This is a genomic window from Oceanimonas aquatica (genome assembly GCF_030732065.1).
Taxonomy (GTDB): Bacteria; Pseudomonadota; Gammaproteobacteria; order Enterobacterales; family Aeromonadaceae; genus Oceanimonas.
In genome coordinates, this window is the sequence record NZ_JAVBHX010000001.1 from 112,642 (window position 1) to 569,837 (window position 457,196).

A 457,196-nucleotide genomic window follows, 5' to 3' on the forward strand; every position below is an offset into this window, starting at 1 on the left:
TGGGCTCCACCACCTACCAGGAATACAGCCAGATCTTTGAAAAGGATCGGGCCCTGGCGCGGCGTTTTCAGAAGATCGACATTCTGGAGCCGTCCGTTGACGACACCGCCAAGATTCTGCAGGGGCTGAAAAGCCGCTACGAATCTCACCACGATGTGCGTTACACCAGCAAGGCGCTGCGGGCGGCCGCTGAGCTGTCGGCCAAGTACATCAACGACCGGCATTTGCCCGACAAGGCCATTGACGTGATCGACGAGGCCGGTGCCCAGATCCGCATGCTGCCGCCGTCCAAGCGCAAAAAGACCATCGGCGTGGGTGATATCGAGGCCATCGTCGCCAAGATTGCGCGCATTCCGGAAAAGTCCGTGTCCAGCTCCGACAAGGAGGCCCTGAAGAACCTGGAGCCCAACCTGAAAATGGTGGTGTTTGGTCAGGACAAGGCCATTTCCGTGCTCACCGACTCCATTCGTCTGAGCCGGGCCGGGCTGGGCCACGAAACGCGCCCCATCGGCTCTTTCCTGTTTGCCGGCCCCACCGGGGTGGGTAAGACCGAGGTCACTCAGCAGCTGGCGCGCATTCTCGGCATTGAGCTGATCCGCTTTGATATGTCGGAATACATGGAAGCCCATACGGTGTCACGTCTGATCGGTGCGCCTCCGGGCTATGTGGGTTTTGATCAGGGCGGCCTGCTCACCGATGCGGTGATCAAGCATCCCCATGCGGTGTTGCTGCTCGACGAAATCGAAAAGGCGCACCCGGATGTGTTCAACATTCTGCTGCAGGTGATGGATAACGGTACCCTCACCGACAACAATGGCCGCAAGGCGGACTTCCGTAACGTGATCCTGGTGATGACCACCAACGCCGGGGTACAGGAAACCGTGCGCAAGTCCATCGGCTTCCAGCAGCAGGACCACAGTCATGACGCCATGACCGAAATCAACCGCACCTTTGCCCCCGAGTTCCGCAACCGGCTGGATCACATCATCTGGTTCAACCATCTCAACATGGACATCATTCACCGGGTGGTGGACAAGTTCATTGTGGAGCTGCAGGCGCAGCTGGATGCCAAGGGCGTGTCGCTGGAAGTCAGCGAGCCGGCCCGTCACTGGCTGGCGGAAAAAGGCTACGACAAGTCCATGGGGGCCCGTCCCATGAGCCGGGTGATCCAGGAGCAACTGAAAAAGCCGCTGGCCAACGAATTGCTGTTTGGTGAGCTGGTGGGCGGCGGCACGGTACGCGTCACCCTGGCAGGCGACGAGCTGCACTTTGAGTTTCAGTCGGAAGCGTCCATGGCCTGAGATTGGCTCGGTCAGCACGCATCATGCCCGGTGCCGGTAACGGCACCGGGCATTTTTTTCTTCCAGCGAAAACGGAGTCGTGCCTGGCGATAAGGGCGAAGGGCTCGCCCCGGGCTATGCAGCCTGTTGCCTCAACCGAAACGGAGGAGCGAATTAGCGAGAGCGGAAGACGATGCGACCCTTGGACAGGTCGTAGGGAGTCAGCTGGACAGTGACCTTGTCACCGGTCAGGATACGGATGTAGTTTTTGCGCATCTTGCCGGAGATGTGAGCGGTGACCACATGGCCGTTTTCCAGCTCAACGCGAAACATGGTGTTTGGCAGGGTTTCCAGGATGGTCCCCTGCATTTCAATACTGTCTTCTTTAGCCATTGAGTCCTCTTGTTAGCGCAGGCAATAAAAACGGCTGGGATCATGCCGGATTTCGCTTTCAGTGTAAAGTTTAGGCTCCGTCTTTCATCGTTTGCCAGTGGCCGTCAATCAGCCGCTGATGGGGCCGGAAGTGCTGCTTGTAATTCATTTTGCGGCAACCGTCGACCTGATAACCCAGATACAGCCAGTGTTTGTTAAGCTGCCGGGCCAGTTGAATCTGGCTGAGAATGGCAAACGTCCCCAGAGATCTGTGCTCTTCGTCGGGGTCGTAAAAGGTGTACATGGCGCTGAGCGCCTCGCTCAGCAGATCGGTCACTGCCACCCCAATCAGCCGGCCACCCTGGTGAAACTCCATAAACAGCGGTGGCAGCCATTGGCATAACAGAAAGCCTTCATACTGCTGGCGGCTGGCCGGATACATGGTGCCGTCCCGGTGGCGCCGGTTGATATAGTGCTGGTAAAGGGCGAAGTACTCGGGTTTGTCCTGCTCGCTCAGCACAAGACGGACATCGCGGTTCTTGCGCCGAATGCGCTTCTGGCTGCGCCCCGGAGTAAAGTCGTCGACCGCAATGCGCAATGACTCGCAGGCCTGGCAGGCCTGGCAGCGGGGCCGGTAAATATCGGAGCCACTGCGGCGGAAGCCCGCCGACAGCAGCTGCTCGTAGCCCTCGGGGCACAGCAGTTCGCGATCGAGTAATACCAGCAGTTGTTCCAGCCGCCCCGGCAGGTAACTGCAGGGGTGCTTGGGCGTCAGCCCCACTTTCAGGTTTACTTCCCTCATAAACTCAGCTCACTGGGTTGCCAGCAGGTGGCGGAAACGGGCGCATGTTGCAGCTCTTTGAGTTTATGCAGAAAGCGGGCACGCGGCCAGCTCACCACCCCCAGGCTTTGCAGGTGCGGGTTGGGCAGCTGGCAGTCCACCAGGGCGCCACCGTGGCGGGCAAAATGCCGGCACAACCCCAGCATGGCCAGCTTGGAGCCGTTGCTCACCAGGTGAAACATGGACTCGCCGCAAAACAGCCGGCCCAGACCAATGCCGTAAAGCCCGGCCACCAGTTGCTGTTCGTCCCATACCTCCACCGAATGGGCGTGACCCTGATGGTGCAGCCGGCAGTAGTTATGCTCGATATCGGGGGTGATCCAGGTGCCGGGGCCGTCTTCACGCAGCTCCCGGCAGTGGCGAATCACCGCCTCAAAGGCATGGTTGACGGTCAGCCGGTAGCGGTTTTTGCGCGCCAGTTTGGCCAGGCTGCGGCTGACGTGCAGGGCGTCGGGCTGCAGCACGGCACGGGGATCCGGCGACCACCACAGCGGCGGCTGGGACTCGTCATACCAGGGAAAAATGCCCATGCGGTAGGCCAGCAGCAGCCGCTCGGGGCGCAGATCGCCACCCACCGCCAGCAGGCCCTCGGGATCAGCCAGGGCCGTGTCGGGATCGGGAAACCACAGCCGTTCATCCAGTTGCGTCAGGTACATGGTTTACTCCGGACTCAGCGGGATGACTTCTGCCAGTCTTCGCCGGTTTTCTGCTCGATGTATTCACGAATGAACTGGCGCACTTTCTGGGACGGGGTCACGTCTTCTTCGGCGCAGAGTTGTTCAAACAGCGCCTTCTTGCGTGGGTCGATAAGCAGGGTCAGGCGGGCGGTTCTTTGCTCCATACTACCTCCGGGGTACATCACATGTTAATCATATTATCATTGAATGCGCTGCTGATGAGAATACAATCAAGGATTGTTCATGCCTTAACCCACTGCGGAGCCAGCCATGTCCCATCGTGCCCACCTGTTTTCCCTTCGTCCCGGTCATGCCCTGGGAGAAGCCTGTCGCCGTGAGCCTTATGGCCGGGCCCAGCTGCTCAAGGATGTGCTGGCCGGGATCACGGTCGGCATTATCGCCATTCCGTTGGCCATGGCACTGGCCATCGCCAGTGGCGTGGCACCCCAGTACGGCCTCTATACCGCCATTATCGGCGGCTTTGTCATCGCTCTGACCGGCGGCTCCCGGCTCAGTATTTCCGGGCCCACGGCGGCCTTTGTGGTGATCCTTTATCCCATTGCGCAGAGCTATGGCCTGGGCGGCCTGTTGCTGGCCACCCTGATGGCCGGGGCCATGCTGGTGCTGATGGCGCTGCTGCGCTTGGGTCGGCTGGTGGAATACATTCCCGAGCCGGTCACCCTGGGGTTTACCGCAGGTATCGCCGTGGTCATTGCCGGCCTGCAACTAAAGGACTTTTTTGGCCTCACGCCCGGTGAGCTGCCCGAGGCCTTTGTGCCCCGTCTGGTGGCCCTGGCCGGGCACCTGCCGGCACTGCACTGGCCCAGTCTGCTGGTGGCCGGGCTGACCCTGGCCATCATGCTGCTCTGGCCCCGGCTGAAAACCGGTGTGCCGCCCCATCTGCTGGCGGTGCTGCTGGCCAGCCTGATGGCGGTCTGGCTGAATCAGCAGGGCCTGGGAATTGAAACCATTAGCAGCCGTTTCAGTTACCTGTTGCCCGACGGCACGCAAGGGGCGGGCATACCACCGGTGTTGCCCGACTTTGTCTGGCCCTGGTTGCAGCCCGGCCCGCAGGGAGAAGCCATTGGGCTGAGCTGGCAGCTGATGCGGGATCTGCTGCCGGGGGCCTTTGCCATCGCCATGCTGGGAGCGATTGAGTCACTGCTGTGCGCCGTGGTGCTGGACGGCATGACCGGCAAGCGCCACAGTGCCAACAGCGAGCTGCTGGGGCAGGGCATCGGCAACCTGATCGCCCCGTTTTTTGGCGGCATTCCTGCCACCGCAGCCATTGCCCGCTCCGCCGCCAATTTCAGGGCGGGGGCGGTGTCGCCGGTGGCGGCCATGGTGCACGCCCTGGTGGTGCTGGCGGGGCTGGTGTTGCTGGCGCGCTTGCTGGCATACCTGCCCATGCCGGCCATGGCGGCGCTGCTGCTGGTGGTGGCCTGGAACATGAGCGAGGCTCCCAAGGCGGTGCATTTGTTCAGAACCGCGCCCAAAGGGGATTTGCTGGTGTTCCTGACCTGCTTTTCGCTCACCATCGTCTTTGACATGGTGATCGCCATTACCACCGGCATGCTGCTGGCTACCGTGTTGTTTGTAAAAAACATCGCCGACATGACCCGGGTGATCGACATCTCCCGTCATGAACGCATGGTGCCGCACGGAGTGCCGGCGGGCTGGGTGGTGTACAAAATCAACGGGCCGCTGTTTTTTGCCGCCGCCGACAAGGTGTTCAGCGAGCTGGCGCTGCTGGTGCGTGAGCACAGGGGCGTGGTGTTGTATATGGACGCGGTACCGGTGCTGGATGCCGGCGGTCTGTCGGCACTGAACCGGTTTGTCGGCGAGTGTGGCCGCAACGGCATTGAAGTGGTGGTGGCGGATCTGCAGACCCAGCCACTGAAAACCCTGGCCCGTGCCGGCATGACCCCGGTGAATGGCGAGTTGTCATTTTGTCCCACCCTGCAACGCGCGCTGGACTACGTGGCGCAACACCAGCCGCCGGCGCCCCAAACCGCCTGAGCCAAAAAAAACGGCGCTGTTAGACAGCGCCGTTTTACGTTTTGCCAGCCGAAGCCTTACAGCTGAGCCTGGGCGTCCAGGTAGCGCTCGGCGTCCAGGGCGGCCATGCAGCCGGTGCCGGCGGAGGTGATGGCCTGGCGGTAAACGTGATCCATGACGTCGCCGGCGGCGAACACGCCCTCGATGCTGGTCTGGGTGGCGTTACCGTGCAGGCCGGACTGTACCTTGAGGTAGCCGTTTTCCATGTCCAGCTGCTCGGCAAAGATGCCGGTGTTGGGCTGGTGGCCAATGGCGATAAAGACGCCGGCCACGTCCAGTTGCTCGGTGGCATCGGACTGTGTGTCCTTCAGCCGCACACCGGTTACCCCCATGTCGTCACCCAGCACTTCGTCCAGGGTGCGGTCGGTGTGCAGAATGATGTTGCCGTTTTCAACCTTGTCCATCAGCCGGTCGATCAAAATCTTCTCGGAGCGGAACTGATCGCGACGGTGGATCAGGTGCACCTCGGCGGCGATGTTGGAGAGATACAGGGCTTCTTCCACGGCGGTGTTGCCACCGCCGACCACGGCCACTTTCTGGTTGCGGTAGAAAAAGCCGTCGCAGGTGGCGCAGGCAGACACACCACGGCCCTGAAAGGCTTCTTCAGACGGCAGGCCCAGGTACTTGGCGGAGGCGCCGGTGGCGATGATCAGCGCATCACAGGTGTATTCGCCGGTGTCGCCCTTGAGACGGAAGGGGCGCTGGCTCAGCTCCACGGTGTGAATGTGGTCGAACACAATCTCGGTTTCAAAGCGCTCGGCATGCTCTTTCATGCGCTCCATCAGCGCCGGGCCGGTCAGGCCTTCCGCGTCGCCGGGCCAGTTTTCCACTTCGGTGGTGGTGGTCAGCTGACCGCCCTGCTGAATGCCGGTGACCAGCACCGGGCTGAGGTTGGCCCGGGCGGCATACACGGCGGCGGTATAGCCCGCGGGGCCTGATCCCAGGATAAGCAGTTTGGCGTGTTTGGCTTGACTCATGTATTTCTCCAACCTTGGCAAATGGGCGACGATGTTGGCCCAGATTGTAGGGGATAGCGAAAATGGAATAAAGAACCTCGGCGGGGTTTGCCGGCCTGGCAAGGAGTAAACGGTGAAAAAAAGATTTATAACGAATAGTTATGCAATATAACTCCATTATATTTAAAGGCGATTTTCAGGGCGCCACGACCAAGACAAAATGCTGCGTCATCTTTCTTCATCAGGGGTTTTGCCAAAGGTCGGGGTGGCCGTGACCGTATTGAGCAGCAGTATTCATTACTTTGCTTCAGGTGGAAATTTTAACGGGTGTTTCAGGGGAAATACCTGCCCGGCATTTTTTTAACTGAAATTTGGCGCCTTTTTTCCGTTTCAGACAAACAGTTGTGCTACCGGTTTGCCATTTATCATGTTAAGCTCCTGTTTGTTACTTTATTGTATATGTAATCAATAATTTCAGATTTTTATTTTATTGTCGCGGCCCGTCGTGGCTAAGCCCGGCGGTGGCGACAGTGAACATGTATGAGCAGGTTGAAGGCATGCCGGCGTGCATGGCCCGATGCCGACCAAGTCCCGTATCAATAAGTGGAATGTACCTAAAATGAGCCAAAGGATGGATGAAGTGTTGGATGCTAACAACCGGCCCCTCAAGGAGCTCGATCGCATCGACCGCAACATACTCAACGAGCTGCAGCAGGATGGCCGTATTTCCAATGTGGAGCTGTCCAAGCGGGTAGGCCTGAGCCCCACACCCTGCCTGGAGCGGGTGCGCCGGCTGGAGCGCCAGGGATATATCGAAGGCTATACCGCCATTCTCAACCCCCAGTTTCTTGATGCCTCGCTGCTGGTGTTTGTGGAAATTACCCTGAACCGGGGCACTCCGGACGTGTTTGACGAGTTCAACGACGCCGTGCAGAAACTGGAAGAAATTCAGGAGTGCCACCTGGTATCCGGCGACTTCGACTATCTGCTGAAAACCCGGGTGGCCGACATGTCCGCCTATCGCAAGCTGCTGGGCGAAACCCTGCTGCGCCTGCCCGGTGTCAACGACACCCGCACCTATGTGGTGATGGAAGAGGTCAAGCAGAGCAACCGTCTGGTGATCAATACCCGTTAAGCTGTGCTATTGTGTCCCGCTCTGGTATTTTTATGCCGGCGGGACTTGAGACCCACTTTCAGCGAGCGGCCCCGGCCGCTCGTTTGTCGTTGTAACGGGTAACGGTGTGGCGGCGACCTCTTCCGTCGCGAAGCCCTGATAACCTGAGCACAATCATAATAACGAGGAGCGGACGTTTGGCGGAGAAAAAGCTGTTTACTCCCATGTCTGGTTTGCAGCGTCTCTTTGAGGCCGGGCTGATAGCCATCATTTTACTGGCCGTGTTCATGATGCTGTCGCTGGTGTCCTATCACCCGTCGGATCCGGGCTGGTCGCAAACCGCCTGGGGCGGCGACATCAGCAATGCCGCCGGCCCGGCGGGAGCCTGGCTGGCCGACATACTGTTGTTTGTGTTCGGCTTTTCCGCCTACCTGCTGCCGCCCTTTATGGTGTTTGTGGGCTGGGTGACGCTGTGGCGGCCCAAGGGGCTGATCGAGATCTGCTACCTGACCCTGAGCCTGCGCATCATCGGCTTTCTGATGGTGCTGCTGAGCCTGCTGGCCCTGGCCAGCATGAACATCGGCGATATCTACTATTTCTCTTCCGGCGGCCTGATTGGCGACATGCTGGCTGGCGCGCTGAACCCGGTGTTTGGCAGCCTGGGTACCACCCTGATGCTGCTGTGCTGTTTTGCCACCGGGGTGACCTTTTTTACCGGCTGGTCCTGGCTGCTGATCGTGGAGCGCCTCGGCGCCCTGGTAATGGAAGCGCCGGGCTGGCTGTCGACACTGCCGGGCCGCATTGCCGACTGGCAGACCCGGCGTGGTCGCGGTGATGAACCAGAGCCGGTGGCGCAGGCCTGCGAGCCTGCTCCGGTGGCCGAGGCGCCGTCCCGGGAAGCCGGCTTTGCCGGCTGGCGCCGTTTTCGGGATCGTCTCGGCCGTGATCAGGATGCCGATGCCGAGCCCGAGCAGGATGACGACGATCCCTTGCTGGCGCCGGCCCCTCAGAGTCCCGAGCCCAGGCCCGCGCCCCAGAAAAAATTGCCCCCCCGCCGGCAGGAAACGGTGCTGAGCGCGCCGGCGGTGGATGACGACGAGCCGCCGGTGGCCACCCTGGCCGAAACCAACGGCTGGAACCTGGACGATGATGACGACGACGATGAGGCCCTGGACCTGCCCTGGCTGAGCGAAGATGAAGCCGGCAGCACCCAGGCGGCGCCATCCGAGCGGCCCGCCGCCCCGCCGGCACCGGCCCGCAAGGTGCCTGCCAGCCAGCTGAGCCCGGTACCGGAAGTGACCCTGCTGGATCCGCCCAAACCGCGCCAGCATGCGGTCAGCGAAGAGGAGCTGGAGCGTATTGCCCGGCTGGTGGAAGCCAAGCTGGCCGACTACAACGTGCAGGCCAATGTGGTGGGCGTGTATCCTGGGCCGGTGATCACCCGCTTTGAGCTGGATCTGGCCCCCGGGGTCAAGGTCAGCAAAATCACCAACCTGGCCCGGGATCTGGCCCGGTCTCTGTCCGCCATCAGCGTGCGGGTGGTGGAAGTCATTCCCGGCAAGCCCTACGTGGGCCTGGAACTGCCCAATACCCGGCGCGAAACCGTGTACCTGCGCGAGGTGATCGACACCGAGCTGTTCCACCACAGCCAGCATCCGCTGACCATGGTGCTGGGCCAGGACATTGCCGGCGACCCCGTGGTGGTCAACCTCGCCAAGATGCCCCACGTGCTGGTGGCCGGTACCACCGGCTCGGGCAAGTCGGTGGGGGTCAACGTGATGATTTTGTCGATGCTGTTCAAGGCCACCCCGGAAGAGGTGCGCTTTATCATGATCGACCCCAAAATGCTGGAATTGTCGGTGTATGAAGGCATTCCCCATCTGCTCACCGAAGTGGTGACCGACATGAAGGAAGCGGCCAACGCCCTGCGCTGGTGCGTGGGCGAAATGGAACGGCGCTACAAGCTGATGTCGGCTATGGGGGTGCGTAACCTCAAGGGCTTCAATACCAAGGTGCAGGAGGCCATTGACGCCGGTGAGCCGCTGCGCGATCCCCTGTGGCAGCCGACCCAGTCCATGGATACCTATCCGCCGGCGCTGGAAAAACTGCCCCATATCGTGGTGGTGATCGACGAGTTTGCCGACATGATGATGATCGTCGGCAAGAAGGTGGAAGAGCTGATCGCCCGTATCGCCCAAAAGGCGCGGGCCGCCGGTATTCATCTTGTTCTGGCGACCCAGCGCCCCTCGGTGGACGTGATCACCGGCCTTATCAAGGCCAACATTCCCACCCGCATGTCGTTCCAGGTGTCGAGCAAAATCGACTCCCGCACCATTCTCGATCAGCAGGGCGCAGAATCGCTGCTGGGCATGGGTGACATGCTCTATCTGCCCGCCGGCGACAGCAACCCCACCCGGGTACACGGTGCCTTTGTTGACGACCACGAGGTGCACAAGGTGGTGGCGGCCTGGAAGGAGCGGGGAGAGCCCGATTACATCGAGGACATTCTCAGTGGCGAGGTGGGGGCCGACGGTCTGCTGCCCGGCGAAGCACCGGAAGGCGCCGATGGTGAGCTCGATGAGCTGTTCGACCATGCGGTGGCTTTTGTCGCAGAGTCGCGCCGGGGCTCTACCTCCAGCGTGCAGCGCAAGTTCAAGATAGGCTACAACAGGGCTGCCCGTATCATCGATCAGATGGAAGCCCAGGGCATTGTCAGCCCGGCGGGCAGCAATGGTCAACGGGAAGTGCTGGCACCGCCGCCGGCGAGGGGATAATCAATGAAGAAACTGATGACGCTGGGTGTGATCTTGTGGGCCACCAGCACGCAGGTACTGGCCGATGCGGCCGGCGAGCTGCAGCAAAAGCTGTCGGCGCTGGGGCGCTTTTCCGCGGACTTCAGCCAGCAGGTCTATGACGAAAGCGGCGATCCCATGCAACGCGCCGAAGGCAGCATGCAACTGGCCCGGCCCGATCGGTTCCGCTGGCACACCACCAGCCCCGACGAGAGCCTGATCGTGTCCGACGGCACCGATGTGTGGATGTACGATCCCTTTGTGGAGCAGGTGAGTATAGTGCCATTGGCGCAGGCGGTGCAGAACACGCCGTTTTTGTTGATCTCCGGTGGCGACCGCGCCCGCTGGCAGGGCTATAACGTCAGCAAGCAGGGCAGCAGCTATGTGGTGGCCAGCAAGGATCCGGCGGAGCTTATTCAGCGTTTTACCCTGAGCTTTGACAGTCAGGACCGGCTGGCGCGCTTTACCGTGGTGGAATCGGGTGGCCAGCGCAGCGAATTTACCCTGAGCGGCTTTAATGCCAGCCCCGACCTGGCCGCCAGCGCCTTTCGCTTTACCCCGCCGGCCGGGGTAATGGTGGACGATCAGCGTTAAGGGCATCAACATGAGTACCCTGAGCCTGGACTTCGAGCAGGACGACTTTCGCCCACTGGCGGCGCGCATGCGCCCGGAGCGCATCGACCAGTACCTGGGGCAGCAGCATATTCTGGGGCCGGGCAAGCCGCTGCGCCGGGCGCTGGAAGCCGGCCACTGTCATTCCATGATTTTGTGGGGGCCGCCGGGCACCGGCAAGACCACCCTGGCCGAGCTGGTGGCGCACTACTGCGATGCCCAGGTGGAGCGAGTCTCGGCGGTCACCTCCGGGGTGAAGGACATTCGCGCCGCCATTGACCGGGCCCGGGAGCACAAGCTGGCGGGCCGGCGCACCATTTTGTTCGTGGACGAGGTGCACCGTTTCAACAAGTCCCAGCAGGATGCCTTTCTGCCTCATATCGAGGACGGCACCGTCACCTTTATCGGGGCCACCACCGAAAACCCCTCTTTTGAACTGAACAACGCGCTCTTGTCCCGGGCCCGGGTTTATCTGCTCAAGCGTCTGGAAATCGCCGATGTGGAAGCCATGATCCATCAGGCCCTGCACGACAAGCGGGGTCTGGCGGGGCAGGGCATTGAGCTTGTCGAGGGCGTACAGCGGGCCCTGGCCGACCTGGTGGACGGTGATGGCCGCAAGGCACTCAACTACCTCGAGCTGCTGACGGACATGGCCGAAGAGCAGAATGGTGTGCGCCGTATCGACAAGGCCCTGCTGGCGGAGGTGACCGGTGAACGACTGGCCCGCTTCGATAATCAGGGTGATCTCTATTACGACTTAATCTCCGCCATTCACAAGTCCATTCGCGGCTCCAACCCCGATGCCGGCCTGTACTGGTATGCGCGAATGATCACCGCCGGCTGCGATCCCCTCTATATCGCCCGTCGGCTGCTGGCCATCGCCTCGGAAGACATTGGCCTGGCCGACCCAAAAGCCATGGACGTGGCCCTGGCCGCCTGGGACTGCTTTACCCGGGTGGGACCGGCGGAAGGGGAGCGGGCCATCGCCCAGGCCATTGTTTACCTGGCCTGCGCGCCCAAAAGCAACGCCCTTTATACCGCCTGGAAGGCGGCGCTGAAGGACGCCCGCGAGTTGCCCGACTTCGAGGTGCCGGTGCATCTGCGCAACGCGCCCACCAAGCTGATGCAGGAGCTGGGCCATGGCGCCGAGTACCGCTACGCCCACAACGAGCCGGGGGCCTATGCCGCCGGCGAAACCTACCTGCCCGAGCCCATGGCCGGGCGGCGTTATTATGCCCCCAACGAGCGGGGCTTTGAGCAGAAGATTCAGGCCAAGCTCGACTATCTGAGCAAGCTCGACGAGCAGGCTGGCAACAAGCGGTAGCTAGACCGGCCCGCTCGCCTTGGCCCGCCGGCGAGGATGCTGATAAACTGTGGTCCGAACCGACTTTCATCTACTGCGTGCAAGCGCATCATTCGAATTTAAGGTAACTCATGCTGGATTCCAAATACCTGCGCAGCGACATTGACGACACGGCCGCGCGGCTGGCAAGCCGCGGCTTCACCCTGGATACCGCCCTGTTCAACGGCCTGGAAGAGCGCCGCAAAACCCTGCAGGCCCGCACTCAGGAACTGCAGGCCGAGCGCAATGCCCGTTCCAAGGCCATTGGCCAGGCTGCCCGCAACGGTGAAGACATTGCCCCGTTGAAGGCGGCGGTGACCGCCATCAACGACGAGCTGGATGGCTGCAAGGTGGAGCTGGACCAGCTGCTGAACGAGATTCAGGCCTTTTGCGCCGCCATTCCCAACCTGCCCCACGAGTCGGTGCCGGTGGGCAAGGACGAAGACGACAACGTCACCGTACGCACCTGGGGCGAGCCCACGGCGCTCGGTTTTGAGCCCAAGGATCACGTGGCCCTCGGCGAGGCCCTGGCCGGCCTCGACTTTGAAGGCGCGGTCAAGCTCTCCGGCTCCCGCTTTGTGATCATGCAAGGCCAGATTGCCCGCATGCACCGGGCCCTGGCCCAGTTCATGCTGGATCTGCATACCACCGAGCATGGCTACACCGAGTGTTATGTGCCGTATCTGGTCAACAGCGACAGCCTGTACGGCACCGGCCAGCTGCCCAAGTTCTCCGCCGATCTGTTCCACACCGCCATCGAAGGCGAGGGTGACGAGGAAGGCAAGGTACGCCGTTTCTCGCTGATCCCCACCTCCGAAGTGCCGCTGACCAACATCGGCCGGGACGAGATTTTTGAGCCGGCGCAGCTGCCGATGAAGCTCACCGCCCACACCCCCTGTTTCCGTTCCGAAGCCGGCTCCTACGGCCGTGACACCCGGGGCCTTATTCGCATGCACCAGTTCGACAAGGTGGAAATGGTGCAACTGGTGCACCCCGACACCTCCTGGGATGCGCTGGAAGAAATGGTCGGTCACGCCGAGAAGGTGCTGCAGCGTCTGGAGTTGCCCTACCGGGTGATGGCCCTGTGCACCGGCGACATGGGCTTTGGTGCCGCCAAAACCTACGATCTGGAAGTGTGGCTGCCGGCCCAGGACACCTACCGGGAAATTTCGTCTGTTTCCAACTGCGGTGACTTCCAGGCCCGCCGCATGCAGGCCCGGGTCCGCGGTGCCGACGGCAAGCCCCAGCTGCTGCACACCCTGAACGGCTCCGGCCTGGCGGTGGGCCGCACCCTGGTGGCGGTGCTGGAAAACTACCAGCAGGAAGACGGCCGCATTCGTGTGCCCGAGGTACTCAAGCCCTACATGGGCGGCCTCGAGTTTATCGGCTGAGACAGGCAGCACTGGTAATGAGGCCGGGGTCATGACCCCGGCCTTTTTTTGTTCCGAAAAGGCGCCGAATCACGGCCGACTAATTTCATATTGAATGAAGTTTATCCGCTTTTTCGTCGCCTTTTACCAAGCGAATTTGATAGAATGCGCGGCAATCAGGAGGGCTTCGGCACTAACATGATGGTTTGGATAGACTACGTAATACTCGGCATTATCGGCCTGTCGGCCCTCATCAGCCTGGTCCGGGGCTTCGTCAAGGAAGCCATGTCACTCGCCACCTGGGTGGCCGCCTTTTTCATCGCCAGCCGTTTTTACGCCGATCTGGCGGTGTTTCTCGATATTTCCGATCCGCTGTTTCGCAATGGTGCTGCCATTGCCATTCTGTTTGTGCTTACCCTGATCCTGGGCGCTCTGGTCAACTACATTACCGGCGAGCTGGTTACCCGAACCGGCCTGTCGGGCACCGACCGGGTGCTGGGCGTCTGTTTTGGCGCCGTGCGTGGCGTCTTTATCGTTGCCGCGCTGCTGCTGTTTGTCGATACTCTGACGGCCTTTCCCCATAGTCCGTGGTGGAAGGAGTCGGTACTCATTCCCGAGTTCGGTATCGTGATCCAGTGGTTTTTTAATATGCTGCAGAATTCATCCAGCTTCTTACCCCCCAAGCTATAGTAATTCGAGGAAATTTGGACATGTGTGGGATTGTCGGTATTCAAGGTACGACCCCGGTAAACCAGGCGCTTTACGATGCCCTGACGGTACTTCAGCACCGAGGACAGGATGCCGCCGGCATCGTTACCATCTCCGGTGACACCTTTCGCCAGCGCAAGGCCAACGGCCTGGTGCGGGATGTGTTTGAAGAGCGCCACATGGAGCGCCTCATCGGTAACGTCGGCATCGGCCACGTCCGTTATCCCACCGCCGGCAGCAGCAGTGTGGCCCAGGCCCAGCCCTTCTATGTGAACTCGCCCTTTGGTATTGCCCTGGCGCACAACGGCAACCTGACCAACGCCGCCGAGCTGAAGGAAGAGCAGTTCCGCGTGGCCCGCCGCCATATCAATACCACCTCCGACTCGGAAGTGCTGATCAACGTGCTGGCCCACGAGCTGGACCAGCAGACCCAGAAGCTGCACCTGGAGCCGGAGCATGTGTTTGCCGCCGTGACTAGGGTGCATGAAAAGGTACGCGGTGCCTACGCCGCCGTGGCGGTGATCATTGGTCACGGCATGGTGGCGTTTCGCGATCCCAACGGCATTCGTCCGCTGGTACTGGGCAAGCGCGAGGCCGAAGACGGCAACACCGAATACATGGTGGCGTCCGAGAGTGTGGCCCTGGACGCGGTGGGCTTTGAGCTGATCCGCGATGTGGCGCCGGGCGAGGCGGTGTACATTACCGAGCAGGGCGAGCTGTTTACCCAGCAGTGTGCCGCCGAGCCTCAGCACAACTCCTGTATTTTCGAGTATGTGTATTTTGCCCGTCCCGACTCCTTTATCGACAAGGTCTCCGTGTACGCTGCCCGGGTGCGCATGGGTCAGAAGCTGGGCGCCAAAATTGCCCGCGAGTGGGAAGATCTCAACATCGACGTGGTGATCCCCATTCCCGAGACCTCCTGCGACATCGCCCTTGAGATTGCTCACAACCTGCAACTGCCTTATCGTCAGGGCTTTGTGAAGAACCGCTATATCGGCCGTACCTTCATCATGCCCGGCCAGCAGCAGCGCCGGCAGTCGGTGCGTCGCAAGCTCAATGCCATTCCTTCTGAATTTGCCGGCAAGAACGTGCTGCTGGTGGATGACTCCATCGTGCGCGGCACCACCTCCGAGCAGATCATTGAAATGGCCCGGGATGCGGGCGCCAAGAAGGTGTATTTCGCCTCGGCCGCACCGGAAATTCGTTTCCCGAACGTGTACGGCATCGACATGCCCTCGCCCAACGAGCTGATCGCCTACGGCCGGGAGTCCGATGAAATCTGCAAGCTGATCGGCGCCGATGGCCTGATTTTCCAGGAACTGGAAGATCTGGAAGACGCGGTGCGCCATTTCAACCCCGAGTTGCGTCGCTTTGAGACCTCGGTGTTTACCGGCGAGTACGTGACCCAGGACGTAAACCAGGAATACCTGGACGCCCTCGACTCACTGCGTAACGACACCGCCCGGCAGAAAGACAACATCGATAACAGCCACCTGGAAATGTACAACGAAGGTCAGTCGTAACGAGCCGAGGCAAAAAGCAGGCTGGCATTCGCCATGTTCATTCCAGCCTGCTGCCGCCAAGTCAGCAAAAAGCCGAGGATATCCCCGGCTTTTTGCGTTTTATGTTTTACGTTTCACGTTAATAGGTATACACGGGCCCGATGCCCCAGCTCCACACAATCACCGAGCCGACCATGATGCACACCAGCAGAATAAGACCGCAGGTTACCACGGAGCTGGCGTAGATGAAGCCGCGCTCTTCGGGAATGTGCATAATGATGGGAACCCCGGAGTAAAGCAGGTAAACCGAATAGGCCAGCCCCGCCAGCCCTACCAGCATCAGGAACACTGGATCCGGATAGAGCACCGCCAGCCCGGTCATGAACAGGGGCGTGGCAGTATAGGCGGCCAGCTCCATGCTCTGGGTAAAGTTCGGACTGGCGCCAAAGGTCTTGGCCATCCAGTAGGTAAGATAGGCAAGAGCAAAGACGCCACCGATAAGGGTGAAGTACATGCCTACCGACATCACCAGTGCGCTGCCCGTGGTCATCATGATGGTGTTCTGGGTACCGAAATCCCAGCCGATCATGGTGGCTGAAATAAAGGTGCAGACGGACGGGATCAAGGCGATAAACGCCAGATGCGTCAGACTGTAGCTGAGGCTTTCGTGGTGGTCGTCAATGGTATGCCACTCATCCTTGGGGTGGGCATACAGACCCCAGATGTGGTTCAAAAGCATGGCTCATTCCCCCAAATATTTCTGAAGCCGGCTGGCTGAAAACGGGTGTGAGTTGAAACGGAAAAATTCGTTTCGCCTCTGCTTAGTTATTGGTCACGCCATGACCTGCGTCAAGTTTTTATACGTATAAACCACAATTATTTAGTTTTCGCTAATGTTTTTGCCCGGGACCGGGGGCTTTGCGCCGGCGTTTACCAGCCGGGCGTGCAGAGTTGGCATAAAGCGGGGAAATGTCGCTGCCCGGCGGGATGAGATGCAGCCTGAAAAAAACAGGCCAGAACAATGATTTTCAACGCAAAACGCCCCTGTTTGCATAGGGGATTTTAGCCTTCTCTGATAGACTGCCCGCACTATAAATCGTCAATAAATAAAACAATGATTTCAGGCTGGTGCGGGTTTTAAGTTCATACTATCTTGCTCGCTCGGCTGTCATTTATCGATATTCATGCTTACAACCGTAATTCAACAAGCCATTATTTTGCTGGCCATGGGCTGGGTGCTGTCGCTCAATGTGCGTAAAGGCTGGCGTTATCCCCGGCTGTTGGTGGTCACCTCCGGCTTCTGGTTTGGCCTGGCGACCATTGTCTGCATGCTGCTGCCCCTGACGGTGGCGCCCGGTGTATTGCTGGATGCCCGTAATGGCGTCATGTTTGTGGCCGGGCTGTTTGCCGGTCCGGTTTCCGGCGCCCTGGCGGCGCTGTTGGCCGGCGGCTTTCGTTTCTGGCTGGGCGGTGACGGCGCCCTGACCGGCACCATCAACATCTGGCTGTCGCTGCTGCTGGGCCTGGGATTTCGCCATTGCGTGAGGCAGGGCTGGCTGCAAGTCCGGATCAGTCACCTGCTGCCGGTGGTGCTGTTGTTGCATGTTTCCACCCTGGGCATAATTGCCTTTCTGATGAGCCCGGAAAACCGGCTGCTGCTGCCGTTGCACCTGTGGCCTTTCCTGGCGGTGATGGTGCCGCTGACCCTGATGCTGGCGCTGATCCTGCATGATGCCGAGCAACGGCAACGGGAACAGGAGGCATTGAAGGAGAGCGAGTCGCGACTGCGGGCCATTACCGGTGCGCTGCCGGATCTGATGTTCGTGATGGACGAGGACGGCCGTTACCTGGAAGTGATGGCGTCACACCCTTCCTTGCTGTATCCGGTGAACGATACCGTGATTGGCAAACGGGTGGATGAGCTGTTTGAGCCCGAACAGGCCGGCATTTTTCTGAACTTCATTCATGAAACCCTTGAGCGCACCGACACCCACCGGCTGGTATATGAACTGAATACCTTTGAAGGACAGCGCATTTTTGAAAGCCAGGCTCAGGCCATGGATGCACCCCTGGGCCAGAAACGCGCCGTGGTGATCCTGACCCGGGACATTACTCGGCGGGTACGCAACGAAACCGAGCTGCGTATCGCGGCAGTGGCCTTTGAAAGCTTTGAAGGCATGCTGGTCACCGATGCCCATAACCGCATTTTGCGGGTCAACCGGGCCTTTACCGAGATAACCGGCTACACCGCCGAGGAAGTGATCGGGTACACGCCGGCCCTGTTCAGCTCGGGACAGCACGGCCCGGAGTTTTACCGGGAAATGTGGCTGTGCATCAATGCCCAGGGTCACTGGCAGGGCGAGATCTGCAACAAGCGCAAGTCCGGTCAGGTCTACCCCCAGTGGCTGTCGATCAGTGCGGTACGCGACGAGCAGGGCCAGGTCAGCCACTACGTGGCCTCCATTACCGACATTACCCAGCGCAAGAAGGATGCGGAGCGCATCAATCACCTGGCGTTTTACGATGCCGTGACCGGCCTGCCCAACCGCCGTTTGCTGAACGAGCGCATTCAGCAGCATCAGCTCGACCGCCTCGGCACCGGGCTGATTTTCATCGATCTCGACAATTTCAAGGACATTAACGATCTCTGGGGATTGGGCGTGGGCGATCAGTTGCTGCAGCAGGCCGCTCAGCGGCTGAACAAGTCGTTGCGGGAGCAGGACATAGTGGCGCGCCTGGGCGGCGACGAGTTTGTGGTGCTGCTCACCGGGCTGCCGCGGGATCGTAACCGGGCGGCTGCCCTGCTGGAGCAAACCGGCCATCGCCTGCTGTCGCTGCTGGAGCAGCCCTATGTGCACGAAAACCATATTCTGCGCTGCAGTGCCAGCATGGGCGTGGTGTTGCTGGAAAACAACGAGCTGTCACCCGACGAACTGGTGCAGCAGGCGGAGCTGGCCATGTATGACGCCAAAAACGGCGGCAAGGGCAAGCTGCGCTTCTTTGACCCGCGCATGCAGGAAGTGGTGGCTCAGCGTCTGCGGCTGGAAGAGGACATTCTGCGTGGCCTGGAAGCCGAGGAGTTCAAGGCGCACTTTCAGCCCCAGTTCGATTATCAGGGCAACATGGTCGGTGCCGAAGCCCTGGTGCGCTGGTATCATCCCGAGCGGGGCGTGCTGGCCCCTGGTGCCTTTATCGGCGTGGCCGATGAGGCTGGCCTTATGAACCGCATAGACCGCATGGTGCTGGCGCAGTCGTGCCGGCAAATGGCGGCCTGGTCTCGGTTGCCGGCCTTCAGTGATTTCAGCCTGTCGGTCAATATCAGTGCCGCCCGTCTGTATCAGCCGGAGTTTATTGAAGACGTGCTGGTCATCTTTGAGCAGACCGGGGTTGATCCTGCGGCCATCAAGCTGGAAATTACCGAGTCCATGCTGCTGGATGACATGCCCACCGCCATTGCCCGCATGCAAACGCTAAAAGCACACGGTGTCCGTTTTGCCATTGATGACTTCGGCACAGGCTATTCGTCACTGCTGTATCTGCAGCAGTTGCCGCTCGACCAGCTCAAGATTGATCAGTCCTTTGTGCGGGCGCTGCCCGGTGATGAAAACAGCCTGAGCATTATCCAGGCCATTGTCGCCATGGCCCAAAGCCTGAAACTGGAGGTGATTGCGGAAGGGGTGGAAACCGAGGCTCAGCGTCAGTTGCTGCATCAGCATGGCTGCCAGCACTACCAGGGCTACCTGCTGTCCCGCCCGGAGCCCGCCGACGTGGTGCAGGCCATGCTGGATCAGCGACGCTGCTCTTAATCGGATTCGCTGAGGATCACCCGGTTGCGACCTTCGTCTTTGGCGCGGTAAAGAGCGCGGTCGGCCTGTTTTAACACCTGGCTGATGGCCGTGCCGGTGTCGGGCCAGTGGGCAATGCCCAGTGACAGGGTAATATGGCCCACTCCGGGGATGGCCGTGGCTTCCATGCGTTTGCGCAGGCGCTCGGCCACTTCCCGGGCATGCTCGGTAGCGGTGCCGGGAAGAAATACCATGAATTCCTCGCCGCCGCTGCGGCACAAGGCATCGTCCCGGCGAGCCTGCTCCTGCATCACCCTGGCCAGGGTTCGAATGACCTCGTCGCCAGTATCGTGGCCAAAGCTGTCGTTGACGCGCTTGAAATGGTCAATATCCAGCGCGATCACCGAAAAGGGGACCCGCTCCAGCTCATAGGTATCCAGCACATGCTGCATGCCCCGGCGGTTGAACAGGCCGGTGAGGGCATCGGTGTGGCTGTCGGTATGCAGCTTGTTGATGCGCTCGTTGAGCAGCCCGATACCGCGCACGATGGCGCGCTTGAGCTGGGCCGCTTCAAAATACCAGGAGCGGACTCCGGAGATCTCGGCCTGGGCGCTTTGCCGGTTCATCAGCCGGGCCGAGGTGGCCAGCTGCCACAGGGGCCGGGAAATAAACAGCGCCGACAGCCAGATTCCCGCCAGAGTCAGCAGCCCCACGGGCACACTTTTCATTATCACCCGCAGCAGGTGTTCGTTGATGCCCGCCAGGGTGGCAGCCTTGGGCCGTTGTGCCACTATGCCCCAGCCGGTACTGGCCACCGGCGCAAACCCGGCAAGCATGTCGGTGCCACTGGAGTTCACCACGTTATGGGCATATTCCCGGCCCTGCAGCACCTCATCGATGACCCGGTTACCGCTGATACGTTCGCCGATGCGGGCTTCATTCGGGTGATAGATAAGAGTCTTGTTCCGGTCTACCACATACAGGTAGGAGCCGTCCTGATAGTAATGCCTGCCCAGCAGTTCCCCCAGAATATTGCTGTGTTGCAGGTAAATGGTGCCGGCAATGTACCCGAGATAATTCCCGTCGGCGGCAAACACCGGGTGCGACAGGCTGACGATATAGTTGCCCGACGGTGACACAAAGGGATCCGTGATCAGTGGCTTCTGGGCTTCCAGCGATTGCCGGGCACTGGCGGTGCTGAGCCTGAGGCCCTTGGCCTGAAGGGTATCGGGGGAGGTGGCCACAATCACCCCGGCGGCGTTGACGACCACCACGGAGTTGAAGGTATTGCTCTGCTCATGCAGGCGTCGGGCTTCCGCCATCAGCGCTTGTTCGTCGTCCATATGAGTGACCAGCTCACGGGCACTGTAGGCCAGCTGCTGACGGGTGGACTGAATAAAGCTGTCGGTCACTTCCGCCAGTTTGGCTGCGTATACCCGGTTGGCTTCCAGGGTGTTGCTGATAAGCAGGGTGCGCTGCACCTCGTAGGTGGCATAGAAGCTGTTGCACAGGGTGATAACCACACTGAAGATGGCCATGGCCAGCATCAGATTGCGAAGGTTAAGCCGGGGCAGGGGGATGGAGGGCATGAGTCATAAACCTGCGGTGCGGGCAGTCGAACCCGAGAAAACCGAATAGTGGAATTTTAATGAAATTTGACCGCCAAGACCATTGGCAGTGCATCGTTAAGTTTTTGATTTTTCAAATAAAAAAGGCCCCTTGCGGGGCCTTCAAATCGATTGGTGGAGCTGGCGGGAGTTGAACCCGCGTCCGAAAAACCTACGTCGTCGGTACTACATGCTTAGTCAGTCATTAAATTCGCCAGCTGCTGCGGACTGACACGCCACAGACAGACTATCCTGAATTGGTTTTAACGCTTCAACCGTCAGGCACGGCATCCACGCGATCCTGTGAAGGATGACCTTCCGATTCCCTAAGTCACAGGCAAGCTAGGGCAGAAGGGCTCTCTGCAGGTTATTAAGCTGCGAGTGCGTAGTTTTCGTCGTTTGCGACTATTTTTTTGCGATTGTTTTACGAGGCCTATCGCACCTCGGCATGCACCTAGGAGTTCGAGAATCTCGTCGAATCCTGAATCAGCCCCTAGTAACAGTTAGATCTTATTTCAAATCATGCTGAAACACAAGCACTGACTTAGCGGCCCTTGTGCTTCATCATGCGGGCTTTTTCCCGCTTCCAGTCGCGCTCTTTCACGTCCTGACGCTTGTCATGGGCCTTCTTGCCTTTCACCAGGCCGATTTCGGCCTTGACCCATGACTTGGACCAGTACAGGGACAGCGGCACCAGGGTATAGCCTTCCCGTTCGATCAGGCCGGTGAGTCTGTCCAGCTGGCGCTTGTGCAGCAGCAGTTTGCGGGTACGCAAGGGGTCACAGACCACATGGGTAGACGCCATGTTGAGCGGGTTAATGGTGGCGGCAAACAGAAAGGCCTCACCGTTTCGCATGAACACGTAAGCCTCGCCAATGTTGGCCTTGCCGGCCCGCAGCGCTTTGACTTCCCATCCTTGCAGCTCGACACCGGCTTCGAACTTTTCCTCAATGGAATATTCGTGCCGCGCCTTGCGGTTAACGGCGATGGTGTTGGAGCCGGGTTTCTTTTTGGTTTTGTTTTTTGCCATAGTGCGCGCAGTATACGGCGTCCTTTGGTACTTGGGAATTGGTGAACAGACAACCGGCGGCTTTTTGAGCAATTGTGAAGGGTGAGCCTGGGTCTCATAAGTGTTAAAATCGGCCGGTCAGAATGCCAGGAGAGGTTATGCCGAGTATTACCCGAAGCGCGCTGGTGATGTTCAGTGCCAAGCAGATGTATGAGCTGGTCAATAAGGTGGACGATTATCCCCAGTTTTTGCCGGGGTGTGTGGCCAGCCGTGTGGTCGAACAGAGTGAGCACAGCATTACCGCGGCGCTGGATGTAGCCAAGGCCGGTATTCGCAAGACCTTTACCACCCGCAACCGTCTGGAGCGGGATCACAAGATCAACATGGAGTTGGTGGATGGCCCGTTCAAGTCACTGAACGGGGGCTGGACCTTCATTCCCCTTGATGAAGACGCCTGCAAGGTTGAACTCAAGCTGCATTTCGAGTTCAAGTCGCGGCTGGTGGAGCTGGCCTTTGGCGGTATTTTCAAGGAACTCACCAACGCCATGGTACATGCCTTTAGCGAACGGGCCCGGGAGGTTTACGGCAGTGAATCTTATTCAGGTTGAAGTGGTGTATGCCTTGCCGGAAAAACAAACGGTGCTGAGTCTGCGGGCGGCCCCCGATGCCTGCGTGCGCGAGATCATTGAGCAGTCCGGTATATTGCGGCAGTTTCCCGACATTGATCTCGAGCAGAATGCGGTGGGCATTTTCAGCCGTCAGGTCAAGCTGGATCAGCAGGTTCACGAGGGCGATCGCATTGAAATTTACCGCCCGCTGCTGGCGGATCCCAAGGAAATTCGCCGGCGCCGGGCCGAGCAGGCGAAGGAGGAGGGGCGTGCCGACAAGGTCACCGGTGGCCGACCCGATCCCAAACGCACCCGCAAATAAAAACGGAGCCTGAAGGCTCCGTTTTTATTTGGTTGAGGATATGCTTACAGACCGTCGTAAAAGACCTCGGGCACCTCAAAGTCACCACCGAGGGAGGTCAGGCTGTCGTTGGTAAAGTCCAGCACCAGGCGTTTTTGTTCAAGCTCGCCCCGGCCGGGCTTGAAGTAATAGAGGTATACCCAGCGGTCGTGATTGAAACCGTCCAGGCTCATGGGGTTACCGAGCAGGTAGCGCACCTGCTCCCGGGTCATGCCCTGGCGCAGCTGGGCCACCTGCTTTTCTTCCAGGTAGTTGCCCTGAGGAATATCCACCTTGTATACCAGGTTGCAGCCGGCCAGGGGCAGAGCCAGGCAAAGGGAGAGCATCAAGCTTTTGAGTTGCATATGGGATTATGTCCTTTGAGTCCTGCCGGCATCATAGCGGCTGCCGGTTTCGATGTAAAAGACTGACCGGCCAGAAGGCCATCGGTTCCGGTGAACAGGCATGGTGATTTGAACACGGCTGGCTTAGTATGCGGAATAATATACTCGCTTGAGGAGCAGGTTTATGACCAAACACGTTTTTCATCTGGGCGTGACCGATGAGGATCTGCAGGGCGCCCGGGTTGCGATTCTGCCAGGCGACCCGGAGCGGGTGGAGCGGATTGCGCGCAGTCTTGGCAATCCCCGACATCTGGCCAGCAAACGGGAATTCACCTCCTGGCTGGGCGAGCTGGACAGCAAGCCGGTGGTGGTGTGTTCTACCGGCATTGGCGGTCCGTCCACCTCCATTGCGGTGGAAGAGCTGGCCCAGCTGGGCATTGATACCTTTTTACGGATAGGGACCACGGGCGCCATTCAGCCACAGGTGGCGGTGGGCGACATTATCGTGACCACGGCGGCGGTGCGCCTCGACGGGGCCAGTTCCCACTTCGCCCCCCTGGAGTTTCCGGCGGTGGCCGACTTTGACTGCACCTGCGCCCTGGTGGATGCGGCCCGGGAGCAGGGGGTGGCACCCCATGTGGGTATTACCGCCTCGTCCGATACCTTTTACCCGGGCCAGGAGCGTTACGACACCCATTCGGCCCGCATGTTGCGCCGCTTTCAGGGCAGCATGAAGGAGTGGCAGTCGATGGGGGTGCTCAACTACGAGATGGAAGCGGCCACCCTGTTTACCATGTGTGCCAGTCAGGGCCTGAAGGCCGGCTGTGTGGCGGGGGCCATCGTCAACCGCACCCAGCAGGAGATCCCTGATGACAGCACCATCAAGGATACCGAGCAAAAAGCCATCGACATCGTGGTGGGCGCCGCCCGCCGGCTGGTGTAAAACAGACAAGCGTTGTCTGTGGGTTTTGAGCAAGTCGGGAAAAGGGGCAACTTCATGACACGCTTCAGGCTCATCCATGAGACGCTCGGCAAATGCCACCCATGGCATTTGATCGGTCATGAAGCCGCTCCCTTTCCCCTCCCGGTTAAACAACGGCGTGGTTTGCCGTAGCGGCCCGGTTGATCGCCGGGCTTTTACTTCTCACTTTCTGTTACACCTCAGCACACCAGCAGTTCCCGGGCGTTGGCCAGTGTATTATCGGTAATGCGGTTGCCCCCCAGCAGCCGGGCCAGCTCCTGCAGCCGGTGCTGCTGGTCCAGTTCCTGCATGCGGGTTTCGGTGTTTTGAGTGTCGCTGCTTTTGCTGACAAAAAAGTGCTGGTGGCCGTTGCCTGCCACCTGGGGCAGGTGGGTGATCACCAGTACCTGGGTGGACTCGCCCAGTTTGCGCAGCAGCTTGCCTACCACGGCGGCAGTGGGGCCGCTCACGCCCACATCCACTTCGTCAAAGATAAGAGTGGGGGTTTCCACCTTTTGCTCCGTGATCACCTGAATCGCCAGACTGATGCGCGACAGTTCGCCGCCCGAGGCCACCCTGGCCAGCGGGCTCAGAGGCTGGCCCGGGTTGGTGCTCACCAAAAACTCCACCCGGTCGATGCCCAGCGGCGAGAACCCGGCGCCTGAGTCGGCGCTCACCTGTATTTCAAAGCGGCCCTTTTCCATGCTGAGCTGGTGCAGGCTTTGGGTGATCTGCTTGTTCAGGGCGGCGGCGTAACGCTGGCGGCTCTGGCTCAGGCGTTCGGCGGCCTGAATAAAGTCAGCCCTGGCCTGCTCCACTTCCTCGTCCAGTCCTTCCAACCGGCTGCTGTTGTGATCCATGTCGGCCAGCCGCGCCTTGAGCGCTTCATGAAAGCCAAACAGCTCGGCGGCGGGGACATGGTGCTTGCGGGACAGATCCATCACGCGGCTCATGCGGTTTTCCACCTCGTGCAGACGCTCCGGATCCAGTTCCAGCCGGTCCAGGTAGCGGCCCAGCTCGCTGTGGCCTTCTTCCAGCTGGATCAGGCTGCTTTCCACCATTTCCAGCGCCGGGCTCAGTTGTGAATCCATGGCCACCAGTTCACTCAGGGTTTTCAGCCCCTGACGCAACAGCTGCAGGGCGTTGGTTTCATCGTTGTCGCCCAGCACGTTCAGGGCCAGCTGACAGTCGTTGACCAGCTCGGCACCGTTGGAAAGCCGCTTGTGTTCGGCTTCCAGTTCGGGAAATTCGTCTTCACCCAGGGCCAGCTCGTCGAGCTCGGCCACCTGATATTCCAGCAACTGGCGTTCGGCCTGCCATTTTTCCTGCTCGGCCTGCAATTGTTTGCGTTCGTTACTGAGCTGACGCCAGTGCTGATAATGACGGCCGGTTTGGGCCAGCAATTGATGATGACCGGCGTAGGCGTCGAGCAGGGTGCGCTGGTGATCGGGCTTTTGCAGCTCCTGGTGGGCATGCTGACCGTGAATATTGACCAGCAGCGCGCCCAGCGCCTTGAGCTGTGACAGCGGCACAGGGGTACCGTTGATATAGCCGCGGGAGCGGCCTTCCCGGCTCAGGGTGCGGCGCAGTATGCATTCATCCTGCTCGTCCAGCTCCTGCTCGCACAGCCAGGCCTTGACTCCGGGAAGCTTGTCGATACGAAAGCGGGCGCTGATGTCGGCCTTGTCGGCCCCGGGGCGCACCGAGTCGGCGTCGGCCCGCTCGCCCAGCGCCAGAGCGAGGGCGTCGATGGCAATGGATTTGCCGGCGCCGGTTTCACCGGTAATGCTGGTCATGCCGGTGCGCAGAGCCAGCTCAAGAAAGGAAACGATGGCGAAATTGCTGATGGTGAGCTGAAGCAACATGATGATTCCCTGCAACAAAAAAGATGCTGTATGGGAATACAGTATACTGTTGTTTTATACAGTTCAAGGTGGGCGTGAGACGCAAGAGGTAAAACGTCTAACGTCTTTCCTCTTCCGCCCCTGCGCCTGACCCCCTCAGGGGTTAAAACAGCTTGCTGCCCCAGCCCAGTTTGCTGCGCAGCACTTCAAAGTAACTGTGACCGCGGGGGTGCAGCAGTTTCAGCCGGTGCGGGCTCTTGTTGATGTGAATCTCATCGCCGGGTTGCACCGCCAGTGAGACATGGCCGTCGCAGCTCACCAGCATGTGCTCACTCTTGTTGGCGGGGGAGAGTACCATTTTTACCTGGGCATCGGCATCGATCACGATGGGCCGGCAGCTCAGCGTATGAGGAAACATGGGCACCAGGGTAATGGCATTGAGGTTGGGGGTAAGAATGGGGCCGCCGGCGGACAGCGAATAGGCGGTGGAGCCGGTGGGCGTGGCCACTATCATGCCGTCGGCACGCTGGCTGTACATGAAATGGCCGTTGATATATACCTCAAACTCGATCATGTGGGCGATTTTGCCCGGGTGAAGTACCGCTTCATTCATGGCGGTATTGCTGGCCTTGAGCTGGCCATGACGGTGCACCTGGGCTTCCAGCAAAAAGCGGTGCTCGGTCTGATAATCGCCGGTCAGCAGGCGCTCCAGCGGTTGTTCAAAACTGTCGGGGGAGAGGTCGGTCAGAAAGCCGAGGTTGCCCCGGTTGACGCCTACCACAGCCACGTCAAAGCGCGACAGCACCCGGGCCGAGCCAAGCATGTTGCCGTCACCGCCCACCACAATGGCCAGGTCGGCGCGTTCGCCCAGTTCTACCATCTCCAGCAGCTCTGCGTCAGCCAGCCCCAGCTGTTCGCCTACCCGGCGCTCAATGACCACGTTCAGACCCAGCCCGGACAAATAACGATACAGCGCCACCAGGGTCTGGTTGGCGCCCTGATGATCCGGTTTGCCGATAAGGGCGATGGTATTGAAATCGGTTTCCATAAATAGCTGTCCGGCTGGCCTGCGTTACTCGGCGTTGATGAATTATCGCCATTCTAATCAGAGTGTTGCCCAAGCGCTACCAAAGGGAATGCAAGTCTGTGAGTTCGGGCTCTTGAAAAGGCCAACGCCGCCCCCATATAGGCTCGAGGTTGAATTGATATACACGGGAGACAACATGAGCAGCAAGCAGAATCAGGTTGATACGGAGCAGTCCGAGGCGCTTGAGCAGGAGCAACAGGCCGCCGAGGCGAGCCAGGCCGAGCAGCAGGAAACCGTGCAGCCCGATGCGGCTTATGTCGCCGAGCTGGAACAAAAACTGGCCGCCGCCGAAAGCAGCGCCAAGACGGAAAAAGACAGCGCCCTGCGCGCCGTGGCAGAGATGGAAAACATTCGCCGCCGTGCCGCTCAGGACGTGGAAAAGGCGCAGAAGTTTGCCCTGGAAAAATTTGTGGGTGAGCTGCTGCCGGTGATCGACAGCCTGGAGCGGGCCATCGAGCACACCAGCGACGAAAGCGATGCCTTCAAGGCGGTGCATGAAGGGGTAGAGCTGACCCTGAAATCCCTGCTGAGTGCGGTGGAGAAATTCGGCGTAGAGCAAATCGATCCCAAGGGCCAGCCCTTTGACCCCAACAAGCACCAGGCCATGAGCATGGTGGAAAGCGACGAAGTGGCGCCCAATGCCGTGCTGGCGGTGATGATGAAGGGCTATGAGCTCAATGGCCGGGTGCTGCGCCCCGCCATGGTGATGGTCGCCAAGGGCCCGGCCATCGATACGCAGGCCTGAGCCGGCAAAATTCAGCAAAAAAATGTGACCGGCGTCTTGAAAGCCTCAACCGGCAGCCACATATAGACGTTAACGCGAAATACCAAAACGTTTGTTACCGAATTAGCAATATCAAGAGAGGATTCTATGGGTAAAATCATCGGCATCGATCTGGGTACCACCAACTCCTGCGTTGCGATCCTGGACGGGGATACTCCACGGGTCATTGAAAACGCCGAGGGTGCCCGCACAACTCCCTCCATCATCGCCTACACCGACGATGGCGAAACCCTGGTAGGTCAGCCGGCCAAGCGCCAGGCCGTGACCAACCCCAAGAACACTCTGTTCGCCATCAAGCGTCTGATCGGCCGTCGTTTTGAAGACGAGGAAGTGCAGCGCGACATCAAGATCATGCCCTTCAGCATCATCAACGCCGACAACGGTGATGCCTGGGTGGAAGCCAAAGACAAGAAAATGGCGCCGCCGCAGATCTCTGCCGAAGTGCTGAAGAAGATGAAGAAGACCGCCGAAGACTACCTTGGCGAAGCCGTGACCGAAGCGGTCATCACCGTACCGGCCTACTTTAACGATGCTCAGCGTCAGGCCACCAAGGATGCCGGTCGCATCGCCGGTCTGGACGTCAAGCGCATTATCAACGAGCCCACCGCTGCGGCCTTTGCCTACGGCGTGAACAAGGCTCAGGGCGACCGCAAGGTAGCGGTATACGATCTGGGTGGTGGTACCTTTGATATCTCCATCATCGAAATCGATGACATGGACGGTGAAAAGACCTTTGAAGTACTGGCCACCAATGGCGACACCCACCTGGGTGGTGAAGACTTCGACAACCGTCTGATCACCTATCTGGTGGAAGAGTTCAAGCGCGAGCAGAACTTTGACCTGCGCAACGACATGCTGGCCCTGCAGCGTCTGAAGGAAGCCGCTGAAAAAGCCAAGTGCGAGCTGTCCTCCGCTCAGCAGACCGAAGTGAACCTGCCGTACATCACCGCCGATGCCAGCGGTCCCAAGCACCTGAACATCAAGGTGACCCGGGCCAAGCTCGAGTCTCTGGTGGAAGACATGGTCAAGAAGTCTCTGGATCCGGTACGTACCGCGCTGCAGGACGCCGGTCTGTCCGTGTCCGACATCGACGACGTCATCCTGGTGGGCGGTCAGACCCGCATGCCGCTGGTACAAAAGGCCGTCAGCGACTTCTTCGGCAAGGAGCCGCGCAAGGACGTGAACCCCGATGAAGCCGTGGCCGTGGGTGCCGCCATTCAGGGTGCCGTACTGTCCGGCGACAAGAAGGACGTGCTGCTGCTCGACGTGACCCCGCTGTCTCTGGGTATCGAGACCATGGGTGGCGTGATGACTGCGCTGATCGAAAAGAACACCACCATTCCGACCAAGAAGTCCCAGGTGTTCTCCACCGCCGAAGACAACCAGTCTGCCGTGACCATTCACGTCATTCAGGGTGAGCGCAAGCGGGCTGCCGACAACAAGTCGCTGGGCCAGTTCAACCTGGAAGGCATTCGTCCTGCGCCGCGCGGCCTGCCGCAGGTTGAAGTGACCTTCGACATCGACGCCGACGGCATTTTGCACGTGTCCGCCAAGGACAAGGACACCGGCAAGGAGCAGAAGATCACTATTCAGGCCTCTTCCGGTCTGAGCGAGGAAGAGATCGACGCCATGGTGCGTGCCGCCGAAGCCAATGCGGCCGAAGACAAGAAGTTCGAGGAGCTGGTGACTGCCCGCAACCAGGCTGACGGTCTGGCTCACGCCACCCGCAAGCAGCTGGAAGAAGCCGGTGAGGCCCTGTCTGCCGATGACAAGAGCGCCATCGAGTCTGCCCTGAGCGAGCTGGAAACCGCCGTTCGCGGTGAAGACAAGGCCGAGATCGAAGCCAAGCAGCAGGCGCTGCTGGAAGCGTCCCAGAAACTGATGGAAGCCGCCCAGGCCCAGGCTCAGTCCCAGGCTCAGGATGCGGGTGCCCAGGACGCCGGCAGCAAGAAGGCCGACGACGACGTGGTGGATGCCGAGTTCGAAGAAGTCAAAGACGACAAGAAGTAAGGCCACCCCGGCGCACAGACGCTGACAGTGCGGGCGTTGGGTGACCAACGCCCGCCTTTGTGTTAATCAGCAGGTAAGCACGCAAGCTATGTCGAAACGAGATTATTATGAAGTGCTTGGCGTCTCCAAGGGAGCCGACGAGCGCGAAATCAAGAAAGCCTACAAGCGAATGGCGATGAAGTACCATCCCGATCGCAACAAGGACGACGCCGACGCGGCCGACAAGTTCAAGGAAGCCACCGAGGCCTACGAGGTACTCACCGACGCCCAGAAGCGGGCCGCCTACGATCAGTTTGGCCACGATGCGGTCAACGGTCAGCAGGGTGGTCACGGCGGCTTTGGCGGCGGTGCCGACTTCAGTGATATTTTCGGTGACGTATTCGGCGACATCTTCGGCGGCGGCCGGGGCCGGCAGCAGCGTTCCGCCCGCGGATCGGATCTGCGCTACAACATGGAGCTGACCCTGGAGGAAGCGGTCAGGGGCGTGACCAAAGAGATCAAGGTACCCACCCTGACCGGTTGCGACGTCTGTGACGGCAGCGGCGCCAAGCCGGGGACTCAGGCCAAGACCTGTCCCACCTGTCACGGCCACGGCCAGGTGCAGATGCGCCAGGGCTTTTTCACCGTGCAGCAGCCCTGTCCGCACTGTCGCGGCAAGGGCAAGATCGTCAGTGACCCCTGCACCCAGTGTCACGGCGAAGGCCGTTATCAGAAAACCAAGACCCTGTCGGTGAAAATTCCGGCGGGTGTCGACACCGGCGATCGCATTCGTTTGTCCGGTGAAGGGGAAGCGGGTGAATCCGGTGCCCCGGCGGGGGATCTGTACGTACAAATGCACGTGCGCGAGCATGACATTTTTGTGCGTGACGGCAACAACCTGTATTGCGAAGTGCCCATCAGCTTTACCTCCGCTGCCCTCGGTGGTGAGGTGGAAGTGCCGACCCTGGACGGCCGGGTCAAGCTGAAAATTCCGGCTGAGACTCAGACCGGCCGCATGTTCCGTCTCAAGGGCAAGGGCGTGCGCTCGGCCCGCAACGGCCAGCTGGGCGATCTGGTGTGCAAGGTCTTTATCGAGACGCCGGTAAACCTCACCGAGGAACAAAAAGAGCTGCTGCGCCAGCTCGAGGTGTCCTGTGGCGGTTCGGCAGCCAAGAAGCACAGACCCAAGTCGGAAGGCTTTTTTGAAGGCGTGAAACGTTTTTTTGACGATTTGACCCGCTGAGCCCGCTGTATTAGGCTGAGTTTCACATCAAACCGGCCTTCGGCCGAGTCAAACGTAAACGATCAGAGCCCTGTTCCGGCAGGGCTCTTGTTATTTTGTTGTTCGAAAGGAACCGGGTTTCTATGAAACAAACACCGATGACCATTCGTGGCGCGCAAAAGCTGCGTGAAGAGCTGGACCACCTCAAGTCCGTTCGTCGCCCCCAGATTATTGAAGCCATTGCCGACGCCCGTGAGCACGGCGATCTGAAAGAAAACGCCGAATACCATGCCGCTCGCGAGCAGCAGGGCTTTTGTGAAGGCCGCATTCAGGAAATCGAATCCAAGCTGTCCAATGCCCAGATCATCGATATTACCCGCATGCCCAATAACGGCAAGGTCATTTTCGGTGCCACCGTGACCCTGTTTCGGGTGGATGACGAGCAGGAAATTACCTATCGCATCGTGGGTGACGACGAGTCCGACATCAAGGCCAACCTGATTTCGGTGAACTCGCCCATCGCCCGGGGCCTGATCGGCAAGGAAGAAGACGACGTGGCCGTGGTCAAGACGCCTGCCGGTGAGGTGGAGTACGAGATCATGAAGGTTGAGTACCTGTAAGCTCCTGCGAGCGGCCGTTCAGAGCCGCTCCTGCTCCATTCTTTCCAGAAAGCCGCGAAACACGAATTCCGACAGGGCCAGCCGATCCGCTACTCCCAGCTCAAACTGTACCGTGGTCACCCACAGGCCTTCTCCACGCCGCTCCTTTACCGGTTTCAAATTCAGTGGCAGCTGATGTTCGCTATCCAGTTTCAGCAACACCGTTTTGGTTGTTGCCTCTTCAAACAGTGAATGCTGCGACACCAGCCGCATGCCGCTGATCGAGAGGTCGCGAATGGTGATATCGAGGGAACCTCCGTCCGGCGTCAGCAGTTGCAGCCCGTCGGGGTTCGGCAGTCGCCAGGCACGGCGTCCGGCACTGCCCGCCAGGGAGGTGATCTGGGGGGCGGTGAGCGCCGCGTCTTCTCCGGCAGGCAGGCCCGGGCTCAGGCTGACCGGAAAGGTTAGCTGGGTACCCTGGATATCCAGTTTCAGCTCCAGGCTACTGGCACCGGTCAGCAAGGCAAACAGCGCCTCGTCCATGGTAATGGACAGACTTCTTTGAGCGCCGGCATGCTCGTCGCGAAACAGGTCACCGAGCATCGCCAGCTCTTCATCGTCGAGATATCGTTGAGACATGGGCACGGGCGTTGAAAGCGGCCCTTTAAGATTAGGTGCTGTGCGGCATGCGTGAGCAAAAAGTCATGAAGGGAACATCAGAAGAGGTTGGCCCGCGAAGCCCGGGGCGGACTTCGCGGCGACAGGGTAAACGAATCAGCCCCGAGGCAGAGCGATTTTTTTCTGCTCGCTCTGGCGATAAATGGTCAGGATATGACCGATGGTCTGTACCTTGATGGCGCCGGTTTCGCGCACAATGGCGTCCATGATCAGTTTTTTAACGTCCCTGTCTTCGGCGGCGACCTTCACCTTGATCAGTTCGTGATGGTTCAGGGCCAGGTCGATCTCGGCCAGTACGCCTTCGGTCAGGCCATGCTGGCCAAGCAATACCACCGGTTTCAGGCTGTGGGCCAGTCCTTTCAGGTATTGTCTTTGCTTATTGTTCAGGGTCATTGCAAAATGCTTCGGTTAATCAGGTTGAAAGGGGACTATTGTACCCCCATCTAGGCACTAATGGTAATAGCAGAGCGACAAATTAATGGGCAAAAAGAAACGTTCGGCCAGCTCCACCCGCTGGCTGAAAGAGCACTTTGACGACAAATATGTACAACAGGCACAAAAAAAGGGCCTGCGCTCGCGTGCCGTGTTCAAGCTGGAAGAGCTGCAGGGACGTGACAGGCTGCTGCGTGCCGGCATGACGGTGGTGGATCTCGGGGCCGCGCCCGGTGGCTGGAGTCAGTATGCCACCGAGCAGGTGGGGCAGGGCGGCAAGGTGATCGCCTGTGACATTCTGCCCATGGATCCCATTGCCGGGGTCGACTTTCTGCAGGGTGACTTTCGCGAAGAGGCGGTGCTCAATGCCCTGCTCGAACGGGTAGGGGACGACAAGGTCGACGTGCTGCTGTCGGACATGGCGCCAAACATGAGCGGCACCCCGGAAGTGGATCAGCCGAGGGCCATGTATCTGGTGGAGCTTGCGCTGGATATGTGCAAGCAGGTACTGGCGCCCAAAGGCAGTTTTGTGGTCAAAGTATTTCAGGGGGCCGGTTTTGATGAATTTCTCGGTGATGTTCGCCGGTCTTTTGCTACGGTCAAGGTAAGAAAACCAGACTCTTCGCGGCCCAGATCCCGCGAAGTCTACATTGTGGCTACAGGTTTTAAACTGTAGTACCCTGTTTCAGTCATAAACTGTCAGCCGGTGAGGTTAGTAATTTGAGTGACATGGCGAAAAACTTGATCCTGTGGTTGGTCATAGCCGTGGTGTTGATGTCGGTATTCCAGAGCTTCAGCCCCGGTGAACCGTCCGGCCGCCAGACGGATTATTCCACCTTTGTGCAGGAAGTGGCCCAGGGCCAGATCCGTGAAGTGCGTATGGACGGCCAGACCATCAACGGCGTCAAGCGCAGCGGTGACCGCTTTACCACCATCATGCCTTCCGAAGATCCTCAGCTGCTTAACGATCTGCTCAATAATAATGTGCGGGTAGTGGGTGAAAAGCCGGAAGAGCCGAGCCTGCTGACGTCCATCTTTATTTCCTGGTTCCCCATGCTGCTGTTGATCGGCGTCTGGGTGTTCTTTATGCGCCAGATGCAGGGCGGTGGCGGCAAGGGCGCCATGACCTTCGGCAAAAGCAAGGCGCGGCTGCTGGGTGAAGACCAGGTGAAAACCACCTTTGCCGACGTGGCCGGCTGTGACGAAGCCAAGGAAGACGTCAAGGAGCTGGTGGATTACCTGCGTGATCCCAGCCGCTTCCAGAAGCTGGGTGGCCGTATTCCTACCGGTATTCTGCTGGTGGGCCCGCCCGGTACCGGTAAAACCCTGCTGGCCAAGGCCATTGCGGGTGAAGCCAAGGTGCCCTTCTTTACCATTTCCGGCTCCGACTTTGTGGAAATGTTCGTGGGTGTGGGTGCCTCTCGGGTGCGCGACATGTTTGAACAGGCCAAGAAGTCTGCCCCCTGCATCATCTTTATCGATGAGATCGATGCCGTGGGTCGTCAGCGTGGTGCCGGCCTGGGTGGCGGTCACGATGAACGTGAACAGACCCTGAACCAGATGCTGGTGGAAATGGACGGCTTTGAAGGCAATGAAGGTGTAATCGTCATTGCCGCCACCAACCGTCCAGACGTACTCGACCCCGCGCTGCTGCGTCCGGGCCGTTTCGACCGCCAGGTGGTGGTGGGCCTGCCCGATGTGCGCGGCCGTGAGCAAATTCTCAAGGTGCACATGCGTCGTGTGCCCCTGGGTGACGACGTTGAGCCCTCGCTGATTGCCCGTGGTACGCCCGGCTTCAGTGGTGCCGATCTGGCCAACCTGGTGAATGAGGCCGCGTTGTTTGCCGCCCGTGCCGGCCGTCGTCTGGTGTCCATGGAAGAATTTGAAAAGGCCAAGGATAAAATCATGATGGGCGCCGAGCGCCGTTCCATGGTGATGTCCGAGTCCGAGAAGGAAATGACCGCCTATCATGAAGCCGGTCATGCCATTGTGGGTCGTGTGGTGCCCGAGCACGATCCCGTGTACAAGGTGTCCATCATTCCCCGTGGCCGAGCCCTGGGTGTGACCATGTACCTGCCCGAACAGGACCGCTTCAGCTACAGCAAGCAGCACCTGGAGTCCATGATCTCCAGCCTCTACGGTGGCCGCCTGGCGGAAGAGATCATCTATGGCTTTGACAAGGTCACCACGGGGGCGTCCAACGACATCGAGCGGGCCACCGAAATTGCCCACAAGATGGTCACCCAGTGGGGCCTGTCCGAAAAAATGGGCCCGCTGCTGTACGCGGAAGAAGAAGGCGAAGTGTTCCTGGGTCGCAGTGCCGCCAAGAGCAAACACATGTCTGATGAAACCGCCAAGCTGATTGATGCGGAAGTGAAAGAAGTGATCGAGCGCAACTTCACTCGGGCCAAGCAGATCCTGAATGACAACATCGACATTCTGCATGCCATGAAGGACGCGCTGATGAAGTACGAAACCATTGACGCCCGCCAGATCGACGATCTGATGGCGCGTCGTGACGTACGCCCGCCCGCCGACTGGAAGGACGAGCATGGCAACAAGCCCCAGGGGCCGACCGCCGGCACCGGTGACAAGCAGGAAGAGAGCGAAGACAAAAAGTCCTCGTCTCCCGATCTGAACAAGCCCGGTGACGCCACCAGCAACTGATTTTTTGTGATAAATTAAGCCCCGGTATCATTACCGGGGCTTTTCATTTTTTGGGATCAGGTTATTTCATGTTGTTATCTTCCGTATCCAGAACGCTGGATCTCTCCACGCCACAAGTGATGGGTGTACTCAATACCACGCCCGACTCCTTTTCCGATGGGGGCCGCTATCACGGTCAGGACGCGGCCCTGCGTCACGCCCTGCAAATGGTGGCCGATGGCGCCACCATTATCGATGTGGGGGGCGAATCGACCCGGCCGGGGGCCGAAAACGTGGCCGAGCAGGAAGAGCTGGATCGGGTCGTGCCGGTGATAGAGCGGCTGCGTGCCGAGCTGGATTGCTGGATATCCGTGGACACCAGCAAGGCCGCGGTGATGGGCGAGGCCGTGAAGGCCGGCGCCGATCTGATCAACGATATTCGCGCCTTGCGTGAGCCGGGTGCCCTTGAGATAGCTGCCGCCAGCGGCGCCGCCGTGTGTCTGATGCACATGCAGGGCCAGCCCCGCACCATGCAGCAGGCGCCGGATTACGATGATGTGACCGCCGAGGTGGCCCGCTTTCTTGAGCAGCGGCTGAGCGCCTGCGAGGCCGCCGGTATTCCCCGGCAACGTATTTGCCTGGATCCGGGCTATGGCTTTGGTAAGTCGCTGGAGCACAACTTTGAGCTGCTGGGGCGGGTCGGGGAGCTGCACCGGCTTGAGCTGCCGCTGCTGGTGGGCATGTCCCGCAAGTCCATGCTGGGCCAGTTGCTGAATCGCGAGGTGGACGAACGCCTGGCCGGCACCCTGGCCGCGCACCTGTTTGCCGTGGCCCAGGGAGCACAGATCGTGCGGGTGCATGACGTTAAGGAAATGGTTGATGCCCTTCGCGTATGGCGAAAGGCGGCACACTATCAGGAACAAAGCGCATGAGCAGAAAATATTTTGGTACCGACGGCGTCCGTGGCCGGGTCGGTGATTACCCCATCACACCCGAGTTCGTGATGAAACTGGGCTGGGCCGCGGGCAAGGTATTGTCACAAACCGGCACCAGAAAGGTGCTGATCGGCAAGGACACCCGTATTTCCGGCTACATGCTGGAAGCGGCGCTGGAGGCGGGCCTGTCTGCCGCCGGCCTGCAGGCGGCACTGCTCGGCCCCATGCCCACGCCGGCCATCGCCTACCTGACCCGCACCTTCCGGGCCGAGGCGGGTATCGTGATCAGCGCCTCCCATAACCCCTATTACGATAACGGCATCAAGTTCTTTTCTCACGATGGCACCAAGCTGCCCGACGAGGTGGAGCTGGCCATCGAGGCACTGCTCGATCAGCCCATGGATTGCGTGTCATCGGATCAGCTGGGCAAGGCCAGCCGCATCAATGACGCCGCCGGCCGTTATATCGAGTTCTGCAAGAGCACCTTTCCGTCGGATCTGCACCTCGACGGCCTCAGCATCGTGCTCGATTGTGCCCATGGCGCCACCTATCACATCGCCCCGGCGGTGTTTGAAGAGCTGGGTGCCCGGGTGATCCGTACCGGGGTACAGCCCAACGGTCTCAACATCAACGACGGTGTCGGCTCCACAGCCCCGGCGGCCCTGCAGGCGGCGGTGCTGGAGCACGGTGCCGATCTGGGGATTGCCTTTGACGGCGACGGCGATCGACTGGCCATGGTGGATCACACCGGCGCCCTGGTGGACGGCGATGAAATACTTTACATCATTGCCCGCCATGGCCAGCGGCAGGGCACCCTCAACGGCGGTGTAGTCGGTACCCTGATGAGCAACATGGCGCTGGAGCTGGCGCTGGAGCAACTCGACATTCCGTTCAGGCGCGCCAAGGTAGGGGATCGGTACGTGATGGAGCAGCTGAAAGCGCATGGCTGGAAGCTGGGCGGTGAAAACTCCGGCCATATTATCAGTCTGGATCACAACTCTACCGGAGACGGCATTGTGGCGGCATTGCAGGTGCTGCGTGCCCTGGTCACCGAGGGCGGCAGCCTGGCAGAGCTGCGCAGCGGCCTGACCCTGTTCCCCCAGGTGCTGGTGAACGTGCGCTTTGCCGCCGGTACCGATCCCCTGATTGATGAGGAAGTGCAGCGCCGGGTGGCCGCCGCCGAGGTTGAGCTGGCCGGCAATGGCCGGGTGCTGCTGCGCAAGTCGGGCACCGAGCCACTCATTCGCGTGATGGTGGAAGGGGCCGACAAGGTGCAGGTACGCCGTCTGGCGGAGAATATCGCCGAAGCGGTTGCCTGATTCTGGCTTGTAGGCCCGGCTTTAGCCGGGATATGTGTCCGCCGAGACCTTGCCCCACTAAAGTGCGGCCTACAAAAACGGTTGTTGAATCATCGCTTTGCCGGCTTTTTATGCATTTGGATGATTTTTTTAAAATTGCGCTTGTATCCCGGTGGGGCTGTCGCTAGTATTAGCCCCGCTCCCAAGGGCAGCCTGCCAAGGGACGCGAGCGCCAACCAAAGGTAGCGAAAATGTACGAAATTCTTTTGGTGGTGTACCTGCTGATAGCTATGGCCCTGATTGGCCTGGTGCTGATACAGCAAGGAAAAGGCGCTGACATGGGCGCTTCCTTCGGAGCGGGTGCATCCAATACGGTATTCGGATCCAGCGGGTCAGGCAACTTCCTGACTAAGGCGACCACAATGTTGGCGGCTGGATTCTTTGTAGTAAGCCTGGTGCTGGGTAATCTTTCTACCAACAGCACCAAGCAGAGCAGCGAGTGGGAAGACCTTTCGGCTCCCGAAGTGGTTGAAGCTCCTGTTCAGGGTGACGTGCCGGTGACCAACGGCAGCGACGTACCCAATTAAGGTTTTGCCGAGGTGGTGGAATTGGTAGACACGCTATCTTGAGGGGGTAGTGCCCGTATGGGCGTGCGGGTTCAAGTCCCGCTCTCGGCACCAATTTATAGACAGGTTGAGAATCTCACTCGATTTGACTATAATCTCGCACGATTTCGGACGCGGGGTGGAGCAGCCTGGTAGCTCGTCGGGCTCATAACCCGAAGGTCGTCGGTTCAAATCCGGCCCCCGCAACCAATTTCACGTTCATCGTCTGCTCACGATGAATGGTCGCTGCGAGGCGACAATCAGGGTCCAGGTGAATAGCCCCGATTTGAACATCGGGGCTTTTTGTTATCTGGACTTTGGCATTGGCCTGGCCGATGCGACTATCACTGGGCTGCGAGCCCTTTTTTTGTTTTTGAAGGGGGGTAGCTTTGGCTACATTGGAACAACGATTGACCGAGATGCTCAGCGAGCCGGTAGAAGCGCTGGGCTTTGAACTGCTGGGGCTCGAGTATGTTCGCGCCGGCCGGCACTCCACTCTGCGGCTGTACATCGACAGCGAAAAAGGCATCGATGTAAATGACTGCGCCGAAGTCAGCCGGCAGGTCAGTGCTGTGCTGGATGTGGAAGATCCCATTTCCACCGAGTATGATCTGGAAGTCTCATCCCCGGGGCTCGCACGACCTCTGTTCAAACCGGCCCACTACCAGGCCATTATCGGCCAGGAAGTCGAGCTGGCGCTGCGCATGGCTGTGAACAATCGCCGCAAACTCAAGGGCACACTGGTGTCTGCCGACGACACCATGGTCCGGCTGGAGGTGAATGGCCAGGAATTTCCTGTGGCCTACGCCAACATTCAAAAAGCAAATCTGGTTCCGAACTTTGACTGACGAGGCCATCGGACATGAATAAAGAAATATTGCTGGTTGTAGACGCCGTTTCCAACGAAAAGGCGGTGCCTCGCGAAAAAATCTTCGAGGCGCTGGAAACCGCGCTGGCCACGGCCACCAAGAAAAAATACGAAGGCGACATCGAAGTACGGGTAGCCATCGACCGCAAGAGCGGCGATTTTGACACCTTCCGTCGCTGGCAGGTGGTGGAAGATCAGGAATCACTGACCAACCCCTACCGGGAAATTACCCTGGAAGCGGCCCAGATCGACGACCCGGAAATCGAGGTTGGCGAGTACGTAGAAGATCAGATTGAGTCTGTTGTCTTTGACCGCATCACCACCCAGACCGCCAAGCAGGTTATCGTGCAGAAAGTGCGCGAAGCCGAGCGTATGCAGGTGGTGGAGCAGTTCCAGGATCAGGAAGGCGAAATCATTACCGGTGTGGTGAAAAAAGCCACCCGTGACAATGTGATTCTGGATCTCGGCAACAACGCCGAGGCGGTGATCTTCCGTGAAGATCTGCTGCCCCGTGAATCCTTCCGCTCCGGTGACCGGGTGCGCGGCCTGCTGTATGCGGTTCGTCCCGAAGCCCGTGGTGCTCAGCTGTTTGTCAGCCGCTCCAACCCGGAGTTTCTGAAAGAGCTGTTCCGCATCGAAGTGCCGGAAATCGGTGAAGAAATTATCGAAATCATGGCCGCCGCCCGGGATCCGGGCAGTCGTGCCAAGATTGCGGTCAAGACCAACGATCGCCGTATCGATCCCATCGGTGCCTGTGTGGGCATGCGGGGTGCCCGGGTGCAAGCCGTATCCGGCGAGCTCGGTGGCGAGCGGGTTGATATCGTGCTGTGGGACGACAACCCCGCTCAGTTCGTGATCAACGCCATGGCCCCGGCCGACGTGGCCTCCATTATCGTGGACGAAGACGCCCACTCCATGGACATCGCCGTGGAGGCTGGCAATCTGGCCCAGGCCATTGGCCGTAACGGTCAGAACGTGCGCCTGGCGTCCCAGCTTACCGGCTGGGAGCTGAACGTGATGACCGACGAGGACCTGCAGCACAAGCACCAGGCTGAAAACGACAAGATCATGAACCTGTTCGTGGACCACCTGGACATCGACGATGACTTCGCCGCCCTGCTGGTGGGTGAAGGTTTCTCCACCCTGGAAGAAATCGCCTATGTGCCGGTTAACGAACTGCTGAGCGTGGAAGGCCTGGACGAAGACACCGTCGAGGAACTGCGCAACCGGGCCAAGGACGCCCTCACCACCCGGGCGCTGGCACAGGAAGAGTCCTTTGAAGGGGTTGAGCCGGCAGAAGACCTGCTGGGTCTGTCCGGCATGACTCGCGAGCTGGCTTATCAGCTGGCTGCACGCGGTGTTTCGAATCTGGAAGAGCTGGCAGAGCAGGGTATTGACGACCTTGAAGGCATTGACAGTCTGGATGAGGCCCAGGCGGGCGAACTCATCATGGCTGCCCGTAACATCTGCTGGTTCGGAGAGCAGAACCAAGATTAAGATCATCGGAGGTAAATGAATGGCAGAAGTATCTTTGACGCAACTTGCCAGTGACATCGACACGCCGGTTGATCGTCTGATCCAGCAGTTTCGTGAAGCGGGCATGGAGAAATCCGGCAATGACACCGTTTCCGAAACTGAAAAGGCCACCCTGCTTGCTCATCTCAAAAAGCAGCACGGTGCCAATGACGATAAAGAACCCAAACGGATGACCCTGCAGCGCAAGACCATCAGTACCCTGAGTGTTCAGGGTGCCGGCGGCAAGAACAAGGCCGTGCAGGTTGAGGTGCGCAAAAAGCGCACCTACGTAAGACGTGACGCGCTGGAAGAACAGCAGCGCGAAGCAGAAGAAAAGGCGCGCCAGGAAGCCGAAGAGCAGGCGCGTCAGGAGGCCGAAGCACTGGCCCAACGAGAAGCAGCAGAACAAGCCAAGCGTGAGGCGGAAGAAAAGGCCAAGCGTGAAGCGGAAGACAAAGCCAAGCGTGAAGCGGAAGAACAAGCCCGTCAGGCTCAGCTGCAGGCTCAGAAGCACACCGAGCAGGGGGCAGCCAAGCCCCAAAGCAAAGAGCAGAAAAAGGCGGATGACATGGCCAAGCGCGAAGCAGAAAACCTGAAGAAACAGCGCGAAGAGGAAGCTCTGCGCAAAGCCGAGCTGGAAGCCCAGCAAAAGGCGGACGAAGTACGCCGGCTGGCGGAAGAAAACGAAAAGCGCTGGGCCGAAGAAGCGGCCAAAAAACCGGAAGACGCGGATTATCACGTCACCACCAACCAGCACGCCCGTGCTGCGGAAGACGAAGCCGACAAGAGCGAAGAGCAAAAAGCTCGTCGCACCGGCGGCAAGAAGCGCAAGGGTGGCAAGACCAAGGAAGATCGCGAGAACCGCGAAAGCCGTAACGAGCGTCAGCGCAAGGGCAAGCGCGCCAAGGTGATGACGCCCAAGTCCATGAAGCATGGCTTCCAGAAGCCGGCCCAGCCGGTGAGCCGTGAAGTGGAAATCGGCGAAACCATTACCGTGGCCGAGCTGGCCAACCGCATGGCGGTCAAGGGCACCGAAGTCATCAAGGCGATGATGAAAATGGGTGCCATGGTCACCATCAACCAGGTGATCGACCAGGAAACCGCTCAGCTGGTGGCCGAGGAAATGGGTCACAAGGTGGTGCTGCGTCGTGAAAACGAGCTGGAAGAGCGGGTGCTGTCCGATCGTGACACCGATGCGGAGCTCAAGACCCGCGCTCCCGTGGTGACTATCATGGGCCACGTTGACCACGGTAAAACCTCTACCCTGGACTACATTCGTCGTACCAAGGTGGCGTCCGGCGAAGCCGGTGGTATTACCCAGCACATCGGTGCCTACCATGTAGAAACCGACAACGGCATGATCACCTTCCTGGATACGCCGGGACACGCGGCCTTTACCTCCATGCGTGCCCGTGGTGCCAAGGCCACCGATATCGTGATTCTGGTGGTGGCGGCCGATGACGGCGTTATGCCTCAGACCATTGAAGCCATTCAGCACGCCAAGGCAGCGGGTGTTCCCCTGATCGTGGCCGTGAACAAGATGGATAAGCCGGAAGCGGATCCGGACCGGGTCAAGAGCGAACTGGCCCAGCACGGCGTCATGTCGGAAGACTGGGGCGGTGAGAACATCTTTGTGCACATCTCCGCCAAGGCCGGTACCGGTATCGACGAACTGCTGGAAGCGATTCTGCTGCAGGCCGAAGTACTGGAACTGACCGCCGTGTACGACGCCATGGCGTCCGGCGTGGTGATCGAATCCCGCCTCGACAAGGGCCGTGGTCCGGTTGCTACCGTGCTGGTACAGGACGGCACCCTGCATCAGGGCGACATCGTGCTGTGCGGCCTGGAATACGGCCGGGTACGTGCCATGAAGGACGAGCTGGGTCGCGAAGTGAAATCCGCCGGTCCGTCCATTCCGGTGGAAATTCTGGGTCTGTCCGGTGTACCGACCGCCGGTGACGAAGCCACCGTAGTACGGGACGAGAAAAAGGCCCGTGAAGTGGCGCTGTACCGTCAGGGCAAGTTCCGCGAAGTCAAGCTGGCCCGCCAGCAGAAGGCCAAGCTGGAAAACATGTTTGCCAACATGAGCGAAGGCGAAGTGGCCGAGGTCAACCTGGTGCTGAAGGCGGACGTACAGGGCTCCATCGAAGCGATCTCCGACTCGCTGATGAAGCTGTCCACCGACGAAGTGAAGGTGAAGATCGTGGGCTCCGGCGTGGGTGGCATCACCGAGACCGACGCCAGCCTGGCAGCGGCGTCAAACGCCATCATTCTGGGCTTCAACGTGCGTGCCGACGCCTCTGCTCGCAAGATGATCGAAGCGGAAGACATCGATCTGCGCTATTACAGCGTGATCTACGAGCTGCTGGACGAAGTAAAGCAGGCCATGACCGGCATGCTGGCTCCCGAGTTCAAGCAGGAGATCATCGGTCTGGCAGAAGTACGGGATGTGTTCCGTTCGCCCAAGCTGGGTGCCATCGCCGGCTGTATGGTCACCGAAGGCAACGTCAAGCGCAGCAACCCGATTCGCGTACTGCGCGACAACGTGGTGATTTACGAAGGCGAGCTGGAGTCTCTGCGTCGCTTTAAGGATGACGTTCAGGAAGTGCGTAACGGCATGGAATGCGGCATCGGCGTGAAGAACTACAACGACGTGCGCGTAGGCGACCAGATTGAGGTATATCAGATTGTGGAAGTCAAGCGCACCCTGTAAGGCCGCCGTGAACCACGTCTGAACACAGTAATCAACGGGGGCCTGAAGGCCCCCTTTGTCTTGGAAGAAAGTAATGGCCAGAGAATTCAGCCGTACCCGCCGGGTAGGTCAGGAACTGCAAAAAGAAGTGGCGGTGATCCTGCAGCGGGAAATCAAAGACGAACGACTGGGCATGGTCACCGTGTCCGGTGTGGAAGTGTCCCGGGATCTTAACTATGCCAAGGTGTTCGTGACCTTTCTCGACAACGACGCCGATCGGGTAGAGCAGGGCATGGAGGCGCTGAAGGACGCCAGCGGTTATATTCGCAGTCTGGTGGCCAAGGCCATGCGCCTGCGGGTAACTCCGGAACTGCGCTTTGTCTACGACCAGAGCCTGGTGGAAGGCATGCGCATTTCCACCCTGGTTTCGAGCACGGTGGAAGAAGACAAGCGCCGCAGCGCCGGCCGCGATGACGAAGACGACAAGGAGCAGCACTGAGATGGGCCGTCAGCGACGCTTTCGTGGCCGTGAGGTAGACGGCATTCTGTTGCTCGACAAGCCGGCGGGCATTACCTCCAACGATGCCCTGCAGCAGGTCAAGCGCATCTATGCCGCCGCCAAGGCCGGCCACACCGGTGCCCTGGATCCGCTGGCCACCGGCATGCTGCCGATCTGCCTGGGTGAAGCCACCAAGTTTTCCCAGTTTCTGCTCGATGCCGACAAGCGCTACCGGGTGATCGCCAAGCTGGGCGAGCGCACCGACACCAGCGACGCCGACGGCGAAGTGGTTGAGACTCGCCCGGTGAACGTCTCTACCGGCGAGCTGATTGAAGCGCTGGATCATTTCCGCGGTGACATTGAGCAGGTGCCGTCCATGTATTCGGCGCTCAAGTATCAGGGAAAGCCCCTGTATCAGTACGCCCGTGAAGGCATTGAAGTACCGCGCGAGGCACGACCGATCACCGTGTTCGAGCTCAAGCTCATTCGCTTTGAAGGCGATGAGGTGGAGCTGGAAGTGCACGTGAGCAAGGGTACCTACATTCGTACCATCGTCGACGATCTGGGCGAGCGCCTGGGCTGCGGCGCTCATGTCACCATGCTGCGCCGGCTGGCGGTGGCCGGTTACCCGGCGGATCGCATGCTGACCCTGGAGCAGCTGCAGTGCATTCTCGACAACTGCAAGGCCAATGAGACTTCGCCACGGCTGGAGCTGGATCCGCTGCTGCTGCCCATGGACACCGCCGTGCAGAGCCTGCCCGAGGTGAATCTCTCCGAGCTGGTGGCCGGTTATCTGCTGCACGGCCAGGCGGTACAGGTATCGGGCGCGCCCCTCGAGGGCTTTGTACGCATCACGGTCGGTGACGACCGCCGTTTTGTCGGCGTCGGTGAAATCGACGACGACGGCAAGGTCGCGCCGCGCCGGCTGGTGCGTTAATTCGCGCGCATTTCAGGTTGCCAAGCGCGGCGTTGCTGGTAGAATGCCGTGCTTCCTTCCGGCTGAATTAGTGATCGGCTGGAATTCATTCATGATTATTTGGAGTAGACACCATGTCACTAAATGCTGAAACCAAAGCCCAGATCGTTGCCGATTTCGCCCGTGGCGAAGGCGACACCGGCTCTCCCGAAGTGCAGGTAGCTCTGCTGAGCGCCCAGATCAACCACCTGCAGGGCCACTTCAAGCAGCACATCCACGATCACCACAGCCGCCGCGGTCTGCTGCGCATGGTATCCCAGCGTCGTAGCCTGCTGGACTACCTGAAGCGTAAAGACGTAGAGCGCTACCGTGCCCTGATCGAAAAGCTGGGCCTGCGTCGTTAATCGACTCCAAAGCCTTGTTAAAAAGGGAGCCTCGGCTCCCTTTTTTATTGCCTGTTTTTTAGCTGTGAGGGGAGAGGAGTGGGGGTAAAGATCCACCTCACTCCTCACGCTTTTATTTCAGCCATTCTGTCCTTTAAACAGGAATCAAGTATACTGTGCCGGCGTATTAAAGAATCAAACAATTAAAGGAATCTACCGCGTGAATCCTATCGTAAAGACCTTCCAGTACGGTCAGCATACCGTCACCCTTGAAACCGGCGTGATCGCCCGTCAGGCCACCGCCGCCGTCATGGCCAGCATCGACGACACTTCCGTGCTGGTGAGTGTGGTTGGCAAGCGCGAAGCCGATGAAAGCCGCGACTTCTTTCCGCTGACCGTGAACTACCAGGAGCGTACCTACGCCGCCGGTCGTATTCCCGGCAGCTTCTTCAAGCGTGAAGGCCGTCCTACCGAAGGCGAAACACTGACTGCGCGTCTGATTGACCGCCCCATTCGTCCGCTGTTTCCCGATGGATTCAAAAACGAAGTTCAGGTGATTGCCACCGTCATGTCCGCCAATCCGGAAATTGCTCCGGACATCATCTCCATGCTGGGTACCTCGGCGGCCCTGGCCATCTCCGGTATGCCCTTTGCCGGCCCCATCGGTGCGGCCCGTGTGGGTTACATGAACGGTGAATACGTACTGAACCCCAGCATCAGCGAGCTGAAAGACAGCGAGCTGGACCTGGTGGTAGCCGGTACCGCCGGTGCCGTGCTGATGGTGGAATCCGAAGCCTCCGTGCTGCCCGAAGACGTCATGCTGGGCGCCGTTATGTACGGTCACGAGCAGCTGCAGACCGCCATTACTGCCATCAACGAGCTGGCCGCCGAAGTGGGTACTCAACCCTGGGACTGGCAGCCCAAGGCCGAAAACGAAGCCCTCAAGGCTCAGGTTGCCGAGCTGGCCTCTGCCGAACTGGGTGAGGCCTACCGCATTACCGACAAGACCGCCCGCCGCGACGCCATCTCCGACATCAAGACCCGGGTTCAGGCTGCCGTGCTGGAGCAGTCACCGGAAGCGGAAATCAAGGAAATTCAGGACCTGCTGGGCAAGCTGGAAAAAACCATCGTCCGTGGCCGTGTGGTGCGTGGCGAGCCGCGCATCGACGGTCGTGAGCCCGACATGATCCGTGCGCTGAACGTGGCCACCGGCCTGCTGCCCCGTGCCCACGGCTCTTCGCTGTTTACCCGTGGTGAAACCCAGGCCCTGGTTGCCGCCACCCTGGGCACCGAGCGTGACGCCCAGCTCATCGATGAGCTGACCGGCGAGCGCGCCAACCGCTTTATGCTGCACTACAACTTCCCTCCCTACTGCGTGGGTGAAACCGGCATGGTTGGCAGTCCCAAGCGCCGGGAAATCGGTCACGGCCGCCTGGCCAAGCGCGGTGTGGCCGCGGTAATGCCGAGCCAGGAAGAATTCCCCTATACCGTGCGGGTGGTATCCGAGATCACCGAGTCCAACGGCTCCTCCTCCATGGCTTCCGTGTGCGGTACTTCACTGGCACTGATGGACGCAGGTGTGCCCATCAAGGCCTCCGTGGCCGGTATCGCCATGGGCCTGGTGAAGGAGGACGAAGGATTTGTGGTGCTGTCCGACATTCTGGGTGACGAAGATCACCTGGGCGACATGGACTTTAAGGTGGCCGGTACCAATGAGGGTGTGACCGCCCTGCAGATGGACATCAAGATTGAAGGCATCACCAAGGAAATCATGGAAGTGGCCCTGAAGCAGGCCCGTAACGCCCGTCTGCACATTCTGAAGGTGATGGACGAGGCCCTGCAGGCGCCCCGTGCCGACATCTCCGACTTTGCGCCGCGTATTCACACCATCAAGATCAACCCCGAGAAGATTCGTGACGTGATCGGCAAGGGTGGCGCCACCATTCGCGCCCTGACCGAAGAAACCGGCACCACCATTGAGCTGGATGATAACGGCATCGTGAAAATTGCCGCGGTCGACGGTGAAGCCGCCAAGCTGGCCATTCGCCGCATCGAGCAGCTGACCGCAGAAGTGGAAAGCGGCACCATCTACGAAGGTCAGGTGGTTCGTCTGGCCGACTTTGGCGCCTTCGTCAACATTCTGCCCGGCAAGGACGGTCTGGTGCACATTTCCCAGATCACCGAAGAGCGGGTGAAAAATGTGTCCGATCACCTCAAGGTGGGCGACAAGGTTAAGGTCAAGGTACTGGAAGTGGACCGTCAGGGCCGGATTCGCCTGTCCATCAAGGAAGCCAACAAGCCGGAAGAGGCCGAAGCCGCTTCTGCCCCCGAGGCCACCGAAGAAGCCAAGACCGACAGCGCCGAATAAGCCCGTCGTGTAACATGCAAAGCCGGAGAATCTTCTCCGGCTTTTTCATTTCCCACCCCCTCACTCCGCACCCTTTACGTCTTCCGTCTCACGTCTCTACACCACCTTCCGCCAACAACACTTGCCAAGCCAGGGCCGGCTTTGCACAATGACAGCACTTTCAGTATTAAGGAATGAAACACATGGAGCTGGCGGATTACCGACGGGAATACCTGCGGGGCGGCCTGCGGCGCAACGACTTGCCCAATGAGCCTCTCGCCTTGTTCGAAACCTGGATGCAGCAGGCCATTGCCGCCGGGCTGCCCGATCCGACCGCCATGGTGGTGGGCACGGTGGATGAGCGCGGTCAGCCTTACCAGCGTATCGTGCTGCTCAAGCAACTGGATGAACAGGGCTTTGTGTTTTACACCAACATGGGCAGCCGCAAGGCCGCACAGCTCAATCATAACCCCTGTGTCAGCCTGCTGTTTCCCTGGCACCCGCTGGAGCGCCAGGTGCATGTTACCGGTCAGGTCGAAAAACTCTCCGCCACCGAGGTGATGAAGTACTTTGCCAGCCGCCCCAAAGACAGCCAGATCGGCGCCTGGGTCTCGAAGCAGTCATCCCGCATTTCGGCCCGGGGCATGCTGGAAGCCAAGTTTCTGGAAATGAAACAGAAGTTTGCCAGTGGCGAGGTGCCGCTACCCAGCTTCTGGGGGGGCTTTCGTGTGAAGTTCGACTCGGTGGAGTTCTGGCAGGGTGGTGCCAACCGGCTGCACGACCGCTTTCTCTACCAGCGCGACAACGACGGCTGGAGCATTTCCCGTCTGGCACCCTGAGCCGTCAACGCGAGCCGGGAGGCAAGCATGCTGATTTGCAGAACCGAACGTCCCGGCGACGGTGACGATATCGATGAGGTGGTGTTTGCCGCCTTTAACCGTCCCGACGAGGCCGATCTGGTGCTGGCCCTGCGCGAGCAGGGCGCCATCAGCGTCAGCCAGGTGGCCGAGTATGAAGGCGCCGTGATTGGCCACCTGGCCATGAGCCCGGTGCTGATCAACGGGGAAGACATCGGCTGGCTGGGGCTGGCCCCGGTGAGCGTGTGGCCCGACTGCCAGGATCAGGGCGTGGGCTCGGAGATGATCCGCGAAGCCATACAGGCCGCCAGCGACTTCGACTGGGCGGGCATAGTAGTGCTGGGCAACCCGGCTTATTACCAGCGTTTTGGCTTTCGTCCGGCGCATGAGCTGGGACTGACCTGTCCTTATCCCGATGCGGGTGATGCCTTTATGGCACTGGCGTTGAAACAGCCGGTGCCCAGCGGTCTTGTTACCTACCATTCGGCATTTGACGCCCTCTAAGCCGGCTTTAGCCTGTCTTTATGCCCGCCACGCGGGCAGCTCATACCTGGCATTATGCCCGCACAGCGGGCAGCTTATTCCTGTCATTATGCCCGTTGCACGGGCAGCTTACGCCTATCATTATGCCCGCTACGCGGGCATAATAAGCCGCTATTCTTGAAGCATTATGCCCCTGTTGCGAGTTTCCCCATGCACAGCCCTCTTAAACTGGATATCGATCACTTTCTGGCCCACGACTGGCAGCGCCGGCCGCGTTTGCTCAAGGCGGCCCTGCCGGACTTTGAAGACCCCCTTAGCCCCGACGAGCTGGCCGGCCTGGCACTGGAGCCCCATATCGAGTCCCGCCGGGTGTGGCGCGAGCAGGAACGCTGGCAGGCCGAAACCGGACCGTTCGAATCTTATGAGCACCTGGGCGAAACCGACTGGACCCTGCTGGTGCAGGCGGTCAACCAGTGGCACCCGGCGGTGCAGGATCTGGCCGAGCTGTTCCGGTTTATTCCCGGCTGGCGCTTTGACGATGTCATGGTGAGCTTTTCCACCCCGGGAGGCGGCGTGGGCCCCCATATTGATCAGTATGGCGTCTTTATCATTCAGGGCGCCGGCAGCCGCCGCTGGCGGGTAGGTGAGCGCCAGAGCCTGCGCGAATTTGCCGCCCACGGCGCCCTGCGCCACTGCGATGACTTTGAGGCGGTGATCGACGAGGTACTGCAACCCGGCGACATGCTCTACATTCCTCCCGGCTGTCCTCACGAGGGCTATGCCGAGACCCCGGCGCTGAACTATTCCATCGGTTTTCGCGCTCCCGATGCCAAAGACCTGTTCTCCAGCTTTGCCGATCATCTGCTGGCCCATGTCGACATCACCCGCCGTTTTGATGATGCCGGCATGACTGCCGCTCAGGCACACGGTCGCCTCGACGTTGAGGTCATGACTCAGGTGAAAACCCTGATGACCGAGCTGCTGAGCGACGACACCCGCCTGAACGACTGGTTTGGCGAAATGATCTCGGAAGCCAAGCATGACCTCGATCTTGAAGCCGCCGAGCCGGCCTACAGCCTGGAAGAGCTGGTGCTGCGGCTGGATCACGGCGACCACCTCTATCGTCTGGGCGGCGCGCGCTGTTTTTACCACGAAGGCAGCGAAGACGTCTTTTATCTCGACGGCGACCGCTACCAGCTGGCCACCCCTGATGCCGACAGCATCGCTTTGCTGTGCGATCAAAACCGCATCTGCGGCCCCGAGGTGGCCTGCCTGAAGGAGCCTCGCAACCTGCTCGACTGCCTGCTGCCGCTGGTGAATCAGGGCTACTGGTATTTTGAGGAAGACGAGTAAGTAATGGAGCTGTATTTCGTACTGGAATCCCCGGCGCGACCGGAAAACGTCGGCGCGGCCGCCCGTGCCATGAAAACCATGGGCTTTGCACGCATGCGGGTCATCAACAGCCGGGTGCATGAGCAGGAGCAGGCACAGTGGGTGGCCCACGGCGCTCAGGAAGTGCTGGAGCAGGCTGAATACTTTCCTACCCTGGCCGAGGGCCTGGCCGACATGGATCTGGTGATTGCCACCACCGCTCGCCGGCGTGGCCGCTATCAGCACTACCTGACACCCCGGGAATCCGTGGCCCAGATCAATAACAAGGCGGTGCAACGGGTGGCGGTGCTGTTTGGCTGCGAAGAATCGGGCCTTAGCAACGAGCATCTGGCCCAGGCCGATATCATCAGTTATCTGCCCCTCAAGGTCAGCTATCCGTCGCTCAATCTGGGTCAGGCCATCATGCTTTATGCCTGGGAACTCAGCCAGGGGCTGACGCCGGAAGATGAACAAAAAAACGACGTTCGGCAGGAAAATGCCCAACTTCGCGTGTTACAGCAAAAAACAGAACAATTGCTGGGCTCAATTGGAGTTTCCCAGCAGGAAAAACTGGCAGAGTGGGTGAGTGACCGGTTGCCTGTGCTGGAGCAGCGGGATCTGAACCTGCTGCACCTGCTTTGCAAGGACCTTGAGCGGGCCCTCAAAACCCGGGAGTGAAGTTGACAAGCTACCGGCCCCGGGTTATTGCTATGCCAATCGTTGTAACAGGTTGTACGTCATGCTGCTGTTTACCCGCACCACCACCATTATTATTACCGGCACCACCATGGGTGGCACCGGGGCGGGCTGATGCGCTGACGACAAACAGAATTTGAATCGAAAAGCCCGTGTCCCAACCAGATACGGGCTTTTTTTGTTTTACACAGGGAGTAATGAATGCGAGTCCTGAAATTTGGCGGTACGTCGCTGGCCAATACCGAACGGTTCGACACCGTGGCCGACATCGTGGTCAACAACCAGCGCCAGTCCCAGGTGGCTCTGGTGCTGTCGGCGCCGGCGCGCGTGACCAATCACCTGGTGGCCGTGGTCGAGCAGACCATTCGTGGCCTGGAGGCGGCGCCGGTGCTGAAGGAGATCGAGCAGATCTTTCACGGCATCATCGACGGACTCAAAAGCAAGTATACCGGCCTCGACGATGCCGGACTCAAGGTGACGGTGGAGCGGGAGCTGAACCAGCTGACCCGGCTGCTGCAGGGCGTCAGCCTGCTGCAACAGTGCCCCGACAACATTCAGGCCCGCATTCTCAGCCGGGGCGAAGCCCTGTCCATCGCCACCATGGCCGAGCTGCTGCGCGCCCGGGGTGAGCCGGTGGAAGTGATCGTGCCTCAGGAAATGCTGCTGGGCGAGGGCAGCGTGCTGGAAGCCCAGGTGAATATCGAGGTCTCCCGCCAGCGCTTTGCCGACAAGGGCCTGCGCGACGACTGCGTGTACCTGATGCCCGGTTTTACCGCCGGCAACGAGCAGGGCGAAACCGTGATCCTCGGCCGCAACGGCTCCGACTATTCCGCCGCCGTGCTGGCCGCCTGTGTAGGCGCCGAGTGCTGCGAAATCTGGACCGACGTGGACGGCGTGTACAACTGTGACCCGCGCCTGGTGCCCGATGCCAAGCTGCTGCGTCAGTTGTCCTACAAGGAAGCCATGGAGCTGTCCTATTTCGGCGCCAAGGTACTGCATCCGAAAACCATCGCGCCCATCGCCCAGTTCCATATTCCCTGTCTGATCAAGAACACCGGCAACCCCCAGGGGGAAGGCTCGCTGATCGGCCCCGAGTGCAGCGACGACGAGCTGCAGGTGAAGGGCATTTCCGATCTGGCCGGCATGACCATGATCAACATCTCCGGCCCCGGCATGAAGGGCATGGTGGGCATGGCCGGCCGGCTGTTCTCCTGCATCTCCCGTGCCGGTGCCAGCATAGTGCTGATCACCCAAAGCTCGTCGGAATACAGCGTCAGCTTCTGTATTCATACCTTTGACAAGCAAAAGGTGCAGCGCGCCATCGCCACCGAGTTTGCGCTGGAATTCAAGAACAAGCTGCTGGAGCCGCTGGATCTCATCGACGATCTGGCCATTATCTCCTTGGTGGGCGATCGCATGCGCACCGTGCGGGGGGTATCGGCCCGCTTCTTCAACTCCCTGGCCGAAGCCTCCATCAATATCGTGGCCATTGCTCAGGGCTCCAGTGAGCGCTCCATTTCTGCGGTGATCGGCAAGGAAAAGGTGACCGAGGCGATCAAGGCCTGCCATCAGAACTTCTTCTCCAGCCGCCAGTTTATCGATGTATTCCTGGTGGGCTGTGGCGGCGTGGGCGGTGCCCTGCTTGAGCAAATCCGTCGTCAGCAGCCGGTGCTGGAAGCCCAGGACATCGGCATTCGGGTGGTGGGCATCGCCAACTCCCGCAAGATGCTGCTGGACAAGAACGGCATCGGCCTCAATGACTGGCGCGATCGCCTGGAGCAGGCGCAGGAAAGCTTCAGTCTGGAGCGGGTCACCCGCCTGGTGGAAGACAGCCATCTGATCAACCCGGTGCTGGTGGACTGTACCACCAGCGAAGTCATCGCCGATCAGTATGCCGATTTCCTGTCTGCTGGTTTCCATGTGGTCACCCCCAACAAGAAAGCCAACACCTCCAGCCTCGACTACTATCGTGAGCTGCGCCGCTCGGCTCAGGCCACCCGTCGCAAGTTCCTGTACGAAACCAACGTGGGTGCCGGCCTGCCGGTCATCGAGAACCTGCAGAATCTCATTCGTGCCGGCGACCAGCTCAAGGCCTTTGGCGGCATTCTGTCCGGCTCCCTGTCCTACATCTTTGGCAAGCTGGACGAAGGCATGAGCTTTGCCGAAGCCACCCGCATCGCCCGGGAAAACGGCTTTACCGAACCGGATCCGCGGGATGATCTCAACGGCATGGACGTGGCCCGCAAGCTGCTGATCCTGGCCCGGGAAGCGGGCATGGAACTCGGCCTCGACGATATCGAGGTGGAGCAGGCGTTGCCGCCGGGCTTTGATGCCAGCGGTGACATCGAGTCCTTTATGGCCCGGCTGCCGGAGGCCGATGCCTGGTTTGCCGAGAAGGCTGCCGAGGCGGGCGAGGGCCGAGTGCTGCGTTATGTGGGTGCCATCGAAAATGGCAAATGCAAGGTTGCCATCAAGGCCGTGGACGGCGATGATCCCCTGTTCAAGGTCAAGGACGGCGAAAACGCCCTGGCGTTTTATACCCAGTATTACCAGCCCATTCCGCTGGTGCTGCGCGGCTACGGCGCCGGTGCCGATGTGACCGCTGCCGGTGTCTTTGCCGACCTGTTGCGCACCCATAACTGGAAGCAGGAGATTTAAATGAGTGTTGTAGCCTATGCGCCGGCCTCTACCGCCAACGTAAGTGTGGGGTTTGATGTACTGGGGGCCGCGCTGGCCCCCCTCGACGGCTCCCTGCTGGGAGACCGCGTGCTGGTGGAAGACGCCAGCGGCGAATTTCAGCTCACCAACGCCGGCCCCTATGCCCACAAGCTGCCGGAGGACTACACCCAGAACATCGTTTACGATTGCTGGCTGTCCTATGAAAAGGCGCTGGAGAAAAAAGGCCTGGCGCGCAAGACGCTGACCATGACGCTGGAAAAGAACCTGCCGGTGGGCTCGGGACTGGGCTCCAGCGCCACCAGCATCGTCGCCGCCTTTGTGGCTCTGAACGCCTTTTATGACAACGCCATGAGTGAGCACGAACTGATGCTGCTGATGGGCGAGCTGGAAGGGCAAATCTCCGGCTCCGTGCATTACGACAACGTGGCCCCCTGCCATCTGGGCGGCATGCAACTGGTGCTGGATGAAGCCGGTGTGGTCAGCCAGACCCTGCCGTCCTTCGACGAGTGGTACTGGGTGGTGTGCTACCCGGGCATTGCCGTATCCACCTCTGCCGCCCGGGAAATTCTGCCGGCCCAGTACCGCCGCCAGGATTGCCTGGAGTATGGCCGTCGCCTGGCGGGCTTTGTGCATGCCAGCCACACCGGTCAGGAAAAACTGGCCGCCGCCATGCTCAAGGACGTGATCGCCGAGCCTTACCGTTCCCAGCTGATCCCCGGCTTTAATGAGGTGCGTGAGCATGCCGCCGCCATGGGGGCACTGGGCACCGGCATTTCCGGCAGCGGCCCCACCGTGTTTACGGTGATGAAGGATCTGCATCAGGCGGAAAAACTGCAGGCCTGGCTGGCCGACCACTTTATTCAGAATCAGGATGGCTTTTGCCATATTTGCAAACTCGACGCCGAGGGCGCGCGAGTCACAGGAACCAAGCTATGAAGTTGTACAACATCAAGGATAACGCAGAGACCATCAATTTTGCCGGCGCCGTGAAGCAGGGCCTGGGCCGTGGCCAGGGGCTGTTCTTTCCGGAAAACCTGAGCCCGCTGGCCAACGTGGATGCGCTGCTGGAGCTGCCGCTGGTACCGCGCTCCGTGGCCATTCTGCAGCACCTGATCGGTGACGAGATCCCGAAAGACACCCTCACCGCCATGGTGGAGCACGCCTTTACCTTTCCGGCGCCGCTGGTGAAGGTGGACGAGCACACCTATGCCCTGGAGCTGTTCCACGGCCCGACCCTGGCATTCAAGGACTTTGGCGGCCGCTTTATGGCCCAGTGCCTGGCCACCCTGAGCAGCGACGGCAAGATCACCATTCTGACCGCCACCTCCGGCGACACCGGTGCCGCCGTGGCCCACGCCTTTTACGGCCTGCCCAATATCGAAGTGGTGATCCTGTATCCGGAAGGCAAAATCAGCCCGCTGCAGGAAAAGCTGTTCACCACTCTTGGGGGCAATATTCGCACCTTTGCGGTACAGGGCGACTTCGACGCCTGTCAGGCGCTGGTGAAGCAGGCCTTTGACGACGAAGAGCTGAAGGCCGCCGTGGGTCTGAACTCCGCCAACTCCATCAACATCAGCCGGCTGCTGGCCCAGGTGTGCTACTACTTTGAAGCCGTGGCCGAGCTGCCCGCCGAGCAACGCAACAAGGCGGTGATCTGCGTGCCGTCCGGCAACTTCGGCAACCTCACCGCCGGCCTGATTGCCAAGGCCATCGGCCTGCCGGTGAAGCGTTTTGTGGCCGCTACCAATGCCAACGACACAGTGCCGCGTTACCTGGAAAGCGGCAATTGGGCGCCCAACGACACCGTTGCCACCCTGTCCAACGCCATGGATGTGAGCCGTCCCAACAACTGGCCGAGGGTGGAAGAGCTGTGCCGGGTCAAGGGCTGGGATCTGGCCGACATCGCCTCCGGTGCCCTTAACGACGAAGAAACCAAGGACGCCCTCAAGCGCCTGTTTGCCAAGGGCTACCTGTGCGAGCCCCACGGTGCCATCGCCTGGGATCTGCTTAACAAGGAGCGTGGCAAGGACGAAGTGGGCATCTTCCTGTGCACCGCGCACCCGGCCAAGTTCAAGGAAAGCGTGGATGCCATTCTCGAGCAGGACATCGACCTGCCGGGACCGCTGGCCAAGCACGGCGCCATGGAATCGCTGTCCGAGACCATTCCTGCCGATTTCGCCGCACTGAAGGCGAAAATGATGGGCTGAGGCTAACACCTTTAGTCTGTAAAAATGCCGGGCTTGCCCGGCATTTTTTTGCCATTCCCCAATCCCCATTCCCTATTCCCCTTGTTCTTTGTAAGCGATCTCTCAAGCCGCGCCGGGAAAAGGCGCTTTTAATATGTGGTTTTAGCCTGCTGTTTTCATAGATTCATGAATAACAATGATTTTTTGTTTCTGGTTAAAGTGTAAACAGGAAGCAGGGCTTCCACCCTGCATTGTTCCCCACAAGGGAAAGGGTATAGTTAGTACCAACAGCAAGGCAGGCTGAGTTGCCAGGATGGCAAGCCAGCAGGAAGGCTGACAGGATTCCCGGCAGTGACGCCGGAACAGGGACAGGGAAGACAGTGCGGGCAGGTAGGCCGGCAGCCAGGAACGGCAAGGGACCCGGTCGGGAAGGCCAAGCGGACAGGTTCAGGAAAACCAAGGGATACCTTCAGGACGAAGCGGTTGGCCGCAGGAACGCAGCCATTCACGGAAGATACACGGATGACCTCGACGGAACGGGAAGGGGAAGACTCGGAGGAGTCAGGTCAGGGAATGCAGGGAGCAATCAAGGTTCATGAAGGAGCCGACGACACCAAAAGGGGCAGCCAGTGGCTGCCCCTTTTCTATTGCGCTTTTAACACACCGTCATACCGGTACTGAATCGAGTTCAGCATGACGAGACCCGGTATCTTGCTGCAGAAGGGCACTGGCCCTGCCGGCCGTATCATTGGCATTATATAGCCGGTTGCTGAATGTCCAGCTCGTCCACAAAGCGCTCCACGCTCAGCTCCGCCTGCTTGATCTCGTCAAACAGGGCGATATGGCAGATGGCGTCACCTTCATTGACCAATGGCATGGTCAGGCTGCCGATCACGATACCGCTGCGCGGGGCGATAATGTCGCGGACTTCCGTCCCCAGCGGTGCGCTGATGGTGCCCAGGCAATCGCCCTTGCGAATGCGATCCCCCAGGCGCACCCGCAGGTGCAGCAGGCCGTCGTGCTCGGCCCGAATCCAGGTGCTGGCACGGGCGATAATGGGCTCGGCCACCGATTTGGCGGTGGTGCTCTTCAGCATGCCCAGGCTGCGCATGACCCTGAGCACACCACGCACCCCGGCCTTGATGGGCAGGGCGTCGAAACGCAATGCTTCGCCGGCTTCATACAGGATCACCGGCACCCCCTTGGCTTCCGCCACCGCCCTGAGCGAGCCGTCGCGAATGCTGGCATCGAGAATAATGGGCGCGCCAAAGTTTTCCGCCATTTGCCGGGTCACCGGGCAATCGAGCTGGGCCCGGATCTGGGGCAGGTTGGCCCTGTGAATGGCGCCGGTGTGCAGATCGATAATGTGGCTGCACTTGCTGACGATCTCATTCACAAAAAAATGCGCTACCCGGGCACCGAGCGAGCCTTTTTCCGAGCCGGGAAAGCAACGGTTAAGATCGCGCCGGTCCGGCAGGTAGCGGGACTTGTGAATAAAGCCGAACACGTTCACCACGGGCACCGCGATCAGGGTGCCCCTGAGCCGGGCCGGATTGACCCTGGCCAGCACCTGGTTGACCACCTCAATGCCGTTGAGCTCATCGCCGTGAATGGCGGCGCACAGCAGCAGCACAGGCCCCGGCTGCTTGCCGTGCACCACTTCCACCGGCACCGTCAGCGGCGACTGGGTGTAAAGCTGCGCCAGCGCCAGCTGCATGGTCTGACGGCGGCCGGCGGGCACATGCTGGCCGGCCAGTTCAAAGGTGGCGGTCATTAACCTCGCTCCCGGCTGCGGGTTTTGCGGTGGGCATGCTTTTCAATGTGCTGAATGATGAGATCCGCCACGTCCTTGCCGGTGGCCTTTTCAATGCCTTCCAGCCCGGGCGACGAGTTCACTTCCATCACCAGTGGGCCGCGTTTGGAGCGCAGCAGGTCCACCCCGGCCACCTGCAGCCCCATGGCCTTGGCCGAGGCCACGGCGGTCTTGCGCTCTTCGGGGGTAATGCGTACCAGCCCGGCGGCACCGCCCCGGTGCAGGTTGGAGCGAAACTCGCCTTCCTGGGCCTGGCGCTTCATGGCGGCGATCACTTTGTCGCCCAGCACAAAACAGCGAATGTCGGCGCCGCCGGCCTCCTCGATAAACTCCTGCACCATGATGTTGGCCTTGAGTCCCATAAAGGCTTCAAGCACGCTTTCCGCCGCCTTGCGGGTTTCCGCCAGTACCACGCCAATCCCTTGAGTGCCTTCCAGCAGCTTGATCACCAGGGGCGCGCCACCCACCATGTGAATGAGATCGGGCACGTCATCGGGCTTGTTGGCAAAGCCGGTGATCGGCATGCCCACGCCGTGGCCCGAAAGCACCTGCAGCGAGCGCAGTTTGTCTCTTGAACGACTGATGGCGGCGGAATGGTTGAGGGTGTAGCAGCCCATCATTTCAAACTGGCGCAGTACGGCGGTGCCGTAAAAGGTCACCGAGGCGCCGATGCGGGGAATGACGGCGTCAAAGTGTTCCAGCTCCTGGCCTTTGTAGTGAATGGACGGCTTGTTGTCGTTGATGTTCATGTAGCAGCGCAGCACATCGAAAATATGCAGCTCGTGACCCCGGGCCTCGGCGGCCTCTTTCAGACGGCGGGTGGAATACAAGGACGGATTACGGGAAAGAATGGCAATTTTCATGAGTCGGGTGGCTCTCTTCTGTATGGAGGCACAAGGGCTGAATCGGGCCCACTATCTACGCGAAACGGGCGACGGACGCCAACGAGAAAAAACGGCCCTGAGCCTGAAAAAATTTGCGTGTGCCGCGCCTCTGTGTGACCCCGTGGGCAATTCTTCGGCGCCGGTTGGCCGCGACCTCGACCCTGAACCATACTTTAGTCTCAATTCCTTGATATCCCAAACAATCGGCTTCCGGTAACGAACCGGACAAGAACCAGGAGGAGCCATGTCTTCCGACGTGAACAAGGGTGTCACCGGCCATCTCAGAGTGGGCGATCAGTCTTATCTGTATTATTCCCTGCACCAGGCCATGGATAACAAGCAACTTGAGCGGTTACCCAAATCCCTGAAAGTGCTGACCGAAAACCTGCTGCGCCACGACGCTGCCCCTGACGACATGAACGCCATGGTCAACTGGCTGAAACAGGGTCACAGCGATCGGGAAATTGCCTTTCGTCCGGTACGGGTGCTGATGCAGGACTTTACCGGCGTACCGGCGGTGGTGGATCTGGCGGCCATGCGCGAGGCGGTCAAACGCCTCGGCGGCGAGGTGAACAAGGTCAACCCGCAGTCGGCGGTGGACTTGGTGATCGACCACTCGGTGATGGTGGACGAGTTCGCCACTCCCGAGGCCTTTGCCGCCAACGTGGACATGGAAATGGCCCGCAACGGTGAGCGTTACGCCTTTTTGCGCTGGGGGCAGCAGACCTTTGATAATTTTCGGGTGGTGCCGCCCGGCACCGGCATCTGCCATCAGGTGAATCTGGAATATCTGGGCCAGACGGTGTGGCAGCAAGAGACGGATAGCGGCATTCTGGCCTGCCCGGATACCCTGGTGGGCACCGACTCCCACACCACCATGATCAATGCCCTCGGGGTGCTGGGTTGGGGCGTGGGCGGCATTGAAGCGGAAGCTGCCATGCTTGGTCAGCCGGTGTCCATGCGCATTCCCGAAGTGGTGGGTTTCAAGCTCACCGGCGCCCTGCGCGAAGGCATGACCGCCACCGATCTGGTGCTCACCGTCACCGAAATGCTGCGCAACCACGGCGTGGTGGGCAAGTTTGTGGAGTTCTACGGTGATGGCCTGGCCAGCCTGCCCCTGGCGGACAGAGCCACCATTGCCAACATGGCCCCGGAATACGGCGCCACCTGCGGTTTCTTTCCGGTGGATGAAGAAACCCTGCGTTATCTGCGCCTGACCGGTCGAGCCGAGCCGCACATTGAACTGGTGGAGGCCTACACCAAGGCTCAGGGATTGTGGCGCAACCCGGGTGACGAGCCGGTGTTTACCGATACCCTGGAGCTCGACATGGCCGAGGTGACGGCCTGCCTTGCCGGCCCCAAGCGTCCGCAGGACCGGGTCGAGCTCGGCCGGGTGCCGCAAGCCTTTGAGCTGGCACGGGATCAGGCGGTGAGCAGTCAGGCCGAAAGCCGGCTGGAAGGCGAGGGCGGCCAGACCGCCGTGGGCTGCGAGCAGGCCCAGCAGGGCACGCCGTTCAGGCTGAATGGCGCCACCCATCATCTGCGTGACGGCGCCGTGGTCATTGCCGCCATTACCTCCTGTACCAATACCTCCAACCCCAGCGTGCTGATGGCTGCCGGCCTGATGGCCAGGGCCGCGGTGGAAAAAGGCCTGGCCCGTGCGCCCTGGGTAAAAAGCTCGCTGGCACCGGGCTCCCGGGTGGTGACCGACTACCTCAAGGCCGCCGGTCTGATGCCGGCGCTGGAACAACTCGGTTTTTATCTGGTGGGTTATGGCTGCACCACCTGCATCGGTAACTCGGGGCCGCTGCCCGAGCCCATTGAAGCGGCCATTCGCAAGGACGATGTCACAGTGGCTTCGGTGCTGTCGGGCAACCGCAACTTTGAGGGCCGGATCCACCCCCTGGTGAAAACCAACTGGCTGGCGTCGCCGCCCCTGGTGGTGGCCTATGCACTGGCCGGCAACATGCACGTGGATCTCGGCAAGGATCCGCTGGGCACCGATCAAAACGGCAAGCCGGTGTACCTGAAGGATATCTGGCCGTCACAACAAGCCGTGGCCGAGGCGGTGGCCAAAGTGAAAACCGAGATGTTCAGCAGAGAGTATGCCGAGGTGTTCGACGGCGACGAGCGCTGGCAGGCCATTGAGGTGACCGGCAGCGCCACCTTTGACTGGCAGGAGGACTCCTCCTACATTCGCCATCCGCCGTTTTTCAGCGACATGGAGGCCGAGCCCGAGACGGTGACCGACATTGAATCGGCGCGGCTGCTGGCGCTGCTGGGCGACTCGGTGACCACGGACCATATCTCGCCGGCGGGCAGCATCAAGGCCGACAGTCCGGCAGGCGAGTATTTGCAGTCGCTGGGTATAAAAAGGGCCGACTTCAACTCCTACGGCTCCCGCCGGGGCAACCATGAGGTAATGATGCGCGGCACCTTCGCCAATATTCGCATTCGCAACCGAATGCTGGACGGGGTGGAAGGGGGAGAAACCCGCCATTATCCCAGCGGTGAGCAGCTGTCCATTTATGATGCCGCCATGCGCTATCAGGATGAAGGTGTGCCCCTGGTGGTGGTGGCCGGCAAGGAATACGGCACCGGCTCCAGCCGGGACTGGGCCGCCAAGGGTACCCGGCTGCTGGGAGTGCGGGCGGTGATTGCCCGCTCCTATGAGCGCATTCACCGCTCCAACCTGATTGGCATGGGGGTACTGCCACTGGAGTTCACCGGAGAAGACAGCGCCGACAGTCTGGGGCTGACCGGTGAGGAGCAGTTGTCCATTCGTGGCCTGAGCGAGCTTGAACCCGGCTGCAGCCTGACCGTGGTCATTGCCGGTGCCGATGGCAAGGAGCGGGAAATTCAGGCCCTGTGCCGCATCGACACCCAGGACGAGCTCACCTACTACCGCCACGGCGGCATACTGCACTATGTGATCCGCAATATGCTGTGACGTTGAAAACTCGACGTCGACAAAGCAGATGCAATGCGAAGCATCAGTGCGGTTGCACTTCACGACACGCTTCGAGCCCCTCCATGGGGCGCTCGAAAATGCCATCCATGGCATTTTATGGTCGGCTACGGCAATCCCCACTGCTGCTTCGGGCAGCCCCGGCGTAGTCTGCATGCTGTCAGTCAGCAGCGAGCGTTCTAAGGAGGGCAAAGGGTGTCTGCTTCGCCGAGCCCTTCGCGTCAGGGATGACGCGACGGAGCGTACAGGGAGGTATTCACAGCGTGCCGGCGAAGCAGTGCGTTTTGACCGACGTTAGTGCACTGTTCTGCAGGCCACCATATCTGTGGCTCAAACACGGACTTTAGGCTCAGCTTTCCAGCGTGGCCAGGATCACCTGCTCCGGGGCGAAACAGGCATATGCCCGCCCATTGAGGGCGGGGATCGGCTCGCTGACCGGGCGCAGGGCGCAGATATCGCCGCCCTGATCCAGAGCGATAATGATTTCATTGAACTGCTCACCGGTGAGCACCTCGCTGATGGAGCCCGGCAGGCTGTTGGCTGTGCGGCCCTGTTCTGAATGTGTTTCAATCGTGACCCAGGGAGCTTTTATCAGTGCCAGCACCTCCTTGCCCGGCGCCAGCCCCAGCCGCCGGCAACTGCGTTCGGTAATGTCCGCCACAATGGGCGCACCTCCATCCATCACCAGACTGACCTGATGACTGAGATCGTCGGCGTTCAGCGCCTGTACATGAGCAAAAAACTGATTGCGGGCGCTGGTTTGCAGGCCAAAGCGCGACACCACCGCCAGCAGGCTGTCGAGGGACGCGCTCTCATCCTGCAAAGCGTCTACCGCCATGCGTTCAATGCGCCCCAGCAGGTCATAGATTTTCAGCAGCCGTTCACCATAGCCGGTAAGATGAGCACCGCCGCCGCCCTTGCCGCCGGTTTCGCTGGTCACCACAGGCCGACCGGCCAGCTCGTTTATGTCCCTGACTGCATCCCAGGCCGACTTGTAGCTGATGCCCGCCGCCCGGGCGCCCCGGCTGATGGAGCCCTGCTCGCGAATGCACGTCAGCAGGCGCACCCGTTTGGGAGAGATAAACAGGCGGCCCTGTTGTTGCAGACTCAGCAATATGTCCAGTTCCACGTCTTCCTTCCACTGTTGGCGGGGCAGGGCGTCATCATACTCCAATAGCGTTGTGTTTTTGATTATATAGCGATACATTGAGTCGCTATATACTTCACTATATAACCATAAGGATCTGCTTCTTATGTTCACGCTTCGCCATGCCAGCCTGCTGTTAGGCGCCCTGGGCGCCGTTACCTCCGTTCAGGCCGACGAGATCAAGGTGGCGGTGGCCGCCAACTTTCTGGATGCCGTCACCCGGCTTGGTGAGCAGTTTGAGCAACAAACCGGTCATACCGTACTGATTTCGTCCGGCTCCACCGGCAAGCTGTATGCCCAGATAAAAAACGGCGCGCCCTTTGATGTGTTTTTTGCCGCCGACGACCAGCGCCCCGAGTTGCTGGAGCAGGAAGGCGCCATTGTGCCCGGCAGCCGCTTTACTTATGCCACCGGCACCCTGGTGCTGTGGAGCCCGGACGAGAAGCTTATCGACCGCGAACAATCGGTGCTGACAAACGGCGACTTCCGTTTTCTGGCTATCGCCAACCCGGTGACCGCCCCTTACGGCCGCGCCGCTCAGGAAGTGCTCAGCGGCATGGGATTGTGGAAGGGCTTTAACAACAAAATGGTGCGGGGCGAAAACATCGGCCAGACCTACCAGTATGTGTACAGCCGCAATGCCGAACTGGGCTTTGTGGCCAAGTCCCAGGTATTCAGCCAGGGCAATTACACCAACGGCTCCTGGTGGGAAGTGCCCGCCGACCGCTATTCGCCCATCGTACAGCAGGCGGTGCAGCTGACCGACTCCGAGGCGGCCACGGCTCTGCTGGACTATGTGCGCTCCCCCGAGGGCCTCAAGGTGATCCACACCTACGGCTACGGCACCGGACAGGGCCACTAAATGCTGGCGCCTCAGGACATGGCGGCCCTTGGCCTGACCCTGCGCCTAGCGGGGGTCACCGTGTTGGTGCTGCTGGTGCTGGGCACCCCCCTGGCCTGGTGGCTGAGCCAGACCCAACGGCGCATCAAAACCGCCATTGAGGCAGTGGTGGCGCTGCCATTGGTGCTGCCGCCCACGGTGCTGGGGTTTTACCTGCTGCTGGCGCTGGGGCCACACGGGGTGATCGGCGGCCTGTCCCGGGCGCTGGGGGGGAACAGCCTGGCGTTTACCTTTACCGGCCTGGTGATCGGCTCGGCGTTTTATTCCCTGCCCTTTGTGGTGCAGCCGTTGCAGGGCGCCTTTGAGGCCATGGGCCGGCGCCCGCTGGAAGTGGCGGCCACCCTGGGAGCCTCGCCCCTGAACCGTTTTTTTACCGTGGCGGTGCCCCTGGCCCGGCGCGGTTTTCTTACCGCCATTGTGCTGGGGTTTGCCCATACCCTGGGGGAGTTCGGTGTGGTGCTGATGCTCGGGGGCAACATTCCTGGCGCGACCCAGGTGATTTCCATCGCCATTTACGATCACGTGGAAATGCTGCAATACGGCCAGGCTCATTCGCTGTCGGCGCTGCTGCTGGTGTTGTCGTTCAGCATTCTGATGGCGGTGTATGCCCTTAATCGTCGCTTCTCGGTGGTGCACCCATGATCAGGGCACGGTTTCAGCTGGCGCGACCGGGGTTTCGTCTTGATGCGGCCTTTGAGCAGGCACCGAACGGCGTGACCGCCCTGTTTGGCCCATCCGGTTGCGGCAAGACGACCCTGCTGCGCTGTCTGGCCGGGCTGGAGCGGGCAGACGGTGAACTGTTGCTGAATGGCGAAAACCTGCACGGTCTGCCGGTGCACAAGCGTCGTTTTGGCTATGTGTTTCAGGAGGCCAGCCTGTTCGCCCACTTGTCGGTGCGTGACAACCTGCTTTATGGCTGGCGCCGTTTGCCCAAGGGGGTGAGCAGGCCCGACGTCAACGAAGTCGTGGGCTGGCTGGGGCTGACGCACCTGCTTGAGCAAGGCGCGGCCTCGCTCTCCGGTGGTCAGCGCCAGCGGGTCGCCATTGGCCGGGCACTGCTCACGGCGCCTCGCCTGTTGCTGCTGGATGAGCCCCTGTCGGCCCTTGATACCCAGGCCAGACGGGAGATACTGCCCTGGATTGAAGGCCTGTCGGCACAGGCCGGGGTACCGGTATTTTACGTGACTCACGCCCCGGACGAAGTAGAGCGGCTGGCGGACAGGGTGATCTTTATGGAGCGTGGCCGTACCACGCGCACTGAGCCCCTGCAGCAGGCCATGGCCCGGCCCGACTCACCGCTGTTTGTGGAGCAGGGCGCCGCCAGCATGCTGGAAGGGAAGCTGGATGCCGAACTGGCAGACGGCCGTACGCCTTTTGTGTTCAACGGTCAGACGCTGTGGCTGATACATGCCCGCCGTCCCGGCGGCGAGCGGGCCCGGGTGCGGATAGAGGCCTCGGACGTCAGTCTGGCGCTGGCGCCGGTGAACGGCGTGTCGATTCTGAACCAGCTGCCGTTACGGCTGATGGCACTGCATGAACAGGGAGAGGGCAGAGTACTGGTAGATGGCGAGCTGAATGGCGGCCAGCGGCTGCTGGCCGAGGTGTCCGCCTGGTCGGCGAGTCAGCTTGGGCTGCATCAGGGCATGCACTGCTATGCCCTGATCAAGGCAGTGGCGCTGGTGAACTGAGGTTTAACCGCCCTTGCGCACCACGCCGTCGGGGGTTCCGATGAGCAGCACGTCGGCGCCGCGCTCGGCAAACAGGCCGTTGGTCACCACGCCGACAATGGCGTTAATGCGGGTTTCAACGGCCTTGGGCTCGGTAATGCTGAGGCCGTGCACGTCGAGAATATGGTTGCCGTTATCGGTGGTCACGCCTTCCCGGTAAACCGGCTGGCCACCCAGTTTGGCGAGTTCCCGGGCCACGTATTCCCGGGCCATGGGGATCACTTCCACCGGCAGCGGGAACTTGCCCAGCACGTCCACGGTTTTGGTGCCGTCCACGATGCACACGAACTGGTCGGCCACCGCGGCCACGATCTTTTCCCGGGTCAGGGCCGCGCCGCCGCCCTTGATCATGGCCATGGAGCCGTCGATTTCATCGGCGCCATCCACATAGACGTTGAGCTCGCTGATATCGTTGAGATCAAACACCGGAATGCCCAGCTCCTTCAGGCGCACGGTAGAGGCTTCGGAGCTGGACACGGCGCCCTTGATCTGATCCTTGATGGAGCCGAGGGCGTCAATAAAGTGATTGACGGTGGAGCCGGTGCCCACACCAACAATGCTGCCCGGGGTCACGAACTCCAGCGCCGCCCAGCCGGCGGCCTTTTTCATTTCGTCTTGTGTCATGGCTGTGCTGTTCTCCTGCAAAAGTGCCGCGCATTATAGCAAAGCCGGCCCCGGTTGCATGGCCTGTGTTTATTGCCCATGACCCTGAATTCCGGTCATTCCGGCCTTGAGCCGGAATCTTGCTGAAAAACGCGATTGTCTGCGGGAAGGTGCCGGGTCCGTCATGCTGAACTCGATTCAGTACCGGCATGTCTGGCTATTGCGCCTTGTTCAGGGGTTACCAGCGCCAGTGCTGGCCCGGGGTGAGCAGCTCCGGCAGGGGCACATCCCAGTGATCGGTAGGGAGCTCGGGCAGTTGCTGGCAGTCGTGGGCCAGCCCCACCGGGCGTGGGCCCAGGCCGCGATGCCAGCCGGCCAGGGTGCGATCGTAAAAGCCGCCGCCCATGCCAATGCGGTTGCCGGTGGCGTCAAACGCGACCAGGGGGGTGTAAATCACCTCCAGCTCGTTTTTGGGCAGCAGCAGGCGAATGTCGAGGCGGGGCTCGGGAATGCCAAAGCGGTTGGCTATCAAGTGAGCATCGGGTTCGTAGCGTAAAAACATCAGGTGCCCGGGGCTGAAATGGTGCAGCACCGGCAGGTAGACCTGGGCGCCCCGAGACCAGTACCAGTCGATCAGCGGATGGGGATCGAGCTCGCCGTCATTGGCAAGATACAAGGCCACCTTTTGGGCCTGGGCCAGATGCGGGGTGCCGGCAACTCTGTCGGTAATGGCGTGGGCGGCGGCCTGTTGCTCGGCGTGAGTCAGCCGGCGGCGGGCTTCTCTGATCTGCTGGCGAATTTGATGTCGTGCGGTCATGGCTCATTCCGTTGAAAGCGAAAGTGAGCCGAGCTTATGCCCAATGCCCGGTTGAAGGCAAAGGGTCAGCGGTGCCAGGGGCTGTTTTTGAGACGCAGGTACAGCTCTTCCACCTGAGTGCGGGCCCAGGGCGTGCGGCGCAGAAATTTCAGGCTCGATTTGATGCTGGGATCGTTTTTAAAGCAGTTGATATTGACCCGGCGAGCCAGCTCGTCCCAGCCGTATTTTTCCACCAGCTCGGTGAGCAGGCTTTCAAGGGTAATGCCGTGCAGGGGATTGTTGGGTTGTTCTGTCATCGAGTGTGCCTTGTCAACGGAGCAGGTAGCCATTGTAGCAGTATTTGCAGACGCGGGTTCCCATGATCCACCTCAACCCCCTTGTCACACAATCGTGCTAGTTTGAGTCCGATCGTTGATGATCCATAACCATAAGCGCCCGACACAGGGCACGGGAGAACATAATGACCAACAGACGAACCCCCATCGTCACGGCCTGCTTTGTGGCCGGCATGGCGGTGGCCTGGCTCAGCCAGGGCGAGGGGGTAGTGACATCGGACCCCGAACGTAATATCTGGATCCCACCGGCACTGACCATGCCGCTGCAGGTACAGGCGGCCTATAACGATGAGCACATCTTCTTTCGTTATCGCTGGCCGGCCGACCGGCCTCATGTGTATCACGACATGCTGCGCTATCAGGACGGTAAATGGGTGCGTTACGGTGCATCCCGGCCGGGGCCCGATCCCGAAGGCACCTACGAAGACAGGGTCACCATGCTGGTGGATGATGGCCGTGTGCCCGAGTTTGGCCGTTATGGCGGTTACATTACCGTAGGGGCGAATATGCGCTTCTTCACCGATCAGGCGCCCAAGGCCGAAGTGGCGGCGCATCCCTATATCGGTGGCAAGATGGGCAGCAAGGAGGTGCCCAAACACCTGCCGGCCACCCGTGTAGACCAGACCGACTGGCAAAGCGTCAAGTCCGAGGCCGAGCTGAACGCCCTGCGTGCCAACGGCTATTTTCTTGACCTCTGGCACTGGCGCGCCGGCCGCTCCAACGGCGTGAACATGTCGGACGATCAGCTGGTGGCCGGACACCGCATCAGCGATGGTGGCAAGGGGCCGTTCAGCACCAACTGGGATGCCGAGCGCAATCAGCCGCTGTACATGTTTGATCGTGACAAGGCCGGCATCGACGCCCTCAGCTGGCGTCAGGTGCAGGAAGAGCAGGTCGATTTCGATGGCATTTATTACCTGTCGGAAGATTTGGCCAAACCCTTTGACGCCAGCCACCCCTGGCAGCCCGACGATGTCATTCCCCGCCGCCTGCTGCGCAGTGGCGAAGGCTCGCGGGCCGACATCAGCGTGAACGGCCGGGGTCGCTGGCAGGACGGCTGGTGGGATGTGACCCTGCAGCGGGCGCTGGATACTGGTCACCCGCTTGAAGACAAGGCCTTTCATCCTCAGGGCCGTTACGATCTGGCCTTTGCGGTACACCGGGATGCCACCGGTAGCCGTTGGCACTACGTCTCCCATCCCTACACCCTGGGGCTGGGACGGGATGCCGATCTGAACGCGCAGTATTTTGAAGGCCCACAGCCAAGATGGTCGAAAGATGGCTGGAGCGAGATCACCCTGTTTTACCCGGGGCAGGTAAGCTGGCCCATGCTGACCAGCCAGGCCCATGCCGGGGCGCCGGCTATTGCCGCCGGCGAGCCGGTGCAGCCACGACACAGCGAGCAGCAACTGGCGCAATACGGCGTGGAAATGGAATTCAACGACGAGATCATTGTCCAGTGGCGGCTGACACTGATTGCCGGGCTGGTGCTGATGCTCGGTCTCTGGCTGGGACTGCGCCGTAACTTTACTCCTCATAACAAACAAGGAGACGCACAATGACGGGCATGCATCATATGCTGGTTCACTTTCCGCTGGCGTTCTGGGCGCTGGCGTTACTGATGATGGTGGCCGGTCGCCTTGGCCGCGGCAGTCTGGCCAAGGCCAGTGCCGGCGGCCTGCTGGCGGTGCTGGTGTTGTCCTTGCTGGGGGCGGTGGCGGCCCTGATCAGCGGCTGGCTGGTGTGGCCGGTGGCGGCCAACCTGAACAGCCCCATGGTGCGCAACCATCTGCTGATGTCCATATGGGCTACCGGGCTGTGGACCGTCATCACTCTGCTGGTATGGCAGGCCGGACGGCAGGCGGTGCAGGGCGCCCGGGGCACAGTGCTGATTGTGCTGGGACTGGTGGGCGCGGCACTGTTTGCCATCAGCGGTACCCTTGGCGGCTACCTGGCCGGGGCTCCTACTCAGCTGTCAGCCCTGCTGGCACAACTGGGCTGGTCGGTGTACGGCACCTTCTATGTGCCGGTCTGGGCCTTGCTGGTCATGGTGGTGCTGGCACTGGGCTGTGCCGTGCTTGGCAGGCTGGGCTCACCCGAACACCGAAGCTCATAACGCAAAAAGACCGGCAAAGCCGGTCTTTTTTTATGGGGTCCCAGGGTGCCGTTGCGAGTGTTAGTCCTTGAACCCGTCGGTTCAAGGCGGAAGCCCGGTACCCGCCGCAGGCGTCTCGGTCGAGGCCGAGCATGCTCAATAGCGAACAACGCGGGATTCCTGTGCTGTTGATATCGGCTCAGGGACGCCACTCACTGACGAACACCCCAGGGAAAACAAATTGTGCGGACTTAGCCTACCTTGCTGGCCAGCGCCTCTTCAATGGTATGCTGAAGCATCTTGATGCGTTTGTCCATGGCGTCAGCATATTGATGATTCTTGTCTTTTTCAAGCTCAAGCTCATGGCAGACATTCAGTGCCAGCATAATGGCAATTTGCTCATTGGAGGCGGAGCGGCCGCTCTCCTTGAACTTGCGAATACGCTCGTTGAGCATATCGGCTGCCCGGTGCAAAGACTCTTCCTGCCCGGCAGGACAGGCCACCTTGTAGGGGCGCCCGAGAATAACGATGTCGATTGCCGCTGTGGTCATGTGGTCCTCAGGTGGCTTGCAATGAGCAATGAAAGTCCCGCGAATATATAGTGGGCCATCAGAACTTTCAAGGGGTTGCTGGTCTGCATCAAGGGACGGTGCTAGGATCTGCGGTAATTTTGATGCCACCTGTCGAGTAAATGATGAACGAGAAAGCCCGTCTCAACTTTGATGCCTTTACCACCCTGCTGGAGCAGCACAACATGGTGGTGACCGCTGCCGAGGTACACGGCGTGATCTGCGGCCTTATCTGTGGCGGCATGGCCCGGGATGACGCCCGCTGGCAACAGCATTTCAATGAGCTGCTCAACGACGGTTTCGGCCTGCCCGCCGAGCTGAAAAAGGCGGTCAACCTGCTGTTCAACCGGGTGTATGACGACCTGGTGGATCAAACCCGCTTTGAGCTGCTGCTGCCCGAGGACGAAGAGCCCCTCGACGACCGCCTGGACGCCATGATGGAATGGGCCGGCGCCTTTCTGGCCGGCTTTGGTGTGGTACAGCAGGAGCTGAACAAGGCGTCTCCCGAATTGCAGGAAATGATCCAGGACATCAGCAGCATCACTCAGGTGTCGGGTGAGTTCGAGCAGGAAGACGAAGAGAGCGAAGCGGCCTTTGTGGTGCTTTACGAGCACCTTAAGCTGGGCGCCACCCTGGCCTTTGAAGAATTTGGCAAGGGCCGTCCCGTGCCCGAGCAACCCACCCTGCACTGATTCGTTCGGCAACAATGGCACATCCATGACCCATTACGACGTGGTAATCAACGGCGCCGGCATGGCCGGGGCCATGCTGGCCCTGGGCCTGTCGGGGCTGCGCCGGCCCGATGGCAGCCGGCTCAATATTGCGGTGATCGAGGCCATGTCTCCAGAGCATGACCGGCATCCGGGCTTTGACGCCCGCAGCATCGCCCTGGCCTGGCACAGCCAGACTCTGTTGCAGCAACTCGGCATCTGGCCGGCACTGGCCCCCCTGGCCAACCCCATTACTCATATTCAGGTCTCGGACCAGGGGCATTTTGGGCGGGTGGAAATGAGCGCGACCGAATATGGCGTGCCCGCCCTGGGCCAGGTCATTGAGCTGCACCCGGTGGGGCGCGAGCTGCACCGGCGGCTGGCAGAGTGCGAAAGCATTACTCTCTATTGTCCCGACCGCATTGCCGGTTTTGAGCAGCAGTTGCAAAGCGTGACGATAGCGCTGGAGTCCGGCGTGAGTTTTTCTGCCAGCCTGCTGGTGGCCGCCGACGGTAATCGCTCCCTCATTGGTGAGTGGCTCGGCGTGCCCCGCCGTCAGCTCGACTATGGCCAGAGCGCCATTATTGCCAACATCGCCACCGCCGAGCCCCACGCCGGCCGGGCCTTTGAACGCTTTACTCCCCAGGGGCCACTGGCGCTGCTGCCCATGAACGAAGGGCGCAGCTCCCTGGTGTGGTGTGTGGCGCCCGAACGGGCCGAGCAACTGATGGCGATGAACGACGAGGCGTTCCTTGCCGCCCTGCAGCGGGAATTCGGTTACCGGCTGGGCAAACTGGTACGCACCGGCAAGCGTCACTGTTATCCGCTGATACTGGATGAAGCCCCCCGGCCCTGGCACCACCGCGTGGTGTTGCTGGGCAACGCCGCACATTTGCTGCACCCCATTGCCGGCCAGGGCTTTAACCTGGGGCTGCGCGACGTCGCCACCCTGGTCGAACAATTGGGGCGGGGGCTGGATCAGGGCCAGGACATCGGCAGCCACGCCGTGCTCAGTGCCTACGGCAAGGAGCGCCTGCCCGATCAGGCCGGCATGGTGAACCTCACCACGGCGCTGGCGCTGCTGTTTTCCAACGACAACCCGGTGCTCGCCGCCGGACGTAACCTGGGGCTGTCGGTCATGGCCGGCTGCGCCCCGTTAAAGAGTCAACTGGCCTGGCGGGCCATGGGCAAGAGGTAAGCGATGCAAGCGGCAGACATCATTATTATTGGCGGTGGCATGGTGGGGCTCAGCCTGGCGCTGGCACTTGCTCCCAGCGGCATGAAGGTGGCCGTGGTGGAAGGGCAGGCGCCGGACCCGCACTTTGGTGCGGTGGCCGACAACCGGGTCAGTGCCATCAACCTGGCCTCGCAAACCCTGCTGGAGCGTCTGGGCGCCTGGCCCGGCCACAGTGACCGCCTTGGCCCCTATACCGAGATGGAAGTGTGGGAGGCGAGAAGCGCAGGCCGCATCGGTTTTTCCGCCGAGCTGATGCATCAGCCCCATCTGGGCCATATTGTGGAAAACCGGCTGCTGCAATATCACCTGCTGGAGCGGGCCCGGCTCAGCCCGCACATCAGCCTGCATCTGCCGGCCCGGGCCGCGACCGTGTCGGCCAGCGACGCCGGCGCTTTTGTGCTGCTGGACGACGGCACGCCCATTACCGGCCGGTTGCTGGTGGGGGCCGATGGCGCCCGCTCCTGGCTGCGTGGCCAGATGCAGCCGGGTATGACCGAGTGGGATTACGACCACCACGCCCTGGTGGCCACCATTGAAACCGATGAACCCCACGGCCGCTGTGCCCGGCAGATCTTCAATGGCAACGACATCATTGCCTTTCTGCCCCTGGCCGACCCCCATCAGTGCTCGCTGGTGTGGTCCTGTGCGCCGGAGCGGGCCGAGACGCTGCTGGCGCTGTCCGAGAGCGAGTTCAACAAGCAACTGGCCACCGCCTTTGATCTGCGCATGGGGCTGTGCCGGGTGCTGGGGCCGCGCATGGCCATTCCGCTCAAGGCCCGCTACAGCCAGCAGTTCTGCGGCCCGCGCTGGGCGCTGATCGGCGATGCCGCCCACACCATACATCCATTGGCGGGGCAGGGGGTGAACCTGGGCCTGCAGGATGCGGCGGCGCTGGCCGACACCCTGCTGGCGCGCCACGCCGCGGGCAAGGACATCGGCGAGCTGGCCGGCCTGCGCGGCTTTGAACGCTGGCGCAAGGCCGAAGCCGCCACCATGCTGGCCGGCATGGAAGGGCTCAAGCGCCTGTTTGGCACCGAGCTGGGGCCACTCAAGGGGCTGCGTACTCTGGGCCTGGGCCTGACCGACCGGCTGATTCCACTCAAGCGGCGGCTGGCGGCCCATGCACTGGGCGTGGGCGGGCTGCAGCCGTCGCTCTCTGTGGTGGACAAAAATACTTGAGAAAAACTAATCTGACGCGGCTTAGGAATTAGTTTTTCTAGGCCTTAATTAAGTGAAAGCACAAGCGCAAAATTTGCGCTTGTGCTTGTTAAGGGGCTTTTTTATATATCAAGTTTTAAATTTTTGTTAAAATTTGGTTCATTAACCCATAAATGTTGCATTCTTCACGTTAAAACGGCTGTGCTGGTGTCGCCTACATTTTGTTCTTTAATGCTAATTGATTAGTTTTTTTTGACTTCCTTGCCGTGTTATCCCGAGTTCGCTTGAGTATAATCGTTATCGCTATACCGGATTATCGCTCGCTGGCCGGGCTCGGAATATAAGGAAGCGTCATGACTCAGCAAACAGTTTTGCATCCGCAGCACCTGGAAGCCGGTGCCAAGATGGTGGATTTTCACGGTTGGGATATGCCCATCAACTACGGCTCCCAGCTTGAAGAGCACCACGCCGTCCGCCAGGACGCCGGCATGTTCGATGTCTCTCACATGACCATCGTGGATGTGAAGGGCGCAGGCGCCAAAGCCTTTCTGCAGCGTATGCTGGCCAACGACATCGGCCGGGTCACCCAGCCGGGCAAGGCCATCTACAGCGGCATGCTCAACGAGCAGGGCGGGGTCATTGACGATCTCATCACCTATTACTTTGCCGAAGACGACTACCGCATGATCGTCAACTCCGCCACCCGCGACAAGGATCTGGCCTGGATGGCAAAGCAGTCAGACGGCTTTGACGTCACCCTCACCGAGCGGCCTGAGCTGGCCATGATCGCGGTGCAGGGCCCCAACGCCAAATCCAAAGCCGCCACCGTATTCAGTGCCGAGCAGAACGCCGCCGTGGAAGGCATGAAGCCCTTCTTTGGCGTGCAGTCCGGAGACCTCTTTATTGCCACCACCGGCTACACCGGTGAAGACGGCTACGAAATTGTGGTGCCCGCCGAGCAGGCCGGCGCCTTGTGGAATGCCCTGAAGGATGCCGGTGTGCGCCCCTGTGGCCTGGGTGCCCGCGACACCCTGCGCCTGGAAGCCGGCATGAACCTCTACAGTCAGGACATGGACGAAACCGTGTCTCCCCTGGCCGCCAACATGGCCTGGACCATTGCCTGGGAGCCGGCCGACCGTGATTTTATCGGCCGTGCCGCCCTTGAAGCCCAGCGCGAAGCCGGCAACCAGCCCAAGCAGGTGGGCCTGGTGATGAAGGCAAAGGGCGTGCTGCGTGCCGGCACCCCGGTGCGCTTTACCGATGCAGACGGTAACGAGCAGCAGGGTGTGATCACATCCGGCACCTTCTCGCCTACACTGGGTTTCAGCGTTGCGCTGGCGCGGGTTCCGCGCTCCATTGGCGACAACGCGGAAGTGGAACTGCGCAAAAAATGGATGCCGGTGTCCGTGGTAAAACCGACTTTTGTACGTTTCGGCAAAGCGGTCGCCGAGTTTTAAGAACCAAGAGGAACAACTGATGAGCAATATCCCCAGTGAACTGAAGTATGCCCGCTCGCACGAATGGGTACGGGTTGAAGAAAACGGTGAAGCGGTGATCGGCATTACCGAACATGCGCAGGATCTGTTGGGTGATATGGTATTTGTTGAGCTGCCCGAAGTGGGACGCACTGTGGACGCCAGCGAAGACTGCGCCGTGGCCGAGTCTGTCAAGGCGGCTTCCGATATCTACGCTCCGGTGAGCGGTGAAATCATTGCCGTGAACGAGGCGCTGGAAGACAGCCCGGAGCTGGTAAACTCCGACCCCTTTGGTGACGGCTGGCTGTTCCGCATCAAACTGGCAGACGAGTCCGAGCTGGACGAACTGCTGGACGCCGAAGGCTACGAAAACAGCATCGACGAAGACTAAGTTCGCCAAAGCCCCCGCATGGGGGCTTTGTTGATGTTGCCTTTCAAAGCGAGCAGCCATAGCTGCTGACGTGCCATTTCAATGTCAGACTTTTGCCGGCAAGTACCCCCCGAACCGCCGGTCGTCTGTCTACCCTCGGGCACCGAGCCCGAAGAAGGAAGTAAGGAAAAATGACCCAGTCTTTGTTTGAACTTGAGCAGAATAACGCCTTCATCGGCCGTCATATTGGTCCTTCCGAGCAGGAAGTAGCCGAGATGCTGGCGGTGGTGGGCGCCGACAGCCTGGACGATTTGATTAAGCAGACAGTGCCGGCGAGCATTCTCAACGATCAGCCCCTTGGCATTGGCGCGCCGCGCACCGAGCAGGAAGCCCTCAGCTACCTGAAGTCGCTGGCCGACCAGAACAAGGTGTTCAAGAGCTATATCGGCATGGGCTATCACGATACCCATGTGCCTCTGGTTATTCAGCGCAACGTGCTGGAAAACCCGGGCTGGTATACCGCTTATACCCCGTATCAGCCGGAGATCGCTCAGGGCCGCCTTGAAGCCCTGCTCAACTTCCAGCAAATGACCCAGGATCTGACCGGCCTGCCGCTGGCCAGCGCCTCGCTGCTGGACGAAGCCACCGCCGCCGCCGAGGCCATGGCCCTGGCCCGCCGGGTCAGCAAGAACAAGAAAGCCAACATCTTCTTTATTGCCGACGACGTGCACCCCCAGACCATTGACGTGGTACGCGAGCGCGCCGAGCACTATGGCTTTGAGATTGTCGTTGCCGCCGCCGAAGCGGTGGTGGAGCACGACGTCTTTGGCGCCCTGTTTCAGTACCCGTCCACCACCGGCCAGATCCGTGACCTTCAGGCGCTGATCGCCCGGGTACAAAGTGGCAAGGGCATTGCCTGTGTGGCCGCCGACATTCTCTCGCTGGTGCTGCTCAAGGCACCGGGCGAGCTGGGTGCCGACGTGGTACTGGGCAACGCCCAGCGCTTTGGTGTGCCCATGGGCTATGGTGGCCCTCACGCTGCCTTCTTTGCCACCCGCGACGCCCACAAGCGCTCACTGCCGGGCCGCATCATCGGTGTATCAAAAGACACCCGTGGCAAGCCGGCTCTGCGCATGGCGATGCAAACCCGCGAGCAGCACATTCGCCGCGAAAAGGCCAACTCCAACATCTGTACCGCTCAGGTGCTGCTGGCCAACATGTCCAGCTTCTACGCCGTCTATCACGGTCCGGAAGGCCTGAAGCGCATAGCCGACCGGGTACACCGCCTGACCGACATTCTGGCCCTGGGTCTCAAGAGCAAGGGCGTGCAGCTCAAGCACGACACCTGGTTTGATACCCTCACCATTGAGACCGCCGACAAGGACGCCATCATTGCCCGCGCCGAGAGCAAGGGCGTGAACCTGCGCTCCGATCTGGCCGGTGCTCTTGGGGTGTCGCTGTCCGAAACCACCACCCGGGGTGACGTGGCCGAACTGTTCGACATTTTCCTGGGCGACGACCATGGCCTGACCGTGGACGCACTGGATGCCAAGGCCGCCGCCGGCACCGGCTCCATTCCCGCCGCATTGCTGCGCGACAGCGCCATTCTCAGCCATGAGGTGTTCAACAGCTATCACTCGGAAACCGAGATGCTGCGCTACATCCACAAGCTGGAAATGAAGGATCTGGCCCTGAACTACGGCATGATCTCGCTTGGCTCCTGCACCATGAAGCTGAACGCCACCGCCGAAATGGTGCCGGTAAGCTGGCCCGAGTTTGCGCAAATTCACCCCTTTGCTCCGCTGAGCCAGACTCAAGGCTACCAGCAGATGATTGGCGAGCTTGAAGACTGGCTGGTGAAGGTGACCGGTTACGACGCCGTGTGCATGCAGCCCAACTCCGGTGCTCAGGGTGAATACGCCGGCCTGCTGGCCATCAAGAAATACCACGAGTCCCGGGGTGAGGGTCACCGCAACATCTGTCTGATCCCGAGCTCCGCCCACGGCACCAACCCGGCTTCGGCCCAGATGGCCAACATGAAGGTCGTGGTGGTGGCCTGCGACAAGCAGGGTAACATCGACATGGCCGACCTCAAGGCCAAGGCCGAGGAAGCAGGCGAGAACCTGTCGTGCATCATGGCGACCTATCCGTCCACCCACGGCGTGTATGAAGAGAACATTCGCGAAGTGTGCGAGATCGTGCACAGCTTTGGCGGCCAGGTTTACATGGACGGTGCCAACATGAACGCTCAGGTGGGCATTACCTCACCGGGCTTTATCGGCTCCGACGTGTCGCACCTCAACCTGCACAAGACCTTTGCCATTCCTCACGGTGGTGGTGGCCCGGGCATGGGCCCCATTGGCATCAAAGCGCACCTGGCGCCCTTCGTGGCCGGCCACGCCGTGGTGAAAACCGACAAGGAAAGCCGCAATAACGGCGCCGTGGCAGCCGCTCCGTTCGGCTCTGCCAGTATTCTGCCGATCAGCTGGATGTACATCGCCATGCTGGGTGATGAAGGTCTGAAGCGCTCCACGCAGCTGGCCATTCTCAATGCCAACTACCTGATGCGCAGCCTGGCCGAGGATTACCCCATCCTCTACACCGGTCGTAACGACCGCGTGGCCCACGAGTGCATTGTGGACATTCGTCCGGTCAAGGAAACCAGCGGTATCAGCGAAATGGACGTGGCCAAGCGTCTGAACGACTTTGGCTTCCACGCCCCGACCATGAGCTTCCCGGTAGCGGGTACCCTGATGATTGAGCCGACCGAATCCGAGTCCAAGGCCGAGATCGACCGCTTCATTTCTGCCATGAAGCAGATCCGTGCCGAAATGCGCAAGGTGGAAAGCGGCGAGTGGACCCTGGAAGACAACCCCCTGGTACACGCCCCGCACACCCAGGACGACATCATGGATGCCGAGTGGAACCGCGCTTACAGCCGCGAGCTGGCGGTGTTCCCGTCGGAAGACGTGCGCCGCAGCAAGTTCTGGCCCACCGTTAACCGCATCGACGATGTCTATGGCGACCGCAACCTGTTCTGCAGCTGCCTGCCCACCGAAGCCTACGGTGAGTGATCTGTAGCTGTGATCACGACCATTTAAGTTGGAAACCGTGACAATCAAGTTGGAAACCGACAATTAAGTTGGAAACTAAAAGGCCTTGCATCGAGCAAGGCCTTTTTTATATATCAGAGTTGTATTTTAAATACTCATATAGCACCATTTATATTGGTCGATATCTCGATTTTGCATTATGACATCCAAGTAACCTGACGGTAAGTGCTCGTTATCTGCTCGACACAAGAAGGTATTAGCCAAGCGATAAGAGTCTCCACCTCGATATGAGCTCACGTTAACCGAAGACAAAAGCCGAACTACAACGGCTGGTTTTTTAGTTGATACTGACAAAGACTCATAAAAAAGGATAAAAATATGAATAGGCAGGAAGCTGAAGGTCTCTTGAAAAAAGCATTGCAGAACCCGTCCGCCGAGTTTCGTGATGGCCAGTGGGAAGCGATCGATGCACTTGTCAATCAGCGAAGAAAATTGCTGGTCGTCCAGCGAACCGGCTGGGGAAAGAGTTCGGTATACTTTATAGCCACCCGGCTGATGCGTGATCAGGGTTATGGTCTCACGATCATTGTCTCTCCGTTACTGGCTTTAATGCGCAACCAGATTGAGGCTGCGAAAAGGTTGGGTATCCGCGCTATTACCATCAACTCTACCAACAATGATCAAAGTGCATCACTGATCCAACAAGTACACACCAACCAGGTTGATTGTTTGCTGATATCACCGGAAAAGCTTGCTAATGAAGGTTTTGTTGAGCAAGCACTACAACCCATTCTGCATCATGTCGGCCTACTGGTAGTCGATGAAGCTCACTGTATTTCAGACTGGGGCCACGACTTTCGGCCGGACTATCGTCGTTTGCTTAATATCTTGCGGCAGATGCCGCCCAATATGCCGGTGCTGGGAACAACTGCCACCGCTAATAACAGGGTAATAGATGATGTTGTCTCCCAGTTGGGAAATATTGAAGTGCTACGTGGTCCTTTGGTTAGAAAGAGTCTGTCACTCCAGAACATATCCCTTCCGGATCAGCAAAGTCGTCTAGCCTGGTTGTCGGACACCATACCGACTCTGCAAGGTGCCGGTATTATCTATGTACTGACCAAGCGAGACGCTGAACAGGTCAGGAACTGGCTGGTCAATCAAGGCATTGATACGCAGGCCTATTACAGCGGTATTGAACACCCCGAGTTTAAAAATACAGACCAATATCGCGAACACCTTGAGGAGTTGCTGCTTAACAACCGCCTTAAAGTCCTTGTGGCAACCTCGGCGCTGGGAATGGGCTATGACAAACCAGATTTGACTTTTGTCATCCACTACCAGGCACCGAGCTCTATTGTTGCGTACTACCAGCAGGTAGGTCGTGCGGGTCGTGGTATCAGTGAGTCTTTCGGCATTCTGCTTTCGGGAAAAGAAGACGAGCGAATTCATGAGTTCTTCCGCCGTTCTGCTTTCCCCAGCGAAGAGCAGATTAACCAATTACTCTCAGTGCTAGATCACTCTGATGGCCTATCAGTATCCAGGCTGGAAGAAAGGTTGAATATGCGCAAGGGGCAAATCGAGAAAATACTCAAGTTCCTCAGTGTTGAAAATCCGGCACCTATCTACAAGGATGGCAGCACATGGGTGAGAACACCGGTTGCTTACCATCTTGATCATGAGAAAATTGCCCGGCTGACAGGATTGCGGGAGTTGGAGTGGCAGGAAATACAGGATTATGCGGCTACGCGAGACTGCTTGATGGAATACCTTCGTCATTCACTGGATGATCCGGGGGCTCAACCCTGCGGTAAGTGCGCTAACTGTTTGGGAGAGAATATTTTCGACACACAGGTTGCTCGCAGTACCGCCATCGCAGCCGCACAGTTTATTCGCCACTCGGAAATGGTGTTCAAACCTAAGATCCAAGTGGCTGCCAATGCATTTCCACAGTATAGGTTGCGAGGTAATCTTCCACCTACACTCCGAGCGTCAGAAGGCAGAATTCTCAGTCGCTGGGCCGATGCCGGCTGGGGTGCCTTGGTCGAACAGGATAAGCATGCTAACTACTTCCGTGATGAGCTGGTCGATGCTGTGGTGGAGATGATCACACAGCGTTGGCAACCTATGCCACAACCACAGTGGGTGACCTGTGTACCTTCATTGAAGCACCCGGAGTTGGTACCGAGTTTTGCAGCACGACTGGCTGCAAAGCTGGGGCTACCGTTCTTCCCTGTGATCTACAAGGTTCGGCAGAACGAGCCGCAAAAACTACAAAACAACCGTTACCATCAGTGCAGCAACCTTGATGGGGTATTTTCTATCAATAATGGCATACCTAATGCCCCCGTCCTTCTGGTCGATGATATTATCGACTCCGGCTGGACTGTGACGATTCTGGCAGCACTACTCAAGAGACAAGGCTGTGGCAATGTGTATCCCATGGCTTTGGCCTCATCTGCTACAGGGGACTGATTAATGCTCTCGAAAACCCAGGCGATTCTTTTATTGACCGCCTATTTTTCCAAAGCGGCAGGCTTGGAAGCCAAGCCGCTCTCTAACAAGGAGTGGGGGAAATTTGCGTTCTGGCTAAAGAGTCAAGGGCTGTCTCCCGAGGATCTTCTTGAAGGGGATATCAGTCAGCTGCTTGCAAGCTGGTCAGACAGCGTGATCACAATCGACCGTATCCGCACATTGCTTAATCGAGGCGCTGCGCTGGCAATAGCCATGGAAAAGTGGACACGAGCAGGCCTCTGGGTACTGACGCGCTCCGATGTGGATTATCCAAAGCGCCTCAAGGCTCTGCTTGGCAACAATGCACCTCCGGTATTTTTCGGTTGTGGTAATCGTAATCTACTGGAGAGGGGCGGGATTGCGGTGGTCGGATCACGTAACACTTCTGATGCCGATCTGAAGTACAGCTATCAGCTGGGCGTAAAAGCTGCTAGTGAAGGTCGCTCGATTGTATCGGGGGGAGCCAAAGGGATAGATGAAAACGCCATGCTGGGCGCACTTGAAACCAAAGGTACTGCTATAGGTATTTTGGCCAATGACCTGTTGCGAGCATCAACCTCCGCCAAATATCGTAAATACTTGATGAACAAAAATTTGGCTCTGCTCTCGCCCTTTTATCCCGAGGCAGGCTTCCATGCCGGTAACGCCATGCAACGTAACAGATATATCTACTGCCTGTCGGATGCAGCAATTGCCGTACATTCGGGTACTAAAGGTGGCACCTGGACGGGGGTAAGAGAGAACATCCGGCATGCTTGGGTACCCATGTGGATCAAACCCACCGATAACCAAGAGGCTGGCAATGCAGCACTGGTGCAGCAAGGTGCTCACTGGTTGCCGGAAGAGATAATTGCCATCGACTTCAATCGACTGATTCATTCGCCTGCCGAGACTGTCGATACAAGTATGGATCTGCTCAGTCAGCTGCAATCTGCACCTGAAGCTGCACCTGAAATAGATATCGGTATTCAGGCTGCTAAAGAGATCAGTCTTGACGTTATCAATCAAGAGTCCGCACAGGCCCAGCTAGAAGATCCTTCTGAGTCATCAAATACAGAGACGCCGTTGCCTTCCAAATGTGACCAGCCAAGCATCGCAGCGGATCTATCTATGTTTTCTCTATATGACCACTTTTTGCTATTACTGGCTAATGAAGCGTGCTCACCCAAAACGGTGGATGAGCTGCTGGATATCACTCAATTGCACAAGAGCCAGTTGAACGTATGGCTCAAGAAAGCTATTGAGGATGAAAATGTTGCCAAGCTAAGTCGTCCAGTGCGCTACCAATGGGCCAACCAGAGCGATATGTTTAAGGGTAAGTAATGAGTGAGTTGTACGATGCTGTGCTGGTAGGGGATCTGAATCAGGTCAAAGCTATTCTCAATGGGGTTGAAAGCAGCCAGATCGATTCTGGTGAGATGAGTGGAAAGGTCTTCAAGCTCGCTTTGGACTCCGGCTTCAAGAACATCGCCGAAATGTTGGTTTCCGATGAGCGATTCGACGCCAATGCTGATGACAGTGGCTCATTGCGACACGCTATCAGGATGGGCTATCTGGATATAGCATTATTGCTGCTGGAAAAAGGTGCTAACCCGAACTTTCGCTGTGAAGAGTCTAGTAGTGCCCTGCTGCTGGCACTTGAGTATGAGTACTATGATCTGGCAGAGAAAATGGTTGCTAGGGGAGCAGAGGTCAACATTCGTAACGCCAAGGGCTGGTCGCCACTAATCTGGGCTGCGATAAAGGGATATCGCAAGATTGTCGAGTTCCTGATCGAGCATGGCGCGGATATTCATATTTGCAATAATGATGGCTGGAATGCGCTGACTGGCGCCTACTTTAAGCAGCGCACAGATATCGTCGAGCTGCTGCTGGATAAAGGTGCCTATTTTGGCAGGAAGTATAGTGAAGCTGCATTGCTATCTGCGTATGAACAGGGTTACTACGATGTCGTAAGACAATTGATTGAAGACGATTGTAACGTCAACATCCAGGATGCTAAAGGCAACCCCTTGCTCATCCTGGCCATCCGGCGCGGGGATAAGGATATTGCTGAGTTGCTACTGCGGCATGGTGCCGATGCCAATGGTCGATCTGAGCATCAGAATCCGGCTTTACATGTAGCTTTGGGTGCCAACCATTATGATATTTCAACGTTACTGATCAACCAGGGTGCGTGTGTAAATATTACCAACAATAGTAATTGGACAGCGCTGCATCAGGTTGCATTCAAAGGCAATGAAAATCTTTGTCAATTGCTGATTGAAAAAGGTGCCAATATTAACCAGACAACCGATGATGGCTGGACTCCTTTGATGCTATCAGCTCAGGAGGGACATATGGAAACGGTTGAACTATTGATTAAATTAGGGGCAGATGTAAACCTCAAGAACAAACATGGCCAACGCGCAAGACGAATCGCGTATGATAACGAGAATCATGATATCAAAGACCTCCTGATAGAGTATGGATGCATCAAGTCATGATTACGGAATCAGAAGTATTTGAAGCGGTCAGGCGTGGCTATAACGAGTTTGAGGCCGTATCAAATACCGAAATTATCGACTACTTCTCATCTATAGATGATGAATCCATTGCTGGACATATTAGTCATATCAAGGGCATTCTGTTCGAACAGGAATATGTGGAGCTTCTCGAAGCTCAGGGCATAGAAGCGGGAATATTTGAGGCCACAAATCATCCGGTTACTGATATCGCTATTCTGGAGGATAGTGAGATAGTCAACGAATTGCAACTGAAAGCAACTGACAGCATCAGTTATATCAATGCGACAGTCGAGGAATATCCAGACGTGGATTTGGTTGTCACATCCGAGGTTGCTGCTGATCTCGACAGCAGTATGGTTACAGACTCCGGAATTGAAGATGCTGCACTTGAACAGGCGGTTAGTGATACCTTGCTGGATGAAATGGTTAACCCTATGAGTCCAATGTCGGTAGTGGGCTGGCTATTTGGATTACCTTTCTAGATAAGGGCTATTAAAGCTGAAATTTTATGTGGTAACTAAAGTTGGGTTGTGAAATTTATATTTTTTTTACTGATACAGGTAGTATTCTATGTTTGGTTTCTTAAAAAAAGAGAAAAACCCTATTAAGCTAGCAATAAAAAGAGATGGGATGGCTGCAACGGCAAAGAGGTTTGCAGTTGAGATAATTAGTAAGATTGATAATAAAAAAACAGCATATCAATTTGTTTTAGAAGAGCTGGATGCCGCGTCTAAAGGTAATGATGCGGCCATGCGTTTTTGTATGCAAAGTGGAATATCAATAAGTGAATATTCTGGTGCAATGGCTCGTAGTTTTGAGGCGGTCGATGGGCCGGCTGGCCCTCAGCAAGCATTATTAAATGTTTGTCTCCATCTTCGTGATGATATTGGTTTGATGGTGGAACTCAGGACTACCATTGTTGATATAATTATGAGGCATTTCAAATTTGGTAAGTACTATGTAGATGGCTCCGTATCGAAAGTTAAATTAAACTTAGTTCAGTTGGTTGAAAAAACAGATGAATCTGAATATGGTGAGTTTGTAAGAATTAATAATGATCTAGGAAGGCTTGTAGAAAAAAATGAAAACTTGCCAAACGATGTTGTTATGGCTTACGGTTACGCCCGTCGGTTTGCTGTTGCAGGGATGTTTTGTCAAGGTATAGTTGATTCAGACTTGGTGGTTCATGTAACTAACATATTTAGATCTCTTCAGATGTCCACAGATCAAACAAAAGAGTTTCAAAACAATGCAGCCAAAGATGCACTGGAGCTTATTAATGATTACTTTTATGATATAACTCTATCTTTAGAGGAGGTAGGCGCTATTTGTCATAGTGTAGAAAGTGGCATAGTTGAACCTCGCAATCATGATTTTGTACCAATGCCTTCAGATATTATAAGAGCTATAAGGAAACAATTGAACTATGAAATGGAGAACTGAGTGATTTAATCAATTTTTCGGCTATTAGTGGCGTTGTTTCCTAAATCAGTGAACTACTGACATAGTTCCTGTTTTTTTTATACCATGTTTAGCTCTAATTTTGAGCAGGTGGAGCATGGTAAAACCGACTGGAACCGCGAAGGAATATCGTCGTGTACTGGCAGTGCAATGGGCCGAAGAGGGCATGAAGCAAACGGTTATCGCCGAACGGTTAGGTGTGACCCAAGGCTGTGTAAGTCAGTGGGTTAAACGGGCCAATGAGGGGGGAAAAGAGGCACTGAAAACCAAGCCGTTTCCTGGTCATCCGCCCAAGCTGCCGGATGCGCTGGTGCCACACGTTTTGAACGCGCTTGAAGAGCTGGGGCCAGAAGGATTTGGTTACGAAGATCAGCGCTGGACAACCCAACGTATCGCCGACGCCATCGCCACGTTGACCAATGATCTGGCAACAGTTTTCCGGACACATTATCTGTAAAGCTCAAGGATGTCACCCGCCGTGACAACCGCTCTGACGTACTGGATATGATCGTACGCTCAAGCAAGCTCCGGTATCGGCTTGTCCGCCGCTGGTTTGCTCCGGAGAAGCGCTTTATCCTCTGGATGACCAACCTGCCCCGTGACGAGTTCAGCAGCACCGATATCATGCTGCTGTATCGCAGCCGCTGGCAGGTAGAACTGCTGTTTAAAGAGCTGAAGTCTCACACCAACCTGCGCAAGTTCAATACCGAGCAGAAAGCCATCGTCGAAGGGCTGATCTGGACCAGCCTGCTGACACTGATCTTGAAGCGGCTCATTGTGACTTCAACAAAAAGACGGTTATCCTTTGCGGTGACCCCACAGTCACTGGCCTTACCCGGAAGCAAGTCCTTGATCCGTTCCCACTGGTCATCTCTCAGTACTGTACGCACACTCATTTACCCTCCGAAGGCCCTGATACAGTGGCTATCGGTAGGAGTTTACACCAATTGAGAACGCTGCCTAGGTTATGGATAGAACGAATAATTCATAGATTAGGGATGAAAGGTCTCAAAAATAATATACCGTTTTGCAATTAAAATAATTTTCTTATTTCTCTTGGTTCTATGTGGCGTGGCTGTAAGTACCTGATTTAATTACATGTGAATTTTTTTATAAAAATTAATATGACAGTAAAATATTTTTTTAATAATAATTAAATCAATGCCTTACGATGACTGTGACTTGGACGAACTTCTGGTTTTTGGATAGGCTAATCCAAGAAAGTATGGAGTTCGTCATGAAAATAAAACCAGTAAAACAACCCATCATCACCGATGCTGAAATTGCGAAAACGCAACGGTATAACCGAGTTGTGAAATCGGGAGGGTATCGCCCTTGGGTAACTGTCCGGCAGTCGCATACCTATGGTCAGGGGCAGGTTGTATACAGTCATAAGACGAAGCGAGAGCACCATCTTCTCAGCAGGGGGGAGCGGCTGCCGTTCTTCTATTTAGAGCACGACTCGGCTGTTGTCGATATCCTGGAGCAGTATCCGTTACCACTTCATCAGACCCTAGAGATTGCGGCCTCCCTGAATATTGTTCATCCGGGCAATTACAAGGAGCGGGTCCATCATGATGGTCGTATTCCGGCCAAGACAATGACCCAGGATTTTGTCGTTATTCGGCGTTCGGCCTCAGGCAGGCATACGCTGACACCATACAGCTTTAAATATTCCGACGCGCTCGATCCCAAGCTCACCAGCCCGCGAAGTGTCAATCGCACCTTGGCCAAGGAGCGAATCGCCATGGAGTTCTGGCGTTCCCAAAGCGCTGATCATGTTCTGGTGACAGAAAAAAGCTTCAATGCTTCAGTGGTATACAACCTGGAATTCTTGCGTGAATGCTTTGATGAACCTGAGCATATTCAGGTCTCGGAGGATGTTTATGCCATTGTGACCGGGCGCTTCAGGCACCACATGATGGTCGTGCCTTCAAGCACACTGCTGACGCTGCTCAAAAGGGTGGCGCAGGAGTTGAATATTACCGCCTTGCAGGTCAAGAGCCTGTTTCAGCATGCCGTTTATACCGGTCTTCTGGCTGTTGATCTGACGCAGCGCATTGAGCTCTACCGGCCTTTGCCAGTCAAGGTGGTGGGTCATGCTGGTTAACCAGAAGATCGTCTCCTATACCAAGGACAAGTCCGAATGGCTGATCATCGATATCTGCCCCGATTCAGGGCGGTTGGCTGTGAGTGAGCTGCTGGTCACATCCCCCAAGCGACCTTTTACCGTATCGATTGACGAGATGGAAGCCGATATTCGTCATGGGCGTAGATATATTGCAGAGCATGATTTTCCAGCGATTCTCTACAAAAATGATGAAGATCTGGATTCGAGCTGGATTAAAAAGCGCGATCAGGGCCTCGCCGTCATCAGGCCCTTGCTGACTGATCCAGATCTCCTGCATCGCTACCTGTTCGGGGATGCCAGTGGGATCTTGCAACGACTCATAAGGCATTCAGGCCGGAGCAAAAAATATGTCAGCAGCCAGTTGAATCGCTATTTTCAGTATGGTGGTTTCGATAATTCGCTGTTACCCCATTATTTCGCGTGCGGTCAACATCATCAGCTTCCTGATGCACCGGTGGAGCGTGAAAAGGGTGTGGTTTGCCTGGCATCGAAGTCAGGTCGTGAAACGCGTTTTGGCGCGCCTTATAGGGGAGTGACCAAGCAAGACATTGCAAACATTGAGCGGTTCGCCAGGACCATTCGCTCTGGCACTGAAGTCAAACTTTCCAAGTTGTATCTGGATTTTTGTCTGAAATATGCCTCGGTTGAAATTCGGCCGCTCGGAGCCAAGGATGAGGATATTGCCGAGCCGACACGCCTGTTATTGCCCAGACGTTTGCTGATTTCTCCCCGATCATTCAAGCATCAGCTGACCAAATATGTCGACAGGCTGACCTTCCTCAAAAAGCGGGTCGGCAGTATCAATTATGCGCGGGATCATGCGGGCAAGCCGGGTCTCGCTCGTGCCGGTCTGCGGGGGCCGACCTCACGCTACGAGATTGATAGTACCGTTGCGGATGTTTATATCCGCTATCCCTATAGCAATGATGAGCTGCTGAGCACCGGGCGGCCCGTGATTTACTTCGTCATCGATACAGTCAGCGCCATGATTGTCGGCCTCCATGTCGGCTTCGACAGCCCGTGCTGGCATGGAGCCAGCCAGGCGTTGTTCAACGCGATGACCAGTAAGGTCGAGTTCTGTCGTGAGTATGGTGTTGAGATTGAAGAGGCCGACTGGCCCTGCCAGGAGGTCTGTCGCGAGTTAACTTTCGATCGAGGAACCGAAAACACCGATAGCAATATTCATGGCTTACTACGCGGCCAGATAGGTATCAGTGTCGGTAACTTCAATGCCTATCATCGTGGTGACATGAAGGGCACGGTCGAACAGGCATTCGACGTTGTTCAAACCATCGCCATTCCGTTTGAAGCAGGCAAGGTGGTGAAATACCCGCACAAGGAAGATCAGCATGTCTCGCGGCGCCCGCTGTTGACTTACGAGCAGTTCATGCAACGGCTGATAAAAATCATCATCTTTACCAATAATAATCGCGAACGGGTGCTATCACACAACTTCGAAATGTCACGGGATGGGGTGGATTTTACCCCGCGTGATGTCTGGAACTGGGGGCTGGAGCAGGCGGTGATGAGGCCCAGAGTGTCGACAGACCGCCTGCGCTTTGCGTTGTTGCGGGAAGGGGAGGCAACAGTGCGGGCACAGGGGGTGTATTTCAAGGGCCTATATTACAGCAGTAACGAGCTGGTGCGCATGCTGTGGCTGGATCGTGCCAAAAATATCGGGCGTTTCAAGATACGGGTTCGTTATACCGATACCAGCACCAATCATATCTGGTGCAAAGATGAGAAAAGCGGGGCGATCCTTCAGCTTGATCTGACCGACCGCAGCGAAGCTTACCAAAACCAGATCTGGGCCAATGTCATGCACCGTCTGGAGATCGTCAAAGAGCAACTTGCCGTGCTCGATGAACAGCGGTTTAACGCTCGCGCCTTGCTGGAGATGGACTTGCGTGAATGTGACGACGCCATTCGCCAAGCAAGCCGTGGCGTGAAAAAGTCCACTTCGAAAGGCATCCAACCGGGCATGAAAGCCAACAAACGGCTCGAGGCCCAGCAGCAGCGCCATCAGGAAGCGCAGGCGATCATCGCCGACCTTTCCCCTATAGCTGTGCCACAGCGCCACAGCGAATCGGTATCAAAGGCAACCAAACAGAACCTGGCAGATCCAACAGCGTTACCTTTTGATGATGAGGCATAACATGAGTAAGCCCGATTACTACCGGCACCCCAATGCACATTATCGGGGTAATCCCTTTATTGAAGGGCTCGGCCAGCCACTGACTCTTGAGCAGTTCTATGCCAACTGTGAGATTCCTTTTGACGGCGACCTGGATCTGAGCGGGGTGGATGAGTCCCTTCATGGCTATTACACCCGTACCGCCATCGACCAACTGGCCGATGTCTATACGGTCCAGGATGAGGCTTATCGCTTGTATGACGTGATGCGGCGAATGATTGAAGCCGGATATGCCAAGCGAAACCCCTTGCGTGAGGATATGCGCCGGATATTGGTGGCTATCGATCGAGATAAAGCCGATCCCTGGAAGGCCATGCATACCTCGTCTCTGGATCTGCTGAGTGTTCAGCAAAGTTTTTTGCTGCTCGGGCTGAGCGGGCGCGGCAAGTCCACCATGGTGCGGCAAATCTGCAAGCAGCTGAAACAGGTGGTTGAACATACCCGATATACCGATCACAGTGGTGAAGAGTCCATCATTAACAAGACTCAGGTGACTTACCTGTATGTTGAAGTTCACGATCGCCGGGGCCAGAAAGCGGTGTTGCTCAACCTGCTGGAAGCCATTGATACCGCGACAGGTGAAGAATACCGTCATGCCCACCGTAACAAATCGGTCAATGAGTTGATCACCACAGTGCGCAAGGCCTTTATTGGCCATAGTGTCGGAATGGTGATCATTGATGAAGCGCAGAATCTGGCTACACAGGCCAGGAGCGAGGTGCTGAACAGCAACGAAAAAACCTCCATGAAGTTTATCGAGGAGCTGTTCAATCGGGTTGGTGTGCCCCTGATGTTCGTCGGTACTTTGGCGACGTTGTCGTTATTTAAACGTGAGACCACTATCGGTCGGCGAGCAACCAAAAACGGCTCCTTGCTGCTGGCAAGCTGCGAAATCGATAGCCCATTCTGGAAGCGATTTACCCGGTTGTTATGTCAAACCCAGCTGCTCAAGAATCAGACCACACCAACCGATATGTTGCGTCGTCATCTTCATCACCTGAGCGTCGGCATACCGGCCATTGCAACCAGCCTGGTGCGGGCCACACTGTCGTATCTGACCTTCCTGTCGCCTCAGGATCAGGATTTGTCGATAGCCGCCTTGGACGATACCTTTAATCGGGAGTTTAAGGTGCTCAAGCCAGCCCTGACGGCGCTGAGAAAGGGGGATTATCACAAGTTTGAGGATTTTGAGCCGATGCTGTTATTGGAGTCGGCAGAGCAAAGTGCGGATGACCGAGACGCTATTGAACAGAGGGTCAGCCAACTGGCAGAGGCCAGCCTGCTGCAAGGGAAGGTCAAGCTCAGAGACAAACCGCAGAAACCCGAGGTAAAGAAACGGGCAGCCCTGGACCAATTGTCTCCGGAGCATTTGCTGGGACAACTTGGTTACCCGCTGGATAAGGGACGGTGACATGCGTCATTTGCTGGAATTGTTACCCGGTGAGCACCTTGGCTCAGCAGTAGGTCGTATTCATACTTTTGGTGTGAACGGAACTTTTAACAAAACGACTTCGGCGCTTGGTCTAGGTACGCACAACATTCGTCCGCATCGTTTGTGTCATGCGGATGACATCATCCTAGATACATTGTTTCGCACCCGAGGGGCTAGTCAGCCCTTGAAAGATAATGCATTCGGTCATTATATCGGCACCTTTTTAACTCAAAATGAACGATCACAACTAGAGGCGGCACTCTCTAGAAGTGAGGTGATTCAACTTCGGATTGCCGGTCAGAGCTGTATTCAGCAACAGTACTGGCGCTGGTGTGCTGACTGCGTTGAAGAAGACCAAGCGATGTATGGCGTGCCTTTCTATCACCGGGATCATCAGATTCCTGGGGTTTTTCATTGTTCAAAGCACAAACTGGGATTATCCGGTCACTGCCCTGAGTGTGATTTCAACGCGTCGAGTGTTTCTGCTCTAACGATGCCTCCTCATGACAACACCTGCCCACATTGTCACTCTTGGATGGCCGGTTACGAGGGACACTTTACTGAAGCGATGGAGGAGGTCGAGCGGGTATCCCTGCGTATGGCAAATACCTCCCATTGCGCCAGTTTTTCTGACCTGACCGATGCGGTCAGAATGGCCATGTGCCTTTCCCTTGAAGATATGGGGACGCTTAAGGGGACGAAATTGGTAAGTAAATGGTTTAATGAGTTGGAGCATCGGGCAGATCCCATGGCAGTCGCAGCGTACTTCACCAACATGAAGATGGATGAAGAAGACATGCGCTTTCCGCCACAATTAAGGAATACCCGTCTGTACCATGACCGGGCCAAACGAGACCCGCTGCACCCCCTGGCACACCTGTTGACGTTACAACAGGCAGGGTATGATCTGGCGGTTGTGATGGGATTTGAGGGATAACCCGGTGCCGGGCTCGGTGATCCCGGATTATATAGCCGGCGAGTCGGTATACAGCTGGGTAGCGCAGTATTTTGTGCAGTCGGCATACTGTGATAGAAACCGCTTTTGTACCCAGCTGTTTCGAAAGCCTTATATTCGGCTCCACCCGACATTACCGGCTCATATTGAAGCAGTTGCACGGGCAGCGGGCCAGGAGCCGCAATACTTGCTCCACATGGGAACGGCTTTTCCACTGTATGCCTTTGCACTGAGGAATAAGAATAAGGTGCAGTCGCTGGCAGCTGCCATGCTGGGAAAGGGGTGGGGCATGATGGCTCTGTCTGGGCAAGCGGCCAGCAAACTGACGTTGGGGGGCTGTCTGCTGAAATTCTGTCCGGCATGCCTGTTGGAGGACGAGGAGAAGTTTGGTGTAGGCTACTGGCATACGGCACATCAGTTTTGTGGTGTCACCGCCTGTGCCGAGCATCGCCTGAAGTTGCAATCGATTGCTGCTAGTACAGGTGGTATCGACAGGCAGTATCTTCTGCCGGACTCCAGTATGCTCTGCGAGCAGCCAGTCCCATCTGAACAAGAAATCTATTTGTCATCCTTCATTATCGCGCTGTACCGATACCTGTGCAGCCAATCGCCGATAATTGTCCCTTCGGAGTACTACCGGCTACTGCTGGCACAGCAGGGCTATCTGACCCGGCATGGCAATATCCGGAGCCGGAAGCTTTGGCATGACTTGGATGAGTTCTGGGTAGATTTATTCAGCGGCCCTACACCGCCGCTACCCATAGAGCTCGCCAGCTATCGATATGTGCCAGGTCTGGTGCACTATAACAACCGGAGCAGCCATTATTTGAAGCATGTCATGCTGATGGCGTTTTTGAGCCGCAGCCCCCAGGCGTTCTTTTCTGCTGACAATCAGTCACCACCTCATGTGTCTCGGTCTTTTCTGGAGACAGGGTGGCCGACCGAGCAAACAGTACTGGGGTTGCTGCGAGAGCATACCTCCATGCGGAAGATATCCATCATGACGGGACTCAGCGTCGGTTGTATCAAGCAGCTTGCAAACCGACATCACCTGCCTGTCGGGCACCGATCCAAGTTCATCACCCCAGAGATGGAGCGGTCAATCTGGCGTCAGGCCTTAATGGGGTTCAAGCGAGAACACATTGCCCGCCATCATTCCGTATCCGTTGGTACGGTCGAAGCGAACATCCAAAGTCATCAGGGGCTTTCAGCATGGAGGAGGCACCTTGTGATGGTCAGGAGAAAGCGTGAACATCGAGCCACCCTGATGACATATCTTGCTCATCATGCGAGGGGCAGTCGTAACAACATCAAGCAGGAGTGCGGTGCTGCTTTCTATTGGCTGTACAGGCATGACCGCGAATGGCTGTATCTACAGCTGCCAGATTCCCAGAAGACCTGCTACCACCCCAGTGTTGACTGGGCACAGCGTGATCAGGCGCTTGCTGTCCAACTTGGACAGATGGAAGTGCAGGCGAAATCGCTATCCGAGTTAGACCGCAGCCTTGGCGGGCGTGGCTGGTTAATAAAATACAAAGATAAGCTGCCCATCAGCCATGCGCTCGCAGAACGACTGTTAGCCGAATATGCAAAAAAAGAAAACCTTAACATCCCTTCCTGAAGTGCCGCCCGAGCTGGGCACAGAAAATCACATATCCCTTTGAACACCCATATCGTGCATTGTGAATTCGGCTGAGGAACCTCGCAGGTCGTCTACAACGATAAGAGGGTCGCTCGGTCGCGACCAGTTGATTTGGAGCAGGTTGATCCTGGTTTCCAACTTTAATGTCCTGTTTGCTCATTGAGCGGGCAGTGGCCAGCTGTTGGTTTCCAACTTGGATGAAATATTTGAGTTTGGTAAATTATTGAATTTTATGGCTCTCCAGTTTCCAACTTAAATGGTCGTGATCAAGCTGACGCCAGTCAGGTGAGATAGTCAAAGCCCCGCTGAAAAGCGGGGCTTTTTGCTTTGTGTGTTTGTTCTCGCTCCCACGCAGAGCACCGGCCACCCAACCCCATGCAATTTTGCAGGAATCAACGATACTTAGGTCGCTTGATGCATCCCGAAATGTTCCAACAATCGAAAGAGGTGAAACATGCCATTGCCAGACTGGATCGTGGTTGCCGATGCTGCCAAGGCCGTTGTGTATAAGCAGGACTGGGTTGAAAACGTGGGTGAGGAGATCATGGACCTGGCCCATCCACAAGCGCGCCTCAAAACGAGTGATCTTATCTCCGATGCTCAGACCATACCTGAGAAGAGCGATCCCTGTCATACCGAGAACCAGCGTTTTGCCCGCGACATTATCGACAGGGTGCGACATGCGCTGGATCATAATGAGATTGGCGGCTTTTATCTGGCGGCACCGCCCCAGTTTCTGGGCCTGCTGCGCGAGGCCATGGACGATCGGCTGCGCAAGGCGCTGCAAAAGGATCTCGACAAAAACCTGAGCGGCGTTTCCCACAGCGAGGTGCTCGCTGCCTTTAAAAACAACGGCAAAAAAGTCTGATATCCCCCCGGTCGGCGCTCTCTCGGCTGCCGGCCAAACCATCACATATCGGCCTGGCTGAGATGATAAAAAGCCCCGCTTAACAGATGGGCTTTTGAGTTATGAACTGGCCGGTGGTGTTTTCATGAGGTCAAGGTTACACCGCCTTTTTGTAGTAGATGTCCTTGTCCAGTTCGCCTTCGCTGTTTGCAATCAGCACAGAGACGGCCGCATCACCGGTCACATTAATGGTGGTTCGGGCCATGTCCAGGATCCGGTCGATACCGGCTACCAGAGCGATGCCTTCAAGGGGCAGGCCAACGGAACTCAGCACCAGAGACAGCACGATCAGGCCACCACCGGGCACAGATGCAGTGCCAATAGAAGCCAGAATGGCCGTCAACAGGATCATGCCGTATTCCGCCATGCCCAGGTCAATGCCATAAGCCTGAGCAATGAACACGGCGGTTAACGCCTGGTACAGCGCGGTTCCATCAAGGTTGATGGTAGTGCCCACGGGCAGCACGAAGCTGGACACATCCTTGGAAACGCCCAGATTGTCGCGGGCACAGGCCATGGTAACGGGCAGGGTGCCGGCAGCGGTGGTGGTACTGAAGGCAACCAGCTGGGCTTCAAAAATACCCTTGAAAAAACGAATGGGGTTAAGACGGGTCAGTAATACCAGGCCACCCCCCAGAGTGAAAATGGCGTGAATAATACAACCGATATAAACGCCGGCAATCACCTTGACCAGAGGTAGCAGCACATCCAGACCGTACTGACCGGTGGTGGTGGCAATCAGGGCAAAGACACCAAAGGGAGCGAAGGCAATCACCAGATCGGTCAGCTTGTACATGACGTCGGCAAAGGCATCAAATACCTTTCTGACGGGATCGGACTTCTCGCCGACCAGATTAATGGCAATACCAAGGAAGATGGCGAACAGAATGATCTGCAGCACATTACCATCGGCAAATGACGCAAAGGGATTGGTAGGAATAATGCCCAGCAGGGTATCAACTATGCTGGGCGCTTCCTTGATATCCATGTTGGCGGCACTGCCCAGATCCATGCCCTGACCTGGTTTTAGCCAGATGGCCACCATCAGACCGATAGGAATGGCAATGGCGGTGGTGACGATATAGGCAAAAAAGGTTTTGATGCCTATTCGTCCCATGCGGGTGACATCCTTGATAGCAGTGACGCCGCAGACCAGAGAAATGAAAATCAGGGGAACCACCAGCATCTTGATGGCGGAAATAAAGGCTTTGCCAATGGGGAGCAGAACGGTGGCGCTTTCACCAAAGGTGAAGCCGGTAACGGCACCCAGTACCAGGCCGATTAATACTTTTTGCCATACTTGCAGCCGTTTCCACAGGGAAGCGGGCTTTGAAGGGGCATGAGCGACAGATGTGTTCATGGAAAGTCCTTTATATGTTCAGTCCGTAACAAAAAGGCCGGCTCCGCATGCCATAGGGGGCGATGGCAGTAAGGCCTTTATCCTGACAAGGTTACTTGGGTGCAGGCCTGGCATCGTGAAAACCCGGTACTGCATGTAAGCTCCATGCCGCAGGACATCAGGGTTTTCCGTATGAGAGATACGTAACCATAAACATGAAATCGGCGAAACACTCCGGTTTCATTTGTTATACAAACAAGCAACATGAGCATGCTAAACAATGAAGGTTGAGGGAGGTAATGCTATGTCAGCATGGCAGGTGTTACTTTTCAGCATGGGGGATGTTCTGTATTCAGGGCTGCATGACCCTGTTTAGGGCCCGGCGCTTCAGTGAGAGCCGAGCCCATATACAGAGCCAATTGAGCTCGACAATGGCTCAGCCCTGGTGTATTCGCTTTATTGCTTATCCAGGCTCAGCACAAAGTTCACCGGCACGGCGCGGGTGATGGAAGGCAGACCGGCCAGCTCCTGCAGCTTGTTAATGCCGGCGGTGAGGGCAAAGTCTTCCTGATGCACGATCACCGGGTCCCAGCTTGAGACCACCAGGTTGCCATCGGCCTTGTGGCTGACCAGCACGGTGACCGGCATGGTTTTTTCCTGGCCGTGCAGGCTGAGGGTGGCGTCTGTGGTCATCACCTTGTCTTCGCCGCCGGTAAGCGCATTAAGCTCGCCGGACAGATCGGCGCTCAGGGTCAGGGTGGGAAACTGGCCGGTTTCAAACAGGAACTCGCCAAAGCGCTCGTTACGGATGGGAATGCCGGTTTCCACGCTGGCCAGATCCACGGTCAGTTCAAACTGGCCGGCATCACTCAGCCCGCCCGACAGCCGCTGAAAATAATTGGGCTCGCCCACGGTTTCTTTTTTCACGGTGACAAAACTGACACGGCTTAAGTCGTCGTTCAGTTGCCAGTCGGCCAGGACCGAGGTACTGGTAAGGCACAGGGAAGCTAGCAGGACTTTTTTCAGCATGGTGTTCTCCTTTGAACGGTGAGGCTGAAACGAGTATAGGGCAGGGAGGCACAAGAGAAAGCCATGGTGGCCAGCCGGAGTGGTGGCTGCGACGGTCTCGATCGCATCCTTCACATAAATGCGTGTTTCGGCTGGCGAAGGACCACGGCAGGCCATATGGTGTATGGGGAGTGTGTGGTTTTCATTCGGTTTTGGCTGAAATAAAACAAGGAGGCACCATGGCCGGTAAATACGAAGCGGAACGCGCCGCGCTGATGAGCGACGTAAAACAGTTGCTGAAGGACGCTGAGGCGCTGTACGAGGCGGCGGCAGACGACGGCACCAAGGAGGGCAAGGCACTCAAGGAAAAACTCAAGGCCCAGCTTGACCGGGCCCAGCAGCAATATACCGACATGGAAGACTCGGTTATAGAGCGCACGCGTCAGGCGGCCCATCAGACCAACGATCTGGTGCACAACAAGCCGTATCATGCCATGGGCATAGCGGCGCTGGTGGGGCTGCTGCTGGGTGCCCTGCTGTGCCGGGGCCGCTAACGGCATGACCGGCAAAACGCCACTGAGAGATGTGCTCGACACCGTGATTGAGCTGCTGTTTGTGCGCTTTCGCATGGCGCGCATTGAGTTTATTGCCCAGAAGGAGCGCATGGTACGCCTGGGCGTGCTGGCGCTGAGTGCCGTGGCGCTGTTTTTTATGGCCTTTATCAGCCTGCTGTTTGGCCTGAGCGAGGTGTTGTCGCCGCTGGCCCGGGTGTGGGTGTTTTTCGGGCTGGCGCTGGCCTTGCTGCTGGGCATGCTGGCGGCTTGCGTGGCCATGATGCGCAATCTGGCCGGTCAGCGCCGCTTTCTGGAGCAAACGCTCAAGGACGTGCAGGAAGACGTGGCCTATCTGCGCGGCCGGCGCGACATGTCCGACTGGTCGATGAAGGACTGAGGAGCCCCAATGCACAAAGACCTGCGGGAAGAGCAGCAAATGCTGCAACTGAAAGCGGAAGCCCTGCGCCTGAAGCTGCTGACCCAGCAGGCCCGGCGCCATCAGCAAACGGAGGTGGACTGGCTGGCGCTGGCCGAACAGCTGCCCAAGGTGGGACTGGCCTGGCGGCTGGCACAAGTGCCCCGGCGAGTGAGTAACAGGTTGTTGCTGGGGGCGGGACTACTGGCGCTGATCTGGTGGCGATTGTAGGCGCCGAGTGTTCGGAGCCGCCGATTGTCATGCCCGTGAACACGGGCATTCAAGTGCAGACCACGCCGGAGTCCGGGCTCCCTCAGCTGCGATAGTCACCAATATCCGGGCGGCGGCTGGGGCCGCGCAGGGCAATGTCTACAGGATGAAAGGCCTTGATGGCCTCAAAGCAGAAGTCACCCACCGCCCGGTGCAGCGACTGGGGATCGTGGTTGCTGATGATGATAATGCTCTTCGACAGGTTGCGCCGGCGGCGCAGCAGGTGGCCCAGAAAGCTGGACTGGCTTTCCGCCAGCCGGCTGCGGTTGGCGGCCACTTCGTCGAGCACCAGTAAATCCACTTCTTCCAGGGCACGACGATACTTGTTGCGGCTTTCCTGATCTTCAATCACGCCAAAGAACAGCCGGTCCACCACCGAGGCCCACTGCTGAAAAATGACCGACTTCTGATGCTGCTGGATCAACTCATGAGCAATGGCCCCGGCCAGGGTCGACTTGCCGGTGCCGAAATCGCCAAAGATCAGAATGCCGGTGCCGCCCTTTTTTTCCCAGTGATCAAAGGCATTAATAAAGTGATGGGCGGTTTCAATGTGGTGCGCCAGCGCCGGATCGTTCATGTCCATGTTAGCGAAGGTCCAGTCGGTGTTTAAATCCGCCTGGGCCAGCAGACGCTCGGTGCGTTGCACCTTGGCTTGTGTCTGCAACCGTTTTACATCGGCATTGGCCTGCTGCTCATACTGCTGGCGCAGGGTGTCGTAATCGTATTGGGGCAGGTTGCCGCCGGCGCGCAGCTGTTGCAGACGCTTGAGCACGTTCTGTACCTCCCCCCTGGCGGCGGCAGGGCTGGTGTCCTTTTGCGGGCGTTGTTGCTGCCGGCGACGCCGGGCGATCTCGGCCATGTCGGCGGCCATTTCTTCAGGTGTCTTCTTCATCATGGCTCTCCTGGTGCTCGTCGCTCAGGCGCCGGGCCTCTTCCATCATCTCCCGCGCCCGCTTGCTGGGGCCGGTCTCGGTTGTTGCCGGCGCCGGCTGCTGCTGATAACCGGTGGCGGGTGCCGGGCCGGGATCACGACGCAGGGCGCGGCGGTTTTTCAGCTGACGCACAAAGCGCAGCATCCACTGGTGCTGGTTTTCAAATACTTCCGGCCGGCCCAGCCAGTAGGCGATAAACTCACCCAGCTCCTCGTCATCATAACGGCTGTCGAGCAGGCCGCACAGCCGCGCCAGACCGTCGAGCTGGTCATCGGGCCGCCATTCGGAATACATGGCAAACTGGCGGGCGGGCAGGGGAGTGAGCCCCTGCAGGTTTTTCAGGGCCAGCCGAAAACGGGCGCCATGGTAGTTCTGGGGGTGGGTGCGCTCCTCCAGGGCCAGCAGGCCGGCCTGCTGTAACTCGTCCACCAGGGCAGTCAGCGCCGCCGGGGTGACCCGGTAGCGGTAGTCGCCTTCTCCCTGCACCGCCAGCGCCCGGCCCAGACTCGGGTAGTCGAGGGGCTGCGTCAGCTCGCCCCGCGCCTGATGCCTGAGGTAAAGCAGGTAAAGGCTGCGGGCGGGATGGGAAAGCCGGGGAGAGGTCAGAGCCTGGTATTCAGCGGGAGTCATGGCGCTCGGGTACTCGAATGATGCAGACATTATCCAATAAAGCGCCGCCGGAATACAGCCGTGGGTGAAATCGGCTAGGCTGAATTTAGGTATCATTTTCATTCACGGATTACGTCATGTTCATGCGAAACCCATGCATATTGCTGCTGGACGACGATACTGTGTTTCGGCGTCAGATGCTGGCTTACCTGGAGGTATGGGGCGCTCGGGTACTGGAAGCCTGCACGCTGACCCAGGGCCTGCAACTGGCCAGACACTGGCGGCCCGACCTGGTGCTGGGCAATCTTCGCTTGCCCGTTCACGGTCGTGGTTCCTTGCTTGATGAATTTAGCCGGCATCATGTATTGGCGCCGTTTATTGCGATATCCGGTGAAGGGAACATGGCCGAGGTGGCGGCAGCATTGCGTGCCGGGGCCGTTGATTATCTGGTCAAGCCGGTGCGCCACTGGAGCGCGGTAAAGCGGCGGCTGGCCGCCTGCCTGTTGCCACCCCGTGTGCAGGAGCAACGGGAGCTGGCGGAGTTTGCATCGCACCTGGCGTTTTACCGCCGGCAGGACATGGCCGCCACCCGGCTGCTGCGGGATCTGGGCGCATCAGGAGAGCTGCGACTGGGCAGCTGGCATTTGAGCTGCCATTACAGTACGCCCTGGGTACTGACTCAGTCGGTACGGCTGGAGCAGGATCTGCTGCTGCTGGCGGCGGAGTTTGACCCGTTGCACCAGGACACCCCCATGCTGATGCTGCTGGTGGCGTTTTTGCTGCACGAGCCGCTGCGCCAGTACCGAAGCGGCACCAACCGGCTGCTGCACAGTCCGGCCCGCACCCTGGAATACCTTAACCAGCGGCTGTTTGAAACGGCGCTGAATGCCAGCGTTAATCTGATGCTGCTCAGGCTTCGGGCCGACAGCAATACCCTGGAGGTGGCCAACGGCGGCATGGCGGGCTGCGACTGGCTGGCCGGCTGCAATGCCGGGCCGCTGGGGCGGGGCGAATTCACCGCCAGCCCATGCCATCAGCCCTGCCGTTTTCCACTGCAGCTCAACCTGAGCGGCAGCCATGGCGGCCGCATTCAGCTCACCGCCAGCCGGGCGACTTACTGAGCCTGCAGTTGCCGAAGGTAGCGGCGGAAGTCTTCGCCCAGTTCCTTGTGGCGCAGGCCGTATTCTACGTTCGCCATCATGTAGCCCAGCTTGCTGCCGCAATCGTGGCTTTTGCCGGTAATGTGGTGAGCGTCGACCCGCTCCTGCTCCATCAGCATGGCGATGGTGTCGGTAAGCTGGACCTCATCTCCCTTGCCCAGCGGGGTTTTCTGCAGCAGCGGCCAGATGGTGGCCGGCAGCACGTAACGGCCCACCACAGAAAGGTTGGAAGGCGCCTCTTCCCGGGCCGGCTTTTCCACCATGGCCGCAATGGCCGCCGACTCGCCCTGGGCCAGGCTGGCCTCACCCAGATCCACAATACCGAACTGATCGACCAGCTCCTCGGCTACCGGCTCTACCAGGATCTGACTGTGCCCGGTGTCATCAAAGGCAGCGATCATGGCGGCCAGGTTGTCCTGGCTCAGGTTGCAGGCGGCGTCATCAATCAGCACATCGGGCAGTAAAATGGCAAAGGGCGCGTCACCCACCAGCGGCTTGGCGCACAAAATGGCATGCCCCAGACCCCGGGCCTCGCCCTGGCGCACATGCATAATGGTGACATCGGACGGACAGATGTTTTGCACCTCGTCCAGCAGCTGACGCTTGACCCGTTTTTCCAGGGTGGCTTCCAGCTCAAAACTGGTGTCGAAGTGGTTTTCAATGGAGTTCTTACTGGCGTGGGTCACCAGCACAATTTCCTTGATGCCGGCCTTGACCGCCTCGCTGACCACATACTGGATCAGCGGCTTGTCGACCACCGGCAGCATTTCCTTGGGAATGGCCTTGGTGGCGGGCAGCATGCGGGTGCCCAGACCGGCCACGGGGATCACGGCCTTGCGAATGGATTGTTGGTGTGACATGAAAGAATCGCCGTTGGAAACAAAGGCGGTATCATAACCAAAGCTGCCCCTTTCGGCCATGGCACGAAAGGGGCAGTGACGACCGTATTACTGCATTAGTCGCTCAGCAGGTGCCGGTTCTTGTCGACCGTGGCCTCGCCGATACCCCTGACCTGAACCAGATCGTCCACCGAGGTGAAGGGACCGTTGTCGTCCCGGTACTCCACAATGGCCTGAGCCTTGGCCGGTCCGACACCGGACAACTGGGCCAGCTGATCCTGTGTGGCGGTATTGATGTTGATGCTGGTAACCACCACGCTTTCAGCATTGGCCTCGTTGGCGAGTACCGGCGCACCGGTGGCCAGCAGCATCGACAACAGAGCAGGGGCAAGCAGTTTTTTCATTCCGTGTCTCCTCTTTAATCTCCGTTTAAGTCCCATTTAAGGACGATTAAAGACTCGTTCAGAAACCCGGATAGCGCAAGCTCTTTGCTTGGAAAAGCAACAGTTATTTTACTCTTTCCCCAAATGAGGCAGCACGGTGAGGAGTACATTTAAAAAGTTAAGGATTGGATTAACTGAACTTTATAAAGTTTATATTTAATAAAATCGCAATGGCGATCACCATGGTGAATATTCGGTCACACCCGTGAGGCGGCGAGGAGTCGTGATGAACACCATGATAAGTCCGGACAATAAACAGCAAATGGGTCAACAGCTTGATCTTGAAGCCTTCTGGATGCCCTTTACCGGTAACCGGGCCTTCAAGGCCGCCCCCCGGCTGGTGGCCGAAGCAGACGGCGCCTGGTTTACCGATATCAACGGCCGCAAGCTGTTCGACAGCCTCTCGGGGCTCTGGTGTACCGGTCTGGGTCACAAGCACCCCAAAATCATTGAGGCCATTCATCGCCAGCTGAATACCCTGGATTATGCCCCCGGCTTTCAGACCGGCCACCCGCTGGCCTTTGAGCTGGCGGAACGGCTGGCGAGTCTGGCTCCCGCCGACTTAAACCGGGTGTTTTTTACCAATTCCGGCTCCGAGTGCGCCGATACCGCCCTGAAAATGGCCCGGGCCTACTGGCGCGCCGAAGGCAAGCCGGAAAAGACCCGGCTGATTGGCCGGGCCCGGGGCTATCACGGCGTCAACATGGGTGGCACCAGCCTGGGGGGCATTGGCCCCAACCGCAAGCACTATGGCCAGCTGGTGGAGGCGGATCATCTGCCCCACACCCTGCTGGCAGAGAATGCCTTCAGCCGGGGCCAGCCGGAACACGGCGCAGAGCTGGCCGATCACCTTTTGCAACTGATTGAGCTGCACGATGCGTCCAATATCGCGGCGGTGATCGTGGAGCCCATGTCCGGCTCGGCCGGGGTGATAGTGCCACCGGTGGGCTATTTGCAGCGGCTGCGGGAGATCTGCACTCAACACGACATTTTGCTGATTTTTGACGAGGTGATCACCGGCTTTGGCCGCATGGGCGAGCTGTTTGGCGCCGAGGCCTTTGGCGTGGTGCCAGACATACTGAATGTGGCCAAGCAGCTGACCAACGGCGTGGTGCCCATGGGGGCGGTGATTGCCAGTGACCCCATTTACCAGGCCTTTATGGAAAAACCCGGGCCCGATTACATGGTGGAATTTCCTCACGGCTATACCTATTCAGGTCATCCGGTGGCCTGCGCCGCCGCCATGGCCTCGCTCGATGTGATTATCGAGGACGACATGCCGGGGCGCGTGCGAGCGCTGATGCCGGTGTTTGAAGAGCAAATTCACCGGCTGCAAGGGTTGCCCCATGTGGTGGACATTCGCAACTGCGGCCTGGCGGGCGCCGTGCAGCTGGCGCCGTACCCCGGCGAGCCGGCGCGCCGGCCCATGGAGCTGGCCATTGAGCTGTGGCAGGCGGGTTATTACGTGCGCTTTGGCGGCGATACCCTGCAGTTTGGTCCGCCCTTTATCTCGACACCCGACGAGCTGGAGCAGCTGTTTCATGCCGTGCACCGCGTCTTGAAGGCGCAGGGTTAAACCGTCTACGTCATCTATTCGAATCGAAATTAAAACAAGGACCAGTCATGAACACCATTTCTCATCTGATCAATGGCGAACAGCATCACGGCAGCAACACCCTGGAGGTGTTCAACCCCGCCTCCGGCGATGTCTGTGCGCAGGTTGCCGTGGGCGATACCGCCACCGTGGCGCAGGCGGTGGCCGCCGCCGAGGCCGCTTTTCCGGCCTGGCGTGATACCCCCCCGGCCAGGCGGGCCCGGGTGATGTTTCGGTATCTTCAGCTGCTGGAAGAACGGGCCGACGACATTTGCCGGCTGATTGCCGAGGAGCACGGCAAAACCCTGGAAGATGCCCGGGGCGAGTTACAGCGGGGCATGGAAAACGTGGAATACGCCTGCGGTGTGCCCGGCCTGCTGAAAGGGGAGTGCACCCGCAATGTGGGCCCCGACATCGACGCCTGGTCGGATTTTCAGCCCCTCGGTGTGGTGGCCGGCATCACACCATTCAACTTTCCCGCCATGGTGCCGCTGTGGATGTTTCCCATGGCCATTGCCTGCGGCAACTGCTTTGTGCTCAAGCCCTCGGAGAAGGATCCCGGCTCGTCGCTGCTGATTGCCCGGTTGCTGGAAGAGGCCGGCCTGCCCAGGGGCGTGCTTAACGTGGTGCAGGGCGGTCGCGAGGCGGTGAATGCGCTGCTGGAGCACAAGGGGGTGAAGGCAGTGAGCTTTGTGGGCTCCACCCCGGTGGCCGAGCACATTTATGCCACCGGCACCGCCCACGGCAAGCGGGTGCAGGCCCTGGGGGGAGCAAAAAACCATGCCGTGCTGCTGCCCGATGCGGATCTCGACAATGCCGTCAGCGCCCTGATGGGAGCGGCCTATGGCTCCTGCGGGGAGCGCTGTATGGCCATTTCGGTGGCGGTATGCGTGGGCGACGCCGTGGCCGACGCTCTGGTAGACAAGCTGAGCGAAAAGATTCGCGCGCTCAACATCGGCCCCGGCACTGAAAAAGGCCACGACATGGGTCCGGTAATCAGTCGCGAGCACCTGGAAAAAATCACCGGCTACATCACTGACGGCATTGAAGCCGGCGCAGAACTGGCGGTAGACGGCCGGGGCGTGACGGTACCGGGCCATGAAAACGGCTACTTTATTGGCGGCTGCCTGTTTGACCGGGTGACTCCCGAGATGCGCATCTACCGGGAAGAAATTTTTGGCCCCGTGTTGTGTGTGGTGCGGGTTAAAAGCCTGGAAGATGCCATTGAATTGGTGAACGCTCACGAATACGGCAACGGCACCTGTTTGTTTACACGGGATGGCGAGGCGGCGCGGCTCTTTGGCGATCGGATTGAAGTGGGCATGGTGGGCATCAACGTGCCGCTGCCGGTACCGGTGGCCTATCACAGTTTTGGTGGCTGGAAACGCTCGCTGTTTGGCGATCTGGCCGCCTACGGCCCTGACGCGGTGCGCTTTTACACCCGGCGCAAGACCATTACCCAGAAATGGCCCGAGCGCACCAGCCACCAGGCCTCGGACTTTGCCTTTCCGAGTTTGTAGCCTTCCGTCATGCCGGTACTGAATCAAGTTCAGCATGACGGACCCGGCATCTTTCTTGCGGGAGTGCGTGTTGTCTGCCCTGGATTCCGGCTCAAGGCCGGAATGGCGCTGCCGGCCTTTCCATACCCGCCGCAAACTGTCACAATATGCGCCTCTTGAGGGAGTAATCGTTCGGCGCCAGCCGAAACTGCTGTCAACAATCTCTGAGCCGAAGGCTTATGGCAGTAGTGTCCCGTGGATTGATGAGACTCGAGACGCAACCACCAACCGGGCGGGAGGAGGGGCGTCTTCGAATGTTTTGGTCCCGCCCCAAGAGCGCTTATGAACCTGTCTAGCCTGTTACTTTCTTTTTCTGCCCCTGTTCAAGGGGGAACTGCTTCATGCTGATGTCCGTTGCCGCCATTGTACTGGGTCTTGCGGTGCTGGTGTGGAGTGCCGATCGTTTCGTGGACGGCGCCTCGGCCACCGCCCGCTATGCAGGCATGCCGCCGTTGCTGATTGGCATGGTGATCGTGGGGTTTGGCACCTCGGCCCCGGAAATTGTGGTGTCCATTATCTCGGCGCTGGAAGGCAACCCCGGGCTGGCGCTGGGTAACGCCTATGGCTCCAACATCGCCAACATCGGCCTTATTCTGGGGGTAACGGCGCTGATAAGCCCCATTGCCGTGCAGTCCCGAGTGTTGCGCAAGGAACTGCCCATTCTGCTGTTGCTTACCCTGCTGTCGCTCAGCCTGGTATGGAACGGCTGGCTGGGGCGCACCGATGCCGTGGTGCTGCTGGTGGTGTTTGTGCTGCTCATGGCCTGGAGCATTCGCCGCGGCCTGCAGGATGGTCACGATCCCATGGCCGGTGAGCAGGAACAGGAACTGAATGAAAACCAGATGAGCCTGAAACAGGCGCTGTTCTGGCTGCTGGCCGGCCTGGTGCTGCTCATTGTCAGCTCGCGCATTCTGGTGTGGGGCGCGGTCAATGTGGCCCAGGCCTTTGGCGTGAGCGATCTGATCATCGGTCTGACCATAGTGGCCATCGGCACCTCGTTGCCGGAACTGGCATCATCCATTGCCGCCATTCGCAAAAACGAGCACGATCTGGCGATTGGCAACGTGATTGGCTCCAACCTGTTCAACACTCTGGCGGTGGTGGGCCTGGCCGGTGTTATTCACCCGCTGGAAGTGGTGCCGGAGGTGATCAACCGTGATTTTGTGGTGATGATTGCCCTGACCCTGTCGCTGTTCGTACTGGGTTTTGGTTTTCGCGGCCGGCCCGGGCGCATCAACCGCTTTGAAGGTGCCTTTTTGCTGGCGGTGTACCTGGCCTACACCGGCTGGCTGGCGGGTAATGTGATTACCGCCGCGTAAGATTCTTCATACCGTTGGAGAGCAGGCGGCTCGCCTGCATTAGCGCCCGTAAGGGCGCTCAGTCGTTTAACGGTTTGTTGTCATCTCCGCGAAGGCGGAGATCCAGAACATATGGCACTGGGCTCCCGCCTTTGCAGAAGTGCTACAGAGAGATGATCCGCAGTCTGAATCGCCCGCAAGGGCGCTTTCTCGTTTTAAACAGCCCAAAATGGGCGTTTCTCCCCGCATTCCCCGTCGGCTTCAATTGCGCTCGAGTCTATACTCACCCGAACACCCCCAATCTCGCGCGGGAGAAACCATGACCGGACTCACCTTCACCGGGCGGGCTACCGCCGGTTTACTTTGCACCCTGCTGGCGTTGCCGGCGTTTTCTCAACCGGCTGCGGCCCCCCTTTCCGCCAAAGACAGCGACCCCAATACGCTGGGCTGGATGCAGGGCTTTCCGCCACCAGCGGAAAAACGCTTGCGCGCCGCCGACGGCTCCTTTTTTGAATTTCCCGCCCTGCGCTACAGCGTGGCCCATATGCGCGAGTTCATGCCCACGGTGGCGGTCTCTCGCGGACTGGGCGCACCGGTGCCGCTGGGCTATCGTCTCGACCCGCTGATCGACAAGCTGCGCTTTATTCCCTGGGGCAGCAGCGAGCCCATGACTTTTGCCGACGCCTTTGACCGCAACTACACCGACGGCCTGATTGTGCTGCACCGGGGCGAGGTGGTGTACGAGCGCTACGCCGGCGCCCTGAAAGAAGACGGCCAGCACGCCGCCATGTCGGTGACCAAATCGGTGACCGGCCTGCTCGCCGCTGTGCTGGTGGCGGAAGGCAAACTGGACGACACCCAAAGGGTGACTGAGTATGTGCCCGAGCTGAAAGACTCCGCCTTTGGTGATGCCACCGTGCGCCAGCTGATGGACATGACCACGGGCCTGCAATACAGCGAGAACTACGCCGATCCCAACGCTGAGGTATGGCAATACTCCGCCGCCGGCAGCCCCTGGCCCAAGCCGGAAGGTTACACCGGTCCGGTGGGCTATTTCGAATACCTGACCGGGGTGCAAAAGCAGGGCGAGCACGGTGCAGCCTTTGGCTACAAAACCGTAAACAGTGACGCCCTGGGCTGGGTGATTGCCCGGGTCAGCGGCCAGTCGGTGGCCGAATTGTTGTCGAATCGCATCTGGCGCCGGCTGGGCATGGAGCAGGGCGCCTACTATCAGGTAGACGAGCTGGGCACGCCCTTTGCCGGCGGTGGCCTGAGTGCCGGTCTGCGCGACATGGCCCGTTTTGGTGAGCTGGTGCGTAACAAGGGTCGCTGGCAGGGCGAGCAGCTTATTCCCGCCGCAGCCATTGACGACATTCAGCGTGGTGGCAGCAAAGACGCCTTTGCCAGGGCCGGCTACGACAAGCTCAAGGGCTGGTCTTACCGCAACATGTGGTGGATGACCCATAACGCCAATGGTGCCTTTGCCGCCCGGGGCGTACACGGCCAGACCATTTACATTGATCCCGCCGCCGAGATGGTGCTGGTGCGCTTTGCCTCTCATCCGGTGGCCGCCAACGGTGCCAACGATCCCTACTCGTTGCCGGCGTATCAGGCGGTGGCGGACCATCTAATTTCCCTCAAAACACCGTAACAGGAGCCCTTATGAAACCTGCTGAATTGTTTGACCTCACCGGCAAGGTGGCCATTATCACTGGCGGCGCCAACGGCATTGGCAAGGGCTGCAGCAAGATGCTGGCCGCCCATGGCGCCAGTGTGGTGGTGGCGGATCTGAAGCTTGAGGCCGCCGAGGCCACCGCCGAGGAAATTCGCAAAGAAGGCGGCAAGGCGCTGGCCGTGGCCTGCAATGTCACCAAGGACGACGATCTGACCGGGCTGGTGAACCAGACCCTGGCGGAATTCGGCCACATCAACATTCTGGTGAACAACGTGGGCGGCGGCGGCGCCGGCCGTGAAAGCCCGGCCACTCTCACCGTTGAAGAATTTGCCCGCACCTTTGAGCTGAACGTGTTCAGCAACTGGCGGCTGGCCCAGCTGTGCGCGCCGCACATGGAGAAGGCCGGTTATGGCTCCATCATCAATATGTCGTCGATGAGCTCCATCAACAAAAGCCCGGCCATCAGTGCCTATGCCTCGTCCAAGGCCGCCATCAACCACATGACCGCCAACCTGGCCTTTGACTACGGCCCCGCAGGCATTCGCGTGAACGCCGTGGGCCCCGGTGCCATTCGCACCGATGCCCTGGCTTCTGTGCTCACGCCCGAAATCGAGGCGCGCATGCTGGCGCATACCCCGCTTAAACGCCTCGGCGAGGCGGAAGACATTGCCGGTGCCGTGCTCTATTTTGCTGCCCCCGTGTCCCGCTGGGTAAGCGGCCAGACCCTGTTTGTGAATGGCGGTGGCGTACAGACCCTGGACTGAGTCACATTGTTACTTTCTTGTTGTTCCTTTCGACCAAGGTGTGATGGCCCAGGCCGGCGACCTCTGTTAAGGTCGCCGGCTTTGTTATGTGGCAAAAGCATATGTTGCCTATTTGACCATTAGTGTTGTTGTATTTTGGATTGAAAAGGAATTAACAGACGATCATGTGGAATATCATTAAAATCGCCAGTGCATTCATTGGCATTATTGTAGGGGCGGGCTTTGCCTCCGGTCAGGAAGTGTTGCAGTACTTCACCAGCTTCGGTTACCTGGGCACGGCCGCCGCCGTGGTGGCCACCGCCCTGTTTGCCTATCTGGGCATGATGCTCACCTGGCTGGGCAGCCGCACGCGCACCCGCTCTCATAAAACCGTGGTCTATCAGATAAGTGGCCGTTACCTCGGCGTGATCGTGGATGGCGTGATCATCTTTACCCTGTTCGGTGTGGGCGTGGTGATGATCGCCGGCGCCGGCTCTACCCTGCATCAGCAGTTTGGCCTGGCCCCCTTTGTGGGCAGCGTGCTGATGACCCTGATGATGGGGGCCACCCTGATGCTGAACGTGCAGCGAGTAGTGGGGCTGATTGGCAGCATAACGCCGTTTCTGGTGCTGGCGCTGATCCTCATCTGCATTTACAGCCTGCTGACCATGGAGCGCAGCTTTGAAGAGCTGGCGCCCATTGCCGAAAGCGTGGAGTCCACCCTGCCGCACTGGCTGGTGTCGGCGGTGAACTATGTGTCGTTTAATATTGCCGTGGGCGCGGCCATGTCACTGGTGATGGGCGGTGCCGAGCCCAATGCCCGCATTGCCCGCTGGGGCGGCCTGCTGGGCGGCGCCGGGGTAGGGGTAATGATCATGATCAGCCACCTGGCCATGTTCTCCCAAATTGACCAGGTGGCCGGCTATGCCCTGCCGCTGCTGAAGATCATCGACGGCATTTCGCCCTGGCTGGCCAAGGCCATGGCCTTTGTGCTGTTTGGCATGATCTTCAGCACAGGTGCCAGCATGTTCTATGCCTTTGTCGCCCGTTTTGTGGAAATGCGCACTCCGGCAGCCAACCGCTTCAGCATTGCTACCCTGGTGGTGGGCTTTGTGGCCAGCTTTGCCGGCTTTACTCAGCTGGTGGCCTTCTTCTACCCGCTGATCGGCTATCTGGGCCTGTTCCTGGTTGGCGCACTCATGTATGCGCCGCTGCGGCTGAAGCGTGCCGACTTTGCCGGCAAGCTGCAGCCTCTGGCCGGCAACGATTAAATTGAGCTCAGGCGGCCCGGAACTCCCTGGCCGCCTGCATTAGCGCTGACGAAGTACTTCCATTCACTCGCCCCGTACGTTCTCTCACTTTTAAACCTTCTCTTTCTTCAGTACCTTATGGCTCAGTTCCGTTAAAACCCGGTTTGGCCAAAAGGAGACCATCATGACCATATCCGAGCAGGATCTGCGCCATTTGCGCCGTTGTGTAGAGCTGGCCGAAGAAGCCCTGAGCGAAGGCGACATGGCCTTTGGCTCTGTACTGGTATCGGCCGACGGTGCCGTGCTGGCGGAAGAGCGAAACCGCATTCACACCAGTGAGGCCACCTGGCACCCGGAAATTGTGCTGGCGCGCTGGGCTGCGGAGCACCTGAACGAAACCGAACGCTCCCGCGCTACTCTGTATACCTCGGGCGAACACTGCCCCATGTGCTCCGCGGCCCACGCCTGGGCCGGCCTGGGTCGCATAGTGTTTGCCAGCTCCGCCGGCCAGTTTGCCGTCTGGTGCGAGCAATGGGGCCTGCCCGCCTCACCGGTAAAGGCGCTGACCATCAACGAAGTGGCGCCCGACATTCCCGTGGCCGGCCCGGTGCCGGAGCTGTCTGAGGAAATCCGAGAGTTGCACCGGCAGTATTTTGGGATTGAGAGCAAGGACTAACCGCCAGCTACCTGGCCCTTTCACGTCGCCCCCGCGAAGGCGGGGGCCCATTCTTTTACCCCTTCAATACACTGAACTCCCGGAATAAACGCACCGGCAGCGGGTGCGTCAGTGACGTATTCATATTTTCTTGTAGTAAAGTGGTTACCCACTATAATCGAGCGAACCAATCGAGTCCTTTTTGATAAGGGTTAATAATTTGGAGGCGGGATGTCTAGAGGGTGGTCAAGAGCTGAAGTAGAAGCAACGGTTGCAGACTACCTGGATATGCTCTTTGTAGAGCTAACAGGCAAGAAATATAATAAAACTGAGCACAGAAGGAACTTACAGCTCAAGCTCGACGCCCGTAGTGAGCGAGCTATTGAGTCAAAACATCAAAATATCAGTGCCGTTTTAATTGGTATGGGAATTCCATACATCAATGGTTATAAGCCCCTTTATAACTTTCAGCGTTCCCTGCTGCCGGAGGTTGTTTCCCATCTTGTTGCTCAAAGGTTTGAGTTGCATCGGTTGCTGGAGGTGGATGTAAAAAAATCACCTGCTGGCTTGCCTAAGCTTGACTTTGAAGCCGTGTTGGAAGAGCCGCCGAAGAAAGACAAGATAAGCGAAGTAAAAGCTAACTATCATGCCAATAACATAAATTATTTGGAGCGGGAAGCACGCAATCAGGTCATCGGTGATCTTGGTGAGGCGTTTGTTCTTGCCTATGAAAAAGAAAGGCTTGAGAGATTGAGTAAAGGTTTTTTGGCTGACAGGATTGAGCATGTTGCTCGAACCGAAGGGCCTTCTGCTGGATATGACATTCGTTCTTACAATCAGGACGGTTCTGATAAGTTTATCGAAGTAAAAGCAACGAAATACGGAAAAAGCATTCCTTTTTTTGTGACTCCGAATGAGTTGAGATTTTCACAAAAAAATGCAAATAGGTACTTTTTATATCGAGTTTTTGAGCTGAACACTAAACCAAAAATGTTCCATTTGACTGGTGATTTAGCAAGTGTCTGTAACCTCAAACCAACAGAGTTTATGGCCGTGGTTGGCTGAGCTTTCTCATTACCGCTTTGCGGCAAATTGCGGGCGAGCCGCCCCTATCAGGGACAAGACCCGCGCACCAATAAAAAACGGCACTCGGGATTAACCCAAGCGCCGCTTTTTTCACGTTTTACGTCGAACGTCTTACTTCCGCGTTGCGCCCTTCATCTCTTTCACAAAGGCGGTCAGCGCATCCAGCATGGCCTGGGGCTGGTCCAGGTGCTGTTCAATGATTTTCACCACGGCAGAGCCGGAGATGGCGCCGGCGGCACCGGATTTGATGGCGTCGCGCACCTGCTCGGGGCTGGAGATACCAAAGCCCAGCAGCGACGGCGGAGCATCATATTTAGCCAGGGTGGCGAGCAGGGTGTCTACCGGGGTACCGGCCCTGGTTTCGGTGCCGGTCACGCCGGCGCGGCTCAGCAGATAGGTGTAGCCGGAGCCGGTTTCTGCCACGGCCTTGAGGGTGGCCTCACTGCCGTTGGGCGGGGCGATGTAAATGCTCTCAATACCGGCCTTGTCGGCGGCGGCCTTGAAGGGCCCGGCCATTTCCAGCGGCACGTCGGCCACCAGCACCGAATCCACTCCCGCGGCGGCGGCGCGGCTGTAGAAGCTGTCCATGCCCGGGGCATACACCAGGTTGGCATACACCAGCAGGCCAATGGGCAGCTCGGGGTATTTTTCCCGCACTTGCGTCAGCATGTCGAAGCAGATTTGCGAGTTGGTGCCGGCTTCCCGGGCGCGCAGGGTGGCGGCCTGAATGGTGGGGCCATCGGCCACCGGATCGGAGAACGGAATGCCCAGCTCCAGGGCATCGGCGCCACCGGCGACCAGGGCGTCGATCACCTTCAGCGAATGCTCGGGGGTGGGGTCACCCAGAGTCACGAAGGGCACAAAGGCGCCTTCATCAGCGGCGTTCAGGCGCTCAAACAGCTGGTGGTAGCGGCTCATTTCATTTCTCCTTTGTGCTCCAGGATCTCGGCAACGGTAAAGATGTCCTTGTCGCCACGACCGGACAGGTTAACCACCAATACTTGTTCTTTCTCCGGCTCGGCTTCGGCCATTTTTAATGCATACGCCAGGGCGTGGGACGACTCCAGCGCCGGAATAATGCCCTCGGAACGGGCCAGGGCCTGAAAGGCGTCGAGGGCCTCGTCGTCGGTTACAGATACATACTGGGCCCGGCCGGTGGTGGCCAGAAACGCGTGCTGGGGGCCCACCGAGGGAAAGTCGAGACCGGCGGACACAGAATAAGACTCTTCCACCTGGCCATCGGTGTCGTGCATCATCAAGGAGAGCATGCCAAAGAACACACCCTTGGTGCCTTCCCCAAGCGTGGCGCCGTGCTCGCCGGTTTCAATGCCCTTGCCCGCCGGCTCCACGCCAATCAGCTTGACGCTGTCTTCTTCAATAAAGTCGGCAAACATGCCAATGGCGTTGGAGCCACCGCCCACACAGGCGATGACTGCGTCGGGCAGGCGCGCTTCGTGCTCCACAATCTGTACCTTGGCTTCTTCGCCAATCATGCGCTGAAATTCCCGCACTATGGTGGGGAAAGGGTGCGGACCGGCGGCGGTGCCCAGCATGTAGTGGGTGGTGTCGTAGTTGGCTGTCCAGTCGCGCAGCGCCTCGTTACAGGCGTCCTTGAGGGTGGCGGAGCCGGAATGCACCGGTACTACTTTGGCGCCCATGAGCTCCATGCGAAATACGTTGGGCTTTTGCCGCTCGCAGTCCTTGGCACCCATGTAAACGATGCATTCCATGCCCATCAGGGCACAGGCCAGGGCGGTGGCTACGCCGTGCTGACCGGCACCGGTTTCGGCAATAATGCGTTTCTTGCCCATGCGCTTGGCCAGCAACGCCTGGCCCAGCACCTGGTTGGTTTTGTGGGCGCCGCCATGGAGCAGATCTTCCCGCTTCAGGTAGATGCGGGTCTTGGTGTTGCTGGCCAGGTTGCGTACCCGGGTGAGCGGGGTGGGGCGGCCGGCGTATTCCGCCAGCAGCTCGCGAAACTCGCGGTCAAATTCCGGATCCTGCTGGGCGTCCACAAAGGCCTGCTCCAGTTGCAGCAGGGCCGGCATCAGGATCTGCGGCACATACATGCCGCCAAAATCACCAAAAAAGGGGTTCAGTAAGCTCATTTCTGTGTCCTGCGTCCGTAATGTCTGAGGGTGGCAAAGGCCGCCTTGAGTTTGCCGGCATCTTTTTGGCCGGGGGCGCTTTCCACGCCGGAGTTAAAGTCCAGGCCGCGGCAGCCCTGGGCGGCGGCGGTGGCGGCGTTGTCGGGGGTGAGGCCCCCGGCCAGCATGGCACTGGCCTTGTCGATGTCGTTCAGAAGCGCCCAGTCAAAGGCGAGGCCGGTGCCGCCGCTTTGGTTGCCGGCTTTGGTGTCGAACAGCAGCCGGTCGGCGTGCTCGGGCAGTGCCGGCAGCGCATTGCTGACTGCCACCGCTTTCCACACCGCCACGCCGGGCAGCCGTGCCTTGAGGACATCGATGGTGGTGTCGTTCTCGTCGCCGTGCAACTGCACGGCGGCCAGGTTCAGCTCTTGGGCGGTCGCCACCACCTCATCCACGGGGGGGTTCTGGAACACGCCCACGTAGTGGAGCGGAGCACCGGCCATGATATTGCGCGCCTGGCTTACATTCACGCAACGGGGGCTTTTGGCCACAAAGATGAGACCACCATACACGGCGCCGGCCTCATGGGCGGCGGCGGCGTCTTCCGGGCTAGTGAGGCCGCAGACCTTGTTGTCGCCGAGGATCAGCCGGCGTACCGCCAGATCGAGATCGTCTTCGGCCATCAGAGAGCTGCCCACCAGAAAGCCGTCGGCATGGGCCGACAGGGCTTTGGTCTGGCCATGATGATAAATACCGGATTCGGAGATCACGATACGGTCGTCGGGGATCAGCGCCGCCAGCCGCCTGGTACGGTCGAGATCTATGCTCAGATCCCGCAGATCGCGGTTGTTGATGCCGATGACTTTGGCGCCCAACTTGAGGGCGCGGGCCACTTCGTTCTCGTCGATCACCTCGGTGAGCACACCCATATTGAGCGACTCGGCTACTTTGGCAAGCGATGCATACTCTTCGTCATTCAGCACCGACAGCATCAGCAGAATGGCATCGGCGTTGTGGTGACGGGCCAGCTTGATCTGATAGGGGTCGATAATGAAGTCCTTGCAGATCACCGGCTGAGTCACCTGGTTGCGCACTTGCGTGACAAACTCAAAGCGGCCCTGAAAGTATTTCTCATCGGTCAGCACCGAGATAGCCGTGGCATAGCGGCCATAGACGCCGGCAATGGCGTCCAGATCGAACACTTCCCGAATCAGGCCCTTGGACGGCGAGGCTTTTTTGCACTCCAGAACAAAGGCCGGCTTGCCGGCGGCCAGGGCCTCGGCAAAGGGGCGATCACTGGGTACCAGAGTGGCTTCAAAGCTCGCCAGCGGCTGACTTTGTTTGCGCTCTTCTACCCAGATTTTTTTGTCGGCAACGATTTTGCCGAGCACTGTATTCAGCATTGACTCAACTCCGCCAGTTGTTTGGCTACATCCATGGCACGGCCGGATCTTAACACGGACAGCGCCCGCTCCACGCCCTGCTTGAGATTTTCCACCTGACCGCTCATCACCAGCAGCGGCGCCACGTTCATGGCAATCACACTTTGCTGGGCCAGGGTGCCTTCACCCGCCAGCAGGGCCTCGGTGATTTGACGGTTCTCCGCCGGCTCGCCGCCCTCGATGGCACTGAGGTCGTGGCGCTCCAGCCCCAGCTCTTCGGGGGTGATGTCATATTCGGTCACGCTGTCGCCGTTGATCTCGGCAATGTGGGTGGTGCCGTGAATGGCAATTTCGTCCAGGCCGCTGCCGTGCACCACCATGCCGCGTTCCAGCCCCATGGCCACCAGAGTATCGGCAATGGGGCGCACCAGCGCCGGGCTGTATACGCCCAGCACCATAAAGCTGGGGCGGGCCGGGTTGATCAGCGGACCCAGCACGTTAAAGATGGTGCGGGTTTTCAGGGCCTGGCGCACCGGCATGGCATGGCGAATGCCGCCGTGGTAGTGGGGCGCAAACAAAAAGCACACATTGGTGTCGTCCAGGCAGCGGCGGGCCTGTTCCGGGCTTAAGTCCAGGCGAATGCCGAACTGTTCCAGCAGATCGGATGAGCCGGACTTGGAGGACACGCCCCGGTTGCCGTGCTTGGCCACCTTGATGCCGCAGGCAGCGGCCACCAGCGCCGAGGTGGTGGACACGTTAATGGTGTTCATGCCGTCGCCGCCGGTGCCGACGATGTCGCAAAAGGCATAGTCGGGGCGGGGAAAGGGCTTGGCGGCGGCCAGCAGGGCGCCGGCGGCCCCGGCGATCTCGTCGGAGGTTTCGCCTTTTATCTTCAGCGCGGTGAGCAGGGAAGACAGCACGATGGGATCCATGTCGCCGTTCATCACCTGCTCAAACAGGGCGTGAGCCTGTTCCCGGCTGATGTTTTCGCCCCGGTAAAGTTGTTCCATGGCCTGGCTCATGCGGCGTTCTCCTTGGCGGTAATAAATTCCAGACTCTGGGCCAGCAGGCGGGCCCCGTCGGTGGTCATGATGGATTCGGGATGAAACTGAAAGCCCAGTACCCGGCGGCTTGTGTCCTGCACTGCCATGGTCATGCCATTGAAGTCGGCAATCACTTCGAGGCCGGCGGGGATGGCTGAGCCCACCAGCGAGTGGTAGCGCGCTACCGGCAGCGGGTTGGCAAGATTGGCAAATACGCCTTCGCCGCTGTGGCTGATGAGCGAGCTTTTGCCATGCTTGATTTCACCGGCGCTTTCCACCCGGCCGCCGTAGTGCTCCACCAGCGCCTGATGACCGAGGCAGATGCCCAGCATCGGGAACCTACCCAGACACTGTTCAATCAGCGCCGGCATGTTGCCGGCGTCACTGGGCTGGCCCGGACCGGGGGAGAGCACCAGCACCGGGTTGTCGGCCTGCTCCATGGCGGCCAGCAGCTGGGCTACCGGCACGGTATTGCGGTAAATGTTGACCGTGGCACCCAGGGCGCGGAACTGATCCACCAGGTTGTAGGTAAAGGAGTCGTAGTTGTCGAGCAGGAAAATGGTCTGGCTCATGCGCTCACCTCCGCCAGTGTGGTGCCATGGGAAAGGGCGATGGCATTGAGCACCGCCGCCGCCTTGTTGCGGGTTTCGTCGGCTTCCGATTGCGGATCCGAGTCGTACACCACGCCGGCGCCGGCCTGCACGTGGGCAAGGCCCTGACTGACAAAGGCGGAGCGGATCACGATGCAGGTGTCCATGTCGCCCAGGCCGTTAACATAGCCCACGGCGCCGCCGTAGCTGCCCCGACGCTGGCCTTCCACCTCGCGGATCAGCTCGCTGGCGCGGATTTTGGGGGCGCCGGTCAGGGTGCCCATGTTCATGCAGGCCTGGTAGCCGTGCAGGGCGTCGAGGTCGGCGCGCAGGGTGCCAACAACGCGGGACACCAGGTGCATGACGTGGCTGTAGCGATCCACGCTCAGCAGATCTTTTACATAGCGGCTGCCGGGCTCGCTGATGCGGGCAATGTCGTTGCGGGCCAGGTCCACCAGCATCAGATGCTCGGCGGTTTCCTTTTGATCCTGGCGCAAATCCAGCTCGATGCGGCCGTCCAGGTCCAGGTTGATGCTGCCGTCCGGGTTAAAGCCCCGGCGGCGGGTGCCGGCGATGGGGTACATTTCCACCTGGCGGTCGTGATGGTCAAACTTCACCGAGCTTTCCGGGCTGGCGCCGAACAGAATGAAGTCTTCATCGTTCACATAAAACATGTAGGGGCTGGGGTTGGTCTGCTTGAGCTTGCCGTAGGCCGCGAGAGGGCTGGGGCAGGGCAGGGTAAAGCAGCGCGAGGGCACCACCTGAAAGATGTCACCGGCCACAATGTTGCCCTTGAGCCGTTCCACGTCGGCGCGGAACTCGGCGTCGCTCTTGTTGGTGGTGACCTTGCCATTTAATACAGCGTTGGCTTGCGGGCTGTCGTGGTGTTCGCCACAGGCGGTGGTAAGCGTATTCAGGCGGGCCTGCAGCCGCTCCTGCTCGCCTGAGTCAAAGGCGCAGGCAGCCAGGTGGCATTGTTCCTTCACGTGATCCAGGGTGATCAGGGTTTCTGCCAGGTAAAAACAGAAGTCGGGGCAGTGGTTGATGCCCTCGGTCACCTCGGGCAGGCGCTCCACGGCGGCAATCAGGTCATAGGCAAAGGTGCCGCCCATAAACAGATGCTGCTGGCCCTGGTCAGCGGTAAAGCGGGTGAGAATAAGCCGAATGGTTTCCAGTACGGACGGCGCCTTCAGCCGGCTGTCTTCGTCCAGGTTGGCGTCGGCCTCGGCCAGGATCACGGTGAGTTCGGTGTCGGTGCGCTCGCCGCCCAGCTCGTGCTGTATCAGTTCAAGGGCGGGCAGGCCGTTGGCATTGAGGGCGGTAAGGGTAACGGTGCGGCCGCGGCATACCAGGCGCACACAGGCGTCGAGCATCAGCAGACTTTGAGTGCCCGCCTTGGTGTCAATTTCGGCGGATTCCAGCAGCAGACTGTTGTCGCCGGGCTGGCTGAGGGCGGCGTATAACGCCAGGGGATCATCGGTATAGGGTGCATCTTGCAATAAAACGTGGAGCTGACCTTGCGCCATTTGGAGTATTCCTTATGTGTTAATGCTGATCATCAGGGATCTGTCTGATGACCTGGCTGGCAATGTCGTCGTCGGTAACGGACGCGAATGCCGGTTGCTGAACATGCCGGTTTTCGGGTTGCCATCGCCAAAAATTGAGAAAGGTCGGTTTCATCACGTTACCTTTTGCTGGATAATAAAAAAGCCCGCAGAGTTGCGGGCTTTCATGTTTCGCTGAGACTGTTGAACGAATACAGCAAATCACACCCGCTTCAGGGAGTGTGCCACCACCAAATGGTCAGAGTGGAAGTTTGCTGCAACATGGCGCTCAATCTCGCTAATCGAAAAACTGGATACAGTTAAACGATATTTGCGGGGGCAAGTCAAGCCCGATCACAGGATTTTTTTATGCGCATCGACCTGCACAGCCATTCCACCGCCTCCGACGGCAGCCTGAGCCCCAGTGAGCTGCTGGCCCGGGCCGCTGAAAAAGAGGTGGATGTGCTGGCACTGACCGACCACGATTCGGTGGCGGGACTGGCCGAGGCCGAGATCGCCGCCGACGAGCACGGCATTCGTCTGGTGGCCGGGGTTGAGATTTCGGCGCTGTGGGAGCACAAGGAAATCCACGTGGTGGGGCTGAACCTGGACCCGGGCCACGAGGGCCTGGTGCAACTGCTCGGCGAGCAGGCCGCCCGGCGCGATGCCCGCGCCCGGTTAATGGGAGAGCGGCTGGAAAAGGCCCGTTTTCCCGGCGCCTATGAGGGGGCCAAGGGCATCGCCGGCGAGGCGGCCATTACCCGTACCCACATGGCGCGCTGGCTGCTGGAGCAGGGCGCGGCCGACTCCATGGGAAAGGTGTTTAAAAAGTTTCTGAGCCGGGGCAATACCGGCTATGCGCCGCCGGACTGGTGCTCTCTGGCCGAGGCCATCGGTGCCATTCAGGCGGCGGGCGGAGTGGCGGTGCTGGCGCACCCCACCCGTTACGATTTGTCGAACAAGTGGGTACGCAAAATGCTCACCGCCTTTGCCGAGGCCGGCGGCGATGCCATGGAGGTTTCCATGGCTCAGCAAAGCCCGCAGGAACGTGCCACGCTGGGTAAGTGGAGCCGGGAGTACGGGCTCGATGCCTCGGTGGGCTCCGATTTTCATTTTCCCAGCCAGTGGCGGGAACTGGGCCGCCAGTTGTGGCTGCCCAAAGAGGCGACGCCCGTATGGGAGCGCTTTCTGTAAATCATTCCGGGAGGAATCATGAGTCAGTTTTTTGAAATTCATCCAGACAACCCCCAGCCACGGCTGATCAATCAGGCGGTGGCCATCGTCCGTCAGGGCGGCGTGCTGGTGTATCCCACCGACTCGGGATACGCCATCGGCTGCCTGGTGGGCGACAAGAACGCCATGGAGCGTATCTGCCGCATTCGCCAGATAGACAAGGAGCACAATTTCACCCTGGTGTGCCGGGATCTCTCTGAGCTCTCCGCCTATGCCCGGGTCGACAACGGCGCCTTCCGGCTGATGAAAAACAACACGCCGGGAGCCTATACCTTTATTCTGCGCGCCACCAAGGAAGTGCCCAAGCGGCTGCAGAACCCCAAGCGCAAGACCATTGGCCTGCGGGTGCCGGATCACGCCATTAGCCTGGCCCTGCTGGAAGCCCTGGGCGAGCCGCTGATGTCCTGCAGTCTGATTTTGCCCGGTGAAACCGAGGCGGAATACGATCCCTTTGATATTCGCAACCGCTTGGAAAAAGTCGTGGATCTCATCATCGACGGTGGCGTGATCGATTCAAAGCCCACCACGGTAGTGGATTTGTACGATGATACCCCGGTGATCGTGCGCGAAGGCGCGGGCGAACTGGCTCCTTTTGAATAAGTGAACGACATGACTGAAAAACTGCAAAAAGTGCTGGCCCGGGCCGGCAAGGGTTCGCGCCGGGAAATCGAGGGTCTGATCAGCCAGGGCCGCGTCAGCGTCAACGGCAAGGTGGCGGTGCTGGGCGACCGGGTCGCCGGTAACGAGCAAATTCGTGTGGACGGCCACCTGGTGGAAACCCAGGCCGAAAGCGACATCGTGTGCCGGGTTCTGGCCTACCACAAGCCGGAAGGCGAGGTGAGTACGCGCAAGGATCCGGAAGGCCGGCCTACCGTGTTTGACCGTCTGCCCCGGCTGCAGGGCGCCCGTTGGGTGGCCGTGGGCCGGCTGGACGTGAATACCTCGGGCCTGTTGCTGTTTACCACCGACGGTGAGCTGGCCAACCGGCTGATGCATCCGCGCCACGAAATCGACCGGGAATACGCGGTACGGGTGTTTGGCGAGGTGGACGAGGCCATGCTGCAGCGACTGCGCAAGGGCGTGATGCTGGAAGACGGCGAGGCCCGCTTTGAGACCCTGAAATACACCGGCGGCGAGGGCATGAACCTCTGGTTCCATGTTACTCTGAAGGAAGGCCGCAACCGGGAAGTGCGCCGGCTGTGGGAATCCCAGGGCGTGCAGGTCAGCCGGCTGATGCGGGTACGCTACGGCAAGATTGAAATGCCTAAAAACCTGCCCCGGGGCGGCTGGGCCGAGCTGCCGCTGGATCAGGTGAATTATCTGCGCAAGGAAGTGGGCCTGCCCCCGGAGCAGGAAAGCAAGGTGGATGTGAATGCCCCCGACCGCTACAAGCAGGTAGCCCGCATTCGCAAGGCAGTGCGCAAGCACAATACCCGGGTCAAGGGCGCCGGCACCGGTGCCGCCCCGAAAAAACCGGCCCCCACCGGCTCCCGCGGCCCCAAGCCGGCCCAGCGGCAGAAGCAGAAGCGCAAAACGCGGATGTAAGCTACAAACCCCGCCCTGACCCTCCCCTTGCCAAGGGGAGGGAATCTGGTGTTCCTCCCCCTTGTTTAAGGGTGAAGGCTGGGAGGGGGTTATTGCACAAAAAACGGCGCCGGGTTTAAACCCGGCGCCGTTTTTTTATCGCCTCATCAACCTTCACAACTCGCTGGCAAACTCCTTGCGGGAGAAGGCTACGCGCTCTTCCGGGGTCAGGGTGATCTTCTTGCCAAGTTTTTCAATCTTGCGCAGGCGGGGCAGCAGGCCGGCGGCGTTGGCGGTTTGTATCGCCAGCCCCGGGCGAGCGTTCAGCTCCAGCAGCATGGGACCCTTTTGCTTGTCGAGCACCATGTCGGTGCCGATGTAGCCCAGGCCTGACATCTCGTAGCAGGATGACGACAGGCTCAGCAGCTGCTCCCAGTAGGGGACTTTCAGTTCAAACAGATCCCGTCCGGTATCCGGGTGGTAACGCACCGGCTCGTTGAACTGCACCGCCCGAATGGCCCGGCCGGTGTTGATGTCGAGGCCCACGCCCACGGCGCCCTGGTGCAGGTTGGCCTTGCCGTCTGACGCCTGGGTTGAGAGCCGCATCATGGCCATGATGGGAAAGCCCCTGAACACGATCACCCGGGTGTCGGGCACGCCCTCGTAGGAAAAACCGTCAAACACATCGTCGAAGTTAATAAGGGCTTCAATCAGCGCCACATCCGGCTTGCCGCCCAGGGAATAGAGGCCGGCCAGAATGTTGGACACGTGTCGTTCCAGATCCTCGATGGTCTCGGTCTTGCCGCTGGGCTTGGTGAACCGTGTGCGGTCGTGATCCACGATCACCGTAATGCCCTTGCCTCCCGAGCCCTTGGCGGGCTTGATACAGAACCCCGGCCAGTCCTTGACCATGTCCCACAGGTGAGTCACTTGGTGCTGGTACTGAATTTCCCCCACCAGATCCGGCACTGTCACGCCGGCGGCGAGGGCAATTTGCTTGGTCTTGAGCTTGTCGTCCACCAGCGGATACAGCCGCCGCGGATTGTAGCGGCTGATATAGGAAATGTTGCGCTGATTCATGCCCATGATCCCCAGGCGGTGCAGGGTAAAGGGCGAGGTATATTTGGACAGCAGTTGCTTAATCATGTTTCAGCTCGTCTGCCAGGGGCTTGAAGCGCTTGAGCTCGGTCAGGCGATAGCCGGTATAGTTGCCCAGCACCAGCACGGCCGCCATCACCACCAGCTGCAGGCCGAGGAAGTTGAAGGTGAGGTGACGGATCAGCTCGTTGTTCATGGCCAGAAACGCCATCACCGCCACCACCAGGGAGCCGCCGCCCTGCTTGATCACTTCCTTGGGGCCTTCCTCTTCCCACAGCACCGACATCCGCTCTATGGTCCAGGCCAGAATGATCATGGGGAAGAAGGTGATCTTCATGCCCTCGGTCAGGCCCAGCTGATAGGCGACAATGCTGAAAAAGCCGATCATGCCGATGACCATGATGATCACCGCCGATATTCGCGCCACCAATAACAGATTGAGGTGGGAGAGGTAGGAGCGCAGCACCAGGCCGGTGCCCACAATAATCAGAAAACCCACCAGGCCGGTGAGCAGACTGGTCTGAATAAAGGCCATGGCGATCAGCACCGGCATAAAGGTGCCCGAGGTTTTCACCCCCACGATAATGCGCAGGAACACCACCGCCAGTACCCCGATGGGGATCAGCAGTATGCCCTTGAACAGCGCCTGCTCTTCCAGCGGCAGGTTGTACAGCGACACATTGATCCAGTCGGGCTGATCAAACTTCTTGGCCAGGGCCACGTTCACCGGCTGCTCCTGCTCCAGCATGGAGAAGCTCACCCTGGAGTTGCTGCCGCCCACCAGATCCAGCACCGGGGCCGAGTGGTATTCCCACAGCAGCAGGTTTTCCTGCAGACCCTGATCGCCGGTGGCCGGGTTGAAGATTTCGTAGCGTTCGCCGTCATACACCTGCACCACGTCTACCAGCGGCTGGCGCCGACGGCCGTCTTCCAGCTGCAGCCCTTTCAGCAGCCGGGCCGGCACCCCGGCACGGTGCAGCATCTCAAGCAGCAGCGGACCGGAAGACTTGTGCTGGGCCAGCAGTTCGGCGTTCTGGCCACCGCTGTTCAGCTCCTTGAGCAGCTCGCGGGTAAAGGTGATGTTGTCTGAAGAGCGTTCCTCGGCCAGGGTCAGTACCTGATCCATGGCGGTGGCATAAGGTTCGGCCACTTCCACCGTGGTCACCTGAGGCGGTGCGTTGCCGATGGGCCCCTTGGCAAAGGGGTCGAGCATCATGTCGACCTTGTAATACAGCTCCTGATGGCCGCTGGCAGAGCGGATGGACCACTCGGCCCGGGTGCCGCCTTCGGTCTGCACAAACGACAGGCCGTAGCCGGGAGAGGCGGCGGACTCGTTCATCAGGGTAAAGCCGGGCTGGCTGCCGGGCACCGCCAGCGATGCCTTCACCGGACGGCCATTGGCCTCGAACTCAACCTTGGCTTCCACCGACCAGATCTGGCGCTTTTCACCGGGCAGCCAGGGGACTTCATACACAAAATGGCGGTGCAGCATGAGCGCCAGTCCCACCAGGAACAGGGCTGCCACAATCAGATAAAAGGGTTTGCGTGAGTACATGGACTTTACTCGCTGGAAGGTTTGGGACGCCGGGGTTTGCCCTGCACATTACGGCGGGCAATATCCACGACGGCGATGTCTTTGAGAAACTCACGCCCCAGCAGCACCGGGTAGGTCATCTGGGAACGGTCGGTGAGGGTGAACTCGGTTTTTTCCGACAGCCGGCCCAGGCGCAGGGTCAGCTCCACCACCGGGCGGCGCTCGGTTTCTTCGGCCGAGGCCTGGCGAATACGCACATAGCGCACCAGGGGCGCTTCCACCGGCAGCTTTTCGTCCACACCTTCGTGGGCCATGTTAAAGCTCACCCAGGGCTTGCCGTCGCGTTCGAACTCGGTGATGTCCTGAGCGCTGAGCGACGAGGTGGTGGCGCCGGTGTCGATACGGGCGGGAAACAGGTCGTCCACCGCATCCAGCCACACGCTTTCGGCTTCCCCCACGATCAGTTTGCCGTCTCGGGTTTCGTTATCGGGGGTGTTGTCGGGGGCGCGCTCATCGACCGGGGCGGGAGTGGGCGCCGGCTGGGTGGCGATCACCTGCTTTTTCAGGTTGCGGATTTCCTGCTGCAGGGCAGTCATAAAGGCGTGATGATTGGTGCTGAGCCGCGTGTTTTGTTGCTCCATGGCGGTGATCATCCGGGCTTCCTGGCCAGCCAGCGCGACATTCAGCTCGGGTTCGGTTACGGGCTGAGGCTCGGGCTCGGAGTTGGAAAAGTGGCCGGCGCAGGCGCTCAGCAACAGGGGCATCAGCAGTGACAGGGCCGCTTTGTTCATCCTTTACTCTCTTGTGGTCTGTGTTGCGGGTCTACCGGCTTGTTGGCGATGATGATGGCGCGCTTGGGGGCCGGGTATCCCTCAATGGTTTTGCCGGGGTCGTTCGGATCGAGAAAGTCCGCCAGCGATTCGTTGCGCATCCAGTCGGTGCGTCTTTGTTCGTTCAGGGTGGTGACGCTTTCGTCCACCACCCGAATATTTTCAAAACCGCATTTGTTGAGCCAGCCTACCAGGGCCGCGCTGCTGGGAATAAACCAGACGTTGCGCATTTTGCCGTAGCGCTCACCGGGCACTAGTACCTGGTGCTCGTCACCGTCGATCACCAGGGTTTCCAGCACCAGCTCGCCGCCGTCGTGCAACTGGGCCTTGAGCTGCAGCAAATGATCGATGGGGGAACGCCTGTGATACAGCACGCCCATGGAAAAGACAGTATCAAAGGCGCGCAGCTCGGGCAGTTCTTCTATGCCTAAGGGTAATACCTGGATCCCTTTATAACCATTGGCGAAGTGTTTGATGGCCTCGAACTGGCACAGAAACAGCTGGGACGGATCTATGCCTACCGCCATTTCGGCCCCTTCGCCTATCATGCGCCACAGGTGATAGCCACTGCCGCAGCCTACATCCAGCACGTAGCGGTATTTCAGCGGGCTGATATGGGGCTTGAGTCGCTCCCATTTCCAGTCGGAGCGCCACTCGGTGTCGATATGAATGCCGTGCACCTCGAACGGCCCCTTGCGCCAGGGATGGAACTGGCCCAGCAGGCTGTTGATTTTCTTTTGTTCCCCTTCCGACACTTCGCCGGGCTGGCCAATGGCGACGCTGTCTTTCAGCTCGATGCGGTTGGTGTGAATGGCGGGCAGCTTGTGCAGGGCCCGGCTCCAGCGCGCCAGATCGCCGTGCTGGTGCTGTTTTTGCCAGTCGTGCAGCTGGGCAGGCAGGCAGTGCAGCCAGTGGCTGAGCCGGCTTTTGGCGATTTGCTGATAAAAGTCGCTGAAGTCGATCATTTGATGGCCACCATGGAGCCGAAGTTGAAGCACTGGAACCACATGTCGACATGGGCAAAGCCAATGCCCTTGAGCCGGGCCTTGTGCTGCTCGGAGGAGTCGGGGCGCAGTACATTTTCCAGCGCCGTGCGTTTCTGGCTGATTTCCAGCTCGCTGTAGCCATTGGCGCGCTTGAAGTCGTGGTGCAGATCGATCAGCAGCTCGTTGACAGTGTCGTCTTCACTGACAAACTTCTCGCTTAAAATCAGCACGCCGCCGGGATTAAGGCCGTCATGTATTTTTTTGAGCAGGGCCTCGCGCCGGTCGGGCGCAATAAACTGCAGGGTAAAGTTGAGCACCACCACGGAGGCGTTTTCAATGGTGAGGTCGCAGATGTCCGCTTCCTGCAGCTCCACCTCCACGTCGGAGCGAAAGGCGGCCAGGTGGGTGCGGGCCCGTTCCACCATGGCGGCGGAGTTGTCCACTGCCACAATGCGGCAGCCGGGCTGACTCAGGTTGCGGCGCATCTCCTGAGTGGCGGCGCCCAGCGAGCAGCCCAGGTCATAGAGTTGGGTATTGGGCCGGGCAAAGCGGGCCGTCATCATGCCGATGGCGGAAATGATGTTGGAGTAACCGGGCACGGATCGTTTGATCATGTCCGGAAACACCTCGGCCACTTGGTGGTCGAAACAGAAGTCGCCCAGCCGGGCAATGGGGGCGGCGAAGATATGATCTTTTTCTTGCATGGCGTTGTGAATATCGAACTCTGGCTTACGGCCGTATTGCCGCGCGGAATGAGGCTATTGTAAAAGAAGCGCAATGGGTTGTCTTGATGGGCGCCATTCGGTGCGACAAATTCTTTTTATGCTGTCTCTGGATGGTCCGTGACATTGAGGAGAATGGTCCGAGCTGCGCCGCTGCACTGACGTGCCCAACCCCCCCCCTGCCCACAAACGTTCAGCCCAATGCGCGCACCCGCCCAATCCGCAGAAATACACGGTCTTCCGTATTCCATACAAACCATGACGTTTTTGACTATGCCTCTGTCGTTTTCAGCCACAGCGCCCGGTAGCGTGCGGGCTAGACTGCCCCTGAATTCGGTGAATTAAAGGTCACCGTTAACCGAATGCGAGGAAGGGCAGGCTATGCAAAACGCAGCAGAAGTACACAATCAGGCCATTGTCATTGACGGCCTCATCATTGCCAACTGGGGGCGGGAACTGTTTGAAGACATGCGTCGTGGCGGTCTGACCGCGGCCAACTGCACCGTGTCGGTGTGGGAAGGTTTTCAGGCCACGGTCAACAACATCGCGGCCTTTAACCGTTATTACCAGGAACATGCCGACCTGATCCGTCCGGTACGCACCACCGCCGACATTCTGGCCGCCAAGGAAGAAGGCCGCACCGGCATTATTCTCGGATTCCAGAACGCCCATGCCTTTGAAGACAAGATTGGCTACGTGGAAGTCTTCAAGCAGCTGGGCGTGGGCATCGTGCAAATGGCCTACAACACTCAGAACCTGGTGGGCACCGGCTGTTACGAGCGCGACGGCGGCCTGTCCGGTTTTGGCCACGAGGTGGTGGCCGAAATGAACCGGGTCGGCATTATGTGCGACCTGTCCCACGTCGGCGCCAAGACCTCGGAAGAGGTGATCCTGGCCTCGCAAAAACCGGTGTGCTACTCCCACTGCCTGCCCGCCGGCCTCAAGGACCACCCGCGCAACAAGTCTGATGCAGAGCTGCGTTTTATCGCCGAGCACGGCGGTTTTGTGGGCGTCACCATGTTTGCGCCCTTCCTCAAGAAAGGCATCGAGTCCACCGTCGACGACTACGTCGAGGCCATTGGCTACGTGCTGGATCTGGTGGGTGAAGACGCCATCGGCATTGGTACCGATTTTACTCAGGGCCACGATCAGAACTTCTTCGAATGGCTGACCCACGACAAGGGCTACGCCCGCCGCCTGACCCGCTTTGGCGAAATCATCAACCCCGAAGGCATTCGCACCATCGGCGATTTCCCCAACCTCACCGAGGCCCTGCTGCGCAACGGCTATTCCCCGCGCCTGATCGAGAAAATCATGGGCGGCAACTGGGTTCGCGTGCTCAAGGACGTCTGGGGCGAATAAGGAATCAAGGGAGAAATAACCATGTCAGTACATGCACCGGAAATGCCGATTGAAGTGGACGCCGACACCGGCGTCTGGACCACAGACGCCCTGCCCATGCTCTATGTGCCGCGTCACTTCTTTGTGAACAACCACATGGCCATTGAGGAAGAGCTGGGCCCCGAGCGCTATGCCGAGATCCTGTACAAGGCCGGCTACAAGTCGGCCTGGCACTGGTGTGAAAAAGAGGCCGAGTGCCACGGCATCAGCGGCGATGCGGTATTTGAGCACTACATGAAGCGCCTGTCCCAGCGAGGCTGGGGTCTGTTCACCATTGAACAGCTCGACATTCCTGCCGGCACCGCCCGGGTACGCCTGGATCACTCCGCCTTTGTGTACCAGTACGGCAAGGTCGATCGCATGGTCGATTACATGTTTACCGGCTGGTTCGCGGGCGCCATGGACCAGATTGCCCAGAGCCAGGGTTACCCGGTGCGTACGCAGGCCCGCCAGGTGCAAGGCGCATCCCAGAGCGGCTGCGATTACGGCCTGTTTGAGGTGAGCCCGCTGTAAGACGTCTTCTGTCATGCCTCAACACGTCATACCCGCGAAGTGAGTATCCAGGGCATGGAGCACCGGTTCGGCAACAACGCCGGTTTGCAGAAATGCATGGACTCCCGCCTACGCGGGAGTGACGGAAGTAACGGCAACAAACAGGCGCTCACACGAGCAGGTGTTAATTTTCAGCGGGCCGGACCAGGGGCCCGCAGCATGTACAAGAGGATTCCAGGATGGGACAGTTCGACGCCTTGTTTCAACCCATGAACATCAACAAGCTCACCATTCGCAACCGGGTTGTGAGCACGGCCCATGCCGAGGTGCACGCCACCGACGGCGGCATGACCACGGATCGTTACGTCAAGTATTACGAGGAAAAGGCCAAGGGCGGCCTGGGCCTGGCCATTTGTGGCGGCTCCAGCGTGGTGTCGATCGACAGTCCCCAGCAGTGGTGGAGCTCGGTCAACCTGAGCACCGACCGCATTATTCCCTATTTCAAGAACCTGTCTGACGCCATGCACAAGCACGGCGCCAAGATCATGATTCAGATTACTCACATGGGCCGGCGCTCCCGCTGGGACGGCTACAACTGGACCACCCTGCTGTCGCCGTCCGGTATTCGCGAGCCGGTGCACCGCGCCACCTGCAAAACCATTGAGCCGGAAGACATTGAGCGCATTATCGGCGACTTCGCCCAGGCTGCGCGCCGGGCCAAGGAAGGCGGTCTGGACGGCGTGGAAGTGTCCGCCGTGCACCAGCACCTGATCGATCAGTTCTGGAGCCCGCGGGTTAACAAGCGCACCGACGAATGGGGCGGCAGCTTTGAAAACCGCATGCGCTTTGGTCTGGAAGTGCTCAAGGCCATTCGCGCCGAAGTGGGCCCCGACTTTGCCGTGGGCATGCGTATTTGTGGCGACGAGTTCCACCCGGACGGCCTCAGCCACGACGACATGAAGCAAATCGCCAAATACTACAACGACACCGGCATGGTGGACTTCTTTGGCGTCATTGGCTCCGGTTGTGACACTCACAACACCCTGGCCAACGTGATCCCGAACATGAGCTATCCGCCGGAGCCTTTCCTGCACCTGGCGGCGGGCATCAAGGAAGTGGTCACCGTGCCGGTGATCCACGCCCAGAACATCAAGGATCCGAACCAGGCCCAGCGCATTCTCGAAGGCGGCTATGTCGACTTCGTGGGCATGACCCGGGCGCACATTGCCGACCCGCACCTGATTGCCAAAATCAAGCTGGGTCAGGTTGACCAAATCAAGCAGTGCGTGGGCGCCAACTACTGTATCGACCGTCAGTATCAGGGCCTCGACGTACTCTGCATTCAGAACGCGGCTACCTCTCGCGAGCACCTGGGCATGCCCCATCTCATCGAGAAGACCGACGGCCCCATTCGCAAGGTGGTGGTAGTGGGCGGCGGCCCCGGCGGCATGGAAGCAGCCCGCGTGGCGGCCGAGCGTGGCCACAAGGTGGTGCTGTTTGAAAAGGCCCCCGAGCTGGGCGGACAGATCACCCTGGCGGCCAAGGCGCCCCAGCGCGACCAGATTGCCGGCATTACCCGCTGGTATGCCCTGGAGCTGGCTCGCCTCAAGGTGGATCTGCGCCTGAACACCGCAGCCGACTTGCCAGCCATCATGGGCGAGCAGCCCGACGTGGTGATCCTGGCGGTGGGCGGCACGCCCTTCCTGGAGCAGGTGCCCGAGTGGGGCGCCGACGAAGGTCTGGTGGTGAGCAGTTGGGACATCCTTTCCGGCCGAGTGGAGCCGGGCAAAAACGTGCTGGTGTACGACACCATTTGTGAATTCTCCGGCATGTCGGCGGCCGACTACCTGGCCTCCAAAGGCAGCCTGGTAGAGATCGTCACCGACGACATCAAGCCCGGCGCGGCCATTGGCGGCACCACTTTCCCCACCTATTACCGTTCGCTCTATGAGCGTGAGGTGATCATGACCTCCGATCTGGCGCTGCACAAGGTGTACCGCGAGGGCGACAAGCTGGTGGCGGTGCTGGAGAACGAATACACCGGCCAGAAAGAGGAGCGGGTGGTGGACCAGGTGGTGGTGGAGAACGGCATTCGTCCCGACGAGCGGCTCTACTACGAGCTGAAGGGCGACGCCGTCAACAAGGGCCAGATTGAGCTGGAAGCCCTGTACGACGGCAAACCCCAGCCGGCGCTGGCCCAGCACGGCCAGGGTTACCTGCTGTACCGCCTGGGCGACTGTGTGTCTCAGCGCAACACCCACGCCGCCATCTACGACGCCCTGCGTCTGTGTAAAGACTTCTGAGTCAGGGGCCGGGGGCAACCCCGGCCCTGTGAGGTGCCCGCTATGTTCGAGCCTGTGATCCCTTATTTGTTAACCCTGGCCTTTACCCTGGCCGCCATCGGTGCCGCGCGCCGGGTGCGGCTGTGGCGCCGGGGCCAGGCCAACCCCGTGGCCTTCTGGCAGGGGCTGGCCGCCATGCCGCGTCGTTATCTGGTGGATTTGCACCATGTGGTGGCGCGCGACAAGTACATGTCCAACACCCACGTGGCCACCGGCGGCGGCTTTGTGCTGGCGCTGGTGCTGGTGGTGCTGGTGCACGGCCTGGGCCTGCACAGCGCCTGGCTGGTATGGCCGCTGCTGGGTGCCAGCCTGCTGATGACCATTGGCGCGTTGTTTGTGTTGAAGCGCCGCCGCAAGCCCGCCAGTGAACTGCCCAACTCCCGGCTGTCGCGCGGCCCCTGGCAGCGGTTGCCGAAAAGCCTGCTGGCGTTCTCGCTGGGCTTTTTTATCGCCACCCTGCCGGCCGCCGGCATTTTGCCCGACGGCACCGGCAGCACCCTGCTGGGCCTGCTGCTGCTGGCAGTGTGTGCCTGGGGCCTGGGCGAGCTGGTGTTTGGCATGGCCTGGGGCGGCCCCATGAAGCACGCCTTTGCCGGTGCCCTGCACCTGGCCTTTCACCGTCGTCCGGCCCGCTTTGGCGGTGGCCGTGACACCGGCCTGAAAGCCCTCGACATGAGCGCCGACAAGCTGGGCGTGGAAAAGGTCACCGACTTTAAATGGAACCAGTTGCTGGGCTTTGACGCCTGTGTGCAGTGCGGTCGCTGCGAAAGCAAGTGCCCGGCCTTTGCCGCTGGGCAGCCGCTCAACCCCAAAAAGCTCATTCAGGACATGGTGATCAGCCTGGCCGCCCAGGAAGAAGTGAGCTACCGCGGCAGCCCCCACCCGGGCCAGGAAAACGCCGCCCGCACCGGTTGCCCCGACAAGCCGCTGGTGGAAAGCATGCTCGACAGCCAGACCCTGTGGTCGTGCACCACCTGCCGCGCCTGCGTGGAAGAGTGCCCCATGATGATTGAGCACGTGGACGCCGTGGTGGACATGCGCCGCTACCTCACCCTGGAGCGGGGTCAGACCCCGGGCAAGGGTCAGGAAGTGCTGGAAAATCTGATTGCCACCGACAACCCGGGTGGCCTGGCCCCAGCCAGCCGCAGCCACTGGGCGGCGGACCTCAACATTCCGCTGCTGAAGGACATTGGTGAAGCCGACGTGCTGCTGTGGGTGGGTGACGGCGCCTTTGACATGCGCAACCAGCGCACCCTGCGGGCCCTGGTGCAATTGCTGCGCGCCGGAGGTGTGGACTTTGCCTACCTCGGCAACGAGGAGCTGGACTCGGGCGATCTGGCCCGCCGGCTGGGCGACGAAGCCACCTTTCAGCGGCTGGCCAAGGTCAACATTCAGACCTTAAGCAAATACCGCTTTAACCGCATTGTGACCGCCGATCCGCACTCGTTGCAGAGCCTGGGCACCGAATATGCCGAGCTGGGTGGTGACTACACCGTGCTGCACCACAGCGAGCTGCTGGCGGAGCTGCACCAGCAGGGCAAACTGGCGTTCAGCAATGGCCAGACCGGCAGGCTGACCTACCACGATCCCTGCTATCTCGGCCGCTACAACGGCGTGTATGACGCACCCCGCTACCTGCTCGACCAGCTGGGCTTTGCCCGCACCGAGATGGAGCGCAGCGGTTTCCGTTCCCGTTGCTGCGGCGGCGGTGGCGGCGCGCCGGTGACCGACATTCCCGGCGAGCGCCGCATTGCCGACATGCGCATGGACGATGCCCGGGCGGTGGACGCCGAGCTGATGGCGGTGGCCTGCCCGCAATGCACCCTGATGATGGAAGGGGTGGTGGAGCCGCGCCCGGAGGTGAAAGACATAGCCGAGCTGCTGCTGGAGGCGTTGGTTCAGCCCGCCGAGCAGCCGCGCGAGAAGGAGGAAGCCCATGTCTGACGTCATTCGCAAGGATCCGCGCTCGGCCTGGATTGCCCGCAATCGGCTGCATCCGCGCCATGGTGAGCTGAGCGGCCAGCCGAGCCGCGGCCCCACCGGGCTGTTGCGCAAGAACCCGCGGCCCCAGTGGCAATATGGCCCCAGCGGCCTGCGCCGGCTGGACAGGGCCAACCTGCAGGGCGGCGGCGTTACCCAACTGGTGCGCAAGGCCAGCGAGCAGCCGCAACTGCCGCTGCACCGAGTGGACAATCCGCAGCATTACATTGCCGTTTGGCTGCCGCTGTCCGGCGGTCGCCTGACCGCCCACGGCAAGGACGTGCTGGGCCTGGCCCAGCAACTGGCGGCGGCGCAACATCAGGCCACGGCGGTGCTGGGGCTGGTGTGCGGCGAGCTGAAGGAAGGCATTGAGGAAGCGGGCGTGGATCGGCTGCTGCAACTGCACGGGGTGGACGGCTATCAGCCGGAAGCCTGGACCGAGCTGTGCCTGCAGGCCGACGGCGACTATCAGCCGCTGCACTGGTTGTTCCCCGATGCCGGCGAGTCGGCCGAGCTGGGCCGGCGGCTGGCGGTGGCCTTGGGCGAACGCCCGGCCACCGGGGTGTGGAAGTGGCAAGGCGAGCAGGTAATTGCCCGCAGTGGCGCCGGCCATCAGGACATTACCCGTCCGTTGTGCCGAGTGCTGCTGCCGCTGGAAGAGTGCGCCATGCCCTGCACCGAACACCGTTACGAAACGCTGCCGGTGGAATTTGAGGCCGACCGCCTGCCGGCGGCCCGGGTTAAGGATTTGGGCCGGGTGGCGGTGGATCCTGCCGACATACCGCTGGCCGAGGCCGAGTTTATTCTCTCCGCCGGCAACGGCGTGCACGACTGGGATCAGTTCCACCAGGCCGCCACCCTGCTCGGCGCCGCCGAGGGGGCCAGCCGGGTGGCGGTGGACGACGGCTTTATGCCGCGCAGCCGCCAGGTGGGCGCCACCGGCACCTGGGTGAGTGCCCGGGTGTACATTGCCGTGGGCATTTCCGGCGCCGTGCAGCATTTGCAGGGCATTGGCAAAGTGGAGAAGGTGGTGGCCATTAACCAGGACGCTGACTGCGACATGGTCAAGCGGGCCGGGCTGAGCGCTATTGGAGACAGCAGTGAAATTCTGGCGGCGCTGATGGCCCTGGCCTCAGCCCAGCCGGCGGGGGAGGTGAGTGATGCAGCCTGAATACTTTAACATTGCGGTGCTGGTGAGTGAGGGCCGCCACCCGGTGTCGGGCCGCGCCCGCCGCGCCCTGCAGGACGCCTGCGCCCTGGAGCTGGCCTTTGCCCTGGGCGGTGAGCTGGAAGTGATCCACGCCGGCGATCCGAGCCGCCCGGCACTGCACGACTACCTGGGCATGGGCCTGGAGCGGCTCACCGTGCTGCGCCAGTCGCCGGACGACGACGCCCTGGCGGTGCTGGCGCCTTACCTGGACGAGCAGCAGCCCGACTTGCTGCTTACCGGCATTCACGCCGAGCAGGGCGAGGGCTCGGGCATGCTGCCCTACCTGCTGGCCGAGCACCTGGGCTGGCCGCTGGTGACCGGTATTGCCGCCATAGAGTCGATTGAAGATGATCAGGTGACCCTGTTGCAGGCCCTGCCGAGAGGCCAGCGCCGGCGCATTACCACTAAGCTGCCACTGGTGGCGAGTGTGGACGAAGCCGCCGCCAGCCCCCGCCAGCTCGCCTTTGCCCGCGCCCGGCGCGGTGAAATTGAAGAGCAGCAACCGGGCGCCGCGCGCCGCGATGCTGAAAGCCGCGGCTGGAAATGGCAAGACGCCAAACCCAGGCCCAAGCGCCTGAAAGTGGCCCGCGCCAAAACCGCCGCCGACCGCTTCAAGCAGGCCACCGCCAAGGCTCAAGGGGGCAAGGGGCAGATCATTCGCAACGACCCCCAGGCCGCAGCCCAGGCCATTTACGACCTGCTGGTGGAAGAAGGGGTACTGCGCAAATAAACACTTGTCTTGGGGAAGACATCGTAACCACGCCGGCCAAAAGCCGGCGTTTTTAAATCTGTTTTCGTCATTCACCGTGCAGACGGGGACGGGAATCCGGAACACGGCGCAAGATACTGACAGCAACGCAGTGCTGGCAGATGCGCATGGACCCCGGCCCTCGCGCGGGTGACGGGTTTGGAGCGCAGGCGAGAAAAATGCCGTCATGCCCATAAAGCCGGCGTTTTTTAAGCGTGGCGTGTGATCCTGCTTCGTGAATCGTGCTTAACTGGAGACAGCCGTTACACACCACAGGGAGCGACCATGAAAATCCACCATAAAGCCGGCACACCGAGTTCAAAGCGCGTGAATATTTTCCTGCGGGAGCTGGGCATTGAGATAGAGAGTGTTGAGGTTGATCTTCGCGCCGGCGAAAACCGTTCGGCCGCGTTCAGGGAGAAGGCGCCGAACGGTTTGATCCCGGTGCTGGAGCTGGACGATGGCACCTGCATCTGCGAAAGCCTGGCCATTTGCCGCTATCTGGATGCCACCACCCCCAACAACAAGGCGCTGTTCGGGCGCACACCGCTGGAGCAGGCACAGGTAGAAATGTGGCAACGAATTGTGGAGCTGCAGGGCCTGGTGCCGGCCTTTCAGGCCTTTCGTAACCTGTCCGGCTTTTACAGCGATCGCGAAAACTGCATCAAGGAGTGGGGAGAGGAGTCGCGCCAGCGACTGAAACAGTTTCTGCCGGTGCTGGACACGCAACTGGGCAAACACACCTGGCTGGCCGGTGAGCACTTCTCCGTTGCCGACATTACCGCTTGGGTGCTTTGTGGTTTTATGCAAAATCTGGAGCTGACCGTGGATGACAGCCTGCCGCACCTGAAACGCTGGCACCAGCAAATGGCCCAGCGCCCTTCGGTGCAGTAGCGACCTGGTCAGCCCAGGTGAGGGCGGGGCGCTGCCATACATCACGGCATCGGGTGGTTGCTCAAGCCGCAACGAGTCAGCATGCTAACCATCACAGGTAAAACACAACTCATACCCGACCGAAGGAAACACGGCATGACCCCACCCACACTGGGCATTTTAGGTGTTGGCCACCTGGCCACTTATACGGTAACCGGTCTGCGTAACGGCGGAGATCAACGGCGCATTATTCTGAGCCCGCGCAATGCTCAGGCGGCCAGCCGGCTGGCCGAGCAGTGCGGGTGCGAGATTGCCGATTCCAACCAGCAAGTGGTGGAAGGCAGTGACATGATTCTGCTGGCGGTACGACCACAGAGCCTGAGCGAGCTGGTGCAAGGGCTGACCTTCAAACCCGGCCAGGTTGTGATCTCGGCGATGGCGGGCGTGTCGCTGCAGCAGTTGCGGCACTACCCGGCGTTGCAGGGCGCTACCCTGGTGCGCGCCCTGCCGCCGGCCAGTGTGGAAGTGGGCGCCGGACCGGTGCCACTGTTTCCGGCCAATGCGGCCGCCGAAACCCTGTTTGGCACCATGGGCAAGGTTATTGTGCTGGAGTCGGAAGCTCTGTTTGATGTTGCGCTGGCCCACGGCTGCCTGCATGGTTGGAGCTATTTTCTGGTGCAGCAGCTTATTGACTGGAGCATGGACCAGGGAATGAGCAAAGAGGCCGCCAGACAAATGGTGGTGCACTCCATCGGCAGTGCCATGGCGCTTGCCGAATCCCGCCCCGAGCTCGACTACGGCGATATTGGCAACGCCATTGCCACCCCCGGCACCTTTACCCTGAAAGGCATAGAGCAGATCAGAGCGACCAACGGCCTGCAGGCCTGGTGCGACGCCATGGATACGGTCAGCAAACCAGAATAACTCCGGAAGAAACATACTTCTGACATTCCCGAATTTCACTCTGTCATTCCCACTTCATCCGTTATTCCCACGAAGGTGGGAATCCAGAACAGGCGCCTCCGGTTCTGCCTAAGGCGCCCCTCATTCAGCCCCCCACAAAACTACAAATCCACCCCAAACAAGGTCAAACTACCTGCATCACACCCATAAAACCAAAACCCCATGCCCCAAACTAACCACCAAAAGCAAACCCGAGCCAAACTCGACCGCCTCGCCTGGCTGCTGGACAGCGCCATTCGCCTGCCTGGCGGCTTTCGCATTGGCCTGGACGGCATCATGGGTTTGGTGCCCGGGGTAGGGGATCTGGCCGGCGCCGCACTCTCAAGCTACATACTGCTTCAGGCCGCCCGCATGAAACTGCCCGCCGGCGTACTGGCGCGCATGGGCTTTAACGTGCTGCTGGAAGTGCTGATCGGCAGCATTCCAATACTGGGTGATCTGTTCGACTTTGGCTTCAAGGCCAACCGTAGGAATGTGAGGTTGATGGGGGAGTATTTTGAGCGGAGGTAATAGGGGAACAACGCTTCCATCAAGTTCCGGTGAAAGGTTTGTTAGTTGCGGTCATAATAAAATAAATCTTATTACCCAACTAACATCGCGATATACTCATTTTCGTGAAACTGCAATGGAATATAATATCTTCCTTCAAGTAACCATGTATCGATATCGTCACTCACTTGTTCAGCATGTTCTATTACTTGATAAAAAGATAGATTTCTATACCAATATGAATTTGCGGAAGATGGTGAAATGTGCCACTTGCTTTCAAGTGATTGCATATTTCTCACTAACTCTTGTTTTATTGATAACCTCTCTTCATGTGAAACGCATTCTTTGTAATAACCTACGATAGCAAAATCTAGTTCAGAAAAAACAGTCTGAAAAATATAATTTTCCTTATTGTTTCCACCAAAGTCCCACTCAAACCAATGTTTATATGCGATGTTCCATAGTTCGTATCTTCTGGCAGTGTCGGAATGTTTAACAAACTCCTTCAAGCATTCACTTAAAATTTTGCGGCTTTCATTGTCAGCGTGCTTACTAATAGATATTGACTTTATATAAGCTTCGAGGTTTTCACTATTTGTTGTAGTTGCTAGCATTTTCCCGAGTGCGGTTTGTATATTAGGGAAGCGTAAAGGATATTTATTGAAGACAACCATCCACTTAATGAACTTATCATTATCAAACCCAACCTTCCTGAATATGGTAGACAGCAGATCATTGTTGATATCACTAAGGTGGTTGCGAGCTTTGTGATGACTAAGTGTTGAATATACACTAGTAAACTGCAAAATATCATTTTGGGTTTCAGAGCCTATAAAGAAAGCTGTTTCTGTTCTGAGGTGGTTCATTATATGCATGAGTATCGGTATGTCATTGCAGTTTTCAAATGTAGATATTAATGTGCACCTGTCATAATAATCTAGAATGTGAAGTAGCTGTATGCTTTCACAACTTAGTAAAGGGCTGTTATTGAACAATTTCCATAGTTCTGCAATCCCTACCCAATCTTTACTTGATATGGCCAATAAAAAACTTTCAAGGCTCTCCTTTTCATATATGGGAACTTCCAAGTCATTACAAACCTTAAATTCACTTTTCAGTCGTGATAATTGATTGCTAGAGTATTCTATTACTTCATGGCTTAGAGGGATTTCATGTCTTGATAAAGCTCTCCAAAAACAGCCGTTCACATCAAGAAAACCTGCAATATTCAAATTTACTATTAGCTCATTTATGCTTTTAACTCCGATATTTGACCAGTTTTTCAATCGGTTAATACAGAAAGCAATTAGACTGACAGCATCTTCCAAATTTTCATGGCTAATTTTAAGTTCGTTTGGCTTGCAATATTTCATGTGACTTATATATTCATATTTATTGTCTAGTTCCATATGGAAGTTTCTAAGGAACTCTTCACTGACAGTTTCATCAGGAGTATATTCATAAGTGGTGAAATTAGATTCATTTTGATCTTTACTAATTGCTTTCTCAACAAGTTGACCAAGGGTGACTTCGTAGCTATTCATTGATGCTTCCATATTAAGTTATTTTGCTCTTTTAGTTGATCCCACAGCTCTATAAATGAATCAGCGATAAGTTGACCATCGTCAATTTGTTGTAATATATGATGCTGCTTACCAAGACTGTTGACGGATGTTCCTAATGACCATGCAAGTACTCCTTGAACTGTATAAGGGAAAATAAGAAAACGGTCGTGAAAGTTCCACCCTGAGTTACCAATGCGAGCCCTAAATTCAAGGTTGATTCCATATAGATTTGAATCCAAACTCTCTAATATACTCTTTTGCTTAGACAATTGTTCACTTTTACCTACTGCCCCATCACCTGAATCACACTTATCGTTAAATGTACTCAAGTTTGTTAGTGCCCTCAATTCAGAACCATAATGAGGACAATGAAATAGGGTTTTTAAAACATCATTTGCGTCTAAGTATGGATCCCAAAGCCAAACCCCCCTTTCCCCATATTGGCTAATTAATGACCTAATATCAGATATCGCCTTTTGGTGTTCTTTCTCTACTTCTCCTACTTTAGGTTTGTATTGGATAAACTTTTTTTGTTTAGCAAGTTTAATTTTTTCGTCTCGATATAGCCTTTTCTTAGTCCAGTCATCATGACTCGGTTTCTTCTCACCGACACTGTTAGTTTGGTTGTGGTTAACTGTAATTCTTACATCTTTTTCTACACCCTTAATATTAATCTTAAAGACACGAGGCTAATTTTCAATAATTCTCATGTTATATGATACTGTTGATATAAAGGAGCTTGGTCGAGTGGCAGCCAAAATTAAGTTATTTTCATCATCCCATAGAACTCCTTTGTGTGGACCTTGATCACTGCTCATGGGGATGATCAATTCAGTTCCATTGACTTCGTATGACCCATATCCATTAATTACTTTATCGTATTCCATATCACAGTTAACCCTTAGTTTTCTATGCTTTGCTAAAGGGTTAAAAACAATGCGAAGTTTTAAATTATTCTCGATCTTAGAATGCTGGAAGCGGGCTTGAAGTATGGTGACGGGAATTTGCACTAGGAAATTACCAAGTCGGTCAGTAACACTAGCTAATGAAATGGGGGTGTACTGCTGAATTTGCTCAGACAAGTCTTGAAGTAATGCGGGAGACTCTAACAAAGGTATAATTTTATTCTTAGTAGAGTTTTGAAACTCCACAATGTGTGATCCATTCCAAAAATTATTTTTTAGTACTTTACTTAGTGGTACCTCATCGAATGAGTCCGGTGGCGCAAACTTTGGTGGTTGTAATATAAGAGTGTCTGTTATAGATTGTGATTTTCCTGATGCTGACCAAATGCTATCGTCCTTTAACTTATTTAGATCGCGCAATATATCATTGATACTTTTCGTGTATCGCAAAACGCCAAAACTCCAGCCTTTTAGCTTCTTTAAAAATATTCGATTTTCATTAAGAATCTTTGGTTTTTCTAAATCTTCATCAATCCTGTTTTCAGCAACAATGATCGTAAATATGTTTTGAACAGATTTATCTGGCAAACAGCCAAACACTTCAGTTACTTCAACTCTGTCATATATTCCTAAAACACCATTATCTAACAACCTTTCTAATTCTTTCATTAGTGTCACATAATTCCATTCTTGGTTTAAGTAGGGCGAGATTTTCACAAGAGACTAATTTTTATACCGCGCGTGTACATATTTGTTCAGCTGAAACTGTATGATTACTTTCCTTAATTTTATGATTTACGGTATTGAAAATAAACTTTAATGCTTTTTGAAGTGTGGAAAACGAGCATGCTCATTTTTGCTTAGGTTTTGTTCACTATCTGATTAAGGAAAAAGACTAACTTTATGATCTTCCGTTCAATTTTTTAGTTAATCTGTACTTTTTGAGCATGCCTGCATAGCGCTATATGCATGGTTATCTTATGTATAAAAAAATAGGCTACCGCCCCTCACTGTGCTGAGGCGTAAGCGCATGCCTGAAGTACTCTTTTGAGGCCGTATTTTTGTCGTATGAGGCTGAAAAGGCAATGGGGGAAGGGCATTTTGCGAGGCGGGTGTTTGAGTTTGGTGGGTTTGTGGGTGGTTTTTGGTGATGTGCGGCGGTTAGGACTGGGTGTTTGGGGTGAGTTTGGTGGTGGCTGTTCTGGGTTCCCGTCCCCGCCTTCGCGAGGATGACGTTCCTTCGCGGGAACGACGGGGGAGGTGCGGGAATGACGGGGATGGAGTAACAGTGTACGGGATCGAGTTAGGCGCCGCCTGCTCTGGGTTCCCGTCCCCGTCTACACGGGGATGACGTTCCTTCGCGGGAATGACCACCAATAAAAAAGCCGGCCATGGTGGCCGGCTTTGATGTTGCTTAGCGGGAATACCGCTCGGCGCGTTTGCCGCGCAGTTTCTTTTTCTTGGGGCCGGCTTTTTCGGTGCCGGTTTTTTTCAGGCGCACCGGGCTCGGGCTGCGCTTCTTGTCACCGTCAATGCGGTTTTTTTTGCCCTTGGCGCGGCCGTCACCGCTGCCTTCCAGCTCAATGATGGTGGCGGTGGCCTTGTTGGAGCGGCCGGAGAGTACCTTGCGCGAGATCTTTTTCAGCAGCTCATCCCGGTTGGAGACTTCATAGCCCGGCTTGTTAATGCGCTTGATGGGGGCGCCAATCAGCTTCTCAATGCGTGCCAGGGTTTGCTCTTCTTCCCGGCTTACCAGGGAGATGGCCTTGCCCGGGGCGCCGGCGCGGCCGGTGCGGCCAATGCGGTGCACATAGTCTTCCGGCAGGTAGGGCAGGTTGAAGTTCACCACCTGCTCCAGGCCCTGAATGTCCAGGCCGCGTGCGGCCACTTCGGTGGCAATCAGCACCTGCAGCTTGGCGGATTTAAAGTCGGCAATGGCCCGGCGGCGGCTGCCCTGGCTCTTGTCGCCGTGGCACACGGCGGCTTCAATTTTGTTTTTCTTCAGACCGGCCTGCAGGCGGTCGGCCTGCTCCTTGGTGCTGGTGAACACCAATACCTGAAACCAGTTTTGCTCGGCCAGCAGCTGCTCAAACAGCTCAATCTTGCGGCTTTCTTCCACCGGATACACCGCATGGCGCACGGTGTCGGCGGTGCTGTTTACCCGGGTTACGCGAAGTTGCTGATGGTTATGCAGCACCTTGTGGGCCAGCTCGTTCACTGCCGGCGAGGTGGTGGCGGAAAACAGCAGGGTCTGGCGCTTGGGCGCGGTCAGCTGCATCAGCTTGAGCACGTCGTTGATAAAGCCCATGTCGAGCATGCGGTCGGCTTCATCCAGTACCACAAATTCCACGTCGGTCAGGGCCACGTTGCCCAGCGTAATGTGTTCCATCAGCCGGCCGGGGGTGGAGATCACCAGGTCGGTGCCGGCGCGCAGCTTGTTGGCCTGGCCGCCCATTTTCACGCCGCCATACAGCGCGGTCACGCTCAGGGCCAGGTACTTGGCATAGGCGGTAATGTTGTCTGCCAGCTGCTCGGCCAGCTCCCGGGTGGGAGTGAGGATCAGCGCGCGCGGGCGGCGCTCCACCGTGGCCCTGGGGTTGTCGAGCATGCGCTGCAGCACGGGAATGGCAAAGGCGGCGGTTTTGCCGGTGCCGGTCTGCGCGGTGACCTGCAGATCGCGGCCGCGGCGGGCGGGCACAATGGCCTGGGTTTGTACCGGGGTCATTTCACTGTAGCCACAGTCTACGAGCGCCTGTTGCAGCTCGGGGGCCAGATCCAGAGATGAAAATTGCATAAGAGTTCCTCTGTAGAGTCGCTACAGTCAAAAAATCGAGGGTGGAATATACGTTATTTTGCCGTCGGGGGAGAGGGTTAATTGTGGTTTTTGCTTATTTTTTGCGCTTTTTAACTGTTCGTGAATGGCGAACCGCGTTTGGAGTGAAACAGGAACGGTAACCAGTTCAATGATGGGTGCTTTTTGCATGAAAGGCGCCCAGGTTTGTCGGGCCTTCTCGCCTGCACTCCGGCCACCGGCTTCACCCTTGTTTTTCAGGCATTGACGCCAGTTTTTGATGCTTATCAATGGCGCGTACCATTGACAGCGGATAAGCTTACCCGGTTTCGGCACATTTGAATCCACAGATGCCGTAGCTGAAAAACGACCGAACAGGGATGAGGGTTAGGGTGTCGGGCATGATAGCAAGCACGGAAGCGGGTTACCTGGTCAGTTCGTATCTGGCCTGGAGTGCAGTGGTCGCGCTGTTGGTGCTGGCCGGGGGCTGGGCGTGGTCTCATTGGCGTCATCGGCGGGCGGCAATCCGCCATCATGGCGTGGAGCAGAGTGTACGGGAGCGGGCAGACTCTTTTCGTTATCTGGTAGAAACCGCCCACGAGGGCATAGTGGTGGTGCAGAACAAGCGGCTGGTGTACCTGAACCCGCGCATGTGTGAAATGACCGGTTACAGCGAGGCCGAGTTGAAAGCGCTGCCCACCTTTATGCCGCTGATCGACCCTTCTGCCCGTGAAGTGATGCTGGCCAACCACCTGCGCCGGCTGTCGGGTGAGCCGTCCCCCCAGCGCTACGAAAGCCTGTTTCTGAAAAAAGACGGCACCAGCTATCCCATTGAGTTGAGCGGGGTCTCCATTGTCTGGAAGGGGGAGCCGGCCACGCTGAACATGGTGACCGACATTTCGGCCCGCAAGGAGGCCGAGCAGAAAATGCAGTATTTGGCCCATCACGACAGCCTCACCGGCCTGCCCAACCGTTATATGCTGCACGAACGCCTGCAGCAGGCCATTGCCCTGGCGCAACGCACCGGGGTGCCGCTCGCCGTGCTGTTTATCGATCTCAATGGTTTCAAGCAGGTCAACGATACCCATGGGCACGATGCAGGAGACAGCCTGCTGCAGCAGGTGGCCGGGCGCATCAGGCCCCTGTTGCGGGATTCAGACACCCTGGCGCGCATGGGCGGAGACGAGTTTGTGATTTTGCTGACCCAGATAAAGCAGCCCGAGGATGTGGCGCTAACCACTGCGCGCATTGAGGCGGCCATGGCGCCTGCGTTTGAAATCAACGACCAGGCGCTGCGCTGCGGTTTCAGCATGGGGGCGGCGCTCTATCCAAAAGACGGCACCACGGCGCAGGCCCTGCTGAACCGGGCCGATCACCAGATGTACGCCCACAAGCACCGTTATTATCAGCGCGAGGCGCTACTCCAAAGCTGAAACCCAAAGCACCTTTGCGGGCGGGGTGGCTGCCGCGTTATTCGCAATTCCAATAGACTCCATTCAAATATTTAATTTTTCAATAAGCTGGCGGGCTTCTACCATGCCGGAATGGGGTTTTATCCCTTTCACCTGGTTGACGCGGTTACCTTACTCGCCGCTTAGGAGATATCCATGTCGCTTGCGCGTTTTTCCATTCATGGTTTTTGGTTGGGAGCCTTGCTGATGTCACTGATGACCCATGCCGCCGGCGGCGAGCCGGAGCAACAACTGAGGGCGGCCGCCATCAATGGCAATGCCGCTGCCATTAGCACCCTGCTGGACGCCGGCGCCAAGCTGGAAAGCCGGGACGACAACGGCCGCACCGCGCTGATGCTGGCCACCCGCCGTAACCAGGTTGAGGCAGCCCGGCTGTTGATTGCTGCTGGCGCCGATGTAAACGCCAAGGATGATATCAACGACAGCCCCTACCTTTATGCCGGCGCCAGTGGCTATAACGAGATTCTTGAACTCACCCTGGCCCATGGCGCCGATCTCGCCAGCACCAACCGTTATGGCGGTACCGCGCTGATCCCCGCCGCCGAGCGCGGCCATATCGACACGGTAAAAATGCTGATCGCCGCCGGGGTGGACGTAAACCACATCAACCGGCTGCACTGGACCGCCCTGATGGAAGCCATTGTGCTGGGGCAGGGCGGGCCGGCCCATACCAGGATTGTGGCGCTGCTGCTGGAGGCCGGTGCCGATCCGAATATTGCCGACGCCGACGGCATTACTCCGCTGCAACATGCCCGCCAACGCGGCTACACCGGAATGGTGCAGTTGCTGGAGCAGGCTGGCGGCCGCTGATGCGCTTTTTTATTGCTTAACCGGAACATATTGATGACCTCACAATCCCGCTCTTTTGTTGTTGGGCAGGGCGCCATGCTGCTGCTGGTGGTGCTCGTTGGCCTGAATCTGCGCCCCTTTATTACCGGCCCCGGCCCGGTGATGGAGATGATCCGCACCGGCACCGGCCTCAGCTATGTGGGCATATCGCTGATCACCCTGCTGCCCTTTTTGCTGATGGGCGTGGGGGCGTTTGTATCGCCTCACTTGCAGGCCAAATGGGGCACACGCCGGGGCCTGCTAACGGCGCTGGCGTTGCTGATGCTGGGCTCGGCCTTGCGGGGCATTGCCGATAACGGCGTTACCCTGCTGTTTACCGCTTTGCTCTGCGGCATGGGCGTGGCCTTTGTGCAGTCGGTGTTTCCCGGCATCATCAAGCAGCAGTTTGCCGGGCGCATGGCCATGGTCACCGGCCTGTATTCGGCAATGATCATGGGCGGTGGTGCCATTGGTGCCCAGCTTACGCCCTGGCTGGCGGGGGCCGAGCATAACTGGCAGCAGGCGCTGGCCTGGCTGGCGGTGCCGGTGGCGCTGGCCTGGCTGTGCGCCCGCCGAGTGCTGGCGGAGCAGGGCGGCAACCGTCCCGAGCCGGGGCTGGCAGGGCGGCTGCTGGCCCGGCCCCGAACCTGGCAACTGATGCTGTGTTTTGGTTTTGTGAACGCCGGTTACTCCACCATGGTCACCTGGCTGGCCCCTTACTATCAGCAACTGGGCTGGAGTGCCGCCAGCAGCGCCGGCCTGGTGTCGGTCATGGCGGTGGCCCAGGCGGTGTCGGCGGTGGGCATTACCCTGCTGGCCCGGGGCCAGGACCGTCGCCCCTGGCTGTGGCTGACCCTGCTGTTGCAGTTGGTGGGCTTTGCCGGTTTGTTGCTGCAACCAGAGCTGGCCCCCTGGCTGTGGGTAGCGGTGTGCGGCATGGGCCTGGGCGGCAATTTCTCCATGTCGCTGGTCACGGCACTGGATCACCTTCCGGTGCCCCAGCAGGCGGGGGTGCTCACCGCGCTGATGCAGGGCGGCGGCTTTTTGCTGGCGGCCTTGGGGCCCTTGGCGGTGTCGCTGCTGCTGGAAAGCACCGGCACCTTTGCCGCCGGCTGGACCCTGCACCTGGGGCTGGTAAGCGTGGTGCTGCTGACCACTTTGCGCTTTAACCCGCGCCGCTACGCCCAGGCCATGGCCAGCGCCTGAGGCCGGCTACAGGCACGTCGCCCGGCCGTTATCGTGGAGCCGGGTGGCGCCTTTCTTCCATGCGCAGAGCTCATGCGAGCCTGAGTTTTCGTCGCTTTTTCTCCTGTAATACATGTGACATTTTATTAACATTCCTGCTCCTGCGGGAAGGAATGGCTGCGCACAAGGGCGCACATGGACAAGTGTCACTATTACCAGGGGTAAATCATGAACAGTGCTGGCATGTTTTCGTCGGTATCTTCCAACAGAAAGATTGATCCTTCCCGTCGCCGGGGCCAGTTCAAGCCCGATGGCTCTCTCAACGACAACGACCGGGTCGAGATAGGCCCCACCGAGCTGGCTTTTGCCGAGTGGGAAGCGCTGGGCATTACACCGCCCACCCTGAAGCGCATGCGCGAATACCGGCTGCAGCGGATTGTGGCCGAGCTGCAAAAGCGCGATCTGGCCGGGGTGCTGCTGTTTGACCCGCTGAATATTCGCTACGCCACCGACACCACCAACATGCAGTTGTGGATCACCCACAACCATGCCCGCGCCTGTTTTGTGTCGGCGGCCGGTTATGTGATTTTGTGGGACTTTCACAACTGCGAGCATCTGTCGGCCCACTTGCCGCTGGTAAAAGAAGTGCGCGGCGGGACTGCCTTTTTCTATTTTGAAACCGGCAACAAAACCGAGCAGCACGCGGCCCAGTTTGCCGCCGAGGTGCAGTCGGTGCTGCGGGAGCACGGCGGCAGCAACAATCGCCTGGCGGTCGACAAGATTGAAATGGCCGGCTTTACCCAGTTACAGCGCCTCGGCATTGAACTGTTCGACGGCCAGGAGGTAATGGAGCTGGCCCGCGCCGTTAAGAACGAAGACGAAATCAACGCCATGCGTTGCTCCATTGCCTCCACCGAAATTGCCATGAAGCTGATGCAGCAGGCCTCGGTGCCCGGCGTCACCGAAAACGACATCTGGTCCATTTTGCATGCGGAAAACATTCGCCGCGGCGGCGAGTGGATTGAATGCCGCATTCTGTCTTCCGGCCCCCGTACCAACCCCTGGTTTCAGGAGTGCGGCCCCCGGGTGGTGCAGCAGGGTGAACTACTGGCCTTCGACAGCGACCTGATAGGCCCCTACGGCATGTGCGCCGATATTTCCCGTACCTGGCTGATTGGCGACGGCGTGCCCACGGCGGAGCAGAAACACCTGTACCGGGTTGCCCATGAGCATATTCAGTACAACATGAGCATATTAAAGCCGGGCATGAGCTTTCGGGAAGTGACCGAAGCCGGCCTGCTGTTGCCCGAGGCCTACCGGCCCCAGCGCTACGGCGTGATGATGCACGGGGTGGGGCTATGCGATGAATATCCCTGTATTCGTTACCCCGAAGATCTGGAATGCCATGGCTACGATGGGGTGCTGGAGCCGGGCATGACCCTGTGCGTGGAGGCCTATGTGGGCGCCGTGGGTGGCAAGGAAGGCGTGAAGCTGGAAGATCAGGTGCTGATCACCGAAACCGGTGTTGAAAACCTGACCTCCTATCCCTTTGAGGCGGCATTGCTGGCCGACTAATGGCCGTTTGTACATCCTTTCACCGCTTTACATTCATTTCGCTCCCGCGTTCTGCGGGAGCCTGTTAGTTATATTTTCGACGAAGATGCCTGCGATCACGTTACTGCTTTCCGGCCATTTGATAAATCTGGCCGTCCAGCAAAATAATGGTAGAGTGCGCGCAAAAAGGACAGGAGCAGTCCGTCCGACATACGTCAGGAGTGACCATGAAAATCAAGCCACTGCCGCCCATGAACAGCCTTATTGTGTTCGAGGCGGCGGCCCGCCATCTCAGCTTTACGCTGGCCGCCAATGAACTGAGCGTGACTCAGGGCGCCATCAGCCGGCAGATCCGCCAGCTGGAGGAATATCTGGGCAAGGATCTGTTTGTGCGGGCCAACCGCAACATATCCCTCACTCCTACCGGCATGCAGTATTACCAGACCATTTACCGCGCCCTGCTGGATGTGGCCAGCGCCACCGGTGAAATCAAGAAGTGGCAGGGCGAGCAGCAAATTACCGTGGCCACCACCAATGCCATGGCGGCGCTGTGGCTGCTGCCCAAGGTGGCGGTGTTTCAGCAGCAGCATGAAGAGGTGGATCTGCGCATACTGGCGTCGGATCAGGTCACCGACTTTCGCCGGCTCGACTGCGATCTGGCGCTGTTCTACTGCCGGCTGCCGCCGGCGGACATGAAGGTAACCCGGCTGTTTCCCGAAGAGGTGTTTCCGGTGTGCAGCCCCGCTTACCTGGAGCGCGCCAAGGAATGGGGCTCACCGGAAGAGCTGTTCGGCAGAACCCTGCTCTATCTGGATGAATCCCAGCGCGACTGGGTGAGCTGGCAGGAGTGGTTTGAGCAGGTTGGCTGGTCCAATATCACCCCCCGCAACCGGGTTAACATCAACAATTACCCCATGCTGATACAGGCTGCCATTAACGGTCAGGGCATTGCCCTTGCCTGGGGCTCGCTGGTGGATGAATACCTGGAAAGCGGCGCCCTGGTGCGGCCGGTGGATACGGTGCTGCGCACCCCGGCCAGCTTCTGCATGCTGGAGCCCCTGAACCGGGGCGTGGTGCCCAACAGCGTGAAAACGTTCCGCAGCTGGCTGCTGGAACAATTACCGGGCCAGGTGGGCGAAAAAGGCCTGCACGAAAATAGTTGAGTAACCAAGAGCAGTCATTCCCGCCTGCGCTGTGAATGACGTTCCTTCGCGGGAGTGACGGGCCCTAACGAAAAAAACCGGCATGTCACCATGCCGGTTTTTATTAGCTCACCTCTACCGATTATTTTCCGGCGACGGGGTTGTTCCAGTTCACTGTGGGGGCCGCCTCAACGGTGTCGTCCAGCAGTGGCTGAATGGAGCCATCCAGCTTGGTCGGGGCCGGGCGCACGTTATCCGGTACCATGGCCCAGGGCTTGGGCTCGCGCCGAATACTGTGCACCAGGGTCAGGCTCATTACCGCAATAAAGATGGAGATGGGGAAACCGGCAATGATGGAGGCGGTCTGCATGGCCTTCAGCCCGCCGGCATAGAGCAGCACCCCGGCAATGGCCGCAATCATGATGCCCCACAATATCCGTATGGGCGTGGGCGGCTCAGGGTTACCCAGTGAATCCAGGGTACAGAGGATCAGGGTGCCGGAGTCGGCCGAGGTAATAAAGTAGGTGCCCAGCAGCAAGCAGGCCAGTACGCTCAGCAGCTTGCCCATGGCGCCCGCATCCAGCTCGTCGAACAGGGTAAACAGTGCCAGGGTGGTGTCCTTTTTGGTGGCTTCCAGAATGGGGCCGCCGGTAAAGGGCGCCTGCGCCGGCTCACCGGCCTCGGCCAGTGCCACTGCTTGCTGCTCGTAGGCTACCCGAGCGTCCTGCTCTACCTTCAGCGCCGAACCACCAAACGCAGCCATCCACAAAAAGGTCATCAGGGTGGGCACGATCAGGGCGCCGCCAATCAGTTCGCGAATGGTGCGCCCCTTGGAAATGCGCGCCACGAACATGCCCACAAAGGGAGCCCAGGTCATCCACCAGGGCCAATAGTAGGCGGTCCACCAGTTCTGCCAGCCGGAGTCACTCTGGGCATCACTCCAGAAACTCATGCCCACCACCTGGCTGCTGTAGTCGCCAATGCCTTCCAGGAAGGAGTGCAGAATATAGCGGGTGGGGCCAATGTAGAGCACCACCAGTACCATGAGTACCGACAGCACCATGTTCCATTCCGACAGCCGGCGTATGCCCCGGCCCACGCCCGACAGCACAGAGGCCACGGCGCAGGTACAGAGCACCACAATGATCAGCAACTGCACACCAAAGCTGATGCTGGTGCCAAAGACCTGGTTCAGGCCGGAGTTAATCTGAATTACCCCCATCCCCAGGGTCTGGGATATGCCAAAGGCGGTAATGGCCACGGTGAGAATGTCCACTGCATGGCCGATGGGGCCATAGATACGCTCACCGATCAGCGGATACAGAATGGAGCGCAGGGTCAGCGGTAGTCCCTTGCGGTAGGAAAAATAGGTCAGGGCCAGGGCCACGATAAGAAAGATGGACCAGGGGTGCAGACCCCAGTGGAAAAAGGTCAGCCACATCGACACCCGGCCGGATTCGTTGCTGAGCCCTTCTGCAAACGGGTTGCTGGCATAGTGCCACATGGGCTCGGCCACCGACCAGAATACCAGGCCAATACCCATGCTGCCCGAGAACAGCATGGCAATCCACGACAGATAGCTGAACTCGGGTTTTTCATCATCCTTGCCCAGGCGAATGTGACCAAAGCGGCTGATCATCAGATACAGCAGAAGGCCGGTGACCAGGCTGACCACCAGCAGGTAAAACCATTTCATGTTGTGCAGCAAGGCACCGGACACGGTTTCAAAATACTGACCGGCCTGGTTGGCCATGATGGCGCAAAACAATACAAAACAGATAACCAGCACCTTGGAGGCAATGGTCACCGTTGGATTTAGTCCTTTCAGGATCCCGGATGTAGCACGCATAACTCCTCCCTCTTCCCTCTGCGTATTACGTTTTTACGTGAAAATGGTTAACGGTCTGTTAACGGCGTGAGATTAGGGATAGCGAAAGACGCACTCAAGTTATTTTTTCTCATCCATGAGTGATAACAGCTCATGCGGTGGCTGTTTAACCGTCTAAAGCAGCACGGGTTGGTTACATTTGAACCACATTACAAATGGATGACAAAAGCTCATCCATACCCGGCCAAAAAGTCGTTTGTTTGTTGCCACCTTGTTAACCAGAATCCACCCCATCGGCACCCGAGTGTGCCAACGACAAGGAACCACGCAGCCAACACTGCGTCACTGTGGAGAAAGCAAGATGAGCAACGTCAGCGAAACCATCATTCCGGTACAGCAGGTAGATAGCGTACTGAATCCGATTGTGGAAGCCAGCGGCATGCCGAACGTCGCCTACACCAGCGAAGAATATTTCGCGTTTGAGCGCGACAAGGTAATTGGCAAAACCTGGGCCTGTGTCGGCTTTGCGTCCGATCTGATCAAGAACGGTTACGTCATGCCGGTCAGCTTTATGAAAATGCCGCTGCTGATGATGCGCAACAAGGATGGCGAGGTGCAGGTGTTCCACAACGTCTGCAGCCACCGAGGCATGCAGCTGGTGCACGAAGCCGGTGAAGTGCAGGGCATGATCCGCTGCCCCTATCACTCCTGGACCTATGATCTGAACGGCAACCTCAAGGGCACCCCGCACATCGGTGGCATTGCCAAGCACAAGGACGAGCGCTTCAAGTGTGAAAAGCACGGCCTCAAGCCGCTGCGCTCCGCAGTATGGATGGACATGGTGTTCGTTAACCTGTCCGGCGACGCCCCTTCCTTTGAAGAGCACATTGCACCGCTTGAAGCCCGCTGGAACGAATTCCTGGGGAACGATGGCCTGAGCCTGCTGCGCCGGGTCAACATGGGCGGCCACCTGGAAATTGAGGTGGAGAGCAACTGGAAGCTGACCGTGGAAAACTACTGCGAAGCCTACCATCTGCCCTGGGTGCACCCGGCCCTGAACACCTATTCCAAGCTGGAAGATCACTACAACATCATGTTTGAAGACCGCTTTGCGGGGCAGGGCAGCTACAAATATGACCTGTCCGGCACCGCCGGCACGCATCTGCCCATGTTCCCGAGCTGGCCCCAGGACAAGCTGCGCCACGCCGAATATGTGGCGCTGTTCCCCAACGTGCTGCTGGGCATTCAGGCGGACCATGCCTTTGCCATGATGATTGACCCCATTCGTGCAGAACAAACCGTTGAGCGGCTGCGCCTGTACTACGTGGGCGACGAAGCCACCCGCGACGAATACGCCGCCTGCCGTACCGCCACCCTGGAGTCCTGGCGCGTGGTGTTCGGCGAAGACATCGGTGCCGTGGAAGGCATGCAGCGAGGCCGTCATTCCCCCGGTTTCGGTGGTGGCGTCTTCTCACCCGAGATGGACCTGCCCACTCACTTCTTCCAGAAGTGGCTGGCAACCCAGACCAAGGCCGCCCTGGAGGACTGAACGTGCAACATTATCTGAACTACATCGATGGCCAGTGGCTGAATGCCGACCGCCAGATCACCGTGATGAACCCGGGCACCGGTGAGCCCTATGCGACCATTGCCCAGGCCGGCATTGAAGATGCCGACCAGGCCATGGCCGCCGCCCGCCGCTGTGTGAACAGCGGCGCCCTGAGCGACGTGCGCCCGGCCCAGCGTACCACCTGGATGCTGAAGGCGGCCGAGGCCATTCGCGCCATCGCCGACGAAGGCGGCCTGGTGGCCTGCCGTGAAAACGGCAAAAGCCTGAACGACGCCCGCGACGAGTTTATTGAAGCGGCCCGTTACTTCGAATATTACGCCGGCATGGCCGACAAGATTGAGGGCATCTCGGTGCCCCTGGGCAAGGACTACGTGGACTTTACCCAGTACGTGCCCTTTGGTGTCTCGGTACAGATTGTGCCCTGGAACTTTCCGGTGTCCATCTGCGCCCGCTCCCTGGCCCCGGCGCTGGCCGCCGGTAACGCCGTGGTGATCAAGTCGCCGGAAATCTCGCCGCTGGCCATGACCCTGCTGGTCAAGGCCGTGGAAGAAGCCGGTTTCCCCAAGGGCGCGGTCAACCTGCTGTGTGGCAAGGGCTCGGAAGTGGGCAGCCATCTGGTGCAGCATGCCGACACCAACCAGATTGTGTTTACCGGATCTGTGCCCACCGGCCAGCGCATCCTGAAGGATGCCGCCGAGCGCGCCACGCCGTCGGTGATGGAGCTGGGTGGCAAGTCGGCGGCCATCGCCCTGGCGGACGTGGATCTCGACACCCTGCTGGCCAGTGTGAAAGTCGGCATCTTCTTTAATGCCGGCCAGGTGTGCTCGGCCATGTCCCGCCTGCTGGTGCAGCGCAGCCGCTACGACGAGGTCAAGGCTGCCGTGGTGGCGCTGGCCGAGAGCCTGACCATTGGCCAGGGCGAGGGCAACCCGGATCTGACGCCTGTGGTGTCCGAAGGGCAGCAGCAGCAGGTGCTGGCGATGATCGAGCAGGCCCGTGCCGAGGGCGCCACCGTGCTTACCGGCGGCGTGGCACCGGACTTGTCCGGTTACTTCGTGGCCCCCACCGTGATTGAAGCGACTGCCGATATGAGCATTGCGCAGCAGGAAGTGTTTGGTCCTGTGCTGGTGATCATGCCCTTTGACGACGAAGACGACGCCGTGGCGCTGGCCAACGGTACCGACTTTGGCCTGGTGGCCGGCGTGTTCGGCGAAGGCCTGAACCAGACCCTGCGGGTGGCCAACCGGCTGCGGGGCGGCCAGGTGTTCATCAACGAATGGTTTGCCGGCGGCATTGAAACGCCCTTTGGCGGTGTGGGGCTGTCGGGTTTTGGCCGCGAGAAAGGACAGGAAGCCATTTACAGCTATGTCCAGACCCGCAATATCGGCATTCGCCTGCGTCAGGGCTGACGGCCATCAGTAAAAGGGCCGGTGACATACCGGCCCGAAGCAAAGCAGTAACAGGGTAGTGGGGGAGAGAACGATGAAAAAGTGGTTATGCATCATCTGCGGACTGATTTATGACGAAGCCAAGGGTTGGCCGGCCGACGGTATCGCGCCGGGCACCCGCTGGGAAGACGTGCCGGACGACTGGCTGTGTCCCGATTGCCTGGTGGGCAAGGCGGACTTCGAAATGATCGAGATCACCGACGACGAGCCGGCAGAAGTGGTGGCCATGGCCGAGACGCTGGCGCCGGCGGCCGAGCTCACTCTGGAGCCGGTGGTGATCATCGGCACCGGCCACGGTGGCTATCAGCTGGCGGCGGCGCTGCGGGCCCGCGCTCCCGAACTGCCCATTACCCTGTTTACCGCCGATGACGGCGCCCTTTACAGCAAGCCGGCGCTGTCCAATGCCCTGGCTCTGGGCAAGGACGGCGACGGCCTGGTGAGCGAAACCGCCCTGGCCTGGGAGCAGCGCCTGGGCGTGCGGGTTTATCCCCATACCCGGGTGGAGAAAATCGACCGGGAAAACAAGCGGCTGCACACCAGCATTGGTGAATATCCCTATGGCCGCCTGGTGCTGGCCACGGGTGCTTCACCCATTCAGATTCCGGTGGCCGGCATTCCGGTGGCCGGCGAGCAAAGCGCCATGGTAAGCGTGAATGACCTGCTGGATTACCGCCGTTTCCGTGACCAGCTGGCCGGTAAAAAGCACGTCACCATTCTGGGTGACGGCCTTATCGGCTGTGAGTTTGCCAACGACCTGGCGGCCCAGGGCATTGGCGTGACCGTGGTGGGGCTGGGCCAGTGGCCCATGGAACGACTGATCCCGCAACCCTTGGGTGAAGCGCTGCAACGGGCCCTGAGCGGCCTGGGAGTGGAGTGGGCGCTGCAGGACAGCATCTCCCACATTGAGGCCGACGGCGACAGCTATCGCCTGCAGCTGCAAAGCGGCGCTGAACTGGCCACGGATCTGGTGCTGAGCGCTGTGGGCCTGCGGCCCAACATTGGCCTTGCCCAGGCGGCAGGACTGGCCACCGGCCGCGGCATCAGCGTGGATTTGACCCACGCCACCAGTGACCCCGCCATTTTTGCCCTGGGCGATTGTGCCGAGGTAGCGGGCCAGTGGGCACCCTATATCGCGCCCATCAATCAGGCCATTCCCGCCCTGGTGGAGACCCTGCTGGGCCGCACTACCGAGGCCAGCCTCAAGGCCTCGCCGGTGCTGGTGAAAACCCCGGTGCTGCCGCTGTCGGTACAACCGGCGGTGGGCCCCGGCGAGTGGCGGGTAGAGGCTCATGGTGAAGAGTTGGCCGCCGGCTTTTACGGCGCCGACGGCAGCCTGAGCGGCTTTGCGCTGCTGGGCCGCGAGCTGCAGAGCCAGCGCAGCCAGTGGCTGGAACACCTTAACCCTGCCCGCAACGTGGCCTGAGGAACACATCATGATCGCCTTACCCAACGACGACAACAGCTGCGGCTGGTATCAGGCGCTGCCCCCGGCGGCGCCCGCCACCCGGCTCAAAGGTACCCAGAAAGCCGATTATGCGGTGCTGGGCGCGGGCTTTGCCGGCCTGGCCGCCGCCCGCCGGCTTGCCGAGCTCGAGCCCGAGGCCCGCATTGTGCTGGTGGATGCCCAGCGGGTGGCGGAAGGCGCTTCCGGGCGCAACTCCGGCTTTGTGATTGACCTGCCGCACAAGTTTGCCCTGGAGCACCCGGATCCGGTGCACAAGCAGAAACTGCTGGGCCTCAACCGGGCCGCCATTGCCCAGTTGCAGGGGCTGGTCGAGCGCCACAACATCGATTGCCAGTGGTCCGCTGTGGGCAAATATCAGGGCGCGGTGGGGGAGCGGGGTATCGCCTTTCTCGAGCACTTCGAGCACCTGATGAAGGGGCTGGGCGAGCCCTATCAGTGGGTGGACAAAACCGAACTGAGTCGGGTGCTGGGCACTGGCTTCTACAGTCAGGCCATTTTCACCCCCGGTTGCTACCTGATGCAGCCGGCGGCCCTGGTGCGCGGCATGGCCGAGCATCTGCCTGATAACGTGGAGCTGCTGGAGCAGTCACCCATTCGTTCACTGCGCCGCGAAGGCGGCCAGTGGCGGCTGCAGGGAGACGAGGGTGAGATTCAAGTCCCGACCCTGTTGCTGGGGGCCAGCATTTTTACCCGCGAGTTCGGTTATCTCAAAAACCGGCTGCTGCCGGTAATGACCTTCGCCAGCTGGACCCGGCCGCTGACCGACGACGAGCTGTCCCGCTACGGCGGCGAGCTGAACTGGGGTCTGACCCCGGCGGATCACGCCGGCACCACCCTGCGCATGACCGCCGACCGGCGCATTATTATTCGCAACAGCTACAAACACGTGCCCAAATACGGTGCCAGTGTCAGCGAGGCGATGCGCCGGAAAATTCAGGCCGATCACCGCAAGGCGTTTCTGGACCGTTATCCGGCGTTGGCCGAGGTGCCCTTTACCCATACCTGGGGCGGCGTTTACGCCATCTCCCGCAACTTCACCAACTTCTTTGGTGAGCTTGAAAGCGGCGTGTATGCCAGCGCCTGTGACAACGGCGTGGGCGCGGCCTGGGGCACCATCTCCGGCACCCTGATGGCGGACATGGCGGTGGGCGCCGACTCCCAGTTGCTGCGGGACATTTGCCGAGTGACCGGCATGCCCAGCCTGAACCCGCCCGAGCCCTTCCTGGGGCTGGGGGTGAAAAGCCGTATTCGCCTCGCCAAGTGGCAGAGCAGGAGTGAACTGTGACCAAAGAAGTAAAACTGATCGACAGCAAAGAGCTGGATTTTACCGTGCGGGGCGACACGCCCGGCATGGCCTATGTGGCCCGGGCCCTGAGCCCGGAAGTGTCGCCGAACATCGGCGTGGGTTTTGCCCGCTGGGAAGGGGCCGAAGTGGCCTGGACCCTGCTTTACGACGAAGTGGTGTTCGTGATTGAAGGCTGCTTTGAGCTCACCGCCAACGGTAAAAAGCACGAAGTGCGCCCCGGCCAGATGCTGTGGATCCCCGAAGGCACCGAGCTGGTTTACGGTGGCCATGCCCTCTTTGGCTATGTGGTTCATCCGGGCAACTGGAAGGAGCTGCACGGCCTGGCCTGAACGCAACCGTTATACGACTCCAAGCACTATCTTGCCGGCCCGTTGGCCGGCTTTTTTGTGTGTTGTGATTCAGCTGCCGGCCGGCACGGCCTGCCGCCAGCGACGGGGCATGGGCAGGCGCGGCAGCAGCAGGGCGGTGAGTACCACCAGGCCGCCCAGTATGGCTTCCTGGCCCGGCGGCTCGTTCAGTATCAGCCATACCCACAAGGGCCCAAGGAGCATTTCCAGCAACAGCAGCAGGCCCACTTCCGCCGCCGGCAGATAGCGCGGCCCCTGGCTTATCAGCACATAGGCGAGCGGCACCACACCGAGGCCGAGCAGACCCAGCCAGAGCGCATCGGCGGCCGGCACCGTTAATACCGGCGCTTGGGTAAATCCCACCAGAGCGATGATAAGCCCCGCAGGCACCAGCGCCGGCGCCATATTGGCGGGGCGGGCGGCCCGATCGCACACCAGCTTGCCGCCCAGGCTGGCAGCACACAACAGGGCCGCCGAATCCCCGGCCAGATTGCTGTCACCACTGCCCGACATCACCATCATCAGCCCTGCCATGCACAGCGCCATGGCCAGCCAGGTGCGCAGGGTGATCTGCTCTTTCAGCAAAATGCGGCTGAGCAGGGCGCCCACCAGGGGCGCGGCGGCAAGAATGATCAGGGTATTGGCCACGCTGGTGAGGCGCACCGCCAGCACAAAGGTAATGGTGGTGGCGGCATAACACAGCGCCGAGCCCAGCATCAGCCGGCGCGGCAGCCGTGTTTTGGGACGGCACAATACGCCCACACTCAGGCTCAGCAGCAGCCCGCGCCAGAACAACAGGCTCCAGTGATCGGCGCCGATCAGGCGAATCAGCAGGGCATCCAGACTGAGCACGGTGACCCCGGCCAGAGTGAGTAAAACGCCTTTGTGGTAAGGGGACATAATGGGGCTTCCGCAACAGTAAAAACTGAGGGCGAGCATGGCGTTTATACGGATGCCGGACTGTGCTGAAAACGGCCTGACTGATGGTGTAAACGACGCGGTTTTTCCGTCACTCCCGTGAAGAAACGTCATCCCCGTGCAGACGGGGACGAGAGTCCAGGGCCGGCGGCTCCGGCTTCAGCCATCGTGCACAAAAAACGGGCCTTTCGGCCCGTTTCGTCTTCAAAACAGCAATGTGATTATTTCACCGCTACCGGCTCGGCGGCCAGCTCGGCGGCTTCCCGCTGCCATTGTTCCTTTTCCTTGGCCGAGGCCTTGGGGGAGAACCAGCCCAGGTGGGCGTAGGCCATGCCGATCAGCGGCGACAGCCAGCAGGCGAAGGCCAGCGGAATGTACAGCAGGTTTTCGGTGTTGCCCTCCGAAATGCCCAGACCCAGGGCGGTGATCACCACGGCGCCGCCGGCATTCCAGGGGATCAGCGGCGAGATCAGGGTGCCGCCTTCCTCACAGGCGCGGGACAGGTTCAGCGGCGAGTAGCCCTTGGCCTTGTAGGCGGGGGCGTACATGCGGCCGGGCAGGGCGATGGACAGGTAGGGGTCGCCGCCCACCACGTTGGTCATGGCCGAGGTGGCAATGGCGGACGACTGCATGGCGCCAAAGCTGTTGGTGCGGCCCAGAATCTTCTCCACAATGGTTTCCAGGCAGCCGGTGCGTTCCAGCACGCCACCAAAGGCCAGGGCCACCAGCATCAGGGTGATCACCCAGGTCATGCTCTGAATGCCGCCACGGTTGAGCAGGGCGTCAATTTCGCGCACACCGGTATCAATCTGGTAGCCGCTGAACATGAACTCGAACGCCTGTTGCAGGCCCACGCCCTGAGTCAGCATGGCAGTGGCCAGGCCCAGCAGGGCGCCGGCAAACAGGGTGGGCAGGGCCGGCATTTTCTTCAGTGCCAGGCCAATGGTGACCACCAGCGGCAGCAGCAGGGTCCAGGACAGCTCAAAGTTCTGATCCAGGCCGTTGATGATGCTCTCGATGCGGGTGAAGTTCACCGCCTGATCGCCAATCAGACCAAAGCCGGCCACCAGATAAATGACCAGTGCAATCAGCATGGCGGGAATGGTGGTGGGCAGCATGTTGCGAATGTGGTCGAACAGGTTCACGCCGGTCACGGCGGGGGCCAGGTTGGTGGTGTCCGACAGCGGCGACATCTTGTCACCGAAGAAGGCGCCAGACACCACGGCACCGGCGGTCCAGTACATGGGAATGTCAAAGCCGTTGCCAATGCCCATCAGCGCCAGGCCCACGGTGCCGGTGGTGCCCCAGGACGTGCCGAGCGACACCGACACCACGGCGCAGATCAGCACGGAGGCGGCCAGGAACAGCTCCGGCGAGATCAGGCTGAGGCCCAGCTTGATGAGGTAGGGCACGGTGCCGCTGGCAATCCAGATGCCGACGATCATGCCGACGATGATCAGAATGCCCACCGACTGCAGGCCAAGACGCACCACATGCATGATGCCGTCTTCCATGTCGTTCCAGCGGTAGCCGCGCAGCCAGCCGATCAGGGCGGTAATGGCCACGCCGATGGCGAGCGGAACATGGGGGGTGAAGTTGCCGAAGTAAAACAGCTGCACACCCAGCACCACAAAGGTGAGGGCGATGGGCAGACAGGCCAGCCAGAAGCCGGGTTTTTGGGGGGCTTTTGTTGTCATGGTTCTCTCCTTGAGCCAAAGCCGGCCCGGCGAGTGCCGGGCGGCATACCGGTAACAGGCTCAGGCTAAGGGGAGAATGTATGGCGGGGTTGTGCCAATTGTAAAAAGTTGTAAACGGTTTGTGTCAGTTCTTGCGTTCCAGCTGCCGGCACAGGGCGGCCAGGTCGTCCCGGGCCTGCTGTGCTGCCCGCTCCATGTCGGTGAGCAGGGTCGGCAGCAAAAAGCTGGCGCTCTCGGCGGCCCGCTCCAGCTCGCCCAGTACCTCGGCCAGCCGGGACTGATCCAGCATGCCGGCGGTGCCCCCCAGACGATGGGCCAGCCGGGCCAGCTCGTGATGATCCTCGTTGTCCGCCGCCCGTTGCAGCTCCGCCACCTTGCCGGGCAGCTCGTCGGCAAAGCTTCTGGCCATGGCCAGCAGCCGGCCACGGCCCAGCACCCGCAGGTGCTCCTGCAGCAACGGCTGGGTCAGGGCCAGCTCGGGCTGCAGCTTGATGCCCATGGCCTGGGCCAGGGCCTGGGTGAGCCTTGGCCACTGCACCGGCTTGGCCACCACCGCCTTCAGGCCGGCGTCCAGATAACGGCGAATGTCTTCGGGCGTGACGCTGGCGGTAATCGCAATAATGGGGGTGTCCTGGTTCAGACCGGTGAGCTGCTCGCGGATCAGCCGGCTGGTTTCCAGGCCGTCCATGCCCGGCAGGTGCATGTCCATCAATATCACGTCAAAGGCCTGCTGACGCGCCAGTTCCAGTGCCTGCTCGCCGCTTTCAGCCTGACTGACCAGGTGATAATGCTGCTCCAGCAGAGCGGTGAGAATGCCCCGGTTGATGGCCACGTCTTCCACCAGCAGCAGGCTGAGGCTGGGCAGGGCGGCCAGCTCGGTCTGCCGGGCCCGGGCCGGGGCCTCGACCGGCGTGAGTGGCAGGGTAAAGCCAAAGCGGCTGCCCCGGCCGGGTGCGCTTTCCAGAGACAGGGTGCCGCCCATGGCTTCAATCAGCCGGCGGGAAATGGCCAGCCCCAGGCCGGTGCCGCCGTAGCGACGGCTGATGCTCTCGTCGGCCTGGGTAAAGCGGTCAAAAATGCGATCCTGTTGCTCGCTGGCAATGCCGATGCCGTTGTCTTCCACCACAAACTGCCAGCCCTTGCCCACCGGACGCACCGCCAGCCGCACCTGGCCGCCTTCGTCGGTGAACTTGATGGCGTTCGACAACAGATTAATCAGTACCTGGCGCACCCGGTCGGCGTGGCCCGAGAGCCAGGGCAGGGTGTCGGGGGCGTTCAGACGCAGCCGGATCTGCTTGGCGCCGGCATAGCCCTGCATCATGGCAATGGTGCTTTCCAGCAGTTCGCTCAGGGCAAAGGGAGCCGGGTCTTCCGGCAACGGGCCCTGCTCCAGAGCGGCGTAGTCGAGCACGTCGTTGAGCAGCATCAGCAGGTGATCCGCCGAGTGTTGCAGGGTGTCGAGCAGGCCCTTTTCGGCGCGGTTTTCCAGCGCCGGCTTGAGCAGGGTCAGGGTACCCAGAATGCCGTTCATGGGGGTGCGCAGTTCGTGGGTCATGTTGGCAATAAAGCGCGACTTGGCACTGTCGGCGGCTTCCGCTTCTTCCTTGGCCTGACGCAGATTCCGGGTGCGCTTGTCGACCAGCGCCTCGAGCTTTTCCTTGTCGTGCTGCAGCTCGCTCTGGCGGCGTTCCACCGACTGGCGCATGGTGTTGATGGCACCCACCAGGGTGTCGAGTTCGTCGGGCAGGGCGCCCGGGCTGCGGGCCAGGCCGAGGGGCGTGGAGTCCGGGCGGCCTTCACCAATTTGCTCCACATAACGGGCCATGCGTTCCAGATGGCGGGTCACCCGGCGCTGAAACACCAGCATCAGGCTCAGGGCAATCAGCAGCACGGTGAGCGACTGGCCCAGCAAAATGCTGCGGGCCCGGCCGATCAGCTGATGACGAATGCTTTGCCGGCTGAAGGCCACCTCCAGCCGGCCCACGGTTTGCGGCCCCAGCGCCGGGCTGGGGTACACCAGCTCAAAGCCGTGGCGGTTCACGCCGTCGTTGCCCGGCCCCCTGGTCAGAACCAGCGGCTGGTCCAGACCATCGCCGGTGACCGTGAGGCTGGCCATGTGGGGCATGTCGAGCATGCTTTCCAGCTGCAGCCGGGCCTGGGGCAGGTTCAGATCCCACAGGCTCTGTGACAGACCGTTAAGGTAGCTTTGCTCAATCAGTACCAGCCGTTCGTCCATTTCCCGGTTGATCTTGCGGTGATCCAGCCACAGCTGCACGCCGGTAGACAGCAGGGTAAAGCACAGGCTGACGCCGATGATAAGCCAGAACAGGCGAAAACTCAGAGGGTGCCGCCGCCGGTAGCGGGGCAGCAGGGTCAACAGGGCATTCATTCAGGGGGCGTCCAGGTAATGGCGTTCAAAATGGGGCGTGATCTGTTCAATGTAACGGTTTTCGGCCAGTTCCCGCAGCCGCGCCGACAGCGCCGGCAGCAGGGGGGACAGCCGCGAGCCCCTGGGCACGGCCAGGTGATAGTGCTCCAGGGTCAGCAGCTCGGGCAGGGGCTGCACCTGCCCGGTCAGGCCGAGCTTTTGTGTTTGCAGCTTGCCGGTGGCCAGGCCGATGGGCATGTAATCGATGCGGCCCAGGGCCAGTTTGTGAAAGTTCTGCTCGCCGGTGGAGACCCGCTCCACATGGGGGTGGTGAGCGGTGAGGTGGTCGAATTCGTCGCCGAAACTATCGCCAAACAGCAGCCCCAGGGTTTGGGTGGTCAGGTTCCAGGGCACCCGGCTGCCGTTGCCGAAGTGGGTGAACAGCACCACCGGGTCTGCCACTATGGGTGTCGCGCTGAACAAAAAGTCCTTTTCCCGGGCCCGGGTCTTGTAGGCAGCCACAATCAGGTCCACCTTGCCCTGGCGCGCCGCCAGCTGGCAGCGCTCCCAGTTGCCGAATACCCGCATGTCCACCTGATAACCCTGCTCGGCCAGCAGCTTGCGCGCCAGGTGCGGGGCTATGCCGGTGAGCTCACCGTTTTGCTCCCACGACAGCGGCGGATACACGGGGTGGCCACAGGCGGTAATGGTGGGGGGCTTTGCCCAGGCCAGGGCGGGCAGCAGCAACAACAGCAGGCGTAGCATCAGCAACACGGCACCGCCCTGGGAGTAAACACATAGCCGGCACCGTGCACGGTCAGGATGATGCGCGGGCTGGCGGGGTCATCCCCCAGCTTGCGCCGCAGACGGCCCACCAGCACGTCTATGGTGCGGTCGTTGGGGGCCCATTCCCGGTTTTTGATGCGATCCATCAGCTGATCCCGGGACAGGGTCTGGCCGGCATGGTTCATAAAGGCGCACAGCAACTGATATTCACCGTGGGTGAGGGGCGTGGACTCGTCGTCGTCGCTCAGCAGCAGGCGGCGGTCGAGATCGATGCGCCAGTCGTCAAAGCGGCGCAGCTGGGTGCTGGCGGTCTGTTCACGGGGGGAGGCCGCCCGCACCCGGCGGGCCAGGTTCTTGGCCCGGGCCAGCAGCTCCCTGGGGTTAAAGGGCTTGGACACGTATTCGTCGGCGCCGCATTCGAGACCGATAATGCGCTCGATGTCGTCCTGACGGCTGGTGACCAGAATGATGCCGGTGTCGCTGTTGGCGCGAATTTCCCGGGTCAGAGTGAGGCCGTCCTTGCCCGGCAGGCGTATGTCGAGCAGCACCAGATCCACCTTGTGCGCCTGCATCAGTTGCTCGGCCTCCTCGGCACTGGCGGCGCCGTGCACCTCATATTGTTCCTGGCGAAAGTAGTCGGCCAGGCAGTCTCTGGTGATGTCGTCGTCTTCCACTATCAGAATGCTGATATCCATATCATGCCCGTGTTGTTGATGATGCCCTGCCTGGCCCAAATCTATCTATCACCGCCGTCGCGGCCTTGTCAACGCGTTCAGCCGGCGGCGTCCCGCCGCAACTGCCGGGCCTGACTGGGAGATACGCCGAAGAAGTCCTTGAAGCAGTGGCTGAAGTGGGTGGAGCTGGCAAAGCCGCAGGCCACCGCAATGTTGGCAATGCTGTCGTCGCTCTGCAGCAGCAGGCGGCGTGCCTGGGTAATGCGCAGCTCCAGATAGTAGCGCGAGGGCGTGGCCTGCAGATGAGTCTGAAACAGCCGCTCCACCCGCCGGCGCGACAGCCCCACATAACCGGCCAGCTCTTCAATGCCGAGCGGCTCTTCGATATTGCTGTTCATCAGCCGCAGCAGATCCCGAAGCGGCCCGGGCAGGGCCGGGTCGTTTTCCGCCAGGGTCAGCCGGGTTTCGCTGCTGTCGGCGAGGCGGTCGCTGCTCAGAATTTCACGAATGGCACGCACCGTGTCGGGGCCGTGCAGCCGTTCAATCATCATCAGCATCATTTCCAGGGCGCTGCTGGGGCCGGCGCTGGTGAGAATGCGGGCGTCCACCACCATGGCCTGGTTGGACACCTCCACCGCCGGAAAGCGCTCTCGGGTATAGCTGTGGTTGTCGGGATGAATGGCGCAGCACAGGCCGTCGAGCACGCCGGCATGGGCCAGGGCCACGGCGCCATTCCACAGACCGCCCAGCACTTTTTGCCGCTTGGTGGCGAGTTTGAGCTTGCGGGACAGTTCGCCGTGCTCGGCCAGGCTGCAGCGAAAGCCGCCGCACACCACCACCACATCGAGGGCGTCATCACCGTCCAGGGGCAGCTCGGCCAGGATGTGGTTGGCGGAAATGTCGATGGCCAGATCACTGTGCACCTTGGGGCTGTCGAGACCGTAGCTGGTAATGGTGAACAGGGGGGTGGACTGCACCAGGTTGGCGGTGACCAGGGCATCGACGGCGGCGGTAAAAGCCATCATGGAAAAGTGGGGCAGCAGCACAAAGCCGACGCGCACCGGCGCATTGCCGGCGGTGCGGGCAGGCAGAAAGGCGCTGTTGGTGTCACGCAGCCGGTGGCTGAAGTGACGTTTTTCACTGACTTGAGACATGGTTTCGATGGTGCGGGCGCCGCAGAGAGAGCCGGCCTTATTGATGTTACTGCGTGTTAACCGGAGTTTACCCCGCCGGCGCCCCCTTTGCACTCTTTGCTCTGTGTACAACCCTGGCGACAATGTCGGATCCCGATCACGAATGTTGCCGGAATGTGATTTTTTTGTCGCAAATACGCAGCATTGGGCCGCAACCAGTCATCTGCACATCCTTCCCCGGCAGTAGTATGCCGTCAAAGCACAATCGGCAGACCGTCATCACGGTGCCGGCTGAATGAACACAGACCCGGGCGGAGCCCGGCGCGAACAAGGAGGTTACGACATGTTCAGCAAGCACACCCGCATTCAGGATATCGACCCGGCCCTGTGGTCGGCCATGGAAGAAGAGGCCAGCCGTCAGGAGCAGCATATCGAGCTGATTGCTTCGGAAAACTACACCAGCCCGGCCGTGATGGAAGCCCAGGGCTCGGTGCTTACCAACAAGTATGCGGAAGGCTATCCGGGCAAGCGCTATTATGGCGGTTGCGAAGCGGTAGACAAGGTGGAACAGCTGGCCATTGATCGTGCCAAGGAACTGTTCGGCGCCGACTACGCCAACGTTCAGCCTCATTCCGGCTCCCAGGCCAACGCCGCCGTTTACATGGCCCTGTGCGCCCCCGGCGACACCGTGCTGGGCATGAGCCTGGCCCACGGCGGTCACCTGACCCACGGTGCCAAGGTGAGCTTCTCCGGCAAAATCTACAACGCCGTGCAGTATGGCCTGAACGAAACCACCGGTGAGGTGGACTACGACCAGGTTGAGCAGCTGGCGCTGGAGCACAAGCCCAAAATGATTGTGGCCGGTTTTTCCGCCTACTCCCAGATCATGGACTGGGCCCGGTTCCGCGCCATCGCCGACAAGGTGGGTGCCTATCTGTTTGTCGACATGGCCCACGTCGCCGGTCTGGTGGCCGCCGGTGTGTACCCCAACCCGGTGCCCTTTGCCGACGTGGTCACCACCACCACCCACAAGACCCTGCGCGGCCCCCGTGGCGGCCTGATCCTGGCCAAGGCCAACCCGGAGCTGGAAAAGAAATTCAACGGCGCCGTGTTCCCCGGTGGCCAGGGTGGCCCGCTGATGCATGCCATCGCCGCCAAGGCCGTGGCCTTTGCCGAGGCACTCAAGCCCGAGTTTCGCGATTACCAGCAGGCGGTGGTGGAAAACGCCCAGGCCATGGTGGAAGTGTTCCAGAAGCGCGGCTTTGACGTGGTCTCAAACGGTACCGAGAACCACCTGTTCCTGCTTGACCTGTCAGCCCGGGGCATTACCGGCAAGGACGCAGACAGAGTGCTGGGTGAGGCCAACATTACCGTCAACAAAAACGCCGTGCCCAATGACCCGCAGCCGCCCTTTGTGACCTCGGGCCTGCGCATCGGTACGCCGGCGGTCACCAGCCGCGGTTTCAAGGCCGAGCACTGCCGCCAGCTGGCAGGCTGGATCTGCGACATTCTGGAGCACATGGACGACCCGGACGTGATCATCTCGGTCAAGGACCAGGTGGCCAGCCTTTGCAGCTATTTCCCGGTGTATCGCTAAGCGGTTTCACCCAAACAGGACACGGAATTCAAACAACAGGTGACCCTCATGCAGAAATATTCAGGATTCGGGCTGCTCAAGCATGCCCTGACTCACCACGAGAACTGGCAGAAAGTGTGGCGCAACCCCACTCCCAAGCACGAAGGCTACGATGTGATCATCGTGGGCGGCGGCGGCCACGGTCTGGCCACGGCCTACTATCTGGCCAAGGAGCACGGCATCACCAATGTAGCGGTGATCGAAAAGGGCTACCTGGGTGGCGGCAACACCGCCCGTAACACCACTATCGTGCGCTCCAACTACCTGTGGGACGAAGCGGCCTGGCTCTATGAGCATTCCATGAAACTGTGGGAAGGCCTGGCCCAGGATCTGAACTACAACCTGATGTTCAGCCAGCGCGGTGTACTCAACCTGGGTCACACCCTGCAGGACATGCGCGACATCGAGCGCCGGGTCAATGCCAACCGTCTGAACGGCATCGACAGTGAAGTGCTGTACACCAAGGACGTGCAGGATCTGGTACCGATTCTGGATTGCTCCAAGAACGCCCGCTACCCGGTGCTGGGTGCGTCCTGGCAGCCTCGCGGCGGCACCGCCCGTCACGACGCCGTGGCCTGGGGCTTTGCCCGCGCCGCCGACGCCATGGGCGTGCACCTGATCCAGCAGACCGAAGTGACCGGCATTCGCCGCGAAAACGGCGCCGTGACCGGGGTGGACACCACCCGCGGCTTTATCAAGGCGCCCAAGGTAGCCTGTGTGACCGCCGGCAACTCCGGCGTGATGGCCGACATGGTGGGCATGAAGCTGCCGCTGGAATCCCACCCGCTGCAGGCCATGGTATCCGAGCCGGTGAAGCCGATCCTCGACACAGTGGTGATGTCCAACCACGTACACGGCTATGTGTCCCAGTCCGACAAGGGCGACCTGGTGATCGGCGCCGGTATCGACAGCTACCTGGGCTACGGCCAGCGCGGCTCCTTCCCGGTGGTGGAGCACACCATGGCGGCCATCGTCGAGATGTTCCCCATTTTCAGCCGGGTTCGTCTGAACCGCACCTGGGGCGGTATTGTGGATACCTGTCCGGATGCCTGTCCGATTATTTCCAAGACCCATATCAAGGGCCTGTATTTCAACTGCGGTTGGGGCACCGGCGGCTTCAAGGCCACGCCGGGCTCGGGCAACGTGTTCGCCCACACCATTGCCAAGGACGATCCGCACCCCCTGGCCAAACCGTTTAACGTAGACCGCTTTACCACTGGTCACCTGATCGACGAACACGGCGCAGCCGGCGTTGCCCACTAAAGGAGAGAGACAATGTTTAACATTTATTGTCCGCACTGCGGCGAACACCGGGAAGAAGAAGAGTTCCACTACGGCGGCGAAGCGCACATTGCCCGCCCGGCGGATCCCAATGCGCTGAGCGACAAGGAGTGGGCCGAGTACCTGTTCCTGCGCAAGAACCCCCGTGGCCTGCATCACGAGATGTGGTACCACGCCGCCGGTTGCCGCAAGTTCTTCAATGCCACCCGGCACACAGTGACTTATGAAATCAAGGAAACCTACAAGGTGGGCGAACAGCCGCAGCAAGGAGGCCAGTCATGAGCCAGCAGAACCGCATTCAGGGCAAGGGCCGGGTAGACGCCGGCAAGCCGCTCAACTTTATTTTCAACGGCAAGCGCTATGAAGGCCTGGCCGGTGACACCATTGCTTCGGCCCTGCTGGCCAACGGCGTGGACGTGGTCGGTCGCTCGTTCAAGTACTCCCGTCCGCGCGGCATCATGGCCGCCGGTGCCGACGAGCCGAACTGCATTCTGCAGGTGGGCTCTAGTGAAGCCACCATGATCCCCAACATTCGTGGCACCCAGGCCGAGCTGTACGATGGTCTGACCGCCGCCAGCACCAACGGCTGGCCGAATGTCGACAAGGACATCATGGGCGTGATGGGCAAGCTCGGCGGCAGCATGATGCCCCCCGGCTTCTACTACAAAACCTTTATGTATCCGCAGTCCATGTGGCCCAAGTACGAGCACCTGATCCGCAAGGCCGCCGGCCTTGGCCGGGTGCCCAACGAGCGGGATCCGGACACCTATGACAAGCTCAACCATCACTGCGACGTGCTGGTGGTGGGTGGTGGTGCCGCCGGTCTGACCGCGGCCCTGGCCGCCGGTCGCCGTGGCGCCCGCGTCATTCTGGTGGACGAGCAGAATGAGTTCGGTGGCCACCTGCTGCACAGCACTCAGGAAATCAACGGCCAGGCACCGGCTGCCTGGGTGGCCGCGGCAGTGAAAGAGCTGGAAGCCCTGCCCGACGTGACCCTGCTGCCACGCAGCACCGCGTCCGGTTACTACGATCAGAACTTCGTGTCCGTGATGGAGCGCCGTACCGATCATCTGGGCGAGCGTATTTCCGGCAAGACCCGTCAGCGTCTGCACCGCATTCGTGCCGGCCGCGTGGTACTGGCCACCGGCGCTCAGGAGCGTCCGCTGGTATTCGCCAACAACGATCTGCCCGGCTGCTACGTGGCCAGCGCCCTGTCCACCTACGTCAACCGCTATGGCGTGGCCCCGGGCAAGCAGCTGGTGCTGATGACCTGTAACGATTACGGCTATCAGGCCGCCATCGACTGGCTGGACGCCGGCCGTGAAATCGTGGCCGTGATTGACAGCCGTTCCAAGCCCGACGGCGATCGCTACCACCAGCTCAAGGCCCGTGGCGTAAAGATCTACACCGGCCACGGCCTGATTGAAGCCACCGGCAAGAAGCGGGTGAACGGTGCCAAGGTTGCGCCCATCACCAGCGACGGCAGCCGTGTGACCGGCGACGCCGTGCAGCTTAACTGTGACATCATCGCCACGTCCGGCGGCTGGAGCCCGGTGGTGCACCTGACCGCCCACACCGGTTCCCGTCCGGTCTGGAATGCCGACGTCATCGGCTTTGTGCCCGGCGAAACCGTGCAGAAGCAACTGCTGGCCGGCGGCATGCAGGGTACCTATGGTCTGTCTGCGGTACTGAACGAGGGCCTCAAGGCCGGTCGTGAGGCCGCCGAAGCCACCGGTTACGGTGAGCTGTCTGCCAATGTGGTAGATGCCGACGTCAACACCACGGATCCGCGGGAAGATCAGGCTCAGGCCCTGTTCCTGGTGCCCCACAGCCGCGCCACCAGCCGTGCGCCCAAGCAGTTCGTCGACTATCAGAACGACGTGACCGCCGCCGGCATCGAGCTGGCCGTACGCGAAGGCTTTGAGTCCATCGAGCACATCAAGCGTTATACCGCCATGGGCTTTGGTACCGACCAGGGTAAGCTCGGCAACATCAACGGCATGGCCATTGCTGCCAATGCCATGGGCAAGAGCATTCCGGAAACCGGTACCACCATTTTCCGTCCGAACTACACCCCGATCACCATGGGCGCCTTTGCCGGCCGTGACGCGGGTCACCTGTTCGACCCGGCCCGCTTCAGCGCCATGCATGCCTGGCACGTGAAGAACGGCGCCGAGTTCGAAGACGTGGGTCAGTGGAAGCGTCCCTGGTACTTCCCCAAGGCGGGCGAAGACATGCACCAGGCGGTTAACCGCGAGTGTGTGGCAGCGCGGACCAGCGTGGGCATTCTCGATGCTTCCACCCTGGGCAAGATCGACATTCAGGGCAAGGATGCGCGGGAATTCCTGCAGCGTATCTACACCAACGCCTGGGCCAAGCTGAACCCCGGTTTCTGCCGCTACGGCCTGATGTGTAAAGAAGACGGCATGGTGTTTGACGATGGTGTGACCTCCTGCATCACCGACGAGCACTTTGTGATGACCACCACCACCGGCGGCGCCGCGGGCGTACTGCAGTGGCTGGAACTGTGGCACCAGACCGAATGGCCGGAGCTGGAAGTGTATTTCACCTCCGTGACCGATCACTGGGCCACCATGACCGTATCCGGTCCTAACAGCCGCAAGGTGCTGGAAAAGGTCTGTGAAGACGTGGATCTGGCCGGTGACGCCTTCCCCTTTATGACCTGGAAGGACGCCACCATTGCCGGTGTGAAAGGCCGCATCTTCCGCATCTCCTTCACCGGTGAGCTGAGCTTTGAGGTGAACGTGCAGGCCAACTACGGCATGCATGTGTGGGAAGCGCTGATGGAAGCGGGTGCCGAATTTGACATCACCCCGTACGGCACCGAAACCATGCACGTGCTGCGTGCCGAAAAGGGCTTCATCATTGTGGGTCAGGACACTGACGGCTCCGTAACGCCGCAGGATCTGAACATGAACTGGTGTGTGGGCAAGAACAAGCCGTTCCCCTTCATCGGTCAGCGTTCCTGGAGCCGGGAAGACACCGCGCGCACCGACCGCAAGCAGCTGGTGGGCCTGAAGTGCAAGGAAGCCAAGACCGTGATTCCGGAAGGCGCCCAGATTGTACTGGACCCCAACCATCCGGTGCCGGTACCCATGGTTGGCCATGTGTCATCCAGTTACTACAGCGCCAACTTGGGCCACAACATCGCCATGGGCGTGGTCAAGGATGGTCTGAACCGAATGGGCGAAACCGTGTACTGTCCGCTGGCGGACGGCCGGGTGCTGGAAGCCGAAATCACCAGCCCGATTTTCTATGATCCCAAAGGAGAGCGTCAGCATGTCTAACAACACCGCCAAACAGACTGAAGTACAACGCCAGGTGCGGGTGGAATCCCCGCTGTACCACGCCAACCTGGAGACGCTGGCCAAACAGGATCAGCAGGGTGAAGTGGTGCTGCGCGAAAAGGCCTTTATGGGTCATCTGGTACTGCGCGGCAACGCCAGTAACGAGCTGTTCGCCAAAACCGTGGAAAAGGTACTGGGCGTGGCACTGCCCACCCGGGCCTGCAGCTCTGCCGAAAGCAGCAAGGCGCTGGTGCAGTGGCTGTCTCCCGACGAGTGGCTGATCATCACCGAAGGGGGTCAGGAAGGCCCGCTGCAGCAGGCGCTGCGCGAGCAGCTGTCCGGCCACTATGCCATCACCGATGTAAGCGGCGGCCAGACCGTGATTGAGCTGTCCGGTCCCAAGGCGGAAATGGTCATTCGCAAGTCGTGCCCCTACGATGTGCACCCGTCCAATTTCCCCACCGGCAAGTGTGTGGGTACCGTGTTCGCCAAGAGCTCGGCGCTGCTGCGCCGCACCGGTGCCGAGAGCTTTGAGCTGGTGATCCGCCGCAGCTTCTCCGACTACCTGTGGCTGTGGCTGCAGGATGCCAGCCGGGAATACGGCCTGGTGATCGGCAAGTAACATAAATTGAGGCCCGGTCCGCCGGGCCTTACTGCAAGGGAACACGCATCGCCATGGGAGGCACAGCATGAACCAGCACGATACCCTTATCCTCACCGCCAGTTGTGAAAGCCGGCTGGGCACCGTGGATGCGGTGACCGGCTACCTGTTTCAGCAGGGCTGTTACGTGGCGGACATGCAGACCTTTGACGATGCCCGTGCCGGCCACTTTTTTATTCGAGTGGAGTTTCGCAAGCCCGAGCAGGGCGAGTTCGACGAAGCGGCGTTTCGTGACGGCTTTGCCCCCCGGGCCGAAAAATTCGGCATGGAGTGGGAGCTGACCGATCGCAGCCGCCGGCCCAATGTGGTGATACTGGTGTCGAAGTTCGACCATTGCCTGAACGATCTGCTGTATCGCTACCGCACCGGTCAGCTGGGCATCGAAATTCCGGCCATCATCTCCAATCACCCGGATCTGCAGCGGCTGGCCGACTGGCACCATATTCCCTATTACCACCTGCCGATTACGCCGGAGACCAAGGCCGAGCAGGAGGCGCAGTTGTGGAGAATCGTGCAGGAGTCGGACGCCGATCTGGTGGTGCTGGCCCGCTACATGCAGGTGCTGAGCCCGGATCTGTGCGACAAGATGGCCGGCCGCGCCATCAACATTCACCACTCCCTGTTGCCCGGTTTCAAGGGTGCCCAGCCTTACCATCAGGCTTACGAAAAGGGGGTGAAGCTGGTGGGAGCCACGGCTCATTACATCAATAACGAGCTGGATGAAGGGCCCATCATTACTCAAGGGGTACAGGCGGTGGATCACAGCCATTACCCGGAAGATCTGGTGGCCAAGGGCCGCGACATTGAATGCGTGACTCTGGCCAAAGCCATTCAGTATCACATTGAAAAGCGGGTGTTTATGTACCAGGGCAAGACGGTGGTACTGGGCAGCTGAACACTCATTTACCTCTCGAATGCCAACGCATTCGGCATGAACAAGGAGCCATCATGTCTCAGAAAATTACGGTACTGCGCGATACCCAGCCCCAGGTGCTGCTGGATGCCACCAAGTGGGAAAAGCTGTCGGGTGACCCCCATACCGTTAACCTCAATGCCTACACCTCGGAAGACGGCAGCAAGATCATGGGTACCTGGATCTGCACCCCGGGCAAATGGGCGGTGAACTACACCAAGTGGGAATATTGTGATTTCCGCGAAGGTTACTGCATTCTCACCCCCGAAGGCGGCGAGCCCATTCACCTGAAGGCGGGCGACATCTTTGTGGTGGAGCCGGGCTTTCAGGGCACCTGGGAAGTAGTGGAAACCGTACGCAAGTATTTCGTGTTTGCCTGATCGGGCAAAACCCCAGTCTCTGTTTTCTTTCGGCCTGCCACGCGCAGGCCGTTTTTTTTCTGAAGGACTACGGGGAATGTTCTGAAGCCGTCATGCCCGTGAAGTGAGCATCCAGAACATACAGCAGGGCCTTGCCCACAACGCCCATTGGCAGACCCGCACAAAACCAACCTTCACGGTCGTCTGCCTTGGACCCCCGCCTTCGCGGGGGCGACAAGATAAGTGCGCGGGTGACGGGAAGTTGGGAGCGTTACTTCACTCTCTCGCACCGCATTTCCGGGGAATCATGTCCCCAGCGAACGGTGGCTTTCCCCTGGTGCTCCCAGAAACTTTCGTTGCGGCCTTCATAGCGGCTGCCGCTGGCGCTGGGCTGAATATACATCAGCGACACACTGTCGCCGTATTCGGCGTTCAGGGTAGAAGGCTGAGTGTCGAAAAAAGTCACCACCACCTCGTTGGTGGGGTTGCCGTCACAGGCAAAGCGGAACGGGCCGCGTGCGGGCACCAGCCGGTAGCGGGCTTGCAGCTCGGCGGTGTGCAGCTCATATTGCAGTCGCACGCAGGCGCGCTGGTCCTCGCTTTTCCAGCAGTCGTTACGACCCTTGATCCAGCCCCGTTGCTCGGCCCTGAGCATGGGCGGCTGCTCATTGCCGGCTTTGGCCAGCGCTCGCTGGTAGACGCCGGCCAGTTGCCGGTCCCGGGCCGCCAGGCCGGCGTCGTTGCAGATCATGGCCTCCATACTGCCGGGCTGAACGCCCTTACAGGAAAACGACGGTCCCTGTTTTACCAGCGCATCAATATGCTCACACCAGGCCTGAGTCTCACGGGCCGGAACAGCAGCGTCACCGCGAATGCCTAACCGAAATTCCACCACCGACTTCCATTCGTCCGTGCCTGTATCCGGGCCATGGCCTCGGCCGTCGCCCGTCTGCACCTTTTGCTCTACCCATTGTGCCCACTCGGGGGAGCACAGCGGCACGTTTTGTGCCCAGGCCGGCAGGGCGGCGAATATCAGCAGTAATAACCCGCGTTTCATGATGAATACCTCCTGTCGTGGTATTCCCGGAATGAGCGGAGTCCATCAATACAGCTTAGTTCAGTGGCATTGTGGCAGATCATGCATGGACCCCCTTCGTTGGGGGTTTAAAGCCGTCATTCCCGTGGAAACGGGAATCCAGAGCATGATGCACGGTCCTGCTCATAACGTTCACCTGCAGAACCGCACAAAACCAAACTTCACGGTTGTCTGCCCTGGCCCCCGCCTTCGCGGGGGTGACAAGGTGAGTGCGGAGTCACCTGCGCGTTCCAGCCTTATTTCTTGTGCCTGCCGATGCCGTAATCCCGTAGCTTGTTGGCCACGGCCGTGTGGGAGATGCCTAGGCGTTTGGCCAGCAGCCGGCTGGACGGATATTCCGGGTAGAGTCGTTCCAGCAGCAGGCGCTCAAAGCCCTTGACCGCGTCTTCCAGTGAGCCTTCACAGAGGGCGTCCAGCCCCGGCAGGCCGCTTTGCTCGGGCAGTGACAGCGAGTCCACATCCAGCTCGTCGCCGTCCAGCAGGCTGATGGCCCGGTACAGGCTGTTGCCGAGCTGACGCACGTTGCCGGGCCAGGGGTAGTGCTGCAGATAGTCGGCCAGCCTTGCAGACAGCCGGGGCTGGGGCCGCTCCAGCTCGGCGGCGTAGCGGGTGCACAGGTGCCGGGCCAGGGGCAGTATGTCCTTTTGCCGCTCGCGCAAAGAGGGCACCCGCAGGTTGAGCACGTTAAGCCGGTAGAACAGATCCTGGCGAAACTGGCCGTTTTGCACCAGCGCCGCCAGATCCTGCTGGCTGGTGCAGATCACACGAATGTCTACCTTCACTTCCTGCTCGTCACCCAGCCGGCGAAACACGCCGTCCTGCAGCACGCGTAGCAGTTTGCGCTGCAGCAGCGGCGACATTTCACCGATTTCGTCCAGCACCAGGGTGCCACCATTGGCCTGCTCCAGCACGCCGCGCTTGCCTTTTTGATTGTTGCCAAAGGCACCGGGGGCATAGCCGAACAGCTCGTTTTCGGCGGCATCGTCGGGAATGGCGGCGCAGTTGAGCAGCATAAAGGGGCCTTCACCACGCAGGCTGGCGCGGTGACAGGCCCGGGCCAGCTGCTCCTTGCCGGTGCCGGTTTCTCCCTGAATAAGCAGGGGCGCATCCAGTACCGCCAGCCGGCGGGCCTCACTCAGCAGCTCGGCCATGGCGGGGCTGTGGGCAATGAAGTCGTCGAAGTGCTTGGACTCCCGGTGGCGCATGGCCTTGAAGTGCTGGCCAATGCGCCAGGCAGACTTGAACACCACTACAGCGCCGGCCAGGCTTTGCTCGCCGGATTCCTCGGTGACCCAGATGGGCAGAAAGTCGGCCAGCCAGGGCTCGCCGTCAATCATTACCCGTTCGCTCAGGGGGTGAGGCTCGTCCTGCTCCAGCCAGCGGCTGACAAACACCCCTTTCAGCCGGGGGCCCAGGGGCTGTTGCAGCAGTTGATGCTGAGGTTCGTCGAGCAGGGCGCAGGCGGCGTCGTTGGCCAGGGTAATGCGGCCCTTTATATCCAGCGCCACCACGGCATCGGGCAGCACTTTCAGCAGGGCGACAATGGCATTGTGCTCCTGTTCCGAGGGCATGCAGGCAATGGTCTGCACGTCGTGCACGCCGGACAGGCGGCGAATGGCCGGCATCAGGTGCTGCAACTCGGCAAAGTCGAGGGCGGGAAAGTTGAGGTAGATAATGCCGCTGGTATCGATCTCGATGCCGCGCAGGTCGATGCGGTGCTCCACCAGAATATTGAGCAGCTCCCGGGTCAGGCCCAGACGGTCTTCACAGTTTACTTTCAGGCGCATGATTTGGCTTGGTCGAACGTTTGAGTGTAAATAATACCTGACAGTTGCCGTGGCGGGCGACCGGAGCTGAAATAAAAACGTGATAAATACCGGTTTTTACACGCCTTGGCGGTTTACCTGACGGCCCGGCTCGTCCATGCTTGCCACCCTGTGCGGTGGGGGTGCTGCCGCACGCTAACATTTAACAAGACAGCAAGTATTTTTCAGGTGAAGCAATGAGCGAAGCGGTTTTCAGTACGGTCAAGTCGTCCCAGGTGATCCTCAAGGAGCTGATGGTGCCTTCCTATGCCAATTTTGGTGGCAAGGTGCATGGCGGCATTATTCTGTCGCTGATGGACAAGATCGCCTACACCTGCGCCGCCAGCCACGCCAAGGGCTATTGTGTGACCGCCTCGGTCGACTCGGTGGACTTTCTCAACCCGGTGGAAGTGGGCGAACTGCTGACCCTGTACGCCTCGGTCAACTACGTGGGCAAGAGCTCGATGGAAGTGGGCATCAAGGTGGTGTCGGAAGACTTCAAGCAGGGCATCGTCAAGCACACCAATACCTCCTATTTCACCATGGTGGCGCTGGACGAAAAGACCCGCAAGCCCACCGCCGTGCCCGGCCTGGTGCTGGAAGACGAAGAAGAAATTCGTCGTTTCGTGATGGGCAAGCTGCGCAAGAAGCTGCGCCGGGCCCACCAGCAGGAAGTGGCCGATCTGCGCCAGTCTCTCAGCCTGGATCAGGAAATGGCCGAGCTGGAAGGGGAAAACTGCCAGCTGGCACTCTGATGTGAGCAGCAAATACCGCCGCCTGGCGGGCCAGCTGCAAGAGCAGATTGAAACCGGTGTCTGGCAGCCCGGCGACCGGCTGCCGTCCTTGCGGGAGAGCGCCAGGCGATCCGGTTTCAGTCTGATGACGGTGCTCAGCGCCTACCAGTTGCTGGAAAGCCAGGGCTGGATACTGGCGCAGCCCCAGTCCGGCTACCGGGTGGCGCCCCGTCAGCACAGTCCCGCCAATGCCGCCCGCCCGGCCTTCCATGCCGCCGAGGCGGTGGATATCAACGCCTTTATCTTCAATGTGCTGCAGGCGGGCCAGCGGCCCGACTGCGTGGCCTTTGGCTCGGCCTTTCCCCATCCGTCGCTGTTTCCCAAAGAGCAACTGGCGCGTTCCCTGAGCCGGGTGGCCCGGCACCTGGATCCGGCCCACCAGCAGGTGTTGCCCCCGGGTTGTGCCGAGTTGCGCCGGGCCATTGCCCGCCGCTATGCGGCGCGGGGAATGGCAGTGTCACCGGAGGAAGTGGTGATCACTTCGGGGGCGCTGGAAGCGCTCAACCTCAGCCTGCAGGCGCTGACCCGACCGGGAGACTGGGTGCTGGTGGAAGCGCCGGCCTTTTATGGTGCCCTGCAGGCGATTGAACGGTTGCAGCTCAAGGCGCTGGCGGTGCCGGTGGATCCGGTGCATGGCCTGGATCTTGATGCCCTGGCCGATGCGCTGGCACGTTATCCGGTAAAGGCCTGCTGGCTGATGAGTCATTGCCAGAACCCGCTCGGGGTCAGTCTGGCGGCATCGGCCCGCACCCGCCTGCTGGCGCTGCTGAATGAATACAAGGTGCCGTTGGTGGAAGACGACGTCTACGCCGAGCTCTATGACGGCGAGCAGGCGCCATTACCGCTGCGGGCATCGGGTGAGGGCGTATTGCACTGCTCTTCCTTTTCCAAGACCCTGGCCACCGGCCTGCGTATTGGCTGGGTGGCGGCGGGGCCCCGGGCGCCGGAGATTCAGCGGCTGCAATTGATGAGTACCCTGTCCACCAGTGCGCCCATGCAGCTGGCACTGGCCGATTACCTGGCGTCACACCATTACGATCGGCACCTGCATACCCTGCGGCGGCTGCTGGCCCAGCGCAAGCACTGGTTTTATCAGGCCCTGTGCCGGCAGTTGCCGACCGGGGTGACAGTGCACCCCAGCCGGGGCGGTTACTTTTTGTGGCTGAGTCTGCCCGCCGGGCTGGATGCCACCGAGCTTTATCGTCGCGCTCTGGCCGAGGGCATCACCATTGCACCCGGGCGCATGTTCGCCGCCGGTGAGCAGTTCCGGCACTGTTTCCGGCTTAACGTGTCGCTGCCCTGGAATTCCCGCAGCGAGGAGGCGGTGGCCCGGCTGTCGGTTCTTATCGGTGAGCTGATGGCCGAGGTCTGAACGGTCACTGTTATGGTTTTGGCTTGACCGGAGCCTGAACTGTTATGGTTTTTGCGGCCCCGACTGTTTCTGTCGAGGGCGGGGCCGCCATGCTCTACTGCGTACTCCGCCGGCCTGTTGCCGGTGGTGAACCACAACGCAAGTGAGCCTTATGAACGACACTTCATCCCGAATCGACGTCAAGGTGTGTACCGACGCCTCCCGGCCCCGCGATCAGGGGCATATTTACGTCAGGGCCCAGCAGGGGCGCTGGCAGCGGCTGCGCCGCCGGCTGGGCTGGAGCCTGATGCTGCTGTTTTTGCTCGGGCCCTGGCTGAGCTGGAACGGTCGCCAGGCGATATTGCTGGACTGGGCCCAGCAGCGTTTTCACCTGTTCGGCATGACCATCTGGCCCCAGGACCTGACCCTGCTGGCGCTGTTGCTGACGGTGGCCGCCTTTGGCCTGTTTTTTATCACCACCTGGCTGGGCCGGGTGTGGTGCGGCTTTTTGTGTCCGCAAACGGTATGGACCTTCTGGTTTATCTGGGTGGAGCAAAAGCTGGAAGGTAGCGCCAACCGCCGCCGCCAGCGGGATCGGGGGGGCCGCAATGCCGATTGGCTGCTGCGCAAGGGCGCCAAGCATCTGCTCTGGTTGCTGATCGCCCTGCTGAGCGGTTTTACCTTCGTGGCCTATTTCACCCCCGCCGATGAGCTGGCGTACGGGTTGCTGACACTGTCGGCAACGCCCTGGCCGGCGTTCTGGGTAGTGCTGTTTACCCTGTGTACCTACCTCAATGCAGGCTGGATGCGCACCATAATGTGCACTCACATGTGTCCTTACTCCCGGTTTCAGTCGGCCATGTTTGACGCCAATACCCTGAGTGCGGCTTATGATGCGAGCCGGGGCGAGCAGCGTGGCCCCCGTTCGCGTAATAGCGATCACCGGGCCCAGGGGCTGGGCGATTGCATTGATTGCGAGCTGTGTGTGCAGGTGTGTCCCGCCGGCATCGATATTCGTGACGGCCTGCAGTATGAATGCATCAACTGTGGCGCCTGTATAGATGCCTGCGATCAGACCATGAAGCGCATGGGCTATCGCACCGGGCTGGTGCGCTATGCCAGTGAAAATGCCCTGGCCGGACGCAACTCGGGGCGTGCTCACATGCGTGTCTGGTGTTATGGCGTCATGACGGTGGCGGTACTGGCCCTGCTGGTGCTGGCCGTGGCCGGCCGGTCGACGCTGGCGCTGGAAGTGGTGCGTGATCGTCATCAGCTGTACCGGGAGACCCTGGAGGGTGGCGTGGAAAACACCTTTACCCTCAAGCTTGCCAACAAGAGCCAGCAGCCGCAACGGGTGGTCTTGAGTGTGGAAGGGCTGGAGCAGCCCGGCTGGCATGGCCCGCAGCAGCTGACCCTGGTGCCGGGCGAAGTGACGGAAGTGCCGATCAGCCTGTCGCTGAGAGCCGAGGTGGCCTCGGCACAGAGGGCCCGCCCCATTCTGTTTGTGGCCGGTACAGAGCAGGATCAGGTGCGCACCGAAAGCCGCTTCCTGATGCCCTGAGGGGACTCAGACGCTCTTTAACCTGGGGCGTATTTCGGTGAGGTTGCGGGGGGGCGGTGTCAGCCTGTGCTCCAGTTCATCGGCCAGTTGCCGGTGCAGGGCCCGCAGTTCGTCGAAGCCTGCAAGCGCCTGTTGGCCCTGGCCGTCCTGCTGCCACTGGTGCAGCCGGCTGGCCTGCTGGTGCAGTTGCCGGTGCAGATCTGCCAGGGTGGCCAGACGCTGCTGCTCCTCGGCAGAGCTGTGGTGGTACCAGTCGCCAAAGCGGCACTGGTCGGCGTCCAGGCTGGGCCAGGGCGTACCCGGTTGTTTCAGGGCCTGGCCCACGGCCTCCACCCAGGCCACGTGCTCAATAACCGCATACAGCAGCGGCAACATGGCCCGGTCGGCCCGGGGCAGGGTGGCCCAGCGGGGGGCCGGCCGCCACTGCTTCACCCAGCCGGGCAGTTCGGCGGCGGGCATGGGGCGGGCAATGCCGTAGCCTTGCGCCTGCTCACAGCCGATGCGCAACAGCATGTTGCCATGCTCCACGGTTTCCACCCCTTCGGCAATCACGTCCCGGCCAAAGGCCCGGGCCAGGCTGAGCACACCGTCGAGAATGGTGAGGTCTTCCGGGTCTTCCAGAATGTCACGCACAAAGCTTTGATCCACCTTGACGGTGCCGGCGGGCAACTGCTTTAGGTAGGTCAGCGATGAATAACCGGTGCCGAAGTCGTCCAGCGACACAGCCAGCCCCAGTTCCCGGCACCGTTGCAGACGCTCGGAAATTTTTGCCAGATCCCCCAGGGTGCTGGTTTCCAGTATTTCCAGCTCCAGCCAGGCCGGATCGATGTCGGGATAATGGCCCAGCAGTTGCTGCAGTTGCTCCACAAAATCGTCCTGGCGCAACTGGCGGGCGCTCAGGTTGACGCTGACCACCAGTGCCAGGCCCTGAGCCTGCCATTCCCGAATTTGTTGCAGGGCGGCGTCGATCACCCAGTTGCCGAGTTCCACCCCGAGGGCATGCTCTTCCACCGCCGGCAGAAAGTGGGCCGGCGATAGCAGGCCTTTTTGCGGGTGTTGCCAGCGGATCAGCGCCTCGGCGCCGATGACCCGGCCGGTGCGCATGTTGACCTTGGGCTGGTAGTAAAGCACGAACTCGCCGTTGCGCAGGGCGTGGCGTATGTGTTCCAGGCTTTCGTGATGGGTGCGCACCGAGCGATCCCGTTCGGTATCGAACAGGTGATAGCGGTTCTTGCCCGCCAGCTTGGCCTGATACATGGCCTGGTCGGCCTGGCGCAGCAGTTGATCCGGATCCAGCTCCTCGGCCTGAGGGTAAAAGGTAACCCCCATGCTGGCGGTGACCCGCAGCCTGAGGCCGTCCAAGTTCACCGGGCGGGCGGCGGCCTGCAACAGCCGCTCCAGCAGGGGCGTGCAATGATGGGGATCGGCCAGATCCAGCAGAATGGCCACGAACTCGTCGCCTCCCACCCGGGCCAGGGTATCGCCTTCGCGGATCACGTCCTTCATGCGGCCGGCCACCGCCACCAGCAGTTTGTCGCCGGCGGCGTGGCCATGGGTGTCGTTGATGGCCTTGAAACCGTCGAGATCCAGATAGACCACCGCCACCGACTGCTCATGGCGGCGGGCCTGGGTCATGGCCTGGCGTAACCGATCCGATAACAACACCCGGTTGTGCAGCCGGGTGAGTGGATCGAAATGGGCCAGTTGCCGCAGCTGCTGCTCGTTGTCTTTCAGCAGGGTGATGTCGGTGCGAATACCCAGCAGGCCGACGATTTCCCGATGCTCGGGATCGTCAAAAATGGGGGTTTTCACGTCCATAAACACGGTGCGGCGGCCGTCCTTGCCGATGATCTCCACCTCTTCCGAACGGGGCTCGCCGGTGAGCACCCGGCGGTCGGAGTCGCGCAGTTCCTGAGCCGTTTCCGGCGCATAAAACTGTTCGTCCATGCAGCCCTTGAGGGTGGTGCCGTTGCAGCCAAATTGTTCCAGCGCTGCCCGGTTGGCATAGATATAACGAAAGCGGGTGTCCTTCATGTAGATAAAGGAAGACACCTGATCAAGGGCCGCGCGAAAGTGGCGGGACTGGCTGTGGGCCGCCTTCAGCGCCTGCTCGGCTTGTTTGCGTGCGGTGATGTCGGTGATGGCGCCAAACCAGGTGGTGGTGCCATCCGCTTCCCGCCGGGGCTGGGCGTCTCCCAGCAGCCAGCGGGGCTGGCCATCGGCACCGTTGACGCGAAACTCGTGATGCCAGGGGGTCAGGTCGCGGGCCGAGCCGAGCATGGCATCGGCCACGCCGTCCACGTCGTCGGGGTGAATGGCATCGAACATGGCGGCGGCGTTGTTCCGGGCCTGCTCCGGGTCCAGCCCGAACAACTGGCGAATGCCGTCGCTGGCGTAGGGAAAGGTGCTGCGGCCACTGGCTTCGAGCCGGTATTCAAACAGCATGCCGGAAACCCGGCCGGTGATATGACTGAAGCGGGACTGCAACTGGCTGTAACGGCGTTCACGCTGGCTCATTTCTTCGCTCAGCTGCTCCGCCAGTGCCTCGGCCCGGCTGCGTGACCCCAGGGCCGAGCGCAACAGGGCAAACAGCAACATGGTCAGGGTCAGGCCGGCGCCCAGCACCAGCATGCTGGACTGATGACTGACGACGGCGGCGGGGTTGAGGTGATCAAACACCAGCAGCCACTGACGGCCATTGAAGTCGAGAAAGCGTTGTTGCAGAAAGGCGGTGGGCGTTGCCGGCGCCTTGCCATATTGATAGAGCAGGCCGTTGGCTGAAGGGGTGTTGCCGTCGTAGATGCGCAGAGTGGTCCAGGGCGCCTGTCGGTGCAGGGCGTCTTCCATCATGTCCTTGACCAGCGCATGGGTGCTGACCGCGCCAAAAATCCAGCCCAGCAGTTCGTTCTGCTGGTACACGGGCTGAAATATCATGGTGCTGGTATCGGGCCCGGTTTGCCGGGAGGCGTTTATCTTGCCCGACAGGCTGGTTTTGCCGGTGCGCTCGGCCCGTTCCATGGCAGCGCCGTGTGCGGGAATGGTCAGCAGATCCAGGCCGGGGGGGACCTGGTCGGCGCCGTTGATGTTTTCACTGTAAAGCACATAGCCGTAGGCGTCGCGTTTGCCGGACGGAACTATGGGATGAACCCGAATATTGTTTCGTTTCAGCCAGGTCGAGTGGGCATGGCGTTCCTGCTCGTGAATAAAGCGGGCCAGGCCCAGGGCTTCCAGTCCGCTCAGTGCCGGGTCCTGTTGCAGCCGTTCAACGAACCGGCGCCAGTCCTGCTCGGTGACCAGATCGGAGGCGTCGAACAGGGCGGCGCCACTGCGCAGCACCACACCGTAGCTGGCCAGACGTTCCTTGACACTCAGGCTGATCCGGTCGGCTTCGGCCGCAAACTCGGTCACGGCGCGCTCTTCTTCCTCCTGAGTAAGGGTAAGGGCCACCAGCGGCGTGAGTACCAGACCGCCGGCAAGTACCAGCCAGGAAAGGAAAGTAAGCCTGGAAGAGCTGATGTATGACATGGCCCCTGCTCGTCGTTTTTATGATGATTTTCAACAAGGTTAGCAACTGGGGGGGAAATCGGGGAGGACTCAACAGAATATAATTTTCGAACAAAAAAGGCCGTTGATACCACGGCCTTTTGGGTGACAGACGGGGGTGCTGGTCAGGGCGCCGGGTTGGGATAACGACGATGAATGTCGGAAATGCCCTGTTTCAGCTCTTCGGTCAGCACCACCTCGACGCTGTCGATATTTTCCTTGAGTTGTTCAAGGCTGGTGGCGCCAATCAGGTTGCTGGTAACAAAGGGCCGGGTGTTGACGAAGGCCTGGGCCAGCTGGACAGGGGTAAGGCCATGCTCTTGAGCCAATGCCACGTAGGCACTGGTGGCGGCCCGGGAATCGGCGCCGTTGTAGCGCTGAAAGCGGCTGTAGAGGGTGAGTCGGGCCCCCTCGGGCCGGGCGCCGTTTTCGTATTTGCCGGCGAGCATGCCAAAGGCCAGGGGCGAATAGGCCAGCAGCCCTACCTGCTCGCGCAGAGAGAACTCGGACAGGCCGATTTCATGGGTGCGGTTCAGCAGGTTGTAGGGGTTCTGAATGCCCTGAATGCGCGGATACCCGTGGCGCTCGGCTTCCAGCAAAAACCGGTGCACGCCCCAGGGCGTTTCGTTGGACAGGCCAATGTGGCGAATTTTACCGGCCTTGACCAGCTCGTCGAGCACCGACAGAGTTTCGGCGATGGGCACGGTCTGGGCATCGGCCTCATCCAGCTGTTCAAAGCCGAGCTGGCCAAACATGTTGGTTTTGCGGTCGGGCCAGTGCAGCTGGTAGAAGTCGACATAGTCGGTTTGCAGCCGGCGCAGGCTGTCGTCCAGGGCCTTGACGATATTGGCCCGGTCGAGCATGGGCTTGCCGTCGCGAAAGTAGGACGGACGCTTGGGATCGTGGGCCCGGCCCACCACCTTGGTGGCCAGCACCACTTTGTCGCGGTTGCCACGGGCGGTCAGCCAGTTGCCAATCATGGTTTCGGTGGCGCCCTGAGTATGTTCCCGGGGCGGAATGGGATAGAGCTCGGCGGTATCGATCAGGTTGATGCCATGATCCATGGCCATGTCGAGCTGGGCGTGGGCCTCGGCCTCCGTGTTCTGCTCGCCCCAGGTCATGGTGCCCAGGCCGATGAGGCTGACGTCGATATCGGTGTTGCCCAGTTTTCGGTATTGCATTGCGCTCCCCACAGGTTGGTGCTGTTTTTTAACAACAGCATACCAGCAAAGTGTGCGGAAGATCACGGTGTGGGGGAGGTGAAGGGCTGTGAGCAGGGAAGGCGCCAGACCAAGGGAGCTGCTTCTCCGACTCGCCGTAAACACTTCCATTTGGGCTCCGCTGCGCCATCCTTGGCGCAGAGGGTGCGGCGAAGCAGACCCCCTTTGTCTTCCGCTTGCGTTACTCAGTTGTTGCCTTTAACACCTTCAAAGATGTTATCAGGCGCCGATAATGCCGCCGTCTTCCCGGGTGATCATCATCACGCTGGAGCGAGGGGTGCTGTTGCCACCGAGCGGGAAGTGGGAGCCGGCCAGATCTTCGCCCGGGTGCTGAATGCCCACAAACAGGGTTTTCTGATCCGGGGTAAAGGTCAGGCCGGTGACCTCACAGGCGATGGGGCCGGTAAGGAAGCGCCGGATTTCACCGGTGTTGGGGTCGGCACACAGCATCTGGTTGTTGCCCTGGCCGGCAAAGTCGCCGCTGTTGGAGTAGTTGCCGTCGGTCTGGATCCACAGCCGGCCGCCTCGGTCAAAGCCGATGCCGTCGGGGCTGTTGAACATGTTGTCGGCGGTGATGTTGGCAGAGCCGGCGTAAAGGCTGTCTGCATGTACTTCCGGGTTGCCGGCCAGCACAAACAGATCCCAGTCAAACTCACTGGCGGTATGCTTGCCCCCGGCCGGGCGCCAGCGCAGGATCTGGCCGTAGTGGTTTTCGGCGCGGGGGTTGGGGCCGCCCACCGGCTGGCCGTCTTTTACGCCTCTGTGCTTGTTGTTGGTGAGGGTGCAGAACACCACCGGCTCACTGGGATGGGCGGCAACCCATTCGGGCCGGTCCATGGTGGTGGCGCCCACCTGAGTGGCGGCCAGACGGGCATGAATAAGAATATCGGCCTGGCTGGCAAAGCCGTTTTCTGAGGTCAGGCCGTTCTTGCCGTGGGTCAGCTCCAGCCATTCGCCCTTGCCTTTGAGCTCGCCGTCCTGGCCCGCGTGAAAGCGGGCCACGTACAGGGTGCCTTCATCCAGCAGTTCCCGGTTGGCAGCCATGTCGTCGGGGTTGTATTTGCCTTGGCTTACAAAGCGGTACAGGTGCTCGCCGCGCTCGTCGTCGCCCAGATACACCACCACGTGGCCGCTGTCGTCCACCACCAGCTCGGCATTTTCATGCTTGAAGCGGCCCAGGGCGGTGCGTTTCACCGGCATGGCATCGGGGTTTTTGGGGTCGATTTCCACCACCCAGCCAAAGCGGTTGGGCTCGTTGGGGTGCTCGGCCAGATCAAAGCGCGAGTCGTGCTGGTGCCACTGCCAGCCGGCGCCTTCAGGGCCAATGCCGTAGCGGGCCATGGCAGGGGTGATCTCGGCCTTGCCACGGCTGCCGAAATAGCCGTTGAAGTTTTCCTCACAGGTGAGGTAGGTGCCCCAGGGCGTCATGCCGTTGGCGCAGTTGTTAAAGGTACCCAGGGCCCGCTCGCCTTGCGGGTCGGCGCTGGTTTTCAGCAAATCGTGGCCCTTGGCCGGGCCACTGATGGCTATGGGAGTATTGGCGTGAATGCGGCGGTTGTATTTACCGTCTTTTACCAGCTGCCAGCGGCCGTCTTGCTTTTCAAGTGTCAGCACAGACACGCCGTGGGCGGCCTGGGCGCATTTCACGTCGTCGGCACTCATGGTCTTGCCCTGATGGGGGAACATCAGCTCGTAGTTACAGTATTCGTTGTTCACCGCCAGAATGGCGGTGTTATCGTCGAGGGCAAAGAAGCTCATGCCGTCGTTATTGTCGCCAAACTGGCCGGCCTGGGCCTCGGCGCTGTTGCCGGACTCATTAAACTCGGGCACCTTGCCAAACAGGGCGTCCCCCCAGGACACCAGCCGCTCGACCTTGTAGCCTTTGGGCACTGTGATGGTATCTTTGGTGCTGGCGGGCACGGCGTCAAAACCCAGCAGCGGGCTGCTTCCGGTGGCGGCGGCCACGGCCCGGGAAAGGGGGGAAGCGGCAAAAAAAGCGGCGGCGCCGAGGGCGGCGGCACCACCGAGAAAACGACGACGGCTCAGGCTTTTTTCCACCAGTTGAGTAAATTCGGGCGTGTCGATGCGGGGGTGGTTCAGCTCGTCCTGACGTTCAAAGCGGCTCATTGTTAATTATCCTTTGCTCACAGCATGTTGGAGATGTTGCAATCCCATGCTGATGGCTCAGGATGACGGTTTGATAACAACAAGATGACAGGAACAAGACATGAATATGCGAAGCGCTGATTTGCTGGCAAAAGTGATTATTTCCATTCAGGCGCTGCTGATCCCGGTGCTGTTGCTGGCCGGCGCCTGGCTGACTCAGCAGGGGGCGGCGGAGCAGGGAGAAGCCCTGGGCGGGCCCTGGCTGTGGCCGGTGTTGCTGCTGATGTGTGCCGCCTGGTTCTGGCTGTGTCGCCGGGCCTGGCTGGGATATTTGTCGAGTGAGGGCATGGGCCGGCAGTGGCCCTTCTGGGTGCTGGTGGCGGTGCAGTTACCATCCTTTCCACTGGGCACCCTGATGGGGGCCGGCCTGATTTACCTGAAACTGCGGCATCACCCGCGGCAGTAAATAAAAAGGCAGCCACCTGGCTGCCTTTTTAAATGGGTAAAACTCAATCATCCCAATCGTCATCGTCCCAGTCGTGACGGTGGCGATGTTTGTAGTGCTTTCTCTTGCCGTGATGATGGTAATGATGCACTTCCTTGCGATGGCCATCACCGGAGCCGGCGCCCAGGGCCGAGCCGGCGGCACCGCCCACACCGGCGCCGATCAGCTGGCCTGAGTCGCCCCCCACGTTTTTGCCAAGTGCAGCGCCACCCAGGGCACCCACGGCGCCACCCAGGGCGGCCTCGTTCTTGTTGCCGCGGTTGGCGGTGGCCGCACCACCGGCGGCGCCGCCCAGGGCAGCTCCTACCATGGCGCCGGTGTCGCCGCCCACCTGTTTGCCCAGCAGGGCCCCGGCCACGCCACCGGCGCCGCCACCGATAATGGTATTGAGCGACTCGCCGGCCGTGGCCGTATTGATGCCGAACAGTATCGGCAGCATCAGGATTGCAAAGGTCTTTTTAAACATGGCTGTTTCACTCAGCTGTTGAACTTGCTCGAAACCATACCGCCTTTTTTTCGTGGGGGAAGAGGGAGGTGGGCCGAGTGAAACGGCACCATTTGGATTGGTTTTTATTTTAAGTGACTGTTTTATAAAGGCTAAGTGGTGTTTGTTTGGTGGGGTGGCGACCAAAGCTGACCGACAGCTCCTGACCCATGCTCAGGGGTTGGCCACCCACACCAGGGTGCGGAGGGCGTGCTGGCCATAGCGGGCCAGCCTGTCAAAGCGCTCCCGGGCAATGGGCAGGTACTGTTTGTCCACCGGGCTTTCTCCCGCCGCCTCGTCGATATCCGGGTCGTGAATATAAACAAACTCCCTGTCCATGGCGCACACCAGCACCCAGTGGGGCGCCTTGCGCCCGTCCAGATGGTAGGTGCTGATCAGCACTAACGGCAGCCGGCCCTCACTCAGGCCCTGCTCCAGTTGCTCCAGGGTAAAATGCGCGTAGCGGGGGGCAATACCGGCCAGATCCAGATTGGCGATAAACTGCCGGTGTACCCTCTCCAGCACCTGCTTTTTCTCGGGGCTGCGCACACTGCTCACAAACAGCGGACCGTCCTGGTTGAGCACCAGCTCTACGGCAAAACCACGGCGGTGTGCCGCCAGCGCCAGGCCATGGGGGCCGCAGCCACCGTGCCCCTGGGTCATGAAAATGGTGGTGGCTTCGCGCCACAGCTGCAGTTCCAGATCCGGCTCGGGGGTATGCTGCGGGTCCAGGCCGCTCAGGGCCATCATTAATGACGCCGGGCCACAGGTGAAGTCGGTGGTCTGGCGGTAATAGGGCACGGTCCGGGCGCCGGCCAGGGGATGGTAGTGATAAATGCGCTTCTGGTAACGCAGGGCGCTTTCGTGATCTTCGTAATAGTCGTGGTAAATACCGAACTGGCGATAGCCCAGCCGCTGGTAGAGGTGTTGCGCGGCAATGTTGTCGGTGCGTACTTCCAGGCGCATAAACACGGCGTACCGGGTCCGAGCGCCGGCCTCGGCGGCCTCAAGCAGGGTGCGGCCCAGCCCCAGGCCACGAGCCTCGGGGGAGACCGCAATGGAATAGATGCGCGCCAGCCGCGTGTTGCGCCGAAACAGCACCAGCACATAGCCCAGCAGGGTGTCGTTCAGTTCGGCCACCAGCAGCGAATCCTGAGGGTGTTCAATAAAGCGCAGAAAGCTGCGCCGGCTGATGCGGTCCTGGGCAAAGCAGCGGGCTTCGAGTTGCAACAGAGCATCAAGATCAGAGCGCAGGGCAGGGCGAACAACAGGCGCGGTCATGGGGCACCCGAAAGCAAAATGAGGGGGCTTCAACATACGATAATTTTGGGTGCTCGGCGAGAAAATTTCACTGTGCCAAATGCCGGTTGGGCATAGAGTAGGGGCCACTAACAACAGCCTATCAAGCAGCGGATAAATGCCATGACACAACTGGTTCTGGTGGTGGACGAGCTCAGCGCCTGGGCGCCTTATTTTCCCAGCGACAACCTGGTGGACTTTCAGACATACCTGGCCCAGCCACCGGTGAAAAACGCGCCCCGTACCCGGGTGATCAACCTGTGCCGTACCGAGAAATACCTGTCCAACGGCTATTACTGCTCGCTGCTGGCGGAAGCCCGGGGTCAGCATGTTATTCCGTCCGTCTCCACCCTCAACAATTTGCGCAACAAGGGGTTGTTTGCCTTTGGCTTTGATGGTGTGTCCGAGGCCTTGGACGCGCACTGTGGCACCAGCGAGGCGGGGGCCAAACTGAAAATCAAAAGCTGTTTCGGCCGCTGTGCCGTGCCCGGGCTTGAGGCCCTGTGCCGGGAGCTGTTTGAACGGTTGCCGTGCCCCATTCTGGAGCTGACCTTCAAGCGCCGCAGCCGCTGGGAGCTGACCGGCCTGGCCACCCTGTCGCCGAGAGAGCTGACGGGGGAGGAAGAGGATCTCTTTGCCGACGCCCTCGACCGGTTTTCCCGCATCATCTGGCGCCAGCCCCGCTCGGCTAGACGCTACCGCTACGACCTGGCCATGCTGGTGAACCCGGACGAAGAACTGCCACCCTCGGACGCCGGCGCGCTCAAGCGCTTTGTGCGTGCCGGTGAGCGAGCCGGGGTGAACGTGGAGATGATCACCCGCAAGGACTATCAGCGCCTGGCGGAATACGACGGCCTGTTTATTCGCGAGACCACCGCCATCGATCACCACACCTTTCGTTTTGCCCAGAAAGCGGAGCACGAAGGCCTGGTGGTGATCGACTCGCCCACGTCCATTTTGCGCTGCGCCAACAAGGTGTTTCTGGCCGAAAGCTTTGCCCGCAACGGCGTGCCGGCGCCGAAAACCCTGATGGTGAACCCGAAGCAGAAAAACGCCGCCGACTGGCTTGAAAGCGAGCTGGGTTACCCATTGGTGCTGAAAATTCCGGACGGGGCTTTTTCACGGGGCGTATACCGGGTCGCCGACCGGGCGCAACTGGCCGACACCCTGGGCAAGCTGCGCAATGCCTCGGCCCTGGTGCTGGCCCAGGAGTATTTTTTCACCGAGTTCGACTGGCGTATCGGCGTGCTCAACCATCAGCCAATTTTTGCCTGCAAATACTTCATGGTGAAAGGGCACTGGCAGATCTACCGTCATAACGACGGCAAGGAAGCGGACTCCGGCGGCTTTGTGACCCTGCCCACCCATGAGGCGCCGCCGGGGGTGATCAACGCCGCGCTCAAGGCGGTGAAAGCCATCGGCGACGGTCTTTACGGGGTGGACATCAAGGAAGGCAAGGGCCGGGTGGCGGTGATCGAGGTGAACGACAATCCCAATATCGATCACGGGGTGGAAGATGTGTTCCTGAAAGACCGGCTTTACGACATGGTGATCGAGGACTTTGTGCGCCGGTTTGAGCAGGAGCGGCAGGCCGTCGTCGCCAGAAAAGGCCGGCGAGACGGCCGCTGAGGGTTACAGGCAGCCGGTTTCGCCCCGCTTGAGCGGATCCGGTTTGGCGTGGCCATTGGCACAGAAGTCGAGCGAAGCCGAGTTCAGGCAATAGCGCAGGCCGGTGGGCGGCGGGCCATCGGGAAACACATGGCCCAGGTGGCCGTCGCAGCGGGCGCAGCGAATTTCCACCCGGCGCATGCCGTGGCTCATGTCTGCCAGCTCGCGAATGTGATCAGGGTGATAGGGGGCGTAAAAGCTCGGCCAGCCGGAGCCCGACTCGAATTTGCAGGCAGAAGAAAACAGCGGCAGGGCGCACAGCCGGCACACATAACTGCCTTCCTCATGGTTGTCGAGCAGGCCGCCGCAAAAGGGCGGCTCCGTGCCCTGGCTCAGGAGAATGCGGCGTTCTTCGTCGCTGAGATCCTTTGCCAGGGCCTGCAACTGGGCGTCATCCGGCGGCGTGAGATCGTAGGGGCTGGGAGTCTGGGCCATGTTCAGATGTCCTTTTTCAACCGGTGTTTGTAGTAATGATGCACCTTGGCCACCTTGGGCTGGGCCACGGCGGCGATATAGGGCTGGTTGGGATTACGGGCGGCGTAGTCCTGGTGGTAATCCTCGGCGGGATAAAAGGCCTCCAGCGGCTCCAGGGTGGTGACAATGGGCCGATGAAAGGCTCCCGCCTGCTCCAGCAGGGCAATGTAGTCCTGCACCAGGGTGCGTTCCTGCTCATCCTGCCAGAATACCGCCGAGCGGTACTGGGTGCCGGTGTCGTGGCCCTGGCGGTTGAGCTGGGTGGGATCGTGGGCGATGCCGAAAAACACCTTTAACAGAGTGGCCGGCCCGATGCGGGTGCTGTCGTAGGTGATTTGAATGGCTTCGGCGTGGCGGGTGGTGCCGGTGCACACCGCCTGGTAGTTGGCGCTGCCGGCATCGCCGCCGGCATAGCCGGAGATCACGTCAAGCACGCCATCGAGCTGGCGGTATACCGCCTCGGTGCACCAGAAACAGCCACCGGCCAGCACCAGTGTGCGTTCGCCGCGGTGGCGAAAGGCGCTGTCGTCGATATCGGGAAAATCACTGGGCAACAGGCCCAGAACCTCGTCGCTCATGGGGTTCTCCTCCTCAGGGTATCGGCCTACGTTACCATAGCCAAAGGTCGGGGCAAGGCTCACTGTTGCCTTGCGGCGCATCCTGTTAATCTTGGCACCTTTGTTGATTTGAATCCGGAAAACTATGGAACTGGATCTGCTGACCCTGGGCTTGCTGGCGCTGGCGGCCCTGCTGGCCGGTTTTATTGATGCCATCGCCGGCGGCGGAGGCCTGATCACGGTGCCGGCGCTGCTGGCCACCGGCATGCCTCCCACCATGGCGCTGGCCACCAACAAGCTGCAAAGTTGCTTCGGCTCCTTTTCGGCCTCCTTTTACTATTTGCGCCGGGGGCTGATTGACTGGCGCATCATGAAATGGGCGGTGGCCTGCACCTTTGTCGGCAGCATGCTGGGCACCCTGCTGGTGCAGCGCATCGACGCTTCTGTGCTGGAAAAGGTGCTGCCCTTTCTGCTGGCGGCCTTTGCCCTGTATTTTTTGTTTTCGCCGCGAGTGGGCGATGAAGACCGGCAGCGCCGGCTGGGGATCATTCCCTTTGCGCTGGTGGTGGGCACCGGTGTGGGCTTTTATGACGGCTTTTTCGGCCCCGGCACCGGCTCCTTTTTTGCGCTTGGGTTTATCGCCCTGGCCGGCTACAGCATGGGCAGGGCCACGGCCCATACCAAGTTGCTGAACTTTACCTCCAACATTGCCTCGCTGCTGTTTTTTATACTGGGCGGCCAGGTGGTCTGGGTGGCCGGTCTGACCATGGCCGGCGGCCAGTTTCTGGGAGCGCGGCTCGGCTCCAACATGGTGGTGACCCGGGGCAGCCGTATTATTCGCCCCATGCTGGTGACGGTATCCCTGGTGATGTCGGCGCGGCTGTTATGGCAGCAATACCCGCAACTGTTCAGCTGGATAAGCTGAGATGAGCGGTGACACAACCGGCCTGCATGGCCTGCTTGGTGCCCAGCAGCGGCGTTATCGCCGCTGGCTGCTGGGCTTGGGCCTGATGCTGGCGGCGGCCATGCTGCTCAGCCTGCAGTCCGGCGCCGTGGGCGTGGGACTGGAGGTGCTGTGGCAGCCGGTGTCGGCGCTGGAGCAACAGGTATTCTGGCAGCTGCGGCTGCCCCGCACCCTGCTGGCGGTGTTGGTGGGGGCCAGCCTGGCGCTGTGTGGTGCGGTATTGCAGGTGCTGCTGCACAACCCCCTGGCCGAGCCCGGGCTTATCGGTATTTCCAGCGGCGCCAGCCTGGCGGCGGTGCTGACCCTGTCGCTGGCGGGCTGGCTGGGCTGGACACTACCCCACTGGGGGGTGTCGCTGGCGGCCTTTGCCGGCGCCCTGATAGTGACCATGCTGCTGATGCTGCTGGCCCGGCGCCGGCTGGGGCAGGGGGCCCTGCTGCTGTTTGGGGTGGCGGTGGGCATTTTTGCCAATGCCATTCTGACCTGGCTGCTGTACCTGGCCGACGATGCCTCGCTGCGCACCTTTCTGTTCTGGATGATGGGTAGTCTGGGTTATGGCCAGCGACTGTCCTGGGGCTGGTGGTTGCCGGCGGCCCTGGCGTTGCTGTGGCTGGTGCGCCAGGGCGGCCGGCTGGATTTGCTGGCGCTGGGGGAGCAACAGGCCCGGCTGCTGGGCCTGGACGCTCACGCATTGCGGCCCAAACTGGTACTGGCGGTGTGCCTGCTGACCGCCTTCAGCGTGGCCATGGCCGGGGTCATCGGGTTTGTCGGCCTGGTGGTGCCGCACCTGTTGCGGTTGCTCGCCGGCGGGCGTCAGCGCTTTCTGCTGCCGGCCTCGGCGCTGGCCGGTGCCGCCTTGCTGGCGCTTGCGGACGTGGTGGCCCGGCAAACCCTGGTCAGCGGCGAACTGCCCATTGGCGCCGTTACCTCCACCCTGGGAGCCCCGGTATTTGTCTGGTTACTGGTGAAACGCCATGCTGACGCTTGATGCGCTGAAGGTTGAACACAGGGTCGGGCCAGTGAGCGGGCGGCTTTCCGCCGGTCGCCTGACCCTGCTGGTGGGCCCCAATGGCAGCGGCAAGTCGAGCCTGCTGCTGGCCGCCGCCGGGCTGCTGCAGGCCGACGGCCATGTTCGGTTGAACGGTGACCTGCTGGACTCACTGGATCTGGCGGAGCTGGCGCACTTGCGGGCCATGCTGGTGCAACACTCGGTGCTGCCCGCCGGATTAAAAGGCTATGAGCTGCTGGCATTGGGTGAGCATGGTGACGTCAGCGAAGCCGGCTGTGAGGAAATGGCGCGGTTAAGCGGCTTTCTCAAGCTGGATAACCTGTATGCCCGCTCGTTGTCGGCGCTGTCCGGCGGCGAGCAGCAACGGTTACTGATTGCCAAAACCCTGCTGCAGGTGTCGCCCCGTCTGAACCCCGAGGCCCGGGTACTGCTGCTGGATGAGCCGCTGGCGGGGCTCGACTGGCAGCATCAGCTGGCCACGCTGCGGCTGCTGCGCCACTATGCCGAGCAGGGGCTGACGGTGGTGGCCTCCATTCACGACATTAACCTGGCGGCCCAGTTCGGCGATGACATCTGGTGCCTGCACCGGGGCCGGCTGGTGGCCAGTGGCGGGCCCGAGGTGCTGACCCCTGAGCTGGTGGCCGAGGTGTTTGAGGTTAAGGTCAGGCTGCTGGAGCAAGACGGCCAGCGGTTGCTGTTGCCGGAAATGACCGGGATTGGGGACTCGGGAATAGGGACTGGATAACCCCAGGCTGACAAAACTCCGTCACTCCGGGCTTGACCCGGAGTCCATGACATAGAGCACGGTTCCCAGCGTAATACACAGCTGCCTGCAAAATGGATTCCGGCTCGGGGGCCGGAATGACTCAGTCATCGTGCGCAGCGAATCCCAACACGAGGGCGGATGTGAAATGTTATGAATTCGCACGGCTCATCCCAACCTAAGGCACTTTTAGCTTTCAGCTCCCCGAAGGGACCGCCTGATAAAGCCGCTCCAGCACTTGCTCGCTGTCGTTCCAGCCCAGGCAGGCGTCGGTGATGCTTTGGCCAAACACCGGGGCCTTGCCGTTTTCCACGTCCTGGCGGCCGGGCTCGATAAAGCTCTCGATCATCACCCCGGCAATAAAGCGGCTGCCGTTTTTCAGCTGGCGGGCAATGTCGTCGGCCACCTCGAGCTGACGCTGATATTGTTTTTGGCTGTTGCCATGGCTTAAATCCACCACCAGGCGAGTGGGCAGGCCGGCAGCGCTCAGGCCCTCGGCGGCCTGAGCAATGCTGTGTTCATCGTAATTGGGGCCCTTGCCACCGCGCAGGATCACATGGCCATAGGGATTGCCATCGGTCTGGTAGATGCTCATTTTCCCGTCTTTATCCGGCGAGCAGAAAATATGGCCGTGAGCGGCGGCGCGTACCGCGTCCAGGGCAATCTGAATATTGCCGTCGGTGCCGTTTTTAAAGCCCACCGGGCACGACAGCGCCGAGGCCATTTCCCGGTGGATCTGGCTTTCTGTGGTGCGTGCACCAATGGCGCCCCAGCTGATGAGATCGGCAATATACTGGCCGGTCACCATATCCAGAAATTCGGTGGCGGTGGGCAGACCCAGCGCGTTGATGTCGCCCAGCAGCTGGCGGGCCAGCGCCAGACCGGTGTTCACATCAAAGCTGCCGTCTAGGTGCGGATCGTTAATCAGGCCTTTCCAGCCCACTATGGTGCGGGGCTTTTCAAAATAGGTGCGCATCACGATGCACAGCCGGTCGGCATAACGGCGCTTAAGCTCAGCCAGTCGCTCGGCGTAGGCCAGGGCGGCAGCCGGATCGTGAATGGAGCAGGGACCGATGATCACCAGCAGCTTGTGGCTGTGTCCGGCAAGAATGGCTTCAATCTCGGCGCGGGCTCGAGTGACCGTATTGATCATGGCATCGGTGAGCGGATAGCGCTCGGCCAGCTGGTGCGGGGTGATCAGGGCCGCCAGCGGGCGACTTCTCAGTTCGTCGGTAGAGGAGGGCATTGTATGGCCTGCTTGAAGAATGGCGTGCAGCAGCACAATGCCCTTAACATAACCAAAAGCCGTGGCAGGGAAAACCACGGCTTTTGAATTTTATGACTGAATTGAGTTTTTGCGCTTAGCTGAAACGCTGGCCGGAGATGGCCGGGTGGTAAATGGGCTGGATCACATTGCCGGCGGGGTCGGTAATGTGAAAGCTGCGGGCGCCGTCACGGTGATCGTGAGGCTGGTCCAGCAGGGTGACGCCCTTGGCCTTGAAGTACTGGAACCATTGTTCCAGCTCTTCCTTGGTATCGACGATAAAGCCGAAGTGATCCATGCTCTGCACGCCGCTGGCGGGTACATCGGAGCGGCCCAGCGACAGGTTGTCGTTGCCGCAGGTGAGGTACACCAGGTTGTCGCTGGCGCGATTGAGGATCTCCATGCCCATGATCTCGGTGTAGAACTGGACGCACTCCTCCAGGTTGGGCATGGTAAAGGCGATGTGGCGCATGCCGTTAAAACGACCGGGTCTGTCCATTCTGGGCTCCTTGGAAGTTACCTGAATATTTGTGTACTATTTGTTGAAATTACATAAACAATTGGAGTTTACAATGTATTCAATTATTGTCAAAACCAAGCTCAAGCCCGGCACTACCGACACCTTCCTCGACGCCATGCTGCCCAACGCCGAAGCCTCCGTGCGTGATGAGCCCGGCTGCCACACCTTTGACGTGCTGCAGGACCGTACCGATCCCGAGCTGTTCTGGCTCTATGAAATCTATCAGGACGAAGCCGCCCTGGCCGCTCACAAGGAAACCCCGCACTACAAGGCCAGTCGCGCCGTGGTCAACGAACTGATTGCCGAGCAGTCGGTGATCCGTGCCGACGTGCTGGCGGTCAATCCGGCCCGTTAATCCATTATGGACATCATGACCCGGCTGGCGGACTGGCACATTACCCCGCCGCTGATTGAGCACCCGCCGCTGCACACCTGCGACGACGCCGACCGCCTGCTGGTGGACAGGCCCGGTACCCGGCTGAAAAATCTGTTTCTGCGGGATAACTATGGCCGCAGGCATGCGTTGTTGCTCACGCGGCACGACAAGCAGGTGGATCTCAAGGCGCTGTCGCGTCAGCAGGGCTGGTCGCGGCTGGGCTTTGCCTCGCCTGAGCGGCTGGAGCGCTACCTTGGCGTGGCCCCGGGTCATGTATCGGTGCTGGCGCTCGTCAACGACGAGCAGGTGCAGGTGGAATTGTGGCTGGATGAAGAGCTGAAAGACTGCGACGATTTTCACTGCCATCCGCTGCGCAACACCGCCACCGTGCTGCTGAGCCGGGCCGATCTGCTGCGTTTTACCGAGCAGACCGGGCACACTCCGCTCTGGCTGCCGGTGCCTTCTTTTTAAGGGACTGGGAATAGGGACTGGTCACGAGTCGCCAACGAGGACGGAATGCGAAGCATCAGTGCGGTTGCACTCCGCCGACACGCTTCAAGTACTTCCTTGTAACGCTCGAAAATGCCATCCATGGCATTTTATGGTCGGCTCCGGCAATCCACACTGCTGCTTCGGTCAACATTGGCGTTGCTTTCAGCGGATCAGTCCGCTCCGAGTGCTCCAAGGAGGGCAAAGGGTGTCTGTTTAGCCGACCCTCTGCGCCATGGAGGGGTTTAGGCGTGTCGGAGAAACAGTGCCCTTTGGCCGACGGTGTTACACGGCGTTACAAGCCCGCAGTGATCAAATCGCTTCTATTTTCGCCGGCAGCCCCTGTCGTACCGCGGCACCACTGGTCCAGTCCAGCCAGACGTTGGCCACGTCCTTGCGGGTGGGATCCATCAGTCCCAGCTCGTTCTGATTTACCCCGGCACCCAGGCGTGGATTGACCGGGGTAGGCTTGCCGTTGATCACATGGGCACGGGCCCCCAGCTCGGTGTGACCATAGCCGTGTTCAATGGCCACGGCCCCTTCCATAATGCCGTCCCGCACCAAGGCAATACCTTCCACACTGCCGCCCGGCGTTGTTACCCGTACCGCCTGACCGTGCGCAATGCCGGCGCGCTCGGCATCCTTGCGGTGAATACTGATGGGGTTTTCCGGGTGGATCATGCGCAGTCGCTCGGCCCCTATGCTGGATGAACTCATCAGATGCGACTTGTAGGAAGTCACCAGCAGCGGCCACTCGGCTTCGGAATAATGCTCGCGCATGGGACTGCCGTCGGCAAAGCGCGGCTCATACAGGGCGGCACAGCCCGACAGCCGTTCACCGGTCATGGAATGAATGCGGGTGCCTATGGTGGGGTTCCAGATGCACAAACTGTCTTTGGTGCGCTTGTTCATCAGCTCGTCCTGCCAGCCCGACTCAAAGGGGGCAAAACGGCCGCCCCGGCTGAACACAAAGCCCACCTTGCGCCGCTCGTCCGGTGCCAGGGTGCTGTCTATCAGCGGCATTAACCGGGCGGCGTTGGTCAGCATAAGATCGTCGGCGCTGGCATCGGGCACCGGGGTGCCGGCAAAGGCCAGGTTGGCGGCAGCGCGCAGATAAAAATCGGCACTGGTGTGAAGGCCGTGCAGTTTACCCTGATGATCCCGAATGACATTGTCACCATATCCCGGCAGCCCCATGGTTTTGCCGAGGTTGATGATAAAGGCTTCCAGCCCCAGATAATCGCCGTTGGCAAGTCTTGGTGTGGCCGGTGTGACAACCGGCCAGCGGGCCGTGGTGGTGGCCTGGGGCACGCCGCTCCAGGGTTTGGTGAAGCCAAAGCTCTCATAGGTGAGGGTGTCGGGCACTATGTAGTCTGCCAGCGCCGTGGTTTCGTTGATAAAGCCGTCGACGGCGATAAACAGCGGCAGGTTTTTCGGATCTTTCAGTTTTTCACCCAAAAACGCCTGAGCCCCACTGATGCCGTACAGCGGGTTGGTCATGTGGCTGATCCAGGCCTTGAGCTTGTAGGGGTAGCCCGCAAAGGCCGCCGCCAGGTGTTCGGTGAGCAGGGGGGATGAAAATGAAAACCAGGGCGCCTTGGACGGATAAGGCGCTTCACCGGCGGCGACCTTGCGCTGATATTCGCTGCTGTTTTCATAGGCAAAGCGGTTGCGGGACAGGAGCAGCCCCTTGGGGGCCACCATGCCGTCAAATTCGGCAAGGTTGTAACGAGGGCCGTTTTCCACCGCTGCCACGCCGCCGGCACCCAGCGCCAGACCACCTTTGGCATTTACATTACCCAGCAGGGTGTTCAGGGTCATCACCGCCATGGCGGTGTAAAAGGCATTGCCGCTCATCATGCCGCCGTGGGCATCAATCACGGCTTTGGGGCCATGGCGTTTCAGCTCCCGGCCCAGCCCTTCAATAATGTTCACCGGCACGCCGCAGCGGGCACTGTAGTCTTCTATGGAATGGGCAAAGGCCGACTCCCGCAGGCACTGCAGCGCCGATTTTACCCGCACCGGCTCGTCGTTGATGTGAACTTCCCGCTCTGCCCAGAGGGCGGCAGGGCGGCCGCTGGAGTGGGCCATCAGCTCCCCGCTGCCGGCATCCACCACCAGCAGGGTCCCGGCATCGCCCATATCGAGATCGGCGGCGGTCAGAAAGCGGCCGGCCTGAGGATGCGGCGCCTGCAGCACCAGGTGGGTGGCGTTGCTGTGGCTGGGCTGACCGGCTTTGGCCTGCGCTTCGGGGCCGGGCTGGGCCAGATAAGTGGCGTTAATGCCGTCGTTTTCCATCAGCCAGCGTATCAGCGCCAGTGCCAGGGCATCGTCGGTGGCGGGTTTGATGGGCACCCAGCGGCCCCGGCCGTCGTTCAGCCGGCTGATGCTGTTGGGCAGGGTAGGAGCCACCACCACATAGTCCAGGCCGCCATCACTGCGGGCAGCGGCCAGCTGCCGGCCCTGGCGTTTAAAGGGGTTGCCGGCCTGAGCCGGTGAGGTGCCGATGCACAGCACAAAGTCGGTGTGATCCCAGTCGGGCTTGCCGTGGGCGAACTTTTTCAGATCGTTAAACACGGCCCCGGCCCCGGCGCGAAAGCCAAAGCCGCAATAGCCACCGTGGTGGCCAAAGTTGCGGGTGCCAAAGCTGTTAAAGGCAAAGCGTTTGAGAAAGCTGTCCCGGCCTTCGTCGCCGGCGTTGGTCACCAGTAGCTGGTTGGCTCTGGGGCCAAACTCCGGATTGCTGGCGTCCACCGGGGTGTCGAGATCGCGAATGGCGTTCAGGCCATCTACCTGGCCTTCACCAAAGAGATCGCCGCCCTCGGTAATTTCCCGCAGTAACTGCTCAAGGGAAATGGTCTGCCATTGGCCTTCGCCCCGTTTGCCGGCGCGCTTGAGTATTTGGGTGACCCGGTAGGGGCTTTGCAGTTGCTCGGCCAGGGCCGCACCCCGGGCGCAGGCGGTGGAGCGCTGCTCCAGCCCGGCTTCACCGGCCAGATCGCTATACACTTCACGCACCGGGATTTCCTGAGCCGGCGGTCTGGGGTTGGACAGCGGATGATATGGGTTGCCGGCAATGCGCAGTATCTTGTTATTGACGGTATCGACCCGGGCACGCAGGCCGCATTGGGTCCAGCAGCCAAAGCACTGCACCGGGCTGACCACCTGATTTTCTGCCATCACCAGCTCGCCGGCGGCGTCAATCATAAACTCCGGGGCCAGGGCGTTGCCGGCAATCCGGTCATTGGTGGGCACACCGCTGGTGCCGTTAACCAGGCCCTTAACGGCCTTGCTGACCGGGGTGGCATAGCCTAGGGCAAAGGCGCCGGTACCACCGGCAATCATGCCCGCCTGTAACAGGGCGCGTCGTTTTTTATCCATGGCGGACTCCTGAATTATCCAGCAGGGCCCAGACCGCGCCGGCCAGCGCCAGCCACAGGCCCAGGGTGCCGGCCACAATGACGCCGGCGGAAGACAACAGTTGAGGGTCGAGGTGATACAGGCCGGCGCCGTATTTGGGCACCGTCTGCACATTCATCAGCACCACCCAGCGAAAGCCCCAGGCGCACAGCATGGCCAGGCTCGCGGGCAGCAGGTCCAAGGTGGAAAGCGGGCGATTCAGGCGCAGGGCGGCAATCCACCAGAGCGCCATGCCGCTGGCCACCGACAGCAGCATCAGGTGCCGCCAGAACGGAAAGTTCGTAAACAGGCGCTGAGCTTCTCGCCAGGAATCGCCGTTTTGCCACTGACCGGTGATGGCCCACAGCAATACGGTTACGGTCAGGGCTGCCAGCACAGCTATCATGGTACGGCGCAGCAAGGCAGCGTTTTGCTGTCGCGGGAACAGGCACTCCAGCAGCATCAGCAGGCCGGTCAGGGCCAGCAGGGCGGTCAGCAGCAGGTTGACCGGCAGCCAGGCGGTGTGCCACAGCGCCCGGGAGCGCACCACCATGATCTCCATGCCGGTATAAAGCAAAATGCCCAGCGCCGACAGTGCGCACAGCCAGGCCAGCATGCTCAGCATTCGGCCTTGTGGCCAGAACGGCAGGTTCAGCCAGCGGTTTATCCAGGGCTGTTTAAACTCGAGATGCGTGCGCAGCAGGTTGATGGTGACCACCAGTGAAAGCGTCACAAATACCGGCAAAATCAGTGCGCCCAGCCACATCCAGGAGCTGGGCGTCAGCTGAGTGTAAAAGTGCCAGAAGCGGGCCGGCTGGTGTAAGTCTGCCAGCAGCGCCACCGGGCCCACCAGGGCGCTGATGCCCAGCACCAGCGCCAGCCGATCCCGCCAGGGATGCCAGGCACTGTTGGCGTTGAGGGACAGCGGCAGCAGCAGGGCGGCACAGGCGGCAATACCAATAAAAAAGAAATACTGCACGGCCCAGGGCAGCCAGGGTGCTTCGGCATGGGTGGTTAACAGCTCAATCATGATAAGCCTCTTGTTGTTAAGCGTGAGCCGGAGACCAGAGCCCCGGCTGACCGTCGATACGCTCGAGAAACTCGTCCCCCAGGCCGATGTAATACACCTGCGGGCTGGTACCCTGCTCGGGCTTGAGCACCTTGATATCGTCGGCATGCTCGACCAGCAGCTCATGCGCCTTGCTGTGCGGGTCGTTCAGATCGCCAATGACCCGGGCACCGCCCACGCAGGACTCCACACAGGCGGGCAGCAGGCCTACTTCCAGTCGGTGCACGCAAAAGGTGCATTTGTCGGCGGTCTGGGTATCGTGGTTAATGAAGCGGGCGTCGTAAGGGCAGGCCTGCACGCAGTAGGCACAGCCCACACACTGCTGGTTGTCCACCACCACTATGCCGTCGTCGCGCTGGTAGGTGGCCTGGGTCGGGCACACCGGAATGCAGGGCGGGTTGGCGCAGTGATTGCAAAGCCGGGGCAGCATCACCTGAGTGGTGGCTGTCCGGTTTTCGACCTGCACCTCGTATTGCTGTACCGTGGTGCGAAACTGGCCCACGGGCGGCAGGTTTTCCATACTGCAACTGACGGTACAGGCCTGGCAGCCAATGCACTTGCGCAGATCGATCACCATGCCGTAGCGTTTGCCGCTGCTGGTTGGGGCAGCCTGCACCTGGGTGACGGAAATCAGGCTGGCACCGGCGGTGAGGCCGGTAAGATTTTTAAGAAACTGTCGTTTGCTGGCGTCCATCCGAGGCTCCTCAAACAGGGAATAACGCCATTGTCACGGTGGGTTGCGTTCGACTCTATTGTGGTTTTCCACAATAACCCCATGGGCTTGATCCAGGACAAGTTATATTTGATATCAAATTATTTAATTGCTCATATGAGACGGTTTTGGCGATGTCTACTGCTACTGGGGATGGGTGGTTTGCTGATGTTGCCGGCGCTGGCCCAGGGGGCGGATTACCGGGTTGGCTTTCTCGCCTACCGGGGTGAGGCCCAAGGGCGGGCGCAATGGCAGCCGGTCATCGACAGCCTGAACCGGGCGCTGCCGGCGCATCATTTCGACGGCGTTTTTCTGACCCAGCAACAACTGGATCAGGCCCTGGCCGACGGCCGGCTTGATTTTGTGGTGACCAATCCGGCCCATTACGTGCTGAGCCGTCATCAGGGGCTGAACTGGCTGGCCTCCTGGCTGGACCCGCGTTTTGGCTCGGCCCGGGAAAGCGTGGCAGCCACTCTGCTGGTGCGTGCCGACACTGGCATCAGCACCAGCCAGCAATTGGCCGGACGCCGGGTAGGAGCGGTTCACGAGCAGGCCTTTGGTGGTTATCTGCTGGTGGCGGAACAGTTGCGCCGGCGTGGTGTGGCATTGGCCAGCCTGGATTTGCAGTTTCGCGGCTATCCGGTGGATGCGCTGGTCTATTTACTGCGCGACGGCGCCCTGGATGCCGCCATGGTCCCGGCCTGCACCCTGGAGCAAATGGCCGAAGAAGGGCTGGTGGACCCCGCCGGCTTCAGAGCATTGATGGTGCAGGCCGATGCGCCCTGCGTGCGCTCCACGCCGCTGTATCCGGGCTGGAGTTTTGCCGCCGTGAATGTGAATGACGAAGTGTTGTTGCGGGCCATGACCCGGGCCTTGCTGGCCCAGGAGCAGCAAGGCCGGCCGCTGTGGGGCGCGCCCATTCGGCTGGATGAAGTAGAGCAGTTGCTGCGCGACTGGCGGCCCGACGCCGGCGAGGCGCCCACTTGGCAGACGTTGCGCAGCGTACTGCTTGGCTACTGGCAGTGGCTGGCCGGGCTGATGCTGGTGCTGCTGGTGATTGCCCTGCACCACGTGCGGGTCACCCGGCTGCTGCTAAAGCGCACCGATGAGCGCGACCGGCTGCATCACCTTATTCAGAGCCGGGAGCAGGAACTGGCCCGGGCCCGCCAGGCCACCCTGCTGGGGGAAATGGCCACGGGTCTGGCTCATGAGCTGAACCAGCCGTTGTCGGCCATTCAGGCTTATGCCCAGGCTGGTGAGCTGATGACGGCCGAGCAAAACAGCCGAGAGGTATTTGACCATATCGTCGGTGAAACCGAGCGTGGCGCCGACATTATTCGCCGCTTTCGCCAGTGGGCCAGCCAGCCGTTGCCGGGGGCCGACGCCTTTGCACCACGGGATTTGTGCCGGGAGCTGGCCCAGCGGCTTACCCCTCGGGCCAACGCCGCGGGCGTCAAGCTGGAGGTTAACGCCGGGCCGGGTACCCTGCTGAGTGTACGGCCGGCGGTGGAGCAAATCGTTTCCAATTTGCTGGGCAACAGCCTGGATGCCTTTGAGCGCCGTGGCCAGGGTGGCCGCTTGCGGCTTGCCGCCGGGCGTGAAGAAGGCGGCTGGCGGCTGACGGTGGATGACGATGCCGGCGGCGTGTCGCCTGTAGTGATCGAGGCCCTGGGCCACACCCTGCCGGCCAGCCGCATTCACGGCATGGGCATTGGCCTGATGGTCAGTTACCGGCTGGCGCGCCGTCTGGGGGGCCGGCTGACCCTGGACAATGTGAATGGCGGCACCCAAGCCCAACTGTTTTTGCCCGAGGAGGAGTAATGCACATTTACCTGCTGGATGACGATCCCAAGGTGCTGGCCGCCAACGGCTTTTTGCTCAAGGCCATGGGCCATGACAGCCAGGGCTGGAGCGAGCCGGCGCGCTTTTTGGACGAGCTCGACGACGATGCCGAGGCGGTGCTGCTGCTGGATCTGGCCATGCCGGAACTGGACGGGCTGGAGGTACTGGCGGAGCTGGGGCGCCGCCAGTGCCCGGTGGCGGTGATTTTGCTCACCGGCCACGGCGATGTGCCCCAGGCGGTGGAAGCGATGAAACTGGGAGCGGTGGACTTTCTGGAAAAACCGGTGGATGCCCGCCGCCTGGCCGACGTGCTGGCCCGGGCCCAGCAGCAGGCCCGGGAGCTGGGGGCGCAGTCACAGGCCCGGCAACGTTTTGCCCGGCTGTCTGCCCGGGAGCATGAAGTGGTGAGCCTGGTGGCCCAGGGGCTCACCAACAAGGCCATTGCCGAAAGCCTGTGTGTGGCGGTGCGTACCGTGGAGGTGCACAGGGCCTCGGCCATGAACAAGCTGGAAGCGGCCAACATGGCCGAATTGCTGCACTGCTGGCAGCTGTATCAGGGGTAAAACGTGAGGGGTAAGGGGTGAGGGGATATGGTCTCCTCACCCCTCACGGGTTCGCTTCCATCCAGGATTCCAGAATCAACTGGGCCGAGACGGCGTCCACGGCGTCCTTGCCCAGGGCCTTGTAGCCGCCGGCTTCAAACAACCGGGCGCGGGCGTCGGTGGTGGTCAGGCGCTCGTCCTGCAGCTCCACCGGCAGGCCAAAGCGGCCGTGCAGCCGGTTGGCGAACTTGCGGGCCCGGCGACTGATGTCCTGCTCGGTGCCGTCCATGTTGAGTGGCAGGCCCACCACCAGCAGATTGGGCTGCCATTCCTTCAGCAGTTTCTCGATCTGGTCCCAGTTGGGTACGCCGTCGTTGGCCTTGAGTGCCAGCAGTGGCCGGGCACTGGCGGTCAGCTCCTGTCCTACCGCCACGCCGATGCTTTTCAGGCCGTAGTCAAAGCCCAGCAGGGTGCGGCTCATGCATGACCTACCTGGGAAGACAGCTGGCGGGAGTCGATGCCCAGGCGCCCAATGGCCTGATGCCAGCGCTGGCCGATGGGGGTGTCGAAGATCAGCTGGCTGTCGGCGGGCACCGTCAGCCAGCTGTTTTCCACCAGCTCCTGCTCCAGCTGGCCTGGGGTCCAGCCGGCGTAACCCAGGGTCACCAGGTATTTTTCCGGGGCCTCGTCGGTGCCCAGGCTTTCCAGCACGTCGCGGGAGGTGGTGACCATCAGATCATCGGACAGCTGCCGGCTGGAGCCAAAGCCGTCGACCGGGGTGTGCAGCACAAAGCCCCGGTCGGCAGACACCGGGCCGCCCTGCAGCACGGGTTGATCCAGCTCGGGCACATCCTCGGGCTCCAGCTCCAGCTGGTGCAGCAGCTCGTGCAACTGCATCTCGACCGGAATGTTGATCACCAGCCCCATGGCACCTTCTTCGTTGTGCTCGCAGATGTAGGTCACGGAGCCGGCAAAGAAGGGATCCTTGAGGCTGGGCATGGCGATGAGAAAGTGATGTTCCAGTGAATCCATGTTGTCTCGGTTTCGGTGTTGATAACACGGGCCGGCGCGAGCCGGCCATGACGAAGAAGGTCGTATTGTCAGGATAGCCGCTTTTCAATGGCGTCCATCAGCATGCCGGTAATGTTGACCGGGAAGGCGGCCTCAATCTCGCGCACGCAGGTGGGACTGGTCACATTCACCTCGGTGAGCTTGTCACCGATGATGTCCAGGCCCACAAAAATCAGCCCCTTGCTCTTCAGTACCGGCCCTAGCGCTTCGGCAATGCGGCGATCGCTGTCGCTCAACGGGCGGGCTTCGCCCCGGCCGCCGGCGGCCAGGTTACCCCGGGTTTCGCCACCCTGAGGAATACGCGCCAGACAGTAGGGCACCGGCTCGCCGTCTACCACCAGCACCCGCTTGTCGCCGTCCTTGATGGCGGGCAGGTAGGTTTGCACCATGCAGTAGCGAGTGCCGTGCTCGGTGAGGGTTTCGATGATCACCCCCAGATTGGGATCGTCTTCCTTGACCCGGAAAATGGAGGCACCGCCCATGCCATCCAGAGGCTTGAGAATGACGTCCTTGTGTTCGGCGTGAAAGGCGCGAATGTCGGCGGCCTTGCGGGTCACCAGGGTGCTGGGGGTGTGGGACGAAAACCAGGCGGTGTAGAGCTTTTCGTTGGCGTCGCGCAGGCTCTGGGGCTTGTTGATGATCAGGGTGCCTTCGCCTTCGGCCCGTTCCAGCAGGTAGGTGGCATAAATGAATTCGGTGTCGAACGGCGGATCCTTGCGCATCAGGATCACGTCCAGACTGTGCAGGGGATTGAGCTCGGGCTCACCCAGGGTGAACCACTGGTTTGCATTCTCGGTCACCGACAGCCGGGCCATGCTGCCATAGGCTTCGCCGTCACGCAGGCTGAGATCGCTCATTTCCATGTACCACAGCTCATAGCCCCGGCGCTGGGCCTCCAGCAGCATGGCAAAGCTGGTGTCTTTTTTGATATTGATGGACTGAATGGGGTCCATCACGATTCCCAGTTTAATGGTCATGCGAGATCTCCAAATCGGCATTGCAGGGCGGTAATGGCGGTGAGCGCCGCGGTTTCGGTGCGCAGCACGCGCGGTCCGAGCAGTATATCAATAAAGCCCTGGTCGCGGGCGGCGACGATTTCCTCGTCCGACAGCCCGCCTTCGGGGCCGATCAGCAGGCGCACGCCGGCCTCGGGGGCGGGCAGGGTATTGACGCTGTACTCGGCCCGCGGATGCAGGTTGAGCTTGAGGTCATTGGTGTCTTCAGCCAGCCATTGTTCCAGTGACATGGCCGGGCGAATCTCCGGAATACGGTTGCGGCCGCACTGCTCGCAGGCGGCGATGGCGATTTTTTGCCACTGCTGCAGTTTTTTCTCCAGCCTTTCGCCGGTGAGCTTGACGCCGCAGCGGCTGGAAAACAGCGGGGTAATGACGTTGACGCCCAGCTCCACCGACTTCTGAATGGTGAACTCCATCTTGTCGCCCCGGCTCACCACCTGGCCCAGGTGAAAATGCAGCGGCGATTCCACCTCGTCGGCGCAAAATTCACCAATGCGTACCCGCACGTTTTTTTTGCCGGCCTCAATGATTTCGGCGTGGTACTGGCCCCCTTCGCCGTTAAACAGCACCAGGGCTTGGCCGGTCTGCATGCGCAGTACTCGCCCCACGTGATTGGCGCCGTCTTCTGACAGGGTCAGCTCCTGGCCGCTGGCAAGTGAGGCCGGCTCATGGATTCGGGGTATACGCATAGTTTTTGCATTGCTCCTGAACAAAGGGGTTGTGGTTGCCCTGAATACGGCTGATGCGCTTGTCCCGCTCGCATTCCCAAAGGCTTGCCGGGTATTGCCGGTTCCAGACCTCAAACAGTTTCTGCTGCTGGCGGGCAATTTTCAGCTTGTACTGCTGCTGCATGTACAGGTAGGTACGGGCAATGGCCCCCCGGCTTTCCAGCGGCGGTTGTACCCGGCGCGCCTTGAAGTCCACCAGCATCTGGCAGCGGCCATATTGTACCGGCTTGCCGTTCCATTCGGAAAAGCGGTAGTTGGAGCGATCGCCGTTGACCTCGCCCACCGCCGGCACCAGGTTGTGCAGGTCGCCTTCCATTTGCTTGAACAGCGCATCCTTGCGGGTGCAGTTTTTGCGCCCGCCCTGTTGCCAGCACTGGCGCTGGTGGCCGAACTCCCAGGCGGGCACCACGTGTTCCCACTCAATACGGCTGGCTCGCCGCTCCTGTTTACGTACCCGGTAGCCGCAACCGGCCAGATCCGGTACCAGTTTTTTGCCCTGCTTTTTGATATTGCAGCCACAGTAAAAGCTCACCGGATGATCGGTGTAAATGCCCGGAGCCACCTTTTTGGCCTGACGAAACGACATGGCTTCGCCATAAGCCAGCGAGGAGCACAGGCTCAGGATCAGAATAAAATAGCGCACGACTCAATATTGTTATGTTGTTTAAGCGCGCAAGCTTACCACCGGCGGCGGGGAAGGGAAAAGGGGGAGTGGAATTCACGAAGCATCGGCAGAGTTGCCTCCGCCGACACGCTTCGGTGAAGGCCGCTCACTAAAAATACCTGCTGCGAACATACTCAATGTTCGGTCAGGCATTTTTACTTCGTCACGGCGAGCAAGCTCGCCCCATGAACGCTCGAAAATGCCATATATGGCATTTTATGGTCGGCTACGGCAATCCCTGCCGCTGCTTCTTTGGGCAGTCGTTACAAGGGTAATAGTACCGGGACGGCGCCCGGTATGACTTTTATGATCAAACCAGCTTCAGCATGGCCTCGGCAGAAGACACCTCAAACTGACCGGGGGCCTCCACGCACACCTGAGTCACCACGCCGTTGTCCACTACCAGGGCAAAGCGCTGGGCACGCAGGCCGCCGAACTCGCCGGTGTCCTTGGCCAGTCCCATAGCCTTTGTAAAGCTGCCGGCGCCGTCGGCCAGCATGGTAATGGCTTCGGCGTTCTGACTTTGCTGCCAGGCGCGCATCACGAAGGCGTCGTTCACCGACAGGCAAAACAGCGCCACGCCCTTGTTCTGGTATTGATCCTGAAGGGTGACAAAGCCTGGCAGGTGTGACTTTGAACAGGTTGGGGTAAAGGCGCCGGGCACGGCAAAGATAATCGCCTTTTTGTTGGCGAACAGACTTTGAGTGTCGGCGCTGGTTTTGCCGCTTTCGGTGATAAAGGTGAAGTCGTGCAGGGGCAGGGTAGTGCCGGGCTGAATCATGTTGTTTTCCTTTTGTGTGGGGCTTTCACTCGGGCTAATGGCTGACCGCAGTGCAGACACTGATAGCGTTTCTGGCCGCGCAGCACGCTGTTGTGCCGGCGCAGGCTGAGCTTGTGAATGCGGCAGCCGCAATCATAGCGAAAAACCGGGGCCACCTTCTCGGTATTCAAACGGTGCCGGGTGCGGGGCTCCAGGCCAAAGACCTCAGCCATGATGGTCTGCCACTCCCGGCCATGGGGCCGTACCTTGCCGTGCAGGGCAAAGGCCACCAGATGGGCCACCTCGTGAGGCACGATTTCGGTGAGAAATTCCTGAGCATTGTCGGCCAGTAGCACCGGGTTAAAGCGCAGCTCCCAGCGTTCGGTCCAGGCGGAGCCGGCAATCCGGCCACGTTGGTTAAAACGCACGACCGGCGGCTCAAACCGCCGGCCGGTATGGCGCTCGGCCAGCGTCAGGCATTCGGTAACCCGGTTTTGCACTTGCTGAAATAAGGAATCGTCTGGTTTCATGTTCGTATAACGGTAAGCCATAAATTGTCTCCGGGCTTACACACGTTGCCAAAAGGGATCGCACTGCGAAACATCAGCGCGGTTGCGCTCCGCCGACACGCTTCAAGTACTTCCATGTAGCGCTCGAAAATGCCATCCATGGCATTTTATGGTCGGCTCCGGCAATCCCCACTGCTGCTTCGTGCAACATTGGCGCTGTCTGTTTGCAGTCAGTCAGCTCCGAGTGAATATAGGAGGGCAAAGGGTGTCTGCTTCGCCGTGCCCTTTGCGCCATGGCCGAAAATTGCTCCTGCATGTTCGGCATTCCCGCCATCCCTGGCGGTCAGATGCGCAACGGAGCCTACATGGGGCGAGCTTGCTCGCCGTGACGAAATGTTTCAACCCGACCGAACATTCAGTATGTTCGCAGCGGTTTGAAACATTGAGTGGCATGTCATCACGGCGTGCCGGCGAAGCAGTGCGCTTTGACCAACGACAGTGCACGGATCAGCAAGCGAATACAAAAAGGGGAAGCAAATGCTTCCCCTTGATGATTACTTCAGGCCGGCGGCGTCGCGCAGCAGGGCGGCCTTGTCGGTGGCCTCCCAGGGGAACTCGTCCCGGCCGAAGTGACCGTAGGCGGCGGTGGCCTGGTAGATGGGACGGTTCAGGTCCAGCATCTGAATGAGGCCGTAGGGGCGCAGATCGAAGTGCTCGCGCACCAGGGCGTCGAGAACTTCTTCCGATACCTTGCCGGTGCCAAAGGTTTCCACGCTGATGGAGGTGGGCTCGGCCACGCCGATGGCGTAGGACACCTGAATTTCGCAGCGGTCGGCTAGGCCGGCGGCTACTATGTTCTTGGCCACGTAGCGGGCGGCATAGGCGGCGGAGCGGTCCACCTTGGACGGATCCTTGCCGGAGAAGGCGCCGCCACCGTGACGGGCCATGCCGCCGTAGGTGTCCACGATGATCTTGCGGCCGGTCAGACCACAGTCACCCATGGGGCCGCCGATGATGAACTGGCCGGTGGGGTTGATGTGGTACTTGGTGTCCTTGCTCAGCCATTCGGCGGGCAGCACCGGCTTGATGATAAGCTCCATCACGGCTTCACGCAGGGTGGCCTGATCGATGTCGGGGCTGTGCTGGGTAGACAGCACCACTGTGTCGATGCCTACCGGCTTGCCGTCGTCATAAACAAAGGTCACCTGAGACTTGGCGTCCGGACGCAGCCAGGGCAGCTCCTTGGCCTTGCGTACATGGGCCTGGCGTTTGACCAGACGGTGGGAGTAGGTCACCGGGGCGGGCATCAGTACGTCGGTTTCGTTGGAGGCGTAACCAAACATCAGACCCTGGTCGCCGGCGCCCTGAGCGTAGGGGTCCTTGTCTTCCCGGTCCACGCCCATGGCGATGTCGGGCGACTGCTTGCCAATGGCGTTGAGTACGGCGCAGCTGTCACCGTCAAAACCCATGTCGGAGCTGGTGTAGCCAATTTCACGCACGGTGCGGCGGGCTAGCTCTTCGATGTCGACCCAGGCGCTGGTGGAGATTTCGCCGCCCACGATGACCATGCCGGTCTTGACGTAGGTTTCGCAGGCCACGCGGGCCTTGGGGTCCTGCTTGATAATGGCGTCGAGGACCGCATCGGAGATCTGGTCGGCAATCTTGTCGGGATGACCTTCGGACACGGACTCGGAGGTAAACAGTCTGGCCATGTTACTTCACTTCCTGAAAATGTAATGAATTTGGCGTTGTCAGTGACCGCGCAAATGGCGGTATTAACATCTGGACGGCTATTTTAGAGAGGCGAGGGCGGGATTGCCAGAAAAATGTGTGACCGGCCCGGCGCCCCGCAGTGGGTCTTGGGGAGAATAATTTGCGCCACCCGGCCGTCTTTGGGACAATAACCGCCGTTTTGTTCACCCTTCTTTAAAGAATTTCTCAGGAGATGTCGATGCCTTCTCGTCAAGTGCTGGCCAATGCCGTGCGCGCGCTCAGTATGGATGCGGTACAGAAAGCCAATTCCGGTCACCCCGGAGCCCCCATGGGCATGGCGGATATCGCCGAGGTGTTGTGGCGTGATTACCTGCAGCACAACCCGGCCAACCCGAACTGGGCCGACCGCGACCGCTTTATTCTGTCCAACGGCCACGGTTCCATGCTGCTGTACTCCCTGCTGCACCTGACCGGCTACGAGCTGTCCATCGACGATCTGAAACAGTTCCGCCAGCTGCACTCCAAGACCCCCGGCCACCCGGAATACGGCTACGCCCCGGGCGTGGAAACCACCACCGGCCCCCTGGGTCAGGGTATTACCAATGCCGTGGGCATGGCCATCGCAGAAAAGGCCCTGGCGGCCCAGTTCAACCAGCCCGGCCATGAGGTAGTGGATCACTTCACCTATACCTTCCTGGGCGACGGCTGCCTGATGGAAGGCATTTCCCACGAAGCCTGCTCCCTGGCCGGTACGCTGGGCCTGGGCAAGCTGATTGCCTTCTGGGATGACAACGGCATCTCCATCGACGGTGAAGTGGACGGCTGGTTCAGCGACGACACTCCCAAGCGCTTCGAAGCCTACGGCTGGCAGGTAATCCCCGCCGTCGACGGCCACGACAGCGCCGCTGTGGCCGCCGCCATCGAGGCCGCCCGTGCCGATACCACTCGTCCGACCCTGATCTGCTGCAAGACCGTGATCGGCTTCGGCTCGCCCAACAAGGGCGGCAGCCACGACTGCCACGGCGCGCCTCTGGGTGAAGATGAAATTGCCGCCACCCGCGAGCAGCTGGGCTGGCATTACGCCCCCTTTGAAATCCCTGCCGAGGTTTACGGCGAGTGGGACGCCAAGGCCAAGGGTGCCGAGCTGGAAGCTGGCTGGAATGCCAAATTCGACGCCTATGCCGCCGAGTTTCCCGAGCTGGCCGCCGAGCTCAAGCGCCGCCTGAACGGTGAACTGCCTGCCGACTGGGAACAGCAGAGCGCCGATTTCATCAAGGGCCTGCAGGCCGCGCCGGCCAAGATCGCCACCCGCAAGGCGTCCCAGAACGCCCTCGACGCCTTTGGCAACCTGCTGCCCGAGCTTCTGGGCGGCAGTGCCGACCTGGCTCCTTCCAACCTGACCATGCACAAGGCTTCAAAGGCCATCAGCGCCGACGACGCGTCGGGCAACTACCTGCACTATGGTGTGCGTGAGTTCGGCATGAGCGCCATCATGAACGGTATTGCCCTGCACGGTGGTTTCGTGCCCTACGGCGGCACCTTCCTGATGTTTGTGGAATATGCCCGCAACGCCGTGCGCATGGCCGCCCTGATGAAGCAGCGTTCCATCTTTGTTTATACCCACGACTCCATTGGTCTGGGTGAAGACGGCCCGACCCACCAGCCGGTGGAGCAGATCGCCTCTCTGCGTCTGACCCCCAACATGAGCACCTGGCGCCCCTGTGATCAGGTGGAGTCCGCCGTGGCCTGGAAACACGCCATCGAGCGCAAGGACGGCCCCACCTCACTGATCTTTTCCCGCCAGGGTCTGGGCCAGATGGAGCGTACCGAGGCCCAGCTGGCCGACGTGGCCAAAGGTGGCTATGTGCTGCGCGACTGCGCCGGCACCCCCGAGCTGATCCTGATCGCCACCGGCTCCGAGGTCGAGTTGGCCATGGCCGCCGCCGAGCAGCTGACTGAAAAAGGTCGTGCCGTACGCGTGGTGTCCATGCCGTCTACCGACGTGTTTGACGCCCAGAGCGCTGAGTACCGTGAAAGCGTGCTGCCCGCCGCCGTGACCAAGCGTGTGGCGGTAGAAGCCGGCATTCGCGATTTCTGGTTCAAGTACGTGGGCTTTGGTGGTGACATCATCGGCATGTCCAGCTTTGGCGAGTCGGCTCCTGCCGGCGACCTGTTCAAGCTGTTCGGGTTCACCACTGACAACGTGGTAGAGAAGGCCGAGGCCCTGCTGGCCTGAGCCAGCTAACGCCATGAATGACAAAAACCGGCTTTCGAGCCGGTTTTTTTGTGCCCGTCATTCAGGCAGTCCATGAAACTGTGGTGTCCTCAGGAGGCGTGAATGATCCTGATCACAATTTTTTAACCGGCGAAAATTTGCTCTTAAAGGGAAAGTGCTTTCTGAACAGTATCTTGGGATTATTTTTGAACATGGGGTCAGGCTTTCCGCCGTGATTGGCATTGCTCAGCCTGTTAATGGAATGTATATATAATTATGAATTCATAATGACGCGGCGGCGTCGAAACCAAGGAGAAGGTAATGGGAAACAATCTACACGCTTTTGGCGGTTTCTTTAAAAAGAGTTTGTTAACGATTTCGCTGGGGGCCACCCTGGCCACCGCCCAGGTGAATGCCGAGACCCTGCGGGTGGCCGGCAACTTTGCCGTGGACCACTCCAGCACCCTCGCCATGGAAGTGTTTAAAAAGGAAGTCGAGACGGCCACCGACGGTGATATTGACGTTAACCTGTTCCCGGCCATGCAGCTGGGCGGCGCCTCCGAGAACGTGGATCAGGTGCGTTCCGGTGTGCTCAACATGACCTGGATTGGTGCCTCTTTTCTGTCGCGCACCGTGCCCGAGCTGGAAGCGGTGAGCCTGCCGTTTCTGTTCAAGGACCGGGAAACCGCCTTTAAGGTGATCGACGGCCGGGTAGGGGATCTGCTTAACGAAAAACTGGCCGACAAGGGCTTTGTGGCCCTGGGCTTTATGGAGCTGGGTCCGCGCCACATCACCAACAGCGTGCGTCCTATCGAGTCCATTGATGACTTTGACGGCCTCAAGATCCGGCTGCAGCCCAACGAAACCCATCTCAAAACCTTCCGCGCTCTGGGTGCCAGCCCGACCTCCATGGGCATCAACGAGGTGTATTCCGCCCTGCAGCAGAACGTCATCGACGGTCAGGAAAACCCCTTCAGCATCATTCGCAAAAACAACTATCAGGAAGTGCAGCAGTACCTGACTGATACCGGCCATTTCTTTGACTTTATCGTGGTGGTGGCCAACAAGCGTCGTTTTGACAAGCTCTCCGACGAGGAGCAGCAGGCGGTGCGCCAGGCCATGGCCAAGGCGGTGGAGTGGCAGCGTGAAAAGGCCGCCGAGGAAGATCTGGAGTCCCGGGACCAGCTGGTGGCCGCCGGCATGAAATTCAACAGCGTCAGCCCCGAACTGCACCAGCAGATGCAGGACAAAACCGCGGGCATTATCGACGAGCTGAAAGATCGCCTCGGTGATGAGCTGGTGAACGCCGTACTGGAGGACGCCAAGTCATGACAACCGGTCATTCCGAGCAGCCGCAAATGCTGAACGGAGCCGGGCCTCTGCCTGCACCGGCGGCGCTGGTCCGCCGGTACCTGCTGAGGCTGGATGCAGCCTCCCGCTATACCATCTGCGTCTGTATGGCAGTGATGGTATTGCTGGTCTCGGCTCAGGTGTTCTGTCGTTATCTGCTGGCCGAATCCATCGACTGGGCCGACGAAATGTCACGTCTGGCTTTTGTCTGGGCTGTGTTTCTGGCCATTCCCCATGGCCTCAAGCATGGCGTTCATGTGGGCATCGATGTGCTGACCAACAAGCTGTCACCGCGTGTGCAGGAAGGGCTGAGCCGGCTGATGATGCTGGTCAGCGGCCTGCTGATGGTGGTGGTGTGTTACCAGGCGGTACTGGTGGCCATCGACGGTTGGGGTGAGCTGATGCCCACCATTCCGGTCAGTGCCTCGGTGTTTTACATCCCGGTGATGCTGAGCTGTGGCCATGGCCTGCTGCATCTGTTGTTCATGGCCTGGCAAGGCGCCCATATCTGGGCTGACAAGGAGGAAGCCGCATGACCACACTGGCGATTATCCTGTTCCTGGTGCTGGCCCTGCTGGGTATGCCCCTGGCCTTTTCTCTGGGCCTGGCGGCCCTGGGTGGACTGGCCTGGAGCGGCATTGAACTGTCGGTGCTGCCCCAGCGCATGATGCATGCGGTCAACTCCTTTCCGCTGATGGCGATTCCGCTGTTCATGCTGGCGGGTGAGCTGATGGTGGGCGGTCAGGTGATGCAACGCACCATCGACTTTGCCAATGCCTTCGTCGGCCGGGTCAAGGGCGGTCTGGCGCACGTCACCCTGCTGTCCGGTCTGGGCCTGGCTTCGGTCACCGGTGCTGCCGTGGCGGGCGCCAGTGCCCTGGGTACCACCATGATGCCGGCGATGAAAAAGCACTACGACGCGGGCTTTGGCTCGGCGGTGGTGGCCTCGGCGTCCAACCTGGGACCCATCATTCCGCCCAGCGCGGCAATGATTGTCTACGCCCTGATGGCCGGTTCTTCGGTTTCCGTGGGTGGCCTGTTCATGGCGGGTGTGGTGCCGGGTGTGCTGCTGGTGGTGGGCATGATGGTGCTGTCGACCTGGATTGCGCACCGCAAGGGCTACCCGCCCACGGGTGAACCTTTCAGCCTGAAGAACCTGCTGGTGCAGACCAAACGGGCCGGGGCCATCATGCTGATGCCGGTGATCGTGATTGGCGGCATTGTCGGCGGCGTCTTTACTGCGACCGAAGGGGCGGCCATCGCCGTGGTGTATGCCTTTATCATCGGTAAATGGGTGACCCGCAAGCTGGCCTGGGTTGATCTGCCCGGCTGCATGTTCCGCGCCGCCGTGACCTCGGCAGTGGTGGGTGCGCTGATCGCTTTTGCAACACCGCTGACTTTCCTGTTCACCATCGATCTCATTCCGATGCGGCTGTCGGAGCTCATTCAGAGCATTACCGACAACCCCCAGGTGTTCCTGGCGTTGGTGATGGCGATGTTGCTGGTGGTGGGCATGTTCCTGGAATCGAACGCCGCCTACATCATGCTGGTGCCGCTGTTTGCGCCCATTGCGCTGGCCTACGGTATCGACCCGCTGTATTTCGGCTTTCTGTTCGTGTTCAACCTGGTGATCGGCATGATGACGCCGCCGGTCGGGGTGTTGCTGTTCGTGATGTGCGGCATCGCCAAAATACCCATGTCTCAACTATTGCGCTACGTATGGCCCTTTATTGCCCTGCAATACCTGGTGCTGGCGCTGTGCTGGATTTTCCCCGAGGTAGTGACGGCCCTGCCGCACGCCCTGGGTTACTGATAACTGAATGAAACATAATGACAAGCAAGGAGCTAACCATGACTGAACGTACTCTGCTGGGCGTACTGACCCCTTCTTCCAACACTACCCTGGAGCCGGTGACCGGCGACATTCTGCACGGTGTGGATGGCGTCAGCGCCCACTTTGGCCGCCTCAAGGTGACCGAGATTTCCCTGACCGATCATGCCCTGAGCCAGTTCGACAACGAGCCCTTTCTGCAGGCGTCCCGGCTGCTGGCCGATGCCAAGGTGCAGTCCATTACCTGGAGCGGCACCTCGTCCGGCTGGCGCGGTTTTCAGGATGACGAGATCCTGTGCCAGGCCATTACCGACGCCACCGGCATTCCCGCCACCACCTCGGTGCTGGCGCTGAACGAGCTGTTCCAGCTTACCGGCGTCAAGCGCTTTGGCCTGGTGACCCCTTACCTGCACGATGTGCAGAAAAAGGTGGTGGCCACCTACGCCGATGCCGGCTTTGAATGCGTGGCCGAGCGCCACCTCAATGACAAGGGCAACTTCTCCTTCTCCGAGGTGAGCGAAGAGACCATTGAGCAAATGGTGCGTGAGGTAGCGGCCGAGGGCCAGTGTGACGCCATCACCATCTTCTGCACCAACCTCCGCGGCGCCCGGGTGGCCGCTCGGCTGGAAAAAGAGCTGGGTATTCCCATCTACGACACCGTCTCTACCGGTGTGTGGAAGGGCATGCTGCTGGCCGACTCGGATCCGAGCCAGATCCAGGGGTGGGGCTCTTTGTTTTCGGTTAAGCCGTAATTATATATTATATAATTCATGAATGAAGGCGGCCTGGTCGGCGAGTGCCATACTCCCTGCCAGGCTGTTTTTGTGATTTCTTATTCATAATGCGATTGAGATCACCCTTGTCCGCCTCGGGCATACCGTTTTGGCCGGCAACGGATTAAGGTAATCGATCAATAACATTCATATAACAGGAGCACGATATGGCAAGCAGTGTGAATTCCCTGAGCCAGGGTTCCCTGCGGCGACGCTCGCTGCATGAGGAAGTGGCCGACTGCGTGCGCACCATGATCATCGAGGGTGAGCTGAAAGAAGGGGAGCGCATCAATGAACCGGCCCTGTGTAAACAGCTGGATATCTCCCGCACGCCGCTGCGTGAAGCCCTCAAGGTGCTGCACTCGGAAGGCATTGTCACCATCGAGCCCAACCGGGGCGCACGGGTGGCGGTGATCACGCCGGACGAAATTCGCGAGCACTTTGAAATCATTTGTTCCCTGGAGCGCCGTGCCGCCGAGCTCACCGCCGAACGGGCCACGGCCGCCGACCTGGAGCAGCTGACCCGGCTGCAGTATCAGTTGGAAGGCTATCATCGGGCTCAGGACAAGCAGCAGTATTTCGAAATCAACCAGCATATTCACCGGCTGATTATCGAGCTTGCCGGCAACGACACTCTGATCCAGCTGCATCATCAGCTGATGAACAAGGTCAGCCGGGGTCGTTATCTGGCCATTGGCTTTCATCATCGCTGGGACGAGTCCGTGACCGAGCATCAGCAACTGCTGGACGCTCTTAAAGCCGGTGACGGCGACAGGGCAGGGCGCATTCTGGCCGAGCACGTCATGCATACCGGCAAGCTGCTGGTCAGTGAACTGGAGAAAAAACAGCAAAAAGCGGGCTAAGCCGCTAGCCGGAGCGGCGCCAGGCCCCGCTCTTGTTTTTTTGATGGTTTCTTCGTTTTTCTTTTTCTCTCTTTAATCTCTTTTTCTTCCTCTCTGCCAGCCGGTGCTCCGGCTGTTGCCTGACCGTCTTGGCTTTTTCTTCCCAACTGCCGGTAACGACATCGTGTCTCCGCGATAGCCAGTTGTTTTTTAGCGAGTCCGCATTTAAGGCATGCCACTTTTTTATACAAAACCCACTTGTTAACAATTTGTTTTGTTTGTGCGATCCCGTTCACATTCCCGTTACTACCGGTTTGAAAGCTTCAACAAGCAATGATTAATTACGTATACATAATTATGAATGCAATCTAGTGGATTGGAACAACATCAAGGAGTGACCCATGTCCGAGTTTGATCTGGTGATTCGAAACGGCCGCATTGCCACCGCCGCCGACGTAACCGACTGTGATATCGGTATCAAGGACGGCCGTATTGTGGCTCTGGGCCTGAACCTGGGCGAGGGTAGGGAAGAGATTGACGCCAGTGGCCAGCTGGTGCTGCCGGGCGGCGTGGATGCCCACTGTCATCTGGATCAGCCGATGCCTGACGGGCTGCGCATGGCCGACGACTTTTACACCGGCACCCGCTCCGCAGCCTGTGGCGGCACTACCACCGTCATGCCCTTTGCCGCCCAGGAAAAAGGCCAGTCGCTGAAGGCGGCGGTAGAAGACTACCACCAGCGTGCCGAGGGCAAGGCGGTGGTGGATTACGCCTTTCACCTGATCGTCAGTGACCCCACCGAAACCGTGCTCAAGGAAGAGCTGCCGGAGCTGATCCGCCAGGGTTGTACTTCGTTCAAGATTTACATGACCTACGACGACCTCAAGCTCAACGACGGTCAGATCCTCGACGTGCTGGCGCTGGCCCGGGACGAAGGCGCCATGGCCATGATCCACGCCGAAAACGCCGACTGCATCGGCTGGCTGACCAAGCGGCTGATCGACGCCGGTCACACCGCGCCAAAATACCATGCCGCCGCCCGCCCCATGCTGGTGGAGCGGGAAGCCACTCACAGGGTCATCGCCCTGTCCGAGCTGGTGGACGTGCCCATTCTGATTGTGCATGTGTCCGGTGAAGAGGCGGTGGAGCAAATTCGCTGGGCCCGCAGCAAGGGCATCAGCATCTACGCCGAAACCTGCCCCCAGTACCTGTTCCTGACCGCCGAAGATCTGGGTATTGACGGCTACGAAGGCGCCAAGTGCGTGTGCAGTCCGCCACCCCGGGATGAAGCCAACCAGCAGGTGATCTGGGACGGCCTGGAAGACGGTCTGTTTACCATCTTCTCGTCTGACCATGCCCCGTTCCGTTACGAAGACCCCCAGGGCAAGAAGCCGAACGGCGAAGAGGTGGACTTTCCCTATATTCCCAACGGCATTCCCGGCCTGGAAACACGGCTGCCGCTGTTGTTCTCGGAAGGGGTCAACAAGGGCCGCATTACCCTCAACCGCTTCGTGGAGCTGACCGCCACCAACCCGGCCAAGCTCTACGGCCTGTATCCGCAAAAGGGCAGCATTGCCGTGGGCGCCGATGCCGATATCGCCATCTGGGATCCGAAGCGTGAAGTGGTCATTCAGAACGAACTGCTGCATCACGATGTGGATTACACCCCCTACGAGGGTCAGGTGGTCACCGGCTGGCCGGTGCTGACCCTGAGCCGGGGCAAGGTGGTGTGGCGGGACGGCGAGGTGCTGGGCCAGGCCGGTGATGGCCGCTTTTTGCCCTGCGGCAAGCCGGACATGGCCAAACCCAAGGTGCGGCGCTGAGCAAGCGAACAAGGACGATTTCGGGCAGGCCGGTTCAATACGGATCGGCCGCCCACTCACAGAGCAGTTCAAGGAGTGAATATGTCATACAAAAGCGGGCGTCATTTTCTGCAGATCCCGGGCCCCTCACCGGTACCGGAGCGTCTGGTTCGCGCCATGTCACAAGCGGTGATCGATCACCGCGGGCCGGAGTTCGGTGAGCTGGGTCGCGATGTGCTGGCCGGCATCAAGCGCATTTTCCAGACCGACAGCCCGGTGGTGATTTATCCCGCCTCCGGCACCGGCGCCTGGGAAGCGGCGCTGGTCAACACCCTGAGCCCCGGCGACCGGGTACTGATGTGTGAAACCGGTCAGTTTGCCACCCTCTGGCATGAGCTGGCCACTCGTTTGGGCGTGGAAGTGGAATTTCTGCCCGGCGACTGGCGCCACGGCGCCAGCCCGGAAGCCATTGCCGAGCGCCTGAGCCAGGACACCGAGCATCACATTCAGGCAGTGTGCGTGGTGCACAACGAAACCTCTACTGGCGTCACCAGCCGTATTGCCGATATTCGCCGTGCCATCAACGGCACCGGCCATCCGGCGCTGTTTATGGTGGACACCATTTCGGGTCTGGCCTCAGCCGAATACAAGCACGATGAATGGGGCGTGGATGTCACCGTGTCCGGCTCGCAAAAAGGCCTGATGCTGCCCCCCGGCATCAGCTTCAATGCCCTGAGCGACAAGGCCCTGGCCCGCAGCAAGCAGGCCAGACTGCCGAAATCCTACTGGGACTGGGCGTCCATGCTGGCGGGCAACGCCACCGGTTATTTTCCCTACACGCCCGCCACCAACCTGCTCTATGGCCTGAAGGAAGCCATCGTCATGCTGGAAGAGGAGGGGCTGGATAACGTCTTTGCCCGTCACCAGCGCCATGCCGAGGCCACCCGCCGGGCGGTACAGGCCTGGGGCCTGGAAGTGCTGTGCCTTAACCCCGAGGAATACAGCCCGGTACTGACCACGGTACTGCTGCCGGAAGGTCACGACGCCGACGCCCTGCGCAAGGTCATTCTGGATCGCTTCGACATGTCGCTGGGCGCGGGTCTTGGCAAGCTCAAGGGCCGGGTGTTCCGCATCGGTCACCTGGGCGACATCAATGACCTCACCCTGCTCGGCACCCTGGCCGGCGTCGAGATGGGGCTGGTGGCGGCGGGCGTGCCCCACAGTCAGGGCGGTGTACAGGCCGCCATGCGTTTTCTGGCCGACCACTAAGGATTTCGGTGGCCCGCGGCGTGTGGGTCACCTGTTCATGCAATTAGCATATTCAAGGAAGGACAACCTCATGATGAGAAAACTGATCGTATCCACCCTGCTGGGCAGTGTTCTGGCGTCCACTCCGGCCCTGGCCGAAACCATCAACCTCAAGGTCATTGGTCAGCCGCTGGCGACCGGTCTGATCCAGAAAAACAAGGAACAGCCGTTTTTTGAAAACCTGGCCGAAAAGACCGGCCTGCCGCTCAAGGTCAACTATAAGCCCCTCGATACCACCGGCATCAAGGACGTGGAACAACTGCGGGTACTGAAATCCGGCCTGTTTGACCTGATCTCCCTGCGCATGTCCCAGATTTCCCGGGATGAGCCCACCATTCTGGGTCTGGATCTGGTGGGTCTGAACCCGGACTTCGAGCAGGGCCGCAAGGTGGTGGCCGCCTACAAGGACACCGTGGATCAGCGTCTGCAGGAGCGCTTCAACACCAAGCTGCTGGGCGTATGGCCCTTTGGCCCTCAGGTGCTGTTCTGTAACCACCCCATCAACGGCCTGGAAGACGTCAAGGGCCTGAAGGTACGGGTGTATGACCAGAACCTGGCCCAGTTTGTGGAATCCGTGGGCGGTGTGCCGGTGCCGGTGGCCTTTGGTGATGTGCACCAGAGTCTGGCGCTGGGCATGATTGAGTGTGCCATTACCGGCCCCAGTTCCGCCAACTCCGCGGGCTGGCCGGAAGTGACCACCCACATGCTGCCCCTGGGTTTCCAGCTGGCGCTGAACGGCTACGGCATCAACCTCAAGGCCTGGAACAAGCTGGATGAAGCGCAGCAGCAGACCCTGCAGGCCGCCTTTGACGAGCTGAATGAGGAAATCTGGAGCTACTCGGAAGAGCTGTTCCTGGATGCCAGCCGCTGTAACGTGGGTGAGCAGCCCTGTGAAACCGGCAAGTCCTTCAACCTGGTGGAAGTGCCGGTGAACGAAGCCGACCTGGCCACCGTGGCCAGCACAGTGACTCAGGTGTCCTACCCGACCTGGGCCGAGCAGTGCGACAAGTCAAACCCTGACTGCTCTGCCAACTGGAAACGGGACCTGAAGGATATCGTGGGCCTGTAACCAACCTCAACGCCGGCAGATGCCGGCGTTGTTGTCAGAATGACACTAAAAGTGGACCGGTTGGCGGTGCGGGCAGGCAAGCCCGGTGGTCGCCGACACCACGCCCGGCAAGCAAGGTGGCAACAGCCCCTTGCAGCCGGCTACAAGGAGACGTTGACATGAAGCGAATAGAGCAACTGACCAGCCTGGTATTTGGCGGCATGTTTCTGCTGTTGTCGCTGATGATTGCGGTAGAAACCCTGCTGCGCAAGTTTTTCAAGATATCGTTGCAGGGGGTCGATGAGCTGAGCGGTTACGCCCTGGCCGTGGGCGCCACTCTGGCGTTTACCATCGCCCTGTTTGGCCGTGCGCACATGCGCATCGACATTTTTCATGAGCGGCTGCCAAAGGGTCTGCAGAGCGTGCTGAACTGGCTTTCCGCCATGTTTATGAGCGGTCTGGGTCTGTTCCTGGCCTGGGTCTGTCTGAATGTGGTGCGCGAAACCATGGATTACGGCAGCACCTCCCAGACGCCCTGGGCGACGCCGCTGATTTATCCCCAGAGTGTCTGGATGGCGGGCCTGGCGGTATTTGCCCTGGTAGCACTGGGCTATGGCCTGCGTGCCACCTGGCTGCTGGCAACCGGCCGGCACCAGACACTGAACAATGAGTTTAACCCCAAAGGGGTAAGTGAAGAGCTGAAGGAAGAGCTGGCCGACTTTGCCCAGCGCCAGCAGCAACAGGATCAAAACACCGTGGCGCCAAAACTGGCCGGGGAGGGTGCACAATGACTGTAACCACCGTTTTTATCGGCTTTTTCGCCATGCTCGGCATGCTGCTGCTGGGGGTGCCCATCGCCGTGGCCATGGCCCTGATTGGGGTGATTGGCGGCATCATGGTGTTCGACTGGACCTTTATGGATTCTATCGGTTCCGTGGTCTGGAGTGTGCACAACGAAGCGTTGCTGACCGCCATTCCGCTGTTCATTCTGCTGGGTGAGCTGCTGCTGCGCAGCGGCATCGCCGACAAGATGTTCCTGTCCATGTCGGCCTGGCTGGGCCGGTTGCCCGGTGGCCTGCTGCACACCAACATCGGCTCCTGTGCCCTGTTTGCCGCCACCTCCGGCTCCTCGGTGGCCACCGCCGCCACCATAGGTACAGTAGCGCTGCCGTCGCTGCAGGAACGCAAGTACTCCATGCGTCAGTCCCTGGGCAGCCTGGCGGCCGGTGGCACCTTAGGGATCCTTATTCCGCCCAGCGTCAATATGCTGATCTACGGCTCGCTCACCAACAACTCCATCGGCAAGCTGTTTATGGCGGGGCTTATTCCCGGCGTCATGCTGAGCCTGCTGTTCATGGTGTATATCGGCTTTGCCAACCGCGGCAAGGGCAGCATTCGTGAAGAAAAACTGCCGCTGTCCGAGAAGCTGCGTCTGTCCCGCCACCTGATCCCGCCTGCGGTGGTATTCGGTATCGTCATGGGCAGCATCTACAGCGGCCTGGCCACCGCCACCGAGTCGGCTGCCCTGGGCGTGATGACCGCCCTCTGGTTTGCCTGGCGCTCCGGCCGGCTGTCACTGAATTTCCTGCAGGAATGTTTTGTGCAGACCGCGCGCATTACCGGCATGATCCTGCTCATCATCACCGCCGCCTTTGTGCTTAACCTCACCATCAGCCTCACCGGCGTGGTGGACGAACTGACCGCCTGGGTAACCTCCTTTGGCCTCAGTGCCACCGGTCTGTTGCTCATCCTCATCCTGTTCTACCTGGCACTCGGTATGTTCATGGACGTGTTGTCGATGCAGGTGCTGACCATTCCCATCACCTATCCCATCGTGACCGCTTTGGGTGTGGACCCCATCTGGTACGGCGTGTTCGTAGTGCTGATGTGTGAGCTGGCGCTGATCACTCCGCCGGTGGGCATGAACCTGTTCGTGGTACAGAGTGTACGCAAGGACGGTGGCAACATCAGTGATGTGATGTGGGGCGTGGTGCCGTTCATCCTGATCATGATGCTGTTTACCTTCAGTCTGATGACCTTCCCGGAGATCGCCCTGTGGCTGCCCAACATGATGTAACCCAAAGCTGGCGCCTCGGCGCCCTGGAGCTGGCGGCGGCGTATGCCGCCAGCACCCTGACCCCGCTGGCGGTGGTCGACGCGCTGGGCGAGCGTATCGCCCGGCTCAACCCCGAACTCAACGCCCTGATAACGATAAACCCGGCGGCCAGTGAGGAGGCCGCCGCCGCCACTAGGCGGTGGGCCGAAGGCCGGCCGTTGAGCGCCCTTGATGGTGTGCCGCTGACGGTCAAGGATCACCTCAACGTGCGTGGCCTGGCCACCACCTGGGGCAACCTGGCCCTGGCCGGCAACATTGCTCACGAGGAAGAGCTGGCGGTGGCCCGCTGCCGGGCCGCGGGCCTGGTGATACTCGGCAAGACCAATGTGCCCGAGTTCACCCTGGAGGGGTATACCGACAACCCCTTGTTCGGTGTGACCCGCAACCCCTGGAACCCGGGTCTGACCCCGGGCGGCTCCAGCGGCGGCGCGGTGGCGAGTGTGGCTGCGGGGCTGGCGCCGCTGGCGCTGGGCACCGACGGCGGTGGCTCCATTCGCCGGCCGGCGTCCCATACCGGCCTGGTGGGGCTCAAGCCTTCCATCGGCGCCGTGGCCCGGGCCGGCAGCCTGCCCCAGGTGATGCTCGACTTTGAAGTGGTGGGGCCACTGGCCCGCAGCGCCGCTGATGCCGAGGCCCTGTACCGCATTATCGCCGGACCGGACCGGCGGGATCCCGCTTCCTGGCGCACTCACTCCGAGGCACCGGCCGGCAAGTTGCGTATTCACTATGTGCCCCGTTTCGGCGAGCAGCCCCTGAATGCCGAGATCGCCGAGAACGTGGAGCGAGCGCTGGCGGTGTTTGAGCGCCAGGGCCACCGGGTAACCCAAGGGGAGCTGCCGTTCTCCTTTGAGCCGGTGGACCGCTTCTGGCCCATGCTGGGAGTCACCGCAGTGGCGGCCATTTTCCACGCCTTTCCCGAGACCGAGCCCGAGGCCGCCGAGCGCTTTCGCGACATGGCCGAGCAGGGCCGGCAGCTGTCGGCCACCGATTACCTGTGCGGCCTGGACGGCATTCGCGGGTTTCGCCGTACCGTGGCCGAGGCCTTTGAAGAGGTCGACATCATTATGACGCCGTCGGCGGCGGCCCTGCCCTGGCCGGCGGAGCAGCCTTACCCGGTTGAGATCAACGGTCAGCCGGTGGGCCCGCGTGGCCATGCCATCTATACCGGCTGGGTGAACGCCAGTGGTCACCCGGCCATCAACCTGCCGGCGGCGCCGTCGGCGGACGGCCTGCCCATCGGCTTTCAGCTGGTGGCGGCCATGGGTCAGGATGAGCTGCTGCTGCGGCTGGCGGCGGAATATGAACAGCAACAACCGGGCTGGCAGTGGCCGGCGCTGGCAGAAACGAAATAACAGGATGAGCACCATGGAACAACAAGCACAACAACAAACTCAACAACAACAGGTACAGGAAGCGGTGGCCCGGGTACTGGCCGCCTACGAGAGCGGAAAGCAGTTCGAGGCCGGCGACGGCCCGCAAACCGTGGAGCAGGCCTACGCCATTCAGGATGGCGTGGCCCGCCACCTGTGGCCGGCAAGCCGCACCCACTGCTGGAAGGTGGGTGCCCCCAACCGGGACACCGAGCCCTACAGCGCGCCCATTCCGCCCCAAAAGGTGTATGACAGCGGCGTGACCCTGAAGGGCTGCGCCTTTCATATGATCGGCATTGAGGCGGAGCTGGCGTTTCGGGTAACGCAGCCGCTTCCGGTAAGGGCCGAGGCCTACAGTGAGCAGGAAGTACGCGCGGCCCTGGGAGAAATGTGCGTGACCCTGGAGCTGGTGGATACCCGGCTGCAGCAATGGCAGCATACCAGTGCCCTGTGGCGGCTGGCCGATAACCAGATCAGCGGCGGCCTGGTGGTGGGTAGCGGCATCAGCGACTGGCAGGGCCGGGATCTGGCGCTGCAGCCGGTGCAGCTGACCGTCAACGGCGAGGTGCTGGCGGACAAGCGCGGCGGCCATCCGCTGAGCGATCCTACCCTGCTGCTGACCTGGGCATTGAATCATCTGGTGGCGCGCAATCAAGGGCTTCAGCCCGGCGATCTGATCACCACCGGCAGCTGGACCGGCATGAAGTTCATTGAGCGCGGTGCCGAGATCAACGCGGTGTTCCCCGGTATCGGCGAGGTTGCGCTGACTATCGCATAAGGTGATTTAACAGGCGCCGGGTTGGCCCGGTAAGGAGGTTATCATCGCCTGGTTGCTTCCCGGCGGCCTGTGTGCCGCCATTATTCTGGCATTGCTGCTGCCGGGCCCCGGTGTCTGGCTGGCCCAGTGGCAGCCGCTGCCCTGGCTGGTGGCGGTGATCTTTCTGGTCAACGGCCTGCAGACCCAGGTGCGTGAGCTCAGGCCCGAAGCGGGTTTTGGCCGGGTATTCGGGCTGGCCTTAGTGATAAGCCTGTTGCTGTCGCCGCTGCTGGGGGCACTGCTGTATTATTACAGCGGCCTGGCGCCCGGGCTGGCGCTGGGGCTGCTGGTGGTGTCGGTGGTGCCGCCGACGCTGTCATCCTGCGTGGTGCTGACCCGGCTCAGCGGCGGCAACGCCCAGTGGTCGTTGTTCATGACCCTGGGGCTGAACCTGCTGGGTATTGTCACCATACCGCTGATGCTCAGCCTGCTGATTGGCAGCAGTGGTGAGCTGTCGCCCTGGCCCTTGCTGCACAAGCTGTCGTTGATGGTGCTGCTGCCCTTTGTGCTGGGTATTTTGCTGCGGTTGGTGCTGGGGGCCAGAGTGGTGCACCGCTGGATGACCCTGGTGCCCACCCTGAGCGTGGTGACCACCGCCTGGATCACCCTGTCGACCAGCCGGGCCGCCTTGCTGGCCCTGGAAGGGGCGGACTTACTGGCGCTGGCGGCCTGGTCGCTGCTGCTGCACGGCCTGTTGTTGCTGCTGTGCCGGCTGGCGGGCAGCGGTCTGGCCCGTCCGGCGCGGCTGGCGCTGATGTTTACCGCTGCCCAGAAAACCACGCCGGTGGCGGTCAGTGTGCTGGTGGCCATGAACGCCGCCGGCGGGCTGGCGGTGGTGGCCTGCCTGGTGTTTCACTTTCTGCACATGCTGGCCGACTCCCTGCTGGCGTCGCGCATTGCAGCACGCACGGCGGCCCTGGCCCGTGCCGAGGCTTAACCCTCGGCGCTGAAGGTACAGCAAAACCGGGTCGACCCGCGACCCGATGTCACCTCAATGGGCGCCTGGTGACCGTCGAGAATGGCTTTTACCAGGGCCAGCCCCAGACCATGCCCCGGACTGTGGCGGCTGTGATCGCCCCGGTACAGGCGTTCAAGGATATGGGGCAGATCGGTGTCGCTGATGCCGATGCCGCTGTCTTCGACCACCACTTCAATGCGTTGCCGGTTGCGTCTGGCACTCAGCCGCACCCGGCCTCCCACTTCCGTGTATTTGATGGCGTTGTCGAGCAGATTGGCAAAGGCCTGGCGCAGGGCCTGGGGATCGCCCTGAATGCGCAACCCTGGCGCCAGCTCGGTGACAAGGCTGATGTCCTTGTCCTCGGCGGCCAGCTCATAGAGTTCGGCCACTTCCTCCAGCAAGCGGCCCAGTTCGCAGGGCTCAAGCCGGGCTGGATCCAGCCCCTGCTCGGCGGCGGTGATCGCCAGCAGGTAATCGAGCTGGGTTTGCATGCGCTGGTTTTCCTCGGCGCAGTCGAGCAGGCTGTCGTACCAGTGCTGTGGCTCGCTGCTTGCCAATGCCTGCTCCATACTGAGGCGCTGGCGGGTCAGCGGCGTGCGCAGATCGTGGGCGGCGCTGTCGAGGGCGTGGCGCAGTCCGCTTACCAGCCGGTGAATGCGCGCCATCTGCTGGTTAAACAGCAGGGTCAGCTGGCCCAGCTCGGTATGCTTGGAAGCGGTCTGCGGCACCGGGCGATCAAGGCCGTCCCGTTGCAGGCTGCCGATGCGGTGGATCAGCGCCCGAATGGGGCGCAGGGTGCGCCGGGTCAGCCAGGCCACCAGCCCCAGGCTTATCAGCAGCATGGGCAGCAGCAGTTGCAGCATGGTCTGGCGGTAACGGGCCAGATCCTGCTGGCGGGGGCCGGACGACAGCGCCACCTGCAGCCGGTAGCCCCCAAGGGTGCGGCCCTGATGCCAGCTGCCGTCACTGAGCTGGCCGTCCATATTGGCGGGCAGGGCCGGGCCGGCGCTGAACAGGGGCTGCTGGTTCGGATCGCTGAAGCGCACCCGGTAATGGCTCAGCAGCAGAAATTCCCGATCCCGCTCCAGCACATGCAGCAGCTTGTCGGGGCCGGCGTCGTTGCTGATGCGCTGGTAGTTGTCGAGCAGGGTGGCCACCAGTTGCCGGTCCTTGTCGAGCAGGCGCTTGCCCAGCAGGTGATCCCCGGCCAGCAGCAGGCCGCCGGTGACCAGGGTCATCAGCACCAGGTACCAGAGGGTGAGGGTCAGGCCGGTGGTAAAGCGGGGCTTAATCGGCACGCAGGACATAACCAATGCCTCTCAGGGTATGCAGCAGTTTTTGAGTCTGGCCCTTGTCGATTTTGTTACGCAGCCGGCACACCAGCACGTCCACCACGTTGGTCTGGGGATCAAAGCGGTAATCCCACACTCGCTCCAGGATCTGGGTGCGAGACACCACCCGGCCCTGCTGGCGCAGCAGCAGCTCCAGCAGCACCAGCTCTCTGGGTTGCAGGGCCAGCTTGTGCTCGCCCCGCCAAGCCAGCTTGCGTGAAGGGTCCAGGCGCAGATCCGCCAGTTGCTGCAGATCCTGCGCCACTGCCGGCTGGTGCCGGCGCAGCAGTACTTCGATGCGCGCCAGCAGCTCGCTGAAGGCAAAGGGTTTGGTCAGGTAGTCGTCACCGCCGAGACGCAGCCCCTGCACCCGGTCGTCCACCGAGCGGCGGGCACTGAGCAGCAGAATGGGAAAGCCGGCGCCCTGGCCGCGCCAGTCTTGTACCAGCGACAAGCCATCCCGACCCGGCAGCATGATATCGACAATGGCGAGGGCCGGGGGCTGCTCCAGTGCGAGGGGCGCGGCGTCTTCGGCCTGGCTGCAGTGCTGCACCCGGTAGCCCTGCTCGGTCAGGCCGCGGACAAGAAAGGCGGCAATCTTGGCGTCATCTTCAACCAGCAACAGCTCCATGGCCGGGGTTCTCCGTAATTGATATGGTAAATATTGTACCGGCATCAAGGGTGGAGGCCATGAACCTTTCCATTCTGTAATGCAACGGCAAGGTGCGGGCAAGGCAGGCTGGCTATAGTGACAGGGTCATTTACAAGGAGATGCGTCATGAAAAAACTGCTTGCCGTTCTGGCCCTGGCCAGCCTGGGAGCTCAGGCCCAGACCGTGAATACACCGGTACTGACCACCGACACCGCCATCAAGCTGGTGAGCGAAGGCATCGGTCAATGCGCCAACGACGGTTATAACGTGACCGTGGCGGTGGTGGATCGCAGCGGTGCCCTCAAGGCCCTTGGGCGCCATGAGAACGCCGGCCCGCATACCCTTGAAAGCGCCCGCAAAAAGGCCTTTACCTCCGCCTCCATGGGTGTGGTGACCGCCGATCTGGCCAATAACATTGCCGACAAGCCGGCGATCTCCGGTCTTCGGGAAATGCACCCGGACATACTGATCCTGGGCGGTGGTCTGCCCATTCGCGTGAACGACCAGCTGGTGGGTGGCATTGGCATTGGCGGCGCCCCCGGCGGCCACCTGGATCAGGCCTGTGCCGAGGCGGCGCTCAAGGCAGTACTCAAGTAATGTTGGTGGGGCGGCCTATGCCTGGCCGCTCAGCCATGCCAGCAGCGCCGCTTCCGGCATGGGCCGGGCCATGAGAAAGCCCTGGCAGGCCGGGCAGCCGAGCGCCAGCAGCTGGCTACGCTGGGTCTCGGTTTCCACCCCTTCCGCCACCACCGCCAGTTTCAGTTCCCGGGCCAGTTGCAGTATGCAGGCGATAATGGCCCTGTCTTTTGGTGCATCATCCACATGGCGAATAAAGGTCCGGTCGAGCTTGAGTTCGTCCACCGGCAGTTCCTTCAGGTAGGCGAAGGAGGAATAGCCGGTGCCGAAATCGTCGATGGACAGCCCCAGTCCCAGCTCTTTCAGCCGAGTCATGCGGGCCCGGCTTTCGGTGAGGTTTTCCAGGATCACGCTTTCGGTCACTTCCAGCGTCAGTCGCTGCCGGCAGGCGGGAAACTGCTGCAACAGGGTTTCCAGCCGGGCGGTAAAGTCAGGGCTGTGAAAGTGGCGGGCACTGATGTTGACCGACAACCGCCCAGGGCCGGTACCGCTCTGGTGCCAGCGTTGCAGGTGCTCGCAGGCTTGTTGCAGCACCCAGTTGCCGATATCGCAAATCAGCGAGGTTTCTTCCGCCACCGGAATAAAGTGGCCGGGCGGAATCGGAGGCTGGCCCGCAGGCTGCCAGCGCAACAGGGCTTCCACGCCGGTGAGACCCTGATCGTCCAGCCGCACCTGAGGCTGAAAATGCAGCTGCAGCTCCTCGTTTTTCAGCGCCAGCTGCAGGGCATTGGACAACTGCAGCCGCTCCTGTACCTCCTCCGCCATTTCCGGGCTGAAAAACACATGACTGCCCGGCGCGATGCGCTTGGCCATGTGAGTAGCGGTGTCGGCCTGGCGCAAATATTCTTCCAGTGCCACCTCCGTGGCCGGAAACAGGCTGATGCCGGCGCTCATGCTCAGGTGCAGGCGCAGGCCGTTCAGCTCAAAAGGCAATGAAAACAGCTCGTTCAGGGCCTTGGCCAGCTGCTCGGTGCGGGTCTTGGTCGCGGAGTAGCCGTGGCCCAGGCGCGGGCACAGCAGCACGAACTCATCGCTGGCGATGCGCGCCAGGCTAAAGTCATCGTGCTGATCGCAGAACTGTTGCAGTCGCTGTGATACCTGGATCAGCAACTGGTCGCCCAGGGCATAGCCGAGAGAGTCGTTGATGTTCTTGAAGTCGTCGAGGTCCAGCAGCAGCAGGGCACCCCGAGTGGACTCGTGCTCGGCCAGCGCCACCGTATGGCTGATGTGATCCACCATAAAGCGGCGGTTGTGCAGGCCGGTGAGCTCGTCGAAATAGGCCATTTTCTCGATGCGCTCACGGTTGGCCTTTTGCTCGGAAATATCCTCGGCGTGACAAACGTAATGGCACAGGCCCAGGCCATCGTGCATTTGGCTGATGCGCAGGTTCACCGGCAGGGTGCGGCCATCGGTCCGGGCCAGCCGTTGTTCGCCCTGCCACCAGCCCTGATGGCGCAGCGTCCGCAGGATCATTCCTACATCCACCGTGTCCGGGCCCTTATCCCGCAACGACAACACCGGTATGCCCACCAGGCTGTCCGGCTCCAGTCCGCACATGCGGGCAAAGGCCCGGTTGGCCCGCTGGATTTGCATGCGGCTGTTGGCGATGAAAATGCCTTCCCGGGTTTCAAAGGCGGCGGCGGCCACCATCAGGTGTTCCTGATCCCGGCGGTGCTGAAGCTCGGCGGCTACCCTGGGCTCCAGCTGTGACAGCAGGGTCTTTATTTCGTTGTTGTTGGCCAGAGGCTGGTCGAACAGCAGCACCAGCACACCAAGCGGCTGGCCGCCGGTGTCCCTGAGAGAAAGGCCGGCGTAAGCCTGCAGGTCGTGCTCGGTCAGCATGGCATCGTCGGGAAAGCGCTCGGTGATGCCGGCATCGTGAATGCAGATCTGCTCCTGCGATTCCCGGCTAAAAGCGCAGGGCGTGCCTGCCAGATCGTAATTGAACGGCGGGCACAATTCTCCCCTGAGATGGCAGGCGATCACCCGTACCTGCTCCGCCTGCTGGTGTTGCAGCCCGGCCAGCACCATGCTGGCACCGGTGAGGCTGGCGAGCTGCAGCATCAGTCGGTTGAAAAAATCCTGCCCGGTATGGCGGCACAGCAAGGGCGTCAGCTGGTTCATGATGTCGTCGGCACAGCGAGAGGGCGACGGCAAGGCCGGTGCCTGCTCCAGCGCGTCTGCCAGGCGGGTGGCCAGCGTTGAGACAAACTGCATGTCGGTGGCCGACATGGGGCCGTGGGCCTGGGCGTATTCCAGGCTGAGCAGGCCGCCGGGGCCCCTGGCAAAGGGCAGAGGCACATCCAGCCGGTGACGAATGCCGTCGGCGGCCAGGTAATCAAAGGCGCTCAGCAGGGGCTGCTCGGCGCAGTTGCCAAAGCTGAGCCCGCCGCGCTGGTGCAGGGTGCGCAGGTAACGGCGGTCGGCGCGCACCGGGTGCAGGGCAAAGGGCAGCCCCTGGCTGTAGAGGGGGCGCAACAGCTCGTCGGCCTCGTAGTGGCGCCACAGAATAATGCGGTCGGGCTGCAACTGACCGGTCAGAATATCCAGTAGCGCCGGCAGCTGGCCGGAGCCCTGCTCCTGCTCGTGATCCCACTGGCGCTGCAGTTGCCATTCCATCAGCCCCCGATCGTCACGGCTTTCCTGCCGGCCGATATCGGCGCTGAGCAGCCAGTGGCCGTGCTCCACCGGCGCCAGGTGACATTGCCAGCGGTGGCCATCCACGCTCAGCCCGAGCGAGCTGGCCTCGCCGGACTGACAGGCCTGCTCCAGGCGTTGACGATCATCATCGGTCAGGCGGTTGGGCAGGGGGGCGTCGGTGTCGAATACGTTGAGCCCGTCCGGCAGGGGCGTCAGCGGATACAGACGGTATTGCGGATCCAGCCTGAAAAAGCACAGGCGGTGCTGGGCCTGGAATAGCGCAGGCAACGACATGATGGGGGCGTCCTTGTACTGTGGGCCGTAAAACCGCTTTATGGTGAAGTTGATGAAAAATATTGTAAAGCATTGCGAATGGGCGTGTCGCAGCTTTATTTATTAGTCTTTTCTAATTTAATGGTGTCTTGTATGATAAGTCAGATCTCAAACGTGGAGGCCTGTGATGACCATTGTCAATTTTACTCCCTGGACTGCCCTGGTTGGCGGCCTGTTGATCGGCAGTGCGGCGCTGCTGTTATTGCTGGTGGGCGGGCGTATTGCCGGCATCAGTGGCATTGTGGCCGGTATTGGCAGCCAGCCCGATAAAGGCTGGCGGCTCGCCTTTGTGGCGGGGCTGGTGGCAGTGCTGTTGGTGCTGTTTGGGCTGAATGCGGCCGAGGCGGCCTCGCTGCAGCATTATTCGCCCTGGCGGCTGGCCCTGGCCGGACTGCTGGTGGGCATTGGTACTCGCCTTGGCAACGGCTGTACCAGCGGCCATGGTATTTGCGGCATGGGCCGGCTGTCGCCCCGCTCCATGGTGGCCACCCTGCTGTTTATTGCGGCGGGCATGGCCACCGTGGCCCTGACCGGACTGGGAGGCTGATCATGCTGATATTGGTATCGTTACTGTCGGGTGCCCTGTTCGGGCTCGGGCTGCTGGTGTCGGGGATGATGAACCCGGCCAAGGTGCTGGGCTTTCTCGACCTGTTCGGCCAGTGGGATCCGAGCCTGGTGCTGGTGATGGGCGGGGCGCTGGTGGTGTTTGCGCCTGGTTACTGGTGGTGGCGCAAACAGGGGCGCGGCCGTTGCGTGCTGGGCGATGAATTGCCCAAGGTGCCGCCGGCCCGCTTTGACCGCAAGCTGCTGCTGGGGGCACTGGTGTTTGGCATGGGGTGGGGGCTGGCGGGCATCTGCCCGGGCCCGGCGCTGGGGTTGCTGGGCAGTCTGCAATGGCAGGCCGGCCTGTTTGTGGCCGCCATGATCATTGGCTTCTGGCTGGTGGGGCGGCTGCAAAAGGCTTGAAGCGGGCCTTCAACCAACGTAATGCCAAGCAGCAGCGCGGTTGCGCTACGCCGACACGCTGCAAGCCCCTCCTTGGGGCGCTCGGCACATGCCATCCGTGGCATGTGACGGTCGGCTCCGGCAAACCCCGCTGCTGCTTGGTGTAACTGGAGAGTTGTCTGTTAGTGGCTAACAGGCAACTCGGTGCTGATGCAGGAGGGCAAAGTGTGTCTGCTTCGCCGAGCCCTCTGCGCCATGGATGGCGCAGTGGAGGCCCCAGGGAGGGGTTCACGGCGTGCCGGAGAAGCAGTGCGCTTTGTCCGACAAAGTTGCAGCCAGGCTGAAGCCGGGAAGTGAGCTAGCTTACAACTGCTTCAGGTAGTCCAGCACCACCTCGTGGTGATCCTTGGTCTTGAACTTGTTGAACACCTTGGCCACGGTGCCGGCCTCATCGACAAGAAAGCTGATGCGGTGAATGCCGTCGTATTCCTTGCCCATGAACTTCTTCGGGCCCCAGACGCCAAAGGCATCGGCCACGGCGTGGTCTTCGTCGGACAGCAGGGTGAAGTTGAGCTCGTCCTTTTCTTCAAACTTTTTCAGCCGCGTCACCGGGTCCGGGCTGATGCCCAGCACCACCACGTTGAGGGCTTCCAGCTCGGCACGGCTGTCGCGCAGGCCGCAGGCCTGCACCTTGCAGCCAGGCGTCATGGCCTTGGGGTAGAAATACACCAGTACTTTCTTGCCGCTGAAGTCGTTCAGGCTGACGCGCTGGCCGTTCTGATCACAAAGGGTAAAGGCCGGAGCCTGGCTGCCTTCCTGCAGATAGGTCATTTGCTGTTTCCTGTGGTTGGTTTGCGTTTTAAACGAAAGCTGTGTTGTTCGCATTCCAGCTCGGCACACAACTGTTCAAAGATGATCCGGGCTTCATCGTCATTGAGCTGCTCGGGCAGATTGAGCTGAAAGTGAGCCTGGAATTTGCCGCTGTGCTCCCCACTCAGAGTCTGGTTCTGCATGGCCTGAATATCCCAGCCGGCGTCGCTGAAAAACTGGGTGCAGCGGTTGACGATGCCGGGCCGGTCGGTGAGGACAATCTCGGCATCGGCACTCAGCACATAGCTGGGCTGGTTAAGCACCTGAGTACGCTTCATCATGGTGATTAACTGCTGGCTCTGGCCGAACAGGGGCAGGGTGGTTTCCAGCCGGGTGATCTGATTCCAGCTGCCTGACAACAGTAGAATAAAGGTAAACTCGTTGCCGAAAATGCCCAGCCGGCTGTCGACGATGTTACAGCCGCAATCGGAAACATGGCGGGCCACTTCGTTTACGATGCCGGCTCTGTTTTCGCCTATGGCGGTCACCACGAGATGATGGGTCATCGGCAGTCCGAATAATGCTGAGGGAAAGAGCTGGCATGTTAGCATAAAAGCCGGTTGGCTCCAGTGCCTGACTTGTATTAGGGTAGGGGCCACCACAAGCATAACCGCCTTTGTCCTTGTTTCGCAGGCAAGGGGCGCGTTACCGAAGCGAATTTTAGGGCATGAACCAAAGCGTGAAAGCAAAAACAATGATGATGAGCCTGCTGGCCGTGACGGTACTGGCCGGCTGCAGCAATCCGGAAACCCGCAGTCAGGCCAATCGCGGCTTTGACTACGAGGAAGAAACCCTGCGTACTGCGCCGCTGCTGATCCCGGAAGGACTGCAGGCGCCGCGCTTCAATACCGAATACGTGATCCCCAAAGGCACGGCCCAGGGCGCCACCGGCAAGGCGCTGGACATTCGCCCGCCGACCCAGGTGTTGCCGCTGGTGCGGGGCTCCGAGGCCATGAGTGAAGGCAGCGGCCTGTGGTTTTACCAGCAGCGCCTGGATCAGCCCCTGGAGCAGGAGCTGAACAGGGCGCTGTCGGCGTTTTTTGAGCAGACCGACGCCGACTACAACGCCGTGACCGGCGGCTTTGAGAGCAGCGGCAAGGCCATTGGCGCACCCAAACAGCAGTTTCGCTGGCAGCTGATGCCGGACGCGGTGCGCCGGGCCGTGGCGGTGCAGGTAGAGGCCACGGCGGGTGCCGGTGCCCTGGCCCAGGACCGGCTGCGGGCCGAAGCCTCCATGCTCAATGCCTTTTCCCTGTCTTACCAGCGTGAACTGAGCCGTCAGCAGGAACTGCTCGACAGAAGCCCCATTGAGCTGGCCCTCGACGCCGAGCAGGGCCTGTTGCTGGCCGGTCAGGGATATGACCGCACCTGGAAGCGGCTGATCACCCTGCTGCCCAGGCTGGGTTTTGACATCAGCAACCGCCAGCAGGCGCTGGGTTATGTGGACGTGGAGTTCGACGGCCTGAGTAAGGGTGACTGGCAGGATCTCGGCTTGCCGGCGCTTGATATTCCCGAGCAGGAATACCGCATTCAGCTGGGCGATTTGGGTGAACGCACCAGCCTGAGCCTGAGCAACAAGGACCGGGAGCCGGTGCCCGCCGAGGTACTGAGCGAACTGACTGCCACCCTTGCCCCGGCCTTTGCGCGCACCGATCTGGTTCGCTGAGTGTATTTGCCTTGAGTCATTAACAGCCCCGCCCGGCGGGGCTGTTTTCGTTTAATGCCGGTATTCTTTTATTCATGAACGCCATTCAGCAGGGCTTTGTGCTGACCCGCCACAGCCGGGATCGTCACGGCCACATCGAGCTTCATTACTGGTTATGCACGCCTTATGGGCCGGCCCGGCTCACGGTGCGCGGCGAGCGCGCCCTGCTGATGGTGCCGGTGGCAGACCGTACTCAGGTGGAGCGGGCCCTGACGGGGCTTGGGTTTGAATGGGCCGAGCCCGGTCTGCAAAGCCTGGCCCGACAGCCCCTGGCGGTGCTGTATTTCACCACCATGAGCGACCAGCTGCAGGCGGTGCAGCGGCTTCAGGCCGACGGCATTGAGGTGCTGGAGCACGACTTTCGCCCCCACGAGCGTTACCTCATGAGCCGTTTTATTCGTGGCAGCACCGAATTTACCGGCGTGGCGCGGCCCCAGCATGGCTTCGTGCAGGTCGACGAGGCCCGGTTGCGCAAGGGCCAGTGGCAACCCCGCTTTCGGGTGCTGTCGCTGGATATTGAATGCTCGGGCCAGGGCGAGCTCTACTCCATCGGCCTGTATGGCGAGGGGCTGGCCCGAGTGCTGATGGTAGGCCAGCCCGAGCCCGCCGCCACCGATACCGGAACCGATACCGACATTCGCTGGGTAGCCGACGAGCGGGCCCTGTTGCAAGCCCTTGAAAGCGAACTGAGCCACCATGATCCCGACATTCTGATTGGCTGGAACCTGGTGGCCTTTGATCTGCGGCTGATCCTGAAGCGGGCGGCGCTGCTCGGGCTGAAACTGCGGCTGGGCCGGGGCGGCGAGGGCGCTTTTCTGCGCGAGCGGGCCCACACCGAGCAGGTGTTTGTCACCCTGCCGGGCCGGGTGGCCATCGACGGTATCGACGCGCTCAAGACAGCCTGCTATAGCTTTGACAGTTTCAGCCTGGAATCGGTGGCGCAGGCCCTGCTGGGCCGGGGCAAGCACACCGAAGACGTGGCCAACCGGCTGGCCACCATCATGCACGACTTTCACTTTAATAAGCCGAAGCTGGCCGCCTATAACCTGGAAGACTGCCGCCTGGTGTGGGACATTTTTGAACACACGCGGGTGCTCGACTTTCTGCGTTTGCGCAGCCAGCTCACCGGGCTGGAGCTGGATCGCATCGGCGGCTCGGTGGCGGCCTTTGTGCAGGTGTATCTGCCGCACCTGCACCGGGCCGGTTTTGCCGCGCCTAACCTGCCGCCCGGCGGCGGCCTGGCGAGCCCCGGCGGTTATGTGATGGACTCGCGCCCGGGGCTGTATCGCCATGTGCTGGTACTCGACTTCAAAAGCCTGTATCCCTCCATTATTCGCACTTTTCGCATCGACCCGCTCGGGCTGGTGCTGGGCGCCGAAGAAAACGATGCAATTCCCGGCTACCGGGGTGCGCGCTTTTCCCGTACTCACCATTTTCTGCCCGACATCATCGCCGGGCTGTGGCGCGAGCGGGATCAGGCCAAGCGAGATAATGACGGCCCGCGCTCCCAGGCCATCAAGATACTGATGAACTCTTTTTACGGCGTACTCGGCTCCGGCGGCTGCCGCTTTTACGATACCCGACTGGCGTCCTCCATTACCCTGCGCGGCCACGACATCATGCAGCGAAGCGCACGCCGCATAGAAGCCGAGGGCCACGAGGTGATCTACGGCGATACCGACTCGGTGTTCGTACTGCTGGCAGGAGAGCATGACGAGGCGTCGGCCAGCCGGGAAGGGCTGCGGCTGGCGGCGCTGGTCAACCGGCACTGGCAGGAATGGCTGCAAACGGAGCTGCAACTGGAAAGCCATCTGGAGCTGCAGTTTGAGAGCTACTTCGCCCGCTTTTTAATGCCCACCATTCGCGGCCGGGAAGAGGGGTCAAAAAAGCGCTACGCCGGCCTGCGGGTCAAAAACGGCGAGCATGAACTGGTGTTCAAGGGGCTGGAAACGGTGCGTTCCGACTGGACGCCACTGGCGCGGGCCTTTCAGACCGAGCTGTACCGGCTGGTGTTCGCCGATGAGGACCCGAGTGACTTTGTGCGGGAAACCCTGGCGCAAACCCTGGGCGGTGAGCGGGATGAACAGCTGGTGTACCGCAAACGGCTGCGCCGGCCTCTGGCCCAGTATGTGAAATCCCAGCCGCCCCAGGTGCGGGCGGCCAGGCTGGCCGACGAGCACAACGCCCGCCTGGGGCGGCCATTGCGTTATCAGCGCAAGGGGGTCATTGCCTATGTGATCACGGTGAACGGGCCGGAGCCAGTGGAATACCGGCAATCGACCATCGACTACCAGCATTATGTGGACAAGCAGCTCAGGCCGGTGGCGGACGCCATTCTGCCCTTTGTGGGGCTGACGTTTGAAGGGATCACCGGCCAGCAGCTGGGGTTGTTTTAATTCCCTGCTCCCTTGTCCCCGTTTTTCTTCTCGTCATCGGGGTGATACTTGCCCGGGGGCACTCCCCAGTCATCCTTGTTGCGCTTTTCTTCCTCTTCCCAGTCGCGTAGTTTCATTTTGTCGCGGTTTTTCTTGACGTTTTTCTCAATTTGCTTGGTGTCCTTGAGGGCACTGACAAACAGGCCAACCAGAAACAGCAGGGGCAGGGCGATCCAGAGCCAGACGCTCATGGTGTTTTCCTCATTGATAAATGTAGCGGGCGAAAATGTCGTCCAGCATGTTAAGGATATGCGTTTTACCCAATATTGGCCGGGTGGCAAGGGCATTGGCCAGCAGCGCCGGCGTCAACTGATGTTCACACTCCCGCGCCAGGGGGCGGTAACTCAGGTGCCAGGGCTCGGCGCCAACTCCCCGGGCCCCGGCATAGGGCAGGTAAAAGCCAAAGCGCTGCATGTGGGTATTCAGCCACTGGCTCAGCGGATAAAAATACCCGCCTTGCTCATATTCCCAGGGCTCCAGCTGCAACTTGCCGCCGGCGGGCAGCAGGGAAGGATCGTAAATATCAAGATCCGTGCCCCAGTGGTGGCGGCTGGTGCCGGGCAGGGCGCTCCAGCGCAAAATGGCGTGAATGCGCTCGGGCTCACTCAAGGCGAGTGCGTCCTGTGGCCGGCTGTCCGCATCCAGCAGTGGCCGGCTGCCGTCGAACTTGCCGTTCCAGATGGCGAGCTGGCGCTCAAAACCGCGAAAGCTCGACGCCGGCGCCAGGTTAAAACCGGCGCCGGCTGCCGCCGCCTGCAGGGCCACAAAGGCCTCCCGGGCTTCGGCCCGCAGCCGGTGGCCCGGCTCGGCCAGCGGCACCAGGTGGCGTTCGTCGAGGCCCAGCAGGCAGGCGGACATCATGCCAGCAGGCGCTCCAGAATGCCTTCGTACATGTCGGCCAGCTGCTCCAGGTCGGCGATTTTCACGCACTCATTCAGCTTGTGAATGGTGGCATTCACCGGCCCCAGCTCAATGACCTGAGCGCCGGTCTGGGCGATAAATCGGCCGTCGGAGGTACCTCCTGTGGTCAGCAGCGCCGGCTCCTGGTGGCGCACCGCCTGCACCGCACCCACGGTGGCGGTGAGCAGATCACCGGTATCGGTGAGGAAGGGCTTGCCGTTCAGCAGCCAGTCGATGTGGTAGTCCAGGCCGTGAGCATCGAGAATGCTGTGCACCCGGGCCTTGATCTTGTCTTCATCCAGCTCGGTGCTGAAACGGAAGTTGAACTGCACCTTCATCTCGCCCGGGATCACGTTGGACGCACCGGTACCGGCATGCACATTGGCAATCTGAAAGCTGGTGGGCGGAAAATAGTCGTTACCCTTGTCCCAGGTGGTGGCGGCCAGTTCACCCAGCGCTGGGGCGGCCTTGTGCACCGGGTTGTCGGCCAGGTGCGGGTAGGCCACGTGGCCCTGCACACCCTTGACGGTGAGATCGCCGGTGAGCGAGCCGCGACGGCCGTTCTTGACCACGTCGCCCACCTCGTGAGTGGACGAGGGTTCGCCTACCAGGCACCAGGTGATCTTTTCGTTGCGGGCTTCCAGGGTGTCGACCACCCGGGTGGTGCCGTTGATAAAGGGGCCTTCCTCGTCGCTGGTGATCAGAAAGGCGATGGAGCCCTGATGATCCGGAAAGCGGGCCACAAAGCGCTCGGCGGCCACCACCATGGCGGCCAGCGAGCCTTTCATGTCGGCGGCGCCACGGCCGTGCAGATAGCCTTCAATTTCGGTGGCCTCAAAGGGCGGGGTGTGCCACTGATCCAGCGGGCCGGGAGGCACCACATCGGTGTGGCCGGCAAAGCAGAACAGCGGGCCTTCGGTGCCACGACGAGCCCAGAGGTTGGTGGTGTCTTCAAACACCATGGTTTCCAGTTTGAAACCCAGGGCGGCCAGCCGTTCGCCCATCAGCTCCTGGCAGCCTTCGTCTTCGGGGGTGACGGAGGGGCGGTTGATCAGCTCCTTGGTGAGAGCCAGCACGGCAGAGTCGGTCATGTGTTTCCTTACTTCTATTTTTATTGGTTGAACAGGCTGGCATACAGCTCGGGCTTGAACCCCAAATGCAGCTCGCCGTCGAGATTCAAAAGCGGCCGCTTGATCATGGCCGGGTGAGCCAGCAGCAGGGCGGCAGCGGTGTCGGGCCCCAGGCTGGCCTTGTCGTCATCGCTCAGGGCGCGCCAGGTGGTGCCCCGCTTGTTGAGTAGCTGCTCCCAACCCAGTACCTCGAGCCAGTGGGCCAGTTGCTCGGGGTCGAGGCCATCGGCACGGTGATCCACAAAGCGGTAGTCGACACCCGCCTGCTCCAGCCATTTGCGGGCCTTTTTGACGGTGTCGCAGTTTTTGATGCCGTAAAGAGTGACGGTCATGATGCAGTTGCTCCTGGAGGGTGGCCGGAATTTTGTCACTTAAGGTGCCGGGCTGCAACCGGGGACAGGGCCGCGACAAAATCCGCTGGCGCATCACCGCCGCTTTGGTTAGTGTTAGCGACTTTGAATTCCCGTCGCAGCCGCCAACCGGGCCAAGTCTTGATGCTCGGCCTTACACTATATTTACGCGGCATTTCATTCGCTTTGCCTTCAAAATAAAAGGGGAAAGGCTTGGAACTCAAGGAATACTGGAGTGACAGTTACCACTCCAGCGATTTTAAACTGACTCGCATCGGCTTTGTGGCCATTCGTTTTCGCTGGCTGGTGACCCTGCTGATCATCGGCATTGCCGGCTGGGTGGCGGTGGACTGGTGGGTGCTGGATCCGGCCCATTTTCAGCTGATCTGGAAAATCCGGCTGATCACCGGCGCCATGCTCACGCCGCTTTTGCCGCTCAGTTACCTGTGCAAGCTCAACCGGCGCTGGATGGTGGCTTCGCTGTATTTTCTGCTGGGCATTCTGCTCACCTTTAACCTGGTGGGGCTGTGGAGTTTTCGCGACGGCGCGCCCATTCCCATCGGCTATATTGCCTTTCCCTATTTTCTGCTGGCGCTGCTGAGTGTGCTGCCGCTGCCAGTGAAATCCGGCCTGCGCGTGGCACTGGTGGTCACCCTGGCGGTGCTCGGCACCGACTACTGGCTGGACCGGCAAAGCCTGTACAACGGCGTTCTGCTGGACCGGCTGTGGCTGCTGCTCTGCTTCAGTCTGGCCATGATCTGGGTGCAGGCGGGCCAGTTGCGCATGCTGCTGGATCTGTACCGGGAATCGACTCGGGATCCGCTCACCCGGCTGATGAACCGCCGGCTGTTTATGCGCCAGCTGGAGCAGGTACAGCGGGAAAGTCAGGGCACGCCCTTTACCCTGATTTTGTTCGATCTGGACAAGTTCAAGCGCATCAATGACGAGCACGGCCACCTGATGGGTGACGAGGTGCTGGTGCGGGTGGCCAATACCCTGGGGGACATTTTCGGCCCCGAGGCCACCATGGCCCGCTATGGTGGCGAAGAGTTTATTGTGCTGCTGCCCAACACCGGTCTGAGCCAGGGCCTGCGCCAGGCCGAGACCCTGCGTCTGGCGGTGGAGTCCCAGCCGGTGGAAAACCCCTTGGGAGACGGCGAAATTACCGTGACCCTGAGCGCCGGCGTGGTGCAGGGACAGCACGACAGCGAGCTGCAGGGATTGCTTAATCAGGCCGATGAGGCCCTGTATGACGCCAAGCGAAACGGCCGAAACTGTGTACAGGCGGCGGCCTGATCAATAAGCCTTTCGAGTGGTGGTTTGTATACGAGGCTTGGCTTATACTGCGTGCCAAGCCCCCGTATACCAATTTCAAATCATGACTTTCCTGCGGAAAAAATAACTAAGCGAGATGTCTATGCCCCAAGACCAACAGGACAAACGTGCCCTTTACATTCCCTATGCCGGCCCCGCGCTGCTTGAAACTCCCTTGCTGAACAAGGGCAGTGCGTTCACCAAGGAAGAACGGCTGGCATTCAACCTGGAAGGTCTTCTGCCTCACAACATTGAAACCATCGAAGAGCAGGCCGAGCGGGCCTACAAGCAGTATTGCGGGTTTCAGAACAATCTCGACAAGCACATTTACCTGCGCAACATTCAGGATACCAACGAGACGCTGTTCTACCGTCTGGTGGAAGATCACCTCACCGAGATGATGCCCATCATCTACACCCCCACCGTGGGTCAGGCCTGTGAGGAGTTCTCCAACATCTATCGTCGCGCCCGGGGGCTGTTTATCTCCTACCCCGATAAGGACCATATCGACGACATCCTGCAAAACGCCACCAAGCGCAACGTCAAGGTGATCGTGGTTACCGACGGCGAGCGTATTCTGGGCCTGGGTGACCAGGGCATCGGCGGCATGGGCATTCCCATCGGCAAGCTGTCACTGTATGTGGCCTGTGGCGGTATCTCTCCGGCTCATACCCTGCCGGTAGTGCTGGACCCGGGTACCAACAACCCGCAGTTGCTGAAGGATCCCATGTACATGGGCTGGCGCAACCCGCGGGTGACCGGCGAGGAATACGAAGAGTTCGTCGACGCCTTTATCAAGGCCGTCAAGCGCCGCTGGCCCAACGTGCTGCTGCAGTTTGAAGACTTTGCCCAGAAGAACGCCATGCCGGTGCTCAACCGCTACAAGGATGAGCTGTGCTGCTTTAACGACGACATTCAGGGCACCGCCGCCGTGACCCTGGGCTCCCTGATCGCGGCCTGTCAGGCCAGCGGCAGCAAGCTGTCCGAGAAGAAGGTGGCTTTCCTCGGCTCCGGCTCCGCCGGCTGCGGCATTGCCGAGCAGATTGTCGCCCAGATGAAGGCCGAAGGCCTGAGCGACGCCAAGGCCCGGGAGCGGGTGTTTATGGTCGACCGCTTTGGTCTGATCACCGACAACATGCCCAACCTGGTGGACTTTCAGCGTCCGCTGGCCCAGTCCCTGGAGAACCTGCAGGACTGGACCGTGAACGGTGACAACATCTCCCTGCTGGAGGTGATGCATAATGCCAAGCCCGATATTCTGATTGGGGTGTCCGGCCAGCCGGGTCTGTTTACCAAAGAGGTGATCCAGACCATGCACGCCAACTGCGAGCGGCCCATCGTGTTCCCGCTGTCCAACCCCACTTCCCGGGTGGAAGCCACGCCGGAAGAGATCATCAACTGGACCGACGGGCAGGCCCTGGTGGCCACCGGCAGCCCCTTTGCCCCGGTGGAATACAAGGGCAAGCTGTACGAGATTGCCCAGTGCAACAACTCCTACATCTTCCCCGGCATTGGTTTGGGCGTGCTGGCCTGTGGCGCCAAGCGGGTCACCGACGCCATGCTGATGGCCTCCAGCCGTGCCCTGGCGTCCTGCTCGCCGCTGACGAAAGATGGCGAAGGCGCACTGCTGCCGCCGCTGGAAGAGATCCAGCAGGTGAGCCGCCACATCGCCAAGATGGTGGCCAAGACCGCTCAGCTGCAGGGCCAGGCGCTGCAGACCTCGGACGAGCAGTTGGAGAAGGCCATTGAGGCCAACTACTGGGATCCGGAATACCGCCAGTACCGCCGGGTGTCTTTCTAAACCACGGCGTTATCAACAAAAGGCATGCTTCGGCATGCCTTTTTTTTGACTCTCGCCATGGCTGGTATTCATATAACCCCCTCGGTATATTGGGTTTTAACTGTGGTGAGCCACGGTGCCCGCCATGATGGCCGGGTCTGGTTATTCAAGGAGGAATGCATGACCGTTAAAAAACCCCTGTTGGCCCTGTCCCTGTGCTCCCTGCTGGGCACATCCGCCCTGGCTGCCGTGGTGCCCGAGGGCACCGTGCTTGCCGATACTCAGCAACTGGTGCGGGGCAACGGCTCCGAGCCGGCCTCTCTCGACCCCCACAAGGTGGAAGGGGTACCCGAGAGCAATGTGCTGCGGGACCTGTTTGAAGGCCTGGTGAATTCCGGCCCCAACGGCGAGGTGGTGCCGGGCGTGGCCGAGCGCTGGGAAACCAGCGACAACCTGGTGTATGTGTTTCACCTGCGCGACAACGCCAAATGGTCCAACGGCGATCCGGTGACGGCGCAGGACTTTGAATATGCCCTCCGGCGGGCGGTGGATCCGGCTACCGCTTCGCCCTATTCCTGGTACCTGGAAAAGGCCACCATTCAGAATGCCAGCGAGGTGGTAAACGGCAAGAAACCTGCCAGCGAGCTGGGCGTTAAGGCGCTGGACGAGCACACCCTGGAGATCACCCTGGCCAGCCCGGTGCCGTATTTCGTGTCCATGCTGTCACTGGCGCCCACCTATCCGGTGCACAGGGCCACGGTGGAACAGTACGGCGATGAATGGACCCGGGTCGGCAACATGGTATCCAACGGCGCCTACCGGCTGAGCAACTGGGTGGTCAACGAACGTATCGAGCTGGAGCGCAATCCGCAATACTGGAACAACGCCGAGACGGTGGTGGAGAAGGTCACCTACCTGCCCATTGCATCCCAGAATGCCGAAATGAACCGCTTTCTGTCCGGCGAGCTGGACCTGACCTACGACATTCCCCTCGAGCATTTCAAACGGCTGCAAAAGGAACGTCCCGACGCCATTCGCGTGGGCGGATACGTGGGCACCTATTACTATATTTTCAACACCCAAAAACCGCCCTTTGACGACGCCCGCGTGCGCAACGCCCTCTCTTACGCCATTGACCGGGACATTATCGCCGGCAAGGTGATGGGGCAGGGAGAGCGGCCCGCCTATACCCTGGCCCCTGAGGTGGTGGACGGCTTTACCCCGCCGGCGGTGGCGTGGGCCGGCTGGAGTCAGGCCGAGCGGGACGAAAAGGCCCGGGCATTGATCGCGCAGGCCGGTTATGGCAAGGACAATCCGCTGCGCTTTGAGCTGCTCTACAATACCAATGACAACCACCGCAAGGTGGCGGTGGCCATCGCCTCCATGTGGAAAAAGCACCTGGGGGTGGAAGTGGAGCTGGTCAACCAGGAGTGGAAAACCTATCTGGATACCAAGACTCAAGGGAACTTTGAGGTGGCCCGGGCCGGCTGGATCGCCGACTATAACGAGGCCTCCAGCATGCTGGATTTGATGCAGAGCAGCCACGGCAACAACGACGGCAAGTACAGCAACCCAAAGTTCGACAAGCTGATGGCCGAATCGCGCCTGGTGAGTGACAAGGAAGCCCGCAATGGCCTCTATGCCCAGGCCGAGGAGATACTGGCGGTGGACATGCCCATTGCGCCCATTTACCAGTACGTCAAGGCCCGGCTGGTGCAGCCCCATGTGGGCGGCTACCCCGATAACCCTCTCGACAACCTTTACAGCAAGGATATGTATATCAAGGCGAAGTAAGATTTGTGTGCAGTGCTGGCTCGTGCTGCTGGAGCGCGGGCAGCCTGCGCTCCAATGAGTCGGGCTATCAGGTATGCTGCAGGTACAGGCTCTAGCTCAAGGTCACCCCATGTTCACATTCATACTCAAGCGACTGCTGGAAGCGATTCCTACCCTGCTGGTGCTGATCACCATCTCGTTTTTCATGATGCGCTTTGCGCCGGGCAACCCCTTCAGTACCGAGCGCTCGCTGCCTCCCGAGGTGATGGCCAACATCGAGGCCAAATACGGCCTCGACAAGCCGGTGCTGCAGCAGTACTTCACTTATCTGGGTAACCTGGCGCAGGGGGATCTGGGGCCCTCGTTCAAATACCGGGACTTCACCGTCAACGATCTGGTGGCCCAGGCGCTGCCGGTGTCGGCCCGCATCGGCCTGTTTGCCTTTGCCGGGGCCGTGCTGCTCGGCGTGACCGCGGGCATGGTGGCCGCACTCAGGCAAAACAGCTGGGTAGATTACCTGGTGATGTCCGGCGCCATGCTGGGGGTGTTGATCCCGTCCTTTGTGCTGGCACCCTTGCTGATCCTGGTGTTTGCCATCGGGCTGAAATGGCTGCCCGCCGGCGGCTGGCAGGACGGTGGCTGGCAATATCTGTTGTTACCGGTTACCGCCATAATGATGCATTACATCGCCACCATCGCCCGCATCATGCGCGGATCCATGATTGAAGTGATGAACGCGCCCTTTATTCGTACCGCCCGGGCAAAGGGATTGCCGATGTCATACATAGTGCGGCGTCACGCCCTGCGTCCGGCGCTGCTGCCGGTGGTGTCGTACCTGGGGCCGGCCTTTGTGGGTATCATCACCGGCTCCGTGGTGATTGAAACCATCTTTGGTCTGCCCGGTATCGGCCAGCTGTTTGTGAATGGCGCGCTGAACCGGGACTACTCCATGGTGCTGGGGCTCACCATACTGGTGGGCGCGCTCACCATTACCTTTAATGCAGTGGTCGATATTCTTTATGCCCTGATCGACCCCAAAATTCGTTACTGAGGCACGCCATGGTGACCACCAAGGACAACACCGCTGCTGTCAGCCAGTTTGCCGGCGAACTGGCCGTACAGGGCCGCTCCCTGTGGGCCGATGCCCGCCGCCGCTTTTTTCGAAACCGGGCGGCTCTGGCCAGTCTGCTGATATTGCTGCTGATGGTCTTGCTGGTGCTGATGGGGCCCGCGCTTGCGCCCTATGCCTATGATGAGCCCGACTGGGGTGCCATGATGGCGGCCCCCGAGCTTGCAAGTGGCCATTACTTTGGCACCGACTCGCTTGGGCGGGATTTGTTTGTGCGCACCCTGATCGGCGGACGTATTTCACTGATGGTGGGGCTGCTCGGCGCTCTGGTGGCGGTGGTGATCGGCACCCTGTACGGCGCCACCGCCGGCTTCATCGGCGGGCGCACCGATGCGTTGATGATGCGGCTGCTGGAAATACTTAATTCCTTCCCCTTTATGTTTTTCGTGATTCTGCTGGTGACCTTTTTTGGCCGCAACCTGCTGCTTATCTTCTTTGCCATCGGCGCGGTAAGCTGGCTCGACATGGCGCGCATCGTGCGCGGTCAGACCCTGAGCCTGAAACGCCGGGAGTTTATCGAGGCGGCCGAAGTGTGCGGCGTCAGCCGGTTTCACATTATCACCCGCCATATCGTGCCCAATGTGCTCGGCATAGTGGTGGTCTACGCCACTCTGCTGGTACCGGGCATGATTTTGTTTGAGTCGTTTCTCAGCTTTCTCGGCCTGGGGGTGCAGGAGCCCATGACCAGCTGGGGCGCCCTGCTTGACGAAGGTGCCAAGTCGATGGAAGTGGCCCCCTGGCAGCTGCTGTTTCCCGCCGGGTTTATGGTGGTGACCCTGTTCTGTTTCAATTTTCTCGGGGACGGCCTGCGGGACGCCCTGGATCCCAGAGACCGTTAGGAGGGCGTGATGACCTTGCTGAACGTGGACGCCCTGCGGGTTACCTTTGACACGCCGGAAGGGCAAGTGGTGGCGGTTAATGATCTGAGTTTTACCCTGAATGCCGGCGAGACCTTAGGCGTTGTGGGGGAGTCGGGCTCGGGCAAGAGCCAGACCGCCTATGCCATCATGGGGTTGCTGGCCAGCAATGGCCGTGCCGAAGGCAGCCTGCGCTATCGGGGCAAAGAGTTGCTTGGCCTGCCGGAGCGGGCGCTTAACCGCATTCGTGCCGAAGAGATCGCCATGATTTTTCAGGACCCCATGACCTCCCTGAACCCCTATATGAAGGTCGGGGAGCAACTGATGGAAGTGCTGCTGCTGCACAAGGGCCTGAGCCGACAGGCCGCCTTTCGTGAGTCGGTGCGCATGCTGGAGGCGGTGAAAATTCCCGAGGCGCGGGATCGCATGAATCGCTACCCTCACGAGTTTTCCGGCGGCATGCGCCAGCGGGTAATGGTCGCCATGGCGCTGATGTGCCGGCCCAGCCTGCTGATTGCCGATGAGCCCACCACGGCGCTGGATGTGACCGTGCAGGCCCAGATCATGAGCCTGCTCAATGAGCTGAAAACCGAGTTCAATACCGCCATTATTCTGATCACCCACGATCTGGGGGTGGTGGCCGGCAGTTGTGATCGGGTGCTGGTGATGTACGCCGGCCGCACCATGGAAGTGGCCCCGGTGCGGGATATCTACTACCGGCCGGCTCACCCCTATACCCAGGGGCTGCTGCACGCCATTCCCCGGCTCGACAGCGACGGTGGCGAGCTTGCCACCATTGCCGGCAATCCGCCCAATCTGCTGCGGCTGCCCCCCGGTTGCCCCTTTCAGGCCCGTTGCCCTCATGTATTTGAGCGCTGCCGGCAGGAGACGCCGCCCTTGTATGCACTGAATGAGGGCCGGTACAGCGCCTGTTTTCTGGAGGTGAGCCATGACTGAGCCGCTGTTGCGAGTGCGTGATTTGCAGGTGCATTTTCCGGTGCGGGCCAAAAAGGCCTGGCCCTGGCAGGCACCGCTGCGGTTAAGGGCGGTAGATGGAGTCAGCCTGAGCCTGGCGCCGGGGGAAACCCTGGGGGTCGTGGGAGAGTCGGGCTGCGGCAAGTCCACCCTGGCCCGGGCCATGATTGGACTGGTGCCCGCCACCGGCGGCGAGGTTATCTGGCAGGGGCGCACGCTCACCGGCCTGGGGGCAGGGGAGTGGCGCGGGGTGCGCCGGAACATGCAGATGATTTTTCAGGATCCGCTGGCCTCGCTCAACCCGCGCATGACGGTGGGCGACATTATCGCCGAGCCGCTGGTGAGCTTTAACCCGCGCCTCGGCAAGGCCGAAGTGCGCCGGCGAGTGGCAGCCATCATGGAGCGGGTAGGGCTGCTGCCCAACCTGATTAACCGCTATCCTCACGAGTTTTCCGGCGGCCAGTGCCAGCGCATTGGTATTGCCCGGGCGCTGATCCTTGAACCACGGCTTATCATCTGTGACGAGCCGGTCTCGGCGCTGGATGTATCCATTCAGGCCCAGGTGATCAACCTGCTGAAAGACGTGCAGCGGGAGCTGGGGCTGGCGCTGATCTTTATTGCCCACGACCTGTCGGTGGTGCGCCATATCGCCGACAGAGTGCTGGTGATGTACCTGGGCCACGGGGTGGAGCTGGCCGACAAGCAGGCCCTCTATAACGACCCCAAACATCCCTATACTCAGGCGCTGCTCAGCGCCGTGCCCATTCCCGATCCGGATGCCGAGCGCGGCAAGTCCGTGCAACTGCTGGCAGGGGAGTTGCCGTCGCCCCTGAACCCGCCCTCGGGCTGTGTGTTCCGCAGCCGCTGCCCGCTGGCGGACGCGGGGTGTGCGCGGGCCATGCCGGTGCTGGAAGGCCCGGCTGCTCACCAAGTAGCCTGTTTCAAGGTGGCATGAGCCCAATATTTGTAAATACGCCTTGAAAACCGCGGCGTTCGCCCCATATTCAGTAACCTCGGCGCCCCATCGTCCCTCGACGCTGGCACACTGCGCCGTTATAATGCCGCGTCTGTATTTTAGCGAAGACACTGTCTTCACCAGGATTCAAGGAGCAGCCCGGGCTGTTTCAAACATCACAGGGTCAGCACCGCCGTGCTGAAGAAAATTGAGGTAAAAGAATGCAAGTTTCTGTAGAGACGACCCAGGGCCTGGAGCGCCGCCTGACCATCACCGTTCCCGCCGAGCAGGTAACCGGCGAAGTGAACAACCGTCTGCGTCAGCTGGCCAAGACCCGCCGCATCGACGGCTTTCGTCCTGGCAAGGCCCCGCTGACCGTTATCAAGAAAATGTTCGGTGCGTCCGTGGAAGCCGACGTGGCTGGCGATCTGATGCAGCGCAACTTCTTTGAAGCCGTTATGAGCGAAAAGCTCAACCCGGCTGGCATGCCCACCATGGAGCCTGCCCCCATCAAGGCCGGCGAAGATTTCACCTTTACCGCAACCTTTGAAGTGTACCCGGAAGTGGAAGTGAAGGGTCTGGACGCGGTATCCGTTGAGAAGCCCCAGGCTGACGTGACCGACGCCGATCTGGACAACATGATCGACACCCTGCGCAAGCAGCACGCCGACTGGGTTGAAGCCGACCGTGCCGCCGAAGACGGCGACCGCGTGACCATGAACTTCGTGGGCTCCGTGGACGGTGAAGAGTTCGAAGGCGGCAAGGCCGACGATTTCGTACTGGTACTGGGCTCCGGCCGCATGATCCCGGGCTTTGAAGACGGCCTGCTGGGCAAGAAAGCCGGTGACGAGTTCACCATCGAAGTGACCTTCCCCGAGGAATATCACGCTGAAAACCTGAAGGGCAAGCCCGCCAGCTTCGCCATCACCCTGACCAAGGTGGAAGCCCAGCAGCTGCCCGAGCTGACCGAAGAATTCGTGAAGCGTTTCGGCATCGCCGACGGCACCGTGGACGGCCTGAAAGCCGAAGTACGCAAAAACATGGAGCGCGAGCTGGCCCAGGCCCTGAAAGCGTCCGTGAAGGAGCAGGTGATCGACGGTCTGCTGGAGCAGAACGAAGTTGAAGTTCCCCAGTCCCTGATCGACAGCGAAATTGACACCCTGCGCAAGCAGGCGCTGCAGCGCTTTGGCGGTATGGACGCGCAAAACGCGCCCGAGCTGCCGGCCGAGCTGTTCAAGGACCAGGCCGAGCGCCGCGTACGCGTGGGCCTGGTACTGGGCGAGCTGATCAAGGCCAACGAGATCAAGGCTGACGACGCCAAGGTGCAGGAAATCATCGCTTCCATGGCCTCTGCCTACGAAGATCCGTCCGAAGTGGTAGCCTACTACAACGACAACCCCCAGCTGCTGGAAAACGTACGCAGCCTGGCCGTTGAAGATCAGGCTATCGAGTTCATCCTGTCTCAGGCCAAGGTCACCGACAAGCAGGTGTCCTTTGATGACGTGATGAACAAGCCGGGCGCTGGCGCTTAAGATCATTTGACTTAAGCATCAAGCTCTTGCGTATAATGGCCCCAGTGTAAGTGCACTCGGGCCATTTTGTTTTAGGGACAAGAATCTATGTCGAACAACCAGAATCCGATGATGGACGGCCCCCTGGCCGCCCTGATCCCCATGGTAGTGGAGCAGACAGCCAAGGGTGAACGTTCCTACGATATCTACTCGCGCCTGCTGAAGGAGCGGGTGATCTTCCTCACCGGTCAGGTTGAAGACCACATGGCCAACCTGATCTGCGCCCAGTTGCTGTTTCTGGAGTCGGAGAACCCGGAAAAGGACATCTACCTTTACATCAACTCGCCGGGCGGCTCGGTGACGGCGGGCATGTCCATCTATGACACCATGCAGTTCGTCAAGCCCAACGTGAGCACCGTATGTATGGGTCAGGCCTGCTCCATGGGGGCCTTCCTGCTGGCCGGTGGCGCGCCCGGCAAGCGCTTTGCGCTGCCCAACAGCCGGGTGATGATTCACCAGCCCCTGGGCGGATTTCAGGGCCAGGCGTCGGACATTCAGATCCACGCCAAGGAAATTCTGTATATCAAGGAAAAGCTCAACCGGCTGCTGGCCGAGCATACCGGCCAGGACCTGTCGGTGGTCGAGCGCGATACCGACCGCGACAACTTTATGTCGGCGGAACAGGCCAAAGAATACGGCCTGGTTGACGAGGTGCTTCTCAAGCGCGACTGAGCAAAGCGGAGCGGGGTGCTGTACACTGTGCAGTAGAGCCGACACTGGCGAGCCCCGCGCTGCATCCACAAGAGGTGACTGAATGACAGACAAACGCAAGGGCGAAGGGGATGGCGGCAAACTGCTGTACTGTTCCTTTTGCGGTAAGAGCCAACACGAAGTACGCAAGCTGATCGCCGGCCCTTCCGTCTACATTTGTGACGAATGTGTCGAGCTGTGCGAAGACATCATTCGGGAAGAGATCAAGGATATTTCGCCCAAGCGTGATGGTGACGCTCTGCCTACGCCCCACGAAATCCGCGCGCACCTGGACGATTACGTTATCGGTCAGGATCACGCCAAGAAGGTACTGGCGGTCGCGGTGTACAACCACTACAAGCGCCTGCGCAACGCCACCGGCACCGACGGGGTAGAACTGGGCAAGTCCAACATTCTGCTCATCGGTCCCACCGGCTCGGGCAAGACCCTGCTGGCCGAGACCCTGGCCCGGCTGCTGGATGTGCCCTTTACCATGGCCGACGCTACCACCCTGACCGAAGCCGGTTACGTGGGTGAAGATGTCGAAAACATCATTCAGAAGCTGCTGCAAAAGTGCGACTACGACGTGGAGAAGGCCCAGCGCGGCATTGTCTATATCGATGAAATCGACAAGATTTCCCGCAAGTCCGACAACCCGTCCATTACCCGTGACGTGTCGGGCGAGGGCGTACAGCAGGCGCTGCTCAAGCTGATTGAAGGCACAGTAGCATCGGTACCGCCTCAGGGCGGCCGTAAGCATCCGCAGCAGGAGTTTTTGCAGGTCGACACCTCCAAGATCCTGTTTATCTGCGGTGGTGCCTTTGCCGGTCTCGACAAGGTGGTGGAGCAGCGCATGGATCACGGCACCGGCATCGGCTTTGGCGCCGAGGTCAAGGCCCGGGATCAAAAGGCAACCCTGAGTGAAATCTTCACTCGGGTGGAGCCGGAAGATCTGGTCAAGTATGGTCTGATCCCCGAGTTCATCGGCCGTCTGCCGGTGGTAGCAACCCTGACCGAGCTGGACGAAGATGCCCTGGTGCAGATTTTGTCCGAGCCTAAGAATGCCCTCACCAAGCAGTATGCGGCGCTGTTCGCACTGGAAGACGTTGAGCTGGAATTCCGTGACGACGCCCTGCGCTCCATCGCCCGCAAGGCCATGGAACGCAAGACCGGTGCCCGGGGCCTGCGCTCCATTGTGGAAGCCGTGCTGCTTAACACCATGTACGACCTGCCGTCCATGGACGAGGTGTCCAAGGTGGTTATCGACGAAACCGTGATCAAGGGCGAATCTGACCCCATTCTCATCTACGAGAAAGGGGAAGCCCAGGCCGCTTCCGGCGACTGAACGCGGCTTTTTTAACCTGAAAAAGGGGCATTTAGCCCCTTTTTCCGTTTTTGCCGCCGTAGCGATTGAATCTTGCGATCCTGCCCCCATATACTCATCCAAGCGCCAATACATTGCATTCAAGCCGAGAGGACACTATGACCCTAGAGCGTTCCGAACGCATCGAAACTCCCGTCCTGCCTCTCAGGGACGTGGTGGTTTATCCTCACATGGTCATCCCGCTGTTTGTGGGACGGGAAAAATCCATTCGCTGTCTGGAAGCGGCCATGGAGCAGGACAAGAAAGTGCTGCTGATCGCCCAGAAAGATGCGTCTACCGACGATCCGAGTGCGGATGATGTCTACCAGGTGGGCACAGTGGCCAACGTGCTGCAGATGCTCAAGCTGCCCGACGGCACCGTCAAGGTGCTGGTGGAAGGCGCTCAGCGTGCCCAGCTTGAAGCGCTGCGGGAAGAAGATGGCTACTTCGTGGCCGAGGCCCAGTACCTGGCGACCGGCGCCCTGGATGAGCGCGAGCAGGAAGTGCTGGTGCGCTCCGCCATTACCCAGTTTGAAGGCTACATCAAGCTCAACAAGAAAATTCCACCCGAGGTGCTGACCTCGCTGTCGGCCATTGAAGACGCCGCCCGTCTGGCCGATACCATGGCCGCCCATATGCCGCTGAAGCTGGAAGACAAGCAGAAGGTGCTGGAGATCGTCGATGTCGGCGAGCGCCTCGAGTACCTGATGGCGATGATGGAAGCGGAAATGGATCTGCTGCAGGTGGAGCGCCGCATTCGCGCCCGCGTGAAAAAGCAGATGGAAAAGAGTCAGCGCGAGTACTACCTGAATGAGCAGATGAAGGCCATTCAGAAAGAGCTCGGCGAGCTCGACGACGTGCCCGACGAGTTCGAAGCGCTGCAGCAGAAAATTGATGAAGCGGGCATGACCGACGAAGCCAGACAGAAAACCGAAGCGGAGCTGGCCAAGCTGAAGATGATGTCGCCCATGTCTGCGGAAGCCACGGTAGTGCGCGGCTACATCGACTGGATGATCTCGGTGCCTTGGAAGAAGCGCTCCAAGGTCAAGAAAGACCTGGCCAAGGCCGAAGAAGTGCTCGATGCCGACCACTATGGCCTGGAAAAGGTCAAGGAACGCATTATTGAGTATCTGGCAGTGCAGACCCGTACCAACAAGCTGAAAGGCCCCATTCTGTGCCTGGTGGGTCCGCCTGGTGTGGGTAAAACCTCCCTTGGCCAGTCCATCGCCAAGGCCACCGGCCGCAAATACGTGCGCATGGCCCTGGGCGGCGTGCGTGACGAAGCGGAAATTCGGGGTCACCGCCGTACCTATATCGGCTCCATGCCCGGCAAGCTGATCCAGAAAATGGCCAAGGTAGGCGTGCGCAACCCGCTGTTCCTGCTGGATGAAATCGACAAGATGTCGTCCGACATGCGCGGTGACCCGGCCTCGGCGCTGCTGGAAGTGCTGGATCCGGAGCAGAACCACAGCTTTAACGATCACTACCTGGAAGTGGATTACGATCTGTCCGATGTGATGTTTGTGGCCACCTCCAACTCCATGCACATTCCCGGCCCGCTGCTGGACCGGATGGAAGTGATCCGGCTGTCCGGCTACACCGAAGACGAGAAGCTCAACATTGCCAAGCGTCACCTGCTGGCCAAGCAGATCAGCCGCAACGGTCTGAAGCCGACAGAAGTGGTGGTGGAAGACTCCGCCATTATCGGCATTATTCGCTACTACACCCGGGAAGCCGGGGTACGGAGCCTGGAGCGGGAGATTTCCAAGCTGTGCCGCAAGGCCGTGAAGGAAATTCTGCTAAACAAAGACACCAAACAGGTCGTTATCAATGGTGACAACCTGAAGGACTATCTGGGTGTGGTTCGCTTTGACTATGGCAAGGCGGAAGAAAGCAACCAGATAGGGCAGGTGACCGGTCTGGCCTGGACCGAAGTGGGCGGCGATCTGCTGACCATTGAGGTGGCCAACGTAGCAGGCAAGGGCAAGCTGTCCTACACCGGCTCGCTGGGTGACGTGATGCAGGAGTCCATTCAGGCCGCCCTGACGGTGGTACGCTCCCGTGCCGAAAAATGGCGGATTAATGCGGACTTCTATGAAAAGCGTGACATTCACGTGCACGTGCCCGAAGGCGCCACGCCCAAGGATGGCCCCAGTGCCGGTATCGCCATGTGTACCGCCCTGGTGTCCAGCCTCACCGGCAACCCGGTGCGTGCCGATGTGGCCATGACCGGCGAGATCACCCTGCGTGGTGAAGTGCTGCCCATTGGCGGGCTCAAGGAGAAACTGCTGGCGGCCCACAGAGGCGGCATCAAGCGGGTGGTTATCCCGGCGGAGAACGAACGGGATCTCGAAGAAATTCCGGACAACGTCAAGGGTGACCTGGAAATTCATCCGGTGCGCTGGGTGGACGAGGTACTCGAGCTGGCACTGGAACAGCCGCCGGAAGGCTTTGCGGTGGCCTCGGCCTGAGCTTTTTCGCCGCAGGCCGCGGTTTGAGGCTTGTCAGTAGCCCAGACTCGCAGTAGCCTTGAACAGCTTTGTGGCGGTCCGGTCAGGATGAAACCGGACTGCCCACTCCAATAACAGGGTGAGCTCACCCGACCAATACCAAATAATGAACAAGGGGAATGACCGTGAATAAATCTCAACTGATTGACAGAATCGCTGACGGCGCCGACATCACCAAGGCGTCTGCCGGTCGTGCGCTGGACGCGTTCGTGGAAGCGATTACCGAAACCCTGAAAGACGGCGATTCTGTCTCTCTGGTGGGTTTTGGCACCTTTGAAGTGCGCGAGCGTGCCGCCCGTACCGGTCGCAACCCGCAAACCGGCGCCACCATTGAAATCGCCGCCGCCAAAACCCCGGCATTCAAGGCCGGCAAGGCCCTGAAAGACGCCGTTAACTAATAGCAGCGTGCCGGCATTCTGGCCGGCTACACTGACTCCGAACAAGGCGCATCCGAAGGTGCGCTTTTTTTTCGGCACCGGCGCCATGGCGCCAACGGGAGCGATAACGACTTATGTTTTTTGACAAAATGAGAGAGGGCGCCCAGGGCACCACCTCCAAGATCATACTGGGCGCCATCATATTGTCCTTTGCCCTGGCCGGCGTGGGCAGCTATGTGACCCGTCCTGCCAAGCAGGTGGCCGCCGTGGTCAACGGTGACGAGATCCCGGCCCAGACCCTGGAAAACGCCTACCGCAACGAACGCGCCCGCCTGGAAAGCCAGCTGGGTGAGCAATTCAGCCAGCTGCTTGCCGATCCCGCCTACGTGGCGCAAATTCGCCGCTCGGTGCTGGAGCAACTGGTGGAGCAGCGTCTGATCGACCAGAAAATTGCCGAGCTGGGCCTGCGCGCCAGTGATGACCAGGTGCGCAATGCCATTCGCGCGCTGCCCGAGTTTCAGGTGGATGGTCAGTTCGACAACGACCGCTATCTGCAACTGCTGGGCCGCAACAACCTGAGCCCGGAACAGCTGCGCGACAGCATTCGCCAGGATCTGAACCGGCAGATGCTGCTTAACGCCGTGGTCGGCTCTGCCTTTTCCCTGCAAAGCGAAGCCGGCCTGCTGGACCGTCTGACCCACCAGCAGCGCAGTGCCAGTCTGGTCCGCCTGCCTCTGGCGCAGTTTGAGGCTGGTGCCGAGGTGAGCGACGAAGAAGCCCTAGCCTGGTATGAGGCGCACTCACAGCAGTTCCAGCGCCCCGAGCAGGTGAAGCTCAACTATGTGCTGCTGGATGCCAATACTGTTTCTGCCGATGATATTGATGAGCAGGCCATTGCGGATTACTACGCCGCCAACCAGGCCAGCTATACCCAGCCCGAGCAGCGCCGGGTGGCTCATATCATGGTGAGCAAGGGTGAGGGCGCCGAGCAGAAAATTGCCGCCATTGCCGAACGACTGGCCGCCGGTGAAGACTTTGCAGATCTCGCCAAAACCGAGTCGGACGACACCTTTACCGGTGATAACGGCGGCGAGCTGGACTGGATGGAAGCCGGTACCCTGGATCCCGCCTTTGACGCCGCCGCCTTTGGCCTGACCGAGGCCGGCGAAGTGTCCGGTGTGGTGGAAAGCGAATTCGGCCTGCACCTGATCAAGCTGCTGGAAGTACGTCCGGCCCAGACCAAGCCGCTGGACGAGGTGCGTGACGCCATTGCCGAGCGGCTGGCTGCCGACCAGGCCGGTGACGACTTCTACAACCGCGAGCAACGGCTGGCGGAGCTGGCGTTTGAGTTTCCCGACTCCCTCGACATGGCCGCCGACGAGCTGGGGCTGACGGTGCACTCCACCGACTTCGTCTCTGCCGACGCCCTGCCGGCGGCGCTGAACGACGCGCGGGTGGCCACTCAGGCGTTCTCCCTCGAGCTTCGCGAGCAGCGCATGAACTCGGATCTGATTGAGCTGGGTGATAACCGGGCCGCGGTGATCCGTGTGCTGGACTACCGTCCGGCGGCGGTACGCGACTTTGACGAGGTCAAGGCCGAGGCGCAGCAACTGGCGCTGAAAGACAAGGCTGCCGAGCTGGCGCAACAGGCCGCCGACGAGCTGGAGCAAGTATGGGCTCAGGGTGACATTGAAGCCTGGCTGAGCGAGCGTGAGCTGAGTGTGACCGAGCTTGCCGAGGTAACCCGGGAAAGCGCTCAGGATCCGGCTCTGCTCAACGCCCTGTTTGCCATGGCGGCACCCGCTGAAGATGAGCCCAGCCTGCAGACCGTGTCCCTGATGGGGGGCGATCTGGCGGTGCTGCGCCTGAACGCGGTGAACACGCCTGAAGCGACTTCCGAGCAGCTAGCGCTGGTGCGTCAGGGCCAGGGCCGGGTGCAGGGTCAGCGCGACTATCAGAGCCTGATCACTGCTCTCAAGGCCGCTGCCGAGATTGAATACCGTCAGATTGAAAACGAAGACGACAACTTCTTCTGATTGGCCGGTATGCATTCACACCATAAAAACAGGCGCTTCGGCGCCTGTTTTGCTTACTGCCGGCTCATTTAAACCAGCAATTATTCCCACGCCCATGCCGACGGCAGGCCACGTCAGGAGCCGTGGAATTTAGCTGTCATGCCCGCGCAGTGAGCAACCAGGGGCAGATTACGCCGGAGGCGGCAGTATCGACCCCTGTCCCCGCGGGAGGAACAACCAATAAGCGTCAAATATCCTTTATTATCCGTTTGGCACCCCTCACAGTTTCCTGTTTCGCCTCGCTTTCCGCCTGAGCGCGAGTTGCCATTGTGCCGCCGATTTGATACTAAGGGTGTCCCCGCGGCTGAATGTTTTTGTTCGGCCTGCGTTTTTCGTTTAGATGCGAAGCATGGGTAATTGAGATATGCTAAGCAGGTTACAGCAGTCGGAGAACAGCTTTGATAAACGTATTCCTGGTTGATGACCATGAGTTAGTGCGCACAGGGATCCGACGCATACTGGAAGATGTCAAGGGAATGAAGGTGATGGGCGAAGCCAAGAGCGGCGAAGAGGCCGTTCAGTGGTGTCGTGAGCATCATCCTGATGTCATTCTGATGGACATGAACATGCCCGGCATCGGCGGGCTGGAAGCCACCCGCAAGATTTTGCGCTTCAATCCCGATGTGAAAATCATCGTGCTGACCATTCACACCGAAAACCCGTTCCCCACCAAGGTGATGCAAGCGGGCGCCGCCGGCTACCTGACCAAGGGCGCCGGGCCGGAAGAAATGATCAACGCCATTCGGCTGGTGCACAGCGGCCAGCGTTACCTGTCACCGGAAATTGCCCAGCGCATGGCCCTGAGCCAGTTTTCCAACGAGGAAAACCCGTTCAAGGAGCTGTCGGAGCGGGAACTGCAGATCATGCTTATGATCACCCGTGGCCAGCGCGTGACTGACATTTCCGAGCAGCTTAACCTCAGCCCCAAAACCGTGAACAGCTACCGTTACCGGTTGTTCAGCAAGCTCAACATCAACGGGGACGTGGAGCTGACCCACCTGGCCATTCGCTACGGCATGCTCGACGCGGAAAAAATCTGAAGCGCGTTCTCACGGAGCCCGCTTTAGTCAGCCCTTCATGAACCAGCCCTTTGATGCCAAGGCCTTTCTCAAGGTCGTGACCGATCAACCCGGTGTCTACATGATGTATGACGCCGGGGGTGAGGTGATCTATGTGGGCAAGGCCAAAAACCTCAAGAAACGACTGTCGTCCTATTTTCGCACCAATGTCAGTGGCGAGAAGACCCGGGCGCTGGTGCGCCAGATAAACGATGTGCAGGTGACGGTGACCCATACCGAAACCGAGGCCTTGATCCTTGAGCACAACCTGATCAAGCAACACCTGCCCAAATACAATGTGCTGCTGCGGGACGACAAGTCCTACCCCTATATTCTGATCTCCGATCATCCCCATCCGCGCATCAGCATACACAGGGGTGCCCGCAAGAAGCGGGGCGAATATTTCGGCCCTTACCCCAACGGCGCCGCCGTGCGTGAAAGCCTGCACCTGATGCAGAAGCTGTTTCCGGTGCGCCAGTGCGAAGACAGCGTGTATGCCAACCGCAGCCGGCCCTGTTTGCTTTATCAGCTCAAGCGCTGCGCCGGCCCCTGCGTAAAAGGCCTTATCAGCGACGAGGACTACAGCCACCAGGTGCAGCTGGCGAGGCTGTTTCTGCAGGGCAAAAACCAGCAGGTGCTGACTGCGCTTGCCGACAGCATGGAACAGGCCAGCCAGGATCTGCGCTTTGAAGACGCGGCCCGCTACCGGGACCAGTTGCTGGCCCTGCGCCGGGTGCAGGAGCAGCAGTTCGTGAGCGGCAACGTACTCGACGATCTCGACGTGATCGGCCTGGCGGTGGAGCGCAGCCAGGCCTGCGTGCAGGTGCTGTTTATTCGCCAGGGCAAGGTGCTGGGCGGACGCAGTTATTTTCCGCGCATGGCCCCGGATACCGATGCCGAGGAGATATTGCAGAGCTTTGTGTTGCAGTTTTACCTTTCCGGCATCAATGGCCGGGAAGCGCCCTCGGAAGTGCTGCTGGACCGCACCCTGCCCGATGAAAGCGTGCTCAGCGATACCCTCAGCCAGCACTACGGCCGCAAGGTACGGTTGCGCAGCGCCGTTCGCAGCGAGCGGGCCCGCTTTGTTAAGCTGGCCTGCACCAATGCCGAAACCGCCCTGGCCAGCCGGCTGGCCCACCGCAGCACTCAGCGACAGCGACTGGCGCAGCTGCAGGAGGTGCTGGGACTGTCCGACATCACCCGCATGGAATGTTTTGATATTTCCCACACTATGGGCGAGAAAACCGTGGCCTCCTGCGTGGTGTTCGACCAGGACGGCCCGCGCAAGAGCGATTACCGCCGTTTTAACATCAGCGGCATTACTCCCGGCGACGACTACGCCGCCATGGAGCAGGCGCTGACCCGGCGCTTTGACGGCGCCGATCCCGACAGCCTGCCGGACGTGCTGTTTATCGACGGCGGCCTGGGTCAGCTCAGCAAGGCCGAAGCGGTGGTGGGCGAAGCGCTGGCCGGCAGCCCGAAACAGCCGTTCCTGGTGGGGGTGGCCAAGGGCGTGACCCGCAAGCCGGGGCTGGAGACGCTGATCATGGGCACCAGCCACGAGGAGCGGCACCTGCCCGCCGATTTGCCGGCGCTGCACCTGATCCAGCATATTCGGGACGAATCCCACCGCTTTGCCATTACCGGCCACCGGGCCCAGCGGGGCAAGGCACGCACGACCAGCAGCCTGGAAACCATTCCCGGGGTGGGCGCCAAACGTCGCCAGGCCTTGCTAAAATATCTGGGTGGATTACAGGAAGTGAAGCGGGCGAGTGTGGACGAACTGTCCAAGGTGCCGGGTATCAGCCGGGCCCTGGCAGAAAAGATCCACGATGCGTTGCATCACTGAGTCTCATCATGCACCATGTACCGGCATCGTATTCTGGTTTAAACAACAATGATAAATGTCCCCAATTCCCTGACGTTCTTTCGCATTCTGCTGATCCCTGTCTTCATCGTGCTGTTTTACCTGCCGTTCGACTGGGCCTATTTCTGGGCAGCCGCCGTGTTTACCCTGGCGGCCGTGACCGACTGGCTCGACGGCTTTCTGGCCCGCCGGCTGGAGCAAAGCACTCCCTTTGGCGCCTTTCTCGATCCGGTGGCCGACAAGGTAATGGTGGCCGCCGCCCTGGTGCTGATTGTTGAAGACTACAGCAGCCCGCTGGTGACCATTCCGGCCATGTTCATGATTGGCCGCGAGATCATCATCTCCGCTCTGCGGGAGTGGATGGCGGAAATCGGCCAACGCTCGCGGGTGGCGGTAAGCTGGATTGGCAAGTGGAAAACCACCATTCAGATGCTGGCGCTGATCGGCCTTATCTGGCAGCAGAGCATCTACATGATCTGGGCCAGCTATGTGCTGCTGTATGCGGCCACCGGTTTGACCCTGTTCTCCGCCTACGACTACCTGAGAGCGGCCTGGGGTGACCTGACCCGCAGCGAATAACGCTCAAAAAACCGGGCTTGCGCATAAAAAATGTGCGAACGGACGTGAAACACCGATTAGCGGTTGACTGGGCGCCATTCGCCATTAAAATGCAAGCCATATCAACGACCTTTCTTTCGGCGCGTTAGCAAAGTGGTTATGCAGCGGATTGCAAATCCGTTTAGTCCGGTTCGATTCCGGAACGCGCCTCCATATTCCTTCTCGAATACGTCTACGCCCGGATGGTGAAATCGGTAGACACAAGGGATTTAAAATCCCTCGCTCGCAAGGGCGTGCGGGTTCAAGTCCCGCTCCGGGCACCATAGTTGTTATTTTTGCTCTTTCCCTGAATACAATCATTCAGCTCTTTGAACAGCCGTTGCAGCCGCTGGTACACCTGCTGGGTTTCCGTGCCCGAGGGGGGCAGGGGAGCGTAATCGTGGCCGTTTAACCCGAGTGGATCGTGGCGGGCCGATTCTATGCGGCGAAAGCCGTAGGTGGTGCCCGAAACCTTGGCCAGCAGGGTCAGCTCAAAGCGAATGCGGTCCTGTACCGGCAGCACGCCATACACCTGGGTGCGGTTATCTACCCGGCCTTCGGAATTGAGCATGTCACGGCCGCTGTAGCGAATAATCCCGGCGTCCTGCTCCTGCTCCTGCAGTAGTTTTTTGGTGCAGGCACCGGCGCTGGCCTCATCGAATGCGGTGGTGGCAAAAAAGGTGAGGGCGGCCAGGCGCGGCGGTGCATCCCGGGTAACGGTCACGCCGGGGCTGTTTTCGTTAATGGCGGGCGGGGTGTTCTTGCTGATAAGGGGAGAGACCTGGGCGCAGCCTGCCAGCAGCAGCACGGGCCACAACCGTAAAACCGGAAACATGGTGAACCTCCAAATGTTCTGTGATGAGGCGGGGCGCCTTTGTCCTGCTACTTAGTGTGGGCGGCGAACGGAGCCAGAACAAACCGAATGGTGTTATTTGCGTACCAGACGGTTACAAGCCTCCCCGCGCCGGGCTATCATTGAAACAGGATCTCTCTAATAGTTAACTGGTATTTATGCGCTTTCTGCCCAAATTTGTCGTGCCAACCCTGTTTTTAACGACTTTACTCATGCCAAACGTCGCGTTCAGCTACATTCACGGCTCGGTGGAGAACGTAGTTGCCGCTTATGGTTCGCTGGCAGAAATCCGTATGAAGCCCTACTTCATGCGCGCCGGGGTGGAATATCCTCCCAAAGACATAGTGCTGCTGGCCACCAAGGAAGAAAAGGCCCTGGAGCTGTGGGCCCGTAACGACGACGGCGACTTTCGCTTTATTCGCCAATATCCGGTGCGTAAGGCCAGTGGCGGCCCCGGACCCAAGCTGAGGGAAGGCGACAAACAGGTGCCCGAGGGCATCTACCGCATTACCCACCTGAATCCCGACAGCCGCTTTCATTTGTCGATGCGGCTGAATTATCCCAACTCCTACGATCTGATGCGCGCCGCCAAGGAAGGGCGAACCGATCCGGGTGGCGATATCTACATTCACGGCAAGGCCGAGTCGGTGGGGTGTCTGGCTATTGGCGACATTGCCATTGAAGAGCTGTTTGTGCTGGTCAGCAAGATTGGCGTGAACAACACCTCGGTCATTATTGCGCCCCACGATCCCCGCCGGGAGCCTCTCGACGGCTTTGCTGCCAACCTGCCGCGCTGGGCGGTGGAGCTGTATGCCGACATTTCCCGCGAGTTTGCCAAGTACCCCCGCAGCGAGGATATCTGAGCCCTTATGGCGCTCATGTCGTCCGGCGTCACAGGCTGCAAAAAAAGCCCTAACCCGGTACCGTCAGACGTTGTCGCAGCCCCCCTGAGTGTTGCTTAATAGGGGCATATAAGGGACTCAGGAGAAGGCATGTTCGCGTCAAAAACAAAAAGGCGGGTGGAAGAGCTGGAACAGCAGCTGGCGGCACAGGTAGCCGAGTATGAAACCCGTATTGCAGCCAGAGAAAGCGAGTTGCTCGGCTTGCGTGAAGAGCTCGCCCAGATAAGAACCGAACAGCGCAGCTGCCGGGGGCTCACTCAGGCGGTGCTGCGCGGCAGCGACATGCTGCAGGCCATTCGTGCCGGCATGGTCACCAACGCCGAGAGCCTGCTCACCGAGCGGGAAAAACTGGCGGAAATGGAAGGAGTGTTTGAGCAAACCTACCAGGCCACCGACGTGCTCAAGCAACGTTCATCGGTGATCAACGCCGAAGTCTCCCGCAGTGCCGACAGCGCCGCCGTGCTTACCGACACCGCTGGCCAGATCAGCAATTTTGTGTCGGTGATACAGGAAATTTCCGAGCAGACCAACCTGTTGGCGCTGAACGCCGCCATCGAGGCGGCCCGCGCCGGCGAGCAGGGCCGGGGTTTTGCGGTGGTGGCCGACGAGGTGCGCAACCTGGCGGGCAAGGCTCATGAGGCCAGCGGCAACATCAATAATCTGGTGCAACAGGTGCTGGAGCAAAGCCGGGCCATTCATGCCACCGTGAACGAGTCCGTGGTCAGCACCAATGAAATTGCCTCTTCCGCCCAGCAGATCGACGAAGTGACCCGGGAAGTGGTCACCCAGGCCGAGGCCATGCGCCAGGTGATCCAGCGCAATGCCGCCGTGGCCTTTCTGGAAGCGGTCAAGCTGGATCATGCGGTCTGGAAAAGCGACATCTACCAGCGCATTGAACAGCAGCAGTTTGAGCAGCCGGTCAGTACCCACACCGAATGCCGCCTGGGCAAGTGGTATTACGAGGGCCGGGGCGCGCGGCTTTACAGCCATCTTTCGTCCTACCGCAATCTGGAAGGCGGCCACAAGCGGGTGCACGAGCAGGGCGCCCTGGCACTGACGGCCTTTGCCGCCGGTGAGGTGGAAGAAGGCCTGGCCTGTCTGCAGGCCATGGAGGCCGCCAGCCTGGATGTGACCCGTCAGCTGGAAGCCCTGGGCGGCGAGGCTATCGACGCCGCCTGAGCCGGGCATAGAGGGTGGTGCGGCTGATGCCCAGTCGCCGCGCCGCCTCACTGACGTTGCCGTCGCACTCGTCCAGCACCTGTCGTATTTTCTGCTCTGTGGTTGTTTTCAGATCCGCTACCGGCGGTTGGGCGTCATTCCGAGCCGGCAGGTCCGGCAGATGATGGGCTTCAATCCGCGCGCCATCGGCAAGAATGCCGGCCACCTCCAGTACCTGCCTGAGCTGGCGAATATTGCCCGGCCAGGTGCGCGCGTGCAGGGTGTCGAGCAGACCACCGGCCAGGCAACAGTGCGAGCCGTGCAGCTGCTGCAGTAAGGTGTCCACCAGCTCTGCAAAGTCCTGGCGCTCATACTCGCGCAGGGGGGGCAGGGTCAGTTTGTAGCCGTTCAGGCGAAAATACAGATCTTCTCTGAAACCGCCATTGGCCACCATGGCGCTCAAATCGCGGTGGCTGGCGGCAATCACGCAAAAGTCCACCGGCTCGGGCTCGTGGGAGCCCAGGGGCACCACGGTTTTTTCCTGCAATACCCTGAGCAGCCGGGTCTGGGCCGCCAGCGGCAGCTCACCGATTTCATCCAGAAACAAAATGCCGCCGTGGGCGGCGCGCACATAGCCGGTGCGTCCGGCCTTGTGGCTGCCGGTAAAGGCACCGGGGGCATGACCAAAGAGCTCGGCTTCGAGCAGCTCGGCAGGCAGGGCGCCGCAGTTAACCGCAATCAGCGGCCCTTGTGCACGCTGGCTTTGCCGGTGCAGCCGGCGCACCGCGTGATCCTTGCCGGTGCCGGTTTCGCCCTGCAGCAGCAGGGGCACGCCGTGGTTCAGCAGCTTGAGGGCGGCGGCCTCGGGGGCCTTGTGCGTGTTTGAGCAAGGGCGGGCCGGTACCGGTTTTCGGCTCAGCAGGGCCATGCCGTCACCCCAGGGAGTGAGTTCGCCCTGGCGCAGCCGGCGTAACAGGGCGGCGGGATCCAGTGTTGGCAGCCACTGCCGGGCGCGGCGGTTGGCCCCCAGCAGCTGGCCGTCTTCGCGCAGGGCAATCAGCGCCGACCAGGGTTGTTGCAGGCCGGCGGCATCGCTCGCCAGGCTCAGCAGCCAGCAGGCATCCTGCTGCTCGCTGACCAGGGCGTTTTCCATGGTCAGCGCCATCAGCCGGGCGGTGAGCAGCATGTCGGTGCTGTGCGCGCCGGCCTCACTGGAAATGTCGATCACCCCCAGCAGCTCGCCGGTGGGTGAAAACACCGGACTGGCGCTGCAACTGATGGCACCGTTGGCATGTATGTAGTGCTGCTCGCCCAGCACCGAGACTTCTTGTTGCTCCGAGAGGGCGGTGCCAATGGCATTGGTGCCCATGGTCTGTTCGTGCCAGCGGGCGCCGGTGGCCAGCGCCAGACGGCGGGCCCGGTCGCCAAAGCGGGTGTCGCCGGCGCTCAGTAAAATGGTGCCGTCGGCATCGGCAAACAGCAGCCGGCAGTCGCGGCCCTGCTGCCACTGTTCAAACAGCGGCATGGCCTTTTGCAGCAGGCTCAGCAAATGGCGGTGGCGCTGCTGGCGCCGGCGCAGCTCGGCCGGGCTCAGGCAGCAGGGGTCGGCCTGGTGACTGCGTTGCAGGCCAAAGGTCCGGCTGCGTTGCCAGGAGCGGGTCAGCAGCTCACCGGGCTGCGGGGTTGGAGCAGGATATGTCATGGTCATGATCTTCGCCTGTGCGGAAACTGAACACTTGTACTGAACACCCGTACACTCGCGCTACAGCTCGCTGAACCGGGCCAGCGAACACTGTGCCCCAGTGTAGCCCGCAACGCCTTGCAGCATAAGGGGTTTAAGCCTGTTTGTTATGGAAATGTAAATCTGGCATCGGCCTTGCACTGTTCAGCACGTCACTGAACACAGAGCAAGGAGAGCAAGATGATTTATCAGCAACCCGGACAGGACGGTGCCGTTGTCAGCTTCAAGGCCCGTTATCAGAACTACATTGGCGGTGAATGGACGGCACCGGTCAAGGGCCGCTATATGGACAACACTTCGCCGGTCAACGGCGCCGTGTTCTGCGAAGTGCCCCGTTCCGATGCCGATGACGTCGATCTGGCCGTCAAGGCCGCCACGCAGGCCTTTGCCAGCTGGGGCTCCACGCCGCCGGCGGAGCGCGCCAACCTGATGCTGCGCATCGCCGACCGCATCGAGCAGAACAAGGAAATGCTGGCGGTGGCCGAAACCTGGGACAACGGCAAGGCGGTGCGGGAAACCCTGGCCGCCGACATTCCCCTGGTGGTGGATCACTTCCGTTATTTTGCCGGCGCCATTCGTGCGCAGGAAGGCAGCGCCGCCGAGCTGGATGCCGGTACCGCCGTATATCACTTCCGCGAGCCGGTGGGCGTGGTAGGGCAGATCATTCCCTGGAACTTCCCGCTGCTGATGGCGGCCTGGAAGCTGGCACCGGTGCTGGCCTCGGGCTGCTGCACCGTGCTCAAGCCCGCGGAGCAGACCCCGGCCTCCATTCTGGTGCTGATGGAACTCATCGGCGATCTGCTGCCGCCGGGCGTGATCAACGTGGTCAACGGCCTGGGGCCGGAAGCGGGCGAAGCCATACTTCGCCATCCCGGCATCGCCAAGCTGGCCTTTACCGGCTCCACCCCGGTGGGGCAGCACATTCTCAAGGCCGCCGCCGAGCGCTTGATCCCGTCCACCGTGGAGCTGGGCGGCAAGTCTCCCAATATCTTCTTTGAAGACGTGCTGCGCTTTGAACCCGAGTTCGTGGACAAGTGCATTGAAGGCATGCTGCTGACCTTCTTTAACCAGGGCGAGGTCTGCACCTGTCCGTCCCGGGCACTGGTGCAGGAAAGCATTTACGACGAGTTCATGGAGCGGGTGCTGGCCCGGGGCCGGGAGATCAAACAGGGCAACCCGCTCGACACCGAAACCCAGGTGGGTGCTCAGGCCTCGCGGGAGCAGTTTGACCGCATTCTCGGCTACCTGGAAATTGGCCGGTCCGAAGGCGCGCAAATGCTGCTGGGGGGCCAGGCCAATTCCATCAGCGGGCTGGAAAACGGCTTCTACATTCAGCCCACCATTTTCCAGGGGCGCAACAACATGCGGGTGTTCCAGGAAGAGATCTTTGGGCCGGCGGTGGGCGTGACCACCTTCAAGGACGAAGCCGAAGCCCTGGCGATTGCCAACGACACCGAGTTCGGCCTGGGCGCCGGGGTCTGGACCCGGGATGTGAACCGCGCCTACCGGGTGGCCCGGGGCATTCAGGCCGGCCGGGTATGGATGAACTGCTATCACGCCTATCCCGCCCACGCCGCCTTTGGTGGCTACAAGAAGTCGGGCATCGGCCGGGAAACCCACAAGATGATGCTGGACCACTACCAGCTCACCAAGTGCATGCTGGTCAGCTACAGCAGCAACCCCCTTGGGTTTTTCTGAGTAACTTTTTCTGAGCAACAGGGCGCCGCTTAGTGCGGCGCGCTTTTTCGATGAATAACAACGAATGAGGCCCATGCCTCAACTAGGGAGTAAACCCATGAGCACAGCGACATTCTTTATGCCTTCCGTCAACCTGATCGGCGACGGCGCCCTGGAGCAGGCGGTCAACCAGGTGAGTGAATCGGGTTTTCGTCATGCCCTGATCGTGACCGACAAGCCGCTGGTGGAGCTGGGTTACGCCGGCCAGCTGCAGCAGGCGCTGGCCGCCAAGGACATTCAGGCCAGCATCTTTGATGGCGTACAGGCCAACCCCACCACCGGCAACGTGGAAGCAGGCCTGGCCATTCTTCAGCAAAAGCAGTGCGACTTCGTCATTTCCCTCGGCGGTGGCTCGCCCCACGACTGCGCCAAGGCCATTGCCCTGGTGGCCAGCAACGGCGGTGACATTCGTGATTACGAAGGCGTCGACAAGTCCGCCAAGCCCCAGCTGCCGCTGGTGGCCATTAACACCACCGCCGGCACCGCCTCGGAGATCACCCGTTTCTGCATCATCACCGACGAAAACACTCACATCAAGATGGCCATCGTCGACAAGCACGTGACCCCTGTGCTGTCGGTGAACGACCCGTTTTTGATGAAAAACATGCCGGCCTCGCTCACCGCCGCCACCGGCATGGATGCGCTCACCCACGCGGTGGAAGCCTATGTGTCCACCGCCGCCAACCCCATTACCGACGCCTGCGCCATCAAGGCCATTACCCTGATCAGTCAAAACCTGGCCAAGGCCGTGGCCAACGGCGCCGACATGGAGGCGCGCAACAACATGGCCTATGCCCAGTTGCTGGCGGGCATGGCCTTTAACAACGCTTCCCTTGGCTATGTGCATGCCATGGCGCACCAGCTGGGCGGGTTTTACGACTTGCCTCACGGCGTGTGCAACGCCGTGCTGCTGCCCCACGTACAGCGCTTCAACAGCCGGGTGGCCGCCGCCCGCCTGACTGAGGTGGCCGCCGCCCTGGGTGAAGAGGTGCAGGGGCTTAGCCCTGCGCAGGGCGCGGACAGCTGCATTGTGGCCATTGAGCGGCTGGCCCGGGAAGTGGGTATTCCCGCCGGACTGAGCGAGCTCAAGGTCAAGGAAAGCGACTTTGCCGAGCTGGCCAGCAATGCCATGAAGGATGCCTGTGGCCTGACCAACCCGGTGCAGCCTACTCACGATGAAGTGGTGGGCATCTTTAAAGCCGCGTTCTGATATGGCTTTGTTTTAGCTGATCTTATGCCGGACCATGAGCCCGGCATTTTTTTGCTTCCGTCTTTCGTCTCACTTCAGACGTCCCACTTGAGCGGGTTGCAAAGTCGCCGCTGTCGGCCAGACTGAATAACAGCGTGAAAGAGTCACACAAGGAGCCCACTTATGGCGAATGAAGGTTATCACGAGCCCATTGACGAGCTTAGCGACGACACCCGGGACATGCACAGGGCCATCGTCTCGCTGATGGAAGAGCTGGAAGCGGTTGACTGGTATAACCAGCGTATGGATGCCTGCAAGGATCCCGAACTCAGGGCCATTCTCAAACACAACCGGGACGAAGAAAAAGAGCACGCCGCCATGGTGCTGGAATGGATTCGCCGCCGCGACCCCACCTTTGACAAGGAGCTCAAGGACTACCTGTTTACCGATGGCAAGCTTGGTAGCCACTGATATCCCCCCATTAAGGCCGTGGTCTTGAAACATCGTCATACCGGGCTTGGCCCGGTATATTTTTATGGCAGCCGGTGTGGCCCGCGCTCGGTGCTGAAACAGCAGCAGCTTTGCGCGTGCTGCTTGGCGCCGTGTTTGGCGGCGCTGGCCAGCAGGGCCACGTCGTCGTGGGAATGACAGCGGCCTGCATCCGGGTGCACCACGCCAATGGCGATGCCCAGCAGTGAATAGTGCTGCAGCTCGCCGTTGCGGGCGGGGGCCATCATGCCCTGGCGCAGCCGGTCTTCGGGCCGGTAAAAGCCGACGATTTCTTCGTCAAAGCGGCGTATCACCTCGTTGCACAGGCTTTGCCAGTCGCAGCGGGCGTCAAACACCGCGACAAAGTCGTCGCCCCCCACATGGCCCAGAAACTGGCCGGCGCCACCGATGATCTGCTGCATCAGCCCGGCCACCCACTGCAGCACCTTGTCGCCCTGGGCGTAACCGTACACATCGTTGTAGGGCTTAAAATGGTTGAGATCGAAATAGGCCACGTAAAAGTCGCGCCGCTGTTGCAGTGCTTCGTCAATTTCCCGGTAAATGGGCACATTGCCCGGTAACTGGGTAAGGGGATTGGCGTGGCGGGCATGCTGCAGCCGCTGCTCGGTCATGGTGCGCAGCAGGCCCCGCACCGAGCCCAGGCCGTGATAGTGGCCGTTGTGGGTAATGATGAAATGCTGGCGGGCGATCAGGTTGTCGTCGTCGGTGATCAGCTGGCTGGTGCTTTCCAGGGAGCTGTGCTTGTCCACGATCACCGGCTGGGTGTCCATGGCCCGGGTCAGGGGCTTGTTGGCGTAGAGGGCGCGGCCAAAGGGCGTGGAAAACAGCTCCATCACACGGGAGCGGTGCAGCATGCCCACCGGCATGCCCTGGCTCAGTACCGGAATGGAGTGCAGCCGGCCATCAGCCAGCAAGCGCTCAAAGGCGGTGTCCAGGCGGTCGTTCACGTCCATGGCCGGGGCGGAGCGGGCCAGGCTGGCCACCGTGTCCTGCTGGCGGCGGGAAGGCTGGCGTTCGCCGGTGGGCACAAAGGCCGGCACCGTGGTCAGTGGTTTGGCTTCGGGCCGGCCCAGCCAGTAGCCCTGGCAATACTGAACGCCCATCTCCTGCAACTGTTCCAGCTCGCCCCGGGTTTCAATGCCTTCGGCCACCACCGCCGAGTCCATGCTGCGGGCCAGGGCGGTAATGCTGCGCACGAACTCCCGTTTCACCGGATCCTGATCGAGATGCTGAATAAAGTGCCGGTCAATCTTGACGAAGTCGGGCTGAAGCTCCGACCACAGCTTGAGCCCGGAATAGCCGGCGCCGAGATCGTCGATGGCAATGCGAAAGCCCAGCTCCCGGTAGCGCTTGAGCGCGCGTTTCAGGCCGTCGGTGTCCTGCACCGCGTCCTGCTCCGACAGCTCAATCACGATGCGATCGGGGGCTATGCCCAGCTCTTCCGCCAGCCGGCGGGTGCAGCCTCTGGGGTGATGGCGGTCGAGCAGCACGTTGGGGTTCACGTTCACAAACAGGCTGCCCTGCATGTCGAGCTGGTGGTAGCGGTGCAATGCCGCCTGGCGGCAGGCCAGATCCAGCTCCGACAGCAGGCTCTGCCTCCTGGCCTCGCCAAACAGGGCCGACGGAAACTCCAGTCGGTGGCCGTGAGGGCCGCGGATCAGCGCCTCGTGGCCGAGAATGCGTCCGGCCCGAATATCGACGATGGGCTGAAACAGCGGGCGCAGCTGGCCCTCGGCAATAAGGTCGGTCAGATCGTCGCCGACGCAGGAAAGTGGAATCATCTGAAACTCAGTGGTAACGGCTAAATGCGGCCACTCTATGGCAAGGCCGTGAACCAAATATGACAGTCGCCCTATTCTTTTCCTTCAGCTGGTTGCAGCCGGCGCAGCGGCCACCGGCTGCGAAACAGCTGGGGGCTACTGCCTTCCCGGGAGAAATACAGGTGGCCGTCCGCCCCCAGGGCAATGGCCTCGAACTGGCCGGTTTCACTCAGCCGGTAGCGTTGCCCGGCCTCTTCCACCACCCGGTTGTTGCGCACTGGATAGCGCCAGGCAAAGGCCCGGCGGTCCAGCAGGCTGCGGCTGTAGCCAACCAGCAGCAGGGTCTGGCTGGCGGCGTCAAAGTCGGCGCCGGTCACCAGCATGCGGGTATTCAGCCGCTGCCACTCACTCAGTGGCTCGGAGGTGGCGACGGACGGCAGCCGGTAAATGGCGCTGCGCTGATCCAACCAGCGCTTGGTCAGTAGCCAGAGTTCGCCGTTCACCCAGGCCAGGGCTTCGGCGTCAAAGTTGTGCTGGTGCCGGGGCGGCCGAAAATTGCGCTGCTCCCGGTAACGTACCGGCAGCAGCATGGGCTCGGAGACGCCATCGTCATTGAGCCTCATGGCAACAATGCGCAGATCCTGGCGCCGGCCTCCGTTGTTGCCGGTGTCGGCCACAAACAGGGTATCGTCGTTGTGGGTAATGTCTTCCCAGTCCCGGTTGGGAGCGGGCACCGGCACGCGCCGTACCAGGGTACCGTTCTGGTTGAGCACAAACAGCTCGGCGGGCTTGCCGCTGTCATTGTGGCTGATAAAGCCGCCGGCCTGAGTGGCGAGCCCCGAGCTTTCCGACAATCCTGAGGGAAAGCTGCCCACCGGGGTCAATTGCAGGCGTTGATCGCCGGCCCCGGCGCAGGCGGTCAGCAGCAACAGGCAGAGGGCATAAAGCGGACGAGCCATGGGGTGAACTCCGAAAGGGGATATATGATCCAGTTATAGCGCTTTCATTAATAACCGGGACAGTGAAATAAGCAAGGCAGCAAAGCGGGAAAAAGGTTACCGTTTTAAATGTTACTGTAAACGAGCTGTTAACTGGTCATGTGCACTGTTAATGCCCTCCATAAGCAATAAATATGGCTGCTTTTATTTTTCAAATCAGGTCAATATTTCATCTTAAAGCTGGTAAGCTTCGCGCGAATTTTTTGACCGAAATGACAGATAAGGAGGAAAGCGAGTGGCCAGAGGGGTTGCGTTGTCGGTGTTTTCATCGGTGTTGTTTGCGCTGCTGTATTACTACGCCAGCCTGATGACGCCCATGAGCGGCGAAGTGGTGTTTGGCTGGCGCATGCTGCTGACCATGCCCTGCCTGGGACTGTTTCTGCTGTACAGCGGCGACTGGCGGCTGGTGGCCACCCTGCTTGCGCAACTGAAAACCCGGCCTGTCCTCTGGCTGGGCCTGCCCCTGTCTTCCGCCCTGGTGGCGGTGCAACTGTGGATCTTTATGTGGGCGCCCATCAACGGCCGCGGCCTGGCGGTGTCGCTGGGATATTTCATGATGCCGCTGGTGCTGGTGCTGGTGGGACGTTTTCTGTATCACGAGCGCCCCACCCGGTTGCAGTGGCTGGCGGTGGCCTGTGCCGCCTTTGGGGTGGCCAACGAGGTATGGCATGCCGGCGGTGTGTCCTGGGAGACCCTGGTGGTGGCCATTGGCTACCCGCTGTATTTTGTGTGGCGGCGCTGGCTCGGCAACGACACCCTTGGGGGTCTGTGGTGCGACATGCTGCTGATGCTGCCGGCGGCGACCTGGTTCGCCTTTGCTGCCGACTCGCCCATGGCGGTATTTGGCGAGCGGCCGCTGCTCTATGTGCTGGTGCTGGGGCTTGGCATGATCAGCGCCCTGGCGCTGGCCTGCTACATTCTGGCCAGCCGCCGGCTGCCGTTCAGTCTGTTTGGCCTGCTCGGCTATGTGGAGCCGGTGCTGCTGGTGGTGGTGTCACTGGTACTGGGCGAAACCATTGCCGATGAAGAGTGGCCCACCTATATCGCCATCTGGACGGCGGTGGCGCTGCTGATCCTCGAGGGGGTGCGCAAAATGCTGTCGTTTCGTCGTTATCCCTTCAGCCAGAACGCCGCCCACTGATACCACCGCAACTGCTTTCAGCGATGAAAGGGGTGGCCATCAGGCCCACATGACACAGATGGCAGCGAGCACGATCAATACCAGGCCGCCGTGATCCCGGCGGCCCAGCCGTTCCCGAAAATACCAGGCCGAGATCATCAGGGTAAACAGTACCTCTACCTGACCCAGGGTCTTGACCAGGGCCACGCTTTCCAGACTCATGGCGCTGAACCAGCCAATGGAACCGAGGCAGCTGGTCAGGCTCACCAGAGCAGTCAGCCCCGGCCGGCGCCACAGTGACACCAGCGCCTGAGGATTGCGCAGGCCCAGCCAGATAACCAGCAGCAGGGTCTGCAGGCCGATCACCAGCAACAGCACCCAGGCGGCGCCAAAGGGAAAGGGCAGGGCCAGCACCAGGCTGGCTTCCCGCACCCACAGCGAGGTCAGTGCAAAGGCCAGGCCGCTGCCGAGGCCGGTGACCAGGGTGCTGGCCGGCACGCCGTTTTCCGCCGCCCGGCTGAGACCACTCAGCAGCCACACCGCCAGTGCCCCAAGCAGCACCCCCAGCCAGCCCAGGGCCGTCAGCGGCGCGCTGAAAAAGAACACGCCCAGTGCCGCCGCCAGCACCGCCTCGCTCTTGGCCAGGCCCACGCCCACCGCGTAATTGCGCAACTGAAACAGTCGCACCATCAGTGCCGTGGCCAGGATCTGGCTGAGCGCCGCCGCCACGATCAGCCACGCAAAGGCAGGGGTAAAATCGGGCAGGGGCTGCTCCGGCTGCCAGCGATACAGCAGCCACAGGTATATGCCGGCCAGCGGCCAGGCCAGTACAAAGCGCGCCAGGGTGACGGCGGTGGCGCCCGCCTCCTGGCTCAGGCGTTTCTGAAAGGCATTGCGCCAGGCCTGCATAAAGGCGGCAAACAGGGTAAAGGGGATCCACAGCATGGCGGCGTCCTTGGCAGCAGGGCAAAAAGAGAAAGGGGCTTATGTTAGCAGAGTCACCGGGCGCTGTGAGCCGCAACAAAAAAGCGCCCGCAGGCGCTTTTTCAGTATGAAGGCGGGGAGAGCTCAGGCAGTGGCCGGAGCGTGCTCGTCTTCATCGGCGGCAAACACCGCTTCGTCGGTCTGGCCCAGCAGCTTGCTGCTGATGGTGCCGGCGGTCATGGCGCCGTTCACGTTCAGTGCGGTGCGGGCCATGTCGATCAGCGGTTCAATGGAGATCAGCAGCGCCGCCAGGGCCACCGGCATGCCCATGATGGGCAGCACAATCAGGGCAGCAAAGGTGGCGCCACCGCCCACGCCGGCCACGCCGAACGAGGCCAGGGTGATCACGCCCACCAGGGTGGCAAGCCACAGCGGATCCAGCACGTCGATGCCCATGGTGGGAGCAATCATCACCGCCAGCATGGCCGGATAGATGCCGGCACAGCCGTTCTGGCCAATGGTGGCGCCAAAGGAGGCGGCAAAGTTGGCAATGCTTTCGGGCACGCCCAGCTTCTGGGTTTGCGCTTGCACGTTGAGCGGAATGGTGGCGGCGCTGGAGCGGCTGGTAAAGGCAAAGGCCAGCACCGGCCATACCTTGGTGAAAAAGCGTTTGGCATTCACGCCCGCCAGGGTCAGCAGGGCGCCGTGCACGGCAAACATGATGGCAATGGCCAGGTAGGACGCCACCAAAAAGCCGGCCAGACTGAGCACGTCCTGCAGGTTGGAGCCGGCGATGACCTTGGTCATCAGCGCCATCACGCCATAGGGGGTCAGTTTCATCACCAGTCGCACCAGGCGCATGATCAGCGCCTGCAGGGCTTCAATGCCGCCCACCACGCGCTTGCCCAGCTCCGGCTCGTCCTTCAGCAGGGTCAGCACCGCCAGCCCCAGGAACACCGCAAAGATCACCACACCGATGATGGAGGTGGGGCTGGCACCGGTCATGTCGGCAAAGGGGTTGCGCGGAATAAAGGACACCAGCAGCTGAGGCACGGACAAGTCGGCCACGCTGGCCACCCGGGCTTCCAGTTGCTCGGCGCGGGCCAGCTCGCGGGCGCCCTGCACCAGATCGGCGGCGCTCAGGCCAAAGCCGTGGGTCACAAAGACACCCACCAGCGCCGAAATGGCGGTGGTAAACAGCAGCACCCCCAGGGTCAGAACGCTGATCTTGCCCAGGGAAGTGGCGTTATGCAGCCGTGACACGGCGCCGAGAATGGACACCAGTACCAGCGGGATGACGATCATCTGCAGCAGGCGCACATAGCCGCCGCCCACCACATTTACCCATTCCAGGGTGCGGCCGATGGTGTCGGCGCCATACAGCAGCTGCATGGCAAAGCCCGCGGCCACACCGAACACCAGGCCGGTCAGCACCTGACGGGAAAGGGACTGACCCCCGCGGGCCAGTTTGCCGAGCACCAGCATCAGCAGCACAAAGATCGTCAGGTTGACGAGCACGGTCAGCATGAAGACTCCAAAATGTCAGAAAATAATAGCGAAGCCGGCGATGCTAACAGCACAATTAACTGGGTCGTTAATCCGTTTGGTTATGACTTATGAAAAATAGTGTGAAAGGCGGTTTTTGAAGAGAATGCGACCAATTGTAAAGCAGAGCCCGGTGCCGGGCTCTGCGAACTGGCGTCAGCGCAGGCGTTCCAGCAGGCTGGCGCTGGCGTAGCCGTCGGCCACCAGCCCTCGGGCCTGCTGCCAGGCACGAATGGCGGCCATGGTGTTGGGGCCAATCACGCCATCGGCACCTTGAGTATCAAAGCCCTGTTCGGTCAGGCGCTGTTGCAGTTCCTGCTTTTCGGTGCGGCTCAGGGCCCGCTCATGACGGGGCCAGGCCTGGTGAAAGTCACTACCACCGGCGATTTTATCGGCAAGGTGTCCGACGCCCATGGCGTAGGCGGTGGCGTTGTTGTAGCGCTTGATCACAAAGAAGTTGTTAAACACCACAAACGCCGGCCCCTGGGCGCCCGCCGGCACCAGAATGGCGGCCTCGCCATGGTCGGGCAGGGGCTGGCCGTTGATTTGTGTGATACCCAGCCCGCGCCAGTGGGCCACCGGCTGGCGGCGCTTTTGATCCGCCTGGGTGTAGTCAAAGCCCTCGGGCAGGGTCACTTCCAGCCCCCAGGGGGCGCCGGCCTGCCAGCCAAAGCGGGACAGGTAATAGGCGGTAGAAGCCAGGGCGTCGGTGGGGTCCTCGCTCCAGATGTTGCGTTTGCCATCACCGTTAAAGTCCTGGGCATAGGCCAGGTAGCTGGTGGGCATAAACTGGGTGTGCCCCATGGCACCCGCCCAGGAGCCGCGCATGTCGTTTACGCTCACATCTCCCGCCTGCAGTATGCGCAGGGCGGCGATCAGCTGGGTTTCGGCAAACTGGCGGCGGCGGCCTTCAAAGGCCAGGGTGGCCAGGCCTTCAATGGTGGGGGTGTTGCCCCGGTAGCCGCCGTAGTTGGTTTCCATGCCCCACACCGCCAGCACCACCTCGGCTTTAACGCCGTAACGCTGCTCGATTTGCGTCAGGGTGTCGGCAAGTGCCCGACGTTTTGCCTGGCCGGTGCTGACCCGGGTGGCGGACGCGGCGCTGTCCAGGTAGTCCCACAACTGGCGGGTAAATTCGGCCTGGCCGCGATCGAGTTTAATCACGCTGTGATTCAGGTCGATATCCTTAAAGGCGGCGTCAAATACCTCGGGCGAAATGCCCTCGGCCAGGGCGCGGCGGCGAAAATCGGCGCGCCAGGCGATAAAGCTTTGCTGCTCGGCCCGGGATGGCGGCTTGCCGCCATCGGCCTTTGAAGGCACAGAGGCGTCAGGCTGAGACTGGGGTGAAGGACTGGCATGGCTGGCACAGCCGCCGGTCAGGGCGCCGGCGATCAGGCAGGCCACAAGGGAGCTTCTGAACATGGGGTTATTCCGGGTTGACTGATGGCCGACAGCTTATCCGATTATCGAATAAATGAAAGTGGCCAAAGGGCGTACTCAAATGATGTGACGCAGTCACCATAAAATGACGCAAATCGTACCCGGCGGCGCAGATTGCCCGACCCGGCTTTGTTATCATGCCCGCATGCCGTTGGCGTGAACGCAATCAGGGAGAAGCGAGGGTGAAGTGTCCTTGTTGTGGGTGCCGTATTAATGCGGCACAGGTCAAATAGCGGGAAAGTCGTGGGCTTGGTATGCGGCTGCGCTGCCCCCATTGTGATAGGTGGCTGATGGTCGACGGCCGGGCCACCCTCGCCAAGCTGGCCGGCGTGCTTGCCATGCTGGCGGGAGCCGGTGTCATGCTGTGGGGGCCGGCCGGCGGCTGGCCATTGGGAGCTGGGTTGTGCATCATGGGTGCAGTGCTGGCCCTGCAGGCCCGCCGCCGGGAGCTGGCGCTGCAGCCGGCCCCTTCAGGAGACGAGCCACATTCCTGACGTTGAGGGTGGCGCATGGTTTTGTATTCGGAGTTGTCATGTACTCGAGCAGAGACTACCAGGAAACCGATTTCAGCAGCCTGGAGCTGATTTATCACGATGCGGTCATGGGCCAGGGGCGACGCGGCTACAGCGACGAGCAGGTGCAGGTGTGGGCGGCGTTTCCCTACCAGTTCCGCGACGACTTCAGCCGCCTGGTGCGCACCGGTTATACCCGGGTGATGACCCTGCACAATATTCCGGTGGCCTTTGCCACCCTGAGCCCGGATCACTGCCTGGCGCTGATCTATGTGCTGGCGGAGCACTCCGGCCGGGGCCTGGCCGGACGCCTGTGCGCAGATATAGAGCAGGAGGCGCGCCGGCGCGGTGTGCACTGCCTGACCACCGACGCTAGCGTGCTGTCGCGGCCCATGTTTGAACAGCGGGGCTTTCGCCTGCTCGATCAGCAGGAAGTGCACAAGGCCGGCATGAGCTTCACCCGTTTTATCATGGAAAAAAAGCTGGACTGACGCCCCGCCTGCCTGCTGGCGTTAACCCCGGCTTTGCCGCACAATAGCGCCGCCGCCAAGCGGCGTGTTATTCAGAAATCGGGAGAACGGCCGTGGCCATGCCAAAAGACACCTATTATCTGACCGCCCACTGCCCGGGCAGCCTGGGCACCGTGGACGTGGTGACCCGCTACCTGCGTGAGCAGGGCTGCTACGTGGTGGAAATGCAGACCTTTGACGACGTGCTGAGCCGCCACTTCTTTATTCGCGCCGAATTCCGGCCGCCGGCGGAGCAGTCCTTTGACGAAGCCGCCTTTCGCCAGGGCTTTGCGCCCCGGGCCGACGGTTTTGCCATGGACTGGCAGCTGACCGCCAGCCACTACCGGCCCAACGTGGTGATCATGGTGTCCCGTCTGGATCACTGCCTGAACGATCTGCTGTACCGCTACCGCACCGGTCAGCTGGCGGTGGAAATTCCGGCCATTATCTCCAATCATCCGGATCTGCAGCGGCTGGCCGACTGGCATCATATTCCCTATTACCACCTGCCGGTGGACGATGACAACCGCGCCGAGCAGGAAGCCCTGGTGCTCGGTATCATCAATGAGTGCGAGGCGGATCTGGTGGTGCTGGCGCGCTACATGCAGGTGCTGAGCCCGGAGCTGTGCGCCACCCTTAATGGCCGCGCCATCAACATTCATCATTCGCTGCTGCCCGGTTTCAAGGGCGCCAAGCCCTATCATCAGGCCTATGACAAGGGCGTGAAACTGGTGGGGGCCACCGCCCATTACATCAACAATGATCTGGATGAAGGCCCCATCATCACTCAAGGGGTGGAAGTGGTGGATCACAGCCATTATCCCGAGCAGCTGATCGCCAAGGGCAAAGATATTGAATGCATCACCCTGTCCCGGGCGGTGCAATACCACATTGAACAAAGGGTGTTCCTGCACAACGGCAAGACGGTGGTCTTTACCAGTTAGGGCCCTGATCCGGTTTTACGCGATGGAGTTCGTATATTCATGAAACACATTCTGGTGGCCGGCGCCCTGGCGCTGGCCCTGTCCGGCTGTGCCAGCCAGCAACCCGAGGCGCCTTTTACCCTGACCCTGGCGCACATCAATGACACCCATTCCCACTTTGACCCCAGCGACGCGGCACTGACCCTGGACGGTCGGCAAGTGTATACCCGGCTGGGAGGCTTTCCGCGCCTGCTGAGTTACGCCAATACTCTGCGTGAACAGGCGCAGCTTGCGGATCAGCCGCTGCTGTTTGTGCACGGCGGCGATGCCTGGCAGGGCACCGGCTATTTCAAACTTAATCAGGGCGCCATGAACGCCGATCTGCTGAGCCGCCTCGGCCTGGATGCCATGGTGCCGGGCCAGCACGAATTTGATCTCGACAGCGCGCGGCTGGCGGCCTTTATCGAGGGGGTCAACTTTCCGGTGCTGGCCGCCAACCTGAATGCCCGCAAGGATCCGGCCCTGAATGCCGCCGGTAACCTGTATCCTTACGTGCTCTACGCCTTTGACGGCAACGACAAGGAACGGCTGGAGAGCATGGAAGACGCCGACAGCGATCCCGTGGTGGCGGTGATCGGGCTGGTGCCGGAAGACTTGTCAGAGCAGGCGGCCAACCCCGGCCGGCTGGCGTTTAACCACGAAGTGGAAACCGCCCAGCGTACCGTGAATGCCCTGCGCGCCCAGGGCGTGAAGCACATTGTGGCCCTTACTCACCTGGGGCTGGAGCGGGATCAGCGGCTGGCGTCGCGGGTCAACGGCATCGATCTGATTGTGGGCGGGCGCTCCGAAACCCTGATGGGCGACTTCGCCAGCCTGGGGCTGGGCAAGAACCCGCCCTACGCGCAGCAGGTCACCAACCCCGACGGTCGCGCCAAAACCTGCGTGGTGCAGGCCGGCCATTTCGCCCAGGCCATGGGCCGGGTGAGTGTTACCTTTACCCCCGACGGCCGGGTCAGCCGGTGTGAAGGCGGTAACACCCTGCTCACCGACGGCGTGTTTTATAACGATATTCGCCGGGGCAAACAGCATCGCCTGAGTGAGGCCGAGCAGCAGCGTCTGAACCAGGCCGTGGCCGCCGATGCCCGCATGGCGGTGGTGGCGGAAGACGCCGAGCTGCGCCGCCATATCGACACCCAGTACCGGCCCGCGCTGAACGCCGCCTATGGCGAGGTGATTGGCCATGTGCCGGCTACCCTGACACACCAGGGGCTGCCCGGACAGGATGGCAGTGCATCGGATCTGGGGCCGCTGGTGGCTGCCAGTCAGCTGTACTGGGCCAATACTCCGGAAGTGCGGGCCGTGACCGGCCGCCGGGCCGACATTGCCCTGGTGGGTGCCAGTGCTATACGCACTCCGCTGGAGCCGGGTGCGCTCAGGCAGGGTAACGTCACGCTGGAGTTGCTGCCCTATTCCACGCCGCTCAGCCTGGTGTCGCTCACCGGTCGCCAGCTGGCGGGCCTGCTGCTGGAAACCATCAACGCCAGTCTGGCCGATAACCAGGCGGCCGGGGCGTTTCCCTATATGGCGGGGTTGCGTTACCGGTTTGACGAAACCCGCAAGGGCGCGGGCTTTTTGCGCATGATCGAGGTGCGTCAGGGCAGGCAGTGGGTAAAACTGGACTCAAACGCCAGTTATAACGTGGTGATTAACGGTTACCACGCATCGGGCAATGATGGCTGGAACAGCCTGTATCAGCTGCAGCGGGTGCTGACCGACCGCATCGATCTGGCCCGGGTGAAGGGTCGCCTGACCGCCTTTCCGGTGGCACGCCTGAGCCAGACCCGGCGCGGGGCCATTCGCGTGCACTACATTAACCAGGCCCTGCGCTGTCGCGCCGGTGGCGTGCAGTGCAATACCGATGCCGAGGCCTTTATGGATTATGTGCGTGAGCGCCGTCCGCTGCTCACCCCCCTGGCCGATAGCGGTATTACCCTCAACCGGCTGTAAGCCTGACATGACAGCGCGGGCAGTCTGCCCGCGCGACGGTTGCATTACATTTCTCCTGACTCCAGCCGCCAGGGCGGCAAACACCGGAAGCGAGTGAGCCAATGAAAATGCGCAAACCCCATTTGCCGCAAAAAATGTGCATCGTCTGTGGCCGGCCATTCAGCTGGCGTAAAAAATGGGCTCGGGACTGGGAGCAGGTCAAATATTGTTCCGAGCGCTGCCGCCGCCATCGTTCGGATTCAAGCGCGTCAGCAACTGACGCTAAATGAAGCATTTGGCATCGCTTGACGGTACTTCGTCTCGACTTGGTTTTTTGACTGATTTACTCTTGCAAAACCCTGAAGATGCAAAAGAAGTAAGGGGCAGACTATACTCTTTTGAGTCTGCAATTGTTCAAGGGAACCACTCATGCGTATTACAACCGGCTTTGGCCTGGTCCGTACTTCGGCCTGGGCTGGCATTCTGGGCCTGATGCTGTTGCTGATTGGGCTGCCAGCCAGGGCATCCGGCGAACTGCCTTCACCCGAGGGGCGGGTGATCCTCACCATCACCGGCAACATTCAGCACACCAATCGCGGCAGCGACGCCCGCTTTGATCTGGCCATGCTGGAACAGCTGCCGCAGCAGGAATTCACCACCGACACGCCCTGGACCGACGGCGAGCACCATTTCCGTGGCGTGGCGCTGAGCGGTTTGCTGGAGCATGTGGGCGCCGAGGGAAAAACAGTGCGCCTGGTGGCGCTGAATGACTACCATCATGATATCGACATGCAACTGGTGAAACGCACGCCGTTTCTGCTGGTGACTCACCTGGATGGTCAAACCATGAAAATTCGCGACAAGGGGCCGATCTGGCTGATGCTGCCCCTGTCTGACAACAACCGTTACAACACCAAGCGTTTTCATGAAATGCTGGTGTGGCAGCTCAAGTCTCTGGACATTCAGTGACCATAAAGTCCGCCAAACTGGCGCTTCTCACCATTGCCGCCCTGCTGTTCAGCGCCAGCTCGCTGTACAGCTATAACCGCGATCTCGACGTAGTGCGTTATGTGTCGGCCACCATCAAGGCGGTGGGCTGGGCCAGCTCCGAGCTGGAAATGGAAGTGCTCAAGTTCGATCATGCTCTGACTGCATTGGCGGCGGGCACACGGGATGAAGACCATGTTCAGCTGCGTTTTGAACTGTTATGGAGTCGCATCGACACCCTGCTGGAAGGGGAAGAAAACCGCCCCATGCGTGAACAGCCCGGGGTGAAGTCCTTGCTGCTGGAGTTTCGCCAGCAGCTGCAGCAGTGGGAGTCAGACGTCTATCAGCTGAGTGCCGGCGACCGGGCCGCCATTGTGGCGCTGAAAAAGACGCTGGCGCCCTACCGGCAGCAGGCCCGGGAGCTGAACGTGGACAGTTTTTCCGGCGGCAGCGTCTGGCAGCAGCTCGACATCATCGGCGACATTCGCCTGCGTTCCACCATTTATCTGGGCGGCCTGCTGATAAGCGGCGGCCTGATGTTGTGGCTGTTGCTCAGAGAGAACCGGCGTAACCGTTACCTGGCCTATCACGACATGCTCACCGGCCTGCCCAACCGCATGAATTTTTACCAGCTGATGGAGCAGTCCCTGAACCGCGCCCAGCGTGACCAGCGCAATCTGGCGGTCCACATGGTGGATCTCAACGGGTTCAAGTCCATCAACGACAGCCTGGGGCACGATGTGGGCGACCGGGTGCTCAAGGTAGTGGCGTCGCGGCTTGGCGTGGCACTGCAAGGGCAGGGGCACGTGGCCCGGCTGGGCGGCGACGAATTCGTGGTGATCCAGCCCTTTGACCAGCGCGACAAGGCCGAGGGGCTGAGCGAAATATTGCTGAAAACCCTGGCCGCGGAAATTCGGCTGCCCGACGGCTGTCTGTCGCCCCAGGCCAGCATCGGCACCAGTTTCTATCCGGAGCATGGTGTGACCATGGCCGAGCTGCTCAGCCATGCCGATACCGCCATGTATTACGCCAAGCACGATCCCAAGTTTTCCGCCCGGGTGTTTGAGCCGGGCATGGACGAGCGCCGGCTGCGCAGCCAGAAACTGGCGGTGGCGCTGCAGCTGGCCATTGAAAATGACGAACTGAGCCTGGTGTATCAGCCCATTTTCCGCCTTGATGGCGGAAATATTGAATCCCTTGAGGCCCTGCTGCGCTGGCATTCTGTCGAGCATGGCCATATCAGCCCGCTGGAGATCATCGCCGTGGCCGAGCATCACGGCCTGGCCCACCAGCTGAACCAGTGGGTTTTGTTCACGGCCTGCCGGCAACTGAAAAACTGGCATCAGCAGGGCCATGGCTGGCTCAAGGTGAACGTGAACATCAGCCCGGAAATCTTTATGAGCGGCGAGCTGGGCAGCACGGTGAAGGCGGTGTTGCAGCGTACCGGCCTGCCCGCCAGCGGCCTGGTACTGGAGATCACCGAAGACACCAGTCTGTGGGATACCGCCGGCTCCCTTGAGAATCTGACCCGGTTGCGTCAGCTGGGCGTGGAAATTGCCCTCGACGACTTTGGCACCGGCTATTCCTCGTTCAGCCACCTGCGCCAGCTGCCGGTGAACAAGCTCAAGATCGACAAGTCCTTTGTGTCCGATCTCACCACCGACCAGCGTGCCGCCGATCTGGTGCACACCATTATCAAGCTGGCGGAAAGCCTCGACATGGAAGTGACTGCCGAAGGCATTGAACTGCCCGAGCAGCAGCAGCGCCTGCTTGAACTGGGTTGCCAGCTGGGTCAGGGTTACCTGCTGGCCCGGCCGCTACTCGCCGATCAGGTGGCCGACTGGCTGCAGCAGGATCTGCAGCATTTTACTCCCGCCGGTTAAACCACCGCGTCTTTCGCCCATGCGGGCATGGCCAGCCCGGACATTCCTCTGCCCGCGGCCTCACGCCGCTCTCTGTCTCTCTTCCGGTTAAAACTCCTGCTAGTGTTGAGTTAATCACGTTAGCGTGCCAGCCGAGGAGAACCCGATGACCAATACCGAAGGACTGCGAGGCCAGAGCGCCGGTCAGACCGCCCTCAGTACCGTAGACAAAACCGGCTCCAGCCTGAGTTACCGGGGCTATGATGTTGCCGAGCTGGCTGCTCACGCCGAGTTTGAGGAGGTGGCTTTTTTGCTGCTGAAGGGCCACTTGCCCAACCAGGGGGAGTTAAACGCCTTCAAGGCCCGGCTGCGTGCCAACCGGGGCCTGCCGGCGGCCCTGCGCACCGTGCTGGAGCAGATTCCGGCCTCGGCCCATCCCATGGACGTGCTGCGCACCGGCTGCTCCATGCTGGGCAACCTGGAAACCGAGCTGGGCTTCAGCGAGCAGCAGGAGGCCGCCGAGCGCCTGCTGGCGCTGCTGCCGTCCATCATCTGCTACTGGTATCGCTACACCCACGATGGCGAGCGCATCGACACGGCCCTCGACGATGATAGCCTGGGTGGTCACTTTCTGCACATGCTGCGGGGCCGTGCGCCTGATGCACTGGATGTGACCGTGATGCAGTGCTCGCTGGTGTTGTATGCCGAGCACGAATTCAACGCCTCCACTTTTGCCGGCCGCGTGTGCGCCTCCACCCTGACCGATCTGCATTCGGCGGTGACTGCCGCTATCGGTACCCTGCGCGGTCCCCTGCACGGCGGTGCCAATGAGGCGGCCATGGCCATGCTGGCACAATGGCCCGGTCCCGACGAGGCCGAAGCGGCGCTGCTGGACATGCTGGCCCGTAAGGAAAAGGTGATGGGGTTTGGCCATGCCGTCTACACCATGAAGGATCCCCGCAATGCCATCATCAGGGACTGGGCCAGAAAACTGGGGGAGGCGGTAGGCGACCGGGTGCTGTTTCCGGTGTCAAAGCGGGTGGAAGAGGTGATGTGGCGGGAGAAAAAGCTGTTTGCCAACGCCGATTTCTATCACGCCAGTGCCTACCACTTTATGGGTATTCCCACCCGATTGTTTACGCCCATCTTTGTGCTCAGCCGGGTGACCGGCTGGACCGCTCACATCATGGAGCAACGGGCTCATAACCGCATTATTCGTCCTCGTGCCGATTATGTAGGCTCGGGACACCGGGACTGGGTGCCGATCGATAAGCGGTAATCATGTCAGGGGTTAGGGAATAGGGAATGAGGACAGGAGTGGATCATGAGCAGCAATGAGGATATCAACCTGCGGCCGGCGCCCGATGAGCTGCTGGTGCACATTGCCGATTACGTGACCGGCTTTCACAGCGGCAGCCCGGAAGCGCGGCGCACCGCCCGCCATTGTCTGATGGATACCCTGGGCTGTGGCCTGCAGGCGCTGCGTTTTCCCGAGTGCACCAAGCACCTTGGGCCTGTGGTGCCGGGCACCACAGTGCGCCACGGTGCCCGCGTGCCCGGTACCTCTCACGAGCTGGATCCGGTGACCGCCGCCTTTAACATCGGCTGCATGATCCGCTGGCTCGATTTCAATGACACCTGGCTGGCCGCCGAGTGGGGACACCCCTCCGACAACCTGGGCGCCATTCTGGCCACTGCCGATTACCTCAGCCGGGTGGCGGTGGCCGAGGGCAGGGCGCCGGTCACCATGGGAGAGGTGCTCACCGCCATGATCAAGGCTCACGAAATACAGGGCGTACTGGCGCTGAACCACAGCTTTAACCGGGTGGGGCTGGATCATGTGTTGCTGGTACGGGTGGCCTCCACCGCCGTGGTGACCCGAATGCTGGGAGGCGGCCGGGCACAGATTGTGGATGCCCTGTCTCAGGCCTGGGCCGACGGTGGCGCGCTGCGCGCCTATCGCCACGCCCCGAATGCCGGCTCGCGCAAATCCTGGGCCGCCGGCGATGCCAGCGCCCGGGCGGTGCGGCTGGCCATGATCACCATGAAGGGCGAGATGGGGTTGCCGTCGGTATTGAGCGACCCCAAGTGGGGCTTTCAACATGTGCTGTTTGAGGATAAACCGATACGCCTGAGCCAGCCGCTTGACAGCTACGTGATGGAAAACGTGTTGTTCAAACTGAGCTATCCCGCCGAGTTTCATGCTCAGACCGCGGTGGAATGCGCGGTGCAATTACACCCGCAGCTTATGGACCGGCTTGATGACATTGATCGCATTGAACTCACCACCCACGAGTCGGCCATTCGCATCATTTCCAAAACCGGGCCGCTGGCCAACCCGGCGGACCGGGATCACTGCCTGCAATACATGGTGGCAGTTGCGCTGCTGTACGGCACCCTCACCGCCGAGCATTACGAAGACGCCTTTCACCAGAGCGACGGGCGCATCGATGCGCTGCGGGCAAAAATGACGGTGACGGAGGACGCCGGTTACAGCGCCGACTACCTGGAAGCGGACAAGCGCGCCATTGCCAACGCCATTCGAGTGTTCTTTAACGACGGCAGTCATACCGGCAAGGTGGAAGTGCATTACCCCCTTGGTCACCGCCGCCGCCGTCATGACGGTATTCCGGTGCTGGAGCAGAAGTTTCTGCACAACCTGCAAACCCGTTTTCCCGAGGGGCGTTGCCGGCATATTTTTGAGCTCTGTCAGGAGCAGAGCCGGCTAGAAGCCATGGCGGTGAACGACTTTATGGAGCTGTTGGTGATCAACTGAGCTCGGCGCTAGTGCCGCTTCGTTATCCATGCTCGTAAGCCATAAATGCCAGGCAGATCCGAGGCAGAGGAGGCGGTTTTGCGAATGGCTGAAAGAGCTAACCTACCTTGCATCGAGTGTTATCGTTAACATTTTATTTTCTGTATTGTTGACGTTGGGTTGTTGGCCATCCCTGATAGGCACGATTCTGTGCCTTGTTCCGCCTGCTGCAGTGGTTTTCCTGTACGTCTTTGGTCTAAATGTGAGCGGTCTCACACTTTTGTCCTGTAGACAAAGAATCCTTTATATTGTTAACGATTGTGGTGTTAATTTGTCGACCTGACCTTGGTTAATCATTTACAAGATTGTTCGGGGTTCGCAACATCCTTTATTAAGCAGTTAACAGGGAGTGGCCAATGGCTGTACATGAAATGAACAACCCCGAGTTGATGCCGTCCACCGAGAAGGACAGAGATATCAACATCTGGGATTTCACCATGCTCTGGGCGGGCATGACCATCAACATGGGTGCCTTTACCATGGGTGCCCAGCTTTACCCGGGCCTGTCGCCCTGGACCATTATCGGTGCCATTCTGGCGGCCTACGCCATCGTGACCAGCATTCTGATCCTGGCCGGTGACATCGGCATTCGCTATGGCATTCCCTTTACCGTCTACATTCGTGGGTGCTTTGGCTACAAGGGCGCCAAGATCCCCGCCGCCTTCCGGGCCATTCCGGCCTGTTTCTGGTTCGGTTTCCAGACCTGGGTGGCGGCGGTAGCCATTGGCAAGGTGCTGGAAATGTGGGTGGGCTATACCAATACCACCATTCTTATCCTGATCTTCGGGGTACTGCAGGTGGTGAATGCCATTTACGGCATGAAGGCCATGGCCAAGTTCGACTGGGTCGCCATTCCGGCCCTGACCATTCTGATCGGTCTGGTGACCTTCTGGCTGCTGGAAACCAACAATGCCACCATCGGTGATGTGCTGGCTGCGCCTTCTCTGGACAACGGCTCTTTCGTATTTGCAGTGATGGCCATTGCCGGTATCTGGATCACCATGGGCCTGAACAGCCCGGATCTGACCCGCAAGCTGGAAGCTTCACGGGATCACAGCAGCAAGAACTTCTTCGTGCGCAACCGCAAGCCCTTTATCGCTCAGCTGGCCGGCCTGATCATCATTGGCTCCGGCATTCTGATGGTGGGCATGATCGGTGGCATTCTCACCGGCACCTGGGACCCCATTGAAATCGTGCTTAACTCCATGAGTTCACCCATAGTGCTGATCCTGAGCATGCTGACCATCGCCTTTGCCCAGTGGTCCACCAATACCGTGGCCAACCTGATGCCGTCGGCACTGATCCTGATGAACGTGTTCCCGCGCATGAGCTTTGCTCAGGGGGTGTCCATCTCCGGAATCATTGGCCTGCTGATGATGCCCTGGTTGTTTGCCGACAACCTGCTGTGGTTCAGTGTGGTCACCTCCGGCCTGCTGGGTCCGGTGGCGGGCATCATGCTGGCCGACTTCTACCTGCTGCGCCGTGGCCGCATTCGGGTTGAAGACTTCTATGACCCCAAGGGCCCCTTTGTTTACCAGAACAACTACAACCTGCGTGCCTTCCTGGTCTACGGCGTGTCCTTCGTGTGCAGCCTGATCTTTATGGACATGGCCTTCTTCGTGGGCCTGGTGATCAGTGTGGTGGGCTATACCCTGCTGATGAAGCCCATCGCCAAACCGGCCGAGCTGCCTGAGGTGGCCGCCGAATCCTGAGAATTTCATCGTTAATCGTGTGCTTTTGGCCCCGCTCTGCGGGGCCTTTTTTTTGTTGCTGGCAAAGGGTGAGCAGCAGGCCCGGCTGGCGCCGGGCCTGGAACTGAAGGGTAGTGGATTACTCGGCGCTTGCTTCTGTCAGCCGTTGCTGGCAAAAGCCGACAACAAGACGGGCGAGGCCGGGGTAGAAGGGACTGGCGGTGGGCTGCCGCTGGCAGCGGTGGCTGAAGGCGGGCAGCCAGTTGCACAGCTCTTCGCGCAGAAACTGGGTAAGGCCGGCCAGCGCGGTGGCCTGTGCCGGGCCGCTGAGCTCGGCGAGCTGGCGGTAGCCGCCGGCGAGATAGTCGAGCATCACCGCCAGATGATCGGCCGGCTCTTTAAAGTCGTCGGGCAGGGTCACGCCGGCGTTCGCCAGCCGCTGTGCCATGCGCTGGGCCGGCTCTGCCATAAAGCCGCCGCGCTCGGTGAGGTAACAGGAGGCATAGGGCGCGGCGCTGTGGCGGGCATCGCTTAAAAACAGGGTGGCGAAGTCCGCCGCCAGCTCCAGCCGGGGGTGTTCAAACAGGGCCAGGCCGGCAATGGCCGAGCGCAGGGCGTCGGCCTCGTCACTCAGGCCGTCTTCGGCCAGCCAGTCAAGCAGGGGAGCGGCGTCACCGGCCTGGTAGGCTTGCAGTGTGGCGTCGTCCAGCTCTTTGCTCATCAGGGTGGCCAGCCACTGGCACAGCAGGGCCTGCCGTTGCCAGTGTTCGTGGGTCAGTGGCAGGCCGGTGCCTGCCTGGTTTGCTTGTGTCATTAAATCTCCACCAGTTGCGGGCCGCCAAAGGAAGTGACTGCCGGCGCCTCGCCGGTAAATTTCTCGATCTCCACCAGGCAGGTGTTGGCACTGGGCGCCTGCGCCAGTTTGGAACTGCCCACGTCCAGCGTCAGGGTATTGGGGTCGCCGTAAGTGTCCAGCGCGCCTATGCTGGCGTCTACCGGGCCGTACCAGGCGCCTTCATGAATGCGCACCACGCCCGGCGGGAAGAGGTCCGAGACCCGGGCGCCGGCCAGCAGTTGGCCCCGGCCGTTGAATACCCGCACCAGATCGCCGTCGGCAATGCCGCGGGCGGCGGCGTCATCGGGGTTGATGTAAATGGGCTCCCGGCCTTGCACCGCATAGGTGGCGCGGTATTCATCCGACTCGCACATCTGGGAGTGCAGGCGCTGATCCGGGTGCACCGACTGCAGCCACAGCGGGTGCTTGTCGGAGCCCGGACCACCGTGGGAGCGCTCGGCCTTTTCCATCCACATGGGGTGAGACTTGCAGTCGTCGTAGCCGTAGCTGCCGATTTTGCGGCTGCTGATCTCGATAAAGCCCGAGGGGGTGCCCACGGCGTTCACTTCCGGGTCTTCTCGGAAATCGGCGTGACGCACCCAGTTTTCACCCTCACCAAAGTCCACGTAGCCGGCTTCCCAGAACTCGTCGAATTCGGGCATGGGATAGCTGTCCTTGTTGGCGTCTTTACATTCGTTGTAAAGCTGCTCCAGCCACTGGCGTTCGTCCTTGCCTTGAGTGTATTCCTCGTGGCGGCCATAGCGGCGGCACAGCTCGGTGAAAATGTCGAAGTCGCTGCGGGAATGAAACAGCGGATCCACCAGCTTGTGCATGGCCAGCAGGCCACGCTTGACGTAGGAGCCGTAAATGTCGATGTCGTTGCGTTCAAACTGGGTACAGGCCGGCAGTACCAGATCCGAGAACCGGCAGGTGGCGTTCCAGGAATAATCGATGGTGACCACGGTTTCCAGCTTGCGAAACGCCTGCTTCATGCGGTTGTGATCCTGGTGGTGATGCCAGGGGTTGCAGCCGCTGAACACGCACATTTTTACGTCGGGGAAGGTGACTTCGCCGCCGTTATACTGAATTTTGCCGCCCGGCTCCAGCAGGCAGTCGATCCAGCGGGCCACCGGAATAATGCGGCTGGCACCCTTGAAGTCGTTGTTGTCGTGCACCGGCTTCTTCCCCGGATCCAGGTTGCGGGGAAAGCCGCCCGGGGCGCTGGCACTGGTGCCGGGCACACCGATGGAGCTGTAGTGGTGGGCATAGCTGATGCCGCCGCCGGGCAGGCCGATCTGCCCCAGCATGGCCGCCACCACGGCACCGGCCCAGTAGGGCTGCTCGCCATGTTGCTGGCGCTGAATGGCCCAGCCAAACATCAGCTGGGTGCGCCCCGAGGCCAGCAGGCGGGCAAAGTCGCGAATGGCGTCGGCCTCAATGCCGCAGATGGCGGCGGCCCATTCCGGGGTTTTTTCCACCTTGTCTTCGGTCTTGCCCAGCACATAGTCCATAAAGGGCTCAAACCCGAGGGTATAAATGCCGAGGAATTTTTCGTCGTGCAGCTTTTCACTGTACAGGGTGTGAGCAATGGCCAGCATAAAGGCCACATCGGTCTGCGGATTGATGTACTGGTGCTCGCATTCCAGGTATTGCCGGGTTTTGGAGCGAACCGGATCCACGCAGATGACCTTGATCTCGCCCTTGGCGACTTTTTCCTTCAGTTGCGCAAGGTAGCCGTAGGACTGGTGGGTTTCGCAGTTCCAGCCCACCTGCAGGTTCTTGACCGGATCGTTGGCCCACAAAATCAGGGTGTTGGTGTTTTCCAGGATCAGCGGCCAGGAGGTGCCTTGGTCGTAGACTTCGGTGGAGCCCAGCACATAGGGCATAATCACCTGGCCGGCACCGGTGGAGTAGTCGCCCACCTTGCTGACAAAGTTGCCGTGCAGATTGACGCCCCGCTGCATGTGGCTGCCGCAGCTGTGAAACTGGCCGGTCTGGCGCCAGCCGGTGGCGCCGGCATACAGTGCCCAAGGGCCGTACTGGGTTTGCACCCGCTCCAGCTCTTCATGGAACAGGTCCAGGGCTTCATCCCAGGTGACCCGCACAAAGCGGTTGTCGCCGCGCTGGCTGGTGTCGCTGTTGTGGCGGTGCTTGAGCCAGTCGAGACGTACCATGGGATAGCGAATGCGCGACGGGTTGTAAATCAGCCCCTTGATGCCGTTGAGCATGTCGGTGGGGTGCTGATCCAGTTCAAAGGGTTTGACCTCGGTGACCACGCCGCCTTTTACCAGGGCCTTGAAGGCCCCCCAGTGGGAGCCGGCCATTTTCCAGCTGCCCTCGGCGGTGACTGCCGCCTCGGCGGTGCGCACCAGCAGACCGGGGCCTATCAGGGCCGCGGCAGAGCCCGCCGCCAGCCCCTGAAGAAAACGTCTTCTTGAAATTGCCATTGTGTTCTCTCCTTAATGCGCGCCGTCGGTGTAGTCGGACGAATGTTTCTGCAGGTACTTGAGCACCAGCGCCTGGGTGGCGGCATCCATGTTGGTAAAGCCCACCATACCGGAGAACATGCCCGGCCAGGTGTTGGCATCAAAATGCGCCTCTGCGGGCTGGGAGTGGCACACGCTGCAGGCGGTGCGGTAGGTATCCCGGGCATAGCTCCAGATGTCTTCCGCTTCCGGCAGCAGGGCACCTTGCTCGGCCCACAGCGCCACTTCCACCGGCTCCCAGGGCAGACCGGTCATGTCATCGACCTTGGCGTCACCCAGCAGTTTCACCAGGGTCTCGTCCTGAGCGAACTCCTTCTCCAGCACCAGGCTGGTGATGTTCATGCCAAAGTCTTCATACAACACTCGGCCAAAGCCCCGGGTCTTGCGCCATGCTGGCACCAGTAGTTTGACGCTGTCGCCGCTTTCTTCTAGCAGTTTCACCGGGCTGGCCGCTTCCAGCTCGCCGGCGGGCTGAGTGCGCTCTTCATCCAGGTACAGGGTGATGGCCTTGACGGTGTAATAGCTGTTGCCTTCATCCGGGCTCAGCCCCTGCGCGCGCTGCTCCAGCTGGTCGAGCGCCGGATCCTTGAAGGTCATCTGCTCGGGCAGGTGGTGAGCAATGCCTTTATGGCAGTCGATACAGCTCTGGTTGCGTTCGGCGGCGGGCTTCATAAAGCGGCGTGCCTCGTCGGACATCACTTCCCAGTTCATGCTGTTGTAGTCGTGGCAGTTGCGGCATTCCAGCGAGCCATTGGCGGAGAACCGCGCCCATTCGTGCTGGGCCAGCTCCAGGCGTTTTTCCAGGAACTTTTCTCGAGTGTCGATGGTGCCGAAGATCTTGCCCCAGACTTCCTTGCTGGCCTGCATCTTGCGGGCAATCTTGTCGGTCCAGTCATGAGGTACGTGGCAGTCGGGGCAGGTGGCGCGCACGCCGGAGCGGTTCGACCAGTGCACCGTGCCCTGCAGTTCCTCGTAGGGGTTGTTCTGCATTTCGTGACAACCGATACAGAACTGCTCGGTGTTGGTGGCTTCCAGGGCGGTGTTGAAGCCGCCCCAGAAGATGATACCGGCCACAAAGCTCACCAGAACCACGGCTCCCAGGCTGAGGTGAACCGGCGGACGCTTGAGCGTTTTCCAGAGTTTGCAAATAAGTGTTTTCATGGTGCTGCTCGCTTCACAAGGTGGAATTCAGAGAGAGAAGTGGGATCAACCGTGCCCGGGTGGCCCGAATACCAGCTGAAGCATCCACACGGCAAAGCCGTAACCGCCAACACAGATAATGCTGAGCAGAGGAAAAAGCACCAGGGTCATAAAGAGCAGCGACAACCACTCTCGCCCCTTGCTGGTTGCACCGTCGATAGGTTTATTTTTCATGGTGGGTACCTTGTTTCTTTTTGCAGGGACTCATTGGCAAGCCACAACCACTGCCAGGACAGTCTCGAGTATAGGCCTTGACGTTCAAGGTGTAGTTGATCCCCGTCAAACCCGCCAAGACCTTGAAAATCAGATGCTTGCTTTCCGACCAGCGAGGGCTGCTATTTTTAAAAAGTATATTGCACTGGGCTGGTGCCGATGCACACGGCTTTGTCCCATTTTGGTGAAATGGTTTTGTTTGAAACAGTTTTACGTTGTTTAAATACCGAGCAATCGTTCGCAATTATATGTTTTTAAAAGGCTTTTGAATTTTGGCGCGGTTAATGCAGAAAGAATTGTCAATCAGCCTGTTCATTATGGTCCGAGCCACCTTATGCACCAAAGACATGCAAGCTTGCCGCGTTCGTCTGCCGGTTACGGGCCGGCCCGGCAGTGGCCCGCACACCTCAGCCTGCAACTGGCCGAAGGCCCCACGCGCACGCAAGTAAAGGACATGGCGTTCAGCGGTCCGTTGCGCATTCAGCGTCCGTTTTACCCGGAAGGAAAGCTCTGCCACCTCTACCTGTTGCATCCGCCCGGTGGCCTGGTGTCGGGCGACCGCTTGAGCATAGAGATACAGGTCCAGGCTCACAGCCAGGGGCTGCTGACCACGCCTTCGGCGGGCAAGGTGTACCGGCAGGACAGCGCCGGTGTGGCCCAGGGACAACGGGTGCAGCTGCGGCTGGAAGAGGGCGCCGAGCTGGAATGGCTGCCCCAGGAAACCATCGTCTACCGGGGGGCCAACGCCGGGCTCGATTTGCATATCGAGCTGGCCGACAACGCCCGTTTTATCGGCTGGGAGCTGGTGTGCCTGGGCCGTCCCGCCGGCGAGCAGTGGTTTGATGCAGGCAGCCTCACTCAGCGGCTGCAACTGTGGCGGGCAGGGCGCCTGGTGCTGAACGAACGATTACACCTGAATGCCGTTGATGCGGTGCATCAAAGCCGGGCCGGCCTGCATGGCTCCTGTGTGTTCGGCACCCTGGTAGCGGCCGGCCCCGGGTTGAACGATGAACTGATAACAGCCCTGCGTGAGACGCTGGCCGCAGGCTTCAGCGTGACCGAGCGCCTGGGGGTGCTGCTGGTGCGTTACCTGGGTAACGACATGACCGCCTGCCGCGACGGCATGTGGCGAGCCTGGGAGCTTGTTCGCCCGGCCGTGCTGGGACGCCCGGCCTGTTTCCCCCGGATCTGGTTTACCTGAATCATTGTTACTGGAGTATGCACGATGGAGCTCAGCCCAAGAGAAAAAGACAAGCTGTTGCTGTTTACCGCCGCCCTGCTGGCCGAGCGCCGGCTGGCCCGGGGCCTGCGGCTTAACTACCCGGAAGCGGTGGCCTATCTGTCGGCGGCGGTGATGGAAGGGGCCCGGGACGGCCGCACCGTGGCCGAGTTGATGGGCAAGGGCCGCACCTGGCTTACCCGGGAGCAGGTGATGGACGGCGTGCCCGAGCTGGTGCACGAGGTACAGGTGGAAGCCACCTTTCCCGACGGCACCAAACTGGTGACATTGCATGATCCCATTCAGTAAGGAGACAACATGATCCCCGGAGAACTGCAACTGGCCGCCGGCGACATTGAGCTGAACGCCGGTCGCGAGCGGCGTGAGATCACCGTAGCCAATATCGGCGATCGGCCCATTCAGGTGGGCTCCCATTATCACTTTGCCGAGGTCAACCCGGCGCTGACCTTTGATAGGGCTGAGGCTCGCGGCTTTCGTCTCGATATTGCCGCCGGCACCGCGGTGCGTTTTGAGCCGGGCCAGCACCGCACCGTGACCCTGGTGGCCATGGGCGGTAAACGCCGAATCTTTGGATTTCGCGGCGATGTCATGGGCCCGCTTGAAGGAAAGCAGCCATGAGCAGGATCAGCCGCGCGGCCTATGCCGATATGTTTGGCCCCACCACCGGGGACAGAGTGCGCCTGGCCGACACCGAACTCTGGATAGCCGTGGAGCGGGATCTCACTCTCTACGGCGAGGAGGTCAAGTTCGGCGGTGGCAAGGTCATTCGTGACGGCATGGGCCAGAGCCAGGCGGTACGCGCCGACAGCGTGGATACCGTGATCACCAATGCCCTGATCGTGGATCACTGGGGCATCGTCAAGGCCGATGTGGCGCTCAAGGACGGCCGCATTCACGCCATCGGCAAGGCCGGCAACCCGGATATTCAGGACGGCATTACCATCAATGTGGGCCCGGGCACCGAAGTGATTGCCGGTGAAGGCCATATTCTCACCGCCGGCGGCGTGGACACCCATATTCATTACATCTGCCCCCAGCAGACGGAAGAAGCGCTGTGCTCGGGCATGACCACCATGATCGGCGGTGGCACCGGGCCGGCCACCGGCTCCAAGGCCACCACCTGCACCCCGGGCGAGTGGCACCTTGCCCGCATGTTGCAGGCCACCGATGGCCTGCCCATGAACTTCGGCTTTCTCGGCAAGGGCTGTGCCAGCCAGCCCGAGGCCCTGCGCGAGCAGCTGGAGGCGGGCGCCATGGGGCTTAAAATTCATGAAGACTGGGGCGCCACCCCGGCGGCCATCGACTGCTGTTTGTCGGTGGCGGAAGAATACGATGTGCAGATCGCCATTCATTCCGACACCCTTAACGAGTCGGGCTTTGTGGAAGATACGCTGGGGGCCTTCAAGGGGCGCACCATTCATACCTTTCACACCGAAGGGGCCGGTGGCGGCCATGCGCCCGACATTCTCACCGCCTGTAGTCTGCCCAACGTGCTGCCGTCGTCCACCAACCCGACCCGGCCCTACACGGTCAATACCGTGGACGAGCACCTCGACATGCTGATGGTGTGCCATCACCTGGATCCGGCCATTCCCGAAGACGTGGCCTTTGCCGACTCGCGCATTCGCAAGGAAACCATTGCCGCCGAAGACATTTTGCAGGATCTGGGGGTGATTTCGATGATGTCGTCCGACAGTCAGGCCATGGGCCGGGTGGGCGAGGTGGTGTGCCGCACCTGGCAGACCGCCCACAAAATGAAGGTGCAGCGCGGCCCACTGCCGCAAGAGCCCATTGCCGGTGCCGACAATTTTCGCGTGAAACGCTATATCGCCAAATACACCATCAACCCGGCCATTGCTCACGGTGTGGGTCATGAAGTGGGCTCGGTGGAAACCGGCAAGCTGGCGGATCTGGTGCTGTGGAGCCCGGCGTTCTTCGGCATCAAGCCCGCCTTAATCATCAAGGGCGGCACCATTGCTTACGCGCCCATGGGCGACGTCAATGGCTCCATTCCCACACCCCAGCCGGTGCACTACCGGCCCATGTACGGTGCCTTTGGCAATGCGGCCGCCGCCAGCAGCCTGACCTTTGTCAGTAAAGCTGCGCTGGCCCATGACTTGCCCGGCAAACTGGGCCTTCAGCGCCGGCTGGTGGCTTGCGAGCACACCCGCGATATCACCAAGGCGGACATGATCCACAACGGTGCCACGCCCAGCATAGAGGTGGACGCCCAGACCTACGAGGTTTACTGCGATGGCGAGCTGCTTACCTGCGAGCCGGCCACGGTACTACCCCTGGCCCAGCTGTATTCGCTGTTTTAGGAGCGTCATTCCCACGAAAGTGGGAATCCAGAACATGCTGCACTGTCCTGAAGCCCCTGCATTGTCTGCAGATCCGCACTGGACCCCCGCCTTCGCGGGGGTGACAGAAGATACTGCAGCCATTCCTGCGAAGGAACGTCATTCCGGCGAAGGCGGAAATCCAGGGCTGGCAGCAAGGTGAAGCAGGCAAGTGCGACCAGAATGACTGATATCCGGAGGAAACTGATGTTAAGAGTCACCCAGAACCTGGGTCAGGTGAATGAGTCGGCCGAGGACACCCTGACCCTGCCCTTTGAACTGCGCCAAAAGGGCCGGCTGCGCGCCGTGAGTGACGGCGGTACCGAGCTGGGCCTGTTTCTGGAGCGGGGCAAAGTGCTGATGGGCGGCGACAAGCTGGTAAGCGAGTGCGGCCGGGTGTTTGAAGTGCGCGCCGGGGTTGAGCCGGTGATCACCGCTCATGCTCCCGACTGGCCCAGCTTTGCCCGGGCCTGTTATCACCTGGGCAACCGCCACGTCACCCTGGAAATTGGCGAGCGCTGGCTGCGTTTTGCGCCGGATCATGTGCTGGAGCACCTGGCCGAGCACCTGGGCCTGCGTCTTGAGCACGAACAGACGCCGTTCAACCCCGAGTCCGGCGCCTACCACGGCCATGCCCATGAGCACTGACGGCGAACTGCTGGGGCTGTTGCAGCTGGCCAGCCCATCCTTGCCCATTGGCGGCTTTGCCTGGTCCGCCGGGCTGGAGTCGGCCATTGAGCTGGGCTGGGTCAGCAACGAAGCCCAGCTTAACGACTGGCTGGTGACCACGCTGCAGGGCCTGGCGCACCTCGATCTGCCGGTGTTACTGCGTTCCTGTCAGGCTCTGGCGGCCGGCCAGCACGAGACGCTGAACTACTGGAGTGATTTTATTCGTGCCAGCCGGGAAACCCGCGAGCTGTTGTTTGAAGACGAGCAGCAAGCCCTGGCGCTGGTGCGTCTGCTGAAAGGGCAGGGGATTGAGGTGGCCATGCTGCCCGCGCCGCCGGCATTGATGAGCGTATGGGCGCTGGCCGCTCGTGAGTGGGGCCTTGGTGCAAACACCGCTGCCCTCGGCTTTGCCTGGAGCTGGCTGGAAAACCAGCTGGCGGTGGCCGCCAAAACCCTGCCCCTGGGGCAGACCTCGGTGCAGCGGTTGCTGCTGGCGCTGAAGCCCGAGCTGATTTACGCACTGAAGCTGGCCGCCACCCTTGACGATGACCAGCTGGGACTGGGCCTGCCCGGTCAGGTACAGGCCAGCGCCCTGCATGAAACCCAATATTCCCGTTTATTCCGGAGCTGAAAATATGAGTACACAATGTTTGCGCGTTGGCGTGGGTGGGCCGGTAGGCTCAGGCAAGACGGCGCTGTTGCGCCAGCTGTGTGCGGCCCTGCGCCAGCACTACAGTCTGGCGGTGGTCACCAACGACATTTACACCAAGGAGGATGCCGAGTTTCTGCTGCGCCATCAGGCCCTGGAAGAAGACCGCATTCTGGGCGTGGAAACCGGCGGTTGTCCGCACACCGCCATTCGGGAAGACGCCTCCATGAACCTGGCGGCCATCGATACCCTGCAGCAGCGCCATCCCGGGCTTGAGCTGGTGCTGGTGGAAAGTGGCGGCGACAACCTGTCGGCCACCTTCAGCCCGGAGCTGTCGGATCTCACCCTTTACGTGATCGATGTGTGCGCCGGCGACAAGATCCCTCGCAAGGGTGGCCCCGGTATTACCAAGTCGGATCTGCTGATCATCAACAAGACCGATCTGGCTCCCATGGTCAACGCTTCACTGGAGGTGATGGACAGAGACGCCAGACGTATGCGCGGCGAGCGGCCCTTTGTGTTTACCAACCTGATGCGCGGCGACGGCCTGCTCGACATTATTCGCTTTATTGAAAAAGAAGGCATGCTGCGCCCGCTGCCCGACGACTTTGCCATTAACGGAGAACAAGTATGAACAAAACCCTGACTGCCCTGCTGGCACTGGCCCCGGTTGCCGCCTTTGCTCACCCCGGCCACGGCGAAAACGGGCTCGCCGCCGGTCTGCTGCACCCGCTGATGGGGGGCGATCACCTGCTCGCCATGCTTGCGGTAGGCATGCTGGCCATGGCCGGCAAGACGCAAGCGGGCTGGCGTCTGCCCCTGGCCTTTGTGGCCGCCATGGTTACCGGCGCCATGGCAGGCATGGCGGGCGTTGATTTGCCGGCGGTGGAGCCGATGATCCTGGCGTCATTGGTGGTATTGGGCGGGCTGCTGGCGGTGAACATGGCCGGCGCGGGCCTGGGTCTGGTGCTGCTGTGCGCCCTGTTCGGGCTGTTTCATGGCAACGCCCACGGCCTGGAAGCGCCGGCGTCCGGCTCGGCCATGATCTTTATGGTGGGCATGATGCTGGCCACCGGCCTGTTGCATGCCGCCGGCTGGCTCGCCGCCCGCTACCTGCACGAGGCCCTGCTCAGAGTATTTGGCCTTGCCGTGGCCGGTGCGGGTTTGCTGGCGGCAATGTAATAACGAGAGGGTTCTTTTGAAGTTATTCCGGCCATTGAGCCGGAATCCCGGGCCGAATGCACGGTGCCAACAGTAAAAAGGTGCCGGGTCAGGCCCGGCATGACACCGGCTTTCTCGTTAAATGCTGACATCTCGGTCAATCAACCCGCTGTGCGTTGCCAAAAGTGCCAATTGAGCCGATAATTTCGGTTTAAACCATCATTTCAGGGTTATTTCCCCCATGCTTGAACAGTATTTTCGGCTCAAAGAGCTCAACACCAATGTCCGCCAGGAAGTGCTGGCGGGCATTACCACCTTTCTTACCATGGCCTACATTATCTTCGTGAATCCGGCGATTTTGTCGGAAGCGGGCATGGATTATGGCGCCGTGTTCGTGGCCACCTGTCTGGCGGCGGCGGTGGGCTGTTTTATCATGGGCCTGGCGGCCAACTACCCCATTGCGCTGGCCCCGGGCATGGGCCTTAACGCCTTCTTCACCTATACCGTGGTGCTCACCGAAGGCTACAGCTGGCAAAGCGCATTGGGGGCCGTGTTCTTCTCCGGCTGTATTTTTGTGCTGCTCAGTCTGTTCAAGGTGCGGGAGTGGATCATTAACGCCATTCCGAAGCCGCTCAAGCTGGGCATTGCCGCCGGCATCGGTTTGTTTCTGGCACTGGTGGGCCTGAAAAGCGCCGGCATTATCGTCGATAACCCGGCCACCCTGGTGGGCCTGGGCGATATTACCGGTCTGCAGGCAGGCCTGGCGGTACTGGGCTTTTTCCTGATCATCGGCATGGCGGCCAGGGGCATGCGCGGTGCGGTAATGATCGGCATTCTGGTGATCACCGGCCTGGGGCTGGCCTTTGGCGATGTGGAATATCAGGGCATTGTCTCGGTGCCGCCGTCCATTATGCCCACCTTTATGCAGCTCGACATTGCCGGCGCCTTTAACGTGGGCATGTTGTCGGTGATCTTTGCCTTTTTGTTTGTCGACCTGTTCGACACTTCCGGCACCCTGATTGCCGTGGCCCAGCGGGCGAAACTGCTGGATGAGCAGGGCCGGCTGCCGCGCCTGAGCCGGGCTCTGCTGGCGGACAGTACCGCCTCCATTGCCGGCTCGGTACTGGGTACCTCTACCACTACTTCCTACGTGGAAAGCACCGCCGGTGTGGCCGTGGGTGGGCGCAGTGGCCTCACCGCCGTGGTGACCGGCCTGATGTTTATTGCTGCCCTGCTGTTCTCGCCGCTGGCGGGCATGGTGCCGGCCTATGCCACCGCCGGCGCCCTGGTATATGTGGCGGTGCTGATGCTGGCCCAGCTTGCCCACCTGCATTGGGACGATATTACCGAAGCCGTGCCCGCCGTGGTGGTGCTGGTGATGATGCCGTTCACCTTCTCCATCGCCAACGGCATTGCCTTTGGCTTTATCAGCTTTGTGGGCGTCAAGGTGCTGGCCGGCCGCGCCAGTGAAGTGAGCCCCGTGGTCTGGGCCCTGGCGGTGCTGTTTGCGCTGAAGTTTGCGTTTGGGGTGTAACCACTGAGCACTGGTATGATGCCGGCCTTTGCGCCGGCATTTTTTGGCCTGAAGTAACGCCAAGAGGTTTTTTCAGACCCAGCGTGCTGGTCAAGGATTCAGTCTCTGTCGCGAGAGCTTGAGGGTTCGATCTGAACAGAGTGTCTGCCTGATTCTGCTTAATAAAAAGCCCCGCCATGGCGGGGCTTTTTACTGCAACAGGCTGAGGTTAAAAGTCGGCGTTGCGCGGGGTGCGGGGGAAGGGGATAACGTCACGTACGTTGCCCATGCCGGTCACGTAGGCCACCAGGCGCTCAAAGCCCAGACCAAAGCCGGCGTGGGGCACGGTGCCGTAGCGGCGCAGATCCCGGTACCAGCCATAGTCTTCCTTGTTCAGGCCCATCTCTTCCAGGCGGGCGTCCAGCACTTCCAGCACTTCTTCCCGCTGGGAACCACCGATGATCTCGCCAATGCCGGGGGCCAGTACGTCCATGGCCGCCACGGTTTTGCCGTCGGCGTTCAGCTTCATGTAGAAGGCCTTGATGTCTTTCGGGTAGTTCTTTACCACCACCGGGGCCTTGAAGTGCTCTTCGGCCAGGTAGCGCTCGTGCTCGGACGACAGATCCACACCCCATTCCACCGGGAACTCGAACTTTTTGCCCGACTGCTTCAGGATCTCCACCGCGTCGGTGTAATCCACCTGGGCAAAGTCCTTTTCCACAAACTGCTGCAGCCGGGTAATGGCGTCTTTGTCCACGCGCTGGGCAAAGAAGGTCATGTCGTCCATGCGCTCTTCCAGTACTGCCCTGAACACGTATTTCAGCATCTCTTCGGCCAGGCGGGCAGCGTCATCCAGATCGGCAAAGGCCAGCTCCGGCTCCACCATCCAGAACTCGGCCAGGTGGCGGCTGGTGTTGGAGTTTTCGGCGCGGAAGGTAGGGCCAAAGGTATATACCTTGCTCAGGGCGCAGGCATAGGTTTCGGCGTTAAGCTGGCCGGACACGGTGAGGAAGGCTTCCTTGCCGAAGAAGTCTTCGCCAAAGTCGATGTCGTTCTTGTCGGTGCGGGGCAGGTTTTCGAGATCCAGTGTGGATACCCGGAACATTTCACCGGCGCCTTCGCAATCGGACGCGGTCACGATGGGGGTGGCCACCCACATGTAGCCGTTTTCATGAAAGAAGCGGTGCAGCGCCTGAGACAGACAGTTGCGAACCCGGGCCACGGCGCCAATCAGGTTGGTGCGCGGGCGCAGGTGAGCGTATTCGCGCAGATATTCAATGGAATGGCGCTTGGCGGCCATGGGGTAGGTGTCGGGGTCGTCTACCCAGCCCACTACCTTTACCTCGGTGGCCTGCAGCTCAAAGTCCTGGCCCTGACCCTGAGACTCGGCCACGGTGCCGGTCACTTCCACCGAGCAGCCGGTGGTTAAACGCACCACTTCAGACTGATAATTCGCCACGCTATTGGGCACCACGGCCTGCACCGGATTGAAGCAGCTGCCATCGTGAATGGCCAAAAACGAAATTCCCGCCTTGGAGTCACGGCGAGTGCGAATCCACCCCTTTACGGTAAGGGGGGTGCCAACGGCATATTTGCCGGCCAGCACATCAGTTACGGATGCGTGGGTCATGTAAATCGCTCTCCAGCTTTGAACTAAATCGGCCCCTGGCCGATACACTATACATAAGGGAGCTAATGTTACCCGTGTGGTTTCAGGACTCAAGCAAAAGATGGGGAGGGGCCATGGCAAAGCAGCGTAAAGACCGGCTTGGCGCCTGGCTTGCGGCCCTCACCGGCGGTGGCTGGACGCTCTATATTCTGCTGTTGATCCTGTTTCACTACGGCCGGCCCGAGCAGCAATACGGCTATTTGCGCTACCTTGAGGTGGAAGTGCGCACCGGCTGGCTCACTCTGCCTACGCTCTGGTTTCACCTTGGCATCTGGGGCGCGCTGGGTCTGGCGGTGACCACCTTTACCCTGGTGCACCTCAAGGGCCGGCGCCACAGCCAGTATCTCAAGGCCTATCTGGTGATGCTGGCGGTCGCGGCCTCTCTTACCCTGTTGTTGTTTTACTTTTATCCCGCCTAGACTGAAAAGTTGACCATACTTGTTGCTAATGACCCAGGGAGGGGAAGTTATGACAAGTGTTCTGCTTCGAATTGTGCTGGCAGCGGCCCTGCTGCTTAGCGGACCAGCCATGGCCCAGCCGCTCTGGCACACCGATGATGAACTGAACGAGGCTGGTCGGCAGCTGAAACAGCTGCTGCTGCCCGATGAGCGCGACTTTGCCGCCATGAGTGCAGAAAGGCGGGATGCGTGGCTCACAAAAGAATGGCGCCGGGTGCTGAAGGGGCGGGAACGCTTTGCTCAATATACCCTGCCGGTGCACTGGCGCACCGAGGGGCTTGAACAGGCCATTAAGCAGCAAACGCTTGCTGCTTACATGGCCGGACAGGCACCCGACTACAACGGTTACCGCGAGCTGCAGCGTCATTACCAGCGCCTGGCCGGCGTTACCCATTACACCTTGTTACCTTCCGGCCCTGAGGTGCGCCCCGGTGAGCGGGACGCGGCCATTCCGGCATTGCGCCAGCGGTTGGCCGAGCTGGGCCAGCAAGTGCCGGCGCCGGTAAGCCGGGCCGATGTGCTGGATCCTCCCCTGAGCGAGACCCTTTCCGCTTTGCAACGGGCCGGCGGCCTCAAGGTAACCGGTGGCCTGAACCAGGCTACCCGGGCACTGGTTAACCGCTCGCCCGTCGAGCTTCGAGCCGAGATTAAAGCCAATCTGCACCGCTGGCTGCGCCTGCCCCCGGCCACCAGTGATTATGTGCTGATCAATATTCCTTCTTATCGTCTCACACTGGTTAGGGAAGGCCGGCCTAAGCTTGCCATGAAGGTCATCGTGGGCCGGCCCGACTGGCCGACGCCCGAGCTTGCCACCCACATTGATGCCCTCAAGGTGAACCCTGACTGGACCCCCACTGCAAATATTTTGCGGGAAGACTTACTGCCGGCCCAGAAGCGGGATGCCGGTTACCTCGACCGCAATGGCTTCACTGCCTGGCTGCCCGGGCAAAGCACACCGGTGCCGCCTTCCAGCATAAACTGGCACAGCCCGCCACCGGGTCTGCGCCTGGTGCAGCAGCCCGGCCCCACCAATGCTCTTGGGCGGGTCAAGTTTGAAATGCGCAACCGCCACAGCGTGTATCTGCACGACACCCCCGATAAATCCCTGTTCGGGCGAGACAAGCGGGCGCTCAGCCACGGCTGCGTGCGCCTGGCCGAGCCTGCGGCCCTGGCCAATGGTCTGGGTTGGCAAATCCCTGAACACGAGCGCACTCAGCTGCTGCCACCCCCCGAGCGCCTGCCGGTGTACATGGTGTATTTTACCGCCTGGAGCGAGGGTGGCAGCCTGGTGTTTGCGAGAGATGTGTATGGCAAAAATGCCTGATTCGTCGCCTTCGAGTATATGTCATCAACAGGGAGGTGCCGCACATGCTTAATAAAATGATGGGCGGAACTTTTGCGTTTATGTTATTGGCCATAATGCTGGCCCCAAGCTTGTATTTAATCACGGATTTAGCCAGTTACGATTATCATCGCGTTTTACAGATTTTATTATTTTCAGTATTGCTGCTTGCAGTCACCAGGTTTCCCGCTCGAAATGCACTCTCGGGTTTACCATGTCTGATATTGTTTACATGTGCAGCTTTGGGAATACTGTCTGCATATATCAACGGTGGCTTTATCCATCAGTGGACAGAGGTCGGCATGATGATAGCTCTTGTCGCAGGTGCAGATAGTGTGGCCAGAGCTTATAACAGATATCCTGTGGCGCTTGAGTCTTGGGTAAAACCAGCCTGGTTGTTGGGGGCTTTGGTCTATTCATTACTTACGGTTGCCTATAGTTACCATCTTCTTTCGAATGCCGGCGGAATGACGGGCTACCAACCTATGCACGGATTTGCAAACCCACGGTTCTTGAATCAGTACCAAGGCTGGTTTTTACCTGTTTTAACGGGTTTGTTGTTGATGAAAAGCCCTCCGTGGTTATCACGAAATACCTGGGAGTGCTTGGTTTCATTTGGCGCAGTTATGCACTGGGCACTGATTTGGCAGACTCAGGGTAGAGGAGTTATGGTTGGGCTTATCGCTTCCACATTGTTGGTTGCTTTGTTCATGGGTAAAAACGGAAGGCGCTATGCATCTTTAACACTGTTGCTCTCCTTTCTGGGGGCATTAATAGCTTGGTTGCTGTTTAAAACACCCGCGCTTGTTGCTGAAACGACCAGGCTGACTTCATCAGGACTTTCTCGCAGAGATGTTCTTTGGGCAGATGCAATTGGCTACGTTGAAAGCAGCCCATGGCTTGGAATAGGTCCCATGCAGCTCGCTACGGGGCCGACTGAAATTGCAACACACCCTCACAATGCCGTGTTGCAAATGGCTGCCGAGTGGGGTGTTCCCGCAACCTTGCTACTGTGTATGCTTTTGCTTTGGGGTTTTTATCGCTGGTTCATTTGGGCCAGAAGTTATAATGCAGCTCCCAACCATGAAGATTCCCCCTGGCTTGTAGCGCTAACGGCGTCAATGACAACAGCTGCAGTACACTCTTTGGTAAGTGGAATTATTGTAATGCCAATGAGTCAACTGATGCTGGTCTTGGTGTTAGGGCTGGCAATTGGATTATATAGAAGCTTTAACCCCATTAGGTCGGCAGGCAAGCCTTACATAGTCCAGATGTTTGTGCTGTCTGGCATATGTGCAGTGATGGTTCTTGGAGCGTATGCCTGGAGCAGCAAGGAGATTCCCCTTGAGATACGAAGGCTCCAGGCAGAAGAGGCAGCACAAAAGAAACAGGGGAGAGAGATCACGGAGCGCTCCCGACCACTGAACCACCCTCGCTTTTGGGTGAATGGTATCATCAGCGATTGACCGGAGATGCCCAGCATTTTTGCCAAGTGTGCTGTGCGTACACAGGTGCTGCTGAGCCTTGCCTTCAGTTGTCTGTGTCAAGATTGATCACTAAATTTGCCGAGCAATATCTGTTGTTCGAAAAAATAGGGGTATTGAGCTGTGAACAGCCAGTGACCCTTCGTTAAATTGAACTGAAAAACATCTTACAGCATCGGCGAAGTGGACTATAAATAATAGTAAGCAAATTGCTTAAGGCCCGGTAAGTATCGGAAACATATAATCGAGCAGAAAGGAGGCGGCGCGACTATATGACATCTATAGGCACAACCAGTGCTGAATGCTAAAGTTAGTTGGAATGTTTTATCAGATTGATGGCTCTCCAATTCGTGGATCTGTCAGACAAAAGCAAGAAAAGAGGATTTTCTTATGTTTATTGCAAAAGAACTGTTGCGACTGGTAAATGACGAGGAAGGTCTGACTACCGTCGAATACGCTATTGCCGGTGCTTTGGTTGCTTCTGTTGTGGTTTTGTCATTTACAAACTTGGGTCAGGCTGTTGCTAATAGAATTCAATCGCTTGCGGATATTGTTTCTTCAGGTTCCGGCACTTAATTGCTTAATTGTAAATTAGGTTTTTGCTTGATTCTTAACTTGAAAAGGGCAATGTTTTGCCCTTTTTAATATGATGGTGATGCTATGGAACAGCTACCATTGTTAATTTTCTTGATTGTGGCTGGCTGGATGGATCTGGCGCGTCACAAGATCCCCAACTGGTTGACGCTGACTTTTATTCCTCTGGCATTAATGTTTCATGTTGTGATCGGTGAAGGCTTGGTTTTTTCCTTGTCCGGTCTGGTTTACTCCTTTATTTTATTGTTCCCCATGTTTGTAACTCGTCTATTGGCTGGTGGAGATGTCAAGCTGGGTATGGCCATTGCCACCTTTACTGGCTGGCAGTTGTTTCTGGAAGCATTGCTTTACGCTCTTATTATTGGGCTACCTTTGGTCATTGTGCTAGCCTGGCGTCGGGTAGGCTGGCAAGGGTTCAAGGCTACCTTCAGCCGCTACGGCATGATAATTGGTACCCGTCGCTACATGGCTCCGGTAGAAGGTGAGCTTGCCGGCTTAAAGGTGCCTTATGGCCCAGCTTTGGCACTGGGGGCAGCTTTGGCTGTAGCTCTCAATAAATTTCAACTGTTTACATTAATATCCTAGTTATCGGCACCCAAGGAAGGAGGTAACACGGATGTACCTGCCCAAACCCAAAACCCTGGCCGATACCGGCCTTTCGAAAGAGCTGCTTTTTCGCCTCTGCCTGCGCCATTTGCAGGAAGAGGCGACGCTGTCTTTGCCCATGTTGGCAGAGCGTCTTTGCCTGCGCGGCAGCGTTGTGGATCCTCTGCTGCAGGAGCTTAAAACCCTGCAATTGGTAGAAGTGCGAGCCTCTGGCCGCATGGACGAACCCATTCGATTTGCCCTCACTCAAAAAGGTCAGTATGAAGCACAGGTGCTGAATGAGCGGGACGGTTACATAGGTCCGGCACCCATACCCCTTGAAGACTACAATCGCCTGGTACTGGCTCAGTCGCTTGGCGAGCGCAGTATTCGCCGGGAGCAGCTTGAAGCAGCACTTGCCGATATGGTTATCAGTTCAGAGCTGGTGAACGTACTGGGCCCGGCCCTTAACTCCCGTCGTCCTCTGCTGATTTATGGTCATGCCGGCACCGGTAAAAGCTTTTTATGCCATCGTTTTAACAAGGTCTTTGACGAACATATTTATGTGCCTCATGCCATTGCGGTGCAGAACACCATTATTCCGCTGTTTGATCCCCTCTATCACTGGCGGGTTGAAAATAACGACGAGGATCTTGATGCACGCTATATACCTTGCCAGCGTCCCTTGGTGATGGTAGGCGGCGAACTCAAGCTGGATATGCTGGAGGTGCATTTTGACCGGCAGTCCCGCCAATACAGTGCCCCCTTGCAAATGAAGGCCAACAACGGCGTATTTTTAATCGACGATTTGGGTCGCCAGGGGTTCTCTGCCGACGAACTCTTTAACCGCTGGATTGTTCCCATGGAAGAAAAGCGGGATTTCTTATCATTGCCCAACGGCCTGCACTTTGATATTCCCTTTGAGCAGATACTGGTGTTTTCCACCAACCTGGACCCGGAAACCATTGCCGACGAGGCCTTTTTGCGCCGCTTGGGTTACAAGTTGCAATTGCAGGCCATGCCGGAAGATCTGTATCGAAAAATCTGGAACATGAATCTGGAAAAATATCAGTTGTCCGCCACTGAAACATTATTCCGCTTTATGGTAGATAAGTTGCACAAAGGCAGTAAGAAGCCGCTGATTGCCTGTTACCCAAGGGATATTCTGGGTATTGCTCGGGACATTATGCATTTCAACGGCCAAGCCGGCGAAGAACTGACTGAACAAGTTTTAAACAAGGCCTGGAACATGTACTGCGTACACTGACTATACTCCCTTTGTGGAACAAAACGGTTAAACCAAGGACTCGGTTATGAAAACACGTACTTTGTTATTGTTTGTTCTTTCCGTCGGCTTTGGCGTAGCGGCGGCCATCATGGCCAACAACTGGCTCAACCAGCAAAGCGAGGCTGTCAAGGCCAGGGCTCAGGGCAACACCACTCAGGTTGTAGTGGCCGCAGTAGACCTGGTGCCTGGTGCCCCCATAGAACCCATCCATGTACAACTCAAAGACATAGATACCCGCCTGGTACCACCCGGTGCCCTTACCAGCCTCGAGCAGGCCCAGAGTATGGTGGCCAAAAATAACCTTTACCGGGGTGATGTGTTGCGTATAGAGCGGCTGGCGCCGGCAGGTGAGGGCAGCACACTTTCCGTGTTGCTGGAGCCAGGCATGAGAGCAGTGACCGTAAGGGTTAACGATGTTATCGGTGTGGCTGGTTTTTTGCTGCCAGGCAACCGGGTCGATATTCTGTTTACCGGTGGCAAAATGACTCGTACCGTGCTGAAAAACCTCAAGGTACTGGCAGTGGATCAGACCCAGCATACCGATGAAAACCGCCCCAAACTGGTGCGCGCGGTTACTCTTGAAGTTGATCCCGAACAGGCCGAGCGTCTGGTGAACGCTAGCTCCAATGGTCGCATTCAGCTTGCGCTGCGAAACCCCAATGATGAGCAGGAGCAGCAGATTGAAACCGTGGCTGCCGTTGCTGCACCCGAGCCTGAGGCCAAGCCGGCTCCGGCTCCACAAGTGGTGCGTCCACGTTCTTCGACCATTGATCTCATCAAAGGCTCGAAACAACAACAGGTACCGGTGAAAATCTGATACTTCAATAAACTCGACTTTTGGTGCACAGGAGGTGGCTATGAGAACCCTGTCAGGATGTATTTTGGGGTTAACACTGTTGGCAGCAACCGGGCCTGCGTGGGCCGGCGGCAGCCTCAACGAGGCTGGCAATGCAATGCAGCTGCCTATACATAAATCCCGATCACTCATGCTCGACCGGCCCGCCAGCCGGGTATCGGTAGGTAATCCGGCGATTGCCGATGTGCTGGTATTGCAGGATCGTGAGTTGTATTTGGTGGGCAAGTCGCTTGGCCACACCAATCTCATGGTTTGGGATATGAATGACAACTTGATCCAGGTCTTTGACATTGAGGTCAGCCACGATCTTCAGGGGCTGAAAGAGCGGCTGTATCGCTTTTTGCCCAATGAGCCCATTCAGGTTCACACTTCTCAGGGTCAACTGGTCGTGAGTGGTGAAGTTTCCAATCTCGATCGCCTGAATGCAGCCTATGAACTGACCCGGGGCTATGTGGTGGCTGCAGAGGGCGGCACCGCCCGCTCAGAGGTAATGAACATGATGAGCGTGGGTGGTGGCCAGCAGGTAATGCTGGAGGTGACCGTGGCCGAGGTGGCGAGGGATACGTCTCGTAGCTGGGAGTCCGCCTTTGAGTTGTTTGAACGCTCGGGAAACTGGGGTTTTTCAATGCTGCGCGACAGTGTTGACCAGCTTGCAGGTTTTGGCACCAACACGGTTATCGGTGGTTTTGCGAGTGCCGATACCGTGTTTAACGTGGCACTGGACCTGGCAAAAACCCGTGGCCTGGCTCGGGTGTTGGCTGAGCCCCGCATTACTGCCATCAGTGGCCAGTCTGCCGAGTTCCTGTCTGGCGGTGAATATCCGGTACCGGTTCCAACCGAAGATGGTGTGGCTGTGGAGTTCAAGGAATTTGGCGTGGGGCTCAAATTCACCCCAGTGGTGCTGAGCAGCGGCAAAATCAACCTGAATCTTAACGTAAGTGTCAGTGAGCCGGTGGTAGCCAACTCCGCCAATGTGCCCTTGTTTGGCGATATCACTGCTCTCAGCAAGCGTAGCGCCGGCACCACTGTAGAGCTGGGGGACGGCCAGACCATCAGCATTGCCGGCCTGCTCAGTGAAAGTAACCGTGAGCAAATCAGCCAGATGCCTTTTGTGGGTGATATTCCTGTGCTCGGCAATCTCTTTACCAGCCGCAGTTTTGCCAAGGGCGAATCCGAGCTGGTGATTATGGTCACTCCTCGCCTGGTGCGCCCCTTCGACAAGCAGCAGGTGACTCTGCCCACAGATGGCTTTATTGAGCCCAATGATTTTGAGTTCTACCTGCTGGGTCGTATGTCCCACCGTGATCGGGTTGGTCAGGGTGCGCCCGCCACTGAGCAAACCGGTAATAGCGGCGTTAACCCTGCCATGAATGAAGGTGGCATGGAGCAGACCTATGGCCAGTCGCTGTAGTGAAACAGGCAGCAGAACAAGGAGTATAACCATGAAACAGTTATTGCTAACCCTGCTGGCTGCGGGATTTGTAACCGGCTGTGCCAGTGAACGCCACTATGGCTTTGACATGGGACAGGACACCAAAGCCCTTGACTCGCTGCAGGTGTTGGATCCTGGTGCTGGCGCTCGCAGCGACGGCAAGCTGGCCGATCTCACCCTCAACGGTGAATATGGGGTCTCATTACACGGCAAGTATGTAAAAGGTGCCGAGTCACCTTCTGAAGGCAAAACCCAGGTCACCCTGAACTTTGGTGAATAAGGAGTCTCGTTATGAAAGCGCTGTCGCACCACAGAAAACAGAAAGGCGCCATACTGGTACTGGTGACGGTGGCGCTGTTCGTACTGCTTGGTTTTACCGCCCTGGCTCTGGATGGGGGCTACCTGCTGCTTAACAAGACTCGGGTGCAGGATGCGGTGGACTCGGCCGCATTGAGTGGAGCAAAAACTCTGAGTTTGTCAGAAAATAATACCCATAATGATGCAATAGATGCTGTTGAAACCACCCTAACCAGAATTTTGGCAGGGGAGGGTTTTGGCCAAATAGATATCGATGTAGATAATCTCGTAAGTGCAGTCGATATCGAATTTTCATTGGAGCCGGTACCTTTTGCTCCTTCTGTCAGTGAGGATGCTCGTTATATTAGAGTGTCATTGAATACCGTGCCGGTAAGACAATTCTTCTCACAACTTTTGATTGATGTATGGCAAGTGCGTGCGTCTGCTGTGGCTGGGGTCAGTGCAACAATACAGGATTCATGCCAAATTATTCCACTCATGATGTGTGATAGTAACCCAACCCCTCCAGCTGATTATAATGACATACCCGATGATTATGACTTTGGTTTCACTCCATCGACAGACAGTGATCGTGGTGATGTTCTTATGATTAAATCGCCAACTAATAATACACCCGTTGGTCCTGGTAACTTTCTTGCTATTGATCTTCCTGATGCTAATGGTGCTGATGGGTTTAGAGATGGTTTGGCAGGTGCTTTAACAAATGCGTCCTGTATTGGGGCAGGGGAATCTATAACGACTAAAACCGGTAATATGTCAGGCCCAACCGATCAAGGAATTAATACTCGATTTGCTGATTACTCTGGTAACATGAAGAACTTTGAACCATTGACTAAAGATGAGGGCGGCGCATATCATCCAGACTGTGAAGTCCCTGCCTTTAGCCCGGTAACTATCACAGAAGATATGTTTGCTTCATCAGGCGGAAGTTCAACATTAAGTAATCCTGCAAGCTATGCATTACAAAGTTATCAAGATTATATGGCAGATGAATCTAATTTTGATATCGCACCTGAGCACCCAGCTTGTATAACCGGTCGAAGAATTGTAAGAGTTCCCGTAGGAGATTGCAGCAATCCTATTGATAAGGGAAATGGTAAACATGAAATTCCCTCTGTAGGTACAGCTTGTATGTTTCTCACTCAGAAGGTTACGGATGGACCTGGTAATGAAAAATATATTGTTGCTGAGTTTATTGATAACTGCACAGCCGATGGTGGGAGTTATTCCAATCTGCTGAATGGTCCGGATCGGCTGGTTTTATATAAAGACACTGCCAGTGGTGACTCATGATGATTGTCAAAAAACAAAAAGGCTTGGCAGCCGTTGAGGCAACCATAATCTTGCCATTGTTGTTGTTGTTGCTTCTTGTTATTGGTGAATTTGGAAGATTGTTTTATCAGTACAACACACTCTCAAAGGCTCTGAGAGCATCTGTCAGAACTGTAAGTGTTTCGGATGGTGAAAACTATTTACTTGATAATGCGCTTAGAGATAAAGTGAGAAACCTAATTCTGTATGGGCAGGAAACAACCGGAACTAGTGTTGTTTTACCCGGGCTTGTAGCAGATGACGTAACATTTTCTGCACCATTCAATATGCCATCTACAAGCGAAGATAAATATGTAACTCTCATAGTCAGTTATGACTGGTCGCCAATGTTTACAGATAATCTGAACACCTTTTTTGGTGACAGTGTTTCATTGTCGTTCCCGTTGAATGTCAGTATGACCATGAGGATCCTCAATGATGGTTAATTTGGTGAGAAATCGTAAGGGTCTCAATTCAAAACAGCATGGTGCAACTATTGTTGAGTTTTCCATTGTGGCTGCTGTGGTTTTTCTTGTGTTATTTGGAATCATGGAAGTTGCACGATTGATGTTTACATGGAACACACTTAATGAGGCTTCGCGCAGAGCTGCTAGGCTGGCAACGGTATGCCGGGTTGAAGAGGTGAATAGTGGGATTGTGAGTCTGGCTGTGATCAACCAGATGAATGGCCTCTTACCAGGGTTTACGAGTACCAACCTTGCTTTTAATTACTTGACCGATAGCGGAACTGATGCCATTCCGCCTCATACAGCTGACTATGTACGTGCCCGTATTGTTAATTATCGATATGAAATGATACTTCCTTTGTCTGTTGACTTGTCTCGATTCTCACCTGACTTTTCAACAACCCTGAGAACCGAAAGTATGGGAAGAACCAAACCAACAGCGTCCAACCCCGATGGGAATATTATTTGTACCGATACAGGAGGCGCAGGAATATGACAGACGCCAAAATAGTGGAACTGGAGCGAGAGAGTATGCAGACACTGCCCGCACTTTCCTGTCCGTTGCAGTTGAATGTTATGGATCCGGACGAGCGGTTGTGGCCCCTGCTTAAGGTCAAACTGCATAACAGCAGTCAGTTGCAGCTTAAAAAACTGAATGACCAGGATTTCCTGCCAAAGGGAGACCGACAGGTTCTCTTGTTGGTGGACCATCCCATGCTGGCGCCGGTATATGACGAGCTGGAGCGCAAAGCAGATGACAGTAGAAGCCTTGTATTTATGGGTGATCCGGCCAACACCAGTCTGGTGCGCAGGGCCATGCGGATGGGCGCCGCCGATTTTCTGCCGCTGGATAGCGACCCCGTAGAGCTCTGGTCATCCCTGGTGCGTATTTCCGCTCAGGTATCTGCCAGCATCAGCCTGGCACCGGTTACCGTGGTGGTAAACGGCAAGGGCGGCTCGGGGGCCAGTTTTGTTTGCGCCAATTTGGGCCATGCCTTTCAGAATGACGACGAAAAGGTTTTGCTGCTCGATGCCAGCCGACATTACGGCTCGCTGGCCGATTACCTCAATATTCGGGACAAACAGGGGGGGCTGAATGATGCTTTGCAGCGTGCAGGTGAAATGGACGCCATGGCGCTGGCAGGCATGGTGAGCAAGGCGCGGGATGGCATGGATGTGATGCCAGCGTCCGTATTACCCCTGCATGATGAAAACACCGTTAGCGCCCGCCAGTGTGCCCAGTTGCTGCACCTGATGCGTGGGCAATATCAGCGGGTGGTAGTGGACATGTCCCGCGGACCTGAAGCCTGGAATCTGCCATTGCTGGAGAATGCCGAGCAGGTGGTGGTGGTGATGCAGCAAAGCCTGAGTGCACTGCGTGAAACAATTTTTTTGCTTCGCCAGCTTCGCCACGAGTTGGGCATTGGCAAGGATCGTATTTTGCTACTGGTTAACCGTTACGACAAGAAAAAGGACGTCTCCCTGCAGGAGATAGAAAAAGCAACTGAAATCAAACGCATTGCTACCCTGGCCAATGATTTCGCCATGGCCGAAACCTGTACCGATCTGGGCCGGTTGGTGGCGGAAGAAAAACGTAGTCACAAACTGGTGGAAGGTTTTAATCATCTTTCCAGTGCGCTCAAGCCCGGATCTGGCCAAAACGATAAACCGGGATTATTCAAACGACTGTTCGGTAACTGATCGAACAAGGGGGTCACGGATGAACCTTGAAGACTATATCCTCAGCCAGGAAGAAGAAGTTCACAAAAAGCGTTTGCACGGCAAGCTGATGGACATGCTTGACCTGCCCATGTTGCAAACAGTATCCAAAGAGCAGGCCAGCGATCAAATAGAGCGCCTGGCTCATCAGTTGATGCAAGACTCTCCGGTGCCGCTTTCCATGAGTTCGCGCCAGAATATTATTAGACAAATACTTGATGAAGTGCTTGGTTTGGGGCCGCTTGAGCCCTTGCTGGCCGACCCTAGTATTGCTGATATTATGGTAAATGGGGCAAAAAGCATTTACGTTGAGCGCAAGGGCCGCATTGAACGTGTGCCGCTGACGTTTCATGACGACGAACACCTCATGGGGGTAATAGAGCGTATTGTCTCCAGTGTGGGGCGACGTATTGATGAACTCTCGCCCATGGTGGATGCTCGCCTGAAAGACGGCTCCCGGGTGAATGCCATTATTCCGCCCCTGGCACTGAATGGGCCTACCGTTTCCATTCGTCGTTTTACCGTGGAAAAACTGGCCATTGATACCCTGATTGATTTTGGCACCATTACCCCGGCCATTGCCGAGGTAATGGAGGCCGTGGTCAAGGGCAAGCTTAACATTCTTATTTCGGGCGGTACCGGTACCGGTAAAACAACCTTTCTGAATATTTTATCCAGCTTTATACCTTCTAACCAGCGCATTATCACGGTTGAAGATTCCGCCGAACTACAATTGCAACAGCCCCATGTAGTACAACTGGAAAGTCGGCCTGCCAACATCGAAGGAAGAGGTGAAATCAGTCTTCGGGACCTGGTTAAAAATACCCTGCGTATGCGACCTGATCGTATTGTGGTGGGGGAGGTGCGTGGTGCCGAGGCCTTCGACATGCTCACCGCCATGAATACCGGCCATGAGGGCTCACTGACTACCGTGCATGCTAATACACCCCGCGATGCGCTGAGCCGTCTTGAAAACATGGTGTCCATGACCGGGTTTGATATGCCGGTGAAAAATATTCGTACTCAGGTGGCCTCCGCGCTGGATTTGATTATTCAGTTGGAACGCCAGGAAGACGGCAAGCGGCGGTTGATCAGCATGCAGGAAGTACACGGCATGGAAGGTGAGACCATCACCATGTCGGAAATATTTACCTTTGAGCGCACGGGGATTGATGCCGAAGGTAATGTTCTGGGTCGTCATAAAGCCACAGGGGTTATGCCCAACTTCTACGATCGGCTTGCCCGCAGAGGCATGGTGCTGCCGCGAAGTCTGTTTGGCGATGATGATCTGCACAAGGGCATTTTTTAACCGGAGGCGCTTATGAATATGCTGATCTTTCTGGCGCTTGTGGGGCTGGCGGTGGTATGCCTGAGTATGGCGATGTTTGTACCTGTCAGTCAGCCCCGTCTGAAATACTCAACCATGCTAAAGCGCCGAGTTCAGGCTCTGGCTGATGAAAATAAGGAACAAGCCCAGGCATCTATTTTTCGCACCAAAAAGCTAGATGCCCTGTCACCTACACTGCGACATATAGAAACCCTTCCCATTATGGAGCGGGTGGCATTTTCTCTGGAGTTGGCTGGTTCTAAGCTTTATGCGTATCAGCTGGTGTTTATGGTTGGTTTCATTACGCTGGTGCTGGTTGTAGTTAGCTGGCTGTGGCTGTACAACATTTGGCTAAGCCTTATTATGCTGGTGGTGCCATCACTTATTACCTGGCTCAAGTTAAAGCGGAGTTACCTGAATCGGTTGTCCATGTATGAGCAGCAAATGCCGGAAGCACTAGACATTATGAAACGGGGGCTGCAAGCAGGCTATTCCTTTTCCGACACGATAAAGCTCATCAGTGAGCAGATGCCCAACCCTATAGGTCGTGAGTTTGCTCTGGTGTTTGCCGATATCAACTACCGCAAGGACATACGTAAGGCCATGACCGGATTGCTGGAGCGTGTACCCAGTGTGTCCAATATGGCCTTGGTCAGCGCGGTACAGGTGCAGCGTGAAACTGGTGGTAACCTGGTTGAAAATATTGACAAATTGGCAAAAATCATTCGGGATCGCTTCAAGTTTAATCGTCAGTTAAGAACCCTGTCGGCGGAAGGCCGTATGTCTGGTTGGGTATTGGTGCTCACTCCCTTTGCCTTGTTTGCGCTGATTTTTATCACTACACCTGGTTACATTACCGAGTTGGTCAATACAAAGGAAGGCCATAAATTATTGATAGCCGGAGCCATAGGAATGGTTCTGGGTACCTGGTGGATTAGCAAAATTATCAAGATAGAGGTGTGAGTATGGACACTCTCAATCAAATACTGGGCCAGGTACTGGCCGATCCGCAACTACGACAATGGGTGCTGATTGCGGTGGTAGGCCTTAGCGCCCTTACCTTGTTTTGGGGGCTGACCCTGGTAGCCAGTGGTGTGGCCAGCCCTTATCGTCGTCAGTTGAAGGAAATTCAGCGCGAAGCCGATGGAGATGAAGAACAGTCCCTTGAGCAGCGGTTGGTGGTTGCCAAGGAGCATGCTAGCGTTTTTAACGGTCATCGAATTCGTACTCAGTTGGTGCATGCCGGTTTTCATAAAGGCTCTGCTTACCGAGTGTTTCTCGGTATAAGAGTTATGGTGGTGCTGGTATCTTTGCTTGTGACATTTGTTGTGTTGAATATGCTGACCCAGCTGCCTCTTGACAAGATTTTGCTGATTTTGGTGGGTGTAGGTTATGTAGCTTATTTACTGCCTGTATTCGTTCTGGAGCGGTTGGCAAACAAGCGTATGACCCGCATGAAACTTGCCATGCCCGATGCTCTCGATTTGCTTGTTGTTTGCACCGAGGCAGGGCTTGGTTTCAAGGCGGCATTACAGCGAGTGGCTCAGGAAGTCAGCATGAGCCATGATGAACTGGCCGATGAGCTTACCCTGATATCTGCCAAGCTTCGCGCCGGCTTTAGCATGCAGCAGGCCTTTGACGAGTTTATTCTGCGTACGGGCCTGGATGACTTCAAAAGCCTGACCGTGGCCATTAATCAGAGTATTCACTTGGGTACCAGTATTGCCGAGACCCTGCGGGTTTACGCAGATGAATACAGGATCAAGCGCAAGCAGGAGGCGGAAGAGCTGGCAGCCAAGGTGGGCACCAAGATGATTTTTCCGCTGGTCATGTTGATCTGGCCATCATTTTTTATTGTTGCCGTTGGACCGGCAATACTTAAGGTATTCCGCGTGTTTGGCAATATGTGATGACTGACTACTTTCGTCATGCCGGCCTTTGAGTCGACATTCTTTACAGAAGAAACACTGGCCTAGAAGAGAGGCAACAGTTAGCCTGAACATAATAAAAAACTTTGGCCATGGAACCGGCTTGAGGATAACAACATGAAACACACTGCAATTGCGCTGGTAATCACTTTGTTGTCTGGCTGTTCTGCTATGTCAGACTCTGATGAAAACGGACTTTCCTCCGCCAAGCCCCCTGGGGCGGGGGTCATCAGTCCCACCAATGGCAAGGAAGCACAAATGCTGATTGCCCAGTCACAAACCTCCGGCGATCCCGATGCCATGATCTATGCCTACACTCAGGCGCTCGCCTTTGATGACTTCGAGCCGGTGGATATTTACCTCAACATTGCCCGGCTGGAGCGTCAACGCAATAACAACGCCCGCGCCGAGCAGGCTTACCGCAGTGCTCTTGAAGAAGATGCAAAGCGCCGGGATGCCAAGGAAGGGCTGGCCCTTCTGCTTATTGATATGAAGCGGCACGACGAAGCCGAAACCCTGTTGCTTGATGTGGTAACCACGGATATGGCTCGGCTGGAACAGAGCAGTGAGCAGGCTGGTGAATGCGTGACCGATGCCAACTCGCCCTGGCGCAGCTACAATGGCCTGGGATTACTGGCCGACATTCTTGAGCAGGGTCAGCAGGCCCGTAAACATTACCAGTGCGCCCTTAACATTCAGCCCGGCATGGCCATGCTGCACACCAACCTGGGTTTTTCCTATTACCTTGAAGGGGAATATCCCCAGGCGGAACGGGCTCTGCTGCGGGCGGTGAACCAGGAGCCGGATTACGAGCGTGCCTGGAGCAACCTCGGATTACTTTATTACCGCTGGGGCCGCAGCTCGGAAGCCCTTGCAGCCCTGCGCAAGATCATGACTCAGGCCGAGGCGTTGAACGATCTGGGTTATATCGCCCTGATGGAAGGGGAGTACGAGAGTGCCGCCAGCCTGTTTCAGCGGGCCATCGACGCTTCACCCCGTTACTACCCCAGAGCGGTGGAAAACCTGAACCAGGCCAAATCCATGCAGGCCATCAGCAAGCGATAACCTATGCAGCTATACAGCTTTTTTAACAGTTCAACCTCTTACCGGGTGCGTATTGCCCTTGCGATTAAGGGGTTGCATGTTGATTATTGCGCCGTCAACCTGAGGGCCGGGGAGCAGCGAGATCAAGCCTACCGCACGCTAAACCCGGCCGGTGGCGTTCCTCTGCTGGTGAATGACGAAGGCGTGGCGTTGGGGCAGTCACTCGCCATTATCGACTATCTTGAAACCTTGCAGCCGGATCCTCCTTTGTTGCCTGCCGAGCCTTTACTGCGGGCCCGCGTGCTGGAACTGGCCAACCTTATCGCCTGCGATATGCATCCGCTTAACAATCTCAGGGTGCTTAACTATCTGAAAAATGAGTTGGGTGTGAGTGAGGCACAGCAGCAGGCCTGGTATGCCCACTGGATTGCCGAGGGGCTGAGGGCCGTCGAGGCGTTGTTGGTCCGCCATGGCGTTGGAGAGTATTGCTTTGGGGACCAGCCCACCCTGGCCGACTGTTGCTTGGTGCCCCAGGTGGCCAACGGTATTCGCATGAATTGTGACTTGACGCTGTACCCCAGAGTCATGGCCATTTATTACCACTGCCAGCGCCAGCCCGCCTTTCAACAAGCGGCACCGGCACAGCAGCCGGATTATTGTGAGTAAGGCCCTGCTTTACATCGATGACCCTATTTTCATAAAAAAAACGGCGTTGCTTAACGGCAGCGCCGGTTTTTTTATTGCTTGCACTGTTCAGTGCAGCGGGCAGAGCGCCACTGCCGGACCGATCACAAAAAGGCGTTCGCCGGCTTGCCGCCTTGGCAAAAAGGTTTCATCTTGCTGTTGCCAGCACACCACGGCGGCGATTGCCGGGCTTGCCAGTGCGGCTTGCAGTTGCTGGGGGCTCAGGCAGTGGGCATCCACAATGCGGGCAGGATTGATACCGGCGGTGGCCAGGGTTTGGCGGCACAGCCGGCCCGGTGCATTGGCGATCAGGATCCAGCCGGTATTACTGTGGCTGAGTGCTGCCAGCCTGGCCAACAATGCGGCCTGGGGGGCGGCGCTGGCGTGGTGAACGGCACTGGTGGCTCTGCAGCGGGGCAGGGAGTCCTGCCGGGAGATCAGTGCCTGCGTGCGGAGTAATGAAAGGTTCATCATGGTTCGGCCCTGCCTGTTGCTTTGCTGTTTATACATACAGTATTCGCTTGGGTCGTTTTGGTCAATATTTAACTGGTTAAATTTACAGTATTCTGATTCTTGCCGGTGATGATGCCGGCCAGTTACCAGCAGGAGAGCAACATGGACAGAACGCAACTGGAACGGATGGACACCCACATGGTGCTGAGCATTCTCAATGAGAAACTGCGTATTGAATGCGACAGCCTGGACGTACTGCTGTCACGCTACGAGCTGGACGGCGGCTGGGTGAGTGCACGCATGGCGCAAATAGGCTATCGCTACGACAGCCACACCAATCAGTTCCGGGCCGCTTGAGAAGTTAAAACCGGACTGTCATAGTCCGGTTTTTTTATTGGAGGACGCAAGCATGGACCCACAGTTCTGGCATCAGTGCTGGCAAACATCCCGCATTGGGTTTCATCAAAATGGCATTAACACCCACCTGCGTGGCTGCTGGCACCACATCGGTGCCCAGCCCGGTACTCAGGTGCTGGTGCCGCTATGCGGCAAAAGTCGCGACATGCACTGGCTGGCGGAGCAGGGCCATTCCGTGACCGGCTTTGAGTTGTCGCAGCTGGCGATAGGCGACTTTTTTGAAGAGGCAAGACTTTCGCCGGTGCGCGACACCGAAGGGCCTTTTGTGCGCTGGCAGCAGGGTGCATTCAGCCTGTATGAAGGCGATTTTTTTCAGGCAGGGGCCCTTGGCCGGCAGTTTGAGCTCGCCTACGACCGGGCGGCACTGATTGCGCTGCCGCCCGCCATGCGTCCGGAATATGCCGGGTTACTGGCGAAGCTGGTAAAGGCCGGTGGTCGTATGTTGCTGGTGACCGTAAACCACGACTCGGCTCAGGATCAGTCGCCGCCCTTTGCGGTAAATGAGCGTGAAGTCCGCACCCTGTTCGATCCCTATTTTGAGGTGGTGCTGCTGGAGCGTACCGAAGAAGGCAGCAACAATCGCCGGGTAGCGGCAGGGGAATGCAGCTTTTTTGATGAACTGTGCTTTGTGCTGACACGACGTTCGTACTGATGTTAAAAAGTCGAACTATTATTCTGACCAATTGTTAATGATTGGTTTGATATTTCATCTTGTTCTTTCTGTGTAATACTTTTGCCTGTAAAATAACTATTCACTGAATGCCGTGCTGAATGCTGCATTATGCGCCAGTTAACAAGCATTATGCAGCTGAAAATAACGGCAAGATCTTATTTTTACAGTAATTGTTATTTTACCGTGCCGGATACCACCGGCCGGAAAGGAGTTTTCATGGAAAAAGCGCTGACGGCGCGTGCCGGTGGTACCCGCAACTGGCTGATGTTTCTGCTGCCCTCGCTGGCGGGCGTTCTGCTGTTTATGACGCCGGTGGCCTGGCAGGGCAACCTTACCATCATGATTGCGGTGCTGGCCAAGAGTGTGCAGGCCATGTTGGGCGAGCAGTTGCCCGCCATTGTGACAGGCCTCATTACCCTGTCGGCGCTGTTGTCGTTGCTCGGCACCCTGGTTAAGCCCGCTTGGCTGCTGAACAGCGCGTTTCTCAACACCCTGTTTAACGTGCGCCCGGTCTGGCTGATAAGCCGGCTGCTGGGCGCGGTATTTGTGTTGCTGGTGCATTTTAAGGCCGGCCCCGAGCTGCTTTACAGCGGCGATACCGGCGGCCTGGTGCTGAACGATCTGCTGCCGGTGCTGTTTTCCGTGTTTATTTTTGCCGGTCTGCTGCTGCCGCTGCTGCTCGACTTTGGCCTGCTGGAGCTGGTGGGCACTCTGCTCACCGGCATTATGCGCCCGCTGTTTCGTTTGCCGGGCCGCTCGGCGGTAGACTGCATGGCCTCCTGGCTGGGAGATGGCAGCGTGGGCATTTTGCTGACCAGCAAACAGTATGAAGGCCATCATTACACTCAGCGGGAAGCCGCAGTGATCGGCACCACCTTTTCGGCGGTGTCCATTACCTTCAGCCTGGTGGTACTGGCCCAGGTGAAGCTGGAGCACATGTTCCTGCCTTTTTACGGTGCCGTTTGTCTGGCGGGCATTGTCGCCGCCGTTGTGGTACCGCGCCTGCCCCCCCTGTGCTGGAAAAAAGACACCTTTATTAACGGTGAAGCCCGCCCGGCCAATGCCGAGGCCACTCCTGACGGCTACTCCCGCTTTGGCCATGGCCTGAAGCTGGCGCTGGCCCGGGCCGGCAAGGTAGAAGGCCTGGCTCAGGTGGCCCGGGCCGGAGTACACAATGCCCTCGACATGCTGCTGGGCGTGCTGCCGGTGGTGATGGCGTTCGGCACTCTGGCACTGGTGGTGGCGGAAACCACACCGCTGTTCTCCTGGTTGGGCATGCCTTTTGTGCCGCTGCTGGAGCTACTGCACATTCCCGAGGCGGTGGCGGCCTCGCAAACCATGGTGGTGGGCTTTGCCGACATGTTTATTCCGGCCATTCTGGCCACCTCCATCGAAAGTGACATGACCCGCTTTGTGATTGCCGCCCTGTCGGTGACCCAGCTTATCTATATGTCGGAAGTGGGTGCGCTGCTGCTGGGCAGCAAGATTCCGGTGAACATTATTGAGCTGTTTGTCATCTTTTTGATGCGCACTCTGGTCACCCTGCCGGTGATCGCCCTGGTGGCTCACTGGGTATTCTGATGTTCGCCGGCTCTTCTATACTGTTGCCACACGGGAACTGGACAGGAGAAGCCGATGTATCAACGGGTACTGGAGTTCTGGTTTGAGGAATTGACCCCGGCCCAGTGGTGGAAAAAGGACGCCGCGCTGGATGCGAGCATTGCCGGGCAGTTTGGCGGCCTGCACCAGCGGGCCTGCAGGGGCGAGTTGTTTGAATGGCGCATACGCACTCAGGGACGGCTGGCCGAGATCATTGTGCTCGACCAGTTTTCCCGCAATATTCACCGCAATTATCCCAATGCCTTTGCCGCCGACGGCATGGCTCTGGCGCTGGCGCAGGAGGCCATCAGCCAGGGCGCCGAGCGGGCACTCAGCCCCGAGCAACGGTTGTTTCTCTATATGCCCTTTATGCACAGTGAATCGCTGAAAATTCACGATCAGGCCCTGGTCCTGTTTGAACGGCTGGGTCTGGCCGACAACCTCGACTTTGAACACAAGCACCGCAACATTATCGAGCGTTTTGGCCGCTATCCGCACCGCAACGCCATACTGGGCCGCCCGTCCACGCCGGAAGAGCAGGCGTTTCTTGAACAGCCCGGGTCGGGGTTTTAATTCGTTTGTCACGCTCATAAAAAATGCCGGGCGTTGCCCGGCATTTCAGCATGCTTGCGAATATCGTCTTACTGCTGCTGAATTGCCCAGATCTGGAAGGCGCGGCGGGTGTCGGCGTCGGCGGCGTTCCACCAGTGCTGCAGCATTTCCATGGCGTCGGCGTCAACCACGGCGTCACCGAACTTTTCCTGGGCAGCGGCCACGGCGGCCTCGGTGCGGCCGTTAAAGGCCTGGCGGGTTTCCTTCAGGTGCGCCTGAATGCCACCGGCGGTGTCCAGGCCGGCGGGCATGGGAATGGTAGACAGCTCAGCATCAATCCGCTCGCCGGTGTTCTTGTTGACCACGGTGAGGCGGCTGTCCTGCTCGCGCAGGAACTGTTTGGCCAGCTGGTAGTTCAGCGGTTTTTTATATTCGATGGTCAGCTCGGCATCGGCAGGCACCTTGTCCAGCTTGATGATCACCGGGTCGCCATTCAGCACGCGCACTTCGGAGCGGTTGGAGTAATCATCGGTGTAGCCAATGGCCAGCTGGTTTTTGCCCTCGTTCAGGGTCACTTCATGAATGTTTTTGGTAATGGAGTTGGCGGTCTTTTCGCCGTTTACCAGAAAGATTTGATAAGGCTGCTCGGCTTCAAAAGTGGCGGCGGTGGCGCCAAAACACAGACCAGCCGCGGCCAGGGCGGCAAGGGTAACACGCAGTTTCATAGATAAGGGCTCCTGAGCCATTCTGCCCGTTGTGGGCGTCACGTTATGTAGTAAACCGAACGATTGTGACAATTTATAAAACCGGACGCAATTGGCAAACCGGCGCCCGCTCACGTTTCCCGGGTAAAGGGGGGCAGGGCATTCAGCAGCGCCGGGCCGTAGCGGCGCGTCAGCAGGCGCCGGTCCAGCAGCACAATGCGACCTTTATCGGTTTCGGTACGCAGCAGCCGGCCACAGGCCTGAATGAGCTTGCGTGAGGCTTCGGGCACGGTGAGCTGCATAAAGGGATTGCCGCCACTCAGGCTTATCCACTCGGCCATGGCTTCTTCCACCGGCGAGGTGGGCACCGCAAAGGGCAGTTTGGTAATAATGAGGTTGGTGAGGTAATGGCCGGGCAAGTCCAGCCCCTCGGCAAAGCTGCCGGTGCCAAACAGCACGCTGGGCTGGCCACCGTCGCATTTCATGCGGTGTAGCTCCAGCAACGCCTGGCGCCCGGCTTCTCCCTGCACCAGCAGGGAATGCCCCTTGTCACGCAGCGCTTTGGCCACGGCGTTCATCTGCCGGTAAGACGAAAACAGCACCAGGCTGGCCTTTTCATCTTTAAGCCAGCGGGGAATTTCTTCACCCAGCAGGTCATCAAACCCTGCGTCCTGGGGCTCGCAAGGCAGAGACGGAATAATCAGCCTGGAGCCGGCGTAGTTGAAAGGCGAGTTAAGCCGCAGATACTGGCTGCCATCGTCGGCCCGCAGGCCCACGGCCCGGCGAAAATAGCTGAAGTCGTTGAGGGCGGTAAAGGTGGCCGACACCATCACCACCGCCGCCGCCCGCGACCAGCACCATTGCTCCAGCAAGTGGCCCACCGCCAGGGGCGTGGCGCACAGGCTGGTGTCGTTTTTGCTCTGCTCCAGCCAGCGCGCCGGCGGCGTGTGTTTGGGGCCCACGGCTTTCAGCATCAGCTCACACAGCCCCAGGGCTTCATCGGCATGCAGCTGCTGCAGACTAATGCTGGCCATGGCACCAGACACCGCACTGTTGCCCGGCTGCTGCTTGAGGGCTTCTGCAAGCTGGTTTTGTAACCGGCCCAGACCCTGTGCCAGCTGTTTGTGCTCGTCTTTTAATGAGGTCAGGGAGTGGGTCAGCAGTTCGGGCAGCTCGCCGGCGGCAAAGCGCAGGCAACCCTGATCGTCTGGGGTCAGATCGCCGGAACGCAGGGCCGCCTGCAACTGTTTATACAGCTCACCGAGGGAAGGTATAAGTTGCTGCAACGCCTGTTGGGTGCGGTTAACGGCGTTCTGGCCGTCATCCTTCAGTGCTGTGGCCATGCCGGGCAGTTGCTTGTTGAACTGCTCCAGGTTGCGCCGGGCCGAGCGCAGCGAAAGTCTTGCCGAGCCCTGCTCCCGGGCAATGTGGGCAATGTGGTGGGCTTCGTCCAGCACATACACGCAGCTTTCCGGCTCGGGCAGAATAATGCCGCCGCCCATGGCCAGATCCGCCAGCAGCAGGGCATGGTTCACGACTATCACGTCCACCTTGTCGAGCTCGGCCCGGGCGGCGTGAAAGGGGCAGTGGCCGTGACCCAGCTGGGGCTGGCAGCTGTGGCGCTCGGTTTGCAGTTGTTGCCACAGGGCATCATCTATGGGCTCGGCCCAGCTGTCTCTGTCGCCGACCCAGTCGCCGGCTTCCAGCGCGTGCCAGAGTTCGGCCAGTTGTTGCTGCTGTTTGGGCGTAAGCGCCTCGGCCGCCTCAAACATGCTGATCTGGCCTTCTCCCTGGGCCAGGCTCTGCAGTCGCTGGCGGCAGCAGTAGCGGGCCCGGCCCTTGGCCAGGGTAAAGGTGAATGTTGGTTGGCAGTGAGGCTGAAACAGCGGCAGGTCTTTATTGACCAGTTGCTCCTGCAGGGCCAGGGTGGCGGTGGAGATCACCACCTTTTTATTGTTGAGCCTTGCCCAGGGAATGGTGGCCTGTAAATAGGCTAACGATTTGCCAATGCCGGTGCCGGCCTCGGCCACCAGAATGCGGCGGGCGGGGTCATACTGGCCCAGCAGCACCTTGCCGATTTCCGCCACCAGGAAGTTTTGTTCCCGCCTGGGTCTAAACCCCTGAACGGATTCACTTAACTGGCGGTAATTGGCCCGCACAAGAGTGCGGTAATCGGCGCTGGGCATGGCATGTTTCCGGTATAAAATGCGGCCTCAAGTATACCCGGTAGTCGGTTATATGCCACTTGCAATACGTAAAGGTGAAAAGGAGAGGCGAGTCACACTTGGCCAGCAAGCGAGCATCAGTGTCACAAAAAGTTCCCGGTATTTTGTTGCGCGGTAAAAATACCGATGATAGGCTGCCCTCCATAGTAACGCTAGCGTTGCTAACACAGGGAATAACAAGGACTTAGTGTTTAATTACAGTAGGCAAATAAAATCATGAAAAAAACGATTCTTGCACTGACCATTCCTGCGCTGTTCGCTACCTCTGCCAGCGCCGTGACCGTATACTCCGACGAAGGCGCCCAGGTTGATATCTACGGCCGCGTTCAGTATGAAGCCGGTGAAATGAAGTTCCAAAATGGCGTGAAAGCCAACAACTTCGGGGGTGAAGGCGAAGCGCGTCTGGGTGTGAACATGAAGTACGCCCTGAACAACGACGTTGACCTGATCGGTAAGCTGGAATGGCAGGTTGTTGCCGAAGGCGATGACGCCACCGGTTCCGACAGCCTCGACGCCCGTTATGCCTGGGCTGGTTTCCGTTTTATGGATACCACCGAGCTGACTTTTGGTCGCAGCCAGGACCCTTACGCTCTGGTTATGTACCAGCATGATATCTTTAACGTGTTTGGTGCTCAAACCTCTTATGGTTCTTTGGGTCTGATTGACGACAAGGCCGACGACCAAATTCGTGTAGGTTATGCCAACAATGGCTTGGATCTGCGCGCCGCCTATGCTTTTGCCGATGCTGACAAGCTCGACAATAACGAGCAGAAAGAAAACCAGTGGTCAGTAGCTGCTGCCTACACTCTGCCGATGGGCCTGGGCTTTGGTGCTGCCTATGAAAAGCAAAACTGGGGCAACCTGGGTATCGCTACCGATGACACTGATGTTGATGCTTGGATGACCAGTGTAAACTACGCCATCGATGGTTTCTACATCGCCGCTGGCTACACTCAGCAGCAGCTTGAAAACAATGCCGTTGATGTTGAGACTGAAGGTTACGAAGTAACTGCTACCTACAATGTAGATGCTTGGACCCTGCTGGCTCAGTACTCCAAAGAAGAAACCGAAATCGACGGTATTTCTGGTGACTTCGACAGTGTTGATGCAGTCACTCTGGGTGCTCAGTATGACCTGACTGCCAAAGCCAAGCTGTACGCCGAATACGAAATCAATGACGACGATGCTGACCGTGACGACCGTTACGGCGTTGGTATTCAGTACAACTTCTAATATTAGCTAACCAGCTGATACAGAAGCAAAAAGCCGGCGAAAGCCGGCTTTTTTAATATTGGAAAGAAACCAAAAAAATCAGGCCAGTCACTCTGGCCCGAATATGTTTTACCTCACCCCTTACTCTTCTCTCCTCACCGCTATACGCCTACAGCGTCCAGCTGGCGTGCTGTGCTTTCTGGTATTTCTCCTCGCACTGAGTGCAACGCTGCCGGCACGGGTCGGCCAACAGTTGCGCCGGGTCCAGCTCGGCTTCGCAGTCGCTGCACAGGCCGTACAGACCCAGTTGCCACTGGCACAGGGCGGCGTCCACCTGGCGCAGGGTTTGTAGTTGGGGTTGCAGTTGCGGCCAGGCCGACAGGGCAGGGTAGTCGGCCCAGTCGTCGGGGGGCACGTCTTTTAGTTGGGCGGCCAGCCCGGCATCCAGCTCCTGTAGCGCATGCAAAAAGCCGTGACGGCGGTCTTCCGCCACCGCCAGCAGCCGTTGCTCCAGCTCGTTTTCGGTAATATTGCTGCTCATGATGACATCCAGTCGGTGGAATATGATGCCAGTATAGAATTGGCTACTTGTTAACATCATGATGCAAATCAAGAACCTCTGCGGGGAGCCCCCGAAGGGGAGCTGTAAGCTATCAGCTTTAAGCTGTAAGTAGCTCGGCGTAGCCTGTAGTTCATATGCTGTGCCTGCAGAACTCCGATCTCTTTGCTGCAGACTGCTCTTTGTTACCAGGCACTGCACCAAGCTTCCAGCCACCACCACTTATAGCTGACAGCTTACGGCTTAAAGCTGCGAAGCTTGCTTCGCAAGCTCTCGCCGAATGTCATCGGTGTGCTTCAGGGTACGAATATCGGCGAACAGTTCCCGGGCTTCGGGGTACTGTAATTTAAGGTAATTCAGCCATTGCTTGATGCGGTTGGGGTAATACACCGCCTTGTTGCCTTCCACCTCCAGCGCCGAATAATCCAGCAGCAGTGTAACCACCTCATGCCAGCTCATGGCATCGTTGCCGTGCCTGATGGTGGCGCCCAGGTTGGGCAGGGCAAGAGCGCCCCGGCCCAGCATGATATCCTCACAGCCGCTTTGCTTTTTTGCCTGAGTGGCCTGATCCGCGTTCCAGATTTCGCCGTTAACGATAACGGGAATGGCAAGCCGCTTTTGTATGTCCGCCACCAGTGGCCAGTAGGCCGGCGGGCGATAGCCGTCCTTTTTGCTGCGGGCGTGCACCGCCAGCTCGCTGATGCCGGCGTCGGCCAGGGCCTGGCTGTTTTCCAGATAACTGTCGCGCTCTTCCAGCCCCAGGCGAATTTTGGCGCTTACCGGCAGGTGCGCGGGCACGGCGGCGCGAACCGCCTTGCCAATGCGGTAAAGCTGCTCGCTGTCGGCCAGCAAAGCGGCGCCGCCCCTGTGTTTGTTCACCGTTTTGGCCGGGCAGCCAAAGTTGAGATCAATGCCCTCGGCGCCCAGCCGGCAGGCCTGGTCGGCGTTTTCCGCCAGCCACTCCGGCGACTGGCCCAGCAGCTGAATGCGCACCGGGGTGCCGGAAGCCGTTTTACAGCCCTGATGCAGCTCGGGGCACAGGCGGTGAAACACACGGGGCGGCAGGCGCATGTCCACCACCCGTACAAATTCGGTCACACAAAGGTCAAAGGGATTAAGACGGGTGAGCAGGTCCCGCATTAAATGGTCGAGTACCCCTTCCATCGGGGCCAGGATCAGGCGCATGGCAGTGACTACAGGCAATAAAAGGCGGCAGTGTACCGGGCCGCCGCACAAAGCGCCATGGTTCTGGCGGGGCCCGGTTTTTGCAAGTGAATTTTGCTATAGTGCCGTTAACGGGTAACGGGCGGGAGCGTGCCATGCGTATATTATTTGCACTGCTGGGTGGCATTTCACTGGGGCTGGGTGTTCTTGGTGCCTTTTTGCCGGTGCTGCCCACCACACCCTTCGTATTGTTGTCTGCCTTTTGCTTTGGCAGGTCGTCTCCGCGCGTGCACCACTGGCTGGTGAATCACCGCTGGTTTGGTGGCATGATTCAGGACTGGCAAACCCACCGTGGTCTGCGCCTGAACGTGCGGCGGCGGGCACTGTGGCTGATGGCGGCCAGTTTTGCATTGTCCATTTATCTGGTGCCCACCTGGTGGGTGCGTGGCCTGCTGGTGCTGACCTTTATTGCCCTGGTGTGCTGGATGCGGCGACTGCCGGTGGTGCCCGAGCGCCCCGTGGTTGCAATGGAGCAGACGAGGCCCTAAGATTTCACTCCTTAATTCAATGCCATGCCCGCGTTAGCCGGGCTCGACGAGGCAGCCAGATCCCATGAAACAAGACACCCTCAAGCTGATTGCGAACAGCATCGTTTCCATTCCCGATTATCCCAAGCCCGGCATCGTGTTTCGTGATATCACCGGCCTGCTGGAAGACGGTGAGGCCTTTCGCCTGACCATAGAAACCCTGGTGGAGCACTATCGCCATTCGGGAGTGCGTAAGGTGCTGGGTACTGAGGCCCGGGGGTTTATTTTCGGGGCGCCGGTGGCGGCGGCCCTGGGGGTGGGCTTTGTACCGGCGCGCAAGCCGGGCAAGCTGCCCCGGGAAGTGGTGGAAGTGCCCTACGAGCTGGAATATGGCACCGATACCCTGCAAATTCATGCCGACTCCATTGTGCCCGGTGAAAAGGTGCTGATCATCGACGATCTGCTGGCCACCGGCGGCACCGTAGAAGCGGCGGTCAAGCTGGTGCGCCGCTGTGGCGGCGAGGTGCAGGATGCGGCCTTTGTGATTGGCCTGCCGGCCCTGGGTGGCATACAGCGCCTTAACAAGCTGGGCGTGCGTGTCACCAGCCTGGTTGAATTTGACGGCCATTAAGCGAATGAGTTATCAGGTTCTGGCCCGCAAGTGGCGTCCGCGCCGCTTTGGCGAGGTGGTGGGGCAGCAGCACGTACTGACCGCCCTGGTGAATGCCCTGGATCAGGGGCGGTTGCATCATGCTTATCTGTTCAGTGGCACCCGGGGCGTGGGCAAAACCTCCATTGCCCGGCTGCTGGCCAAGGCGCTTAACTGCGAGGGCGGCGTCACCGCCGACCCCTGTGGCCAGTGCGACAGCTGCCAGGAAATAGAGCAGGGGCGCTTTGTCGACCTGCTGGAGATCGACGCCGCCAGCCGCACCAAGGTGGAAGACACCCGCGAGCTGCTCGACAACGTGCAGTACCAGCCCGCCCGGGGCCGGTTCAAGGTGTACCTTATCGATGAGGTGCACATGCTCTCCCGGCACAGCTTTAACGCCCTGCTCAAAACCCTGGAAGAGCCGCCGCCTCATGTGAAGTTTTTGCTGGCCACCACGGATCCGCAAAAACTGCCCATCACCATACTGTCGCGCTGCCTGCAGTTTCATCTTAAAAGCCTGGAGCCGGGCCAGATTGACGGCCAGCTGCAGCACATACTGCAGCAGGAACAGTTGGCGTTTGAGCCCGAGGCCACTGCCGCGCTTTCCCGCGCTGCCGACGGCAGCCTGCGCGATGCCCTGAGTCTCACCGATCAGGCCCTGGCCTTTGGTAACGGTCACCTTCAGCTGGCGGAAGTGGAGCGCATGCTCGGCAACCTTAACCGGGAGCAGTTGCTGGCGCTGGTGGAGGCGGTACTGGCCGGCGACGGTGCCGCGCTGCTGGCACGGGTGGCCGAGCTGGCAAGTCTGGGCCCCGATTACGATCATGTGCATAAAGAGCTGATTGCCTTCTGGCACCAGCTGGCCATGGCCCAGGTGGTGCCGGCCCAGGGAGTGCCCCATGCCGATGAGCTTAACCGGCTGGCACCTCTGGTGAGCCCGGATCAAATTCAGCTGTATTATCAGATTTGTCTGCAGGGCCGAAAGGATCTGCCCTTTGCCCCCGATGGCCGCTCGGCCCTGGAAATGACCCTGCTGCGCACCCTGGCGTTTGTGCCCAATGCTGCCACCGCAACTGCGCCGGCCACACCGCCGGCGGTCAGCCAGCCGGCAGTCCCCCCTCGGCCGGAGCCGGCGCCCGTAAAAAAGCCTGAGCCGGTGGCCGCGCCGGCAGACGACGAGGCCATGACTGCCAGACTCGAGCAGGAGCAGGCACAAATCTGGCAGGAAGCGGCGCGCATGGGCAAGGAGCCGGACACGGCTTCGGCCAGCGAAGCTCCTTCCGCAGCGGTTGACCCTGTGCCCCCGGTAGCTGAGCCTCCGGCGCAGCCCGAGGCCGAACCGGCGGCCAGCGCCGAGGCCAGCTCACCGGCAGAGCCTGAGGCGGCGGAAACGAACAAGGAAACCGCAGCCGAGCCCGCGCCCCTGGTGGATGAAGCCGCCGAGCAAGCCGCGCGTATTCGCCGGCTGCTGCAAACCCGCAACCGGCTCTTGAGCCAGGAGCCCAGTGAGAGCGCACCGGCTCCGGCGCCCCAGGCGCGTACCGCACCGGCGCGTCCGGCGTCTACTGTGGCCACGCCAGAGCGCCCGGTTTCGCCTCAACCGAAGCCCCAGCCCAGGCCAGCACAGGAGCAAGCTGCCCAACAACACAGCGAACTGCCGCCCCTGGATGCCTACAACGACATGGCCTGGGACGACAGCGATGCGCCGCCCTGGGAGCCGGAAGGCACCGCGGCACCAGCACCACAGGCGCCGCCGACCCGGCCGGCACCACAGCGGACCAAGGTTACGCCTCAGCCCGAGGCTCCGCCAGCCCCGGTTGCCGTTCAGCCTTTGGTGCCTCAGACAAACTGGAAGATAAAAGACGGTCCCGAGCCGCTCAGGCCGTCGCAATTGCTGCCCCAGGCCGAGGACGCATGGGCACAGCTGGTATCGCAACTGCCATTGGGGGGCCTGTTGCGCCAGCTGGCCATGCACAGCACCCTGGAACAAAACCAGGATAACTGGCAGCTGCGGCTGCGGCCGGAGCACAAGCACCTGCTGAATGACAAGACCCGGGAAGAGCTGGAAGCCATGCTGGTTAAGCATCTGGGCCGTGCCATCACCCTGAATGTGGTGCTGGGCGAGCAGGGCACCACCCCGGCCGAGGTGGAGCAACAGCTGTTTCAGGCGGCCCGGGCGCGCGCCAGAGATGAAATCGAGGCCGATGATGCGGTACAATTCCTTATCTCGCGCTTTGCCGCCGAGCTGGATGTCGACAGCATCGAGCCCATGGCGCCGCAGGCGCCTACTGTATTAACCCATCAATAAAGAGTGACAACCTATGTTTGGTAAAGGTGGACTTGGCAATATCATGAAACAGGCCCAGCAGATGCAGGAAAAAATGCAGAAGCTGCAGGAAGAGCTGGCCCAGATGGAAGTGGTGGGTGAGGCCGGTGCCGGCCTGGTAAAGGTCACCATGACCGGCAGCCACTCGGTACGTCGGGTTGAGCTGGACGACAGCCTGCTGGAAGACGACAAGGAGCTGCTGGAAGACCTGCTGGCCGCCGCCGTCAACGATGCCGTGCGTCGCATTGAAGTGCAGAACAAAGAGCGCATGGGCGAACTCACCGGCGGCATGCAGCTGCCCCCTGGCTTCAAAATGCCGTTCTAAAACTGCCTGCCCGGCTTTTAGCCCGGCGGCCTGGCTTAAAGCCTTTGTAGGCCCGGCTTTAGCCGGGCTGCATGGCTGGAGTGCCCCACTGAAGTGGGGCCTACAAAGAAGCTTCCTGCACAAGAGTTATTTCCATGCGTTTCAGTCCGTTACTGGATGAATTGATCAAAAGCCTGCAGGTGTTGCCGGGCGTGGGGCCCAAGTCGGCCCAGCGCATGGCCTTTGCCCTGCTGGAGCGTCAGCGCGCCGGCGGCCGCAAGCTGTCTCATGTGCTGGAGCAGGCGCTCGACCACATCGGCCATTGCCGCCAGTGCCGTACCTTTACCGAAGAAGAGATCTGCGCCATTTGTGCCAGTCCCAAGCGGGCGGTAACGGGTCAGCTGTGCGTGGTGGAAAGCCCCGCCGACGTGGTGGCCATTGAACAGACCGGCCAGTATCAGGGTCGTTACTTTGTGCTGATGGGCCATTTGTCGCCGCTGGACGGAGTGGGTCCGGAAGAGCTGGGTCTGGACGTGCTTGAAAACTGGCTGGCAGCCGAGCACTTCAACGAGCTGATCCTGGCCACCAACCCCACGGTGGAAGGTGAAGCGACCGCCTACTTTATTGCCGATATTGCCCGCCAGCGAGACGTGGCGGTCAGCCGCATCGCCCATGGTGTGCCCATTGGCGGCGAGCTGGAGCTGGTGGACGGCAATACCCTCAGCCACTCCTTTATGGGCCGCAAGGCGTTCAGCGACTGAGGGTTAACCACGACAACCCCACCCCGGCCCTCCCCTTGAAAAGGGGAGGGAACAAAGAGGGTGTACCTGTTGCAAAGGTGTGCACAATCAAAGCTCCTCCCCCTTGATAAGGGGGAGGCCGGGAGGGGGTTAGATCGGATAAAACGTCAGGTTGGCAATACGCACCAGCACGCCGATAAACAGCAGCATGCCGCCGTAGCGCAGCCAGCGATATTCCTGCAGGGTGAGATCCTTTGCCCGGTTAAACACAATGCGCGGCAACGCCAGCCAGTCTTTTTTGCGCCGGCCATAGCGCCAGGTGCCGGTCAGAACCAGCAGCACGCCTGTTATCAACAGCAGCAGTTCGGCGATTTTTAGCCAGAGCATCATTCCCTTGCACTCCCTTGTTGATGGCCGTTGTTAACGGTTTGTTGCCGTCAGTGTAGCCCGGCGCCTAACGGCCAGGCCATTAGCCAAAGGTCGCAGCCCGGTTTCCCTCATTATTCAATCAGCCGGTGGGTCAGCGTCACCGCACTGACTGCAGCCAGCGCTTGCGCCGCCCCCGCATGCTGGCTGATGCCGGCACCGGCTTCTACCAGCACCGCCCGGATGATCTGCACGGGCTCGCCACCCTGCAGCCGCAGCTGGCTCAGTGCCAGCTGCATCGGGCCCAGGCTTGGGTTAAAGGCGGCGTTTTCCAGATACCGGCCCCGGCACAGGCGGCCATCGGCCAGCAGCAGCGCCACACCGGCACGGTTACCACTGTAGGGAGCGTGGCTGGCATTGGCCTCGGTGAGAGCCGCTTGTAGCAGAAGGTCATTGCTATCGGCAGTGAGGTCACCGGGATCGGTGCGCAACAGGCCGCCGGCAATGCCCAGCTCGGCCGGGCCGAAGGCATGGGGCAGCAGCTCGCCCAGAGTGTGAGTGCCGGTGGGCAGAACCAGGGTCAGTTCATCCTGGTTCAGCTCCTGCATAAACTGGCGGCAGTGGCCGCAGGGGCTGGCGCTGACCACCAGCTTGCTGATGACCTTTTCACCGTGCAGCGCAGCGTGGCCGATGGCGGCCTGCTCGGCGTGGACAGAGAAATTCAGTGACAGGCCGGCAAATTCCAGGTTGGCACCCAGATACCAGTGACCCGAGCCGGCCATGACAATGGCCGACACGGCAAAGCCCGACACCGGCGCAAGGGAGAATGCCTTTCCATGGTTCAGCAGCGCCAGTGCCAGCGCCTGTTGATCAAGGCCAGTGGCCTGTTTCAGCGCGGTGATGTCGGCCGGACTCAGCCTGGCCGGCCGGGTGAGCCCCTGTTGTTGCAATGTACCCGCCAGCAACTCCGGCATGGTCAGACCATCAGCCACAGGTAAAGGTGAAACAGCGGCGGCGCCAGCAGCGCGGTCACCACGCCGCACACCACCATGGCCAGGGACGAAAAAGCCCCCTGGGTGGTGCCCACTTCGGCGGCGGCGCCGGTGCCGATGGCATGTGCCCCGGCGCCCATGGCCAGGCCTTGGGCCTCGGGATGGTGTATGCCCGCCAGCCGCATCAGCGGAAAGCCGACAATGGCGCCCATCATGCCCACGATGATCACCAGCCCGGCGGCAATGGCGGGAATGCCGCCCATGGCCTCGCTTACGCTCATGGCCAGCGGCGTGGTAATGGATTTGGTGGCCACCGACGCCAGCAGCTCGGGGCTGGCGTGGATCAGGCCGCCAATCAGCAGGGTGGTGCCCACCGAGATCAGTACCGACAGGCTGCAGCACAGCAATATGGGCTTGAGCTGGCTGCGGATTTTGGCAGCCTGCTGGTACAGGGGCAGGGCAAAGGCCACCACGGCCAGCTCCAGCAGCAGGCTGAGCGGTTCGGTACCGGCCTGGTAATCGGCGGGATCCTGGTTGGTGGCCAGCAGCCCGCCGATCACCAGCAGTGCCGGTATCATGATGGGGTTCACTAACGGGCTGTTGAGCCGGCGCGCCAGCTTGCGGGTGAGCAGGTAAAACAGCACGGTTACGGGAATGGCCAGCCAGAAGGTCATGATACCAGCCTCTGGTAAAGCCGGCCCACCACCAGCAGGATCAGCACCAGTCCGGTGGTGGCGGCCACCAGAATAAAGCCGAGGCCCCGGCTCAGCACATCCACATAGCCCAGCAGGCCGGCGGCCACCGGAATAAACAACAGCGCCATGTGGCGCAGAATGAGCTGGCCACCGGCGAAGATCCACTCCAGCTTGATCAGCCCCGCGCTCAGCAGGCCGAACAGCAGCAGCAGGCCAATGATGCTGGCGGGAAAGGCAAACGGCAGCAAGGCGGCAAGGGCCTTGCCTGCCAGCAGGCAGGCAAGGATCACCGCAAAATCACGAATAAGTTTCATACGAGTATTCTACAGGGACTGTACATAGCGGGCCACTGCCTGCAGCAGCGCCAGCCGGGTTTCATCGTCCTGATGCTCGATCACCAGTTGTTCCAGCCGGTGCATATAGGCCTCGGCATGGGCCGAGAGTTTGTCCTGGCAGTGCAGGCGCCAGCGTTGCCATTCCTGCTCGCTGAGGGTGTGGGGATAGTTGCGCGCCCGGTAGCGAAACAGCAGCTCCGGCAGCCGGGTGTCGGTAAACTGCAGCGGCAGCTCGGCCAGGGCCTCGGGCTGGCTGTTGCGCACCATGGTCATGGCCGCCTTGTCGGCCTCACCGAAAAAGCCACGGTAGAGGGCGGTATCCACGTCGTCGTCGGCCTCGAAACCGCCATCCCGCTGATAGATGGCTTCAACTTTTTCCCGAATCTCCGGGTGCTTGCGCAATAAATCCAGGCTTTTACGACACTGGGATCTGTCTATGTCCAGCTCGTCGGCGCGCTGCTCGGTCAGCGCGGCGGCCTTGGCCAGCACCGGACACTTGTTGATGTGCACCAGCTTCAGCGGCACCGGCGGCAACTCGCCCAGCTCGCTCTTTTTGGTGTACAGGCGCTGGCGCAGGGCATCGGCGTCGAGCTCCACCAGGGGCGACAGGTCTTTGGCCAGATCCACGCAAATCACCGCATTGGCGTTGTCCGGGTGCCAGGCCAGGGGAGCAATCCAGCTGGCACAGCCCTGCCAGGCGGAAAACATGCCCGACACATGCACCAGGGGTTTGGTGTTGATGATGTCGATCAGGGCCTTGGCCTTGTGCTTGTTGCGCAGTTCAAACAGATAGTCAAACAGCCGGGGCTGGGCGGTTTTCAGCAGCCGGGCCAGGGCGATGGTGGCACGCACGTCGGCCAGGGCGTCGTGGGCCTGGCCGTGGTCAATGCCGTTGGCCTGAGTGAGTCGTTCCAGCTTGAAGCTGGGCTTGCCGTCCTCGTCTTCCGGCCAGTGAATACCTTCCGGGCGCAGGGCATAGAAGGCCCGCACCACGTCCAGCAGATCCCAGCGGGAATTACCCTGTTGCCAGCTCCAGGCATAGGGGTCGTAAAAGTTGCGATAGAGGGCGTAGCGGGTGACTTCATCGTCGAAGCGAATGTTGTTGTAGCCCAGCACACAGGTTTGCGGCCGGCTGAACTGCTCATGAATTCGAGCGATAAAGTCCGCCTCGCACAGGCCGTCCTGCTGGGCCTTTTGCGGCGTGATGCCGGTGATCAGCGTGGCTTCGGGAGAAGGCAGATAGTCCGCGGGCAGCCGGCAGTAAAACATCTGCGGCTCGCCAATTTCGTTGAAGTCGGCGTCGGTACGAATGCCGGCAAACTGCACCGGTCTGTCTTTCGCCGGGCTGACACCGGCGGTCTCAAAGTCGTAGAAGTAAAAGGTGGGCAGGATCTGCTCGCTCATTATTCTTTATGCACTCGGCTGTGTTTGCCGTTCATTATGCGTGACTCGGGCGGGGAACCCAAGTGAAGGAAAGGGAAAACAAAAAGGCCGGCTGAATGCCGGCCTTGAGTCATCAGTCGGCGGTGTCTTCCGCCGGCTCGTAGTCATCGTCACTGCCGGCGCCGCTGGTCATGGGTGAACACAGGCGGTGAACCCGGCGGGGGCCAATGACCTTGAGGTATTTCATCCATACCCTGGCGTGGCGAAGCTCGGGAGCGGTTTGCTGCTGCACCTGCTCCACAAAGCGCTGCTCGTCATCGGTCATGGGCGCGCGCTGGCCGGTGTACAGCCCCAGCATGGCGTGACCACATTGCTCAAGCAGCTGGGCTTCGGTCACGGTGAACTCACCACAGCGGCGCAGACCGCGCGGGAAGTGGGTAAAGTCCTGGAACGGCTTGGCTGACTCAAAGCTCATATGCATTCTCACTCTAACGTGGCATTGATATTCGCGGAAAGTATGGCACTCGGGCCCGGCACGCAAAATCAATTTTTTTCACGTCTTGTGAAAATCTGTTTTATGAGTTTTTGCTGAACAATTTCGGCCCGATCACTGACCAGGTTCGGTCGTATCCGTGGTCAGTTCCAGGAAGCGCGGGTGCTGACGCAGAGGCTCAAATTCCTCGTCTTCCGCCGCCACATGGCGCAGGTGCACGTTGCTGGCCACCGCCAGCTCCAGATCGCTCAGGGCCTGCTCTTCGTGGCCCATGCCGGCATTGGCACAGGCGCGCTGATAGAGGGCATGGGCGTTTTGCGGATCCACCTGCATCACCCGGTTACACAGGCTCAGGGCCCACTGGCGTTCGTTCATCATCAGCGCCGCATCGGCCTTGTGGGTGAGGGCATCCAGATCCCCGGGCTTGATGTGCAGAATTTGATCGTAAATTTCCATTTTGGCCTGAGGACTCTGCTCCTGGCTGGCCCGAAGCCAGAGCGCATGCACTTCCTGGAATCGTTCAATTTCCCGGTAGTTCTCCGCAATAACCTTGGTTTTTCGCTGCAGTTCCCGCTCAATCTGTCGCAGCTTGCGCTCGTAGTTGTCGGTGATCTGCTTCATCTGGGTTTCCACGTAATCCCGCGCCGACTTCTTTAATTCGCGCAGCGACTGCCAGCCCACAATGGCCAGCACCGAGGCCGCGCCCGCCAGCAGATAAAAGAAATAGGTCACGGTGATGTTGGCGTAGTTCATGGCCTTGTCGGCCACCGCCATCTCCTTTTGCACCACCTCTTCCTTAACATTCACGCGAAACTGGGCCATTTCGGTGCGCAGCGCCTTCAGCTCGTCGAGCATATAGCGCTCCATCAGGGGGGTTAGCCGGGTGCGCACGTCCTCGGTGGGCTCGCCCGGCTCGGGCTCGGCGCGGGTTTCGGCGGCGGTGAGGGGCAGTGAACAACACAGCAACAGCAGGGCAGTGAAATGTCTGAGCATGGGGATCCGTAAATGCCAGGTGTGAAATGAATGTGAAAAGTGGGGCCAAGGATACCCCGCGGATCATTCGCTTTCAAATCATCGCCTGCGGGTGCTTTTTCCTTATGTTATTTAGGGGGCTAATGAGTTACTGCCATCGTAAGTAACGAGGGCAACTCATTCGTTCTCTGAACAAAAAGCACGGGTTTATGAAGGAATGACGCCAGGTGATGGTAAATGAACAAGGTGGCTGATCAGCATCGTTTGTCTGGTGTTTCACGGCATGGAACACGGCCGAGGGGGAGGGCGGCTTGCATTTGTTACCTTGTTGCGGTGCGACTTTCGACAAAATTTATTCCGCTATTGCGGGCGGTTGGCGGGGTGCTGAATAAGTGAGGTGGGGTGTCGTTCAGGCCTTTAATGGCGGGGGATGGCGAAGAAAGGTGAGGGGGGAAGTGGGGCTTAATCGTGATCCATGCTGACGATAAAAATGCATGCGGTTCAAATTAAATTCATGGTATCGGCCTTGCAATCGGTTGATGGTTTGTTAGTTTAATAAAGGATTTTTTGATTAGCCCACTAAACAAAAGAGATTAAAACCAACCATTATGGATACAACAGTTGACCTACAACTTGTATTGCGACATCCCAATGCCACGGACGGTCGTAACGTCAATCTGCTGATTGACCGCTGCAAACCCCTTGATACCAACTCCACCTATTGCAACCTGCTGCAGTGCTCGCACTTTGCCGACACTTGCATGCTGGCCGAAGACGAAGACGACGGAACCCTGCTGGGGTTTATCTCTGCCTACCGCAAGCCCGCCGAGCCGGACACCCTGTTCGTGTGGCAGGTAGCCATAGATAAACGTGCCCGCGGAGAGGGGCTGGCCCGCCGCCTGCTCGAGAACCTGCTCGACGCCGATGCCTGCCAGGGTGTACGCCGCATTGAAACCACCATTACTCCCGACAACGCCGCGTCCTGGGGTCTGTTTGAAAGCGTGGCCCGTGACCGGGGTGCCAACCCGGGTGTTCGCCACGTGCTGTTTGACCAGGAGCGCCACTTCGGCGGCGACAGCAAAAGCGAGATCCTCTATCGCATTCCGCTCGCCTGAGCCTTCTCTTCCCCGTTTTTTCGCATTTAACGACTTGAATCGGACTTTAAGGAGTCATGATGACTATTTTTGACGTAATGGAATCCAGTGTACAAACCTATGCCCGCTCGTTTCCGGTGGTATTTGATCAGGCCAAAGGCGTCTGGCTGCACGATCGCAGCGGCAAGCGCTACCTGGACTTTCTGGCCGGTGCCGGCACCCTGAACTACGGCCATAACCACCCGGCCCTGAAAGAAGCGCTGATTGAGTATATTCAGCACGACGGCATTGCCCACGGCCTGGACATGCACACCGATGCCAAGGCGAAGTTCCTGAGCGCGCTGCAGAACATCATTCTCAAGCCCCGTGACCTGGATCATGTGGCCCAGTTCACCGGCCCCACCGGCACCAACGCAGTGGAAGCGGCCATGAAGCTGGCACGCAAGGTGACCGGTCGTGAAAACATTGTGGCCTTTACCAACGGGTTCCACGGCGTCAGCCTGGGCGCCCTGGCTGCCACCGGTAACCAGCACCACCGGGGTGGCGCCGGTACCGTACTGGCCAATGTGACCCGTTTGCCCTACGACGGTTATGCCGGTACCGGTGAAGACAGCCTGGTACTGTTTGAAGCCATGCTGAACGACAACTCCAGCGGCCTGGACAAGCCCGCCGCCGTACTGTTTGAAGTAGTACAGGGTGAGGGAGGGCTGAACGCCTCTTCCACGAAATGGCTGCAGCGTCTGGAGAAAATTTGCCGCGCCCACGACATTCTGATGATTGCCGATGACATTCAGGCCGGCTGTGGTCGTACCGGCACCTTCTTCAGCTTTGAGCCTGCCGGCATCAAGCCCGACATCATCACCCTGTCCAAGTCCCTGAGCGGCATGGGTCTGCCCTTTGCGCTGGTGCTGCTGCGTCCGGATCTGGACCAGTGGGAGCCGGGTGAGCACAACGGTACCTTCCGAGGCAACAACCACGCCTTTATCACCGCGCGCAAGGCGCTGGAAACCTTTTGGCAGGACGATGAATTTGCCGCCGGCGTACGCGCCAAGGGCGAGCTGCTGACCGCCCGTCTGCAAAAGCTGGTGGACAAGTACCCGCAGCTGTTCGACAAGGTGAAAGGTCGCGGCATGATGCAGGGCATTGCCTGCGTGAACGGCGACATTGCCGACGAGATCACTTCTCGCGCCTTTGAGCTGGGCCTGGTGATTGAAACCGCCGGCCCCGAGGACGAAGTGGTGAAGTGTCTGTGCCCGCTGATCATCACCGAAGCAGAGCTGACTCAGGGCCTGGACTGGCTGGAAGAAGCCATTGTCGACGTGGCCGCCAAGCGCCTGAAAAAAGCTTCTTGATCTGCCCTATATCTGGTCATTCCCGCGTAGGCGGGAATCCACTTGCAATAAACGCCATGGTTCAGGCCGTGGCGTCAAATACCGAACAACCAAAGGAAATATCATGATCGTACGTACTCTTGCCGACTGTGAGAAAACCGAGCGCCGCGTTCAATCCGAGACCGGCACCTGGGAAAGCACCCGCATGCTGCTCAAGGACGACAAGATGGGCTTCTCGTTCCATATCACCACCATCTACGCCAACACCGAAACCCACATTCACTACCAGAACCACCTGGAGTCTGTGTATTGCATGAGCGGTAACGGTGAGATTGAAGATCTGGCCACCGGCAAGATTTACCCCATTGAGCCGGGCACCCTGTACATTCTTGACCAGCACGACGAGCACCTGCTGCGCGGCGGCAGTGAAGACATGAAGCTGGCCTGCGTGTTCAACCCGCCGCTCACCGGCAAGGAAGTTCACGATGCCGACGGCGTCTATCCGCTGGAAGCGGAAGCCTAAGGCACTGGCAAGCGGGGGTGAAAGCCCCCGTTTCGTACCTTTTCACTGGGCAGGGTCGTCATGGCCAATCATGAGCCCCAGGCCCACTGAAAATGTGCGCTCACTGCATTGAATTCACATCAGGGAACGGGAGAACAACAGAGTGTCACATACAGTAGAAAAAATCGGCGGCACCTCCATGAGTCAGTACCAGGCGGTACGCGACAATATCGTGCTGCATAATCGTGACCAGAATAACTATTACCAGCGCATGCTGGTGGTATCCGCCTTTGGCGGCATTACCGACGGCCTGCTGGAATGCAAACGCACCGGCGCGCCGGGGGTATATGCCACCTTTGCCGATGCCGAAGACGAACAGGCCTGGGAGCAGGCGCTGGATAACGTCAGTCTGCGCATGGCCCAGATCAACGAGGAAATGTTCGGGGCCACCCCTGAGCGGGCTCTGGCCGATGCCTTTTTGCGCGAGCGCATTGCCGGCATTCGCGACTGTCTGCATCACCTGCGTCAGGTTTGTGCCTTTGGTCAGTTCCAGCTGGCGGAGCAGCTGCAAACCATTCGCGAGCTGCTGGCGGCCATGGGTGAAGCCCACAGTGCTCACAACATGGTGCTGTATCTGCGCCAGAGCGGCGTGAACGCCATTTTGATGGATCTGACCGGCTGGCGCACCGACGACGCCCTGCCGCTGGACGATGTACTCAACCAGGCCCTGGCCCGGGTAGACTTGTCTACCCAGCTGCCGGTGGTGACCGGCTATGCCCATTGCAAGGAAGGGCTGATGAGCAGCTTTGACCGGGGCTACAGCGAAATGACATTTAGCCGGCTGGCGGTGCTGAGTGGTGCCCGTGAGGCCATTATTCACAAGGAATACCACCTGAGCAGCGCCGATCCGCGCCTGGCCGGAGAAGAGCAGGTGATTCCCATTGGCCGCACCAACTACGACGTGACCGATCAGCTGTCGAACCTGGGGATGGAAGCCATTCACCCTCAGGCCGCCAAGGGGCTGCGTCAGCAGGGTATTCCGCTGCGGGTTCGCAACACCTTTGAACCGGATCACGAAGGCACGCTGATCACCACCGATTACCGCAGCCCGGCGCCCTGTGTGGAAATGGTGGCCGGTCGCCGTAACCTGTTTGCGGTGGAGCTGTTCGATCAGGACATGGTGGGCCGGGTGTCTCACTATGCCGAGGGTTTTACCGACGAGCTCGACAAGATGCACCTGAACCTGGTGGCCAAGGACATGAATGCCAACACCCTGACCTATTACGTGGCAGGCAACCGCAAGCAGGTACGCCGGCTGGTGAGCTCGCTGCAACGTCATTTTGGTAATGCCGAGGTCACCACTCACAAGGTATCGCTGGTATCGGCGGTGGGCAGTGACATGAGCATTCCCGGCCTGCTGGCCCGCTCGGTGGGCGCGCTGAACAAGGCCGATGTGCCTGTGCGCGCCGTACACCAGTCGCTGCGCGCCGTGGAAATGCAGTTTATCGTGGACGACGAGTACTACGAGCGCTCTGTGGTGGCGCTGCACGACGAGCTGGTGCAGACCCACGCCGACACCGTGGCCCTGGCCGTGGCGTAACTAAACGTAAATCGTAAGCCTATTTCCGTCACCCCCGCGAAGGCGGGGGTCCAGGTTGCACAGGATTCGAGCCTGTGCCGCATTCACTGGATGCCCGCCTTCGCGGGCATGACGGCTCTCTCCACGTTTCACACCACTTCCGTCCAACCCCGCAATTTGGCACACTGGCGTTATTGCTTTATTTCAGTGAGACCCCTTCATGGCAAAGCGTGCCTGTGCCCTGCACATACTGGTAAAAACCGAGGCCGAGTGTAAGGCCCTCAAGGCCAGAATCGACAAGGGTGCCGACTTTCACCAGCTCGCCAAAAAACACTCCATTTGTCCGTCCGGCAAAAAGGGCGGCGATCTGGGCGAATTCCGCAAGGGTGACATGGCCGGTCCCTTTGACAAGGCGGTGTTTACCGGGCCCGAGCTCAAGGTGCAGGGGCCGGTGAAAACCCGTTTTGGCTATCATCTGATCAAGGTGCTCTACCGCCACTGATCAGCCTCACTCATTGACCCGGACAGCGTTCATGTATCTTGAGCACGTTCATATCCGTAACTTTCTCGGCATCAATCAGCTCTCTCTGCCACTGGATCAGAGCACGGCCCTGATGGGAGAGAATGCCTGGGGTAAAACCAGCCTGTTCCGGGCTCTGTGGCGAATGATGGGCCGGGGCGCCTGTTGCTACGAGTTTACTGAAGAAGACTTCTTTCGCACAGATGAAGGCCAGCCCACAGATGAACTGGCCATTACCCTGACCTACCGGGAGCACAGACCCGGCGTGAGCGAGCACTCCAGACGGCTGGCCCGGCTGGAGCAGGTCTGGGTGGCCCACAAGGATCGCTATCACAGGGTGCATTACCGGGCCAGTGCCCGCCGGGAAAACGGCGCCGTGCATTGTCGCCATGAATTTCTCGACGGCGCCGGCAACCCCATTGAGCTGGCCGCCCCTCACGATCTGGTGCATCAGCTGATTGAAATGAACCCGGTGTTCCGGTTGCGGGACTCGCGGGGTGCGCCCCAGGATCTGCCCATCGTCAACCTCAACGGTGACTACCAGCAACTGCTGAGCCGGCTCAGTGAGCAGCTGGCGGACGAAGACGAGCTCAGCCGGCCCGAGATCAAGGCCGGACTGGATGCGGTGCGCCAGTTGTTTGAGCATTACTTCACGCCTCAGGGGGCGACCAGCCGGGCGCCGCGCCGGGCCCGGGACATCGCCGTTCACCCGGTGACCCTGAGCCAGTTGGGCAAGTTCAACGACTGGCAGCCCCTGGGTGAGGAAAGCGGCCTGTCGCTGGCGCTGGCAGCCGTGGCCCGCACCATTTTGCAGGCCCGGGGCGGACGTCCCATTGAAACCGGCGCCCGGCCGCTGCTGCTGATTGAAGATCCGGAAAGCCGGCTGCACCCCACCATGCTGGCCGCCACCTGGGGTATTCTGGAGCGTTTTCCCGGCCAGAAGTTGGTCACCACCAACTCCGGCGATCTGCTCTCGGCCTTTCCCCTCAACCACCTGCGCCGGCTGGTGCGGCTAGAAGAAGAAACCCGCTGCCTGCATATTGGCAACGAGCGCTACAGCGGTGAAGACATGCGCCGCATCGCCTTTCATGTGCGCATCAACCGGCCCATGTCGCTGTTTGCCCGCTACTGGCTGCTGGTGGAAGGGGAGACCGAGATCTGGTTGTTGTCGGAGCTGGCGCGGATCTGCGGCTATGTGCTGCCCGCCGAGGGCATTCGTATCATCGAGTTCGCTCAGTGTGGCCACAGCCCGTTGATCAAGGTGGCCCGGGACTTTGGCATTGGCTGGCACCTGCTGACCGACGGTGACGAAGCCGGCCAGAAATACGCCCAGGGAGTGCGCAGCATGCTGCGCGGCGAGCGGGAAGGGGAGCACCTGACCGTGTTGCCCCGTGCCGACATTGAACATTACATGTACTTCAATGGTCTGGAGCATGTGTTTCGGCGGGAAGCCAACATACACGACAAGCACACGCCGCCGTCGCGCATCATCGAGCGGGCACTCAACCGGCACAGCAAACCGGGGATGGCCCTGGCCATGGTGGAAGCCATTGAGCCGCTAGGCATTGAAGGCGTACCGGTGGAATTGCGGCGCATGTTTGCCCGCATGGTCGCACTCGCCCGCCGACAACGGTAAAATGCGCGCCGACGATTCAACGGAGACAAACCATGACAGAATTGCTGCCGGCGCGCCTGTTCGCGCCCCTGGCTCTGAGTGCGGTCGCAGCCCTGGCGCTGCTGGTGTGGGTACTGAAAAACGGCGATCTCTGCCCCGGCCAGCGCCGGCGCATCAGTGACGGCGCCATCTCGGTGTGGGCGGTGTTTGGCCTGGCGCTGATGCTGGGGGTGGAAGCGGGCGTGCCGGTCATCATGCTGTGGCTGGGCGGCGCCACCCTGGTGGTGGGCCTGGGCACAGTGCTGTATCAGGCTCGCATGCAGGGCAAGCGCAGCCTGGATGTGAGCTGGCATTATCCGGCGCTGGTGCTGGCGCTGCTGTACGGTGCGCTGGTGGGCTGGCGCATGGGACCGGGCTGGGCGCTGCTGGCGGCGGGAGCCGGTGGTTGTGTATTTGCCCACCTGATTATGGTGCGTGCCAAACACCGGTTGCAGGCCTTTAATGTGTTGCTGCCCCTGGCCGGCAGCGCTTTTGGCGTGCTCTGGCTGTTGTCGCTGGCGGTGCGTGCCGCCGGGGTGAACGAGGCCGGACTGGAGCCGCTGATCATGCCCTTTGTGCAGGTCAGTGCCGCCGTGCTCATCGGCGCCCTAGTATGGTTTTTGCCGTTGCTGCGCAAGGAGCAAACCAAACCCCCGGTGATTGCGGTTGCGGCCCTGTTAATATTGGGCGCATTGACCCTTGGTCAGGGCATGATCTGGCATATGGCCGGTAACATTAGTTAAACATCAAATTTTTTCGCCAAATCACAAAATTTTTCTCATTGTACTTGTGATTTGGCCATCCCTAGAATTCGCGCCTCGATTTTGGAGGCGTCATGCATCTTGTTCCCCTTTACACTCATTTGATCCTGTTGACACTGGGCAACGCCTTTCTGGTGACCCTGGTGTCCGTGTACCTGAATGGTCAGGGCGCACCGGCGGCGCAGATTGGCCTGGTGGGAGCCGCCTTTTACCTGGGCATGCTGGGGGCTAGCTTTTTTGCCGACAAACTGATCCAGCAATGGGGGCAAGTGCGAGCCCTGGTGCTGTGCTGCCTTACCCTAGTGCTGACGGCGGTGGCCCTTACCTGGACCAGCCAGTTGCCGGTGTGGCTGGTGTTGCGCATGGTGGCAGGCATGGCCGCTGCGGTGAGTTTTGTGGCGCTGGAAAGCTGGGTGCTGGGAGTCGCGCCGCTGAACCGCCGTTCCAGCGCCATGGCCCGTTACATGCTGGTGTACTACTTCAGCTATGGTATCAGCCAGCTGTTTATTGACTGGATTCCGGCCGGTGGCCAGACCGCCTTCTGGCTGGCCGCCGGTGTATGCGGCCTGGCGTTGCTGCCGCTGTGGTGGATGCGCTCACCTAATCTTGACGTCGAGGCCGCCGCCGAGGGGGCGGGCGCTGGCAAGCCGCCTCGGGCCGACCGTGCCCTGGGTCTGGCCGGCTGCCTGGTGGCGGGCATGTTGCTGGGGGGGCTGTCGGCGCTCATGCCCATTCAGCTGAAGCAGCTGGCCCTGGGTGAAGAAGTCGGCCTTTACATGGCCTGGCTGATTTTGTGCGGCATGGCCTTTCAGCTGCCTAACGGCAGCCTGGCGGACCGGCTGGGCAAGCGTGCCATGATGGCGGTGCAGACGCTGATGGTGGGCGCCGGCTGTTTGCTGCTGTGGGAGTTCGGCGGCAACAGCATGTTGATCCCGGCCCTGGCGCTGGTGGGAGCGGGGGCCTATACCCTGTACCCGACCACCATGTCGTTTGCCTGTGGCAACATGCATGGCCGGGCTCTGGTGCGCATGACCCAGAAACTGATGTTTGCCTACAGCATCGGCTCGCTCACCGGGCCGGTGATCGCCGGCATGATGCTGGACAAGTTCCAGGCCGGCCTGTTCCTGTTCATTATTCTGCTGGTGGCCGGCTGGGCCCTGTGGCTGCTGCTGGTACGGCTGGTGCTCGACAAGCCCCTGGGCGATGCGGTGTAAGCGCCGTTCACCTGTAATACCCGTGACTGAACATCTAAAGGCCTGCGCAAGCAGGCCTTTTGTGTATTGAAGGTGCGGTGATGGGAATGTAGAAGTAACCGTCATGCCTACGACGGTGGGCATCCAGGGAATGTAGCACCGGCTTTACCCTGGCGCCTTGTGTGACCTTCTCCCAAATGAAACCATCAAGATGACGGCCCGGTCCTAAGGGTGTAATGTCTTCATAATAACAATCCGTATTCTTGTTACAGGGGGCGTCCATGAAACTGAAACACCTTTCGGCCGTTGCCGTGCTGGCCATGCTGGGCCTGGCCGGTTGCGCCAACACCGATGTTTATTCCGGCGATGTCTATGGCAGCAGTGCCGCAGGGCGGGCCCAGAGCGTGACCTACGGCACCCTGGTGTCGGTACGACCGGTTAAAATTCAGGCCGGCGATCAAAACCCCAACGTGATCGGCACCGTGGGTGGCGGCGTGATCGGTGGCATTGCCGGCAGCGGCATTGGTGGTGGCACCGGCCGCTCGCTGGCCACCGCCGCCGGGGCTATTGCCGGTGCCATGGTGGGCTCCAAGGCCGAAGAAAAGATCAACCAGGTGAACGCAGTCGAGCTGGAAATCCGCACTGACAGCGGCGAGAACCTGGTGGTGGTACAAAAGGCGGATCGCAGCTGGCAACCGGGTCAGCGGGTGCGCATGATCGGCTCCGGCAGCAACATGAGCGTGGCGCCGTACTGAGCCGGATTGCCAAAAACAAAAAAGGCGCCTTTCGGCGCCTTTTTTATTCACAGGAAATATTGTTATTTCTTAGTGTTTTACAGTCCTGTCTTCCCGGGCTCAGTTAAAATTGTGCCAAGGAAGGTGCAGAAACGGCAAGCGTGGTTGCGCAGACTGTAAAAATGACGGTTATGACTAACTCTTTCATTTTCTACCTTCCTAAATAGTGAGCTGTGAAGTAACTATACCGGCATGATGTTTGCTTTTCAATCACAATGTTGTTTTTTATTTATGTTTTTGGCTGTTGAGGTGAGTTAACGCCTATTTTTGACAATGTCTTTAGCCATAAGCTGACGTGAGCGCGATATTTCTTGTCATAACTTTTTATTGTTTTATATATTTTTTGTTTATTATCATGAGCTTACGTATTTTTCTTGTTGGGGTGGCGGCTGGCGCGCTGGGGCTGAAAACTTTGGCCTTTCAAGGAAAAAACACTGCCGTGAAAGGCTGTTCTGAGCGGAAGGGATTCTTCCGAATCTAGCTGGTGGTGAAATTACCATCGCCGATCCTGACGCCAAAGACAGAAAAGTGACTTTTCGGGCCCGCCAGCGGCCAGGGGCACGCGGAGCGCGGCACTCCATTCGAACGCCCGTTTCTGCTAGACTGCGCGCCAGATTTTTTGGCAGAAACGTGTTTATAAACAAACAGGGGTTTTGGTTTGGCGCAGTCGGTTGAACAGTTGCAGGCAAGGCTGAAGGAGTGCAGGGGCGCGGAGCGCGGACGGTTTCGCCGCCGGCTGCAGGGCGTGGCAAAGCTTAATGAGGCCAAACAGCAAAAAGTGCTGGAAAAAATTGCCCTGGAAATGGCCACCTCCATGGCCGAGCGCAGCCGCCGGCTGGCATTGCTGCAAAACCCCATTGCCTATCCGCCCCAGCTGCCGGTCAGCGACAAGCGCGACACCATCAAAAAAGCCATTCAGGACAATCAGGTGGTGATCATTGCCGGTGAAACCGGCTCGGGCAAAACCACCCAGATCCCCAAAATGTGCCTGGAGCTGGGCTTAGGCGTCGACGGCACCATTGGCCACACTCAGCCCCGGCGGTTGGCGGCGCGCAGTGTGGCCACCCGTCTGGCCCAGGAGCTGGGTTGTGAGTTGGGCGAGCGGGTTGGCTTCAAGGTGCGTTTCAGCGATCAGGCAAGCCAGGAGACCCAGGTCAAACTGATGACCGACGGTATTTTGCTGGCGGAAATTCAGCAGGACCGGCTGTTGCGCCAGTATGACACCATCATCATCGACGAAGCCCACGAGCGCAGCCTTAACATCGACTTTATTCTGGGCTACCTGCGCCAGTTGCTGCCCAAGCGCCCGGATCTCAAGGTGATCATCACCTCCGCCACCATCGATCCCGAGCGCTTTTCCAATCACTTTAACGAGGCGCCCATTATTTCGGTGTCGGGCCGAACCTATCCGGTGGAGCTGCGCTACCGCCCGCTGGTAGACGACAACCGGGAGCGGGACCAGCTGCAGGGCATTTTCGACGCGGTGAACGAGCTCACCAACGAAGGCCCGGGCGATATTCTGATTTTCATGAACGGTGAACGGGAAATTCGCGACACCGCCGACGCCCTGCGGAAGCTGGAGTTGCGCCACACCGAGATTGTGCCCTTGTTCTCGCGGCTGTCGAACGCCGAGCAGAACCGCATTTTTGAATCTCACTCCGGCCGGCGCATTGTGCTCGCCACCAACGTGGCGGAAACCTCCCTTACCGTGCCCGGCATTCGCTACGTGATCGATCCCGGCACCGCCCGCATCAGCCGTTACTCCTACCGCACCAAGGTGCAGCGCCTGCCCATTGAACCGGTGTCTCAGGCCAGCGCCAATCAGCGCATGGGCCGCTGTGGCCGGGTAGAGGCAGGCATTTGTATTCGTCTGTACAGCGAAGAAGACTTTTTAAACCGGCCGGAATTTACCGACCCCGAGATTTTGCGCACCAACCTGGCCTCGGTCATTCTGCAGATGCTCTCTCTGGGGCTGGGCGACATTTCCGCCTTTCCCTTTGTGGAAGCGCCGGAAAAGAAAAATATTTCCGACGGTGTTCGCCTGCTGGAAGAGCTGGGCGCGGTGCAAAGCGAGAAAACAGAACTCAAACTCACGCCGCTGGGTCGGGATCTGTCCCGCCTGCCGGTGGACCCGCGCCTGGGCCGTATGGTGCTGGCCGCCCGCGATTATGGCTGCGTGACCGAGGTGATGGTGATCACCGCCGCCCTCAGTATTCAGGACCCCCGCGAACGGCCATTGGAAAAACAGCAGGCCGCCGCCGAAATGCACCGCCGTTTTGCCGACAAGGACTCGGACTTTGTGGCCTACATCAACCTGTGGAACTACCTCAAGGAGCAGCAAAAGGCGCTCAGTGGCAACCAGTTCCGCAAGCAGTGCATGGGTGAGTTTCTTAACTATCTGCGAGTGCGCGAGTGGCAGGACATTTACAGTCAGCTGCGGCTGGTGGTGCGCGAGCTGGGCTTTGCGCTGAACAGCACGCCCGCCGGCTATGACAGCCTGCACCGGGCCCTGCTCACCGGCATGCTCAGCCAGGTGGGCCTGCGCGACGGCGACAAAAAGGAAATCATCGGCGCGCGCAACGCCCGCTTTGTGCTGGTGCCGGGCTCGCAACTCGCCAAAAAGCCGCCCCGCTGGCTGATGGTGGCCGAGCTCACCGAAACCCATCGGCTTTACGGCCGCACTGCCGCGCGCATTGACCAGCAATGGCTGATCGATGCCGGTGCCCACTTGCTCAAGTCCAGCTACAGCGAGCCGCACTGGTCCAAAAAGCAGGGCGCTGTGATGGGCTATGTGAGCCAAAGCCTGTTCGGCCTGCCGGTGGTGGTACGCCGCCGGGTCAACTACTCCGCTGTGGATCCCAAACTGTGCCGGGAGCTGTTTATTCGCCAGGCGCTGGTGGAAGGGGAGCTGCATACCCGCCACGAGTTCTTTCATCACAATAGAGCGCTGCTGGAGCAGGCCGAAACCCTGGAGCACAAGTCGCGCCGCCGGGATCTGGTGATTGACGACGACACCCTGTTCCGCTTTTACGACGAGCGCCTGCCCGCCGACATTGTTTCCATTCGCCATTTCGACAAGTGGTGGAAGGGCGCGCGCAAGGCCAACCCCGAGCTGCTGCACTTTACCGAAGAGATGCTGCTCAACGAGCGCGCCGGCGCCGTGACTACCCGCGACTACCCGGATGCCTGGCAGCACGACGGCCTGAATTTGCCGCTGGACTATCAGTTTGAGCCGGGCAAGGAAGAAGACGGTGTGACCGTGCGCATTCCGCTGCCGCTGCTGAACCAGGTGGCCGCCGAGCCCTTTGAATGGCAGGTGCCGGGGCTGCGCCGGGAGCTGCTGGTGGCGCTGATCAAATCCCTGCCCAAGCCCATGCGCAAGCACTTTGTGCCGGCGCCCAACTTTGCCGAGGCGCTGCTGGCGGCCATGACCCCGTTTGAGGGCCCGCTGCTCGACCAGATGGAAAAACACCTGCGGCGCATGACCGGCGTGACCGTCCCCCGTGAAAGCTGGGACTGGAATGCGCTGCCGGCGCACCTGATTATGCGTTTTGCGGTGGTGGACGCCGACGGCAAGGAATTGGCCACCGGCCGGGACCTGGAAAGCATCAAGCTTAGCCTGCAGGGCCAGGTGCAGACCGCACTCACCCAGGCGGTGGACGACGATCGCTTTGAGCAGGAGGGGCTGCTGAGCTTTCCCGCGAAAGCCATTCCGCAAACCTTTGCCGCCAAGCGGGCCGGTTTTGAGGTGAAGGCCTACCCGGCGCTGAGTGATCAGGGCGACAGCGTGGCGCTGCAATTGTGTGAAGACGAAACCAGCCAGGCCCAGACCATGTGGGATGGCCAGTGCAAGCTGCTGCTGCTGCAACTGCCGTCGCCCATCAAGTATTTGCAGGACAAGCTGCCCAACAAGGCCAAGCTGGGGCTCTATTTCAACCCTTACGGCAAGGTGCTGGATCTGGTGGACGACTGTATTCGCGCCGGCATTCACCAACTGATGCGCGAGCACGGTGCTCCGGCCTGGACGCCCGCCGAATTTGAGGTGCTGAAAGACAAGGTGGCCGGCGAGCTGAACCCCACGGTGGCGGCCATTGCCCTGCAGGTGGAAGAAGTGCTGAGCCGGGCGCAGGGGATAAAGAAGCGGCTCAAGGGCAAGATTGATCTGTCCATGGCCATGGCCATGTCGGACATTCAGGCCCAGCTCGACGGCCTGATTTATCGCGGCTTTGTGACCGACACCGGCGCCGAGCGGCTGAAAGATGTTTGCCGTTACCTGGAAGCCTTAAGCCGCCGGCTCGACAAGCTGGGCATAGATCCGCACCGCGACCGTGCGCACTTGCTGAAAATTCAGAACGTGCAGACCGCCTACCAGGCGCTGCTGAAAAAGCAGCCCAAAGGCAAGCCGCTGGACCCCGAGGTGAAAGCCGTGCGCTGGATGATAGAGGAGCTGCGGGTGTCGTACTTCGCCCAGACGCTTGGCACCCCTTATCCGGTATCGGACAAGCGCATACTGCAACAGATAGAAGCGCTGTAAACTTACCATCATCCGTCACTCCCGGGCTTTCCTCACGTCACCCCCGGCCTTTCCTCATGTCACCCCCGCGAAGGCGGGGGGCCAGAAACAGGCAACACCGGCGTTTAGCGAAGCAGCAGGGCCCTTCCAGCTTGCCCTCATTATCACCGCGTGTTAACATCCGCGCGCTTTTACAAGGCGAAGGCCGGTCGCAGCTTTCGTCATTAACCTCAAGAGAGAAAATTATGTCATTTGTATTTGAAGCCGAAGTGCGTTCTGACCTGGGGAAAGGTGCGAGCCGCCGCCTGCGTCATGAAGACAAAGTACCTGCCATCGTTTACGGCGGCAACCAGGAGCCGGTAGCCATTGCTCTGGACCACAAAAAAGTAAACATCGCTCAGGCCGAAGACGCCTTCTACAGCGAAGTACTGACCCTGGTCATCGACGGCCAGGAAGTGAAGGTTAAGGCGCAGGACATTCAGCGTCACCCCTTCAAGCCGAAGCTGACCCACCTGGACTTTGTTCGCGCCTAAGCGATACAGGTTACAGATAAAAAAACCGCCGAAAGGCGGTTTTTTTATGCCTGAAGTTCGATCTGGGTGAATGTTTTATGTACTCAATTGGGTCATTGTAAAAATACAATCACTCCCGTACTAGACTGGGAACACCCAGCATGGATAAACAGAATGTTTAACAGCAGAAAATTGCAGCAACGTATTGATGAGCTGGAGGCTGAGCTCGGCCAGTATCAAGGTATGCAGCAGGGGTTGATGAAGGAGATGATCTATTTCTCCCTCGACAGCAATGGCACATTGCTTGATGGCAATGACCTGCTGTTTGAATCACTGGGTTATACCCGCAGTGACTGGCTGCAGCGCCCACTGACCGACTTCATTGTGCCCAGTGCCATGAGCAAGGAGCATTGCCGGCTGATGCTCGACGCCATTCGACAGGGCCGACACTGGCATGGAGCCCTGCAACTGGTGAGTAAAAGTGGCAAGGAAGTCTGGTACCGGACCATTCTGCACCCCAGGCCCATCAGCCACACCGGCAGGACAGAGCTGGACGCCTATTCCACCGAGCTGACCAGAACCATTTCCCGCTCCCGGGAGAAGGAAGACATGCTGGCCGCCCTCAACCGCTCGTCGGCGGTGATCGAATTCAGCCTGGAAGGCGTGATCCTCAATGCCAACGACAACTTTCTCAATGCCATGGGCTATTCCCGCAGCCAGATCACCGGCAAACACCACAGCATGTTTTGTGATGCCGAGGAAGTCAATTCCGCCGACTATGATGCCTTCTGGCAGCGCCTGCGCGGGGGAGAATTTGTGTCCGAGCGCTTTCGCCGGCTCGACAGCCATGGCCGGTCGGTATGGCTGGAGGCGTCTTACAACCCTATACACGACGAGAGCGGCGAGCTTTACAAGGTGGTGAAGTTTGCCACCGTGATCACCGACCAGGTAAACCGGGAGCTGGCCACCGCCGAGACCTCGGGCATTGCCTATGACATCTCGAAGTCTACCGACGAAAACACCCTCAAGGGCATGGAGGTGCTCGATTCCACCATCAGCACCATGCACGGGCTCTCGCAGCAGATGGGTGATGCCAGCAAGGGCATATTTGAGCTGGATACTCAATCCCAGCGCGTATCCGAACTGGTGACCAGCATTCGCGGCATTGCCGACCAGACCAACCTGCTGGCGCTGAATGCGGCCATAGAGGCGGCCCGTGCCGGCGAGCAGGGCAGGGGCTTTGCGGTGGTGGCCGACGAGGTCAGAAACCTGGCTGCCCGCACCAGTGCTGCCACCGAAGAGATCATTCAGGTGGTGGCCGAAAACCGCACACTCACCGAGAATGCCGTCTCGCTGATTGAAGCAAGCATGACCAAGGCGCAACGGGCGCTGGCGCTCTCTAACGATGCCGGCAACGTAATGCAGGAAATACAGCAGGGCGCCCGCCAGGTGGTGGATGCCGTCAGCCAGTTCAAGCAGAGTTTGTAACTCACTAAAAACCGCCGCCAGGCGGTTTTTTTATGCTCACGTTACACAGCGCAAACGCCGTAACAGCAGCCACGCATTCTGCACGGCATATTTTGATTTTTGCAATTGAACCCGCCGCTTCATCCCGCCAAAATAGACCCTTTCGAGTACTGTTGTGACAGGAAATGGCGGCCTGAAACGTTAGGGCGGTAGCGTGTCTAACGGGCCGGGCGCTGCCAGCGGGAAGATAACCGGGGCTTTATCCCCGAGCGCTATCTGCTCATTCTGTAACGGCTGAATATCAACGCTGATGGCTGGCTGAAAGTGATGCGACTAAAAGGTATGCCACTCTGTTTTGCGGTAGGGCATATCAGAAAGCTGCAGTAGTTTGCCCGAGATAAAGGGCTGGCATGGGTCTTATTCGGGCAGCAGCTGCAGGCTATTTTCAGATAAGACAGAAAGTGAGTTTAACGTGTTAATATAATTGGGAAAAATTATGGGTGTCCCAATTTCCCTTTTTGAAAACGGACTTTACTGGATGACCTCCTTCCTCAAAAAAATTGAAGATATGCCTTTTGCCATTTCCAAAGGTCCGGCCACGGAAAAGGAGCTGGCGCTGATCGAGTTTCCGTTGGTGCAGACCTGTAGCACACGTTCGCTTGGACGAAGGAACCTGGTCGGCTTCTTTATTTTTATGGTCATTATGCTGTTCATCGCCTGGGGGATGTTCGCGTTGTCGATCCCTCTGGAATTGATCATTCTCTTCGTCATGCTCTGGAGTCTGCTGTGCTGGAGTACTTTGCGGATAGCTCTGGTTACATTGAAAACACCGGGGTGCTGGACGGTCACGCTGGATCACAGAGGGCTGGATTGGCGCTCACCGGATGAATCGCTGGAGCCTTCGTTTTTTCTGCCGCTGTCGAGCATCGAGTGTATAGGGACGGAGCAGACCTGGACGCCAGGACCGTTCTATCCCGACATGTACACCAACGTGATCAAACTTACGGATGGCAGCAACTACTATCCCCCCAGTCGCGCCGCGATCAATACCAACATGATTCAGGTGGGGTTGCAGAAGCTCGGCAAGCCCTATCGCATTACGCATATTCGCCCGATCAAGTAAGAAAAAACATTCATAATTTACAGGTTCCTGGCTTAATGCGGCCAAAAAGTATGCCTTGTTGTTGGCTATAAGCCACATTAATCGGCTGAAGACCATTTTTAGATAAGTCAGAAAGCGTATTTAACGTGCTAATATGACTGGAAAAAATTATGGGTGTCCCAATTTTTCACTGAACAGTTATGTGAGCCGATAGCGCCTCTGGATGGGTCGTTTTTATGGTGTTGGAACGGCTTACCTACAGAACTACTTGGCGTGGTTCAGAATCATTTAACATCAACAGAGTTCTTGTTTATCTTGGTTGAGAGGAGGAGTAACCCCATTGACCAACAGCCAATAAGAACAGAGCCATACCTATACAGTTATATTAGACTTTGCACCGGATTTGTGCCCGATTCCGCTCATCGGAGTTCTCGATTGGCAGCAAGCGGATAAATTGTACCCTTATAAATCAGTGGTTTATAAATCATTCACGAAAACATTCAAGACCAGCATGCAGAGTTATTGAGACGTCTCGTTTTCATACATAAGAGCATCGTTATTAAGGTTATTTTTATTTTTTAAATCATTGTGTTAATAAAAATTCACTGTAACGCTCGGTTGCTGGTTATTGAGCCGGGTCAATATACAAATGTTAGGATTTAGGAGATACAATTTGTTAGACCGTGACTTCAAGAAATTCCCACACAGACTAGCTCAAGGCGACGCCGTCGCTAGTCGGGGGAGTAATATTGCCAATAACGGGAATTATCGTCCTGATATAGCGATAAAAAACGTCTCAGGTGCGATCCATCTAATTCTAGAAAGTGAGAGGAAATCAGAACGAAAGGCCTTCATCGGAGCGTTGGTTCACGCCGCCAAGTACGCGGAAGACTCAAACGCAAAAATCACCCTTGTCTTTGTTATGAAAGAAACAGACAATCAAACAACGGTTGCCCAGGTAAGTACCAATATAAGACCCTATTATCGGTGGCTACATTCGCTTGGGGCCAAAAATCTGAATCGTGTTTTTCTTATCTCAGACGCCGAATACGATAACTCTGCGGACGCCAATGAAGTGCTTTTATCGGCTGAATTTATCGCACGATGTACTGCGCTATAAGGCTAACAAGTCAATCAACTTCGCGCTATCGCGCCGGTTATTGAGGCGTTATGTTTATCGGAGGAAAAATGCCTGAGTATGCGTTATTAAATAAGGTTGTCGACTATATGGAAGAGCACGGTAGCACCTACAAATCCGTTAATCTCGATATAGATGAACAATTGGTACAAGAGATTAATGTGGCGAACAAAAGCACTTTTACTCTTGAGCAACTCGAAAAAGCAGCAGACAAGTGTTTAGCACATGAGTGGCTTAATCATGCGTATTTGGGAGGTGGCAACTACAAAGGATTGCAAATAACTCCTAAAGGAATTGGCGTTGCTCGTTCAAAAAAACGTTCAGATGAGCTCAAAGCAAACAGAACGTTTCTGAAGAAAACTTCTGATTACATTGAAGAGCACAAGGGGCTTTTTCTTGTTTTAGGTTTTCTTTTAGCCCTAGCAACACTTGGTCTGAAACTTACGGGGTATTATTAATGGAAGATGGCAACTTTACTGTAAAGCTTAAATGTTTGTTTTGTGATTGTCCTTTAGAGGGAGAGCCTGATCAGGAGTTTCCTTCTGGGGACTTAATAAAATGTCAAAATTGTAATGAATTAAATGATTACGATGCGTTGTTAGATGTTGCGGCTGAAGAGGGGCTAACAATAGTTCAAGCTCACCTAGACGATCATTTAAAAAAGACGTTCGGTAAGCTCTTCAAAAAATAAACATAACAAACTGTTTAAGAGTGATTGTAGTTCCCCCGTTTTAGTGGACACCTCAGTCAAACGAAGGCGGGGCGTCCACTAAAGCGAGGGAACTACAGCGTCTATTATTAAATCGATGTTTTGTTGTGTCTGGCACAAGGGCTGGGAACCTGGAGAGAGTGGATATGCACCAGCACGAGAAAATCAACTATGTCGAATTTCCCGCCAAGGATATCGAAGCCGCCAAGGCTTTTTTTACCGCCGTGTTTGGCTGGCGCTTTGAGGACTACGGTCCCGAGCACACCGCCTTTTCCAACGAGGGGCTCAATGGCGGCTTCTTTCAGTCCGAGCTAACCGCCACCACCGAAAACGGCAGCGCCCTAATCGTGTTCTACAGCAAGGATCTGGAGCAGACCCAGGCGAAGGTGGAAAGGGCCGGCGGCTCCATCATCAAACCGATTTTCCCATTCCCGGGAGGGCGCCGCTTCCATTTCGGAGATCCCAATGGCAATGAGTATGCGGTCTGGTCCGATGTCGGGGCCGAGGTTCCGCCCCGTTAGGCGGGGGCTAGGTCCACATGCGCAGCAGCCAGTTTCGTTTCTACGGCCAGCTCAACGACTTTCTGCCACCCGCGCTGCGCCAGCGAACCGTGTGCTACCGCTATTCCGGTTCGCCGGGCCTGCGCGATGCTATCCAGTCCCAGGGCGTACCCCACACCGAGGTGGAGCTGGTGCTGGTGGATGGAGTCGCCCTGGGCTTCGATTTTAATCTTTCGGGGGGCGAGCGAGTCAGCGTTTATCCGCGCTTCAAGGCTTTCGAGCTGCAGGCGGGCCGGCTGGGGCCAGCGCCGTTAACGGTCCCCCGGTTTATCCTCGATGTGCATTTGGGCAAGCTCTGTCGCTATCTGCGGCTACTGGGGTTCGATACTGCTTACGGCAACGACTTTGAAGACAGCCATATCATCGACCGGTCCCTGGCCGAGCGGCGCATTATTCTCACCCGGGATCTGGGGATCCTCAAGCAGGTGCGGGTGCAATACGGATATTTCATCCGCGCCACGGATCCCGACTGTCAGATTGAGGAGGTGTTGCAGGCCTTTGAGCTGATGGCGCGTTGCCGGCCCCTGAGCCGTTGTATCAACTGTAACGGTGAGGTAGAGCAGGTCGCCAAGTCGCAGGTTGCAAGCCGCCTTCCCGATGGCACCCGCCGCAGTTACCAGCTGTTCTATCAATGCCGGACATGTGGCCAGGTCTATTGGCGGGGCGCACACTATGCAAGGCTGATGCAGAAGCTGGCCCGGCTTCGGCTTTCCCCCTAGGCTGAACCGCGTCAACGGCGAAAGATGGCAGGCGGCGTTCACCACCCGGTAGCGGGGGGCGGTGCTGGAATGAAGGTGTTATGTTTTATGGGGAGGCTGGTAAGCTTCAGCCAGGTTTGCTGGATAAGGAAGACCCATAATGAGTGCAAAACCGGAAAGAGATATTGAAAAGTCCTATTCCACATCAGAATTTGTGGCAAAGCTGAGACGCCTCGCCGATGCGCTGGAGAATGGCGAGAAATTTGAAATACAGATAGCCGGCGAAAGAGTCTATGTTCCCGTTCGTGCCGTTTACAGCATTGAGCACGAGCGGGAAGATTCAGAAGAAGAAATAGAGTTTCAGATAAAATGGACTCATGAATAAATGGTGCTGGCCCAGCGGGTCAGGCCGGCGGTCACACTGCCGAAGTGATCCCCAATCACAATGGGGGTCTGCTTGAATTGCTGTTGCAAAAACCGGTTCAGCACCGGCGACTTGGCGGTACCGCCGGTAACGAACACCACATCGGGCTGAGTGCCGGCCTCGGTAATGGCGTCGTTTATCAGGGTGGCAATGCTGCTCAGCTCGCGGTTGCAGGCCCGGGCAAAGCCGTCCCGGTCGAGCTGAACGGTCAGCGCCTCGTCTATGTCGAACAATTCCACCTGTTGTGTGCTTTGCTCCGTAAGCGCAATTTTGCTTTGCTCGGCGGCGTTCACCACCCGGTAGCTGAGCTTGTGCTTTTGCACCGTCAGCAGCCGGGTGACCAGCTCGGGTTGGGCGGCGTCCCGCACCAGCTGCTGCAAAAAACGGCCATTGGCGGCGCTGTAAAACTCGGTTTGCTGATTAATATCGTTAATGGCCACCGCCTGCCAGTAGCTGTTTACCGGAATGGCCTTGCCGGTTTTCAACTGGCTGTCCAGACCAAAGGCCGGCATCATGCCTTTCAGCGCCAGCGCAATATCAAAGTCGTTGCCGCCCACCCGCTCACCGCTGTGGCTGAGCAGATCCCGGCTGCGGTCCTGCCTCGCCGCCTGCTCCGGCCCCATGAGCAGCATGGAGCAATCGGTGGTGCCGCCGCCAATGTCCACCACCAGCACTCGGGTTTCCTGGCTCAGGCCCGCTTCATACTCAAAGCCCGCGGCCACCGGCTCAAACTGAAACTCCACGTCCTTAAAGCCCACCCGTCTGGCGGCATTGGTCAGAATGGCGATGGCCTGCCGGTTGCTTTCTTCTCCCCGCAGGCCCTGAAAGTTCACCGGGCGGCCAATTACCGTCTGGGTTACGCTGCGGCCCAGGGCGGCCTCGGTGAGCGTTTTTACGTTGCTCATCATGGCCGCCACTATGTCTTCAAACAGTTCAATTTGCGGCGGTAGCAGACCGCTGGCTCCCAGAAACGACTTGGGCGACTTGATGTAATAGCCCTCGTCGGGCTCCTGCAGGTAGTTGGCCAGGGCCTCACGGCCAAAAGACAGGTCGCCGGAAATGCCATCCAGCGCCAGCTCTCTGAGCTCGGCCTGGCCCTTTTGCAGTGCCAGGGGGCGTTGCCGCTTGAAGGTGTCTTGCTGTGTCGGAGGCAGTTGCTGATACAGCCAGTTAGCGATCACCTCCCGGCTCGGGGCATACAGATTTGACGCTATGTACCGGCCGTGATCGCCCAGCGGCAGAATGCTCGGGGTGTTTTCATTCATCACGCCAACGGCACAGTTGGATGTGCCATAGTCAAATCCGATCATAGTAAGGCCCCAAAGCAAAAAAAGGCCGCGAAGCATACCGGCATATGCAGCCTCAGGCAAGGCGGCCGCCAAAAGTCATCATGGTGCAACAGGCGGGAGCGTATGCTTGATAGAGTGGCGAACCAGGGCAGGCCCGGCATGGCGGAACTCAATCATAAAACATGGCACCACATGGACTGCGGGCAGGCATTGCATGCCCTGCAGGCCAGCGAGCGCGGGCTTACCGCCGGTGAGGCGGCCGCCCGGCTGGAAAGGCAGGGCCCCAACCGGCTGCCGGCGCTCCCCAGGGTAAGCCCCTGGCGGCGCCTGCTGCGGCAGTTTCACAATATTCTGATTTACGTGCTGCTGGGCTCGGCCACCATTACCGCGGCGCTGGGGCACCTGGCCGATACCCTGGTGATCCTGGCGGTGGTGCTGGTCAATGCGGCCATCGGTTTTTTGCAGGAAGGCAAGGCCGAGCGGGCCATGGAGGCCATACGGGGCATGCTTACCTTGCGGGCATCGGTACTGCGGGACGGTGCCCGCCGCTCGGTGGAAAGCGAGGGCCTGGTACCCGGCGATGTGATTTTGCTGGAAGCCGGCGACAAGGTGCCGGCGGATGTGCGTCTGCTGGCCGCCAGCGGCCTGCAAATGCAGGAAGCCATGCTCACCGGCGAGTCACTGCCGGTCGATAAACACCCTCAGCCGGTGCCGGCCACTGCTGCGCTCGGTGACCGGCAATGCATGGCCTACAGCGGCACCCTGGTTACCAGCGGCCAGGGCAGGGGAGTGGTGGTGGCCACCGGAGCCAGCACCGAAATTGGCCGCATCAGTGGCATGTTGTCTGCGGTAGAGACCCTGGCCACGCCGCTGTTACTGCAAATGAACCGGTTCGCCCGGTGGCTGACCCTGGTGATTTTGCTGGTGGCCGGCGCCTTGCTGGTGTTTGGTTATTTTGTGGAGCGGCTGGCCTTTGCCGAGCTGTTTATGGCGGTGGTGGGGCTGTCGGTGGCGGCCATTCCCGAGGGGTTGCCGGCGGTGCTCACCATCACCCTGGCGGTGGGCGTCGTGCAGGCCATGGCCCGGCGCAAGGCCATAGTGCGGCGCCTGCCGGCCATCGAGACCTTGGGCTCGGTGTCGGTGATCTGCACCGATAAAACCGGCACCCTGACCCGCAACGAAATGATGGTGGCCACCCTGGTCACCGCACAGCATACCTTCACTCTGGAAGGCGAGGGCTATGCGCCCGAGGGCAACATTGTGCTGGGCGAGCAGGTGGTGAACGCCCGGGAGCACGCCGCCTTGCTTGAGCTTGGCCGGGTGGCGGCCCTGTGCAACGATGCCGCCCTGCACCGGCATCAGGAACGGTGGACGGTGGAAGGCGATCCCATGGAAGGCGCCCTGCTGGCCCTGGCCGGCAAGCTGGGCATCGAGCCGCATCAGGTACGGACCCACTGGCCCCGTACCGACGTGATCCCCTTTGATGCCCGGCACCGTTTTATGGCCACCCTCAATCACGATCATGCTCACCATGCTCAAGTGCTGGTCAAGGGGGCGCCCGAGCGTATTCTGGCCATGTGCAACCGGCAGCGCACTTCAAACGAGGGCAGCGAGCCGCTGAACGGGGCGTATTGGCAGCGGCAGGCCCGGACCATTGCCGGCCGGGGGCAGCGAGTGCTGGCCCTGGCGGTGAAGCCCATGCCGCCCCGGCACACGGTGCTGGAATTTGCCGATGTGGAGCAGGGGCTGACGTTGCTGGGGCTGGTGGGCCTGATGGACCCGCCTCGGCCGGAAGCGGTGAGCGCTCTTCGCGAATGCCATGAGGCGGGCATTGCCGTCAAGATGATCACCGGCGATCACAAGGACACGGCGGCGGCCATTGGCCGGCAGATTGGCCTGCGACATGCCGGGGCGGTGCTGACCGGCAGTGATCTCGACGCCATGAGCGACGCCGACCTGGCCGACGCCGTGCTGAACACCGACATCTTTGCCCGCACCAGCCCGGAGCACAAGCTGCGCCTGGTGATGGCGCTGCAGTCTCAGGGCATGAGCGTGGCCATGACCGGCGACGGCGTGAACGACGCCCCGGCCCTGAAGCGCGCCGACACCGGCATTGCCATGGGCGCCAGGGACAGCGAGGCGGCCAAGGAGGCAGCCGAGTTTGTGCTTACCGACGATAACTTTGCCAGCATAGTGGCGGCGGTGCGGGAAGGGCGCACCGTGTACGACAACATCAAAAAGGTGATCAGCTGGACCCTGCCCACCAGCACCGGCGAGGCCATGACCATTATTGTGGCGCTGCTGTTTGGCATGACCTTGCCGATCACCCCCATCCAGATCCTGTGGATTAATCTCATTACCGCCGTCACCCTGGGGCTGGCGCTGGCTTTTGAGCCCACCGAGGCCAATGCCATGCGTCGTCCGCCCCGGGCCAAAACCGAGTCGCTGCTGAGTGGCGCGCTGGGCTGGCACATTGTGCTGGTGTCATTGCTGTTTCTGGCCGGGGTGTTCGGCATTTACCGCCACGCCATGGCCCAGGGCCATTCGGTGGAGCTGGCGCGTACCATGGCGCTCAACACCCTGGCGGTGATGGAGATTTTTCACCTGTTTTTTATTCGAAACCTGTATGGCACCTCGCTTACCTGGCGGGCCATCAAGGGCACGCCCGTGGTGTGGGCCACGGTGATCGTGGTGACGGTGGCCCAGTTTGGCATTACCTATTTGCCGCCCTTACAGGCGCTGTTCAGCACCGAGCCGGTGCCGGTGGTCGATGGTCTGCTCATTATTGCCGTGGGCGTGGGGCTGTTTGCCATTATTGAAACCGAAAAACAGCTGCGGCTGCGCTGGCGAGCCGGCCGCTGAGGCGGTGCGTGGCGGTGACGCTGTGTGCTGAATATACTTTGCTCACCACCTCGCGGAGGCAATTGAAGCCAGCAGCTCATGATCCCATCACTTGTTTATGCCGACCGTTACCGCAACGAGGGCACCCGCAGCTACAGCCGCCATGCCGCCTACACAGAAGCGCGGCAGGCCTACCGGCCCGATGCCGACCACGGCGGTTTTGAGTTGCCGGTGTTTGCGTTGCCCCGGGCTCAGGTGAGTGTGTATGCCGCCAATCCGGCGCCGGCGCTGCTGGCGCAGTATCTGAACGATGAACAAGCGCTGTTTTGCCTGCATCCGCAGGTGCTGGAGGCGCTGCCGTATGATCCTTATGTCCGGCATATTCTGGCCTCGGGCATTCGGCAAACAGGCATTGAGGTGATACCCAGCTCCTCATCCCGCACCCTGTATGTACGGGATGGCGTAATTCCCCATGCCATCAAGGTGCATTTTCCGTTTCGGGTGTCCCGTTACGAACGGAAAATGCGCGACGAGGTGATTGAACAGGCGATCAATGTTTCCCTGGAGCTGGAGCAGGGTATAGCGCGGTTCGATCATCAGTTTGCGTTTTTGCGGGAAGTGCTGGGCGTGGTGCACCACAGCCTGAACGAAGAAACGGGCCGGGGAGAAAACTGGGGCTACCTGGTGCGGGAGATGAGCCCCTTTCCTCAGGTGCCGGAACCGCGCAGCCTGCTGCCCGGCTTTGCCCTTTACGGCCGGGATTTTTTCAACCCCAAGGCCCGGCCGCTGCTGTTTGAGCTGATTGGCGAGCGGGATCCGCGCCAGTACGTACTCGACCACATCATGCTGCCCATTGTGCGCCACTGGGTGCAGGCGTTTCGACAGTTTGGTTACCTGCTCGAGCCCCACGGCCAGAACCTGCTGCTGGAGCTGAATGACAAGCAACAGGTTAGCCGCCTGGTGCACCGGGATCTGAGCGTGGGCATCGACATGCGCCGGCGCCGGGATTTGGGGCTGGGCAGTGGCCACCTCAATGATTACAACCGCATGGAAAGCAGCGAGTTTCACAGCATTACCTACGACAAGTTTATGGGCAGCCATTTCTTTGACCGCATCGTGGCGGAGTGTCAGGCGGAATACGCCGGCCTCAACCGGGATGACTTCTGCGGCCCCTGCCGGGAAGAATTTGCCCGCTTGTTTCCCGACCACGCCCGTTATTTGCCGCCCACTGTGTGGTACTTCAGCGAGCGGCGGGATCAATACAACAAGCCCCTGTATCAGAACACCGGACAGTCGCCCGAGTGGCGACCAGGGAGGAAACCATGAGCAGCATGCACGCCGGCGCCTGCCTGTGTGGTGGAGTACGGTTTGAGGTGCGGGGCACCTTCAACGCTTTTTACCTGTGTTATTGCCGGCGTTGCCGAAAAGGCACGGGCTCGGCCCACGGCGCTAATCTGTTTTCCGGCACGGCCACGTTAACCTGGTTACAGGGGAAGGAGCTGGTGCGGGTGTTTCGGCTGCCGGAAACCCGCCACGTCAGGGGATTTTGCCGAGTATGCGGCTCGGCGTTACCGGTGCAGGATGCCGACACCGGCCTGCTGATGGTGCCGGCGGGCAGCCTGGATACGCCGGTTTTGCTGCGCCCCAAGGCACGGCTTTTTGTGGGCAGCCGCGCCGGCTGGACCCACGGGCTGGAGACCGTGCCCGGGTTTGATGCCTTGCCGGAGCAGAGGTGAGGCTGCTTTGCACACAGCCCCTGCCTGATTGAACTCTGGCTTGCGCCCGGTCGTTAAAGGCACTTGTATTGAAACAGGTGAATCACATCAAGGAGAACACGTATGGACAGCTTTCTGAATGCCTGGCGGCCACTGGTGCTGAGCCTGGTGCGAATGGTGACAGCGTTTTTGTTTATGCAGCATGGCGGGCAGAAGATTCTGGGATTCCCGGCGGCTTCCCGGGGCGAGTTTGAGTTGTTCTCACTGATCGGTGCGGCCGGAGTGCTGGAGCTGTTTGGCGGTGCCCTGCTGCTGGTGGGGCTCTATACCCGGCCAGTGGCCTTTTTACTGTCGGGACAGATGGCGGTTGCCTATTTTATGGTGCATCATCCCCGAGGTTTCTGGCCGCTGAACAACGGTGGCGAGCTGGCCATCATGTTCTGCTTCGTGTTCTTTTATCTGGTGTTTGCCGGTGGTGGCAGCTTTAGCCTGGACCGGCTGCAGCGCCGGCGCTGAGCGAACGGATGTGGGAAGAATGAGCGGTCGCGATTATAATGCGGCCGTTTTTTTATATTTTTTCAGGTGCTTATGAAACTCAAAGACATCGACAAAGGCCGCTATCGTCGCCATCTCAACCGGGTATTTATCGGCTCGGCCCTGGCCCTGGCGGTACTGAGCCTGGGCATTTCCCAGCTGCTGATCGCCTTTTTTCCCGATGCCGACGGCAACCACTTTCACTGGAATCTGCTGGGAGTGGTGTTTGCCGCTCTGCTGGTGGGGGCGGGGCTCAGCCGCTCGCGCCGGCATCCCTTTATGACCGAGGTGGTGTATGTGTGGGAGCTAAAGCAGCGGCTTAACAAGATCAGCCGCAAGCGCCGTCAGATAGAAGCCGCCGCCAAAGAAGGTGACGCCACCGCCATGCAGGTGCTGCAGTTTTGCTACGCCGGCTCGCGCCAGCTGTGGCAGCTGGACGACAACACCATTGTGATGGACGAGCTGTCCGCCAAAGAGACCGAGCTCAACAACCTGGCTGAAGAGCACGGCGTTACCCTCGATACCGATGCCTATGATGAAGCCATGCTTGATCGTTTTTAGTCCTTGGGAGTTAAAACCATTGAAGAGGCCGGGTGGCCTCTTTTTTTGTGCCTGACGGCGCCGATGTGGAACATTCACGGCCAATCTGGCCGTACTGGCTTACCCTTTTCTAAGTGGAGTGTCGCCTTCAGCTACAGGGAGAAGGTGTAATGCGCGAAGATGACGACGGCTGGCAAGTGATTGAGTTATGCGACTTCGTCTGCCCGGCGCCGCCGGCCAGCAGCCGGTTGCGCCGGGGGCTGCGCCGGCTGGGCCGGTTGCTGGTGGGCCACCACGACGAGCCCGAAAGCGGGCTCGATGGCCGAGTGCCGAGCCATGAAAATTTCGACCGTCAGCCGGCGGTGGCGGCACTGGCCCGCTGGGCCGAGCACTGGCCGGGGACGCGCGCCGAGGTGCGTTTTTTGCTGGATCCTCCCTTTAGCGGCACCGCCGACATGGCCCGGGACTGGGCCGGTAAACGGCGCTGGCCTTGTCTTTCCCCTCCCGATGAAAGCGAGCTGGCCGGCGCCGATGTCAGCGGCTGGTGGCGTCGCCAGGGCGTCCATGGCCCCTGGCTGCTGGATGAACTGGCCCGGTATTTTCTGCGTACGCCCACCGGCATGACGTTTTTGCGTGATTTGCTGGTGAGGTTGCTGGAAGGGAAGCTCGGCTCCGGGCTGGTGGTGTGCAACAGCTGGACTTATCGTTTTATTCACCAGGCCTTTGCGCTGGTGCTGCCCCATCCCTGTTGCCTTGCGCCAGTAACGCCGCACATGTTGCAGCCCCTTGGGCTTAAGGGCGCCGGCAGAAAACTGGCGGCGCTCACCGCCGATGCCCGGGGCAATGCGGGTGTGGCCCTGGCCCTGTGGACCGCTGATCACGCCGACAACGGTGGCCGGCCCGAGCTGCCGACCGAGGCCGACGACACCACCGCCTTTGTGCTCTATGCACTGTTGTTGCACGGCGGCCTGGAGCCAAAACGCCTGCAGTGGGTACTGCCCATGCTGGGACCCGAGCGGCTGGCGGCCTCTCTGCAGCGGTTGGAATACTGCGGCCAGGTGGTCTGGCAGGGCACCCGCTGGCAGCTGAGCCCGGCGGCCTATCCGGCGGTGCGGGAGTTCCTCGCCAGCCGGGATCATTGCCTCGACGATTTTTAGTCAACAGCGAGCGAGGGCACATTATGGACACCGACCAACTCACCGGGCTGTTTCGCCGCATTACTCCCGCCATTATCACCGAGCTGGTGCTGGTGGTCATCGCGGCCATGGTGCTGGCCTGGCTGGTGCAGTTTGCGCTGCCCTGGCTGGCCAACCGGCTGCATGGCCGGCGCCGGCACTGGGTGCTGGCGCTGATCCCGACGCTGCGCATTCTGGTGGTGCTGGTGGCCATTGGCTGGGTGGTCAGCCTGCTGATCGAGCCCTCGTTGCGCAACATGGTGGCCATTCTCGGCACCGTGGGCCTGGCCCTGGGCTTTGCCCTCAAGGATTACGTCAGCAGTCTGTTTGCCGGTGTGGTGGCGGCCTATGAGCGGCCCTACCGGCCCGGTGACTGGATAGAAGTGGACGGCTGCTACGGCGAGGTACGCCACATTGGCCTGCGGGCGCTGGAAATGGTCACCCCCGACGACACCGTGGTGGTGGTGCCGCATTTAAAGCTGTGGAGCGAGCTGATCCGCAATGCCAACAACGGCGGTGCCAGCCTGATGTGCGTGGCGAGCTTTTACCTGGCGCCCGAGCACAATGCCCATGCAGTGCGCCGGGCGCTGCACGACGTGGCCCTGTCCAGCCCTTATCTCAAGCTCAACCGACCTGTAGTGGTGGTGATGGAAGATCATCCCTGGGGCAGCCGCTATCGCATCAAGTCCTATCCCATGGATCCGCGCCAGCAGTTTTTGTTTGTCTCGGATCTGACCGCCCGGGGCAAGGCCACCCTGCAGGCCATGGGGGTGGAATTCGCCCGGGTGGAAGCCATGGCGGGAAGCGGGGAGAGTAATGCGGGGTAGTTGCAGGTCCCATTAAAACCGAACCTGCAGAAAATGAGTAGGTTGTGATGAGCGTAGCGAATCCCAACAAATACGGGCGACCACGACATGTTGGAATTCGCCGAAGCTCATTCCAACCTACGTTTCCGGCTGTGATTACACCTTCAGCGGGGTTACTCTGTTGTCCTCTTCATCCTGCTGCTGACGAATCTCTTCATATTCCGCCTGCTGAGCCAGCACCGAGCCTTCCGGGGCTTCCGAGGTGGTGCCCTGCTCCCAGGGGGCTGATTCAGGCAGCTCCTCGATATGAATGGTCTTGAGGGAGTAGTCCGGCTGGTAGTGCAGATCGTACTTGGCGGCCTTGATGATCGACATCATCATCATGGCCATGATGACGATAAGCGGCGCCCCGGCGAAGATGGAGGCGGTCTGCAGGGTGGAAAGCCCGCCCAGGAACATCAGCACCGCCGGCATAAAGCACAGGGTAAAGGCCCAGAACAGCCGGTTCCAGCGGTGCGGTTCGTCGTCCACTTCCTTTTGCACCACAGACGCCAGAATATAGGAAATGGAGTCAAAGGTGGTGGCGGTAAAAATGATGGCCAGCAGGGTGAACACGGCGATCATCAGCCAGCTCATGGGCAGGGTTTTGAGTACCGCGAAAATCGCTGTGGTCGGGCTTTGCTGGTTGAGAATGGTCACGATGTCGAGCTCGCCGGAGAGCTGCAGATAGAGGCCATAGTTGCCCAGGATCACAAAGAACACGGCGCAGCCCAGCGAGCCGAAGAAAATCGAGCCCACCACCATCTGGCGAATGGTACGGCCTTTTGAAATCTTGGCGATAAACAGGCCTACCGTGGGGGCGAACACCAGCCACCAGGCCCAGTAGAAAATGGTCCAGTCCTTGGGGAAGCGGGTTTCGTTAAAACCGTGCTCGGTAAAGGGCCCGAAGGATTCGGTCCAGGTCATCATGGTGATCATGTCGGTCAGAGAGCGACCGATACTTTCCAGTCCGGTGTTGAGAATAAAGCCGGTAGGGCCGGCAAACAGTACCACCGCCAGAAACGCCAGCGCCAGGTAGAAGTTGATGTTGGAGAAAAACTGAATGCCGCTTTTCAGGCCGCGCCAGGCGCTGTAGGCAAACAGCGCCGTGGTGCCCAGCAGCACCAGCATGCGGGTCCAGGCATTCACCGGCAGGCCAAACAGCTCGTGCAGGCCTTCGGTCACCATGGGGGAGGCAAGCCCAAGCGTGGTGGCGCCGCCGCCAATCATGCCGAACACGAAAAACACATCTACGATTTTGCCCCAGTTACTGGAGGAAAACTTCTCGCCAAGCAGTGGCGCCAGGCTCTGGCTTACCTTGAGCCGGGGCGAGTTGCGCACATGGGCGAAATAGGCGATGGGAATGGCCGGGATCAGGTAAATGGACCAGGCCACCGGGCCCCAGTGGAAAATACCGTAGGTAGAGGCCCAGCGAATGGCCTCGGGGGTGCCGGCTTCCAGGCCAAAGGGCGGGCCCTGATAGTAATAGGCCCATTCAATAATGCCCCAGTAAAGAATGCTGGCGCCAATGCCGCCGCAGAACATCATGGCTGCCCAGGAGCCGTTTTTGAATTCCATTTCGTCTTCGGGCTTGCCAAGCTTGATGTTGCCAATATCCGAAAACGAAATGTAAATCACGAACAGTACGGCGGTGACGCCCAGCGCCAGGTAGAAAACACCAAAGGTGTCGGTGATATAGTTTTTGGCCTCGGCCACCCAGTTGGCGCCCTGCTCGGGATACAGCACCAGTGGCAGGGTGACGGCGGCGAGAATGAATAGGACTGAAAAGAAAGTGAAACGGTCAATACGAGTATCGGGAACATGATCCTGTTTCAGCGGGTGCTGGTGCAGATCGGTATCAAAACTCCCAAGGTGAATACTGTGTTCCTGTTTTGCTGTCATTCAATGACTCCCTGTTATTGTTATTTGTTGGCCCGGACACTCCATGCGCCGGACGACCCGGCTAACCGGTGAACAAAAAACCTTAGGATTGTAACTATTTTCAGTCGCTTGGCAACGGCTGCATGGACTGCCGTTTTTTTCACCGACAAAAAACGGCGCTTAATGTCGTGCCGGTTCGGCACTATCATGGGCGTCACGCACGGGAAACAAGGACTCGGAATGCAGAACAATAACGGGCTCAGCCCCGGCCTGATGGTGGTGCACGGCAATCACCTGGAGGCATTGCGGGAGCTGGCGGTAACCTGGATGCGGCGCTATCCGCTGGCGCCGCTCGAGAACGAAGTGATACTGGTGCAGAGCAATGGCATCGCCCAGTGGCTCAAGCTGGCCCTGGCCGAGCACCGCAGCGGTGGCATTGCCGCCGCCGTGCAGGTGGAGTTGCCGGCCCGCTTTTTGTGGCAAAGTTACCGTGCCGTGCTCGGCAGCGACACCATTCCGCGGCTGTCGCCGCTGGACAAGGCACCGCTTACCTGGCGGTTGATGCGGCTGTTGCCCGGACTGGTTGCGGAGCCGGTCTTCGCGCCCCTTGAACGTTTTTTGCAGGACGATAACGACGGTCGCAAACGCTACCAGCTGGCCGAGCGGCTGGCGGATTTGTTTGACCAGTACCAGGTGTACCGGGCCGACTGGCTGGCGGCCTGGCGCGATGGCAAAAACGTCATTATTCATGGTCGCCGGGGCGAGCACCCCCTGGATGAAGCGGCCCATTGGCAACCGGCGCTGTGGCGGGCCCTGCTGGCTGATGTGGGCGAGCAGGAGCTGGCTGGCAGCCGGGCCGGAGTGCATCCGCGCTTTGTGGAGCAGCTGCGCACCTGTGAACAGCGGCCTGCCGGCCTGCCAAGGCGGGTGGTGGTGTTCGGCATTTCCTCGTTGCCGGCGCAAACCCTGGAAGCGCTCTCGGCCATGGCCCGGTTCAGCCAGGTCTTGTTGTGCGTACACAACCCCTGCCAGTATCACTGGGGAGACATAGTGCCGGACCAGGATCTGCTGCGCCACCAGTACCGTCGCCATGCCCGCAAGGCCGGCCAGGCACCGGGACTGAACGAGGTGGAGCTGCACCAGCATGCTCATCCGTTGCTGGCGGCCTGGGGCAAGCAGGGGCGGGACTACATCAACCTGCTCGACAGCCTGGACGATCCCGACAGTTACCGTGAGCGCTTTGATGCCATCGGCAGCCGCATCGATCTGTTTGGTGAAGGCGATACCGGGCAGTTGCTGGGTCAGCTGCAGGACGACATTCTCAACCTGCGTCCGCCGGCGGAAAGCCGGGAATACTGGCCGCCACTGGCAAGGGAGCAGCTCAGCGTCGAGTTTCATGTCGGCCACAGCGCCCAGCGGGAAGTGGAAATTCTTCACGATCAGCTGCTGGCCCGGTTCTCGGAAGACGACACCCTGCGCCCCCGGGACATCATCGTCATGGTGCCCGACATCAATGTCTATGCGCCTCATATTCAGGCGGTATTCGGCCAGTACGAGCGCGACGACGACCGTTTTATTCCCTATACCCTGGCGGATCAGGGCAGCCGGGGCAGCGAGCCGCTGCTGATTGCCCTGGAGCACCTGTTGCGCCTGCCCGACAGCCGGCTGCCGGTGAGCGAAGTGCTGGACCTGCTGGATGTGGCTGCCCTGCGCCGGCGCTTTGGCATTAACGAGGCGGATCTGCCGGTGTTGCGCCGCTGGATTGAAGGCGCCGGCGTACGCTGGGGACTGGATGCCCGGCGCCGGGCCGGCCTGGGTCTGCCCGACGCACTGGAGCAAAACACCTGGCGCTTTGGCCTGCGACGCATGTTGCTGGGCTATGCCGTGGGGGCGGGCGAGACCTGGGCCGGCATTGAGCCCTATGACGAAATCGGTGGCCTGGATGCGGCCATGATAGGCCCCTTGGTGAGTTTGCTCGACGCCATCGACGTTCTGCACGATACCCTGACCGAGCCGGTGCCCGCCAACGACTGGTCGGCACGGCTGCTGGCGCTGCTGGCGCGCTTTTTCGAGCCGGACAGCGAGCGCGAGCAGGATCTTGTGGCCGGGATGATCGAGGCTCTGGAGCAGTGGCAGGAGCTCTGCACCGGGGTCGATCTCTCCGAGCCGCTGCCGCTGACCGTGGTGCGCGAAGCCTGGCTGGGCGCGGTGGATCAGGGCCGGCTCAGCCAGCGTTTTCTGGCCGGAGCGGTAAATTTTTGTACCCTGATGCCAATGCGCGCCATTCCCTTTCGCCGGGTCTGCCTGCTGGGCATGAACGACGGCGACTACCCCCGCAGCGTGATGCCCCTCGACTTCGATCTGATGGCCGGCGATTACCGCCCCGGGGATCGTTCCCGCCGGGAAGACGACCGTTACCTGATGCTGGAAGCCCTGCTCTCGGCCCGGGAAGGGCTCTATATCAGCTGGGTGGGGCGCAGCATTCGCGACAACACCGAGCGTCCGCCCTCGGTGCTGGTGGGCCAGCTTCGGGATCACCTGAACGGCTGGCAGCTGGAGCAGGGCGGCGACGTGCTCGAGGCCATTACCATCGAGCATCCGCTACAACCCTTCAGCCGGCGCTATTTTACCGAGGGCAGTCCGCTTGCCAGCTATGCCCGGGAGTGGGTACAGGCCGAGGGGGAGAGCCCTGGTGCCGACGCGCCGCTGCCGGCCTGGCAGCCGGACGGCCCCGTCTTGCTGGAGCAGTTGCAGCAGTTTTTGCGCCAGCCGGTGGCTAGCTTTTTTGCCCGCCGGCTCAAGGTGGTGCTGGATGAAAGTAGCGCCACCGAGCAGGACGAAGAGCCTTTTGCACTGAATGGTCTGGAGCGCTATGTCATCAAGCGCGAGCTGCTCGAGGCCGCCGCCGGTGCCGATGACGCGGCCGCCGCGCTGGCCCGGGCCGCCGCCCGGTTGCAGGGCCAGGGCCGGTTGCCCCTGGCGGGCTTTGGCGAGCGACTGCGGGCCGAGGTGCAGGCGGCGCTGCCGGAGCAACTGGCCCGTTATCAGGCATTGTGCCATGCCTGGCCCACGGCCCTGACGTCACCCCAGCCGCTGGGGTTCGAGCATGACGGCCTGCAACTGGAAGGCTGGCTCGGTGGCCTGCGCCAAAACGGTGAGCGGCTGGTGCTGATTGAGCTGCAACCGGGGGATCTGCAAAGCGGCAAGAGTTTGCGCTGGCACCGGTTGTTGCGGGCCTTTGTGGCCCAGGTGGTGGCCTGTGCCTGCGGCATTGAGCTAACCCTGTATCTGGTGGGGGAAGACGTGACTCTGCACGGTGCGCCCGTGGAACAGGAAGAAGCGCAGCACCTGGTGCGAGGCTGGCTCGAGGGCCTGCGAGCGGGCATGACGGCGCCGCTGCCGGTGGCACTGAAAACCGCCGTGAGTGGCCTTGAGCAAAAAGACGAAAGCAAGGCCGAGCAGGCCGCCCGTAAAACCTATGAGGGGGATGGCTTTCATTATGCCGGTGAGCGGGCCGAAAGCGGCGCGCTGGCGCGCCAGTTTCCCGACTTTGACGCCCTTACCATTGACGGCAGCTTTGCCGCCTGGAGCGAGCAACTTTACCGGCCCTTGTTGGACCATGGCCCCAGGCCCCTGTCGCAGGAGACCTCATCATGAGCGCATCGCGTCCCCTGGCGCTGACCTTTCCCTTACATGGCAGCCGGCTGATCGAGGCCAGTGCCGGCACCGGCAAGACCTTTACCATTTCGGCGCTGTATCTGCGGCTGGTGCTGGGCCACGGCGGCGATCAGGGCTTTACCCGGGAGCTGTTGCCGCCGGAGATCCTGGTGGTCACCTTTACCGACGCCGCTACCCAGGAGCTGCGGGATCGCATTCGCGCCCGGCTGGTGCAGGCGGCGGCGGTGTTTCGCGGCGAAGCCGACGGTGACGATCTGCTGGCCACCCTGAAGGACGATTTTGCCCCTGAGCAATGGCCCGGCTGCGCGCACCGACTCGACATTGCCGCCCAGTGGATGGACGAGGCGGCGGTATCCACCATTCACGGCTGGTGCCAGCGCATGCTGCGCGAGCACGCCTTTGACAGCGGCAGTCTGTTTACCCAGACCCTGCAAACGGATCACAGTGACTTGCTGGCCGAGGTGGTGCGCGACTACTGGCGCCGGCAGTGCTACCCGCTGCAGGGCGCGGCACTCGACTGGGTGATGGAGCACTGGCAAACCCCGGATGCGCTGTTGCCCAGGTTGCGCGCATTGCTGAGCGAGCCAGGTGAGGATGACGGTGAGCTGGAAGCATTGCTGGAGCGCACCCTGAGTGAACGTGAACAGGCGCTTGCCGATCTCAAGGCACCCTGGCCGGCCTGGGCCGATGAACTGGAATTGCTGCTCGACAAGGCGGTGGCCGACAAGGCCGTCAATGGTCGCAGGCTGCAGGCCCGTTTTTATCAGCCCTGGTTCAACAAGCTGCGGGCCTGGGCCGGATCCGGCGAGGCGGCGCTGGATCTGGGCACCGGCTTTACCCGGCTGACGCCCGATGGCCTGGCAGAGGCCTGGAAAGCCGGGGTGCCGCCCAGCCATCCGGCACTGGAGGCCATGGTGACCCTGCCGGAACAACTGGCGGCACTGGTGAGCCCGGACGAGCCGGCTCTGCGCCATGCCGCTGCCTGGGTGCGCCGGCGCTTTGAACTGGAAAAGCGCCGGCGCGCCGAAATGGGCTTTGACGACATGCTCACCCGCCTCGACGAGGCCCTGGCGGGGGAAAACGGACCGCGCCTGGCCGAGGTGATCCGCCGTCAGTTTCCGGTGGCGCTGATCGACGAATTTCAGGACACGGATCCGCTGCAATACCGCATTTTCGATACCATTTACCGGGTGGCCGACAACAGCGCCGACAGCGGCCTGTTTATGATCGGCGATCCCAAGCAGGCGATTTACGCCTTTCGCGGCGCCGACATATACACCTATCTGTCGGCCCGCGCCGCCACCGAAGGCCGGCACTATACCCTGGACACCAACTTTCGCTCTTCCCAGCCGATGGTCTCGGCAGTGAATCAACTCTTTGAGCGGGCCGAGCAGCATGCCGAGGGCGCTTTTCTGTTTCGCGACGGCGAGCACAACCCGCTGCCCTTTGTGTCGGTGAAGGCAAAAGGGCGGGATGAATGCTGGCACTGTGAGGGCGAGCCTCAGCCGGCGCTGACCCTGTGGCAGCTGGAGGCGGACGATGACACGCCGTTTTCCGGCGGTGCCTACATAGATCAAATGGCGGCACGCTGCGCCAGCCACATGACGCAATTGCTGAATCAGGGCGGGGCGGGACGGGCCGGGTTTGCCGGCAAGGATGGATTGACGCCGGTACAACCCAGTGACATGGCGGTGCTGGTGCGCAGTTTTCGGGAAGCCCAGGCCATTCGTGAGGCGCTGGCGGCTCGGGGCGTTCGCAGTGTGTATTTGTCCGACAAGGACTCGGTGTTTGCCAGCCCCGAGGCGGCCGATTTGCTGCACTGGCTCAGGGCCTGCGCCGAACCGGAGCAGGATGGCCGGCTCAGGGCGGCGCTCGCCACCGCCACCCTGGGGCTGAGCCTGAACGAGCTGGAGCGGCTGAATCAGGACGAGCGTCACTGGGAAGGCAGAGTGATGCAGTTTCGGGACTATCGCCGTTGCTGGCAGCGCCAGGGCGTGCTGCCCATGGTGCACCGGCTGCTGCACGACTTCGGGCTCCCGGCCCGGCTGCTGCGGGGCACCGAGGGCGAACGTGGTCTGACCAATATTCTGCACCTGGCCGAGCTGATGCAGCAGGCCGCCGCCAGCCTCGACGGCGAGCAGGCATTGATCCGCCACCTCGCCGAGTGCATGGACGGTGAGCGCCAGGCCGCCGATGAACAAGTGCTGCGGCTTGAAAGCGACGCCGCCCTGGTGCGGGTGGTGACCATTCACAAGTCCAAGGGACTGGAATACCCCCTGGTATTTCTGCCCTTTATCTGCAGTTTTCGGGAAAGCGGCGCCCGTGGTGCCGCGGTACAGCTGCATGAAGGCGGCCGCAAGCGGCTGGTGCTGAGCCCCACCGACGAACAAAAGGGGCAGGCCGAGCGCGAGCGGCTGGGTGAGGATCTGCGGCTGCTGTACGTGGCTATGACCCGAGCCCGTTACGCCTGCTGGCTGGGACTGGCGGACATCAAGGTCGGTAATGGCAAGGCCTCGCGCCTGCACGACTCGGCCATGGGCCGGCTGCTGAGCGGGGGGGCCGAACTGGCTGGTCCCTTAAGCAACTGGCTGACCCCGCTGGCAAGCGAGCACACCGCCCTGTGCGCTGCCCCCGAGGTGACTGAGGCGGGCTGGATTGATACCACCGCCGAGCTGTCGCCACCGGTCTGGGCCAGCCCGGCCCGGCCCGCCGCCGAGCACTGGTGGATAGCCTCTTACAGCGCCCTGCTCAGCCGGGATGATGCCGGCCGGCGCTTTGACGATGCCTCGCCTGAGCGGCCCGAGGCGGGCAAGGCCGGTGACGACGAGCTGGAACGGCCCTTTGTGCCGCTGCGTCCCGGCGAAACCCCCAGCCTGCACCGTTTTCCCAGAGGCCCGGCGGCGGGGACCTTTTTGCACGGCCTGCTGGAGCTGGTGCTGAATGAAGGTCTGGCGGCGCAGCCCGAGGAGTTGGCTGCCCAGCTGGCCCGGCGCTGCCAGCTGCGGGGCATGGGAGAGTGGATCTCGCCGCTGGCCGACTGGCTGCAAGGCCTGCTGGCCACTCCCTTGTTCGAGGGCGGGCCGGCACTGCAGGCACTCACCTGTTTTCAGCCGGAAATGGAGTTCTGGCTGGAGGTCAGCCGAGTGCGCATTCCCGAACTGGACGCCCTGGTGCGAACCCATGTGCTGCCGGAGCGAGAACGTCCGGCCCTGGCGCCGGGCCGGCTCAACGGCATGCTCAAGGGTTTTATTGACCTGGTGTTTGAACATGATGGTCGCTACTACGTGGTGGATTACAAGTCGAACTGGCTGGGGCCTGATGACGCCGATTACACTTTCCAGGCCATGGAAGATCAGATAATACGCCACCGTTACGATCTGCAATACGTGCTTTACGTACTGGCGTTGCATCGCCAGTTGTTGCTGCGCTTGCCCGATTACGACTACGACACTCACATGGGCGGGGCTCTTTACCTGTTTGTGCGCCGCCCCGGCGCCGCCTGGCTGGAACGCCCGCCACGGGTGCTGATAGAAACCCTGAATGCGCTGTTTTGCGGCGAGCACACCGAGGAGGTTCAGCCATGATCACCACCGAGACCACCACTGCCGAGCTGCTGGCGCTGCTCGACCGCTGGGTGGAGCTGGGCTGGCTGCGCCCCCTGGACCGGGCGCTGGCGGGCTTTTTTGCCGAGCAGCAGCCTGACGCCGACGCCCGTGTGCTGCTGGCGGCGGCACTGGCCAGCCACCAGCTGGGTCATGGCCACGTGTGCCTGGATCTGGCGGCCACCCTGGCCGAGCCCGACTTCGCCCTGTCGTTGCCGCCGGAAGGGGAGGAAGGCCTGGCCGACGCCTGGCTGCCGTCGCAACAGCTGACGGCACTGACCCTGGCAGGCTGGGCGCAGGCGCTGGCCCACAGTGAGCTGGTGGCGGCGAATGGCGAGCCGGAACGACCGCTGGTGCTGCATGGTGAGCGTGTGTACCTGCGTCGTTACTGGAGCTACGAACAAGGCGTAGCCCGGGCTCTTGCGGCCCGTATCAGCGACGACAGGCCGGTGCCCGGTGATTTGTCCGACTGGCTGGAGCGGCTGTTTCCCGAGCCGCTGGTGCTGGACGGGGAGCGCCAGACCGACTGGCAAAAACTGGCCTGCGCCCTGGCGGCGAGCAGCGGTTTTACCCTGATCACCGGCGGCCCCGGCACCGGCAAGACCACGACAGTGGTGCGCTTGCTGGCGCTGTTGCAGGGCACCGCCGAGCAGCCGCTTCGCATTCGGCTGGCAGCGCCCACCGGCAAGGCAGCGGCCCGGCTCACCGAGTCCATCGGTGCCCAGGTGGCTTCGCTGCCGGTGGACGACAGTGTGCGGGCCCAGATCCCGGCGGAGGTGAGCACGCTGCACCGGCTGCTGGGCAGCCTGCCGGGCAGCCGTCATTTTCGCCATCATGCCGGCAATCCGCTGCCGCTGGATGTGCTGGTGGTGGATGAAGCCTCGATGATCGATCTGGAAATGATGCACAGCCTGCTGTCGGCGCTGCCGGCCCATGCCCGGCTGCTGCTGCTGGGCGACAAGGATCAGCTGGCCTCGGTGGAAGCGGGGGCGTTGTTGGGGGATTTATGCCGTCATGCCGAGCAGGGCTTGTATCAGCCCGAACGCCTGGCCTGGCTCGAGCAGGTCAGCGGCGAGCGGCTGGTACACCCGTCCCTGGTGGCCGGTGAGCCGGGCCGCCACGGCCTGGCCCAGCGCATTCTGATGCTGCGTTATTCCCGCCGTTTTGCCGGCGGCTCCGGCATCGGCCGGCTGGCAGAGGCGGTTAACCGCCAGCAGCCGGGACTGGCCCGGGAGCAACTGGGCGGACGGGCCGAGGTGGCGGCGGTGCGGCTGAAGGGAGAGCAGGATGCGGCGCTCAACCGACTGCTGCACGGCGGGCGGGGGGAGGCCGTGGGTTACGGCCATTATCTGGTGCAACTGCGTGATGCTCGGCCCGCTGCCGGCACCGCCTTTGACGATCCGGCCTGGAGTGACTGGGCCAAGGGCATACTCACCGCCTTTGATGAATTCCGGTTGTTGTGCGCGGTGCGCCGGGGCCCCTGGGGGGTGGAAGGGCTCAATATCCGTATCGCCGGCCTGCTGCACCGGCGCGGTTTGCTGGAAGCCCAGGAAGGCTGGTACGAGGGCCGGCCGGTGCTGGTGACCCGCAACGATTACAGTCTGGGGCTGATGAACGGGGATATCGGTATTGCCTTGCGCCTGCCCGAGGAAGACGGCCGTTTGGTACTGCGGGTGGCCTTTCCCCGCAACGACGGCAGCGGTGAGCTGCGCTTTGTGCTGCCCAGTCGGCTGGGGGAAGTGGAAACCGTGTTTGCCATGACGGTGCACAAGTCCCAGGGCTCGGAGTTTGCCCATACCGCCATGATCCTGCCGGAGGCGTTGAACCCGGTGCTGACCAAGGAGCTGCTGTACACCGGCATTACCCGGGCCCGGCACTGGTTTACCCTGCTGGAGCCGAGAAAGGGCGTGTTTGAGCAGGCCATCGCGCGCCGGGTGGAGCGGCGCAGCGGCCTGCTGGAAAGCCTGTCGCAGGAATAAGGAGACGTCAGGACTGTGGCGTGTCGGCCAGAAAGCCACCGGTCTGGTGTTGCCACAGCTGGGCGTAGATGCCGTTTTTGGCGAGCAGTTCCTGATGGGAGCCCTGCTCAACGATGCGGCCCTTGTCGATGACCACCAGACGGTCCATGGCGGCGATGGTGGAGAGCCGGTGGGCGATGGCAATGACCGTTTTGCCCTCCATCAGCTCATACAGGCTTTCCTGAATGGCGGCTTCCACTTCGGAGTCCAGCGCCGAGGTGGCTTCGTCCAGCACCAGAATGGGGGCGTCCTTGAGCAGCACCCGGGCAATGCCAATGCGCTGGCGCTGGCCGCCCGAGAGCTTGATGCCGCGCTCGCCCACCTGGGCGTCGTAACCCTGGTGGCCGTCCTTGTCTTCCAGGCGTTGAATAAAGTCATGGGCGTGGGCCTGCTGGCTGGCAGCCATCATGTCTTCTTCGGTGGCGTCCGGTTTGCCGTAGAGAATGTTTTCCCGAATGGAGCGGTGCAGCAGGGAGGTATCCTGGGTCACCATGCCAATCTGGCCCCGCAGGGAGTGTTGCGTCACTGTGGTAATGTCCTGGCCGTCGATGGTGATGTGGCCGGTTTCCAGCTCATGCAGGCGCAGCAGCAGGTTGACCAGGGTAGACTTGCCCGCGCCGGACCGGCCCACCAGGCCCACTTTCTCCCCCGGTTTGATATCCAGATTAAACTGCTCGATCACCGGCTCATCACGGCCATAGTGAAAGGTGACGTCCTCAAAGCGAATGGCGCCCAGACTGACGGTCAGTTCAGTGGCATTGGCCTTGTCTTCAATGGCCACGGAGCGGGACAGGGTGTTCATGCCGTCGATTACGGTGCCGATGTTTTCGAACAGGGCGCCAATCTCCCACATGATCCACTTGGACATGCCCTGCAGCCGCAGGGCGATGCTGATGGCCACGGCGATCACGCCAACGGTGACGGTGGCATTCATCCACAGGCCCACCGACAGGGCGGTAATGGTGAACAGCAACAGGTAGTTGATGGCATCCACACTCAGCACAAAGCAGGTGGCCAGGCGCATCTGGCCGTACACAGTGGTGAGAAAGGCCCGCATGCCCTGTTTGGCGTAACGGGTTTCCGCATCGGCGTGGGCGAACAGCTTGACCGTGGTGATATTGGAGTAGCTGTCGACAATGCGCCCGGTCATCATGGAGCGGGCGTCGGCCTGGGCGGTGGCGATGCGCTTCATGCGCGGTACAAAGTAACACTGAATGCCCACGTACAGCAGCAGCCAGAGCAGAATGGGCAGCATCAGGGCAAGATCCGAGTGGCCCATCATTACCAGCATGGCGATCAGGTACACGGTCACATACACCAGCACATCCAGCAGCTTCATCACGGTTTCCCGTACCGCCAGCGCCGTTTGCATTACCTTGGTGGCAATGCGGCCGGCAAACTCGTCCTGATAGAAGCTCATGCTCTGGTTCAGCAGGTAGCGGTGGGCCAGCCAGCGAATGGACATGGGATAATTACCCAGCAGCGACTGGTGCATCAGCATGGCGTGGCTGAAGGCCAGCACCGGAAAGATCAGCAGCACCAGCACGCCCATGAAAATAAGAGTATTGCGCTCTTCTGCCCAGAAGGTAGCGGGGGTATGGCTGGCCAGCAGATCCACCAGCCGGCCCATAAAACCCAGCAGGGAAACTTCGACAATGGCCACCAGGGCACTGAGCAGCGCCATGGCCACCAGGGGCCATTCAAAGCCTTGAGTGTAATGGCGACAAAAGGCATACAGCCCCTTGGGGGGCTGACCGGGCGCTTCTTCGGGAAAGGGCCTGGTCAGGCTTTCAAACAGTTTGAACATCGGTTTTCCGGTAGGGATGGTTAACCCTCACACCTTACCGTGTTCAGCCATTGTTCGGCAAAGTCGTCTGCGGGGACCGGCCGGCCGGTAAGGTAGCCCTGTATCAGGTCGACCGGGTAGCGGTCGAGGGCCTGCATCTGCTCCTCGGTTTCCACCCCTTCTGCCACCACCTTGAACTCCAGCTCCCGGGCCAGACCGGTAACGGCCGCCAGAATGGCGTTGCTGCTGCGGGACTCGCCCAGGCGCTGAATAAAGCTGCGGTCGATCTTCAGGCTGTTGACCGGCAGGTCCTGCAGATAGCTGAGGGATGAATAACCGGTGCCGAAGTCGTCGATGGCGATGGCGCAGCCCAGCTCGCGCAGTCCATAGAGCAGGGGAATGGCCTGCTGCTGCTTGTCGAGCAGCACGCTTTCGGTGAGCTCAATGCCAATCAGCCCGGCCGGCAGCCGGTGCTCGGCCAGCAGCAGGCGAAACTGCACCAGCAGGTTGTGCTGCCAGAACTGCTGGGCCGACAGGTTAACCGAGACCGGCACCGGCATCATCCCCATATCCATCCAGCGTCGTTGCTGGGCGGCGACCTGGTGCAGCAGCGTCATGCCCAGCGGCACCATCAGACCGGCGCGCTCGGCCAGGGGAATAAACTCCGCCGGAGACACCTGGCCGAATTCGGGATGGTGCCAACGGGCCAGGGCCTCGGCCCCGGCCAGGCTGCGGCCGGCCCGGCTCACCTGGGGCTGATAGTGCACACTCAGGCCCTCGCCGGTTTCCACCGCATAGCGCAGGGCGGTTTCCATGGCCAGCAGCTGGTGCTGCTGGCGGTTCATGTTGCGGCTGAACAGCCGGTAATCATTGCGCCCTTCCTGCTTGACCTGGTACATGGCGGCGTCGGCGTGGTGCAGCAGCTCTTCGGCGCTATTGGCATCGTCCGGATACAGACTGATGCCCAGGCTGCAGCCAATGCGAAAGGGCTGTTCGTGAATATTAAAGGGCTCGGCAATGGCGTCGATCAGGCGCCGGGCCACCCGGCTGGCCTCATCGGTCTCGTTCAGCTCGGGCAACAGCACGATAAATTCGTCGCCGCCCAGCCGTGCCAGAGTGTCGTCTTCCCGCAGCCGGGCCCGAATGCGGCGGGAAACATCCAGCAGCAATTCGTCGCCGGCGGCGTGGCCCAGAGTGTCGTTGACCTGTTTGAAATGGTCGAGATCGAGAAAGATCACCGCCAGGTGCTGTTTGCTGCGGTTGGCGTGACGTATGGCCAGCTCCAGCCGGTCTTCCAGCAGCCGCCGGTTGGGCAGGCCGGTGAGGGGATCGTAATAGGCCAGCCGGCGAACCTTGTCTTCGTTTTCACGAATATGGGTGATGTCGGTAAACAGGGCGGCAAAGTGGGTGATATTGCCGTTATCGTCCTGAATGGCGGTAATGGTCAGCAGCTCGAGATAGAGCTGGCCACTTTTGCGCCGGTTCCAGATTTCACCGCGCCAGTAACCCTGTTCGTGCAGGGTTTTCCACATGGACTGGTAAAAGGCGGCATCGTGCCGGCCTGACGACAGCATGGCTGGCGTGCGGCCAATAACTTCCTCGGCGCTGTAGCCGGTGGTATGGGTAAAGGACGGGTTAACGAACACGATGCGGTTGTCGGCATCGGTGACCACTATGCTTTCCAGCGACGCCTCAATGACCCGCTCGGCCAGTTGCAGGTTCAGGCGGGAGCTGTGCAGCGCCTGATCCCGTTGCGCCAGTGCCTGTTGCAGCTGCTCCAGGTAGCGGTGCTCCACGCCGTTGATGATTTCACGAAAGCCCACCAAACCCACCACCTTGTTGCCTTGCCTGACCACCAGATGGCGCACCCGGTTGTCGATCAGCAGATCCCGGGCATGCAACAGGCTATCGTCGGGACTGACCGACAGCAGCGGCCGGCTGGCCAGTTCACCAATGGGGGTGTTGCCCGGGTGACGGGCGATGCAGCGCACCATGTCGCGCTCGGTGATAATGCCCAGCTGCACCGGAGAGCAGCTGACCACAGCCGCATCCTGGTTATGGCTGAGCAGCTCGGTGGCGGCCCTGGCCAGGGACAGGGTGCCCGGCAGCACCAGGGGGGAGGCGTTCATGGCCTCCTTGATGCGGCGCAGACTGAGATAGGGCTCCAGTCCCTGTTTCAGCGCCATGTCGGTTTGCGACACCATGCCGATGGGCAGGCCGTCGTCATCCACCACCAGCAGGTGCCGGCACTGATGCTGGCGAAACCATTGCTCGGCCTCGGACACCGGCGTGTGCCGTGGCAGGCTGTTGACCGGCTGACTCATGACTCGGCGAATGGGCAAATCCAGGTTGTCCGGGCGGGTCAGATCCAGCCGCAGGCTGTCTCGCTCGGTCCATATCCCCACGGCCTGGTGGTTGTCCATGACCAGAATGGAGCTGCAGCGGCGGGACGCCATGCGCTCGGTAGCTTCCCGAAGGGGCGTATCGGGAGTGCAGGTCAGCAGCCCGGTGTGCATCAGGCGTTCAATGGCGATATCGGCGGACTTGGCGTGGGTCACGGTGCTCAAAACTGGTGGTTATTGTAACCCCCTACCTTATATGGGGGGTTAGGCCTTGGCAATTGTGCGGGTTTGTTTTTTACAGCCAGGGCTGTAATTGTTTGCGTACATTTACCCGTGCTCCCAGCCGTGCTGCCAGCAGGTAGAGACCGCCGATCTTGCGATGCAGAAACAAGGCATCGGCGGGCGGGCTGTGCCAGTAGTCCTGACGCATGCTGAGTGCGGTGCCGGCCTCGCGCAGACGTTGGGCCAGGGTGCTGTTGCCAAAGTCAAAGGGCGCATCCCGTTGCAGCGGCTCACAGGCCAGCCGGACCATGCCGATCACCGCCTGTTTCTGGGCCGGCAAAATGTGCTGGCTGAAAAAACCGATGTCGGTCAGGGCCTGCTCCATGGCGGGCTCATTATCGGCGAGGGCGGCGGCAAACAGCCGGCGGTAACCCTGAGCAAAGCCGGGGGCGTATTCCCGGGTGGCGCCGAAGTCGAGCAGTACCAGTCGTTCATCCTGATACAGAAAGTTGGCGAAGTTGGGATCGGTCTGCACCAGGTTGAACTCAAACAGTTCACGAAACAGCAGCTCGAACAGTAACGCCAGCAGGTGGTTGCGCCGCGCTTCCGGTTGCTCCGCCAGGCCTTCTATGGGCTGGCCTTCCACAAAGCTCATGGCCAGCAACCGGGAGGTGCTGATGTCACTGCGGTTTTGCGGCAGTACAAAACGGTCGTCATTGGCCAGCAAGGCATTAAAGCGACCGAGTTGGCGGGCTTCCAGCTCGTAGTCGGCTTCGGCATGCAGTTGCTGCTTGGCCTCAGCCAGCAGGCTCTGATAGTCGACCCCGGCAGGCACCAGGCCGCTTAGTTTGAGCAGACTGGCGACGTTGTCCACATCACTGTTGATGCTGTCGGCAATGCCCGGATACTGAATTTTGACCGCCAGCGGCTCGCCGTCGTCGGCCCAGGCTTTATGCACCTGGCCGATGGAGGCGGCGGCCAGCGGGCGAAACTCAAAGTGGGCGAAGTGACGCTGCCAGTCGGTACCGAGTTCCTGTTTCAGCACGGCGCTGAGCTGGGCGGCGGGCATGGGGCTGCCTTCGGCCCGCAGCCGGGCCAGGATCTCGGCCAGCTCCGGTGGCAGCAGATCGCCGGCATCCATCGATAATAGCTGGCCCACCTTCATGGCCGCGCCTCGCAGCCGGGCCAGCTGATCGCCCACTCGCCGGGCGTTGGCGGGGGTCAGCAGCAGTTCCCGGGCGCGGGGGCGCTCGCCCTGGGCCAGGCGGCGGGCGCCTTCGCCCAGCATGCCGCCGGCCACTCGAGTGGCCAGTGAGGCAAGATGCCCCATGCGGGCCAGCCGGTGACCCGGTACTTTAGTACCCTTGTCGTCGTGGCTCATGGTGTCTCCTTTTTATGGTGCCCACACAGACCGTTGAAAAGCCATTTATATTCAAGAGAAGGGCATGATGGGAGCAAAAGGGAGAAAGGCACCGTGAGCAGGGGAGTGGGCTGGCTGTTGTTGTGGTTACCGCTGGCCGGTTGTGCCGGCCAGCAGGAGCGGGCCCTGGCCCGGCTGGAGCATATTGCCGGGGAAGTCATGAGCGCGCCCTGTGCGGCGCCTGAATATGGCTACCGGCAGGTGAAAAACCCGCACGTGCCGGGGCTGATTGACGAGATAGAAACCCTGCGCTGCCCGGGGCTGGAGGCCCAGACATATTTGTCCCGTGAAAGCGCCCGTCCCGATGGCATGCCGATTTATCTGCGCATGAGCGGGCCCCATGCCGGCTTGCCCGCTTTTTTGCAGCCGGGCAGCCCGGGTGCGGGGCTTGCCGAGCAACTGGGCCCGCCCGCCGAGCGCAGTGCGGCGCGTTGGCGTTACGGCTCGGCAGAGACCACGGAAACGGTGGTGATTGAGTGGCAGGGTGGTGTGATTCGACAGCTGCGCTGGGAGTGGTATTTTGACTGAGGAACCCGACAGGGCGCCTGAATGGCGCCCTTGGTAGTGAGGCGTCAGGGCGGGATTATTCCTGATTATTGCGCTTTTCCCGCTTTTCCTGACGTTTTTCCTTCAGGGTTTTCCGGGCTTTCTTTTTCACTTTTTCCTTGCTCATGATTTGGCTCCGTTATTTCTCGCCGGCTAAAAGGTGCCGTTGTCCTTCTGGCCGGCGCAAAATGTCGTGGTGACGACAGAGTTACAACATGGTCACGGCAAAATGACTACTTCAAGACGACGTCTCCTCAATCAGCTGCCAGGACGGCAAGACCAACAAAACAAATCAACTTAAAGCGCAAACAGGTCGTTACGTGTTTTTGCAAGTAACTAAAAATAATGGAAAAAATAACTATTGCTACCCTAGCCAAGGGCAATGGGAAAAGCAAGCCGCTGCCCGCCCGGCAAGGTTAGAATGAAACCGGGCTCGCAGCAGGACAGGAGAAAGACGATGAAAAAAATGATATTGGGAGCCCTCTGGGGGCTGTCAGCGCTGGCGGGGGCCGATACCATTTCCACCGCGCCGGTGGAGCTGAATATTGCCACCGGCACCGAGCCGGTGTGTTATTACGCTGACAAGCGCTACTCCCGGGGCGCGGTGATCCAGATGGGATCCCAGTGGTTTGTGTGTGAGCGGGAAAAGTCGTTTGAGCAGAATGGCCGGCTGAGCTGGCATCCCTTTGACCCGACGGCCGGCAAGGACCGCGACTGACTCAGGCCTGCTTTTTGAGGGTAACGAGGGGCACATCCAGCTGCACCTCGCCCTCGGGCCGGCAGCAGCAGGGCAGCACCTCGCCGCTGGCCACAAAGGCCAGCGGCTCCTGCTGATAGCGTACCGCCCCGTTCACCAGAGCGGTACGGCAGGCGCCGCAGTAACCACTGCGGCACTGGTATTCCACGGCGTGACCGGTGCGCTCCAGGCCGTCGAGCAGGGTTTCCCCCGCCCGCAGCTCAAAGCTGAGATCCCGCGTGCGAACCTTGCTCACAGCTCGAAGTCACCCAGATCGTCATGGCTCACCTGAGAGTCAATCTGACCCACCAGGTAGGAGCTGACTTCCACTTCCTGAGGCGCCACCTGCACGTTGTCGGATGACAGCCAGGCGTTGATCCAGGGAATGGGGTTTTGTTTGGCGCCCGCAAAGGCCGGCTCCAGGCCCACCGCCTGCATGCGCAGGTTGGTGATGTATTCCACGTACTGGCACAGAATGTCCTTGTTCAGGCCGATCATGGAGCCGTCCTTGAACAGGTATTCGGCCCACTCCTTTTCCTGAATGGCGGCGTCCTTGAACAGCTCAAAGCATTGCTGCTCGCAGTCCTTGGCGATCTGCGCCATGTCCGGATCGTCGTCACCGCTGCGCAGAATATTGAGCATGTGCTGGGTGCCGGTCAGGTGCAGGGCTTCGTCCCGGGCGATGAGTTTGATGATCTTGGCGTTGCCTTCCATCAGCTCGCGCTCGGCAAAGGCAAAGGAGCAGGCAAAGCTGACGTAGAAGCGAATGGCTTCCAGGGCGTTGACGCACATCAGGCACAGGTAGAGCTTTTTCTTCAGCTCGTACAGGTTGATCTGCACCTTGCGGCCGCGGAGTTCGTGTTCGCCTTCACCATGCAGGTGATAGAAGTTGGTGTATTCGATCAGTTCATCGTAGTAGTGGGCGATATCCTTGGCGCGCTTCTGAATGTGCTCGTTGGCCACGATGTCGTCGAACACGGTGGCCGGGTTGTTGACGATATTGCGAATAATGTGGGTGTAGGAGCGCGAGTGAATGGTCTCGGAGAACGCCCAGGTCTCGAGCCAGGTTTCCAGCTCCGGAATAGACACCAGCGGCAGCAGCGCCACGTTGGGGCTGCGGCCCTGAATGGAGTCGAGCAGGGTCTGGTACTTGAGGTTGCTGATGAAGATGTGTTTTTCGTGATCCGGCAGGGCCTGATAGTCGATCCTGTCCTGAGACACGTCCACTTCTTCCGGGCGCCAGAAAAAGGACAGCTGCTTTTCGATCAGCTTTTCAAAAATCTCGTATTTTTGCTGGTCATAGCGGGCCACGTTCACCGGATTGCCGAGGAACATGGGCTCTTTCATGTGATCGTTCTGAACTTGACTGAAAGTGGTGTAGGACATTTTTCTCGTTCCGCAAAAGCAATGAGCGCAGAGCCGCTTTACCGCCATGGGCGGTGTGAGCGACGCTGCGCGCAACGGCGAGGTTGCCCTCGCCGGGATTATTTGAGTGTGACGGCGCCTTAAATCTTGCAGGCGCCGCCGGCGCAGCCGTCATCTTCCTGCATGTCGTTCTGGGCGTCTGCCGCACCGTCACGGGTGTTGTGGTAATACAGGGTCTTGAGACCGAACTTATAGGCGGTAAGCAGATCTTTCAGCAGTTGTTTCATCGGCACCCGGCCGCCGTCAAAGCGGGCGGGATCGTAGTTGGTGTTGGCGGAAATCGCCTGATCCACAAACTTCTGCATGACGCCCACCAGCTGCAGATAACCGTCGTTGGACGGCATCTGCCATAGCAACTCATACTGGTTTTTGAGTTTCTCGTACTCCGGCACCACCTGCTTGAGAATGCCGTCTTTCGAGGCCTTGACCGAGACCAGACCACGGGGCGGCTCAATGCCGTTGGTGGCGTTGGAAATCTGGCTGGAGGTCTCGGACGGCATCAGCGCGGTCAGGGTGCTGTTGCGCAGACCCGTGGTCTTGATCTCTTCGCGCAGGGCTTCCCAGTCCAGGTGCAGCGGCTCCTGGCAGATGGCATCGAGATCCTTTTTGTAGGTGTCGATGGGCAAAATGCCTTGAGCGTAGGTGGTCTCACCAAATGACGGGCAGGCACCGAATTCCTTCGCCAGCTGCACCGAGGCCTTCAGCAGGTAGTACTGAATGGCTTCAAAGGTCTTGTGAGTCAGGCCAACGGCGCTGCCGTCGGAATATTTCACGCCGTGCTTGGCCAGGTAGTAGGCGTAGTTAATGACGCCAATCCCCAGGGTGCGGCGGTTCATGGAGCCTTTTTGTGCGGCCAGCAGCGGGTAGTCCTGGTAATCGAGCAGGGCATCCAGGGCGCGTACCGCCAGATCGGCCAGGCCTTCCAGATCTTCCAGCTTGTCGATGGCACCCAGGTTAAAGGCCGACAGGGTGCACAGGGCGATTTCGCCGTTCTCGTCGTTGATGTCCATCAGCGGCTTGGTGGGCAGGGCGATTTCCAGGCACAGGTTGCTCTGGCGTACCGGCGCTACCTTGGCGTCGAACGGGCTGTGGGTGTTGCAGTGATCCACGTTCTGCACATAGATGCGGCCGGTACCGGCACGTTCCTGCATCATCAGCGAGAACAGCTCCACCGCCTTGACGGTGCGTTTGCGAATGCTGTCGTCGGCTTCGTACTTGACGTAGAGCTCTTCGAACTTGGCCTGATCCTCAAAGAAGGCGTCGTACAGGCCGGGCACGTCGGACGGGCTGAACAGGGTGATGTCGCCGCCCTTGATCAGGCGCTGGTACATCAGGCGGTTGATCTGCACGCCGTAGTCCATGTGCCGTACGCGGTTTTCTTCCACGCCACGGTTGTTCTTGAGCACCAGCAGGGATTCCACTTCCAGGTGCCACATGGGGTAGAAGAGGGTGGCGGCACCGCCACGCACACCGCCCTGGGAGCAGCATTTGACCGCGGTCTGGAAGTGCTTGTAGAAGGGAATACAGCCGGTGTGGAAAGCCTCACCGCCACGGATAGGGCTGCCCAGGGCGCGAATGCGGCCAGCGTTGATGCCGATGCCGGCACGCTGTGACACATAACGCACGATGGCGCCGGAGGTGGCGTTGATGGAGTCCAGGCTGTCGCCGCACTCGATCAGCACGCAGGAGCTGAACTGGCGGGTAGGGGTGCGCACGCCGGACATGATGGGCGTGGGCAGGGAAATCTTGAAGGTGGACACGGCATCATAGAAACGGGTCACGTAGTCCAGCCGGGTCTCTTTCGGGTACTTGGAGAACAGGCAGGCGGCCACCAGCATGTAGAGGAACTGGGGGCTTTCGTAAATGTCGCCGGTGACCCGGTTCTGTACCAGGTATTTGCCTTCGAGCTGCTTGATGGCGGCATAGGAGAAGTCCATGTCGCGCTCGTGGTGCAGGCGGCTGTTGAGCTCGTCGAGCTCTTCGCAGCTGTAGTCGGCCAGAATATGCTGGTCGTACTTGCCCATTTCGGTCAGGCGCACCACGTGATCGTAGAAGTGGGGCGGCTCGAACTCGCCGTAGGCCTTTTTGCGCAGGTGGAACATGGCCAGGCGGGCGGCTAGGTACTGATAATCCGGGGTCTGCTCGGAGATCAGATCGGCGGCGGCCTTGATGATAGTCTCGTGAATGTCTTCGGTGCGGATACCGTCATAAAACTGAATGTGGGAGCGCAGCTCCACCTGGGAAACGGATACGTTGTCCAGGCCGTCGGCCGCCCAGGTGATCACCCGGTGGATCTTGTCCAGATCGATGGGTTCCTTGGCGCCGTCGCGTTTGGTAACCAGCAGATGTTTATTCATGAGATGGACCTTCTCCCAGTGGTGTTGTGCCGCTCAGACCCGTGCGTCACAGCCACCCTATATAGTGTGGTTGCTGTGTGGCGGAAACACAACATCTAGTTGTCTTAGTTGGAATGGGCACAATATAGTGGGTTGGGGGGCGATTCTCAACCCGCCCTCAACCTGAGCAGCTTGTGGATAATCTGTGTGAAGCCGGCCAATGTTTGCGTTCACTAACTGCTGTGCCGTTGGGACTCTGGCATTGCCAAAACACTGGTTTTTTTATGGCCGGCAAAAAACTTTTTTTGAAATATTTGGCTTGCAAAAAACACGGGTTTGCGGATCCGCAGGATCTTTCAGCAGGGGGCGTCAAACGCCACTTTCAGCCAGCGTGACAGGGCCGTGACCGAGTCCATGACCGCCCTGGCCTGCCAGCTGTAAGGGTCCTCGCCCGCCGACACATACCCCCAGCCGGCGGCCAGGGTGCTCATGCCGGCGGCGAGCCCCGCTTCAATGTCGCGGCGGTGATCACCCACGTACACACAGTGGCCGGCCGTGACTCCCAGGCGGTCGGCCGCATGCAGCAGCGGCGCCGGATGGGGCTTTTTCACGGCCAGGGTATCGGCACTGACGGTGACGCCACACCGGGCAAACAGCGGCAGCTCGGCCAGCAGCGGCTCGGTGAGCGCCCTGGGCTTGTTGGTGACCACCCCCCAGGGAATGTCGCTCTGGTTCAGCCAGTCCAGCAGCTCGGGCACCCCGGCATAGGGCCGCGTGTGGTGACAGAGGTTCTTGCGGTAAAAGCTCAGCATGCGATCCCGCAATGCTTCAAGGCCGTGCTGTTCAATCAGGGCCGGCGGAATGCCGGCCCTGAGCAGGGCATAGAAGCCGTCGGAAGTGGTGCAGGCCAGCACCTCGTCGGGCAGGGCGGTAAGGCCAAGACCTGTGATCACATGGTTGGCCGCCGCTCCCATGTCGCCCGCGGTGTCGAGCAGGGTGCCGTCGAGATCGAACAGAACCGCCTTGAGCATGGCTTACTCCGGTTTGATGGCGTGGATCATGTAGTTGACGTCGGCGTCGCGGCTGAGAGCAAAGTCGCCCCGCAACGGCCGGTACACCACGCCCTGAATGTCCTTGACCACCAGACCGGCGGCCTCGATAAAACGGCACAGCTCGGCGGGGCGAATAAACTTGCGGTGGTCGTGGGTGCCCTTGGGCACCATTTTGAACAGGTGCTCGGCGGCGCCGATCATCAGCAGCCAGGCCTTGGGGTTGCGGTTGATGGTGGAAAACACCAGATTGGCACCGGGCTTGGCCAGGCGGGCACAGGCCGCCACCACGGAGGCCGGCTCGGGCACGTGCTCGAGCATTTCCATGCAGGTCACCAGCTCAAACTGCCCGGGCTGCTCCTCGGCCATTTGCTCGGCGGTGGCCTGGCGGTAATGGACGCTGACGCCGCTTTCCAGGGCGTGCAGCCGGGCCACGGCCAGGGGCTCCTGACCCATGTCGACGCCGGTGACCTCGGCGCCTTCCCGGGCCAGACTCTCGCTGAGAATGCCACCGCCGCAGCCGATGTCGATGACCTGCTTGCCAAAAAGGCCATCGGCCTTGTCGGCAATCCAGCCAAGGCGCAGGGGGTTGATGTCGTGCAGCGGCTTGAAGTCGCCATCCATGTCCCACCAGCGCGAGGCCATGGCCTCGAATTTGTCGATTTCCTGTTGATCTACGTTCATGAAAAAGTTGCCTTAAGTGCCTGGCTGATTGAGGCGTCCATTATAACCAAGCGGCCATGGGCCGCCAGCCCGCGAAAAATGACCATTTTGCACAACCGTGGCCGGCCCGGTAACGAGACTTGTCTCGGCGGCTCCCGTCGGGCCGGAACTGTGCTAGAATGGCTCGCTTTTTAAAGCCATATAATCAATAACCTGGGGACAAGGCTTGCTATGACCGATTTGGCCCGAGAAATCATGCCGATCAACATCGAGGAAGAGCTGACGCGCTCCTATCTCGATTACGCCATGAGCGTGATCGTGGGGCGCGCCCTTCCCGATGTTCGAGACGGCCTGAAGCCGGTGCATCGCCGCGTGCTGTTCGCCATGAACGAGCTCGGCAACGACTGGAACAAACCTTATAAAAAGTCGGCCCGTGTGGTGGGCGACGTAATAGGTAAATATCACCCCCACGGCGACAGCGCGGTATATGACACCATAGTGCGCATGGCTCAGGACTTTTCCATGCGCTACACCCTGGTCGACGGCCAGGGCAACTTCGGCTCGGTGGATGGCGACTCCGCCGCCGCCATGCGTTACACCGAAGTGCGCATGGACAAAATTGCCCATGAGCTGCTGGCGGATCTGGACAAGGAAACCGTTGACTGGGTGCCCAACTACGACGGCACCGAACTGATCCCGGCGGTAATGCCCACCAAGGTGCCCAACCTGCTGGTGAACGGCTCCTCCGGTATTGCCGTGGGCATGGCCACCAATATTCCGCCCCACAACCTCAACGAGGTGGTGGACGGTTGTCTGGCGCTGATCGACGACGAGCACATCAGCATCGATCAGCTGATTGAGCTGATCCCCGGTCCGGACTTTCCCACCGGCGGCATCATCAACGGTAAATCCGGTATTCTCGACGCCTACCGTACCGGCCGCGGCAAAATCTATGTGCGCGCCCTGGCCGACATTGAAACCGATGAGAAAACCGGCCGTGAGACCATTATCGTCTCCGAGCTGCCCTACCAGGTGAACAAGGCCCGGCTGATTGAAAAAATCGCCGAGCTGGTCAAGGAAAAACGCATCGAGGGCATTTCCGCTCTGCGCGATGAGTCCGACAAGGACGGCATGCGCATCGTAATTGAAGTGCGCCGGGGCGAAGTAGGCGAGGTCATCCTCAACAACCTGTACGCCCAGACCCAGATGCAGACCGTGTTCGGCATCAACATGGTAGCCCTCGACAGCAACCAGCCCCGCACCTTCAACCTGAAGGAAATGCTGGAGTGCTTTATTCAGCACCGCCGGGAAGTGGTCACTCGCCGTACCGTGTTTGAACTGCGCAAGGCACGGGATCGGGCCCATATCCTGGAAGGCCTGGCCATTGCCCTGGCCAACATAGATCCGGTGATTGAGCTTATTCGCCGCTCGCCGACCCCGGCGGAAGCCAAGGCCGGCCTGCTGGCCCAGGGCTGGGAGCTGGGCAACGTGGCCAGCATGCTGGAGCGTGCCGGTGACGATGCCGCCCGTCCGGAATGGCTGGAGCCTGAATACGGCATTCGTGACGGCCAGTACTACCTGACCGAGCAACAGGCCCAGGCCATTCTGGAGCTGCGTCTGCATCGTCTGACCGGCCTTGAGCACGAGAAGATCCTGGAAGAATACAAGGCGTTGCTGGAGCAGATTGCCGAGCTGCTGCACATTCTCAACAGTACCGCCCGCCTGATGGAAGTGATCCGCGAGGAGCTGGAAGCGCTCAAGGAGCAGTTTGGCGACCAGCGCCGCACCGAGATCACCACCTCCAGTGCCGAAATCAACCTGGAAGATCTGATCACCCAGGAAGACGTGGTGGTGACCCTGTCGCACCAGGGCTACGTCAAGTATCAGCCGCTCACCGACTACGAGGCCCAGCGCCGCGGTGGTCGTGGCAAGTCGGCCACCCGCATGAAGGAAGAAGACTTCGTCGAACGGCTGCTGGTGGCCAACACCCACGACACCATTCTGTGCTTCTCCACCGCCGGCAAGGTGTACTGGCTCAAGGTGTATCAGTTGCCGGAAGCCAGCCGCACCGCCCGTGGCCGTCCCATCGTCAACCTGTTGCCGCTGGGTGAGGACGAACGCATTACCGCCATTCTGCCGGTGAAGGAATATGCTGATGACAAGGCGGTGTTCTTCGCCACCCGTCATGGCACGGTCAAGAAAACCGAGCTGACTGCCTTTAGCCGGCCGCTGGCTTCGGGCATTCGCGCCATCAACCTGGTGGAAGGCGATGAGCTGATCGGTGTGGACATTACCGAAGGCGACAACGAGATCATGCTGTTCTCCGACGCCGGCAAGGTGGTGCGCTTCCACGAAGATCAGGTGCGTACCATGGGCCGGACCGCCACCGGGGTGCGCGGCATTCGCCTGGGCGACGACGACAGCGTGGTGTCGCTGATCGTGCCCCGTGGCGAGGGTGCCATTCTCACTGCCACTGCCAACGGCTACGGCAAGCGGACCTCGCTGGAAGAATACCCGACCAAGAGCCGGGCCACGCTGGGCGTGGTGTCCATCAAGGTGAGTGATCGCAACGGCGCCGTGGTGGGGGCCATTCAGGTGGACGAAACCAACGAGATCATGCTGATCACCAATGGTGGCACCCTGGTGCGTACCCGGGTGTCGGAAGTGAGCCTGATCAGCCGTAACACCGCCGGTGTGCGTTTGATCCGTACCGGAGAAGACGAGCAGGTGGTGGGCTTGCAGCGCATCGAGGAGCCGGAAGACGACGAGCCGATCGAAGGCGAGGAAGGTCTGGAAGCCGGGGCTGCGGACGACGCGTCTGCACCGGCCACCGACGACGAATAAAAAATGAGGCCTGCGGGCCTCTTTTTTGTTTATTGAGTCACATTTTGCTTTGACTTGGCGCGTGAGCGCCATGTAAAACGAGAAAGCGCCGGATTGATGGCGCGCAACATTAGCAGGTTAACTCAGGGAAAATGGAGAAGATGGTTTACAACTTCAGCGCAGGTCCGGCCATGCTGCCGGTTGAGGTCATGCAGCGAGCGCAGGCCGAGTTTCGCGATTTTAACGGTCTGGGTGTGTCGGTGATGGAGCTTAGCCACCGTGGCGCCGATTACATGGCGGTGGCGGCCCAGGCCGAGCGGGATCTGCGCGAGCTGATGCACATTCCGGATAACTACAGAGTGCTGTTCCTGCAGGGTGGCGGTCGCGGCCAGTTTGCCGCCGTGGCGCTGAACCTGATGGGCAAGAACGCCAAAGCCGACTACATAGTCACCGGGCAGTGGTCCCGCTCGGCGGTGGCCGAGGCCGAAAAGGTGGGCACAGTGCGCGTGCTGGACGGTTTTGACGCCGGCGAGGGCCCGCGCAAACTGGCCACCAGCTGGGATCTGGATCCTACTGCAGCCTACGTGCATTACTGCCCCAACGAAACCGTGGAAGGCATTGAATACGACTTTATTCCCGACACCGGCAACGTGCCCCTGGTGGCGGACATGTCGTCCACCATTCTTTCCCGCCCGGTGGACGTGAGCAAGTTCGGTATTATCTATGCCGGCGCCCAGAAGAACATAGGCCCGTCCGGTCTGGCGGTGGTGATCGTGCGTGACGACCTGCTCGAGCAGGCCTGCCCGAACGTGCCCGCCATCATGGACTACGCCGCCATGGCCAAGGCCGACTCCATGCTCAACACCCCGCCTACCTATGCCTGGTACCTGGCCGGTCTGGTATTCCAGTGGCTGAAGGAAAAAGGCGGTGTGGACGCCATCGGTGAGCAGAATAAAGCCAAGGCTGAACTGCTCTACAACTACGTGGACGCCAGCGACTTTTATGAGAACCGGGTTCACCCCAGCGCCCGTTCCTGGATGAACATTCCGTTCCAGCTGAAGGACGAGTCGCTCAATGAGGCCTTCCTGAAAGAGTCAAAAGAAGCCGGCCTGCTGGCGCTCAAGGGCCACCGCATCGTCGGCGGCATGCGTGCCAGCGTATACAACGCCATGCCCATTGAAGGCGTACAGGCCCTGGTCGACTTTATGGACGACTTCGCCAAGCGGCACGCGAAATAAGCGTTAAGTCTTAAGCTGTCTTTAAGTCACGAATTGCTGTGAACTCGCAATGCGAAGCAGCAGCGCGGTTGCGCTCCGCCGACACGCTTCAAGCCCCTCCCTGGGCGCTCGAAAATGCCATCCATGGCATTTTATGGTCGGCTACGGCAATCCCCACTGTTGCTTCGTGTGTGTTGGGCATCGCCTGCCAGAGTCTGTCTGACTACTCGGTATTGCGCGAGAAGGGCAAGGGGTATCTGTTTCGCCGTACCCTCTGCGCCAAGGATGGCGCAGTGGAGCCCACATGGATGTGTTTACGGCGTGTCGGCGAAACAGTGCGCCTTGGCCGACGAGCTTGCACGGCCATGCAAACCACGACAGTCTGTGGATTAAAGTCATCAGAATACATACAAGGAGCCATAGTGAGTATTGATTTTCTGGCCCTGGCCAACCCGGGAGTTCCGGGTCTGCACCCTTATCAGCCGGGCAAGCCGGTGGAAGAGCTGGAGCGGGAGCTCGGCATCAGCCACAGCGTTAAACTGGCCTCCAACGAAAACCCGCTGGGCCCGGGCCCCAAGGCCATTGAAGCCATTCAAAAGGCGCTGCCGGAGCTGGCCCGCTACCCGGACGCCAACGGCTTTGCCCTGAAAACGGCGCTGGCCGGCAAGCTGAAGGTGAATACCGATCAGCTTATTCTGGGCAACGGCTCCAATGAGCTGATTGACCTGCTGTTCCACACTTTTGTGGGCCCGCAGCAGGAGGTGGTGTATTCCCAGTACACCTTCATTGTCTATGCTCTGGCCACCCAGGCCCATGGCGCCAAGGCAGTGGAAGTGCCGGCGGTGGAATGCGGCCACGATCTCGATGCCATGGCGGCGGCCATTACTCCGGCCACCCGGCTGGTGTGCATTACCAATCCCAACAACCCGACCGGGACTTTCCTCACCAAAGATGAGGTAAAGGCCTTTATGGACAAGGTGCCGGCTCAGGTGCTGGTGGTGCTGGATGAGGCCTATACCGAGTACGTGGCCGAAGCCGAGCAGCTGCCGTCCATCGACTGGCTGAGCGAGTACCCCAACCTGATTGTGTCCCGTACCTTCTCCAAGGCCTATGGCCTGGCGGGCCTGCGGGTGGGTTACATGGTGTGCCACCCCGAGCTGGTGGCGGTGCTGAATCGGGTGCGTGAGCCCTTCAACTGCAACAGCCTGGCGCTGGCGGCGGCGGAAGCGGCGCTGGGTGACGAGGCTTATCTCGCCGAAGCGGTGGCCCTCAACGACCAGGGCATGGCCATGTATGAAGCCTTCTTCAAGGAGCGCGGGCTGAAGTACATTCCTTCCAAGGGCAACTTCATTACCCTTGATCTGGAGCGGGACGCCGCTCCGGTTTATGAGGCGCTGCTGCGGGAAGGGGTGATCGTACGTCCCATTGCCGGCTACGGTCTGCCCACCTGCCTGCGTATCAGCATTGGGCTGGAGCAGGAAAACCAGCGCTGTATTGACGCGCTGAAAAAGGTGCTTGGCTAATATTGAAGGAGATCAGGGGCAGGGCAAGCGGCTTGCCCTGCTGCCACAGCCCTGATAACGTCAGGGTAGCTTCGAACGTTTTATCCCATCTCCAGGAAGATTATGGAAAGCCTTAAATTATTCCCCATTGCCCGGGTGGAGGGCACGGTCAACCTGCCCGGCTCCAAGTCGGTGTCCAACCGGGCACTGTTGCTTGCCGCCCTGGCGCAGGGCACCACGCGCCTGACCAACCTGCTCGACAGTGACGACATTCGCCATATGCTGGATGCCCTAAAGCAACTGGGAGTGCAGTATGAGCTGTCGGACGACAAGACCGAATGCGTGGTGCACGGTCTGGGCCGCGCCTTCAGTGCCGCCGAGCCGCTGTCGCTGTTTCTCGGCAATGCCGGCACCGCCATGCGCCCGCTGTGCGCAGCCCTGTGCCTGGGTACCGGCGAGTTCACCCTCACCGGCGAGCCGCGCATGTGGGAGCGCCCCATCGGTCACCTGGTGGATGCTCTGCGTGAAGCCGGTGCCGACATCAGCTACCTGAAGACCGATGGCTATCCGCCGGTGTTCATTAACGGCAAGGGTCTGTGGGGCGGGGATGTCCATATTGACGGCTCCGTTTCCAGCCAGTTTCTGACTGCCTTTCTGATGGCCGCGCCGCTGGCTTCCGGCGACACCCGCATTCATATCAAGGGTGAGCTGGTATCCAAGCCCTACATCGACATTACCCTGCATATCATGAAGCAGTTCGGGGTGGTGGTGGAGCACGATGACTACCAGACCTTTTACATCACCGGCAACCAGGGTTATGTGGCGCCGGGCACCTTTCTGGTGGAAGGCGATGCTTCCTCGGCGTCTTACTTTCTGGCCGCGGGTGCCATCAAGGGCAGAGTGCGGGTGACCGGTATCGGCCGCGACAGCATTCAGGGTGATATTCGCTTTGCCGATGTGCTGGAAGCCATGGGCGCGAAGATCACCTGGGGCGATGACTTTATCGAGGCCGAGCACACGGGCCCGCTGAAGGCGGTGGACATGGACATGAACCATATTCCCGATGCGGCCATGACCATTGCCACGGCGGCGCTGTTTGCCGAGGGCACCACCCGTATTCGCAACATTTATAACTGGCGGGTCAAGGAAACCGACCGGCTTTACGCCATGGCCACCGAGCTGAAAAAGCTGGGGGTTGAGGTGGAAGAAGGGGAAGACTACCTGGTGGTGAACCCGGCAACCGTACTGCAGGAGGCGGAGATCGCCACCTACAATGATCACCGCATCGCCATGTGCTTCTCACTGGTGGCACTGAGTGACACCCCGGTCGTGATCCTGGACCCGGGCTGTACGTCAAAGACCTTTCCGGATTACTTCGACAAGCTGGCCAGTGTCAGCGTAAGCGAATAAATTCAAAGCCCCGCCATCGCGGGGCTTATTTTTGCTTCTCACACCTTACGTCATACGTCTTGCGTTTCCTGTCTGACGTCTCATCTCTCAGTGGTGTTTCATTTTCTCCAGGGCTTCCCGCGCCTTGATATCGGCGGCGTCCAGCTCCGCCAGTACCTTTTCAATGTCGTCCTGTTGCTGCTGGAGCACGATGCGCTTTTCGGCGATCATGGCCACCATGGAATGCAGCTGGGGGCGGGTGCTGTGTTCGGCGTCGTAGAGTTCAAACAGCTCGCGCATCTCCGCCAGGCTGAAACCAAGGCGCTTGCCGCGCAGGGTCAGGGTCAGGCGAATGCGGTCCTTGTGGCTGTAGATACGGCTGTTGCCCTTGCGCTTGGGGGTGAGCAGGCCCAGCTCCTCGTAATGGCGCAGGGTGCGGGGGGTAATATCAAACTCGTCGGCCAACTCGGATATGGTGTAGGTAACTTCCTTATTGGGCATCATGACAACTCCTGCTACAGCTGAAAAACAAGTTTGAGCGGCGAACCTTACACCCATGGCGGCAGGCTGTGAAGTCCGGCTTTGACTCACACCGGCTATTACGCCAAGATTGATGCTTTATGGCAACCGGCGGAGACGGCGTGTTTATTTTCAGAGTCAGGGACGGCGAAGGCGGCCAGGCGGAGATCCGCATTCAGGCACTCGACTGGAGCGAACAGGGCGAGGTCGAGTTCAGCGCCGACCGCGATGCCCTGGCGGTGACCCTGCTGTCGGGGTGTCGCAGCGGCCGGGGCCACTTCGAGCTGCTGTCCGGCGCCAAGCCCATGGACGTGGAGCAATGGCTGGAATACCTGCACGAGCAGGGCCGGCTGACGGAAGTGGACGTGGACATTTACAGCCCCCTCAATCAAGACTATGCCGGCCTGTGCGGGCTGGACGAAGAGCAGGTGCAGACCCTGCTGCAGCTTGTTTACAAGGTGGGGGGCTTTAATCGTCTGCAGATCATGCGTTATCTCAAACATCGCAAGAACCCGTCCACCATGTCGACCCGCTACAGCCCGGAAGAGCTCACCCGCTACCGCCATCTGGGAGAGCTTATCAACTACCTGATCAAGCTGAAGTCAGCGTCAGCCCCTTGAAGTCGGCCAGGGGCACGGGCTTGCTGACAAGGTACCCCTGCACGCCGTCGATATACATGGTTTCCAGCAGCCGCTTCTGATCTTCCGTTTCCACCCCTTCCGCCACCACGTGACAGCCCAGGCGCTGGGCCAGATCGATGATCATGCGCACAAACTGCTGATTGGCGCTGTCGTCCTGCAGATGGCGCACCAGCTCCGGATCCAGTTTGACGTAGTCGGGCTTGAGATCCTTCAGCAGCCGGAACGAGCCATAGCCATGGCCGAACTTGCTGATGGCCGAGCGGGCACCGCTGCGCCGTATCATTTCCAGCAGCCGTTTGCCGCTGGTGAGCTGATGCTCCAGCACGTGCTCATCGAGTTCAAACACCAGGCCGGCGGTCACGTTGGAGTTGCGCATCAGCACCCGTTCCAGCCAGATCAGAAAGGAGCTTTGCTGCAGGCTGGCCGGGGTCAGGTTAATGGCCCAGCGCTGCGCGGGCAGTTCGTTCACCGCCACCTTGCGCAAAATCATTTCAATGATCTTCTGCTCAAACAACATCGACATGCCCAGTCGCTGCAGCATGGCGAACACGGTAGAGGCGGGGTAAACGCCGCCGTTGTCGTTGGGGAAATGGGTAAAGATCTCGTTATAGCCGGGCAGAGACGGCTTCAACAGCCGTGCCGGCTGCACCACCAGGCGAATGCGGTCACCGTCGAGCATGCTTTGCAGCCGCTGGCGCCACTGGCTTTCACCCAGATCTTCGTCGTCACTGTTTTTAAGCACCACCCGCCAGCCGTTGGGCTCACCGCTCTGGGCCTGGGCCAGGGCCGAGTCGGCGCGGATCAGAATGCTTTCCGGCGACTGCCCCGGCAGCAGCTGGGTAAAGCCGATATAGGCCGCGCAGTCCAGCTCATGCACGTCCTGATAATGATACAGCTCCTGCTGCAGTTCGGTGCCCAGAGCCTTGGCCAGGGGCTCGCACTGGCCGGGCACCAGTACGGCAATATCGCTGCCACTGATGCGATAGGCATGGGCTCCCAGACGGGACTGTATAATCTTGCGTACCAGCCGGGAGATATCCTGCAGGTATTGGTCTCCGGCCTGAAAACCATGACGACTGTTAATGTCCTGCAGGGCGCTGGCGCGCACCAGCATCAGGGTGGCGGTGGCCAGGCGGTTTTCGTTGGCCAGCAACTGGGTCAGATCCCGGCGAAAGGCATAACGGTTGCCGAGTGTTGTAAGGCTGTCGCGCTGGCTTTGTTGCAGGGCCTCTTCCAGCTCCCGCTGAATCTCTTCCAGCTGCTTACGGTACAGCCGGTGCAGTTCCATGATGCCCTGTGCCAGGGCGTCTTCCGGCTCGGCGCGGGCCAGCTCGGCTGTCTGCAGTAAACTGTGAAGATACGCTTGCCGTGCGCCGAATGCCCGGCGGTTGCGTATATAAAGCCCGCCACAACACAGCAGGCTGGCCAACACCAGAGGAACAGACACCATCAGCCACTGGCGGGTTGCCGCTTGCGTGTCGAGACGGTAAAACACCGCCTCGCTTCCCACCTGCTGTAATGCGCCCAGCTCGCCAAACCACCAGGCATTGTCGGTGGCGGGCGGCTCGCCTTGCTGCAGCACGGCAATGCCGGCCATAGCGGGCAGGGGAGCCGTTGGTTCCGCTTGCAGGGCCGACAGCTGGGGTTGCAGTTGCTGCTGCCAGTGAGCGAGGGAAGACCGGGCACTCCACCAGGGCAGTAACAGGCTTATGAGTACCAACAGAACGATCACCAGCAGCAGAGGCTGACTGAAAGAACGGGATTCCCGCATAATCGGCATCCTTGTAAAAACGGGATAACAGCAGAAGGAGCTTGCCGCTGTCGGTCGGGACAGGGTCCGCGAGCTGCATCGCAACAGTGGCAGAGTAATAATGTTACTCACTTGGTGCTCATGATGATCCAAGCAGGCGGGAATGACAAGGGGATTGGGGCGGCGCTTGAACCGGATCACGGCGCCGCTGTGCCGCAGGCAATAAAAAAGCCGGCACAAGGCCGGCTTCTTCATGATGTGGCTCCCCCTGCTGGACTTGAACCAGCGACATACGGATTAACAGTCCGCCGTTCTACCGACTGAACTAAGGGGGAACAACTTTTTTAAACTGGCTCCCCCTGCTGGACTTGAACCAGCGACATACGGATTAACAGTCCGCCGTTCTACCGACTGAACTAAGGGGGAACAACTTTTCAAACTGGCTCCCCCTGCTGGACTTGAACCAGCGACATACGGATTAACAGTCCGCCGTTCTACCGACTGAACTAAGGGGGAACAACTTTTTCAAACTGGCTCCCCCTGCTGGACTTGAACCAGCGACATACGGATTAACAGTCCGCCGTTCTACCGACTGAACTAAGGGGGAAGAGGCATCGCTTGAATGCGAGGCGCATGTTAAAGGCTGCCCTGGGGGCTGTCAACACTGAAAATGACTTTCCCTGATAAATCAGTCTGTTTGCTGTAATAGTGTGCATGCGGGAGCAAAACTTGTTCAGGGTGGCCAAAGTCTGAGCAGAGTTTGGACGGCGCGATGAACCGGTCGTCAGCATGAGCAAAGCCGCTGCTGTTCGGTGGCTCTCATTCTCAAGTGCTATTCATATGGAGACACCTCTATATAGAAGGTGGTCGTTGCCGGCACGCCGGATGCGTGGCGTGATGAGCGAAGCCGCTTTTTATACCCGCCAAATGACAACTTTTGTCGCCACTCGAAATGAAAGCACCAGGGATAGTGAAAAATATTTTCGACAAAGGAGTCAGGAATGGCCGCCGTAAAAAAGTTATAGCGTGTTATTTGTAATGGGGTTGTTAAGGAATTACCTTGCGGTTGAATGGTTAAAAAACTTTTTAATGGTTTTTATTAATAAATAAAGGCTGATAAATCAGACCTTTTTAAGGTTCGGCGCCCTGGTTTAGCGTCAGTTGGCTGATAACGCACTGTCTATGGCGGTTTTTTCAAATTTTTACTCGGCTCGTTAAGGTGGTCGTTATTTTTCTACAGGGCTTATTTATTTTAATGGCAAAGGTGTGAAAATCTTTTTATTAAAAGGGATTATTTTAATGCATTTGTCATAAATATAAGGTTATAGTGTTTTGGCCTGAGCAGGGAATGGGTTCAGGTGCGGTACTTGGAAATCGAATGTGTTGTTGTCATTGTCGACAATGAAAGTTGGCAATGTGCACAAAAAATAAGTTTGGCTTTCTTTTTATTGTTTTTACATGGAGTACAGTGTTCATGACCGACAAGAAAATCGCTTTGGTAACCGGTGCAGCGGGCGGAATTGGTACAGAAGTATGTCGTTTGTTTGTAAACAATGGCTACAAGGTGCTGGCCACTCACCGTCCCGGCAAGGAGCAACAGGCCGCCAACTGGCTGCAGGAAGAAGGCCTGGCCGGCCAGGATATAAAGCTGCTCGCACTGGATGTTGCCGATCATGACGCAACCGCCGAAGTGCTCGCCGATACCCTGCGCGAGATGGGTCATATCGACGTGCTGGTGAACAATGCCGGCATTACCCGTGACGCCACCTTTAAAAGAATGTCGTGGGAGCAGTGGAAAGAAGTCATGGACACCAACCTGAACAGCCTGTTCAGCGTGAGCCAGCCGATCTTTAACCAGATGTGTGAACAGGGCGGCGGCCGCATTATTAATATTTCCTCCGTAAATGGCCTTAAAGGTCAGTTTGGCCAGGCCAACTATTCCGCCGCCAAGGCCGGCATGATTGGTTTCACCAAGGCACTGGCTGCCGAAGGCGCCCGTTTTGGCGTGACCGTGAATGCCGTGGCGCCGGGTTATACCGCCACGCCCATGGTCACCGCCATTCGTGAAGATGTGCTGGATTCCATCAAGGCCACCATTCCGCTGAAGCGCTTGGCCACCACCGAAGAAGTGGCCGGTGCCGTGCTGTATCTGGCCGGTGAATACGGCGGTTACGTGACGGGTGAAACCCTGTCCGTTAACGGCGGCCTTTACATGCAGTAAGCCTTGCGATTTTTATTTTACGGAGTGAAAAAGAATTATGTCTGAACCTGTATACATTGTTGCGGCAAAACGTACTCCCATTGGTGCTTTCCTGGGTTCACTGAAAACCGTTTCTCCCGCCGACCTGGCCGCGGTCGCCATTAAAGGCGCGCTGGAGCAGGCCAGGCTGTCCGGTAACGATGTGAACGAAGTGATCGTCGGCAACGTGGTCAGTGCCGGTCAGGGTATGGGTATTGGCCGTCAGGCCGCCCTGGGAGCGGGTATTCCCGCCGGCATTCCCGCTTACACCCTGAACATGGTGTGTGGCAGCGGCATGAAAACCCTGATGGACGCCTGTGCCCACATCAAGGCCGGTGACGCCGAGGTGGTGGTGGCCGCTGGTTGTGAAAACATGTCGCAAATTCCTCATGTGGTAAAAGGTGATCTGCGTAATGGTCAGAAGATGGGCGACATGACCCTGTCCGATCTGCTGATCAGCGACGGCCTGACCGACGTGTTCAACCAGTACCACATGGGTGTGACCGCCGAAAACGTGGTGGCCCAGGAAAACATCAGCCGTGAAGAGCAGGATGCCCTGGCGGTAGCCAGCCAGTCCAAGGCGGTGGCCGCCATTGAAGCGGGCTTCTTTAAAGATGAAATCGTGCCGGTGGAAGTGAAAACCCGCAAGGAAGTGCTGAGCATTGACACCGACGAATACCCCAAGGCCGGCACCACCGCCGACAGCCTGGCCAAACTGCGTCCGGCGTTCAAACGTGATGGTGGCTCGGTGACCGCGGGCAACGCCTCCGGCATCAACGACGGCGGCAGCGCCATTATCGTGGCCAGCAAGTCTGCCGTTGAACGTCTGGGCCTGACCCCGCTGGCCGAAGTGGTGAGCTATGGCCAGGGCGGTATCGATCCGGAAATCATGGGTCTGGGCCCGGTGCCCGCCATCGCCCAGGCGCTTGGCAAGGCCGGGCTGAAGCTCGCCGACATCGAACGCCTTGAGCTCAACGAAGCCTTTGCCGGCCAGGCCCTGGGCGTGGTGCGTCAGCTGTCGAACCAGCATGACATCACCGAGCAGGCGCTGCTTGAAAAAACCAACAAGAATGGCGGCGCCATCGCCCTGGGTCACCCCCTGGGTGCCTCGGGTAACCGCATCATGGTCACCCTGCTGTATGAACTGCAGCGCAGCAACGCAAGCCTCGGCCTGGCGTCATTGTGCGTGGGCGGCGGCATGGGCACCGCGGTTATCCTCAAGCGCGTGTAATTTTTCGGCGGTGCAACGGCGCCGCCACTCCAGTCAGTTTCCATACAAAGGACGTCATCATGTACACGGATATCTTCAAAACCTTTAACGATCAGACCGAAAAAGCCTTTGGTCCCCTGTATCAGTACAACCAGCTGGTCGCCAAAAACTTTACCGCCCTGACCAACCTGCAGCTGGAAGCCGCCCGCCAGTATGCCGACATCGGCCTGGCCCAGCTTCAGGCCAACAGCCAGGTACGGGACGTGCAGGGCCTGGTCACCAGCGGTGCCAAACAGCTGGAAACCATGAACCGCATCAGCCAGCAGATGATTGAAGACGGCAAGAAACTGGCCGAGCTGAGCCAGGAATTCAAGGCCGGTCTGGAAGCCCTGGCCGCCGATGCCAACAAGGGCTGAGCCCCGGCCTTTTCATTGGTTGCTTGATAAGGGAAGGGGCCGCATGGCCCCTTTCTGTGTGTCGGGCAAACGGCGGTGACCTTTTCATACAGGGAGGGAGACAATGCAGCAGAACATGTTTGAGAGTGGCGATCCCATTCGCCAGTTTTTTCAGTGGAACGAGACCGTCTGGTCCGATCTGCAAAAAGCCAGCCTGGGCGACAATCCGGTGACCGAGGCGCTGTCCCGGGTCAATGCCGAGGATCTGAAAACCTTTTATGAGGTGGTGGCCAGCAACCCGGTGCGCCTGCTCGATATGCAAATGCAGTGGTGGCAGGGGCAGCTGGCGATCTGCCAGAACAGCATGGTCAAGGCCATTGACCGCAGCGCCGACAGTGTGATTGCCGATCCCCCCGGAGATCGTCGCTTTCAGCACCAGAGCTGGAAGGACGATCCCAACTTCGACTTTCTGCGTCAGTCCTACCTGCACTTTGCCAACTCCCTGATGCAGACCCTGGAAGTGGTGGAAGGGCTGCCGGATCCGGTGCGCCAGCGGCTGATCTTCTTTTTCCGTCAGACCATCAATGCGCTGTCGCCGACCAACTTTATCTGGAGCAACCCCGAGTTGCTGCACCGCACCCTGGAAGAAAAGGGCGCCAACCTGGTCAAGGGCATCAGCCTGTTTCAGGAAGATCTGGCCAACAGCGCCAACCTGCTGAAAATCCGCATGACCCGGCAGTCCGCCTTTGAGCTGGGCAAGGATCTGGCCACCACCCCGGGTGAGGTGGTGTTTCGCAACGACATCTTTGAGCTTATTCAGTACGGCGCCACCACCGAGCAGGTGCACCAGACGCCGCTGCTGGTGATCCCGCCCTTTATCAACAAATTCTATATTCTGGACCTGCGCGAGCAAAACTCCCTGGTGCGCTGGCTGCGGGATCAGGGGCATACGGTGTTTCTGATGTCCTGGCGCAACCCGGGCAAGGAGCAGGCCAGCATCGGTTTTCAGGACCTGATCAACTCCGGCACCATGGAAGCGATTCGGGTCATTGAGCGCATCACCAGCGAGAAGGAAGTCAATGCCATCGGTTACTGCATTGGCGGTACCCTGCTGGCCAGCACCATGGCCCTGTACGCCGCCCGGCGCATGAAACCGAGAGTGAAAAGCGCCACCTTCCTCACCACCCTGCTCGACTTTACCCAGCCGGGGGAAGTGGGGGTCTTTATCAATGAGCCAGTGATTGGCGCCATGGAGCAGATGAACGACGCTCAGGGCTACTTCGATGGCCGCCAGATGGCGGTGACCTTCAGCCTGCTCAGGGAAAACAGCCTGTACTGGAACTACTACATCGACAACTACCTCAAGGGCGAGGAGCCGGCGGACTTTGACATTCTGTACTGGAACAGCGACAGCACCAACCTGAGTGCCACCTGTGCCAGTTTCCTGCTGCGGGATCTCTACCTCGACAACAAGCTCAGCAAGGGCGAGGTCAAGGTGGGCAACTTCGGCGTGGACTTGTCCAAGGTGAAAACCCCCAGCTACTTTCTGTCCACCAAGGATGATCATATCGCCCTGTGGGACGCCACCTTCAAGGGAGCCAGAATGCTGGGCGGTGACACCACCCTGGTGCTGGGTGAGTCGGGCCACGTGGCCGGGGTCGTCAACCCGCCTGCCAAAAACAAGTACGGCTACTGGCTGAACGATGAGTCGTTCGAGTCACCGGAGCAGTGGCTGGGCTCGGCCAGACGAGAAGCCGGCTCCTGGTGGCCGCACTGGCAGCAGTGGGTGGCCCCACACCTGGGCAAGCCCGTTGCCGCCCGTGCCATTGGCAACGAGGAGTGCCCGGGCCTGATGCCGGCGCCGGGCCGTTATGTGCAGCAAACCCTGCCGATAGAAGAGTAAGCAGACTGCTTTCTCGCCAGCCAAAGCCGCTCTTGAGCGGCTTTTTTGCTTTTAGGGGCAATATCGGGGCCGGCCTATTGAGCCCTGCGCCGGAATCATGGATCATGGTTGTTTGATCCCATCACACCATTTTCCAGTTTCGAGGTGCATTGAATGAGTCAGGCGGACCACAGTCCCAGCAATTTCATTCGTCAGATCATTGATGAAGATCTGGCCAGCGGCAAGCATCAGTCGGTGCAGACCCGTTTCCCTCCGGAGCCGAACGGCTACCTGCACATTGGCCATGCCAAATCCATCTGCCTGAACTTCGGCATTGCCGAGCATTACCAGGGCAAATGCAACCTGCGCTTTGACGACACCAACCCCGAAAAGGAAAGTGTGGAATATGTCGAGTCCATCAAGCGTGACGTGCAATGGCTGGGCTTTGAATGGAGCGGCGACATTCACTATTCCTCCGACTATTTTGAACAGCTTTACGGTTACGCGGTGGAGCTGATCGAAAAGGGCCTGGCCTATGTGGACGAGCTGACCCCGGAGCAGATCCGCGAATATCGCGGCACCCTGACCAGCCCGGGTCGCAACAGCCCGTACCGGGATCGTCCGGTGGAAGAAAACCTGGCGCTGTTCACCCGCATGCGCAACGGCGAATTTGCAGAAGGTACCGCCTGCCTGCGCGCCAAAATCGACATGGCCTCCTCCTTTATGGTGATGCGCGACCCCGTGATTTACCGGGTGCGCTTTGCCCACCACCACCAGACCGGTGACAAGTGGTGCATCTACCCCATGTACGACTTTACTCACTGTATTTCCGATGCGCTGGAAGGCATTACCCACTCCCTGTGTACCCTGGAGTTTCAGGACAACCGCCGCCTTTACGACTGGGTGCTGGACAACATCAGTATTGACTGCCACCCGCGCCAGTACGAGTTCTCCCGGCTTAACCTGGAATACACCGTCATGTCCAAGCGCAAGCTCAACCAGCTGGTGACCGACGGCCATGTTCAGGGCTGGAACGATCCGCGCATGCCCACCATTTCCGGCCTGCGTCGCCGTGGCTACACACCGGCGTCCATTCGTGAGTTCTGCCGCCGCATCGGCGTGACCAAGCAGGACAACACGGTGGAAATGGGCATGCTGGAAGCCTGTATTCGGGACGACCTCAATGAAAACGCGCCCCGCGCCATGGCGGTGCTGCGCCCGGTACGACTGGTAATCGAAAACCTGGCCGATGGCCACGAGGAAATCCTCAAGGCGCCCAACCATCCCAACAAGCCCGAAATGGGCGAGCGGGAAATTCCGTTTACCCGTGAAATTCTCATTGATGAAGCGGATTTTCGGGAAGAGGCCAACAAGAAGTACAAGCGGCTGGTGCTGGGCAAGGAAGTCCGCCTGCGCAACGCCTATGTGATCAAGGCCGAGCGGGTGGAAAAGGACGATGCCGGCAACATCACCACCATTTACTGCAGCTATGACCCCGATACCCTGGGCAAGGATCCCGCCGATGGCCGCAAGGTCAAGGGCGTGATCCACTGGGTGTCCGCCAGCCACGGCGTGCCTGCCGAAGTGCGGCTGTACGACCGTCTGTTCAGCGTACCCAACCCGGGCGCGGCCGACTCCTTTGAGGCGGCGCTGAACCCGGCGTCACTGCAGGTGCTGGAGCACGCCGTGGTAGAGCCGTCTTTGGCGGCGGCACCGGCGGAGCGTGCCTACCAGTTCGAGCGGGAAGGCTACTTCTGCCGCGACAGCGAGTCCGGCGTGCTGGTGTTCAACCTCACCGTGGCGCTGCGTGACTCCTGGGGCAAGGAAGGCGCCTGAGCCTCACAGCCCGGGCCGGCAGGCCCGGGTTACAAAGACAAAAAAGCCGCAGTCGTCTGCGGCTTTTTTTATGGTGTTTGGCAACGACTCAGTCGTCGTTATGGTCACACTGATCGTTGTTGCAGTGGCCGTAAAGATAGAGGCTGTGATTGGTCAGCTTGATGTTGAACTGAGTGGCGATGTCACGCTGGCGCTGCTCAATGACCTCGTCGTGAAACTCGATAACCTTGCCACAGTCGAGACACACCAGGTGGTCGTGATGCTCCTGAGTCGCCAGCTCAAATACCGACTTGCCGCCTTCGAAGTGATGACGGGTGACAATGCCGGCGTCATCAAACTGGTTCAGTACCCGATACACGGTGGCCAGGCCGATTTCCTCGCCCTGATCGATCAGCAGCTTGTACAGCTCTTCGGCACTGACATGCTGGGTTTCGGGTTGCTGCAGCAGCTCCAGGATCTTGACCCGGGGAAGTGTGACCTTGAGTCCTGCTTTTTTCAGTGCTTGGTTATTATCGGCCATAAAATCAACGATTCGCATTTCATTTGGGTATTGATGTCAATTTTGCGTCTTCCCGCCGCTAAAGGCAACCCGAATTCACTTAGATCCCAAAAGGGGGCCGGGTTAGCGGCCAGCGTGAATCAATGATTTTATCTGAGCTGTATTTTTGACGATGCAAGCTGAAAAACACGGCCAGGCCGACGAGAAAAACCGGCTGGCGCGTAAAGCAGTCATACGGATTTATTTGAACCGTGACAGACTCGACGAAATCCGACGTTCCGGCCCCGCTGACGGTGAGTAATTTTCAGGGTTTGGTATTATCATTGTGAATGAAAACCACGTTTGACTGCCGACATTGGAGTAAATGCTTCATATGTGTAAAAAAGCGGCAAACAGACGCTAAATCATGACGTTAAGCAAAAATTCCTAATGTCATGGTCTATAAAATAATTTGCGATGACTAGGGAACTTCGTTCATACTTAGCTCGCCAATGTGGTCTTTTTGACTCCCATTAAAAACAAGGAGCAGGTAATGCGTAATAAAATGATGATGGTTGGTGGTGTTGTTGGTGCCCTGATGCTGGCTGGTTGTAGCTCCACTACCGCTCTGGAAGAGAAACTGGACATGCTGTCTCAGGACGTTCAGGCCGTTCAGCAGGGTCAGCAGTCCAACGCTGCCAAGATCGATCGTCTGGCTGCCGACGTTGCCGAAGCCCGCGCTTCTGCCGACCGCGCCAACTCTCGCCTGGATCAGATGGGCCGTTACACCAAGTAATCGTTCCCTTCGAATATCAAAAAGGCCTGACGCAAGTCAGGCCTTTTTTTATGTTTCGCCAAAGCGCCCGCAGGCGCTTGTTATTTAATACAGCGTTTGTCCTACCAGCTGCGGCGTGGCCTGTTGCTGGCTGATGATTTGTTCGAGGGTGCTGCGGTCGAGGCCGTTTTCCAGCAGCGGTGCCAGTGCACTCATGTCGACGGGGCGGGTATCCCGCTGTCCTTCCGGCGTCAGCGGCTCATGGGATTCCACAAAGGTCTGGCCGTATTCATCGGTGCTGACCTTGAGGGACTGGTTGACGATCTGCACGCGAGTCCCCTTGTCGACCTGGGCGAACAACCATTCCACGTGCTCCGGATACATGCGAATGCAGCCGGCACTGGAGCGCAGGCCCACGTCCAGGGGGTCATTGGTACCGTGGATCAGGTACTCACCACTGCCATAGGACAGGCGCATGGCGTATTCGCCGAGCGGGTTATCGGGGCCGGCCGGCACCACGGTGGGCAGGGGAATGCCCTTGGCGGCATATTCCCGGCGCGTATTGGCGGTGGGCGTCCAGGTGGGATTTTCCCGCATCTGGGAAATGGAGGTCACCATTTCGGGAGTCGCCCGACCGACCCGGCCGATGCCGATGGGAAAGACGTAGACCTGCTCTTCGTTTTCCGGATAGTAATACAGTCGAAGCTCCGCAAGGTTGATGACGATGCCCTGAGTGTCTGCGCGCGGCAGCAGCATCTGGTTGGGGATCACCACCCGGTCACCGGGGCGCAGCAGCAGCAGATCCCGCTTCGGGTTGGCGGCCATGATCAGAATGGGGCTGACCCCGTAATAGCGGGCGAGGGCGGCCAGGGTGTCACCTTCCTGCGCGGTGTGGATCAGAATTTGCCCGACCGGCTGGCCTCTGTCTTCGGGCAGGGGCAGCGGGCGCACCGAGGCCTGGGCCAGGGACACCGGCAGCAACAGGCTCAGCAGTATGGCACTTAACAGTTTCATTGCGTGGTTCTCTCACTTCGGGTGAAGCCGGGATCATACTCTTGTTGCACAAAAAAGGGATGCGCCCGGCGCATCCCTTAGAGACCCGAGCTGTCGCGTTAACCTTCCAGCTCTTTCAGGCACATTTCTTCGTAAACCTGCTTGCACCAGGCCTTGACCCTGTCCTGAGTCAGCTCGGGCTGGCGGTCTTCGTCGATGCCCAGACCCACGAAATGGGCGTCGTCCACCAGGGCGCGGGACGCTTCAAAGTCGTAACCCTCGGTGGGCCAGTGACCGATAATGATGGCGCCCTTGGGCTCAACGATGTCCTTCAGGGTGCCCATGGCGTCAAGGAAGTACTCGGCATAGTCTTCCTGATCACCGCAGCCAAAGATGGCGACCAGCTTGTCGTTGAAGTCGATTTGCTCCAGCTCGGGAAAGAAATCATCCCAGTCGGCCTGGGACTCACCGTAGTACCAGGTGGGAATACCCAGCAGCAGCAGATCGAAACCGGCGATGTCTTCCTTGGTGCTCTTGGCAATGTCGTGAACCTCGACCAGATGCTTGCCCAGCTCTTTCTGGATCATCTTGGCCACGGCTTCGGTATTGCCGGTATCACTTCCAAAAAACAGACCTACACTTGCCATAATTATGCCGTACCTGTTGAGAATGGTGTTATTGAAACCTGGCCCTAGTCCTGATCCTGCTGTGCCAGTTGCTGCAGCAGCAGGGCCTGGATCAGCTCGGCTCGGCTGAGCCGGCGTTCATCGGCCAGAATATTGAGTTTGCTGAACAGTTGCTCATCCACCTTGAGCTCAATGCGCCGAAGACCGCGTTCACGATCCCGCTTGAGCTGGTTGCGTTTGTTGAGCTTGAGCTGAACCTGCCGGGGCAAAGGGTTGGTTTTGGGTCTGCCGGGCCGACGTTCGTCGGCAAACAGGTCCAGCGTGGTTCTGTCTGCTTCTTGCTTGGCCATGGGTCAGCCCAGACCACCGCTTTCCCAGGCCGCCTCGATAATGCCTTTGGCCACGAAGCCGGCACAGCCCAGAAACAGCACCAGCCAGACCACAAAACGACCAAATTTGGGCACGTTACCGCGCTTGAGCACATCCTGAATGGCCAGCCCGATCAGCAAAAAAATGGCCACGAAAAACAGCTTCAGGCCCAGGCTTTCCAGCAGCTCGATTTGATCCAGTGACATTGTGTTGACCGACCGTTAAGAATGGGCGCCACTATAGCATAAAGCGCCAAAGCCTGTTAACTGACTGAAAGCAGGAAATCCTGCACCACGCGGTTGAATGCCTGAGGTTTTTCCGCATGCAGCCAGTGCCCGGCATTTTGTATTACCCGGGCCCGGGCATTGGGAAACTGGGCCTGCACCTCGGGCTGGTGCTCGGGCAGCAGATAATCGGACTCGCTGCCCTTGATAAACAGCACGGGTCCTTCAAAGGGGGCGGGCAGGCCGGGCCAGCCCATGATGTTGTTATAGGCCTTGCGCAGCGCCGCCACGTTAAAGCGCCAGCCGGCCTCACCAGCCACAAAGGATTTGAGCAGAAACTGGCGAACGCCGGCAATGGCGACATGCTCGGCGAGCACGGCATCGGCTTCCTTGCGGCTTTGGCAGCCGGCGTCGATCACCGCCTGCAGGCCGGCAAACACCTCCTGGTGGCGGGCTTCCCGGTAGGCCACCGGCGCCATGTCGGCCACCACCAGGCCCCGCACTCTGTCGGGGGCCAGGCCGGCGGCCATCATCACCGCCTTGCCACCCATGGAATGGCCCACCAGGGCGGGCCTGTCCAGTTGCAGCTGCTCGCTCAGCTCGAGAATGTCGTCGGCCATGGCGGCGTAGGTCATTTCTTCGCTGCGGGGAGACTGGCCGTGGTTGCGCAGATCCACGGTAATGACGTCAAAGTGTTCGGTCAGGGCCCGGTTCAGGCCATTGAGGTTGTCAAGGTTGCCAAACAGGCCGTGCACAAGCATGACCGGCATGCCCTGGCCCTGGCGGCGATAGTTCAGTTGCATGACATCCTGTTTTCATTGAATAGAGAAAGTGGCCATATTGTTGCCCGGGTCACTCCCGGGCGCAACCCGCTTGGGCCGGACCCCGGCTCCATGTATAATCGCCACTCTTCACTGGGAGTGGATATGCCAGAAAAAATGATGAAAACCATAGAGGTGGATGAAGAGCTTTACCGTTATATCGCCAGCAATACCCGGCATATTGGCGAAAGCGCCTCGGACATACTGCGCCGCCTGCTGAATCTGGACAACAAGGCCGATGCCGAGCCACAGCCGGCCACGGCTCCTGTCGTGACCCAGGGCGAGGGGGTGCGTCACATGCTGGAGTCGGGCACCCTTGCGGCCCAGGATTCCGCCATTGAACGCTTTATGACCATATTGTCGGTGCTGTACCGGGAAAACCCGGCGGCCTTTGCTCAGGCATCCGACATCAAGGGCCGCAAGCGCATTTACTTTGCCGATTCCGAGGCCGCCCTGCTGGCTGCGGGCAACACCACCAAGCCCCGCGCCATTGAAGGCAGCCCCTACTGGGTGATCACCAATACCAATACCGGCCGCAAACGCAATATCGTGGCGCAGCTGATGGCCGCCATGGGATACGCCCACGGTTTGATCGAGCGGGTCAGCCAGAGCATCTGATTACGTCAAGGACAGTAAATACATGAGCACGCATCCCAGAGCGGGCCAGCCGGCCCGGCCCGGCGATCTCGTCAATATTCCTCAACTGATGGCCGCCTTTTACCAGCGGGTGCCCGATGCCGGTGTGCCGGCCCAGCGGGTGGCCTTTGGTACTTCGGGTCACCGGGGCTCCGCCCTCGATACCAGCTTTAACCAGGGACATATTCATGCCATTTGCCAGGCGGTGGCCGAATACCGCCGGCAGCAGGGCCTTGATGGTCCGCTGTTTCTGGGTATGGATACCCATGCGCTTTCCGAGGCGGCCTTTGGGTCAGCGCTGGAAGTGCTGGTGGCCAACGGGGTTGAGGTACGGGTACAGCAGGGTGGGGGCTATACGCCCACCCCGGTGATCTCTCATGCCATTCTGGGCCACAACCGGGCGCAGGCCGGTGGCGTGGCCGACGGTATCGTGATCACCCCGTCCCACAACCCGCCCCGGGATGGTGGCATCAAGTACAACGGCCCCGATGGCGGTCCGGCCAGCGCCGAAGCGACCGGCTGGATCCAGCAACGGGCCAACGAACTGCTGGCCGGCGGCAATGCCGGTATATGCCGTCTGCCCTTTGCCGAGGCGGAGCATAAGGCCGTGCCGCACGATTATGTGGCCAGCTATGTAAGTGAGCTGGAGCAGGTGATCGACCTTGCCGCCATTCGCAAGGCAGGCATTCGTATTGGTGTGGACCCGCTGGGCGGCTCCGGGCTGGCCTACTGGCCGCACATTGCCGAGCGCTACGATCTCGATATAACCGTGGTGAATGAGCGTCAGGATGCGGATTTTGGCTTTATGACACTGGATCATGACGGCAAAATCCGCATGGATTGCTCCAGCCCGTACAGCATGCAGCCCCTGCTGGCGCTGAAGGACGAGTTTGATATCGCCTGCGGCAACGATCCCGACTACGACCGCCACGGCATTGTGGATGCCGATGGCCTGATGAACCCCAATCATTACCTGGCGGTGTGCATTCATTACCTGTTTACCCACAGGCCGGAGTGGCAGGCCAATCTGGCGGTGGGCAAGACCCTGGTGTCATCGTCCATTATCGATCGGGTGGCTGCGAGCCTGGGCCGGCCGCTGATGGAAGTGCCGGTGGGCTTCAAGTGGTACGTACAGCCGCTGATGGACGGCAAGCTGGCCTTTGTGGGCGAGGAAAGCGCCGGGGCGTCGTTCCTGCGCAGGAACGGCGATGTCTGGACCACCGACAAGGACGGCTTTATTCCCTCGCTGCTGGCGGCGGAAATTCTGGCGGTGACCGGCAAGACACCCCACCAGTATTACGCCATGCTCACGCAGGAGCTGGGGCGGCCTCATTATCGCCGGGTGGATGCCTCCGCCAGCCACGATCAAAAGCGCGTACTGGCCGGGCTCAACCCCGAGAATGTGCAGGCCGACACCCTGGCGGGCGATACCATTATTGCCCGGCTGACCGCAGCTCCCGGCAACGGTGCGGCCATCGGCGGTCTGAAGGTGGTCACCGAGCAGGGCTGGTTTGCCGCCCGGCCCAGCGGCACCGAGCAGGTGTACAAGATTTACGCCGAGAGCTTTCGCAGTGAGGCCCACCTGGATCAACTGATTGCCGAAGCCCGCGCCCTGGTGGACGGCGTGTTTATTAACGCCGGCGTCTGACCCTTGTCTTTTCGGCCGGCCATTCTGGCCGGCCTGATGCTACTCTTCCCGTTTTTCACTGCTGTTTAATCATCAAGTTTTAGACATTGATACTGAAATCGTGTTTTATTGCATATGAATCTCTCGCAATAAAATGGAATTTTGGAGGTATCTGTGAAAGGAAGCCGACTTGATGAGTTTCTTGAGCTCAGCCGGCAGTATCCCTGGCACCTGGCTCCCTTTACCGAGCTGCTGGCCGATGGCACGCGGGCGGAGGTATGGGACACGGGCGTGCTTTGCCTGGAAGCGGCCTCGCCGGGAGCGCGGGATATCGTGATCTCCTGCGGTATTCATGGCAACGAAACCGCCCCCATCGAGCTGTGTGAGCGGCTGCTGCAGCAGCTGGTGTCGGGCAGCCTGAAGTGCCGGCAGCGACTGCTGCTGATCTTTGGCAATCCGGCGGCCATGAACGCCGGGGTTCGAGAGCTGGAAGAAAACCTCAACCGGCTGTTTTCCGGCGCTCATGCCGGCGGCCAGTCCCGCGAGCGGCAGCGGGCGGCGGCACTGGAAGGATATGTCTCGCGTTTTTTTGAGGCCCGCGCCGGCACAGAGCGCTTGCACTACGATCTGCATACCGCCATTCGGCCTTCTTTACATGAAAAGTTTGCGGTCTACCCCTTCACTCATGGCGCCCCCTACCGCCGCAGCCAGCTGGCCTTTCTGCAGGCCGCCGGAGTGAACACCGTGCTGTTGTCTCAGGGGCCCACCAGTACCTTCAGCTATTTCAGTGCTCACGAGTTTGGTGCTCATGCCTTTACCCTTGAGCTGGGCAAGGTAAGGCCCTTTGGCGAAAACGATCCTGCCCGAGTCAAGGCTATGACCGATTGTCTGGCGGCGCTGGTGTCCACGCCCGGCTGGCAGCCGCCGGCGGTGGATCTGTCACGCATGCGGGTATTCGACGTCAGCCAGGAAATCATCAAGCAAAGTTCACATTTTCGGCTTAATTTTAGCAAGGATGTACCCAATTTTACTCCATTTGAGCCCGGTGCCTTGTTGGCAACCGACGGTGAGCGGCACTGGTGTGTACAATCCAGTGAGGAAGCCGTGGTGTTTCCCAACGCCGGTGTGGCGGTGGGGCAGCGGGCGGCGCTGATGGTCACTCCGGTGCGACTGAGCGAGACACAGTTGATATGAGAAGAGTGCAAAATTGGACACAATTTTTTGACGTGGACTGAATTTTTGTAAACGGATTGTAGATTTTAGGTGTGTCGTTGTGTAATCATTCGATTGCTGAAATGTGGAATACAAAAAATACAAAAAAATATCACTTTGTATTCAAATCAGGATTCACCCTTTGAACCATGTGAAGGAATCACGGTTATGAAGCACACCTGCAAGCGCGTTTTCACCCTGTCTGCCCTGGCCCTGGCCGTTTCTGTTGCTCCTCAAGTGAGCGCCGCCACCTGGTCCGACACCTATATCGGCTATCGTTACAGCACTCAGTATACTGAACCGTTTAAAACAGACGATATTCAGAAGCATGTTCTGCAACTGACCCACGCCAGCGGCTACGCCTACGGTCAGAACTTCTTCAATCTGGATGTGCTGCAGTCCGATGAAAATGATCCGGCAAATGGTACTGATAACGATGGTGCGCTGGAAGCCTATCTGACCTACCGCCATCAGCTGCATCTGGGCAAGGTGTTTGACACCGATCTGAGCTTTGGTCCGGTCAAGGAAGTGGCATTGAGTGCCGGCTTTGATCTCAATACCAAGAATACCGCAGTTGCTCCTCGTAAAAAGCTGCTGCTGGTGGGCCCGACCCTGAAGTTTGCAGTGCCTAAGGGCTTCCTGGACTTCAGTATATTTTATGCTCATGAGCGTAATCACAACGCTTTTAATGATCCGCAAGACATCACCTTTAACGATTACACCGTTTACAACCTGGCTTGGGGTCTGCCCTTTAATGCCGGTCCGGTACCCATGAAATTTCAGGGCTTTGCCAACTACAATACTCCCAAGGGGCAGGGTACCGACTATGAAATTCTGTCACGTCCGTCACTGATGGTGGATGTGGGTCAGCTGGCCTTTGACAAGAGCAACACTCTGTGGGCCGGTGTGGGCTACGAATACTGGAACAACAAGTTTGGTATTAATGGTGTACCGGGTGTCGACACTCACGCCCCGACCTTCCAGCTGGAATGGCACTTCTGAGCGGATTATTGGAACAGGTTTCCTGGAAATGAAAAAAGAGCGCTTCGGCGCTCTTTTGTTGTTTTGGATTCAGAAGCGCCAGACTGCCAGGCCCTGCACGGCGCTTTCGGTGACCGAACTGCCGTACTTGTTATGCCAGTACTGGTATTCCACCCCCACAAACAGTCGCTGAGGTTCATTGAACAGGGTTTTGCCCAGATCGTAGCGCAACTGGGGCTGGGCCAGTACGTGCGCCTTTACCTTGTCGCCGAACTCGTTGTGGCGGCTGCCAATGTATTCCAGGTGGCCTTCCAGGCTGAAGTCGTGGTTGCCAATGCCGAAGGGAAAGGCCCAGGCGGTATCCAGCATCCAGCTGTCACTTTCTTTGGGGGAGCCACCACCGGCGACACCGACATTGTCGTCGATATAGGCGGTGATCAGGGTGTTAAAGAAGGCGGCACCGGGTACCTCCAGGGCCAGCTGTATTCCGGGCAGGTATTTGCGTACCTTGCTGTCGCCGCCGGCATTCACGCCAAGTACTATGCCCACGTCCTTGACCGGGCCAAAGCTCAGCTCGCGGCCGCTGATCTTGCCAAGGCTGAAATTGAAATAGCCCTCTCCATACCAGTCACGCTGGCGCTGGTCGTCCTTCCAGTCGGAGTAATCCACGAAAAAGAAGTTGTCACCATACTTCCAGCCACTGGCATGCTGCAGGGTATAGATATTGGTGGTGGACTTGCGATCCGCTGAAGGGCCAAAGGGTTGTTGTTTGAGGTTACCCAGCTGGTAGTGCAGTTCGGTGGTGCTCCAGTCGGCGGCGAAGGCCTGGGTGCCAGCCATGGCGACCAGCAGGCTGAGGGCGGATTTTTTCATCATGACTCCCTGTTCTTTGTATGCATTGTGTCGGGGGATTGAAAACAGAATATTTGCCGCTGGGTGTAACCGTTGCGGCACCGGAATGTTACCCATGTGTTGCATTCTGGTTTGTGACGGGAGTCACAACTTTATTTTATTTCTTTATGTGAAGATTCTTTTTATGAAGGTAAATAAATGAAGGGAGAAGTCACCGCCGTCGGCTTGCGGGTGTGTAAAAAGCAGAGTGAAGCGGTATTCAGACCAAAAAAAGAAGCTTTTCAGCTTCTTTTTTGACTCAATCGGCGGCCGTTCCGGGTTTGGCCGGCTGGGGCGGAGTGTCATCCTGTACCCTGGTTTTGCTCACTTTGGGACCAAAGGGATAGCGTCTGTGAGTAAACACATAGTGATAGGCGCTGGCAAAGCCCACCATAAAGAGGGTGCCGGCCAGGGTGGGCAGAATAAAGTCGAGTGGGGTCAGGTGGGCACCGGACAGATAGATAAGAATGGGGTTGGCACCGGCAGGCGGATGCAGGGTGTCGGTCAGTACCATCAGCATCAGACTCAGGCCAAAACACAGGCCAATGCCCAGCAGGGGGTCGGGGATCAGCTCCAGGCCGGCCACGGTCAGACAGGTGGTCAGCAGGTGCCCGAAGATCACGTTTTTGGGACGGGACAGGGGGGCCGAGGGTAACAGCAGCAGCAATACCAGAGTGGCCCCCATGGGCGCGCTCAGCACCATGAAATGGGTCCAGTCTTTCAGGTAGCTCAGGCAGATAACGGCGACAAAACCGGCGATACCGGCGAGGGTGGCGTCGCGCAGGCGGTGTTTAAAGTGCATTGAGACCTCGTTGGTATGGAGCTTTTATTATCTATGCTTATAAATAGAGCGGTTAAATTGTATTTATAATGCATATAAAATAAAAGTCGTCCCTGATGAAAAATGCGCATAACTTATGCGAAGGAGTGCCTATGAACGAGCATGAATCCCTGCGCAAGGCATTGCACTGGCTGACGGAGCAACCTCAAATCAACGGCGACGCCATTGCCGAGGCCAGCCGGCATTTTGACCTCTCGCCCCTCGACGAGCAGTTCCTGCGGGACTATTTTCTCAGACGCACTCAGGTCAAGCCTTCAAAAAGTGCACAAAGTGATGATTTGAAAAGCAATTGAACCGACGTACCCTTTACAGCACAAGGCTGAGCGCAGTATGATTTGCGGCGTCAGGAGGGGTGGCAGAGTGGTTGAATGCACCGGTCTTGAAAACCGGCGTGGGTTAATAGCCCACCGTGGGTTCAAATCCCACCTCCTCCGCCAGACAGCAAACCCGGGTTAACCCCCGGGTTTTTTTGTGCCTGAAGCTGGCTGCGGACGTTGAAAGCCGCCACCGTTGCCGTGATCGCCGGCCTGCATTACATTAGAACCTGATTGTTTAAGAATGAGGCCGAACGTAATGAAAACAGTGGTGCAGGTTGATTTTCCCTTTGCGGGGCCATTTGGCGAGGAAATGGCCGAGGCCATGGCCGGGCTGGCTCATTCCATTACCGAAGAGCCGGGGTTTATCTGGAAAATCTGGACCGAAAACCCGGTCGATGGTGAGGCGGGGGGGGTCTACCTGTTTGAGGATGAAACCAGTGCCCGCCGCTATCTGGAAAAACACACCGCCCGGCTCGAGAGCTTTGGTGTTACCGGCATTCGCGGCCGGATCTTTGCAATCAACCAGGCCCTGACCGCCATCGATCACGGCCCGGTGTAATAAAAAACGCCGGCTTTTATGGCCGGCGTTATCATCAGGCGGACTGGGCCGAACGCCGACGGCGCTGCAGCCAGGCCACCAGGCCCGTCAGCATCAGGGCGGGAATAAACATCCACTCCTTGTCGGGGCGGTCCGACGGGCGCTGCAGCGCTTTGATCTCCAGATCGAAGTCCACCCCCAGCCGTTCGGCCTGACTACCAAAGTCGACCATATCGATGATCACCTTGTCATCCTGCGTGCGCAGACTGCTGATGCCGGTGCTGGCCAGCCGTTCACTGGCACTTTGACGGTCGGCATCAAAGCTGAGCTTGACGATCTTGTTCACCGGCTCACCGAACAGGTTGTTGCCGCCCAGCTGCAAAATGATCGACTCGCTTGCCGGCAGACTTTCCACTACCTGCTCCCACTGACTGGCGTCGTACTGTGCCATGGGCGGAAACAGCTTGTCCCAGAAAAAGCCGGGCCGGAACAGGGTAAAGGCCACCAGTAGCAGGGCCAGGGTTTCCCACCAGCGGCTTTTGACCAGCCAGAACCCCTGAGTCGCGGCGGCAAACAGCAGCATGGCCGCCAGGGCGCTGGCAATGGTGAGCAGCAATCCGCCCCAGCTCTCTATGCCCAGCAGCAACAATTGCGTGTTGAAGATGAACATGAAGGGCAGAATGGCGGTACGAATGTCGTAGGTGAAGCCCTGAATACCGGTTTTAATCGGATCGGCCTTGGCAATGGCGGCGGCGGCAAAGGCTGCCAGGCCCACCGGTGGCGTGTCATCTGCCAGTATGCCGAAGTAAAACACAAACAGGTGCACGGCAATCAGCGGCACAATCAGTCCGTGCTGGGCCCCCAGATTGACGATCACCGGTGCCATCAGGGTGGACACCACTATGTAGTTGGCGGTGGTGGGCAGCCCCATGCCCAGCAGCAGGCTGATGACGGCGGTGAAGATGAGCATCAGCAGCAGGCTGCCGCCGGAGATAAACTCCACAAACTCCGTCATGACAAGGCCGATGCCGGTCAGGGTGACGGTGCCCACCACAATGCCGGCGGCGGCGGTGGCCACCCCTATGCCTATCATGTTCCGTGCCCCGGTCACCAGCCCCATGAAGAGATCAAAGGCGCCTTCCCTGAGCATGCCTTCGGACGCTTCCTTGCGGAACAGGGCCTTGAGCGGCTTGTGGGTGACCACGATAAACATCATGAACAGGGTGGCCCAGAAGGCGGACAGCCCCGGCGACAACCGCTCCACGGTCAGACACCACACCAGCACCACGATGGGCAGCAGGTAATACATGCCCGACTTGAAGGTGGGGCCGGGCTCGGGCATGTGAATGTCCGGGTTGTCCGGGTCATCCATGGCCAGGTCAGGCAGCCGGGCGGACCAGGCCACCAGTGCCAGGTAAATCACCAGTGCCAGGGCACTCAGTACCCAGGTGGCCAGGGGGCCAAACAGGGTCTTGGTCCAGCCAATGCCGTAATAAATGACGGCGGTCAGCACCATCAGGCCGATAATCATGGTCAGAAAGCCGAGCAGGCGCTGGGCAATGGTCACGTGCCGGCGCTGCTGCAGCGGCTGCATACCGGCCTTGATGGCCTCCAGGTGCACGATATAAATCAGGGCGGCATAGGAGATCAGCGCCGGCAGTATGGCCGCCTTGATCACCTCGATATAGGAAATGCCCACGTATTCCACCATCAGAAAGGCGGCGGCCCCCATGATCGGCGGCGTCAGCTGACCATTGGTGGAGGCGGCCACTTCCACCGCCCCCGCCTTGGTGGCGGGAAAACCGACCCGCTTCATCAGCGGAATGGTAAAGGTGCCCGTGGTCACTACGTTGGCAATGGAAGAGCCGGACACCAGCCCTGACAGCCCTGAAGACACCACCGCGGCCTTGGCCGGGCCGCCGCGCAGGTGACCAAGCAGGGAAAACGCCAGCTTGATGAAATAGTTACCGGCACCGGCCCGCTCCAGCAGGGAGCCGAACAGCACAAACATAAACACGAAGGAGGTAGACACCCCCAGCGCGACGCCGAACACCCCTTCGGTGGTCAGCCACTGGTGGGTGACGGTGCGGGCCAGGCTGGCGCCACGGTGGGCGATGACGTCCGGCATCCAGGGACCGGCAAAGGTGTAAAACAAAAAGATGGCTGCTACCACCATCAAGGGTGGCCCAAGGGCCCGGCGGGTGGCTTCCAGCAACAGCACCATGCCGATACAGGCCACCACCAGATCCTGCATGATCGGCAGGCCCGGCCGGTCGGCCAGATCCCGGTAAAACAGAAACAGGTAGGCGGCACAAAAAGCGCCGATCAGGGCCAGTGCCCAGTCATGCCAGGGAATGCGGTCCCGGGGCGAATGGGTCAGCGCGGGAAAGGCGGTAAACGACAAAAATACCGCAAACGCCAGGTGAATGGAGCGGGCCTCGGTATCATTGAAAATGCCCAGATTGAACATAAAGGGCAGGGGCGAGACATACCACAGCTGAAACAGGGCCCAGCACAGGGGCACCAGCAGCAGCACCCAGTGGCCAACGCCGGTGGGATGGCGGCCGCCGGTATCGGCCTGGGCCAGCATCTCGTCCAGCTGTTGTTGTGTGTTGTCCTGAGGCGGGTGGGACATGGGCTTTTCCTCCGAAGGTCAGGGGCAAACAGCAAGCCGGGGCGGCAAGACACATGCTTGCCGCCCCGGATACTTCCTGACCGAAACAGTAGGGGAAGCGGGCTTCCCCGGTGCAAGGCTGGATTACTCTACCAGGCCGGCTTCCTTGTAGTACTTTTGAGCACCTGAGTGCAGCGGGGCGCTCAGACCGTCCTTGACCATTTCTTCTTTCTTGAGGCTGGCAAAGGCCGGGTGCAGGCGGACAAACTGCTCAAAGTTGTCGAACACCGCCTTGGTCAGCTGGTAAATCTGCTCTTCCGGTACCTTGGCACTGGTCACCAGGTTGGCACCCACACCAAAGGTGTGTACGTCTTCATCGGCACCGGTGTATTCACCACCGGGAATGGTGATGTGACGATAATAGGCATTGTCGGCGATCAGCTTGTCGACCACCTCGCCATTGACTTCAACCAGGTTGGCTTCACAGGCGGTGGTGGCTTCCTTGATGGAGCCGTTGGGATGGCCCACCACATAAACAAAGGCATCGATGCGGTTGTCACACAGGGCCTGGCCGTGTTCCGCGGGGCGCAGCTCGGACACCAGGCTGAAGTCGTCCTGAGTCCAGCCATAGGCGTTCATCAGCACTTCCATGGTGTCGCGCTGGCCGGAGCCGGGGTTGCCGATATTGACCCGCTTGCCCTTGAGATCCTCAAAGGTTTTGATGTTGGCATCCTTGCGCGCGACTATGGTCACCGCTTCACCGTGCAGAGCGAACACGGCGCGCAGATCTTCAAACGGACCCTGCTCGGCAAAGCCGTTTTCGCCATTCAGTGCCTGATATTCCAGATCCGACTGGGCAATGCCCACTTCCAGTTCGCCGGAGCGCAGGGAGTTCAGGTTGTAGGGAGAGCCGCCGGTGCTCTCTACCGAGCAGCGAATGCCGTGCTCGGCCCGGCCCTGGTTGACCAGGCGGCAAATGGCACCACCGGTGGGATAGTAAACGCCGGTAACACCACCGGTCCCTATGGTAATAAAGCTTTGTTCCGCCGCCATGGCGGCGGGTACGCCGGCACCCAGTCCCAGGCTCATGATGGCCGCTGCACCGCTGATGGTTTTTTTGATCGACATAGTTCCTTTTCCTTGTCTTAAGGTTCAACAGTCGTAGTTATTTTTTAGCTAAGGCATTCAAAGATAGCAAAAAATGAGTTTGGAAAGCGAGGATAAAGGTGTCTTTTGAGTATGGTGGTAAAACGAAAAAAGCCGGCACTGAGGCCGGCCTGACAGTACGCCGCCCGGGTTAACGGCTGTTGATGGCGGCAATCATGCGGTGCAGGGCCTCGTCGAGCATGGCCCGGGGGCAGCCGAAGTTCAGCCGCACAAAGTCACTGCCGCCGAACTGGCCACCGGGGGAGAGGCCCACCCCGGCCTGTTCAAAGAAACCGATGGGATCGTCCAGCTTCAAGGCGCTGATGTCGATCCAGGCCAGGTAGGTGGCCTCGGGCGACAACACCTTGACGCCGGGCACGCCGTTCAGGCGCTCCACCAGCAGGTCCCGGTTCTGGCGCAGGTACTCGAGCTGGGCCTGCAGCCATTCTTCGCCGTCGGCGTAGGCGGCTTCGGCGGCCACAAAGCCCAGCAGGTTGACATCGGCCATGATGCCGCGGGCGGCGCGAATAAAGCGGGTGCGAAGCTCTTGGTTGGGTACCACCGCAAAGGAGCAGCACAGGCCGGCGATATTAAAGGTCTTGCTCGGCGCCATCAGAATGATGCTGCGGTCGGCGGCATCCTGGTTGATGTCGGCATAGGGCACGTGAGGCTTGCCTTCGTCGAGCAGCAGATCGCAGTGAATTTCGTCGGAGCACACTACCAGATTGTGGCGTTTGGCAATGTCGTTGATTGCTTCCAGCTCCTCGCGGGTATAAATGGTGCCCCCCGGATTATGGGGGTTGCAGAACAGCAGCAGTTCGCTGTCTTTGGCCTGACGCTCAAGGGACTCGAGATCCAGCAGCCAGCGGCCGTCCTTTTCCACCATTTCCACGTGCGCCGCCTTGCGGCCGTGAAAGCCCGGGGCGTGCAGGAAGGGGTAGTAAATGGGCTTGGGCATCAGTATGTTGCTGCCCGGCTCGCTGAAAGTCTGACAGGCCAGGTTCAGGGCCGGTACCACGCCGGGCATGTACACCAGCCAGTCGGCCTGGATCTCCCAGCCATAGCGTTCGCGCAGGCGCTCGATAATCAGCTCGGTAAGCGCCGGGGTGGGGCGGCTGTAACCAAAAATGCCGTGCTCAACCCGTTCGCTCAGGGCTTCAATCACGGCTGGCGGGGCCTTGAACTCGGTGTCGGCCACCCACATGGGCAGAATGTTGGTGCCTTCGTATTTCAGCCACTTGAGGGCGCGGGTAGGGCGGCGGTCTATCCACTGATCGAAATCAAACATGCATGAATCCTTGTCAACTGCGAGCCCAAGAGCATAAGGAAGCGGGCCCGGGCTGGCAAGGATCAGCGCGGGCTCTCGGACTCGCTGCCCTCGTCGTAGTGCTGGCGGATCAGGCTCAGCAGCAGGCTGGCGGCCGGTCCGGGCGGGGTGGTGCCGGGCAGGATCAAATGGGTAAAGCGCTTGCGCAGCGCCTGGTTGACCATGCTGAGCCGCACCAGCACGCCGTCGTTAATCATGGGGGACACCACGTCCAGGGGAAGCCAGGCGAAGCCCACACCCCGGCGCAGCAGCGACAGGGCATCATGCAGGTGGTGAATGATCCAGCGCTGCTCGGCCCGGGCCCAGCCCTCTTCCTGCTCGTTGCCGTCGGCCAGCACCAGCTCCAGCTGTTGCTCGAGCTCGGTCTGGCCCACTTCGTCCAGCTCCGCCAGCGGATGGCCGGGGGCACACACCGGCACATAGACGGTGGTGGCCAGGGGCAGTGAGGTGAGGTTGGGGTAGGCGCGGGAAGCAAACACCATGTTGGCGGCCTGCTGGTTGATCACCGTCTGGCAGCCGGACGGCTGGGTCTCCACCAGATGAATGCGGCAGCCCCGGGACTGGCCACGGAATTCGGCCAGCGCCTCGTAAAGGGGGGCCCGGGGCAGAGAAGCCTCCACCACGATACGCAGCACCGGCTCCCATCCGCTGGAGAGAATATCGGCCAGCCGCTCCAGGCTTTCCACGTCCTGAGTCAGCTTGCGCGAGCGGCGCAGAAACACTTCTCCCTGAGGGGTGAGGCAGGCCTTGCGTCCACGCACTTCCAGTAACGCCAGCCCCAGCGCCTGCTGCAGCTTGGCCACCGCATGGTTAAGGGATGACTGACTTTTGTTCAGTTTCTCCGCCGCCTGAGCGTAGCCGCCAAAATCGACCACCGCCTGAAAGATACGCCATTGCTCTACCGTGCTTTTGGGACGATACATGGATGAAATGCCTGCCTTGGCGATGCCGTTACGGGACCTTGAGCCGGCCCCTTGTTATTGGTGTTGCTTCAGTTTTAGCCGATTTTGGCGGTGCTGTCAGCCAGGTCCAGTCAGCTTTGCGTGGTGTCTCCGGCCACCCGATCGGCCTGGGCATCGATGGACTGGCCATTCACAGCCTCGCTGTCGCTGCCCATCAGGTAGAGGTAGGGACCCATGATGTCGGCGGGGGTACGCAGGCTGGAGGGGGCCTCGGCCGGGTAGGCCCGGGCGCGCATGCTGGTGCGGGTGGCGCCCGGGTTGATGCAGTTGGCGCGTACGCCGGAGCCGTCCAGCTCGGCGGCCAGCACCTGCATCATGCCTTCGGTGGCGAACTTGGAAATGGCATAGCTGCCCCAGTAGGCCCGGCCCTGTTTGCCCACGCCGGAGCTGGTGTAGATGATGGAGGCCGGCTTACTGTCTTTCAGCAGCGGCAGCAGGGCCTGGGTCATCAGCAGCTGGGATTTGACGTTCACCTGCATCACCTGGTCCCACTCGTCTTCACCGATCATTTCAAAGGGCCCCAGGGCGCCCAGCTGGCCGGCATTGAACAGCACGCCGTCGAGGCGGCCGAACTGCTGGCGCAGGGTGGCGGTCATGTCCAGGTAGTTTTGTTTGGTCGCGCCCTGCAGGTCCAGGGGAATAATGGCCGGCTCCGGGCTGCCCTGGGCCAGCAGTTCGTCGTACACGGCTTCCAGCTTCTTGACCGTTTTGCCCAGCAGCACCACGGTAGCGCCGTGGGCACCATAGCTCAGGGCCGCCTGACGGCCGATGCCGTCTCCGGCGCCGGTAACCAGAATGACCTTGTTCTTGAGCAAATCGGGGGAGGGTTGATAATCGAGCATGTGCCTTGTTCTCTGTGCGCAATTTCAGTGTGAGCCGATCAAACCAGACTCCGGGGCACTATGCCAGTACCGAAAGCAAAAAAGCCGATTGGTGTTCCTGTTTGAGGCTTTTACAATGACGCTGACAGCCAGCTGAGGAGAGATAATGGTGGAATTTTTGTACGAATACGGCCTGTTTGCGGCCAAGGCCCTGACCTGGGTGGCCGCGGTGGGCGTCATTGTTGCCCTGATCGCCGGTGCGGCGGCCAAACAGAAACAGGGTGGCGACAGCATCAAGGTTAAGGATCTGAGTGCGGCGCTGCGCCGCCAGGCCCGACGCCTGCGCCTGGAAACCGCCATCACCGATGCCGATCGCAAGACGCTCAAGCAGGAGTTCAAGCAGGCCGACAAGGTGGAAAAAAAACAGGGCGATGCCCGCAGCCGGCTTTACGTGCTCGATTTCAAGGGCAGCATGGATGCCCATGAAGTGACCGGCCTGAGCCGGGAAGTGACTTCCCTGCTGCAACTGGCCGAGCCCGGCGACGAAGTGCTGGTGCGGCTGGAGTCCGGTGGCGGCGTGGTACACGGTTACGGGCTGGGCGCGGCCGAGCTGCAACGGCTGAAGGGACACGGGCTGAAGCTGACGGTGGCAGTGGACAAGGTGGCCGCCAGCGGCGGTTACATGATGGCCTGTGTGGCCGAGCGCATTATTGCCGCCCCCTTTGCCATTGTCGGCTCCATCGGGGTGGTGGCCCAGTTGCCCAACTTTAACAAGTTTCTGAAAAACCGGGATATCGACATCGAGCTGCACACCGCCGGGGAATACAAGCGCACCCTGACCCTGTTCGGGGAAAATGACGATCACGGCCGGGCCAAGTTTCGCGAGGAGCTGGAGGTGATCCATCAGCGCTTCAAGACCTTTATCGCCGACAACCGCCCCAACATGGATCTGGAGCAAGTGGCCACCGGCGAGCACTGGCTGGCCAGCGATGCCAAAGATCTGGGCCTGGTGGATTCATTGCAGACCAGCAGTGATTACCTGCTGGCCCAGAGTACCGACAAGCGCATTATCAGCCTGCATTTCAAGCCCAAACAAAAACTGAAAGACAAGCTGGGCAAGGCGGCGGAAGCAGGCGTCAGCCGGGCCCTGATGAAACTGTACGAAGCCGGTCAGCGACCCTTTGGCTGAGCCGTGCCAGGCGCCAGTTTTTGTCGGTAAATATCCCGTCACTCCGGCCTTCGCCGGAGTGACCCTGGTTTCCATTCCCCATTCCCCGCTTTTACACTCACCGCTGAAACGGATATACAGCTCCAAGCTCAAGAATTTGCGTCAGCTCGTCCAGGGCGGTGCGGGATTCCATCAGCAGTGCCGGATCGCGCAGATCATTCGGGCTCAGGCGATCCCGGTAGTGGCGATTGACCCAGTCGCTCAGCCGCCGGTGCAGGCGGTCGTTCATCAGGCAGGCGGGGTTGACGGCCGAAAGTTCGGTGTCGGACATGGCGACCCGCAGGCGCAGGCAGGCCGGACCGCCGCCGTTTTGCATGCTTTGTTTCACGTCCATAAAGCGCACTTCCCGGATGGGCGTACTCATGGCCGTCAGCCGGTCGAGATAGGCCTTGACGCTGGGCGTTTCAGCGCACTCGGTGGGCGCGATCAGCGCCATGTGGCCGGGCGAAAGCGTCACCAGCTGAGTGTTGAACAGGTAGCTGTTCACGGCGTCGGCCACCGGTACCTCGCTGTCACTGACCTCGATAAAGTGCAGCCCGGCATCCGGCAGTTTGGCCAGAATTTCGTCCTGCATGCCATGAGGGTCGAGAAAGGCCTGCTGGTGATAGAACAACACATTGCCGTTACCCACGGCGATCACGTCATTATGAAATACGCCCTGATCGATCACGTCCGGGTTTTGCTGAATAAAGGCGCTGTTGTGCTCCTGCAAGCCGTGCAGCCGGGCCACGGCCCGGGACGCTTCCAGGGTCTGGCGCGCCGGGTAGCGCTGCGGGGCCGGGGTATCGGGCCGGTGGGCACTGCGGCCATACACAAACAGCTCCAGGCCGCGGCCATGGTCGTCGTGCAGGCGAGTATGGTTGGCGGCCCCTTCGTCACCGAAGTCTTCGTGGGCCGGCAGTGCCGGATGGTGGCAAAAGTGCGTCTCGTCGGCAAACACCCTTTGCAGAATGCGCCCGGTGACCTCATGCTCCAGGGAACGGTGAAACTTGTTCACCAGGTTGGCGGGGGTGAAATGCACCCGGCCATCATGGGTGTCGGCGCCGGGGGAAACAGTGGCGGCGTTGGCGGTCCACATGGCGGACGCCGAGCAGCAGGCGGCCAGCAGCAGGGGATCTTCCCTGAACGCCTTGTCCAGCACCTCGGCATCGCTGCCGCTAAAGCCCAGCCGGCGCAGGGTGGTCATATCCGGGCGTTCCTGGGGGGCCAGCACGCCCTGTATCAGGCCGAGATCGACCAGGGCTTTCATCTTGTCGAGCCCCTGCAGCGCCGCCTGGCGCGGGTTGGAGGTGCTTCTGGCGTGGCGGTTTGACGCTACATTGCCCCAGGACAGGCCCGCATAGTTGTGCGTGGGGCCGACCAGACCATCAAAGTTGGCTTCCCTGACTGTCATGATAATCTCCTTTTAAATGGGTGTTAAACCCATAGAAATGTCTAATGTGGCCATTGTATTTGGTTTTTCCGACAGCTTGTAATGAAAATGTGACCAGCGGGATGGGGGCAGGAATAATGATGCATAAAAAGCGGGCGAACAGGCAGGCAGGGCAAAAAAGCAGTTGATTCCTGCCCATAGGAGGGCGTTAATAAATAAATATAAATTCACCGAAATTTTTTTCAGGCCCGGGCCCGGCAAGTTTGCTTTTTACGGTTATATCACTTATACAGCCGTCAGTACCCTGCCGTCGAACAGCCCGAACGGGGCCGAACTTTAAGGATTTCAACGCGCTTTATGAGCAAATCTCTCGTTATTGTGGAATCGCCCGCCAAGGCCAAGACCATCAACAAGTACCTGGGCAGGAACTATGTGGTCAAATCCAGCGTGGGTCACGTTCGTGATCTGCCGACCGCCGGCTCAGCCAGCGGCAGAAAGCCCGCTGCCCGCAAGACCGACACCAAACACCTGAGTCCTGAAGAAAAGGCCCGCCTGAAAAAGGAAAAGGATCACAAGGCGCTGATCGCCCGCATGGGGGTGGACCCCGAGCACGGCTGGAAGGCCGACTATCAGGTGCTGCCGGGCAAGGAAAAGGTGGTGAGCGAACTGCAGGCCCTGGCCGAAAAGGCCGACACCGTTTACCTCGCAACGGATTTGGACCGCGAAGGGGAAGCCATTGCCTGGCACCTGAAAGAGCTGATCGGCGGTGACGATGCCCGCTTCAAGCGGGTGGTGTTCAACGAGATCACCAAGTCGGCCATTCAGGATGCCTTCAGCCAGCCGTCCGAGCTGAACCTGAACCGGGTCAACGCGCAGCAGGCCCGGCGCTTTCTCGACCGGGTGGTGGGCTACATGGTCTCGCCGCTGCTGTGGAAAAAGGTGGCCCGGGGGCTGTCCGCCGGCCGGGTACAGTCGGTCGCGGTCCGGCTCATTGTGGAAAAAGAGCGCGAAATCAAGGCCTTTGTGCCCGAGGAGTACTGGGATATTCAGGCCGCGCTCAGTAACGAGGAAAAGCTGGCGCTGTCGATGATGGTGGCCAAATATCAGGGCAAGGAGTTCCGCCCCACCAACGAGGCCGACGCCATGGCCGCGGTGGACGCCCTGCGGGCCAGCTCCTTTGAAGTGGTTTCCCGGGAAGACAGGCCCACCCAGAGCAAGCCGCCGGCGCCCTTTATCACCTCCACCCTGCAGCAGGCGGCAAGCACCCGGTTGAGTTACGGCGTCAAGCGCACCATGATGCTGGCCCAGCGCCTGTATGAGGCCGGCTACATCACCTACATGCGTACCGACTCCACCAACCTGAGCCAGGAAGCGGTGGCCTCGGTGCGCGACTACATTCAAGAGCAGCACGGCAGCGCCTATCTGCCCGATGCCCCCAACACCTACGGCGCCAAGGCCAATGCCCAGGAGGCCCACGAGGCCATTCGCCCGTCCGATGTGACCCTCTCTGCCGAACAGCTCGATGGCATGGAGGCCGATGCCAAGCGGCTTTATGACCTGATCTGGCGTCAGTTTGTGGCCTGCCAGATGACCCCGGCCAAGTACGACAGCAGCACCATCACGGTGCGCGCCGGCGACTACGAGCTCAAGGCCCGGGGCCGCATTCTGCGCTTTGCCGGCTGGACCAAGGTGCTCACCCCTCAAAGCCGCAAGGGCGAGGACACCGAGCTGCCGGCGGTACAGGCGGGTGAAACCCTGACTCTGAACGAACTGACTCCCAAGCAGCACTTCACCAAGCCGCCGGCGCGCTTTACCGAAGCGGCACTGGTGCGCGAGCTGGAAAAACGCGGCATCGGCCGCCCATCCACCTATGCCTCCATTATCTCCACCATTCAGGACAGAGGTTATGTGAAGGTGGAAAGCCGTCGTTTTTACGCCGAGAAAATGGGCGAGATCGTGGCCGATCGGCTGCAGGAAAGCTTTGCTGAGCTGATGAACTACGACTTCACCGCCCAGATGGAAAGCAAGCTGGATGAAATTGCCGGCGGCTCGCTTAACTGGACTCAGGTGCTCGATGCCTTTTATGCCGAGTTCAGCGAGGAGCTGGACAAGGCCGAGCAACCGGCGGAAGCGGGTGGCATGCGCGCCAATGAAATGGTGCTGACCGATATCGACTGCCCCACCTGCGGCCGCAAAATGGGCATTCGCACCGCCACCACCGGCGTGTTCCTGGGCTGCTCCGGCTATGCCCTGCCGCCCAAAGAGCGCTGCAAGCAGACCATCAACCTGATCCCCGGTGATGAATTCGTGCTCGCCAACGACGAGGAAGCGGAAACCGACGCCCTGCGCGCCAAGCATCGCTGCGGCAAGTGTGGTACCGCCATGGACGCCTACCTGATCGATGACAAGCGCAAGCTGCACGTGTGTGGTCAGAACCCGGACTGCGACGGTTACGAGTTGGAAGAAGGCCAGTTCAAGCTGAAGGGCTATGAAGGGCCGGTCATCGACTGCGATCGCTGCGGCAGTGAAATGCAGCTCAAGACCGGCCGCTTCGGCAAGTACATGGCCTGCACCAACGACGAGTGCAAGAACACCCGCAAGATCCTGAAAAACGGTGAAGTGGCACCGCCCAAGGAAGATCCGGTGCACCTGCCGGAGCTGCCCTGCACCCAGTCCGATGCCTACTTCGTGCTGCGTGATGGTGCCGCCGGCATCTTCATGGCCGCCAGCAATTTTCCCAAATCCCGGGAAACCCGTGCTCCCCTGGTGGAAGAGCTGGTACGCTTTAAGGACCGGCTGCCGCCCAAGTTCCTCTACCTGGCCGAGGCGCCTACCGAAGATCCGGACGGCAACAAGGCGGTGGTGCGTTTCAGCCGTAAAAACAAGGAACAATACGTGATGACCGAGGTCAATAAAAAAGCCACCGGCTGGACTGCCCATTACGTGGACGGCAAGTGGCAGCAGCACCAGAAAGGTAAAAAATAACGACGGGCGAGGGTCCGGCCATGCCCGGACCCTGATCGCCGGACTCTTGAGCACAGGGAATGACGTGCGATGACTTCAGGCAGCGCCTGAGCAGGAGTGAATATGGATATTCGTGAAGTCAGACCGGGCATGATCTGCCACACCACCGACGGCTCAGGCTATGTGCTGGAAGTGGACGTCAAAAACGAGCTGGTACTCATGCAGCGGGAAGACGAAACCATTCCCTTTCAGGTGCATATCAGCGATCTGCTCGACGAACTGGACTGATCCGCCCGGTTTTCAGTATTTCAGCAACATCAGAATGGCAGCCAGATCCGGCTGCCAGTTGTGCTGTTTCATGTTCACCCGCTTTCCGGTGAAGGTCACTCCTTCCGCCAGCAGGCGCTGGCGTTGCTCACTTGCCGCCTCGCTGTCTGCCGGCAGGCTGATGGTGCCGTTGGCCGCCACCACCCTGTGCCAGGGCAGAGCCTGAGTATCGGCGTCGCGCAATACCTTTCCCACCAGTCGGGCCCGGCCGGGAAGACCGGCCAGATCCGCCAGCTGACCATAACTCACTACCGTGCCGGACGGCACCAGGGCGAGCAGTTCCAGAATGGCCAGCCGGGGAGGGGTGGGCATATCAGGAGAAGGTGTGGGTCAGATCGTTGAGCCCCTGAGAGCGCTCCAGCAGCTCCTTGCTGGAGGTTTCCACCTGCAGGATCTTGCCGAGGTTGGCGGAAGAGGCCTGGGAAATCTGGTGCACATTGCGGCTGATCTCTTCGGCCACCAGTTGCTGCTGGCCGGCGGCGGCGGAAATTTCCACGGTCACACCCACGATATGGTCAATCTCCTGCACCACACGGCCCAGGCTTTCGGTGCCGGCCTCGGCGGCTTCCACACATTCGTGGCTGTGGGCCATGTTGGCGTCCATCATGGTGCGCCAGCGGCCCAGGGTTTGCTGGATCTGGCCGATGCTGCCCTGGATTTGCTCGGTGGCACCGTGAGTACGGGTAGACAGGGCACGCACTTCTTCCGCCACCACCGCAAAGCCACGGCCGTGCTCGCCGGCCCGGGCGGCTTCTATGGCGGCGTTCAGAGCCAGCAGGTTGGTCTGATCGGCAATGCCCTGAATTTCCACCATCAGGGTGCCGATGCGATTTGACTCTTCCGACAGCGCCACCGTGGCTTCGGCGGCCTGCTCCGCTTCCCGGGCCAGGTCGACGATTTTTTGCCGGGTCTGCTCCAGTTGCTCCTGAGTCAGATGACACTGATGCTGAGCCTCTTCCGCGTTGCTGGCGGCCTTCTGGGTGTTTTGAGTAATGTCGTTGGCGGTGGCCGACATTTCATCAATGGCGGCGGCAATCTGGTGGGTGTCGCTGTCCTGGCGGCTGAGGTCATCCCGGGCCCCGGTCATGGCCTGCATCATGCCTGCTGCCAGTGACTTGAGCGAGCCGGTGGCATCGTCGACCCGGCCCAGTATGGTGCGGGTTCTGGCTTGCCACAGGCCCAGGTGGTAGTCGGCGATGGAGTGGGACTCGTTGCCGGAATAGACCAGCCGCGACAGGCTGTCGTATTCCTTGCCCAGGCGGCTGAAATAGCGCGGGGCGCCAAACAGCTGGTCCCGGCAGCACAGCATCAGCCAGCCAAGAGGCAACAGGCTCCAGACAAGGCCCATCAGGCCACCGTTAACCCAGGCACCTGCCAGCAGGCCGATCAGGGTGGCCCCGGCCAGCCAGGGCAGCAAGGCGCGAAACCGCGGGGCAATGGCCGGGGTCTTGCGCTGCTCTGCGGCGAGCAGTCCGGCATAGGCCTGTTCGGCCCGGGCCCGCACCGCCGGATCCAGCCGGGTGCGCACCGACTGATAGCCGGTCACTTGGCCGTTTTCGACAATGGGCGTGACGTAGGCATCCACCCAGTAGTAGCGGCCGTCCTTGCAGCGGTTTTTGACCGCCCCGCGCCAGGCCTGGCCCTGTTGCATGTGCTCCCACAAATCCCTGAAGGCGGCCTTGGGCATGTCGGGGTGACGCACAATATTGTGGTTCTTGCCCACCAGCTCGTCGGGAGTAAACCCGGCCACCTTGCAGAAAATCTCGTTGGCATAGGTGATCACACCGCGCTTGTCGGTCGTGGATACCAGTTGCTCCTGATCGCTGTAGGTGACTTCTTCGTCGATGACATGCTGGTTTCTTCTGTTCATGCAGATCCGGTTTCGCTGTGCTTGCAGATGGATGTTTATCGGCGTTGCCCCGCCAGACTTGAGGGAACAACGCCGTCTTTTTTGTCGGGTGCTCAGGCATTAACCGGCGGGCTCAGTCGGCTGCCAGGGCCAGGCCTTCCCGGCGGGGGTCGGCGGCGCCCCTGAGGCCGGCGGGCGTGCGCATGATCAGGTGCAGCCCGGAGTTGAGTTCGCCGGTGCGAATGTCATAGCCCAGGGTTTTCATGGCCGGCGTCAGTGCCAGATTACGCCCGAAGGGCTCCATTTCAAGGGAGCCGCCCCGGTGCAGTACATGGGGCTGATGCACTGCTTCACGCACGTCCATGCCCCAGTCCAGTATGTTGACCAGCGCATGGAGCACATAACCGATGATACTGCTGCCGCCGGGAGAGCCCAGCACCAGCAGCAACTGGCCCTTGTCGTCAAACACCAGAGTGGGGCTCATGGAGGAGCGCGGGCGCTTGCCCGGCTGTAGCCGGTTGGCCACCGGCATGCCGTTCACTTCGGGCTCAAAGGCGAAGTCGGTGAGCTCGTTGTTAAGCAAAAAGCCCTGCACCATCAGCCGGGAGCCAAAGGCATTTTCAATGGTGGAAGTGAGGGAGACCGCATTGCCTTTGGTATCGATGATGCTGATATGGGTGGTGGAAGGAAATTCGGGGGATCTGTCGGGGGCCGTGGGCCAGTATCCCTTGGGAGCGCCCGGGCTGACCGCGGGCAGGGCCTGCTCGGTGTTTTTCAGTAATTGAGCGCGCCCGGCCAGGTAATCGGCATCGAGCAGCCCTTCTACCGGGACCGGCACAAAGTCGCTGTCGGTGGCATAGCGGCCCCGGTCGGCAAAGGCCAGTCGAGACGCATCGGCAATCAGCCGCCAGGCCCGGGGCGAGGCGGGGCCCATGGTACTCAGCTCAAAGTGGGACAGCATGCCCAGGATCTGGCCCAGCGCCAGGGTGCCTGAACTTGGCGGTCCCATGCCGCAGATCTTGTACTGGCGGTAAGGAAAGCAGAGCGCCGGTCGAGGCTGCACCCGGTACTGACCGAGATCGGCCAGGCTCAGGTGGCCGGATGCCTTCTGTACCTTGTCGGTCATCAGCTGAGCAATTTTGCCGGAATAAAAGGCCGATGGCCCCTCAATACTCAGCCGGGTCAGCAGGGCGGCCAGTTCCGGGTTGGTGAGGTGATGGCCGGCGCTCAGTGGCTGGCCATCGGCATCGAAAAAGTAGCCCCTGGTCTGGGGATCCCGGCGCAGGCTGTCGGCGTTGCCGGCAATCAGCCGGGCCAGCCGGGGCGAGACGTCAAAGCCGTTCAGGGCCAGGCCAATGGCCGGGGCAAACAGCTCACGCCAGGGCAGGGCACCAAAGCGCTGGTGGGCCTGCCACATCAGCATCACGGTGCCCGGTGTGCCCACCGAGCGTCCGCCCACCACGGCGTCCATAAAGCCCAGAGGCTGGCCTTGATCGTCGAGAAACAGTTCGGATGGCGCCTGCTGCGGCGCGGTTTCCCGGCCATCCAGGGTGCTGAGCTGCTGTTCATCCTGTTGCCAGTGCACCAGAAAACCGCCGCCCCCCAACCCGGAGGACTGGGGCTCTACCAGGGTCAGTACCATCTGGGCGGCAATCATGGCATCCACGGCGCTGCCGCCGCTGGCCAGCATGGCCTGCGCCGCTTTGCTGGCATGGGGATTGGCGGTGACCACCATGGCATTTTTGGCCTGAACCAGGGGTTGCGTTTGCCAGCCGGTGGCAGCCTCGGGGGCGGGCCGGTTATCGGCATGGGCCAGGGGCAGCCAGAGCAGAGCGAGCAGAAGCAGGCGCATAACAGACTCCATAGAGGGAAATTGCTGGCAAGCTTAGCAGTCATGGAGCCAAAAATTTACTCAAGATGCTGAAAATTAAGGCAAATAGAACAATATTGAGAAAAATGCCTTGTATTACAAAGCGGCCTGCCTATAATGCCACTCCATCAACGGCAGCGAGCTGTTGAGGTTTAACTTGATTAGCGGGAATAGCTCAGCTGGTAGAGCACAACCTTGCCAAGGTTGGGGTCGCGAGTTCGAATCTCGTTTCCCGCTCCAATCAACACTTTCTGCAAAGGCGCGTTAGCAAAGCGGTTATGCAGCGGATTGCAAATCCGTTCAGTCCGGTTCGACTCCGGAACGCGCCTCCATATCTCTGTTATCTCTCTTCGTTCCAGTTGCTGTCTACCCTTACATACCAGTTACCGTTTCGGTCCAGGTAGTTTTGCCGATCCCGCTGTTCGTGGGTGCGTCGCCCGCCGGTCATCCAGCCCAGTTTGTGTTGTGGCTCAAAGCCGGTGCCCGGTTCGCCATGACCCCATCTGCCGGTGAGCGCGGCCCGGCCTGCGGGCAGGGACGCGTGTTGCGGGTAAAACAGCCGTCCTTTCATGATCAGCCGAGTATGCGCCGGCATCAGACCTTCCGCCATCAGCGCTTTTTTTACCTCGGGTTGCCGGCTGAGCCGTAACTGGTGTTGCTGCATGTGATCCAGTTTGCGACGCAGCCTGTCGCAGGGGTTGATGCCCAGGGCGCTGTCTTCGGGGGCGCTGGTATCGGTGATCAGGTAAAACTTTACCGCCAGCTCCCAGTGCTCAATGCGCCGGTATTGCTGGTCCCATAACAGCAAATCAAAGGCCCCGAGCGTCCGGCCGGCGACCACCTGCTGACGGTTATAACCCAGCACCTGAAAGCGGGCATGATCCAGCAGGAAAAAGTGCCAGAGGGCCTCGAAATACTGACCCAAACGGCGGCAGCTCCCACAATGCCGCTGCAACAGGGCAGGCTTGCTGTCCAGTGCCAGCAGGCGCGGGCGGTATTCTTCCAGCAATGCGGCATACCAGTTATCGTCCGGCGCCTGCTCCAGACCGGATAACAGGCCCGGGCTGCCAATGGCCCAGGCCAGATCACGCACTTCGTTGTGGGTCAGCCGATCCAACAAGTCGTTGAGTAAAGGGCTCATAACCATTCTCTTTATGATTTACAATGGGCCAAATTCAAATGACGGGAGCCAGCATGAATAACATGGAGCTCGAACAGCTGCTCAACCGGCAGCTGAAGGTGGACGCCATTCGGGATTATTGCCCGAATGGCCTGCAAGTGGAAGGACGCGCCGAGGTACGTCACATCGTTACCGGCGTGACCGCCAGTCAGGCGCTGATCGACCGGGCCGTGGCCCTTGGCGCCGATGCAATACTGGTGCACCACGGTTATTTCTGGAAGGGCGAGTCCCAGCCGGTACGCGGCATGAAGCGCCGCCGTCTCAAGGCCCTGCTCAGCCATGATATCAACCTTTACGCCTATCACTTGCCGCTGGATATTGCCCCCGGGTTGGGTAACAACGCCCAGTTGGCGAGCCTGTTGGGCATTCGCGTCACCGGCCCGCTTGAATGTGACAATCCGCTGTCGGTGGCCATGGCCGGCGAGCTTGACGCCCCCATGAGCGGCAGTGAGCTGGCTGCCCGTATTGAGCAGCGGCTGGGTCGCCGCGTGCTGCACGTGGGCGAAGACGGCCCTGAGCAGATTCGGCGAGTGGGCTGGTGTACAGGCGGCGGCCAGGGCTATATCGATCTGGCGGCGGAGCAGGGCATGGATGCCTTTATCAGTGGTGAAGTGTCGGAGCAGACGGTGCATTCGGCCAGAGAGCTGGGCGTGCACTTCTTTGCGGCGGGCCATCATGCCACCGAGCGTTACGGCGTCAAGGCGCTGGGCGAATGGCTGGCGGCCGAGCATGCCGTGAAGGTGGACTTTGTCGACATCGACAACCCGGCGTAAGCACAAAAAAAGACCAGGGCGGAGGTCCGTCCCTGGTTTCGCAGCAGCCACACGGGCATAAAACAGGCTTCGTTCACATCGCGCTAACGCATGAAAATGCGGAACTACAAGAGTGACAAATGAGTCATAACGAATGTTGAAATGATGTTAACATGACGTTACTCGATGGCAAGCCTTTTTTGTCTGAAAGCTGAAAAACAACTGGTATGGAAACAACGAGAGAAACGAGATGGTAGAGCAAAGGCTTAATGTCCTGATGGTGGAAGATACCCCGTCACTGGCGGCCATGTATCAATTGTTCTTGCAGGACGAGCCTCTGTCGCTGACCCTGGTCAGCAGTGGTCAGGAGGCGCTGGATCATATTCGTCGCCAGCCGCCCGATATTTTGTTGCTGGATCTGATCCTGCCCGACATGCCGGGCATGGAAATTCTGCAATGGCTGCACCAGGAGCAACTGAATGTCACCACCATAGTGATGACCGCTCACGGCTCGGTGGACGTGGCCGTCGACGCCATGCGCCTGGGGGCTCACGACTTCATCAGCAAGCCGGTGGAAGCCGAGCGGCTCAAGGTCACTCTGCACAACACCATGAAATTCCGTCACCTCAACCAGCTGGTTAACAAATATCGCCACGAAATGGAGCGGGAGCGGTTTCAGGGCTTTATCGGTGAAAGCCTGCCGATGCAAAAGGTTTACCGGCTGATTGAAAATGCCGCTCCCAGTACCGCCACCGTCTTTATTACCGGGGAAAGTGGCACCGGCAAGGAAGTGTGTGCCGAGGCCATTCACCAGCTTAGCGGCCGGTCTGATGGTCCTTTTATCGCCCTGAACTGTGCCGCCATTCCCCGGGATCTGATGGAAAGCGAGCTGTTTGGGCATATCAAGGGGGCCTTTACCGGCGCGCTGCAGGACAGGGACGGCGCCGTGATCCGCGCCAACGGCGGCACCCTGTTTATGGACGAGATCTGCGAAATGGATCTGGAACTGCAAAGCAAGCTGCTGCGCTTTCTGCAGACCGGCCTGATCCAGCCGGTGGGCAGTTCCAATCACGTCAAGGTGGATGTGCGCATTGTCTGCGCCACCAACCGGGATCCGCTGGTGGAAGTGGAGCAGGGGCGGTTCCGGGAAGACCTCTATTACCGTCTGCACGTGATCCCGGTACACCTGCCTCCCTTGCGGGAGCGGGGAGCCGACGTCATCAGCATTGCCACTGCCCTGGTGCGGCAGGCTTCACGGGAAGAAGGCAAGGATTTTGTCGGCCTGTCTGAAGCCACCAAGGATCGGCTGCAGGCCTATCACTGGCCGGGTAACGTGCGTCAGCTGCAAAACGTGATCCGTAACGCCGTGGTATTGCACCAGGGCGAGTGGATCGAGGTGGACATGCTGCCGGCGCCCCTGGACCGTCCCCTGTCCGAGATGCCGGCCGCCGAGCGGGATCTGGTGGCCACGCCCCAGCCGATAGTGCCGCTGGCGGTGATCGAGCGTCAGGCCATTGAGCGCACCATCGCCCATTGCGACGGCAATATTTCCCGGGCAGCGGCGCTGCTGGAAGTGAGCCCGTCCACCATTTACCGCAAACTGCAAAGCTGGGGAGGCGACCATGGCTGACTGGCAGTCGCTGCATGTCCGTCTGCCCTTGCTTGACCCGTCCCGCCTGGCACAGCTGGAGCGGGATCTGGGCAGCGAGGCCCTCGGGCGCCTGTTGCAGTTATTTGCGGAAGACGGTGTACAGCAGGGCGCGTCCCTGGCCGACGCCTTTACCGCCCACGACCATGATGCCATGGCCAGGTGGTGTCATAGTCTGAAGGCGGCCTGCGGCAGTTACGGCGCCTTGCGTTGTCAGTTTCTGGCGGAAAAGCTGGAGGCGGCCTGCCGTGGCTACGATGTGGCGGAGAGTGCCGCGTTGATGCACGCCTGGCAACAGGCGCTGCAAGAGACCTTGTCGTGCGTGCAGGAAGAACTTGATCGCCGGTAAATGGGCAAAAAAAATGGCCAACCCAATGGGTTGGCCGAACTTCAGCGGGAGCTGAAGAGAGCACGGGATAAAAACGACTGCTTACATATATGAAAGTATCGTGCCAACTTTGCAAAAGCCCATTCTACAAGGGGTCGCGGTCAAACGGACCCAAAAATGACCGTTGCGTAATGCGAATATTCCCATTTTGAAACAAAGCCCTGTCGCAATATGAAAAAATGGTACTAACTGAAGCCCACAGTCCCTGCGGCTATTTTCAAACCTTATTCCCTTGCCTCCCTGAACAAATATTTCTTGATCTGAAGCAATGTTTGCCCCTAAGGTGAAAGCGACAATCATGAAAGTTGTTTAAAACTCCGAGTCCGTTCCACCTAAGTCACAATCGATAAGGTGACCGGACCGCTCGAACCGACATTAAGGTTCGTAAGGGTGCCGACAGAAATGTCGTCGCCTCCCGTCTTGGAAAGGTGTTTATGTTTGAATTACAAGATGCGTTCGCACGTAAGTTTCACTATTTGCGGTTGTCGGTGACCGACGTCTGCAATTTTCGTTGCCAGTACTGCCTGCCCGACGGCTATCGGCCGGACGGGCGCAAGTCGTTTCTTTCCCTGGATGAAATCCGCCATATCACCCGGGCCTTTGCCGCCATGGGCACCAACAAGGTGCGCATTACCGGTGGCGAGCCGTCCATGCGCCGTGACTTCACCGACATCATTGAAACCGTGGCTTCGACGCCGGGTATTCGCAAGGTGGCCACCACCACCAATGGCTACCGCATGGCCGAACGGGTGGCCGACTGGCGCAGCGCCGGTCTCGATGCCATTAACGTGAGTGTGGACAGCCTGGACCCACGGATGTTTCACCAGATCACCGGTCAGAACCGCTTTCACGAGGTGATGGCGGGAATCGATGCCGCCTTTACCGCCGGCTTTGAGCAGGTCAAGGTTAATACCGTATTGATGCGGGGCCTCAACGACGGTGAGCTGGGGCAGTTCCTGGCCTGGATAAAATCCAATCCCATTCAGCTGCGGTTTATTGAACTGATGCAGACCGGCGAGATGGATGAGTTGTTTGAGCGTCACCATGTGCGCGGCGCCGCCATCAAGGAAAAGCTGCTGGAAGCGGGCTGGCAGCAAAAGGTGCGCGCCCATAACGACGGGCCCGCCGAAGTGTTCTGGCATGCAGACTATGTGGGTGAAATCGGCCTGATCATGCCCTACGCCCGGGACTTCTGTGCCAGCTGCAACCGGCTACGGGTCTCGGCCCTGGGCAAGCTGCACCTGTGCCTGTTTGGGGAATACGGGGTGGATTTGCGTGATCTGCTGCAAAACGAGGGTCAGCAGGCGGCACTGCAACGCCGGTTGCGTGAAGCCCTGGCCGACAAAAAGGCCACGCATTTTCTGCATGAAGGCCACAGCGGCATGACTCCCCACCTGGCGTCCATTGGCGGCTGACATAGCCTTGACATAACATCGCGGTTGGCTTGCTGACCGCGGTTAATTGATCCCGATCAACTCCCACTCTAATTTCTCATTTGAGCCATTCTTTTCGGCTCCGCCTTCCCATACCCTGTGAGCAGAACGCCATAACCAGACTCACATGCGCAACATTTGTGCTACCTTCGTGAGTTCATACAAGCTACGGGAAGCATATGGATAGCACACCCGATTTATCGCGTCGGCGCTGGCTCAGGGGAGGGCTGGGCTCCGAACACCCCGCCCAACCCTTGCCCTGGGCCGTGGCATGGCCGCAATTTGCCGATGGCTGCACCCGTTGTGGCGACTGCGTGAGCGCCTGTCCCGAGCACATCATCATTTCCGCCGACGGTGGCTTTCCGGCCATTTATTTTGCCAGGGGCGAGTGCACTTTTTGTGGTGAGTGCGTTAACGCCTGTGCCGAACCTCTGTTTCGCCCCCTGGAAACACCGCCCTGGCACCAGCATGCCGCCTTTGGTGATGCCTGTCTGGCTCACGGGGGCGTGCATTGTCGCAGTTGTGAAGACGGCTGTGAGCCTGCCGCCATCCGCTTTCGGCCCCGGCTGGGTGCCGTGTCCGCACCCGAACTGAACAGGGACGCCTGCAACGGCTGTGGCGGCTGTGTGGCGGCTTGCCCGGTGAGCGCCATCGAGATTGTAAAGGAGGACAAGCATGAAGAAGCATGAATGGCATGTGGCCAGCCTGGTGGTGTACTGCCGCCCCGAGCACCGGCAGACCGCCATTGAGGCCATCGAACGGCTGACCGGGGCCGAGGTGCCGGTCAGCGGCGAGCAGGGCAAGCTGGTGGTATCCCTGGAAGGGCCCAGCCAGCAGCACCTTGTTCAGCATATTGATGCCATCGCCCAGATGGACGGCATTCTGTCCACCACCCTGATTTATCATGAGTTTGCCGAGCTTGAGGCCGGTGAGGAGCCAGCATGAAACTGAATCGTCGCGACTTTATGAAAGCCAATGCCGTGGCTGCTGCCGCCGCGGCCGCCGGGCTGGCCCTGCCGGCCGGGGCCACCAACCTGATCACCAGCCGGGATGAAACCGTCATCAAGTGGGACAAGGCACCCTGCCGTTTCTGCGGCACCGGCTGCTCGGTGCTGGTGGGCTCGCAAAACGGCCGGGTGGTGGCTACCCAGGGGGATCCCCAGGCGCCCGTTAACCGCGGCCTGAACTGCATCAAGGGCTACTTTCTGTCCAAGATCATGTACGGCAAGGACCGGCTGACCACACCGCTGCTGCGCATGACCGACGGCCAGTACGACAAGCACGGCGAGTTCACCCCCATCAGCTGGGATCAGGCCTTTGATATCATGGCCGAAAAATGGAAGGCCGCCCTGAAGGACAAGGGCCCGGAGGCGGTGGGCATGTTCGGCTCCGGCCAGTGGACCATCATGGAAGGTTACGCTGCCGCCAAGCTCTACAAGGCCGGTTTTCGCTCCAACAACCTGGATCCCAACGCGCGCCATTGCATGGCCTCGGCGGTGGCCGGCTTTATGCGGACCTTCGGCATGGACGAGCCCATGGGCTGCTATGACGACATTGAAGCCACCGATGCCTTTGTATTGTGGGGCTCGAACATGGCGGAAATGCACCCCATTCTGTGGTCGCGGCTGACCGACCGTCGGCTGAGCGCGCCCCATGTGCGGGTGCATGTGCTGTCGACCTTTGAGCACCGCAGCTTCGAGCTGGCCGACAACGGCATGGTGTTCAAACCCCAGACCGATCTGGCCATTCTCAACTACATCGCCCACTACATCATTGAAAACGGTCACGTCAATCAGGACTTCATCAACCGCCATGTGCGCTTTGTGAAGGGTGAAACCGACATCGGTTATGGTCTGCGCCCGACCCACCCACGCCAGGAAGCGGCCGCGCACCCCGACTCGGGGGCGTCCAGCCCCATGAGCTTTGAGGAGTTTGCCGCCTTTGTCGCCGACTACGATGTCGATACCGTGGCCGGGCTCTCCGGCGTGCCCGCCGAGCGCCTGGAAGCCCTGGCACAGGCCTACGCCGATCCGAATACCAAGGTGGTGTCGTTCTGGACCATGGGCTTTAACCAGCATACCCGGGGCACCTGGGCCAACAACATGGTGTACAACATTCATCTGCTCACCGGCAAGATTTCCGAGCCCGGCAACAGTCCGTTTTCCCTGACCGGTCAGCCGTCTGCCTGCGGCACCGCCCGGGAAGTGGGCACCTTTGCCCACCGCCTGCCCGCCGACATGGTGGTGGCCAATCCCGAGCACAGGGCCGTGGCGGAGAAAATCTGGAAGCTGCCCGAGGGCACCATCAATCCCAAGCCGGGCTTTCACGCCGTGCTGCAAAACCGCATGCTCAAGGACGGCAAGCTCAATGCCTACTGGGTGATGTGCAACAACAACATGCAGGCGGCAGCCAACATGAATGAGGAAACCCTGCCCGGTTACCGCAATCCCGACAACTTCGTGGTGGTGTCGGACCCGTATCCCACGGTGACCGCCCAGGCGGCGGATCTGGTATTGCCTACCGCCATGTGGGTGGAAAAGGAAGGGGGCTACGGTAACGCCGAGCGCCGTACTCAGGTGTGGTATCAGCAGGTCAAGGCGCCCGAGGGGGCACGTTCGGATCTGTGGCAACTGATGGAGTTCTCCAGGCGCTTCACCATGGAAGAGGTCTGGCCCGAGGAACTGCTGGCGCAAATGCCGGAATACCAGGGCAAGTCCCTCTATGAGGTGCTGTTTACTAATGGCCAGGTCGATCGCTTTCCCGCCGAAGACTGCAAGAACGAGTTCAACGACGAGCGGGATCACTTCGGCTTTTATGTGCAAAAGGGCCTGTTCGAAGAATACGCCGACTTTGGCCGGGGCCATGCCCACGATCTGGCACCCTACGACCGTTACCACCAGGAGCGTGGTCTGCGCTGGCCGGTGGTCAATGGCGAGGAAACCCTGTGGCGCTACCGGGAAGGCTATGACCCTTACGTTGAAAAAGGCAGCGGCGTGCAATTCTATGGCCATAAAGACAACAAGGCGGTGATCTTTGCGCTGCCCTATGAGCCGGCGGCGGAAGAGCCTGATGCCGAATTTGATCTCTGGTTGTCCACCGGCCGGGTACTGGAGCACTGGCACTCCGGCTCCATGACCCGGCGAGTGCCCGAGCTGCACCGCTCCTACCCGGCGGCCCAGGTATTCATGCACCCGGACGATGCCAAAGCCCGGGGCCTGCGCCGGGGCGACGAAGTGGTGGTGGCCTCGCGCCGGGGTGAGATGAAAACCCGGCTGGAAACCCGGGGCCGCAACCGGCCGCCGCAAGGACTGGTGTTTGTGCCCTGGTTTGATGAAAGCCAGCTGATAAACCGGCTGACCCTGGATGCGACCTGTCCGCTGTCCAAGGAAACCGATTACAAGAAATGCGCCGTCAGAGTGACCAAGGCCTGACCGACTCAGTGAGCAAGATGGAGAACGCATGATGACCATCACCGCAAGACATGTTATTGCCCCGCTGCTGCTGGCCCTGTCCGGGCTGGCCGTGGCCGCCTCCGACGCCGGCAATCTCGGCGCCCTCCGTGGCCATATGGCGCTGGAACAGGATCCGGCACCGGCACGTATTGAAGACCCGCTGAAAGATCAGGGCATTCAGGACCGGGAATACATTCATCAGCCGCCACTGATCCCCCATCAGGTGCGCGACTATGAGGTGGATCTCAAGGTCAATCAGTGCCTGTCGTGTCACGGCTGGAAGAACGCTGCCAGCCGCAATGCCCCCCGAGTCAGTCCGACCCACTATGAAAACCGGGATGGCCTGACCCTGAGTGACATCAGCCCCCGGCGCTATTTCTGCCAGCAATGCCACGTGCCCCAGACCGGTGCCGCGCCGCTGGTGGAGAACACCTTTACGCCGGTCGAGTCACTGCGCTAAGGAGGCCTTATGGCGAACAAAAACGGACTGCTGAGGAAATTGTGGCGGGTGTTTCGTACGCCGGCCCGGGTGGCGGCGGGGGTGGTGCTGTTGCTGGGCTTTGTCGGCGGCGTGATCTTCTGGGGTGGTTTCAACACTGCCCTGGAGATGACCAACACCGAGACCTTCTGCATCAGCTGTCATGAAATGCATGACAATGTGTATCTGGAATACCGCGATACCATTCACTATGCCAACCGCTCCGGCGTACGGGCCAGTTGTCCCGACTGCCACGTGCCCCACGAGTGGACTCACAAGATAGTGCGCAAGATTGCCGCGTCCAGGGAGGTGTGGGGCAAGATCACCGGCGTTATCGACACCCCCGAGAAGTTCGAGGAGCATCGCCGGTACATGGCGGAGCGGGAATGGCAACGCATGAAGGAGACTGATTCCCGGGAATGCCGCAACTGCCACAACTTCGACTACATGGACTTCAGCGTGCAGGGCAATCGCGCCGCCGAAGCCCATTCCACGTCACTGGCCAGTGGTGAAAAGACCTGTATCGACTGTCACAAGGGCATTGCACACAGCCTGCCCGACATGAGCGATGTGGCCGGTTTCTGATCCTGATCCATGAAGCGTACAAAAGCCTGTGGCATCATGGCCGCAGGCTTTTTTTGTTATTGACCTGTCGCGCCATGGTGTGAACAATGCGGACAGTAAGTATTTTTAAGTAAAAGTATCAAGGGGTACATTCATGAGTCATGCAAGCCAGGAGCTGGTGCCGCTCAATATCGCGGTGCTCACCGTGTCCGACACACGTACCGAAGACACCGACACCTCGGGGCGTTTTCTGGTGGAGGCGCTTACCGGTGCCGGCCACAAGCTCGCGGAAAAGGTCATTCTCAAGGATGACAAGTACGACATTCGTGCCCTGGTATCGCGCTGGATTGCCAGCCCCGAGGTACAGGTGGTGATCATCACCGGCGGCACCGGCTTTACCGGCCGCGACACCACTCCCGAGGCGGTAGGTCCGCTGCTTGACACTCAAATTGACGGTTTTGGCGAGTTGTTCCGCCATATCACTTATCAGGAGCTGGGTACCTCCACGGTGCAGAGCCGGGCCTTGGGTGGGCTGGCCAACCGCACCGCGGTATTCTGTCTGCCGGGATCCACCGGCGCCTGCCGTACCGGCTGGAACGGCATTCTTGCGGAGCAGCTTGATGCCCGTCACAAGCCCTGCAACTTTGTCCAGCATCTGGTGTAAGTCATGAGTGAGCTGACCCATATCAACGCCTCGGGCGAGGCCAACATGGTGGACGTGAGCGACAAGGCGGTGACCAGCCGGGAAGCCCGGGCCGAGGCCTGGGTACTGATGGCCCCCGAGACCCTGGCGCTTATCGTGGAAGGCCGGCATCATAAGGGCGATGTGTTTGCCACTGCCCGCATTGCCGGCATCATGGCCGCCAAGAAAACATCTGATTTGATCCCGCTGTGCCATCCGCTGGCGCTGTCGAAAGTGGAGGTCAAACTCGAGCCTGATGGCGAGCGGGGCGGGGTGCGCATAGAAAGCTACTGCAAGCTGGCGGGTCAGACCGGGGTGGAAATGGAAGCCCTCACCGCTGCCTCGGTGGCGGCGCTGACCATTTACGACATGTGCAAGGCGGTACAGAAAGACATGCTGATCGAGGGCATACGCCTGCTGGAAAAACGGGGCGGCAAGTCCGGGGAGTTCAAGGCCAAATGATTAAAGTGGTATTTTTTGCCCGCGTGCGGGAACAACTGGGCGAAGACGAGCTGGCCGTCAATGCGGAATATGCCGATGTAAATGCCCTGCGGAAGCACCTCGCCGGGCGTGATGACAACTGGGCCCGGGTACTGGCCGACAACAGCCTGTTGGTGGCGGTCAACCACGAGGTGGCCACATCGGCAACTGAGCTCAAGGACGGCGATGAAGTGGCGTTTTTTCCACCGGTAACCGGAGGCTGAGATGATTCGGGTACAGACCGACGACTTTTGCCTTGCCACCGAATACGCCGCCCTCAGTCAGTCTCACCAGACCGGCGCCGTGGTCACCTTTGTGGGCAAGGTGCGGGACATGAACCAGGGCGATGCGGTCAGTGGCATGACCCTGGAGCACTATCCGGGCATGACAGAGCACGCGCTTGAGAAAATTGTGGCCGAGGCCAACACTCGCTGGCCGTTGCTGGAGTGCCGGGTCATTCACCGGGTGGGGGCGCTGCGGCTTGGCGATCAAATCGTGTTCGTGGGGGTGGCGAGCGCTCACCGGGAAGCGGCGTTTGCCGCCTGCCATTTCATCATGGATTACCTGAAGACCCGGGCGCCGTTCTGGAAAAAGGAGCGCACCAGTGAGGGCGAGCGCTGGGTGGATGCCAAGGACAGCGACACCGAAGCGGCGAGCAAGTGGTGACTGACGCCCGGTGAACGAAGCAGCAGTGCGGTTGCACTCCGCCGACACGCTTCAAGCCCCTCCTTGGGACGCTCGGCAAATGTCATCCATGATTGACGGTCGGCTTCACAATCCCCACTGCTGCTTCGAGTCATATCGGCGCTGACTTTCCCTCCCCTTGGCAAGGGGAGGGCTAGGGTAGTGTTTGGTGTTACCAGTACAACCCGTCTATCAACTCCAGGGTCACGGTCTCCCCGGTTTCCACCCGGCCTCGCTCCTGCTCCAGATGCAGCAGGCAGTTGGCTTCGGCCATGGCACTGAATACCGCCGAGCTCTGTGAGCCGGCGGGCACCACGCCCAGGCTGCCGTCGGCCTGGCGCTCGACCCGGCCACGCTGAAAGTCCATGCGCCCGGGCGACTTTTTAAAGGGCATCAGGGCGGTGGCCTGCAGGGTCACCGTGGGCGCGAGCTGCTCACCGGCGAGCCGGGCCAGCCCCGGACGCACCAGCAGATGAAAGGTGACCGCTGCCGAGACTGGGTTGCCCGGCAGGCCGAAAAAGGCGCACTGGTCAATGTGGCCAAAGGCAAAGGGTTTGCCGGGCTTGATGGCCAGCTTCCAGAAACCGATGCGGCCCACGTCTTCCAGCACCGCCTTGGTGTGATCCGCATCGCCCACCGACACGCCGCCGGAGGTGATCACCGCATCGTGGCTGGCCGCCGCCTTTAAAAAGGCCTTGCGGATCAGCTCGGGATCATCGGCGATGATGCCGACGTCGGTGATGTCCACGCCCAGCCGGGTGAGCATGGCGGCCACGCCGATGCGGTTGGAGTCGTAAATTTCCCCCGGGGCCAGCAGTTCACCAGGATGCTTGAGCTCGTCGCCGGTGGAGATCAGCGCAACCCTGAGGGGGCGGCGCACATTCACCTGCTCCAGTCCCAGTGACGCCAGCACCGACAACACTCGGGCATTGATGCGCATGCCCGCCTGAAACACGGTTTCGCCCTGGGCCAGATCTTCCGCCGCCAGGCGCACATGCTGGCCCGGTTGCACGTCACCCTTGATGGTCACGCGGTTGTGTTCGGAGTGGCAGTTTTCCTGCATCACCACGCTGTCGGCGCCCAGCGGCAGGGCGGCTCCGGTCATGATGCGCACGCACTGGCCCGCTTCAACCCGGCCGGTAAAGGGATGGCCGGCAAAGCTGGTGCCGATCAGTTCCAAATCATTGTCGGCCCCGGCATCCTCGGCCCGCAGGGCGTAACCGTCCATGGCCGAGTTGGCAAAGGCGGGTACATCCAGCGGCGAAATCACCGCATCGGCCAGCACCCGGTTGAGGGCCTGCTCCAGCGGTACCAGCTCTGCCGGGGCCACGGTATCGAGCTGGCCCAGCATGTCGGCCCGCGCATCTTCAAACGGGCGTAACCCGGGTTGACTGCAACAATCTTGAATCGCCATGTTCAGGCTCCCTGAAAGGTGTTGAATGACGTCATTATTTCAGACTCGGACGGTGATTGTTATATGCTCTCGCACGAAAATGAGGGTTAATCCGTCATTCACAGAAAAGCGCAAATGCACTAACATGCCTTCAGATTGTATACCCCCACGGAGATCATCATGACCGCATTGAGCGACGCAGCCATCCGGGTCCGCTCGGCCCTGGAAGCCCGGGGCCTGGAAACCCCCATGCGCAGCCACAACCTGACCACGGACGAACAACAGGAACAAATCACCGGCCTGATGACCCAGGTGATGGACGTACTGGGGCTGGATCTGAACGACGACAGTCTGGCCGAAACCCCCCAGCGCATCGCCAAAATGTATGTTCGTGAAATTTTTTCCGGTCTCGACTATGCCCATTTTCCCAAGATCACCCTGATCGAAAACAAGATGAAAGTGGATGAAATGGTGCAGGTGCGTGACATCACCCTGACCAGCACCTGTGAGCATCATTTCGTGACCATAGACGGCACCGCCACCGTGGCTTACATTCCCCGGGGCAAGGTGATTGGCCTGTCCAAGATCAACCGCATTGTGCAGTTCTTTGCTCGTCGCCCTCAGGTGCAGGAGCGCCTTACCCAGCAGGTGCTGGTGGCGCTGCAGGCCCTGCTGGAGTCGGACGATGTGGCCGTGAGCATTACCGCCACCCACTATTGCGTCAAGGCCCGGGGCGTGATGGACGCCACCAGCAACACCACCACCACTTCTCTGGGCGGCATTTTCAAAAGCCGTCCGGCTACCCGCCAGGAGTTTCTGAGCGGCGTGGTACGCTGATTGCGGCTTCAGTCATGCCGGGCTCGCCCCGGCATGGCACCTTGAGGAAGACGAATGAAACCCAGAGTCGAAATCCGCTACTGCAGCCTGTGCCGCTGGCTGCTGCGCTCGGGCTGGCTGGCCCAGGAGATATTGTCGACCTTTGCCGACGAGGTGGGGGAAGTGGCGTTGATCCCGGGCGACAAGGGGCAGTTCCAGATCCTGGTGGACGGTGAGCTTATCTGGTGCCGAGTGGCCGACGACGGTTTTCCCGAAGCCAAGGAAATCAAGCAACGTATTCGGGACAAGATCGCACCCGAACGCGACCTCGGCCACAGCGACCGCCGCCACTGAGCTTTTTAATGACCTTCCTGCCGAGTATGGGGCGCAATGTAGCGCTGATACCGGGCCGGCTTGAGCCTGGCCAGATCCACGATCACCAGGCCATCCACGCAGTCGGCAAAGTCCGGATCCGTACCAAAGTCCACAAACTGTACGCCGCCGGGCTCGCACAGCTCGGCGTATTGTTTGTACAGGGTGGGAATGGCCGCGCCCAGGTGGTCCAGCCGCTGCTTCAGCCGTTGCAGATCTGCCCGGTAGTCATCACCGGCAAAGGCGTTCAGCAAATGGCCGGGGCTTGCCGGCAGCGGCCGGCGTGAACGGGCCGGTTCGCCCTGGCCAGAAAAATACAGCCGGTAGAAGGCCACCAACAGATCCCGCGCCGCCACCGGCAGGGCGGCGCTGAGCGACACAGGGCCAAACAGGTAGCGATAGTGCGGATGACGGGCCAGAAAGGCACCGATGCCAAACCAAAGGTAATCCAGGCTGCGCCGGCCCTGATAGGCGGGCTGAATAAAGCTGCGACCCAGCTCAATGCCGTGCTCCAGAAAGGGCGTCATGGCATCGTCAAACGCAAACAGCTGGTGAGTGTAGAGCCCGTCGGCGCCGCGGCGTTCCAGTTGCCGGGCGGCGGGCACGAACCGGTAGGCCCCGATCACTTCCAGCTCTTGTGGGTCCCACAGCAGTAACTGGTAATAGTCATCATCAAACGGGTCCAGATCCCGGCGTTTACCCGTACCTTCACCCACCGCCCGAAAGGCCAGCTCCCGCAGCCGGCCGATTTCCCGCAGGATCACGCAATGTCCCGACGGATCCCTTTTGGTGAGGTAGATGGCCTTGCCGTCCCGGGTCCGGCCCAGCAGCTCGCTTTGTTCCACCGCTTTCTTCAGTACCTGCCGGGGCTCCGGCGGTGCAATGGCCACCTGGGTTTCAAACAGTCCGCTTTTACCCTTGCCCAGCCGGTAAAGGTGATTGCGAAACAGCATGGCCAGACCCTTGTCGCTGACCCCGCCCGGGCGGCAGTGTTGCCAGGCCACCGGCCGGCCGATGCGCAGGCTGATCCGGCGGTTGCGCTGGCGAAACATTTCACGCACCAGCAGCACACCACTCAGCGGACGGCACAGCAGTGAGCTTAAATAAAAGAAAGCGGAGTTACGGCCTTCAAGGTGTATGGGCACGATATCGGCCCGGGCACGAATCGCCATGCGAATAAAACCGGCATGCCAGCGACCGTCACGCACTCCGGTGGCACTGAGGCGGGATACTTCGCCGGCGGGAAAGATAATCACCACGCCGCCGGCGCCCAGATGGTGCTGCAGGGCTTCGAGCTGGGCCCGTCCGCTGCGACCGCCCAGGTTGTCGACCGGTAGCAGCAGACTGGCCAGAGGTTCAAGCCGGGCCAGCAACTGGTTGGCCACGACTTTGGTATCCGGGCGCAGCCGGCACACCAGCCGCAGCAGCGCCAGGCCGTCGAGAGAGCCGATCGGGTGGTTGGCCACGATAACCACCGGGCCGCTGGCCGGAATGTGTTCCAGCTCCTGCTCGTGCACCTGCACGTGAAAATGAAAATACTCGAGCACCTGCTCTACAAAGTCGAGGCCGCGCAGGTGCGGATATTCGGCGGCGAAATCGACAAAGGCCTGCTCGTGCAGAAGATAACGCAGCAACGCCTTGCAACCGGGCACATGTTGCCACCGGGGCAAAAACTCGGCGGCCAGGGTGTCTACAGATAACATGGTGGGCTCCATGACTGGCGATGGAACCAGCCTGAGCCGCGGCCATGACGCCTCCATGGCGCCGGCATGATAATTTGATGACAGGGTTGTCCATGCTCAGACAGCGACCGGAATTAATGAACACAGCGCGATTGAAGCCCTCCGGCAGCGAACCGGAGCGAGGCAGGCTGGCGCTGATCTGCGAAGGGGGAGGCCAGCGCGGTATCTTTACCGCCGGCGTGCTCGATGCCTTTATGGCCGCAGACTTCGATCCTTTTGATCTCTTTATCGGCTCGTCCGCCGGTGCCCAGAACCTGTCTGCCTATGTGTGTCACAGTCGTGGCTTTGCCCGGGAAGTGATCACCGATTACACCACCCGTTCCGATTTCTTTCGTCCGCTGCATTTCGCCCGGGGCGGGGATCTGGTGGATCTGGACTGGTATTTCGAGGTGCTGCGCCACGAGCTGCCGCTGGATGTCACCACCGGCCATCGCCGCCTGGAAGGGCGGGAGCTGCTGTTTTGCAGTACCCGGGCGCGGGATCACCGGCCCCACTATTTTCACCCCGCCGATACCGACTGGTTGCTGGGCCTCAAGGCGTCCAGCGCCATTCCATTGCTGTACCGGGCCGGGGTGGAATGGCGGGGCGAACGTTACCTCGACGGCGGCGTGGCCGATGCCATTCCGGTGCGGGAAGCCTGGCGCCGGGGCGCCGGTGTGCTGGTGGTGATCCGCACCCAGCCCGGGGATATGCGCGTAACCCTGAGCTGGGCCCGGCGGCTGGAAGGCTGGCTGGGGCGGGACCGGCTGGGGGAGTTGCTGGCCATCGTGCGGGCCTACCAGCGTTGCTGCCATCAGGCCCATTGCTTTATGTCCCGGCCGCCGGAGAATGTACACCTGTTCGAGATTGCACCGCCGGCGCCCCTTTACAGCCGGGTGCTGGGCTCGACCCGGGCCCAGCTGGATCAGGACTATTCGCTGGGATTCAGTTGTGGACAGCTTTTTCTGCATGACCATGGTCTTCTGCTGGAGCGGCTGGCGCGTCAATAAAATTGATGTTGCAAACGTATCAGTACTGGTCAGCGCCCGGCGCGGGTTGTACACTCGCCCCCCGATTTTTTGCAGGCGCCGGATGGACTGTCTTTACCCGATTGGGCAGCATGGCTTGCCTTATACTGATGAAAAATCGAACTAATATCGTACCGGGCCAAAGGCCCGGATTTTCCGTGACCCTGAACTGACAAGGGGACAAAGAGCATGGCTGAATGGTCCGCAAACGATGCGCTCAAGGTATACAACCTGCCTTACTGGGGCGCCGGGTTTTTTCATCTTGACGAGCAGGGACGCGTCTGTGTCACGCCCGACAAGACCCGGCCCGAGGCAAAAGTGGTACTGGCCGAAGTAGTGGAGCAACTCAAGGCAGAGGGCTATGCCGCGCCTGTGTTACTGCGTTTTCCCGATATCATCAAAAGCCGCATCGATGCCCTGTTCAACGCCTTTAACGGCGCCATCGAGGATTACGGGTACGAAGGCGATTACCTGACCGTGTATCCCATCAAGGTGAACCAGCAGCGCGGTGTACTTGATGCCGTCACCAAGGCCTATAAAGACAAGCCCCGCCTGGGGCTGGAAGCGGGCTCCAAGCCCGAGCTGCTGGCGGTGCTGGCGCACACCCACGAGACCGAGTCGGTGATCGTGTGCAACGGTTACAAGGACAAGGAATACGTCCGCCTGGCTCTGCTTGGCACCAAAATGGGCCACCAGGTATATATCGTGATCGAGAAGCTCTCCGAGCTGTCGCTGGTGATGGAAGAGGCAGCCAAGCTCAAGGTAGCGCCGCGCCTGGGCGTGCGTGCCCGGCTGGCATCCCAGGGCGCCGGCAAGTGGCAGTCGAGCGGTGGCGAGAAGTCCAAGTTTGGCCTGAGCGCCACCCAGGTGCTGAGCCTGGTCAACCGGCTGAAGGAAGCCGGCTGCATCGACTGGCTGCAGCTGCTGCACTTTCACCTGGGCTCCCAGATCGCCAATATTCGCGATATTCAGAAGGGCATTCGCGAGTGCGGCCGTTTCTATGGCGAGCTGCGCCGGCTCAATGTGCCGGTGAACATAGTGGACGTGGGCGGCGGCCTGGGTGTGGACTATGAAGGTACCCGTTCCCAGAGTTACTGTTCGGCCAACTACAACCTGCGCGAATATGCCAACAACGTGGTGTGGGGCATTGGCAACGTGTGCCGCGAGTACGATCTGCCGCACCCGCGCATCATCAGCGAGTCGGGCCGGGCCATTACCGCCCACCACGCCATGCTGGTGGCCAATGTGATCAGCATTGAGTCGGCCCAGAGCAGCAAGCCGGCAGCGCTGGCCGAAGACGCGCCCTTTTTGCTCAGAAACATGTGGGAAACCTGGGAAGACCTGTGCCGGGAAGATCCGCCTCTGCTGGAGATCTACCACGATACCGTGGCGGAGCTGGCCGATGTGCATGAGCAGTACAACATGGGCATGATGACCCTGGAAGACAGGGCCTGGGCGGAAGAGGTGCACCTGAACATTTGTCTCGGTATCAAGGCGAAACTGGATCCGGTGAACCGGGCGCACAGGCCCATCATGGATGAACTGAACGAGAAGCTGGCGGACAAGTGCTTCGTCAACTTTTCTCTGTTTCAGTCACTGCCCGATGCCTGGGGCATCGATCAGATCTTTCCGGTGCTGCCCCTGGACGGCCTCGACCGGCCGCCCAGCCGCCGTGCGGTGATCCTGGACATTACCTGTGACTCCGACGGCGCCATCGATCAGTACGTGGATGGTCAGGGCGTGGAAACCACCCTGCCCATGCCCGAGTTCGTGCCCGGCCAGCCTCAGTATCTGGGCTTTTTCCTGGTGGGGGCCTATCAGGAAATTCTGGGTGACATGCATAACCTGTTTGGCGATACCCACAGTGCCGAAGTGGTGCTGGATGAGCAGGGCAAGGCGCAGATCACCAATCTCAAGGAAGGCAGCAACGTGGCCGAGCTGCTGCGCTACGTGGACATCGATCCCTCGGTGATCAATGCCCAGTACGAGCTGCAGGCCAGCCATCCGGATCTGGACGATGAAACCCGGGCCTTGCTGCTGAGGGAGCTGTCCGCCGGCCTGGAAGGCTACGCCTATCTGGAAGAAGAGCAGTAAATCGCCCTTTTCCGCTTACCAACGCCCCGTCAAGGGGCGTTTTTTTATGGGCGCTTTCCGGTGTCAGCCGGCGTCGGGACCACTTTGTTGTGCAGCCAGCTTGCGTTCAAAGTCCTGAGTCACGATGGCCAGGGCGGCGAGGGCGAGTTCGGGGGGAACGTCATTGACTTCCAGCAGTTCAATCAGGTCAACGGCCAGCTGAATATGGGGAGGGGCGTCTTTCAGGCTCATGGTGAAAACGGTAAATAGCGGATGGCGTCAGTGTACCGTAAAAAAGCGCCGAAAAAAAAACGCCCAGCGAAGGCGCTGGGCAAAGACTTAGTGCTTAATTGCAGTGGCACTGAGTATGAACCCCCGGCCGAGGAAAGGTTCCCGCCTGGTTGAAAAAAATGCACAAAAAATATTCAGTCGTTACTGCCTTGACAGCGGCCGGGCTCAAACATAAATTTTAAACAGGTGTTTTAAATCTTTGAGAGGCGCCCGGTGCCGAGAAAAGAGACCAAGCGCAAAATACTGGATGCCGCCGAAGTCCTGTTTGCCGAGCAGGGCTTCAGCGATACCTCGCTCAGGCTGATCACCAGCGCCGCCGATGTGAATCTGGCCTCGGTCAACTATCATTTCGGCTCTCGCAAGGACCTGATCAAGGCGGTCATGGACCGGTACCTTGCTCTCTTTATGCCGGCGGTGAATGAGGCTCTGGTGCGGCTGCTGGAGCAGCCCCGACTCAGTGTGGAGCAGGTATTTGAATGTTTTGTGGCGCCGCTGATGGGGCTGACCCGTGTAAGACGACGCGGCCCGGAGATCTTTTTGCAACTGCTGGGTGGCGGCTACATGGATAATCAGGGCTTTTTACGCTGGTTTATCATCAATCACTATGGTGAGGTGGTCGATAATTTCACTCGGTGCATGCAACGGGCGGCACCGGGGCTGTCGTCCGCCGAATTGTTCTGGCGGCTGCATTTCACCCTGGGTACCGTGGTCTTTACCATGGCCTCGAGTGAGGCGCTCAGAGACATAGCCCGTAACGATTTCAACGAGGATATCGACGTGGAAGGCCTGGTTCGCAAGGTCATTCCCTACCTGGCCAGCGGCATGGAAGCCCGCACCGATTGACACAACCGAAGGGTTGAGGAGGTCATGATGAGTTTACGCAAAAAGTGGATAAGCCGGCCGGCCTTTGCCACCTTCAAAAAGGTGTTGCCGCCGCTGTCGGCAACCGAGCGTGAAGCCATGGAAGCCGGCTCGGTGTGGTGGGACGGCGAGCTGTTCAGCGGCCGCCCGGACTGGCGCAGGCTGTTGTCTTACGGTCCGTCGCGACTGAGTGAGCGGGAGCAGGCCTTTCTCGACAATGAAGTGAACACCCTGCTGGGCATGCTTGACGATTACCACATTGTCAGCGAAGAGCGGGAATTGCCCGAGCCGGTGTGGAATTACCTGCGCAATAACGGCTTTTTCTCACTGATCATTCCCGAATCCTACGGCGGGCTGAATTTCTCCGCCCTGGCCAACTCCACCATAGTGGCGCGCATTGCCAGCCGCAGCACCAGTGCGTCGGTCACCGTCATGGTGCCCAACTCGCTCGGCCCGGGTGAGCTGCTGATGCACTACGGCACCGAAGAACAAAAGCAGCGCTGGTTGCCGGGCCTGGCCGATGGCCGTGAAATTCCCTGTTTTGCCCTGACCGGGCCCGAGGCAGGCTCCGATGCCGGCTCCATTCCCGATCGCGGCGTGGTGTGCATGGGCGAATTTGAGGGTCAGCAGGTGCTGGGCCTGCGCCTGAACTGGGACAAGCGCTATATCACCCTGGCCCCTCGAGCCACCGTGCTGGGGCTGGCGTTCAAGCTCTATGACCCCGATCATCTGCTGGGAGACACCGAGGAGCTCGGCATTACCTGTGCCCTTATTCCCACTTCCCATCCCGGGGTGGAAACCGGCGACCGGCACCTGCCCATGGGGCTGGCATTTCTCAACGGCACCACGAGGGGCAAGGACGTGTTCATTCCCCTCGACTGGATCATTGGCGGTGCCGACTATGCCGGCCGGGGCTGGCGCATGCT

406 protein-coding genes, 11 tRNA genes, 2 other RNA genes, 5 pseudogenes and 1 riboswitch (2 of these 425 only partly in view) are annotated in these 457,196 nt (G+C 59.8%); of the genes and pseudogenes, 281 read left to right on the forward strand and 143 right to left on the reverse strand.

Annotated elements, in window-relative coordinates; translation table 11 throughout:
- Window positions 1–1,301 carry the 3' portion of an ATP-dependent Clp protease ATP-binding subunit ClpA gene (gene clpA, locus Q9290_RS00565; protein ID WP_306077693.1) on the forward strand. Its footprint begins 952 nt before the window's first position, so only the last 1,301 of its 2,253 coding nucleotides appear in the window; its start codon lies off the left edge, out of view; the stop codon is at window positions 1,299–1,301.
- Window positions 1,302–1,454: 153 nt separating this feature from the next.
- On the opposite strand, the gene infA is transcribed toward clpA, so the two are convergent.
- From infA to Q9290_RS00585, 4 genes are all read right to left on the reverse strand, one after another.
- Window positions 1,455–1,673, reverse strand: coding sequence for a translation initiation factor IF-1 (gene infA, locus Q9290_RS00570; protein WP_014291892.1), 219 nt, complete (start codon window positions 1,671–1,673; stop codon window positions 1,455–1,457).
- Between the two features lie 70 nt (window positions 1,674–1,743).
- Entirely contained in the window at window positions 1,744–2,454 is a 711-nt protein-coding gene (locus Q9290_RS00575) for an arginyltransferase (protein WP_306077694.1), read from the reverse strand.
- Window positions 2,451–3,149 carry a leucyl/phenylalanyl-tRNA--protein transferase gene (aat, locus tag Q9290_RS00580; protein ID WP_306077695.1) on the reverse strand — a complete coding sequence of 233 codons (699 nt, stop codon included), beginning with the start codon at window positions 3,147–3,149 and terminating at the stop codon, window positions 2,451–2,453. The genes Q9290_RS00575 and aat overlap by 4 nt, the downstream gene beginning before the upstream one ends.
- A gap of 14 nt (window positions 3,150–3,163) precedes the next feature.
- Window positions 3,164–3,334: a CopG family transcriptional regulator gene (locus tag Q9290_RS00585; RefSeq protein WP_306077696.1), complete on the reverse strand. Its 171-nt coding sequence runs from the start codon at window positions 3,332–3,334 to the stop codon at window positions 3,164–3,166.
- Between the two features lie 106 nt (window positions 3,335–3,440).
- Between Q9290_RS00585 and dauA the strand changes: the two genes are divergently transcribed.
- Window positions 3,441–5,189 (forward strand): C4-dicarboxylic acid transporter DauA, encoded by a 1,749-nt coding sequence (gene dauA, locus Q9290_RS00590; RefSeq protein WP_306077697.1) that lies wholly within the window; start codon window positions 3,441–3,443, stop codon window positions 5,187–5,189.
- A 56-nt stretch (window positions 5,190–5,245) separates the two neighbouring features.
- On the opposite strand, the gene trxB is transcribed toward dauA, so the two are convergent.
- The gene (gene trxB, locus Q9290_RS00595; RefSeq protein ID WP_306077698.1) at window positions 5,246–6,205 is read right to left on the reverse strand and encodes a thioredoxin-disulfide reductase; all 960 of its coding nucleotides are present in this window, start codon (window positions 6,203–6,205) and stop codon (window positions 5,246–5,248) included.
- Window positions 6,206–6,815: 610 nt separating this feature from the next.
- Here trxB and lrp point away from each other — a divergent pair.
- From lrp to purF, 7 genes are all read left to right on the forward strand, one after another.
- Window positions 6,816–7,319 (forward strand): leucine-responsive transcriptional regulator Lrp, encoded by a 504-nt coding sequence (gene lrp / locus Q9290_RS00600; RefSeq protein ID WP_019935522.1) that lies wholly within the window; start codon window positions 6,816–6,818, stop codon window positions 7,317–7,319.
- Window positions 7,320–7,495: 176 nt separating this feature from the next.
- Entirely contained in the window at window positions 7,496–10,072 is a 2,577-nt protein-coding gene (locus tag Q9290_RS00605; RefSeq protein ID WP_306077699.1) for a DNA translocase FtsK, read from the forward strand.
- Between the two features lie 3 nt (window positions 10,073–10,075).
- Window positions 10,076–10,684: an outer membrane lipoprotein periplasmic chaperone LolA gene (lolA, locus tag Q9290_RS00610; RefSeq protein WP_306077700.1), complete on the forward strand. Its 609-nt coding sequence runs from the start codon at window positions 10,076–10,078 to the stop codon at window positions 10,682–10,684.
- Window positions 10,685–10,694: 10 nt separating this feature from the next.
- Complete coding sequence (locus Q9290_RS00615; protein ID WP_306077701.1) at window positions 10,695–12,026, forward strand: replication-associated recombination protein A; 1,332 nt, start codon at window positions 10,695–10,697, stop codon at window positions 12,024–12,026.
- A gap of 110 nt (window positions 12,027–12,136) precedes the next feature.
- Window positions 12,137–13,435 (forward strand): serine--tRNA ligase, encoded by a 1,299-nt coding sequence (gene serS, locus Q9290_RS00620; RefSeq protein WP_306077702.1) that lies wholly within the window; start codon window positions 12,137–12,139, stop codon window positions 13,433–13,435.
- 180 nt (window positions 13,436–13,615) lie between these two features.
- The gene (locus Q9290_RS00625; protein WP_306078167.1) at window positions 13,616–14,104 is read left to right on the forward strand and encodes a CvpA family protein; all 489 of its coding nucleotides are present in this window, start codon (window positions 13,616–13,618) and stop codon (window positions 14,102–14,104) included.
- A 20-nt stretch (window positions 14,105–14,124) separates the two neighbouring features.
- Window positions 14,125–15,645, forward strand: coding sequence for an amidophosphoribosyltransferase (purF, locus tag Q9290_RS00630; protein WP_306077703.1), 1,521 nt, complete (start codon window positions 14,125–14,127; stop codon window positions 15,643–15,645).
- A gap of 118 nt (window positions 15,646–15,763) precedes the next feature.
- Here the strand turns inward: purF and Q9290_RS00635 are convergent, their stop codons facing one another.
- The gene (locus tag Q9290_RS00635) at window positions 15,764–16,363 is read right to left on the reverse strand and encodes a Yip1 family protein (protein WP_306077704.1); all 600 of its coding nucleotides are present in this window, start codon (window positions 16,361–16,363) and stop codon (window positions 15,764–15,766) included.
- A 445-nt stretch (window positions 16,364–16,808) separates the two neighbouring features.
- Here Q9290_RS00635 and Q9290_RS00640 point away from each other — a divergent pair, with 445 nt between their 5' ends.
- Window positions 16,809–19,430 carry an EAL domain-containing protein gene (locus tag Q9290_RS00640; protein WP_306077705.1) on the forward strand — a complete coding sequence of 874 codons (2,622 nt, stop codon included), beginning with the start codon at window positions 16,809–16,811 and terminating at the stop codon, window positions 19,428–19,430.
- Here the strand turns inward: Q9290_RS00640 and Q9290_RS00645 are convergent.
- The 3 genes from Q9290_RS00645 to smpB all read right to left on the reverse strand — a co-directional run bounded on the left by Q9290_RS00645 (window position 19,427) and on the right by smpB (window position 22,046).
- Window positions 19,427–20,998 (reverse strand): sensor domain-containing diguanylate cyclase, encoded by a 1,572-nt coding sequence (locus Q9290_RS00645; protein WP_306077706.1) that lies wholly within the window; start codon window positions 20,996–20,998, stop codon window positions 19,427–19,429. The two genes, Q9290_RS00640 and Q9290_RS00645, sit on opposite strands and share 4 nt — an antisense overlap.
- A 151-nt stretch (window positions 20,999–21,149) precedes the next feature.
- Window positions 21,150–21,510, reverse strand: a transfer-messenger RNA (tmRNA) gene (gene ssrA / locus Q9290_RS00650).
- A 50-nt stretch (window positions 21,511–21,560) separates the two neighbouring features.
- Window positions 21,561–22,046 (reverse strand): SsrA-binding protein SmpB, encoded by a 486-nt coding sequence (gene smpB / locus Q9290_RS00655; RefSeq protein ID WP_306077707.1) that lies wholly within the window; start codon window positions 22,044–22,046, stop codon window positions 21,561–21,563.
- Window positions 22,047–22,183: 137 nt separating this feature from the next.
- Between smpB and Q9290_RS00660 the strand changes: the two genes are divergently transcribed.
- Window positions 22,184–22,633, forward strand: coding sequence for an SRPBCC family protein (locus tag Q9290_RS00660; RefSeq protein WP_306077708.1), 450 nt, complete (start codon window positions 22,184–22,186; stop codon window positions 22,631–22,633).
- On the forward strand, window positions 22,578–22,955 hold the full coding sequence (locus tag Q9290_RS00665) for an RnfH family protein (RefSeq protein ID WP_306077709.1): 378 nt from the start codon (window positions 22,578–22,580) through the stop codon (window positions 22,953–22,955). The genes Q9290_RS00660 and Q9290_RS00665 overlap by 56 nt, the downstream gene beginning before the upstream one ends.
- A 44-nt stretch (window positions 22,956–22,999) precedes the next feature.
- On the opposite strand, the gene Q9290_RS00670 is transcribed toward Q9290_RS00665, so the two are convergent.
- Window positions 23,000–23,338 (reverse strand): outer membrane protein assembly factor BamE, encoded by a 339-nt coding sequence (locus Q9290_RS00670; protein ID WP_306077710.1) that lies wholly within the window; start codon window positions 23,336–23,338, stop codon window positions 23,000–23,002.
- Window positions 23,339–23,501: 163 nt separating this feature from the next.
- On the opposite strand from Q9290_RS00670, the gene udp reads away from it, so the two are divergent.
- On the forward strand, window positions 23,502–24,260 hold the full coding sequence (gene udp, locus Q9290_RS00675) for a uridine phosphorylase (RefSeq protein ID WP_306077711.1): 759 nt from the start codon (window positions 23,502–23,504) through the stop codon (window positions 24,258–24,260).
- A gap of 218 nt (window positions 24,261–24,478) precedes the next feature.
- Here udp and recN read toward each other — a convergent pair whose 3' ends face one another.
- Both recN and nadK read right to left on the reverse strand, forming a co-directional pair.
- The gene (gene recN, locus Q9290_RS00680; RefSeq protein WP_306077712.1) at window positions 24,479–26,143 is read right to left on the reverse strand and encodes a DNA repair protein RecN; all 1,665 of its coding nucleotides are present in this window, start codon (window positions 26,141–26,143) and stop codon (window positions 24,479–24,481) included.
- Window positions 26,144–26,285: 142 nt separating this feature from the next.
- On the reverse strand, window positions 26,286–27,170 hold the full coding sequence (gene nadK / locus Q9290_RS00685; protein WP_306077713.1) for an NAD(+) kinase: 885 nt from the start codon (window positions 27,168–27,170) through the stop codon (window positions 26,286–26,288).
- 175 nt (window positions 27,171–27,345) lie between these two features.
- On the opposite strand from nadK, the gene grpE reads away from it, so the two are divergent.
- The 4 genes from grpE (at window position 27,346) to greA (ending at window position 31,824) form a co-directional block, all read left to right on the forward strand.
- Window positions 27,346–27,954 (forward strand): nucleotide exchange factor GrpE, encoded by a 609-nt coding sequence (gene grpE, locus Q9290_RS00690; RefSeq protein ID WP_306077714.1) that lies wholly within the window; start codon window positions 27,346–27,348, stop codon window positions 27,952–27,954.
- 126 nt (window positions 27,955–28,080) lie between these two features.
- A complete protein-coding gene (dnaK, locus tag Q9290_RS00695; RefSeq protein ID WP_306077715.1) occupies window positions 28,081–30,003 on the forward strand; it encodes a molecular chaperone DnaK in 1,923 nt (640 codons plus the stop codon).
- Between the two features lie 88 nt (window positions 30,004–30,091).
- Window positions 30,092–31,225, forward strand: coding sequence for a molecular chaperone DnaJ (gene dnaJ, locus Q9290_RS00700; protein WP_306077716.1), 1,134 nt, complete (start codon window positions 30,092–30,094; stop codon window positions 31,223–31,225).
- A 122-nt stretch (window positions 31,226–31,347) separates the two neighbouring features.
- Window positions 31,348–31,824, forward strand: a complete 477-nt coding sequence (gene greA, locus Q9290_RS00705) for a transcription elongation factor GreA (RefSeq protein ID WP_306077717.1) — start codon at window positions 31,348–31,350, stop codon at window positions 31,822–31,824.
- 18 nt (window positions 31,825–31,842) lie between these two features.
- Here the strand turns inward: greA and Q9290_RS00710 are convergent, their stop codons facing one another.
- Both Q9290_RS00710 and yhbY read right to left on the reverse strand, forming a co-directional pair.
- Complete coding sequence (locus tag Q9290_RS00710; RefSeq protein WP_306077718.1) at window positions 31,843–32,442, reverse strand: PilZ domain-containing protein; 600 nt, start codon at window positions 32,440–32,442, stop codon at window positions 31,843–31,845.
- Between the two features lie 135 nt (window positions 32,443–32,577).
- Complete coding sequence (yhbY, locus tag Q9290_RS00715) at window positions 32,578–32,874, reverse strand: ribosome assembly RNA-binding protein YhbY (protein ID WP_306077719.1); 297 nt, start codon at window positions 32,872–32,874, stop codon at window positions 32,578–32,580.
- A gap of 85 nt (window positions 32,875–32,959) precedes the next feature.
- Here yhbY and rlmE point away from each other — a divergent pair, with 85 nt between their 5' ends.
- The 21 genes from rlmE (at window position 32,960) to thrC (ending at window position 55,910) form a co-directional block, all read left to right on the forward strand.
- Window positions 32,960–33,589: a 23S rRNA (uridine(2552)-2'-O)-methyltransferase RlmE gene (rlmE, locus tag Q9290_RS00720; protein WP_306077720.1), complete on the forward strand. Its 630-nt coding sequence runs from the start codon at window positions 32,960–32,962 to the stop codon at window positions 33,587–33,589.
- A gap of 44 nt (window positions 33,590–33,633) precedes the next feature.
- Window positions 33,634–35,580, forward strand: coding sequence for an ATP-dependent zinc metalloprotease FtsH (gene ftsH, locus Q9290_RS00725; RefSeq protein ID WP_306077721.1), 1,947 nt, complete (start codon window positions 33,634–33,636; stop codon window positions 35,578–35,580).
- Window positions 35,581–35,648: 68 nt separating this feature from the next.
- Complete coding sequence (folP, locus tag Q9290_RS00730; protein ID WP_306077722.1) at window positions 35,649–36,491, forward strand: dihydropteroate synthase; 843 nt, start codon at window positions 35,649–35,651, stop codon at window positions 36,489–36,491.
- On the forward strand, window positions 36,488–37,813 hold the full coding sequence (glmM, locus tag Q9290_RS00735; protein WP_306077723.1) for a phosphoglucosamine mutase: 1,326 nt from the start codon (window positions 36,488–36,490) through the stop codon (window positions 37,811–37,813). The genes folP and glmM overlap by 4 nt, the downstream gene beginning before the upstream one ends.
- Window positions 37,814–38,043: 230 nt before the next feature.
- Window positions 38,044–38,379, forward strand: a complete 336-nt coding sequence (gene secG, locus Q9290_RS00740; RefSeq protein WP_306077724.1) for a preprotein translocase subunit SecG — start codon at window positions 38,044–38,046, stop codon at window positions 38,377–38,379.
- Window positions 38,380–38,385: 6 nt separating this feature from the next.
- Window positions 38,386–38,472: transfer RNA gene (locus tag Q9290_RS00745), tRNA-Leu, on the forward strand.
- Window positions 38,473–38,530: 58 nt separating this feature from the next.
- Window positions 38,531–38,607: transfer RNA gene (locus Q9290_RS00750), tRNA-Met, on the forward strand.
- 179 nt (window positions 38,608–38,786) lie between these two features.
- On the forward strand, window positions 38,787–39,245 hold the full coding sequence (rimP, locus tag Q9290_RS00755) for a ribosome maturation factor RimP (protein ID WP_306077725.1): 459 nt from the start codon (window positions 38,787–38,789) through the stop codon (window positions 39,243–39,245).
- A 14-nt stretch (window positions 39,246–39,259) separates the two neighbouring features.
- Complete coding sequence (gene nusA, locus Q9290_RS00760; protein WP_306077726.1) at window positions 39,260–40,762, forward strand: transcription termination factor NusA; 1,503 nt, start codon at window positions 39,260–39,262, stop codon at window positions 40,760–40,762.
- A 19-nt stretch (window positions 40,763–40,781) separates the two neighbouring features.
- The gene (infB, locus tag Q9290_RS00765; protein ID WP_306077727.1) at window positions 40,782–43,493 is read left to right on the forward strand and encodes a translation initiation factor IF-2; all 2,712 of its coding nucleotides are present in this window, start codon (window positions 40,782–40,784) and stop codon (window positions 43,491–43,493) included.
- Between the two features lie 73 nt (window positions 43,494–43,566).
- Window positions 43,567–43,971 carry a 30S ribosome-binding factor RbfA gene (gene rbfA, locus Q9290_RS00770; protein ID WP_306077728.1) on the forward strand — a complete coding sequence of 135 codons (405 nt, stop codon included), beginning with the start codon at window positions 43,567–43,569 and terminating at the stop codon, window positions 43,969–43,971.
- A gap of 1 nt (window position 43,972) precedes the next feature.
- Window positions 43,973–44,908, forward strand: coding sequence for a tRNA pseudouridine(55) synthase TruB (truB, locus tag Q9290_RS00775; RefSeq protein ID WP_306077729.1), 936 nt, complete (start codon window positions 43,973–43,975; stop codon window positions 44,906–44,908).
- A 113-nt stretch (window positions 44,909–45,021) separates the two neighbouring features.
- Window positions 45,022–45,291: a 30S ribosomal protein S15 gene (rpsO, locus tag Q9290_RS00780; RefSeq protein WP_306077730.1), complete on the forward strand. Its 270-nt coding sequence runs from the start codon at window positions 45,022–45,024 to the stop codon at window positions 45,289–45,291.
- A 199-nt stretch (window positions 45,292–45,490) separates the two neighbouring features.
- Window positions 45,491–47,638 carry a polyribonucleotide nucleotidyltransferase gene (gene pnp / locus Q9290_RS00785; protein ID WP_371930881.1) on the forward strand — a complete coding sequence of 716 codons (2,148 nt, stop codon included), beginning with the start codon at window positions 45,491–45,493 and terminating at the stop codon, window positions 47,636–47,638.
- Between the two features lie 182 nt (window positions 47,639–47,820).
- The gene (gene pdxH / locus Q9290_RS00790; protein WP_306077731.1) at window positions 47,821–48,456 is read left to right on the forward strand and encodes a pyridoxamine 5'-phosphate oxidase; all 636 of its coding nucleotides are present in this window, start codon (window positions 47,821–47,823) and stop codon (window positions 48,454–48,456) included.
- A gap of 27 nt (window positions 48,457–48,483) precedes the next feature.
- On the forward strand, window positions 48,484–48,978 hold the full coding sequence (locus tag Q9290_RS00795; RefSeq protein ID WP_306077732.1) for a GNAT family N-acetyltransferase: 495 nt from the start codon (window positions 48,484–48,486) through the stop codon (window positions 48,976–48,978).
- Window positions 48,979–49,167: 189 nt separating this feature from the next.
- Window positions 49,168–50,310, forward strand: a complete 1,143-nt coding sequence (locus Q9290_RS00800; protein WP_306077733.1) for a ribosomal protein uL16 3-hydroxylase — start codon at window positions 49,168–49,170, stop codon at window positions 50,308–50,310.
- A gap of 3 nt (window positions 50,311–50,313) precedes the next feature.
- A complete protein-coding gene (locus Q9290_RS00805) occupies window positions 50,314–51,006 on the forward strand; it encodes a tRNA/rRNA methyltransferase (RefSeq protein WP_306077734.1) in 693 nt (230 codons plus the stop codon).
- A gap of 219 nt (window positions 51,007–51,225) precedes the next feature.
- On the forward strand, window positions 51,226–53,682 hold the full coding sequence (thrA, locus tag Q9290_RS00810; protein ID WP_306077735.1) for a bifunctional aspartate kinase/homoserine dehydrogenase I: 2,457 nt from the start codon (window positions 51,226–51,228) through the stop codon (window positions 53,680–53,682).
- Window positions 53,683–54,639 (forward strand): homoserine kinase, encoded by a 957-nt coding sequence (thrB, locus tag Q9290_RS00815; protein WP_306077736.1) that lies wholly within the window; start codon window positions 53,683–53,685, stop codon window positions 54,637–54,639. It abuts the gene before it with no gap.
- Window positions 54,636–55,910: a threonine synthase gene (thrC, locus tag Q9290_RS00820; RefSeq protein WP_306077737.1), complete on the forward strand. Its 1,275-nt coding sequence runs from the start codon at window positions 54,636–54,638 to the stop codon at window positions 55,908–55,910. Before thrB ends, thrC begins: the two co-directional genes overlap by 4 nt.
- 733 nt (window positions 55,911–56,643) lie before the next feature.
- Here the strand turns inward: thrC and Q9290_RS00825 are convergent.
- Together Q9290_RS00825 and rimK are read right to left on the reverse strand one after the other, a co-directional pair.
- A complete protein-coding gene (locus Q9290_RS00825) occupies window positions 56,644–57,663 on the reverse strand; it encodes a succinylglutamate desuccinylase/aspartoacylase family protein (protein WP_306077738.1) in 1,020 nt (339 codons plus the stop codon).
- Window positions 57,663–58,565, reverse strand: a complete 903-nt coding sequence (rimK, locus tag Q9290_RS00830) for a 30S ribosomal protein S6--L-glutamate ligase (RefSeq protein ID WP_306077739.1) — start codon at window positions 58,563–58,565, stop codon at window positions 57,663–57,665. Before rimK ends, Q9290_RS00825 begins: the two co-directional genes overlap by 1 nt.
- Window positions 58,566–58,830: 265 nt before the next feature.
- On the opposite strand from rimK, the gene acnA reads away from it, so the two are divergent.
- On the forward strand, window positions 58,831–61,536 hold the full coding sequence (acnA, locus tag Q9290_RS00835; protein WP_306077740.1) for an aconitate hydratase AcnA: 2,706 nt from the start codon (window positions 58,831–58,833) through the stop codon (window positions 61,534–61,536).
- 367 nt (window positions 61,537–61,903) lie between these two features.
- On the opposite strand, the gene Q9290_RS00840 is transcribed toward acnA, so the two are convergent.
- Window positions 61,904–62,728 (reverse strand): TOBE domain-containing protein, encoded by an 825-nt coding sequence (locus Q9290_RS00840; RefSeq protein ID WP_306077741.1) that lies wholly within the window; start codon window positions 62,726–62,728, stop codon window positions 61,904–61,906.
- Between the two features lie 79 nt (window positions 62,729–62,807).
- Here Q9290_RS00840 and modA point away from each other — a divergent pair, with 79 nt between their 5' ends.
- From modA to modC, 3 genes are read left to right on the forward strand one after another with little or no spacing between them, the layout of a single operon-like run.
- Entirely contained in the window at window positions 62,808–63,563 is a 756-nt protein-coding gene (gene modA / locus Q9290_RS00845; RefSeq protein ID WP_306077742.1) for a molybdate ABC transporter substrate-binding protein, read from the forward strand.
- The gene (gene modB, locus Q9290_RS00850) at window positions 63,564–64,244 is read left to right on the forward strand and encodes a molybdate ABC transporter permease subunit (RefSeq protein ID WP_306077743.1); all 681 of its coding nucleotides are present in this window, start codon (window positions 63,564–63,566) and stop codon (window positions 64,242–64,244) included.
- Window positions 64,241–65,290, forward strand: coding sequence for a molybdenum ABC transporter ATP-binding protein (modC, locus tag Q9290_RS00855; protein WP_306077744.1), 1,050 nt, complete (start codon window positions 64,241–64,243; stop codon window positions 65,288–65,290). Before modB ends, modC begins: the two co-directional genes overlap by 4 nt.
- Window positions 65,291–65,293: 3 nt before the next feature.
- On the opposite strand, the gene rpiA is transcribed toward modC, so the two are convergent.
- From rpiA to Q9290_RS00870, 3 genes are all read right to left on the reverse strand, one after another.
- Window positions 65,294–65,953 carry a ribose-5-phosphate isomerase RpiA gene (gene rpiA, locus Q9290_RS00860; RefSeq protein WP_306077745.1) on the reverse strand — a complete coding sequence of 220 codons (660 nt, stop codon included), beginning with the start codon at window positions 65,951–65,953 and terminating at the stop codon, window positions 65,294–65,296.
- A gap of 217 nt (window positions 65,954–66,170) precedes the next feature.
- Window positions 66,171–66,749, reverse strand: coding sequence for a 5-formyltetrahydrofolate cyclo-ligase (locus Q9290_RS00865; protein WP_306077746.1), 579 nt, complete (start codon window positions 66,747–66,749; stop codon window positions 66,171–66,173).
- Window positions 66,750–66,814: 65 nt separating this feature from the next.
- Window positions 66,815–67,045, reverse strand: a complete 231-nt coding sequence (locus tag Q9290_RS00870) for a VF530 family protein (RefSeq protein WP_306077747.1) — start codon at window positions 67,043–67,045, stop codon at window positions 66,815–66,817.
- Between the two features lie 164 nt (window positions 67,046–67,209).
- Between Q9290_RS00870 and Q9290_RS00875 the strand changes: the two genes are divergently transcribed.
- Both Q9290_RS00875 and Q9290_RS00880 read left to right on the forward strand, forming a co-directional pair.
- Entirely contained in the window at window positions 67,210–68,646 is a 1,437-nt protein-coding gene (locus Q9290_RS00875; RefSeq protein WP_306077748.1) for an ethylbenzene dehydrogenase-related protein, read from the forward strand.
- Complete coding sequence (locus tag Q9290_RS00880) at window positions 68,643–69,200, forward strand: DUF2231 domain-containing protein (RefSeq protein WP_306077749.1); 558 nt, start codon at window positions 68,643–68,645, stop codon at window positions 69,198–69,200. The genes Q9290_RS00875 and Q9290_RS00880 overlap by 4 nt, the downstream gene beginning before the upstream one ends.
- 33 nt (window positions 69,201–69,233) lie before the next feature.
- Here the strand turns inward: Q9290_RS00880 and ssrS are convergent.
- Together ssrS and zapA are read right to left on the reverse strand one after the other, a co-directional pair.
- Window positions 69,234–69,416, reverse strand: a non-coding RNA gene (gene ssrS / locus Q9290_RS00885) — 6S RNA.
- Between the two features lie 14 nt (window positions 69,417–69,430).
- Window positions 69,431–69,730, reverse strand: coding sequence for a cell division protein ZapA (gene zapA / locus Q9290_RS00890; RefSeq protein ID WP_306077750.1), 300 nt, complete (start codon window positions 69,728–69,730; stop codon window positions 69,431–69,433).
- A gap of 143 nt (window positions 69,731–69,873) precedes the next feature.
- On the opposite strand from zapA, the gene Q9290_RS00895 reads away from it, so the two are divergent.
- From Q9290_RS00895 to Q9290_RS00955, 13 genes and pseudogenes are all read left to right on the forward strand, one after another.
- Window positions 69,874–70,440: a UPF0149 family protein gene (locus Q9290_RS00895; RefSeq protein WP_306077751.1), complete on the forward strand. Its 567-nt coding sequence runs from the start codon at window positions 69,874–69,876 to the stop codon at window positions 70,438–70,440.
- A gap of 25 nt (window positions 70,441–70,465) precedes the next feature.
- Window positions 70,466–71,656 (forward strand): 2-octaprenyl-6-methoxyphenyl hydroxylase, encoded by a 1,191-nt coding sequence (gene ubiH / locus Q9290_RS00900; RefSeq protein WP_306077752.1) that lies wholly within the window; start codon window positions 70,466–70,468, stop codon window positions 71,654–71,656.
- A gap of 3 nt (window positions 71,657–71,659) precedes the next feature.
- Window positions 71,660–72,874 carry an FAD-dependent oxidoreductase gene (locus tag Q9290_RS00905; RefSeq protein ID WP_306077753.1) on the forward strand — a complete coding sequence of 405 codons (1,215 nt, stop codon included), beginning with the start codon at window positions 71,660–71,662 and terminating at the stop codon, window positions 72,872–72,874.
- 332 nt (window positions 72,875–73,206) lie between these two features.
- Window positions 73,207–74,310: a glycine cleavage system aminomethyltransferase GcvT gene (gcvT, locus tag Q9290_RS00910; protein ID WP_306077754.1), complete on the forward strand. Its 1,104-nt coding sequence runs from the start codon at window positions 73,207–73,209 to the stop codon at window positions 74,308–74,310.
- A gap of 19 nt (window positions 74,311–74,329) precedes the next feature.
- Complete coding sequence (gene gcvH / locus Q9290_RS00915) at window positions 74,330–74,719, forward strand: glycine cleavage system protein GcvH (protein WP_306077755.1); 390 nt, start codon at window positions 74,330–74,332, stop codon at window positions 74,717–74,719.
- A gap of 170 nt (window positions 74,720–74,889) precedes the next feature.
- Complete coding sequence (gene gcvP / locus Q9290_RS00920) at window positions 74,890–77,772, forward strand: aminomethyl-transferring glycine dehydrogenase (protein WP_306077756.1); 2,883 nt, start codon at window positions 74,890–74,892, stop codon at window positions 77,770–77,772.
- Between the two features lie 357 nt (window positions 77,773–78,129).
- The gene (locus Q9290_RS00925) at window positions 78,130–80,226 is read left to right on the forward strand and encodes a RecQ family ATP-dependent DNA helicase (RefSeq protein WP_306077757.1); all 2,097 of its coding nucleotides are present in this window, start codon (window positions 78,130–78,132) and stop codon (window positions 80,224–80,226) included.
- A gap of 3 nt (window positions 80,227–80,229) precedes the next feature.
- Window positions 80,230–81,588, forward strand: a complete 1,359-nt coding sequence (locus tag Q9290_RS00930; RefSeq protein ID WP_306077758.1) for a DNA-processing protein DprA — start codon at window positions 80,230–80,232, stop codon at window positions 81,586–81,588.
- Complete coding sequence (locus Q9290_RS00935) at window positions 81,588–82,751, forward strand: ankyrin repeat domain-containing protein (RefSeq protein ID WP_306077759.1); 1,164 nt, start codon at window positions 81,588–81,590, stop codon at window positions 82,749–82,751. The genes Q9290_RS00930 and Q9290_RS00935 overlap by 1 nt, the downstream gene beginning before the upstream one ends.
- The gene (locus Q9290_RS00940) at window positions 82,748–83,254 is read left to right on the forward strand and encodes a hypothetical protein (protein WP_306077760.1); all 507 of its coding nucleotides are present in this window, start codon (window positions 82,748–82,750) and stop codon (window positions 83,252–83,254) included. Before Q9290_RS00935 ends, Q9290_RS00940 begins: the two co-directional genes overlap by 4 nt.
- Before the next feature lie 88 nt (window positions 83,255–83,342).
- On the forward strand, window positions 83,343–84,215 hold the full coding sequence (locus tag Q9290_RS00945; protein ID WP_306077761.1) for a hypothetical protein: 873 nt from the start codon (window positions 83,343–83,345) through the stop codon (window positions 84,213–84,215).
- 115 nt (window positions 84,216–84,330) lie between these two features.
- Entirely contained in the window at window positions 84,331–84,690 is a 360-nt protein-coding gene (locus Q9290_RS00950; protein WP_306077762.1) for a helix-turn-helix domain-containing protein, read from the forward strand.
- Window positions 84,690–85,010 (forward strand): annotated as a pseudogene (locus Q9290_RS00955) (transposase); the annotation flags it as partial. The gene Q9290_RS00950 and the pseudogene Q9290_RS00955, both read left to right, overlap by 1 nt.
- Here the strand turns inward: Q9290_RS00955 and Q9290_RS00960 are convergent.
- A pseudogene (locus tag Q9290_RS00960) lies at window positions 85,007–85,129 on the reverse strand (IS5/IS1182 family transposase); the annotation flags it as partial. The pseudogenes Q9290_RS00955 and Q9290_RS00960 overlap by 4 nt on opposite strands.
- 341 nt (window positions 85,130–85,470) lie before the next feature.
- Between Q9290_RS00960 and Q9290_RS00965 the strand changes: the two are divergent.
- From Q9290_RS00965 to Q9290_RS00990, 6 genes are all read left to right on the forward strand, one after another.
- A complete protein-coding gene (locus Q9290_RS00965; RefSeq protein WP_306077763.1) occupies window positions 85,471–86,343 on the forward strand; it encodes a TnsA endonuclease N-terminal domain-containing protein in 873 nt (290 codons plus the stop codon).
- Window positions 86,333–88,519 (forward strand): transposase, encoded by a 2,187-nt coding sequence (locus Q9290_RS00970; protein WP_306077764.1) that lies wholly within the window; start codon window positions 86,333–86,335, stop codon window positions 88,517–88,519. Before Q9290_RS00965 ends, Q9290_RS00970 begins: the two co-directional genes overlap by 11 nt.
- A gap of 1 nt (window position 88,520) precedes the next feature.
- A complete protein-coding gene (locus Q9290_RS00975; protein ID WP_306077765.1) occupies window positions 88,521–89,969 on the forward strand; it encodes an AAA family ATPase in 1,449 nt (482 codons plus the stop codon).
- 1 nt (window position 89,970) lies between these two features.
- Window positions 89,971–90,927 carry a TniQ family protein gene (locus Q9290_RS00980; protein ID WP_306077766.1) on the forward strand — a complete coding sequence of 319 codons (957 nt, stop codon included), beginning with the start codon at window positions 89,971–89,973 and terminating at the stop codon, window positions 90,925–90,927.
- 16 nt (window positions 90,928–90,943) lie between these two features.
- Complete coding sequence (locus tag Q9290_RS00985) at window positions 90,944–92,566, forward strand: TnsD family Tn7-like transposition protein (protein ID WP_306078169.1); 1,623 nt, start codon at window positions 90,944–90,946, stop codon at window positions 92,564–92,566.
- A gap of 475 nt (window positions 92,567–93,041) precedes the next feature.
- Entirely contained in the window at window positions 93,042–93,455 is a 414-nt protein-coding gene (locus Q9290_RS00990) for a host attachment protein (protein WP_306077767.1), read from the forward strand.
- Between the two features lie 136 nt (window positions 93,456–93,591).
- Here the strand turns inward: Q9290_RS00990 and Q9290_RS00995 are convergent, their stop codons facing one another.
- On the reverse strand, window positions 93,592–94,854 hold the full coding sequence (locus tag Q9290_RS00995; protein ID WP_306077768.1) for a dicarboxylate/amino acid:cation symporter: 1,263 nt from the start codon (window positions 94,852–94,854) through the stop codon (window positions 93,592–93,594).
- Between the two features lie 435 nt (window positions 94,855–95,289).
- A complete protein-coding gene (locus Q9290_RS01000) occupies window positions 95,290–95,862 on the reverse strand; it encodes a YceI family protein (RefSeq protein ID WP_306077769.1) in 573 nt (190 codons plus the stop codon).
- Between the two features lie 218 nt (window positions 95,863–96,080).
- On the opposite strand from Q9290_RS01000, the gene Q9290_RS01005 reads away from it, so the two are divergent.
- The 3 genes from Q9290_RS01005 to Q9290_RS01015 are packed head-to-tail and all read left to right on the forward strand — an operon-like array spanning window position 96,081 to window position 97,041.
- Window positions 96,081–96,395: an ElaB/YgaM/YqjD family protein gene (locus tag Q9290_RS01005; RefSeq protein ID WP_306077770.1), complete on the forward strand. Its 315-nt coding sequence runs from the start codon at window positions 96,081–96,083 to the stop codon at window positions 96,393–96,395.
- Between the two features lie 4 nt (window positions 96,396–96,399).
- A complete protein-coding gene (locus tag Q9290_RS01010) occupies window positions 96,400–96,792 on the forward strand; it encodes a phage holin family protein (RefSeq protein WP_306077771.1) in 393 nt (130 codons plus the stop codon).
- 9 nt (window positions 96,793–96,801) lie between these two features.
- Entirely contained in the window at window positions 96,802–97,041 is a 240-nt protein-coding gene (locus tag Q9290_RS01015; RefSeq protein ID WP_306077772.1) for a hypothetical protein, read from the forward strand.
- Window positions 97,042–97,123: 82 nt separating this feature from the next.
- Here Q9290_RS01015 and Q9290_RS01020 read toward each other — a convergent pair whose 3' ends face one another.
- Together Q9290_RS01020 and Q9290_RS01025 are read right to left on the reverse strand one after the other, a co-directional pair.
- The gene (locus Q9290_RS01020) at window positions 97,124–97,972 is read right to left on the reverse strand and encodes a DnaA ATPase domain-containing protein (protein ID WP_306078170.1); all 849 of its coding nucleotides are present in this window, start codon (window positions 97,970–97,972) and stop codon (window positions 97,124–97,126) included.
- Window positions 97,956–98,642 (reverse strand): DnaT-like ssDNA-binding domain-containing protein, encoded by a 687-nt coding sequence (locus Q9290_RS01025; RefSeq protein WP_306077773.1) that lies wholly within the window; start codon window positions 98,640–98,642, stop codon window positions 97,956–97,958. The genes Q9290_RS01020 and Q9290_RS01025 overlap by 17 nt, the downstream gene beginning before the upstream one ends.
- Before the next feature lie 116 nt (window positions 98,643–98,758).
- Between Q9290_RS01025 and Q9290_RS01030 the strand changes: the two genes are divergently transcribed.
- On the forward strand, window positions 98,759–99,742 hold the full coding sequence (locus Q9290_RS01030) for a response regulator (protein ID WP_306077774.1): 984 nt from the start codon (window positions 98,759–98,761) through the stop codon (window positions 99,740–99,742).
- Here Q9290_RS01030 and galU read toward each other — a convergent pair.
- Window positions 99,736–100,641, reverse strand: coding sequence for a UTP--glucose-1-phosphate uridylyltransferase GalU (gene galU, locus Q9290_RS01035; RefSeq protein WP_306077775.1), 906 nt, complete (start codon window positions 100,639–100,641; stop codon window positions 99,736–99,738). The genes Q9290_RS01030 and galU overlap by 7 nt on opposite strands.
- A 95-nt stretch (window positions 100,642–100,736) precedes the next feature.
- Window positions 100,737–101,024, reverse strand: a complete 288-nt coding sequence (locus Q9290_RS01040) for a ComEA family DNA-binding protein (RefSeq protein WP_306077776.1) — start codon at window positions 101,022–101,024, stop codon at window positions 100,737–100,739.
- Window positions 101,025–101,289: 265 nt separating this feature from the next.
- On the opposite strand from Q9290_RS01040, the gene aptA reads away from it, so the two are divergent.
- The 8 genes from aptA (at window position 101,290) to Q9290_RS01080 (ending at window position 110,902) form a co-directional block, all read left to right on the forward strand.
- Window positions 101,290–102,639, forward strand: a complete 1,350-nt coding sequence (aptA, locus tag Q9290_RS01045) for an omega-aminotransferase AptA (protein ID WP_306077777.1) — start codon at window positions 101,290–101,292, stop codon at window positions 102,637–102,639.
- A gap of 47 nt (window positions 102,640–102,686) precedes the next feature.
- A complete protein-coding gene (locus Q9290_RS01050) occupies window positions 102,687–104,177 on the forward strand; it encodes a CoA-acylating methylmalonate-semialdehyde dehydrogenase (RefSeq protein ID WP_306077778.1) in 1,491 nt (496 codons plus the stop codon).
- Window positions 104,178–104,557: 380 nt separating this feature from the next.
- Window positions 104,558–105,535 carry a calcium/sodium antiporter gene (locus Q9290_RS01055; protein WP_306077779.1) on the forward strand — a complete coding sequence of 326 codons (978 nt, stop codon included), beginning with the start codon at window positions 104,558–104,560 and terminating at the stop codon, window positions 105,533–105,535.
- Between the two features lie 298 nt (window positions 105,536–105,833).
- Window positions 105,834–107,165: a serine hydrolase domain-containing protein gene (locus Q9290_RS01060; protein WP_306077780.1), complete on the forward strand. Its 1,332-nt coding sequence runs from the start codon at window positions 105,834–105,836 to the stop codon at window positions 107,163–107,165.
- Window positions 107,166–107,176: 11 nt separating this feature from the next.
- Window positions 107,177–107,953 (forward strand): glucose 1-dehydrogenase, encoded by a 777-nt coding sequence (locus Q9290_RS01065; RefSeq protein ID WP_306077781.1) that lies wholly within the window; start codon window positions 107,177–107,179, stop codon window positions 107,951–107,953.
- A gap of 164 nt (window positions 107,954–108,117) precedes the next feature.
- Window positions 108,118–109,203: a YkvI family membrane protein gene (locus Q9290_RS01070; protein ID WP_306077782.1), complete on the forward strand. Its 1,086-nt coding sequence runs from the start codon at window positions 108,118–108,120 to the stop codon at window positions 109,201–109,203.
- A 163-nt stretch (window positions 109,204–109,366) separates the two neighbouring features.
- Complete coding sequence (locus Q9290_RS01075; protein WP_306077783.1) at window positions 109,367–109,858, forward strand: nucleoside deaminase; 492 nt, start codon at window positions 109,367–109,369, stop codon at window positions 109,856–109,858.
- A gap of 210 nt (window positions 109,859–110,068) precedes the next feature.
- The gene (locus Q9290_RS01080) at window positions 110,069–110,902 is read left to right on the forward strand and encodes a protein NO VEIN domain-containing protein (protein WP_306077784.1); all 834 of its coding nucleotides are present in this window, start codon (window positions 110,069–110,071) and stop codon (window positions 110,900–110,902) included.
- Between the two features lie 132 nt (window positions 110,903–111,034).
- On the opposite strand, the gene trpA is transcribed toward Q9290_RS01080, so the two are convergent.
- From trpA to Q9290_RS01110, 6 genes are read right to left on the reverse strand one after another with little or no spacing between them, the layout of a single operon-like run.
- Window positions 111,035–111,841 (reverse strand): tryptophan synthase subunit alpha, encoded by an 807-nt coding sequence (trpA, locus tag Q9290_RS01085; RefSeq protein ID WP_306077785.1) that lies wholly within the window; start codon window positions 111,839–111,841, stop codon window positions 111,035–111,037.
- A complete protein-coding gene (gene trpB, locus Q9290_RS01090) occupies window positions 111,838–113,031 on the reverse strand; it encodes a tryptophan synthase subunit beta (protein ID WP_306077786.1) in 1,194 nt (397 codons plus the stop codon). The genes trpA and trpB overlap by 4 nt, the downstream gene beginning before the upstream one ends.
- Window positions 113,028–114,413, reverse strand: a complete 1,386-nt coding sequence (gene trpCF, locus Q9290_RS01095; protein ID WP_306077787.1) for a bifunctional indole-3-glycerol-phosphate synthase TrpC/phosphoribosylanthranilate isomerase TrpF — start codon at window positions 114,411–114,413, stop codon at window positions 113,028–113,030. The genes trpB and trpCF overlap by 4 nt, the downstream gene beginning before the upstream one ends.
- The gene (gene trpD / locus Q9290_RS01100) at window positions 114,407–115,414 is read right to left on the reverse strand and encodes an anthranilate phosphoribosyltransferase (protein ID WP_306077788.1); all 1,008 of its coding nucleotides are present in this window, start codon (window positions 115,412–115,414) and stop codon (window positions 114,407–114,409) included. Before trpD ends, trpCF begins: the two co-directional genes overlap by 7 nt.
- Window positions 115,411–116,007, reverse strand: coding sequence for an aminodeoxychorismate/anthranilate synthase component II (locus Q9290_RS01105; RefSeq protein ID WP_306077789.1), 597 nt, complete (start codon window positions 116,005–116,007; stop codon window positions 115,411–115,413). The genes trpD and Q9290_RS01105 overlap by 4 nt, the downstream gene beginning before the upstream one ends.
- Entirely contained in the window at window positions 116,004–117,551 is a 1,548-nt protein-coding gene (locus tag Q9290_RS01110; RefSeq protein WP_306077790.1) for an anthranilate synthase component 1, read from the reverse strand. Before Q9290_RS01110 ends, Q9290_RS01105 begins: the two co-directional genes overlap by 4 nt.
- Window positions 117,552–117,938: 387 nt before the next feature.
- On the opposite strand from Q9290_RS01110, the gene rnm reads away from it, so the two are divergent.
- Genes rnm through rluB form a run of 3 tightly spaced genes read left to right on the forward strand, consistent with a single transcriptional unit; the run spans window position 117,939 to window position 120,347 of the window.
- Window positions 117,939–118,763, forward strand: a complete 825-nt coding sequence (gene rnm / locus Q9290_RS01115; RefSeq protein ID WP_306077791.1) for an RNase RNM — start codon at window positions 117,939–117,941, stop codon at window positions 118,761–118,763.
- Between the two features lie 18 nt (window positions 118,764–118,781).
- Window positions 118,782–119,402, forward strand: coding sequence for an L-threonylcarbamoyladenylate synthase (locus Q9290_RS01120; protein ID WP_306077792.1), 621 nt, complete (start codon window positions 118,782–118,784; stop codon window positions 119,400–119,402).
- Between the two features lie 9 nt (window positions 119,403–119,411).
- Entirely contained in the window at window positions 119,412–120,347 is a 936-nt protein-coding gene (rluB, locus tag Q9290_RS01125; protein WP_306077793.1) for a 23S rRNA pseudouridine(2605) synthase RluB, read from the forward strand.
- Window positions 120,348–120,500: 153 nt separating this feature from the next.
- On the opposite strand, the gene Q9290_RS01130 is transcribed toward rluB, so the two are convergent.
- The 5 genes from Q9290_RS01130 to cmoA are packed head-to-tail and all read right to left on the reverse strand — an operon-like array spanning window position 120,501 to window position 125,478.
- A complete protein-coding gene (locus Q9290_RS01130; RefSeq protein ID WP_306077794.1) occupies window positions 120,501–121,472 on the reverse strand; it encodes an alpha-L-glutamate ligase-like protein in 972 nt (323 codons plus the stop codon).
- A complete protein-coding gene (locus Q9290_RS01135) occupies window positions 121,465–122,979 on the reverse strand; it encodes an inactive transglutaminase family protein (RefSeq protein ID WP_306077795.1) in 1,515 nt (504 codons plus the stop codon). Before Q9290_RS01135 ends, Q9290_RS01130 begins: the two co-directional genes overlap by 8 nt.
- Before the next feature lie 5 nt (window positions 122,980–122,984).
- Window positions 122,985–123,749: an ATP-dependent zinc protease family protein gene (locus Q9290_RS01140; RefSeq protein ID WP_306077796.1), complete on the reverse strand. Its 765-nt coding sequence runs from the start codon at window positions 123,747–123,749 to the stop codon at window positions 122,985–122,987.
- A complete protein-coding gene (cmoB, locus tag Q9290_RS01145; protein WP_306077797.1) occupies window positions 123,746–124,753 on the reverse strand; it encodes a tRNA 5-methoxyuridine(34)/uridine 5-oxyacetic acid(34) synthase CmoB in 1,008 nt (335 codons plus the stop codon). The genes Q9290_RS01140 and cmoB overlap by 4 nt, the downstream gene beginning before the upstream one ends.
- Window positions 124,750–125,478, reverse strand: a complete 729-nt coding sequence (gene cmoA / locus Q9290_RS01150) for a carboxy-S-adenosyl-L-methionine synthase CmoA (RefSeq protein ID WP_306077798.1) — start codon at window positions 125,476–125,478, stop codon at window positions 124,750–124,752. The genes cmoB and cmoA overlap by 4 nt, the downstream gene beginning before the upstream one ends.
- Before the next feature lie 399 nt (window positions 125,479–125,877).
- Here cmoA and Q9290_RS01155 point away from each other — a divergent pair, with 399 nt between their 5' ends.
- The 9 genes from Q9290_RS01155 to Q9290_RS01195 all read left to right on the forward strand — a co-directional run bounded on the left by Q9290_RS01155 (window position 125,878) and on the right by Q9290_RS01195 (window position 136,015).
- A complete protein-coding gene (locus tag Q9290_RS01155) occupies window positions 125,878–126,858 on the forward strand; it encodes a dipeptidase (protein WP_306077799.1) in 981 nt (326 codons plus the stop codon).
- 21 nt (window positions 126,859–126,879) lie between these two features.
- Complete coding sequence (locus tag Q9290_RS01160) at window positions 126,880–127,410, forward strand: 4-vinyl reductase (protein WP_306077800.1); 531 nt, start codon at window positions 126,880–126,882, stop codon at window positions 127,408–127,410.
- Window positions 127,411–127,628: 218 nt separating this feature from the next.
- Window positions 127,629–129,692: a dimethylglycine demethylation protein DgcA gene (gene dgcA, locus Q9290_RS01165; protein WP_306077801.1), complete on the forward strand. Its 2,064-nt coding sequence runs from the start codon at window positions 127,629–127,631 to the stop codon at window positions 129,690–129,692.
- Between the two features lie 42 nt (window positions 129,693–129,734).
- Window positions 129,735–131,675, forward strand: a complete 1,941-nt coding sequence (locus tag Q9290_RS01170; RefSeq protein WP_306077802.1) for a (Fe-S)-binding protein — start codon at window positions 129,735–129,737, stop codon at window positions 131,673–131,675.
- Window positions 131,668–132,882 (forward strand): electron transfer flavoprotein subunit alpha, encoded by a 1,215-nt coding sequence (gene etfA, locus Q9290_RS01175; RefSeq protein ID WP_306077803.1) that lies wholly within the window; start codon window positions 131,668–131,670, stop codon window positions 132,880–132,882. The genes Q9290_RS01170 and etfA overlap by 8 nt, the downstream gene beginning before the upstream one ends.
- Complete coding sequence (gene etfB / locus Q9290_RS01180) at window positions 132,872–133,651, forward strand: electron transfer flavoprotein subunit beta (RefSeq protein ID WP_306077804.1); 780 nt, start codon at window positions 132,872–132,874, stop codon at window positions 133,649–133,651. Before etfA ends, etfB begins: the two co-directional genes overlap by 11 nt.
- A gap of 303 nt (window positions 133,652–133,954) precedes the next feature.
- A complete protein-coding gene (locus tag Q9290_RS01185; RefSeq protein WP_306077805.1) occupies window positions 133,955–134,563 on the forward strand; it encodes a glutathione S-transferase family protein in 609 nt (202 codons plus the stop codon).
- Between the two features lie 135 nt (window positions 134,564–134,698).
- A complete protein-coding gene (locus Q9290_RS01190; RefSeq protein ID WP_306077806.1) occupies window positions 134,699–135,466 on the forward strand; it encodes an NAD(P)-binding domain-containing protein in 768 nt (255 codons plus the stop codon).
- Between the two features lie 201 nt (window positions 135,467–135,667).
- Complete coding sequence (locus Q9290_RS01195) at window positions 135,668–136,015, forward strand: DUF4112 domain-containing protein (protein ID WP_306077807.1); 348 nt, start codon at window positions 135,668–135,670, stop codon at window positions 136,013–136,015.
- A 71-nt stretch (window positions 136,016–136,086) separates the two neighbouring features.
- On the opposite strand, the gene Q9290_RS01200 is transcribed toward Q9290_RS01195, so the two are convergent.
- The 4 genes and pseudogenes from Q9290_RS01200 to Q9290_RS01215 form a co-directional block, all read right to left on the reverse strand.
- Entirely contained in the window at window positions 136,087–137,538 is a 1,452-nt protein-coding gene (locus tag Q9290_RS01200; protein WP_306077808.1) for a hypothetical protein, read from the reverse strand.
- A pseudogene (locus Q9290_RS01205) lies at window positions 137,535–139,133 on the reverse strand (VPA1262 family N-terminal domain-containing protein). Before Q9290_RS01205 ends, Q9290_RS01200 begins: the two are co-directional and overlap by 4 nt.
- 745 nt (window positions 139,134–139,878) lie before the next feature.
- Window positions 139,879–141,258: a DEAD/DEAH box helicase gene (locus Q9290_RS01210; RefSeq protein WP_306077809.1), complete on the reverse strand. Its 1,380-nt coding sequence runs from the start codon at window positions 141,256–141,258 to the stop codon at window positions 139,879–139,881.
- A 27-nt stretch (window positions 141,259–141,285) separates the two neighbouring features.
- Entirely contained in the window at window positions 141,286–141,546 is a 261-nt protein-coding gene (locus Q9290_RS01215) for a hypothetical protein (RefSeq protein WP_306077810.1), read from the reverse strand.
- 110 nt (window positions 141,547–141,656) lie between these two features.
- Here Q9290_RS01215 and Q9290_RS01220 point away from each other — a divergent pair, with 110 nt between their 5' ends.
- The 5 genes from Q9290_RS01220 to gcvA all read left to right on the forward strand — a co-directional run bounded on the left by Q9290_RS01220 (window position 141,657) and on the right by gcvA (window position 147,457).
- Window positions 141,657–142,688, forward strand: coding sequence for a diguanylate cyclase domain-containing protein (locus Q9290_RS01220; protein ID WP_306077811.1), 1,032 nt, complete (start codon window positions 141,657–141,659; stop codon window positions 142,686–142,688).
- A 225-nt stretch (window positions 142,689–142,913) separates the two neighbouring features.
- Complete coding sequence (locus tag Q9290_RS01225; protein WP_306077812.1) at window positions 142,914–143,537, forward strand: ankyrin repeat domain-containing protein; 624 nt, start codon at window positions 142,914–142,916, stop codon at window positions 143,535–143,537.
- Window positions 143,538–143,570: 33 nt separating this feature from the next.
- Complete coding sequence (locus Q9290_RS01230) at window positions 143,571–144,761, forward strand: cyanate transporter (protein ID WP_306077813.1); 1,191 nt, start codon at window positions 143,571–143,573, stop codon at window positions 144,759–144,761.
- A 207-nt stretch (window positions 144,762–144,968) separates the two neighbouring features.
- Window positions 144,969–146,315: a dimethylsulfonioproprionate lyase DddP gene (gene dddP / locus Q9290_RS01235; protein WP_306077814.1), complete on the forward strand. Its 1,347-nt coding sequence runs from the start codon at window positions 144,969–144,971 to the stop codon at window positions 146,313–146,315.
- Window positions 146,316–146,521: 206 nt separating this feature from the next.
- On the forward strand, window positions 146,522–147,457 hold the full coding sequence (gene gcvA, locus Q9290_RS01240) for a transcriptional regulator GcvA (RefSeq protein ID WP_306077815.1): 936 nt from the start codon (window positions 146,522–146,524) through the stop codon (window positions 147,455–147,457).
- A 121-nt stretch (window positions 147,458–147,578) separates the two neighbouring features.
- Here gcvA and Q9290_RS01245 read toward each other — a convergent pair whose 3' ends face one another.
- Complete coding sequence (locus tag Q9290_RS01245; RefSeq protein WP_306077816.1) at window positions 147,579–149,285, reverse strand: BCCT family transporter; 1,707 nt, start codon at window positions 149,283–149,285, stop codon at window positions 147,579–147,581.
- Between the two features lie 340 nt (window positions 149,286–149,625).
- Here Q9290_RS01245 and Q9290_RS01250 point away from each other — a divergent pair, with 340 nt between their 5' ends.
- The 5 genes from Q9290_RS01250 to Q9290_RS01275 all read left to right on the forward strand — a co-directional run bounded on the left by Q9290_RS01250 (window position 149,626) and on the right by Q9290_RS01275 (window position 155,382).
- Window positions 149,626–150,813 carry an aromatic ring-hydroxylating oxygenase subunit alpha gene (locus Q9290_RS01250; protein WP_306077817.1) on the forward strand — a complete coding sequence of 396 codons (1,188 nt, stop codon included), beginning with the start codon at window positions 149,626–149,628 and terminating at the stop codon, window positions 150,811–150,813.
- Window positions 150,814–150,815: 2 nt separating this feature from the next.
- The gene (locus Q9290_RS01255; protein ID WP_306077818.1) at window positions 150,816–152,243 is read left to right on the forward strand and encodes an aldehyde dehydrogenase family protein; all 1,428 of its coding nucleotides are present in this window, start codon (window positions 150,816–150,818) and stop codon (window positions 152,241–152,243) included.
- Between the two features lie 73 nt (window positions 152,244–152,316).
- Window positions 152,317–153,705, forward strand: coding sequence for an FAD-dependent oxidoreductase (locus Q9290_RS01265; RefSeq protein WP_462806079.1), 1,389 nt, complete (start codon window positions 152,317–152,319; stop codon window positions 153,703–153,705).
- Window positions 153,706–153,715: 10 nt separating this feature from the next.
- The gene (locus tag Q9290_RS01270; protein WP_306077819.1) at window positions 153,716–155,032 is read left to right on the forward strand and encodes an NAD(P)/FAD-dependent oxidoreductase; all 1,317 of its coding nucleotides are present in this window, start codon (window positions 153,716–153,718) and stop codon (window positions 155,030–155,032) included.
- A complete protein-coding gene (locus Q9290_RS01275; RefSeq protein WP_306077820.1) occupies window positions 155,029–155,382 on the forward strand; it encodes a cupin domain-containing protein in 354 nt (117 codons plus the stop codon). The genes Q9290_RS01270 and Q9290_RS01275 overlap by 4 nt, the downstream gene beginning before the upstream one ends.
- 69 nt (window positions 155,383–155,451) lie before the next feature.
- On the opposite strand, the gene Q9290_RS01280 is transcribed toward Q9290_RS01275, so the two are convergent.
- From Q9290_RS01280 to Q9290_RS01305, 6 genes are all read right to left on the reverse strand, one after another.
- Window positions 155,452–156,300 (reverse strand): DMT family transporter, encoded by an 849-nt coding sequence (locus Q9290_RS01280; protein WP_306077821.1) that lies wholly within the window; start codon window positions 156,298–156,300, stop codon window positions 155,452–155,454.
- A 239-nt stretch (window positions 156,301–156,539) separates the two neighbouring features.
- Window positions 156,540–158,015, reverse strand: a complete 1,476-nt coding sequence (gene nhaC, locus Q9290_RS01285) for a Na+/H+ antiporter NhaC (RefSeq protein ID WP_306077822.1) — start codon at window positions 158,013–158,015, stop codon at window positions 156,540–156,542.
- Between the two features lie 124 nt (window positions 158,016–158,139).
- Window positions 158,140–160,404, reverse strand: a complete 2,265-nt coding sequence (locus Q9290_RS01290; protein WP_306077823.1) for an ATP-binding protein — start codon at window positions 160,402–160,404, stop codon at window positions 158,140–158,142.
- Window positions 160,405–161,148 (reverse strand): substrate-binding periplasmic protein, encoded by a 744-nt coding sequence (locus Q9290_RS01295; RefSeq protein WP_306078172.1) that lies wholly within the window; start codon window positions 161,146–161,148, stop codon window positions 160,405–160,407. It lies immediately after the preceding gene.
- Window positions 161,148–161,864, reverse strand: coding sequence for a response regulator (locus Q9290_RS01300; protein ID WP_306077824.1), 717 nt, complete (start codon window positions 161,862–161,864; stop codon window positions 161,148–161,150). Before Q9290_RS01300 ends, Q9290_RS01295 begins: the two co-directional genes overlap by 1 nt.
- A 77-nt stretch (window positions 161,865–161,941) precedes the next feature.
- On the reverse strand, window positions 161,942–162,997 hold the full coding sequence (locus Q9290_RS01305) for a GlxA family transcriptional regulator (RefSeq protein WP_306077825.1): 1,056 nt from the start codon (window positions 162,995–162,997) through the stop codon (window positions 161,942–161,944).
- Window positions 162,998–163,319: 322 nt separating this feature from the next.
- Here Q9290_RS01305 and glyA point away from each other — a divergent pair, with 322 nt between their 5' ends.
- From glyA to Q9290_RS01340, 7 genes are all read left to right on the forward strand, one after another.
- Window positions 163,320–164,573: a serine hydroxymethyltransferase gene (gene glyA, locus Q9290_RS01310; RefSeq protein WP_306078173.1), complete on the forward strand. Its 1,254-nt coding sequence runs from the start codon at window positions 163,320–163,322 to the stop codon at window positions 164,571–164,573.
- 48 nt (window positions 164,574–164,621) lie between these two features.
- Window positions 164,622–165,875 carry a sarcosine oxidase subunit beta family protein gene (locus tag Q9290_RS01315; protein WP_306077826.1) on the forward strand — a complete coding sequence of 418 codons (1,254 nt, stop codon included), beginning with the start codon at window positions 164,622–164,624 and terminating at the stop codon, window positions 165,873–165,875.
- 12 nt (window positions 165,876–165,887) lie between these two features.
- Complete coding sequence (locus tag Q9290_RS01320; RefSeq protein WP_306077827.1) at window positions 165,888–166,175, forward strand: sarcosine oxidase subunit delta; 288 nt, start codon at window positions 165,888–165,890, stop codon at window positions 166,173–166,175.
- The gene (locus tag Q9290_RS01325; RefSeq protein WP_306077828.1) at window positions 166,172–169,201 is read left to right on the forward strand and encodes a sarcosine oxidase subunit alpha family protein; all 3,030 of its coding nucleotides are present in this window, start codon (window positions 166,172–166,174) and stop codon (window positions 169,199–169,201) included. The genes Q9290_RS01320 and Q9290_RS01325 overlap by 4 nt, the downstream gene beginning before the upstream one ends.
- On the forward strand, window positions 169,194–169,823 hold the full coding sequence (locus Q9290_RS01330) for a sarcosine oxidase subunit gamma (protein ID WP_306077829.1): 630 nt from the start codon (window positions 169,194–169,196) through the stop codon (window positions 169,821–169,823). The genes Q9290_RS01325 and Q9290_RS01330 overlap by 8 nt, the downstream gene beginning before the upstream one ends.
- A 67-nt stretch (window positions 169,824–169,890) precedes the next feature.
- On the forward strand, window positions 169,891–170,757 hold the full coding sequence (gene purU, locus Q9290_RS01335; RefSeq protein WP_306077830.1) for a formyltetrahydrofolate deformylase: 867 nt from the start codon (window positions 169,891–169,893) through the stop codon (window positions 170,755–170,757).
- A gap of 53 nt (window positions 170,758–170,810) precedes the next feature.
- A complete protein-coding gene (locus Q9290_RS01340) occupies window positions 170,811–171,155 on the forward strand; it encodes a cupin domain-containing protein (RefSeq protein ID WP_094199003.1) in 345 nt (114 codons plus the stop codon).
- Window positions 171,156–171,405: 250 nt separating this feature from the next.
- Here Q9290_RS01340 and Q9290_RS01345 read toward each other — a convergent pair whose 3' ends face one another.
- A complete protein-coding gene (locus Q9290_RS01345; RefSeq protein WP_306077831.1) occupies window positions 171,406–172,191 on the reverse strand; it encodes an MliC family protein in 786 nt (261 codons plus the stop codon).
- A 275-nt stretch (window positions 172,192–172,466) separates the two neighbouring features.
- Window positions 172,467–174,017: a transcriptional regulator TyrR gene (gene tyrR, locus Q9290_RS01350; RefSeq protein WP_306077832.1), complete on the reverse strand. Its 1,551-nt coding sequence runs from the start codon at window positions 174,015–174,017 to the stop codon at window positions 172,467–172,469.
- A 215-nt stretch (window positions 174,018–174,232) separates the two neighbouring features.
- Here tyrR and Q9290_RS01355 point away from each other — a divergent pair, with 215 nt between their 5' ends.
- The 3 genes from Q9290_RS01355 to ccoG all read left to right on the forward strand — a co-directional run bounded on the left by Q9290_RS01355 (window position 174,233) and on the right by ccoG (window position 177,741).
- A complete protein-coding gene (locus tag Q9290_RS01355) occupies window positions 174,233–174,790 on the forward strand; it encodes an acyl-CoA thioesterase (protein ID WP_306077833.1) in 558 nt (185 codons plus the stop codon).
- 1 nt (window position 174,791) lies between these two features.
- Window positions 174,792–176,201, forward strand: coding sequence for an aminotransferase-like domain-containing protein (locus Q9290_RS01360; RefSeq protein WP_306077834.1), 1,410 nt, complete (start codon window positions 174,792–174,794; stop codon window positions 176,199–176,201).
- Between the two features lie 151 nt (window positions 176,202–176,352).
- Entirely contained in the window at window positions 176,353–177,741 is a 1,389-nt protein-coding gene (gene ccoG / locus Q9290_RS01365) for a cytochrome c oxidase accessory protein CcoG (protein ID WP_306077835.1), read from the forward strand.
- Between the two features lie 6 nt (window positions 177,742–177,747).
- On the opposite strand, the gene Q9290_RS01370 is transcribed toward ccoG, so the two are convergent.
- The 3 genes from Q9290_RS01370 to Q9290_RS01380 form a co-directional block, all read right to left on the reverse strand.
- Entirely contained in the window at window positions 177,748–181,266 is a 3,519-nt protein-coding gene (locus Q9290_RS01370) for an EAL domain-containing protein (RefSeq protein ID WP_306077836.1), read from the reverse strand.
- Window positions 181,267–181,409: 143 nt separating this feature from the next.
- Window positions 181,410–182,465: an NADP(H)-dependent aldo-keto reductase gene (locus tag Q9290_RS01375; RefSeq protein ID WP_306077837.1), complete on the reverse strand. Its 1,056-nt coding sequence runs from the start codon at window positions 182,463–182,465 to the stop codon at window positions 181,410–181,412.
- Between the two features lie 258 nt (window positions 182,466–182,723).
- On the reverse strand, window positions 182,724–184,631 hold the full coding sequence (locus Q9290_RS01380; RefSeq protein ID WP_306077838.1) for a PhoX family protein: 1,908 nt from the start codon (window positions 184,629–184,631) through the stop codon (window positions 182,724–182,726).
- 100 nt (window positions 184,632–184,731) lie between these two features.
- Between Q9290_RS01380 and Q9290_RS01385 the strand changes: the two genes are divergently transcribed.
- Complete coding sequence (locus Q9290_RS01385; RefSeq protein ID WP_306077839.1) at window positions 184,732–185,076, forward strand: hypothetical protein; 345 nt, start codon at window positions 184,732–184,734, stop codon at window positions 185,074–185,076.
- Between the two features lie 43 nt (window positions 185,077–185,119).
- On the opposite strand, the gene Q9290_RS01390 is transcribed toward Q9290_RS01385, so the two are convergent.
- Window positions 185,120–185,581 (reverse strand): hypothetical protein, encoded by a 462-nt coding sequence (locus Q9290_RS01390; protein WP_371930882.1) that lies wholly within the window; start codon window positions 185,579–185,581, stop codon window positions 185,120–185,122.
- A 192-nt stretch (window positions 185,582–185,773) separates the two neighbouring features.
- Entirely contained in the window at window positions 185,774–186,880 is a 1,107-nt protein-coding gene (gene rimI, locus Q9290_RS01395) for a ribosomal protein S18-alanine N-acetyltransferase (protein WP_306077840.1), read from the reverse strand.
- 141 nt (window positions 186,881–187,021) lie between these two features.
- Between rimI and Q9290_RS01400 the strand changes: the two genes are divergently transcribed.
- Window positions 187,022–188,527, forward strand: coding sequence for a RimK family protein (locus tag Q9290_RS01400; protein WP_306077841.1), 1,506 nt, complete (start codon window positions 187,022–187,024; stop codon window positions 188,525–188,527).
- 3 nt (window positions 188,528–188,530) lie between these two features.
- On the opposite strand, the gene msrB is transcribed toward Q9290_RS01400, so the two are convergent.
- Window positions 188,531–189,001 (reverse strand): peptide-methionine (R)-S-oxide reductase MsrB, encoded by a 471-nt coding sequence (msrB, locus tag Q9290_RS01405; protein WP_306077842.1) that lies wholly within the window; start codon window positions 188,999–189,001, stop codon window positions 188,531–188,533.
- A gap of 2 nt (window positions 189,002–189,003) precedes the next feature.
- Entirely contained in the window at window positions 189,004–189,618 is a 615-nt protein-coding gene (gene msrA / locus Q9290_RS01410) for a peptide-methionine (S)-S-oxide reductase MsrA (RefSeq protein ID WP_306077843.1), read from the reverse strand.
- A 124-nt stretch (window positions 189,619–189,742) separates the two neighbouring features.
- Here msrA and Q9290_RS01415 point away from each other — a divergent pair, with 124 nt between their 5' ends.
- The 3 genes from Q9290_RS01415 to Q9290_RS01425 are packed head-to-tail and all read left to right on the forward strand — an operon-like array spanning window position 189,743 to window position 192,315.
- Window positions 189,743–190,522: a TSUP family transporter gene (locus tag Q9290_RS01415; RefSeq protein ID WP_306077844.1), complete on the forward strand. Its 780-nt coding sequence runs from the start codon at window positions 189,743–189,745 to the stop codon at window positions 190,520–190,522.
- 1 nt (window position 190,523) lies between these two features.
- The gene (btuC, locus tag Q9290_RS01420) at window positions 190,524–191,549 is read left to right on the forward strand and encodes a vitamin B12 ABC transporter permease BtuC (RefSeq protein ID WP_306077845.1); all 1,026 of its coding nucleotides are present in this window, start codon (window positions 190,524–190,526) and stop codon (window positions 191,547–191,549) included.
- Entirely contained in the window at window positions 191,536–192,315 is a 780-nt protein-coding gene (locus Q9290_RS01425; RefSeq protein ID WP_306077846.1) for an ATP-binding cassette domain-containing protein, read from the forward strand. Before btuC ends, Q9290_RS01425 begins: the two co-directional genes overlap by 14 nt.
- A gap of 214 nt (window positions 192,316–192,529) precedes the next feature.
- Here Q9290_RS01425 and Q9290_RS01430 read toward each other — a convergent pair whose 3' ends face one another.
- Together Q9290_RS01430 and Q9290_RS01435 are read right to left on the reverse strand one after the other, a co-directional pair.
- A complete protein-coding gene (locus Q9290_RS01430; protein WP_306077847.1) occupies window positions 192,530–193,579 on the reverse strand; it encodes a 3-deoxy-7-phosphoheptulonate synthase in 1,050 nt (349 codons plus the stop codon).
- 115 nt (window positions 193,580–193,694) lie between these two features.
- The gene (locus Q9290_RS01435; protein ID WP_306077848.1) at window positions 193,695–194,096 is read right to left on the reverse strand and encodes a VOC family protein; all 402 of its coding nucleotides are present in this window, start codon (window positions 194,094–194,096) and stop codon (window positions 193,695–193,697) included.
- 73 nt (window positions 194,097–194,169) lie between these two features.
- On the opposite strand from Q9290_RS01435, the gene Q9290_RS01440 reads away from it, so the two are divergent.
- A complete protein-coding gene (locus tag Q9290_RS01440; protein WP_306077849.1) occupies window positions 194,170–194,472 on the forward strand; it encodes a putative quinol monooxygenase in 303 nt (100 codons plus the stop codon).
- A gap of 6 nt (window positions 194,473–194,478) precedes the next feature.
- Entirely contained in the window at window positions 194,479–194,964 is a 486-nt protein-coding gene (locus Q9290_RS01445; RefSeq protein ID WP_306077850.1) for a prolyl-tRNA synthetase associated domain-containing protein, read from the forward strand.
- Between the two features lie 330 nt (window positions 194,965–195,294).
- On the opposite strand, the gene Q9290_RS01450 is transcribed toward Q9290_RS01445, so the two are convergent.
- From Q9290_RS01450 to dsrO, 3 genes are read right to left on the reverse strand one after another with little or no spacing between them, the layout of a single operon-like run.
- Complete coding sequence (locus Q9290_RS01450) at window positions 195,295–198,363, reverse strand: molybdopterin dinucleotide binding domain-containing protein (protein ID WP_306077851.1); 3,069 nt, start codon at window positions 198,361–198,363, stop codon at window positions 195,295–195,297.
- Window positions 198,356–199,411 carry an NrfD/PsrC family molybdoenzyme membrane anchor subunit gene (nrfD, locus tag Q9290_RS01455; RefSeq protein WP_306077852.1) on the reverse strand — a complete coding sequence of 352 codons (1,056 nt, stop codon included), beginning with the start codon at window positions 199,409–199,411 and terminating at the stop codon, window positions 198,356–198,358. The genes Q9290_RS01450 and nrfD overlap by 8 nt, the downstream gene beginning before the upstream one ends.
- Before the next feature lie 16 nt (window positions 199,412–199,427).
- Entirely contained in the window at window positions 199,428–200,144 is a 717-nt protein-coding gene (gene dsrO / locus Q9290_RS01460; RefSeq protein WP_306077853.1) for a sulfate reduction electron transfer complex DsrMKJOP subunit DsrO, read from the reverse strand.
- A 186-nt stretch (window positions 200,145–200,330) separates the two neighbouring features.
- On the opposite strand from dsrO, the gene Q9290_RS01465 reads away from it, so the two are divergent.
- Both Q9290_RS01465 and Q9290_RS01470 read left to right on the forward strand, forming a co-directional pair.
- On the forward strand, window positions 200,331–201,983 hold the full coding sequence (locus tag Q9290_RS01465; protein ID WP_306078175.1) for a PhnD/SsuA/transferrin family substrate-binding protein: 1,653 nt from the start codon (window positions 200,331–200,333) through the stop codon (window positions 201,981–201,983).
- Complete coding sequence (locus Q9290_RS01470; protein ID WP_306077854.1) at window positions 201,983–202,567, forward strand: response regulator transcription factor; 585 nt, start codon at window positions 201,983–201,985, stop codon at window positions 202,565–202,567. The genes Q9290_RS01465 and Q9290_RS01470 overlap by 1 nt, the downstream gene beginning before the upstream one ends.
- Before the next feature lie 43 nt (window positions 202,568–202,610).
- Here Q9290_RS01470 and ruvX read toward each other — a convergent pair whose 3' ends face one another.
- The 8 genes from ruvX to metK form a co-directional block, all read right to left on the reverse strand.
- A complete protein-coding gene (ruvX, locus tag Q9290_RS01475) occupies window positions 202,611–203,027 on the reverse strand; it encodes a Holliday junction resolvase RuvX (RefSeq protein WP_306077855.1) in 417 nt (138 codons plus the stop codon).
- Entirely contained in the window at window positions 203,024–203,578 is a 555-nt protein-coding gene (locus tag Q9290_RS01480; RefSeq protein WP_306077856.1) for a YqgE/AlgH family protein, read from the reverse strand. Before Q9290_RS01480 ends, ruvX begins: the two co-directional genes overlap by 4 nt.
- A gap of 68 nt (window positions 203,579–203,646) precedes the next feature.
- A complete protein-coding gene (gshB, locus tag Q9290_RS01485) occupies window positions 203,647–204,594 on the reverse strand; it encodes a glutathione synthase (protein ID WP_306077857.1) in 948 nt (315 codons plus the stop codon).
- Window positions 204,591–205,322, reverse strand: coding sequence for a 16S rRNA (uracil(1498)-N(3))-methyltransferase (rsmE, locus tag Q9290_RS01490; protein WP_306077858.1), 732 nt, complete (start codon window positions 205,320–205,322; stop codon window positions 204,591–204,593). Before rsmE ends, gshB begins: the two co-directional genes overlap by 4 nt.
- Window positions 205,300–205,947 carry an endonuclease gene (locus tag Q9290_RS01495; RefSeq protein ID WP_371930886.1) on the reverse strand — a complete coding sequence of 216 codons (648 nt, stop codon included), beginning with the start codon at window positions 205,945–205,947 and terminating at the stop codon, window positions 205,300–205,302. Before Q9290_RS01495 ends, rsmE begins: the two co-directional genes overlap by 23 nt.
- A gap of 388 nt (window positions 205,948–206,335) precedes the next feature.
- Window positions 206,336–206,806, reverse strand: a complete 471-nt coding sequence (locus Q9290_RS01500) for a peroxiredoxin (protein ID WP_306077860.1) — start codon at window positions 206,804–206,806, stop codon at window positions 206,336–206,338.
- Window positions 206,803–207,315, reverse strand: a complete 513-nt coding sequence (locus Q9290_RS01505; RefSeq protein ID WP_306077861.1) for a SprT family zinc-dependent metalloprotease — start codon at window positions 207,313–207,315, stop codon at window positions 206,803–206,805. The genes Q9290_RS01500 and Q9290_RS01505 overlap by 4 nt, the downstream gene beginning before the upstream one ends.
- Window positions 207,316–207,848: 533 nt before the next feature.
- Window positions 207,849–209,006: a methionine adenosyltransferase gene (metK, locus tag Q9290_RS01510; RefSeq protein WP_306077862.1), complete on the reverse strand. Its 1,158-nt coding sequence runs from the start codon at window positions 209,004–209,006 to the stop codon at window positions 207,849–207,851.
- Between the two features lie 239 nt (window positions 209,007–209,245).
- On the opposite strand from metK, the gene tkt reads away from it, so the two are divergent.
- The 14 genes from tkt to Q9290_RS01580 all read left to right on the forward strand — a co-directional run bounded on the left by tkt (window position 209,246) and on the right by Q9290_RS01580 (window position 225,416).
- Entirely contained in the window at window positions 209,246–211,243 is a 1,998-nt protein-coding gene (gene tkt, locus Q9290_RS01515; protein WP_306077863.1) for a transketolase, read from the forward strand.
- Window positions 211,244–211,543: 300 nt separating this feature from the next.
- Complete coding sequence (locus tag Q9290_RS01520; RefSeq protein WP_306077864.1) at window positions 211,544–212,554, forward strand: TRAP transporter substrate-binding protein; 1,011 nt, start codon at window positions 211,544–211,546, stop codon at window positions 212,552–212,554.
- On the forward strand, window positions 212,551–213,108 hold the full coding sequence (locus Q9290_RS01525) for a TRAP transporter small permease (RefSeq protein WP_306077865.1): 558 nt from the start codon (window positions 212,551–212,553) through the stop codon (window positions 213,106–213,108). Before Q9290_RS01520 ends, Q9290_RS01525 begins: the two co-directional genes overlap by 4 nt.
- Window positions 213,105–214,385 (forward strand): TRAP transporter large permease, encoded by a 1,281-nt coding sequence (locus Q9290_RS01530; RefSeq protein WP_306077866.1) that lies wholly within the window; start codon window positions 213,105–213,107, stop codon window positions 214,383–214,385. The genes Q9290_RS01525 and Q9290_RS01530 overlap by 4 nt, the downstream gene beginning before the upstream one ends.
- A gap of 38 nt (window positions 214,386–214,423) precedes the next feature.
- Complete coding sequence (locus Q9290_RS01535) at window positions 214,424–215,155, forward strand: maleate cis-trans isomerase family protein (RefSeq protein ID WP_306077867.1); 732 nt, start codon at window positions 214,424–214,426, stop codon at window positions 215,153–215,155.
- A 188-nt stretch (window positions 215,156–215,343) separates the two neighbouring features.
- Complete coding sequence (locus Q9290_RS01540; RefSeq protein ID WP_306077868.1) at window positions 215,344–216,039, forward strand: GntR family transcriptional regulator; 696 nt, start codon at window positions 215,344–215,346, stop codon at window positions 216,037–216,039.
- 380 nt (window positions 216,040–216,419) lie between these two features.
- Window positions 216,420–217,841 (forward strand): dihydropyrimidinase, encoded by a 1,422-nt coding sequence (gene hydA, locus Q9290_RS01545; RefSeq protein WP_306077869.1) that lies wholly within the window; start codon window positions 216,420–216,422, stop codon window positions 217,839–217,841.
- Between the two features lie 81 nt (window positions 217,842–217,922).
- Window positions 217,923–219,089 (forward strand): pyridoxal-phosphate-dependent aminotransferase family protein, encoded by a 1,167-nt coding sequence (locus tag Q9290_RS01550; RefSeq protein ID WP_306077870.1) that lies wholly within the window; start codon window positions 217,923–217,925, stop codon window positions 219,087–219,089.
- A gap of 70 nt (window positions 219,090–219,159) precedes the next feature.
- Window positions 219,160–220,197 carry a TRAP transporter substrate-binding protein gene (locus Q9290_RS01555; protein ID WP_306077871.1) on the forward strand — a complete coding sequence of 346 codons (1,038 nt, stop codon included), beginning with the start codon at window positions 219,160–219,162 and terminating at the stop codon, window positions 220,195–220,197.
- A 158-nt stretch (window positions 220,198–220,355) separates the two neighbouring features.
- Window positions 220,356–220,967, forward strand: a complete 612-nt coding sequence (locus Q9290_RS01560; RefSeq protein ID WP_306077872.1) for a TRAP transporter small permease subunit — start codon at window positions 220,356–220,358, stop codon at window positions 220,965–220,967.
- Window positions 220,964–222,253 (forward strand): TRAP transporter large permease, encoded by a 1,290-nt coding sequence (locus Q9290_RS01565; protein WP_306077873.1) that lies wholly within the window; start codon window positions 220,964–220,966, stop codon window positions 222,251–222,253. Before Q9290_RS01560 ends, Q9290_RS01565 begins: the two co-directional genes overlap by 4 nt.
- On the forward strand, window positions 222,232–223,644 hold the full coding sequence (locus Q9290_RS01570) for an amidase (RefSeq protein ID WP_306077874.1): 1,413 nt from the start codon (window positions 222,232–222,234) through the stop codon (window positions 223,642–223,644). The genes Q9290_RS01565 and Q9290_RS01570 overlap by 22 nt, the downstream gene beginning before the upstream one ends.
- 13 nt (window positions 223,645–223,657) lie before the next feature.
- Window positions 223,658–224,440, forward strand: a complete 783-nt coding sequence (locus tag Q9290_RS01575) for a 2-keto-4-pentenoate hydratase (protein WP_306077875.1) — start codon at window positions 223,658–223,660, stop codon at window positions 224,438–224,440.
- Between the two features lie 52 nt (window positions 224,441–224,492).
- Complete coding sequence (locus Q9290_RS01580) at window positions 224,493–225,416, forward strand: bile acid:sodium symporter (protein WP_306077876.1); 924 nt, start codon at window positions 224,493–224,495, stop codon at window positions 225,414–225,416.
- Here the strand turns inward: Q9290_RS01580 and Q9290_RS01585 are convergent.
- Window positions 225,413–226,744 carry a sensor histidine kinase gene (locus Q9290_RS01585; protein ID WP_306077877.1) on the reverse strand — a complete coding sequence of 444 codons (1,332 nt, stop codon included), beginning with the start codon at window positions 226,742–226,744 and terminating at the stop codon, window positions 225,413–225,415. The genes Q9290_RS01580 and Q9290_RS01585 overlap by 4 nt on opposite strands.
- Window positions 226,725–227,399 (reverse strand): winged helix-turn-helix domain-containing protein, encoded by a 675-nt coding sequence (locus tag Q9290_RS01590; RefSeq protein ID WP_306077878.1) that lies wholly within the window; start codon window positions 227,397–227,399, stop codon window positions 226,725–226,727. The genes Q9290_RS01585 and Q9290_RS01590 overlap by 20 nt, the downstream gene beginning before the upstream one ends.
- A gap of 147 nt (window positions 227,400–227,546) precedes the next feature.
- Here Q9290_RS01590 and Q9290_RS01595 point away from each other — a divergent pair, with 147 nt between their 5' ends.
- Entirely contained in the window at window positions 227,547–228,017 is a 471-nt protein-coding gene (locus Q9290_RS01595; protein WP_306077879.1) for a GlcG/HbpS family heme-binding protein, read from the forward strand.
- Between the two features lie 15 nt (window positions 228,018–228,032).
- Here the strand turns inward: Q9290_RS01595 and Q9290_RS01600 are convergent, their stop codons facing one another.
- Window positions 228,033–230,990: a sensor domain-containing phosphodiesterase gene (locus tag Q9290_RS01600; RefSeq protein WP_306077880.1), complete on the reverse strand. Its 2,958-nt coding sequence runs from the start codon at window positions 230,988–230,990 to the stop codon at window positions 228,033–228,035.
- A gap of 166 nt (window positions 230,991–231,156) precedes the next feature.
- On the opposite strand from Q9290_RS01600, the gene Q9290_RS01605 reads away from it, so the two are divergent.
- Both Q9290_RS01605 and Q9290_RS01610 read left to right on the forward strand, forming a co-directional pair.
- On the forward strand, window positions 231,157–231,576 hold the full coding sequence (locus Q9290_RS01605; protein WP_306077881.1) for a YeeE/YedE family protein: 420 nt from the start codon (window positions 231,157–231,159) through the stop codon (window positions 231,574–231,576).
- 2 nt (window positions 231,577–231,578) lie between these two features.
- Entirely contained in the window at window positions 231,579–231,995 is a 417-nt protein-coding gene (locus Q9290_RS01610; RefSeq protein WP_306077882.1) for a DUF6691 family protein, read from the forward strand.
- 342 nt (window positions 231,996–232,337) lie between these two features.
- On the opposite strand, the gene bcp is transcribed toward Q9290_RS01610, so the two are convergent.
- A complete protein-coding gene (bcp, locus tag Q9290_RS01615) occupies window positions 232,338–232,805 on the reverse strand; it encodes a thioredoxin-dependent thiol peroxidase (RefSeq protein WP_306077883.1) in 468 nt (155 codons plus the stop codon).
- On the reverse strand, window positions 232,802–233,350 hold the full coding sequence (locus Q9290_RS01620; RefSeq protein ID WP_306077884.1) for a glycine cleavage system transcriptional repressor: 549 nt from the start codon (window positions 233,348–233,350) through the stop codon (window positions 232,802–232,804). Before Q9290_RS01620 ends, bcp begins: the two co-directional genes overlap by 4 nt.
- Window positions 233,351–233,523: 173 nt before the next feature.
- Between Q9290_RS01620 and bamC the strand changes: the two genes are divergently transcribed.
- The gene (bamC, locus tag Q9290_RS01625) at window positions 233,524–234,510 is read left to right on the forward strand and encodes an outer membrane protein assembly factor BamC (protein WP_306077885.1); all 987 of its coding nucleotides are present in this window, start codon (window positions 233,524–233,526) and stop codon (window positions 234,508–234,510) included.
- A gap of 74 nt (window positions 234,511–234,584) precedes the next feature.
- Window positions 234,585–236,945, forward strand: a complete 2,361-nt coding sequence (locus tag Q9290_RS01630) for a DNA polymerase II (RefSeq protein WP_306077886.1) — start codon at window positions 234,585–234,587, stop codon at window positions 236,943–236,945.
- Here Q9290_RS01630 and Q9290_RS01635 read toward each other — a convergent pair.
- Genes Q9290_RS01635 through Q9290_RS01650 form a run of 4 tightly spaced genes read right to left on the reverse strand, consistent with a single transcriptional unit; the run spans window position 236,942 to window position 239,346 of the window.
- Window positions 236,942–237,175 (reverse strand): hypothetical protein, encoded by a 234-nt coding sequence (locus tag Q9290_RS01635; RefSeq protein WP_306077887.1) that lies wholly within the window; start codon window positions 237,173–237,175, stop codon window positions 236,942–236,944. The two genes, Q9290_RS01630 and Q9290_RS01635, sit on opposite strands and share 4 nt — an antisense overlap.
- 10 nt (window positions 237,176–237,185) lie before the next feature.
- Window positions 237,186–237,845: a M15 family metallopeptidase gene (locus Q9290_RS01640; RefSeq protein ID WP_306077888.1), complete on the reverse strand. Its 660-nt coding sequence runs from the start codon at window positions 237,843–237,845 to the stop codon at window positions 237,186–237,188.
- Window positions 237,842–238,975 carry a succinyl-diaminopimelate desuccinylase gene (gene dapE, locus Q9290_RS01645; protein WP_306077889.1) on the reverse strand — a complete coding sequence of 378 codons (1,134 nt, stop codon included), beginning with the start codon at window positions 238,973–238,975 and terminating at the stop codon, window positions 237,842–237,844. The genes Q9290_RS01640 and dapE overlap by 4 nt, the downstream gene beginning before the upstream one ends.
- A 20-nt stretch (window positions 238,976–238,995) precedes the next feature.
- The gene (locus Q9290_RS01650; RefSeq protein ID WP_306077890.1) at window positions 238,996–239,346 is read right to left on the reverse strand and encodes an ArsC family reductase; all 351 of its coding nucleotides are present in this window, start codon (window positions 239,344–239,346) and stop codon (window positions 238,996–238,998) included.
- Window positions 239,347–239,577: 231 nt separating this feature from the next.
- Between Q9290_RS01650 and Q9290_RS01655 the strand changes: the two genes are divergently transcribed.
- The 18 genes from Q9290_RS01655 to Q9290_RS01740 all read left to right on the forward strand — a co-directional run bounded on the left by Q9290_RS01655 (window position 239,578) and on the right by Q9290_RS01740 (window position 260,539).
- Window positions 239,578–240,660, forward strand: coding sequence for a GGDEF domain-containing protein (locus Q9290_RS01655; RefSeq protein ID WP_306077891.1), 1,083 nt, complete (start codon window positions 239,578–239,580; stop codon window positions 240,658–240,660).
- A gap of 121 nt (window positions 240,661–240,781) precedes the next feature.
- Entirely contained in the window at window positions 240,782–242,479 is a 1,698-nt protein-coding gene (locus Q9290_RS01660; protein ID WP_306077892.1) for an NAD-dependent malic enzyme, read from the forward strand.
- A 159-nt stretch (window positions 242,480–242,638) separates the two neighbouring features.
- Window positions 242,639–244,252 carry an ABC transporter substrate-binding protein gene (locus tag Q9290_RS01665; protein ID WP_306077893.1) on the forward strand — a complete coding sequence of 538 codons (1,614 nt, stop codon included), beginning with the start codon at window positions 242,639–242,641 and terminating at the stop codon, window positions 244,250–244,252.
- A gap of 109 nt (window positions 244,253–244,361) precedes the next feature.
- Window positions 244,362–245,282, forward strand: a complete 921-nt coding sequence (oppB, locus tag Q9290_RS01670) for an oligopeptide ABC transporter permease OppB (protein ID WP_306077894.1) — start codon at window positions 244,362–244,364, stop codon at window positions 245,280–245,282.
- Window positions 245,283–245,290: 8 nt separating this feature from the next.
- Window positions 245,291–246,199 carry an oligopeptide ABC transporter permease OppC gene (gene oppC, locus Q9290_RS01675; protein WP_306077895.1) on the forward strand — a complete coding sequence of 303 codons (909 nt, stop codon included), beginning with the start codon at window positions 245,291–245,293 and terminating at the stop codon, window positions 246,197–246,199.
- 9 nt (window positions 246,200–246,208) lie between these two features.
- Window positions 246,209–247,174, forward strand: a complete 966-nt coding sequence (oppD, locus tag Q9290_RS01680) for an oligopeptide ABC transporter ATP-binding protein OppD (RefSeq protein WP_306077896.1) — start codon at window positions 246,209–246,211, stop codon at window positions 247,172–247,174.
- The gene (gene oppF / locus Q9290_RS01685) at window positions 247,167–248,147 is read left to right on the forward strand and encodes a murein tripeptide/oligopeptide ABC transporter ATP binding protein OppF (protein WP_306077897.1); all 981 of its coding nucleotides are present in this window, start codon (window positions 247,167–247,169) and stop codon (window positions 248,145–248,147) included. Before oppD ends, oppF begins: the two co-directional genes overlap by 8 nt.
- A 221-nt stretch (window positions 248,148–248,368) precedes the next feature.
- Window positions 248,369–249,679: a trigger factor gene (gene tig, locus Q9290_RS01690; protein WP_306077898.1), complete on the forward strand. Its 1,311-nt coding sequence runs from the start codon at window positions 248,369–248,371 to the stop codon at window positions 249,677–249,679.
- An 87-nt stretch (window positions 249,680–249,766) separates the two neighbouring features.
- Complete coding sequence (clpP, locus tag Q9290_RS01695; RefSeq protein WP_306077899.1) at window positions 249,767–250,390, forward strand: ATP-dependent Clp endopeptidase proteolytic subunit ClpP; 624 nt, start codon at window positions 249,767–249,769, stop codon at window positions 250,388–250,390.
- Between the two features lie 82 nt (window positions 250,391–250,472).
- Window positions 250,473–251,753: an ATP-dependent protease ATP-binding subunit ClpX gene (clpX, locus tag Q9290_RS01700; protein WP_306077900.1), complete on the forward strand. Its 1,281-nt coding sequence runs from the start codon at window positions 250,473–250,475 to the stop codon at window positions 251,751–251,753.
- A gap of 137 nt (window positions 251,754–251,890) precedes the next feature.
- Complete coding sequence (gene lon / locus Q9290_RS01705) at window positions 251,891–254,242, forward strand: endopeptidase La (protein WP_306077901.1); 2,352 nt, start codon at window positions 251,891–251,893, stop codon at window positions 254,240–254,242.
- Between the two features lie 164 nt (window positions 254,243–254,406).
- A complete protein-coding gene (locus tag Q9290_RS01710; RefSeq protein WP_014292182.1) occupies window positions 254,407–254,679 on the forward strand; it encodes an HU family DNA-binding protein in 273 nt (90 codons plus the stop codon).
- Between the two features lie 113 nt (window positions 254,680–254,792).
- Window positions 254,793–256,694 carry a SurA N-terminal domain-containing protein gene (locus tag Q9290_RS01715; RefSeq protein ID WP_306077902.1) on the forward strand — a complete coding sequence of 634 codons (1,902 nt, stop codon included), beginning with the start codon at window positions 254,793–254,795 and terminating at the stop codon, window positions 256,692–256,694.
- Between the two features lie 437 nt (window positions 256,695–257,131).
- Window positions 257,132–257,773 carry a UvrY/SirA/GacA family response regulator transcription factor gene (uvrY, locus tag Q9290_RS01720; RefSeq protein WP_306077903.1) on the forward strand — a complete coding sequence of 214 codons (642 nt, stop codon included), beginning with the start codon at window positions 257,132–257,134 and terminating at the stop codon, window positions 257,771–257,773.
- Window positions 257,774–257,810: 37 nt separating this feature from the next.
- On the forward strand, window positions 257,811–259,640 hold the full coding sequence (gene uvrC, locus Q9290_RS01725) for an excinuclease ABC subunit UvrC (RefSeq protein WP_306077904.1): 1,830 nt from the start codon (window positions 257,811–257,813) through the stop codon (window positions 259,638–259,640).
- Window positions 259,641–259,688: 48 nt separating this feature from the next.
- Complete coding sequence (pgsA, locus tag Q9290_RS01730) at window positions 259,689–260,237, forward strand: CDP-diacylglycerol--glycerol-3-phosphate 3-phosphatidyltransferase (RefSeq protein WP_306077905.1); 549 nt, start codon at window positions 259,689–259,691, stop codon at window positions 260,235–260,237.
- 118 nt (window positions 260,238–260,355) lie between these two features.
- Window positions 260,356–260,429: transfer RNA gene (locus Q9290_RS01735), tRNA-Cys, on the forward strand.
- Window positions 260,430–260,452: 23 nt separating this feature from the next.
- Window positions 260,453–260,539, forward strand: a tRNA-Leu gene (locus tag Q9290_RS01740).
- Here the strand turns inward: Q9290_RS01740 and Q9290_RS01745 are convergent.
- Window positions 260,518–261,090, reverse strand: coding sequence for a hypothetical protein (locus Q9290_RS01745; RefSeq protein ID WP_306077906.1), 573 nt, complete (start codon window positions 261,088–261,090; stop codon window positions 260,518–260,520). The two genes, Q9290_RS01740 and Q9290_RS01745, sit on opposite strands and share 22 nt — an antisense overlap.
- 230 nt (window positions 261,091–261,320) lie before the next feature.
- Here Q9290_RS01745 and Q9290_RS01750 point away from each other — a divergent pair, with 230 nt between their 5' ends.
- The 3 genes and pseudogenes from Q9290_RS01750 (at window position 261,321) to Q9290_RS16470 (ending at window position 263,189) form a co-directional block, all read left to right on the forward strand.
- Window positions 261,321–261,971, forward strand: coding sequence for a L,D-transpeptidase family protein (locus Q9290_RS01750; protein WP_306077907.1), 651 nt, complete (start codon window positions 261,321–261,323; stop codon window positions 261,969–261,971).
- Window positions 261,972–262,367: 396 nt separating this feature from the next.
- A pseudogene (locus Q9290_RS16465) lies at window positions 262,368–262,772 on the forward strand (methyl-accepting chemotaxis protein); the annotation flags it as partial.
- A gap of 36 nt (window positions 262,773–262,808) precedes the next feature.
- The gene (locus Q9290_RS16470; protein ID WP_371930887.1) at window positions 262,809–263,189 is read left to right on the forward strand and encodes a CZB domain-containing protein; all 381 of its coding nucleotides are present in this window, start codon (window positions 262,809–262,811) and stop codon (window positions 263,187–263,189) included.
- Here Q9290_RS16470 and Q9290_RS01760 read toward each other — a convergent pair.
- Window positions 263,173–264,876 (reverse strand): sigma-54-dependent Fis family transcriptional regulator, encoded by a 1,704-nt coding sequence (locus Q9290_RS01760; protein ID WP_306077909.1) that lies wholly within the window; start codon window positions 264,874–264,876, stop codon window positions 263,173–263,175. The genes Q9290_RS16470 and Q9290_RS01760 overlap by 17 nt on opposite strands.
- A gap of 213 nt (window positions 264,877–265,089) precedes the next feature.
- On the opposite strand from Q9290_RS01760, the gene Q9290_RS01765 reads away from it, so the two are divergent.
- The 3 genes from Q9290_RS01765 to Q9290_RS01775 all read left to right on the forward strand — a co-directional run bounded on the left by Q9290_RS01765 (window position 265,090) and on the right by Q9290_RS01775 (window position 268,306).
- Entirely contained in the window at window positions 265,090–266,607 is a 1,518-nt protein-coding gene (locus Q9290_RS01765; RefSeq protein WP_306077910.1) for an aldehyde dehydrogenase family protein, read from the forward strand.
- Between the two features lie 97 nt (window positions 266,608–266,704).
- Window positions 266,705–267,856 (forward strand): L-threonine dehydrogenase, encoded by a 1,152-nt coding sequence (gene yiaY, locus Q9290_RS01770; protein ID WP_306077911.1) that lies wholly within the window; start codon window positions 266,705–266,707, stop codon window positions 267,854–267,856.
- A gap of 162 nt (window positions 267,857–268,018) precedes the next feature.
- Window positions 268,019–268,306, forward strand: a complete 288-nt coding sequence (locus Q9290_RS01775; protein WP_306077912.1) for a ferritin-like domain-containing protein — start codon at window positions 268,019–268,021, stop codon at window positions 268,304–268,306.
- Between the two features lie 62 nt (window positions 268,307–268,368).
- Here the strand turns inward: Q9290_RS01775 and Q9290_RS01780 are convergent, their stop codons facing one another.
- The gene (locus Q9290_RS01780; protein ID WP_306077913.1) at window positions 268,369–270,126 is read right to left on the reverse strand and encodes a GGDEF domain-containing protein; all 1,758 of its coding nucleotides are present in this window, start codon (window positions 270,124–270,126) and stop codon (window positions 268,369–268,371) included.
- A 71-nt stretch (window positions 270,127–270,197) separates the two neighbouring features.
- A complete protein-coding gene (locus Q9290_RS01785; protein WP_306077914.1) occupies window positions 270,198–271,064 on the reverse strand; it encodes an SdiA-regulated/phytase-like domain-containing protein in 867 nt (288 codons plus the stop codon).
- Window positions 271,065–271,338: 274 nt separating this feature from the next.
- Here Q9290_RS01785 and rarD point away from each other — a divergent pair, with 274 nt between their 5' ends.
- A complete protein-coding gene (gene rarD / locus Q9290_RS01790; RefSeq protein WP_306077915.1) occupies window positions 271,339–272,244 on the forward strand; it encodes an EamA family transporter RarD in 906 nt (301 codons plus the stop codon).
- A gap of 39 nt (window positions 272,245–272,283) precedes the next feature.
- Here rarD and Q9290_RS01795 read toward each other — a convergent pair whose 3' ends face one another.
- From Q9290_RS01795 to Q9290_RS01805, 3 genes are all read right to left on the reverse strand, one after another.
- The gene (locus Q9290_RS01795) at window positions 272,284–273,168 is read right to left on the reverse strand and encodes a DMT family transporter (RefSeq protein WP_306077916.1); all 885 of its coding nucleotides are present in this window, start codon (window positions 273,166–273,168) and stop codon (window positions 272,284–272,286) included.
- A gap of 123 nt (window positions 273,169–273,291) precedes the next feature.
- The gene (locus Q9290_RS01800) at window positions 273,292–274,674 is read right to left on the reverse strand and encodes an L-cystine transporter (RefSeq protein WP_306077917.1); all 1,383 of its coding nucleotides are present in this window, start codon (window positions 274,672–274,674) and stop codon (window positions 273,292–273,294) included.
- Window positions 274,675–274,848: 174 nt separating this feature from the next.
- Complete coding sequence (locus tag Q9290_RS01805; RefSeq protein WP_306077918.1) at window positions 274,849–276,114, reverse strand: lytic murein transglycosylase; 1,266 nt, start codon at window positions 276,112–276,114, stop codon at window positions 274,849–274,851.
- A 272-nt stretch (window positions 276,115–276,386) separates the two neighbouring features.
- On the opposite strand from Q9290_RS01805, the gene Q9290_RS01810 reads away from it, so the two are divergent.
- The 10 genes from Q9290_RS01810 (at window position 276,387) to Q9290_RS01855 (ending at window position 287,438) form a co-directional block, all read left to right on the forward strand.
- On the forward strand, window positions 276,387–276,626 hold the full coding sequence (locus Q9290_RS01810) for a hypothetical protein (RefSeq protein ID WP_306077919.1): 240 nt from the start codon (window positions 276,387–276,389) through the stop codon (window positions 276,624–276,626).
- Window positions 276,627–276,664: 38 nt separating this feature from the next.
- A complete protein-coding gene (locus Q9290_RS01815; RefSeq protein WP_306077920.1) occupies window positions 276,665–277,135 on the forward strand; it encodes a GNAT family N-acetyltransferase in 471 nt (156 codons plus the stop codon).
- A 98-nt stretch (window positions 277,136–277,233) separates the two neighbouring features.
- The gene (gene purU, locus Q9290_RS01820) at window positions 277,234–278,097 is read left to right on the forward strand and encodes a formyltetrahydrofolate deformylase (protein WP_462806081.1); all 864 of its coding nucleotides are present in this window, start codon (window positions 277,234–277,236) and stop codon (window positions 278,095–278,097) included.
- 39 nt (window positions 278,098–278,136) lie between these two features.
- Window positions 278,137–280,083, forward strand: coding sequence for a bifunctional metallophosphatase/5'-nucleotidase (locus tag Q9290_RS01825; protein WP_306077922.1), 1,947 nt, complete (start codon window positions 278,137–278,139; stop codon window positions 280,081–280,083).
- Between the two features lie 107 nt (window positions 280,084–280,190).
- Window positions 280,191–280,352 (forward strand): DUF2256 domain-containing protein, encoded by a 162-nt coding sequence (locus tag Q9290_RS01830; protein ID WP_306078176.1) that lies wholly within the window; start codon window positions 280,191–280,193, stop codon window positions 280,350–280,352.
- Window positions 280,353–280,491: 139 nt separating this feature from the next.
- Entirely contained in the window at window positions 280,492–281,031 is a 540-nt protein-coding gene (locus tag Q9290_RS01835) for a putative pterin-binding protein (protein ID WP_306077923.1), read from the forward strand.
- Window positions 281,028–282,932: a putative bifunctional diguanylate cyclase/phosphodiesterase gene (locus tag Q9290_RS01840; RefSeq protein WP_306077924.1), complete on the forward strand. Its 1,905-nt coding sequence runs from the start codon at window positions 281,028–281,030 to the stop codon at window positions 282,930–282,932. The genes Q9290_RS01835 and Q9290_RS01840 overlap by 4 nt, the downstream gene beginning before the upstream one ends.
- A 145-nt stretch (window positions 282,933–283,077) precedes the next feature.
- On the forward strand, window positions 283,078–284,190 hold the full coding sequence (prpC, locus tag Q9290_RS01845) for a bifunctional 2-methylcitrate synthase/citrate synthase (protein WP_306077925.1): 1,113 nt from the start codon (window positions 283,078–283,080) through the stop codon (window positions 284,188–284,190).
- Window positions 284,191–284,235: 45 nt separating this feature from the next.
- A complete protein-coding gene (locus tag Q9290_RS01850) occupies window positions 284,236–285,687 on the forward strand; it encodes a bifunctional 2-methylcitrate dehydratase/aconitate hydratase (protein WP_306077926.1) in 1,452 nt (483 codons plus the stop codon).
- A 395-nt stretch (window positions 285,688–286,082) separates the two neighbouring features.
- Window positions 286,083–287,438 carry a cytosine permease gene (locus Q9290_RS01855; protein WP_306077927.1) on the forward strand — a complete coding sequence of 452 codons (1,356 nt, stop codon included), beginning with the start codon at window positions 286,083–286,085 and terminating at the stop codon, window positions 287,436–287,438.
- 118 nt (window positions 287,439–287,556) lie between these two features.
- Here the strand turns inward: Q9290_RS01855 and torD are convergent, their stop codons facing one another.
- Genes torD through Q9290_RS01875 form a run of 4 tightly spaced genes read right to left on the reverse strand, consistent with a single transcriptional unit; the run spans window position 287,557 to window position 292,112 of the window.
- Window positions 287,557–288,231 carry a molecular chaperone TorD gene (gene torD / locus Q9290_RS01860; protein ID WP_306077928.1) on the reverse strand — a complete coding sequence of 225 codons (675 nt, stop codon included), beginning with the start codon at window positions 288,229–288,231 and terminating at the stop codon, window positions 287,557–287,559.
- Complete coding sequence (torA, locus tag Q9290_RS01865) at window positions 288,231–290,699, reverse strand: trimethylamine-N-oxide reductase TorA (RefSeq protein WP_306077929.1); 2,469 nt, start codon at window positions 290,697–290,699, stop codon at window positions 288,231–288,233. Before torA ends, torD begins: the two co-directional genes overlap by 1 nt.
- Window positions 290,700–290,711: 12 nt before the next feature.
- Window positions 290,712–291,899, reverse strand: a complete 1,188-nt coding sequence (gene torC / locus Q9290_RS01870; protein WP_306077930.1) for a pentaheme c-type cytochrome TorC — start codon at window positions 291,897–291,899, stop codon at window positions 290,712–290,714.
- 45 nt (window positions 291,900–291,944) lie between these two features.
- Window positions 291,945–292,112, reverse strand: coding sequence for a periplasmic nitrate reductase, NapE protein (locus tag Q9290_RS01875; RefSeq protein WP_306077931.1), 168 nt, complete (start codon window positions 292,110–292,112; stop codon window positions 291,945–291,947).
- 394 nt (window positions 292,113–292,506) lie between these two features.
- Here Q9290_RS01875 and Q9290_RS01880 point away from each other — a divergent pair, with 394 nt between their 5' ends.
- The 9 genes from Q9290_RS01880 to Q9290_RS01920 all read left to right on the forward strand — a co-directional run bounded on the left by Q9290_RS01880 (window position 292,507) and on the right by Q9290_RS01920 (window position 299,743).
- Window positions 292,507–293,352, forward strand: a complete 846-nt coding sequence (locus Q9290_RS01880; protein WP_306077932.1) for an urease accessory protein UreD — start codon at window positions 292,507–292,509, stop codon at window positions 293,350–293,352.
- A 24-nt stretch (window positions 293,353–293,376) separates the two neighbouring features.
- Window positions 293,377–293,679: an urease subunit gamma gene (locus Q9290_RS01885; protein WP_306077933.1), complete on the forward strand. Its 303-nt coding sequence runs from the start codon at window positions 293,377–293,379 to the stop codon at window positions 293,677–293,679.
- Between the two features lie 9 nt (window positions 293,680–293,688).
- Window positions 293,689–294,009 carry an urease subunit beta gene (locus Q9290_RS01890; protein ID WP_306077934.1) on the forward strand — a complete coding sequence of 107 codons (321 nt, stop codon included), beginning with the start codon at window positions 293,689–293,691 and terminating at the stop codon, window positions 294,007–294,009.
- Window positions 294,006–295,712 carry an urease subunit alpha gene (gene ureC, locus Q9290_RS01895; protein WP_306077935.1) on the forward strand — a complete coding sequence of 569 codons (1,707 nt, stop codon included), beginning with the start codon at window positions 294,006–294,008 and terminating at the stop codon, window positions 295,710–295,712. The genes Q9290_RS01890 and ureC overlap by 4 nt, the downstream gene beginning before the upstream one ends.
- A 225-nt stretch (window positions 295,713–295,937) precedes the next feature.
- A complete protein-coding gene (ureE, locus tag Q9290_RS01900; protein ID WP_306077936.1) occupies window positions 295,938–296,378 on the forward strand; it encodes an urease accessory protein UreE in 441 nt (146 codons plus the stop codon).
- Entirely contained in the window at window positions 296,368–297,030 is a 663-nt protein-coding gene (locus tag Q9290_RS01905) for an urease accessory protein UreF (RefSeq protein WP_306077937.1), read from the forward strand. The genes ureE and Q9290_RS01905 overlap by 11 nt, the downstream gene beginning before the upstream one ends.
- A gap of 4 nt (window positions 297,031–297,034) precedes the next feature.
- Window positions 297,035–297,682, forward strand: coding sequence for an urease accessory protein UreG (gene ureG / locus Q9290_RS01910; protein ID WP_306077938.1), 648 nt, complete (start codon window positions 297,035–297,037; stop codon window positions 297,680–297,682).
- Entirely contained in the window at window positions 297,679–298,230 is a 552-nt protein-coding gene (locus tag Q9290_RS01915; RefSeq protein WP_306077939.1) for a HupE/UreJ family protein, read from the forward strand. Before ureG ends, Q9290_RS01915 begins: the two co-directional genes overlap by 4 nt.
- Window positions 298,231–298,450: 220 nt before the next feature.
- Window positions 298,451–299,743 carry an NCS2 family permease gene (locus Q9290_RS01920; protein ID WP_306077940.1) on the forward strand — a complete coding sequence of 431 codons (1,293 nt, stop codon included), beginning with the start codon at window positions 298,451–298,453 and terminating at the stop codon, window positions 299,741–299,743.
- Between the two features lie 208 nt (window positions 299,744–299,951).
- Here the strand turns inward: Q9290_RS01920 and asnS are convergent, their stop codons facing one another.
- The gene (gene asnS / locus Q9290_RS01925; RefSeq protein WP_306077941.1) at window positions 299,952–301,352 is read right to left on the reverse strand and encodes an asparagine--tRNA ligase; all 1,401 of its coding nucleotides are present in this window, start codon (window positions 301,350–301,352) and stop codon (window positions 299,952–299,954) included.
- Window positions 301,353–301,465: 113 nt separating this feature from the next.
- Between asnS and Q9290_RS01930 the strand changes: the two genes are divergently transcribed.
- The 18 genes from Q9290_RS01930 to maiA all read left to right on the forward strand — a co-directional run bounded on the left by Q9290_RS01930 (window position 301,466) and on the right by maiA (window position 318,210).
- Window positions 301,466–301,810: a hypothetical protein gene (locus Q9290_RS01930; protein WP_306077942.1), complete on the forward strand. Its 345-nt coding sequence runs from the start codon at window positions 301,466–301,468 to the stop codon at window positions 301,808–301,810.
- A gap of 49 nt (window positions 301,811–301,859) precedes the next feature.
- On the forward strand, window positions 301,860–303,173 hold the full coding sequence (locus tag Q9290_RS01935) for a L,D-transpeptidase family protein (RefSeq protein WP_306077943.1): 1,314 nt from the start codon (window positions 301,860–301,862) through the stop codon (window positions 303,171–303,173).
- 44 nt (window positions 303,174–303,217) lie between these two features.
- Window positions 303,218–304,657 carry an O-antigen ligase family protein gene (locus Q9290_RS01940; protein ID WP_306077944.1) on the forward strand — a complete coding sequence of 480 codons (1,440 nt, stop codon included), beginning with the start codon at window positions 303,218–303,220 and terminating at the stop codon, window positions 304,655–304,657.
- A gap of 408 nt (window positions 304,658–305,065) precedes the next feature.
- Window positions 305,066–305,251 carry a Flp family type IVb pilin gene (locus Q9290_RS01945; RefSeq protein ID WP_306077945.1) on the forward strand — a complete coding sequence of 62 codons (186 nt, stop codon included), beginning with the start codon at window positions 305,066–305,068 and terminating at the stop codon, window positions 305,249–305,251.
- 84 nt (window positions 305,252–305,335) lie between these two features.
- Window positions 305,336–305,854 (forward strand): A24 family peptidase, encoded by a 519-nt coding sequence (locus Q9290_RS01950; protein ID WP_306077946.1) that lies wholly within the window; start codon window positions 305,336–305,338, stop codon window positions 305,852–305,854.
- Between the two features lie 31 nt (window positions 305,855–305,885).
- Window positions 305,886–307,121 carry an AAA family ATPase gene (locus tag Q9290_RS01955; RefSeq protein ID WP_306077947.1) on the forward strand — a complete coding sequence of 412 codons (1,236 nt, stop codon included), beginning with the start codon at window positions 305,886–305,888 and terminating at the stop codon, window positions 307,119–307,121.
- A 46-nt stretch (window positions 307,122–307,167) separates the two neighbouring features.
- Window positions 307,168–307,959 (forward strand): Flp pilus assembly protein CpaB, encoded by a 792-nt coding sequence (gene cpaB / locus Q9290_RS01960; RefSeq protein WP_306077948.1) that lies wholly within the window; start codon window positions 307,168–307,170, stop codon window positions 307,957–307,959.
- Window positions 307,960–308,095: 136 nt separating this feature from the next.
- Window positions 308,096–309,409 (forward strand): type II and III secretion system protein family protein, encoded by a 1,314-nt coding sequence (locus Q9290_RS01965; RefSeq protein ID WP_306077949.1) that lies wholly within the window; start codon window positions 308,096–308,098, stop codon window positions 309,407–309,409.
- Between the two features lie 31 nt (window positions 309,410–309,440).
- Window positions 309,441–309,710 carry an addiction module component gene (locus Q9290_RS01970; protein WP_306077950.1) on the forward strand — a complete coding sequence of 90 codons (270 nt, stop codon included), beginning with the start codon at window positions 309,441–309,443 and terminating at the stop codon, window positions 309,708–309,710.
- Window positions 309,711–309,721: 11 nt separating this feature from the next.
- Window positions 309,722–311,041 (forward strand): pilus assembly protein TadG-related protein, encoded by a 1,320-nt coding sequence (locus tag Q9290_RS01975; protein WP_306077951.1) that lies wholly within the window; start codon window positions 309,722–309,724, stop codon window positions 311,039–311,041.
- A complete protein-coding gene (locus tag Q9290_RS01980; protein WP_306077952.1) occupies window positions 311,038–311,505 on the forward strand; it encodes a TadE family protein in 468 nt (155 codons plus the stop codon). Before Q9290_RS01975 ends, Q9290_RS01980 begins: the two co-directional genes overlap by 4 nt.
- On the forward strand, window positions 311,495–312,022 hold the full coding sequence (locus Q9290_RS01985; protein ID WP_306077953.1) for a TadE/TadG family type IV pilus assembly protein: 528 nt from the start codon (window positions 311,495–311,497) through the stop codon (window positions 312,020–312,022). Before Q9290_RS01980 ends, Q9290_RS01985 begins: the two co-directional genes overlap by 11 nt.
- The gene (locus tag Q9290_RS01990) at window positions 312,019–313,227 is read left to right on the forward strand and encodes an AAA family ATPase (RefSeq protein ID WP_306077954.1); all 1,209 of its coding nucleotides are present in this window, start codon (window positions 312,019–312,021) and stop codon (window positions 313,225–313,227) included. Before Q9290_RS01985 ends, Q9290_RS01990 begins: the two co-directional genes overlap by 4 nt.
- 19 nt (window positions 313,228–313,246) lie before the next feature.
- Complete coding sequence (locus Q9290_RS01995) at window positions 313,247–314,554, forward strand: CpaF family protein (protein ID WP_306077955.1); 1,308 nt, start codon at window positions 313,247–313,249, stop codon at window positions 314,552–314,554.
- A gap of 12 nt (window positions 314,555–314,566) precedes the next feature.
- The gene (locus Q9290_RS02000; RefSeq protein WP_306077956.1) at window positions 314,567–315,535 is read left to right on the forward strand and encodes a type II secretion system F family protein; all 969 of its coding nucleotides are present in this window, start codon (window positions 314,567–314,569) and stop codon (window positions 315,533–315,535) included.
- A gap of 2 nt (window positions 315,536–315,537) precedes the next feature.
- Entirely contained in the window at window positions 315,538–316,482 is a 945-nt protein-coding gene (locus Q9290_RS02005) for a type II secretion system F family protein (RefSeq protein WP_306077957.1), read from the forward strand.
- 276 nt (window positions 316,483–316,758) lie between these two features.
- Window positions 316,759–317,565, forward strand: coding sequence for a tetratricopeptide repeat protein (locus Q9290_RS02010; RefSeq protein ID WP_306077958.1), 807 nt, complete (start codon window positions 316,759–316,761; stop codon window positions 317,563–317,565).
- Between the two features lie 3 nt (window positions 317,566–317,568).
- Complete coding sequence (gene maiA / locus Q9290_RS02015; protein ID WP_306077959.1) at window positions 317,569–318,210, forward strand: maleylacetoacetate isomerase; 642 nt, start codon at window positions 317,569–317,571, stop codon at window positions 318,208–318,210.
- A gap of 87 nt (window positions 318,211–318,297) precedes the next feature.
- Here the strand turns inward: maiA and Q9290_RS02020 are convergent, their stop codons facing one another.
- The gene (locus Q9290_RS02020) at window positions 318,298–318,702 is read right to left on the reverse strand and encodes a cell division inhibitor (RefSeq protein WP_306077960.1); all 405 of its coding nucleotides are present in this window, start codon (window positions 318,700–318,702) and stop codon (window positions 318,298–318,300) included.
- 141 nt (window positions 318,703–318,843) lie between these two features.
- On the opposite strand from Q9290_RS02020, the gene Q9290_RS02025 reads away from it, so the two are divergent.
- The 4 genes from Q9290_RS02025 to Q9290_RS02040 all read left to right on the forward strand — a co-directional run bounded on the left by Q9290_RS02025 (window position 318,844) and on the right by Q9290_RS02040 (window position 321,943).
- Complete coding sequence (locus tag Q9290_RS02025) at window positions 318,844–319,038, forward strand: DUF4250 domain-containing protein (RefSeq protein ID WP_306077961.1); 195 nt, start codon at window positions 318,844–318,846, stop codon at window positions 319,036–319,038.
- 52 nt (window positions 319,039–319,090) lie between these two features.
- Window positions 319,091–319,750 (forward strand): thiopurine S-methyltransferase, encoded by a 660-nt coding sequence (locus Q9290_RS02030; RefSeq protein WP_306077962.1) that lies wholly within the window; start codon window positions 319,091–319,093, stop codon window positions 319,748–319,750.
- Between the two features lie 237 nt (window positions 319,751–319,987).
- Window positions 319,988–321,352 carry a YjiH family protein gene (locus Q9290_RS02035; RefSeq protein ID WP_306077963.1) on the forward strand — a complete coding sequence of 455 codons (1,365 nt, stop codon included), beginning with the start codon at window positions 319,988–319,990 and terminating at the stop codon, window positions 321,350–321,352.
- Between the two features lie 54 nt (window positions 321,353–321,406).
- Window positions 321,407–321,943, forward strand: coding sequence for a DUF924 family protein (locus Q9290_RS02040; protein WP_306077964.1), 537 nt, complete (start codon window positions 321,407–321,409; stop codon window positions 321,941–321,943).
- A 68-nt stretch (window positions 321,944–322,011) separates the two neighbouring features.
- Here Q9290_RS02040 and Q9290_RS02045 read toward each other — a convergent pair whose 3' ends face one another.
- Window positions 322,012–322,647 (reverse strand): YccT family protein, encoded by a 636-nt coding sequence (locus Q9290_RS02045; protein ID WP_306077965.1) that lies wholly within the window; start codon window positions 322,645–322,647, stop codon window positions 322,012–322,014.
- Between the two features lie 110 nt (window positions 322,648–322,757).
- Window positions 322,758–324,812 (reverse strand): ATP-dependent DNA helicase DinG, encoded by a 2,055-nt coding sequence (gene dinG, locus Q9290_RS02050; RefSeq protein ID WP_306077966.1) that lies wholly within the window; start codon window positions 324,810–324,812, stop codon window positions 322,758–322,760.
- A 255-nt stretch (window positions 324,813–325,067) separates the two neighbouring features.
- On the opposite strand from dinG, the gene Q9290_RS02055 reads away from it, so the two are divergent.
- Window positions 325,068–326,084, forward strand: coding sequence for a porin (locus Q9290_RS02055; RefSeq protein WP_306077967.1), 1,017 nt, complete (start codon window positions 325,068–325,070; stop codon window positions 326,082–326,084).
- 148 nt (window positions 326,085–326,232) lie between these two features.
- On the opposite strand, the gene Q9290_RS02060 is transcribed toward Q9290_RS02055, so the two are convergent.
- Complete coding sequence (locus Q9290_RS02060; RefSeq protein WP_306077968.1) at window positions 326,233–326,604, reverse strand: TraR/DksA C4-type zinc finger protein; 372 nt, start codon at window positions 326,602–326,604, stop codon at window positions 326,233–326,235.
- Window positions 326,605–326,865: 261 nt separating this feature from the next.
- A complete protein-coding gene (dusC, locus tag Q9290_RS02065) occupies window positions 326,866–327,807 on the reverse strand; it encodes a tRNA dihydrouridine(16) synthase DusC (RefSeq protein WP_306077969.1) in 942 nt (313 codons plus the stop codon).
- 134 nt (window positions 327,808–327,941) lie between these two features.
- Here dusC and Q9290_RS02070 point away from each other — a divergent pair, with 134 nt between their 5' ends.
- The 5 genes from Q9290_RS02070 (at window position 327,942) to recR (ending at window position 332,353) form a co-directional block, all read left to right on the forward strand.
- Window positions 327,942–328,334, forward strand: coding sequence for a YbaN family protein (locus tag Q9290_RS02070; RefSeq protein ID WP_306077970.1), 393 nt, complete (start codon window positions 327,942–327,944; stop codon window positions 328,332–328,334).
- A gap of 64 nt (window positions 328,335–328,398) precedes the next feature.
- Window positions 328,399–328,944 (forward strand): adenine phosphoribosyltransferase, encoded by a 546-nt coding sequence (gene apt / locus Q9290_RS02075; protein ID WP_306077971.1) that lies wholly within the window; start codon window positions 328,399–328,401, stop codon window positions 328,942–328,944.
- A gap of 4 nt (window positions 328,945–328,948) precedes the next feature.
- Window positions 328,949–331,270 (forward strand): DNA polymerase III subunit gamma/tau, encoded by a 2,322-nt coding sequence (gene dnaX / locus Q9290_RS02080; RefSeq protein ID WP_306077972.1) that lies wholly within the window; start codon window positions 328,949–328,951, stop codon window positions 331,268–331,270.
- A gap of 13 nt (window positions 331,271–331,283) precedes the next feature.
- On the forward strand, window positions 331,284–331,613 hold the full coding sequence (locus tag Q9290_RS02085) for a YbaB/EbfC family nucleoid-associated protein (protein WP_306077973.1): 330 nt from the start codon (window positions 331,284–331,286) through the stop codon (window positions 331,611–331,613).
- Window positions 331,614–331,747: 134 nt separating this feature from the next.
- The gene (gene recR, locus Q9290_RS02090; protein ID WP_306077974.1) at window positions 331,748–332,353 is read left to right on the forward strand and encodes a recombination mediator RecR; all 606 of its coding nucleotides are present in this window, start codon (window positions 331,748–331,750) and stop codon (window positions 332,351–332,353) included.
- A 129-nt stretch (window positions 332,354–332,482) separates the two neighbouring features.
- Here recR and Q9290_RS02095 read toward each other — a convergent pair whose 3' ends face one another.
- The 7 genes from Q9290_RS02095 to Q9290_RS02125 all read right to left on the reverse strand — a co-directional run bounded on the left by Q9290_RS02095 (window position 332,483) and on the right by Q9290_RS02125 (window position 337,589).
- Entirely contained in the window at window positions 332,483–332,722 is a 240-nt protein-coding gene (locus Q9290_RS02095; protein ID WP_306077975.1) for a hypothetical protein, read from the reverse strand.
- A gap of 110 nt (window positions 332,723–332,832) precedes the next feature.
- Window positions 332,833–333,672, reverse strand: coding sequence for a cytidine deaminase (gene cdd, locus Q9290_RS02100; protein WP_306077976.1), 840 nt, complete (start codon window positions 333,670–333,672; stop codon window positions 332,833–332,835).
- Between the two features lie 2 nt (window positions 333,673–333,674).
- Window positions 333,675–334,364, reverse strand: a complete 690-nt coding sequence (locus tag Q9290_RS02105) for an LrgB family protein (RefSeq protein WP_306077977.1) — start codon at window positions 334,362–334,364, stop codon at window positions 333,675–333,677.
- Window positions 334,361–334,699, reverse strand: coding sequence for a CidA/LrgA family protein (locus Q9290_RS02110; protein ID WP_306077978.1), 339 nt, complete (start codon window positions 334,697–334,699; stop codon window positions 334,361–334,363). Before Q9290_RS02110 ends, Q9290_RS02105 begins: the two co-directional genes overlap by 4 nt.
- Before the next feature lie 9 nt (window positions 334,700–334,708).
- Window positions 334,709–336,124, reverse strand: a complete 1,416-nt coding sequence (gene sbcB, locus Q9290_RS02115) for an exodeoxyribonuclease I (protein WP_306077979.1) — start codon at window positions 336,122–336,124, stop codon at window positions 334,709–334,711.
- 112 nt (window positions 336,125–336,236) lie between these two features.
- Window positions 336,237–336,578, reverse strand: a complete 342-nt coding sequence (locus Q9290_RS02120) for a MaoP family protein (RefSeq protein ID WP_306077980.1) — start codon at window positions 336,576–336,578, stop codon at window positions 336,237–336,239.
- Window positions 336,579–336,710: 132 nt separating this feature from the next.
- Window positions 336,711–337,589, reverse strand: a complete 879-nt coding sequence (locus Q9290_RS02125; protein ID WP_306077981.1) for a tetratricopeptide repeat protein — start codon at window positions 337,587–337,589, stop codon at window positions 336,711–336,713.
- A gap of 587 nt (window positions 337,590–338,176) precedes the next feature.
- Here Q9290_RS02125 and ectA point away from each other — a divergent pair.
- The 20 genes and pseudogenes from ectA to Q9290_RS02225 all read left to right on the forward strand — a co-directional run bounded on the left by ectA (window position 338,177) and on the right by Q9290_RS02225 (window position 358,080).
- Complete coding sequence (gene ectA, locus Q9290_RS02130; protein WP_306077982.1) at window positions 338,177–338,683, forward strand: diaminobutyrate acetyltransferase; 507 nt, start codon at window positions 338,177–338,179, stop codon at window positions 338,681–338,683.
- Between the two features lie 56 nt (window positions 338,684–338,739).
- Window positions 338,740–340,014 (forward strand): diaminobutyrate--2-oxoglutarate transaminase, encoded by a 1,275-nt coding sequence (gene ectB, locus Q9290_RS02135; protein ID WP_306077983.1) that lies wholly within the window; start codon window positions 338,740–338,742, stop codon window positions 340,012–340,014.
- Window positions 340,015–340,117: 103 nt separating this feature from the next.
- Window positions 340,118–340,516 (forward strand): ectoine synthase, encoded by a 399-nt coding sequence (locus tag Q9290_RS02140; RefSeq protein ID WP_306077984.1) that lies wholly within the window; start codon window positions 340,118–340,120, stop codon window positions 340,514–340,516.
- Between the two features lie 142 nt (window positions 340,517–340,658).
- Entirely contained in the window at window positions 340,659–342,095 is a 1,437-nt protein-coding gene (locus Q9290_RS02145) for an aspartate kinase (RefSeq protein ID WP_306077985.1), read from the forward strand.
- A 199-nt stretch (window positions 342,096–342,294) separates the two neighbouring features.
- Window positions 342,295–342,576, forward strand: a complete 282-nt coding sequence (ppiC, locus tag Q9290_RS02150) for a peptidylprolyl isomerase PpiC (RefSeq protein ID WP_306077986.1) — start codon at window positions 342,295–342,297, stop codon at window positions 342,574–342,576.
- Window positions 342,577–342,607: 31 nt separating this feature from the next.
- On the forward strand, window positions 342,608–344,230 hold the full coding sequence (locus Q9290_RS02155) for a DUF2813 domain-containing protein (RefSeq protein ID WP_306077987.1): 1,623 nt from the start codon (window positions 342,608–342,610) through the stop codon (window positions 344,228–344,230).
- Window positions 344,231–344,262: 32 nt separating this feature from the next.
- Complete coding sequence (locus Q9290_RS02160; RefSeq protein ID WP_306077988.1) at window positions 344,263–344,991, forward strand: hypothetical protein; 729 nt, start codon at window positions 344,263–344,265, stop codon at window positions 344,989–344,991.
- A 92-nt stretch (window positions 344,992–345,083) separates the two neighbouring features.
- Complete coding sequence (locus Q9290_RS02165) at window positions 345,084–346,223, forward strand: MFS transporter (RefSeq protein ID WP_306077989.1); 1,140 nt, start codon at window positions 345,084–345,086, stop codon at window positions 346,221–346,223.
- 260 nt (window positions 346,224–346,483) lie between these two features.
- On the forward strand, window positions 346,484–346,957 hold the full coding sequence (locus Q9290_RS02170) for an outer membrane lipoprotein (RefSeq protein ID WP_306077990.1): 474 nt from the start codon (window positions 346,484–346,486) through the stop codon (window positions 346,955–346,957).
- A 697-nt stretch (window positions 346,958–347,654) separates the two neighbouring features.
- The gene (hrpA, locus tag Q9290_RS02175; RefSeq protein WP_371930883.1) at window positions 347,655–351,530 is read left to right on the forward strand and encodes an ATP-dependent RNA helicase HrpA; all 3,876 of its coding nucleotides are present in this window, start codon (window positions 347,655–347,657) and stop codon (window positions 351,528–351,530) included.
- Window positions 351,531–351,754: 224 nt separating this feature from the next.
- Window positions 351,755–352,042, forward strand: coding sequence for a 50S ribosomal protein L25 (rplY, locus tag Q9290_RS02180; protein WP_306077991.1), 288 nt, complete (start codon window positions 351,755–351,757; stop codon window positions 352,040–352,042).
- Window positions 352,043–352,195: 153 nt separating this feature from the next.
- A complete protein-coding gene (locus Q9290_RS02185) occupies window positions 352,196–353,509 on the forward strand; it encodes a methyl-accepting chemotaxis protein (RefSeq protein WP_306077992.1) in 1,314 nt (437 codons plus the stop codon).
- 463 nt (window positions 353,510–353,972) lie between these two features.
- Entirely contained in the window at window positions 353,973–354,611 is a 639-nt protein-coding gene (locus tag Q9290_RS02190) for a hypothetical protein (RefSeq protein WP_306077993.1), read from the forward strand.
- A gap of 139 nt (window positions 354,612–354,750) precedes the next feature.
- Window positions 354,751–354,876, forward strand: a pseudogene (locus Q9290_RS02195) (IS1595 family transposase); the annotation flags it as partial.
- A 387-nt stretch (window positions 354,877–355,263) separates the two neighbouring features.
- Window positions 355,264–355,710 (forward strand): hypothetical protein, encoded by a 447-nt coding sequence (locus Q9290_RS02200; protein WP_306077994.1) that lies wholly within the window; start codon window positions 355,264–355,266, stop codon window positions 355,708–355,710.
- Window positions 355,711–355,760: 50 nt separating this feature from the next.
- Window positions 355,761–356,186 carry a hypothetical protein gene (locus tag Q9290_RS02205; RefSeq protein ID WP_306077995.1) on the forward strand — a complete coding sequence of 142 codons (426 nt, stop codon included), beginning with the start codon at window positions 355,761–355,763 and terminating at the stop codon, window positions 356,184–356,186.
- Window positions 356,186–356,419 carry a hypothetical protein gene (locus Q9290_RS02210; RefSeq protein ID WP_306077996.1) on the forward strand — a complete coding sequence of 78 codons (234 nt, stop codon included), beginning with the start codon at window positions 356,186–356,188 and terminating at the stop codon, window positions 356,417–356,419. The genes Q9290_RS02205 and Q9290_RS02210 overlap by 1 nt, the downstream gene beginning before the upstream one ends.
- A gap of 164 nt (window positions 356,420–356,583) precedes the next feature.
- Window positions 356,584–356,958 (forward strand): VOC family protein, encoded by a 375-nt coding sequence (locus tag Q9290_RS02215; protein WP_306077997.1) that lies wholly within the window; start codon window positions 356,584–356,586, stop codon window positions 356,956–356,958.
- 17 nt (window positions 356,959–356,975) lie between these two features.
- Window positions 356,976–357,716, forward strand: coding sequence for a Mut7-C RNAse domain-containing protein (locus tag Q9290_RS02220; protein ID WP_306077998.1), 741 nt, complete (start codon window positions 356,976–356,978; stop codon window positions 357,714–357,716).
- Window positions 357,717–357,855: 139 nt separating this feature from the next.
- Window positions 357,856–358,080, forward strand: coding sequence for an amphi-Trp domain-containing protein (locus tag Q9290_RS02225; protein ID WP_306077999.1), 225 nt, complete (start codon window positions 357,856–357,858; stop codon window positions 358,078–358,080).
- On the opposite strand, the gene yegD is transcribed toward Q9290_RS02225, so the two are convergent.
- Window positions 358,071–359,429 (reverse strand): molecular chaperone, encoded by a 1,359-nt coding sequence (gene yegD / locus Q9290_RS02230; protein ID WP_306078000.1) that lies wholly within the window; start codon window positions 359,427–359,429, stop codon window positions 358,071–358,073. The genes Q9290_RS02225 and yegD overlap by 10 nt on opposite strands.
- Before the next feature lie 138 nt (window positions 359,430–359,567).
- On the opposite strand from yegD, the gene Q9290_RS02235 reads away from it, so the two are divergent.
- From Q9290_RS02235 to Q9290_RS02265, 7 genes are all read left to right on the forward strand, one after another.
- Window positions 359,568–362,270, forward strand: coding sequence for a cation-transporting P-type ATPase (locus Q9290_RS02235; protein ID WP_306078001.1), 2,703 nt, complete (start codon window positions 359,568–359,570; stop codon window positions 362,268–362,270).
- Between the two features lie 78 nt (window positions 362,271–362,348).
- Window positions 362,349–363,575 (forward strand): IucA/IucC family protein, encoded by a 1,227-nt coding sequence (locus Q9290_RS02240; RefSeq protein WP_306078002.1) that lies wholly within the window; start codon window positions 362,349–362,351, stop codon window positions 363,573–363,575.
- A complete protein-coding gene (locus Q9290_RS02245) occupies window positions 363,572–363,985 on the forward strand; it encodes a GFA family protein (RefSeq protein ID WP_306078003.1) in 414 nt (137 codons plus the stop codon). The genes Q9290_RS02240 and Q9290_RS02245 overlap by 4 nt, the downstream gene beginning before the upstream one ends.
- Window positions 363,986–364,087: 102 nt before the next feature.
- Window positions 364,088–364,480 (forward strand): DoxX family protein, encoded by a 393-nt coding sequence (locus tag Q9290_RS02250; protein WP_306078004.1) that lies wholly within the window; start codon window positions 364,088–364,090, stop codon window positions 364,478–364,480.
- Window positions 364,481–364,552: 72 nt separating this feature from the next.
- Complete coding sequence (locus Q9290_RS02255; protein ID WP_306078005.1) at window positions 364,553–365,059, forward strand: DUF3087 domain-containing protein; 507 nt, start codon at window positions 364,553–364,555, stop codon at window positions 365,057–365,059.
- A gap of 149 nt (window positions 365,060–365,208) precedes the next feature.
- Window positions 365,209–366,195 carry a hypothetical protein gene (locus Q9290_RS02260; protein WP_306078006.1) on the forward strand — a complete coding sequence of 329 codons (987 nt, stop codon included), beginning with the start codon at window positions 365,209–365,211 and terminating at the stop codon, window positions 366,193–366,195.
- A 23-nt stretch (window positions 366,196–366,218) separates the two neighbouring features.
- Window positions 366,219–367,040, forward strand: a complete 822-nt coding sequence (locus Q9290_RS02265) for a mechanosensitive ion channel family protein (protein WP_306078007.1) — start codon at window positions 366,219–366,221, stop codon at window positions 367,038–367,040.
- A gap of 135 nt (window positions 367,041–367,175) precedes the next feature.
- Here the strand turns inward: Q9290_RS02265 and Q9290_RS02270 are convergent, their stop codons facing one another.
- The gene (locus tag Q9290_RS02270; RefSeq protein WP_306078008.1) at window positions 367,176–368,960 is read right to left on the reverse strand and encodes a BCCT family transporter; all 1,785 of its coding nucleotides are present in this window, start codon (window positions 368,958–368,960) and stop codon (window positions 367,176–367,178) included.
- A 219-nt stretch (window positions 368,961–369,179) separates the two neighbouring features.
- On the opposite strand from Q9290_RS02270, the gene recC reads away from it, so the two are divergent.
- From recC to recD, 3 genes are read left to right on the forward strand one after another with little or no spacing between them, the layout of a single operon-like run.
- Window positions 369,180–372,596 (forward strand): exodeoxyribonuclease V subunit gamma, encoded by a 3,417-nt coding sequence (recC, locus tag Q9290_RS02275; protein WP_306078009.1) that lies wholly within the window; start codon window positions 369,180–369,182, stop codon window positions 372,594–372,596.
- Complete coding sequence (gene recB, locus Q9290_RS02280) at window positions 372,593–376,201, forward strand: exodeoxyribonuclease V subunit beta (protein WP_306078010.1); 3,609 nt, start codon at window positions 372,593–372,595, stop codon at window positions 376,199–376,201. The genes recC and recB overlap by 4 nt, the downstream gene beginning before the upstream one ends.
- Window positions 376,198–378,198 (forward strand): exodeoxyribonuclease V subunit alpha, encoded by a 2,001-nt coding sequence (gene recD / locus Q9290_RS02285; protein WP_306078011.1) that lies wholly within the window; start codon window positions 376,198–376,200, stop codon window positions 378,196–378,198. The genes recB and recD overlap by 4 nt, the downstream gene beginning before the upstream one ends.
- Before the next feature lie 7 nt (window positions 378,199–378,205).
- On the opposite strand, the gene Q9290_RS02290 is transcribed toward recD, so the two are convergent.
- The 3 genes from Q9290_RS02290 to Q9290_RS02300 all read right to left on the reverse strand — a co-directional run bounded on the left by Q9290_RS02290 (window position 378,206) and on the right by Q9290_RS02300 (window position 383,968).
- Window positions 378,206–380,044: an ABC transporter ATP-binding protein gene (locus tag Q9290_RS02290; protein ID WP_306078012.1), complete on the reverse strand. Its 1,839-nt coding sequence runs from the start codon at window positions 380,042–380,044 to the stop codon at window positions 378,206–378,208.
- 20 nt (window positions 380,045–380,064) lie between these two features.
- Window positions 380,065–382,581 carry an EAL domain-containing protein gene (locus tag Q9290_RS02295; protein WP_306078178.1) on the reverse strand — a complete coding sequence of 839 codons (2,517 nt, stop codon included), beginning with the start codon at window positions 382,579–382,581 and terminating at the stop codon, window positions 380,065–380,067.
- A gap of 79 nt (window positions 382,582–382,660) precedes the next feature.
- Entirely contained in the window at window positions 382,661–383,968 is a 1,308-nt protein-coding gene (locus tag Q9290_RS02300; RefSeq protein ID WP_306078013.1) for an ABC1 kinase family protein, read from the reverse strand.
- Window positions 383,969–384,061: 93 nt separating this feature from the next.
- Between Q9290_RS02300 and Q9290_RS02305 the strand changes: the two genes are divergently transcribed.
- Both Q9290_RS02305 and Q9290_RS02310 read left to right on the forward strand, forming a co-directional pair.
- Window positions 384,062–384,535 (forward strand): hypothetical protein, encoded by a 474-nt coding sequence (locus Q9290_RS02305; RefSeq protein WP_306078014.1) that lies wholly within the window; start codon window positions 384,062–384,064, stop codon window positions 384,533–384,535.
- Window positions 384,536–385,010: 475 nt separating this feature from the next.
- Window positions 385,011–385,271 (forward strand): DUF1496 domain-containing protein, encoded by a 261-nt coding sequence (locus tag Q9290_RS02310; RefSeq protein ID WP_306078015.1) that lies wholly within the window; start codon window positions 385,011–385,013, stop codon window positions 385,269–385,271.
- A 1-nt stretch (window position 385,272) separates the two neighbouring features.
- Here the strand turns inward: Q9290_RS02310 and yfaE are convergent, their stop codons facing one another.
- The 5 genes from yfaE to ubiG all read right to left on the reverse strand — a co-directional run bounded on the left by yfaE (window position 385,273) and on the right by ubiG (window position 390,783).
- On the reverse strand, window positions 385,273–385,545 hold the full coding sequence (yfaE, locus tag Q9290_RS02315) for a class I ribonucleotide reductase maintenance protein YfaE (protein WP_306078016.1): 273 nt from the start codon (window positions 385,543–385,545) through the stop codon (window positions 385,273–385,275).
- A complete protein-coding gene (gene nrdB / locus Q9290_RS02320; RefSeq protein WP_306078017.1) occupies window positions 385,542–386,675 on the reverse strand; it encodes a class Ia ribonucleoside-diphosphate reductase subunit beta in 1,134 nt (377 codons plus the stop codon). Before nrdB ends, yfaE begins: the two co-directional genes overlap by 4 nt.
- A gap of 119 nt (window positions 386,676–386,794) precedes the next feature.
- The gene (gene nrdA / locus Q9290_RS02325) at window positions 386,795–389,071 is read right to left on the reverse strand and encodes a class 1a ribonucleoside-diphosphate reductase subunit alpha (protein WP_306078018.1); all 2,277 of its coding nucleotides are present in this window, start codon (window positions 389,069–389,071) and stop codon (window positions 386,795–386,797) included.
- 335 nt (window positions 389,072–389,406) lie between these two features.
- Entirely contained in the window at window positions 389,407–390,081 is a 675-nt protein-coding gene (locus Q9290_RS02330; protein WP_306078019.1) for an HAD family hydrolase, read from the reverse strand.
- A gap of 3 nt (window positions 390,082–390,084) precedes the next feature.
- On the reverse strand, window positions 390,085–390,783 hold the full coding sequence (gene ubiG, locus Q9290_RS02335; protein ID WP_306078020.1) for a bifunctional 2-polyprenyl-6-hydroxyphenol methylase/3-demethylubiquinol 3-O-methyltransferase UbiG: 699 nt from the start codon (window positions 390,781–390,783) through the stop codon (window positions 390,085–390,087).
- A 210-nt stretch (window positions 390,784–390,993) separates the two neighbouring features.
- Between ubiG and gyrA the strand changes: the two genes are divergently transcribed.
- From gyrA to aroA, 4 genes are all read left to right on the forward strand, one after another.
- The gene (gyrA, locus tag Q9290_RS02340) at window positions 390,994–393,606 is read left to right on the forward strand and encodes a DNA topoisomerase (ATP-hydrolyzing) subunit A (protein ID WP_306078021.1); all 2,613 of its coding nucleotides are present in this window, start codon (window positions 390,994–390,996) and stop codon (window positions 393,604–393,606) included.
- Between the two features lie 131 nt (window positions 393,607–393,737).
- Entirely contained in the window at window positions 393,738–394,823 is a 1,086-nt protein-coding gene (gene serC / locus Q9290_RS02345; protein ID WP_306078022.1) for a 3-phosphoserine/phosphohydroxythreonine transaminase, read from the forward strand.
- Between the two features lie 401 nt (window positions 394,824–395,224).
- The gene (hisC, locus tag Q9290_RS02350; RefSeq protein WP_306078023.1) at window positions 395,225–396,325 is read left to right on the forward strand and encodes a histidinol-phosphate transaminase; all 1,101 of its coding nucleotides are present in this window, start codon (window positions 395,225–395,227) and stop codon (window positions 396,323–396,325) included.
- Between the two features lie 102 nt (window positions 396,326–396,427).
- Window positions 396,428–397,714, forward strand: coding sequence for a 3-phosphoshikimate 1-carboxyvinyltransferase (aroA, locus tag Q9290_RS02355; protein ID WP_306078024.1), 1,287 nt, complete (start codon window positions 396,428–396,430; stop codon window positions 397,712–397,714).
- Between the two features lie 87 nt (window positions 397,715–397,801).
- Here aroA and Q9290_RS02360 read toward each other — a convergent pair whose 3' ends face one another.
- Window positions 397,802–398,197 carry a MerR family transcriptional regulator gene (locus tag Q9290_RS02360; RefSeq protein WP_306078025.1) on the reverse strand — a complete coding sequence of 132 codons (396 nt, stop codon included), beginning with the start codon at window positions 398,195–398,197 and terminating at the stop codon, window positions 397,802–397,804.
- Between the two features lie 137 nt (window positions 398,198–398,334).
- Here Q9290_RS02360 and Q9290_RS02365 point away from each other — a divergent pair, with 137 nt between their 5' ends.
- Window positions 398,335–398,832 (forward strand): hypothetical protein, encoded by a 498-nt coding sequence (locus Q9290_RS02365; protein WP_306078026.1) that lies wholly within the window; start codon window positions 398,335–398,337, stop codon window positions 398,830–398,832.
- Here Q9290_RS02365 and Q9290_RS02370 read toward each other — a convergent pair.
- The 5 genes from Q9290_RS02370 to Q9290_RS02390 form a co-directional block, all read right to left on the reverse strand.
- The gene (locus Q9290_RS02370; protein WP_306078027.1) at window positions 398,804–400,624 is read right to left on the reverse strand and encodes an EAL domain-containing protein; all 1,821 of its coding nucleotides are present in this window, start codon (window positions 400,622–400,624) and stop codon (window positions 398,804–398,806) included. The two genes, Q9290_RS02365 and Q9290_RS02370, sit on opposite strands and share 29 nt — an antisense overlap.
- A gap of 238 nt (window positions 400,625–400,862) precedes the next feature.
- Window positions 400,863–400,938, reverse strand: a tRNA-Asn gene (locus Q9290_RS02375).
- A gap of 15 nt (window positions 400,939–400,953) precedes the next feature.
- Window positions 400,954–401,029: transfer RNA gene (locus Q9290_RS02380), tRNA-Asn, on the reverse strand.
- A 14-nt stretch (window positions 401,030–401,043) separates the two neighbouring features.
- A tRNA-Asn gene (locus Q9290_RS02385) sits at window positions 401,044–401,119 on the reverse strand.
- Between the two features lie 15 nt (window positions 401,120–401,134).
- Window positions 401,135–401,210: transfer RNA gene (locus tag Q9290_RS02390), tRNA-Asn, on the reverse strand.
- Between the two features lie 867 nt (window positions 401,211–402,077).
- On the opposite strand from Q9290_RS02390, the gene phbB reads away from it, so the two are divergent.
- From phbB to glnS, 5 genes are all read left to right on the forward strand, one after another.
- Window positions 402,078–402,824 carry an acetoacetyl-CoA reductase gene (gene phbB / locus Q9290_RS02395; protein WP_306078028.1) on the forward strand — a complete coding sequence of 249 codons (747 nt, stop codon included), beginning with the start codon at window positions 402,078–402,080 and terminating at the stop codon, window positions 402,822–402,824.
- 37 nt (window positions 402,825–402,861) lie between these two features.
- Window positions 402,862–404,073, forward strand: a complete 1,212-nt coding sequence (locus Q9290_RS02400; protein WP_306078029.1) for an acetyl-CoA C-acetyltransferase — start codon at window positions 402,862–402,864, stop codon at window positions 404,071–404,073.
- A gap of 59 nt (window positions 404,074–404,132) precedes the next feature.
- Window positions 404,133–404,468 carry a phasin family protein gene (locus Q9290_RS02405; RefSeq protein WP_306078030.1) on the forward strand — a complete coding sequence of 112 codons (336 nt, stop codon included), beginning with the start codon at window positions 404,133–404,135 and terminating at the stop codon, window positions 404,466–404,468.
- A gap of 103 nt (window positions 404,469–404,571) precedes the next feature.
- A complete protein-coding gene (gene phaC, locus Q9290_RS02410; protein WP_306078031.1) occupies window positions 404,572–406,350 on the forward strand; it encodes a class I poly(R)-hydroxyalkanoic acid synthase in 1,779 nt (592 codons plus the stop codon).
- Between the two features lie 153 nt (window positions 406,351–406,503).
- Window positions 406,504–408,165: a glutamine--tRNA ligase gene (glnS, locus tag Q9290_RS02415; protein WP_306078032.1), complete on the forward strand. Its 1,662-nt coding sequence runs from the start codon at window positions 406,504–406,506 to the stop codon at window positions 408,163–408,165.
- A gap of 88 nt (window positions 408,166–408,253) precedes the next feature.
- Here glnS and fur read toward each other — a convergent pair whose 3' ends face one another.
- Window positions 408,254–408,685, reverse strand: a complete 432-nt coding sequence (gene fur, locus Q9290_RS02420) for a ferric iron uptake transcriptional regulator (RefSeq protein ID WP_306078033.1) — start codon at window positions 408,683–408,685, stop codon at window positions 408,254–408,256.
- A gap of 511 nt (window positions 408,686–409,196) precedes the next feature.
- Between fur and Q9290_RS02425 the strand changes: the two genes are divergently transcribed.
- Window positions 409,197–409,439 (forward strand): LPP leucine zipper domain-containing protein, encoded by a 243-nt coding sequence (locus Q9290_RS02425; RefSeq protein ID WP_019935707.1) that lies wholly within the window; start codon window positions 409,197–409,199, stop codon window positions 409,437–409,439.
- A gap of 84 nt (window positions 409,440–409,523) precedes the next feature.
- Here the strand turns inward: Q9290_RS02425 and Q9290_RS02430 are convergent, their stop codons facing one another.
- The 5 genes from Q9290_RS02430 to Q9290_RS02450 form a co-directional block, all read right to left on the reverse strand.
- The gene (locus Q9290_RS02430) at window positions 409,524–410,432 is read right to left on the reverse strand and encodes a L,D-transpeptidase family protein (RefSeq protein WP_306078034.1); all 909 of its coding nucleotides are present in this window, start codon (window positions 410,430–410,432) and stop codon (window positions 409,524–409,526) included.
- 98 nt (window positions 410,433–410,530) lie between these two features.
- Window positions 410,531–411,058, reverse strand: coding sequence for a flavodoxin FldA (gene fldA / locus Q9290_RS02435; RefSeq protein ID WP_306078035.1), 528 nt, complete (start codon window positions 411,056–411,058; stop codon window positions 410,531–410,533).
- A 44-nt stretch (window positions 411,059–411,102) separates the two neighbouring features.
- Window positions 411,103–411,387, reverse strand: a complete 285-nt coding sequence (gene ybfE, locus Q9290_RS02440; RefSeq protein ID WP_306078036.1) for a LexA regulated protein — start codon at window positions 411,385–411,387, stop codon at window positions 411,103–411,105.
- A 3-nt stretch (window positions 411,388–411,390) separates the two neighbouring features.
- Window positions 411,391–411,612 carry a DUF2788 domain-containing protein gene (locus tag Q9290_RS02445; RefSeq protein ID WP_306078037.1) on the reverse strand — a complete coding sequence of 74 codons (222 nt, stop codon included), beginning with the start codon at window positions 411,610–411,612 and terminating at the stop codon, window positions 411,391–411,393.
- A gap of 56 nt (window positions 411,613–411,668) precedes the next feature.
- A complete protein-coding gene (locus tag Q9290_RS02450) occupies window positions 411,669–412,433 on the reverse strand; it encodes an alpha/beta fold hydrolase (protein WP_306078038.1) in 765 nt (254 codons plus the stop codon).
- A gap of 138 nt (window positions 412,434–412,571) precedes the next feature.
- Here Q9290_RS02450 and seqA point away from each other — a divergent pair, with 138 nt between their 5' ends.
- The 4 genes from seqA (at window position 412,572) to Q9290_RS02470 (ending at window position 416,928) form a co-directional block, all read left to right on the forward strand.
- Window positions 412,572–413,069 (forward strand): replication initiation negative regulator SeqA, encoded by a 498-nt coding sequence (seqA, locus tag Q9290_RS02455; RefSeq protein WP_306078179.1) that lies wholly within the window; start codon window positions 412,572–412,574, stop codon window positions 413,067–413,069.
- 22 nt (window positions 413,070–413,091) lie between these two features.
- A complete protein-coding gene (pgm, locus tag Q9290_RS02460) occupies window positions 413,092–414,735 on the forward strand; it encodes a phosphoglucomutase (alpha-D-glucose-1,6-bisphosphate-dependent) (RefSeq protein WP_306078039.1) in 1,644 nt (547 codons plus the stop codon).
- A 153-nt stretch (window positions 414,736–414,888) separates the two neighbouring features.
- Window positions 414,889–415,908, forward strand: coding sequence for a succinylglutamate desuccinylase (gene astE, locus Q9290_RS02465; protein WP_306078040.1), 1,020 nt, complete (start codon window positions 414,889–414,891; stop codon window positions 415,906–415,908).
- Window positions 415,909–416,094: 186 nt separating this feature from the next.
- Window positions 416,095–416,928, forward strand: a complete 834-nt coding sequence (locus Q9290_RS02470; RefSeq protein WP_306078041.1) for an outer membrane protein OmpK — start codon at window positions 416,095–416,097, stop codon at window positions 416,926–416,928.
- 69 nt (window positions 416,929–416,997) lie between these two features.
- Here Q9290_RS02470 and Q9290_RS02475 read toward each other — a convergent pair whose 3' ends face one another.
- Both Q9290_RS02475 and Q9290_RS02480 read right to left on the reverse strand, forming a co-directional pair.
- Window positions 416,998–417,783: a nucleoside-binding protein gene (locus Q9290_RS02475; protein ID WP_306078042.1), complete on the reverse strand. Its 786-nt coding sequence runs from the start codon at window positions 417,781–417,783 to the stop codon at window positions 416,998–417,000.
- A gap of 274 nt (window positions 417,784–418,057) precedes the next feature.
- The gene (locus Q9290_RS02480) at window positions 418,058–418,600 is read right to left on the reverse strand and encodes an HPP family protein (protein ID WP_306078043.1); all 543 of its coding nucleotides are present in this window, start codon (window positions 418,598–418,600) and stop codon (window positions 418,058–418,060) included.
- A gap of 131 nt (window positions 418,601–418,731) precedes the next feature.
- On the opposite strand from Q9290_RS02480, the gene Q9290_RS02485 reads away from it, so the two are divergent.
- The 3 genes from Q9290_RS02485 (at window position 418,732) to Q9290_RS02495 (ending at window position 419,515) form a co-directional block, all read left to right on the forward strand.
- Complete coding sequence (locus Q9290_RS02485; RefSeq protein ID WP_306078044.1) at window positions 418,732–418,932, forward strand: hypothetical protein; 201 nt, start codon at window positions 418,732–418,734, stop codon at window positions 418,930–418,932.
- 53 nt (window positions 418,933–418,985) lie between these two features.
- Window positions 418,986–419,076: transfer RNA gene (locus Q9290_RS02490), tRNA-Ser, on the forward strand.
- Window positions 419,077–419,212: 136 nt separating this feature from the next.
- Window positions 419,213–419,515, forward strand: coding sequence for a monooxygenase (locus tag Q9290_RS02495; RefSeq protein WP_306078045.1), 303 nt, complete (start codon window positions 419,213–419,215; stop codon window positions 419,513–419,515).
- Window positions 419,516–419,549: 34 nt separating this feature from the next.
- Here Q9290_RS02495 and Q9290_RS02500 read toward each other — a convergent pair whose 3' ends face one another.
- The 5 genes from Q9290_RS02500 to Q9290_RS02520 form a co-directional block, all read right to left on the reverse strand.
- Entirely contained in the window at window positions 419,550–422,129 is a 2,580-nt protein-coding gene (locus tag Q9290_RS02500) for a TRAP transporter permease (protein WP_306078046.1), read from the reverse strand.
- 123 nt (window positions 422,130–422,252) lie between these two features.
- On the reverse strand, window positions 422,253–423,236 hold the full coding sequence (locus Q9290_RS02505) for a TAXI family TRAP transporter solute-binding subunit (protein WP_306078047.1): 984 nt from the start codon (window positions 423,234–423,236) through the stop codon (window positions 422,253–422,255).
- 169 nt (window positions 423,237–423,405) lie between these two features.
- The gene (locus Q9290_RS02510; protein WP_306078048.1) at window positions 423,406–424,542 is read right to left on the reverse strand and encodes a MalY/PatB family protein; all 1,137 of its coding nucleotides are present in this window, start codon (window positions 424,540–424,542) and stop codon (window positions 423,406–423,408) included.
- A gap of 62 nt (window positions 424,543–424,604) precedes the next feature.
- Complete coding sequence (locus Q9290_RS02515) at window positions 424,605–425,504, reverse strand: LysR family transcriptional regulator (protein WP_306078049.1); 900 nt, start codon at window positions 425,502–425,504, stop codon at window positions 424,605–424,607.
- 110 nt (window positions 425,505–425,614) lie between these two features.
- Window positions 425,615–426,385, reverse strand: a complete 771-nt coding sequence (locus tag Q9290_RS02520) for a YciK family oxidoreductase (RefSeq protein WP_306078050.1) — start codon at window positions 426,383–426,385, stop codon at window positions 425,615–425,617.
- Between the two features lie 148 nt (window positions 426,386–426,533).
- Between Q9290_RS02520 and sohB the strand changes: the two genes are divergently transcribed.
- Window positions 426,534–427,553: a protease SohB gene (sohB, locus tag Q9290_RS02525; protein ID WP_306078180.1), complete on the forward strand. Its 1,020-nt coding sequence runs from the start codon at window positions 426,534–426,536 to the stop codon at window positions 427,551–427,553.
- A 97-nt stretch (window positions 427,554–427,650) separates the two neighbouring features.
- Here the strand turns inward: sohB and astB are convergent, their stop codons facing one another.
- On the reverse strand, window positions 427,651–428,985 hold the full coding sequence (gene astB, locus Q9290_RS02530; RefSeq protein WP_306078051.1) for an N-succinylarginine dihydrolase: 1,335 nt from the start codon (window positions 428,983–428,985) through the stop codon (window positions 427,651–427,653).
- Window positions 428,986–429,321: 336 nt separating this feature from the next.
- Between astB and topA the strand changes: the two genes are divergently transcribed.
- Together topA and Q9290_RS02540 are read left to right on the forward strand one after the other, a co-directional pair.
- The gene (topA, locus tag Q9290_RS02535; protein WP_306078052.1) at window positions 429,322–431,949 is read left to right on the forward strand and encodes a type I DNA topoisomerase; all 2,628 of its coding nucleotides are present in this window, start codon (window positions 429,322–429,324) and stop codon (window positions 431,947–431,949) included.
- 102 nt (window positions 431,950–432,051) lie between these two features.
- Window positions 432,052–432,216 carry a hypothetical protein gene (locus tag Q9290_RS02540; RefSeq protein ID WP_014292697.1) on the forward strand — a complete coding sequence of 55 codons (165 nt, stop codon included), beginning with the start codon at window positions 432,052–432,054 and terminating at the stop codon, window positions 432,214–432,216.
- 12 nt (window positions 432,217–432,228) lie between these two features.
- Here Q9290_RS02540 and Q9290_RS02545 read toward each other — a convergent pair whose 3' ends face one another.
- From Q9290_RS02545 to ggt, 3 genes are all read right to left on the reverse strand, one after another.
- Window positions 432,229–432,567: an MGMT family protein gene (locus tag Q9290_RS02545; RefSeq protein WP_306078053.1), complete on the reverse strand. Its 339-nt coding sequence runs from the start codon at window positions 432,565–432,567 to the stop codon at window positions 432,229–432,231.
- Window position 432,568: 1 nt separating this feature from the next.
- Window positions 432,569–434,125, reverse strand: coding sequence for a methyl-accepting chemotaxis protein (locus Q9290_RS02550; RefSeq protein WP_306078054.1), 1,557 nt, complete (start codon window positions 434,123–434,125; stop codon window positions 432,569–432,571).
- Between the two features lie 112 nt (window positions 434,126–434,237).
- The gene (gene ggt, locus Q9290_RS02555; RefSeq protein ID WP_306078055.1) at window positions 434,238–435,956 is read right to left on the reverse strand and encodes a gamma-glutamyltransferase; all 1,719 of its coding nucleotides are present in this window, start codon (window positions 435,954–435,956) and stop codon (window positions 434,238–434,240) included.
- Window positions 435,957–436,138: 182 nt separating this feature from the next.
- On the opposite strand from ggt, the gene Q9290_RS02560 reads away from it, so the two are divergent.
- A tRNA-Gly gene (locus Q9290_RS02560) sits at window positions 436,139–436,214 on the forward strand.
- 18 nt (window positions 436,215–436,232) lie between these two features.
- A tRNA-Cys gene (locus tag Q9290_RS02565) sits at window positions 436,233–436,306 on the forward strand.
- An 8-nt stretch (window positions 436,307–436,314) separates the two neighbouring features.
- Here Q9290_RS02565 and Q9290_RS02570 read toward each other — a convergent pair.
- Entirely contained in the window at window positions 436,315–437,115 is an 801-nt protein-coding gene (locus tag Q9290_RS02570) for a DUF1853 family protein (RefSeq protein ID WP_306078056.1), read from the reverse strand.
- 53 nt (window positions 437,116–437,168) lie between these two features.
- Here Q9290_RS02570 and Q9290_RS02575 point away from each other — a divergent pair, with 53 nt between their 5' ends.
- The 13 genes from Q9290_RS02575 (at window position 437,169) to moaE (ending at window position 447,697) form a co-directional block, all read left to right on the forward strand.
- Window positions 437,169–437,927 (forward strand): Nif3-like dinuclear metal center hexameric protein, encoded by a 759-nt coding sequence (locus Q9290_RS02575; protein ID WP_306078057.1) that lies wholly within the window; start codon window positions 437,169–437,171, stop codon window positions 437,925–437,927.
- 229 nt (window positions 437,928–438,156) lie between these two features.
- The gene (locus tag Q9290_RS02580; RefSeq protein WP_306078058.1) at window positions 438,157–439,536 is read left to right on the forward strand and encodes a sigma-54-dependent transcriptional regulator; all 1,380 of its coding nucleotides are present in this window, start codon (window positions 438,157–438,159) and stop codon (window positions 439,534–439,536) included.
- Window positions 439,529–439,903 carry an Hpt domain-containing protein gene (locus Q9290_RS02585; protein ID WP_306078059.1) on the forward strand — a complete coding sequence of 125 codons (375 nt, stop codon included), beginning with the start codon at window positions 439,529–439,531 and terminating at the stop codon, window positions 439,901–439,903. Before Q9290_RS02580 ends, Q9290_RS02585 begins: the two co-directional genes overlap by 8 nt.
- Window positions 439,904–440,245: 342 nt before the next feature.
- Window positions 440,246–440,389: riboswitch (molybdenum cofactor riboswitch) on the forward strand.
- Window positions 440,377–441,357, forward strand: a complete 981-nt coding sequence (gene moaA / locus Q9290_RS02590; protein ID WP_306078060.1) for a GTP 3',8-cyclase MoaA — start codon at window positions 440,377–440,379, stop codon at window positions 441,355–441,357. (Overlaps the previous riboswitch by 13 nt.)
- Before the next feature lie 197 nt (window positions 441,358–441,554).
- Window positions 441,555–442,064, forward strand: a complete 510-nt coding sequence (gene napF, locus Q9290_RS02595; protein ID WP_306078061.1) for a ferredoxin-type protein NapF — start codon at window positions 441,555–441,557, stop codon at window positions 442,062–442,064.
- Window positions 442,051–442,320, forward strand: coding sequence for a chaperone NapD (locus Q9290_RS02600; RefSeq protein ID WP_306078062.1), 270 nt, complete (start codon window positions 442,051–442,053; stop codon window positions 442,318–442,320). The genes napF and Q9290_RS02600 overlap by 14 nt, the downstream gene beginning before the upstream one ends.
- Window positions 442,317–444,806: a nitrate reductase catalytic subunit NapA gene (gene napA, locus Q9290_RS02605; RefSeq protein ID WP_306078063.1), complete on the forward strand. Its 2,490-nt coding sequence runs from the start codon at window positions 442,317–442,319 to the stop codon at window positions 444,804–444,806. Before Q9290_RS02600 ends, napA begins: the two co-directional genes overlap by 4 nt.
- Before the next feature lie 31 nt (window positions 444,807–444,837).
- On the forward strand, window positions 444,838–445,287 hold the full coding sequence (locus tag Q9290_RS02610; protein ID WP_306078181.1) for a nitrate reductase cytochrome c-type subunit: 450 nt from the start codon (window positions 444,838–444,840) through the stop codon (window positions 445,285–445,287).
- 9 nt (window positions 445,288–445,296) lie between these two features.
- On the forward strand, window positions 445,297–445,890 hold the full coding sequence (locus Q9290_RS02615) for a cytochrome c3 family protein (protein WP_306078064.1): 594 nt from the start codon (window positions 445,297–445,299) through the stop codon (window positions 445,888–445,890).
- A 133-nt stretch (window positions 445,891–446,023) separates the two neighbouring features.
- Complete coding sequence (gene moaB / locus Q9290_RS02620; protein WP_306078065.1) at window positions 446,024–446,533, forward strand: molybdenum cofactor biosynthesis protein B; 510 nt, start codon at window positions 446,024–446,026, stop codon at window positions 446,531–446,533.
- 3 nt (window positions 446,534–446,536) lie between these two features.
- The gene (moaC, locus tag Q9290_RS02625; protein WP_306078066.1) at window positions 446,537–447,013 is read left to right on the forward strand and encodes a cyclic pyranopterin monophosphate synthase MoaC; all 477 of its coding nucleotides are present in this window, start codon (window positions 446,537–446,539) and stop codon (window positions 447,011–447,013) included.
- Window positions 447,010–447,255, forward strand: coding sequence for a molybdopterin synthase sulfur carrier subunit (gene moaD, locus Q9290_RS02630; RefSeq protein WP_306078067.1), 246 nt, complete (start codon window positions 447,010–447,012; stop codon window positions 447,253–447,255). Before moaC ends, moaD begins: the two co-directional genes overlap by 4 nt.
- A 1-nt stretch (window position 447,256) precedes the next feature.
- On the forward strand, window positions 447,257–447,697 hold the full coding sequence (gene moaE / locus Q9290_RS02635; RefSeq protein ID WP_306078068.1) for a molybdopterin synthase catalytic subunit MoaE: 441 nt from the start codon (window positions 447,257–447,259) through the stop codon (window positions 447,695–447,697).
- Between the two features lie 190 nt (window positions 447,698–447,887).
- On the opposite strand, the gene moeA is transcribed toward moaE, so the two are convergent.
- A complete protein-coding gene (gene moeA / locus Q9290_RS02640) occupies window positions 447,888–449,129 on the reverse strand; it encodes a molybdopterin molybdotransferase MoeA (RefSeq protein WP_306078069.1) in 1,242 nt (413 codons plus the stop codon).
- Window positions 449,130–449,288: 159 nt separating this feature from the next.
- Between moeA and folE the strand changes: the two genes are divergently transcribed.
- A complete protein-coding gene (gene folE, locus Q9290_RS02645; RefSeq protein WP_306078070.1) occupies window positions 449,289–449,945 on the forward strand; it encodes a GTP cyclohydrolase I FolE in 657 nt (218 codons plus the stop codon).
- A gap of 54 nt (window positions 449,946–449,999) precedes the next feature.
- On the forward strand, window positions 450,000–450,278 hold the full coding sequence (locus Q9290_RS02650) for an Rdx family protein (RefSeq protein WP_306078071.1): 279 nt from the start codon (window positions 450,000–450,002) through the stop codon (window positions 450,276–450,278).
- Between the two features lie 5 nt (window positions 450,279–450,283).
- On the opposite strand, the gene olsF is transcribed toward Q9290_RS02650, so the two are convergent.
- On the reverse strand, window positions 450,284–451,999 hold the full coding sequence (olsF, locus tag Q9290_RS02655; protein ID WP_306078072.1) for a bifunctional ornithine lipid synthase OlsF: 1,716 nt from the start codon (window positions 451,997–451,999) through the stop codon (window positions 450,284–450,286).
- A gap of 116 nt (window positions 452,000–452,115) precedes the next feature.
- On the opposite strand from olsF, the gene Q9290_RS02660 reads away from it, so the two are divergent.
- Both Q9290_RS02660 and speA read left to right on the forward strand, forming a co-directional pair.
- Window positions 452,116–453,027, forward strand: a complete 912-nt coding sequence (locus Q9290_RS02660; RefSeq protein WP_306078073.1) for a patatin-like phospholipase family protein — start codon at window positions 452,116–452,118, stop codon at window positions 453,025–453,027.
- Between the two features lie 207 nt (window positions 453,028–453,234).
- A complete protein-coding gene (speA, locus tag Q9290_RS02665) occupies window positions 453,235–455,139 on the forward strand; it encodes a biosynthetic arginine decarboxylase (RefSeq protein ID WP_306078074.1) in 1,905 nt (634 codons plus the stop codon).
- A 63-nt stretch (window positions 455,140–455,202) separates the two neighbouring features.
- On the opposite strand, the gene rsmS is transcribed toward speA, so the two are convergent.
- Window positions 455,203–455,370, reverse strand: coding sequence for a pleiotropic regulatory protein RsmS (gene rsmS, locus Q9290_RS02670; RefSeq protein WP_306078075.1), 168 nt, complete (start codon window positions 455,368–455,370; stop codon window positions 455,203–455,205).
- A 252-nt stretch (window positions 455,371–455,622) separates the two neighbouring features.
- Between rsmS and psrA the strand changes: the two genes are divergently transcribed.
- Together psrA and Q9290_RS02680 are read left to right on the forward strand one after the other, a co-directional pair.
- A complete protein-coding gene (gene psrA / locus Q9290_RS02675; RefSeq protein WP_306078076.1) occupies window positions 455,623–456,252 on the forward strand; it encodes a TetR family transcriptional repressor PsrA in 630 nt (209 codons plus the stop codon).
- Between the two features lie 27 nt (window positions 456,253–456,279).
- On the forward strand, window positions 456,280–457,196 hold the 5' portion of the coding sequence (locus tag Q9290_RS02680) for an acyl-CoA dehydrogenase (protein ID WP_306078077.1). Its footprint extends 1,348 nt past the window's final position; 917 of the gene's 2,265 nt are visible here — the first part of the coding sequence; its start codon is at window positions 456,280–456,282; its stop codon lies beyond the right edge, outside the window.

What these genes read in the sequence shown, in the direction of transcription:
- infA (WP_014291892.1), bottom strand. Translation starts at nt 1,673, where the DNA reads ATGGCTAAAGAAGACAGTATTGAAATGCAGGGGACCATCCTGGAAACC.
- Q9290_RS00575 (WP_306077694.1), bottom strand. Translation starts at nt 2,454, where the DNA reads ATGAGGGAAGTAAACCTGAAAGTGGGGCTGACGCCCAAGCACCCCTGC.
- aat (WP_306077695.1), bottom strand. Translation starts at nt 3,149, where the DNA reads ATGTACCTGACGCAACTGGATGAACGGCTGTGGTTTCCCGATCCCGAC.
- Q9290_RS00585 (WP_306077696.1), bottom strand. Translation starts at nt 3,334, where the DNA reads ATGGAGCAAAGAACCGCCCGCCTGACCCTGCTTATCGACCCACGCAAG.
- dauA (WP_306077697.1), top strand. Translation starts at nt 3,441, where the DNA reads ATGTCCCATCGTGCCCACCTGTTTTCCCTTCGTCCCGGTCATGCCCTG.
- trxB (WP_306077698.1), bottom strand. Translation starts at nt 6,205, where the DNA reads ATGAGTCAAGCCAAACACGCCAAACTGCTTATCCTGGGATCAGGCCCC.
- lrp (WP_019935522.1), top strand. Translation starts at nt 6,816, where the DNA reads ATGGATGAAGTGTTGGATGCTAACAACCGGCCCCTCAAGGAGCTCGAT.
- lolA (WP_306077700.1), top strand. Translation starts at nt 10,076, where the DNA reads ATGAAGAAACTGATGACGCTGGGTGTGATCTTGTGGGCCACCAGCACG.
- Q9290_RS00615 (WP_306077701.1), top strand. Translation starts at nt 10,695, where the DNA reads ATGAGTACCCTGAGCCTGGACTTCGAGCAGGACGACTTTCGCCCACTG.
- serS (WP_306077702.1), top strand. Translation starts at nt 12,137, where the DNA reads ATGCTGGATTCCAAATACCTGCGCAGCGACATTGACGACACGGCCGCG.
- Q9290_RS00625 (WP_306078167.1), top strand. Translation starts at nt 13,616, where the DNA reads ATGGTTTGGATAGACTACGTAATACTCGGCATTATCGGCCTGTCGGCC.
- purF (WP_306077703.1), top strand. Translation starts at nt 14,125, where the DNA reads ATGTGTGGGATTGTCGGTATTCAAGGTACGACCCCGGTAAACCAGGCG.
- Q9290_RS00635 (WP_306077704.1), bottom strand. Translation starts at nt 16,363, where the DNA reads ATGCTTTTGAACCACATCTGGGGTCTGTATGCCCACCCCAAGGATGAG.
- Q9290_RS00640 (WP_306077705.1), top strand. Translation starts at nt 16,809, where the DNA reads ATGCTTACAACCGTAATTCAACAAGCCATTATTTTGCTGGCCATGGGC.
- Q9290_RS00645 (WP_306077706.1), bottom strand. Translation starts at nt 20,998, where the DNA reads ATGCCCTCCATCCCCCTGCCCCGGCTTAACCTTCGCAATCTGATGCTG.
- smpB (WP_306077707.1), bottom strand. Translation starts at nt 22,046, where the DNA reads ATGGCAAAAAACAAAACCAAAAAGAAACCCGGCTCCAACACCATCGCC.
- Q9290_RS00660 (WP_306077708.1), top strand. Translation starts at nt 22,184, where the DNA reads ATGCCGAGTATTACCCGAAGCGCGCTGGTGATGTTCAGTGCCAAGCAG.
- Q9290_RS00665 (WP_306077709.1), top strand. Translation starts at nt 22,578, where the DNA reads ATGCCTTTAGCGAACGGGCCCGGGAGGTTTACGGCAGTGAATCTTATT.
- Q9290_RS00670 (WP_306077710.1), bottom strand. Translation starts at nt 23,338, where the DNA reads ATGCAACTCAAAAGCTTGATGCTCTCCCTTTGCCTGGCTCTGCCCCTG.
- udp (WP_306077711.1), top strand. Translation starts at nt 23,502, where the DNA reads ATGACCAAACACGTTTTTCATCTGGGCGTGACCGATGAGGATCTGCAG.
- recN (WP_306077712.1), bottom strand. Translation starts at nt 26,143, where the DNA reads ATGTTGCTTCAGCTCACCATCAGCAATTTCGCCATCGTTTCCTTTCTT.
- nadK (WP_306077713.1), bottom strand. Translation starts at nt 27,170, where the DNA reads ATGGAAACCGATTTCAATACCATCGCCCTTATCGGCAAACCGGATCAT.
- grpE (WP_306077714.1), top strand. Translation starts at nt 27,346, where the DNA reads ATGAGCAGCAAGCAGAATCAGGTTGATACGGAGCAGTCCGAGGCGCTT.
- dnaK (WP_306077715.1), top strand. Translation starts at nt 28,081, where the DNA reads ATGGGTAAAATCATCGGCATCGATCTGGGTACCACCAACTCCTGCGTT.
- dnaJ (WP_306077716.1), top strand. Translation starts at nt 30,092, where the DNA reads ATGTCGAAACGAGATTATTATGAAGTGCTTGGCGTCTCCAAGGGAGCC.
- greA (WP_306077717.1), top strand. Translation starts at nt 31,348, where the DNA reads ATGAAACAAACACCGATGACCATTCGTGGCGCGCAAAAGCTGCGTGAA.
- Q9290_RS00710 (WP_306077718.1), bottom strand. Translation starts at nt 32,442, where the DNA reads ATGTCTCAACGATATCTCGACGATGAAGAGCTGGCGATGCTCGGTGAC.
- yhbY (WP_306077719.1), bottom strand. Translation starts at nt 32,874, where the DNA reads ATGACCCTGAACAATAAGCAAAGACAATACCTGAAAGGACTGGCCCAC.
- rlmE (WP_306077720.1), top strand. Translation starts at nt 32,960, where the DNA reads ATGGGCAAAAAGAAACGTTCGGCCAGCTCCACCCGCTGGCTGAAAGAG.
- folP (WP_306077722.1), top strand. Translation starts at nt 35,649, where the DNA reads ATGTTGTTATCTTCCGTATCCAGAACGCTGGATCTCTCCACGCCACAA.
- glmM (WP_306077723.1), top strand. Translation starts at nt 36,488, where the DNA reads ATGAGCAGAAAATATTTTGGTACCGACGGCGTCCGTGGCCGGGTCGGT.
- secG (WP_306077724.1), top strand. Translation starts at nt 38,044, where the DNA reads ATGTACGAAATTCTTTTGGTGGTGTACCTGCTGATAGCTATGGCCCTG.
- nusA (WP_306077726.1), top strand. Translation starts at nt 39,260, where the DNA reads ATGAATAAAGAAATATTGCTGGTTGTAGACGCCGTTTCCAACGAAAAG.
- infB (WP_306077727.1), top strand. Translation starts at nt 40,782, where the DNA reads ATGGCAGAAGTATCTTTGACGCAACTTGCCAGTGACATCGACACGCCG.
- rbfA (WP_306077728.1), top strand. Translation starts at nt 43,567, where the DNA reads ATGGCCAGAGAATTCAGCCGTACCCGCCGGGTAGGTCAGGAACTGCAA.
- truB (WP_306077729.1), top strand. Translation starts at nt 43,973, where the DNA reads ATGGGCCGTCAGCGACGCTTTCGTGGCCGTGAGGTAGACGGCATTCTG.
- rpsO (WP_306077730.1), top strand. Translation starts at nt 45,022, where the DNA reads ATGTCACTAAATGCTGAAACCAAAGCCCAGATCGTTGCCGATTTCGCC.
- pdxH (WP_306077731.1), top strand. Translation starts at nt 47,821, where the DNA reads ATGGAGCTGGCGGATTACCGACGGGAATACCTGCGGGGCGGCCTGCGG.
- Q9290_RS00795 (WP_306077732.1), top strand. Translation starts at nt 48,484, where the DNA reads ATGCTGATTTGCAGAACCGAACGTCCCGGCGACGGTGACGATATCGAT.
- Q9290_RS00800 (WP_306077733.1), top strand. Translation starts at nt 49,168, where the DNA reads ATGCACAGCCCTCTTAAACTGGATATCGATCACTTTCTGGCCCACGAC.
- Q9290_RS00805 (WP_306077734.1), top strand. Translation starts at nt 50,314, where the DNA reads ATGGAGCTGTATTTCGTACTGGAATCCCCGGCGCGACCGGAAAACGTC.
- thrA (WP_306077735.1), top strand. Translation starts at nt 51,226, where the DNA reads ATGCGAGTCCTGAAATTTGGCGGTACGTCGCTGGCCAATACCGAACGG.
- thrB (WP_306077736.1), top strand. Translation starts at nt 53,683, where the DNA reads ATGAGTGTTGTAGCCTATGCGCCGGCCTCTACCGCCAACGTAAGTGTG.
- thrC (WP_306077737.1), top strand. Translation starts at nt 54,636, where the DNA reads ATGAAGTTGTACAACATCAAGGATAACGCAGAGACCATCAATTTTGCC.
- Q9290_RS00825 (WP_306077738.1), bottom strand. Translation starts at nt 57,663, where the DNA reads ATGACCGCCACCTTTGAACTGGCCGGCCAGCATGTGCCCGCCGGCCGC.
- rimK (WP_306077739.1), bottom strand. Translation starts at nt 58,565, where the DNA reads ATGAAAATTGCCATTCTTTCCCGTAATCCGTCCTTGTATTCCACCCGC.
- acnA (WP_306077740.1), top strand. Translation starts at nt 58,831, where the DNA reads ATGTCTTCCGACGTGAACAAGGGTGTCACCGGCCATCTCAGAGTGGGC.
- modA (WP_306077742.1), top strand. Translation starts at nt 62,808, where the DNA reads ATGTTCACGCTTCGCCATGCCAGCCTGCTGTTAGGCGCCCTGGGCGCC.
- modB (WP_306077743.1), top strand. Translation starts at nt 63,564, where the DNA reads ATGCTGGCGCCTCAGGACATGGCGGCCCTTGGCCTGACCCTGCGCCTA.
- modC (WP_306077744.1), top strand. Translation starts at nt 64,241, where the DNA reads ATGATCAGGGCACGGTTTCAGCTGGCGCGACCGGGGTTTCGTCTTGAT.
- rpiA (WP_306077745.1), bottom strand. Translation starts at nt 65,953, where the DNA reads ATGACACAAGACGAAATGAAAAAGGCCGCCGGCTGGGCGGCGCTGGAG.
- Q9290_RS00865 (WP_306077746.1), bottom strand. Translation starts at nt 66,749, where the DNA reads ATGACCGCACGACATCAAATTCGCCAGCAGATCAGAGAAGCCCGCCGC.
- Q9290_RS00870 (WP_306077747.1), bottom strand. Translation starts at nt 67,045, where the DNA reads ATGACAGAACAACCCAACAATCCCCTGCACGGCATTACCCTTGAAAGC.
- Q9290_RS00875 (WP_306077748.1), top strand. Translation starts at nt 67,210, where the DNA reads ATGACCAACAGACGAACCCCCATCGTCACGGCCTGCTTTGTGGCCGGC.
- Q9290_RS00880 (WP_306077749.1), top strand. Translation starts at nt 68,643, where the DNA reads ATGACGGGCATGCATCATATGCTGGTTCACTTTCCGCTGGCGTTCTGG.
- zapA (WP_306077750.1), bottom strand. Translation starts at nt 69,730, where the DNA reads ATGACCACAGCGGCAATCGACATCGTTATTCTCGGGCGCCCCTACAAG.
- Q9290_RS00895 (WP_306077751.1), top strand. Translation starts at nt 69,874, where the DNA reads ATGAACGAGAAAGCCCGTCTCAACTTTGATGCCTTTACCACCCTGCTG.
- ubiH (WP_306077752.1), top strand. Translation starts at nt 70,466, where the DNA reads ATGACCCATTACGACGTGGTAATCAACGGCGCCGGCATGGCCGGGGCC.
- Q9290_RS00905 (WP_306077753.1), top strand. Translation starts at nt 71,660, where the DNA reads ATGCAAGCGGCAGACATCATTATTATTGGCGGTGGCATGGTGGGGCTC.
- gcvT (WP_306077754.1), top strand. Translation starts at nt 73,207, where the DNA reads ATGACTCAGCAAACAGTTTTGCATCCGCAGCACCTGGAAGCCGGTGCC.
- gcvH (WP_306077755.1), top strand. Translation starts at nt 74,330, where the DNA reads ATGAGCAATATCCCCAGTGAACTGAAGTATGCCCGCTCGCACGAATGG.
- gcvP (WP_306077756.1), top strand. Translation starts at nt 74,890, where the DNA reads ATGACCCAGTCTTTGTTTGAACTTGAGCAGAATAACGCCTTCATCGGC.
- Q9290_RS00925 (WP_306077757.1), top strand. Translation starts at nt 78,130, where the DNA reads ATGAATAGGCAGGAAGCTGAAGGTCTCTTGAAAAAAGCATTGCAGAAC.
- Q9290_RS00930 (WP_306077758.1), top strand. Translation starts at nt 80,230, where the DNA reads ATGCTCTCGAAAACCCAGGCGATTCTTTTATTGACCGCCTATTTTTCC.
- Q9290_RS00935 (WP_306077759.1), top strand. Translation starts at nt 81,588, where the DNA reads ATGAGTGAGTTGTACGATGCTGTGCTGGTAGGGGATCTGAATCAGGTC.
- Q9290_RS00940 (WP_306077760.1), top strand. Translation starts at nt 82,748, where the DNA reads ATGATTACGGAATCAGAAGTATTTGAAGCGGTCAGGCGTGGCTATAAC.
- Q9290_RS00945 (WP_306077761.1), top strand. Translation starts at nt 83,343, where the DNA reads ATGTTTGGTTTCTTAAAAAAAGAGAAAAACCCTATTAAGCTAGCAATA.
- Q9290_RS00950 (WP_306077762.1), top strand. Translation starts at nt 84,331, where the DNA reads ATGGTAAAACCGACTGGAACCGCGAAGGAATATCGTCGTGTACTGGCA.
- Q9290_RS00965 (WP_306077763.1), top strand. Translation starts at nt 85,471, where the DNA reads ATGAAAATAAAACCAGTAAAACAACCCATCATCACCGATGCTGAAATT.
- Q9290_RS00970 (WP_306077764.1), top strand. Translation starts at nt 86,333, where the DNA reads ATGCTGGTTAACCAGAAGATCGTCTCCTATACCAAGGACAAGTCCGAA.
- Q9290_RS00975 (WP_306077765.1), top strand. Translation starts at nt 88,521, where the DNA reads ATGAGTAAGCCCGATTACTACCGGCACCCCAATGCACATTATCGGGGT.
- Q9290_RS00980 (WP_306077766.1), top strand. Translation starts at nt 89,971, where the DNA reads ATGCGTCATTTGCTGGAATTGTTACCCGGTGAGCACCTTGGCTCAGCA.
- Q9290_RS00990 (WP_306077767.1), top strand. Translation starts at nt 93,042, where the DNA reads ATGCCATTGCCAGACTGGATCGTGGTTGCCGATGCTGCCAAGGCCGTT.
- Q9290_RS00995 (WP_306077768.1), bottom strand. Translation starts at nt 94,854, where the DNA reads ATGAACACATCTGTCGCTCATGCCCCTTCAAAGCCCGCTTCCCTGTGG.
- Q9290_RS01000 (WP_306077769.1), bottom strand. Translation starts at nt 95,862, where the DNA reads ATGCTGAAAAAAGTCCTGCTAGCTTCCCTGTGCCTTACCAGTACCTCG.
- Q9290_RS01005 (WP_306077770.1), top strand. Translation starts at nt 96,081, where the DNA reads ATGGCCGGTAAATACGAAGCGGAACGCGCCGCGCTGATGAGCGACGTA.
- Q9290_RS01010 (WP_306077771.1), top strand. Translation starts at nt 96,400, where the DNA reads ATGACCGGCAAAACGCCACTGAGAGATGTGCTCGACACCGTGATTGAG.
- Q9290_RS01015 (WP_306077772.1), top strand. Translation starts at nt 96,802, where the DNA reads ATGCACAAAGACCTGCGGGAAGAGCAGCAAATGCTGCAACTGAAAGCG.
- Q9290_RS01020 (WP_306078170.1), bottom strand. Translation starts at nt 97,972, where the DNA reads ATGAAGAAGACACCTGAAGAAATGGCCGCCGACATGGCCGAGATCGCC.
- Q9290_RS01025 (WP_306077773.1), bottom strand. Translation starts at nt 98,642, where the DNA reads ATGACTCCCGCTGAATACCAGGCTCTGACCTCTCCCCGGCTTTCCCAT.
- Q9290_RS01030 (WP_306077774.1), top strand. Translation starts at nt 98,759, where the DNA reads ATGTTCATGCGAAACCCATGCATATTGCTGCTGGACGACGATACTGTG.
- galU (WP_306077775.1), bottom strand. Translation starts at nt 100,641, where the DNA reads ATGTCACACCAACAATCCATTCGCAAGGCCGTGATCCCCGTGGCCGGT.
- Q9290_RS01040 (WP_306077776.1), bottom strand. Translation starts at nt 101,024, where the DNA reads ATGAAAAAACTGCTTGCCCCTGCTCTGTTGTCGATGCTGCTGGCCACC.
- aptA (WP_306077777.1), top strand. Translation starts at nt 101,290, where the DNA reads ATGAACACCATGATAAGTCCGGACAATAAACAGCAAATGGGTCAACAG.
- Q9290_RS01050 (WP_306077778.1), top strand. Translation starts at nt 102,687, where the DNA reads ATGAACACCATTTCTCATCTGATCAATGGCGAACAGCATCACGGCAGC.
- Q9290_RS01055 (WP_306077779.1), top strand. Translation starts at nt 104,558, where the DNA reads ATGCTGATGTCCGTTGCCGCCATTGTACTGGGTCTTGCGGTGCTGGTG.
- Q9290_RS01060 (WP_306077780.1), top strand. Translation starts at nt 105,834, where the DNA reads ATGACCGGACTCACCTTCACCGGGCGGGCTACCGCCGGTTTACTTTGC.
- Q9290_RS01065 (WP_306077781.1), top strand. Translation starts at nt 107,177, where the DNA reads ATGAAACCTGCTGAATTGTTTGACCTCACCGGCAAGGTGGCCATTATC.
- Q9290_RS01070 (WP_306077782.1), top strand. Translation starts at nt 108,118, where the DNA reads ATGTGGAATATCATTAAAATCGCCAGTGCATTCATTGGCATTATTGTA.
- Q9290_RS01075 (WP_306077783.1), top strand. Translation starts at nt 109,367, where the DNA reads ATGACCATATCCGAGCAGGATCTGCGCCATTTGCGCCGTTGTGTAGAG.
- Q9290_RS01080 (WP_306077784.1), top strand. Translation starts at nt 110,069, where the DNA reads ATGTCTAGAGGGTGGTCAAGAGCTGAAGTAGAAGCAACGGTTGCAGAC.
- trpA (WP_306077785.1), bottom strand. Translation starts at nt 111,841, where the DNA reads ATGAGCCGCTACCACCAGCTGTTTGAGCGCCTGAACGCCGCTGATGAA.
- trpB (WP_306077786.1), bottom strand. Translation starts at nt 113,031, where the DNA reads ATGAGCTTACTGAACCCCTTTTTTGGTGATTTTGGCGGCATGTATGTG.
- trpCF (WP_306077787.1), bottom strand. Translation starts at nt 114,413, where the DNA reads ATGCTGAATACAGTGCTCGGCAAAATCGTTGCCGACAAAAAAATCTGG.
- trpD (WP_306077788.1), bottom strand. Translation starts at nt 115,414, where the DNA reads ATGAGCCAGGCCATGGAACAACTTTACCGGGGCGAAAACATCAGCCGG.
- Q9290_RS01105 (WP_306077789.1), bottom strand. Translation starts at nt 116,007, where the DNA reads ATGAGCCAGACCATTTTCCTGCTCGACAACTACGACTCCTTTACCTAC.
- Q9290_RS01110 (WP_306077790.1), bottom strand. Translation starts at nt 117,551, where the DNA reads ATGGCGCAAGGTCAGCTCCACGTTTTATTGCAAGATGCACCCTATACC.
- rnm (WP_306077791.1), top strand. Translation starts at nt 117,939, where the DNA reads ATGCGCATCGACCTGCACAGCCATTCCACCGCCTCCGACGGCAGCCTG.
- Q9290_RS01120 (WP_306077792.1), top strand. Translation starts at nt 118,782, where the DNA reads ATGAGTCAGTTTTTTGAAATTCATCCAGACAACCCCCAGCCACGGCTG.
- rluB (WP_306077793.1), top strand. Translation starts at nt 119,412, where the DNA reads ATGACTGAAAAACTGCAAAAAGTGCTGGCCCGGGCCGGCAAGGGTTCG.
- Q9290_RS01130 (WP_306077794.1), bottom strand. Translation starts at nt 121,472, where the DNA reads ATGATTAAGCAACTGCTGTCCAAATATACCTCGCCCTTTACCCTGCAC.
- Q9290_RS01135 (WP_306077795.1), bottom strand. Translation starts at nt 122,979, where the DNA reads ATGTACTCACGCAAACCCTTTTATCTGATTGTGGCAGCCCTGTTCCTG.
- Q9290_RS01140 (WP_306077796.1), bottom strand. Translation starts at nt 123,749, where the DNA reads ATGAACAAAGCGGCCCTGTCACTGCTGATGCCCCTGTTGCTGAGCGCC.
- cmoB (WP_306077797.1), bottom strand. Translation starts at nt 124,753, where the DNA reads ATGATCGACTTCAGCGACTTTTATCAGCAAATCGCCAAAAGCCGGCTC.
- cmoA (WP_306077798.1), bottom strand. Translation starts at nt 125,478, where the DNA reads ATGCAAGAAAAAGATCATATCTTCGCCGCCCCCATTGCCCGGCTGGGC.
- Q9290_RS01155 (WP_306077799.1), top strand. Translation starts at nt 125,878, where the DNA reads ATGCAAAACGCAGCAGAAGTACACAATCAGGCCATTGTCATTGACGGC.
- Q9290_RS01160 (WP_306077800.1), top strand. Translation starts at nt 126,880, where the DNA reads ATGTCAGTACATGCACCGGAAATGCCGATTGAAGTGGACGCCGACACC.
- dgcA (WP_306077801.1), top strand. Translation starts at nt 127,629, where the DNA reads ATGGGACAGTTCGACGCCTTGTTTCAACCCATGAACATCAACAAGCTC.
- Q9290_RS01170 (WP_306077802.1), top strand. Translation starts at nt 129,735, where the DNA reads ATGTTCGAGCCTGTGATCCCTTATTTGTTAACCCTGGCCTTTACCCTG.
- etfA (WP_306077803.1), top strand. Translation starts at nt 131,668, where the DNA reads ATGTCTGACGTCATTCGCAAGGATCCGCGCTCGGCCTGGATTGCCCGC.
- etfB (WP_306077804.1), top strand. Translation starts at nt 132,872, where the DNA reads ATGCAGCCTGAATACTTTAACATTGCGGTGCTGGTGAGTGAGGGCCGC.
- Q9290_RS01185 (WP_306077805.1), top strand. Translation starts at nt 133,955, where the DNA reads ATGAAAATCCACCATAAAGCCGGCACACCGAGTTCAAAGCGCGTGAAT.
- Q9290_RS01190 (WP_306077806.1), top strand. Translation starts at nt 134,699, where the DNA reads ATGACCCCACCCACACTGGGCATTTTAGGTGTTGGCCACCTGGCCACT.
- Q9290_RS01195 (WP_306077807.1), top strand. Translation starts at nt 135,668, where the DNA reads ATGCCCCAAACTAACCACCAAAAGCAAACCCGAGCCAAACTCGACCGC.
- Q9290_RS01200 (WP_306077808.1), bottom strand. Translation starts at nt 137,538, where the DNA reads ATGAATAGCTACGAAGTCACCCTTGGTCAACTTGTTGAGAAAGCAATT.
- Q9290_RS01210 (WP_306077809.1), bottom strand. Translation starts at nt 141,258, where the DNA reads ATGCAATTTTCATCTCTGGATCTGGCCCCCGAGCTGCAACAGGCGCTC.
- Q9290_RS01220 (WP_306077811.1), top strand. Translation starts at nt 141,657, where the DNA reads ATGATAGCAAGCACGGAAGCGGGTTACCTGGTCAGTTCGTATCTGGCC.
- Q9290_RS01225 (WP_306077812.1), top strand. Translation starts at nt 142,914, where the DNA reads ATGTCACTGATGACCCATGCCGCCGGCGGCGAGCCGGAGCAACAACTG.
- Q9290_RS01230 (WP_306077813.1), top strand. Translation starts at nt 143,571, where the DNA reads ATGACCTCACAATCCCGCTCTTTTGTTGTTGGGCAGGGCGCCATGCTG.
- dddP (WP_306077814.1), top strand. Translation starts at nt 144,969, where the DNA reads ATGAACAGTGCTGGCATGTTTTCGTCGGTATCTTCCAACAGAAAGATT.
- gcvA (WP_306077815.1), top strand. Translation starts at nt 146,522, where the DNA reads ATGAAAATCAAGCCACTGCCGCCCATGAACAGCCTTATTGTGTTCGAG.
- Q9290_RS01245 (WP_306077816.1), bottom strand. Translation starts at nt 149,285, where the DNA reads ATGCGTGCTACATCCGGGATCCTGAAAGGACTAAATCCAACGGTGACC.
- Q9290_RS01250 (WP_306077817.1), top strand. Translation starts at nt 149,626, where the DNA reads ATGAGCAACGTCAGCGAAACCATCATTCCGGTACAGCAGGTAGATAGC.
- Q9290_RS01265 (WP_462806079.1), top strand. Translation starts at nt 152,317, where the DNA reads ATGAAAAAGTGGTTATGCATCATCTGCGGACTGATTTATGACGAAGCC.
- Q9290_RS01270 (WP_306077819.1), top strand. Translation starts at nt 153,716, where the DNA reads ATGATCGCCTTACCCAACGACGACAACAGCTGCGGCTGGTATCAGGCG.
- Q9290_RS01280 (WP_306077821.1), bottom strand. Translation starts at nt 156,300, where the DNA reads ATGTCCCCTTACCACAAAGGCGTTTTACTCACTCTGGCCGGGGTCACC.
- nhaC (WP_306077822.1), bottom strand. Translation starts at nt 158,015, where the DNA reads ATGACAACAAAAGCCCCCCAAAAACCCGGCTTCTGGCTGGCCTGTCTG.
- Q9290_RS01290 (WP_306077823.1), bottom strand. Translation starts at nt 160,404, where the DNA reads ATGAATGCCCTGTTGACCCTGCTGCCCCGCTACCGGCGGCGGCACCCT.
- Q9290_RS01295 (WP_306078172.1), bottom strand. Translation starts at nt 161,148, where the DNA reads ATGCTACGCCTGCTGTTGTTGCTGCTGCCCGCCCTGGCCTGGGCAAAG.
- Q9290_RS01300 (WP_306077824.1), bottom strand. Translation starts at nt 161,864, where the DNA reads ATGGATATCAGCATTCTGATAGTGGAAGACGACGACATCACCAGAGAC.
- Q9290_RS01305 (WP_306077825.1), bottom strand. Translation starts at nt 162,997, where the DNA reads ATGTCTCAAGTCAGTGAAAAACGTCACTTCAGCCACCGGCTGCGTGAC.
- glyA (WP_306078173.1), top strand. Translation starts at nt 163,320, where the DNA reads ATGTTCAGCAAGCACACCCGCATTCAGGATATCGACCCGGCCCTGTGG.
- Q9290_RS01315 (WP_306077826.1), top strand. Translation starts at nt 164,622, where the DNA reads ATGCAGAAATATTCAGGATTCGGGCTGCTCAAGCATGCCCTGACTCAC.
- Q9290_RS01320 (WP_306077827.1), top strand. Translation starts at nt 165,888, where the DNA reads ATGTTTAACATTTATTGTCCGCACTGCGGCGAACACCGGGAAGAAGAA.
- Q9290_RS01325 (WP_306077828.1), top strand. Translation starts at nt 166,172, where the DNA reads ATGAGCCAGCAGAACCGCATTCAGGGCAAGGGCCGGGTAGACGCCGGC.
- Q9290_RS01330 (WP_306077829.1), top strand. Translation starts at nt 169,194, where the DNA reads ATGTCTAACAACACCGCCAAACAGACTGAAGTACAACGCCAGGTGCGG.
- purU (WP_306077830.1), top strand. Translation starts at nt 169,891, where the DNA reads ATGAACCAGCACGATACCCTTATCCTCACCGCCAGTTGTGAAAGCCGG.
- Q9290_RS01340 (WP_094199003.1), top strand. Translation starts at nt 170,811, where the DNA reads ATGTCTCAGAAAATTACGGTACTGCGCGATACCCAGCCCCAGGTGCTG.
- Q9290_RS01345 (WP_306077831.1), bottom strand. Translation starts at nt 172,191, where the DNA reads ATGAAACGCGGGTTATTACTGCTGATATTCGCCGCCCTGCCGGCCTGG.
- tyrR (WP_306077832.1), bottom strand. Translation starts at nt 174,017, where the DNA reads ATGCGCCTGAAAGTAAACTGTGAAGACCGTCTGGGCCTGACCCGGGAG.
- Q9290_RS01355 (WP_306077833.1), top strand. Translation starts at nt 174,233, where the DNA reads ATGAGCGAAGCGGTTTTCAGTACGGTCAAGTCGTCCCAGGTGATCCTC.
- ccoG (WP_306077835.1), top strand. Translation starts at nt 176,353, where the DNA reads ATGAACGACACTTCATCCCGAATCGACGTCAAGGTGTGTACCGACGCC.
- Q9290_RS01370 (WP_306077836.1), bottom strand. Translation starts at nt 181,266, where the DNA reads ATGTCATACATCAGCTCTTCCAGGCTTACTTTCCTTTCCTGGCTGGTA.
- Q9290_RS01375 (WP_306077837.1), bottom strand. Translation starts at nt 182,465, where the DNA reads ATGCAATACCGAAAACTGGGCAACACCGATATCGACGTCAGCCTCATC.
- Q9290_RS01380 (WP_306077838.1), bottom strand. Translation starts at nt 184,631, where the DNA reads ATGAGCCGCTTTGAACGTCAGGACGAGCTGAACCACCCCCGCATCGAC.
- Q9290_RS01385 (WP_306077839.1), top strand. Translation starts at nt 184,732, where the DNA reads ATGAATATGCGAAGCGCTGATTTGCTGGCAAAAGTGATTATTTCCATT.
- Q9290_RS01390 (WP_371930882.1), bottom strand. Translation starts at nt 185,581, where the DNA reads ATGTTTAAAAAGACCTTTGCAATCCTGATGCTGCCGATACTGTTCGGC.
- rimI (WP_306077840.1), bottom strand. Translation starts at nt 186,880, where the DNA reads ATGACCGCGCCTGTTGTTCGCCCTGCCCTGCGCTCTGATCTTGATGCT.
- Q9290_RS01400 (WP_306077841.1), top strand. Translation starts at nt 187,022, where the DNA reads ATGACACAACTGGTTCTGGTGGTGGACGAGCTCAGCGCCTGGGCGCCT.
- msrB (WP_306077842.1), bottom strand. Translation starts at nt 189,001, where the DNA reads ATGGCCCAGACTCCCAGCCCCTACGATCTCACGCCGCCGGATGACGCC.
- msrA (WP_306077843.1), bottom strand. Translation starts at nt 189,618, where the DNA reads ATGAGCGACGAGGTTCTGGGCCTGTTGCCCAGTGATTTTCCCGATATC.
- Q9290_RS01415 (WP_306077844.1), top strand. Translation starts at nt 189,743, where the DNA reads ATGGAACTGGATCTGCTGACCCTGGGCTTGCTGGCGCTGGCGGCCCTG.
- btuC (WP_306077845.1), top strand. Translation starts at nt 190,524, where the DNA reads ATGAGCGGTGACACAACCGGCCTGCATGGCCTGCTTGGTGCCCAGCAG.
- Q9290_RS01425 (WP_306077846.1), top strand. Translation starts at nt 191,536, where the DNA reads ATGCTGACGCTTGATGCGCTGAAGGTTGAACACAGGGTCGGGCCAGTG.
- Q9290_RS01430 (WP_306077847.1), bottom strand. Translation starts at nt 193,579, where the DNA reads ATGCCCTCCTCTACCGACGAACTGAGAAGTCGCCCGCTGGCGGCCCTG.
- Q9290_RS01435 (WP_306077848.1), bottom strand. Translation starts at nt 194,096, where the DNA reads ATGGACAGACCCGGTCGTTTTAACGGCATGCGCCACATCGCCTTTACC.
- Q9290_RS01440 (WP_306077849.1), top strand. Translation starts at nt 194,170, where the DNA reads ATGTATTCAATTATTGTCAAAACCAAGCTCAAGCCCGGCACTACCGAC.
- Q9290_RS01445 (WP_306077850.1), top strand. Translation starts at nt 194,479, where the DNA reads ATGGACATCATGACCCGGCTGGCGGACTGGCACATTACCCCGCCGCTG.
- Q9290_RS01450 (WP_306077851.1), bottom strand. Translation starts at nt 198,363, where the DNA reads ATGGATAAAAAACGACGCGCCCTGTTACAGGCGGGCATGATTGCCGGT.
- nrfD (WP_306077852.1), bottom strand. Translation starts at nt 199,411, where the DNA reads ATGATTGAGCTGTTAACCACCCATGCCGAAGCACCCTGGCTGCCCTGG.
- dsrO (WP_306077853.1), bottom strand. Translation starts at nt 200,144, where the DNA reads ATGGACGCCAGCAAACGACAGTTTCTTAAAAATCTTACCGGCCTCACC.
- Q9290_RS01465 (WP_306078175.1), top strand. Translation starts at nt 200,331, where the DNA reads ATGTTGCCGGCGCTGGCCCAGGGGGCGGATTACCGGGTTGGCTTTCTC.
- Q9290_RS01470 (WP_306077854.1), top strand. Translation starts at nt 201,983, where the DNA reads ATGCACATTTACCTGCTGGATGACGATCCCAAGGTGCTGGCCGCCAAC.
- ruvX (WP_306077855.1), bottom strand. Translation starts at nt 203,027, where the DNA reads ATGAGCCGCACCCTGCTGGGCTTTGACTACGGCCTGAAAAGCATCGGC.
- Q9290_RS01480 (WP_306077856.1), bottom strand. Translation starts at nt 203,578, where the DNA reads ATGGATTCACTGGAACATCACTTTCTCATCGCCATGCCCAGCCTCAAG.
- gshB (WP_306077857.1), bottom strand. Translation starts at nt 204,594, where the DNA reads ATGACCATTAAACTGGGAATCGTGATGGACCCCATTCAGTCCATCAAT.
- rsmE (WP_306077858.1), bottom strand. Translation starts at nt 205,322, where the DNA reads ATGCGTATACCCCGAATCCATGAGCCGGCCTCACTTGCCAGCGGCCAG.
- Q9290_RS01495 (WP_371930886.1), bottom strand. Translation starts at nt 205,947, where the DNA reads ATGTCGTTTCGTCAGGCCAAAAAGGTGGCTCCGGGCATTTACACCGAT.
- Q9290_RS01500 (WP_306077860.1), bottom strand. Translation starts at nt 206,806, where the DNA reads ATGATTCAGCCCGGCACTACCCTGCCCCTGCACGACTTCACCTTTATC.
- Q9290_RS01505 (WP_306077861.1), bottom strand. Translation starts at nt 207,315, where the DNA reads ATGAAACCAGACGATTCCTTATTTCAGCAAGTGCAAAACCGGGTTACC.
- metK (WP_306077862.1), bottom strand. Translation starts at nt 209,006, where the DNA reads ATGGCCAGACTGTTTACCTCCGAGTCCGTGTCCGAAGGTCATCCCGAC.
- tkt (WP_306077863.1), top strand. Translation starts at nt 209,246, where the DNA reads ATGCCTTCTCGTCAAGTGCTGGCCAATGCCGTGCGCGCGCTCAGTATG.
- Q9290_RS01520 (WP_306077864.1), top strand. Translation starts at nt 211,544, where the DNA reads ATGGGAAACAATCTACACGCTTTTGGCGGTTTCTTTAAAAAGAGTTTG.
- Q9290_RS01525 (WP_306077865.1), top strand. Translation starts at nt 212,551, where the DNA reads ATGACAACCGGTCATTCCGAGCAGCCGCAAATGCTGAACGGAGCCGGG.
- Q9290_RS01530 (WP_306077866.1), top strand. Translation starts at nt 213,105, where the DNA reads ATGACCACACTGGCGATTATCCTGTTCCTGGTGCTGGCCCTGCTGGGT.
- Q9290_RS01535 (WP_306077867.1), top strand. Translation starts at nt 214,424, where the DNA reads ATGACTGAACGTACTCTGCTGGGCGTACTGACCCCTTCTTCCAACACT.
- Q9290_RS01540 (WP_306077868.1), top strand. Translation starts at nt 215,344, where the DNA reads ATGGCAAGCAGTGTGAATTCCCTGAGCCAGGGTTCCCTGCGGCGACGC.
- hydA (WP_306077869.1), top strand. Translation starts at nt 216,420, where the DNA reads ATGTCCGAGTTTGATCTGGTGATTCGAAACGGCCGCATTGCCACCGCC.
- Q9290_RS01550 (WP_306077870.1), top strand. Translation starts at nt 217,923, where the DNA reads ATGTCATACAAAAGCGGGCGTCATTTTCTGCAGATCCCGGGCCCCTCA.
- Q9290_RS01555 (WP_306077871.1), top strand. Translation starts at nt 219,160, where the DNA reads ATGATGAGAAAACTGATCGTATCCACCCTGCTGGGCAGTGTTCTGGCG.
- Q9290_RS01560 (WP_306077872.1), top strand. Translation starts at nt 220,356, where the DNA reads ATGAAGCGAATAGAGCAACTGACCAGCCTGGTATTTGGCGGCATGTTT.
- Q9290_RS01565 (WP_306077873.1), top strand. Translation starts at nt 220,964, where the DNA reads ATGACTGTAACCACCGTTTTTATCGGCTTTTTCGCCATGCTCGGCATG.
- Q9290_RS01575 (WP_306077875.1), top strand. Translation starts at nt 223,658, where the DNA reads ATGGAACAACAAGCACAACAACAAACTCAACAACAACAGGTACAGGAA.
- Q9290_RS01585 (WP_306077877.1), bottom strand. Translation starts at nt 226,744, where the DNA reads ATGTCCTGCGTGCCGATTAAGCCCCGCTTTACCACCGGCCTGACCCTC.
- Q9290_RS01590 (WP_306077878.1), bottom strand. Translation starts at nt 227,399, where the DNA reads ATGGAGCTGTTGCTGGTTGAAGATGACGCCAAGATTGCCGCCTTTCTT.
- Q9290_RS01595 (WP_306077879.1), top strand. Translation starts at nt 227,547, where the DNA reads ATGAAAAAACTGCTTGCCGTTCTGGCCCTGGCCAGCCTGGGAGCTCAG.
- Q9290_RS01600 (WP_306077880.1), bottom strand. Translation starts at nt 230,990, where the DNA reads ATGTCGTTGCCTGCGCTATTCCAGGCCCAGCACCGCCTGTGCTTTTTC.
- Q9290_RS01605 (WP_306077881.1), top strand. Translation starts at nt 231,157, where the DNA reads ATGACCATTGTCAATTTTACTCCCTGGACTGCCCTGGTTGGCGGCCTG.
- Q9290_RS01610 (WP_306077882.1), top strand. Translation starts at nt 231,579, where the DNA reads ATGCTGATATTGGTATCGTTACTGTCGGGTGCCCTGTTCGGGCTCGGG.
- bcp (WP_306077883.1), bottom strand. Translation starts at nt 232,805, where the DNA reads ATGACCTATCTGCAGGAAGGCAGCCAGGCTCCGGCCTTTACCCTTTGT.
- Q9290_RS01620 (WP_306077884.1), bottom strand. Translation starts at nt 233,350, where the DNA reads ATGACCCATCATCTCGTGGTGACCGCCATAGGCGAAAACAGAGCCGGC.
- Q9290_RS01630 (WP_306077886.1), top strand. Translation starts at nt 234,585, where the DNA reads ATGAACGCCATTCAGCAGGGCTTTGTGCTGACCCGCCACAGCCGGGAT.
- Q9290_RS01635 (WP_306077887.1), bottom strand. Translation starts at nt 237,175, where the DNA reads ATGAGCGTCTGGCTCTGGATCGCCCTGCCCCTGCTGTTTCTGGTTGGC.
- Q9290_RS01640 (WP_306077888.1), bottom strand. Translation starts at nt 237,845, where the DNA reads ATGATGTCCGCCTGCCTGCTGGGCCTCGACGAACGCCACCTGGTGCCG.
- dapE (WP_306077889.1), bottom strand. Translation starts at nt 238,975, where the DNA reads ATGACCGACTCTGCCGTGCTGGCTCTCACCAAGGAGCTGATCAACCGC.
- Q9290_RS01650 (WP_306077890.1), bottom strand. Translation starts at nt 239,346, where the DNA reads ATGACCGTCACTCTTTACGGCATCAAAAACTGCGACACCGTCAAAAAG.
- Q9290_RS01660 (WP_306077892.1), top strand. Translation starts at nt 240,782, where the DNA reads ATGCCCCAAGACCAACAGGACAAACGTGCCCTTTACATTCCCTATGCC.
- Q9290_RS01665 (WP_306077893.1), top strand. Translation starts at nt 242,639, where the DNA reads ATGACCGTTAAAAAACCCCTGTTGGCCCTGTCCCTGTGCTCCCTGCTG.
- oppB (WP_306077894.1), top strand. Translation starts at nt 244,362, where the DNA reads ATGTTCACATTCATACTCAAGCGACTGCTGGAAGCGATTCCTACCCTG.
- oppC (WP_306077895.1), top strand. Translation starts at nt 245,291, where the DNA reads ATGGTGACCACCAAGGACAACACCGCTGCTGTCAGCCAGTTTGCCGGC.
- oppD (WP_306077896.1), top strand. Translation starts at nt 246,209, where the DNA reads ATGACCTTGCTGAACGTGGACGCCCTGCGGGTTACCTTTGACACGCCG.
- oppF (WP_306077897.1), top strand. Translation starts at nt 247,167, where the DNA reads ATGACTGAGCCGCTGTTGCGAGTGCGTGATTTGCAGGTGCATTTTCCG.
- tig (WP_306077898.1), top strand. Translation starts at nt 248,369, where the DNA reads ATGCAAGTTTCTGTAGAGACGACCCAGGGCCTGGAGCGCCGCCTGACC.
- clpP (WP_306077899.1), top strand. Translation starts at nt 249,767, where the DNA reads ATGTCGAACAACCAGAATCCGATGATGGACGGCCCCCTGGCCGCCCTG.
- clpX (WP_306077900.1), top strand. Translation starts at nt 250,473, where the DNA reads ATGACAGACAAACGCAAGGGCGAAGGGGATGGCGGCAAACTGCTGTAC.
- lon (WP_306077901.1), top strand. Translation starts at nt 251,891, where the DNA reads ATGACCCTAGAGCGTTCCGAACGCATCGAAACTCCCGTCCTGCCTCTC.
- Q9290_RS01715 (WP_306077902.1), top strand. Translation starts at nt 254,793, where the DNA reads ATGTTTTTTGACAAAATGAGAGAGGGCGCCCAGGGCACCACCTCCAAG.
- uvrC (WP_306077904.1), top strand. Translation starts at nt 257,811, where the DNA reads ATGAACCAGCCCTTTGATGCCAAGGCCTTTCTCAAGGTCGTGACCGAT.
- pgsA (WP_306077905.1), top strand. Translation starts at nt 259,689, where the DNA reads ATGATAAATGTCCCCAATTCCCTGACGTTCTTTCGCATTCTGCTGATC.
- Q9290_RS01745 (WP_306077906.1), bottom strand. Translation starts at nt 261,090, where the DNA reads ATGTTTCCGGTTTTACGGTTGTGGCCCGTGCTGCTGCTGGCAGGCTGC.
- Q9290_RS01750 (WP_306077907.1), top strand. Translation starts at nt 261,321, where the DNA reads ATGCCAAACGTCGCGTTCAGCTACATTCACGGCTCGGTGGAGAACGTA.
- Q9290_RS16470 (WP_371930887.1), top strand. Translation starts at nt 262,809, where the DNA reads ATGCGCCAGGTGATCCAGCGCAATGCCGCCGTGGCCTTTCTGGAAGCG.
- Q9290_RS01760 (WP_306077909.1), bottom strand. Translation starts at nt 264,876, where the DNA reads ATGACCATGACATATCCTGCTCCAACCCCGCAGCCCGGTGAGCTGCTG.
- Q9290_RS01765 (WP_306077910.1), top strand. Translation starts at nt 265,090, where the DNA reads ATGATTTATCAGCAACCCGGACAGGACGGTGCCGTTGTCAGCTTCAAG.
- yiaY (WP_306077911.1), top strand. Translation starts at nt 266,705, where the DNA reads ATGAGCACAGCGACATTCTTTATGCCTTCCGTCAACCTGATCGGCGAC.
- Q9290_RS01775 (WP_306077912.1), top strand. Translation starts at nt 268,019, where the DNA reads ATGGCGAATGAAGGTTATCACGAGCCCATTGACGAGCTTAGCGACGAC.
- Q9290_RS01780 (WP_306077913.1), bottom strand. Translation starts at nt 270,126, where the DNA reads ATGATTCCACTTTCCTGCGTCGGCGACGATCTGACCGACCTTATTGCC.
- Q9290_RS01785 (WP_306077914.1), bottom strand. Translation starts at nt 271,064, where the DNA reads ATGGCTCGTCCGCTTTATGCCCTCTGCCTGTTGCTGCTGACCGCCTGC.
- Q9290_RS01795 (WP_306077916.1), bottom strand. Translation starts at nt 273,168, where the DNA reads ATGCTGTGGATCCCCTTTACCCTGTTTGCCGCCTTTATGCAGGCCTGG.
- Q9290_RS01800 (WP_306077917.1), bottom strand. Translation starts at nt 274,674, where the DNA reads ATGCTGACCGTGCTCGTCAACCTGACGATCTTTGTGCTGCTGATGCTG.
- Q9290_RS01805 (WP_306077918.1), bottom strand. Translation starts at nt 276,114, where the DNA reads ATGTTCAGAAGCTCCCTTGTGGCCTGCCTGATCGCCGGCGCCCTGACC.
- Q9290_RS01810 (WP_306077919.1), top strand. Translation starts at nt 276,387, where the DNA reads ATGCGGCTGCGCTGCCCCCATTGTGATAGGTGGCTGATGGTCGACGGC.
- Q9290_RS01815 (WP_306077920.1), top strand. Translation starts at nt 276,665, where the DNA reads ATGTACTCGAGCAGAGACTACCAGGAAACCGATTTCAGCAGCCTGGAG.
- purU (WP_462806081.1), top strand. Translation starts at nt 277,234, where the DNA reads ATGCCAAAAGACACCTATTATCTGACCGCCCACTGCCCGGGCAGCCTG.
- Q9290_RS01825 (WP_306077922.1), top strand. Translation starts at nt 278,137, where the DNA reads ATGAAACACATTCTGGTGGCCGGCGCCCTGGCGCTGGCCCTGTCCGGC.
- Q9290_RS01830 (WP_306078176.1), top strand. Translation starts at nt 280,191, where the DNA reads ATGCGCAAACCCCATTTGCCGCAAAAAATGTGCATCGTCTGTGGCCGG.
- Q9290_RS01835 (WP_306077923.1), top strand. Translation starts at nt 280,492, where the DNA reads ATGCGTATTACAACCGGCTTTGGCCTGGTCCGTACTTCGGCCTGGGCT.
- prpC (WP_306077925.1), top strand. Translation starts at nt 283,078, where the DNA reads ATGACCAATACCGAAGGACTGCGAGGCCAGAGCGCCGGTCAGACCGCC.
- Q9290_RS01850 (WP_306077926.1), top strand. Translation starts at nt 284,236, where the DNA reads ATGAGCAGCAATGAGGATATCAACCTGCGGCCGGCGCCCGATGAGCTG.
- Q9290_RS01855 (WP_306077927.1), top strand. Translation starts at nt 286,083, where the DNA reads ATGGCTGTACATGAAATGAACAACCCCGAGTTGATGCCGTCCACCGAG.
- torD (WP_306077928.1), bottom strand. Translation starts at nt 288,231, where the DNA reads ATGACACAAGCAAACCAGGCAGGCACCGGCCTGCCACTGACCCACGAA.
- torA (WP_306077929.1), bottom strand. Translation starts at nt 290,699, where the DNA reads ATGGCAATTTCAAGAAGACGTTTTCTTCAGGGGCTGGCGGCGGGCTCT.
- torC (WP_306077930.1), bottom strand. Translation starts at nt 291,899, where the DNA reads ATGAAAACACTTATTTGCAAACTCTGGAAAACGCTCAAGCGTCCGCCG.
- Q9290_RS01875 (WP_306077931.1), bottom strand. Translation starts at nt 292,112, where the DNA reads ATGAAAAATAAACCTATCGACGGTGCAACCAGCAAGGGGCGAGAGTGG.
- Q9290_RS01885 (WP_306077933.1), top strand. Translation starts at nt 293,377, where the DNA reads ATGGAGCTCAGCCCAAGAGAAAAAGACAAGCTGTTGCTGTTTACCGCC.
- Q9290_RS01890 (WP_306077934.1), top strand. Translation starts at nt 293,689, where the DNA reads ATGATCCCCGGAGAACTGCAACTGGCCGCCGGCGACATTGAGCTGAAC.
- ureC (WP_306077935.1), top strand. Translation starts at nt 294,006, where the DNA reads ATGAGCAGGATCAGCCGCGCGGCCTATGCCGATATGTTTGGCCCCACC.
- ureE (WP_306077936.1), top strand. Translation starts at nt 295,938, where the DNA reads ATGTTAAGAGTCACCCAGAACCTGGGTCAGGTGAATGAGTCGGCCGAG.
- Q9290_RS01905 (WP_306077937.1), top strand. Translation starts at nt 296,368, where the DNA reads ATGAGCACTGACGGCGAACTGCTGGGGCTGTTGCAGCTGGCCAGCCCA.
- ureG (WP_306077938.1), top strand. Translation starts at nt 297,035, where the DNA reads ATGAGTACACAATGTTTGCGCGTTGGCGTGGGTGGGCCGGTAGGCTCA.
- Q9290_RS01915 (WP_306077939.1), top strand. Translation starts at nt 297,679, where the DNA reads ATGAACAAAACCCTGACTGCCCTGCTGGCACTGGCCCCGGTTGCCGCC.
- Q9290_RS01920 (WP_306077940.1), top strand. Translation starts at nt 298,451, where the DNA reads ATGCTTGAACAGTATTTTCGGCTCAAAGAGCTCAACACCAATGTCCGC.
- asnS (WP_306077941.1), bottom strand. Translation starts at nt 301,352, where the DNA reads ATGACCCACGCATCCGTAACTGATGTGCTGGCCGGCAAATATGCCGTT.
- Q9290_RS01930 (WP_306077942.1), top strand. Translation starts at nt 301,466, where the DNA reads ATGGCAAAGCAGCGTAAAGACCGGCTTGGCGCCTGGCTTGCGGCCCTC.
- Q9290_RS01935 (WP_306077943.1), top strand. Translation starts at nt 301,860, where the DNA reads ATGACAAGTGTTCTGCTTCGAATTGTGCTGGCAGCGGCCCTGCTGCTT.
- Q9290_RS01940 (WP_306077944.1), top strand. Translation starts at nt 303,218, where the DNA reads ATGCTTAATAAAATGATGGGCGGAACTTTTGCGTTTATGTTATTGGCC.
- Q9290_RS01945 (WP_306077945.1), top strand. Translation starts at nt 305,066, where the DNA reads ATGTTTATTGCAAAAGAACTGTTGCGACTGGTAAATGACGAGGAAGGT.
- Q9290_RS01950 (WP_306077946.1), top strand. Translation starts at nt 305,336, where the DNA reads ATGGAACAGCTACCATTGTTAATTTTCTTGATTGTGGCTGGCTGGATG.
- Q9290_RS01955 (WP_306077947.1), top strand. Translation starts at nt 305,886, where the DNA reads ATGTACCTGCCCAAACCCAAAACCCTGGCCGATACCGGCCTTTCGAAA.
- cpaB (WP_306077948.1), top strand. Translation starts at nt 307,168, where the DNA reads ATGAAAACACGTACTTTGTTATTGTTTGTTCTTTCCGTCGGCTTTGGC.
- Q9290_RS01965 (WP_306077949.1), top strand. Translation starts at nt 308,096, where the DNA reads ATGCAGCTGCCTATACATAAATCCCGATCACTCATGCTCGACCGGCCC.
- Q9290_RS01970 (WP_306077950.1), top strand. Translation starts at nt 309,441, where the DNA reads ATGAAACAGTTATTGCTAACCCTGCTGGCTGCGGGATTTGTAACCGGC.
- Q9290_RS01975 (WP_306077951.1), top strand. Translation starts at nt 309,722, where the DNA reads ATGAAAGCGCTGTCGCACCACAGAAAACAGAAAGGCGCCATACTGGTA.
- Q9290_RS01980 (WP_306077952.1), top strand. Translation starts at nt 311,038, where the DNA reads ATGATGATTGTCAAAAAACAAAAAGGCTTGGCAGCCGTTGAGGCAACC.
- Q9290_RS01985 (WP_306077953.1), top strand. Translation starts at nt 311,495, where the DNA reads ATGATGGTTAATTTGGTGAGAAATCGTAAGGGTCTCAATTCAAAACAG.
- Q9290_RS01990 (WP_306077954.1), top strand. Translation starts at nt 312,019, where the DNA reads ATGACAGACGCCAAAATAGTGGAACTGGAGCGAGAGAGTATGCAGACA.
- Q9290_RS01995 (WP_306077955.1), top strand. Translation starts at nt 313,247, where the DNA reads ATGAACCTTGAAGACTATATCCTCAGCCAGGAAGAAGAAGTTCACAAA.
- Q9290_RS02000 (WP_306077956.1), top strand. Translation starts at nt 314,567, where the DNA reads ATGAATATGCTGATCTTTCTGGCGCTTGTGGGGCTGGCGGTGGTATGC.
- Q9290_RS02005 (WP_306077957.1), top strand. Translation starts at nt 315,538, where the DNA reads ATGGACACTCTCAATCAAATACTGGGCCAGGTACTGGCCGATCCGCAA.
- Q9290_RS02010 (WP_306077958.1), top strand. Translation starts at nt 316,759, where the DNA reads ATGCTGATTGCCCAGTCACAAACCTCCGGCGATCCCGATGCCATGATC.
- maiA (WP_306077959.1), top strand. Translation starts at nt 317,569, where the DNA reads ATGCAGCTATACAGCTTTTTTAACAGTTCAACCTCTTACCGGGTGCGT.
- Q9290_RS02020 (WP_306077960.1), bottom strand. Translation starts at nt 318,702, where the DNA reads ATGATGAACCTTTCATTACTCCGCACGCAGGCACTGATCTCCCGGCAG.
- Q9290_RS02025 (WP_306077961.1), top strand. Translation starts at nt 318,844, where the DNA reads ATGGACAGAACGCAACTGGAACGGATGGACACCCACATGGTGCTGAGC.
- Q9290_RS02030 (WP_306077962.1), top strand. Translation starts at nt 319,091, where the DNA reads ATGGACCCACAGTTCTGGCATCAGTGCTGGCAAACATCCCGCATTGGG.
- Q9290_RS02035 (WP_306077963.1), top strand. Translation starts at nt 319,988, where the DNA reads ATGGAAAAAGCGCTGACGGCGCGTGCCGGTGGTACCCGCAACTGGCTG.
- Q9290_RS02040 (WP_306077964.1), top strand. Translation starts at nt 321,407, where the DNA reads ATGTATCAACGGGTACTGGAGTTCTGGTTTGAGGAATTGACCCCGGCC.
- Q9290_RS02045 (WP_306077965.1), bottom strand. Translation starts at nt 322,647, where the DNA reads ATGAAACTGCGTGTTACCCTTGCCGCCCTGGCCGCGGCTGGTCTGTGT.
- dinG (WP_306077966.1), bottom strand. Translation starts at nt 324,812, where the DNA reads ATGCCCAGCGCCGATTACCGCACTCTTGTGCGGGCCAATTACCGCCAG.
- Q9290_RS02055 (WP_306077967.1), top strand. Translation starts at nt 325,068, where the DNA reads ATGAAAAAAACGATTCTTGCACTGACCATTCCTGCGCTGTTCGCTACC.
- Q9290_RS02060 (WP_306077968.1), bottom strand. Translation starts at nt 326,604, where the DNA reads ATGAGCAGCAATATTACCGAAAACGAGCTGGAGCAACGGCTGCTGGCG.
- dusC (WP_306077969.1), bottom strand. Translation starts at nt 327,807, where the DNA reads ATGCGCCTGATCCTGGCCCCGATGGAAGGGGTACTCGACCATTTAATG.
- Q9290_RS02070 (WP_306077970.1), top strand. Translation starts at nt 327,942, where the DNA reads ATGCGTATATTATTTGCACTGCTGGGTGGCATTTCACTGGGGCTGGGT.
- apt (WP_306077971.1), top strand. Translation starts at nt 328,399, where the DNA reads ATGAAACAAGACACCCTCAAGCTGATTGCGAACAGCATCGTTTCCATT.
- dnaX (WP_306077972.1), top strand. Translation starts at nt 328,949, where the DNA reads ATGAGTTATCAGGTTCTGGCCCGCAAGTGGCGTCCGCGCCGCTTTGGC.
- Q9290_RS02085 (WP_306077973.1), top strand. Translation starts at nt 331,284, where the DNA reads ATGTTTGGTAAAGGTGGACTTGGCAATATCATGAAACAGGCCCAGCAG.
- recR (WP_306077974.1), top strand. Translation starts at nt 331,748, where the DNA reads ATGCGTTTCAGTCCGTTACTGGATGAATTGATCAAAAGCCTGCAGGTG.
- Q9290_RS02095 (WP_306077975.1), bottom strand. Translation starts at nt 332,722, where the DNA reads ATGATGCTCTGGCTAAAAATCGCCGAACTGCTGCTGTTGATAACAGGC.
- cdd (WP_306077976.1), bottom strand. Translation starts at nt 333,672, where the DNA reads ATGCCGGAGTTGCTGGCGGGTACATTGCAACAACAGGGGCTCACCCGG.
- Q9290_RS02105 (WP_306077977.1), bottom strand. Translation starts at nt 334,364, where the DNA reads ATGACCTTCTGGCTGGCCATTCCCGTAACCGTGCTGTTTTACCTGCTC.
- Q9290_RS02110 (WP_306077978.1), bottom strand. Translation starts at nt 334,699, where the DNA reads ATGAAACTTATTCGTGATTTTGCGGTGATCCTTGCCTGCCTGCTGGCA.
- sbcB (WP_306077979.1), bottom strand. Translation starts at nt 336,124, where the DNA reads ATGAGCGAGCAGATCCTGCCCACCTTTTACTTCTACGACTTTGAGACC.
- Q9290_RS02120 (WP_306077980.1), bottom strand. Translation starts at nt 336,578, where the DNA reads ATGAGCTTTGAGTCAGCCAAGCCGTTCCAGGACTTTACCCACTTCCCG.
- Q9290_RS02125 (WP_306077981.1), bottom strand. Translation starts at nt 337,589, where the DNA reads ATGCTCAGACATTTCACTGCCCTGCTGTTGCTGTGTTGTTCACTGCCC.
- ectA (WP_306077982.1), top strand. Translation starts at nt 338,177, where the DNA reads ATGGATACAACAGTTGACCTACAACTTGTATTGCGACATCCCAATGCC.
- ectB (WP_306077983.1), top strand. Translation starts at nt 338,740, where the DNA reads ATGATGACTATTTTTGACGTAATGGAATCCAGTGTACAAACCTATGCC.
- Q9290_RS02140 (WP_306077984.1), top strand. Translation starts at nt 340,118, where the DNA reads ATGATCGTACGTACTCTTGCCGACTGTGAGAAAACCGAGCGCCGCGTT.
- ppiC (WP_306077986.1), top strand. Translation starts at nt 342,295, where the DNA reads ATGGCAAAGCGTGCCTGTGCCCTGCACATACTGGTAAAAACCGAGGCC.
- Q9290_RS02155 (WP_306077987.1), top strand. Translation starts at nt 342,608, where the DNA reads ATGTATCTTGAGCACGTTCATATCCGTAACTTTCTCGGCATCAATCAG.
- Q9290_RS02160 (WP_306077988.1), top strand. Translation starts at nt 344,263, where the DNA reads ATGACAGAATTGCTGCCGGCGCGCCTGTTCGCGCCCCTGGCTCTGAGT.
- Q9290_RS02165 (WP_306077989.1), top strand. Translation starts at nt 345,084, where the DNA reads ATGCATCTTGTTCCCCTTTACACTCATTTGATCCTGTTGACACTGGGC.
- Q9290_RS02170 (WP_306077990.1), top strand. Translation starts at nt 346,484, where the DNA reads ATGAAACTGAAACACCTTTCGGCCGTTGCCGTGCTGGCCATGCTGGGC.
- rplY (WP_306077991.1), top strand. Translation starts at nt 351,755, where the DNA reads ATGTCATTTGTATTTGAAGCCGAAGTGCGTTCTGACCTGGGGAAAGGT.
- Q9290_RS02185 (WP_306077992.1), top strand. Translation starts at nt 352,196, where the DNA reads ATGTTTAACAGCAGAAAATTGCAGCAACGTATTGATGAGCTGGAGGCT.
- Q9290_RS02205 (WP_306077995.1), top strand. Translation starts at nt 355,761, where the DNA reads ATGTTTATCGGAGGAAAAATGCCTGAGTATGCGTTATTAAATAAGGTT.
- Q9290_RS02210 (WP_306077996.1), top strand. Translation starts at nt 356,186, where the DNA reads ATGGAAGATGGCAACTTTACTGTAAAGCTTAAATGTTTGTTTTGTGAT.
- Q9290_RS02215 (WP_306077997.1), top strand. Translation starts at nt 356,584, where the DNA reads ATGCACCAGCACGAGAAAATCAACTATGTCGAATTTCCCGCCAAGGAT.
- Q9290_RS02220 (WP_306077998.1), top strand. Translation starts at nt 356,976, where the DNA reads ATGCGCAGCAGCCAGTTTCGTTTCTACGGCCAGCTCAACGACTTTCTG.
- Q9290_RS02225 (WP_306077999.1), top strand. Translation starts at nt 357,856, where the DNA reads ATGAGTGCAAAACCGGAAAGAGATATTGAAAAGTCCTATTCCACATCA.
- yegD (WP_306078000.1), bottom strand. Translation starts at nt 359,429, where the DNA reads ATGATCGGATTTGACTATGGCACATCCAACTGTGCCGTTGGCGTGATG.
- Q9290_RS02235 (WP_306078001.1), top strand. Translation starts at nt 359,568, where the DNA reads ATGGCGGAACTCAATCATAAAACATGGCACCACATGGACTGCGGGCAG.
- Q9290_RS02240 (WP_306078002.1), top strand. Translation starts at nt 362,349, where the DNA reads ATGATCCCATCACTTGTTTATGCCGACCGTTACCGCAACGAGGGCACC.
- Q9290_RS02245 (WP_306078003.1), top strand. Translation starts at nt 363,572, where the DNA reads ATGAGCAGCATGCACGCCGGCGCCTGCCTGTGTGGTGGAGTACGGTTT.
- Q9290_RS02250 (WP_306078004.1), top strand. Translation starts at nt 364,088, where the DNA reads ATGGACAGCTTTCTGAATGCCTGGCGGCCACTGGTGCTGAGCCTGGTG.
- Q9290_RS02255 (WP_306078005.1), top strand. Translation starts at nt 364,553, where the DNA reads ATGAAACTCAAAGACATCGACAAAGGCCGCTATCGTCGCCATCTCAAC.
- Q9290_RS02260 (WP_306078006.1), top strand. Translation starts at nt 365,209, where the DNA reads ATGCGCGAAGATGACGACGGCTGGCAAGTGATTGAGTTATGCGACTTC.
- Q9290_RS02265 (WP_306078007.1), top strand. Translation starts at nt 366,219, where the DNA reads ATGGACACCGACCAACTCACCGGGCTGTTTCGCCGCATTACTCCCGCC.
- Q9290_RS02270 (WP_306078008.1), bottom strand. Translation starts at nt 368,960, where the DNA reads ATGACAGCAAAACAGGAACACAGTATTCACCTTGGGAGTTTTGATACC.
- recC (WP_306078009.1), top strand. Translation starts at nt 369,180, where the DNA reads ATGCAGAACAATAACGGGCTCAGCCCCGGCCTGATGGTGGTGCACGGC.
- recB (WP_306078010.1), top strand. Translation starts at nt 372,593, where the DNA reads ATGAGCGCATCGCGTCCCCTGGCGCTGACCTTTCCCTTACATGGCAGC.
- recD (WP_306078011.1), top strand. Translation starts at nt 376,198, where the DNA reads ATGATCACCACCGAGACCACCACTGCCGAGCTGCTGGCGCTGCTCGAC.
- Q9290_RS02290 (WP_306078012.1), bottom strand. Translation starts at nt 380,044, where the DNA reads ATGTTCAAACTGTTTGAAAGCCTGACCAGGCCCTTTCCCGAAGAAGCG.
- Q9290_RS02300 (WP_306078013.1), bottom strand. Translation starts at nt 383,968, where the DNA reads ATGAGCCACGACGACAAGGGTACTAAAGTACCGGGTCACCGGCTGGCC.
- Q9290_RS02310 (WP_306078015.1), top strand. Translation starts at nt 385,011, where the DNA reads ATGAAAAAAATGATATTGGGAGCCCTCTGGGGGCTGTCAGCGCTGGCG.
- nrdB (WP_306078017.1), bottom strand. Translation starts at nt 386,675, where the DNA reads ATGTCCTACACCACTTTCAGTCAAGTTCAGAACGATCACATGAAAGAG.
- nrdA (WP_306078018.1), bottom strand. Translation starts at nt 389,071, where the DNA reads ATGAATAAACATCTGCTGGTTACCAAACGCGACGGCGCCAAGGAACCC.
- Q9290_RS02330 (WP_306078019.1), bottom strand. Translation starts at nt 390,081, where the DNA reads ATGCTCAAGGCGGTTCTGTTCGATCTCGACGGCACCCTGCTCGACACC.
- ubiG (WP_306078020.1), bottom strand. Translation starts at nt 390,783, where the DNA reads ATGAACGTAGATCAACAGGAAATCGACAAATTCGAGGCCATGGCCTCG.
- gyrA (WP_306078021.1), top strand. Translation starts at nt 390,994, where the DNA reads ATGACCGATTTGGCCCGAGAAATCATGCCGATCAACATCGAGGAAGAG.
- serC (WP_306078022.1), top strand. Translation starts at nt 393,738, where the DNA reads ATGGAGAAGATGGTTTACAACTTCAGCGCAGGTCCGGCCATGCTGCCG.
- aroA (WP_306078024.1), top strand. Translation starts at nt 396,428, where the DNA reads ATGGAAAGCCTTAAATTATTCCCCATTGCCCGGGTGGAGGGCACGGTC.
- Q9290_RS02360 (WP_306078025.1), bottom strand. Translation starts at nt 398,197, where the DNA reads ATGATGCCCAATAAGGAAGTTACCTACACCATATCCGAGTTGGCCGAC.
- Q9290_RS02370 (WP_306078027.1), bottom strand. Translation starts at nt 400,624, where the DNA reads ATGCGGGAATCCCGTTCTTTCAGTCAGCCTCTGCTGCTGGTGATCGTT.
- phbB (WP_306078028.1), top strand. Translation starts at nt 402,078, where the DNA reads ATGACCGACAAGAAAATCGCTTTGGTAACCGGTGCAGCGGGCGGAATT.
- Q9290_RS02400 (WP_306078029.1), top strand. Translation starts at nt 402,862, where the DNA reads ATGTCTGAACCTGTATACATTGTTGCGGCAAAACGTACTCCCATTGGT.
- Q9290_RS02405 (WP_306078030.1), top strand. Translation starts at nt 404,133, where the DNA reads ATGTACACGGATATCTTCAAAACCTTTAACGATCAGACCGAAAAAGCC.
- phaC (WP_306078031.1), top strand. Translation starts at nt 404,572, where the DNA reads ATGCAGCAGAACATGTTTGAGAGTGGCGATCCCATTCGCCAGTTTTTT.
- glnS (WP_306078032.1), top strand. Translation starts at nt 406,504, where the DNA reads ATGAGTCAGGCGGACCACAGTCCCAGCAATTTCATTCGTCAGATCATT.
- fur (WP_306078033.1), bottom strand. Translation starts at nt 408,685, where the DNA reads ATGGCCGATAATAACCAAGCACTGAAAAAAGCAGGACTCAAGGTCACA.
- Q9290_RS02425 (WP_019935707.1), top strand. Translation starts at nt 409,197, where the DNA reads ATGCGTAATAAAATGATGATGGTTGGTGGTGTTGTTGGTGCCCTGATG.
- Q9290_RS02430 (WP_306078034.1), bottom strand. Translation starts at nt 410,432, where the DNA reads ATGAAACTGTTAAGTGCCATACTGCTGAGCCTGTTGCTGCCGGTGTCC.
- fldA (WP_306078035.1), bottom strand. Translation starts at nt 411,058, where the DNA reads ATGGCAAGTGTAGGTCTGTTTTTTGGAAGTGATACCGGCAATACCGAA.
- ybfE (WP_306078036.1), bottom strand. Translation starts at nt 411,387, where the DNA reads ATGGCCAAGCAAGAAGCAGACAGAACCACGCTGGACCTGTTTGCCGAC.
- Q9290_RS02445 (WP_306078037.1), bottom strand. Translation starts at nt 411,612, where the DNA reads ATGTCACTGGATCAAATCGAGCTGCTGGAAAGCCTGGGCCTGAAGCTG.
- Q9290_RS02450 (WP_306078038.1), bottom strand. Translation starts at nt 412,433, where the DNA reads ATGCAACTGAACTATCGCCGCCAGGGCCAGGGCATGCCGGTCATGCTT.
- seqA (WP_306078179.1), top strand. Translation starts at nt 412,572, where the DNA reads ATGAAAACCATAGAGGTGGATGAAGAGCTTTACCGTTATATCGCCAGC.
- pgm (WP_306078039.1), top strand. Translation starts at nt 413,092, where the DNA reads ATGAGCACGCATCCCAGAGCGGGCCAGCCGGCCCGGCCCGGCGATCTC.
- Q9290_RS02470 (WP_306078041.1), top strand. Translation starts at nt 416,095, where the DNA reads ATGAAGCACACCTGCAAGCGCGTTTTCACCCTGTCTGCCCTGGCCCTG.
- Q9290_RS02475 (WP_306078042.1), bottom strand. Translation starts at nt 417,783, where the DNA reads ATGATGAAAAAATCCGCCCTCAGCCTGCTGGTCGCCATGGCTGGCACC.
- Q9290_RS02480 (WP_306078043.1), bottom strand. Translation starts at nt 418,600, where the DNA reads ATGCACTTTAAACACCGCCTGCGCGACGCCACCCTCGCCGGTATCGCC.
- Q9290_RS02485 (WP_306078044.1), top strand. Translation starts at nt 418,732, where the DNA reads ATGAACGAGCATGAATCCCTGCGCAAGGCATTGCACTGGCTGACGGAG.
- Q9290_RS02495 (WP_306078045.1), top strand. Translation starts at nt 419,213, where the DNA reads ATGAAAACAGTGGTGCAGGTTGATTTTCCCTTTGCGGGGCCATTTGGC.
- Q9290_RS02500 (WP_306078046.1), bottom strand. Translation starts at nt 422,129, where the DNA reads ATGTCCCACCCGCCTCAGGACAACACACAACAACAGCTGGACGAGATG.
- Q9290_RS02505 (WP_306078047.1), bottom strand. Translation starts at nt 423,236, where the DNA reads ATGTCGATCAAAAAAACCATCAGCGGTGCAGCGGCCATCATGAGCCTG.
- Q9290_RS02510 (WP_306078048.1), bottom strand. Translation starts at nt 424,542, where the DNA reads ATGTTTGATTTCGATCAGTGGATAGACCGCCGCCCTACCCGCGCCCTC.
- Q9290_RS02515 (WP_306078049.1), bottom strand. Translation starts at nt 425,504, where the DNA reads ATGTATCGTCCCAAAAGCACGGTAGAGCAATGGCGTATCTTTCAGGCG.
- Q9290_RS02520 (WP_306078050.1), bottom strand. Translation starts at nt 426,385, where the DNA reads ATGCTCGATTATCAACCCTCCCCCGATTTGCTCAAGAACAAGGTCATT.
- astB (WP_306078051.1), bottom strand. Translation starts at nt 428,985, where the DNA reads ATGACAGTCAGGGAAGCCAACTTTGATGGTCTGGTCGGCCCCACGCAC.
- topA (WP_306078052.1), top strand. Translation starts at nt 429,322, where the DNA reads ATGAGCAAATCTCTCGTTATTGTGGAATCGCCCGCCAAGGCCAAGACC.
- Q9290_RS02540 (WP_014292697.1), top strand. Translation starts at nt 432,052, where the DNA reads ATGGATATTCGTGAAGTCAGACCGGGCATGATCTGCCACACCACCGAC.
- Q9290_RS02545 (WP_306078053.1), bottom strand. Translation starts at nt 432,567, where the DNA reads ATGCCCACCCCTCCCCGGCTGGCCATTCTGGAACTGCTCGCCCTGGTG.
- Q9290_RS02550 (WP_306078054.1), bottom strand. Translation starts at nt 434,125, where the DNA reads ATGAACAGAAGAAACCAGCATGTCATCGACGAAGAAGTCACCTACAGC.
- ggt (WP_306078055.1), bottom strand. Translation starts at nt 435,956, where the DNA reads ATGCGCCTGCTTCTGCTCGCTCTGCTCTGGCTGCCCCTGGCCCATGCC.
- Q9290_RS02570 (WP_306078056.1), bottom strand. Translation starts at nt 437,115, where the DNA reads ATGAGCCCTTTACTCAACGACTTGTTGGATCGGCTGACCCACAACGAA.
- Q9290_RS02575 (WP_306078057.1), top strand. Translation starts at nt 437,169, where the DNA reads ATGAATAACATGGAGCTCGAACAGCTGCTCAACCGGCAGCTGAAGGTG.
- Q9290_RS02580 (WP_306078058.1), top strand. Translation starts at nt 438,157, where the DNA reads ATGGTAGAGCAAAGGCTTAATGTCCTGATGGTGGAAGATACCCCGTCA.
- Q9290_RS02585 (WP_306078059.1), top strand. Translation starts at nt 439,529, where the DNA reads ATGGCTGACTGGCAGTCGCTGCATGTCCGTCTGCCCTTGCTTGACCCG.
- moaA (WP_306078060.1), top strand. Translation starts at nt 440,377, where the DNA reads ATGTTTGAATTACAAGATGCGTTCGCACGTAAGTTTCACTATTTGCGG.
- napF (WP_306078061.1), top strand. Translation starts at nt 441,555, where the DNA reads ATGGATAGCACACCCGATTTATCGCGTCGGCGCTGGCTCAGGGGAGGG.
- Q9290_RS02600 (WP_306078062.1), top strand. Translation starts at nt 442,051, where the DNA reads ATGAAGAAGCATGAATGGCATGTGGCCAGCCTGGTGGTGTACTGCCGC.
- napA (WP_306078063.1), top strand. Translation starts at nt 442,317, where the DNA reads ATGAAACTGAATCGTCGCGACTTTATGAAAGCCAATGCCGTGGCTGCT.
- Q9290_RS02610 (WP_306078181.1), top strand. Translation starts at nt 444,838, where the DNA reads ATGACCATCACCGCAAGACATGTTATTGCCCCGCTGCTGCTGGCCCTG.
- Q9290_RS02615 (WP_306078064.1), top strand. Translation starts at nt 445,297, where the DNA reads ATGGCGAACAAAAACGGACTGCTGAGGAAATTGTGGCGGGTGTTTCGT.
- moaB (WP_306078065.1), top strand. Translation starts at nt 446,024, where the DNA reads ATGAGTCATGCAAGCCAGGAGCTGGTGCCGCTCAATATCGCGGTGCTC.
- moaC (WP_306078066.1), top strand. Translation starts at nt 446,537, where the DNA reads ATGAGTGAGCTGACCCATATCAACGCCTCGGGCGAGGCCAACATGGTG.
- moaD (WP_306078067.1), top strand. Translation starts at nt 447,010, where the DNA reads ATGATTAAAGTGGTATTTTTTGCCCGCGTGCGGGAACAACTGGGCGAA.
- moaE (WP_306078068.1), top strand. Translation starts at nt 447,257, where the DNA reads ATGATTCGGGTACAGACCGACGACTTTTGCCTTGCCACCGAATACGCC.
- moeA (WP_306078069.1), bottom strand. Translation starts at nt 449,129, where the DNA reads ATGGCGATTCAAGATTGTTGCAGTCAACCCGGGTTACGCCCGTTTGAA.
- folE (WP_306078070.1), top strand. Translation starts at nt 449,289, where the DNA reads ATGACCGCATTGAGCGACGCAGCCATCCGGGTCCGCTCGGCCCTGGAA.
- Q9290_RS02650 (WP_306078071.1), top strand. Translation starts at nt 450,000, where the DNA reads ATGAAACCCAGAGTCGAAATCCGCTACTGCAGCCTGTGCCGCTGGCTG.
- olsF (WP_306078072.1), bottom strand. Translation starts at nt 451,999, where the DNA reads ATGTTATCTGTAGACACCCTGGCCGCCGAGTTTTTGCCCCGGTGGCAA.
- Q9290_RS02660 (WP_306078073.1), top strand. Translation starts at nt 452,116, where the DNA reads ATGAACACAGCGCGATTGAAGCCCTCCGGCAGCGAACCGGAGCGAGGC.
- speA (WP_306078074.1), top strand. Translation starts at nt 453,235, where the DNA reads ATGGCTGAATGGTCCGCAAACGATGCGCTCAAGGTATACAACCTGCCT.
- rsmS (WP_306078075.1), bottom strand. Translation starts at nt 455,370, where the DNA reads ATGAGCCTGAAAGACGCCCCTCCCCATATTCAGCTGGCCGTTGACCTG.